At 58.8% G+C, this 446491-nt stretch carries 438 protein-coding genes, 2 tRNA genes, 9 pseudogenes and 1 riboswitch (2 of these 450 cut by a window edge); of the genes and pseudogenes, 278 read left to right on the top strand and 171 right to left on the bottom strand.

Features of this window, described 5'->3' with window-relative positions:
• The 3 genes in view from AC3I0A_RS21085 to pcaC are tightly spaced (at most 11 nt apart) and all read left to right on the top strand, a layout consistent with a single transcriptional unit that may run on beyond the window.
• Positions 1 to 1311: the 3' portion of a 3-carboxy-cis,cis-muconate cycloisomerase gene (locus AC3I0A_RS21085; protein ID WP_489374357.1), read on the top strand. The gene continues 54 nt to the left of window position 1, outside the view; only the last 1311 of its 1365 coding nucleotides appear in the window; its start codon lies beyond the left edge, outside the window; the stop codon is at positions 1309 to 1311.
• Positions 1312 to 1322: 11 nt separating this feature from the next.
• Entirely contained in the window at positions 1323 to 2120 is a 798-nt protein-coding gene (pcaD, locus tag AC3I0A_RS21080) for a 3-oxoadipate enol-lactonase (RefSeq protein ID WP_489374356.1), read from the top strand.
• A gap of 10 nt (positions 2121 to 2130) precedes the next feature.
• Positions 2131 to 2523, top strand: coding sequence for a 4-carboxymuconolactone decarboxylase (pcaC, locus tag AC3I0A_RS21075; protein WP_150803589.1), 393 nt, complete (start codon positions 2131 to 2133; stop codon positions 2521 to 2523).
• Between the two features lie 202 nt (positions 2524 to 2725).
• Here pcaC and AC3I0A_RS21070 read toward each other — a convergent pair whose 3' ends face one another.
• Positions 2726 to 3985, bottom strand: coding sequence for an OprD family porin (locus AC3I0A_RS21070; RefSeq protein WP_489374355.1), 1260 nt, complete (start codon positions 3983 to 3985; stop codon positions 2726 to 2728).
• 306 nt (positions 3986 to 4291) lie between these two features.
• Complete coding sequence (locus tag AC3I0A_RS21065) at positions 4292 to 4636, bottom strand: pilin assembly protein (RefSeq protein ID WP_489374354.1); 345 nt, start codon at positions 4634 to 4636, stop codon at positions 4292 to 4294.
• 202 nt (positions 4637 to 4838) lie between these two features.
• Between AC3I0A_RS21065 and ppc the strand changes: the two genes are divergently transcribed.
• The 7 genes from ppc (at position 4839) to AC3I0A_RS21030 (ending at position 12271) form a co-directional block, all read left to right on the top strand.
• Positions 4839 to 7469, top strand: a complete 2631-nt coding sequence (gene ppc, locus AC3I0A_RS21060) for a phosphoenolpyruvate carboxylase (RefSeq protein WP_489374353.1) — start codon at positions 4839 to 4841, stop codon at positions 7467 to 7469.
• Positions 7470 to 7757: 288 nt separating this feature from the next.
• Positions 7758 to 8405, top strand: a complete 648-nt coding sequence (gene adk, locus AC3I0A_RS21055; protein ID WP_489374352.1) for an adenylate kinase — start codon at positions 7758 to 7760, stop codon at positions 8403 to 8405.
• Between the two features lie 90 nt (positions 8406 to 8495).
• The gene (gene tsaB, locus AC3I0A_RS21050; RefSeq protein ID WP_489374351.1) at positions 8496 to 9170 is read left to right on the top strand and encodes a tRNA (adenosine(37)-N6)-threonylcarbamoyltransferase complex dimerization subunit type 1 TsaB; all 675 of its coding nucleotides are present in this window, start codon (positions 8496 to 8498) and stop codon (positions 9168 to 9170) included.
• Positions 9171 to 9536: 366 nt separating this feature from the next.
• Positions 9537 to 9842: a hypothetical protein gene (locus AC3I0A_RS21045; RefSeq protein ID WP_489374350.1), complete on the top strand. Its 306-nt coding sequence runs from the start codon at positions 9537 to 9539 to the stop codon at positions 9840 to 9842.
• Positions 9842 to 10702, top strand: coding sequence for a DUF72 domain-containing protein (locus tag AC3I0A_RS21040; protein WP_489374349.1), 861 nt, complete (start codon positions 9842 to 9844; stop codon positions 10700 to 10702). The genes AC3I0A_RS21045 and AC3I0A_RS21040 overlap by 1 nt, the downstream gene beginning before the upstream one ends.
• Positions 10703 to 10734: 32 nt before the next feature.
• Positions 10735 to 11556 (top strand): isocitrate lyase/PEP mutase family protein, encoded by an 822-nt coding sequence (locus tag AC3I0A_RS21035; protein ID WP_489374348.1) that lies wholly within the window; start codon positions 10735 to 10737, stop codon positions 11554 to 11556.
• A 16-nt stretch (positions 11557 to 11572) separates the two neighbouring features.
• Entirely contained in the window at positions 11573 to 12271 is a 699-nt protein-coding gene (locus AC3I0A_RS21030; protein ID WP_489374347.1) for an extensin-like domain-containing protein, read from the top strand.
• Positions 12272 to 12292: 21 nt separating this feature from the next.
• On the opposite strand, the gene AC3I0A_RS21025 is transcribed toward AC3I0A_RS21030, so the two are convergent.
• Complete coding sequence (locus AC3I0A_RS21025) at positions 12293 to 12913, bottom strand: energy transducer TonB (protein WP_489374346.1); 621 nt, start codon at positions 12911 to 12913, stop codon at positions 12293 to 12295.
• Positions 12914 to 12999: 86 nt separating this feature from the next.
• Here AC3I0A_RS21025 and AC3I0A_RS21020 point away from each other — a divergent pair, with 86 nt between their 5' ends.
• Positions 13000 to 13782, top strand: a complete 783-nt coding sequence (locus AC3I0A_RS21020) for a class I SAM-dependent methyltransferase (protein ID WP_489374345.1) — start codon at positions 13000 to 13002, stop codon at positions 13780 to 13782.
• A 584-nt stretch (positions 13783 to 14366) separates the two neighbouring features.
• Positions 14367 to 15599: a group II intron reverse transcriptase/maturase gene (gene ltrA, locus AC3I0A_RS21015; RefSeq protein WP_489372898.1), complete on the top strand. Its 1233-nt coding sequence runs from the start codon at positions 14367 to 14369 to the stop codon at positions 15597 to 15599.
• Positions 15600 to 15771: 172 nt separating this feature from the next.
• Here ltrA (AC3I0A_RS21015) and AC3I0A_RS21010 read toward each other — a convergent pair whose 3' ends face one another.
• Positions 15772 to 16407 (bottom strand): TetR/AcrR family transcriptional regulator, encoded by a 636-nt coding sequence (locus AC3I0A_RS21010; RefSeq protein ID WP_489374344.1) that lies wholly within the window; start codon positions 16405 to 16407, stop codon positions 15772 to 15774.
• Positions 16408 to 16501: 94 nt separating this feature from the next.
• Between AC3I0A_RS21010 and AC3I0A_RS21005 the strand changes: the two genes are divergently transcribed.
• Together AC3I0A_RS21005 and AC3I0A_RS21000 are read left to right on the top strand one after the other, a co-directional pair.
• Positions 16502 to 17602 carry an efflux RND transporter periplasmic adaptor subunit gene (locus tag AC3I0A_RS21005; RefSeq protein ID WP_489374343.1) on the top strand — a complete coding sequence of 367 codons (1101 nt, stop codon included), beginning with the start codon at positions 16502 to 16504 and terminating at the stop codon, positions 17600 to 17602.
• Positions 17603 to 17608: 6 nt separating this feature from the next.
• Positions 17609 to 20680, top strand: coding sequence for an efflux RND transporter permease subunit (locus tag AC3I0A_RS21000; protein ID WP_489374342.1), 3072 nt, complete (start codon positions 17609 to 17611; stop codon positions 20678 to 20680).
• Between the two features lie 235 nt (positions 20681 to 20915).
• Here AC3I0A_RS21000 and AC3I0A_RS20995 read toward each other — a convergent pair.
• Positions 20916 to 22444, bottom strand: a protein-coding gene (locus AC3I0A_RS20995) for an IS3 family transposase (protein WP_489373385.1) whose coding sequence is annotated in 2 segments (ribosomal slippage) — positions 20916 to 22003 and positions 22003 to 22444 — 1530 coding nt in all. Because the reading frame shifts where the segments join, the coding sequence is not laid out codon by codon here.
• Between the two features lie 301 nt (positions 22445 to 22745).
• A protein-coding gene (locus tag AC3I0A_RS20990; RefSeq protein ID WP_489372800.1) for an IS3 family transposase occupies positions 22746 to 23926 on the bottom strand; the annotation gives its coding sequence in 2 pieces (ribosomal slippage) (positions 22746 to 23662 and positions 23662 to 23926; 1182 coding nt in all).
• A gap of 337 nt (positions 23927 to 24263) precedes the next feature.
• On the opposite strand from AC3I0A_RS20990, the gene AC3I0A_RS20985 reads away from it, so the two are divergent.
• Entirely contained in the window at positions 24264 to 25619 is a 1356-nt protein-coding gene (locus AC3I0A_RS20985) for a Fic family protein (RefSeq protein ID WP_489374341.1), read from the top strand.
• Positions 25620 to 25661: 42 nt separating this feature from the next.
• Here the strand turns inward: AC3I0A_RS20985 and AC3I0A_RS20980 are convergent, their stop codons facing one another.
• The 4 genes from AC3I0A_RS20980 to AC3I0A_RS20965 all read right to left on the bottom strand — a co-directional run bounded on the left by AC3I0A_RS20980 (position 25662) and on the right by AC3I0A_RS20965 (position 29935).
• Positions 25662 to 26351, bottom strand: coding sequence for a DUF4197 domain-containing protein (locus AC3I0A_RS20980; protein WP_489374340.1), 690 nt, complete (start codon positions 26349 to 26351; stop codon positions 25662 to 25664).
• Positions 26352 to 26378: 27 nt separating this feature from the next.
• The gene (locus AC3I0A_RS20975) at positions 26379 to 26777 is read right to left on the bottom strand and encodes a YbaY family lipoprotein (protein WP_489374339.1); all 399 of its coding nucleotides are present in this window, start codon (positions 26775 to 26777) and stop codon (positions 26379 to 26381) included.
• 50 nt (positions 26778 to 26827) lie between these two features.
• Positions 26828 to 29332: a glycerol-3-phosphate 1-O-acyltransferase PlsB gene (gene plsB, locus AC3I0A_RS20970; protein ID WP_489374338.1), complete on the bottom strand. Its 2505-nt coding sequence runs from the start codon at positions 29330 to 29332 to the stop codon at positions 26828 to 26830.
• Between the two features lie 225 nt (positions 29333 to 29557).
• Positions 29558 to 29935 (bottom strand): hypothetical protein, encoded by a 378-nt coding sequence (locus tag AC3I0A_RS20965; RefSeq protein ID WP_419115231.1) that lies wholly within the window; start codon positions 29933 to 29935, stop codon positions 29558 to 29560.
• 317 nt (positions 29936 to 30252) lie between these two features.
• Here AC3I0A_RS20965 and AC3I0A_RS20960 point away from each other — a divergent pair, with 317 nt between their 5' ends.
• Both AC3I0A_RS20960 and def read left to right on the top strand, forming a co-directional pair.
• Positions 30253 to 31197 (top strand): YihY/virulence factor BrkB family protein, encoded by a 945-nt coding sequence (locus tag AC3I0A_RS20960; protein ID WP_489374337.1) that lies wholly within the window; start codon positions 30253 to 30255, stop codon positions 31195 to 31197.
• 2 nt (positions 31198 to 31199) lie between these two features.
• Positions 31200 to 31739, top strand: coding sequence for a peptide deformylase (def, locus tag AC3I0A_RS20955; RefSeq protein ID WP_489374336.1), 540 nt, complete (start codon positions 31200 to 31202; stop codon positions 31737 to 31739).
• A 48-nt stretch (positions 31740 to 31787) separates the two neighbouring features.
• Here the strand turns inward: def and AC3I0A_RS20950 are convergent, their stop codons facing one another.
• From AC3I0A_RS20950 to AC3I0A_RS20940, 3 genes are all read right to left on the bottom strand, one after another.
• Positions 31788 to 32225, bottom strand: a complete 438-nt coding sequence (locus tag AC3I0A_RS20950) for a GNAT family N-acetyltransferase (protein WP_489374335.1) — start codon at positions 32223 to 32225, stop codon at positions 31788 to 31790.
• Positions 32226 to 32771: 546 nt separating this feature from the next.
• Complete coding sequence (locus AC3I0A_RS20945) at positions 32772 to 34877, bottom strand: TonB-dependent receptor (protein WP_489374334.1); 2106 nt, start codon at positions 34875 to 34877, stop codon at positions 32772 to 32774.
• A gap of 540 nt (positions 34878 to 35417) precedes the next feature.
• A complete protein-coding gene (locus AC3I0A_RS20940; protein ID WP_489374333.1) occupies positions 35418 to 36305 on the bottom strand; it encodes a LysR family transcriptional regulator in 888 nt (295 codons plus the stop codon).
• A 265-nt stretch (positions 36306 to 36570) separates the two neighbouring features.
• Between AC3I0A_RS20940 and AC3I0A_RS20935 the strand changes: the two genes are divergently transcribed.
• Positions 36571 to 37866: an SLC13 family permease gene (locus AC3I0A_RS20935; protein WP_489374332.1), complete on the top strand. Its 1296-nt coding sequence runs from the start codon at positions 36571 to 36573 to the stop codon at positions 37864 to 37866.
• 53 nt (positions 37867 to 37919) lie between these two features.
• On the opposite strand, the gene gntR is transcribed toward AC3I0A_RS20935, so the two are convergent.
• Positions 37920 to 38951: an HTH-type transcriptional regulator GntR gene (gntR, locus tag AC3I0A_RS20930; protein ID WP_489374331.1), complete on the bottom strand. Its 1032-nt coding sequence runs from the start codon at positions 38949 to 38951 to the stop codon at positions 37920 to 37922.
• Positions 38952 to 39165: 214 nt separating this feature from the next.
• Between gntR and AC3I0A_RS20925 the strand changes: the two genes are divergently transcribed.
• Together AC3I0A_RS20925 and AC3I0A_RS20920 are read left to right on the top strand one after the other, a co-directional pair.
• Complete coding sequence (locus tag AC3I0A_RS20925; RefSeq protein ID WP_489374330.1) at positions 39166 to 39699, top strand: gluconokinase; 534 nt, start codon at positions 39166 to 39168, stop codon at positions 39697 to 39699.
• 85 nt (positions 39700 to 39784) lie between these two features.
• Positions 39785 to 41137, top strand: a complete 1353-nt coding sequence (locus AC3I0A_RS20920; protein WP_489374329.1) for a GntP family permease — start codon at positions 39785 to 39787, stop codon at positions 41135 to 41137.
• A 231-nt stretch (positions 41138 to 41368) separates the two neighbouring features.
• Here AC3I0A_RS20920 and alaC read toward each other — a convergent pair whose 3' ends face one another.
• Positions 41369 to 42589 (bottom strand): alanine transaminase, encoded by a 1221-nt coding sequence (alaC, locus tag AC3I0A_RS20915; protein ID WP_489374328.1) that lies wholly within the window; start codon positions 42587 to 42589, stop codon positions 41369 to 41371.
• A 381-nt stretch (positions 42590 to 42970) separates the two neighbouring features.
• Here alaC and AC3I0A_RS20910 point away from each other — a divergent pair.
• From AC3I0A_RS20910 to AC3I0A_RS20900, 3 genes are all read left to right on the top strand, one after another.
• Positions 42971 to 44523, top strand: a protein-coding gene (locus AC3I0A_RS20910) for an IS3 family transposase (protein ID WP_489378534.1) whose coding sequence is annotated in 2 segments (ribosomal slippage) — positions 42971 to 43433 and positions 43433 to 44523 — 1554 coding nt in all. Because the reading frame shifts where the segments join, the coding sequence is not laid out codon by codon here.
• A 25-nt stretch (positions 44524 to 44548) separates the two neighbouring features.
• On the top strand, positions 44549 to 45175 hold the full coding sequence (locus AC3I0A_RS20905; RefSeq protein WP_489374327.1) for a LysE family translocator: 627 nt from the start codon (positions 44549 to 44551) through the stop codon (positions 45173 to 45175).
• Between the two features lie 67 nt (positions 45176 to 45242).
• Entirely contained in the window at positions 45243 to 45731 is a 489-nt protein-coding gene (locus tag AC3I0A_RS20900; RefSeq protein ID WP_489374326.1) for a GyrI-like domain-containing protein, read from the top strand.
• Positions 45732 to 45777: 46 nt separating this feature from the next.
• On the opposite strand, the gene AC3I0A_RS20895 is transcribed toward AC3I0A_RS20900, so the two are convergent.
• Positions 45778 to 46122, bottom strand: a complete 345-nt coding sequence (locus tag AC3I0A_RS20895; RefSeq protein WP_489374325.1) for a hypothetical protein — start codon at positions 46120 to 46122, stop codon at positions 45778 to 45780.
• An 84-nt stretch (positions 46123 to 46206) separates the two neighbouring features.
• On the opposite strand from AC3I0A_RS20895, the gene AC3I0A_RS20890 reads away from it, so the two are divergent.
• On the top strand, positions 46207 to 46704 hold the full coding sequence (locus AC3I0A_RS20890) for a GNAT family N-acetyltransferase (protein ID WP_489374324.1): 498 nt from the start codon (positions 46207 to 46209) through the stop codon (positions 46702 to 46704).
• Between the two features lie 65 nt (positions 46705 to 46769).
• Here the strand turns inward: AC3I0A_RS20890 and AC3I0A_RS20885 are convergent, their stop codons facing one another.
• Complete coding sequence (locus AC3I0A_RS20885; protein ID WP_489374323.1) at positions 46770 to 47255, bottom strand: GNAT family N-acetyltransferase; 486 nt, start codon at positions 47253 to 47255, stop codon at positions 46770 to 46772.
• Between the two features lie 188 nt (positions 47256 to 47443).
• Here AC3I0A_RS20885 and AC3I0A_RS20880 point away from each other — a divergent pair, with 188 nt between their 5' ends.
• The 4 genes from AC3I0A_RS20880 (at position 47444) to AC3I0A_RS20865 (ending at position 50061) form a co-directional block, all read left to right on the top strand.
• Entirely contained in the window at positions 47444 to 47878 is a 435-nt protein-coding gene (locus AC3I0A_RS20880; RefSeq protein ID WP_489374322.1) for a YybH family protein, read from the top strand.
• Between the two features lie 70 nt (positions 47879 to 47948).
• Entirely contained in the window at positions 47949 to 48293 is a 345-nt protein-coding gene (locus AC3I0A_RS20875; RefSeq protein WP_489374321.1) for a YciI family protein, read from the top strand.
• A 26-nt stretch (positions 48294 to 48319) separates the two neighbouring features.
• The gene (locus AC3I0A_RS20870) at positions 48320 to 48811 is read left to right on the top strand and encodes an SRPBCC family protein (protein ID WP_489374320.1); all 492 of its coding nucleotides are present in this window, start codon (positions 48320 to 48322) and stop codon (positions 48809 to 48811) included.
• Positions 48811 to 50061, top strand: coding sequence for an RNA polymerase sigma factor (locus AC3I0A_RS20865; RefSeq protein WP_489374319.1), 1251 nt, complete (start codon positions 48811 to 48813; stop codon positions 50059 to 50061). Before AC3I0A_RS20870 ends, AC3I0A_RS20865 begins: the two co-directional genes overlap by 1 nt.
• A 300-nt stretch (positions 50062 to 50361) precedes the next feature.
• On the opposite strand, the gene AC3I0A_RS20860 is transcribed toward AC3I0A_RS20865, so the two are convergent.
• Positions 50362 to 53253, bottom strand: coding sequence for a ribonucleoside-diphosphate reductase subunit alpha (locus AC3I0A_RS20860; RefSeq protein ID WP_489374318.1), 2892 nt, complete (start codon positions 53251 to 53253; stop codon positions 50362 to 50364).
• Between the two features lie 136 nt (positions 53254 to 53389).
• Here AC3I0A_RS20860 and AC3I0A_RS20855 point away from each other — a divergent pair, with 136 nt between their 5' ends.
• From AC3I0A_RS20855 to AC3I0A_RS20845, 3 genes are all read left to right on the top strand, one after another.
• Entirely contained in the window at positions 53390 to 53629 is a 240-nt protein-coding gene (locus AC3I0A_RS20855) for a hypothetical protein (RefSeq protein WP_489374317.1), read from the top strand.
• Between the two features lie 362 nt (positions 53630 to 53991).
• Positions 53992 to 54711, top strand: a complete 720-nt coding sequence (locus tag AC3I0A_RS20850) for a response regulator (RefSeq protein WP_489374316.1) — start codon at positions 53992 to 53994, stop codon at positions 54709 to 54711.
• The gene (locus AC3I0A_RS20845) at positions 54708 to 56318 is read left to right on the top strand and encodes an ATP-binding protein (protein WP_489374315.1); all 1611 of its coding nucleotides are present in this window, start codon (positions 54708 to 54710) and stop codon (positions 56316 to 56318) included. The genes AC3I0A_RS20850 and AC3I0A_RS20845 overlap by 4 nt, the downstream gene beginning before the upstream one ends.
• A gap of 129 nt (positions 56319 to 56447) precedes the next feature.
• Here AC3I0A_RS20845 and AC3I0A_RS20840 read toward each other — a convergent pair whose 3' ends face one another.
• Complete coding sequence (locus AC3I0A_RS20840) at positions 56448 to 57173, bottom strand: 4'-phosphopantetheinyl transferase family protein (RefSeq protein WP_489374314.1); 726 nt, start codon at positions 57171 to 57173, stop codon at positions 56448 to 56450.
• A gap of 249 nt (positions 57174 to 57422) precedes the next feature.
• On the bottom strand, positions 57423 to 58214 hold the full coding sequence (locus AC3I0A_RS20835) for a dienelactone hydrolase family protein (RefSeq protein ID WP_489374313.1): 792 nt from the start codon (positions 58212 to 58214) through the stop codon (positions 57423 to 57425).
• 144 nt (positions 58215 to 58358) lie between these two features.
• On the opposite strand from AC3I0A_RS20835, the gene AC3I0A_RS20830 reads away from it, so the two are divergent.
• From AC3I0A_RS20830 to AC3I0A_RS20820, 3 genes are all read left to right on the top strand, one after another.
• Positions 58359 to 58961: a hypothetical protein gene (locus tag AC3I0A_RS20830; protein WP_489374311.1), complete on the top strand. Its 603-nt coding sequence runs from the start codon at positions 58359 to 58361 to the stop codon at positions 58959 to 58961.
• A gap of 115 nt (positions 58962 to 59076) precedes the next feature.
• Positions 59077 to 59754, top strand: a complete 678-nt coding sequence (locus tag AC3I0A_RS20825) for a response regulator (protein ID WP_489374310.1) — start codon at positions 59077 to 59079, stop codon at positions 59752 to 59754.
• Entirely contained in the window at positions 59751 to 61097 is a 1347-nt protein-coding gene (locus AC3I0A_RS20820; protein WP_489374308.1) for an ATP-binding protein, read from the top strand. The genes AC3I0A_RS20825 and AC3I0A_RS20820 overlap by 4 nt, the downstream gene beginning before the upstream one ends.
• Before the next feature lie 182 nt (positions 61098 to 61279).
• Here AC3I0A_RS20820 and AC3I0A_RS20815 read toward each other — a convergent pair whose 3' ends face one another.
• On the bottom strand, positions 61280 to 62278 hold the full coding sequence (locus AC3I0A_RS20815) for an AraC family transcriptional regulator (RefSeq protein WP_489374307.1): 999 nt from the start codon (positions 62276 to 62278) through the stop codon (positions 61280 to 61282).
• Between the two features lie 338 nt (positions 62279 to 62616).
• Here AC3I0A_RS20815 and AC3I0A_RS20810 point away from each other — a divergent pair, with 338 nt between their 5' ends.
• Positions 62617 to 63951 (top strand): dicarboxylate/amino acid:cation symporter, encoded by a 1335-nt coding sequence (locus AC3I0A_RS20810; RefSeq protein ID WP_489374305.1) that lies wholly within the window; start codon positions 62617 to 62619, stop codon positions 63949 to 63951.
• Between the two features lie 150 nt (positions 63952 to 64101).
• Entirely contained in the window at positions 64102 to 65283 is a 1182-nt protein-coding gene (locus AC3I0A_RS20805) for a CaiB/BaiF CoA transferase family protein (RefSeq protein ID WP_489374303.1), read from the top strand.
• Positions 65284 to 65424: 141 nt separating this feature from the next.
• On the opposite strand, the gene AC3I0A_RS20800 is transcribed toward AC3I0A_RS20805, so the two are convergent.
• Together AC3I0A_RS20800 and AC3I0A_RS20795 are read right to left on the bottom strand one after the other, a co-directional pair.
• Positions 65425 to 65919, bottom strand: a complete 495-nt coding sequence (locus tag AC3I0A_RS20800; RefSeq protein WP_489374302.1) for a SprT family zinc-dependent metalloprotease — start codon at positions 65917 to 65919, stop codon at positions 65425 to 65427.
• Positions 65920 to 66061: 142 nt separating this feature from the next.
• Positions 66062 to 66664 carry a Yip1 family protein gene (locus tag AC3I0A_RS20795; RefSeq protein WP_489374301.1) on the bottom strand — a complete coding sequence of 201 codons (603 nt, stop codon included), beginning with the start codon at positions 66662 to 66664 and terminating at the stop codon, positions 66062 to 66064.
• A gap of 430 nt (positions 66665 to 67094) precedes the next feature.
• On the opposite strand from AC3I0A_RS20795, the gene ttcA reads away from it, so the two are divergent.
• Complete coding sequence (gene ttcA, locus AC3I0A_RS20790; protein ID WP_489374299.1) at positions 67095 to 67919, top strand: tRNA 2-thiocytidine(32) synthetase TtcA; 825 nt, start codon at positions 67095 to 67097, stop codon at positions 67917 to 67919.
• Positions 67920 to 67995: 76 nt separating this feature from the next.
• The gene (locus AC3I0A_RS20785) at positions 67996 to 68670 is read left to right on the top strand and encodes a DNA-3-methyladenine glycosylase I (protein WP_489374298.1); all 675 of its coding nucleotides are present in this window, start codon (positions 67996 to 67998) and stop codon (positions 68668 to 68670) included.
• A gap of 286 nt (positions 68671 to 68956) precedes the next feature.
• Here AC3I0A_RS20785 and AC3I0A_RS20780 read toward each other — a convergent pair whose 3' ends face one another.
• From AC3I0A_RS20780 to arsC, 4 genes are all read right to left on the bottom strand, one after another.
• Entirely contained in the window at positions 68957 to 69982 is a 1026-nt protein-coding gene (locus AC3I0A_RS20780) for an IS110 family RNA-guided transposase (protein WP_489374297.1), read from the bottom strand.
• Between the two features lie 173 nt (positions 69983 to 70155).
• Positions 70156 to 70578: a DUF2069 domain-containing protein gene (locus tag AC3I0A_RS20775; protein ID WP_489374295.1), complete on the bottom strand. Its 423-nt coding sequence runs from the start codon at positions 70576 to 70578 to the stop codon at positions 70156 to 70158.
• Positions 70571 to 71176 (bottom strand): NAD(P)H:quinone oxidoreductase, encoded by a 606-nt coding sequence (gene wrbA, locus AC3I0A_RS20770; protein WP_489374293.1) that lies wholly within the window; start codon positions 71174 to 71176, stop codon positions 70571 to 70573. The genes AC3I0A_RS20775 and wrbA overlap by 8 nt, the downstream gene beginning before the upstream one ends.
• Entirely contained in the window at positions 71173 to 71526 is a 354-nt protein-coding gene (arsC, locus tag AC3I0A_RS20765) for an arsenate reductase (glutaredoxin) (protein ID WP_489374292.1), read from the bottom strand. The genes wrbA and arsC overlap by 4 nt, the downstream gene beginning before the upstream one ends.
• A gap of 126 nt (positions 71527 to 71652) precedes the next feature.
• Here arsC and AC3I0A_RS20760 point away from each other — a divergent pair, with 126 nt between their 5' ends.
• Entirely contained in the window at positions 71653 to 72120 is a 468-nt protein-coding gene (locus tag AC3I0A_RS20760; RefSeq protein ID WP_489374290.1) for a TlpA family protein disulfide reductase, read from the top strand.
• Between the two features lie 183 nt (positions 72121 to 72303).
• Here AC3I0A_RS20760 and AC3I0A_RS20755 read toward each other — a convergent pair whose 3' ends face one another.
• The 4 genes from AC3I0A_RS20755 to AC3I0A_RS20740 all read right to left on the bottom strand — a co-directional run bounded on the left by AC3I0A_RS20755 (position 72304) and on the right by AC3I0A_RS20740 (position 77042).
• On the bottom strand, positions 72304 to 72708 hold the full coding sequence (locus tag AC3I0A_RS20755) for an META domain-containing protein (RefSeq protein ID WP_489374288.1): 405 nt from the start codon (positions 72706 to 72708) through the stop codon (positions 72304 to 72306).
• Positions 72708 to 73142, bottom strand: a complete 435-nt coding sequence (locus tag AC3I0A_RS20750; RefSeq protein WP_489374286.1) for a hypothetical protein — start codon at positions 73140 to 73142, stop codon at positions 72708 to 72710. Before AC3I0A_RS20750 ends, AC3I0A_RS20755 begins: the two co-directional genes overlap by 1 nt.
• 91 nt (positions 73143 to 73233) lie before the next feature.
• The gene (locus tag AC3I0A_RS20745) at positions 73234 to 74223 is read right to left on the bottom strand and encodes a 2-hydroxyacid dehydrogenase (RefSeq protein WP_489374285.1); all 990 of its coding nucleotides are present in this window, start codon (positions 74221 to 74223) and stop codon (positions 73234 to 73236) included.
• 65 nt (positions 74224 to 74288) lie between these two features.
• A complete protein-coding gene (locus tag AC3I0A_RS20740; RefSeq protein WP_489374284.1) occupies positions 74289 to 77042 on the bottom strand; it encodes a response regulator in 2754 nt (917 codons plus the stop codon).
• 304 nt (positions 77043 to 77346) lie between these two features.
• Between AC3I0A_RS20740 and cysM the strand changes: the two genes are divergently transcribed.
• The 14 genes from cysM (at position 77347) to cysC (ending at position 93050) form a co-directional block, all read left to right on the top strand.
• Positions 77347 to 78249 (top strand): cysteine synthase CysM, encoded by a 903-nt coding sequence (gene cysM, locus AC3I0A_RS20735; protein ID WP_489374282.1) that lies wholly within the window; start codon positions 77347 to 77349, stop codon positions 78247 to 78249.
• Positions 78249 to 79601: a 23S rRNA (uracil(1939)-C(5))-methyltransferase RlmD gene (rlmD, locus tag AC3I0A_RS20730; RefSeq protein WP_489374280.1), complete on the top strand. Its 1353-nt coding sequence runs from the start codon at positions 78249 to 78251 to the stop codon at positions 79599 to 79601. Before cysM ends, rlmD begins: the two co-directional genes overlap by 1 nt.
• A gap of 124 nt (positions 79602 to 79725) precedes the next feature.
• Complete coding sequence (gene relA, locus AC3I0A_RS20725; protein WP_489374279.1) at positions 79726 to 81969, top strand: GTP diphosphokinase; 2244 nt, start codon at positions 79726 to 79728, stop codon at positions 81967 to 81969.
• 104 nt (positions 81970 to 82073) lie between these two features.
• On the top strand, positions 82074 to 82907 hold the full coding sequence (gene mazG / locus AC3I0A_RS20720; protein WP_489374277.1) for a nucleoside triphosphate pyrophosphohydrolase: 834 nt from the start codon (positions 82074 to 82076) through the stop codon (positions 82905 to 82907).
• A gap of 24 nt (positions 82908 to 82931) precedes the next feature.
• Complete coding sequence (locus tag AC3I0A_RS20715; RefSeq protein ID WP_489374276.1) at positions 82932 to 83471, top strand: DUF2058 domain-containing protein; 540 nt, start codon at positions 82932 to 82934, stop codon at positions 83469 to 83471.
• A 2009-nt stretch (positions 83472 to 85480) separates the two neighbouring features.
• Complete coding sequence (locus tag AC3I0A_RS20710; protein ID WP_489374274.1) at positions 85481 to 85777, top strand: hypothetical protein; 297 nt, start codon at positions 85481 to 85483, stop codon at positions 85775 to 85777.
• A gap of 71 nt (positions 85778 to 85848) precedes the next feature.
• Positions 85849 to 86571: an HAD family hydrolase gene (locus AC3I0A_RS20705; RefSeq protein WP_489374272.1), complete on the top strand. Its 723-nt coding sequence runs from the start codon at positions 85849 to 85851 to the stop codon at positions 86569 to 86571.
• A 147-nt stretch (positions 86572 to 86718) separates the two neighbouring features.
• On the top strand, positions 86719 to 87822 hold the full coding sequence (locus AC3I0A_RS20700) for a transaldolase family protein (RefSeq protein ID WP_489374271.1): 1104 nt from the start codon (positions 86719 to 86721) through the stop codon (positions 87820 to 87822).
• Complete coding sequence (locus AC3I0A_RS20695; RefSeq protein ID WP_489374269.1) at positions 87819 to 88547, top strand: sulfotransferase-like domain-containing protein; 729 nt, start codon at positions 87819 to 87821, stop codon at positions 88545 to 88547. The genes AC3I0A_RS20700 and AC3I0A_RS20695 overlap by 4 nt, the downstream gene beginning before the upstream one ends.
• 10 nt (positions 88548 to 88557) lie before the next feature.
• Positions 88558 to 89283, top strand: coding sequence for an SDR family NAD(P)-dependent oxidoreductase (locus AC3I0A_RS20690; RefSeq protein WP_489374267.1), 726 nt, complete (start codon positions 88558 to 88560; stop codon positions 89281 to 89283).
• Positions 89280 to 90416, top strand: a complete 1137-nt coding sequence (locus AC3I0A_RS20685; RefSeq protein WP_489374266.1) for a hypothetical protein — start codon at positions 89280 to 89282, stop codon at positions 90414 to 90416. The genes AC3I0A_RS20690 and AC3I0A_RS20685 overlap by 4 nt, the downstream gene beginning before the upstream one ends.
• 9 nt (positions 90417 to 90425) lie before the next feature.
• Positions 90426 to 91196, top strand: a complete 771-nt coding sequence (locus AC3I0A_RS20680) for a class I SAM-dependent methyltransferase (protein ID WP_489374265.1) — start codon at positions 90426 to 90428, stop codon at positions 91194 to 91196.
• 10 nt (positions 91197 to 91206) lie between these two features.
• The gene (locus tag AC3I0A_RS20675; protein WP_489374264.1) at positions 91207 to 92421 is read left to right on the top strand and encodes an MFS transporter; all 1215 of its coding nucleotides are present in this window, start codon (positions 91207 to 91209) and stop codon (positions 92419 to 92421) included.
• Between the two features lie 11 nt (positions 92422 to 92432).
• A complete protein-coding gene (gene cysC, locus AC3I0A_RS20670) occupies positions 92433 to 93050 on the top strand; it encodes an adenylyl-sulfate kinase (protein WP_489374262.1) in 618 nt (205 codons plus the stop codon).
• Positions 93051 to 93152: 102 nt separating this feature from the next.
• Here the strand turns inward: cysC and AC3I0A_RS20665 are convergent.
• The 4 genes and pseudogenes from AC3I0A_RS20665 to purM form a co-directional block, all read right to left on the bottom strand.
• Positions 93153 to 93236: pseudogene (locus AC3I0A_RS20665) on the bottom strand (IS5/IS1182 family transposase); the annotation flags it as partial.
• Positions 93237 to 93345: 109 nt separating this feature from the next.
• Positions 93346 to 94059, bottom strand: a complete 714-nt coding sequence (locus AC3I0A_RS20660) for a DUF3108 domain-containing protein (RefSeq protein WP_489374260.1) — start codon at positions 94057 to 94059, stop codon at positions 93346 to 93348.
• 8 nt (positions 94060 to 94067) lie between these two features.
• Positions 94068 to 94718 carry a phosphoribosylglycinamide formyltransferase gene (purN, locus tag AC3I0A_RS20655; RefSeq protein WP_489378561.1) on the bottom strand — a complete coding sequence of 217 codons (651 nt, stop codon included), beginning with the start codon at positions 94716 to 94718 and terminating at the stop codon, positions 94068 to 94070.
• Between the two features lie 11 nt (positions 94719 to 94729).
• Positions 94730 to 95788 carry a phosphoribosylformylglycinamidine cyclo-ligase gene (gene purM / locus AC3I0A_RS20650; protein ID WP_489374259.1) on the bottom strand — a complete coding sequence of 353 codons (1059 nt, stop codon included), beginning with the start codon at positions 95786 to 95788 and terminating at the stop codon, positions 94730 to 94732.
• Positions 95789 to 96171: 383 nt separating this feature from the next.
• Here purM and AC3I0A_RS20645 point away from each other — a divergent pair, with 383 nt between their 5' ends.
• From AC3I0A_RS20645 to AC3I0A_RS20620, 6 genes are all read left to right on the top strand, one after another.
• Entirely contained in the window at positions 96172 to 97224 is a 1053-nt protein-coding gene (locus AC3I0A_RS20645) for a DUF2066 domain-containing protein (protein WP_489374257.1), read from the top strand.
• Positions 97225 to 97259: 35 nt separating this feature from the next.
• Complete coding sequence (locus tag AC3I0A_RS20640) at positions 97260 to 98330, top strand: AI-2E family transporter (protein ID WP_489374255.1); 1071 nt, start codon at positions 97260 to 97262, stop codon at positions 98328 to 98330.
• Between the two features lie 231 nt (positions 98331 to 98561).
• Positions 98562 to 99266: a DnaA regulatory inactivator Hda gene (gene hda, locus AC3I0A_RS20635; protein WP_489374254.1), complete on the top strand. Its 705-nt coding sequence runs from the start codon at positions 98562 to 98564 to the stop codon at positions 99264 to 99266.
• Positions 99267 to 99480: 214 nt separating this feature from the next.
• Positions 99481 to 100104 carry a C40 family peptidase gene (locus AC3I0A_RS20630; protein ID WP_489374252.1) on the top strand — a complete coding sequence of 208 codons (624 nt, stop codon included), beginning with the start codon at positions 99481 to 99483 and terminating at the stop codon, positions 100102 to 100104.
• 255 nt (positions 100105 to 100359) lie between these two features.
• Complete coding sequence (locus tag AC3I0A_RS20625) at positions 100360 to 100893, top strand: C40 family peptidase (RefSeq protein WP_489374251.1); 534 nt, start codon at positions 100360 to 100362, stop codon at positions 100891 to 100893.
• Between the two features lie 23 nt (positions 100894 to 100916).
• Positions 100917 to 101579, top strand: a complete 663-nt coding sequence (locus AC3I0A_RS20620; RefSeq protein ID WP_489374249.1) for a class I SAM-dependent methyltransferase — start codon at positions 100917 to 100919, stop codon at positions 101577 to 101579.
• Between the two features lie 158 nt (positions 101580 to 101737).
• Here AC3I0A_RS20620 and AC3I0A_RS20615 read toward each other — a convergent pair whose 3' ends face one another.
• A complete protein-coding gene (locus AC3I0A_RS20615; protein WP_489374248.1) occupies positions 101738 to 102322 on the bottom strand; it encodes a hypothetical protein in 585 nt (194 codons plus the stop codon).
• Positions 102323 to 102477: 155 nt separating this feature from the next.
• Positions 102478 to 102713, top strand: a riboswitch (cobalamin riboswitch).
• A 77-nt stretch (positions 102714 to 102790) separates the two neighbouring features.
• Between AC3I0A_RS20615 and cobO the strand changes: the two genes are divergently transcribed.
• From cobO to AC3I0A_RS20550, 13 genes are all read left to right on the top strand, one after another.
• Complete coding sequence (cobO, locus tag AC3I0A_RS20610; protein WP_489374246.1) at positions 102791 to 103402, top strand: cob(I)yrinic acid a,c-diamide adenosyltransferase; 612 nt, start codon at positions 102791 to 102793, stop codon at positions 103400 to 103402.
• Positions 103399 to 104844, top strand: coding sequence for a cobyrinic acid a,c-diamide synthase CobB (locus tag AC3I0A_RS20605; RefSeq protein WP_489374245.1), 1446 nt, complete (start codon positions 103399 to 103401; stop codon positions 104842 to 104844). The genes cobO and AC3I0A_RS20605 overlap by 4 nt, the downstream gene beginning before the upstream one ends.
• Positions 104841 to 105491, top strand: a complete 651-nt coding sequence (bluB, locus tag AC3I0A_RS20600; protein WP_489374244.1) for a 5,6-dimethylbenzimidazole synthase — start codon at positions 104841 to 104843, stop codon at positions 105489 to 105491. Before AC3I0A_RS20605 ends, bluB begins: the two co-directional genes overlap by 4 nt.
• Positions 105488 to 106396: an adenosylcobinamide-phosphate synthase CbiB gene (cbiB, locus tag AC3I0A_RS20595; protein WP_489374242.1), complete on the top strand. Its 909-nt coding sequence runs from the start codon at positions 105488 to 105490 to the stop codon at positions 106394 to 106396. The genes bluB and cbiB overlap by 4 nt, the downstream gene beginning before the upstream one ends.
• Positions 106389 to 107381, top strand: a complete 993-nt coding sequence (gene cobD / locus AC3I0A_RS20590) for a threonine-phosphate decarboxylase CobD (RefSeq protein WP_489374241.1) — start codon at positions 106389 to 106391, stop codon at positions 107379 to 107381. Before cbiB ends, cobD begins: the two co-directional genes overlap by 8 nt.
• Positions 107378 to 108829 (top strand): cobyric acid synthase, encoded by a 1452-nt coding sequence (locus tag AC3I0A_RS20585; protein WP_489374240.1) that lies wholly within the window; start codon positions 107378 to 107380, stop codon positions 108827 to 108829. Before cobD ends, AC3I0A_RS20585 begins: the two co-directional genes overlap by 4 nt.
• Positions 108830 to 108979: 150 nt before the next feature.
• Positions 108980 to 109501 carry a bifunctional adenosylcobinamide kinase/adenosylcobinamide-phosphate guanylyltransferase gene (gene cobU, locus AC3I0A_RS20580; RefSeq protein WP_489374239.1) on the top strand — a complete coding sequence of 174 codons (522 nt, stop codon included), beginning with the start codon at positions 108980 to 108982 and terminating at the stop codon, positions 109499 to 109501.
• Complete coding sequence (cobT, locus tag AC3I0A_RS20575) at positions 109498 to 110553, top strand: nicotinate-nucleotide--dimethylbenzimidazole phosphoribosyltransferase (RefSeq protein WP_489374238.1); 1056 nt, start codon at positions 109498 to 109500, stop codon at positions 110551 to 110553. Before cobU ends, cobT begins: the two co-directional genes overlap by 4 nt.
• Positions 110550 to 111122 (top strand): alpha-ribazole phosphatase family protein, encoded by a 573-nt coding sequence (gene cobC / locus AC3I0A_RS20570; RefSeq protein WP_489374236.1) that lies wholly within the window; start codon positions 110550 to 110552, stop codon positions 111120 to 111122. The genes cobT and cobC overlap by 4 nt, the downstream gene beginning before the upstream one ends.
• Positions 111123 to 111124: 2 nt before the next feature.
• Positions 111125 to 111856, top strand: coding sequence for an adenosylcobinamide-GDP ribazoletransferase (locus AC3I0A_RS20565; RefSeq protein WP_489374235.1), 732 nt, complete (start codon positions 111125 to 111127; stop codon positions 111854 to 111856).
• A gap of 173 nt (positions 111857 to 112029) precedes the next feature.
• Entirely contained in the window at positions 112030 to 112434 is a 405-nt protein-coding gene (locus AC3I0A_RS20560; RefSeq protein WP_489374233.1) for a MarR family winged helix-turn-helix transcriptional regulator, read from the top strand.
• A gap of 52 nt (positions 112435 to 112486) precedes the next feature.
• Positions 112487 to 113695, top strand: coding sequence for an MFS transporter (locus AC3I0A_RS20555; RefSeq protein ID WP_489374232.1), 1209 nt, complete (start codon positions 112487 to 112489; stop codon positions 113693 to 113695).
• Positions 113692 to 113814 carry a hypothetical protein gene (locus AC3I0A_RS20550; RefSeq protein ID WP_489378619.1) on the top strand — a complete coding sequence of 41 codons (123 nt, stop codon included), beginning with the start codon at positions 113692 to 113694 and terminating at the stop codon, positions 113812 to 113814. Before AC3I0A_RS20555 ends, AC3I0A_RS20550 begins: the two co-directional genes overlap by 4 nt.
• A 77-nt stretch (positions 113815 to 113891) precedes the next feature.
• Here AC3I0A_RS20550 and AC3I0A_RS20545 read toward each other — a convergent pair whose 3' ends face one another.
• Genes AC3I0A_RS20545 through AC3I0A_RS20535 form a run of 3 tightly spaced genes read right to left on the bottom strand, consistent with a single transcriptional unit; the run spans position 113892 to position 116456 of the window.
• Entirely contained in the window at positions 113892 to 114941 is a 1050-nt protein-coding gene (locus AC3I0A_RS20545; protein WP_489374231.1) for an alkene reductase, read from the bottom strand.
• A gap of 21 nt (positions 114942 to 114962) precedes the next feature.
• Positions 114963 to 116129: an MFS transporter gene (locus AC3I0A_RS20540; protein WP_489374230.1), complete on the bottom strand. Its 1167-nt coding sequence runs from the start codon at positions 116127 to 116129 to the stop codon at positions 114963 to 114965.
• A 24-nt stretch (positions 116130 to 116153) separates the two neighbouring features.
• Positions 116154 to 116456 (bottom strand): ArsR/SmtB family transcription factor, encoded by a 303-nt coding sequence (locus tag AC3I0A_RS20535; protein WP_489374228.1) that lies wholly within the window; start codon positions 116454 to 116456, stop codon positions 116154 to 116156.
• Positions 116457 to 116610: 154 nt separating this feature from the next.
• Between AC3I0A_RS20535 and AC3I0A_RS20530 the strand changes: the two genes are divergently transcribed.
• Positions 116611 to 117195: an acyl carrier protein phosphodiesterase gene (locus AC3I0A_RS20530; RefSeq protein ID WP_489374226.1), complete on the top strand. Its 585-nt coding sequence runs from the start codon at positions 116611 to 116613 to the stop codon at positions 117193 to 117195.
• Positions 117196 to 117322: 127 nt separating this feature from the next.
• On the opposite strand, the gene AC3I0A_RS20525 is transcribed toward AC3I0A_RS20530, so the two are convergent.
• Together AC3I0A_RS20525 and olsB are read right to left on the bottom strand one after the other, a co-directional pair.
• Positions 117323 to 118117 (bottom strand): lysophospholipid acyltransferase family protein, encoded by a 795-nt coding sequence (locus tag AC3I0A_RS20525; protein ID WP_489374225.1) that lies wholly within the window; start codon positions 118115 to 118117, stop codon positions 117323 to 117325.
• A complete protein-coding gene (gene olsB / locus AC3I0A_RS20520) occupies positions 118117 to 118872 on the bottom strand; it encodes an L-ornithine N(alpha)-acyltransferase (protein ID WP_489374223.1) in 756 nt (251 codons plus the stop codon). Before olsB ends, AC3I0A_RS20525 begins: the two co-directional genes overlap by 1 nt.
• Before the next feature lie 155 nt (positions 118873 to 119027).
• Between olsB and AC3I0A_RS20515 the strand changes: the two genes are divergently transcribed.
• The 5 genes from AC3I0A_RS20515 (at position 119028) to AC3I0A_RS20495 (ending at position 123490) form a co-directional block, all read left to right on the top strand.
• Positions 119028 to 119903 carry an acyl-CoA dehydrogenase middle domain-containing protein gene (locus AC3I0A_RS20515; protein WP_489374222.1) on the top strand — a complete coding sequence of 292 codons (876 nt, stop codon included), beginning with the start codon at positions 119028 to 119030 and terminating at the stop codon, positions 119901 to 119903.
• A gap of 182 nt (positions 119904 to 120085) precedes the next feature.
• On the top strand, positions 120086 to 121180 hold the full coding sequence (locus AC3I0A_RS20510; protein WP_489374220.1) for a serine hydrolase domain-containing protein: 1095 nt from the start codon (positions 120086 to 120088) through the stop codon (positions 121178 to 121180).
• Positions 121177 to 121506 carry an amidase gene (locus AC3I0A_RS20505; protein ID WP_489374219.1) on the top strand — a complete coding sequence of 110 codons (330 nt, stop codon included), beginning with the start codon at positions 121177 to 121179 and terminating at the stop codon, positions 121504 to 121506. Before AC3I0A_RS20510 ends, AC3I0A_RS20505 begins: the two co-directional genes overlap by 4 nt.
• Positions 121507 to 121740: 234 nt before the next feature.
• Positions 121741 to 122331, top strand: a complete 591-nt coding sequence (locus tag AC3I0A_RS20500) for a YceI family protein (protein WP_489374218.1) — start codon at positions 121741 to 121743, stop codon at positions 122329 to 122331.
• A 1-nt stretch (position 122332) separates the two neighbouring features.
• Positions 122333 to 123490: a phospholipase D-like domain-containing protein gene (locus tag AC3I0A_RS20495; protein WP_489374217.1), complete on the top strand. Its 1158-nt coding sequence runs from the start codon at positions 122333 to 122335 to the stop codon at positions 123488 to 123490.
• Positions 123491 to 123629: 139 nt separating this feature from the next.
• Here the strand turns inward: AC3I0A_RS20495 and bglX are convergent, their stop codons facing one another.
• Positions 123630 to 125921, bottom strand: a complete 2292-nt coding sequence (gene bglX / locus AC3I0A_RS20490; protein ID WP_489374216.1) for a beta-glucosidase BglX — start codon at positions 125919 to 125921, stop codon at positions 123630 to 123632.
• 251 nt (positions 125922 to 126172) lie between these two features.
• Between bglX and AC3I0A_RS20485 the strand changes: the two genes are divergently transcribed.
• The 6 genes from AC3I0A_RS20485 to AC3I0A_RS20460 all read left to right on the top strand — a co-directional run bounded on the left by AC3I0A_RS20485 (position 126173) and on the right by AC3I0A_RS20460 (position 129344).
• A complete protein-coding gene (locus tag AC3I0A_RS20485) occupies positions 126173 to 126781 on the top strand; it encodes a LemA family protein (protein WP_489374215.1) in 609 nt (202 codons plus the stop codon).
• Between the two features lie 71 nt (positions 126782 to 126852).
• Positions 126853 to 127605, top strand: a complete 753-nt coding sequence (locus AC3I0A_RS20480; RefSeq protein WP_489374214.1) for a TPM domain-containing protein — start codon at positions 126853 to 126855, stop codon at positions 127603 to 127605.
• A 28-nt stretch (positions 127606 to 127633) separates the two neighbouring features.
• Positions 127634 to 128251: a TPM domain-containing protein gene (locus AC3I0A_RS20475; RefSeq protein WP_489374213.1), complete on the top strand. Its 618-nt coding sequence runs from the start codon at positions 127634 to 127636 to the stop codon at positions 128249 to 128251.
• Between the two features lie 164 nt (positions 128252 to 128415).
• Positions 128416 to 128718: a helix-turn-helix transcriptional regulator gene (locus AC3I0A_RS20470; protein ID WP_489374212.1), complete on the top strand. Its 303-nt coding sequence runs from the start codon at positions 128416 to 128418 to the stop codon at positions 128716 to 128718.
• Positions 128705 to 129064: a putative holin gene (locus AC3I0A_RS20465; protein WP_489374211.1), complete on the top strand. Its 360-nt coding sequence runs from the start codon at positions 128705 to 128707 to the stop codon at positions 129062 to 129064. Before AC3I0A_RS20470 ends, AC3I0A_RS20465 begins: the two co-directional genes overlap by 14 nt.
• Before the next feature lies 1 nt (position 129065).
• Positions 129066 to 129344 carry a phage holin family protein gene (locus tag AC3I0A_RS20460; RefSeq protein ID WP_489374209.1) on the top strand — a complete coding sequence of 93 codons (279 nt, stop codon included), beginning with the start codon at positions 129066 to 129068 and terminating at the stop codon, positions 129342 to 129344.
• 15 nt (positions 129345 to 129359) lie between these two features.
• Here the strand turns inward: AC3I0A_RS20460 and AC3I0A_RS20455 are convergent, their stop codons facing one another.
• A complete protein-coding gene (locus AC3I0A_RS20455) occupies positions 129360 to 129794 on the bottom strand; it encodes a helix-turn-helix domain-containing protein (RefSeq protein WP_489374208.1) in 435 nt (144 codons plus the stop codon).
• A 293-nt stretch (positions 129795 to 130087) separates the two neighbouring features.
• On the opposite strand from AC3I0A_RS20455, the gene AC3I0A_RS20450 reads away from it, so the two are divergent.
• The 3 genes from AC3I0A_RS20450 to AC3I0A_RS20440 all read left to right on the top strand — a co-directional run bounded on the left by AC3I0A_RS20450 (position 130088) and on the right by AC3I0A_RS20440 (position 132082).
• Positions 130088 to 130372: an Ogr/Delta-like zinc finger protein gene (locus tag AC3I0A_RS20450; RefSeq protein WP_489374207.1), complete on the top strand. Its 285-nt coding sequence runs from the start codon at positions 130088 to 130090 to the stop codon at positions 130370 to 130372.
• Positions 130369 to 130731, top strand: a complete 363-nt coding sequence (locus AC3I0A_RS20445) for a hypothetical protein (protein WP_489374206.1) — start codon at positions 130369 to 130371, stop codon at positions 130729 to 130731. Before AC3I0A_RS20450 ends, AC3I0A_RS20445 begins: the two co-directional genes overlap by 4 nt.
• A 133-nt stretch (positions 130732 to 130864) precedes the next feature.
• A complete protein-coding gene (locus tag AC3I0A_RS20440) occupies positions 130865 to 132082 on the top strand; it encodes a class I SAM-dependent methyltransferase (RefSeq protein ID WP_489374205.1) in 1218 nt (405 codons plus the stop codon).
• Here AC3I0A_RS20440 and AC3I0A_RS20435 read toward each other — a convergent pair.
• Positions 132075 to 132995 (bottom strand): DMT family transporter, encoded by a 921-nt coding sequence (locus AC3I0A_RS20435; RefSeq protein ID WP_489374203.1) that lies wholly within the window; start codon positions 132993 to 132995, stop codon positions 132075 to 132077. The two genes, AC3I0A_RS20440 and AC3I0A_RS20435, sit on opposite strands and share 8 nt — an antisense overlap.
• Positions 132996 to 133362: 367 nt before the next feature.
• On the opposite strand from AC3I0A_RS20435, the gene AC3I0A_RS20430 reads away from it, so the two are divergent.
• The 4 genes from AC3I0A_RS20430 to AC3I0A_RS20415 all read left to right on the top strand — a co-directional run bounded on the left by AC3I0A_RS20430 (position 133363) and on the right by AC3I0A_RS20415 (position 136726).
• A complete protein-coding gene (locus AC3I0A_RS20430) occupies positions 133363 to 133944 on the top strand; it encodes a DJ-1/PfpI family protein (protein WP_489374202.1) in 582 nt (193 codons plus the stop codon).
• A 14-nt stretch (positions 133945 to 133958) separates the two neighbouring features.
• Positions 133959 to 134264, top strand: coding sequence for a ribbon-helix-helix domain-containing protein (locus tag AC3I0A_RS20425; protein WP_489374200.1), 306 nt, complete (start codon positions 133959 to 133961; stop codon positions 134262 to 134264).
• Between the two features lie 599 nt (positions 134265 to 134863).
• Entirely contained in the window at positions 134864 to 136096 is a 1233-nt protein-coding gene (gene ltrA / locus AC3I0A_RS20420) for a group II intron reverse transcriptase/maturase (RefSeq protein WP_489372898.1), read from the top strand.
• Positions 136097 to 136381: 285 nt separating this feature from the next.
• On the top strand, positions 136382 to 136726 hold the full coding sequence (locus AC3I0A_RS20415; protein ID WP_489374199.1) for a YegP family protein: 345 nt from the start codon (positions 136382 to 136384) through the stop codon (positions 136724 to 136726).
• An 88-nt stretch (positions 136727 to 136814) separates the two neighbouring features.
• On the opposite strand, the gene AC3I0A_RS20410 is transcribed toward AC3I0A_RS20415, so the two are convergent.
• The 5 genes from AC3I0A_RS20410 to AC3I0A_RS20390 form a co-directional block, all read right to left on the bottom strand.
• Complete coding sequence (locus tag AC3I0A_RS20410; protein ID WP_489374197.1) at positions 136815 to 137834, bottom strand: DUF4917 family protein; 1020 nt, start codon at positions 137832 to 137834, stop codon at positions 136815 to 136817.
• 140 nt (positions 137835 to 137974) lie between these two features.
• The gene (locus AC3I0A_RS20405; protein WP_489374195.1) at positions 137975 to 139156 is read right to left on the bottom strand and encodes a multidrug effflux MFS transporter; all 1182 of its coding nucleotides are present in this window, start codon (positions 139154 to 139156) and stop codon (positions 137975 to 137977) included.
• Between the two features lie 132 nt (positions 139157 to 139288).
• Positions 139289 to 139573 (bottom strand): type II toxin-antitoxin system RelE/ParE family toxin, encoded by a 285-nt coding sequence (locus AC3I0A_RS20400; protein WP_489374193.1) that lies wholly within the window; start codon positions 139571 to 139573, stop codon positions 139289 to 139291.
• The gene (gene relB / locus AC3I0A_RS20395; protein WP_489374191.1) at positions 139563 to 139802 is read right to left on the bottom strand and encodes a type II toxin-antitoxin system RelB family antitoxin; all 240 of its coding nucleotides are present in this window, start codon (positions 139800 to 139802) and stop codon (positions 139563 to 139565) included. The genes AC3I0A_RS20400 and relB overlap by 11 nt, the downstream gene beginning before the upstream one ends.
• A gap of 35 nt (positions 139803 to 139837) precedes the next feature.
• Complete coding sequence (locus tag AC3I0A_RS20390) at positions 139838 to 140338, bottom strand: hypothetical protein (protein WP_489378617.1); 501 nt, start codon at positions 140336 to 140338, stop codon at positions 139838 to 139840.
• On the opposite strand from AC3I0A_RS20390, the gene AC3I0A_RS20385 reads away from it, so the two are divergent.
• The 4 genes from AC3I0A_RS20385 to AC3I0A_RS20370 all read left to right on the top strand — a co-directional run bounded on the left by AC3I0A_RS20385 (position 140225) and on the right by AC3I0A_RS20370 (position 143726).
• On the top strand, positions 140225 to 141511 hold the full coding sequence (locus tag AC3I0A_RS20385) for a diguanylate cyclase domain-containing protein (protein ID WP_489378560.1): 1287 nt from the start codon (positions 140225 to 140227) through the stop codon (positions 141509 to 141511). The two genes, AC3I0A_RS20390 and AC3I0A_RS20385, sit on opposite strands and share 114 nt — an antisense overlap.
• Before the next feature lie 175 nt (positions 141512 to 141686).
• Positions 141687 to 141845 carry a con-10 family general stress protein gene (locus AC3I0A_RS20380; RefSeq protein WP_489374189.1) on the top strand — a complete coding sequence of 53 codons (159 nt, stop codon included), beginning with the start codon at positions 141687 to 141689 and terminating at the stop codon, positions 141843 to 141845.
• Between the two features lie 79 nt (positions 141846 to 141924).
• Positions 141925 to 142428: a DUF4142 domain-containing protein gene (locus tag AC3I0A_RS20375; RefSeq protein ID WP_489374188.1), complete on the top strand. Its 504-nt coding sequence runs from the start codon at positions 141925 to 141927 to the stop codon at positions 142426 to 142428.
• 215 nt (positions 142429 to 142643) lie between these two features.
• Positions 142644 to 143726, top strand: coding sequence for a type I restriction endonuclease (locus AC3I0A_RS20370; protein ID WP_489374187.1), 1083 nt, complete (start codon positions 142644 to 142646; stop codon positions 143724 to 143726).
• Between the two features lie 201 nt (positions 143727 to 143927).
• Here AC3I0A_RS20370 and AC3I0A_RS20365 read toward each other — a convergent pair whose 3' ends face one another.
• A complete protein-coding gene (locus AC3I0A_RS20365) occupies positions 143928 to 144335 on the bottom strand; it encodes a type II toxin-antitoxin system HicB family antitoxin (RefSeq protein WP_489374185.1) in 408 nt (135 codons plus the stop codon).
• 37 nt (positions 144336 to 144372) lie between these two features.
• Entirely contained in the window at positions 144373 to 144552 is a 180-nt protein-coding gene (locus AC3I0A_RS20360) for a type II toxin-antitoxin system HicA family toxin (RefSeq protein ID WP_489374183.1), read from the bottom strand.
• Between the two features lie 299 nt (positions 144553 to 144851).
• Between AC3I0A_RS20360 and tam the strand changes: the two genes are divergently transcribed.
• Positions 144852 to 145619: a trans-aconitate 2-methyltransferase gene (tam, locus tag AC3I0A_RS20355; RefSeq protein WP_489374182.1), complete on the top strand. Its 768-nt coding sequence runs from the start codon at positions 144852 to 144854 to the stop codon at positions 145617 to 145619.
• Between the two features lie 159 nt (positions 145620 to 145778).
• Here tam and AC3I0A_RS20350 read toward each other — a convergent pair whose 3' ends face one another.
• Together AC3I0A_RS20350 and AC3I0A_RS20345 are read right to left on the bottom strand one after the other, a co-directional pair.
• Positions 145779 to 146081 carry an addiction module antidote protein gene (locus AC3I0A_RS20350; RefSeq protein ID WP_489374180.1) on the bottom strand — a complete coding sequence of 101 codons (303 nt, stop codon included), beginning with the start codon at positions 146079 to 146081 and terminating at the stop codon, positions 145779 to 145781.
• The gene (locus AC3I0A_RS20345; protein WP_489374178.1) at positions 146078 to 146401 is read right to left on the bottom strand and encodes a type II toxin-antitoxin system RelE/ParE family toxin; all 324 of its coding nucleotides are present in this window, start codon (positions 146399 to 146401) and stop codon (positions 146078 to 146080) included. Before AC3I0A_RS20345 ends, AC3I0A_RS20350 begins: the two co-directional genes overlap by 4 nt.
• A 364-nt stretch (positions 146402 to 146765) precedes the next feature.
• Between AC3I0A_RS20345 and AC3I0A_RS20340 the strand changes: the two genes are divergently transcribed.
• The 3 genes from AC3I0A_RS20340 (at position 146766) to AC3I0A_RS20330 (ending at position 148020) form a co-directional block, all read left to right on the top strand.
• A complete protein-coding gene (locus AC3I0A_RS20340) occupies positions 146766 to 147086 on the top strand; it encodes a hypothetical protein (RefSeq protein ID WP_489374176.1) in 321 nt (106 codons plus the stop codon).
• Positions 147087 to 147157: 71 nt separating this feature from the next.
• Positions 147158 to 147508, top strand: a complete 351-nt coding sequence (locus AC3I0A_RS20335; protein WP_489374175.1) for a DUF6152 family protein — start codon at positions 147158 to 147160, stop codon at positions 147506 to 147508.
• The gene (locus tag AC3I0A_RS20330; protein WP_489374173.1) at positions 147508 to 148020 is read left to right on the top strand and encodes a DUF6644 family protein; all 513 of its coding nucleotides are present in this window, start codon (positions 147508 to 147510) and stop codon (positions 148018 to 148020) included. Before AC3I0A_RS20335 ends, AC3I0A_RS20330 begins: the two co-directional genes overlap by 1 nt.
• Position 148021: 1 nt before the next feature.
• On the opposite strand, the gene AC3I0A_RS20325 is transcribed toward AC3I0A_RS20330, so the two are convergent.
• The 8 genes from AC3I0A_RS20325 to AC3I0A_RS20290 form a co-directional block, all read right to left on the bottom strand.
• Positions 148022 to 148810, bottom strand: coding sequence for an alpha/beta hydrolase (locus AC3I0A_RS20325; protein ID WP_489374172.1), 789 nt, complete (start codon positions 148808 to 148810; stop codon positions 148022 to 148024).
• Positions 148811 to 149005: 195 nt separating this feature from the next.
• Positions 149006 to 149079, bottom strand: a tRNA-Gly gene (locus AC3I0A_RS20320).
• 249 nt (positions 149080 to 149328) lie between these two features.
• Positions 149329 to 150213, bottom strand: a complete 885-nt coding sequence (locus AC3I0A_RS20315) for an alpha/beta fold hydrolase (protein ID WP_489374170.1) — start codon at positions 150211 to 150213, stop codon at positions 149329 to 149331.
• 328 nt (positions 150214 to 150541) lie between these two features.
• A complete protein-coding gene (locus tag AC3I0A_RS20310) occupies positions 150542 to 151234 on the bottom strand; it encodes a pseudouridine synthase (protein ID WP_489374168.1) in 693 nt (230 codons plus the stop codon).
• 33 nt (positions 151235 to 151267) lie between these two features.
• A complete protein-coding gene (locus AC3I0A_RS20305) occupies positions 151268 to 151477 on the bottom strand; it encodes a cysteine-rich CWC family protein (RefSeq protein WP_489374166.1) in 210 nt (69 codons plus the stop codon).
• On the bottom strand, positions 151470 to 152957 hold the full coding sequence (locus AC3I0A_RS20300) for a sensor domain-containing diguanylate cyclase (RefSeq protein WP_489374165.1): 1488 nt from the start codon (positions 152955 to 152957) through the stop codon (positions 151470 to 151472). Before AC3I0A_RS20300 ends, AC3I0A_RS20305 begins: the two co-directional genes overlap by 8 nt.
• Before the next feature lie 493 nt (positions 152958 to 153450).
• Complete coding sequence (locus tag AC3I0A_RS20295; RefSeq protein WP_489374164.1) at positions 153451 to 153672, bottom strand: hypothetical protein; 222 nt, start codon at positions 153670 to 153672, stop codon at positions 153451 to 153453.
• Positions 153673 to 153735: 63 nt separating this feature from the next.
• Positions 153736 to 154848 carry an enoyl-CoA hydratase/isomerase family protein gene (locus AC3I0A_RS20290; RefSeq protein ID WP_489378559.1) on the bottom strand — a complete coding sequence of 371 codons (1113 nt, stop codon included), beginning with the start codon at positions 154846 to 154848 and terminating at the stop codon, positions 153736 to 153738.
• A gap of 131 nt (positions 154849 to 154979) precedes the next feature.
• Between AC3I0A_RS20290 and ung the strand changes: the two genes are divergently transcribed.
• The gene (gene ung / locus AC3I0A_RS20285) at positions 154980 to 155672 is read left to right on the top strand and encodes a uracil-DNA glycosylase (protein WP_489374163.1); all 693 of its coding nucleotides are present in this window, start codon (positions 154980 to 154982) and stop codon (positions 155670 to 155672) included.
• Between the two features lie 153 nt (positions 155673 to 155825).
• On the opposite strand, the gene AC3I0A_RS20280 is transcribed toward ung, so the two are convergent.
• The 5 genes from AC3I0A_RS20280 to AC3I0A_RS20260 all read right to left on the bottom strand — a co-directional run bounded on the left by AC3I0A_RS20280 (position 155826) and on the right by AC3I0A_RS20260 (position 161242).
• Positions 155826 to 156863 (bottom strand): AbrB family transcriptional regulator, encoded by a 1038-nt coding sequence (locus AC3I0A_RS20280; protein ID WP_489374162.1) that lies wholly within the window; start codon positions 156861 to 156863, stop codon positions 155826 to 155828.
• Positions 156856 to 158370, bottom strand: coding sequence for a tripartite tricarboxylate transporter permease (locus AC3I0A_RS20275; RefSeq protein WP_489374161.1), 1515 nt, complete (start codon positions 158368 to 158370; stop codon positions 156856 to 156858). Before AC3I0A_RS20275 ends, AC3I0A_RS20280 begins: the two co-directional genes overlap by 8 nt.
• 1 nt (position 158371) lies before the next feature.
• On the bottom strand, positions 158372 to 158830 hold the full coding sequence (locus tag AC3I0A_RS20270; RefSeq protein WP_489374160.1) for a tripartite tricarboxylate transporter TctB family protein: 459 nt from the start codon (positions 158828 to 158830) through the stop codon (positions 158372 to 158374).
• A 57-nt stretch (positions 158831 to 158887) separates the two neighbouring features.
• Complete coding sequence (locus tag AC3I0A_RS20265; RefSeq protein ID WP_489374159.1) at positions 158888 to 159865, bottom strand: Bug family tripartite tricarboxylate transporter substrate binding protein; 978 nt, start codon at positions 159863 to 159865, stop codon at positions 158888 to 158890.
• A gap of 84 nt (positions 159866 to 159949) precedes the next feature.
• Complete coding sequence (locus tag AC3I0A_RS20260; RefSeq protein ID WP_489374158.1) at positions 159950 to 161242, bottom strand: OprD family porin; 1293 nt, start codon at positions 161240 to 161242, stop codon at positions 159950 to 159952.
• A gap of 246 nt (positions 161243 to 161488) precedes the next feature.
• Between AC3I0A_RS20260 and AC3I0A_RS20255 the strand changes: the two genes are divergently transcribed.
• Positions 161489 to 162160, top strand: a complete 672-nt coding sequence (locus AC3I0A_RS20255) for a response regulator (protein WP_489374157.1) — start codon at positions 161489 to 161491, stop codon at positions 162158 to 162160.
• The gene (locus AC3I0A_RS20250; RefSeq protein WP_489374155.1) at positions 162153 to 163538 is read left to right on the top strand and encodes a sensor histidine kinase; all 1386 of its coding nucleotides are present in this window, start codon (positions 162153 to 162155) and stop codon (positions 163536 to 163538) included. The genes AC3I0A_RS20255 and AC3I0A_RS20250 overlap by 8 nt, the downstream gene beginning before the upstream one ends.
• 129 nt (positions 163539 to 163667) lie before the next feature.
• Here the strand turns inward: AC3I0A_RS20250 and AC3I0A_RS20245 are convergent, their stop codons facing one another.
• Together AC3I0A_RS20245 and ygfZ are read right to left on the bottom strand one after the other, a co-directional pair.
• On the bottom strand, positions 163668 to 164489 hold the full coding sequence (locus AC3I0A_RS20245; protein WP_489374153.1) for an HDOD domain-containing protein: 822 nt from the start codon (positions 164487 to 164489) through the stop codon (positions 163668 to 163670).
• Positions 164490 to 164526: 37 nt separating this feature from the next.
• Positions 164527 to 165468 carry a CAF17-like 4Fe-4S cluster assembly/insertion protein YgfZ gene (gene ygfZ, locus AC3I0A_RS20240; protein ID WP_489374151.1) on the bottom strand — a complete coding sequence of 314 codons (942 nt, stop codon included), beginning with the start codon at positions 165466 to 165468 and terminating at the stop codon, positions 164527 to 164529.
• A gap of 148 nt (positions 165469 to 165616) precedes the next feature.
• Between ygfZ and AC3I0A_RS20235 the strand changes: the two genes are divergently transcribed.
• Positions 165617 to 165871 carry an FAD assembly factor SdhE gene (locus AC3I0A_RS20235; protein ID WP_150642083.1) on the top strand — a complete coding sequence of 85 codons (255 nt, stop codon included), beginning with the start codon at positions 165617 to 165619 and terminating at the stop codon, positions 165869 to 165871.
• Positions 165855 to 166307, top strand: a complete 453-nt coding sequence (locus tag AC3I0A_RS20230; protein ID WP_489374149.1) for a protein YgfX — start codon at positions 165855 to 165857, stop codon at positions 166305 to 166307. Before AC3I0A_RS20235 ends, AC3I0A_RS20230 begins: the two co-directional genes overlap by 17 nt.
• Here AC3I0A_RS20230 and nadB read toward each other — a convergent pair.
• A complete protein-coding gene (gene nadB / locus AC3I0A_RS20225) occupies positions 166276 to 167892 on the bottom strand; it encodes an L-aspartate oxidase (protein ID WP_489374147.1) in 1617 nt (538 codons plus the stop codon). The genes AC3I0A_RS20230 and nadB overlap by 32 nt on opposite strands.
• Before the next feature lie 351 nt (positions 167893 to 168243).
• Between nadB and AC3I0A_RS20220 the strand changes: the two genes are divergently transcribed.
• From AC3I0A_RS20220 to AC3I0A_RS20200, 5 genes are all read left to right on the top strand, one after another.
• On the top strand, positions 168244 to 168465 hold the full coding sequence (locus AC3I0A_RS20220) for a hypothetical protein (RefSeq protein WP_489374146.1): 222 nt from the start codon (positions 168244 to 168246) through the stop codon (positions 168463 to 168465).
• A complete protein-coding gene (gene rpoE, locus AC3I0A_RS20215) occupies positions 168459 to 169037 on the top strand; it encodes an RNA polymerase sigma factor RpoE/AlgU (RefSeq protein ID WP_150642086.1) in 579 nt (192 codons plus the stop codon). The genes AC3I0A_RS20220 and rpoE overlap by 7 nt, the downstream gene beginning before the upstream one ends.
• Positions 169038 to 169072: 35 nt before the next feature.
• Entirely contained in the window at positions 169073 to 169660 is a 588-nt protein-coding gene (locus tag AC3I0A_RS20210) for a sigma-E factor negative regulatory protein (RefSeq protein ID WP_489374145.1), read from the top strand.
• An 11-nt stretch (positions 169661 to 169671) separates the two neighbouring features.
• A complete protein-coding gene (locus tag AC3I0A_RS20205) occupies positions 169672 to 170631 on the top strand; it encodes a MucB/RseB C-terminal domain-containing protein (protein WP_489374143.1) in 960 nt (319 codons plus the stop codon).
• A gap of 256 nt (positions 170632 to 170887) precedes the next feature.
• Positions 170888 to 172321 carry a DegQ family serine endoprotease gene (locus AC3I0A_RS20200; protein ID WP_489374141.1) on the top strand — a complete coding sequence of 478 codons (1434 nt, stop codon included), beginning with the start codon at positions 170888 to 170890 and terminating at the stop codon, positions 172319 to 172321.
• 295 nt (positions 172322 to 172616) lie between these two features.
• Here AC3I0A_RS20200 and AC3I0A_RS20195 read toward each other — a convergent pair whose 3' ends face one another.
• Positions 172617 to 174050 (bottom strand): M48 family metalloprotease, encoded by a 1434-nt coding sequence (locus tag AC3I0A_RS20195; RefSeq protein ID WP_489374139.1) that lies wholly within the window; start codon positions 174048 to 174050, stop codon positions 172617 to 172619.
• A gap of 97 nt (positions 174051 to 174147) precedes the next feature.
• Between AC3I0A_RS20195 and AC3I0A_RS20190 the strand changes: the two genes are divergently transcribed.
• Together AC3I0A_RS20190 and AC3I0A_RS20185 are read left to right on the top strand one after the other, a co-directional pair.
• Complete coding sequence (locus AC3I0A_RS20190) at positions 174148 to 174387, top strand: sulfurtransferase TusA family protein (protein WP_489374137.1); 240 nt, start codon at positions 174148 to 174150, stop codon at positions 174385 to 174387.
• Between the two features lie 30 nt (positions 174388 to 174417).
• Complete coding sequence (locus AC3I0A_RS20185) at positions 174418 to 175488, top strand: AI-2E family transporter (RefSeq protein ID WP_489374135.1); 1071 nt, start codon at positions 174418 to 174420, stop codon at positions 175486 to 175488.
• Between the two features lie 120 nt (positions 175489 to 175608).
• Here the strand turns inward: AC3I0A_RS20185 and AC3I0A_RS20180 are convergent, their stop codons facing one another.
• Together AC3I0A_RS20180 and AC3I0A_RS20175 are read right to left on the bottom strand one after the other, a co-directional pair.
• The gene (locus AC3I0A_RS20180; RefSeq protein WP_489374134.1) at positions 175609 to 176082 is read right to left on the bottom strand and encodes a peroxiredoxin; all 474 of its coding nucleotides are present in this window, start codon (positions 176080 to 176082) and stop codon (positions 175609 to 175611) included.
• Positions 176083 to 176092: 10 nt separating this feature from the next.
• The gene (locus AC3I0A_RS20175) at positions 176093 to 176653 is read right to left on the bottom strand and encodes a glycine cleavage system transcriptional repressor (protein ID WP_489374133.1); all 561 of its coding nucleotides are present in this window, start codon (positions 176651 to 176653) and stop codon (positions 176093 to 176095) included.
• 328 nt (positions 176654 to 176981) lie between these two features.
• Here AC3I0A_RS20175 and dapA point away from each other — a divergent pair, with 328 nt between their 5' ends.
• From dapA to darG, 7 genes are all read left to right on the top strand, one after another.
• On the top strand, positions 176982 to 177860 hold the full coding sequence (dapA, locus tag AC3I0A_RS20170) for a 4-hydroxy-tetrahydrodipicolinate synthase (protein ID WP_489374131.1): 879 nt from the start codon (positions 176982 to 176984) through the stop codon (positions 177858 to 177860).
• 17 nt (positions 177861 to 177877) lie between these two features.
• On the top strand, positions 177878 to 178993 hold the full coding sequence (gene bamC, locus AC3I0A_RS20165) for an NlpB/DapX family lipoprotein (RefSeq protein ID WP_489374130.1): 1116 nt from the start codon (positions 177878 to 177880) through the stop codon (positions 178991 to 178993).
• 4 nt (positions 178994 to 178997) lie between these two features.
• Positions 178998 to 179756, top strand: a complete 759-nt coding sequence (locus AC3I0A_RS20160) for an MBL fold metallo-hydrolase (protein WP_489374129.1) — start codon at positions 178998 to 179000, stop codon at positions 179754 to 179756.
• Positions 179757 to 179784: 28 nt separating this feature from the next.
• Positions 179785 to 180495 carry a phosphoribosylaminoimidazolesuccinocarboxamide synthase gene (gene purC, locus AC3I0A_RS20155; RefSeq protein ID WP_489374128.1) on the top strand — a complete coding sequence of 237 codons (711 nt, stop codon included), beginning with the start codon at positions 179785 to 179787 and terminating at the stop codon, positions 180493 to 180495.
• Positions 180496 to 180578: 83 nt separating this feature from the next.
• A tRNA-Ser gene (locus AC3I0A_RS20150) sits at positions 180579 to 180668 on the top strand.
• Positions 180669 to 181053: 385 nt separating this feature from the next.
• On the top strand, positions 181054 to 181674 hold the full coding sequence (darT, locus tag AC3I0A_RS20145) for a type II toxin-antitoxin system toxin DNA ADP-ribosyl transferase DarT (RefSeq protein WP_489374127.1): 621 nt from the start codon (positions 181054 to 181056) through the stop codon (positions 181672 to 181674).
• On the top strand, positions 181658 to 182746 hold the full coding sequence (gene darG, locus AC3I0A_RS20140; protein ID WP_489374125.1) for a type II toxin-antitoxin system antitoxin DNA ADP-ribosyl glycohydrolase DarG: 1089 nt from the start codon (positions 181658 to 181660) through the stop codon (positions 182744 to 182746). Before darT ends, darG begins: the two co-directional genes overlap by 17 nt.
• Before the next feature lie 265 nt (positions 182747 to 183011).
• Here the strand turns inward: darG and AC3I0A_RS20135 are convergent, their stop codons facing one another.
• The 3 genes from AC3I0A_RS20135 to tnpB all read right to left on the bottom strand — a co-directional run bounded on the left by AC3I0A_RS20135 (position 183012) and on the right by tnpB (position 185250).
• Positions 183012 to 183272 (bottom strand): DUF6429 family protein, encoded by a 261-nt coding sequence (locus tag AC3I0A_RS20135; protein WP_489374123.1) that lies wholly within the window; start codon positions 183270 to 183272, stop codon positions 183012 to 183014.
• A gap of 67 nt (positions 183273 to 183339) precedes the next feature.
• Positions 183340 to 184872: an IS66 family transposase gene (tnpC, locus tag AC3I0A_RS20130; RefSeq protein WP_489374122.1), complete on the bottom strand. Its 1533-nt coding sequence runs from the start codon at positions 184870 to 184872 to the stop codon at positions 183340 to 183342.
• Positions 184873 to 184890: 18 nt separating this feature from the next.
• A complete protein-coding gene (gene tnpB / locus AC3I0A_RS20125; protein WP_489374120.1) occupies positions 184891 to 185250 on the bottom strand; it encodes an IS66 family insertion sequence element accessory protein TnpB in 360 nt (119 codons plus the stop codon).
• 662 nt (positions 185251 to 185912) lie between these two features.
• Between tnpB and ltrA (AC3I0A_RS20120) the strand changes: the two genes are divergently transcribed.
• Together ltrA (AC3I0A_RS20120) and AC3I0A_RS20115 are read left to right on the top strand one after the other, a co-directional pair.
• Positions 185913 to 187190, top strand: coding sequence for a group II intron reverse transcriptase/maturase (gene ltrA / locus AC3I0A_RS20120; RefSeq protein WP_489374119.1), 1278 nt, complete (start codon positions 185913 to 185915; stop codon positions 187188 to 187190).
• A gap of 633 nt (positions 187191 to 187823) precedes the next feature.
• The gene (locus tag AC3I0A_RS20115) at positions 187824 to 188291 is read left to right on the top strand and encodes a hypothetical protein (protein WP_489374117.1); all 468 of its coding nucleotides are present in this window, start codon (positions 187824 to 187826) and stop codon (positions 188289 to 188291) included.
• A 448-nt stretch (positions 188292 to 188739) separates the two neighbouring features.
• Here AC3I0A_RS20115 and AC3I0A_RS20110 read toward each other — a convergent pair whose 3' ends face one another.
• Both AC3I0A_RS20110 and AC3I0A_RS20105 read right to left on the bottom strand, forming a co-directional pair.
• The gene (locus tag AC3I0A_RS20110) at positions 188740 to 189027 is read right to left on the bottom strand and encodes a helix-turn-helix domain-containing protein (RefSeq protein WP_489374116.1); all 288 of its coding nucleotides are present in this window, start codon (positions 189025 to 189027) and stop codon (positions 188740 to 188742) included.
• A 2-nt stretch (positions 189028 to 189029) separates the two neighbouring features.
• Positions 189030 to 189349, bottom strand: a pseudogene (locus AC3I0A_RS20105) (type II toxin-antitoxin system RelE/ParE family toxin).
• Between the two features lie 444 nt (positions 189350 to 189793).
• Here AC3I0A_RS20105 and AC3I0A_RS20100 point away from each other — a divergent pair.
• The 5 genes and pseudogenes from AC3I0A_RS20100 (at position 189794) to AC3I0A_RS20080 (ending at position 192001) form a co-directional block, all read left to right on the top strand.
• Positions 189794 to 190099 (top strand): type II toxin-antitoxin system TacA family antitoxin, encoded by a 306-nt coding sequence (locus AC3I0A_RS20100; RefSeq protein ID WP_489374114.1) that lies wholly within the window; start codon positions 189794 to 189796, stop codon positions 190097 to 190099.
• On the top strand, positions 190071 to 190622 hold the full coding sequence (locus AC3I0A_RS20095; protein ID WP_489374112.1) for a GNAT family N-acetyltransferase: 552 nt from the start codon (positions 190071 to 190073) through the stop codon (positions 190620 to 190622). The genes AC3I0A_RS20100 and AC3I0A_RS20095 overlap by 29 nt, the downstream gene beginning before the upstream one ends.
• A 56-nt stretch (positions 190623 to 190678) precedes the next feature.
• Positions 190679 to 190864 (top strand): annotated as a pseudogene (locus tag AC3I0A_RS20090) (glycosyltransferase); the annotation flags it as partial.
• 2 nt (positions 190865 to 190866) lie between these two features.
• Positions 190867 to 191577, top strand: coding sequence for a class I SAM-dependent methyltransferase (locus AC3I0A_RS20085; RefSeq protein WP_489374110.1), 711 nt, complete (start codon positions 190867 to 190869; stop codon positions 191575 to 191577).
• 28 nt (positions 191578 to 191605) lie between these two features.
• Entirely contained in the window at positions 191606 to 192001 is a 396-nt protein-coding gene (locus AC3I0A_RS20080; protein WP_489374108.1) for a GtrA family protein, read from the top strand.
• Positions 192002 to 192047: 46 nt separating this feature from the next.
• Here AC3I0A_RS20080 and AC3I0A_RS20075 read toward each other — a convergent pair whose 3' ends face one another.
• On the bottom strand, positions 192048 to 192263 hold the full coding sequence (locus AC3I0A_RS20075) for a hypothetical protein (protein WP_489374106.1): 216 nt from the start codon (positions 192261 to 192263) through the stop codon (positions 192048 to 192050).
• Positions 192264 to 192557: 294 nt separating this feature from the next.
• Between AC3I0A_RS20075 and AC3I0A_RS20070 the strand changes: the two genes are divergently transcribed.
• A complete protein-coding gene (locus AC3I0A_RS20070) occupies positions 192558 to 193496 on the top strand; it encodes a LysR substrate-binding domain-containing protein (protein WP_489374104.1) in 939 nt (312 codons plus the stop codon).
• Positions 193497 to 193559: 63 nt separating this feature from the next.
• Positions 193560 to 193925 (top strand): 5-carboxymethyl-2-hydroxymuconate Delta-isomerase, encoded by a 366-nt coding sequence (locus AC3I0A_RS20065; RefSeq protein ID WP_489374103.1) that lies wholly within the window; start codon positions 193560 to 193562, stop codon positions 193923 to 193925.
• A gap of 17 nt (positions 193926 to 193942) precedes the next feature.
• Here AC3I0A_RS20065 and AC3I0A_RS20060 read toward each other — a convergent pair whose 3' ends face one another.
• The 5 genes from AC3I0A_RS20060 to AC3I0A_RS20040 form a co-directional block, all read right to left on the bottom strand.
• Positions 193943 to 194878: a LysR family transcriptional regulator gene (locus AC3I0A_RS20060; RefSeq protein WP_489374102.1), complete on the bottom strand. Its 936-nt coding sequence runs from the start codon at positions 194876 to 194878 to the stop codon at positions 193943 to 193945.
• Positions 194879 to 195073: 195 nt separating this feature from the next.
• Positions 195074 to 195985 carry a DMT family transporter gene (locus AC3I0A_RS20055; RefSeq protein ID WP_489374100.1) on the bottom strand — a complete coding sequence of 304 codons (912 nt, stop codon included), beginning with the start codon at positions 195983 to 195985 and terminating at the stop codon, positions 195074 to 195076.
• A gap of 16 nt (positions 195986 to 196001) precedes the next feature.
• Entirely contained in the window at positions 196002 to 197186 is a 1185-nt protein-coding gene (locus AC3I0A_RS20050) for a cyanate transporter (protein ID WP_489374098.1), read from the bottom strand.
• A 244-nt stretch (positions 197187 to 197430) separates the two neighbouring features.
• Positions 197431 to 197901, bottom strand: a complete 471-nt coding sequence (gene cynS, locus AC3I0A_RS20045; RefSeq protein WP_489374096.1) for a cyanase — start codon at positions 197899 to 197901, stop codon at positions 197431 to 197433.
• A 35-nt stretch (positions 197902 to 197936) separates the two neighbouring features.
• A complete protein-coding gene (locus AC3I0A_RS20040) occupies positions 197937 to 198596 on the bottom strand; it encodes a carbonic anhydrase (protein ID WP_489374095.1) in 660 nt (219 codons plus the stop codon).
• Between the two features lie 108 nt (positions 198597 to 198704).
• Here AC3I0A_RS20040 and cynR point away from each other — a divergent pair, with 108 nt between their 5' ends.
• On the top strand, positions 198705 to 199586 hold the full coding sequence (gene cynR, locus AC3I0A_RS20035) for a transcriptional regulator CynR (protein ID WP_489374094.1): 882 nt from the start codon (positions 198705 to 198707) through the stop codon (positions 199584 to 199586).
• A gap of 43 nt (positions 199587 to 199629) precedes the next feature.
• Here the strand turns inward: cynR and AC3I0A_RS20030 are convergent, their stop codons facing one another.
• Both AC3I0A_RS20030 and AC3I0A_RS20025 read right to left on the bottom strand, forming a co-directional pair.
• Positions 199630 to 200412 (bottom strand): transporter substrate-binding domain-containing protein, encoded by a 783-nt coding sequence (locus tag AC3I0A_RS20030; RefSeq protein WP_489374092.1) that lies wholly within the window; start codon positions 200410 to 200412, stop codon positions 199630 to 199632.
• 223 nt (positions 200413 to 200635) lie between these two features.
• Positions 200636 to 201661, bottom strand: a complete 1026-nt coding sequence (locus AC3I0A_RS20025; RefSeq protein ID WP_489374091.1) for an AbrB family transcriptional regulator — start codon at positions 201659 to 201661, stop codon at positions 200636 to 200638.
• A gap of 153 nt (positions 201662 to 201814) precedes the next feature.
• Here AC3I0A_RS20025 and AC3I0A_RS20020 point away from each other — a divergent pair, with 153 nt between their 5' ends.
• The 7 genes from AC3I0A_RS20020 (at position 201815) to AC3I0A_RS19990 (ending at position 208816) form a co-directional block, all read left to right on the top strand.
• Positions 201815 to 201985 carry a hypothetical protein gene (locus tag AC3I0A_RS20020; RefSeq protein ID WP_489374090.1) on the top strand — a complete coding sequence of 57 codons (171 nt, stop codon included), beginning with the start codon at positions 201815 to 201817 and terminating at the stop codon, positions 201983 to 201985.
• Positions 201986 to 202246: 261 nt separating this feature from the next.
• Positions 202247 to 203629: a glutamine synthetase family protein gene (locus AC3I0A_RS20015; protein ID WP_489374088.1), complete on the top strand. Its 1383-nt coding sequence runs from the start codon at positions 202247 to 202249 to the stop codon at positions 203627 to 203629.
• Between the two features lie 171 nt (positions 203630 to 203800).
• On the top strand, positions 203801 to 205450 hold the full coding sequence (locus AC3I0A_RS20010; RefSeq protein ID WP_489374087.1) for a phosphoethanolamine transferase: 1650 nt from the start codon (positions 203801 to 203803) through the stop codon (positions 205448 to 205450).
• A gap of 84 nt (positions 205451 to 205534) precedes the next feature.
• Entirely contained in the window at positions 205535 to 206221 is a 687-nt protein-coding gene (locus AC3I0A_RS20005; RefSeq protein ID WP_489374086.1) for a class I SAM-dependent methyltransferase, read from the top strand.
• A 123-nt stretch (positions 206222 to 206344) separates the two neighbouring features.
• Entirely contained in the window at positions 206345 to 207478 is a 1134-nt protein-coding gene (gene rnd / locus AC3I0A_RS20000) for a ribonuclease D (protein ID WP_489374084.1), read from the top strand.
• A complete protein-coding gene (locus AC3I0A_RS19995) occupies positions 207475 to 207768 on the top strand; it encodes a YcgL domain-containing protein (RefSeq protein ID WP_489374082.1) in 294 nt (97 codons plus the stop codon). The genes rnd and AC3I0A_RS19995 overlap by 4 nt, the downstream gene beginning before the upstream one ends.
• A 115-nt stretch (positions 207769 to 207883) precedes the next feature.
• A complete protein-coding gene (locus AC3I0A_RS19990; protein ID WP_489374081.1) occupies positions 207884 to 208816 on the top strand; it encodes a D-2-hydroxyacid dehydrogenase in 933 nt (310 codons plus the stop codon).
• Between the two features lie 125 nt (positions 208817 to 208941).
• Here the strand turns inward: AC3I0A_RS19990 and AC3I0A_RS19985 are convergent, their stop codons facing one another.
• Entirely contained in the window at positions 208942 to 209535 is a 594-nt protein-coding gene (locus AC3I0A_RS19985) for a nitroreductase family protein (protein ID WP_489374079.1), read from the bottom strand.
• 224 nt (positions 209536 to 209759) lie between these two features.
• Between AC3I0A_RS19985 and AC3I0A_RS19980 the strand changes: the two genes are divergently transcribed.
• Together AC3I0A_RS19980 and AC3I0A_RS19975 are read left to right on the top strand one after the other, a co-directional pair.
• Positions 209760 to 210209 (top strand): YcgN family cysteine cluster protein, encoded by a 450-nt coding sequence (locus AC3I0A_RS19980; protein WP_419115042.1) that lies wholly within the window; start codon positions 209760 to 209762, stop codon positions 210207 to 210209.
• A 47-nt stretch (positions 210210 to 210256) separates the two neighbouring features.
• Positions 210257 to 211495 (top strand): hypothetical protein, encoded by a 1239-nt coding sequence (locus AC3I0A_RS19975; protein ID WP_489374077.1) that lies wholly within the window; start codon positions 210257 to 210259, stop codon positions 211493 to 211495.
• 313 nt (positions 211496 to 211808) lie between these two features.
• On the opposite strand, the gene AC3I0A_RS19970 is transcribed toward AC3I0A_RS19975, so the two are convergent.
• The 4 genes from AC3I0A_RS19970 to AC3I0A_RS19955 form a co-directional block, all read right to left on the bottom strand.
• Positions 211809 to 212186 (bottom strand): YgaP family membrane protein, encoded by a 378-nt coding sequence (locus tag AC3I0A_RS19970; protein WP_489374075.1) that lies wholly within the window; start codon positions 212184 to 212186, stop codon positions 211809 to 211811.
• Positions 212187 to 212278: 92 nt separating this feature from the next.
• Positions 212279 to 212746: an RNA methyltransferase gene (locus AC3I0A_RS19965; protein WP_489374074.1), complete on the bottom strand. Its 468-nt coding sequence runs from the start codon at positions 212744 to 212746 to the stop codon at positions 212279 to 212281.
• Between the two features lie 217 nt (positions 212747 to 212963).
• Complete coding sequence (locus AC3I0A_RS19960; RefSeq protein ID WP_489374073.1) at positions 212964 to 213338, bottom strand: YajD family HNH nuclease; 375 nt, start codon at positions 213336 to 213338, stop codon at positions 212964 to 212966.
• A 48-nt stretch (positions 213339 to 213386) separates the two neighbouring features.
• Positions 213387 to 214073, bottom strand: a complete 687-nt coding sequence (locus tag AC3I0A_RS19955; protein ID WP_489374072.1) for a spermidine synthase — start codon at positions 214071 to 214073, stop codon at positions 213387 to 213389.
• Between the two features lie 98 nt (positions 214074 to 214171).
• Here AC3I0A_RS19955 and AC3I0A_RS19950 point away from each other — a divergent pair, with 98 nt between their 5' ends.
• Positions 214172 to 214462, top strand: coding sequence for a hypothetical protein (locus AC3I0A_RS19950; protein WP_489374070.1), 291 nt, complete (start codon positions 214172 to 214174; stop codon positions 214460 to 214462).
• A gap of 42 nt (positions 214463 to 214504) precedes the next feature.
• On the opposite strand, the gene AC3I0A_RS19945 is transcribed toward AC3I0A_RS19950, so the two are convergent.
• Complete coding sequence (locus AC3I0A_RS19945; protein WP_489374068.1) at positions 214505 to 216559, bottom strand: S9 family peptidase; 2055 nt, start codon at positions 216557 to 216559, stop codon at positions 214505 to 214507.
• A gap of 101 nt (positions 216560 to 216660) precedes the next feature.
• Here AC3I0A_RS19945 and AC3I0A_RS19940 point away from each other — a divergent pair, with 101 nt between their 5' ends.
• The 3 genes from AC3I0A_RS19940 to AC3I0A_RS19930 are packed head-to-tail and all read left to right on the top strand — an operon-like array spanning position 216661 to position 218523.
• Positions 216661 to 217161 carry an MFS transporter gene (locus tag AC3I0A_RS19940; protein ID WP_489374066.1) on the top strand — a complete coding sequence of 167 codons (501 nt, stop codon included), beginning with the start codon at positions 216661 to 216663 and terminating at the stop codon, positions 217159 to 217161.
• 31 nt (positions 217162 to 217192) lie between these two features.
• Complete coding sequence (locus tag AC3I0A_RS19935; protein ID WP_489374064.1) at positions 217193 to 217969, top strand: class II glutamine amidotransferase; 777 nt, start codon at positions 217193 to 217195, stop codon at positions 217967 to 217969.
• Positions 217970 to 217980: 11 nt separating this feature from the next.
• Positions 217981 to 218523 carry a DUF2937 family protein gene (locus AC3I0A_RS19930; protein ID WP_489374062.1) on the top strand — a complete coding sequence of 181 codons (543 nt, stop codon included), beginning with the start codon at positions 217981 to 217983 and terminating at the stop codon, positions 218521 to 218523.
• A 157-nt stretch (positions 218524 to 218680) separates the two neighbouring features.
• Here the strand turns inward: AC3I0A_RS19930 and AC3I0A_RS19925 are convergent, their stop codons facing one another.
• Entirely contained in the window at positions 218681 to 219616 is a 936-nt protein-coding gene (locus AC3I0A_RS19925; protein ID WP_489374060.1) for a LysR family transcriptional regulator, read from the bottom strand.
• 144 nt (positions 219617 to 219760) lie between these two features.
• On the opposite strand from AC3I0A_RS19925, the gene AC3I0A_RS19920 reads away from it, so the two are divergent.
• From AC3I0A_RS19920 to AC3I0A_RS19905, 4 genes are all read left to right on the top strand, one after another.
• Positions 219761 to 221047, top strand: coding sequence for an MFS transporter (locus tag AC3I0A_RS19920; protein ID WP_489374058.1), 1287 nt, complete (start codon positions 219761 to 219763; stop codon positions 221045 to 221047).
• Between the two features lie 72 nt (positions 221048 to 221119).
• Complete coding sequence (locus tag AC3I0A_RS19915) at positions 221120 to 221872, top strand: 5-oxoprolinase subunit PxpA (RefSeq protein WP_489374057.1); 753 nt, start codon at positions 221120 to 221122, stop codon at positions 221870 to 221872.
• Positions 221869 to 222573 carry a 5-oxoprolinase subunit PxpB gene (pxpB, locus tag AC3I0A_RS19910; RefSeq protein ID WP_489374055.1) on the top strand — a complete coding sequence of 235 codons (705 nt, stop codon included), beginning with the start codon at positions 221869 to 221871 and terminating at the stop codon, positions 222571 to 222573. The genes AC3I0A_RS19915 and pxpB overlap by 4 nt, the downstream gene beginning before the upstream one ends.
• A complete protein-coding gene (locus AC3I0A_RS19905; RefSeq protein WP_489374053.1) occupies positions 222570 to 223493 on the top strand; it encodes a 5-oxoprolinase subunit C family protein in 924 nt (307 codons plus the stop codon). The genes pxpB and AC3I0A_RS19905 overlap by 4 nt, the downstream gene beginning before the upstream one ends.
• 117 nt (positions 223494 to 223610) lie before the next feature.
• Here the strand turns inward: AC3I0A_RS19905 and AC3I0A_RS19900 are convergent, their stop codons facing one another.
• Both AC3I0A_RS19900 and AC3I0A_RS19895 read right to left on the bottom strand, forming a co-directional pair.
• Positions 223611 to 224789 (bottom strand): vWA domain-containing protein, encoded by a 1179-nt coding sequence (locus AC3I0A_RS19900; RefSeq protein WP_489374052.1) that lies wholly within the window; start codon positions 224787 to 224789, stop codon positions 223611 to 223613.
• Positions 224790 to 224822: 33 nt separating this feature from the next.
• Positions 224823 to 225668: an AAA family ATPase gene (locus AC3I0A_RS19895; RefSeq protein WP_489374050.1), complete on the bottom strand. Its 846-nt coding sequence runs from the start codon at positions 225666 to 225668 to the stop codon at positions 224823 to 224825.
• 201 nt (positions 225669 to 225869) lie between these two features.
• On the opposite strand from AC3I0A_RS19895, the gene AC3I0A_RS19890 reads away from it, so the two are divergent.
• Complete coding sequence (locus tag AC3I0A_RS19890; RefSeq protein WP_489378558.1) at positions 225870 to 226100, top strand: DUF4160 domain-containing protein; 231 nt, start codon at positions 225870 to 225872, stop codon at positions 226098 to 226100.
• Positions 226088 to 226594, top strand: coding sequence for a DUF2442 domain-containing protein (locus tag AC3I0A_RS19885; RefSeq protein ID WP_489374048.1), 507 nt, complete (start codon positions 226088 to 226090; stop codon positions 226592 to 226594). The genes AC3I0A_RS19890 and AC3I0A_RS19885 overlap by 13 nt, the downstream gene beginning before the upstream one ends.
• Here the strand turns inward: AC3I0A_RS19885 and AC3I0A_RS19880 are convergent.
• Complete coding sequence (locus AC3I0A_RS19880) at positions 226591 to 227667, bottom strand: AsmA family protein (RefSeq protein ID WP_489374047.1); 1077 nt, start codon at positions 227665 to 227667, stop codon at positions 226591 to 226593. The genes AC3I0A_RS19885 and AC3I0A_RS19880 overlap by 4 nt on opposite strands.
• A 127-nt stretch (positions 227668 to 227794) precedes the next feature.
• On the opposite strand from AC3I0A_RS19880, the gene cysK reads away from it, so the two are divergent.
• Together cysK and AC3I0A_RS19870 are read left to right on the top strand one after the other, a co-directional pair.
• Positions 227795 to 228769, top strand: coding sequence for a cysteine synthase A (cysK, locus tag AC3I0A_RS19875; RefSeq protein WP_489374045.1), 975 nt, complete (start codon positions 227795 to 227797; stop codon positions 228767 to 228769).
• A 300-nt stretch (positions 228770 to 229069) separates the two neighbouring features.
• Entirely contained in the window at positions 229070 to 230008 is a 939-nt protein-coding gene (locus tag AC3I0A_RS19870) for an aspartyl/asparaginyl beta-hydroxylase domain-containing protein (RefSeq protein WP_489374043.1), read from the top strand.
• A 59-nt stretch (positions 230009 to 230067) separates the two neighbouring features.
• Here the strand turns inward: AC3I0A_RS19870 and AC3I0A_RS19865 are convergent, their stop codons facing one another.
• Both AC3I0A_RS19865 and AC3I0A_RS19860 read right to left on the bottom strand, forming a co-directional pair.
• Positions 230068 to 230232, bottom strand: a complete 165-nt coding sequence (locus AC3I0A_RS19865; RefSeq protein ID WP_489374042.1) for a hypothetical protein — start codon at positions 230230 to 230232, stop codon at positions 230068 to 230070.
• Between the two features lie 43 nt (positions 230233 to 230275).
• Complete coding sequence (locus AC3I0A_RS19860; RefSeq protein WP_489374040.1) at positions 230276 to 230818, bottom strand: hypothetical protein; 543 nt, start codon at positions 230816 to 230818, stop codon at positions 230276 to 230278.
• A 189-nt stretch (positions 230819 to 231007) separates the two neighbouring features.
• Between AC3I0A_RS19860 and AC3I0A_RS19855 the strand changes: the two genes are divergently transcribed.
• Positions 231008 to 231172 (top strand): hypothetical protein, encoded by a 165-nt coding sequence (locus AC3I0A_RS19855; protein WP_489374038.1) that lies wholly within the window; start codon positions 231008 to 231010, stop codon positions 231170 to 231172.
• A gap of 97 nt (positions 231173 to 231269) precedes the next feature.
• Positions 231270 to 232133 carry a DMT family transporter gene (locus AC3I0A_RS19850; RefSeq protein WP_489374037.1) on the top strand — a complete coding sequence of 288 codons (864 nt, stop codon included), beginning with the start codon at positions 231270 to 231272 and terminating at the stop codon, positions 232131 to 232133.
• Between the two features lie 57 nt (positions 232134 to 232190).
• Here AC3I0A_RS19850 and AC3I0A_RS19845 read toward each other — a convergent pair whose 3' ends face one another.
• Both AC3I0A_RS19845 and AC3I0A_RS19840 read right to left on the bottom strand, forming a co-directional pair.
• The gene (locus tag AC3I0A_RS19845; RefSeq protein ID WP_489374036.1) at positions 232191 to 232982 is read right to left on the bottom strand and encodes a hypothetical protein; all 792 of its coding nucleotides are present in this window, start codon (positions 232980 to 232982) and stop codon (positions 232191 to 232193) included.
• Positions 232983 to 233081: 99 nt separating this feature from the next.
• A complete protein-coding gene (locus AC3I0A_RS19840; RefSeq protein ID WP_489378557.1) occupies positions 233082 to 234080 on the bottom strand; it encodes an alpha/beta hydrolase in 999 nt (332 codons plus the stop codon).
• Positions 234081 to 234164: 84 nt separating this feature from the next.
• On the opposite strand from AC3I0A_RS19840, the gene aroC reads away from it, so the two are divergent.
• From aroC to AC3I0A_RS19810, 6 genes are all read left to right on the top strand, one after another.
• Positions 234165 to 235256, top strand: a complete 1092-nt coding sequence (gene aroC / locus AC3I0A_RS19835; protein WP_489374035.1) for a chorismate synthase — start codon at positions 234165 to 234167, stop codon at positions 235254 to 235256.
• A 34-nt stretch (positions 235257 to 235290) separates the two neighbouring features.
• Entirely contained in the window at positions 235291 to 236436 is a 1146-nt protein-coding gene (locus tag AC3I0A_RS19830) for an MFS transporter (protein ID WP_489374033.1), read from the top strand.
• A complete protein-coding gene (locus AC3I0A_RS19825; RefSeq protein WP_489374031.1) occupies positions 236433 to 237053 on the top strand; it encodes a methylthioribulose 1-phosphate dehydratase in 621 nt (206 codons plus the stop codon). The genes AC3I0A_RS19830 and AC3I0A_RS19825 overlap by 4 nt, the downstream gene beginning before the upstream one ends.
• A gap of 98 nt (positions 237054 to 237151) precedes the next feature.
• Positions 237152 to 237697 (top strand): 1,2-dihydroxy-3-keto-5-methylthiopentene dioxygenase, encoded by a 546-nt coding sequence (locus tag AC3I0A_RS19820; RefSeq protein WP_489374030.1) that lies wholly within the window; start codon positions 237152 to 237154, stop codon positions 237695 to 237697.
• A gap of 4 nt (positions 237698 to 237701) precedes the next feature.
• Complete coding sequence (gene mtnC / locus AC3I0A_RS19815) at positions 237702 to 238385, top strand: acireductone synthase (RefSeq protein ID WP_489374028.1); 684 nt, start codon at positions 237702 to 237704, stop codon at positions 238383 to 238385.
• 253 nt (positions 238386 to 238638) lie between these two features.
• Positions 238639 to 238860, top strand: a complete 222-nt coding sequence (locus tag AC3I0A_RS19810; protein ID WP_489374026.1) for a response regulator transcription factor — start codon at positions 238639 to 238641, stop codon at positions 238858 to 238860.
• A 71-nt stretch (positions 238861 to 238931) separates the two neighbouring features.
• Here the strand turns inward: AC3I0A_RS19810 and AC3I0A_RS19805 are convergent, their stop codons facing one another.
• Entirely contained in the window at positions 238932 to 239210 is a 279-nt protein-coding gene (locus AC3I0A_RS19805) for a DUF3509 domain-containing protein (protein ID WP_489374024.1), read from the bottom strand.
• Between the two features lie 394 nt (positions 239211 to 239604).
• Here AC3I0A_RS19805 and AC3I0A_RS19800 point away from each other — a divergent pair, with 394 nt between their 5' ends.
• The 6 genes from AC3I0A_RS19800 to AC3I0A_RS19775 all read left to right on the top strand — a co-directional run bounded on the left by AC3I0A_RS19800 (position 239605) and on the right by AC3I0A_RS19775 (position 246651).
• The gene (locus tag AC3I0A_RS19800) at positions 239605 to 241443 is read left to right on the top strand and encodes a long-chain-acyl-CoA synthetase (RefSeq protein WP_489374022.1); all 1839 of its coding nucleotides are present in this window, start codon (positions 239605 to 239607) and stop codon (positions 241441 to 241443) included.
• Positions 241444 to 241536: 93 nt separating this feature from the next.
• On the top strand, positions 241537 to 242055 hold the full coding sequence (locus tag AC3I0A_RS19795) for an ankyrin repeat domain-containing protein (RefSeq protein ID WP_489374020.1): 519 nt from the start codon (positions 241537 to 241539) through the stop codon (positions 242053 to 242055).
• Between the two features lie 239 nt (positions 242056 to 242294).
• Complete coding sequence (locus AC3I0A_RS19790) at positions 242295 to 242825, top strand: hypothetical protein (protein WP_489374018.1); 531 nt, start codon at positions 242295 to 242297, stop codon at positions 242823 to 242825.
• A gap of 71 nt (positions 242826 to 242896) precedes the next feature.
• Positions 242897 to 243088, top strand: a complete 192-nt coding sequence (locus AC3I0A_RS19785; RefSeq protein WP_489374016.1) for a PLDc N-terminal domain-containing protein — start codon at positions 242897 to 242899, stop codon at positions 243086 to 243088.
• Positions 243089 to 243367: 279 nt separating this feature from the next.
• Positions 243368 to 244243 (top strand): polyamine aminopropyltransferase, encoded by an 876-nt coding sequence (speE, locus tag AC3I0A_RS19780; RefSeq protein ID WP_489374015.1) that lies wholly within the window; start codon positions 243368 to 243370, stop codon positions 244241 to 244243.
• Positions 244244 to 244557: 314 nt separating this feature from the next.
• Positions 244558 to 246651 (top strand): LTA synthase family protein, encoded by a 2094-nt coding sequence (locus AC3I0A_RS19775; RefSeq protein WP_489374013.1) that lies wholly within the window; start codon positions 244558 to 244560, stop codon positions 246649 to 246651.
• Positions 246652 to 246716: 65 nt separating this feature from the next.
• Here AC3I0A_RS19775 and AC3I0A_RS19770 read toward each other — a convergent pair whose 3' ends face one another.
• Positions 246717 to 246875 carry a DUF3309 family protein gene (locus AC3I0A_RS19770; protein ID WP_489378556.1) on the bottom strand — a complete coding sequence of 53 codons (159 nt, stop codon included), beginning with the start codon at positions 246873 to 246875 and terminating at the stop codon, positions 246717 to 246719.
• Positions 246876 to 247178: 303 nt separating this feature from the next.
• On the opposite strand from AC3I0A_RS19770, the gene AC3I0A_RS19765 reads away from it, so the two are divergent.
• The 3 genes from AC3I0A_RS19765 (at position 247179) to csrA (ending at position 248736) form a co-directional block, all read left to right on the top strand.
• On the top strand, positions 247179 to 247994 hold the full coding sequence (locus AC3I0A_RS19765) for an SDR family oxidoreductase (RefSeq protein ID WP_489374012.1): 816 nt from the start codon (positions 247179 to 247181) through the stop codon (positions 247992 to 247994).
• Positions 247995 to 248058: 64 nt separating this feature from the next.
• The gene (locus AC3I0A_RS19760) at positions 248059 to 248391 is read left to right on the top strand and encodes a YnfA family protein (protein ID WP_489374010.1); all 333 of its coding nucleotides are present in this window, start codon (positions 248059 to 248061) and stop codon (positions 248389 to 248391) included.
• 159 nt (positions 248392 to 248550) lie between these two features.
• Positions 248551 to 248736, top strand: a complete 186-nt coding sequence (gene csrA / locus AC3I0A_RS19755) for a carbon storage regulator CsrA (RefSeq protein ID WP_489374008.1) — start codon at positions 248551 to 248553, stop codon at positions 248734 to 248736.
• A gap of 5 nt (positions 248737 to 248741) precedes the next feature.
• Here the strand turns inward: csrA and AC3I0A_RS19750 are convergent, their stop codons facing one another.
• The 5 genes from AC3I0A_RS19750 to mnmC form a co-directional block, all read right to left on the bottom strand.
• Entirely contained in the window at positions 248742 to 248969 is a 228-nt protein-coding gene (locus AC3I0A_RS19750; protein WP_150807080.1) for a YheU family protein, read from the bottom strand.
• Positions 248970 to 249204: 235 nt separating this feature from the next.
• Positions 249205 to 250395 carry an osmoprotectant NAGGN system M42 family peptidase gene (locus tag AC3I0A_RS19745; protein WP_489374006.1) on the bottom strand — a complete coding sequence of 397 codons (1191 nt, stop codon included), beginning with the start codon at positions 250393 to 250395 and terminating at the stop codon, positions 249205 to 249207.
• A gap of 204 nt (positions 250396 to 250599) precedes the next feature.
• Complete coding sequence (gene ngg, locus AC3I0A_RS19740) at positions 250600 to 252345, bottom strand: N-acetylglutaminylglutamine synthetase (protein WP_489374004.1); 1746 nt, start codon at positions 252343 to 252345, stop codon at positions 250600 to 250602.
• Between the two features lie 3 nt (positions 252346 to 252348).
• Positions 252349 to 254121 carry an N-acetylglutaminylglutamine amidotransferase gene (locus AC3I0A_RS19735; RefSeq protein WP_489374002.1) on the bottom strand — a complete coding sequence of 591 codons (1773 nt, stop codon included), beginning with the start codon at positions 254119 to 254121 and terminating at the stop codon, positions 252349 to 252351.
• A 303-nt stretch (positions 254122 to 254424) separates the two neighbouring features.
• Positions 254425 to 256407 (bottom strand): bifunctional tRNA (5-methylaminomethyl-2-thiouridine)(34)-methyltransferase MnmC2/FAD-dependent 5-carboxymethylaminomethyl-2-thiouridine(34) oxidoreductase MnmC1, encoded by a 1983-nt coding sequence (gene mnmC, locus AC3I0A_RS19730; protein ID WP_489374000.1) that lies wholly within the window; start codon positions 256405 to 256407, stop codon positions 254425 to 254427.
• 162 nt (positions 256408 to 256569) lie between these two features.
• Between mnmC and pap the strand changes: the two genes are divergently transcribed.
• The gene (gene pap, locus AC3I0A_RS19725; RefSeq protein ID WP_489373998.1) at positions 256570 to 258084 is read left to right on the top strand and encodes a polyphosphate:AMP phosphotransferase; all 1515 of its coding nucleotides are present in this window, start codon (positions 256570 to 256572) and stop codon (positions 258082 to 258084) included.
• A 102-nt stretch (positions 258085 to 258186) separates the two neighbouring features.
• On the top strand, positions 258187 to 259371 hold the full coding sequence (locus AC3I0A_RS19720; RefSeq protein WP_489373996.1) for a thiolase family protein: 1185 nt from the start codon (positions 258187 to 258189) through the stop codon (positions 259369 to 259371).
• A 142-nt stretch (positions 259372 to 259513) separates the two neighbouring features.
• On the opposite strand, the gene AC3I0A_RS19715 is transcribed toward AC3I0A_RS19720, so the two are convergent.
• Positions 259514 to 259705 carry a DUF6316 family protein gene (locus tag AC3I0A_RS19715; RefSeq protein ID WP_489373994.1) on the bottom strand — a complete coding sequence of 64 codons (192 nt, stop codon included), beginning with the start codon at positions 259703 to 259705 and terminating at the stop codon, positions 259514 to 259516.
• A 207-nt stretch (positions 259706 to 259912) separates the two neighbouring features.
• Here AC3I0A_RS19715 and AC3I0A_RS19710 point away from each other — a divergent pair, with 207 nt between their 5' ends.
• Positions 259913 to 260872, top strand: a complete 960-nt coding sequence (locus AC3I0A_RS19710) for a DMT family transporter (RefSeq protein ID WP_489373993.1) — start codon at positions 259913 to 259915, stop codon at positions 260870 to 260872.
• Between the two features lie 157 nt (positions 260873 to 261029).
• Here the strand turns inward: AC3I0A_RS19710 and AC3I0A_RS19705 are convergent, their stop codons facing one another.
• Positions 261030 to 261935 carry a DMT family transporter gene (locus AC3I0A_RS19705; RefSeq protein WP_489373992.1) on the bottom strand — a complete coding sequence of 302 codons (906 nt, stop codon included), beginning with the start codon at positions 261933 to 261935 and terminating at the stop codon, positions 261030 to 261032.
• A 130-nt stretch (positions 261936 to 262065) separates the two neighbouring features.
• On the opposite strand from AC3I0A_RS19705, the gene aceK reads away from it, so the two are divergent.
• From aceK to AC3I0A_RS19670, 7 genes are all read left to right on the top strand, one after another.
• On the top strand, positions 262066 to 263787 hold the full coding sequence (aceK, locus tag AC3I0A_RS19700) for a bifunctional isocitrate dehydrogenase kinase/phosphatase (RefSeq protein WP_489373991.1): 1722 nt from the start codon (positions 262066 to 262068) through the stop codon (positions 263785 to 263787).
• Between the two features lie 204 nt (positions 263788 to 263991).
• Positions 263992 to 267903: an ATP-dependent RNA helicase HrpA gene (gene hrpA, locus AC3I0A_RS19695; protein WP_489373990.1), complete on the top strand. Its 3912-nt coding sequence runs from the start codon at positions 263992 to 263994 to the stop codon at positions 267901 to 267903.
• A 199-nt stretch (positions 267904 to 268102) separates the two neighbouring features.
• On the top strand, positions 268103 to 269224 hold the full coding sequence (locus AC3I0A_RS19690) for a beta-ketoacyl-ACP synthase III (RefSeq protein ID WP_489373988.1): 1122 nt from the start codon (positions 268103 to 268105) through the stop codon (positions 269222 to 269224).
• 225 nt (positions 269225 to 269449) lie between these two features.
• Entirely contained in the window at positions 269450 to 270058 is a 609-nt protein-coding gene (locus tag AC3I0A_RS19685) for an RNA polymerase sigma factor (protein WP_489373987.1), read from the top strand.
• The gene (locus AC3I0A_RS19680; RefSeq protein ID WP_489373986.1) at positions 270052 to 270288 is read left to right on the top strand and encodes an anti-sigma factor family protein; all 237 of its coding nucleotides are present in this window, start codon (positions 270052 to 270054) and stop codon (positions 270286 to 270288) included. The genes AC3I0A_RS19685 and AC3I0A_RS19680 overlap by 7 nt, the downstream gene beginning before the upstream one ends.
• A 746-nt stretch (positions 270289 to 271034) precedes the next feature.
• The gene (locus tag AC3I0A_RS19675; protein ID WP_489373985.1) at positions 271035 to 272378 is read left to right on the top strand and encodes an OprO/OprP family phosphate-selective porin; all 1344 of its coding nucleotides are present in this window, start codon (positions 271035 to 271037) and stop codon (positions 272376 to 272378) included.
• Positions 272379 to 272525: 147 nt separating this feature from the next.
• Positions 272526 to 273650, top strand: coding sequence for a GNAT family N-acetyltransferase (locus tag AC3I0A_RS19670; RefSeq protein WP_489373983.1), 1125 nt, complete (start codon positions 272526 to 272528; stop codon positions 273648 to 273650).
• A gap of 18 nt (positions 273651 to 273668) precedes the next feature.
• On the opposite strand, the gene aqpZ is transcribed toward AC3I0A_RS19670, so the two are convergent.
• The 5 genes from aqpZ to AC3I0A_RS19645 all read right to left on the bottom strand — a co-directional run bounded on the left by aqpZ (position 273669) and on the right by AC3I0A_RS19645 (position 278976).
• Complete coding sequence (aqpZ, locus tag AC3I0A_RS19665; protein WP_489373982.1) at positions 273669 to 274367, bottom strand: aquaporin Z; 699 nt, start codon at positions 274365 to 274367, stop codon at positions 273669 to 273671.
• A 361-nt stretch (positions 274368 to 274728) separates the two neighbouring features.
• Entirely contained in the window at positions 274729 to 276561 is a 1833-nt protein-coding gene (locus AC3I0A_RS19660; protein ID WP_489373981.1) for an ABC transporter ATP-binding protein, read from the bottom strand.
• A gap of 88 nt (positions 276562 to 276649) precedes the next feature.
• Complete coding sequence (locus AC3I0A_RS19655; protein ID WP_489373979.1) at positions 276650 to 277213, bottom strand: peptidylprolyl isomerase; 564 nt, start codon at positions 277211 to 277213, stop codon at positions 276650 to 276652.
• On the bottom strand, positions 277206 to 278021 hold the full coding sequence (locus AC3I0A_RS19650) for an alpha/beta fold hydrolase (protein ID WP_489373977.1): 816 nt from the start codon (positions 278019 to 278021) through the stop codon (positions 277206 to 277208). The genes AC3I0A_RS19655 and AC3I0A_RS19650 overlap by 8 nt, the downstream gene beginning before the upstream one ends.
• A 31-nt stretch (positions 278022 to 278052) precedes the next feature.
• Positions 278053 to 278976, bottom strand: a complete 924-nt coding sequence (locus AC3I0A_RS19645; protein WP_489373976.1) for a PA3225 family LysR-type transcriptional regulator — start codon at positions 278974 to 278976, stop codon at positions 278053 to 278055.
• A 49-nt stretch (positions 278977 to 279025) separates the two neighbouring features.
• On the opposite strand from AC3I0A_RS19645, the gene AC3I0A_RS19640 reads away from it, so the two are divergent.
• The 3 genes from AC3I0A_RS19640 to AC3I0A_RS19630 all read left to right on the top strand — a co-directional run bounded on the left by AC3I0A_RS19640 (position 279026) and on the right by AC3I0A_RS19630 (position 281282).
• On the top strand, positions 279026 to 279340 hold the full coding sequence (locus AC3I0A_RS19640) for a 3-phosphoglycerate kinase (protein ID WP_489373974.1): 315 nt from the start codon (positions 279026 to 279028) through the stop codon (positions 279338 to 279340).
• Between the two features lie 150 nt (positions 279341 to 279490).
• Positions 279491 to 280090: an FMN-dependent NADH-azoreductase gene (locus tag AC3I0A_RS19635; RefSeq protein ID WP_489373973.1), complete on the top strand. Its 600-nt coding sequence runs from the start codon at positions 279491 to 279493 to the stop codon at positions 280088 to 280090.
• A 325-nt stretch (positions 280091 to 280415) separates the two neighbouring features.
• The gene (locus tag AC3I0A_RS19630; protein ID WP_489373971.1) at positions 280416 to 281282 is read left to right on the top strand and encodes a carboxylate/amino acid/amine transporter; all 867 of its coding nucleotides are present in this window, start codon (positions 280416 to 280418) and stop codon (positions 281280 to 281282) included.
• Between the two features lie 317 nt (positions 281283 to 281599).
• Here the strand turns inward: AC3I0A_RS19630 and AC3I0A_RS19625 are convergent, their stop codons facing one another.
• A complete protein-coding gene (locus AC3I0A_RS19625) occupies positions 281600 to 282898 on the bottom strand; it encodes a mechanosensitive ion channel family protein (protein ID WP_489373970.1) in 1299 nt (432 codons plus the stop codon).
• 193 nt (positions 282899 to 283091) lie between these two features.
• Here AC3I0A_RS19625 and AC3I0A_RS19620 point away from each other — a divergent pair, with 193 nt between their 5' ends.
• Complete coding sequence (locus tag AC3I0A_RS19620) at positions 283092 to 284438, top strand: DEAD/DEAH box helicase (protein WP_419114966.1); 1347 nt, start codon at positions 283092 to 283094, stop codon at positions 284436 to 284438.
• A gap of 199 nt (positions 284439 to 284637) precedes the next feature.
• Here the strand turns inward: AC3I0A_RS19620 and AC3I0A_RS19615 are convergent, their stop codons facing one another.
• The gene (locus AC3I0A_RS19615; protein ID WP_489373968.1) at positions 284638 to 285210 is read right to left on the bottom strand and encodes a hypothetical protein; all 573 of its coding nucleotides are present in this window, start codon (positions 285208 to 285210) and stop codon (positions 284638 to 284640) included.
• A 256-nt stretch (positions 285211 to 285466) separates the two neighbouring features.
• A pseudogene (locus AC3I0A_RS19610) lies at positions 285467 to 285598 on the bottom strand (GyrI-like domain-containing protein); the annotation flags it as partial.
• A 109-nt stretch (positions 285599 to 285707) separates the two neighbouring features.
• Here AC3I0A_RS19610 and AC3I0A_RS19605 point away from each other — a divergent pair.
• The gene (locus AC3I0A_RS19605) at positions 285708 to 286379 is read left to right on the top strand and encodes a nucleotidyltransferase domain-containing protein (protein ID WP_489378554.1); all 672 of its coding nucleotides are present in this window, start codon (positions 285708 to 285710) and stop codon (positions 286377 to 286379) included.
• Positions 286380 to 286725: 346 nt separating this feature from the next.
• Here the strand turns inward: AC3I0A_RS19605 and AC3I0A_RS19600 are convergent, their stop codons facing one another.
• The 4 genes and pseudogenes from AC3I0A_RS19600 to AC3I0A_RS19585 form a co-directional block, all read right to left on the bottom strand.
• Positions 286726 to 287472, bottom strand: a complete 747-nt coding sequence (locus AC3I0A_RS19600; protein ID WP_489373966.1) for a DUF899 domain-containing protein — start codon at positions 287470 to 287472, stop codon at positions 286726 to 286728.
• A gap of 172 nt (positions 287473 to 287644) precedes the next feature.
• Positions 287645 to 288514 (bottom strand): DUF6279 family lipoprotein, encoded by an 870-nt coding sequence (locus AC3I0A_RS19595; RefSeq protein ID WP_489373964.1) that lies wholly within the window; start codon positions 288512 to 288514, stop codon positions 287645 to 287647.
• A 65-nt stretch (positions 288515 to 288579) separates the two neighbouring features.
• Positions 288580 to 288786, bottom strand: a pseudogene (locus tag AC3I0A_RS19590) (TorF family putative porin); the annotation flags it as partial.
• Between the two features lie 113 nt (positions 288787 to 288899).
• A complete protein-coding gene (locus AC3I0A_RS19585) occupies positions 288900 to 289088 on the bottom strand; it encodes a hypothetical protein (protein ID WP_172668627.1) in 189 nt (62 codons plus the stop codon).
• 349 nt (positions 289089 to 289437) lie between these two features.
• On the opposite strand from AC3I0A_RS19585, the gene AC3I0A_RS19580 reads away from it, so the two are divergent.
• Together AC3I0A_RS19580 and AC3I0A_RS19575 are read left to right on the top strand one after the other, a co-directional pair.
• Positions 289438 to 290274, top strand: coding sequence for a CvfB family protein (locus tag AC3I0A_RS19580; RefSeq protein ID WP_489373962.1), 837 nt, complete (start codon positions 289438 to 289440; stop codon positions 290272 to 290274).
• Between the two features lie 28 nt (positions 290275 to 290302).
• Complete coding sequence (locus tag AC3I0A_RS19575; RefSeq protein WP_489373960.1) at positions 290303 to 291232, top strand: DMT family transporter; 930 nt, start codon at positions 290303 to 290305, stop codon at positions 291230 to 291232.
• Here the strand turns inward: AC3I0A_RS19575 and AC3I0A_RS19570 are convergent.
• Positions 291180 to 291446: pseudogene (locus tag AC3I0A_RS19570) on the bottom strand (YbfB/YjiJ family MFS transporter); the annotation flags it as partial. The gene AC3I0A_RS19575 and the pseudogene AC3I0A_RS19570 sit on opposite strands and share 53 nt — an antisense overlap.
• A 164-nt stretch (positions 291447 to 291610) precedes the next feature.
• On the opposite strand from AC3I0A_RS19570, the gene AC3I0A_RS19565 reads away from it, so the two are divergent.
• Positions 291611 to 291739, top strand: coding sequence for a PA1414 family protein (locus AC3I0A_RS19565; protein ID WP_009042667.1), 129 nt, complete (start codon positions 291611 to 291613; stop codon positions 291737 to 291739).
• Between the two features lie 287 nt (positions 291740 to 292026).
• Here the strand turns inward: AC3I0A_RS19565 and AC3I0A_RS19560 are convergent, their stop codons facing one another.
• The 4 genes from AC3I0A_RS19560 to speB form a co-directional block, all read right to left on the bottom strand.
• A complete protein-coding gene (locus AC3I0A_RS19560) occupies positions 292027 to 293406 on the bottom strand; it encodes a sodium:solute symporter family protein (protein WP_489373958.1) in 1380 nt (459 codons plus the stop codon).
• Between the two features lie 216 nt (positions 293407 to 293622).
• The gene (locus tag AC3I0A_RS19555; RefSeq protein ID WP_489373957.1) at positions 293623 to 295134 is read right to left on the bottom strand and encodes a purine-cytosine permease family protein; all 1512 of its coding nucleotides are present in this window, start codon (positions 295132 to 295134) and stop codon (positions 293623 to 293625) included.
• Positions 295135 to 295189: 55 nt separating this feature from the next.
• Positions 295190 to 295609, bottom strand: coding sequence for a YybH family protein (locus tag AC3I0A_RS19550; protein WP_489373956.1), 420 nt, complete (start codon positions 295607 to 295609; stop codon positions 295190 to 295192).
• Between the two features lie 9 nt (positions 295610 to 295618).
• Positions 295619 to 296569, bottom strand: a complete 951-nt coding sequence (gene speB / locus AC3I0A_RS19545; RefSeq protein ID WP_489373955.1) for an agmatinase — start codon at positions 296567 to 296569, stop codon at positions 295619 to 295621.
• 339 nt (positions 296570 to 296908) lie between these two features.
• Here speB and AC3I0A_RS19540 point away from each other — a divergent pair, with 339 nt between their 5' ends.
• The gene (locus AC3I0A_RS19540) at positions 296909 to 297802 is read left to right on the top strand and encodes a LysR family transcriptional regulator (RefSeq protein ID WP_489373954.1); all 894 of its coding nucleotides are present in this window, start codon (positions 296909 to 296911) and stop codon (positions 297800 to 297802) included.
• Between the two features lie 13 nt (positions 297803 to 297815).
• On the top strand, positions 297816 to 298421 hold the full coding sequence (locus AC3I0A_RS19535; protein WP_489373952.1) for a tRNA-uridine aminocarboxypropyltransferase: 606 nt from the start codon (positions 297816 to 297818) through the stop codon (positions 298419 to 298421).
• A 94-nt stretch (positions 298422 to 298515) separates the two neighbouring features.
• Here AC3I0A_RS19535 and AC3I0A_RS19530 read toward each other — a convergent pair whose 3' ends face one another.
• From AC3I0A_RS19530 to AC3I0A_RS19520, 3 genes are read right to left on the bottom strand one after another with little or no spacing between them, the layout of a single operon-like run.
• Positions 298516 to 299883 carry an HlyD family type I secretion periplasmic adaptor subunit gene (locus AC3I0A_RS19530; RefSeq protein WP_489373950.1) on the bottom strand — a complete coding sequence of 456 codons (1368 nt, stop codon included), beginning with the start codon at positions 299881 to 299883 and terminating at the stop codon, positions 298516 to 298518.
• A gap of 9 nt (positions 299884 to 299892) precedes the next feature.
• On the bottom strand, positions 299893 to 302052 hold the full coding sequence (locus tag AC3I0A_RS19525; protein WP_489373948.1) for a type I secretion system permease/ATPase: 2160 nt from the start codon (positions 302050 to 302052) through the stop codon (positions 299893 to 299895).
• A gap of 57 nt (positions 302053 to 302109) precedes the next feature.
• The gene (locus AC3I0A_RS19520) at positions 302110 to 303468 is read right to left on the bottom strand and encodes a TolC family outer membrane protein (RefSeq protein ID WP_489373947.1); all 1359 of its coding nucleotides are present in this window, start codon (positions 303466 to 303468) and stop codon (positions 302110 to 302112) included.
• A gap of 140 nt (positions 303469 to 303608) precedes the next feature.
• On the opposite strand from AC3I0A_RS19520, the gene AC3I0A_RS19515 reads away from it, so the two are divergent.
• On the top strand, positions 303609 to 303929 hold the full coding sequence (locus AC3I0A_RS19515) for a hypothetical protein (protein ID WP_489373945.1): 321 nt from the start codon (positions 303609 to 303611) through the stop codon (positions 303927 to 303929).
• Between the two features lie 106 nt (positions 303930 to 304035).
• Positions 304036 to 310422 carry a retention module-containing protein gene (locus AC3I0A_RS19510; protein ID WP_489373943.1) on the top strand — a complete coding sequence of 2129 codons (6387 nt, stop codon included), beginning with the start codon at positions 304036 to 304038 and terminating at the stop codon, positions 310420 to 310422.
• A gap of 217 nt (positions 310423 to 310639) precedes the next feature.
• Here AC3I0A_RS19510 and AC3I0A_RS19505 read toward each other — a convergent pair whose 3' ends face one another.
• Positions 310640 to 310714, bottom strand: coding sequence for a DUF6124 family protein (locus AC3I0A_RS19505; protein ID WP_489378553.1), 75 nt, complete (start codon positions 310712 to 310714; stop codon positions 310640 to 310642).
• Between the two features lie 283 nt (positions 310715 to 310997).
• On the opposite strand from AC3I0A_RS19505, the gene AC3I0A_RS19500 reads away from it, so the two are divergent.
• The 3 genes from AC3I0A_RS19500 to AC3I0A_RS19490 all read left to right on the top strand — a co-directional run bounded on the left by AC3I0A_RS19500 (position 310998) and on the right by AC3I0A_RS19490 (position 317682).
• Entirely contained in the window at positions 310998 to 312953 is a 1956-nt protein-coding gene (locus AC3I0A_RS19500; protein WP_489373941.1) for a hypothetical protein, read from the top strand.
• Positions 312954 to 313171: 218 nt separating this feature from the next.
• Complete coding sequence (locus tag AC3I0A_RS19495; RefSeq protein WP_489373939.1) at positions 313172 to 315139, top strand: hypothetical protein; 1968 nt, start codon at positions 313172 to 313174, stop codon at positions 315137 to 315139.
• 260 nt (positions 315140 to 315399) lie between these two features.
• The gene (locus tag AC3I0A_RS19490) at positions 315400 to 317682 is read left to right on the top strand and encodes an autotransporter outer membrane beta-barrel domain-containing protein (protein ID WP_489373937.1); all 2283 of its coding nucleotides are present in this window, start codon (positions 315400 to 315402) and stop codon (positions 317680 to 317682) included.
• 191 nt (positions 317683 to 317873) lie between these two features.
• On the opposite strand, the gene lapD is transcribed toward AC3I0A_RS19490, so the two are convergent.
• The 4 genes from lapD to AC3I0A_RS19470 form a co-directional block, all read right to left on the bottom strand.
• Positions 317874 to 319814: a cyclic di-GMP receptor LapD gene (gene lapD, locus AC3I0A_RS19485; protein WP_489373935.1), complete on the bottom strand. Its 1941-nt coding sequence runs from the start codon at positions 319812 to 319814 to the stop codon at positions 317874 to 317876.
• 26 nt (positions 319815 to 319840) lie between these two features.
• Positions 319841 to 320548 carry a cysteine protease LapG gene (lapG, locus tag AC3I0A_RS19480; protein WP_489373933.1) on the bottom strand — a complete coding sequence of 236 codons (708 nt, stop codon included), beginning with the start codon at positions 320546 to 320548 and terminating at the stop codon, positions 319841 to 319843.
• Positions 320549 to 320648: 100 nt separating this feature from the next.
• Positions 320649 to 321044 carry a YbaN family protein gene (locus tag AC3I0A_RS19475; RefSeq protein WP_489373932.1) on the bottom strand — a complete coding sequence of 132 codons (396 nt, stop codon included), beginning with the start codon at positions 321042 to 321044 and terminating at the stop codon, positions 320649 to 320651.
• A 10-nt stretch (positions 321045 to 321054) separates the two neighbouring features.
• Positions 321055 to 321642, bottom strand: a complete 588-nt coding sequence (locus AC3I0A_RS19470; protein WP_489373930.1) for a UPF0149 family protein — start codon at positions 321640 to 321642, stop codon at positions 321055 to 321057.
• 334 nt (positions 321643 to 321976) lie between these two features.
• Between AC3I0A_RS19470 and recQ the strand changes: the two genes are divergently transcribed.
• From recQ to AC3I0A_RS19450, 4 genes are all read left to right on the top strand, one after another.
• The gene (gene recQ, locus AC3I0A_RS19465; protein WP_489373928.1) at positions 321977 to 324103 is read left to right on the top strand and encodes a DNA helicase RecQ; all 2127 of its coding nucleotides are present in this window, start codon (positions 321977 to 321979) and stop codon (positions 324101 to 324103) included.
• 119 nt (positions 324104 to 324222) lie between these two features.
• Positions 324223 to 324657, top strand: coding sequence for a MarR family transcriptional regulator (locus tag AC3I0A_RS19460; protein WP_489373927.1), 435 nt, complete (start codon positions 324223 to 324225; stop codon positions 324655 to 324657).
• A 193-nt stretch (positions 324658 to 324850) separates the two neighbouring features.
• Complete coding sequence (locus AC3I0A_RS19455; RefSeq protein WP_489373926.1) at positions 324851 to 326887, top strand: motility hub landmark protein FimV; 2037 nt, start codon at positions 324851 to 324853, stop codon at positions 326885 to 326887.
• 174 nt (positions 326888 to 327061) lie between these two features.
• Positions 327062 to 327349 (top strand): Rdx family protein, encoded by a 288-nt coding sequence (locus tag AC3I0A_RS19450; RefSeq protein WP_489373924.1) that lies wholly within the window; start codon positions 327062 to 327064, stop codon positions 327347 to 327349.
• Positions 327350 to 327356: 7 nt separating this feature from the next.
• Here AC3I0A_RS19450 and AC3I0A_RS19445 read toward each other — a convergent pair whose 3' ends face one another.
• Positions 327357 to 328250, bottom strand: a complete 894-nt coding sequence (locus tag AC3I0A_RS19445) for a DMT family transporter (RefSeq protein WP_489373923.1) — start codon at positions 328248 to 328250, stop codon at positions 327357 to 327359.
• A 116-nt stretch (positions 328251 to 328366) separates the two neighbouring features.
• Positions 328367 to 329116, bottom strand: a complete 750-nt coding sequence (locus AC3I0A_RS19440; protein WP_489373922.1) for a helix-turn-helix transcriptional regulator — start codon at positions 329114 to 329116, stop codon at positions 328367 to 328369.
• 134 nt (positions 329117 to 329250) lie between these two features.
• Between AC3I0A_RS19440 and AC3I0A_RS19435 the strand changes: the two genes are divergently transcribed.
• Complete coding sequence (locus AC3I0A_RS19435) at positions 329251 to 330072, top strand: UDP-2,3-diacylglucosamine diphosphatase (protein ID WP_489373920.1); 822 nt, start codon at positions 329251 to 329253, stop codon at positions 330070 to 330072.
• A gap of 157 nt (positions 330073 to 330229) precedes the next feature.
• Here the strand turns inward: AC3I0A_RS19435 and AC3I0A_RS19430 are convergent, their stop codons facing one another.
• A complete protein-coding gene (locus AC3I0A_RS19430; protein WP_489373919.1) occupies positions 330230 to 330541 on the bottom strand; it encodes an Mpo1-like protein in 312 nt (103 codons plus the stop codon).
• Positions 330542 to 330700: 159 nt separating this feature from the next.
• Here AC3I0A_RS19430 and AC3I0A_RS19425 point away from each other — a divergent pair, with 159 nt between their 5' ends.
• Positions 330701 to 331762, top strand: a complete 1062-nt coding sequence (locus AC3I0A_RS19425; RefSeq protein ID WP_489373917.1) for an AraC family transcriptional regulator — start codon at positions 330701 to 330703, stop codon at positions 331760 to 331762.
• On the opposite strand, the gene AC3I0A_RS19420 is transcribed toward AC3I0A_RS19425, so the two are convergent.
• On the bottom strand, positions 331719 to 333173 hold the full coding sequence (locus AC3I0A_RS19420) for a TrkH family potassium uptake protein (RefSeq protein WP_489373915.1): 1455 nt from the start codon (positions 333171 to 333173) through the stop codon (positions 331719 to 331721). The two genes, AC3I0A_RS19425 and AC3I0A_RS19420, sit on opposite strands and share 44 nt — an antisense overlap.
• A gap of 121 nt (positions 333174 to 333294) precedes the next feature.
• On the opposite strand from AC3I0A_RS19420, the gene AC3I0A_RS19415 reads away from it, so the two are divergent.
• Positions 333295 to 333861, top strand: coding sequence for a nitroreductase family protein (locus AC3I0A_RS19415; RefSeq protein WP_489373914.1), 567 nt, complete (start codon positions 333295 to 333297; stop codon positions 333859 to 333861).
• 141 nt (positions 333862 to 334002) lie between these two features.
• On the opposite strand, the gene AC3I0A_RS19410 is transcribed toward AC3I0A_RS19415, so the two are convergent.
• From AC3I0A_RS19410 to AC3I0A_RS19385, 6 genes are all read right to left on the bottom strand, one after another.
• Positions 334003 to 335343 carry a sensor histidine kinase gene (locus AC3I0A_RS19410; protein WP_489373912.1) on the bottom strand — a complete coding sequence of 447 codons (1341 nt, stop codon included), beginning with the start codon at positions 335341 to 335343 and terminating at the stop codon, positions 334003 to 334005.
• Positions 335344 to 335409: 66 nt separating this feature from the next.
• On the bottom strand, positions 335410 to 335847 hold the full coding sequence (locus AC3I0A_RS19405) for an LTXXQ domain protein (RefSeq protein WP_489373910.1): 438 nt from the start codon (positions 335845 to 335847) through the stop codon (positions 335410 to 335412).
• Between the two features lie 711 nt (positions 335848 to 336558).
• A complete protein-coding gene (locus AC3I0A_RS19400) occupies positions 336559 to 337236 on the bottom strand; it encodes a response regulator transcription factor (protein ID WP_489373908.1) in 678 nt (225 codons plus the stop codon).
• 11 nt (positions 337237 to 337247) lie between these two features.
• Positions 337248 to 337655, bottom strand: coding sequence for an SH3 domain-containing protein (locus tag AC3I0A_RS19395; RefSeq protein WP_489373906.1), 408 nt, complete (start codon positions 337653 to 337655; stop codon positions 337248 to 337250).
• Between the two features lie 101 nt (positions 337656 to 337756).
• Positions 337757 to 338056: a YciI family protein gene (locus AC3I0A_RS19390; RefSeq protein WP_489373904.1), complete on the bottom strand. Its 300-nt coding sequence runs from the start codon at positions 338054 to 338056 to the stop codon at positions 337757 to 337759.
• Position 338057: 1 nt separating this feature from the next.
• Positions 338058 to 338654 carry a septation protein A gene (locus AC3I0A_RS19385; protein ID WP_489373902.1) on the bottom strand — a complete coding sequence of 199 codons (597 nt, stop codon included), beginning with the start codon at positions 338652 to 338654 and terminating at the stop codon, positions 338058 to 338060.
• 88 nt (positions 338655 to 338742) lie between these two features.
• On the opposite strand from AC3I0A_RS19385, the gene AC3I0A_RS19380 reads away from it, so the two are divergent.
• From AC3I0A_RS19380 to arfB, 7 genes are all read left to right on the top strand, one after another.
• Positions 338743 to 339606: a PHP domain-containing protein gene (locus tag AC3I0A_RS19380; protein WP_489373901.1), complete on the top strand. Its 864-nt coding sequence runs from the start codon at positions 338743 to 338745 to the stop codon at positions 339604 to 339606.
• Positions 339607 to 339619: 13 nt separating this feature from the next.
• Positions 339620 to 340249 (top strand): L-threonylcarbamoyladenylate synthase, encoded by a 630-nt coding sequence (locus AC3I0A_RS19375; RefSeq protein WP_489373899.1) that lies wholly within the window; start codon positions 339620 to 339622, stop codon positions 340247 to 340249.
• The gene (locus AC3I0A_RS19370) at positions 340250 to 341068 is read left to right on the top strand and encodes a segregation and condensation protein A (protein ID WP_489373897.1); all 819 of its coding nucleotides are present in this window, start codon (positions 340250 to 340252) and stop codon (positions 341066 to 341068) included. It abuts the gene before it with no gap.
• 12 nt (positions 341069 to 341080) lie between these two features.
• The gene (gene scpB / locus AC3I0A_RS19365; RefSeq protein WP_489373895.1) at positions 341081 to 342022 is read left to right on the top strand and encodes an SMC-Scp complex subunit ScpB; all 942 of its coding nucleotides are present in this window, start codon (positions 341081 to 341083) and stop codon (positions 342020 to 342022) included.
• Between the two features lie 334 nt (positions 342023 to 342356).
• Positions 342357 to 343595 (top strand): 23S rRNA pseudouridine(2605) synthase RluB, encoded by a 1239-nt coding sequence (gene rluB / locus AC3I0A_RS19360; RefSeq protein WP_489373893.1) that lies wholly within the window; start codon positions 342357 to 342359, stop codon positions 343593 to 343595.
• A gap of 934 nt (positions 343596 to 344529) precedes the next feature.
• A complete protein-coding gene (locus AC3I0A_RS19355) occupies positions 344530 to 345951 on the top strand; it encodes an amino acid permease (protein ID WP_489373891.1) in 1422 nt (473 codons plus the stop codon).
• A 299-nt stretch (positions 345952 to 346250) separates the two neighbouring features.
• Positions 346251 to 346664, top strand: a complete 414-nt coding sequence (gene arfB / locus AC3I0A_RS19350) for an alternative ribosome rescue aminoacyl-tRNA hydrolase ArfB (RefSeq protein WP_489373890.1) — start codon at positions 346251 to 346253, stop codon at positions 346662 to 346664.
• Here arfB and AC3I0A_RS19345 read toward each other — a convergent pair.
• From AC3I0A_RS19345 to phhA, 6 genes are all read right to left on the bottom strand, one after another.
• Positions 346661 to 347875: an MFS transporter gene (locus AC3I0A_RS19345; RefSeq protein ID WP_489373888.1), complete on the bottom strand. Its 1215-nt coding sequence runs from the start codon at positions 347873 to 347875 to the stop codon at positions 346661 to 346663. The genes arfB and AC3I0A_RS19345 overlap by 4 nt on opposite strands.
• Before the next feature lie 136 nt (positions 347876 to 348011).
• Positions 348012 to 348194, bottom strand: coding sequence for a hypothetical protein (locus tag AC3I0A_RS19340; RefSeq protein ID WP_489373887.1), 183 nt, complete (start codon positions 348192 to 348194; stop codon positions 348012 to 348014).
• An 80-nt stretch (positions 348195 to 348274) separates the two neighbouring features.
• The gene (locus AC3I0A_RS19335; protein ID WP_489373885.1) at positions 348275 to 348406 is read right to left on the bottom strand and encodes a hypothetical protein; all 132 of its coding nucleotides are present in this window, start codon (positions 348404 to 348406) and stop codon (positions 348275 to 348277) included.
• Between the two features lie 280 nt (positions 348407 to 348686).
• Positions 348687 to 349880: an amino acid aminotransferase gene (locus AC3I0A_RS19330; RefSeq protein ID WP_489373883.1), complete on the bottom strand. Its 1194-nt coding sequence runs from the start codon at positions 349878 to 349880 to the stop codon at positions 348687 to 348689.
• Positions 349880 to 350236 (bottom strand): 4a-hydroxytetrahydrobiopterin dehydratase, encoded by a 357-nt coding sequence (locus AC3I0A_RS19325; RefSeq protein ID WP_489373882.1) that lies wholly within the window; start codon positions 350234 to 350236, stop codon positions 349880 to 349882. Before AC3I0A_RS19325 ends, AC3I0A_RS19330 begins: the two co-directional genes overlap by 1 nt.
• A gap of 69 nt (positions 350237 to 350305) precedes the next feature.
• The gene (phhA, locus tag AC3I0A_RS19320) at positions 350306 to 351097 is read right to left on the bottom strand and encodes a phenylalanine 4-monooxygenase (RefSeq protein ID WP_489373880.1); all 792 of its coding nucleotides are present in this window, start codon (positions 351095 to 351097) and stop codon (positions 350306 to 350308) included.
• 549 nt (positions 351098 to 351646) lie between these two features.
• On the opposite strand from phhA, the gene AC3I0A_RS19315 reads away from it, so the two are divergent.
• The 35 genes from AC3I0A_RS19315 (at position 351647) to flhB (ending at position 388156) form a co-directional block, all read left to right on the top strand.
• Positions 351647 to 353206: a sigma-54-dependent transcriptional regulator gene (locus AC3I0A_RS19315; RefSeq protein ID WP_489373879.1), complete on the top strand. Its 1560-nt coding sequence runs from the start codon at positions 351647 to 351649 to the stop codon at positions 353204 to 353206.
• 320 nt (positions 353207 to 353526) lie between these two features.
• Entirely contained in the window at positions 353527 to 354267 is a 741-nt protein-coding gene (locus tag AC3I0A_RS19310; RefSeq protein WP_489373878.1) for a flagellar basal body rod protein FlgF, read from the top strand.
• A gap of 45 nt (positions 354268 to 354312) precedes the next feature.
• Positions 354313 to 355098: a flagellar basal-body rod protein FlgG gene (flgG, locus tag AC3I0A_RS19305; protein ID WP_489373876.1), complete on the top strand. Its 786-nt coding sequence runs from the start codon at positions 354313 to 354315 to the stop codon at positions 355096 to 355098.
• A 51-nt stretch (positions 355099 to 355149) separates the two neighbouring features.
• Positions 355150 to 355845 (top strand): flagellar basal body L-ring protein FlgH, encoded by a 696-nt coding sequence (gene flgH, locus AC3I0A_RS19300; protein WP_489373874.1) that lies wholly within the window; start codon positions 355150 to 355152, stop codon positions 355843 to 355845.
• Between the two features lie 6 nt (positions 355846 to 355851).
• A complete protein-coding gene (locus AC3I0A_RS19295; RefSeq protein ID WP_489373873.1) occupies positions 355852 to 356961 on the top strand; it encodes a flagellar basal body P-ring protein FlgI in 1110 nt (369 codons plus the stop codon).
• A 10-nt stretch (positions 356962 to 356971) separates the two neighbouring features.
• Positions 356972 to 358252, top strand: a complete 1281-nt coding sequence (flgJ, locus tag AC3I0A_RS19290) for a flagellar assembly peptidoglycan hydrolase FlgJ (RefSeq protein ID WP_489373871.1) — start codon at positions 356972 to 356974, stop codon at positions 358250 to 358252.
• A 23-nt stretch (positions 358253 to 358275) separates the two neighbouring features.
• Positions 358276 to 360321, top strand: a complete 2046-nt coding sequence (flgK, locus tag AC3I0A_RS19285) for a flagellar hook-associated protein FlgK (protein WP_489373869.1) — start codon at positions 358276 to 358278, stop codon at positions 360319 to 360321.
• Positions 360322 to 360335: 14 nt separating this feature from the next.
• Positions 360336 to 361913: a flagellar hook-associated protein 3 gene (locus tag AC3I0A_RS19280; RefSeq protein ID WP_489373867.1), complete on the top strand. Its 1578-nt coding sequence runs from the start codon at positions 360336 to 360338 to the stop codon at positions 361911 to 361913.
• Positions 361914 to 362282: 369 nt separating this feature from the next.
• Positions 362283 to 363209: a ketoacyl-ACP synthase III gene (locus AC3I0A_RS19275; RefSeq protein WP_489373865.1), complete on the top strand. Its 927-nt coding sequence runs from the start codon at positions 362283 to 362285 to the stop codon at positions 363207 to 363209.
• A gap of 340 nt (positions 363210 to 363549) precedes the next feature.
• Positions 363550 to 365223 carry a flagellin N-terminal helical domain-containing protein gene (locus tag AC3I0A_RS19270; RefSeq protein WP_489373863.1) on the top strand — a complete coding sequence of 558 codons (1674 nt, stop codon included), beginning with the start codon at positions 363550 to 363552 and terminating at the stop codon, positions 365221 to 365223.
• An 86-nt stretch (positions 365224 to 365309) separates the two neighbouring features.
• Positions 365310 to 365654, top strand: coding sequence for a flagellar protein FlaG (locus tag AC3I0A_RS19265; protein WP_489373861.1), 345 nt, complete (start codon positions 365310 to 365312; stop codon positions 365652 to 365654).
• Between the two features lie 80 nt (positions 365655 to 365734).
• The gene (fliD, locus tag AC3I0A_RS19260) at positions 365735 to 367108 is read left to right on the top strand and encodes a flagellar filament capping protein FliD (RefSeq protein WP_489373859.1); all 1374 of its coding nucleotides are present in this window, start codon (positions 365735 to 365737) and stop codon (positions 367106 to 367108) included.
• A gap of 155 nt (positions 367109 to 367263) precedes the next feature.
• Positions 367264 to 367644: a flagellar export chaperone FliS gene (fliS, locus tag AC3I0A_RS19255; protein ID WP_489373857.1), complete on the top strand. Its 381-nt coding sequence runs from the start codon at positions 367264 to 367266 to the stop codon at positions 367642 to 367644.
• A 32-nt stretch (positions 367645 to 367676) separates the two neighbouring features.
• Positions 367677 to 367973: a flagellar protein FliT gene (fliT, locus tag AC3I0A_RS19250; protein WP_489373856.1), complete on the top strand. Its 297-nt coding sequence runs from the start codon at positions 367677 to 367679 to the stop codon at positions 367971 to 367973.
• A gap of 170 nt (positions 367974 to 368143) precedes the next feature.
• Positions 368144 to 369619: a sigma-54 dependent transcriptional regulator gene (locus AC3I0A_RS19245; protein ID WP_489373854.1), complete on the top strand. Its 1476-nt coding sequence runs from the start codon at positions 368144 to 368146 to the stop codon at positions 369617 to 369619.
• A gap of 128 nt (positions 369620 to 369747) precedes the next feature.
• Positions 369748 to 370965 (top strand): sensor histidine kinase, encoded by a 1218-nt coding sequence (locus tag AC3I0A_RS19240; protein WP_489378552.1) that lies wholly within the window; start codon positions 369748 to 369750, stop codon positions 370963 to 370965.
• A gap of 5 nt (positions 370966 to 370970) precedes the next feature.
• Entirely contained in the window at positions 370971 to 372386 is a 1416-nt protein-coding gene (locus tag AC3I0A_RS19235; RefSeq protein WP_489378551.1) for a sigma-54-dependent transcriptional regulator, read from the top strand.
• Between the two features lie 131 nt (positions 372387 to 372517).
• Complete coding sequence (fliE, locus tag AC3I0A_RS19230) at positions 372518 to 372847, top strand: flagellar hook-basal body complex protein FliE (protein WP_489373852.1); 330 nt, start codon at positions 372518 to 372520, stop codon at positions 372845 to 372847.
• A 14-nt stretch (positions 372848 to 372861) separates the two neighbouring features.
• On the top strand, positions 372862 to 374649 hold the full coding sequence (fliF, locus tag AC3I0A_RS19225) for a flagellar basal-body MS-ring/collar protein FliF (protein ID WP_489373851.1): 1788 nt from the start codon (positions 372862 to 372864) through the stop codon (positions 374647 to 374649).
• Complete coding sequence (fliG, locus tag AC3I0A_RS19220; protein ID WP_489373850.1) at positions 374642 to 375661, top strand: flagellar motor switch protein FliG; 1020 nt, start codon at positions 374642 to 374644, stop codon at positions 375659 to 375661. The genes fliF and fliG overlap by 8 nt, the downstream gene beginning before the upstream one ends.
• 180 nt (positions 375662 to 375841) lie before the next feature.
• Complete coding sequence (fliH, locus tag AC3I0A_RS19215) at positions 375842 to 376672, top strand: flagellar assembly protein FliH (protein ID WP_489373849.1); 831 nt, start codon at positions 375842 to 375844, stop codon at positions 376670 to 376672.
• Positions 376662 to 378020 (top strand): flagellar protein export ATPase FliI, encoded by a 1359-nt coding sequence (gene fliI, locus AC3I0A_RS19210; protein WP_489373847.1) that lies wholly within the window; start codon positions 376662 to 376664, stop codon positions 378018 to 378020. Before fliH ends, fliI begins: the two co-directional genes overlap by 11 nt.
• 6 nt (positions 378021 to 378026) lie before the next feature.
• On the top strand, positions 378027 to 378476 hold the full coding sequence (fliJ, locus tag AC3I0A_RS19205) for a flagellar export protein FliJ (protein WP_489373845.1): 450 nt from the start codon (positions 378027 to 378029) through the stop codon (positions 378474 to 378476).
• A gap of 86 nt (positions 378477 to 378562) precedes the next feature.
• Positions 378563 to 378868 carry an STAS domain-containing protein gene (locus tag AC3I0A_RS19200; protein WP_489373843.1) on the top strand — a complete coding sequence of 102 codons (306 nt, stop codon included), beginning with the start codon at positions 378563 to 378565 and terminating at the stop codon, positions 378866 to 378868.
• A gap of 5 nt (positions 378869 to 378873) precedes the next feature.
• Entirely contained in the window at positions 378874 to 380595 is a 1722-nt protein-coding gene (locus AC3I0A_RS19195; protein ID WP_489373841.1) for an ATP-binding SpoIIE family protein phosphatase, read from the top strand.
• Positions 380596 to 380610: 15 nt separating this feature from the next.
• Positions 380611 to 380955 (top strand): Hpt domain-containing protein, encoded by a 345-nt coding sequence (locus AC3I0A_RS19190; protein ID WP_489373840.1) that lies wholly within the window; start codon positions 380611 to 380613, stop codon positions 380953 to 380955.
• A 242-nt stretch (positions 380956 to 381197) separates the two neighbouring features.
• Positions 381198 to 382523: a flagellar hook-length control protein FliK gene (locus AC3I0A_RS19185; RefSeq protein WP_489373838.1), complete on the top strand. Its 1326-nt coding sequence runs from the start codon at positions 381198 to 381200 to the stop codon at positions 382521 to 382523.
• Between the two features lie 227 nt (positions 382524 to 382750).
• On the top strand, positions 382751 to 383251 hold the full coding sequence (gene fliL, locus AC3I0A_RS19180) for a flagellar basal body-associated protein FliL (RefSeq protein ID WP_489373836.1): 501 nt from the start codon (positions 382751 to 382753) through the stop codon (positions 383249 to 383251).
• Between the two features lie 9 nt (positions 383252 to 383260).
• Positions 383261 to 384229 carry a flagellar motor switch protein FliM gene (gene fliM, locus AC3I0A_RS19175; protein WP_489373835.1) on the top strand — a complete coding sequence of 323 codons (969 nt, stop codon included), beginning with the start codon at positions 383261 to 383263 and terminating at the stop codon, positions 384227 to 384229.
• Between the two features lie 58 nt (positions 384230 to 384287).
• A complete protein-coding gene (gene fliN / locus AC3I0A_RS19170) occupies positions 384288 to 384752 on the top strand; it encodes a flagellar motor switch protein FliN (protein ID WP_489373833.1) in 465 nt (154 codons plus the stop codon).
• A complete protein-coding gene (gene fliO, locus AC3I0A_RS19165; RefSeq protein WP_489373832.1) occupies positions 384753 to 385187 on the top strand; it encodes a flagellar biosynthetic protein FliO in 435 nt (144 codons plus the stop codon).
• Positions 385187 to 385936 (top strand): flagellar type III secretion system pore protein FliP, encoded by a 750-nt coding sequence (gene fliP, locus AC3I0A_RS19160; protein ID WP_489373830.1) that lies wholly within the window; start codon positions 385187 to 385189, stop codon positions 385934 to 385936. The genes fliO and fliP overlap by 1 nt, the downstream gene beginning before the upstream one ends.
• 24 nt (positions 385937 to 385960) lie before the next feature.
• A complete protein-coding gene (fliQ, locus tag AC3I0A_RS19155; RefSeq protein WP_047226258.1) occupies positions 385961 to 386230 on the top strand; it encodes a flagellar biosynthesis protein FliQ in 270 nt (89 codons plus the stop codon).
• Positions 386231 to 386233: 3 nt separating this feature from the next.
• The gene (gene fliR / locus AC3I0A_RS19150; protein ID WP_489373828.1) at positions 386234 to 387016 is read left to right on the top strand and encodes a flagellar biosynthetic protein FliR; all 783 of its coding nucleotides are present in this window, start codon (positions 386234 to 386236) and stop codon (positions 387014 to 387016) included.
• A gap of 3 nt (positions 387017 to 387019) precedes the next feature.
• A complete protein-coding gene (gene flhB / locus AC3I0A_RS19145; protein ID WP_489373827.1) occupies positions 387020 to 388156 on the top strand; it encodes a flagellar biosynthesis protein FlhB in 1137 nt (378 codons plus the stop codon).
• Positions 388157 to 388331: 175 nt separating this feature from the next.
• Here flhB and AC3I0A_RS19140 read toward each other — a convergent pair whose 3' ends face one another.
• The 3 genes from AC3I0A_RS19140 to AC3I0A_RS19130 form a co-directional block, all read right to left on the bottom strand.
• Positions 388332 to 388718 carry a type II toxin-antitoxin system VapC family toxin gene (locus AC3I0A_RS19140; protein WP_489373825.1) on the bottom strand — a complete coding sequence of 129 codons (387 nt, stop codon included), beginning with the start codon at positions 388716 to 388718 and terminating at the stop codon, positions 388332 to 388334.
• Positions 388715 to 388960, bottom strand: coding sequence for a type II toxin-antitoxin system Phd/YefM family antitoxin (locus tag AC3I0A_RS19135; protein WP_489373823.1), 246 nt, complete (start codon positions 388958 to 388960; stop codon positions 388715 to 388717). Before AC3I0A_RS19135 ends, AC3I0A_RS19140 begins: the two co-directional genes overlap by 4 nt.
• A gap of 131 nt (positions 388961 to 389091) precedes the next feature.
• Complete coding sequence (locus tag AC3I0A_RS19130; RefSeq protein ID WP_489373822.1) at positions 389092 to 389322, bottom strand: DUF6124 family protein; 231 nt, start codon at positions 389320 to 389322, stop codon at positions 389092 to 389094.
• 151 nt (positions 389323 to 389473) lie between these two features.
• On the opposite strand from AC3I0A_RS19130, the gene AC3I0A_RS19125 reads away from it, so the two are divergent.
• Positions 389474 to 393307 carry a hypothetical protein gene (locus AC3I0A_RS19125; protein WP_489373821.1) on the top strand — a complete coding sequence of 1278 codons (3834 nt, stop codon included), beginning with the start codon at positions 389474 to 389476 and terminating at the stop codon, positions 393305 to 393307.
• 565 nt (positions 393308 to 393872) lie between these two features.
• Here the strand turns inward: AC3I0A_RS19125 and AC3I0A_RS19120 are convergent.
• On the bottom strand, positions 393873 to 394484 hold the full coding sequence (locus AC3I0A_RS19120) for an RES family NAD+ phosphorylase (RefSeq protein ID WP_489378549.1): 612 nt from the start codon (positions 394482 to 394484) through the stop codon (positions 393873 to 393875).
• A gap of 129 nt (positions 394485 to 394613) precedes the next feature.
• Between AC3I0A_RS19120 and AC3I0A_RS19115 the strand changes: the two genes are divergently transcribed.
• The 18 genes from AC3I0A_RS19115 (at position 394614) to AC3I0A_RS19030 (ending at position 414510) form a co-directional block, all read left to right on the top strand.
• Positions 394614 to 395063 (top strand): Xre family toxin-antitoxin system antitoxin, encoded by a 450-nt coding sequence (locus AC3I0A_RS19115; RefSeq protein WP_489373820.1) that lies wholly within the window; start codon positions 394614 to 394616, stop codon positions 395061 to 395063.
• Complete coding sequence (locus AC3I0A_RS19110; protein ID WP_489373819.1) at positions 395060 to 395506, top strand: RES family NAD+ phosphorylase; 447 nt, start codon at positions 395060 to 395062, stop codon at positions 395504 to 395506. Before AC3I0A_RS19115 ends, AC3I0A_RS19110 begins: the two co-directional genes overlap by 4 nt.
• A gap of 187 nt (positions 395507 to 395693) precedes the next feature.
• Positions 395694 to 399113, top strand: a complete 3420-nt coding sequence (locus AC3I0A_RS19105; RefSeq protein WP_489373817.1) for a hypothetical protein — start codon at positions 395694 to 395696, stop codon at positions 399111 to 399113.
• A 317-nt stretch (positions 399114 to 399430) separates the two neighbouring features.
• Complete coding sequence (flhA, locus tag AC3I0A_RS19100; RefSeq protein ID WP_489373816.1) at positions 399431 to 401560, top strand: flagellar biosynthesis protein FlhA; 2130 nt, start codon at positions 399431 to 399433, stop codon at positions 401558 to 401560.
• An 11-nt stretch (positions 401561 to 401571) separates the two neighbouring features.
• Positions 401572 to 402888 carry a flagellar biosynthesis GTPase FlhF gene (gene flhF, locus AC3I0A_RS19095; RefSeq protein ID WP_489373814.1) on the top strand — a complete coding sequence of 439 codons (1317 nt, stop codon included), beginning with the start codon at positions 401572 to 401574 and terminating at the stop codon, positions 402886 to 402888.
• A gap of 119 nt (positions 402889 to 403007) precedes the next feature.
• Entirely contained in the window at positions 403008 to 403838 is an 831-nt protein-coding gene (gene fleN, locus AC3I0A_RS19090) for a flagellar synthesis regulator FleN (protein WP_489356844.1), read from the top strand.
• Positions 403835 to 404575, top strand: coding sequence for an RNA polymerase sigma factor FliA (fliA, locus tag AC3I0A_RS19085; RefSeq protein ID WP_489373812.1), 741 nt, complete (start codon positions 403835 to 403837; stop codon positions 404573 to 404575). The genes fleN and fliA overlap by 4 nt, the downstream gene beginning before the upstream one ends.
• A gap of 168 nt (positions 404576 to 404743) precedes the next feature.
• Positions 404744 to 405115, top strand: a complete 372-nt coding sequence (locus AC3I0A_RS19080; RefSeq protein ID WP_024012118.1) for a chemotaxis response regulator CheY — start codon at positions 404744 to 404746, stop codon at positions 405113 to 405115.
• Between the two features lie 21 nt (positions 405116 to 405136).
• Positions 405137 to 405925 (top strand): protein phosphatase CheZ, encoded by a 789-nt coding sequence (locus AC3I0A_RS19075; protein ID WP_489373810.1) that lies wholly within the window; start codon positions 405137 to 405139, stop codon positions 405923 to 405925.
• A gap of 30 nt (positions 405926 to 405955) precedes the next feature.
• Complete coding sequence (locus AC3I0A_RS19070; RefSeq protein WP_489373808.1) at positions 405956 to 408205, top strand: chemotaxis protein CheA; 2250 nt, start codon at positions 405956 to 405958, stop codon at positions 408203 to 408205.
• Positions 408206 to 408254: 49 nt separating this feature from the next.
• Positions 408255 to 409382 carry a protein-glutamate methylesterase/protein-glutamine glutaminase gene (locus tag AC3I0A_RS19065; RefSeq protein ID WP_489373806.1) on the top strand — a complete coding sequence of 376 codons (1128 nt, stop codon included), beginning with the start codon at positions 408255 to 408257 and terminating at the stop codon, positions 409380 to 409382.
• Positions 409382 to 410122 carry a flagellar motor protein gene (locus AC3I0A_RS19060; protein ID WP_489373804.1) on the top strand — a complete coding sequence of 247 codons (741 nt, stop codon included), beginning with the start codon at positions 409382 to 409384 and terminating at the stop codon, positions 410120 to 410122. The genes AC3I0A_RS19065 and AC3I0A_RS19060 overlap by 1 nt, the downstream gene beginning before the upstream one ends.
• 15 nt (positions 410123 to 410137) lie before the next feature.
• Positions 410138 to 411025 (top strand): flagellar motor protein MotD, encoded by an 888-nt coding sequence (gene motD, locus AC3I0A_RS19055; RefSeq protein WP_489373802.1) that lies wholly within the window; start codon positions 410138 to 410140, stop codon positions 411023 to 411025.
• Between the two features lie 50 nt (positions 411026 to 411075).
• Positions 411076 to 411864, top strand: coding sequence for a ParA family protein (locus AC3I0A_RS19050; protein WP_489373800.1), 789 nt, complete (start codon positions 411076 to 411078; stop codon positions 411862 to 411864).
• A gap of 36 nt (positions 411865 to 411900) precedes the next feature.
• The gene (locus tag AC3I0A_RS19045) at positions 411901 to 412776 is read left to right on the top strand and encodes a CheW domain-containing protein (RefSeq protein ID WP_489373798.1); all 876 of its coding nucleotides are present in this window, start codon (positions 411901 to 411903) and stop codon (positions 412774 to 412776) included.
• A gap of 77 nt (positions 412777 to 412853) precedes the next feature.
• Positions 412854 to 413339: a chemotaxis protein CheW gene (locus AC3I0A_RS19040; protein ID WP_489373797.1), complete on the top strand. Its 486-nt coding sequence runs from the start codon at positions 412854 to 412856 to the stop codon at positions 413337 to 413339.
• Positions 413340 to 413732 carry a DUF2802 domain-containing protein gene (locus AC3I0A_RS19035; RefSeq protein WP_489373796.1) on the top strand — a complete coding sequence of 131 codons (393 nt, stop codon included), beginning with the start codon at positions 413340 to 413342 and terminating at the stop codon, positions 413730 to 413732. It begins immediately after the preceding gene.
• A gap of 397 nt (positions 413733 to 414129) precedes the next feature.
• Positions 414130 to 414510 (top strand): hypothetical protein, encoded by a 381-nt coding sequence (locus AC3I0A_RS19030; protein ID WP_489373794.1) that lies wholly within the window; start codon positions 414130 to 414132, stop codon positions 414508 to 414510.
• 150 nt (positions 414511 to 414660) lie between these two features.
• Here AC3I0A_RS19030 and AC3I0A_RS19025 read toward each other — a convergent pair whose 3' ends face one another.
• Positions 414661 to 414990, bottom strand: a complete 330-nt coding sequence (locus AC3I0A_RS19025; protein ID WP_489373793.1) for an EscU/YscU/HrcU family type III secretion system export apparatus switch protein — start codon at positions 414988 to 414990, stop codon at positions 414661 to 414663.
• On the bottom strand, positions 414987 to 416558 hold the full coding sequence (fliK, locus tag AC3I0A_RS19020) for a flagellar hook-length control protein FliK (protein ID WP_489373791.1): 1572 nt from the start codon (positions 416556 to 416558) through the stop codon (positions 414987 to 414989). Before fliK ends, AC3I0A_RS19025 begins: the two co-directional genes overlap by 4 nt.
• A gap of 249 nt (positions 416559 to 416807) precedes the next feature.
• Here fliK and ccmA point away from each other — a divergent pair, with 249 nt between their 5' ends.
• The 13 genes from ccmA to AC3I0A_RS18955 all read left to right on the top strand — a co-directional run bounded on the left by ccmA (position 416808) and on the right by AC3I0A_RS18955 (position 425989).
• On the top strand, positions 416808 to 417389 hold the full coding sequence (ccmA, locus tag AC3I0A_RS19015) for a cytochrome c biogenesis heme-transporting ATPase CcmA (protein WP_489373789.1): 582 nt from the start codon (positions 416808 to 416810) through the stop codon (positions 417387 to 417389).
• Positions 417386 to 418054 carry a heme exporter protein CcmB gene (gene ccmB, locus AC3I0A_RS19010; RefSeq protein ID WP_489373788.1) on the top strand — a complete coding sequence of 223 codons (669 nt, stop codon included), beginning with the start codon at positions 417386 to 417388 and terminating at the stop codon, positions 418052 to 418054. Before ccmA ends, ccmB begins: the two co-directional genes overlap by 4 nt.
• Positions 418055 to 418149: 95 nt before the next feature.
• Positions 418150 to 418905, top strand: coding sequence for a heme ABC transporter permease (locus AC3I0A_RS19005; RefSeq protein WP_489373786.1), 756 nt, complete (start codon positions 418150 to 418152; stop codon positions 418903 to 418905).
• Entirely contained in the window at positions 418902 to 419078 is a 177-nt protein-coding gene (ccmD, locus tag AC3I0A_RS19000; protein ID WP_489373785.1) for a heme exporter protein CcmD, read from the top strand. The genes AC3I0A_RS19005 and ccmD overlap by 4 nt, the downstream gene beginning before the upstream one ends.
• The gene (ccmE, locus tag AC3I0A_RS18995; protein WP_489373783.1) at positions 419075 to 419530 is read left to right on the top strand and encodes a cytochrome c maturation protein CcmE; all 456 of its coding nucleotides are present in this window, start codon (positions 419075 to 419077) and stop codon (positions 419528 to 419530) included. The genes ccmD and ccmE overlap by 4 nt, the downstream gene beginning before the upstream one ends.
• Positions 419531 to 419533: 3 nt before the next feature.
• The gene (locus tag AC3I0A_RS18990) at positions 419534 to 421537 is read left to right on the top strand and encodes a heme lyase CcmF/NrfE family subunit (RefSeq protein ID WP_489373782.1); all 2004 of its coding nucleotides are present in this window, start codon (positions 419534 to 419536) and stop codon (positions 421535 to 421537) included.
• Positions 421534 to 422070, top strand: a complete 537-nt coding sequence (locus tag AC3I0A_RS18985) for a DsbE family thiol:disulfide interchange protein (protein WP_489373780.1) — start codon at positions 421534 to 421536, stop codon at positions 422068 to 422070. Before AC3I0A_RS18990 ends, AC3I0A_RS18985 begins: the two co-directional genes overlap by 4 nt.
• The gene (locus AC3I0A_RS18980) at positions 422067 to 422537 is read left to right on the top strand and encodes a cytochrome c-type biogenesis protein (RefSeq protein WP_489373778.1); all 471 of its coding nucleotides are present in this window, start codon (positions 422067 to 422069) and stop codon (positions 422535 to 422537) included. The genes AC3I0A_RS18985 and AC3I0A_RS18980 overlap by 4 nt, the downstream gene beginning before the upstream one ends.
• Complete coding sequence (ccmI, locus tag AC3I0A_RS18975; RefSeq protein WP_489373776.1) at positions 422534 to 423742, top strand: c-type cytochrome biogenesis protein CcmI; 1209 nt, start codon at positions 422534 to 422536, stop codon at positions 423740 to 423742. Before AC3I0A_RS18980 ends, ccmI begins: the two co-directional genes overlap by 4 nt.
• A 13-nt stretch (positions 423743 to 423755) precedes the next feature.
• Entirely contained in the window at positions 423756 to 424163 is a 408-nt protein-coding gene (locus AC3I0A_RS18970; protein ID WP_489373775.1) for a hypothetical protein, read from the top strand.
• Between the two features lie 423 nt (positions 424164 to 424586).
• Complete coding sequence (locus tag AC3I0A_RS18965; RefSeq protein WP_489378547.1) at positions 424587 to 424769, top strand: type II toxin-antitoxin system HicA family toxin; 183 nt, start codon at positions 424587 to 424589, stop codon at positions 424767 to 424769.
• A 31-nt stretch (positions 424770 to 424800) separates the two neighbouring features.
• Complete coding sequence (locus tag AC3I0A_RS18960; RefSeq protein ID WP_489373774.1) at positions 424801 to 425205, top strand: type II toxin-antitoxin system HicB family antitoxin; 405 nt, start codon at positions 424801 to 424803, stop codon at positions 425203 to 425205.
• A 145-nt stretch (positions 425206 to 425350) separates the two neighbouring features.
• Positions 425351 to 425989: a hypothetical protein gene (locus AC3I0A_RS18955; RefSeq protein ID WP_489373773.1), complete on the top strand. Its 639-nt coding sequence runs from the start codon at positions 425351 to 425353 to the stop codon at positions 425987 to 425989.
• 254 nt (positions 425990 to 426243) lie between these two features.
• On the opposite strand, the gene AC3I0A_RS18950 is transcribed toward AC3I0A_RS18955, so the two are convergent.
• The 8 genes and pseudogenes from AC3I0A_RS18950 to gcl form a co-directional block, all read right to left on the bottom strand.
• Positions 426244 to 427242, bottom strand: a complete 999-nt coding sequence (locus AC3I0A_RS18950) for a sulfate ABC transporter substrate-binding protein (RefSeq protein WP_489373771.1) — start codon at positions 427240 to 427242, stop codon at positions 426244 to 426246.
• A gap of 89 nt (positions 427243 to 427331) precedes the next feature.
• Positions 427332 to 427463 (bottom strand): annotated as a pseudogene (locus tag AC3I0A_RS18945) (ion transporter); the annotation flags it as partial.
• Positions 427464 to 427490: 27 nt separating this feature from the next.
• Positions 427491 to 428411: an urea transporter gene (locus AC3I0A_RS18940; protein ID WP_489373770.1), complete on the bottom strand. Its 921-nt coding sequence runs from the start codon at positions 428409 to 428411 to the stop codon at positions 427491 to 427493.
• A 151-nt stretch (positions 428412 to 428562) separates the two neighbouring features.
• A complete protein-coding gene (pyk, locus tag AC3I0A_RS18935; RefSeq protein WP_489373769.1) occupies positions 428563 to 429978 on the bottom strand; it encodes a pyruvate kinase in 1416 nt (471 codons plus the stop codon).
• Positions 429968 to 431248 carry a glycerate kinase type-2 family protein gene (locus AC3I0A_RS18930; RefSeq protein ID WP_489373768.1) on the bottom strand — a complete coding sequence of 427 codons (1281 nt, stop codon included), beginning with the start codon at positions 431246 to 431248 and terminating at the stop codon, positions 429968 to 429970. Before AC3I0A_RS18930 ends, pyk begins: the two co-directional genes overlap by 11 nt.
• Positions 431249 to 431433: 185 nt before the next feature.
• A complete protein-coding gene (locus AC3I0A_RS18925; protein ID WP_489373767.1) occupies positions 431434 to 432324 on the bottom strand; it encodes a 2-hydroxy-3-oxopropionate reductase in 891 nt (296 codons plus the stop codon).
• Positions 432325 to 432394: 70 nt separating this feature from the next.
• Positions 432395 to 433210 (bottom strand): hydroxypyruvate isomerase, encoded by an 816-nt coding sequence (hyi, locus tag AC3I0A_RS18920; protein ID WP_489373765.1) that lies wholly within the window; start codon positions 433208 to 433210, stop codon positions 432395 to 432397.
• A 134-nt stretch (positions 433211 to 433344) separates the two neighbouring features.
• Entirely contained in the window at positions 433345 to 435120 is a 1776-nt protein-coding gene (gcl, locus tag AC3I0A_RS18915; protein WP_489373763.1) for a glyoxylate carboligase, read from the bottom strand.
• A gap of 266 nt (positions 435121 to 435386) precedes the next feature.
• On the opposite strand from gcl, the gene AC3I0A_RS18910 reads away from it, so the two are divergent.
• On the top strand, positions 435387 to 435827 hold the full coding sequence (locus tag AC3I0A_RS18910; protein ID WP_489373762.1) for a GlcG/HbpS family heme-binding protein: 441 nt from the start codon (positions 435387 to 435389) through the stop codon (positions 435825 to 435827).
• Between the two features lie 61 nt (positions 435828 to 435888).
• On the opposite strand, the gene AC3I0A_RS18905 is transcribed toward AC3I0A_RS18910, so the two are convergent.
• Both AC3I0A_RS18905 and AC3I0A_RS18900 read right to left on the bottom strand, forming a co-directional pair.
• Positions 435889 to 436593, bottom strand: a complete 705-nt coding sequence (locus tag AC3I0A_RS18905; protein WP_489378546.1) for a methyl-accepting chemotaxis protein — start codon at positions 436591 to 436593, stop codon at positions 435889 to 435891.
• 201 nt (positions 436594 to 436794) lie between these two features.
• Positions 436795 to 436851 (bottom strand): annotated as a pseudogene (locus tag AC3I0A_RS18900) (hypothetical protein); the annotation flags it as partial.
• A gap of 1317 nt (positions 436852 to 438168) precedes the next feature.
• On the opposite strand from AC3I0A_RS18900, the pseudogene AC3I0A_RS18895 reads away from it, so the two are divergent.
• Together AC3I0A_RS18895 and AC3I0A_RS18890 are read left to right on the top strand one after the other, a co-directional pair.
• Positions 438169 to 439071, top strand: a pseudogene (locus AC3I0A_RS18895) (cache domain-containing protein); the annotation flags it as partial.
• Between the two features lie 84 nt (positions 439072 to 439155).
• Positions 439156 to 439977 carry a methyl-accepting chemotaxis protein gene (locus AC3I0A_RS18890; protein ID WP_489378545.1) on the top strand — a complete coding sequence of 274 codons (822 nt, stop codon included), beginning with the start codon at positions 439156 to 439158 and terminating at the stop codon, positions 439975 to 439977.
• Between the two features lie 126 nt (positions 439978 to 440103).
• On the opposite strand, the gene trhP is transcribed toward AC3I0A_RS18890, so the two are convergent.
• A complete protein-coding gene (gene trhP, locus AC3I0A_RS18885; protein ID WP_489373761.1) occupies positions 440104 to 441438 on the bottom strand; it encodes a prephenate-dependent tRNA uridine(34) hydroxylase TrhP in 1335 nt (444 codons plus the stop codon).
• 160 nt (positions 441439 to 441598) lie between these two features.
• Between trhP and AC3I0A_RS18880 the strand changes: the two genes are divergently transcribed.
• Positions 441599 to 442648 carry an AI-2E family transporter gene (locus AC3I0A_RS18880; RefSeq protein WP_489373759.1) on the top strand — a complete coding sequence of 350 codons (1050 nt, stop codon included), beginning with the start codon at positions 441599 to 441601 and terminating at the stop codon, positions 442646 to 442648.
• Here AC3I0A_RS18880 and AC3I0A_RS18875 read toward each other — a convergent pair.
• The 3 genes from AC3I0A_RS18875 to AC3I0A_RS18865 form a co-directional block, all read right to left on the bottom strand.
• Positions 442645 to 442827 carry a hypothetical protein gene (locus AC3I0A_RS18875; protein ID WP_489373757.1) on the bottom strand — a complete coding sequence of 61 codons (183 nt, stop codon included), beginning with the start codon at positions 442825 to 442827 and terminating at the stop codon, positions 442645 to 442647. The genes AC3I0A_RS18880 and AC3I0A_RS18875 overlap by 4 nt on opposite strands.
• A gap of 112 nt (positions 442828 to 442939) precedes the next feature.
• Complete coding sequence (locus AC3I0A_RS18870; RefSeq protein WP_489373755.1) at positions 442940 to 443134, bottom strand: hypothetical protein; 195 nt, start codon at positions 443132 to 443134, stop codon at positions 442940 to 442942.
• 241 nt (positions 443135 to 443375) lie between these two features.
• On the bottom strand, positions 443376 to 443747 hold the full coding sequence (locus AC3I0A_RS18865) for a hypothetical protein (RefSeq protein WP_489373753.1): 372 nt from the start codon (positions 443745 to 443747) through the stop codon (positions 443376 to 443378).
• A gap of 253 nt (positions 443748 to 444000) precedes the next feature.
• Between AC3I0A_RS18865 and AC3I0A_RS18860 the strand changes: the two genes are divergently transcribed.
• Entirely contained in the window at positions 444001 to 444819 is an 819-nt protein-coding gene (locus AC3I0A_RS18860) for a shikimate 5-dehydrogenase (RefSeq protein WP_489373751.1), read from the top strand.
• Positions 444820 to 445009: 190 nt separating this feature from the next.
• Here AC3I0A_RS18860 and AC3I0A_RS18855 read toward each other — a convergent pair whose 3' ends face one another.
• Entirely contained in the window at positions 445010 to 445657 is a 648-nt protein-coding gene (locus AC3I0A_RS18855; protein WP_489373750.1) for a YceH family protein, read from the bottom strand.
• A gap of 128 nt (positions 445658 to 445785) precedes the next feature.
• Here AC3I0A_RS18855 and AC3I0A_RS18850 point away from each other — a divergent pair, with 128 nt between their 5' ends.
• Entirely contained in the window at positions 445786 to 446295 is a 510-nt protein-coding gene (locus AC3I0A_RS18850) for a DUF1993 domain-containing protein (RefSeq protein WP_489373748.1), read from the top strand.
• Between the two features lie 54 nt (positions 446296 to 446349).
• On the opposite strand, the gene sstT is transcribed toward AC3I0A_RS18850, so the two are convergent.
• Positions 446350 to 446491, bottom strand: partial view of a serine/threonine transporter SstT gene (sstT, locus tag AC3I0A_RS18845; RefSeq protein ID WP_489373746.1) — the 3' portion only. It continues 1100 nt past the right edge of the window; 142 of the gene's 1242 nt are visible here — the last part of the coding sequence; its start codon lies beyond the right edge, outside the window; its stop codon occupies positions 446350 to 446352.

Here is a 446491-nt window from a genome sequence, read left to right as displayed (position 1 = left end):
ATGCGTGAAGTGTTCTGCGATCGGGGCCGGGTACAGGCCATGCTCGATTTCGAAGCGGCGCTGGCGCGGGCCGAGGCGCGGGTCGGGTTGATTCCGCAGACCGCAGTCGCGCCGATTGAAGCGGCGTGTCGTGCTGAACATTACGACTTCTTCGCGCTGGGCGAGGCGATTGCCACGGCGGGAAATTCGGCGATCCCATTGGTCAAGGCTTTGGGTAAACAGCTCGCCGCCCATGACGCCGAGGCCGAGCGTTATGTGCATCTGGGTGCCACCAGCCAGGACGTGATGGACACCGGCCTGGTGCTGCAACTGCGCAGCGCCTTGCAACTGATTGAAAGTGAGCTGGCGCGACTCGGCGAAACCCTGGCGACCCAGGCTGAGCGCTATGTGGCCACACCGCTGGCCGGGCGCACCTGGTTGCAACATGCGACGCCGGTGACCCTGGGCATGAAAATCGCCGGTTGGCTGGGAGCTGTAACCCGCAGCCGGCAACGTCTGCGAGAGCTCAAGCCGCGCCTGCTGGTGCTGCAATTCGGCGGCGCCTCCGGGACTCTCGCGGCGCTGGGTGAGCAGGCCATGCCGATTGCCGAGGCGCTCGCCCAGGAATTGCAACTCGGGCTGCCGGAACAACCTTGGCACACCCAGCGCGATCGACTGGTGGAGTTCGGGGCAGTACTGGGCCTGATCGCCGGCAGCCTGGGCAAACTCGGTCGCGATATCAGTTTGTTGATGCAGACCGAAGCGGCGGAGGTGTTCGAACCCGCTGCGCCAGGCAAGGGCGGTTCATCGACCATGCCGCACAAACGCAATCCGGTGGGCGCCGCGGTGCTGATCGGCGCCGCGACCCGGGTGCCGGGTTTGCTGGCAACGCTGTTCAGCGCGATGCCTCAGGAACACGAACGTAGCCTGGGTCTGTGGCATGCCGAATGGGAAACCCTGCCGGAGATTTGCTGCCTGGTGTCCGGTGCCTTGCAGCAAGCCTTGCTGGTGGCGCAAGGGCTGGAGGTCGATGCCGCGCGCATGGCGAAAAACCTCGACCTGACTCAGGGCCTGGTGCTGGCCGAAGCGGTGAGTATCGTCCTCGCCCAGCGTGTAGGGCGCGATACCGCTCATCATCTGCTCGAACAGTGCTGCAAGCGGGCCGTCGCTGAGCAGCGTCATCTGCGCGCGGTGCTCGGCGATGAACCGCAGGTGAGCGCGCAACTTTCAAGCGATGAACTCGATCGTCTGCTGGACCCTGCCCATTACCTCGGTCAGGCCCATACCTGGGTCGAGCGAGCGGTGGCTGAACATTTTGCTTTGAATGCCTGAAGGAGACTGCTGTGGGATTCGTACAACTCGCCGATGGCGAACTGAACTACCAACTCGATGGCCCTGAAGATGCGCCGGTGCTGGTGCTGTCCAACTCGCTGGGCACCAATCTGCACATGTGGGACCTGCAGATCCCGGCCTTTGCCGAACATTTCCGGGTGCTGCGTTTCGATACGCGTGGCCACGGTGGTTCACTGGTGACGCCGGGGCCTTACAGCATCGAGCAACTGGGTCATGACGTACTGGCGCTGCTCGATGCCTTGCATATAGAACGCGCGCATTTTTGTGGCTTGTCCATGGGCGGGCTGATCGGCCAGTGGCTGGGGATCAATGCCGGTGAGCGTCTGCGCAAGCTGGTGGTGTGCAATACCGCGGCGAAAATCGGTGATCCATCGGTGTGGAATCCACGGATCGAAACCGTGCTGCGCGACGGCCCGGCGGCGATGGTTGCCTTGCGTGATGCATCGATTGCCCGCTGGTTCACCGCGGATTTCGCCGAGGCCAATCCACAACAGACCAAACAGATTACCGACATGCTCGCCGCCACGTCACCGCAAGGCTATGCCGCCAATTGCGCAGCGGTGCGTGATGCCGATTTCCGCGAGCAATTGTCGTCGATCAAGGTACCGACGCTGGTGATTAGCGGCACTGAAGATGCGGTCACGCCGCCGGCGGGTGGGCACTTTATCCAGGCTAATGTGCAAGGCGCCGAGTACGCCGGGTTTTATGCCGCGCACCTGTCCAACGTTCAGGCTGGCGCTGCATTCAGTGACCGTGTGCTGGAATTTCTGTTAGCTGAAAGCATCTGAGGAGCGGCTCGTGGACGAGAAACAACGCTATGACGAAGGTCTGCAAGTGCGTCGCGCGGTCCTCGGTGATGCCCATGTCGACCGCAGCCTGAATGCGCTCACCGAGTTCAACTCGGAGTTTCAGGAAATGATCACCCGCCATGCCTGGGGTGATATCTGGACCCGCCCGGGCCTGCCTCGGCACACCCGTAGCCTGATCACCATCGCCATGCTGATCGGCATGAACCGCAATGAAGAACTCAAACTGCATCTACGCGCCGCCGCGAGCAACGGCGTGACCCGCGCCGAGATCAAGGAAGTGCTGATGCAGAGCGCGATCTACTGCGGCATTCCGGCGGCCAACGCGACCTTTCACCTGGCCGAGTCGGTGTGGGATGAGTTGGGGGTTGAATCGCGGGAATAACCCGGTATTCGATTGGCAGGTATATCGCCTTCGCGGGCAAGCCCGCTCCCACAGGATCTGCGCTGAACCTGTGGGAGCGAGCTTGCTCGCGATGGACGTTAACGATGACGCGTGTTTGCTGGATAAACGCGCCGCCCTTGAGTCCATCGCGAGCAAACGGAACGCCGCCCGGCTGCTCCTACCCCGCGAAGCTGTTTTTGGCTTAGAGCAAACTGATCGGGTAGCTCACAATCACCCGGTTCTCGTCGAACTCGTTGTTGCTGTAGTCGCGACGCATGGAGTTACGCCATTTGAGGTTGAGGTTTTTCAGGGTGCCGCTCTGCACGGTGTAGGCCAGTTCGCTCTCGCGGCCCCACTCCTTGCCGTCGGTGATGGTCCCAGTGTGCACATTGTCGCCGCTGATGTAGCGGTTCATCAGGGTCAGGCCGGGCACACCGACGGCTGCGAAGTTGTAGTCATGGCGCAGCTGCCAGGACTTTTCCCTGGCGTTGTCATAACTTGAGTTGTAGCTGTCGTTGGCCAGGGTGCCGCCGCTGGTGCCGTTGACCCGCATCCAGGCGTTGTCACCGGTGACTTTCTGCAGGCCGACATAGAAGGTGTTGCCGCCGTATTTGGCCGAAAGCAGTCCGGACCAGGTCTTGTTATCCAGATCGCCGGCCAGGGCGCTGCCGTCTTCCTTGCCATAGAAGAAGCCCAGATTGGCCCCCAGGGTCCAGTCGCCCAGAGGCTGAGTGTGGGTCAGGTTGAGGAATTGCTGGCTGTAGATGTCCTTGAGTTCGGCGTTCCATAGGCCGATCTGGGTGCGTTTTTCATTGAAGGCGTATTCGGCGCCTGCGAAGTTGAAACGGTCGGAGGTGAACGCCGCTTTGCCGCTCATCGACATGTCGCTCATGCTGCTGTCGTCACGCGGGCTGTTGGCGCGGAACTGGCCACCGTAGAGCGTCAGGCCGTCGATTTCCTTTGAGGTGATCTGGCCGCCACGGAACGTCTGTGGCAACGAACGACCATCGTCTGAACGCAGGATCGGCAGCACCGGCATCCATTCGCCGACTTTCAATTCGGTCTGGGAAAGCTTCGCCTTAAAGGCCACGCCCAGGCGACCGAAGTTGTCGGCCGGGCGGCCGTCGTGATCGAGCGGCAGCAACTGCGTACCGCCAGTGCCGCGTCCGCCATCGAGTTTCAGCGAGTACAGGCCGAGCACGTCCATACCGAAACCGACGGTGCCCTGGGTGAAGCCGGACCTGGCATCGAGGATGAAACTCTGGGTCCACTCTTCGGCCTTGCCCTGAGTCTTGGTCGGGTTGGTGAAGTTGCGATTCAGGTAAAAGTTGCGCAGGTTCAGGTTGACCTTGGCGCCTTCGAGAAAGCCGGATTCCTCGGCCATGACCGGCAGTGCTGCGCTCGTCACTGCTATGGCCAGCAGGGCGAGTGGAGTGGATGGGGAAAAGGTGAATGGCTTCATGTGATCGGCTTCTCTAATTGTTAGGGATGAAGCAGGGCGCTGCCGCAACGTCGGGTTGCAGACATGAGTGTCGAGCTGAAGGAACGAGCGGGGTGGATCAGCCGGAGCGGGAAGGGCGCTGGGTCATGGGGTCTAACCTGTTGTTATTGGTTTATGTCGGTGCGGGGAATGGTGCGGTGGATGGTCAGAGCGGTTCAATTGGCGTTGGCGGGTTTTGGGCGATAATCGAACGAAGAAGCGTTGACCTTGAGGCATAAAAAATCCGGAGTCCTCATCGGAGTCCGGATTTTTTGCTGTTTGATGCGATCAGTGCTTTTGCTTGTCTGTGCGCGTGGACAATTCGTGTAAATGGCGTCGCGACAACGCGAGAAAACGGGGGGTAGGGCCGACGTCTTCATAGAGTGGATCACCTTCTTCGTCGGTGGCGACGACATGGGAGCCCTTGACGTAGGGAAAGCTCGCTTCGAGTTCTTCCAGTGCGGCGCCGATCAGTTCGCCGAGCAGTTCTTCAGGATTGCGTTTGGGGTACATATCGACAATCGCCGCCAGGCGGGCTGCTGCTTCTACATCCAGACGGATCGTGTAGCCGGTCTTGGTCAGCTTGCCTTTGGCATTTTCTTCCCAATGTTGCGCGAGCTCACGGATTTTCATAGCGACCTCCATGATCACCTGCTCGTGGCAGGCCGTGATGAGTCACCGGCGTAGGCCGGTGATAAGCCGTTGTACGGCATACATTGAGACTAGCTTTATTGCGCAAGGTTTACAGTCGATTCGTCGCAGGCTTGTAAGAACGTGACGCGAGCGGCACTCTTGAGCCTTCCGAGCCGTCCCGAGTCTGCTGGAGAACACCTCGATGACCGATATTGATGCACGCTTGCGCGAAGATGTTCACCTGTTGGGTGAACTGTTGGGCAATACCATCCGTGAACAGTACGGGGAGGGCTTTCTCGACAAGATCGAGCAGATTCGCAAGGGCGCCAAGGCTGATCGCCGTGGCTCGGCGGATGCAGAACTGAGCGCCAGCCTGAATCAGTTGAGCGAGGACGAGTTGCTGCCGGTGGCGCGAGCGTTCAATCAGTTTCTCAATCTGGCCAATATCGCCGAGCAATACCAGTTGATCCATCGGCGCGACGAGTCGCAACCGGCGCCGTTCGAGTCGCGGGTGTTGCCGGAACTGCTGGCGCGTTTGCGCGCTGAAGGCCATAGCGACGAGTCGCTGGCCCGGCAATTGGGGCGGCTGGAGATCGAGCTGGTGCTGACCGCGCATCCGACCGAAGTCGCACGTCGCACCCTGATTCAGAAATACGATGCCATCGCAGCCCAACTGGCGGCGCAAGATCACCGCGACCTGACCACGGCCGAGCGCGAACAGATTAAGCAACGCCTGCAACGATTGATCGCCGAAGCCTGGCACACCGAAGAAATCCGCCGCACCCGACCTACGCCGGTCGACGAGGCCAAGTGGGGTTTTGCGGTGATCGAGCATTCGTTATGGCAGGCGATCCCCAACTACATGCGCAAGGCAGATCTGGCACTGCATGCCGCTACCGGCCTGCGTTTGCCCCTGGAAGCCGCGCCGATTCGCTTTGCCTCGTGGATGGGCGGCGACCGTGACGGCAACCCGAATGTCACGGCACCGGTTACCCGCGAGGTGCTGCTACTGGCGCGCTGGATGGCCGCCGACTTGTACCTGCGCGATATCGATCAGCTGGCCGCCGAGCTGTCGATGCAGCAGGCCAGCGCCGAGCTGCGCGCCAAGGCTGGCGACAGCGCAGAGCCCTATCGCGCGGTGCTCAAGCAGTTGCGTGAGCGCCTGCGGGCGACCCGCAACTGGGCGCATGCGTCCCTGAGTGGCGCAGCCGTGGCGAGCGCGGACGTGTTGCAAAACAACCGTGAGCTGCTCGATCCACTTGAGCTCTGCTATCAATCACTGCATGAGTGCGGCATGGGCGTGATTGCCGATGGTCCGCTGCTCGATTGCTTGCGCCGTGCCGTGACCTTCGGTTTGTTCCTGGTCCGTCTCGACGTGCGTCAGGATTCCTCGCGGCATACGGCCGCCATGACCGAAATCACCGACTACCTCGGGCTGGGACGCTATGGCGACTGGAGCGAGGAGGAGCGCATCACGTTCCTGATGCGCGAACTGAGCAATCGCCGGCCATTGCTGCCGGCGCATTTCAAACCCTCGGGCGAGACCGCGGAAGTGCTGGCAACCTGCCGGGAAATCGCTGCCGTGCCGGCGGCGTCCCTGGGCTCCTACGTGATCTCCATGGCGGGCGCAGCTTCGGACGTACTTGCCGTGCAACTGCTGCTCAAAGAGGCTGGCGTCCTGCGGCCGATGCGTGTTGTGCCGTTATTCGAAACCCTCGCGGACCTGGATAACGCCGGCCCGGTGATCGAGAAACTGTTGCTGCTGCCCGGCTACCGCTCGCGGTTGCAGGGGCCGCAGGAAGTGATGATCGGTTACTCCGATTCGGCCAAGGATGCCGGCACCACGGCGGCGGCCTGGGCGCAGTATCGCGCGCAGGAAAAGCTGGTGGACATCTGTCGCGAGCAGCAGGTCGAGCTGCTGTTGTTCCATGGCCGCGGCGGTACGGTAGGGCGCGGCGGTGGCCCGGCTCACGCGGCGATTCTGTCGCAACCGCCGGGATCGGTGGCGGGACGTTTCCGCACCACCGAACAGGGCGAAATGATTCGTTTCAAATTCGGCCTGCCGGATATCGCCGAGCAAAACCTCAATCTGTACCTGGCAGCGGTGCTGGAAGCCACCTTATTACCACCTCCGCCGCCAGAACCGGACTGGCGGGTATTGATGGACGAACTGGCGGCTGATGGGGTCAATGCCTATCGCGCCGTGGTGCGGGACAATCCGCAGTTCGTCGAGTATTTCCGCCAGTCGACGCCGGAGCAGGAACTGGGCCGTTTGCCGCTGGGCAGCCGTCCGGCCAAGCGCCGTGCCGGGGGCATCGAAAGTCTGCGGGCGATTCCGTGGATCTTCGGCTGGACCCAGACGCGCTTGATGCTTCCCGCCTGGCTGGGCTGGGAAACCGCATTGAGCAGAGCCCTGGAACGCGGTGAGGGTGAGCTGCTGGCGCAGATGCGCGAGCAGTGGCCATTTTTCCGCACGCGCATCGATATGCTGGAAATGGTCCTGGCCAAGGCGGACGCGGATATCGCGCAGTCTTACGATGGGCGATTGGTGGAGCCGGATTTGCTACCTTTGGGTGTGCATTTACGCGACCTATTGTCGCAGGCCTGTTCCGTGGTGTTGGGCTTGACCGGTCAGTCACAGCTGCTGGCACATAGCCCGGATACCCTTGAGTTCATCCGTTTGCGCAACACTTATCTGGACCCGCTGCATCTATTGCAGGCCGAGTTGCTGGCACGTTCGCGGGAACAGATCGCTGCGCAGGGTAGCCCGCTGGAGCAGGCGCTACTGGTGTCTGTGGCGGGGATTGCCGCCGGTTTGCGCAATACTGGCTGAGGTTTTTTCGGCTGTGTTCAGGGACTTGACGCATTACTCGGGCGGTCGCTTTCAGGGAGGCGACCGCTACTGCCAGGCGACACTTTGTTATTGGGTTGCGACTTGGGACACCTCGTCGCAGGGGCAACATTGTCGTGGGTTCCTGCTACTTTCGGCGGCTTGTGTGGTCCGTGCCTGCTGTGTATCTTGATCAGCCTTTGGCCGTTTGGGCGGCCACGACCCTATTTTGAGATTGGCCCCACGAGGCGAATCTGACGTTATCTAAATAAAAAATTGAGGAGCATATCGATGCGCGTAATTCTGCTGGGAGCTCCCGGGGCCGGTAAAGGTACTCAGGCTAAGTTCATCACCGAAAAATTCGGCATCCCGCAAATCTCCACCGGCGACATGCTGCGTGCTGCCGTCAAGGCCGGCACCGAGCTGGGCCTGATCGCCAAGAGCGTGATGGACAGCGGCGGCCTGGTGTCCGATGACCTGATCATCAACCTGGTCAAAGAACGCATCAGCCAGGCTGATTGCGCCAACGGTTTCCTGTTCGACGGCTTCCCGCGCACCATTCCGCAGGCCGAAGCACTGGTCAAGGCCGGTGTCGAGCTGGACAACGTGGTTGAAATCGCTGTCGATGACGAAGAAATCGTTCAGCGTATCGCCGGTCGTCGTGTTCACGAGGCCAGCGGCCGCGTTTACCACACTGTCTACAACCCGCCGAAAGTGGCTGGTATAGACGACGTCACTGGCGAAGAGCTGGTGCAGCGTAAAGACGACACCGAAGAAACCGTGCGTCATCGCCTGTCGGTCTACCATTCCCAGACCAAGCCGCTGGTGGCGTTCTACCAGAATCTGGCCGAAAGCCAGGGCAAGCCGAAGTACAGCCACATCGCGGGCGTCGGTTCGGTTGAAGCGATCACCGGCAAGGTGCTTGAAGCGCTGAGCTGAAAAGTCTGATGTTGCTTCACGTTCAACGGCCCGCTTGCGGGCCGTTGTTGTTTATACTGGCGCACTTTTTTCACACCGATGGAAACACCGATGAGCACCTTGCTGGCCCTGGACACCGCGACTGAAGCTTGCTCCGTTGCCTTGCTGCATGACGGCAAGGTTACGAGCCATTACGAGGTGATCCCGCGCCTGCATGCACAGAAGCTGCTGCCGATGATCAAGGATCTGCTGGCCGAGGCGGGAACCACCTTGCAAGCGGTCGACGCCATTGCTTTTGGTCGTGGGCCGGGTGCGTTTACCGGTGTGCGGATCGCCATCGGCGTGGTTCAGGGGTTGGCTTTTGCTCTGGAGCGCCCGGTGTTGCCGGTGTCCAATCTGGCGGTGCTGGCTCAGCGTGCGTTTCGCGAGCATGGCGCAAGCCAGGTCGCTGCGGCCATCGATGCGCGGATGGATGAAGTGTATTGGGGCTGCTACCGCGAAACGGCCGGCGAAATGCGTCTGGTCGGGACTGAAGCGGTGTTGCCACCCGAGGTGGCGGCCTTGCCGGCCGATGCCAGTGGTGAATGGTTTGGCGCGGGCACCGGTTGGGGCTATGCCGAGCGGATTGCGGTCAGCCTGAGAGGGCAGGATGCGGGGATGTTGCCCCATGCCGAAGACCTGTTGACCCTGGCGCGGTTTGCCTGGGAACGAGGTGAAGCTGTTCCTGCCGATCAGGCGCAGCCAGTGTATTTGCGCGATAAAGTGGCGACGCCCAAGGCGCGGTAAGTCCTGTTGTGGTGAAGGGGCAAGCCCCAATGTCAGTCAGTTAGGTATACGGTCTGTAAAACGCAGCAGATCTATTGTGGGAGCGAGCTTGCTCGCGATAGCGGTGGGTCAGCCTGCATTGATGCTGAATGTTAAATCGCCATCGCGAGCAAGCTCGCTCCCACATTTGATCTTCGCTGTGCTGAAACTTGTGTTCGCAAGCCCTCGCCACAGGAAGGCTCAAACACAGCCAATCGTCAGGTTTCCCCACCCATTTCCGCCCGCTTTTAAACCTTTTCCGTTTTCTGTGTTCTAGTTATCACTTGGGCATTTGCGTAGTCGGTTATCTGAGACTAAATTGCCATCATTGATACCGGGCATATATTTATGCGTATAGACGGCCTTTCCTCCCAGTCCTACCCCATCAAGCGCAAACCTTCCAAAGGCAATGTGCGGGTGGACGACTCCCACGAGGATGTCGATGGCGAGATTGACCTCCAGGCCGATACGCCGCTCGGCGCACGCGCCCAGGCGTCGGCTGGACGCACCAGCAATCTCCCCGCCCGTCAGCAAGACATGATTTTCCAACGGGCCATGAGCAAAAGCGTTGCCGATGCTCTGGCCAGTTACCTGACCACTGCCGGTTTTGTCGAATGGGACATGGAAGTGCTGGGGCTCGATCTGCACATCTGATGCTGCTTCCTTACTACCTCGGTTGTCCATCCTGGAGCGAAAACGCCTGGCGTGAGTACCTGTATCCGCAAAGCGCGCGGCCAGCGGAGTTTCTCAGTCTGTATTCACAAGTGTTCAACGCCGTAGAAGGCAATACCACCTTCTACGCACGTCCTGCTGCCGCGACGGTGCAGCGTTGGGCCGAGACCATGCCCGAGCACTTTCGCTTTACCGCCAAGTTTCCTGGAGACATCAGCCATGGCGGCGATCTGCGCGAGCAATTGACCGCGGCCGACAGTTTCCTGCAACTGTTGAGCCCGCTCGGTGCGCGGGTCTCACCGCTCTGGCTGCAATTGCCGGCAAGCTTTGCGCCACAGCGTCTGGCGGAGCTGGCCGGTTTTATCGATGGCCTGGAACGACCGCTGGCGGTTGAAGTGCGGCATCGGGAATTTTTTGCCAAAGGCGATGCCGAGCGAATGCTCAATCGGCTGCTGCTGGACCGCGGCGTCGAGCGTATTTGCCTTGATCCGCGGGCCTTGTTCAGTTGCACTTCGAGCGATCCGTCGGTGCTGCATGCGCAATCGAAGAAGCCCAATGTACCGCCACGTCCGGCGGCCTTCACCCAGTTCCCGCAAGTGCGCTTTATCGGCCATCCCGAGCTTGAGGCCAACGATCCGTTTCTGCTGCCATGGGTCGAGAAAATCGCGGTCTGGATCGAAGAAGGACGCACGCCCTACATCTTCCTGCACACCGCCGATAACCTGCTTGCCGCCAGACTGGCGCAGCGTTTTCACATAAAGCTGATGGCACGTTTGCCTGGCTTGCCGGCGTTGCCTGAGCTATATAGAGAGCCTGCTGCGGAGCAACTCGGCTTGCTCTGAGGTGGGCCAATCCCTTCTTCAGGAGCGAGCAAATGGATGCGCAAACCCTTCGTGCCCAAGCCTTCAAGGCCCTCCATGAGCGTGATACGGCTTTCGTGATTCCCAATCCGTGGGATGCCGGTTCGGCAAAAATGCTTGCCAGTCTTGGCTACGCGGCTTTGGCGACCACCAGTGCCGGTTTTGCTTTTTCCCGAGGCCGTCCGGACGGTGCGTTGTCACTGGAGGTTACCCTCGAAAATGTCCGAGCGATTGTGGGGGCAACGAATCTTCCGGTTGCTGTTGACCTGGAAAACGGCTTCTCCGACAGCCCTGAAGGTTGCGCCGAGTCTCTCTTGCGCGCGGCGGCTGACGGCGTGGTCGGTGGCTCGATTGAGGACGCCACCGGCCAGGAAGACGATCCCATCTATGGTTTTTTACATTCTGTCGAGCGGATCGAAGCGTCGGTCGCGGCGGTTCGCAGTCTGCCGTATCCCTTTATGCTGACGGCACGCGCCGAGAACTTCCTGCATGGCAAGCTCGACCTGGCGGACACCATTCGCCGCTTGCAGGCTTACTCCGAGGCCGGCGCCGACGTGCTCTACGCACCGGGCTTGCGCAGCGCCGAAGAGGTGCTTGCGGTGGTCCGGGCGGTGGCGCCCAAACCGGTCAATGTATTGATGTCGGGCGGGCTCAAATTGAGCGTGGCGCAGCTGAGCGACATGGGCGTCAAACGCATCAGCGTCGGCTCGGCCCTGGCGCTGGCGGCCTATGGTGAGTTCTTCCGCGCGGCGCAGGAAATTCACGACCAGGGGACATTCACCTTTACCGCGCAGTCCATGCCTTATCAGCAAGCCAATCAATTGTTCAAAGGCTGACTCATCGGGAGCTGTCGTGCGGTTTCTGAAAGTGCTCGGGCTGTTGCTGGTGATTGTCGGCGGATTGCTGGTCAGCGTCTGGGGCGGCTGGTTGCCGTTGCCGGCCAAATGGAATCCCTGGGCACCTCTGGATGTGCAGGTCAAACCGAACTTGCTGACGCGTTTCAAGTTGATGCGCTTACGGGACAACCCGCAGCTGTGTGATCAAGTGCTGAGCAGTTCCGGGTTGCGGGTGACTCGACAGCGCGACAGCGATCCGGATATAGCTTGCCCGTTGAGCAATACCTTGCGCGTTCAGGGCGGCGCAGTGGCACTGAGCAGCAGCTTTCTCGCCAGTTGCCCGTTGGCGGTGGCCTTTGCGCTGTTCGAGCGCCACACCCTGCAGCCGGCGGCGCAGGCGGCGTATGGGCAAAGGGTGGCGCGGGTCGATCATCTGGGTAGCTTCGCCTGCCGTAATATGTACAGCCGCGAGAACGGTTCCCGCAGCCAGCATGCGACGGCCAACGCGTTGGACATTGCCGGGTTTCGTCTGGCCGACGGTCGAAACATCAGCGTGCTCAAGGATTGGCCGAAAGAAAACGCCGATGCACGGTTTCTGCGGCAAGTTCGCGAGGGCGCCTGCGATACGTTCAACGTGGTGTTGAGCCCGGATTACAACGCCGCCCATCGCGACCATTTCCATCTGGACGTGGGGCCATGGTGGATATGCCGCTGAAACAGGTGTGAGGCTTGAGACTCAGGCGGCGATGCGCAGGTTTTGCAGGATCAGCGGGCGTGCCCAGCCATTATCGAAGTCGAATTGCTTCTGCTGTTCGACCAGTTCTTCTGGCGGATACGGGACTGCCGGCTTGTCCAGCAGGTCGAGTTCGAACTCGGCAATCGGCAGATGCAACGGACGCGGTTGCGGTGGCGGGCCGGGCGCGGGCAGTGGTTGGCCGGCGTTGAGCACGATCGGGCGAACCCAGCCACTCTCGAAATTCTGCTGCTTCTGTTGCGCGACGATTTCTTCTGGCGGGAACGGGATGGCCGGCTTGTCTGCCAGGTCCATTTCGAACTCGGCAATCGGCAGGAACAACGGCTCCGGCGGGCGGATCGGGGTGTCTTGAACATCACAATGGCGTTGCATGACGATTTGCGTGAGCAGGTCTGTGCCACCTGTTGGCTCGATCGGGCCATCGACCGCGACCAGCGCTTTTTCGCCAGCCACACTCGCTGCATCGCCCCGCTGATCGGCCAACGCCCGGGCAAAGAAATCCTGCCACAGGTGGCTGACGCCGCTCAGTGCCTGGGAATTTCGCAGGCCATAGTCGCCGTGACGCGAGATGTAGCCTATGGATGTGCGTTGAATGTCTGACACGGTCGACGCTCAGCTCTGGCAAAATGCTTGATAGTTCTTTTATCGGCCGTTTTTGCCGATCATTAATTTTTTGAGCGTGTTTTCCCATGATTGAGCAACCAGCGGCCTGCCGCATCAAAGTCGAGGCGCTAGCCGGAGCGTCTGCCGCGCAAGCGGAGCAATGGGCCGAGCGACTCGGCTTGCCGTTGCTGATGGACGATGCCGAGTTCGCTTTACAGGTCACGGAGCAGGGTTTGCAGTTGCAACAGCTCGGCCCGAATGCGCCGGGACCGGTGCGGGTGGACTTCGTCGAAGGCGGTGCTGCCCATCGGCGGCTGTATGGCGGGGGCAGCGGGCAGATGATCGCCAAAGCAGTCGGTGTCGCCCAAGGCGTGCGCCCGCGGGTGCTGGACGCCACGGCCGGGCTGGGTAAGGACGCATTCGTGCTGGCCAGTCTGGGTTGCGAAATGAGTCTTATCGAGCGCCAGCCGTTGATCGGCGCGTTGCTGGAGGATGGTCTGGCCCGTGGGCTTGAGGATTTCGAGGTGGCGCCGATCGTCTCGCGGATGCGCTTGCTCAAAGGTAACTCGATCGAGGTGATGCGCAACTGGGAAGGGGAGCCGCCGCAGGTGATTTACCTTGACCCGATGTTCCCACACCGTGAGAAAACTGCGTTGGTAAAGAAGGAAATGCGCCTGTTCCGGCCGCTGGTTGGCGATGATCCTGATGCACCGGCCTTGCTTGAAGCCGCATTGGCGCTGGCCAGTCACCGGGTCGTGGTCAAACGCCCGCGCAAGGCGCCTTGCATTGAAGGGCCCAAGCCGAGCCATGCACTGGACGGTAAATCCAGTCGCTACGATATCTACCCGAAGAAAGCGCTCAAGACCTGAGATTCGTGTTGTCCCCTTCGCGGGCAAGCCCGCTCCCAGTGTGCCCGGCATGGGCCAAAGCCAGTCACCTGAAAAGTGGTGACCAGAATGAGTGACGAGAACTGTAGCGAAACGCAAGGGGGAAGCCGCGAGGCCAGCCTGAAAGAAGCGTGTAGCAAAGGCGCGACCGCAGGAACACGAACAAGCAGCGAGGCCGGATGCGGGCGATAAGTGTGCTGGGAGCCACGAAATCCAACCGTCACCGAAAGACGCATCAGGTAGAGCTTGGCGGCCCGAGCCGAAGGTTTTGGCACCTTACCCGGGGAGATCTCGCGGGCGTAGCCCGCGAGAAGTCAGCAGATGCCGTAGTAGTGAAGAAGGGTCGTAATGGATCTGGAGCGAAGGGCTGAAGAACAGAAACACTCACCATAGACTACTGCCTACAAAGCGAGAGCCCTTTGAAACCGCACCCGGAAATGCCATGTGGCACGTAGCGGGAAGGCCGTGCGTGGGAAAGTCGGGTGGACCTCGACCAATGCGCGCAAGGAAGGGGCGAGTCAGCAGGCAGACGGAACGGGAATAGAGACGTGTTGAGCGAAACCTGCATGGAAACGATTGTCGAAAAGGAGAATATGCACCGAGCGCTCAAGAAGGTCCGGTCGAACAAAGGGGCGCCAGGGGTCGACGGAATCACTACCGACGAACTCACCGCACACCTTCAAACGCATTGGCCGGCCATCAAGAGCAAGCTTCTGGACGGGACCTATAAACCGGGTCCTGTCAAAGGTCTCAGGATCCCCAAGCCGCAAGGCGGGGAGCGGCTGTTGGGCATTCCGAATACGCAGGATCGCTTGATCCAGCAATCGGTCCAGCAGCACCTGACGCAGCTGTGGGATGCCAAATTTAGCGAACACAGCTACGGTTTCCGGCCAGGCAGGAGCAATCTCGATGCCATACGAGCCGCCAAGGCCTTTGTCCTGGAAGGCAAGACCTGGGTCGTGGATATCGACATCGAAGCCTTCTTCGATCAGGTCAATCACGACAGGTTGATGAGCCTCATATCCAGGGATATCCGTGACAAGCGGCTGATGAGTTACATCGGTCAGACGCTTCGAGCGGATATGCTGTTGGACGGTCAGCGGGTCAAAAGGACGGCCGGAACTCCGCAAGGAGGCCCGCTAAGCCCGCTGCTTGCCAACCTCTATCTGGATGCACTGGACAAAGAGCTGGAAGCCCGAGGGCTGAGCTTTTGTCGCTACGCCGACGACCTGGTGATTTATGTCACCAGCGAACGCAGTGCGGATCGCGTGCTGGGCAGTGTGACGGCTTGGATAGAGAAACACCTCAAGCTCAAAGTGAGTGCCAGCAAGAGTGGAACGGGACGGCCTTGGGATCGCGACTTCCTTGGTTACAACATCGACGAACAAGGGAATGGCCAACTGTCCGGCAAGACCGTGAAGAAATACCGCAAGAAAGTTCGCGAGCTGTGGTCGGCCAGGCAAAGTCTGACGAGCACCGAACTCGTGGCTCAATGGGGACGTTACATCCGGGGGTGGTACGAATACTTCCGCTGGGTGAAGGACGACTTCAAGCGGTTATCGCAATGGACTCGCCGACATATGCGCAAATGTTTCTGGCAGCGCTGGCACAGTCGTGAGGGACGAATGCGCAAACTGCGCGGGCTTGGTATCGCAAGCCGGCAACTCGCGCGAGTAAGCTTCCACGACGGTGCCTGGCGAGCGGCGCGCCACCCGGTGATGCAGCAGGCGATGAGTCTGAACATGATGCGTCGCTGGGGACTGTGGACGCCGCAGGACTTCGCCTCAGCACCTTGCTGAGCTGTTCAACCGCCGGATGCGGAAAACCGCACGTCCGGTGGTGTGGGAGGGGTAACGGGCACAAGCCCGTTGCCTCCACCCAATCAGAGATTTCGGTGCTCTTGTGGGAGCGGCGGTGCGACGATTCGACTTGCCCGCGAAGGCGTCAGAACAGGCGACAAAAAACTCTTGCTCAGACCCGATAAGCCCGCATAAACAACGTCACCACTTCCTGCACATGCGCCTCTGCCGCATCACCACTCAGGGGCTCGCCGCAGCCGTAGAGCAGCCGAAAATTCGCTGCCCCCTTGAGCAAGCAGAAAAAATGCTCGGCGGCATTCAGCGGTTTATCGATGCTCAAGGCGCCGACCTGGTCGATCTTCGTCAGTAACCGTTCCATGCCGTGCAGCATGCGCTGCGGTCCGGCTTCGAAAAAAATCTGCGAGAGCTTGGGGTCTTGGCTACCCAGGGCCATGATCAGACGGTGCAGGTTCACCGATTCGTCGCTATTGATCAGCAGGTGAAAGCGGCGTGCGATGTTCAGCAGCACATGCTCGATCGGGATGCCGTCCGGCAGCTCGAAAAACAACGTCGGCAGTTGCTCCTCGCATTTGACCACCACGGCGGCAGAGAACAGCGTCTCCTTGTCATTGAAATGGCTATACACCGTCAGCTTCGACACGCCGGCCTGCGCCGCGACGGCATCCATGCTGGTGTTGGCGTAGCCATTGCTCAGAAACAGTTTTTTCGCCGCATCGAGGATGGCCTGACGTTTTGCCAGGTCCTTGGGGCGGCCGGGACCGTTGGGTGCAGAAAGATTGTTCGACATTCTTCGCTTTTAATACTGGACTGGTGAGTTTGCTATTAATAACATACTGGTCAGTATAATTATTCCAAGCACCATTAGCGAAAGGTCCTTCTCCATGTTCCGCTATGCCTTGCCCCTCGCGTTGTCAGTCAGTCTGGCTTTTTTGTTGTCAGCGTGCGGTCATGAAGAGCCGGCGCAAATCACTGTGCGCCCGGCCATGGTGGTGCAGCCAGAGCCTTCGGCCCAGTCGATAGACAGCTATCCCGGTGAAGTCCGCGCGCGATACGAGCCGGATCTGGCGTTCCGCATTGGCGGCAAGGTCAGCCGACGATTGGTCGAAGAGGGTGAGCGGGTCAAGGCCAACCAGCCGCTGGCGGAACTCGATCCCCAGGATGTACGTCTGCAACTGGAAGCCACTCGCGCCCAGGTCGCTGCGGCCGAGGCCAATCTGAACCTGGTGCACGCCGAGCGTGATCGCTACAAGACCTTGATGGATCGGCAGATGGTCAGCCGCTCGCAGTACGACAATTCAGAAAACCTCTACCGCGCAGGCGTTGCACGGCTCAAGCAGATCAAGGCCGAGTTCGACGTCGCCAACAATCAGACGAGCTACGCGGTCTTGCGCGCGCCGCAGGATGGTGTGGTTGCCAAGCGTGCGGTCGAGGTCGGGCAAGTGGTGTCGGCCGGGCAGACGGTGTTCACCCTGGCCACCGATGGCGAGCGGGAAGTGCTGATCAGCCTGCCGGAACAACATTTTGGCCGTTTCAAGGTCGGTCAGGACGTTTCGGTAGAGCTGTGGACGCAACCGGATCAGCGATTCGCCGGGCGCATTCGTGAGCTGTCGCCAGCCGCCGATCCAAGATCCCGGACCTTCGCTGCCCGTATTGCCTTCACCGCCGGTAAAGTCCCGGCCGAGCTTGGCCAGAGCGCCCGGGTATTCATTCAGACCGCAGGTGTCGTGCCGCTGTCGGTGCCGCTCTCGGCGCTCACCGCAGAAAACGGCGCGACCTACGTCTGGGTCGTTGGCGCCAACAACATGCTCAAGCGCACTGCGGTGCGTGTCGGTGCATTCGGCGAAAAAACCGTTCCGGTCCTTGAAGGCCTGAGCGCCAGTGATTGGGTGGTGGCCGCGGGTGTGCACGTGCTTCACGAGGGCCAGCAAGTGCGTCCGGTGGATCGCTCCAATCGCGTGGTCAATCTGGCGGACAAGGAGTAATCCCCGATGGGTTTCAATCTTTCCGAATGGGCGTTGCGCAATCGCCAGATCGTACTGTTCCTGATGCTGTTGCTGGCGGTTGTCGGGGCGCTGTCCTACACCAAACTGGGCCAGAGCGAAGACCCGCCGTTCACCTTCAAGGCCATGGTGATTCGTACCACCTGGCCGGGGGCTACGGCTCAGGAAGTGTCGCGGCAAGTCACTGAGCGCATTGAAAAGAAGCTGATGGAAACCGGCGAGTACGAGCGGATTGTCTCGTTCTCCCGCCCCGGAGAATCCATGGTGACCTTCATGGCCCGGGACTCGATGCATTCGGCGCAGATTCCCGAGCTGTGGTATCAGGTCCGCAAGAAAGTCGGCGACATCCGCCAGACCTTGCCACCGGGTATTCAGGGGCCGTTTTTCAACGATGAATTCGGTACTACCTTCGGCAACATCTACGCGTTGACCGGCAGCGGTTTCGACTACGCAGTGCTCAAAGACTACGCCGACCGGGTCCAGATCCAGCTGCAACGGGTCAAGGATGTCGGCAAGGTCGACCTGCTGGGGCTGCAGGACGAGAAAATCTGGATCGAGCTGTCCAACGTCAAGCTGGCTACCCTCGGCCTGCGGTTGGCCACGGTGCAGCAAGTCCTTGAAGAACAGAACGCGGTGTCCACTGCGGGCTTCTTCGAGACCGCCAGCGAACGCTTGCAATTGCGGGTCTCGGGGAATTTTCAGACAGTCGAAGAGATCGAGAGCTTCCCGATCCGGGTCGGTGATCGTACGTTCCGCATCTCCGATGTCGCCGATGTTCACCGCGGCTTCAACGATCCTCCAGCGCCGCGTATGCGCTTTATGGGCGAAGATGCCATCGGTCTAGCCGTGGCGATGAAGGGCGGCGGTGACATCCTGATATTGGGCAAGGCGCTGGAAGTCGAGTTCGCCCGTATCCAGAAGAACCTCCCGGCCGGCATGGAACTGCGCAAGGTCTCCGATCAACCGGCAGCAGTGAAAACCGGAGTCGGCGAATTCGTTCAGGTGCTGGTGGAAGCGCTGGCGATTGTGTTGCTGGTGAGCTTCTTCTCCCTCGGCGTGCGCACCGGCATGGTGGTGGCATTGGCGATTCCGCTGGTGCTGGCGATGACTTTCGCCAGCATGAATTACTTTGGGATCGGCCTGCACAAGATTTCCCTTGGCGCGTTGGTGCTGGCGCTGGGCTTGCTGGTGGACGACGCGATCATCGCCGTGGAAATGATGGCGATCAAAATGGAGCAGGGCTACGACCGGCTCAAGGCCGCCAGCTATGCCTGGACCAGCACCGCGTTCCCGATGCTCACCGGCACCCTGATCACCGCCGCCGGGTTTCTGCCGATTGCCACCGCGCAGTCGGGCACCGGCGAATACACCCGCTCGATCTTCCAGGTAGTGACCATCGCGTTGCTGGCGTCGTGGATCGCGGCCGTGGTGTTCGTGCCGTATCTCGGTGAAAAACTGCTGCCGGACCTGGCGAAGATTCATGCCGCCAAACACGGTACTGGCAATGGTCAACCAGACCCTTACGGTACACCCTTCTATCAACGGGTACGGCGTCTGGTGGAATGGTGCGTGCGCCGGCGAAAAACCGTCATTGGCCTGACCATCGTGCTGTTCGTGGCCTCGGTGGTGCTGTTTCGCTTCGTGCCGCAACAGTTCTTCCCGGCGTCCGGGCGACTGGAGTTGATGGTCGACCTGAAGCTGGCCGAAGGCGCCTCGCTGAGCAACACCGACGATCAGGTCAAGCGCCTGGAAGGGCTGCTCAAAGACCACGCCGGCATCGACAACTATGTGGCCTATGTTGGTACCGGTTCGCCACGTTTCTATCTGCCGCTGGATCAGCAACTGCCGGCGGCGAGCTTTGCGCAGTTTGTCGTGCTGGCCAAGAGCATTGAAGATCGCGAAAGCCTGCGCACCTGGCTGATCGAAACCCTCAATGAACAATTCCCGGCGTTGCGTTCGCGGGTCACGCGACTGGAGAATGGTCCGCCGGTCGGCTATCCGGTGCAGTTCCGGATCACCGGCGAGCACATCGAAACCGTCCGTGCGCTGGCGCGCAAAGTGGCGGCCAAGGTGCGTGAGAACCCTCATGTGGTCAACGTGCATCTGGACTGGGAAGAGCCAAGCAAAGTCGTCTATTTGAACGTCGATCAGGACCGCGCCCGTGCCTTGGGTGTGAGCACGGCGAACCTGTCGAGGTTCCTGCAAAGCTCGCTCACAGGTTCCAGCGTCAGCCAGTACCGCGAAGACAACGAGTTGATCGAGATTCTGCTGCGCGGCACCTTGCATGAACGCACCGAGCTGACCGTGCTACCGAGCCTGGCAGTGCCGACTGACAATGGTCAAAGCGTGGCCCTGTCGCAGATCGCGACTCTGGAGTACGGCTTTGAAGAAGGCATTATCTGGCACCGCAATCGCTTGCCGAACGTGACAGTGCGCGCGGACATCTACGGTAAGGAACAACCGGCGAGCCTGGTCCAGCAGATCCTGCCGACCCTGGAGCCGATTCGTGCAGAGCTGCCCGATGGTTACTTGCTGGATGTCGGCGGTACGGTCGAAGACTCGGCCCGTGGGCAGAACTCGGTCAAGGCCGGTGTGCCGCTGTTCATCGTGGTGGTGGTGACCTTGCTGATGCTGCAACTGCGCAGCTTCTCGCGCACGGTGATGGTGTTCCTCACTGCGCCCTTGGGGCTGATCGGCGTCACCTTGTTCCTGCTGGTGTTCCGCCAGCCGTTCGGCTTCGTGGCGATGCTCGGGACCATCGCGCTGTCGGGGATGATCATGCGTAACTCGGTGATTCTGGTGGATCAGATCGAACAGGACATCATTGCCGGACTGAAACCATGGCAAGCGATCATCGAGGCTACGGTGCGACGCTTCCGGCCAATCGTATTGACCGCACTGGCTGCCGTCTTGGCGATGATCCCGCTGTCACGCAGCGTGTTCTTCGGGCCAATGGCGGTGGCGATCATGGGCGGGCTGATTGTCGCGACAGCGTTGACGCTGCTGTTCCTGCCGGCGCTGTATGCGGCGTGGTTCAGGGTGAAGAACGAGCAGGTCTGATCAAGGGGGCACAGGTGTAGGTACCGTCTTAACCCTCACCTGTCTCTTGCGGATGTACACCGATCCATGTGGGAGCTGGCTTGCCTGCGAAGGCGGCCTGGCAGCCGGCCTGGCTCTCGCTGGTGTACATATCCATTCCTGCGGTAACGGCCACTTAGGGTTTCGCCCTTACGGCGAGGCCCTTTTGGCAAACGCGGTACGTGTCAAGGTACCTGTCGCCTTGGTACTGCTGCGGCTAACCCATTGCGCCCTTAACTTCAGGGCGTTCGGGGTTCAAATACACCGCATCTGCCAATTTCCAGTTGCGTGTCCTGGTACTCCAGCGGCTCGGATTGACCTCCCTGGCATCTTCATAAAGCGCTGCTCTGGCCTGTAATAGAGCTGTTGCTTTGCCTTCGTGGCGCTCGTTCGGCGTCACGTATTTCAAGGCACTATGACGATGATCTTCGTTGTACCACTCGATAAATTTTTGCACCCAAAGCCTTGCTTGCGTGACCGTATCAAACGGCTGGTCCGGCCAGAGTGGGCAGTACTTTGCGGTACGAAAAAGTGCTTCGGCGTACGCATTGTCATTGCTCACGCGCGGTCGGCTAAATGACGGCTCTACGCCTAGCGAAACCATGCTTTCACGCAGAAGAGAGCCTCTCATGACGTGGCCATTGTCCGAGTGCAGCACCAATGGACGACCGGCCGTGTGTTCGCGCAAACATCCCTTTTCGAGTAGTTCGCACGCATGCTCAGCGCACTCCACCTCATGCACTTCATTGGCTACTAGCTTGCGGCTGTAGATGTCCTTGACCATGTACCAGTAGAAAAAACGGCCTTTGACGGTGCTAGGCAACCAGGTGATATCCCAGCACCACACCTGATTGGGACCGTCAGCACGATGTGTCGTCAGTACCCTGCGTTTGGGCGCTTTGGCCCTACCACGGCGAACGTTTTGATTCGCAGCTTTTAACACGCGATAGAACGTCGACTCCGACGCCAGATAGATGCCCTCATCTGCCAGCTTGGGAACAATTTGGTGTGGCGTGAGGCTGGCATAGCCAGCCTGATTGGCGGCATCGAGCACCGCCTGGCGCTCCGCCTCACTGAGCTTGTTCGACGGAGCTGCCCGCTGAGCCAGCAGACGCCTGTCGCAGTCGGTGTGTTGCCAACGTTGAACCGTGCGCAGGCTCAGCCCCAGTTCATTGCACGCCCGATATCGACGAGCCCCACTCAGCACCGCTTCAGCAATCAACTTCATGGCTTGCATACGATCGGGGGCGCTGATCAATCTTCCTTGTCCTTGCCCCAAATCGCATTGGCTTTTTTTCTGAGTTCCAGCAAAGCCTCCGCTTCGGCACGTCCAGCATCGGATTGGATCAACTGACGCTCCAGCTCTTTGATCCGTCGCTGCTCGGCAGTTTTCTCTGCGCTGGGCTTCAGATCAGCGAGGGTATTGGCGTTTTGGCAGGCCTCGCGCCACTGCTGGATTTGCTCAGGATAAATGCCCTTGATTCGGCAATATTGAGAAATCTCCACCTCGCTCAGCGGTGCGGTTTCCATGACGGCATTGAATTTATCGGCGCTGGACCATTGATCACTGGTCTTCCCGTTTCCGGGCACGATCAAACCGTTATCTCTAGCCATTTGCCTCCAATTACGCAGTGCCTGTGGCGTGACATTGAGTGCAACAGCGAGGTCCGCCACTGAACGATTGAGGGGCGGCATCATTTGCTGTACGGCCCAGTCTTTGAAGTCGTCGGTGTAACGTTTAGACATTGCTATGCACCTTCGCCCCCTTGAATGAATGAGTCAATCAACAAGGGCGACAGGTAGCCTGACACGGAGGGAACGCCCCAAAAGGACCCAAAAGGTCTTGCCCCAAGCGTTCGGCACCTCGCTAAGGCTCGGTGTTCCCTCGCTACGGTGTCCATCAGGGGGCATCGCCCTCCGGTCGGCTTCGCTTCGACCTCCATGCGATGTCCTCGGCTTCGCCGAGGGGCGCTGCGCGCCAGTCCCCTGATGAACACCTCCGCTCGGCCTGCCGAAGGGGCGGGTAGATCAAAAGCCAATGCGGTGGTCAACTAATTCCAGACACCTCGATAGGTGGTTTCGACGCCATTGTCCGTTCGTAAACGGTCGGTGGTAGATATCCCAGTTTCGAGTGCAGCCGTTTGTTGTTGTAAAACCCAACGATGTACTCCGTGATGTCGCGGATCGCTTCGCCATGGTTGGCGTAATCACGTCGCCAGACCCGCTCCATTTTCAAGCTCAGGAAGAAGCGCTCCATCACCGAGTTATCCCAACAGTTACCTTTACGGCTCATGCTTTGCTGCATGTCATTTCGCGCCAGCAGCGCTCTGTAGCTCGCGCTGGCGTATTGGCTGCCACGGTCTGAGTGAGCGATCAGTCCCGGTGGTGGTTGACGCTGAGCAATGGCCAACTGCATCGCGCTACACACCAGCTCCGCCGGCATGTTCGGGGCCATGGACCAGCCGACAATTTTACGGGAGTACAAGTCCAGCACCACCGCCAGGTATAACCAGCCGCTGCGGGTCCGGATGTAGGTAATGTCAGCCACCCAAGCCTTGTTCGGCGCAGCGGGGTCAAACTGACGATTCAACACATTTTCGGCAATGGGCAGGTCATGATTGCTGTCAGTCGTATGGACGAACTTGCGCTTCCAGGCCGAACGCAGACCGTTGGCACTCATCAAACGGCGGATTTTATAAAGGCCGACCACCATGCCCTTGCCACGCAAAGCATCCCGCAACGGGCGGCTGCCGTAGCAACCACCACTTTCGACAAACGAGGCTTTGAGCTGAACCGTGATCGGGCACACAGATGCCGGCTCAGCAGCGCGTTTGTTGGCCTCATAGAAACCGGATCGACTGACGTTGAGTAACCGACAGACATGCGCAACCGAGTAAGCCTTCTGTTGCAACTGCCTGACCAGCCGATAGGTCATTTCAGTTCGCGGGCAAAGAAGGCGGTAGCCTTTTTTAAGATGTCATTGTCCATCTTAAGCTGGCGGTTTTCCTGCTCCAATTGCCGGATACGTTGTTGCTCAGTCGTCAGTGGTTTGCCGATACCGGTCTCTCCCAGTAGCTCAGCATCGTACTGACGCACCCAACGTCGAACAGCCGTCTCACCTAGATTCAAATCCAGGCAGACCTGTGGAACGGTCAGGCCTTGGTCCTTGATCATCCTAACGACTTGTAGCTTGAAGCTCTCGTCAAAAACTCTGCGTTTGTCGGTCATGAAAAACTCCTCGATAGATGTATTTTCCACCTATCGGGGTGTCTGGGGAAATTAGACCACTGCACAAAGCCAAAGCCAAAGCAAGGCGGCCTACCGGCCGGCCTGTTTGTTTGCGGTGGGTGTACGCCGATGTAGGAGTGGGCTTGCGTGGGAATGCCGCCATAGACGCTCCACGTCTGTTCCGGATGTGATGCAAAGCGTCACGGGATGCATTCCCAAGCGGGAGCGGGGGGAACGATCAAATCCATGCTCTCTTGTCTCAATTTCTATAAATATTGAGACATCTTTGGGTTTGTGCTGTACTCAGAGCTCGGTTTTTGGCTTTTTTGAGACAGTGATGATCAAAAGTCCTCCCGCAAGTCCGGACAGCATTTTCGATCTGTTGGGCAAATCTCCCTACAAGGAGAAGTTGGCCGACTATCTGGCGTTGCTTAAACCGCTGGATGACCAAGGACGTTATCTGCCGTTCGACGAACTTCGCTATCGCTGGGCACCGGGCCTTGATTCAACGCTGTGCTGGGCGCTCGTCAAGAAAGCCCGCGCTGCGCAATATTCCAGCCTGCTGCCCTTAGGGGAACCCACTCAATGGGGCAAGTTCATCCTGACGCCCCTCGCGCAAAAGACTCTTTCGACGGTTGACCGCCAAGCGACCACCGCTGCTCTGGAGTACATGACCAGCAAGATCGGTGAGCGAGCACATTTCAGTTACCTGCTCAATGATTTGATCGAAGACGAGGCCATCAGCAGCAGCCAGCTTGAAGGTGCGGCGACCACCACGCTGGTGGCCAAAGATATGCTCAAGCGCAACCGGTTGCCGCGTACCCCGGACGAGCGGATGGTTATCGGCAACTACAAAATGATGATTTTTGCCTGGGACAAGCGGCATGAGCCACTGAGTGTCGAGTTGATCACGCAGCTCCATCGGGTTGGTGTCGAGGGTATCGACGACAGCCAATACTCACCGGGCGCTTTCAGGGTCAACGACGAGGTTGTCGTCCAGGACGGCGAAGGCAACACGGTCCATACGCCGCCACCAGCAGCGGGTATCCAGGCCAGGCTCCACGCGCTGTCGAACTGGATCAATCACTCCCACGATGACCCTGTGCGCACCGATTACCTTCATCCGCTGATCAAGGGTATCGCCCTGCATTTTGCCCTCGGTTATGAACACCCTTTCCGTGATGGTAATGGCCGTGTGGCACGAGCGTTGTTTTATTGGTTCATGTTCAAGAATGACTTCTCGGCATTCCGCTACATCGCCATCAGCATCTTGTTGCGCAATGCGCCGATGAAATATGGTCGATCCTATTTGCATACCGAAACGGATGACCTGGATCTGACTTATTTCATCGATTACCAGTGCTCGGTGATCGTCCGTGCGGTGACCGGGTTTACCTCGGCTTATCAGAAGAGTCTGGCGTATGCCGAGGGCTTTGATCGATGGCTGGAAGAGTCCGGGCTGTTCAAGCAATTGAGCGAAAAGCAACGGACCGTGTTTCAGGTCGCCAAAAGCGGTATGGCCAGGGAATTCACGGCAGTGAACGTGAAGGAAAATCTGGATTGCTCGTACAACACGGCTTCGGCCACGTTGAATGGATTGGTAGAACTGAAGGTTTTCGAGAAAAAGAAGCAGGGGCGCGAGTGGGTTTTCTTTCTACGCGACACCCAGGACATCAAAAAGGCCTGGGCGTAGGGGCTGGCGAAGGCTACGCCAGCCCCTACGCCGCGTAATCATCTACAACGTCCCAAACACCTTCTTCGCCAGGCTGGTGGCCGCTGCCGCCGGGTTCTGGCGGATGGTTTCTTCCTGCTTGCCAATCATTTCGAACAGGCCGTTCAGTGCCTGCTCCGTGACATAACCTTCGATATTGGCATCTTTCGCGTCGAGCACGCCGAGGGTCGCGGCCTGGCCGGCGAAGGAGTTGTATTGCTTGGCCAGGCCAACCTGATCGGTGGCTTGCTTGACGATCGGCAGGAACTTGACGCGGATTTGCTCGCGGCTGGTTTTACTCAGGTATTGAGTCGCTGAGTCCTTGCCACCGCTGAGAATGGCTTTGGCATCGTCCACGCTCATCTTCTTCACCGCATCTACCAGTAGCGCCTGGGCTTGTGGCACTGCGGCTTCAGCCGCTTTGTTCATGCTGGCTTCCAGCTCATCGACCTGGGCGCCCATGCCGAACTGCTTCATCTTCTTGGCCACCTTGCCCAGTTGCCCCGGCAACTCGATCTTCACGTCCGGGTTGCCGCTGAAGCCGCCTGGAGTGCCCAATTGTTTGACGGCGATCTGCGCGCCTTGGGTCAAGGCATCCTTGAGCCCGCCGGTGGCGTCTTGCTGTGAAAGATCGTTGAGGGACAGGGCCAGCGCATTGGCGCAAATCAACAAGCCCGCACACAGGCCGGCGAAACGAAGGGAAGGACGGAGCATGGCAGCTTCCTTAATCAATAGAGTGGGTTAACGTACCGCGTCGACGCGGATTTTCAATGGTTGCGGATCTTTGCCGTCGAGTTGTACGCCGTGATGTTCAGTGGAAATGAACATTAGTTTGCCGTCCACTTCGATGCGCGCACTGACTGAATAGCGATGGCCGGGTTTGACTTGGGCCGGGTCGTAGTTGAGGTGAAAAGGCAGTGGCACCTGGCCTTTGACCTGGCCGCGTTGTTCGTCCAGCACGATGGCAGGCGCGTCGGCGAGGGAAACATCCTGCAAGCTGACGCTCAATGTCGCGGTTGGCGGCAGGGCGATGCGTTGCAGGTAGAACACTTCGCCGTCGAGAGTGGCTTTGGCGGCTGGTTGCAGGGTCTGGCAGGCGCCGAGCAGAGTGGTGAGCGCGAGCAACGAGAGTTTTTTCATCCTGATCTCCGTATCGATGGCGCCAGCAGCAGGCTGGCGCCTGAAACAATTTAGTCGGTTTGCTGCGGGCCATCGACCTGATCGGCCGCATCTTCACTGCGATGCAGCGCCACCTGACGGATCGACAAGCGAATTTCCGCTGGCAATACCCGCTTGGCCGCGCCTTCGGCCAGTTCGCCGAGCAGTGTGTGATAGCTCAGTTTGCCGGCCTCATCACGACGCAGTACATCGAGATCGAGCAGCGTCTGAATGAAGTGCCGGAACAGGCTCTTGTCGAAGAACTCCGGCGCGTTCAGGCCATGCAGGATCGACAGGCGCTGGGCCATGACGGTGCAGAGGTCTTCCAGTTCTTCGGCGCTGATGCTGTTCTGGCCGCTGTTGAGCAGCAGCGAGATGGCCATGTAGAAGCGTTGCAGGGTTTGCGCGATGCTCCTGGACAACAAGGTCAGCAGCACAAAGTGTCGCGAACTCGGTGCCGGACGCAGGTAGACCTCTTTCTCGAAGCGCAGCAGACCTTGCTCGACGAAGGCTTCCAGCCATTGATCGATCACCGCATCCAGTTCTTCCAGCGACCAGCGGATAAACAGCTCCGATTGCAGGTAGGGATACAGCGCACGGGTGTAGCGCAGGATCTGTTCGCGGCTCATGCGCGAGTTGCTCTGGAAGAAGCTCGCCAGCAGCGCCGGCAGGGCGAAGATGTGCAGCACGTTGTTGCGGTAGTAGGTCATCAGGACGGCGTTCTGCTCGTCCAGATAAAGGATCTTGCCCAAGGCATCGCTCTGCTCGGAAAGCAGGTCCATGTCTTTCACGTGCTCGATCAGCGCGCGGCCATCACCTTCCGGCAATGTGGTGTGAGGCGAATAGGGCACGCGGCGCAACAACGCCAGGTACAGGTCGAGGACTCGCGCCATGGCGCGATCATCCAGGGCCAGACGGCTGGTGGAGAGCAAGGCCAGCGCCACCAGGTTGACCGGGTTGATCGCTGCGGCTTCGTTCAAGTGCCGAGCCACGCGCTCGCCGAGGCGGTTGGTGGTTTCGTTCAGCCATGCCGGGCGGAACTGCGGGCCGAGCTCCTGGGTTCGCCAGTCGGGTTGTTCCTGGTCGAGGAACTGGGCCAGTTTGATCGGTTCGCCAAAGTTGACGGCGACCTGGCCGAAACGCTGTTTGAGGGCGCCGATGACCTTGAAAATGTCGAAGATCGATTCTTTCTTCTTGGTCGCACCACGCAATTCGCCGAGGTAGGTTCGGCCTTCCAGCACCCGCTCGTAGCCGATGTAGACCGGGATGAAAACAATCGGCATCCGCGATGAGCGCAGAAAGCTGCGCAGGGTGATGGCGAGCATCCCGGTCTTGGGTTGCAGCATGCGTCCGGTGCGCGAGCGGCCGCCTTCGACGAAGTACTCCACCGGGAAGCCTTTGGTGAACAAAGTGTGCAGGTACTCGTTGAACACCGAGGTGTAGAGCGGGTTGCCCTTGAAGGTGCGGCGCATGAAAAACGCCCCGCCGCGACGCAACAGGCTGCCGATCACCGGCATGTTGAGGTTGATCCCGGCCGCGATGTGCGGCGGGGTCAGGCCGTTGCGAAACAGCAGGTATGACAGCAGCAGATAGTCGATATGGCTGCGATGGCAAGGCACATAGATCACTTCGTGACCCTGGGCGACGGCCTGCACTCCTTCGATGTGGTTGACCTTGATGCCGTCGTAGATCTTGTTCCAGAACCAGCTCAGCACCACTTCGAGAAAGCGGATCGCAGTGAAGGTGTAGTCCGAGGCGATTTCATTGCCGTAGCGCAGGGCCTGAGCCTTGGCTTTCTCCGGGGAGATGTTTTCGCGTTCGGCTTCTTCGAGGATCGCCTGCTTGACCAGCGGCTGATTCAGCAGGCCTTTGACCAGATTGCGCCGGTGGGAAATGTCCGGGCCGATTACTGCTGCTTTCAGGTTGCGAAAGTGCACCCGCAGAATTCGCTGGGCCATGCGCACGGTGCGCTCGTGGCCTTTGTTGTGTTCGATCAGTTCACGCAGATGAATGGGCGCCGAGAATTGCACGCGGGTCTTGCGTCCCAGAATCATGATGCTCAGCAGGCGTCGCAGACGGCCGGTGACGGCCCAGCTGTCGGCGAACAGCAGCTTCCACGGGCTCGATTCGCTGTCCGGGGATTGGCCCCAGAACACGCTGACCGGGATGATTTGCGCGTCCTCGGCGGCGTTCTGGCTCAAGGCGCTGACCAGTCGCGTCAGCGTTGGCGGCGCGCCGCGTTTGTCCTGGCGGCCAAGCCAGTCGGGTTCCGGCGTCAGGTAGAAGAAGGCGGCAGGCTCCAGCAGATTGCCCACCGACACCGGTAACACCGGGCGCGGCAGACCGGCCTTGCTGCACTCGGTGTCGAGCACGGCCAGATCGGTCAGCGACGGGTTTTGCAGGACGTAGAACACCGGACGACTGCGGTCGAGGTTGAGGGTGAAGGACGACTGGTTGATTGTCTCCGAGCGAACCCAGAGGTACAGCAGTCGGCGCAAGGTGCCAAACACAAGACGGCGGAACGGGGAGCGGGTCATACGGCTTCTGCGTGAGTTAAAAAACCGAGCAAGCGCTCGGGCGCCGGTAGTGTGCCGTATTCATCGAAAATCGGCAAAAAAGCGGGGAAGTAAACTTGTTTCGAGGGGGTTTTATGCCGGTCCAGAACAGTATCCGGATCCTGTGTTACAGACATAAAAAATCCGCAATCCTTATCGGATTGCGGATTTTTTCAGTGACCTGTATTGCGTTGGAAACTTCGGCGGTTACAGCAAGAATTTCGCGAAGTTCACGCCCGTACCGGCCGGGCGCACGTCTTCAAGGAAGGCGTCCTTGTCGGCGCTCAGCTCCAAGCTGACGGTGGGCTTGCGTTTACCCTGGTTGCGTACCACCAGGCCTTCCATCTTCTCGCGCAGGAACACCGTCGGCACTTTCAAGTGCAGCAACTGATCGGTGCTCGGGGTGTGCAGCAGCAAGTGAATCCACTCGTACTGACCGATGGCCAGGCGGCTGACGGGGATATCGAACCACCAGATGTTCTTGTTGCGATTCAATTCGGTGAAATGGCAGTTATTGACGCCCAGCACGGCGCCGCCGAGTTCCTGGTTTCTGCGGGCAATGGCCTGCGCTTTATCGAGTTTCATAACATTCCTACGGGTTGGATCTTCAGCGCCACGGCCTGAATACGTTGCGCATTCTCGGGGGTTGAGGGAGAAACATAAAGCCAAACCTGCGCGCGGCGATGAAATGGCGCCGTGAAAATAAATGAAACTCTGCGCAACGGCCCCGGATCAATCTTTACGTAATAGGGCTCATCGCCCTGTTTCTACCGGGAAAAACACCATCAGTAGCACTGTCAAACAACGAAACTGTTTCAACGCGGTCAATTAAGCTACTTTGATGTAGAAAACGGCCCCTGAGTCGCCAACGACTTCAACCTTTTTGCGGCGAAGGAGACGCTATGATTTTTCCGAACTTGAAAGGTTTACCGCTGCATCGCGTTCTGACCCGCACCGTCACCGAATTCGTCGCCGACGAGATGTCGACCTATGCCTCGGCGTTGGCCTATCAGATGCTGTTTTCATTGTTTCCCTTCATATTGTTTCTCATCGCTCTGATTGGTTTTCTGCACCTTCCCGACTTTTTCTCCTGGTTGCGCCTGCAATCGGAGCTGGTGCTGCCGCCGCAAGCCCTGGAGCAGGTGAACCCGGTAATCGACCAGCTCCAGCAATCCAATAGCGGGCTGCTTTCAGTGGGTATCGTGATTGCGCTGTGGACGGCTTCGGCCGGCGTGCGGCTGATGATGAGCGCGATGAACGCCGCTTACGACGTGGTTGAAAGGCGGCCGATCTGGCAGCGCTTCCCGCTGTCGATCATCTACACCATCGGTATCGCCGGAATGCTGTTGATCGCCGCTGCGTTTATGGTCCTGGGGCCGCAAGCGATGAACTGGCTGGCACAGCAGATTGGCATGGAGGAATTTATCGTCACCGTCTGGACCCTTGTGCGCTGGCCATTGGTCGTGGTGTTGCTGATGGTCGCCGTAGCATTGATCTATTACGTCATGCCGGACGTGAAGCAGGAGTTCCGCCTGATTACCGCAGGCTCGGTGCTGGCAGTGGTGGTGTGGATCCTCGCCTCGCTGGGTTTCGGTTATTACGTGAAAGTCTTCGCCGATTACAACGCCATGTATGGCAGTATCGGTGCGATTATCGTATTGCTGCTGTATTTCTATATTTCTGCGGCGGCATTGTTGCTCGGCGCGGAAATGAACGCGGCGATCGATCACATGTCGACCCATGACAAGCATCCTGGCGAGAAGGACTTCAACGGGGACGACGAAAAACACCACGTTTCGGGACTGGGACGGGATCACTCGCTCAAGCCGACCACTGACGAAGTCTGAACATGATCCGTGAAATCCTGAAAATGGGCGACGATCGCCTGCTGCGCATTGCCCCGCCGGTGCCGTTGGAGATGTTCGACAGCCCGGAACTCTGGCAACTGATCGATGACATGTTCCAGACCATGGAGCATGTGGGTGGCGTCGGCCTGGCCGCACCGCAGGTGGGCGTCGACCTGCAATTGGTGATCTTTGGCTTCGAGCACAGTGAACGTTATCCAGACGCGGAAGCCGTGCCACAGACCATCCTGATCAATCCGCTGATCACACCATTGAGTCCGATCCTGGAAGAGGGCTTCGAAGGTTGTCTATCGGTACCGGGATTGCGCGGTGCCGTGGAGCGTTATCAGCAGATTCGCTATGAAGGTTTCGACCCCAAGGGCGAGCCGATTGTGCGCATCGCCTCGGGTTTCCATGCCCGCGTCGTGCAACATGAATGCGATCACCTGATCGGCCGGTTGTACCCGTCGCGGATCAGCGACTTCAGCAAGTTTGGGTTTATCGATGTGATGTTTCCGGATATGGATCCTGGGGCGGACGATTGAGGCGTCTGTTCGGGCCTCTTCGCGGGCAAGTCGGCATTCAGCGCTCAGTCACACATTTTCCGAGGTCGACCGAAACAACGGTTTTATGCCCATGGCGATCAGTAGCTTAGTGCGAGTGTAGCGAGCCAGGCGATCTGTCAGGGATCGCGGCAGCTGCGGATCGATGGAAAACCCCACACCCTCGTAGAACGTCTGCAGGTCCGGCTGGCAGAACAGCCAGACCGGTCCATCGGTATGCGCAACGGCACGTTCGACCAGTTGCGTGGCAATCCTTTGGCCTCGACATGCCGGATCGACGAACAACCCGGTCAACCAATGCCCTTGGGCAACCTGTGTCAGGCACAGTCCGGCAACGATCTCCCCTTGTTTGGCTACCCACAATTGGCCCTCGCTGGCAGCGCGCATCGGCGAGTTGTGCAGGCGATAGAACTTGTTCAGCAGCGGACGCAGCGGCTCGGCAAGCGGGCTGAAATGTAGGTCTGGCATGGTTTGAGAGGACTTTCTGCAAAGAGCTATGAAGGACGATGAGGGGCAAAAAATTTTAAATCGTTGAAATGAAACTCTGCTGCGCAATAGGTGTTATACCTCATATTACATCCCGTATGAGTGGAGCGTGCATCATGGCCAAAGGCATGGATTCAAAGAAAGCTGCAAAGAAAAAACCGGCAAAAACCGCCGATGAAAAACGCGCCGACAAGAAAGCCAAAAAGGTCGGCGTGTTCGGTCACTGAGTCGTCTTTCACGGAGCCCGGCCATCGGGCTCCGCTTTCACTTCTAAGCAAGTAACCAATTGATCTGCAAGATTTCCCCGGGCTATTGCATAGAGAGGGATGAAGTCGACGTTCATCTGTCGGTATTGTGTAGCCCTTGTGGGAAGGGCCGGGCGCCGTTCGCTTGCCCGCGAATGATCTAACCAAGAAAGGGTTCCCTGCCAGGCATTGCAGCCTGATAGAGAACCCTTTTCAGTTCTTGCTTGAGACGCTTAAAGAGCAACCAGAAACCTGTCGGCAACGTGTTTGCCGGTGCGGCTGCTTACCAATCTAGCGAATAACTCACACTCACTGTGCGACCTTCAGCATTGGCATACGGCGCCCGGGCGTTGGCCTGGGCAAACAGGTTTTGGTAGTTGCGATCGGTGAGGTTATAGATCCCGCCTTCGACACGGCCGACCGGCAGTTCCACCGAGCCGAGCAGGTCCACCAGGGTGTAGCCTTCGATGTCGCGGCCGTTGTTGTCCTTGGCGGCGGCGTCATAGCTGTTCAGGCGCATGCCCTGCAGACGCAGGCTGTAGTCATCCGCGGTATAGCCGACGAACAAGGTGGTTTTGGCCGGTGAAATGCGGGTGGCCGGCAGGTCGATCCATTTACCGTCCTGCTCGGTTTCGCCTTTGGCCCAGGCGTAGGTGCCGCCCACCGACCAGTGATCGGTCGGGCGATAGGTCAGGCTGTTTTCAATGCCGCGTACCCGTTCCTTCTGGTTGATCAGACGCAGTACGCGATCAGTGGCGTCGTAGAACTGGGTCACGTCCGAAGTGTTTTCATACAGGGTGACGTCGGCTTGCCATTTGTCCCAATTGCCGCGCCAGCCCAGCTCGTAGCTGTCGACCTTGATCGCCTGGGCGTTGAGGGTCTGAATATCGAAGCGACTGTTGACGTCCCGCAGGAAGCGTTGGATGTCGGGCAGTGAGAAACCCTGGCTGTAATTGGCGAAGATGTCCTGATTTTCGCTCAGGTGATAGACCGCCCCCAGGTTGTAGAGGGTCGCATCATATTTGAGGGTGTCGCCGGGCAAGGTCGCGCGGTTTCCGGTCTGGACGATTTCACCATAGGCGATGCTGTCGGAGACTTCGCTTTCGATCCACTCGCGCCGTATGCCGCCGCGCAGGGTCCAGTCGGCGATGTCCCAGGACATTTGCCCGAACAGCGCTTTGGTGGTGGTTTCGATGTCCGGGCCCAGTTCATAGGTGGTGCCGGTCTTGGTGTAGTTCAGGCCGTTGACCCTGTATTGGTCGCCGCGCTGACGGGAGCGCTCGTGGTTGTAGTCGGCGCCCCAGACCAGATTGCCGGTAGCATTGCCGATCGACGGCAGCGGGGTGTCGATGGCCGCACGCAGGCCATACACGTCTTGCACGCTGTTGTTGTCGGAGACGCCGGCCTTGCCCCGTGACAGGTCGGGGAAGAACAACGCATCGGCACGACGCCAGTAACTTTCGACTTGCAGGCCCTGGCCGTAAAAGTCCTTGTCGGCGTAGTTGAGATTGGCCGCCTGGTTATGGGTGTAGGGCTGGTCGTCGAGCTTCAAGCCCTTGACCGCGACGGCCTCACCATTGCGCGAGGCTTTGGTGTAACCGGTGTCCTGCTGGTCCTTGTAGTCTTGCAGCGACAGGCTGAGCTTCTTGTCGGCATCCAGTTCATAACCGAACCGACCTTGCAGGTCATAGGTTTCGGTGTCCATGTTGCTGCCTTGGGACGTGTCCTGAGGAATGCGGTTGCCGTTGCCGTCGAACTGGTCGTTGCGTTGCGTCATGTCTGCCGAGACATACCAGTCCAGCGCGTCCTGGCGGCCTGTCGCACTTTGGAACGCCTCGTAGGCGAAGCCTTTGCGGTTGAGGTTGTTGCCGCTGCTCATTCCCAGTTTGCTGCTGAACGCGATGTCCTGGCCCTGGTTGCGCTTGGTGATGATGTTGATGATGCCGCCCGATGCGCCGGCACCGTAGATGCTGCTCGCGCCGGATACCACTTCGATGCGCTCGATGCTGGCAGGCGAGATGCTGTTCAGCTGGCGGAAGTTGTCACGGGTAGCGTTTTGCGACACGCCGTCGATCAATACCAGCATGTTGCGCCCGCGCAGGGTCTGACCGAAGTTGCTCATGCCGCCAGTGGACGGTGCGATGCCCGGCACCAGTTGCCCAAGGATGTCGGACACTCGACGACCGGCGCCGCTCTGTTCACGGATCTGGTGTTCGTCGATGACTTGTACCGAGCCTGGAATCGAGGCAATGCTCGCTTCGCTGCGGGTGGCCGAGACGACGGTGGCTTGCAGGTTCAGAGAGGCCGGTTGCTCGGTTTCTTCGGCCCAGGTCGGGGCACTGAAGGAGCCAATCAGCGGGATCAACAGGGATAGCTTGGTACGGGTCATGGTGCGGTCTTTTTTTAGTTTTGAGGGCGTATTGGCGGTGCAGGGCCACAGCACCATCGGAAATTTCGTCTCGAACTCCGGCGAGAAGGCGATGATCTGAGAAGCACTCAGGCCGAGTCGCTCCGGTCCTTGCGCTAGAGGGGCCAGCCGTGGAAGGCCAGGCACAGCGTGTCAAAAACGCGCAGAGAGTACCTGTTGAAAATGCGGGCGCCAATGATAAGCGTTATTATTGATGTTGTTGGGAAGGCCCTGGGACGGGCTTTTCGAACTTCAGGTGCCCGGAAACATTGGGCGGGGGAAGGGTTTGAGCAGGTCTTTCGGGTGCCCGGAATTTTTTTCATCCTGCGGGTTTACGGGTACTCAATCGGCAAATCGAACCGTTGATGGGGCAGGCAGTTGCAGCCGGGGAGGGGTTTGGTCTGTATCAGCGGATCAACTACGGGGCTTCGATCTTGTGGGTGGGCGTGTTCGCCTGGGTACTGAAACCCATGTCCCGCACCGACCACCGATTTGCACCCGACTGACAGACCCTACTCTGAATCACTTGGGCACTTCGCTAGTCGAACTAATCAAGTCTTCGACCATTGTTGATCGATTCGCCTTTCGCGTGGCCAAGCCAAGTATGGCCTTGGGCCAATCAAGCTGAAGCGCTCTGTAGTGCAGGCCATCGCGTTGAATTCGCTGCATCGATGCGGGTACCACGGCGATACCCATCCCCGCAGATACCAGGTTAACAGCGGACGATAACTGGGGCGCCTGCTGACGGATGGTCGGATTGAAACCACATTGCCGGCAAGCGGCCACGATATCGGCACTCAGACCATAACCGGACTTTCGCGAATACAGGATGAAGTTCTCCTGCCGTAAATCAACAAGCGACAGACGCTTGCGTGACGTTAAGGGGTGGCCGTCAGGCAGGACAACAATAAGTGGTTCTTCGGATAAGGGGATGAACTCAATGTCGCCACCCATAGCAAACGGAGGTCTGACAAACGCGGCATCAATTTCTCCACGGCCGAGCCTGGAAATAAGAGATTCGCTGTCGTTCTCCTCAAGGTTTACCTCCACCTTGGGGTGCTGTCGCTGGTAGCGGCTGATCAAGCCGGTGACTGTATCGTTGAACGAAGCAGATTCAGTGAATCCCAGATTCAACGAGCCGACCTCTCCTCGTGCGGCGCGCCGCGCATTTTTTTGGGCTTCCTCGGCACGCGCAAGAATATCTTGTGCTGATACCAGGAATACCCTACCTGCATCACTGAGTATGACGCCGCGTCCTACCCGGTGGAAAAGCGGCGTACCGATTTCATCCTCCAGATCACGTATCTGCTGTCCAAGCGGAGGCTGGGCAATCCCGAGTTGCTCGGCTGCTCGTGTGAAGTTCTCCGCTTGGGCCGTGACGACGAAATAACGTAGATGCCTGAGTTCCAATTAGGACTCCAAAGATACTGATTCTGTATTTTCTAAATATTAGACATTTTGTTTGTCTGGCGCCATGCTTCTTCTGCGCCAAAGATGTCGTCAGTGGTGCGGTCAGAACGTTTACGGTCCGAGATTCAGGAGAGCTTCATATGAAACCAACTCGACAATTGCGTGAAAAAGGGGCGTAGGGGCAGCATCGGTCCATGAATGCGGACTGCAGGAACTGAGTTAAATCAAGACGTAAAACCGAATCCGCGGAACATAGGAAAGCAACATGGATGTGCAACTCATTACCGTGGCCGGTTTGGTAGCTGTGACAATCGGGTTATGGGCAACACGCAGACTTCCAGAGTACTTGACGGCACTTTTGTTCTTCGCGTTCGCGATGATCCTCCATGTTGCGCCCGCTTCCTTGATCTTCTCTGGGTTTACCTCGGCCGCATTCTGGCTCGTTATCAGCGGCTATGTCATTGGAATCGCTATTCGCAAGACAGGATTGGCCGCTCGATGTGCGAGGGTACTCGCTGCCCATCTTTCCAGATCATATCCACAAATGGTCTTTGGTATTGTCGGCCTCACTTACGCGCTTGCCTTTGTTATGCCTTCCAATATGGGACGTATTGCACTTCTGATGCCGATTGTCCTGGCGCTTGCTGATCGAGTGGGGTTCAGGGAGAAACGTCCCGGGCGTATAGGTCTTTCACTGGCTGTCGGCTTTGGAACCTTCCAGCTTTCGGCATCCATTCTGCCGGCGAATGTTCCAAATCTTGTTATGGCGGGGGCGATCGATACCACGTACGGGCTGCAGCTATCCTATCTGCCTTATCTGATACTGCACGCGCCCGTACTTGGCCTTCTGAAGGGACTAGCACTCTGTGCATGCATCGTCTGGTTGTTTCCAGATAAAGCGGAAAAAAGTATAGAGGTGGAACCAACTCGCCCTTTGAGTCCGGAGGAGAAGAGGTTGGGAATACTCCTTTTGATGACTCTGGGACTCTGGCTAACCGACTCCTTCCACGGTATTTCCCCGGCATGGATCGGTCTCGTGGCAGCTTGCCTATGCCTCCTTCCCCGAATCGGCTTTGTGTCCAGTGAAGAATTTGGTCAAGAGGTAAATCATCGGACCGCGGTCTATGTCGCAGCAATCCTCGGACTCGCCGCACTTGTAGGACAAAGCGGACTCGGAACATTAATCGGCAATGAAGTACTCACCCTCGCACCGTTGGATCCGGCCTCGCCGTTGCGCAGTTATGCCTCAATCGTAGGTTTCTCCACGCTGCTCAACTTTGTGGTTACAGCGAACGGAGTACCCGCGCTATTTACTCCCTTGGCACAGTCGTTAGCCACTGCATCCGGGTTTCCATTACTTAGTGTTCTGATGATTCAGGTCATCGGCTTTTCAACACCGCTTCTGCCTTACCAAGCCTCTCCGATTGTTCTCGCTATTGAAATGGGAAGAATCCCTTTCGTGGCAGCGTTGCGATTGAGTCTAGCGCTTGCATTCATCACGTTTGTTGTATTGGCGCCCATCAATTACGGATGGTTCGTCTTTCTGGGTTGGTTACCATGATCCTGCAGCGGCAGGCACGGCCAATTCCTTGAACCGTGTCGCCGAACGTGCAGCTAAGTACTCTCGCGCACCATCAGTTCGAACCCCATGTCCTGTACCGGTTTGGCCACGGTATTGCCGGCCATCAGGGTCAACATCTGCTCGGCGGCGCGGCGGCCAATGGCTTCTCGCGGGGTGCTGATGCTACTCAAACGCGGCACCATGTGAGCCGAGGCGGGCAGGTCGTTGAAGCCCAGGACCGCCACTTGCTGCGGGATCTTGATGCCGCAGCGCATGGCTTCGAGCAGGGCGCCGTGGGCCAGGTCGTCGTTGCCGAAGAAGATCGCGTCGACCTGCGGATGGCTGGCCATCAATTGCAGGAATAACTCGCCACCCAGACCGACCGACGACGGGCGCGGGGTCAGGATTTCCAGATCGGGGTCATACAAACCGGCTTTTTGCAGCGCCCGGCGAAAACCTTCGCCACGCAACAGCGTGCGTTGGTCGAGTTGCGCGCCGATGAAGGCCAATCGCCTGCGACCGCGTGAAATCAAGTGCTCGGCCGCGGTCTCGCCGGCGCTCAGTTGCGAGAAGCCGACGCAGTTCAATCCGGCACCGGGGTCCAGGTCCATCATGTAGACGCAAGGAATGCTGCTGGCCTCGACCATCCGTCGGGCGCTTTCGGTGCGGTCGAATCCGGTCAACAACAGGCCGCAAGGCTGGTAGGCCAGGTAATTGCGCAGCAGGTTTTCTTCTTCATCGCGCGAGTAGTGATAGTTGCCGATCAGCACTTCGAAGCCTTTGGGCCGCAGTACGGTGTGAATGGCTTCGAGGGTTTCGATGAATAGCAGGTTGGACAGCGAAGGCACCAAAACCACCACAGAATGGCTCTGGGCCGAGGCCAGCGCGCGGGCGGCGGGGTTGACCACATAGTTCAGTTCGAGGGCGGCCTGCTGGACTTTTTCCACCAGTTCGGTGGCCACGCTGCTGATGCCGCGCAGGGCTCTGGAAGCGGTGATCGGACTGACACCGGCCAGGCGTGCAACTTCGTTCAGGGTAGGGCGGCCCGTGGTGCGGGTATTTTTGTCGTTTTTAGAAGAGGTCATCGGACGGCTTGCCAAACAAAATTCAAGGCACTAAGGTAGCGCTGTCTCGACGCGGCTGCAAATGCTTGAGTGTGGTTTGCCTGATCCCACCCTTCGGCGTCGAAACGGCACATGCTGCAACCCATAAAAATGACAAGAAGGCGTCGGCAGAATCTATTTTTGCACTAGTGTTTCAATTAGCAAAGATAGCGCTGTCTGCGTGCTGAGGTGTTACATGAATCAACCCATCACCGCCCTGGTCATCATGGGCGTCGCCGGCTGCGGCAAAACCTGCGTCAGCGAGGCCTTGTGCCGAATCAGCGGCGCTACCGCCATCGAAGGCGACACTTTCCACCCTGCCGCCAACATCGAAAAGATGAGCGCGGGCATTCCCTTGAACGACGACGACCGTGCCGGCTGGCTCGACAGCCTGTGCGATGAACTGCGCCGCGTCGATGCCAGTGGCCGGCGTCCGGTGCTGACCTGTTCGGCCCTCAAACACAGCTACCGGGAACGCCTTCGCCGGGCTTTGCCGGGGTTGGGTTTCGTATTCCTCGAGCTGACTCCGCAAGTCGCTGCTGAGCGAGTCGCCCATCGTCCGGGCCATTTCATGCCTTCGACCTTGATCGACAGTCAGTTTGCCACGCTCGAGTCGCCGGTCGGTGAACCGCTGACCCTGGCTCTCGACGCGTCCACGCATAGTGTTGAACGCCTCGCTGAGCTGGCCAATGCCTGGTGGCTCGAACATGGGTTGAAACTGGCGGTATGAGTTTTACTGCAAAAGATAGCGCTGTCCCATTAGCAGACGGTTTGTTTATAGCCGCTTTATAACAACAACAAACAGGAGTCACCCCATGTTTGGCATGTCCCACGAGTCCTTTCTGCTGCTTGATGCAGTGGTCACTATCATCGGGCTGATCGTATTGATCACCCGGTTCAAGTTTCATCCGTTCATTGCACTGATCATCGCTGCCGCGTTCCTCGGGCTGACCTCGGGCATGCCTGTGGACAAGATCATCAAGTCCTTCCAGGACGGCTTCGGCGGTGTTCTTGGGTTTGTCGGCATCATCCTGGCGCTGGGCACCATGCTCGGCAAAATGATGGCCGAGTCGGGCGGGGCGGATCAGATTGCCCGCACCCTGATTCAGGCGTTCGGCAAAGAGCGCGTGCAATGGGCAATGATGTTCGCGGCGTTTCTGGTCGGCATTCCATTGTTCTTCGAAATCGGCTTCGTGCTGCTGATTCCGCTGGTGTTCATCGTCGCCAAGCGTACCGGCGTGTCGCTGATCAAAATCGGTATCCCGCTGCTTGCCGGTCTGTCTGCGGTTCACGGTCTGGTTCCGCCACACCCGGGTCCGTTGCTGGCCATCGGTATATTCGGTGCGGACATTGGCAAAACCATTCTCTACGGTCTGATCGTCGCGCTGCCGACCGCCATCATTGCCGGCCCCTTGTTCGGTACGTTCATCGCCAAATACATTCCGGGTCATCCGAATCAGGAGCTGGTGGATCAACTGGCCCATGAGCCGGAAGCCTCCACGCTGCCAAGCTTCAGCATCACCCTGATCACTGTGCTGTTGCCGGTGTTCCTGATGTTGCTCAAGACTTTCGCCGATGTGGCGCTGCCTGAAGGTCACGGTGTGCGCAACTGGATGGACATGATTGGCCACCCGATCGCTGCCTTGCTGCTGGCCTTGCTGCTGTCGCTGTACACCTTCGGTTACAAGAGCGGGTTTGATTCGAAGAGGATTCTCAAACTGCTCGACTCCAGCCTTGCGCCGACCGCGGCAATCATTCTGATCATTGGTGCTGGCGGTGGCTTCAAGCAGATGCTGGTGACCAGCGGTGTGGGCGATGTGATCGGCCATATGGCGGTGAACGCGCAGATCTCGCCGATTTTGCTGGCATGGCTGGTGGCGGCGGTGATTCGTGTCGCCACCGGTTCGGCGACCGTGGCAACCATTACCGGTGCGGGCATTGTGGTGCCGGTGGTGGGGATGATTCCAGGCGTCAATCTTGAATTGCTGGTACTGGCAACGGGCGCAGGTTCGTTGGTTCTGTCTCACGTCAACGATGCGGGCTTCTGGCTGGTCAAGCAGTACTTCAACATGACCGTCGCCGAAACCTTCAAGACCTGGACCGCGATGGAAACCATCCTCTCCATCGTCGCGCTGATCTTCATCCTGCTGCTGTCGCTGGTGATCTAAAAAAGCTTAGCGGGCAAGCCCCAATGCCGGTCAAGGCACCGTAATGTGGCGAGGGAGCTTGCTCCCGCTGGGCCGCGAAGCGACCCTGAAATCAGGCACCACGTATCTTCAGATAGAACGCAGGTGTCGGTTTTACGACTGCTACGCAGCCGAGCGGGAGCAAGCTCCCTCGCCACAGGTCTTGTGTCGGACCTTAGCTTACTGGCACTCAGGCTAGCCCGGGAAAGCGGTTTAACTGGCGCTGGGTTTCTGCACCAGCCCATCCGCCCTGAACATCCCGCGAATCCCGCGCACTGCCTGGCGAATCCGGTCCTGATTCTCGATCAGTGCAAAGCGCACATGGTCGTCGCCGTATTCACCAAAACCCACTCCCGGCGACACACAAACCTTGGCCTCCGCCAGCAGCTTCTTGGCGAATTCCAGTGAGCCGAGGTGTGCGTAGGCTTCAGGAATCTTGGCCCAGACGTACATCGCGGCTTTCGGGTTTTCGACCATCCAGCCCAGTTCATGCAGGCCTTTGACCAGCACATTGCGCCGCTGGCGGTATTGTTCGGCGATGTCTTTCACGCACTGCTGATCGCCTTCCAGCGCCGCAATGGCCGCGACCTGCAGCGGGGTGAATGTGCCGTAGTCGTGGTAACTCTTGATCCGCGCCAGAGCGCTGACCAGTTCGGCATTACCGACCATGAAACCAATGCGCCAGCCCGCCATGTTGTAGCTCTTGGACAGGGTGAAAAACTCCACCGCGATGTCCTTGGCGCCCGGCACCTGCATGATCGACGGGGCTGTATAGCCGTCGAAGACGATGTCGGCGTAGGCCAGGTCGTGGACCACCAGCACATCGTATTGCTTGGCCAGGGCGATCACCCGCTCGAAGAAATCCAGCTCCACGCACTGCGCGGTGGGGTTGGACGGGAAGCCGAGAATCATCATTTTCGGTTTGGGTATCGAGCCGCGAATCGCCTGTTCCAGTTCGGCGAAGAAATCCACGCCGGGTATCAGCGGCACCGAACGCACCTGGGCGCCGGCAATCACCGCACCGTAGATGTGAATCGGATAGCTGGGGTTGGGCACCAGTACTGTGTCGCCCTGATCGAGGGTGGCGAGCATCAAGTGCGCCAGGCCTTCCTTGGAGCCGATGGTGACAATGGCTTCGCTTTCCGGGTCGATATCGACCTCGTAGCGATCCTTGTACCAATTGGAAATCGCCCGACGCAGGCGTGGGATGCCCTTGGATGTGGAGTAGCCGTGGGTGTCTTCACGCTGGGCAACAGTGACGAGTTTTTCGACGATATGCGGCGGCGTGGCGCCGTCGGGGTTGCCCATGCTGAAGTCGATGATGTCTTCGCCACGACGACGGGCGGCCATCTTCAGCTCGGCAGTGATGTTGAATACGTAAGGGGGGAGTCGATCTATGCGCGCAAAGCGGCGCGGCGAACCGTGGTCTGCCATTGTTGCCTCTGGTACGTAAGCGCCCGGAACCGTCCGAGCGACGTTGGCCACTGCGGTGGCCTGTGGCGCAAGATAAGGGCTGCGATGGCGAGTTGTCCAGCGCCTGTGATCAAATATTTCGATGGCCGTTTGCGGCAGTATTCGGCACATTTACCAACGCTGCATTTTTCTGCGATACAACCGATACGTGCTTTGGGTTGAAACGCTGCGTTTGATGCCCGCCGACTACTCACCGCTTTCGATGGAATGAACGATGGAATTTACCAGTGGCTTCCTGCTGAGCCTTTCGCTGTGCCTGGATATCGGCCCCCGGTGTCAGGATAGTTGTCGCCTCTCCGAATTTTCCTAAAAAAGCATATCGGGGGCGGAAAGAGACTGGTCGTGCCGTATTATTCACCTGAACGCAGAGCCGCATTACTCAAGATGCTGCTTCCCCCACTGAACCTGTCGATGGCCGAGGTTTCCCGGCGCGAAGGGGTCAGCGAAATGTCTTTGTCCAACTGGCGCAAGCAGCTCAGTTCTGAAGGAAGTGCAGTGTCCGAAAACAAGCAATCGACCCAGAACTGGTCAGCCGAAACCAAGTTTGCTGTCGTCCTTGAAGCGGCCGGTTTGTCCGAGATCGACCTGGGCGAGTATTGCCGCCGCAAAGGCCTTTACCCCGAGCAAATCACCGCGTGGCGACAAGCCTTCATCACCGGCCAGAAGTCAGAAAAGGCCCAGCAAAAAGACGATCGGGAGCAGTCTCGCAAAGATAAGAAACGCATCCAGGAACTTGAGCGCGAACTGCGCCGCAAAGACAAGGCGCTCGCTGAAACAGCCGCGTTGTTGGTGCTGCGAAAAAAGCTCAACGACTACTGGGGGACCGACAACGAGGACAACTGACGTCTTTGCCAGAACGGCAGTTACTCGTTGACTGGCTGAGCCAAGCGGTCGCGGCGGGAGCCAGAAAAATCAGAGCCTGCCGGGAAATCGGTCTATCGCTGCGGACCTTGCAACGGTGGACTGAAACAGACGTTATCCAGGCCGATGCCCGAACGACAGTCACACGGCCAACGCCGCGAAATGCACTGAACGAGGCTGAGCGGCAGGCCCTTGTGACGCTGTGCAACAGCCCGGAGTACGCCCACCTACCGCCGAGCCAGATCGTGCCGCGCCTGGCCGATCAAGGGCGTTATCTGGCGTCGGAGGCGACGTTTTATCGCGTCTTGCGTGCAGCGGGTCAACAGCAGTATCGAGGTCGTAGTCAGCGCCCCAGGCGGTACGCAGCACCGACGACGCATGCGGCCAAAGCGCCCAATCAGGTGTGGTCGTGGGACATCACGTATCTGCCGTCGCCGATACGCGGCCAGTATTACTACCTCTATCTGATCGAGGATATTTACAGCCGCAAGGCCGTGGGCTGGGAGGTCTACGACGCGGAAAGCGGCGAGAAAGCTGCCGCGCTGCTGCAACGCAGCGTAATCGGCGAGCAGTGTTTACACGAACCGCTGGTGCTGCACTCGGACAACGGAGCGCCGATGAAATCGGTGACGCTGTTGAGCAAGATGTACGAACTGGGCATCACGCCCTCGCGGGGACGACCGCGGGTCAGCAACGACAATCCCTACTCGGAGTCGCTGTTTAGAACGCTGAAATACTGCCCGCAATGGCCGCAGGAAGGCTTTGCCAGTCTGGACGCGGCACGAGCGTGGGTGAGGGATTTCATGCGTTGGTACAACCACGAGCACCGGCATAGCCGTATCCGGTTCGTCACACCGGCTGAGCGGCATCGAGGACTGGACCATCAGGTCTTGGCCCGGCGACATGAGCTGTACGAACGAGCCAAAGCGAATAAGCCGGAACGGTGGTCGGGTCGAACACGTAACTGGGAACCGATCGGCACCGTGCTGTTGAACCCGGATCGAGAGCAACAGGTCGAGAAAAGAGCGGCATAGTTAGACGGTTGACGCGACAACTACCTTGAAAAACGCCGTCGGCGTGGCCAATATCGCGATGATCACCCTGGCCATGCAACGCGGCTATTTCCAGGGTTTTGCCCTTGGGCTCGGGACCTGCGTGGGGGATTTGATCTACGCGCTGCTGGCACTGGCCGGCATGACCGTGCTGTTGCAATACGAGACGGTGCGCTTAGTGCTGTGGATCGGCGGTTCAGCGCTGTTGTTGTACTTCGCAGCGAAAATGATTTATTCGGCGATCTACCATCAGACGGCCTTGGCCGAGGCAGGCGAAGTCAGCGGCGGCTCCCATCGGCGGGAGTTTTTCCGCGGGATCTTTCTGGCAATGTCGTCGCCGAGCGCCATCCTCTGGTTCGCTGCGGTGGGCGGGACGCTCATTGCTCGTTCCAGTGGCGGGGGGCTGCTCAGCTCCGGGTTATTTCTGGCGGGATTCTTCTGTGCCGGTCTGCTCTGGTGTGGCGGCGTATGTCTTGCCGCTACCCAGGGCGGGAAGTTGTTGGGCGACAAACTATTGCGTTACTCATACCTGGCATCTGCAGCGATCTTCTGCTATTTCGCGGTCTACGTGATTACATCGGGCTATAATGAGTTCGTCGGCCCGGCCAGCGTCACGCCACTTCCCGGCCTCTGACTGGGCGAATCGGGTTTGGCTTCTATACTCCCAGCCGAACCTACTTTTTTGTTCCAGGAGTTGAGTCATGGATGAACAAGCACACGTCGAAAGGGCTGAACCGCGCTTCGAACACGGTCATTTCCTGCTGATCGCAGGTCTTGGCGGACGATTTACCGCGAAAACGGCTGCGCGGATCCCGCAACTCTGGGAAAAATTCATTCCGCATATCGGAAAAGTCCCGGGCCAAAAGGGCGACGTGACCTACGGCATATGTTGCAACCCGGACGGCAAGGGCGGTTTTGAATACATCGCCGGTGTTGAAATCAGCAAGCTCGATGACTTGCCTGAGCAATACCGCTGGATCGAAGTACAGCCGCAGCACTATGCAGTGTTCGAACACAAAGGCTCGTTGGCTACCTTGCCCCAGACCTTTCAATACATCTGGAATACCTGGCTGCCGCAGTCCGGTCGTGAAGCCGCGGATGCGCCGGAATTCGAGCGTTACAGCGCGGACTTCAATCCGCAAACAGGGGACGGTGTCCTGGAAATTTGGCTGCCCCTCAAGCCCGATTGAATCGGCCTTGTAGTCAATTGTGGGCAGAAAGGAGCACTGCCCGCGATCAAGGCGATCTGTAGTTCCAGACCAGTTCGACAACGCGTTCGGCAAAGACGATGTAGAACAAACACACCAGCACTTGAAGGGCTACGTGATAGCGCAACTTCGAAAGCCTTTTCAGGCCATCGCAGATATTCAACAGCATCAGGACCGCTGCCAGGATGATCAGCCCCCAACCGGCCACATGAGAAACGAACAAGCCCATAAGCAGTCGTGAGTCGCCGTATAAAGCATCGTTGCCAGCGGCGAACAGCAGGGCGCACATCAGAAAGTTTCTGAGATTGTCGAAGACATTCTTGACGACGCCTTCATCGAGTTGCGACCAGAGTTGTTTCAAGATCCGCCCCATTGAAGCTCCCCGTCCTCAGCTATTGTTAGAATCGACGACCGTCGCGCCTGTCATCTTCACCTTACAAGGTAGCCGTAGTCTCCCATGAAATTGTCAAACACTGTCATCCGCCAGGTTATGCCCGCTGATCTGGACCGCTGTTTCGCCATCGAATCGGTTGCCTACGAAGGCGACGAAGCCGCAACCCGGGAGAAAATTGCCACGCGCATCGCCACCTGGCCTCAGGGATTTATCGTGGCTGAAATCGATGGCAGGGTCGCAGGCTTCATCAACTCCGGCGCCGCCTGGCAGGTTGAAATGGCCGACGAAGCCTTCAAGGAACTGATCGGCCACGACCCGGATGGCCCGCATGTGGTGATCATGTCGGTGGTGGTGCATCCGGATTATCAGGGACAAGGTTTGGCGAAGCGCTTGATGAGCGAGTTCATCGAGCGCATGCGCGCAATGCAGAAGGCGAGCATCAATCTGATGTGCAAGGAGCGGCACGTGCCGTTTTATGAGCAGTTCGGTTTTATCTACCTCAAGGCTTCAGCCTCCGACCATGGTGGAATGGCGTGGCATGAGATGGCGTTGAGTCTGTGATGTAAACGCCAAGGGCCGCCTCAGAACGGCCCTTTTTTGTGGGTTCAATAAAGACTGCCGCGCATTCAGAACGCCAGGGCCAGCCTGCGTTCATAGCCGATCCGGCCTTTGTAGGCTTCGCCGGTATCGACCCAACCTTGCTTGAGGTACAGATTGAGCGCCGCTTCGTTGTGGGCGTCCACCGAGAGCATCAATCCATTGATTTCAGGCCAGGCCTGGCGAGCGACGTATGGCAAGGCTTGCAGGCAGGCTTTGCCATAGCCTTTGCCTTGGGCGCGGTGGTCGACTTGCAAGGCGTGCAGGGTGGCAGTGTCTTCATCGGCCCAATGGGGAAGGCACGGCGGGCGTTTGAGCAGCAGGAAGGCCACGGGCACCTCTTGCGCAAGCAGGGCAAAGCCTTTGACACCGGGGTTGGCGTTGGACCGCAGGGCGTGCAAGGCGCTGTCGATATCGCCGGAGAATTCCTTTTGTTGCGGGAGAATTTCGATGGCTTCGACTTGTTGGCGCTGAACCGGGGTCAGGCTTTCGTAGGGCACAAGCTGAGTAGTCACGAGCGGTACCGACAAATGTGAGATCCGGATTCTAACGAGTTTGCGGTGGGCAACAATATTTTTGTCGCAAGAGGTCGAACTTGTCGATTTCGGTGTGTGCCATACGACTAGGGGTGTCTTCACGATTTAACTGCCGCCTATCAGGCGGCTCGATGACCCTCTGCACCTCAATCGCAAGGAGAACCGTCATGAACACTCACACCACCGAAACTGAAATCCGCGCCCTGATCGAGTCCTGGCAGCAAGCCGTCATCGCCAAGGATATCGAGAAAATTGTCAGCTATTACGCCGACGACATCACCTCCTTCGATGCCGTGACCGCCCTGCAATTCAAAGGCAAAGTGGCCTACCGCGCGCACTGGGAGGAGTGCATGAAAGTCTGCCCCGGCCCCGGTATTTTCGAGTTTCACCAGCTGCACGTCGTGCCGGCCGCTGACAGCGCTTTTGCCCATTGGCTGGCCCATTGCGGCGGGACGGACGAGAAAGGTGAAACCAAAGCCTGCTGGATGCGGGTGACTGCCGGTTATCAACGCATCAATGGCCAATGGCGGGTGGTGCATGAGCACTGGTCGGCACCGTTCGACATGATGAGCGGTACGGTCTTGTTCGACCTGCAACCCTGATTTTTGTCGGGATTTTCGCCAAATCCCGAATCAGCAGCCATAGTTGATCAGCTTGATGATGGAGAATTTCATGAAATATCTATGCCTGGTCTACAGCGACGAGCATCAGCTGCACAGCCATCCCGACAGCCCTGAGGATGCTGAATGCCTGGCCTACGCCGAGTCGGTTCAGGGCAGTGGCCGGATGCTCGCCGCCGAGGCGCTGGAGTCGGTGCAGACCGCCACCACCGTGCGCATGCGCAACGGCAAGCTGTCGATCACCGACGGCCCGTTCGCTGAAACCAAGGAGCAGTTGGCCGGGTTCTATCTGATCGATGCCAAGGACCTCAACGAGGCCATCCAGGTCGCCGGCAACATCCCGGCGGCCCGGGTCGGCAGCGTTGAAGTGCGCCCCGTACGTGAATTGAATCCCTGATAACAATCATAAGCAGGAAGTCCCCGATGAGCGCTCAACTCAGCAAACGGCAGCCCGCCAAATTCGAGTTATCCATCAGTCGTTTGATTGATGCACCCCGCAGCAGGATTTTCCGCGCCTGGACCGAGCCGCAGTTGCTGGCGCAGTGGTGGGGGCCCCATGGCATGACCACGCCGGAATGTGAGATGGACCTGTGGGTCGGTGGCCAGTTTCGCACCCTGATGCGCGCACCGGACGGCAGCGAGTATCCGACCCAGGGCGTCTATCTGGAGATCGTCGCGCCCCAGCGGATTGTTTTCACCGATGCCTTCAAGCCGGGCTGGATTCCCTCGGAAAAACCCTTCATGACCGCTGAAGTGACCCTTGAAGAGGTGGATGGCAAAACCCTTTACACCGCGTGCGCCATGCACTGGACTGCAGAGGATCGTCAGGCTCACGAGGCGATGGGCTTTTATGATGGCTGGGGCCAAAGCCTGGACCGGTTGGTAACGCTGGTGACCGAAGGCATGCCCGACTGATGCCGGGCGAGGCGAGCGGGGCGGTCAGGGCGCTGGTCGAGACGGTTTATCGCACCGAGTCGCGGCGAATCCTTGCGACCCTGATTCGCTTGCTTGGCGATTTCGACCTCGCTGAAGAGGCTTTGCACGAAGCCTTCTTCGTCGCGGTCGAGCGCTGGCAGCGTGACGGTGTGCCGGACAATCCGCGCACCTGGCTGGTGTCGACCGGGCGCTTCAAGGCTATTGATGCATTGCGCCGGCGGGCGCGCTTCAGCGCATCCCGGGCGGCATTGGTCAGCCAGCTGGATGAGCTGGAAGAGGCTGACTGGAGCGAGGAAGACGTGGAAGACGATCGCCTGCGTTTGATCTTCACCTGCTGCCACCCGGCCTTGGCGGCGGACGCTCAGGTGCCGTTGACGCTTCGGGAAATCTGCGACCTGACCACCGAGGAAATCGCCCGGGCCTTTCTCACCGCGCCGACCACCATCGCCCAGCGCATCGTGCGCGCCAAGGCGAAGATTCGTGACGCGAAGATCCCCTATCAAGTGCCGTCCATGGCCGAGCTGCCCGAGCGTTTGGACAGCGTATTGCGGGTGATTTATCTGGTGTTCAACGAAGGCTATTCGGCTTCGATGGGCGCGCAGTTGACCCGGGAAGATCTGACCACCGAGGCCATACGCCTTGCTCGTTTGCTGATGGAGCTACTACCGGAACCGGAGGTGAAGGGGTTGCTGGCGCTGATGTTGCTGCATGAGTCGCGACGCCCGGCCCGAACTTCAGCGACGGGTGAGTTGATTGTACTGGATGAACAGGACCGCTCTCTGTGGAATGCCGAGCTGATCGCCGAAGGCTGCATGTTGGTGGAGCAGGCGCTGAGTACTCGGCGCTTCGGTCCATACTGCCTGCAAGCCGCGATTGCAGCGGTGCATGCCGAAGCGCCAACCGCCGGGGAGACCGACTGGGTGCAGATCGTCGGTCTGTATGACGTGCTGCTGCGGGCGATGCCTTCGCCGGTGATTGAACTGAACCGCGCTGCTGCCCTGGCCAAGCGTGATGGTCCGCTGGCCGGACTGGAATTGATCGAGGGTATTCTGGCGCGAGGCGAGTTGCTCGATTACCACCTGGCGCATTCGGCCAAGGCGGAGTTTTGTCGGCAGCTAGGACGTGTCGATGAGGCCAGAGAGGCTTGGCAGCGCGCCCTTGAATTGACTCGGCAGTTGCCGGAGCGGCGGTTTATCGAGCGAAAGCTTGAAGAGCTGAAACAGTTTTAGCAGACCCCCCCTGTGGCGAGGGAGCTTGCTCCCGTTCGGCTGCGAAGCAGTCGTAAAACCTGACGCTCCGTTCTACCTGATGAAACGTCGTCGCCAATTTTAGGGCCGCTGCGCGACCCAGCGGGAGCAAGCTCCCTCGCCACAATGGGTTTGCCCCATAGAGTGACTTACGCCTGCCGTCGCGTCGCTGCCAGCCGCACGACTTTCACGCAGACAAAAGAAAACCCCCGATAAACCCACATCCAGCCAGGGTCTATCGGGGGTTTCAGCCAGGCGCTTTAGCGCCTGGCGATGCTCAGCTTATTGGCAAGCTTCGCAATCCGGCTCGTCGATGGCGCAGGCTTTTGGCACTGGCGCTGGACCGGCAGGGGCTGCCAGGACCGAGTCCTCACCGTGGTTGCCGCCGCTGGAAACAGCGTTCAGCTTGCTGGTGCTGATGGTCGACTTCTCGGTGCTGGTCGCGGCCAGGGCACGGAGGTAGTAAGTGGTTTTCAGGCCACGGTACCAGGCCATGCGGTAGGTCACGTCGAGCTTCTTGCCCGAAGCGCCGGCGATGTACAGGTTCAGCGACTGAGCCTGGTCGATCCACTTCTGACGACGGCTGGCGGCGTCGACGATCCACTTGGTGTCCACTTCGAAGGCAGTCGCGTAGAGCTCTTTGAGTTCTTGCGGGATGCGTTCGATCTGCTGCACGGAACCGTCGTAGTACTTCAGGTCGTTGATCATGACCGAGTCCCACAGGCCGCGGGCTTTCAGGTCGCGAACGAGGTACGGGTTGATCACGGTGAATTCGCCCGAGAGGTTCGATTTCACATAGAGGTTCTGGTAGGTCGGTTCGATCGACTGCGATACGCCAGTGATGTTGGCGATGGTGGCGGTCGGTGCGATGGCCATGATGTTGGAGTTGCGAATACCTTTCTGCACGCGGGCACGCACCGGCGCCCAGTCCAGGGATTCGTTCAGGTCAACGTCGATGTACTTCTGGCCACGTTGCTCGATCAGGATCTGTTGCGAATCCAGCGGCAGGATGCCTTTGGACCACAGCGAACCCTGGAACGTCTCGTAGGCGCCGCGCTCGTCGGCCAGGTCGCAGGAAGCCTGGATCGCGTAGTAGCTGACCGCTTCCATCGACTTGTCGGCGAACTCGACGGCAGCGTCGGAGCCGTACGGGATGTGCTGCAGGTACAGCGCGTCCTGGAAGCCCATGATGCCCAGGCCGACCGGACGGTGCCTGAAGTTGGAGTTCTTCGCTTGTGGCACCGAGTAGTAGTTGATGTCGATCACGTTATCGAGCATCCGCACGGCGGTGTTCACGGTGCGTTCCAGCTTGGCGGTGTCGAGCTTGCCGTCGGTGATGTGGTTCGGCAGGTTGATCGAGCCCAGGTTGCAGACAGCGATCTCGTCCTTGTTGGTGTTCAAGGTGATTTCGGTGCACAGGTTCGAACTGTGAACCACGCCAACGTGCTGCTGTGGGCTACGCAGGTTGCATGGGTCTTTGAAGGTCAGCCATGGGTGGCCGGTTTCGAAGAGCATGGAGAGCATTTTGCGCCACAGGTCTTTGGCCTGGATGGTCTTGAACAGTTTGATCTTGCCCGGGTACTGGGACAGGGCTTCGTAGTACTCGTAACGCTCTTCGAAGGCCTTGCCGGTCAGGTCGTGCAGATCCGGTACTTCGGATGGCGAGAACAGGGTCCACTGGCCGTCATCGAAGACGCGCTTCATGAACAGGTCAGGGATCCAGTTGGCGGTGTTCATGTCGTGGGTACGACGACGATCATCACCGGTGTTCTTGCGCAGTTCGATGAACTCCTCAATGTCCATGTGCCAGGTTTCCAGGTAGGCGCAGACAGCGCCTTTGCGCTTGCCACCCTGGTTGACGGCTACGGCGGTGTCGTTCACCACTTTCAGGAAGGGTACGACGCCCTGGGATTTGCCGTTGGTGCCCTTGATGTAAGAGCCCAGCGCGCGAACCGGCGTCCAGTCGTTGCCCAGACCGCCAGCGAATTTCGACAGCATGGCGTTGTCGTGGATCGCGTGGTAGATGCCCGACAGGTCATCCGGCACGGTGGTCAGGTAGCAACTCGACAGCTGTGGACGCAGGGTACCGGCGTTGAACAGGGTCGGGGTCGAGGACATGTAGTCGAAGGACGACAACAGGTTGTAGAACTCGATGGCACGGTCTTCTTTGTTCTTCTCTTCGATCGCCAGGCCCATGGCCACGCGCATGAAGAAGATCTGCGGCAGTTCGAAACGCACGCCATCCTTGTGGATGAAGTAACGGTCGTACAGGGTTTGCAGGCCCAGGTAGGTGAACTGCTGATCACGCTCGTGGTTGATCGCCTTGCCGAGCTTTTCCAGGTCGAAGGTGGCCAGAACCGGGTTCAGCAATTCGAACTCGATACCCTTGGCGATGTACGAAGGCAGGGCCTTGGCGTACAGATCGACCATTTCGTGGTGAGTGGCGCTGTCGGCAACTTCGAGGAAGCTCAGGCCTTCGGCACGCAGGGTGTCCATCAGCAGGCGAGCGGTCACGAAGGAGTAGTTCGGCTCACGCTCGACCAGCGTACGGGCGGTCATCACCAGAGCGGTGTTGACGTCTTTGAGCGCCACGCCGTCGTAGAGGTTTTTCAGGGTTTCGCGCTGGATCAGATCACCGTCGACTTCTTCCAGACCTTCGCAGGCCTCGGTCACGATGGTGTTCAGACGACCCATGTCGAGCGGTGCAAGGCTGCCATCGGCGAGGGCAATGCGGATCGATGGGTGAGCTTGTACCGGCTCGTCGATGGTGCGAACGGCACGCTCTTTGGAACGGGCGTCACGGTATATTACGTAGTCACGAGCGACTTTCTGCTCGCCGGCACGCATCAGGGCCAGTTCGACCTGGTCCTGGATTTCTTCGATATGGATAGTGCCGCCCGATGGCATGCGACGCTTGAAGGTCGCGGTGACTTGTTCGGTCAGACGGGCAACGGTGTCGTGGATTCGCGACGAGGCAGCAGCGGTGCCGCCTTCAACTGCGAGGAACGCTTTGGTGATGGCGACGGTGATTTTGTCATCGGTGTAAGGAACGACAGTGCCGTTACGCTTGATCACGCGCAGTTGGCCCGGCGCGGTGGCGGACAGATCCAGATTCGAATCAGCGGCCTGCGGCGCGGTGCCCTGCGGGTTCTCGCGAGTTGTGTCGGTTTGCATGGGTGTCTCCACGTTCTCTATGTTTGTTTGGGCACCATCATGGCGCCCACCGTTCCGTCCTGAAGCACTACAACCGGCAGCGCCGGGCATAACCACTTCGGGACAGTAGGAAGGAGCTCTTTCGGGCGTCGCTTCCATGCCGAAGTCTTTGGTTCCCAGCCGCTGGGCTGAAAACCGAATTCTTGACGGGGTGACAGTATTTCGTACTGCAACACCCGTACCGTTTTCACTGCCAGAGGCTGGAAAACAGCTGCCATCCGCAGGCGCGGTTTGGGCTTCTGAAAAAGTGATTGGTTCAACCAAACAGAAGCAAGAAAAGGGCTTGAGTTTCTTGTCTGATGTGTGTTTGGTTTTTGGCTTGAAACCCTACATGTAGGGTTTTTTTGTCGTCGGGCTACAAGATAATGCGTTTTGGGGGGTGATTGCAACGTGCTGCCTGTGGATAAAGCTGTGCGTAAATTGTGTATGAAACCGCCAAACCTCGTGTGGGCCGCGACCGCACTGGAATAGACCGTTTGTCACTGTTTTTTGCCGCCGGAAACAGCCTTGGGCGGATTTTTGCGGGCGCGAACCCTATCACAAAAATCGACGGTTACCGAACGCATTTGCCTGCTTGTATTCTCAAGGGGAGGCGTTGCTACAATCGCCTCTTCTATACACTGCTTATCCACCCCGATCATTACAAAAAGAGGCGTGGATCCTTCCTGAATTGTGGTTTTGGCAAGAAGAGGTCACCCCGTGGAACAAGAAGCCTGGCAGGTATTGATTGTCGAGGATGACCAGCGTCTGGCTGAGTTGACCCGCGAGTACCTAGAGAGCAACGGACTGCGGGTCGCTATCGAGGGTAACGGTGCCTTGGCGGCGGCGCGGATCATTGCCGAACAACCGGACCTGGTGATCCTCGATCTGATGCTTCCCGGCGAAGACGGCTTGAGCATCTGTCGCAAGGTACGAGATCGTTATGACGGACCGATCCTGATGCTGACCGCGCGTACCGACGACATGGATCAGATCCTGGGCCTGGACATGGGCGCCGATGATTACGTCTGCAAACCGGTGCGCCCACGCTTGTTGCTGGCACGGGTCCAGGCTTTGCTGCGGCGCAGTGAACCGCCGCAAGCGGTGGTTCCTGAAAGGCGGCTGCAGTTCGGCCCGCTGGTAGTGGACAACGCATTACGCGAGGCCTGGCTGCATGAGAACGGCATCGAACTGACCAGTGCCGAGTTCGATCTGCTGTGGTTGCTGGTGGCCAATGCCGGGCGGATTCTTTCCCGCGAAGAGATTTTCACCGCACTGCGCGGCATCGGTTATGACGGTCAGGACCGCTCCATTGATGTGCGGATCTCACGCATCCGGCCGAAGATCGGCGATGACCCGATCCATCCGCGGCTGATCAAGACCATTCGCAGCAAAGGCTACCTGTTCGTTCCCGAAGCTTGCGTAGACGTGCCGCTGTGAACTCGATTTTCCTGCGTATCTATGGCGGCATGTGCGCAGCGCTGATTCTGGTTGCGGTGCTTGGGGTGCTGGCGTTACACCTGCTCAATCAGGTGCGCAGCGAGCAATACCGCGAGCGCCTGGCCCAGGGTACGTTTTCGTTGATGGCCGGCAACCTGCAACCGATGAGCGAGATCGAGCGGCGTCGGGCACTGGTGGTGTGGGAGCGTTTGCTGGGGATTCCCCTGGCCGTGCAAACCTTCACTCAGACCCATCTTGATCTGACCCAGCGCAATCGTGTGCAGCGCGGTCAGGCGCTGGTCGAGCAGACCGGCCCGCACGCCGCGAAGGTCTACCGTTTGGTCAGCGATAAAGAACAGCTTGTGCTCACGGGTGAAGTGCAACAAATCAGCGAGCAACTGGCGCGGGCAACTATTTACCTGTTGGCCGATGAGCTGGTGCGTTACCCGGTGGCGGAACAACCGCAACGCCTGGCAGCACTGAAGAAAGACAACGGCTTTGGCTTCGAGCTGCAACTGGTCACCCTCGATCAGGCGGACATGGACGAGGATCAGCGTCGGCGGGTCTCCGAGGGCGATACGGTGATGGCGCTGGGCAAGGGTGGCGATTCGATCCGGGTGTTTGCCGGGATGGTCGGTACGCCTTGGGTGCTGGAAATCGGTCCGCTGTATCAGATGAATCCTTATCCGCCTGAGTGGCTGGTATTGATTGCGGCGCTTGGCTTGAGCCTGATCGGGTTGATTGTGTATTTGCTGGTGCGGCAACTGGAGCGGCGTTTGAGCGGGCTGGAGTCGGCCGCGACACGAATCGCCAAGGGCAGTCTGGAAACCCGGGTGCCGGCCCGCGGCGCCGACTCGATCGGGCGTCTGGCGGCCGCATTCAATGGCATGGCCGAGCACTTGCAGCGCTTGCTGGCGATTCAGCGTGAACTGGTGCGGGCGGTGTCCCATGAGTTGCGCACACCGGTGGCGCGTTTGCGTTTTGGCCTGGAGATGATCGGTGCTGCCAGCACCCCGCAAGCGCGGGATAAGTACATGGTGGGCATGGACAACGATATTCAGGACCTCGACCGACTGGTGGACGAAATGCTCACCTACGCCCGCCTGGAGCAGGGCTCGCCAGCACTGAACTTCCAGCGGGTCGATCTGGACGCTTTGGTCAATCAGGTGATCAGCGAGTTGGCGCCGTTACGCCCCGACGTCAAGGTTCAGCGCGGTTTGTGTCTGTCCGCTGCCGACTGTGATGACGCCTGGGTCGAGGCCGAGCCGCGCTATCTGCACCGGGCGCTGCAGAATCTGCTGAGCAACGCCATGCGTCATGCCGAGTCGCAGGTCTGCATCAGCTATCAGGTCGGCCAGCAGCGCTGTCGGGTGGATGTCGAGGACGACGGCCCCGGAGTTCCGGAAAACGCCTGGGAGCGGATCTTTACGCCGTTCCTGCGCCTGGACGACAGCCGGACCCGCGCCTCTGGTGGGCATGGCCTGGGGTTGTCGATTGTGCGGCGGATCATTCACTGGCATGACGGCCGGGCGTTGATCAGCAAGAGCAAGAATCTGGGCGGGGCGTGTTTCAGCCTGAGCTGGCCGCGGCATCAGGAGAAGAATTGAGTTTGGTCCTGGGCTTCTCTATTGACGGTTAGATCGCTTTCGCGGGCAAGCCCGCTCCCACGGATTCGCGTAATTCCTGTGGGAGCGTGGCTTGCCCGCGAAGACGGCTGAACAGGCGCAAAAAATCTCTCAGGCCTCAATGCTGACCAGACTCAACAACTGCCCATCCCCCACACAAAATTGCGCATCAAGCTCACTGCCGTTGCGCCATTCACTGGAGAGGTCGGTCAGCAGGCGCAGGCGGGCATGTCCGCTTTCGCTCCATTCAAGCAGTTCGGCATGTTCGAAATAGAAGCGTTGCCGGACGATCGGATAGAGCGCCTTGAACAGGCTTTCTTTCACGGAGAAGGTCAGGGTCACCAACAGGCCGATCTGTTCCTGGGGGCCAGCGGCCATGCGTTGCAACTCGGCCGGGGTGAGGATTTCACTGGCCAGTCGCTGGGCACGCTCGGTATGGAGCAGGTTTTCCAGGTCCATCCCCAGACCACGCCAATGCGCTTTACGCGCAACAATCGCTGCGGCCCGGCCAGTGCTGTGGGTGATCGAACCGCAGATATGCGTCGGCCACACCGGCGCGCGATCCTCACCAATGGCCGGGATGCAATCGAGCCCCTCAAGCTGCTGCAAGGCGGCCCGGGCGCAGAGGCGTCCGGCGAGATACTCGGCCTGACGCTTGGCCACCGAACGCTGAATGCTCGCCGGTGGCTCGATAGCGCAGCGCTGGAAATCATCGGACGCCAGCTGTGACGGATCGAAGTGAGTACCCAGCAGCACCGTATCCGGCAGAGCGACTGGCAATGGCCAGTGGGCATCGAGTGGGGTGCAGCAGGCGGGAAGGGCAGAGTGCGGATTCATGCCGGGCATTTTGCCGGGTTGCGGCAAAGCTGGGTAGTGGCTTGAGGCGATCCCTGTGGCGAGGGAGCTTGCTCCCGCTCGGCTGCGCAGCAGTCGTAAACCCTGCGAGCTCGGTATACCTGACGAAACGTGGTTGCAGGTTTTGGGGCTGCTTCGCAACCCAGCGGGAGCAAGCTCCCTCGCTACAGGTGCGGTGTCGCTCTTGTGGGAGCGGGCTTGCCCGCGAAGGCCGTTATGCGGTCTTGCCGATCAGCCAAAAATCTTCTTGAAGAACGCCTGCATATCCGCCCACGAACGTTCGTCAGCCGCCTTGTTGTAGCCCATGTCCGGCGCGCCATGTTCACCATGGCTCAGGCGATCGGCATCCGGGTTGCTGAATCCATGCTTGGCGCCTTCAAGGCTGACGAATTCGTAGTCGGCTCCGGCCTTGTCCATTTCGGCCTTGAAGGCACCGACGTTCTGCGCCGTGACCAGGCTGTCCAGGGCGCCGTGTTCCACCAGCATTTTGGCCTTGACGCTACCAGGGGTAGCCGGGATGGTGGTTCCTAGCGGACCGTGGAAACTCACCACGCCGGCCAGTGGCACACCCTGGCGTGCGGCATCCAATACGACTTTTCCACCGAAGCAGTAACCGATGGCGGCGAGCTTGTTCGGGTTGGTCTGTGGCTGTTTTTTCAATAGCTCAAGCCCGGCATTGAAGCGGGCGCTGGCGGCGGCACTGTCTTTCGTTGCCGCCTGCATAAAAGCCATCGCGTCTTTCGCGTGCTCGGTGTTCTTGCCTTCGCCGTACATGTCGATGGCCAGCGCGCTGTAACCCAGCGAGGCCAGATCACGGGCGCGGCGCTTGGCATAGTCGTTGAGTCCCCACCATTCATGAACCACGACGATACCGGGGCGAGCGCCCTGGATGCCGTCGTCATAGGCGTAATACCCGATGAGTTTGCTGCCATCCGGACTCTGATAGGGGATTTCCTGGGTCTTGATTGCCGCCTGGCTCAGCCCGCTCAAGGCCAGTAATACCAAAGCAAGGAATACACGCATGGTCGGCTCTCCTTTAAAGGACGTCCAGATAGCCTAGTCGATTCTATTCAGCTCAGGTTCAGAGAGTGTTCAGGGGGAGTTCAGGGGCAGGTGGTTAATCTGACCCCGTACCCAAACAGCGCAAAGCGCATGAGGAAATCAACCATGACGACTTTCAAAAAACTGATTCTGGCCTTCACTGTTCTCGGCGCCAGCGCCATGGTCCAGGCCGCTGATAGCAACTTTGCCAGCCTGACCCTGGGCCAGACCAGCGACAAGGTGAAAAAATCCAGCCAGCTCAACAGCAACCTGGACCGTCCCAATTCCGACGGAGTGATTGGCAAAGACACCACTTGGGGGCTGCGCCTCGGCCAGCAGAGTGACCAGGCCCGTTACTATGGCACTTACGACAACGTTTCCGGCTCCCACAACGGCATCAAACTGCGCCAGGAAAACCTCTTGGGCAGTTACGATATGTTCTTGCCGGTGACCAGCAGCACCAAGCTGTTCGGCGGTGGCACGGCCGGTCTGACCAAATTGACTCAGGAATCCCCAGGTTATAGCCGTGACAGCGACATCGGTTATGCGGTGGGCGTGCAGACCGGTGTGTTGCAGCAAGTTACGCAGAACACTTCGGTTGAACTGGGTTACCGTTATCTGCGCAGCAATGCCGGCACCGAGATGAGTGACCGCGGTGGCAGCAAACAGGGTTCGCTGAGCCTGACCAGCAGCGCACAAACCTATCTGTCCGCCAACTACGCTTTCTGAGGTCTGCTGGTTTTGACCGGCGCCGGATCTACCTAAAGGAGATCCGGTGTCGCCGTGTAAGCGATCAGGGCGCGAGAGGCGCCCCTGGAGAGTCGATTTTGCCTGGGAGAGCTGTATGAAACTGCTGGTCGTCGAAGATGAGGCGCTTCTGCGCCATCACTTGCAAACCCGGCTCACGGACAGCGGTCATGTGGTCGAGGCCGTGGCCAATGCCGAAGAGGCGTTGTACCAGTCCGGGCAGTTCAATCATGATCTGGCGGTGATCGACCTCGGCCTGCCGGGCATGGGCGGCCTCGATCTGATTCGCCAGCTGCGCTCGCAAGGCAAGACGTTTCCGATTCTGATCCTCACCGCCCGTGGTAACTGGCAGGACAAAGTCGAAGGGCTGGCTGCCGGTGCCGATGACTATGTGGTCAAACCCTTCCAGTTCGAAGAGCTGGATGCACGGTTGAATGCCTTGTTGCGTCGTTCCAGCGGGTTTACCCAGTCGACCATCATCGCCGGGCCCTTGCTGCTTGATCTGAATCGCAAGCAGGCATCCCTCGATGAACAGCCGCTGGCCTTGACCGCCTATGAGTATCGGATCCTCGAGTACCTGATGCGCCATCACCAACAGGTGGTGGCCAAGGACCGTTTGATGGAGCAACTCTATCCGGATGACGACGAGCGTGATCCAAATGTGATCGAGGTCCTGGTCGGGCGCTTGCGACGTAAACTGGAAGGGCCGGCCGGGTTCAAGCCGATCGACACCGTGCGCGGCATGGGTTACTTGTTCAACGAGCACTGCCGGTGATTCGTTCGTTACGTTTGCGCTTGATGCTGGCTGCGACGACTCTGGCCGTGCTGTTCATGCTGGCACTGTTGCCGGCGATGCAGGGGGCGTTCAGTCTGGCGTTGCAGGATTCCATCGAGCAGCGCCTGGCCTCGGATGTGACCACGCTGATTTCTGCGGCACGGGTCGAGAACAACCGCTTGTTGATGCCGACGCAGTTGCCGGATGAGCGCTTCAACCTCACCGACAGCCGTTTGCTCGGTTACATCTACGACCGCGAAGGGCATCTGGTGTGGCGCTCGAAGGCGACCCGGGAAGAAAACATCGACTACATGCCGCGTTACGACGGGCGGGGCAATGAGTTCTCACGGTTTAGCGAGGCTAATGGCCAGGAATTCTTCGTCTATGACGTCGAGGTCAAGTTGCTCGGCGGCCAAAGCGCGGCGTTCAGTATTGTCGCCCTGCAACCGGTGCGTGAGTATCAGCGAACCCTGGAAGGACTGCGGGAAAACCTCTATCTGGGTTTCGGTGCCGCGCTATTGGTGTTGCTGGCGTTACTCTGGATTGGTCTGACCTGGGGCTTGCAGGCGTTGCGGCGCTTGAGCCAGGAACTGGACCAGATCGAAGGCGGCACCCGCGAAAGCCTCAGCGAAGAACACCCCCGTGAACTGCTGCGATTGACCGGTTCGTTGAACCGCTTGCTGCACGGCGAACGCGAGCAGCGCAGTCGTTATCGTGATTCTCTGGATGATCTGGCCCACAGCTTGAAAACCCCGTTGACGGTCTTGCAAGGGGTGAGCGAGGACATGGCTCAGCGGCCGCAGGACCGGGAACAGGCCTGGGTGCTGCAAACCCAGATCGAACGCATGAGTCAGCAGATCGGCTATCAATTGCAGCGCGCCAGCCTGCGTAAAAGTGGTCTGGTTCGCCATCAGGTCCGGCTGCAGCCGGTGCTGCAAAGTCTGTGCGAGACGCTGGACAAGGTCTATCGCGATAAACAGGTGCGGGTGTCTTTTGATCTGCCAGAGCACTGTTATGTGCCCATCGAACAGGGTGCCTTGCTTGAGATGATGGGTAATCTGCTGGAAAACGCCTATCGCCTGTGTTTGAGCGAAGTGTGCATCAGTGTGCGGGAAACCTTGAGTGGTATCGAGTTGTGTGTGGAAGATGACGGCCCCGGCGTACCGCCGGATCAGCGTGCGCGGATTCTGCAGCGTGGTGAACGCCTGGATCGCCAGCATCCGGGGCAGGGCATCGGACTGGCGGTGGTCAAGGACATCATCGAAAGCTACGGCGCTCAGTTGACGCTGGATGATTCGACGCTAGGCGGGGCGGCATTCAGGATTCACTTTCTGGTGGCTTGAGTTTCCGCTCTATTCGAGTCGCTGGAAGTTTATGTTGGTTTCGCTGGCCCTATCGCGAGCAAGCTCGCTCCCACACTTGACCGAGTCAGCCGCAGAGTTTTCGGCCGACTTCGATCTACTGTGGGAGCGAGCCTGCTCGCGATGAGGCCAGCCAAAGCACCCAAAAAATCAAACCTGTGTATTCAATTCTCTTGCGCACGATAGGCCCCTGGCGTCAGCCCTGTCCATTTCTTGAAGGCCCGGTGAAACGCCGAAGGCTCGGAAAAACCGAGCTGTTCGGCAATCTGTTGCAACGACAGGTCGGCACGCCCCAAATGGTAAATCGCGATGTCCCTGCGCAACTGATCCTTCAATTCCTGAAAGCTCGTTCCCTCTTCACGCAAATGCCGACGCAATGTTTGCGGGCTGATATGCAGATGTGCAGCCACGGCTTCAAGATCAGGCCAGCGTGAGCTGTCACGGCTGAGCAGACGCCGTAACTGGCAGCTCGTGCTGTCGCCGTCATCCGGTCGCGACAGCAGATCGGCTGGCGAGCGCTCGAGAAAGTGCTTGAGGGTTCGCTCGTCCTGCAGCAGCGGCATGCTCAGGTAGCGACTGTGGAACAACAGGCTGCTGTTCTCGGTCGAGAATAGGTGAGGACAGGGGAACAGCAGATCGTATTCGGCCGCATGCGCAGGTTTGGCGTAGCTGAAGGTGGCTTGCTCCAGGCGAATGCGCTGGCCAATCAGCCAACTGCCCAGTCGATGCCAGATCACCAGCAGGCATTCGCTGAGAAAGTGATCCGGGTCCCAAAGCTGCGAATCGTCCAGGCTCAGGCGGGCCATTTCACCCTCGCGGGTCAGGCTCAGACGTGGAGCGTCGGGGAACAGGCTGTAAAACAATAAGCCGCGACTGAGGGCTTTCTCCAGGTTGCGGCAGTGAATCAAGGCGTGGCACATCATGGCAAAGGTGCCGCGTTTGCTGGGGCCATGGCCAAACCCCAGGTATTCGTCATCCAGTGCCTGCCAGAGCAATTGCAACAGGCCAGTGAATTGCTCGGGTGTGAGGCGCGCCCTGGGTTCGTCCAGCAACTCTGCGCTGATGCCTAGCTGTTGCAGCAGGCCCGAATAGTCGAAGCCTTGCCTGCGTGCTCCACCGAGGGCAGCACGGGCGAAATGACTGGCAATGGTACGTTCGCGCATGAAGGTAGATCCGTCCACTAAGGAGCGGATGTTAGCCATGCGCCCGGCAAATGGACAAGGCGGATATCCGCCAAATTGTAGGGCGATGGTCTTTCGATGGGCGGATATCCGCCATCTCGATCGAGCGAAATGTTCCGGCAAGTGACTACTGAGCCCCTCTATCTAAGGGCTTTCAGGCGATTCAGGCAAGGTGGCACGGGCTTTGCGATAGAGGAGATAGAACTGCCAGCGTGCAGCTCGCCAAAAAACAAATCCCTCCGGTGCAGGAGGGTTCGCACTGTAGGTGTCGTGGGCGTCAGATGAATGATTGCCGGGCGACACTCATGAGGAACTCTGCAATGACGACTCGTCAGCCACTGTACAAATCCCTGTATTTCCAGGTGATCGTTGCCATCGCTATCGGCATTCTGCTCGGCCACTTCTACCCTCAGACCGGCGTGGCGCTCAAGCCGCTGGGTGACGGGTTCATCAAACTGATCAAAATGGTCATCGCACCGATCATCTTCTGCACAGTCGTCAGCGGTATCGCCGGCATGCAGAACATGAAGTCGGTCGGCAAAACCGGTGGCTATGCGCTGCTGTACTTCGAAATCGTCTCCACCATTGCCTTGCTGATCGGCCTGGTCGTGGTCAACGTCGTGCAACCGGGCGCCGGCATGCACATCGACGTGTCGACCCTGGATACCAGCAAAATCGCTGGCTTCATCTCGGCCGGTAAAGACCAGAGCATCATCGCCTTTATCCTCAACGTGATCCCGAACACCATCGTCGGCGCCTTCGCCAACGGCGATATCCTGCAAGTGCTGATGTTCTCGGTGATCTTCGGTTTCGCCCTGCATCGTCTGGGTGCCTATGGCAAGCCGGTGCTGGACTTCATCGATCGTTTCGCCCACGTGATGTTCAACATCATCAACATGATCATGAAGCTCGCTCCAGTCGGTGCGTTCGGTGCGATGGCCTTCACCATCGGTGCCTACGGTGTCGGTTCGCTGGTTCAACTCGGTCAGTTGATGATCTGCTTCTACATCACCTGCATCCTGTTCGTGGTCGTCGTACTGGGCGCCATCTGCCGTGCACACGGTTTCAGCGTAATCAAATTGATCCGCTACATCCGTGAAGAACTGCTGATCGTACTGGGCACTTCCTCGTCGGAATCGGCTCTGCCACGCATGCTGATCAAAATGGAACGCCTGGGTGCGCAGAAATCGGTAGTGGGTCTGGTGATCCCGACCGGTTACTCCTTCAACCTCGACGGTACTTCGATCTACCTGACCATGGCCGCCGTGTTCATCGCTCAGGCGACTGACACCCCAATGGACCTCACTGCCCAGATCACCTTGCTGCTGGTGCTGCTGTTGTCCTCCAAGGGTGCCGCCGGTGTGACCGGTAGTGGCTTCATCGTGTTGGCTGCCACCCTGTCCGCCGTTGGCTCCCTGCCGGTTGCCGGTCTGGCGCTGATCCTCGGCATCGACCGCTTCATGTCTGAAGCCCGTGCTTTGACCAACCTGGTGGGTAACGCGGTTGCGACCCTGGTTGTGGCCAAGTGGGTCAAGGAACTGGACGAAGACAAGCTGCAGGTCGAGCTGGCTTCCGGTGGTCGTGGTATTTCCGACACCCGTGAAGAAGACGATCTGGGCGTAGCTGAAGGTCCGGCTCCAGCGTCCGTCAAGTAAGACTGTGCTGTCATGAAAAACCCGCTTCGGCGGGTTTTTTCATGCTCGGGATTTGAGCGCAACGGTCAGTCCGGCTGATGCTTGCGGTGATTGCCGAGGGCTTGTCAGCTGCCTACTCTGGAGGCAATCGGTCTGGATTATGGAGCGCTCATGCAAGGTCCTCTGGCATCACTCAAAGTACTGGATTTCTCCACCTTGCTGCCGGGGCCGTTTGCCTCGTTGTTGCTGGCGGACATGGGCGCGGAGGTCTTGCGTATCGAGTCGCCGACCCGCATGGACTTGCTGCGGGTGTTGCCGCCCCATGATCAGGGCGTATCCGCCAGCCACGCTTACCTCAACCGCAACAAACGCAGCCTGGCGCTGGACCTCAAACAGCCGGCCGCGCTGGAGGTGGTCAAGCAGCTGGTGCAGGACTACGACATTGTTCTGGAGCAGTTTCGTCCCGGGGTCATGGAGCGTCTGGGGTTGGGCTACGAGGCCTTGAAGGCGATCAACCCTAAGCTGATTTACGTTTCGATCACCGGCTATGGTCAAACCGGACCGTACAAGGATCGCGCCGGCCATGACATCAACTACCTGGCCCTGGCCGGGCTGGCCAGCTATACCGGGCGCCAGGACAGCGGACCGTTGCCGCTGGGGATTCAAGCAGCGGACATTGCCGGCGGGTCGCTGCACGGGGTGATTGGCCTGCTGGCGGCAGTGATAGCCCGCCAGCACAGCGGGCAAGGTCAACACCTGGACGTGAGTATGACCGACTGCGCCTTCAGTCTTAATGCCATGGCCGGTGCCGGCTATCTGGCCTGTGGTGTCGAGCCCGATCGGGAAAACCAGATGCTCAACGGCGGCAGCTTCTACGACTATTACCGCACTCGTGACGGTCGCTGGTTGTCGGTGGGCAGCCTTGAACCGGTGTTTATGCAACAGCTCTGCACGACCTTGGGCCGCCCGGAACTGGCAGCACATGGTTTGTCGCCCGAGCCTGAACAGCAGCGTGCGCTCAAACTGGAGCTGCAGATCGAGTTCGAGAAGCATGATTTTGCCTGGCTGTGCGAGCTGTTCGCCAACGTCGATGCCTGCGTCGAACCGGTGCTCGGTCTGGCCGAAGCCGTCAGGCATCCGCAGTTGAAAGCGCGGGAGCTGGTCAGCCAGGTGCCTCGGGACGACGGCAGTACCCAGCCGCAGATGGCCTGCCCGCTGAAGTTTTCCGGCGGATTGCCTGAACCTCGGCATATCGGCGCGGCGCTGGGGGCGCATACCGATGAGGTGTTGAAGGAGTTGGGGTACAGCGTGCAGCGGATTGAAGAGCTGCGTGGTGCCAAGGTCATTGGTTAGCGCCCACAAGATCTTTCGCGAGCAAGTCGGATCGCCGCACCGCCGCTCCCACAGTTGATCGCGTACCCCCCCTGTGGGAGCGGGCTTGCCCGCGAAGGCGTCCGTGTGGCCACCAAGAATCTCGACCAGAAATCGAAACCCTCACTCCACCCGCATTTCCCCACTGAACACCAGCGTATGCCGACACCGCCGGCACAAATAACGTCGTCCCTGCTTGACCAGGCTATGGCGCTGGGCCGAGAACGGGAAATCGCTGTCAGCGCAAGGACAGCGGTAGATATAACGGGTCACGTTGCGGCGTTTGATTGCATAGGTGTGGCAGCGGTTTGGCGGCAGTTCGTACACGCCACGCATGATCAATTGCCACTCTTCACCATGGGGTTGAATACGTTCGCCGAACAATTGGTGGGCGATCAGGTGCGCGACTTCGTGGGGTACGGTCTGCTTGAGGAAGTCTTCGCTGTTTTCCCGGTACAACTGCGGATTGAAGCGCAGCAGGTTTTCGTGCAAATGCGCGACGCCAGCTTTCTGGCCACGCAACTTGAAGCTGACTACGGGGCGTTTGAAAGGTCGCTTGAAAAAGGATTCGGCTTGTTGGAAACAGTCTTCGACGCGGGTATTGAGTTGCTCGGGCATGCTGTACGGATCTCCAGAGATGCGAGTATGCCGCAAACCTCGCGCAATCCGAATCGGTCAGGCGCTCAATGGTCATTGCGCTCATTAGAAGGCCGCCTTGCGGCGGCCTGTGTTGGCAGATTTTTGTTTGTTATAGACGGCGTCAGTTGGTATAGACAGGGCCGACGCCCAGGCCCCAGACGATCACGGTGAAGGCCATGATCGCAACCAGCACGACCAGCCCTACGGCCAGCACCGAGCTTGAGAACAGAAAACCCTCATCCGATGGAATGTTCATGAAGGTCGGCAAGCCCACATACAGCAGGTATACCGTGTAACAGATGGCGGCAGTACCGACGATCATTCCCAGCCACATGTGTGGATACAGTGCCGCAAGACCTCCAATAAATAGTGGTGTAGCGGTGTAGGTGGCGAACGCGACACAGCGGGCCAGACTTGGGGTGGCGTCATAGGTACGCGCCATCCAGTGAACGAAGGCGCCCATCACGGCCACGCCGCCGAGCATGGCCAGGTAGGACATGATCGTCATCCACAGTGCGCTTTCTTGAGTCAGCATGACCGGAGCGCGGCTGCCGATGACCCAGCCGACCTGAGTGGTACCGATAAAAGCTGAAACCGCTGGAATCGCCGCGAGAATCAGCGTGTGAGTGAGATACATGTGGCTGATGCTTTCCTCTGCGTCGCCACGGATTTCTCGCCATTCTTGATCGGGGTGGGTGAAGAGCCCCACGACGTGGTGGATCATAGTCAGTCACTCCTTTCGTTATTGCCATCGCCCCCCAGCGGAGCGCCTACGGGCCAAGCGGCCTTAATAAGTAAAGGTCTATAAGTGTGCGACCTTATGTCGCAGTATAGAAAGTAGTTGCCTGCAACGGTACGGCCCTTTAGAGCAAATCGCGCTGTAAAAGCGGCTGGTAATCGCGTCATCGTCTGTATGCATAACCCCAGTGGCGAGGGAGCTTGCTCCCGCTGGAGCGCGAAGCGGTCCTAAAACCAGGCAACCGGTTCTTTCAGTTAGAACCCAGTGACCGATTTACGACTGCTTCGCAGCCGAGCGGGAGCAAGCTCCCTCGCCACAAGGGGCGCATTGCACTGCTCCTGAGGTCTTCGCCGTCACACGCTTTATGGGTAAAATACCTGGCTTTTCGTCACACACCTTCGCGGATTTCAGCGCCATGGGCACTCTTACGGTCAACCAGAACAAACTGCAGAAACGCCTTCGTCGGCAGGCTGGTGAAGCCATCGCCGATTTCAACATGATCGAAGAGGGCGATAAGGTCATGGTCTGCCTGTCCGGCGGCAAGGACAGCTACACCCTGCTCGACGTGCTGATGCACCTGCAGAAGGTTGCACCGATCAAGTTCGACATCGTTGCGGTGAACATGGACCAGAAGCAGCCGGGTTTTCCCGAACATGTGCTGCCGGCCTATTTGAAGTCCTTGGGTGTGGAATATCACATCGTCGAAAAAGACACCTATTCGGTGGTCAAGGAACTGATTCCTGAAGGCAAGACTACCTGCTCGCTGTGCTCGCGCCTGCGCCGTGGCACCTTGTACACCTTTGCCGACGAAATCGGCGCGACCAAAATGGCCCTCGGTCATCATCGTGATGACATCGTCGAAACCTTCTTCCTCAACATGTTCTACAACGGCTCGCTCAAGGCCATGCCGCCCAAGCTGCGTGCCGATGACGGTCGCAATGTGGTGATCCGGCCACTGGCGTACTGCAACGAGAAAGACATCCAGGCGTATTCCGACTTCAAGCAGTTTCCGATCATCCCATGCAACCTCTGTGGTTCTCAGGAGAACCTGCAACGTCAGGTGGTCAAGGAAATGCTCCAGGAATGGGACCGCAGGACCCCGGGCCGGACTGAAAGCATCTTCCGCAGCCTGCAGAACGTCATTCCGTCGCAGCTGGCGGACCGCAACCTGTTCGACTTCACCAGCTTGCGGATCGACGAAACGGCCGCCTCGCGTTTCGTCAATGTGGTGAATCTCTGATTCATCCCGCAATTCTGTGTTTGCGATTCACGGCGCTCCATCGAGCGCCGTTTCTGTTTGTCATTTAGGAGAGGGCATGCGCGATTACAAGTGGCTGCACGAATACTGTCTGAACCGTTTCGGTTCGGCGGCCGAACTGGAAGCCCATCTGCCCGTCCCCAAAACCCCGGAACAATTGCGCGAGATCAGCGATGACCGTTACCTGTCGACTTTGGCGTTGCGGGTATTTCGCGCCGGGCTCAAGCACAGCCTGGTGGACGCCAAATGGCCGGCATTCGAAGAAGTGTTCTTTGGTTTCGATCCGGAAAAAGTCGTGCTGATGGGCGCCGAACACCTTGAGCGGCTGATGCAGGACGCGCGAATCATCCGCCACCTGGGCAAGCTCAAGAGCGTGCCGCGTAATGCGCAGTTGGTGCTGGATGTGGCGAAAGAGAGAGGTAGTTTCGGCGCACTGATTGCCGATTGGCCGGTGACCGATATCGTTGGCCTGTGGAAGTACCTGGCCAAACACGGTCATCAATTGGGTGGCTTGTCGGCACCGCGCTTTCTGCGAATGATCGGCAAGGATACCTTCGTGCCGAGCTACGACGTAGTCGCGGCGCTGAATGCGCAGAAGATCGTCGACAAAGTGCCGACCAGCCTGCGGGATCTGGCCATTGTGCAAAATGCTTTCAATCAGTGGCACGCCGAGAGCGGCGGCCGGCCGATGTGTCAGATCTCGATGATGCTGGCGTACACAGTGAATCATTGAGACCGGGGTGATCCCATCGCGAGCAAGCTCGCTCCCACATCTATGGTTACCCCCTTTTCTGCAATACTGTTTTTGATGGGTGTTTGGCTTGCTTTCATCTATCCGGCGTCTGAGTGGGGCTGTGGCCCCGCGCCTCGATGAGAATCGATGCCCGACGATCCTAATTACTAGAACGGCCTTTCAGCCGTGTGGGAGCTCAGGGTTGTCGTCAGGCCGGTTTGCCGTTCACGTCATCTGTTATCCAGCATCGCAAAACCAGGTGGGTGGTGCTCGGGTGACAGCAGGGTCAGGCGTTCATCGCGGTTGGCCCTGCATCGAATTCAGTGTGGTGGGCCGCAATCGCCCAGGCGATCCTCGCCAGCTTGTTGGCCAGCGCGCAGACCACATGGTTGGAGTGATGGCGGGCCAATAGCTGCCGGACCCAGTCCGCCAGCCGGCCTTTCTGTCGGTCCAGCTGTATCAAGTAAACACGGGCGCACTGGATCAGCAGGCGCCGCTGGTTCCGATCACCGCGCTTGCTGATGCCCAACAGTACGGTCTTGTCGCCGGTGGAATGCTGTTTGGGCACCAGCCCGATCGAGGCCGAATAGCCTCGACCGCATTTGAACTGTTTGCCATCGCCCAACTCGGCAGCCAGGACGGTGGAGGTGATCGGACCGACACAGGGCATGGTCATCAAACGAGTCGCCAGATCATCTTCAGCGGCCTGGCACTCCACGTCCTTGTCCTGTTCCTTGACCTGCTCATCCAGATAGTTGAAGTGCTTATGCAGCTTCATCAGAATTTTTTTGAAGCGTTCAGAAAGTGAACTCGCCTCCAGCAGCGCCGGAAGCTCTTTGATGGATTTGAAGCCTGGGGCCAGGCTGACGCCCACCTCCAGAAGGGCGGCGTGAATCCGGTTGACGGTAGCGGTGCGGTCTTCGATGAACGAATCGCGTGTCGAGTTGAGCATGGCCAGCGCCTGCTGAGCTGGGGTTTTGGGGTGCACAAAGCGCATCGTTGGACGAGTCGCCGCCTCGCAGATTGCCTCGGCATCAGCGAAGTCGTTCTTGTTGCTTTTCACGTAAGGACGCACGAGATGAGGGGCAATGAGCTTGGGCGTATGTCCCAGCTTTGCCACCTCCTGCGCCATGAAGTGGGCTCCGCCACAGGCTTCCATCACGATGGTGCAGGGTTCGAGGTTCGCCAGGTGTTGAATGAGCGCCACTCGGTTAAACTTTTTGCGGTAAAGCTCATGACCACGATCATCTTGCGCATGCAGATGAAAGGTGTGTTTTCCCAGGTCGATGGCGGCAATAGCTACTTTGTTCATGGCAACGGTCTCCGATGAGCCCCCTGCGAAAGCTTAGTGGGCGATCGCAAGGGGCGGCGGGGGTAGCCATTTCATTACTGGATCTCCTGTAGACACACTACTTGTGAACACCAGGGATCAAATGTGGGAGCGAGCTTGCTCGCGATGGCGTCATATCAGGCGACACATCTCTGTCAGGCTGGAACCTCACCTTCCCCCGCCAACCTGCGATTGAGCTGAAACCGCCAGCGCACATACAGCAACGCGCTGCAGAACACCGCCAGGCTCGCGGCCATTTCCAGCAGGCCGAACATCTGTCGGTTGGGGTCGTAGGCGGCCAGTGCGCCCTTGATGAAATACAAATTCACCACAAAACACATCCACGAATGCCCGCGGGCGCTGCCGCTGAGCATGCCCGGCGCCAGCACAAGCAAAGGCACCAGTTCGATCAGCAGGATCACCCATGGCCGTGCGCCATGCAGGTCGGCGACGATCAGGTAATAGGCGCACAGCAGGCCGATCAAGCCGAGAAAGCAGATCAGGCTGAGTACGCGAGCTACCCGCACACGGGGCTCCAGCCACTCGATCGACGGCAGGATCTTGGGCTTTTTAGCCACGGTTGCTCTCCAGTTGCAGGGCGGTTTTCGCCAGACGCAGGCCCAGTGCCCGACACAGTGCCACTTCGTGTTCGTTCAACGGGCTTTTGCCATCGGCCCCGGCGTGATGGCTGGCGCCGTAAGGGGTGCCGCCGCCGCGGGTTTCCAGCAGCGCCGATTCGCTGTAGGGCAGGCCGGTGATCAGCATGCCGTGGTGCAGCAACGGCAGCATCATCGACAACAAGGTGGTTTCCTGACCGCCGTGCAGGCTGGCGGTGGAGGTGAAGACACCGGCCGGTTTGCCGACCAGAGCACCGGTCAGCCACAGGTTGCTGGTGCCATCGAGGAAGTACTTCAACGGCGCGGCCATGTTGCCGAAGCGGGTCGGGCTGCCGAGGGCCAGGCCCGAGCAGTTTTTCAGGTCGTCGAGGCTGGCGTACAAAGCGCCTTCTTCGGGGATGCTCGGCGCTACCGCTTCGCATTCGGCGGAGATCGCCGGCACCGTGCGCAAGCGTGCTTCCAGACCGCCTTGCTCGATACCTCGGGCAATCTGCCGGGCCATTTCATTGGTCGAACCGCTGCGGCTGTAATACAGAACCAGAATGTACGGAGTGCTCACGCAAGGATCTCCAGCACTTTCTCCGGCGGACGGCCGATGATGGCTTTGTCGCCGACTTGCAGAATCGGCCGTTCGATGAGTTTCGGGTGCGCGGCCATGGCGGCGATCAATTGCGCCTCGCTCAGGCTGCTGTCTGCCAGGTTGAGGGTCCTGTACTCGTCTTCGCCGGTGCGCAGCAGCTGTCGGGCGCTGATGCCCAGTTTGCCCAGCAGGCTCTGCAATTGCGCGGCATCCAGCGGGGTTTCCAGGTAGCGCACTATGGTCGGGGCCAGGCCACGGGCTTCCAGAAGTTCCAGCGCACCGCGGGATTTCGAGCAGCGCGGGTTGTGATAAAGCGTCAGATCGGTCATGTGCGGGTCGCATCTTGCGTAAGGTGGCGGCTATTCTACCTGTGCGGCGCGCAGTCCTGAACCTTGGGAGGCGATGGGCCGCAGCCAAAGTGGATTCAGACCCGTTTTTTCAACAAGGAGCAAGACATGACAAGGCGACTGGCGGCGACATTGGCAATCATCACAACCTTGCTGCTCGGTGGCTGTGGCAATGACTATGGTGTCGATCAACTGGGCCGGAAAGTCGAGTCCGAGCGCCTGGACAAACAATGGCTGGTGCTCAATTACTGGGCCGAATGGTGTGGCCCGTGCCGGACCGAGATTCCCGAGTTGAATAGCCTGGCTGAACAGTTGCAGGACAAGTCGATCGGCGTGTTCGGGGTCAATTTCGACAATGTGCAGGGCGAGGAACTGAAAAAGGCCAGTGAAGCATTAGGGATCAAATACACCGTGTTGGCTCAGGATCCGGCCGATTATTTCGATTTGCCGCGCAGCGAGGCGCTGCCGGTGACCTACATCATCGATGACAAGGGCAAGGTGCGTGAGCAGTTGATGGGCGAGCAGACGGCGGCGGGGGTGATGGCGAAGCTGGCTGCGTTGCAGGCGAAGAATTGAGAATTCCGGGTGAGCGCCGAACCTTTGTGGCGAGGGAGCTTGCTCCCGCTCGGCTGCGAAGCAGTCGCAATCCAGCCGACGCCATATGCCTGACACAACGCGGTGACAGATTTTAGGGCCGCTGCGCGCCCCAGCGGGAGCAAGCTCCCTCGCCACAGCTAGCCCCGCCATAAAGGTCTGTGTTTAACCCTCTTCCAGCCACCAGCGCAGCGGCTTGCCTACTGCCGGCCAGAAACGCACTTGCTCGATCGGCGAAATGTCCCAGCGCTGCACGGTTTCCAGTGCTTGCAGGAAGCGTTTCTCTTGCTCCATCAGCGCCGGCGCGCACATTTTACGGGTGCTGCCGACCTTGCCGAAGCTGAGCTTGTCGCCATCCAGCGTGTAAGAGGCGAACCAGTGGTTGCAGCCGCCAGTGCCATAGGCCCGACCGTCTTCACCGAGGGTGATGGTCAGGTGGCTGCGGTCGATCAACGGACGTTCGCCGATCCACTCCAGAATGTAGCTGTGATCCTGTTGCAGCTTCACCGGTTCAGCGGCGCAACCCAACAGACCGGCACCGACCATCCCCATCATGGCCAGACGTTTCATCAGACGGGCCCCTGGCATTTGCGGCACAGGTGCTTCTCGCCTTCGCTGACCCAGCCGAGCTCGGCAATGCGCGCTGTGGCGGCAGGCTTTTGCGCCTTGTTGCCGAGTTTGGCGTCGACCGCAAACTCGAAGTTCAGCTCGGCCGAACAGCTGTCGCAGTTGACCTGCCAGGTGTGAATCGCCAGTTCACCGAACACCGGACCACGAGCCACGGCGACCCATTGGCCGATCGGGTTGATCAGGTGACGGACTTTTTCCACGGTCAGGCGCATGGACAAGTCCTTGCTGCCTTTCAAGGTGACTATCAGCACGTCGTCATTGCGTATCGAACCGCCGTTACCGGTGACTTGATAACGGCCTGGCATCAGGGCGCGGCATTCGATCAGGGTGTGTTGCGGGCTCATCAGGGTGTAGCGGAAATCGTGTTCGACCATGGGTCCTCCAAATATGGGCGGTATGCTAGCACGCGGAGGAATCGAGCATGGCCCAGGTGTGTGACCTTCGATCAGGCAGCCGACCCGTGGCTCAGCCTTCTACCTGATTCTGCGGTGTGCCCGCGGCCCACGCGGCAATGTTCTGCAAGGTGGTCGCGGCAATCGCAGCCAGAGCTTCGCGGGTCAGGAAGGCCTGGTGGGCGGTGACAATGACGTTAGGGAATGTCAGTAAGCGCGCCAGCACATCGTCTTGCAGCGGCAGGTCGGAGCGGTCCTCGAAGAATAGTTGAGCCTCTTCCTCATACACATCCAGACCCAAATAACCCAGTTGGCCGCTTTTCAGTGCGTCGATCAGCGCCGGTGTGTCCACCAGCCCGCCACGCCCGGTGTTGATCAGCATCGCGCCCGGCTGCATATGGGCCAGTGACTGACTGTTGATCAGGTGTTTGCTTTCGGTGGTCAGCGGGCAATGCAGGCTGATGATCTGCGCTTGCGCCAGCAGCTCCTGCAAACTCAGGTAACGCGCGCCGAGGGCTTTTACCTGCGGGTCGGGATACGGATCGTAAGCCAGCAGCTGACAGCCGAATCCGGCCATGATTTTGGCGAAGGTGGCGCCGATCTGCCCGGTGCCGACCACGCCGACAGTTTTGCCCACCAGATCGAAACCGGTCAGCCCGTGCAGACTGAAATCGCCTTCGCGGGTCCGGTTGTAGGCGCGGTGCAGGCGCCGGTTCAGCGCCAGAATCAATGCCACCGCATGTTCGGCCACCGCATGGGGCGAATAGGCCGGGACCCGGACGATGCTCAGGCCCAGGCGTTTGGCGGCGGGCAGGTCGACATGGTTGTAGCCGGCCGAGCGCAGGGCGATCAGCCGGGTACCGACGGCCGCCAATTGCTCAAGCACCGGTGCGCTGAGGTCGTCATTGATGAAGGCACAGACCACTTCGTGGTGTTCAGCCAGGGCCACCGTGTCCAGGCTCAGGCGCGCCGATTGAAACTGCAATTGGACACCGGCCGGCAGCCCGGCGTCGAGGAAGCTGTCGCGATCATAGGTCTGGCTGCTGAAGAGAATCGTGCGCATGGCGTCATCCTTGTTCGGGGTGCAATGAGCTTAACGCTCACCTGCATCACCGGTATTGCCGTGGGTCAGGCACTGATGCGGGCTTCGGTGGCCAGGCGGTTGATTGCCCGCTCCAGTTCATCCAGTGCGGCAAAGGCCTTTTGGTCTTCTTGCTTGAGCAGGGTTTCACTGCGCTGGCAGGCCGCGCGCAGTTGCGGTACACCGCAGTAGCGGGTGGCGCCGTGCAGGCGATGGACCCGTTCGATCAGCGCATTCTGGTCATTGGCTTCTCGAGCAACCCGGATGGCTTCACGGTCGGCCTCCAGAGACGCGAGCAACATCGCCAGCATATCGGCAGCCAGATCGGCTTTGCCGGCGGCCAGGCGCAGCCCTTCTTCAGGATCGAGCACCTGCAGCTCGAGGCCATTGCCGTAGGACTCACTGGCGCGCTCCGGTCCATGGTTACGCAGCGCCAGGCCGGTCCACTTCAACACCACCTGGGCCAGTTGGCGCTCACTGATGGGTTTGGTCAGATAGTCGTCCATCCCGCTTTGCAGCAGGGCGCGCTTTTCGTTGGCCATGGCATGGGCGGTCAGGGCGACGATTGGCAGCGGTGTGCTGTGTCGCTCGCTTTCCCACTGGCGAATCTCTTCGGTGGTCTGGCGGCCATCCATCCCGGGCATCTGCACGTCCATCAGGATCAGATCAAAGGCTTCTGTCTGCACGGACTTGACCGCGGCATAGCCGCTCTCGACCGCGAGCACCTTGGCCCCCATGTCTTCAAGCAGGGTTTGCACCAGCAACAGATTGGCCGGGTTGTCATCGACGCAGAGCACTTTCGGCGCACGGCTGGAGAGGGGTTCACCGGGATCGTTGCGCATCGGCCGCGGATTGATCAGGTCGGCCAGGGCGCGGCGCAGTTTGCGGGTGCAGGCCGGTTTGGCCTGCAATTGACTGTGGGGGTTGGGCACCGAGCGATGGAACAACGTCTGTTCGGTGGTGGGGCACAGCACCAGCACCTTGCAGCCCAAATGTTCGAGGTCCCAGATGTGCTGGTTGAGACGTTCGGGTGGCATGTCCTTGGTGGTGATGCCGAGCACCGCCAGGTCGATTGCCTGATCGGTCTGATGGGCGCCGGTGATGCCGTTGGTCAAGGCTTCCAGGGTATTGAACGGGGTGACTTCCAGGCCGCAGTCTTCCAGTTGGTGTTGTAACGCCTGGCGGGCCAGTTCGTGGTTCTCCAGCACGGCGACACGGCGGCCGAGCAGTGGCGCCGACGGCAGGTCTTCGGCATCGTCGCGGGTTTTCGGCAGGCTCAGGCTGATCCAGAACTCGGAACCTTCGCCGGGCGTGCTGTCGACGCCGATCTCGCCGCCCATCTGTTCGATCAGACGTTTGGATATCACCAGGCCCAGACCCGTACCGCCGGGTTGCCGGGACAGCGAGTTGTCGGCCTGGCTGAAGGCTTGAAACAGGGCGCGCACGTCCTGATTGGACAAGCCGATGCCGGTGTCCTGAATGCTGATGCGCAGTTGCACGCTGTCTTCACGCTCCTCTTCGAGCATGGCGCGGGCGACGATGGTGCCTTCGCGGGTGAACTTGATCGCGTTGCTCACCAGGTTAGTGAGGATCTGTTTGAGGCGCAGGGGATCGCCGACCAGTGACAGCGGTGTATCGCGATAGACCAGGCTCACCAGTTCAAGCTCTTTGGCGTGGGCCGCCGGGGCGAGGATGGTCAGGGTGTCCTGCAACAGATCGCGCAGGTTGAAGGGGATGCTGTCGAGTACCAGCTTGCCGGCCTCGATTTTCGAAAAGTCGAGAATCTCGTTGATGATCCCCAGCAAGCTGTCGGCGGATTTCTCGATGGTGCCCAGGTAGTCCAGCTGACGGGGAGTCAACTCACTTTTCTGCAACAAATGGGTGAAGCCGAGAATGCCATTGAGTGGCGTGCGGATTTCATGGCTCATGTTGGCCAGGAACTCGGATTTGATCCGGCTTGCTTCAAGCGCCTCTTTACGTGCCAGGTCCAGTTCGATGTTCTGGATTTCGATGGTCTCGAGGTTCTGCCGAACGTCTTCAGTGGCCTGGTCGATGCTCAGTTGCAATTCTTCCTGGGCATTTTGCAGGGTGCCAGCCATGCGGTTGATACCTGACGCCAGTTCATCCAGCTCCTGGCTGCCGAGCTCTGGCAAGCGGGTTTCGAGGTTGCCGTCCTTGAGTTGCGCAACGGCGTGTTGGATCAGATTGAGCGGCGTGTTGATGGTGCGACTGATGCGCAACGCCAACAGCGCCGTGCCGGCAAGGCCCACGAGGATCAACATCAGACTGGCGAACAGACTGCGGTAGCCACGCAGGAGCATGCCGCTGTGGGAAAGCTCGAGTTCGACCCAACCCAGCAGACGGTCGGTTTCCTCGGGGATCAGGTCGCCAGCGAGGTTGCGGTGCCGGCCGAATACCGGCAGCAGATAACGTGTCGCATCGCTGCCGGTACGTTGCAGCAGGCGGGTACCGTTACCTATCGGCGATTGATTGAGCATGCTCGGGCCGGCATGGGCCAGCAGGGTGCGGTCGGGCGCGAGAAAAGAGACGGCGCGAACATCCGTCTGCTCCAGGGATTGGGTTGCGATACGCTCCAGTAAATCGGCGTCGCTATGGGCCAATGCGGGAGCCACCAGTGGCGCCAGTTGCTCGGCGATCATCTCGCCACGTTGCAGGAGCTGGGTTTGCAGGTCGGACAGCTGCATCCACGTGAAATAGCCCCCCAGCACCAATGCCATCAAGCTGGTCGGCAACAAGGTCAGCAACAGCACGCGGCCTTTTATCCCCAGTTTTCTAAGCACGCAACTCTCCTGTTACCACGCTATTTCTTAATGGCAGACGAAAATGACAGACGAATGACTGACGCGCACCTCCGGCACGCGCCACCTGCGCAGTGTAGCCATTTGCATGCAGGCAATCTTTGTAAATTAATGCTTCCAGCCGCTTGCTGTGTAGGAGTCGAGCTTGCTCGCAATAGCGATCTGCCATCCACCACAAAGCCAGCCCTTATTCCCATATGCCATAAGCCCCTTACTTTGCGTGATATGGCCTGCGCACGTTTGCCGGTATGATAGGCACCCCCGCAGTCTGGATTGCGAATACGCCATGACCTTGCAGTACCCCACCATCGCCGATTGCGTCGGCAACACCCCGCTGGTTCGTTTGCAGCGCCTGCCCGGCGTCACCAGCAACACCCTGCTGCTCAAGCTCGAGGGTAATAACCCCGCAGGTTCGGTCAAGGACCGTCCGGCGCTGTCGATGATCACCCGTGCCGAGTTGCGCGGGCAGATCCAGGCAGGCGATACGCTGATCGAAGCGACCTCGGGCAATACCGGGATCGCTCTGGCGATGGCTGCGGCGATCAAGGGCTACAAGATGATCCTGATCATGCCCGACAACTCCAGTGCCGAGCGCAAGGCAGCGATGACCGCCTATGGTGCCGAACTGATTCTGGTCAGCAAGGAAGAGGGCATGGAAGGCGCCCGCGATCTCGCCGAGCGGCTGCAGGCCGATGGCCGTGGCAAGGTGCTCGACCAGTTCGCCAATATTGATAACCCCGAGGCGCACTACACCGGCACCGGCCCGGAAATCTGGCGCCAGACCGAGGGCAGCATTACCCATTTCATCAGCTCCATGGGCACCACCGGCACCATCATGGGCGTTTCGCGCTACCTGAAGGAGCAGAATCCAGAGGTGCAGATCGTTGGCCTGCAACCGATGGAAGGCTCGGCCATTCCCGGCATCCGCCGCTGGCCGCACGAATACTTGCCGAAGATCTACCAGGCCGACCGGGTCGACCGGATCGTCGATATGGCCCAAAGCGAAGCCGAGGACGTGACCCGTCGTCTGGCCCGCGAAGAAGGTATCTTCTGTGGCGTGTCCTCGGGCGGTGCCGTGGCAGCGATGCTGCGATTGTCCCGGGAAGTCGAAAACGCGGTGATGGTCGCGATCATCTGTGACCGTGGCGACCGTTACTTGTCGACCGGCATTTTCGACGCGCCCAACTGATGGCCAAGCAAGAGAGAGGCCTGCGCTTCCAACCGAGTGGCGGCAGCCGGGCCCCGCAAGTGCCCACCGGTAAAAAACAACGTTTGACCATTGAACGTCTGGCCAACGACGGCCGTGGCATTGCCTTTATCGAAGGCCGCACCTGGTTCGTCGCCGGTGCTTTGGCCGGTGAAGAAGTCGAAGCGCGGGTCCTGGGTGCCCACGGTAAAGTCGTCGAAGCACGTACCGAGCGGGTATTTCTGGCCAGTGAACTGCGCCGTCCGGCACCGTGCGCCCATGCCGGGCGCTGTGGCGGTTGCAGCGTTCAGCATCTGCCCCACACCGAACAGCTTGCCCTGAAACAGCGCATGCTCGCCGAGCAGTTGTCGCGGGTAGCGGGTGTCGAGCCCGAAGAGTGGGCAACCCCCTTGAGCGGGCCGGAATTCAGCTACCGACGTCGCGCCCGGGTGGCGGTACGTTGGGATGCCAAGGCGAAAAAGCTCGAAGTGGGTTTTCGTGCGGCAGCCAGCCAGGACATTGTCGGCATCAATGATTGCCTGGTGTTGGTACAGCCCTTGCAACCGATCATGAAACATCTGCCGCAGATGCTCCGGCGGTTGAGCAAACCTCAGGCCTTGGGCCATGTGGAGTTGTTCCATGGTTCTTCCAACGCATTTTTGTTGCGGCACATGGCGCCACTGTCCGAAGCTGATTTGACGATACTCAAGGAATTCTGCGCATTCCATGAGGCCCAGTTGTGGCTGCATGGCGAAGGCGAGCCGCAACCGGTCGAGCCGGATCAGCAGCTCGGTTATCGACTGGAACAGTGGGATTTGCAGCTGGCTTATCGGCCGGGAGATTTCATCCAGGTCAACGCCGGGGTCAATGAAGCGATGGTCGCTCAGGCGCTGGAATGGTTGGCGCCGAAGGCCGATGAGCGCGTGCTCGATCTGTTCTGCGGCTTGGGTAACTTTGCGTTGCCGCTGGCAAAAAAAGTTCGCGAAGTGGTTGCTGTTGAAGGCGTAGCGGCCATGGTCGAACGCGCCACCGACAATGCGGTTAGCAACAATGTGCATAACGCGAAGTTTTTTCACGCCGATTTATCCCTGCCTTTGGCTGATGCCAAATGGGCCGGCGAGGGCTTTTCTGCGGTACTCTTGGACCCACCCCGTGACGGTGCTTTCGAAGTGGTGCGCAAGCTCGCTGGCCTGGGCGCCAAACGGTTGGTTTATGTGTCGTGCAACCCGGCAACGCTGGCCCGCGACACGGTTGAATTGGTCAAGCAGGGCTACCGGTTAAAACGTGCCGGGATCCTCGATATGTTTCCTCAGACGGCACATGTCGAGGCCATGGCGTTATTTGAAGCGAGCTAGGAAGGCTCGTCTGGTCCGATTGGCCCGCTAATGCATGACCCTCGCCAGCCCAGCGAGGGAACATTGGCAACGAAGGTCAGCGATTTTGACGCATTGAATGTGCGTCGTAGGGAAGGTAAGCAAGATGGTACAGGTGAGAGCGCACCAGCCGATCAACACCGACGGCAGTATCAATCTCGAGGCATGGCTCGATCATGCGGTCAGTGTCGATACGGCGCTGGACCGTGAAGCCTTGAAGGAAGCCTGCGAGTTCGCTCGCGAGGCTGAACAGCAAGACAATGCGGCGAAGAATCTCTGGGCCGAGGGGACGTCAAGTTTCCGCACCGGCCTGGAAATAGCAGAAATTCTCGCTGACCTCAAACTGGACCAGGATTCGCTGGTGGCTGCGGTGCTTTACCGCGGTGTCCGCGAAGGTCAGATCCAGTTGCCGGTGGTCAGTCAACGTTTCGGCCCGGTGGTGGCCAAACTGATCGACGGCGTGCTGCGCATGGCTGCGATCAGCGCCAGTTTGAGCCCGCGCCAGTCATTGGTGCTCGGCACCCAGGGGCAGGTCGAAAACCTTCGCAAGATGCTGGTGGCCATGGTCGACGACGTTCGCGTCGCGCTGATCAAGCTGGCCGAGCGTACCTGCGCGATTCGTGCGGTGAAAACCGCCGATGACGAAAAGCGTAACCGGGTCGCCCGGGAAGTCTTCGACATCTATGCACCCTTGGCTCACCGTCTCGGTATCGGGCATATCAAATGGGAGCTGGAGGATTTGTCCTTCCGTTACCTGGAGCCCGATCAGTACAAGCAGATCGCCAAGTTGCTGCATGAGCGTCGCCTCGATCGCGAGCGCTTCATCACCGATGTGATGACCCAATTGCAGAACGAATTGCACGCCACCGGCGTCGATGCCGACATCAGCGGCCGGGCCAAACACATCTATTCGATCTGGCGCAAAATGCAGCGCAAGGGTCTGGAATTCAGCCAGATCTACGACGTGCGCGCCCTGCGCGTGCTGGTGCCGGAAATACGCGACTGCTACACCGCGCTGGGTATTGTCCATACCTTGTGGCGGCACATTCCGAAAGAGTTCGACGACTACATCGCCAACCCTAAAGAGAACGGCTATCGCTCGCTGCATACGGCGGTCATCGGTCCTGAAGGCAAGGTGCTGGAAGTCCAGATTCGTACCCATGCGATGCACGAAGAGGCCGAGCTGGGTGTTTGCGCCCACTGGCGCTACAAAGGCACCGACGTCAAATCCGGCTCCAATCACTACGAAGAGAAAATCTCCTGGCTGCGTCAGGTGCTCGAGTGGCACGAGGAGCTGGGGGATATCGGTGGTCTGGCCGAACAGCTGCGGGTCGATATCGAGCCGGACCGGGTGTACATCTTCACCCCGGACGGCCACGCCATCGACTTGCCCAAAGGCGCGACGCCGCTGGACTTCGCCTACCGCGTGCACACCGAAATCGGTCACAACTGCCGCGGCGCCAAGATCAACGGGCGAATCGTCCCGCTCAACTACAGCCTGCAAACCGGTGAGCAGGTCGAGATCATCACCAGCAAGCACGGTACGCCGAGCCGCGACTGGCTGAACCCGAACCTGGGTTACATCACCACCTCGCGGGCCCGGGCGAAGATCGTCCACTGGTTCAAGTTGCAGGCCCGTGATCAAAACGTGGCCGCCGGTAAAACCCTGCTCGAACGTGAGCTGGGGCGTCTGGGCTTGCCACAGGTCGATTTCGACAAGCTGGCCGACAAGGCCAACATGAAAACCGCCGAGGACATGTTTGCCGCGCTGGGCGCCGGTGATTTGCGTCTGGCGCAGTTGGTCAATCTGGCCCAGCAACTGGTCGAGCCGGAGCGTGGCAACGAACAGCTGGAGCTGATCCCGCGCAAGGCCACGGGCTACAAACCCGGCAAGCGCGGCGACATCCAGATCCAGGGCGTCGGCAACCTGATGACCCAGATGGCTGGCTGCTGCCAGCCGCTGCCGGGGGATGCGATCGTCGGTTACATCACCCAGGGCCGGGGCGTCAGCATTCACCGTCAGGACTGTGCTTCGGTGCTGCAGTTGAGCGGTCGTGAGCCGGAGCGGATCATTCAGGTCAGTTGGGGCCCGGTGCCGGTGTTGACCTATCCGGTCGACATCATCATTCGCGCCTACGATCGCTCTGGATTGCTGCGCGACGTCTCGCAGGTGCTGCTCAACGAGCGGATCAACGTACTGGCGGTCAACACCCGTTCGAACAAGGAAGACAACACCGCGTTGATGTCCTTGACCATCGAGATTCCGGGGCTGGATGCGTTGGGGCGGTTGTTGGGGCGTATTTCCCAATTGCCGAACATCATCGAAACCCGCCGCAACCGCACGCCTTGAAATGCAATCCCCTGTGGGAGCGAGCTTGCTCGCGATAGCGTTTTACCTGACACACCGCTATCGCGAGCAAGCCCGCTCCCACAGGTTCTCGCAGAGATTGATTGATGTATTCACTTGAAGACTTGTTGCACCTGATGGCCCGTCTGCGGGATCCGCAGTACGGCTGTCCCTGGGATATCAAGCAGACTTACGAAACTATCGTGCCCCATACCCTGGAAGAGGCCTACGAGGTCGCTGACGCCATCGAGCGCGGCGACTTCGATCACCTTCAGGGCGAGCTGGGCGACTTGCTGTTCCAGGTGGTTTATTACAGCCAGCTGGCGCGGGAAGAAGGGCGTTTCGAATTCGATGGGGTTGTCGACAGCATTACCCGCAAACTGATTCGACGTCATCCCCATGTGTTCCCGACCGGTGATCTGTATGCGCCGCTGGATATCCCGCGGCTCGACGAAGAACAGGTCAAGCGGCGCTGGGAAGAGATCAAGGCCGAGGAGCGGGCCGAGAAGTCCAACGCTCCAGAGCAGTTGTCCTTGCTCGATGATGTGCCCGCTGCGCTGCCTGCGTTGTCGCGAGCGGCGAAATTGCAGAAGCGCGCGGCTCAGGTTGGTTTCGACTGGCCTGACGCCCTGCCGGTGGTCGACAAGGTCCGCGAGGAGCTCGATGAAGTGCTCGAAGCCATGGCTGACAACGACTCGGCAGCCATCGCCGATGAAGTCGGTGATCTGCTGTTTGTCGTGGTGAATCTGGCCCGGCACCTCAAGGTCGATCCGGAAACCGCCTTGCGCGGTGCGAACGTCAAGTTCGAGCGACGCTTCCGATTTATCGAACAGGCATTGCGCGACACCCACCGTCCCATAGAAGATTGCACCCTCGAAGAGTTGGACGCCTTGTGGGGCGAAGCCAAACGTCAGGAAAAGAATTTGCCCAGCTGCGGCTGAGCCGTTGCCTAAGTGAGTAAGTACATGAGCCTTTCCCTTCGCGACCAGTTGCTCAAAGCAGGGCTGGTCAACCAAAAGCAGGCCAAACAGGTCGGCAAAGACAAGCAGAAGCAACAGCGTCTGGTCCACAAAGGCCAGATTGAACAGGACGATACCCAGCAGCGACTGGCCCAGGAAGCCCTGGCCGAGAAGGTCAAGCGCGATCAGGAGCTCAATCGTCAGCAACAGGAAAAGGTCGAGCAGAAAGCCCGTGCCGCGCAGATCAAGCAATTGATCGAAGTGACACGCCTGCCGAAGCTGACCACCGAGGACTACTACAACTTTGTCGACGACAAAAAGGTCAAGCGCCTGTCGGTGAACACCTTGATGCGCAACAAGCTCAGCAACGGTTCGCTGGCGATCGTTCATCATGGCGGCGGTTACGAGGTGATCCCCCGTGAGGCCGCGCTGAAAATTCAGGAGCGCGATCCGCAACGCATTGTGCAGCTGAACGTGGTGACTGAAGCGCCGGATGAAGATGATCCGTACGCGGCCTATCAGATCCCGGATGATCTGATGTGGTAAGGGATTAGAAACAACAAACCCCGCTTCGGCGGGGTTTGTCGTGTTGCAGCTCTCGTGGGGAGGGCAATCCCAGCGTGCAGATACTTTTCTTACAGAGCCTGGTCAGGAACTGTGCTCCAGATCAGCAAACCGAAGATGCTGATATTGATCAACCACAGGAACAAAAATATCGAATGTGTCCTGATCCACGCTCTGCGATATAGCCCAATGGCGACGGCTGTCTGGACAAGCAAAAAGGACGCGCCGCCTGGAGGGATGGCCATGATGTAGGTATAGGGCTCAAAGACGCCTAATTTGAAATAGATATAGAGCTCAGCCACATTAAAGGGGAAAACGAGGACGCAGGCGGTACATAAAATGACCGAGATCTGCCAGTTTCTATTTGAGTCTTTCAACCTTTAACCTCTCGGCCAGTTGACGTCGCCGAACCTCCCCCCGTTCGCCTGCGACTCCATAGAAGAAATGCCCTTGACCGGAGCCTGATAGTTGCGACTCCATCATTTGTTCGCTCAAGCTGGGCAGGCTCGCGATTAATTCTGCTTCGGACATTCCGGCATAGATTCTGTCATCGTTATTGGTCAGATCGATGACCAGTACACGCCTTATTCCTCTGATTCCTTTCAGTTCACTTAGAAAATCTTGCGATATCGGGGATCCGATGAGCACCAGGTTATCAATAATCTCCCCTTATGCGGCATAGAAAAGAGCGGTCTGCGCTGCAATAAGAGATTCCCATGAATACCCAATTAAGTTGAACTGGCCGTTTTGCGGCAACTGTCGACTGATGCCAATCGCCTGAAGGCTCCAATGGCTCCGTCAATGCCGGCGGACAACAGTTTTTCTATCTGGCTTGATATGTAATCCCCTCCATGCCTGCACCCCCAAATAAACGGTTAAACCACCTTTAGATAGATAACGTCCCGTGGTGAGGGGAGGAGGCGGGGTGTACGGTTGTTCCGAGTCTGGCTGAGTCGTTTTGGCGCCGCGTAATGCTATCGCGGCTCAGCCATTTTTGTGCTCAGCAGCGAATTCCGAAACTCCCCAAAGGCTATCAAATCCTTTCCCCTCCAGTGCATTCTGATTTACCCCAGCTGCAAGAAATGGAGATTCAACGTTATGTTTTTCCCAGCTGTTTAGCCGATTGTGCTTGACTAACTTATTCATAATTATATTTGTGATCCCTTACGTTTTTTGTTCTTGGTGTTCAGGTCGCTCTTAGGTATTTCTTCTTTAATTTGAAGCCTGCTGGTACGCCTGGGCAGGCTATGTGTCTCTTTTCAAACAGCTGGCGATAATCTAAGTGCTTCTCTTCATTTGCTCGCTCTTTGCCGTGCTTGAGATAGTTGGATGGGGGAGGGGTATTTTTGCTGTGATCGAGCCCGCTGGTCTGTAGTACGTTGCCGCGTTTTCTGAGGGGAGTGTCTTGTTTTGGATTATTGACGATTAGGTGAGCGTGATGACGAGGTGAGGGCTGATCGATCGCTCCCACGCTCTGCGTGGGAGCGCCGCCCTGGACGCTCTGCGTCCGCCTCGGACGTGACGCAGAGCGTCACCGGCCCCCTGGATCTCTCAGGATCTGCTCGAAAATTTTAACTTCAAAATATAAATTTCCTATCCACCGTAAGAGATTTCCAAGAAGTGTAGGCTTGGTCTTACGTTAAATAATTTTTTGTAGGAGTTTTCGGAAAAATCGCGGAAATTTTTGACTTCCACTTAATGCTGTGTCTATTGTTTCAGTGCGTAAGTTAATAGCAAGCTTAACGAATGAAGGCTTTAGGAGCAGATATGCAAGCTAGTTCTAGTCGTGTAGGTAAGCACTGTTATCTTTTTATTCCAGATGGTTGCATGAGTTGAGTGCAACCGCCGAGGAAAAAACATGAATTAAAGACAGGAAAGATCTGGTTTTCGACCGAGTCAGCGTTTTTTGAACCTCACGCAGAGAGGGCATCAAAAATCGGTGGGTACTTTAGACCTTCCTTAACGGTTTACTATCCTAAGAAACTCATATCATGAATAAAGCAATTACCTGTGTTGATGTTTACGAAGAGGCGGGAAGTCCGCATGGTGACTTGAAATCCCTTGATGATTGTTCCTTATTGCCCATTGTCAATAAGTCCGACCTGCTCGCCGTTCATAGTGAAGTGGCTGCGGATCCTTATGTAAAAATTAACTTCATGTCCAGTGCTTCAGGCTCCATGGGCGTGTCGCTTTCCGTTATCAACGACACGGATCTCCAACGGAATTGGTCGTTAAACGTGTATAAAAACACAATAAACATTCCTAAACTGAATTTAAAGTCTATCTAAAATTATTTGACAGGTTTCTCGGGGAGGGGCGTGCGAGTCTCATCCGCTAGTGATTCAAGGTCATTAGGGAGATGTCTATGAATGTATCGAGGGGTAAAGGTAATAGAGGCTTTGAAAGTTTAGCTTACAAGTACCGTGATAGGTCAAAGCTTATAATCTTCGATTGCGATGGGGTGTTAGTCCAAAGTGAGGAGATAACGCTTTCTGTGCTTGTATCTATGATCAATGCACAGTTGAACGCAGATAGCGATACACAGCAACCGCTAAATGTGAATAACTTCATTGAGCGTTTCAGGGGGCGTAAAATAGGAGATTGCTTGCAGGAAATCCAGCGAGAGCTAGGTATAAAATTTCCTTGCAGTTTCGAGGATGAGTTCAGGGCGGAATCCCTTGTAGCCTTGACTCGCAATTTAAAAGCCACTGATGGGGTTGTTGAAGTACTACAAGGTCTGAAAATCCCAATGTGCGTGGCATCAAGCGCACCTAGAACAAAGATCGAGCATTGCCTGCAATTGACGGAGCTTTACGGTTTCTTTGAAGGAAATATTTTTAGCTGTTATGAATTGGGACGCTGGAAACCAGACCCCTTAGTGTTTATTACTGCCTGTAAATATAATAATGTAAATGCTGTCGATGCGCTTGTAATTGAAGATAGCGTGACAGGTGTACAAGCTGCGATTGCAGCAGACATTAGGGTTTTAGGTTTCGGCCCTGTCGGTCGACATTTAATGCTGGCTGATGCTGGCGCCCTGCCTTTTTCTAATATGCGCGATTTATTGGTCATACTCGGCTAGTCAAATACTAAGGGAGACTGCGCTTTGAACTCTATAGGATATACACAAAGGCTAAAGGGCAATAATGTAAGTTCGGAAATTTGGTGGGACTCTTCTCCATCAGTATACCCGTCTCATAAACAGGTTCTTCTAGAGAAATACCCTTCAGTGGTTGCTTATATCGAACAGCTGATGCCAAACGACTTCTCACACTTGGGATGCGGGCTCAGCAGTGTTACAACCAACCCGCGCCTGGTAACAGCCGTTATATTGGATAATAAAGAGTATTGGTCTTCTCGGTTTAACCTGAGAGGTTTTGCACCACGTAGTCTGCACAGAAGTCTGTACGATGAGGTGATACTCGAAGGGTCTAATACCTTGCTGGATGCCTGGAATAAGTCTGGTCGAGCAAGCGGCTGGATTTCCGCACAAGTCGATCCAGTGGATGTGAGATCGTCCGAATTGATGATGAGTAGGGGGCTGGAGCTTAGTTCTTTAGGCCAAAACGTAATGGTTAAAATCCCCGGTAGTATGGAGGGGCTTACCACAGTAGAACTCCTCGTGGCCTCTGGTTGCTCTATAAATATCACATTTTGCTTCACGGTCTCGCAGTTTAAAGCTGGGATTGACGCGATAGAAAGGGGGAGAAAATTAGCTGCCAAAAATGGCGTCGACATTTCCAGATGCAAATATGTCATAACATTTATGATTGGTCGCTTTGCTTGTCAGTCCGAGCTTAGTAAGCAAGCACAAGAAAGAGGTATCGATCTAAGTTCGCGGGATAGGCGTTGGGCCGAAATATCTATCTACGAGCAAATTCAGAAGCTAATCATAGAATCTGGAACTGTCGCGAAATTGTTAATCTCTAGCATTAAAGTCGATGTGGATGAAAAAGGTAGAAAGCAGTGCTGGCACTTGGAAAAAACCGGTAACTATGAGACCTGCTACACACTTACGCCAGACGTAGTAGACTTTATAATCGAGCGGGAAAGTCATGGGAATCCCGTAGTACCTTGCAACGAACGAATCGAAGTTCCCGATAGCACTTTCGACAAGCTTGTAAAAATTCCATATTTCGTAGATGCCTACTTTAGGGATGCATTAGAGCCCTACCACTTTTCTAATCACGAAGCTTTCATCAACACTTGCAATGAGGCAAGTGAGGCTCATCGTCGGCTTAGGGATTATTGTGTTCGTCTTTGTCCAGTCGAAGGTGGTTTTAAGAATTCCATCAGCTCGGTGATGTCTTCGGAACTTGGAGTTTCGGCATGAACAAGATGGTCGGACTTTGGGCGCATCCTCGTTCTCGTTCAACAGTGTTGGAACGAGTATTTATTGAACGAAATGACTTCGAGGTTTTTCATGAGCCATTTGCTCATATGGCGTTCTCTTCCGCTTCATCGATTCCCTCTGATGACTGGGACAACAGCATTCCGAGCACATATGAAGAAATCAAAGAGATGCTGTTGTCTGCGAAGAGGCAAAGGAACGTATTCCATAAAGATATGTGCTACCACTGTAAAGATGATTTGAAGTCAGATGAGAAGTTTTTATCCGAGCAGACAAATATTTTTCTTATCCGAGAACCAGTTAGAAGCATCTTGTCGCACTATGCAGTCTTCCCAGATATGCCGCTTGAATCGATAGGACATAAAGCGATGTATGAAATTTTCTGCGTGGTAACCAAGCTAACTGGAAAAATTCCATACGTGATTAATGCTGATGTTTTAGCTCGTGAACCAGAAATTGTAGTGAGAAAACTGTGTGATTACATAGGGGTAGATTTCATTCCAGAATCAATGGGTTGGAAGAAAGGATGCCCTGAACAGTGGAAGACGTGGCGCAATTGGCATAAGGCGGCAGAGGAAAGCGTACACATAAGGGCGGATAAACAGCCTGAAATAGATATGGAGGTTTTTAACCAAAACCCCAAGTTGAAAAAACTATACGAGTATCACCGTCCGTTCTATGAGCGTATGAATGCATTCTGCGAGTAAGGGGTAAATTATGAAGAAAGTAATAATTACCGGTGCTGCCAACGGAATAGGCAAAGCGACAGTAGAGAAATGTATAGCCGAAGGGTATTTCGTCATCGCAGCGGACAAAGACAAAAATGGCTTGGTCCGATTGAGCTTGATCTATGGGGGTGACGTGCTGGAGACGCACGTAATAGATTTTTCAAAAAGCGAGGAAATCAAAAACTTTATTTCTGAATTATATAAAGCTCACTCAACAATTTATGCGTTGGTAAATAATGCGGGTATATATCACGGAAAAAGTGTTTATATGTACTCCGACGAGCAAATTGACGAGATTATAAACGTCAATGTCAAAGCATTGGTATATTTGTCGAAGGATTTTGCCGAGCGAGAAATGCAGTACGAGTCGATGCGTTGCATCGTGAATATCTCATCGGTGGCAGGAGAGGTGGGAAGCTGTGACGCACTTTACGGCGCCACTAAGGCCGCGGTTATAGGACTGACAAAAGCAAACTCCTGGAATTTTGCTCCCTTCGTGCGGGTGAATTCAGTGTCTCCGGCGCTGATTCATGATACGGCAATATATAAAACTATCCCTGAGTATCGAAGAGATGAGTACGCGCGTCAGGAAGTGCTAAAAGATCCGATTCTTCCCAGCGGCGTCGCAGAAGTAATTTTGTTTCTGATGTCTGATGCAGCGAAACATATCACTGGAAAAGTTATACCTGTAGATAACGGAGCATACCCACGGTGAAGATTTTTACAACTAAAAAGAAAATCATGATAGTTGGAGCGGGTAATTTATGCTTGCAAATCCTCAAAATTCTAGCGCCAAAAAATGAGTTCGCATTCATTGTGGTGAGTCGTAATGCAGAGTCTACATTAAGGTTATGTAACTTGGTGAGGTTGGCATCGGCGCAGCTTGGTGCCCATATTTCTATTGAATCAGTGGCTGTCGACATTAACGAAATTGATCAAATGGCTCAGGTGCTTAACGATTATAAACCCGACATCGTTCTGAACTGCGCTTCGCTACAGTCTTGGAGGATCATTACTACGTTACCCAAACTCACCTTCGCTGAGCTTGATAAGGCACAGTTCGGGCCTTGGCTGCCGATGCATTTGACGCTTATGCATCGACTAATGCTGGCAATTAAGATGTCAGGCATCCAAGCGAAGACTGTGAATGCGGCTTTCCCTGACGCAGTTAATCCAATTTTAAGTAAAGTCGGTCTCGCTCCCGATCTAGGTATCGGTAATGTAGCTAATCTTATTCCGGCAATACGTCTTTCAATCGCAGGTCTTTCAAACTGTCATCCAGCTGATGTAGATGTAAACCTGTATGCGCAACACTATTTCAGTCACTGCGTGCCACGGGACGGAATTCCTCCTAACGCGAACTACAAGATGCACTACAGCGTTGAAGGAAGTGAGGCGTCAGGAACACTTCCTGACGAATTGATCTTCTCATCAGTCAAATCTGAATATCGTAGGCTCGGAGGTATTGACGGTCAATTCCTCACGGCGTCATCCGCAGTGACGGTGATAGAGGGCATCTTTTCCGATACGCCAGTAAAGGTTCACGCACCCGGGCCATTGGGTTTGCCCGGTGGTTATCCGGTGATTCTGCACAGGGGGAGTGTCCAAGTATTGTTTACTTCAGACTGTGAGAGGGATGCGGCGATTAAGATTAATAATCTTTGCCAAAGGCAGGATGGCATAGATGAGATAGATGATGACGGTCGAGTAACCTTCAATGATGAGTGCATGAGCGTCATGGATAAACTCCTTGGGTATTCAAAAAAGACAATGTCTATTTCCCAGTCTGATGAGTTTGCCCACGAGCTTGGGCAAAAATATTCAGCTCTTAAAAATTCAACCTGGTAGAGGATTCTGATGAATATGAACGCAGCGACAGACATACATCTGGTTGACAGTTATTCATCTCAATACTCATCCGAGTTTGTAAGCAGATGGGATGAATTAATAGACTGGGAAAAGAGAACAAAAGGAGAGAACGGTTTTTTTGAAAGCTTGTTGACGCGCACCGCTTCAGCGAAAGTTATCGATGTTTCCACTGGAAGCGGTTTTCATGCCGTGCAGCTTAAAAAAGCAGGAATTGAAGTTGTAGCCACTGACGGTAGTCTGACGATGCTGACTAAAGCGCGGTCAAATTTTGATCGCTATGAAGTCGAAGTCGAATCGCATCATATGGATTGGATGGATATCGATACAGCGGAACTCGGGAAATTTGATGCGGTTCTTTGTCTAGGCAGCTCGCTATGTCATGTATTCGATGAGAGTGACAGACTAAAGGTTCTAGAAAAATTTAGGTCGTTACTTAATCCTGGCGGGTTATTAATCGTCGATCAGCGTAATTTTCTTGCCATCAGAGCAGGAAGGTATAAATCAAGTGGTAACTACTACTACTGTGGTACCACCGCTTCAGTGAATTTAGGAAAAGTAACAGATAAGCTCTGTGAGTTTGTCTACTCATTTGAGGACTCCGCTACATACACCTTAAAAGTTTATCCGCTGCTGCCAGGTCAACTAAAGAATGAGATTCAGCTTTCTGGTTTTTCATTCCATGAAATGTACGGTGACTTCAAACATGACTTCGACATGATGAATTCAGACTTTATAATCCACACAGCTATTGCGGTGTGAAGGGGGCGGGATGAATTCTATAACTCAAATAAAAAACAAGTCGATGGATAGCATTGTGCTTGCGATAGTGCTCACTGGTTTTGTCGCCAGCACATATGGCTTTGGTGTTTACCTGTTCGCAAATCTTGTTGTAGATATGAGGAAGGATATTGGATTTGATTATACGACAGTAGGGCTAATCACGGGAGGCGCTCAAGTTGGTTTTTTGCTTTTTTCATCCGTCACAAGTTATATAAGCAAATACTTGGACGGCTGGAAGATTAGTTTGTTTTCAACCGGAGTAACTTCGATTGCTCTTTTAGGCTTAAGTGTCAGTGATAGTATTTGGTTGTCAGGTGGCCTGTTAATTCTCTTGGGCGGTTGTTCGGCATCAGTCTATATTCCTCTCGCTGAGATCGTCACCAAAAGTTTTAGTTCAGGTAACCGGTCACGAGTGATGGGATTGATATCCAGTGGCACAAGCTATGGCGTGTTCGTCAATGGTTTATTGGTCTCTTTTTTAACTCTGCATGGCGGCTGGCGGTCTATTTGGCTAACCGCAGGCATCATTTCGATTGGGCTGTGCGTCGTAGCTTACATCTTGCTTCGTAACACTGGTTCTGAGCCTGATGTACAGTTAAAAAGATACGAAACGTCACAAGACGAATCCAAGCGTGCCTGGAAAAGTAAATCACTGTATCTAACCTGGGCGATCGCTTTCCTAAATGGATTGACGTTGTTACCCTTTCAGACTTACCTGGCACCTTATCTCCGTGATGAGCTTAAAGTTTCTGTCGAAACTACTGGATTTATATGGGCGACTATTGGCGCGGTTGGAATGGCGTCAGGCTTTCTTGTAGGATGGATCGCCGATAAGATAGGTATCCGATCTGCATTGTTATTATGTTTTTTAAGTGCAGGGTTCGCGAGCCTTTTAGTCTACCTGTTTGGTAATATTCCTGCTTTTTATCTAGCAGCATTTTTATTCGCATTAGCGTTCTATCCGATTTTTGGACTGGTTCCCACCTATATTGGACAGATTGTAGATGTGACTCGCTTGACCCAGGCTTTCGGGATAGCCAATGTCCTCATTGGGCTAGGTGGAGTGTGTGGGAACTTTTTGGGCGGGCTGTCCAGGGATGTCACTGGTTCCTTCTCGTCGGTGTATATTGTTGTCTCACTTCTGCTTTTTTTACAGTTTGCGATGGTGTTTATGTTATCGAAGAACATTGCTTCTAATAAGTGAGGGTGTGATGTATGAGCTATTTTCCAAGTATTGCTAGCGAAAATATTCACGCGTTTCCGTTTAACTATTTGCGTGCTAATCATCCCCAGATGAAACAGAAGCCTTTTGTAGTTTGGCTAACGGGTATTTCGGCGTCGGGAAAGTCTACTATTGCAGATGCTCTTGAGGTGAAACTAAGGGGGCTCGGACGATTTACAAATATTTTAGATGGAGATTCTGTGAGGGGAGGATTGTGCAAAGACCTCGGTTTTTCTGCTGCAGACAGAGATGAAAATATTCGCCGTGTCGCAGAAGTTGCTAGGCTGATGATCGACTGCGGGTTGGTTGTGATCGTTGCGTTAATATCTCCTTCTGTCGTGTGCCGGCATCATGCTCGTTCTATCATTGGCAACGAGAATTTTATTGAGGTATTTGTTGACGCCCCCTTAGAGGCTGCAGAAAGCAGAGATCCTAAGGGGCTTTATAAAAAAGCAAGATTAGGGCTTATTAAGAATTTCACTGCGATTGACTCGGCCTATGACATTCCGGTGTATCCAGAAATTCATCTAAAAACCGATCAGTTATCGGTTCAACAGTCAGTTCAGGAGATACTTCAATGGATTGAGTTGTCGTGCGATGCTAGCGGCTAACACCGAAAAGGCGTGATATCAAGCCAAGTCGACGGCATTTTACCGGGCTGCCGATCTCGATTTTGGACGACGTGTTCCCATGCGCTAGGGGCTGTTGACGTTTCACATCGGTAGCCATAGGACCTCACAGGCCATGGCCACCATGCTTTCGTAGTCTCTTTTCAACTTATCGTACCGGGACGCCACCCCCGGATGCATTCCCTCGCGGGAACGTGGGAGCGATCATGCTGCGATCTTAAAAAATGCAGGCGAAAAAAAGCCCCGCAATCGCGAGGCTTTTTTGATTCGGTCCGGATCAGCTGCCTTTGACAGTCTTGCCGTTGACGTTGCCGTCCAGGAGCATGATGTTGTACTCCTTGCCGTCGGTCTCGACCTGTTGCAGGCGTACCAGCAGGTAATCCCAGTCTTTGGCGAACCACATGACCGTGATGCGTTTGCTTTGCGTCGGGTCGCGCACGCGCTCGACCTTGATCGCATCGATCTGGCCAGCCTTGGTGTCGACTTTCTCCGAACCGAGTACACGGAAGTCATAGGTATCGACTTCGCCGCCATCGACCACCTGGTAGCTCATGCTTTTCTTGCCAGCGGCTACGTCGTGCTGCAGGGCAAGCTGGTAGGTGGATTTGTCGACCATGCCGCGATTCAATGGCAATTTGACGGGGTCGCCGCGATCGGTGCCGGTGACCATCTTGGTCGACCAGTCGAAATCCAGATCGGCTTTTTTGGCTTTGCCCAGGCCGCCACGTTCGAAGTGGTAGGACTGCGGCAACAGGGTGTCCTTGTCGAGCTTCAGGGTACTTTCTTCGGTGATACTGGCAATCATCATGGACGCCTTGAAACTCAGCTTCCATGTGCCATTGGCGGTTTTTTCAAGGCTGCGTTCAGCGGTGCCGCTCATTGGAAGTTGCTTCCAGTCGGCGGTATAGCTGGCGGAGAAAGGTTGAAGGTCTGCTGCCTGCACAACCGGCAGGGCGAGCAGAGCACAAGCGAAGAGCAGGGCGCGACGCATAAAATCTCCTAGATTCGAATCAAGTGGCCGCTGGCCGCAAGTAACTGACCATCCAATAATGCACCATGTTCACCCAGTGTTAACCGACCTTCGGCAAACCAGCGCACGGCCATCGGATAAATCCGGTGTTCCTGGACGTGGACTCGTTGCGCCAGACTTTGTGGCGAGTCGTCTAACTCTACCGGGATCACTGCCTGTACGACCAGTGGTCCGCCATCGAGTTCCTCGGTGACGAAGTGCACGCTGCAGCCGTGCTCAGTGTCGCCGGCCTCCAGCGCTCGCTGATGAGTGTGTAACCCTTTGTATTTGGGTAGCAGCGAAGGGTGGATATTCAGCAGGCGGCCCTGGTAATGACGGACGAAATCAGCGCTGAGGATGCGCATAAATCCGGCCAGGACGACAAGCTTGGGTTCGAAGGCGTCGATCAGTTCGATCAAGGCGGCATCGAAGGCCTCGCGGCCTTCGAAAGCCTTGTGATCCAGAGTGCGGGTTTCGATACCCGCATCGAAGGCGCGTTGCAGACCGTAGGCATCGGCGCGGTTGGAGATCACCGCGCGGATGCGGGCCGGGTTGTCCCCGGCCTGACTGTTGTCGATCAGGGCCTGCAAGTTACTGCCGGAGCCGGACAGCAGCACCACGACATCACAGGTTGCTGGCATCGGCTCTTGCATCAGTGAACCTTGAGGTTTTTCAGCTCGACCTGCGCTGCGCCTTCGGCGGCAGTCGCGATCTGGCCGATGACCCAAGGTTGCTCGCCTGCTTCACGCAGAACGTTCAGGGCAGTTTCAACATGCTCCTGAGCCACACAGATCACCATGCCTACGCCGCAGTTCAGTACGCGGTGCATTTCCACTTCTTCAACGTTGCCTTTTTCCTGCAACCAGTCGAAGACCGCCGGGCGCTGCCAGCTGGCGACGTCAACCACCGCCTGAGCGCCTTTAGGCAGAACGCGCGGGATGTTGTCGAGCAGGCCGCCACCGGTGATGTGGGCCATGGCTTTGACGGCGCCAGTGTCTTTGATCAGCTTGAGCAGCGGCTTCACGTAGATACGGGTCGGGGCCATCAGCAGGTCGGTCAGCGGTTTGCCGTCGAGCTGGATGTTCTCGATGTCGGCACCGGACACTTCGATGATCTTGCGGATCAGCGAGTAGCCGTTGGAGTGCGGACCGGAAGATGGCAGGGCGAGCAGGGCATCGCCAGCGGCGACTTTCGAGCCGTCGATGATTTCGGATTTTTCCACGACGCCGACACAGAAACCGGCCAGGTCGTAATCTTCGCCTTCGTACATGCCAGGCATTTCAGCGGTTTCGCCGCCGACCAGCGAGCAACCGGACAATTCGCAGCCAGCGCCGATACCGGTCACTACCTGGGTAGCGGTTTCGACATTCAGCTTGCCAGTGGCGTAGTAATCGAGGAAGAACAGCGGCTCTGCGCCGCACACCACCAGATCGTTGACGCACATGGCGACCAGGTCGATGCCGATGCTGTCGTGTTTATTCAGATTCAGTGCCAGGCGCAGCTTGGTGCCGACGCCGTCGGTGCCGGAGACCAGAACCGGTTGTTTGTAGCCGGCCGGGATTTCGCAGAGGGCGCCAAAACCGCCCAGGCCGCCCATGACTTCCGGGCGCGCAGTGCGCTTGGCGACGCTCTTGATGCGTTCGACCAATGCTTCACCGGCGTCGATGTCTACACCGGCGTCCTTGTAGCTCAGGGAGGGTTGCTTGCTCATGATCCAGGCCTTTAGGGGGGATTCAGGGGTATCGACCGAGTCCAGTGAGACCGCTGAAAAACCAATGCGCGATTGTTGCGCGGGTATTTCAGGGTGCCCAGCTGTTGCCGGTCTGCGAAGGCGCGCGATTTTATCAGGCTTGAGGGGCAGCGGCCATCCTCAGGCCGACGGGCAGGGACATATCGCGTTAAAAAAACCATTATTGCGTGTATTGGTCGCCTCGCCCATGGCTGTATAAGGTATAGCCTTTAACTGACTATCGTTATGACAGTACGAAAACTAACCAGGGTCGTGTGAATGTTTTGCCTGGGCGTGTGGTCACAGCCTTGCTCAATTGTGTTCATGCGGTCTGTTCCAGCCGCTTTTGCCGTCGGGAATCTTCCATGCGCCTGTGTAAATTTCTTTTTGTGGGCTGTTTGTCATTTGTCAGCCTGGCGAGTCATGCCGAAACCCTCAGTGGCCTCTATCAAGTGCGCGAGCCGGTCGATGGTCAGTCTGCGCAAGAGCGTGAACAGGCCACACAGCGAGCCCTGGACACTCTGGTGCTGCGCTTGACCGGTGATGCCAAGGCCCCGCAGAACCCGGGGCTGGCGGCTATTCGCAAGGATCCGCAGCAGATCATCAGTCAATACGGCTATGACGCCGGCCCGCCCGAAAGCCTGAAAGTCGATTTCGATCCGGCCAGCACCGACCGTGCATTGCGCCAGGCAGGGTTGGCGTTATGGGGGAGCAATCGCCCGTCGATTCTTGGCTGGTGGCTGAACGATTCGGCTGAAGGCGCAAGCCTGGTGGGCGACGGTCAGGCCAGCGCAGTGCCGCTGCGTCGTGCGGCCCAGCACCGCGGTTTGCCATTACGTCTGCCATTGGGCGATCTGGATGAACAGATTGTCGCCACCGCGCCGACGCTTGAAGGCACTGACCCCGCGCCGTTGCGTGCGGCTTCGCAGCGTTACGCCGCTGACGCATTGCTGGCCGTGCACGCCCGTGAAGAAGGCGGGCAGTGGCAGGCCAACTGGCGTCTGTGGCTGGGTGATCAGCGCGAACAGGGCAGCGTACAGGGCGCCGATACCGCGGCTCTCGCCGATGCGGTCTTGCTGGCCGTCAGTCAGAAGTTGGCGCCACGTTTCGTCGCCAAACCCGGTTCTTCCACCGCGCAACTTCTGGAGGTGCAGGGCATGACCCTGGAGCGTTACGCGGAACTGGGCCGTTTGCTCGAGCCGTTTGGCGGGCAACTGCAGCGCGTCGAGGGCGACCGGGTCATTTATCGGGTCAATGGCAGCGCCGAGCAATTGCGAGCGCAATTGGGGTTGGCAAGGCTGCAAGAGGTTCCCGTGGGTGAGGCAGTGGCGCCGGTAGCGCCTGCTCAACCGGTGGTCGGAGGTGCGGCGCCAGTTGTTGCTCCGGCACCCGCCGTGCAATTGCGTTTCCGTTGGTAAGTTGTTCTTTCCTTATATAGAAGCTGGAGCGGTTCATGGCTGATACGCGTCGTTGGGTGTGGTTGGGCGGGGTGATCCTGCTGTTCGCGTTTGTGTACCTGCTGCATCCGATCCTCACCCCGTTCCTGGTGGCGCTGCTGCTGGCCTATCTGTTCGACCCGCTGGTGGATCGCCTGGAAAAGCTCGGTCTCTCGCGAACCTGGGGCGTGATAGCGGTGTTCGCGCTGTTTAGCGTGATCGTCATGACGCTGTTGCTGGTTCTGGTACCGATGTTGGCCAAGCAATTATTCCGTTTGTATGAACTGGCACCGCAAATGCTCGATTGGCTGCAGCACACGGCGATGCCTTGGGCGCAGTCGAAGCTGGGTCTTGCAGATGGCTTCTGGAAGTTCGACAAGGTCAAGGCTGCCATCAGTGAACACATGGGCCAGACCACTGACATCGTTGGCATGGTGCTGAGTCATGCAACGGCGTCCAGTCTCGCGTTGATTGGCTGGCTGGCCAATCTGGTGTTGATTCCGGTGGTCAGTTTCTACCTGCTGCGGGACTGGGACCTGATGATGGCGAAGGTCCGCAGTCTGCTGCCGCGCGATCGTGAAGAGCGTGTGATGTCATTGACCGGCGAGTGCCACGAAGTGCTCGGGGCCTTTGTTCGTGGTCAGTTGCTGGTGATGCTGGCATTGGGCGTGATCTATGCGGCGGGCTTGATGGCGGTCGGACTGGAGCTGGGACTGTTGATCGGTCTGATTGCCGGCCTGGCGGCCATCGTGCCGTATATGGGCTTCGTCATCGGGATCGGCGCGGCCCTTGTGGCCGGCCTGTTCCAGTTTGGTGGCGATCTGTACCCCATGATTGGCATCGTTGCGGTATTCATGGTCGGTCAGGCGCTGGAAGGCATGGTCTTGACCCCGTTGCTGGTGGGGGACCGGATCGGTCTGCATCCGGTGGCGGTGATCTTCGCGATTCTGGCGGGCGGCGAGCTTTTTGGTTTTACCGGGATCCTGCTGGCATTGCCGGTGGCGGCGGTGATCATGGTGCTGGTGCGCCATGTGCACGATTTGTATAAGGACTCGGGCATGTACAGCGGCGTGGAAGATCCTGATTAATAAGGTCTTCTGATTAGTCGTCGAGGGCCCCCCGGCTCAGTGCCGGGTTTGCCCTGGCGCTCTTGCGACTGTCACAAACGCTGGCAAACAAACCCCGCTGATTCCTGCAAGTTAACGCAAACCTTTGATTTTGCTTATGGTCTGTTGCATTGTGCGCCCGGCGTCACGGGTATAAACTTTGCAAACTTTACACAGAGGCCACTAACGGTTCGTTAGAACTGTTCAGTCAGCATGAAACCGATTCAGCTGCCCCTAGGTGTGCGTCTGCGTGATGACGCCACCTTTATCAATTACTACCCAGGCGCCAATGCCGCTGCACTCGGCTATGTCGAGCGGCTTTGCGAAGCCGACGCCGGCTGGACCGAAAGCCTGATTTACCTCTGGGGCAAGGACGGCGTGGGGCGTACGCACTTGCTGCAAGCCGCTTGCTTGCGGTTTGAGCAAATGGGCGAACCAGCGGTGTACCTGCCGCTGGCGGAGCTGCTGGATCGCGGTATCGAAATTCTCGACAACCTTGAGCAATATGAGCTGGTCTGCCTGGATGATCTGCAGGCGGTAGCGGGGCGGGCAGACTGGGAAGAAGCGCTGTTCCATCTGTTCAATCGTTTGCGTGACAGTGGTCGGCGTCTGCTGATCGCCGCTTCAACCTCGCCACGGGAGCTGCCGGTTAAGCTGGCGGACTTGAAATCACGCCTGACCCTGGCGTTGATTTTCCAGATGCGTGCGCTGTCCGATGAGGACAAGCTGCGTGCTTTGCAATTGCGTGCTTCGCGCCGTGGTCTGCACCTGACCGACGAAGTCGGGCACTTTATCCTCACTCGCGGCACCCGCAGCATGAGTGCGTTGTTCGAGTTGCTCGAACGCCTCGATCAGGCTTCGTTGCAGGCCCAGCGCAAGCTGACCATTCCTTTCCTGAAAGAAACCCTGGGCTGGTAAAACCAAGGCCAGCAATGCTTTTTCGGTACTTTTCAGACACCAGAAAACCCGCTCCGAGGATGTTTTCAGGGAGCGCGAAGCGTTTATATCGGGCTTAAGGCCTTAGATGTAAACGAGAAACCGATAAGTCACATTTGCATCGATTGAATTTGCAAATGAGGATGATAGAAGGCATAGTCTCGGCTCTTCAAAACTATCAGCCACGGTCGTGCCCATGCTAAATCGCTTTGCACCCCTCGTGCCTCTCGCACTCGTCACCCTGTTGTTCGGTTGCGCTGCGCACTCTCCAGTGACGCAGCAACAGCAAGAACAACAGGTTAAAAACTCTGTTACTGCCCAATCTTCCGTTATTTACCAGGAAGAGCAGGCAAGCGAAAAAGAACTGGCCGACTTCTCTGGTAGCAAGCCTTATCAGCTGCCTGTTCTGGCCGACAGCATCCTCGAACGTGGCATGTCCCTGGTCGGTACCCGCTACCGTTTCGGCGGCACCTCCGAGGCAGGCTTCGATTGCAGTGGTTTCATCGGTTATCTGTTTCGTGAAGAGGCCGGCATGAATTTGCCGCGCTCCACTCGCGAAATGATCAACGTGGACGCACCGCTGGTCGCTCGCAACAACCTTGAACCAGGTGACTTGCTGTTCTTCAGCACCAATGGTCGTCGTGGTCGCGTCAGCCACGCCGGGATCTACCTGGGTGATAACCAGTTCATTCACTCCAGCAGCCGCCGCAGCGGCGGCGTCCGGGTCGATAGCCTGGGCGACAGTTACTGGAGCAAGACCTTCATCGAAGCCAAGCGTGCTCTGGCAATGGCCCCGACCACGGTCATGGCTCGCAAGTAATCTTGTCTGGGGGGCAGTTGCTGGAACAAGGCGTCGAAGCCAAGCGTGTTCTGGCAATGGCACCGACCACGGTCATGGTTCGCAAGTAATCTTGCGATTTGTAAGGTCAACTTAAAGTCTTACTTGAAGTTTGACGCATAGCCGCTAGAATCCTGAGATATTGTTGATCACTCAACCGCGTAAGCCTTGCTTGCGCGGTTTTGTTTTCAGCCTCACGGCAGAGAAAGCCGCATCCAGATCAGGATTGTTCTGCATATGTCGACGTCGGCCCGCCTCGCGCTTCTCGTGTTCGCTGCACTGCTCAGTGCTTGCGCCAGCCGTACTCCGCCACCTGCACCGGTGGTTCGGTCTCCTGTTTTCACTTCCGCCCAAACATTCTCGCCTGCGGCCGAAGACGTGCTTTTCCGTGCCTTGGGCCTGGTGGGGACGCCTTATCGTTGGGGCGGTAATACGCCGGATTCGGGTTTTGATTGCAGTGGCCTGATCGGCTATGTCTATCGCGATACCGCTGGCATCACGCTGCCGCGTTCGACCCGCGAGATGATTGGCATGCAGGCGCAGGATGTCGACCAGAACGCATTGCAGACCGGTGACCTGGTATTTTTTGCCACCAATGGCGGCTCACAGGTCAGCCACGCCGGGATCTATGTCGGCGAAGGTCGATTTGTTCACGCGCCGGCCACCGGCGGAACGGTGAAGCTGGACAGTCTGTCCAAAGCCTATTGGCAGAAAGCCTATCTCAGCGCCAAGCGGGTATTGCAGCCAGAGCATCTGGCGCGCAACCCTTAGGTCGCACCTTCGCAGAGGTTGTCATGACCGCTCGCACGCTTAACCTCGATGATGCCCTCTACAGTTACCTGCTGGAGGTTTCCCTGCGCGAAACGCCGTTGTTGCGTCGTTTGCGTGACGAAACCCAAGCGCTACCCATGGCCCGCTGGCAGGTGGCGCCCGAGCAGGGCCAGTTCCTTGCGTTATTGGTCAAGCTGACCGGCGCCAGGCGCTTGCTGGAAGTCGGCACTTTCACCGGCTATAGCGCCTTATGCATGGCCTCGGCTTTGCCGGAAGAGGGTACCTTGATCTGTTGCGATATCCCCGGTGATTACAATGCCACCGCCCGCCGTTACTGGCAGGAGGCGGGTGTGGCGCAGCGGATTGATTTGCGCCTGGCACCTGCGCTGGAAACCCTGGCGCAGATCGAGCAGCAAGGGCAGGGCGGCTGTTTCGACTTGATCTTCATCGATGCCGACAAAGCCAATTATCCGGCCTATCTGGAGAGCGCTTTGCGTTTGCTGCGAAGCGGCGGCCTGGCGATTTTCGATAACACGCTGTGGAGCGGGCGGGTGCTCGAGGTCAATCCCGAGAGTGAAGACACCCGGGCCATCCAGGCGCTGAACCGCGCCTTGAAGGATGACTCGCGTGTCGACTTGTCGCTGTTGCCGTTAGGCGATGGGCTGACGTTGTGCCGCAAGCGGTAGGCAATAGCCTTTGTGGGAGCGGGCTTGCCCGCGAAGCGAACACCGAGGTTTTTTAGGCATTACGCGTCATCGTTTTTCGCGGGCAAGCCACGCTCCCACAGGTTATGTGTTCGGCCTCGATTGCTTCACTTGGCCGCCGTGCCGGAGGGATCAATCTCTCAGCCGCGCGCTTCTTTGAGCAGCACGGCGATGCCCGGATGATAGTTGCCGGCTTCATTGCGCAATTTGCGGTAGGCGTAAGGAAAATACCAGGCCACAGCGCAGGTATGTTCCTTTTGCAGGTCGTCGAGCATGTCCTGCAGTTCTTCGGGAGTGGCGCTTTGCTGGGCCTTTTGTGGGGCGACGAACAGGCAGCCAAGCTTCAGATCGCTGGCGTAGCTGATTTTCTTCGCATCACCAGCGATGTCGGCCAGCGCTTGAGTGAGATTCAGGTTGTTGACCCGCGGCCAGCGCTGGGTGGCCTGGAGATAGACCCGTTCTTCCTGGGTGGCGATGAAGAGATCGGCACGCCCGTTGCGGTCGCCGTCTTCCTGCTGTTTTTTGCTCGGGGTCTGTTCCAGGGTAACCATTTCCGCCATCCAGGCGGCAGCCGAGATCAGGCCAAGATTGGCTCGTTCATCGAACCAATAAGGCGATTCGTTATCGCCGCGCACCTGGTTGTAGCGATCGATACAGTCAAACCAGCGCTCCAGCACCGGGCGCAGGAATTCCAGCTTGGGATTGCTGATGATCATGCCTTGCATGTTGCTCACCCTTGTTATTGTGATGATGGGGTTGTGGCTATTTGATATCACTGCTTTCAGTGTGGCACAAGATTGGCGTCAGTTTATTGATCGACGGCACATAATCGCGGGCAGGCGTCCCGGGTTTAATTGACGCTCCACCCCCAACCCTCTAACCTTCGCGACTTGTTTCAGGTGCTCTGTGGCCGAGGGTCGACAGAGTGAAACAGGGAAGCCGGTGAGTGTGCGTTCTTTAACAGAACGGGCAGCGATCCCGGCGCTGCCCCCGCAACGGTAAATGAGTCAAGACTGTGCTTTGTGCCACTGTGTCGTACGTCGACATGGGAAGGCGTGCAGTCCGGGAGTAAACCCACTCATGAGCCCGGAGACCGGCCTGATCCATCCAACGGCATCACGGTGGGCGATGCCAGGCTTATGCCATCTATTTCTATTCCTGCCCCCCATTATCCACCCTAGTGGAGAGCTGCCATGACTGAATCCCCCGATCGTGACGAACGCCATCTGGCGCGCATGCTGCGCAAAAAAGCGGTAATCGACGAGCGTATTGCCAACTCACCGAACGAGTGCGGGCTGCTGCTGGTCCTGACCGGCAACGGCAAAGGTAAAAGCAGCTCCGCGTTCGGCATGCTTGCCCGGGCCATGGGCCATGGCATGCAATGCGGCGTGGTGCAGTTCATCAAGGGCCGCAACAGCACTGGCGAGGAGCTGTTCTTTCGACGCTTCCCCGAGCAAGTGCGCTTTCACGTGATGGGCGAAGGCTTCACCTGGGAAACCCAGGACCGTCAGCGTGACATCGCCGCGGCCGAAGCGGCCTGGCAAGTGTCCCGTGAGCTGCTGCGTGACCCGGCCATCGGCCTGGTGGTGCTCGACGAATTGAACATCGCCCTCAAGCACGGCTATCTGGACCTGGACCAGGTGCTCAGCGACTTGCAGGCTCGCCCGCCGATGCAGCATGTGCTGGTCACCGGTCGCGGCGCCAAGCCCGAGATGATCGATCTGGCCGACACGGTCACCGAAATGGGTGTGCTCAAGCATGCGTTCCAGGCCGGGATCAAAGCGCAAAAAGGCATCGAGCTGTGAGTAGTGATGCACGTCATTGCCCGGCGGTATTGATCGCCGCGCCGGCTTCCGGTCAGGGCAAGACCACCGTGACCGCCGCGCTGGCCCGCTTGCATCGCAATCAGGGACGCAAGGTTCGTGTGTTCAAGTGCGGTCCGGACTTTCTCGACCCGATGATTCTCGAGCGCGCCAGCGGTGCGCCGGTGTATCAACTGGACATGTGGATGGTCGGCGAACAGGAAAGCCGCCGACTGTTGTGGGAAGCGGCGGGCGAGGCTGACCTGATCCTGATCGAAGGGGTCATGGGCCTGTTCGACGGGACGCCGTCCAGTGCTGACCTGGCGCGGCACTTCGGCGTTCCGGTGCTCGCAGTGATCGACGGCACGGCCATGGCCCAGACCTTCGGCGCCCTGGCCTTGGGCCTGGCGCGTTATCAGCCGGACTTGCCGTTTGCCGGCGTGCTGGCCAACCGCGTCGGCACCTTGCGCCATGCGCAATTGCTCGAAGGCAGCCTGACCGAGGGCTTGCGCTGGTATGGCGCATTGTCCCGGGAAACCGGGATCGAACTGCCGAGCCGGCACCTGGGCCTGGTGCAGGCCAGCGAACTGAATGATCTGGACCTGCGCCTCGACGCGGCGGCCGAAGCTTTGGCCGGCAGTTGCGAAGTGGCGTTGCCGCCGCCGGTCGAGTTCGCTGCGCCTGAGGTCGTCGTCGCCGAGCCATTATTGACCGGTGTGCGGATTGCCGTGGCCCGCGATGAAGCGTTCGCGTTTACCTACGGCGCGAGTCTGGATCTGCTGCGGGCGATGGGCGCCGAGTTGCTGTTCTTCTCGCCGATCCATGACCGTGAACTGCCTGAAGCTGACAGTTTGTACCTGCCGGGCGGATACCCGGAATTGCATCATCTGGCGCTGGCGGAAAACGCCACGATGCTGGCGGCGATCCGCGCGCACCACGGGGCGGGCAAGCCGTTGCTGGCGGAGTGTGGCGGCATGTTGTATCTGCTCGACTCCCTGACCGATGTCGAGGGACAACGCGCCGAACTGCTGGGCTTGCTGGCGGGGGACGCGGTGATGCAAAAGCGCCTGGCGGCCTTGGCCTTGCAGGCAGTTGATCTGCCGGAAGGCTCGTTGCGCGGTCACACCTATCACCACTCGCTGACCAGCACCGAGCTTGCGCCGATTGCCCGTGGTCTGAGCCCCAACGGTGGACGTGGCGCTGAAGCGGTCTACCGTGAAGGTCGAATGACTGCCTCTTATGTGCACTTCTACTTTCCTTCCAATCCCTCTGCGGTGGCCGCGCTGTTTGCGCCTGGCGCGCAAACCGCTATCGCGAGCAAGCTCGCTCCCACATTCGACCGCGTACTCCCTGGGAAAGCCGACTTGCTTGCAGAAGAGTCGTACTCAACGGACAGCGCGACGCAATTCACTGTGGGAGCGAGCTTGCTCGCGAAGAGGCCATGACTGACAACGCATTTTCTGCGGACGAACGCGCGGCGGTCTACCGAGCCATCGGCGAACGCCGCGACATGCGCCACTTCGCTGGCGGCACCGTCGAGCCTGAACTGCTCAGCCGCCTGCTCGAAGCCGCCCATCAAGCCCCCAGCGTTGGCCTGATGCAGCCGTGGCGGTTTATCCGCATCACTGACCGCCCGTTGCGCGGCAAGATTCAGCAGCTGGTGGAAGAAGAACGCGTGCGCACCGCCGAGGCGCTGGGCGAACGTTCCGACGAATTCATGAAGCTGAAGGTCGAAGGCATCAACGACTGCGCCGAGGTGCTGGTCGCTGCGCTGATGGATGATCGCGAGCGGCATATCTTTGGTCGTCGGACCTTGCCGGAAATGGACATGGCGTCGTTGTCCTGTGCCATTCAGAATCTCTGGCTGGCATCTCGCGCCGAAGGCCTGGGCATGGGCTGGGTGTCGTTGTTCGAGCCCCAGGCGCTGGCCGATCTGCTCGGTCTGCCGACCGGGGCAAAACCTTTGGCGGTGTTGTGTCTGGGACCGGTGAAAGCGTTTTATCCGGCGCCCATGTTGATGCTCGAAGGCTGGGCGCAGCCGCGTCCGCTGAGTGAATTGCTGTATGAAAATTATTGGGGAGTGAGTCAATGAGTGTGGCGTTGTTGAGTGCCGCTGCAGTCGCGCTGGATGCGCTGCTGGGCGAACCCAAACGCTGGCATCCGCTGGTGGCGTTCGGCCGTTTTGCCGATCGCATCGAGCAACGTTTCAACTCCGCTGGTCGCGGCTGGCGCAGTCATGGTGTCACCGCCTGGGTGCTGGCGGTGTTGCCGCTGACCCTGTTGGCGACGGCCCTTTCCTGGCTGCCCTATGTCGGTTGGCTGGTCGAGATCCTCGCGCTGTATTGCGCCCTTGGCTTACGCAGCCTCGGCGAGCATGTCGAGCCGGTCGCTCAAGCCCTGCGCAGCGATGACCTGGACGAAGCCCGGCGGCGAGTGGGCTATCTGGTCAGCCGTCAGACCAGTGAGCTCGATTCAACGGAAGTCGCCCGGGCCGCCACCGAGTCGGTGCTGGAAAACGGCAGCGATGCGGTGTTCGCCGCGTTGTTCTGGTTTGCCGTCGCCGGTGCGCCGGGCGTGGTGTTGTATCGCCTGAGCAATACGCTGGATGCGATGTGGGGCTATCGCAATGAACGCTTCGAACGCTTCGGTTGGGCGGCGGCGAAAATCGACGATGCTCTTAACTATATTCCTGCTCGTCTGGTTGCCTTGACCTACGCGTTATTGGGCAAGACGCGTCTGGCACTGAAATGCTGGCGGACTCAGGGATCCACCTGGGACAGCCCGAATGCCGGTCCGGTGATGGCGGCGGGCGCGGGTGCTCTGGGCGTAGAGTTGGGCGGGGCCGCAATCTACCACGGCGAACTGCATCAGCGTCCGCAACTGGGCGAGGGGCTGCCTGCCGACGCTGACTCCATCGACCGAGGCTGGCAACTGGTGCGGCGCGGTGTGTGGTTATGGCTGCTGATTCTCTGCGTGGGGGCTGAATTCTATGCTTGAGCACGGTGGACGGTTGCGCAAGGCGGCGCTGCACTATGGCATTGCCGAAACCGATTGGCTGGACCTGTCCAGCGGCCTCGCGCCCTGGCCGTGGCCGGTACCGGAAATTCCGTCACGGGCCTGGGCACGCTTGCCGGAAACCGATGATGGCCTCGAACAGGCGGCCTGCGATTACTACGGTGCCGCTCAAGTGCTGCCGGTGCCGGGCTCGCAAGCAGCGATCCAGTTGCTGCCGCGTTTGCGCCGCGCCGGCAAGGTTGGCGTGCTCTCGCCCTGTTACGCCGAACATGCCGAGGCCTGGCGCCGCGGCGGCTACATCGTGCGAGAAGTGCTGGAACAGGAAGTCGACTTCTTTCTCGACAACCTCGACGTGCTGGTGGTGGTCAACCCGAACAACCCGACCGGTCTGAGCCTGACCCCGGATCGCCTGCTCGACTGGCATGCGCGACTGGCGCAGCGCGGTGGCTGGCTGGTGGTCGATGAAGCCTTCATGGACAACACACCGCACCTGAGCCTGGCTGCGCATGCCACTCAAGTCGGGCTGATCGTCCTGCGATCATTCGGCAAGTTTTTCGGCCTGGCCGGTGTACGACTGGGTTTCGTGCTGGCCGAGCGCAAGCTGCTCAAATTGCTCGCCGAACAGCTCGGGCCGTGGGCGGTCAGCGGGCCGACCCGGGTGGTGGGGCAGGTTTGCCTGCGCGATACGGTCGGGCATGCCCGGCAACGCCTGCGCAGTGAAGAGGCCAGTCAACGCCTGGCGCAACTGCTGGAGCGCCATGGGTTCAAACCGCAAGGCGGTTGCGCCTTGTTCCAATGGCTGATCACCTCCCACGCGGAACAGTTGCACGAGTTCATGGCCCGACGCGGCATTCTGCTGCGCATTTTCACCCACAACAGCAGCCTGCGTTTCGGCTTGCCGGGCGATGAAGCCGACTGGCTGCGCCTCGAACAAGCCTTCGAGGCCTACAGCAAGGAAGCATCATGACCACGCTGATGGTGCAAGGCACCACCTCGGACGCCGGTAAAAGTACCCTGGTAACGGCGTTGTGCCGCTGGCTGACCCGCCAGGGCATCAGCGTCGTGCCGTTCAAACCACAGAACATGGCGCTCAACAGCGCGGTAACGGCGGACGGCGGCGAAATCGGTCGGGCCCAGGCGGTACAGGCTCAGGCCGCGAATCTTGAACCCCACACCGACATGAATCCGGTGCTGCTCAAGCCCAACAGCGATACCGGCGCGCAGGTGATCATCCATGGTCGTGCGGTCACCAGCATGAATGCCGTGGCCTATCACGATTACAAAGCCATCGCCATGCAGGCGGTGTTGGCCTCCCATCAACGCTTGAGTGCCGCTTACCCGGTGGTGATGGTCGAAGGCGCAGGCTCGCCGGCCGAGATTAATCTGCGTGCCGGCGATATCGCCAACATGGGCTTTGCCGAAGCGGTGGATTGCCCGGTGCTGCTGATCGCCGATATCAATCGCGGCGGGGTGTTCGCCCATCTGGTGGGGACTCTGGAGTTGTTGTCGGCCAGCGAACAGGCGCGGGTCAAAGGTTTCATCATCAACCGTTTTCGTGGCGACATTGCCTTGCTGCAACCGGGCCTCGACTGGCTTGAAGAGCGCACCGGAAAACCGGTGGTGGGTGTGTTGCCGTATGTCATGGACCTGCATCTGGAAGCCGAAGACGGCCTCGATCAGCGTCAGACCGACAAGGTTGAGCAGGTGCTGAAAGTCGTGGTGCCGGTCTTGCCGCGTATCAGCAACCACACCGATTTCGATCCACTGCGTTTGCACCCGCAAGTCGACCTGCAATTCGTCGGCCCCGGCCAGCCGATTCCGAGCGCTGACCTGATCATTCTCCCCGGCTCGAAGAGCGTGCGCAGCGACCTCGCGTACCTGCGCGCCAACGGCTGGGACACGGCCATCGCCCGGCATCTGCGGTACGGCGGCAAGTTGCTGGGGATCTGCGGTGGTTTGCAGATGCTCGGCGAGCAGTTGCACGACCCGCTAGGCCTTGAAGGCGCGGCGGGTTCCAGTAAAGGTCTGGGCTTGTTGGCATTTGCCACGGTCCTTGAAGAAGAGAAACAACTGCGCAACGTCCGTGGCCATTTAGCCCTGGAAGACGCGCCCGTCAGCGGTTATGAAATTCATGCCGGGGTCACCACCGGTGCCGCGCTGGAGCTGGCTGCGGTGCAGCTGGACGACGGTCGCAGTGATGGCGCGCAAAGCGAGGACGGGCAGATTTTCGGCACTTATCTGCATGGCCTGTTCGAGTCGCCGGCGGCCTGCAGTGCGCTGTTGCGTTGGGCGGGTTTGCAGGATGTGCAGGAGGTGGATTACCACGCCTTGCGCGAACGCGATATCGAGCGCTTGGCTGATTTGGTGGAACAGCATTTGGATACCGGGCTTTTGCGGGAGCTCTGTGGGATTTAGGCCGACTGTTATGGCCTCATCGCGAGCAAGCTCGCTCCCACATTGGATTTTCGTTGTGCCGCAATTCTGTGCCCTGCACGGATTAAATGTGGGAGCGAGCTTGCTCGCGATGGGGCCAGTGGCCTCACCGCTAAATTAAGGATTTAAGACATGCTGCAACTGATCCTCGGCGGCGCCCGTTCCGGTAAAAGTCGTCTGGCGGAAAAACTCGCCTCCGACAGCGGCCTGGCCGTGACGTACATCGCCACCAGCCAGCCGCTGGACGGCGAAATGAACGAGCGGGTCGCCCATCACCGTGCCCGTCGTCCCGCCGAATGGGCGCTGATCGAAGAGCCCTTGGAACTGGCCCGCGTGCTACGCGAAACCGCGAGCGCCGAGGGTTGCCTGCTGGTGGATTGCCTGACGTTGTGGCTGACCAATCTGCTGATGCTGGACAACCCCGAGCGTCTGGCCGCTGAGCGTGAAGCGCTGCTGGAATGCCTGGCGTTGTTGCCGGGTGAAATCATTTTTGTCAGCAACGAGACCGGGCTGGGTGTCGTGCCGCTGGGCGAATTGACTCGCCGCTATGTCGATGAAGCCGGTTGGTTGCATCAAGCCCTGGCTGAACGCTGTCAGCGTGTCGTATTGACCGTCGCTGGCCTGCCCCTGACTTTGAAAGGAACTGCGTTATGAGTAACTCCTGGTGGCTGAACCCGTGCCAAGCGATCGACACGCAGGCTTACGAGCAGGCGGCGGCCCGTCAGCAGCAACTGACCAAACCGGCCGGTTCTCTTGGGCAACTGGAAAGCGTTGCGGTGCAATTGGCCGGGTTGCAGGGGCGGGTCAAACCGAGTCTGAATCAACTGTGGATTGCGATTTTTGCCGGTGACCACGGTGTCGTCGCCGAAGGCGTTTCGGCGTTCCCTCAGGAAGTCACCGGGCAGATGCTGCATAACTTCGTCAGCGGCGGTGCGGCCATCAGCGTGTTGGCGCGGCAATTGGGCGCGCAGCTGGAAGTGGTCGATCTGGGCACCGTCACCCCTTCGCTGAACCTGCCGGGCGTGCGTCACCTGAACATTGGCGCGGGTACACAGAACTTCGTCAATGGCCCGGCCATGACTCAAACCCAGGGCGAACTGGCTCTGGAGGCCGGACGTGACAGCGTGCGCCGCGCCATTGCGGCCGGTGCCGAACTGTTTATCGGCGGCGAGATGGGCATTGGCAACACCACCGCTGCCAGCGCCTTGGCCTGCGCGCTACTGGATTGCCCGGTGGCGCATCTGGCCGGGCCGGGCACGGGGCTGAATGCCGCGGGCGTCAGCCATAAAGCGCAGGTCATCGAGCGAGCCCTGGTGCTGCATGCCGCCCAGCGCGGTGATGCCTTGCCGACCCTGTTCAACCTCGGTGGTTTCGAGATCGCGGCGCTGGTCGGGGCTTATCTGGCCTGCGCCCAGGAAGGCGTGGCGGTGCTGGTGGACGGCTTCATCTGCAGCGTTGCGGCGTTGGTCGCGGTGCGCTTGAATCCGGCCTGTCGCGGCTGGTTGCTGTTCGGCCATCGCGGTGCCGAGCCAGGTCATCGGCATGTGCTGGAGGCCTTGAGCGCCGAACCGTTGCTGGACCTCGGTTTGCGCTTGGGCGAGGGCAGTGGCGCCGCGTTGGCGGTACCGTTGTTGCGACTGGCCTGCGACCTGCACGGGCAGATGGCGACCTTCGCCGAAGCGGCCGTGGCGGATCGCCCGGCATGATGCGACTGGACCTGCTGCGCCACGGCGAAACCGAACTCGGTGGCGGTTTGCGCGGCAGTCTGGATGACGCGTTGACGGCCAAGGGCTGGGAGCAGATGCGCGCCGCCGTGCAGGCCTTGGGGCCGTGGGATCGGCTGGTCAGCTCGCCGTTGCAGCGTTGCGCACGTTTCGCCGAGGAACTGGGCGAGCGCCTTGGCTTGCCGGTGCAACTGGAAAAAGACCTGCAAGAACTGCATTTCGGTGCCTGGGAAGGGCAGAGCGCAGCGGCACTGATGGAAACCGACGCCCAAGCCTTGGGCCTGTTCTGGGCGGATCCGTACGGATTCACTCCACCTGAGGGCGAGCCGGTCATAGCGTTTTCGGCGCGGGTGCTGGCGGCGGTCGAACGGCTGCATCAAGCCTATGCCGGTGAGCGGGTGTTGTTGATCAGCCATGGCGGAGTGATGCGTTTGCTGCTGGCTCAGGCTCGGGGTTTGCCCCGCGAGCAATTGCTCAATGTCGAAGTCGGCCACGGTGCGCTGTTTTCGCTGCGGGTCGAGGCCCATGCCGTGTTGAGCGAAGGGATCTGAGCATGCTGCCTTTCTGGATCGCCGCGCAATTTCTCAGCAGTTTGCCGATTCGTCTGCCAGGCATGCCGCAGCCGCAGGAACTGGGCCGTTCGTTGCTGTTTTATCCGCTGGTCGGGTTGCTGTTTGGCGCAGTGTTGTGGGCGTTGAACTGGGTGCTCGGCGGATCGCCGTCGGTGTTGCACGCCGCGTTGTTGCTGAGCGCCTGGGTCTTGCTCAGTGGTGGTTTGCATCTGGATGGTCTGGCCGATAGCGCCGATGCCTGGCTCGGTGGTTTTGGTGATCGCGAGCGAACCCTGACCATCATGAAGGATCCGCGCAGCGGGCCGATTGCGGTGGTGACGCTGGTGTTGGTGCTGTTGCTCAAGTTCGCCGCGCTGCTGGCGCTGATCGAGCAGCAGCACAGCGTTGCGTTGATCCTGGCGCCGTTGATCGGCCGCAGCGCATTGCTCGGATTGTTCCTGAGCACGCCTTACGTGCGACCCGGTGGATTGGGACAGGCGCTGGCGGATCATCTGCCGCGTGTGGCCGGCAAGCAGGTATTGCTGCTGAGTGCGCTGGTTTGTGTGCTGATCGCCGGGTTCAGTGGCGTGTTTGCCGTGGCGCTGGCGGTAGTGGGGTTCTTCTGGTTGCGGCAGGTGATGATGCGGCGGTTGGGGGGGACTACGGGTGATACGGCAGGCGCCTTGTTGGAGCTGCTGGAAGTGGCGGTGTTGGTGGGATTGGCGTTGGTCTGACAGGTATTTTCTGACTGGTCTGCCATATCGCGAGCAGGCTCGCTCCCACATTAGTTCTGCGCCGTTCACACACCAAGTGTGGGAGCGAGCCTGCTCGCGATTGCTATCGATCAGACGCTACAAAGGTAGCGGCAAAACTTGCTTTCATTTAACCACGGGTATATACACGCACTATGCTTCCCTCTCAGTGTTTATGCACCAACCTGCGTCGCGCCGCTCGAGGCGTCAGCAGGCATTACGACGGCGCCCTCGACGGCTTCGGGATCAACGTTGCGCAGTATTCTTTGCTGTGTAATTTGCAACGCCTGGACCAACCCAGCATCTCGACCCTGGCCCACGCCATGGGCCTGGACCGCAGCACCCTGGGGCGTAATCTGCGGGTGCTGGAGGGCGAAGGTCTGGTCACGCTGGTCGAGGGTGAGGATCATCGCAACCGTGTCGTGCTGCTCACCGAAACCGGGCGCGAACGTCTGGCGGCGGCCTTGCCGGCGTGGGAAGCGGCGCAACAGCGTTTGATCGAGAAACTGGGTGTAGAGAAGCGGGAAACCTTGCTGGCCTTGCTGGACGAACTTGCGTAAAGCAATTAAGTCCGATCATAAGCGGGTATATACCCGTTAGCGGAGAACAACAATGACATCGATGTGGCGTACCAGCGGTTGGGTTCTTCTTGGGAGTGCGCTGATCCTCGCGTTGTCCTTGGGCGTGCGGCATGGCTTCGGACTGTTTCTGGCGCCGATGAGTAATGAGTTTGGCTGGGGGCGTGAGGTGTTTGCGTTCGCCATTGCCTTGCAGAATTTGATCTGGGGCCTGGCGCAACCCTTTACCGGTGCGCTGGCCGACCGGTTTGGCGCGGCGAAAGTGGTACTGATCGGTGGCGTGTTGTACGCTCTGGGGTTGGTGTTCATGGGCCTTTCCGACTCGGCCTGGTCGTTGTCGCTGAGTGCCGGTTTGCTGATTGGGATCGGTCTGTCGGGCACTTCGTTCTCGGTGATTCTGGGCGTGGTCGGGCGTGCCGTTGCTCCTGAGAAGCGCAGCATGGCCATGGGTATCGCCAGTGCTGCCGGCTCCTTTGGGCAGTTCGCCATGTTGCCCGGCACGCTCGGGTTGATCGGCTGGCTTGGCTGGTCGACGGCGCTGTTGGCGCTGGGTTTGCTGGTGGCGTTGATCGTGCCGTTGGTGAGCATGCTCAAGGACAACCCGTTGCCGGTATTCGGCCATGAGCAAACCTTGTCCGAAGCCTTGCGTGAGGCATGTTCGCACTCGGGCTTCCGGTTGTTGGCGTTCGGTTTTTTTGTCTGTGGTTTTCAGGTGGTGTTTATCGGCGTGCATTTGCCGGCGTATCTGGTGGATCAGCATCTGCCGGCCACCACGGGCACCACGGTGTTGGCGCTGATCGGCCTGTTCAATATCTTCGGTACCTACACTGCAGGCTGGCTCGGCGGACGGATGTCAAAACCGCGCCTGCTGACCGGGTTGTATCTGTTGCGTGCGGTGGTGATCGGCCTGTTCCTCTGGGCGCCAGTCACGCAGATGAGCGCTTATCTGTTTGGCATGGCCATGGGTTTCTTGTGGCTGTCGACCGTACCGCTGACCAACGGCACGGTGGCGACACTGTTCGGCGTGCGAAATCTGTCCATGCTCGGCGGTATCGTGTTCCTGTTCCACCAGTTGGGGTCGTTCCTGGGTGGCTGGTTGGGTGGGGTTGTCTACGACCGAACCGGCAGCTATGACTTGATCTGGCAGGTGGCGATTCTCTTGAGTGTGTTGGCCGCTGCGTTGAACTGGCCGGTGCGTGAACGGCCGGTTGCGCGTCTGCAAACGCAAGTGAGTGCGGCGTGAGCAGGTTCTGGCCATGGTGCGTCGGCTTGAGTGTCGGCGCGCTGCTATTGGCGTTGGCCTGGTGGGGTTGGCATCAGGGCGGTTTGGCGCTGATGCAGTTGGGCATGGGTACTTGTTAAGGGCTACTTGTTAGGGCCGACCACCCAAAAAGCCCCGACTCTTTCGAATCGGGGCTTTTTGATTTAACAGGTTTTGCTTACAGCACCGGGTAGTCGATATAGCCGACCGGGCCCTTGGAGTAGAACAGCTCTGGACGCGCTTCGTTCAGCGGCGCATCGGCTTTCAGGCGCGCCGGCAGGTCCGGGTTGGCGATGAAAGGCACGCCGAAGGCAACCGCATCGGCCTTGCCGCTGGCCAGCCAGGCATTGGCGCTGTCTTTGCTGAAGCTCTCGTTGGCGATGTACGGGCCGCCGAAGGCTTCTTTGAGTTGCGGACCGAGGCTGTCGCCGGCTTCTTGCTCGCGCGAGCAGATGAAGGCGATGCCGCGTTTGCCCAGTTCGCGAGCCACGTAGGTGAAAGTCTCGGACAGGTTGTCGTCGCCCATGTCATGGAGATCGGCACGGGGTGACAGGTGCACACCCACGCGACCCGCGCCCCAGACGTCGATCGCCGCGTCAGTCACTTCGAGCATCAGGCGTGCACGGTTCTCCAGGGAACCACCATACTGGTCGGTACGCTGGTTGGTGCTGCTTTGCAGAAACTGGTCGAGCAGGTAGCCGTTGGCGCCGTGGATTTCCACACCGTCGAAACCGGCGGCCTTGGCGTTCTCGGCACCCACGCGGTAAGCGTCGATGATGTCCTCGATTTCAGCGGTTTCCAGGGCGCGCGGAGTTGGGAAGTCGGCCAATGGACGAACCAGGCTGACATGGCCTTTAGGCTGGATAGCGCTCGGCGCGACCGGTGCTTCGTCGTTCAGGTACGAGGGGTGGGAAATCCGACCCACGTGCCACAGTTGCAGGAAAATTTTGCCGCCCGCGCCGTGGATCGCTTTGGTCACGTTGCTCCAGCCGCGCACCTGGTCGTTGGACCAGATGCCGGGGGTGTCCGGGTAGCCCACGCCCATCGGCGTGACCGAGGTGGCCTCGCTGAGGATCAGACCGGCGGAAGCGCGTTGTACGTAGTACTCGGCCATCAGCGCGTTCGGCACACGACCTTCATCGGCGCGGCAGCGGGTCAGCGGCGCCATGATGATGCGGTTGGCCAGCTCCAGGTCGCCGAGTTTGATCGGATCGAAAATAGTGGTCATGAAATAGCTCTCTTTTAGCGATCAGTTAGTAGCGGGGGCCAGTTCGGCATTGCCGCTCTGACGAAAAGTAATCAGGGTCACCAGCAGTGCGAGCACCGCCAGTGCTGCAGCGGCCAGAGGCACGCTGGTCAGGCCGAAACCGTGGGCAATCACGCTGCCGCCGACCCAGGCGCCGAGAGCGTTGCCGATGTTGAAGGCGCCGATATTCAGGGTCGACACCAGGTTCGGTGCGGCCTTGCCGAAGGTCACCACGTTCACTTGCAGGGCCGGCACGGCGGCAAAGCACGCGGTGGCCCAGAGAAATAGGGTGATTTCGGTTGGAATCACTGCAATGCTGGTCCAGGTCAGCACGGTGGACACCACCGCCATGCTGATGAACACACCGATCAGCGTCGCAGCCATGTTTTTGTCAGCCAGCTTGCCGCCGATGATGTTGCCGACTGTCAGGCCCAGACCGATGAGCATCAGGGTCCAGGTCACGCCGCGTGGCGAGACACCGGTGACCTCGCCCAACAGCGGTGCGACATAGGTGAACAAGGTGAAGACCGAGGCGGCGAACAATGCGGTCATGCTCAGGGACAGCCAGATACCGGCGCCTTTGAGGGCGCGCAGTTCGGCGCGCATGTCGAGTTTCTCTTCATCGCGCTTGGCCGGCAGGAAGCGGATCAGGCCGATCAGCGCAATCACACCGATAACCGTCACCGCCCAGAAGGTCGAACGCCAGCCGGCTTCCTGGCCCAGCGCGGTGCCCAGCGGTACGCCGAGAACATTGGCCAGGGTCAGGCCGGTGAACATCAAGGCCACCGCCGAAGCGCGTTTGTTGGCCGGTACCAGGCCGGCAGCTACCACCGAACCGATGCCGAAGAAGGCGCCGTGACATAGAGCCGTCACTACCCGGGCGAACATCAGCACGTCGTAGTCACTGGCCAGGGCACAGAGCAGATTGCCGATAATGAAGATGCCCATCAACGCAACCAGAGCAGCCTTGCGCGGCAGTCTGGCGGTGGCCAGTGCCATGAACGGCGCACCGATGGCCACGCCCAGGGCGTAGCCGGTCACCAGCCAGCCGGCGCCGGGAATCGACACACCGAGGTCAGCCGCCACTTCGGGCAGCAAGCCCATGATGACGAACTCGGTGGTGCCGATGGCGAAGGCGCTCAGGGCCAGAATGAGGAGCGAGAGGGGCATGTCAAATCCTTGTGGAACTCTGGGTCAGAGCTCTTTGCTGATGGCGCGGAGGAATTCCTGAATGGTTTCCTCGTTGCGTTTGAAGAAGTGCCATTGGCCGACTTTCCGGCTGCTGATCAGACCGGCACGCTGCAAGGTCGCCAAATGCGCGGACACGGTCGACTGCGACAGGCCGCAGCGTTGGTCGATTTGTCCGGCACAGACGCCGTGCTCGTTGCTGTGACTCTGGTCGGGAAACTCGACGGTCGGGTCTTTGAGCCAGTGAAGGATTTCTCGCCGTACTGGGTGCGCCAGGGCTTTTATTATTTCGTCGAGGTCGATGGACATGGCAGTGCTCGGGGTGAGTAAAACGTTATATCGCGATGGGGCGAACTTTAAATCGGTATTTCGCGATATACAAATATGATTTTGCTCTGAGCGTCGCGAAAATCGATATATCGAGTTATAACGATATTGGATGTACGGTGCTAAGCTGCGCTCTATGAACTATCTCGCACACCTGCACCTTGGCGGTCAGCGCCGGGGTCAACTGCTCGGCAGTCTGTATGGCGACTTCGTCAAAGGTCGGCTGCAAGGGCAGTTCGATCCGGAAATCGAGGCGGCGATCCAGTTGCACCGCAGTATCGACATGTTTACCGATCGCCATCCGCTGGTGGACGTGTCGCTGTCGCGGTTTTCGCTGACGCGGCGGCGTTACGCCGGCATCGTGCTCGATGTTTTTTTCGATCACTGTCTGGCCCGGGACTGGACCTTGTATGCCGACCGGCCGCTAGAGGACTTCACCTCCGACGTTTACCGGGTGTTGGCCGCCGAACCGCAGTTGCCAGGGCGACTGGCGCAGATCGCGCCGCATATGGCCGCGAACGACTGGTTGGGTTCGTATCGGGATTTTGCGGTGCTGGAGCAGGTGCTGCGGGGGATCTCGCGACGGTTGACGCGGCCGGAGGAGTTGGCTGGCGCCATGCGGGAGCTGGAACAGTTGTATCAGCCGTTGAGCGAGGATTTTCGGGTGTTTTATCCGCAGTTGCAGGTGTTCTCGCAAAACCAATTGCGAATACATTCTTGAGCAGAGCGGTGATGTGGGAGCGGGCTTGCCCGCGAATCAGGCGACGCGGTCTGCCAGATTCACCGCGTCATCGTTCTTCGCGAGCAAGCTCGCTCCCACAGGTTCAGTGCATTGGCACAGGATCGGGTCAGGCCGCGATCAGCTCGCCGGTACGCCGAGGTTTAGCAGACTCAACAACCTCACCAAACAAGGCTTTTTGCACCGCTTGCTGCGCCTGAAAGGCCAACGCCGCACGTTCCTGGCCGTGACAGGCAATGGGTTTGAGCAGGTGAATTTCTACCTCACCCTGATCATTGGCGAACAGCCGCATCAGGTGTGACAGCAGGTCGTCGTCACCAATGAACGGTGCCAATGGATCGACCTGTCCATCGCGCAAGTACCGAATGGCCACCGGTTGCAGCGCAACGTCGGCATCGATGGCGGCGGACAACAAGCGGCCATGGAAGGTGCGCAGCGAACGGCCGTCGGTGGTGGTGCCTTCCGGGAACATCAGCAGCGGATGCTCTTGTTCCAGATGACGGCTCATCTGTTTGCGGATCAACTGGCTGTCGCCCGAACCGCGACGGATAAACAGACTGCCGGCCTTGGCCGCCAACCAACCGGCGACTGGCCAGGTGCGCACTTCGGCTTTGGACAAAAACGACAACGGCGTCAGCATGCCGAGCAGCGGGATATCGGTCCATGACACATGGTTACTGACCCACAGCATCGGCTGTTGCGGCAGTTCACCCTGAACGGTCACGCGAAAGGGCAGGGCATTGCCCAGGCGCGCCATGAAAAACCGCGACCAGCGCTGACGCCGGACCATGGAGTTGGCCATGCCCATGCGCTCGAACAGACCGAATACGCTGGCCATGCTCAACCCCAGCGCGACCACCACCAGCACTCGCGCAATTCGCGCGTACACCCGCAACCGGCTCATCAGACTGCCGCCTTGAAGTGCCGTGCGTAGCGCGGGCACAACTCGTCACGTTTGAGCAGGATGAACACGTCGGCAACCTGGAAGTCTTCGTCCCAGCAGGGTTCGCCGCAGATTTTCGCTCCCAGGCGCATGTAAGCCTTGAGCAGCGGCGGCATTTCGGCGATCACGTTGGACGGGATGTCGAGGGCCGGCAGTGGCTTCTTCGGTTCGGCGCGCAAGTGCTCGGTGCACAGGTAGCGTTCGCGCAGGCGTTGCATGATCGCCTGGGCCTGGATCCCGCCATCCTGCATCGGGATGCTGGCGCAGCCCATCAGGTAGCTGTAACCGCCCTGGTTGAGCACTTCAGCCAGTTCGCCCCAGAGTACGGCGATGGTGCCGCCGTTGCGGTAGGCTGGATCAACGCAGGTGCGGCCGATTTCCAGGATCGGGCCTTTGAGGTGCACCAGGCCGTGCAGGCTGAATTCTTCTTCGCTGTAAAAGCGACCGAGACTGCTGGCGGCCTGGTGGTCGAGCAAGCGGGTGGTGGCAACCAGGCGGCCAGTGTTCAGGTCACGTACGCCGATGTGGGCGCAATGAACATCATAGTCATCCATGTCCAGACCGAGCTCCGCGCCTTTCAGCCTGGCGTTGAATTCGCCGCTGAAAACGTTGAAGCGCAAGGCCTGGGCTTCCTGCAAGGCCTCGGCACCGATCAGGCGTTCGGCTTGCAGGCGGCGTTCGTTGCCGGTGTCGCTGATGCGGGCGATCTGAGTCATTGCGAATCTCCGTACGGGCTGTTCACCCGTCTTGGGTTGCAGCCGATCGACTTTCTTTATGCAAATTTGTTGTGCAAAGTCAGGCTATGTAGGCCCGGTGTCATCGCCATGAAGCTTTGGTGATGCTTATATGACAGCCCCTTGAGGATCCTTTTATGCCCTGGCAAGCCCTGTTGAACCGTTGCGATCGCCTGCCCGTCAACCCGGATCTGGCCGAAGGCTATTCGGTGTTGTTACAGCAAGTTGGCAACGTGACGCCGTTTGAACTGGCGGTGCGCGGCGGCCGGTTGATGGCGACGCCGGGGCTGGCGTTTCTGGTGGGTTATCAGGCTGCGTTACGCATGCTCTGGCCCAGCGCGCCGCCGAGCCTGGGCGCCTTGTGTGCAACCGAACAGCGCAGCCTGCGCCCGGCGGACATGCAGACCCGCCTCCATGACCTGCGGCTGAGCGGACGCAAGGATTTCGTCACTGCCGGCGATGCGGCGGACTGGCTACTCATTGCGGCGCGCTGCGAAGCACCGGGTGAACCACCGCGCTTGAATCTGGCCGTGGTTTATCCCGATGAGCCCGGCGTACGCCTGGAAAAACTGCCGGCCATCCCGTTGATGCCGGACATCAGCCATGGCCGCCTGTTTCTCGACAATGCCCTGTGCGAATTACTCGCCGGGGACGGCTGGGATGCTTACATCAAACCGTTCCGCACCCTGGAAGACATCTACGTGCTCAGTGCCATGAACGCCTGGTTGTATGGCGTCGGTCAGGACTGCGACTGGCCGCAGAGCCTGCAACTGCGGCTGTTGGCGCTGCTGGCCGGGTGTGCGGAAGTCAGTCGGCAGAGCCCGGGGACGACTGTCGGGCATGTTTTGCTCGGTGGTTTATTCGCGCAGTTCGATTCGCTCAAATCCGAGCTCAATGACGCGTTCAACGATGGCCCGGCGCATTGGGCGGATCTGTGGGAACGTGATCGGGCGGTGCTGGATCTGGCCACCGGGGCACGGGCCAAGCGACTGGCGAAGGCGTTGGCAAGGTAAGGACAGGCAGAATCTTCACAGGTTTAAAGGGCCCCTTCGCGGGCAAGCCCGCTCCCACAAGGATTGCGCAAGTCCTGTGGGAGCGGGCTTGCCCGCGAATGCGGTTGAGGGGGCAACAGGGATTTCAAAACTGTCATCTATCTCGACTAGGCTCGGCAGGTTCATCCTCTTGAGTGCCCGCCATGTTCAAAGGCTCGATCCTGCTGCTTGCGCTGCTGTTCATGAGTGCTCACGCCAGCGCCGAAAACTGGCCCGCTGAACAATGGCCCCAAGGCCCTCAGGTCAGCGGCCCGGCACTCGAAGCCCTGGAGGATTACGCCTTTCAGACTCGCGACGACACCACTCGCAAAGGCATCCGTACCGATGCCTTGCTGGTGATCCGCGACGGCCAGCTGGTTTACGAACGTTATGCCGGGCCGACCACTGCCGATACGCCGCATCTCACCTGGTCCATCAGTAAAAGCCTGATGGCCACCGTGTTGGGCGTGGCTTATGGCGAGGGGCGTTTTGCATTGCAGGATCCTGCGGCGAAATTCTATCCGCCGCTGCAAAAGCATCCAGCGATTTCCATGGCCGACCTGCTGCACTGGGCATCGGGTCTGGACTGGCAGGAAGACTATGAATATGCCCCGCTGAAGTCATCGGTGGTGGCCATGCTCTACACCCGGGGTCGCAGCGATATGGCTGCGTTCAGCGCCGAACATGGCGAGTTCAGTGCGCCGGGGCAGGCGTTTCGCTACTCCAGCGGTGACAGTAACCTGCTGTCCGCAGCCCTGAAAAACATGCTCGGTGCGAAGTATCCGGATTATCCGTGGACTGCATTGTTCGAACCCTTGGGCATACGCAGCGCTGTGTGGGAAACCGACGCCAGCGGCACCTTTGTCGCCTCGTCCTATGCCTACCTCACCGCCCGCGATCTGGCACGGGTCGGTCTGCTGATGCAGCGCGACGGTCGTTGGGGCGATCGCCAGTTGCTGCCCAAGGACTGGGTCGAGTTCAGTCGGCAACCCTTTGTTCACCATCAAGCGCAGCAGGACGAAGCTGTACCGGGCGCTCATTGGTGGCTTAATCGGGCAGTCGATGGCGCCGCCAAACCCTGGCCGGACGCGCCCGCCGATACCTTTGCCGCGCTGGGCCATTGGGGGCAGGCGTTGTATGTCATCCCCAGTGAAAAACTGCTGATCGTGCGTTATGGCGATGATCGCGATGGCAGTTACCAGCACAACGAACTGCTCAAACGCACCTTGGCCGCTTTTGCCCCGAAGGTGCAGCCATGAGCCGCCAACGGTTTGTCCGCCGCAGGCCGTTCAGCAGTCTGCTGATTTTGCTGGTGGTGGCGCTGCTTGGCTGGGGCTGGCAGGAGCGGGTGGCGTTACAGGCTTTTCCAGACATCATTAGCGCCTATACCGCCAAGGAGTATTGCTCTTGCCGGTATGTGATGAACAACCAGGCCGAGTATTGCCGTGCTTATGTGCAGCAATATCTGCCCACCAGCGCCTTTCTAGATGACCCTGTGAGCAAGCGTGTGACGGCCAGTGGTATGGGGCGAACCCATACTGCGGGGTGGATCGGCGAGCGCCGGGGGTGCCAGTTATTGCCTTGACTGTGGCGAGGGGCTTTTGTGGCGAGGGAGCTTGCTCCCGCTCGGCTGCGCAGCAGTCGTAAAACCTGTCGATGCGGTCCTACTGAAAAAACGCATCGCCTGGTTTTGGGAGCGCTTCGCACTCCAGCGGGAGCAAGCTCCCTCGCCACAAGGACCTGGCGAATCAACAGATAGTTTGCAACTCGCCTGCGGCCAGTTAAGGTTCAGCTCAGGTTTATTTACCCATGAGTTGTTATGCCCATCCCTTCGCTATTCAAACGGTGCGCCTTGCTGCTGACGCTTTGCGCAGCTTCGCCCGTCCACGCCAACTGGTATCTGGATGGCGAGTCTTCACGACTGTCCTTTATCTCTACCAAGAATGCCCATATCTCCGAAGTTCAGCGCTTTCTGGTGCTGCACGGCAAGGTCGATCCCAAGGGCCTGGCGCAAGTCCAGGTCGAGCTGGAGTCGGTCAATAGCGGCATTCCGCTGCGCGACGAGCGCATGCGCAAGGACCTGTTCGAGATCAAGACCTTCCCGCAGGCGCTGATCAGCGCGCAAATCAATCTACAACCCATCAATGACCTGGCTCCCGGTGCGCAGCTCGAACTGCGGCTGCCGCTGACGGTAAAACTCCACGGCAAGGAACATAACTACAACGCCGAGTTGCTGGCCACAAGGCTGGATGACCGGCGTTTCCAGGTGGTCACCCTTGAGCCGTTGGTATTGAATGCCGAGGACTTCGATCTGGCGCCAGGCTTGGCGGCGTTACGCAAAACCGCCGGGTTGTCGGCGATCAGTCTTTCGGTGCCGGTGGGTGCGGTACTGATTTTCACGGCGCGCTGACATGGGCGGCGCGGTATTTCCCTGGCGCGAAGGCAACCGCTTCGAACTGCTGATCGATGGGCCGAATTTCTTCCCACGCATGCTGGTGGCGATTGCCCGTGCCGAGCAGCAGGTAGAACTTGAGTTGTACCTGGTGGAGGCGGGAGCCTGCGCCGAAGCCATGGTCCAGGCGCTGGTGCAGGCGGCTGAACGCGGCGTTCGTGTGCGCTGTCTGTTCGATGACTACGGCAGCCTGGCCTTCACCTTGAGTTTGCGCAGCCGATTGATCGAAGCCGGTGTCGAGCTGCGTTTCTACAATCGGTTGAGCTGGCGGCGCTGGGTACGCAACTTTTACCGTGATCACCGCAAGCTGCTGTTGATCGATCAATGCCTGGCGGTGGTCGGCGGCACCGGTGTCACCGATGAGTTCTGGACCCCAGGCAAGGACATCAGCGAATGGCACGAAGTGATGGTGGAGATCGCCGGTCCGCTGGTGCTCGACTGGCAGATGCTGTTCGACCGGCAATGGCTCGCCAACCGTCATCGCAAGGCCTGGAAGCCCGCCTCGACCTTCGGCCTGCAACGGCTGCCCCGGGTTCCGGTGGTTGGTTCGGGCATGGGCCGGGTAGCTTATGCCGATGCCCGTCAGCATCGGGACATCCTGCAATCACTGACTCGGGCCCTGAACAGCGGTCAGCGGCGTATCTGGCTGGCGACGCCGTACTTCCTGCCGACCTGGAGAGTCCGTCGCTCGTTACGCAGAGCTGCCGCGCGCGGCGTCGATGTGCGCTTGCTGCTCACCGGGCCGCGCACCGATCACCCGTCAGTGCGTTATGCCGGGCATCGCTACTACCCGCGTCTGCTCAAGGCCGGGGTGAAGATCTTCGAGTATCAGCCGTGCTTTCTGCACCTGAAAATGGTCCTGGTCGATGACTGGGTGAGCATTGGCTCATGCAACTTCGATCACTGGAATCTGCGCTTCAATCTGGAAGCCAATCTGGAGGCGCTCGACCCTGAGCTGACGCGCGCGGTGGCGGCAAGCTTCGAAACGGACTTTGCCCGGAGCCTGGCTGTCAGCCTTGAAACATGGCAAAGCCGACCACTGTGGAAGCGGGTCAAGCAACGGGTGTGGGGGTGGGTCGATCGGTTGGTGGTGAATCTGCTGGATCGGCGGGGGTAAAACAATCTATCGAGTGCCTTGGCCTAGTGTGGGAGCGAGCTTGCTCGCGATGACGGTTTAACATTCAACAGTGATGTTGACTGCAAGTCCGCTATCGCGAGCAAGCTCGCTCCCACATTGGATTTTCGTTGTTTCGGGCTTACAACAACTCAAAACTCTGCTGTTTCACGTCCTGGGAATCCAGGCCGATCTGCACGTTGAACATGCCCGGTTCCGCGGCGAATTTCAGCTGAGAGTTGTAGAACTTCAGGTCGTTTTCTTCGATGCTGAAGTGCACAACTTTCTCTTCGCCAGCCTTGAGCATGATTTTCTGGAAGTTCTTCAGCTCCTTGACCGGGCGGATCATCGAGCCGGTGACGTCCTGGATATACAACTGCACCACGGTTTCGCCATCGCGCTTGCCGGTGTTTTTAACGGTCACCCTGGCGTCGATCTTGCCGGTCTCGTTCAGAGTGGTGGCCGACAGCGCCATGTTGGACAAGCTGAAGTCGGTGTAGCTCAAGCCGTAACCGAATGGGTACAGGGGACCTGTGGTGTCATCGAAGTACTGCGAGGTGTAGTTGCCAGGCTTGCCCGGGGTGAACGGACGACCAATGCTCAAATGGTTGTAGTAAGTCGGGATCTGCCCCACCGAACGCGGGAAGCTGATCGGCAATTTGCCGGACGGGTTGTAGTCGCCGAACAGTACGTCGGCAATCGCGTTGCCGCCTTCGGTGCCGGCGAACCAGGTTTCGAGGATCGCGTCAGCCTGCTCCTTCTCTTCGAGAATCGACAGCGGACGGCCGTTCATCAACACCAGCACCAACGGTTTGCCGGTGGCTTTAAGGGCCTTGATCAGTTCGCGCTGGTTGGCCGGGATGTTCAGGTCGGTGCGACTCGAGGACTCGTGGGACATACCGCGGGACTCGCCGACTGCGGCCACGACCACATCGGCTTGCTGTGCGGCCTTGACGGCTTCATCGATCAGCACCGCTGCCGAGCGTGGATCGTCCACCACTTCCGGGGCATCGAAGTTGAGGAAGTTCAGGTAGCCGAGGATTTTCGGGTCGGAGGTGATGTTGGCGCCACGGGCATAGATCAACGTCGACCGATCGCCGAGTGCGCGGGTCATGCCGTCGAACAGGGTCACCGACTGGGCCGGCCGGCCGGCTGCGGCCCAACTGCCCATCATGTCGATCGGGGCTTTGGCCAGCGGGCCGACCAGAGCGATTTTGGCGGTTTTCTTCAGCGGCAGGGTTTCACCCTGGTTTTTCAGCAGCACCAGGCTGCGACGGGCCACATCGCGGGCTTCGCTGCGGTGCAGGCGGCTCTCGGCGTAGGTATCGACCGGGTCGTCCTCGGCCTTGCCGATACGCAGGTACGGGTCCTTGAACAGGCCCATGTCGTATTTCGCACCCAACACTTCACGTACCGCGTTATCGATATCGCTCTGGGCAATCTCCCCGGACTTCAGCAGCCCCGGCAGTTCCTTGCCATACAAGGTGTCGTTCATGCTCATGTCGATGCCGGCCTTGATCGCCAGCTTGGCGGCTTCGCGACCGTCCTTGGCGACGCCATGCTTGATCAGCTCGAAGATCGCCCCGTGGTCACTGACTGCCAGGCCCTTGAAGCCCCAGTCCTTGCGCAGCAGGTCCTGCATCAGCCACATGTTGGCGGTGGCCGGTACGCCGTTGATCGAGTTGAGGGCGACCATCACCCCGCCGGCACCGGCGTCGATGGCCGCGCGGTAGGGCGGCAGGTAATCCTGGTACATCTTGACCGGGCTCATGTCCACGGTGTTGTAGTCGCGACCGCCTTCGACCGCGCCGTACAAGGCAAAGTGCTTGACGCTGGCCATGATGCTGTCCGCCGCGATCGGGGCAGGGCCCTGGAAGGCCTTGACCATCACTTGGGCGATGCGCGAGACCAGATAAGTGTCTTCGCCGAAACCTTCGGAAGTACGGCCCCAACGCGGGTCGCGGGAGATATCGACCATCGGCGCGAAGGTGATGTCGAGGCTGTCGGCACTGGCTTCCTTGGCGGCGATGCGCCCGCTCAGGCCAATCGCGTCCATATCCCAGCTCGAGGCCAGGGCCAGGCTGATGGGGAAAATGGTCCGGTGGCCGTGAATCACGTCATAGGCGAAAAACATCGGGATCTTCAACCGACTGCGCATGGCCGCGTCCTGCATCGGACGGTTTTCCGCGCGGGTAATCGAATTGAACGTACCGCCGATGCGCCCGCCCGCGATTTCCTTGCGGATCATCTCGCGGGGCATTTCCGGCCCGATGCTGATCAGACGCAACTGGCCGATCTTTTCATCGAGGGTCATCTGCTTCATCAGGCTGGCGATGAAGGCGTCCTTGTTCTGAATGGGTGCCGGCTTTGTCTCGGCCAGGGCAGGATGACTGGCCAGACTGATGACAAGGCCCAGCAAACACAGCTTCTTCATGAATAGTTTTCTCAAAGGCTCAAACGGCGTTGGGTACACACCGGTCAGCCAAAATTTAGGGGGCGTCTATTGTTGTTCAGGTAAATGCAGCACACTTCTGAAACCTTTTTCGCGCTGGGCATCTTTTAGCCGATTGGCTCGATGCAATCCAGTGGCGGCAGCAGATTATGCCCCAAGCGCTCGATGTAAAGGGCGCAGGTTCCATTCCACAGGGTTGCACTTGGGAGCGTCACCAACATGAAGGTACAACTATGAAAGTACTACAGCGCTATCGCTCGGGCTGGCAAATCACGGTACTGATGCTGCTGAGCACATTCCTCGCCGGGTGCGGCATCAATACCATTCCGACCCTCGACGAACAGGCCAAGGCGGCCTGGTCGCAAGTGCAGAACCAGTACCAGCGCCGCGCTGACTTGATCCCCAACCTGGTAAACACGGTCAAGGGCTACGCCCAACACGAGGAGCAGACCCTGACAGCGGTGGTCGAAGCCCGTGCCAAGGCCACCTCGATCCAGGTCGATGCCAGCACCCTGGACAACCCGGAAAAACTCAAGCAGTTCCAGCAGGCTCAGGATCAGTTGACCGGTGCTCTGAGCCGTTTGATGGTGGTTTCCGAACGCTATCCGGACCTCAAGGCCAACCAGAATTTCCTCGCCCTGCAATCACAACTTGAAGGCACCGAGAACCGCATCAGCGTGGCGCGACGCGATTTCATCCTCGCGGTGCAGAAATACAACACCGAGCTGCGCACCTTTCCCGGCCGTCTGTGGCATACGGTGATGTACAGCGATTTGCCGATTCGCGAGACTTTCGAGGCGACCAGCCCCGATGCCGATAAAGCGCCAGAAGTGAAGTTCTGATCTGCGCCAGGCTCTCGTCGCCGAGGGTTTGCAGGTAGATCACGCCAGGCGTTACCACGGATGAGGTTCCCATGCGCGTGTTGAAAGTTGGCCTGGTACTGTTGCTCTGGGTGTTTGCCGTCGCGGCCCAGGCCGAGTTGAAGTTTCCGGCGTTGAGCGGACGGGTGGTGGATAACGCCCAGATGATCGAGCTGTCAGTGCGCGAGCAGTTGACGCAACAGCTTGCGGCTCACGAACAGGCCACCGGCGAGCAACTGGTGGTGGTTACCCTGCCTGACCTGCAAGGCACCAGCATCGAAGACTTCGGTTATCAGTTGGGACGGCACTGGGGGATCGGTCAGAAAGACCAGAGCAATGGCGCGCTGCTGATCGTCGCTCGCGATGAGCGCAAACTGCGCATTGAAGTCGGTTACGGTCTGGAAGAGCGCCTGACCGATGCGCAGACCTCGGTGATCATCCATCAGGTCATCACCCCGGCGTTCAAGAGCGGCAATTTCAGCAAGGGCATCAGCGATGGGGTTGCCGCCATGCTGGTGGTGTTGGGCGGTAACCCGCTGGATGAGCCAGCCAACGTTGTCGGGTCAGGAGCGGGGCGGGATCGCGGCAACGACTTCGTCGAAAGCCACCCGGGTGTGTTCATTTTTCTGGTGTTGCTGTTTATCGTGACGATTTTTATCTGTCAGATGCTCGGCATTCTTCCCAGTGGCGGCGGTCGGGGAGGCCGGGGCGGCTCGGGCGGTTTCGGCGGCGGCTTTGGCGGTGGGGGCGGCTTCAGTGGCGGCGGTGGTAGCTTTGGCGGCGGCGGATCGTCTGGCGGCTGGTAACTAAAATAATGAATGAGTATTCGAAGACATGGCGTTACTGAGTGAACACGAACAGCGCAAGGTTGCCGAAGCGATTGCGCGGGTCGAGCAATACACCGATGCCGAACTGGTCACCGTCCTCGCTGCCCGGGCCGACGACTATGCGTATATCCCGCTGCTCTGGGCCAGCCTGCTGGCGCTGATCGTGCCGGGCGTCGTGCACTATCTGTCCGGCTGGATGAACATGCATACGTTGCTGCTGGTGCAGTGGGTCAGCTTTATCATTCTGTGCCTGGTATTCCGGATCCCGAAGATCACCACCCACCTGATCCCGCGCTCGGTACGTCATTGGCGCGCCTCGAACCTGGCGCGCCGGCAGTTTCTCGAACAGAACCTGCACCACACCGTCGGCAGCACCGGCATGCTGATCTTCGTCTGCGAGGCCGAGCGTTATGTGGAAATCCTGGTGGACGAGGGCATTTCCGCACGTCTGGATAACAAAAACTGGGACCTCATCGTCGCCGCCTTCACCCGGCAGGTGAAACAGGGCCAGACCTTGCAGGGCTTCATTACCTGCATCGAAGCCTGCGGTGAACTGCTCAAGGTGCATGTGCCGCTGACCCATGTGCGCAATGAATTGCCGAACCGGTTGGTGGTTCTCGGCTAGTAGCCTGTATTAGCCATACAGGCCACTGGATATATTCCTGCAGTTTTGTCTCTTTCGACGCTACAACCCTGGTGCGTTGCCGGGGGCCAGGCGTGTGTCCAACATCTCTCTTTATTGATGAGCGCTCTGCATACGGGCGTTCGACCATAGAGGGATTTCGCATCATGTCAAACCGTCAACCGGACTATTCAGTCACTTTTCAGCAGCCGCTTCCTGGGGGCGATACCCAGCCTCCTGCGATACTGACCGCAAAAGAAACCCAGGTTCTGCTGTGGAGTTTTCAAGGGAAAACTTCTTGGGAAATCGCGCGGATTCAGAATTGCGCAGAAACGACGGTCAACTTCCACTTCTCCAATATCCGCCGCAAGTTCGAGGTCAACTCGCGCAGTGCGGCAGTGTTCAAGGCCATCGAGTTGGGGATTATTTCCACGGGTAACATCAATCGAGACGCCCATGACCATGACTAATTCGACCTATAGCAGTATCAGCGGACTGTTACTTGGATTGGGCGTCGCAACGACACTGCCACCGATTGATGGCGAGGCGTTGTTTGGCGCGGCTCTTGGAGCCTGGTTGGTCACCACGACCCGGAACAATCTCAAGCCTTGGCAACGTCTCGGCTCATTGTTGCTGTCAGCGGGTGTCGGCTACCTGTTCACCCCGGTGACGTTGCCGATCGCCCCCTTCCTGACCAGCGGTGTCGCTGCATTTTTGTGCGCGTTGATGGTCATTCCCATCAGCATCAAGGCGATGCAGTGGGTCGACGGCGCCAATCTCGGGAAGATTATCCGACGTCTGAAAGGAGGGCGGTGAAATGGGGCTCCTGATGTTTACTCTTACGTTTGTAACAGCCGTTTCTTATCTGTTCAGCGCGTTCAGGCTGGCGTGTTACCGGCGCGACGAAAAACGCAAGGGTTGGCATGGGTGCCTGCTGACCAGCCTGTGCGGCGTCATGTTTTGTTTTGCCAGCATCGACGTATTGCTGGCTCGGCACCTGGTCAGCCTGTGGGACACGCTCATCAGTGTCTTGTTGTGCAGTCTGATCATTCGCTCTGGAGGCAACGTTGTCGTGTTGTGGCGCTCCGCGAAATGACCGGGGGGCCAACCGCTATGATTTTTGCGAGTCGATCGAGTATTGGAGTGTCGACAGGGTAGAAGCCATTTCTGCAAGTTTGAGTTCCAGATCCCGCAGACGCAACTTCTCTTCCAATGCATGATGAATGGCGGATCGATCGTCTTCGTTCAACAACCGCCACAACGCGAGCATTGTATTTTCCAGCGTGCTGTCTTCCTGAGTGACGTCCGTGGCATTGGTTGCCACGTGCCGCAGCATCGGCCCTTCGCCAAGCAACAGCCAGTCAAGGGAAATGCCGCGAGTTTGTGCGATATCTATGCATATTGCGTACGGAGTGCTGTCGCGTCCTTTCCAGCTGCTGAGGGTTTGCGGACTGATATTCAACGCTGAAGACAACGCTGCATCGGTGCTTGCGCCGGTTATCAGTTTTAAGCGAGCCAGAACAGCTTGAGATTTTTTGCTACGCAATTTGAGCCTCTTCCTTTTGACTTATTCGTTTTGAGTGCCTAACTTATGCGTAATGAATACTTTCTTGAGTATGTAATCAACTATTAACTATGAATCAGACGAACTTAATTTTGAAACTTCCTAATAGTATCAGGGAAATTTCCCGCAGCCTTTACGTATACCAACTACGCGCTTGTCAGGTTCACTTGGTCTTTTCTGGCGAACGTCATCCGCAGGGTCTTATCGGCTCTGTCAATACATTGTATTGCCTTTGATCAAGTTGATTGCCACCCACTAACATCCCGGAGCCAAGCATGAGTACCTACAAAATGGTTTGCCCGCACTGTTTGAATCGGATGCGCATTCGAACCAGTGAAGGCAGACATATCTTCTTACGAGTGGCGTACCTGCAATGTACGTCAGAAGCATGCGGCTGGTCAGTTCGGGCAGAGTTCGAGATGACCCATGAGCTTTCCCCGAGCGGCATGCCCAACCCCTCCGTCAGATTACCGAGCGCCGGGCCCGAACTGCGTCGTGCAGCGCGGCCTGTTGAGGTGAGCAGGGCGTCGGCGGAACAAGAAATGGAGTCGTCAGCATGAACGACATGGGCGAGAGCCAGAAACTGAATGCTGAGCTCCTGGCCACGGCACAAGTGTTTTTGACTCGACATGAAAGCGAATACCCCCACGACGATCAATTGCTGTTTTGCCGTGCGGTGAAGCATTTGCAGGGATTGGAGGTACCGATGCATCTCGCGGAAAAACTGGTCAGCCATGCCTATGGAGCGCTGAAATCCCTCAATGATCGCCGACGCCTGGATATCGCCGCCAGCTCCGAAACTGTAGCGGTGGTCACTGACCCGGCCAGCGGCCTCACCTGGGCGGTGCCGGTGGGGCTGATCGTCAAGCACATCATCAATTCCCCGGCGAGTCGTCGGTTGCGCCTGGTTGAACCCTAAGGTTGCGACCGTTGTATTCAGGGTCTGGATCCCCCGATCCGGGCCCGTCTGAAAATAATCCCGTGCCCTCAAACTCCATCCCTCCTAAAATACCCGCCATTCCCGATCCGCACCGCCCGAGGCACTTTTTTACATGTCAGTCACCGCAACTCCCGCCAGCCTCGCGCCGGATCATCACGCGCAGTTCTTGAATCTGCTGGACACCAGCCTCGCGCAAAACTCCTTCATCAAGTTGGTGCTGGCCAAGTACGTTGGTAGCGACGCGGATCTGCAGCGGCTGATCATCAAGCAACTGACCGTGAAGGAGCAGCCGTGCCTGTCCTTCGTCTATCGCTACAAGACCCGCGACATCACCAAGAACTTCTCGCTGGCCGACGGTGTGGCGGCGATTGCCGACCTGTTGCCTGAGTCGTTCAAGAACGCGCACCTGCTGTCGCTGACCGATGAAGTGCAGCTCGAGTACAGCAAAAAGGGCAAGAGCTCGCTGTTCAAGGGCAAGACCCAACAGCAGCGCGAAGTGCCGTCCGCCGAGCACAATCGCGAGAAGAACCGCTTTCTGGAGTTGAGCCGGCCCTTCCTTGCCGACCTGGGCGTGACCAACAAGCAGCACGAGCTGATCCCGGCGATGTCGCGCAAGTGGAAGCAGATCAACAAGTTCATCGAGGTCTTCAGCCATGCCCTGACGTCCTCGCCGCTGGCGCTGGACAAGCCGGTTAAGGTCGCGGATTTCGGTTCGGGCAAGGGTTACCTGACCTTCGCGATCCACGACTACCTGTGCAATACCCTGAAAGCCGAAGGCGAGGTGACCGGCGTCGAGTTGCGCGAAGACATGGTCGAGCTGTGTAACACCGCAGCCGCAAAGCTGGATCATCCGGGGCTGGTGTTCAAATGTGGTGATGTGCGCAGTGTGGCCCCGAGCGAGCTGGACGTGATGATCGCGCTGCATGCCTGCGACATCGCCACCGACTATGCGATTCACACCGGCATTCGTTCCGGCGCCTCGATCATCATGTGCTCACCGTGCTGCCATAAGCAGATCCGCCTGCAAATCCAGAGCCCGGCGCTGCTCAAACCGATGCTGCAATACGGCCTGCACATGGGCCAGCAGGCGGAAATGGTTACCGACAGTCTGCGAGCGTTGTTCCTCGAAGCCTGCGGTTACGAGACCAAGGTGTTCGAGTTCATCTCGCTGGAACACACCAACAAGAACAAGATGATTCTGGCGGTCAAGCGCGCCGAACCGGTCGATCCGGCTCAGCTGCTGGTGAGGATTCAGGAGCTCAAAGCCTTCTACAACATCAGCGAGCATTGCCTGGAAACCCTGTTGCGGGCCGACGGGCTGCTTATTTAAAGGGCTTGAGCGCAACCCCTGACGGCAATGTGCCTGGCTGAGCCGGGCGCACGCTGGTCTTGCGTCCGAGCATCACGGTGACGATCACACCCACGGCGAACAGCCAGGTAATCGGCTCGATGTGCTCGCCGAAGAACAGCGCCGAAAAGGCGATGGTAAAGAAGATCTGCAGCAACTGGATCTGACTGACCCGGGCGATGCCGCCCATGGCCAGCCCGGCATACCAGGCGAAGAAACCGATAAATTGCGAGAACAGCGAGACATAACCGAACGCCCACCAGGTCTTGCTGGAAATTTCCCCCTGATGCTGCAGCGCCAGGTAGGTCACCGGCCCGATCAGCAGTGGCGTCGACAGCACCAGCGCCCAGCAAATCACCTGCCAACCGCCCATCTCCCTGGCCAATCGGCCACCTTCGGCGTAGCCCAAACCACCAATGGCAATCGCTCCGAGCATCAGCAAATCGCCCGCCTGAATACTGCCGGCACCGCTGATCAAGGCATAGGCCAAAACCAGTGCACTGCCCAGCGCCGCACAGGCCCAGAAGGCTTTTGACGGCCGCTCATGGGACAACCACGCGGCATACAGCGCCACGCACAACGGCTGCAAACCGTTGACCAGTGCGCCATGGGACGCCGGCAGTGTCTGCATCGCCCAGGCCGAGAGCACCGGGAACCCCAGAATTACCCCGGCGATCACCAGGCTCAGGCCTTTGATCTGTTTCCAGGTCGGCCATTTCTCCCGACGCCAGAGCAACAACAGTGCTGCCGGAATCGCCGCAAACAGCGCGCGACCGAGGCCGTTGAGCAACGGGTGGATTTCCTGCACGACGATTCGCGTGAAGGGCAGGGTCAGGCTGAAGATAATGACGCCGAGCAGGCCAAGAGCCATGCCGGTGTTTTCGCGCGAAGACATAACGGGAACCAGAATCAAGGGTGGCGGAGTGGCTTTCATCTAGCCATAAACCTCGAGATTGCGCTCTTACAGCTGGGCGCAGAATTGTCCGTACAGTTCGACGCTGTTATCAGCCACACCTTGGCCCCTGTGGCGAGCGGGCTTGCCCGCGCTGGGTCGCGAAGCGGCCCTAAAACCTGCAATCGAATTTTGGCAGGCACACCGCATTCACAGGTTTTGCGGCTGCTGCGCACCCGAGCGGGAGCAAGCTCCCTCGCCACAAAGGCTCTCACACCTGCGTAGTAGCTGGTTATTACCTACCCCTACGGATAAGGACTACCTTGAATACTCTTGTTGCCCACGTATTTCTGCGAGAGAAGTTATTCCCATGGCCGCTAAAAAAATTCTGATGCTGGTCGGCGATTATGTCGAAGACTACGAAGTGATGGTGCCGTTTCAGGCGCTGCTGATGGTCGGTCACACCGTGCATGCGGTATGCCCGGATAAAACCGCCGGTCAAACCGTACGCACTGCGATCCACGATTTCGAAGGCGATCAGACCTACAGCGAAAAACCGGGCCACCTGTTTGCGCTGAACTTCGACTTCGCCAAGGTCGATGCTGCCGATTACGACGCGTTGCTGGTGCCTGGTGGCCGCGCCCCGGAGTACCTGCGTTTGAACGAAAAAGTCCTGCAACTGGTGCAAGCCTTCGACAAGGCCGGTAAACCGATTGCTGCGGTCTGCCATGGTGCGCAATTGCTGGCGGCGGCGGGTATCCTCGAAGGTCGTGAGTGCAGCGCCTACCCGGCCTGCGCCCCGGAAGTGCGACTGGCCGACGGTACGTACATCGATATCCCGGTGACTGAAGGCCACGTTCAAGGCAATCTGGCGACGGCTCCGGCCTGGCCGGCACATCCGAGCTGGCTGGCGGGCTTCCTTGGTTTGCTGGGTACCAAAATCACGCTGTAAAGGAGGGATGTCCCATGTGCGAGCTCTACGTCAAAGCCGATCCGATTCTCTACGAATCACGTTCCCGCTCGCTGCGCATCTGCGGGGTGGTGACCACTTTGCGTCTGGAGAACCAGTTCTGGGACATGCTCAGCGAGATTGCCGAGGTCGACGGCATGACCACTAACCAACTGATCGCCAAGCTGTATGAAGAGGTGATGGACTACCGCGGCGAAGTGGTGAATTTCGCCTCGTTCCTGCGGGTCAGTTGCACACGCTATCTGACCCAGCGGCGCGCGGTGACGCCGGAGTTGAGTGTGGTGCGTTCGGCGGTGAAGTAGGGCTGGGTTTTAAGTTGACCTTGATGGCCTCATCGCGAGCAAGCTCGCTCCCAGTGTGCCCGGCATGGGCCAAAGCCAGTCACCTGAAAAGTGGTGACCAGAATGAGTGACGAGAACTGTAGCGAAACGCAAGGGGGAAGCCGCGAGGCCAGCCTGAAAGAAGCGTGTAGCAAAGGCGCGACCGCAGGAACACGAACAAGCAGCGAGGCCGGATGCGGGCGATAAGTGTGCTGGGAGCCACGAAATCCAACCGTCACCGAAAGACGCATCAGGTAGAGCTTGGCGGCCCGAGCCGAAGGTTTTGGCACCTTACCCGGGGAGATCTCGCGGGCGTAGCCCGCGAGAAGTCAGCAGATGCCGTAGTAGTGAAGAAGGGTCGTAATGGATCTGGAGCGAAGGGCTGAAGAACAGAAACACTCACCATAGACTACTGCCTACAAAGCGAGAGCCCTTTGAAACCGCACCCGGAAATGCCATGTGGCACGTAGCGGGAAGGCCGTGCGTGGGAAAGTCGGGTGGACCTCGACCAATGCGCGCAAGGAAGGGGCGAGTCAGCAGGCAGACGGAACGGGAATAGAGACGTGTTGAGCGAAACCTGCATGGAAACGATTGTCGAAAAGGAGAATATGCACCGAGCGCTCAAGAAGGTCCGGTCGAACAAAGGGGCGCCAGGGGTCGACGGAATCACTACCGACGAACTCACCGCACACCTTCAAACGCATTGGCCGGCCATCAAGAGCAAGCTTCTGGACGGGACCTATAAACCGGGTCCTGTCAAAGGTCTCAGGATCCCCAAGCCGCAAGGCGGGGAGCGGCTGTTGGGCATTCCGAATACGCAGGATCGCTTGATCCAGCAATCGGTCCAGCAGCACCTGACGCAGCTGTGGGATGCCAAATTTAGCGAACACAGCTACGGTTTCCGGCCAGGCAGGAGCAATCTCGATGCCATACGAGCCGCCAAGGCCTTTGTCCTGGAAGGCAAGACCTGGGTCGTGGATATCGACATCGAAGCCTTCTTCGATCAGGTCAATCACGACAGGTTGATGAGCCTCATATCCAGGGATATCCGTGACAAGCGGCTGATGAGTTACATCGGTCAGACGCTTCGAGCGGATATGCTGTTGGACGGTCAGCGGGTCAAAAGGACGGCCGGAACTCCGCAAGGAGGCCCGCTAAGCCCGCTGCTTGCCAACCTCTATCTGGATGCACTGGACAAAGAGCTGGAAGCCCGAGGGCTGAGCTTTTGTCGCTACGCCGACGACCTGGTGATTTATGTCACCAGCGAACGCAGTGCGGATCGCGTGCTGGGCAGTGTGACGGCTTGGATAGAGAAACACCTCAAGCTCAAAGTGAGTGCCAGCAAGAGTGGAACGGGACGGCCTTGGGATCGCGACTTCCTTGGTTACAACATCGACGAACAAGGGAATGGCCAACTGTCCGGCAAGACCGTGAAGAAATACCGCAAGAAAGTTCGCGAGCTGTGGTCGGCCAGGCAAAGTCTGACGAGCACCGAACTCGTGGCTCAATGGGGACGTTACATCCGGGGGTGGTACGAATACTTCCGCTGGGTGAAGGACGACTTCAAGCGGTTATCGCAATGGACTCGCCGACATATGCGCAAATGTTTCTGGCAGCGCTGGCACAGTCGTGAGGGACGAATGCGCAAACTGCGCGGGCTTGGTATCGCAAGCCGGCAACTCGCGCGAGTAAGCTTCCACGACGGTGCCTGGCGAGCGGCGCGCCACCCGGTGATGCAGCAGGCGATGAGTCTGAACATGATGCGTCGCTGGGGACTGTGGACGCCGCAGGACTTCGCCTCAGCACCTTGCTGAGCTGTTCAACCGCCGGATGCGGAAAACCGCACGTCCGGTGGTGTGGGAGGGGTAACGGGCACAAGCCCGTTGCCTCCACCCAATCATTTGACCGCATCAGACACACATTTTGTATACGCCACGGATCTAATGTGGGAGCGAGCTTGCTCGCGATTGGATTTATCAGGCAACCAGACTCTCGACCGGAAAACCTTCATGGAATCCGCGCTCGATATTGGCTAAACGCTGGACACAGTCTTTACTCTGATGGCGCAGCAAGCCTTATCAATCGACAGGAGTAGCACCATGTCTGGATGGTACGAATTGAGCAAAAGCAGCAATGGTCAGTTCCGCTTTGTACTTAAGGCGGCCAACGCCGAAACCATTCTCACCAGCGAGTTGTACACCACCCGCAGTGCTGCCGAGAGCGGCATCGCCTCGGTTCAGGCCAACAGTCCGCAGGATGAACGCTACGAGAAAAAGACCACCAAGGACGGCCATCCGTACTTCAACCTCAAGGCCGCCAATCATCAGGTCATCGGTGGCAGTGAAGCCTATTCCTCTGATGCGGCACGAGACAAAGGTATTGCCAGCGTCAAGGCCAACGGGCCGAGCACCGTGGTGAAGGACAAAACCTTGCCGGTGCTTTGACCGTTTCGCGAGCAAGCTTGCTCCCACAAGAGCAGCACAATACCTGTGGGAGCGAGCTTGCTCGCGAAGAGGCCGGTGAGGTCACCCCTTAACGTTCTACCGGCACCGAAAGCTGCGCATTCCCCAATCCATGGCTCTTCGAGTCAAAAAACCGCAACCTCACGTCCACACCCTCAAACAACTTGCTGTAATGGCGTTTCTGATGCTGGATAAACGCCTTGCTGCGCGGGTAGATCGAAAGGGCGATGGTCTTGAGTTTCGCCTGGCGCAGGGCGTGGACGATATGGCTGTCTTGCTCGCCGAGGCTGTGACCGAAAATGCATAAAGCGCCGTTGTGGCTCAGCAACTGCTCGTAGCAGAAGGATAGATAGTCCGAACTGCGGATGGTCTTGAGCTTGTCCTGGGCCGTGCTCTCGCTGATGAACAGCGGCACATCGTCCAGGGTCTTGATGGTGTTGTTGATGGCGAAACTGCCAAGCAAGGTGCCTTCGGTCGAGGTCAGCTTGCGTGCGGTACCATCCGAATTTCTTACCAGGTGCAGGCCGCCGTGCAGGTAGAGAACGCGCGCCTTGTCCGCTTGGGTTTTGCTCAAATCGAAGTTTGAATCAGCGCCGGTAAACAGATCGGTAATGGCCAGCGGGTCGTGCATGATCGCCCAGTAATTGAGCAGGTCGTAATTGGTGGTGAACACCGTTGGGTAGCTGCCCAGTTCCTGATTGATCTTCGCCAGGCTCGACGCTTGTATCAGGCGCCAGGGGATGTGCACCCCATGCACGGTGTTGATCAGCGCTTCCTTGATCGCGTAGTAGCGATTGCGTGGCGCGGCCGAACTGACGGCCAGAGCCTTGTTGACCCGGCTGGTGGTCTTCAACGCGCTCAGCACTTGCTCGAAAATTCGTGTGCCCATGGCCTCGAAGACGCTCAGCTCGGACTGGCTCAGGGGCTTTTCTTCAACGGTTCGGGCGTTCTCGAACAGCGAGTCATAGCCGAAGTCATCCCACACTGCACGGCTGGCGCCGTTACCCACCAGCAGGCCGGTGAACGAGGTGGTTGCGCGCAACGCGTTCCAGTCTTCAAGTTCGGCATCAAATTCCTGGAAATCCGTCATCGCGTTCGTCGTCTCAAGGCAGAAGGTGTGCAGGGCGCAGACTTTATCACGACCGGGACTTGAGCCAGATCAAGATACGCCATCCACTGATGGGTCGATCCTGTAGGCAGTATTAGCGGTCCAGCCCCAGCCAAGAAGATTCATGCGAGGCTTTTTTCGTTCAGTTGCGGGCGGGGAATGAGCAGCACACAAAGCATCGTGGCCAAGGCCAGCAGCGTGCACAGCAGAGCCAACGGCCATGCCTGTTGGCTTACCAGCAGGCTGGCAAACCCACCGATGATGGCGGCCATGAGTTGATGGAAAAAGCCGCTCAACGCCATGGCATAGGCACCGCTGACGGGCGAGCCGTCATTGGCCAGTGACAGGCTGATGGGGTAAATCAGCGATTGTCCGAATACCGCGAAACAGTAGGGCAACCAGAACAGTACGGCCAGTGTGGCACCGAACAGACTGCCGAAAAGCATGGTCGCACTGCCGGCCAATACCAGCGCCATTCCCCAACTCATCAAGCGTCGTTGACCGGTGCGCAGCACGAACCTGTTGACCGCCACTGCGCCGAGAAAATAAGCGGCGCTGATCGGCCATCCCAAGAGCCCGTATTCAATGGCTGACCAGTTGAAGGGGCCTTGCAGAATCAGTGGCGCTGCCGTGTTGAAGGCGATGATCACCCCGTAGCCGAGGCCGCCGGCAAGCGCCGGAAACAAGAAAGCCCGGTGGCAGAGGATGCGGGTATAGCTGTGCCAACTTGAGTGCTGATGTTCCCGCTCAGGTAACGCAGGAAAAGCAATTCGTGACACAACCCAGCCCATCAGCAGGCTCGCGCCGCCCAGCACATAAAAGATCGCCTGCCAGCCGAAAGCGGCTTGCAACATCGAGCCCAGATACTGGCCGATGCCCAAGGCGATCACAAAGGAAATCGAAAACCAGGAGAGCGCCTTGGCCAACAGGTTGCCGCTGAAACTGTCGCGTATCAGCACCCGGGTCATGACCGAAATGCCGCTGGCGCCAATCCCCTGAACCAGCCGCAACGCAAGAAACGACTCGAGGGACGTGCCGACAGGCAGGGCGATATTACCCAGCGCATAAATACCCAGCGCAGCGAGCAACACCGGTTTGCGCCCAATGCGTTCGCCAAGGCTGCCCCAGAACAACATGGGCAACGCCATGCCGATCAAATACACCGCCATTCCCCATGAGACCTGTGAGGCGTCGGCGGACAGGTCCCGGGCAATTTCAGGCAGGGCAGGCAAATAAATACTCATGCCCAGTTGAGCCATAAAAACCGTGCAGCAGGTGATGACCAGAGTGGTTCTGTTCTTCATTGATTTCCTTATCTTTTCAATGGCGGATATCCCGACCGCGATTCTGTAGCAAGCCTGAATGGGCAGATTGAGAAAGCGACGGTGCGTAATTGAGGGGCAATAGGATCCGTCACACTTTACCGTCGCTGCGCTTTACCAGGCACTTGGCGGCAGCCGACGGGTATGGAAAACACGCAAAATCTGTAAGTGTCCGTGACGGACTCGATAAGGAATCAAGTAAGGACGATCCGGTAGCACCCACTCCCGGGTGCCAGGTAGGCGCCCTTCACGGCCAATGGCAGGAAATTGAGCAAGATGTTCTACGCTGGCGAAGATGGCTTTGACGAAGTCTGCAGCGGCAGTCGGATTTTCCAGTGCAATATACGTTGCTTCGTCATCGAGATTTTTTAGTGCAGTACGCAGCCACTCAACGCGCATTGCCACCCCACTTGTCAGCTATCGCTTTCACTTCATCGGGGCTTGCGAAGTCACCGGCATCGGCTTCTTTCAACGCTTGCTGAATTTCGTTGATTTGCCAGGCTTCTCGCGCCAGGTATTCACGCAAGGCATCAACGGCGAGAAAAGACTTACTGCGGCCGGTGGCTTTTGCCAAATGGGCGAGGGTGTCAGCGATTTCGTCAGGTAAACGCAAGGACATGACGGACATGATGATCTCCGTGTAGTGATGTGTAATACAACATACTACATGTTCATGAGGGGCCAGGCACCATGAACGGGTCGATGTTGCCATGGCTGATCTTCTTGAGTTTTATTGGCGGGATCGTTGCATACGCTATTCTCATCGCAGTTGTTGGCGCTCTGTACCAGCGGCATGAGCTGGCAATCACCCGGATAGGCGGGGTTGATGTTCATCAATGCCTTGCTGCATGCGGTGCCAGGATTGTTGGCGAACAAGGCTTGAGGCTGATCGCAGGGCTGCGACAGCAAACAGAGATCAGCGGCGACCGCCGTCGATCGGATCGATGGATTGATACCCAGCGCATTATTTTTAACGGGCAGTATCGATTTCGAATGGCAACCAATAACTCCGCGCCGCTGGCGAGCTACATCGATCTTTTGTTGGATGCCGTGTGCGCGGTCGATGCCCAGGGCCGCTTCGTGTTTGTCAGCGCGGCCTGCGAGCGTATTTTTGGCTATACAGCGGACGAGCTGATCGGCCAGCCGATGATCGAAATGGTCCATCCCGCTGATCGTGCCCGGACCTTGCAGGCTGCCCGGGAAATCATGGACGGCCAACCCAAGCCGTATTTCGAGAACCGCTATCTGCGCAAGGACGGGCAAGTGGCGCATATCATGTGGTCGGCGCGCTGGTCCGAGGTCGACCAACTGCGCATCGCGGTGGCCCGTGACATCACCGAGCGCAAACAGGCCGAGTCCAGGCAGGCGGCGCTCTATGCGATCTCTGAAGCGGCCCATGCCGCCGAGGATTTGCTGGCACTGTTCGAGCGCATTCATCGGATCATCGGCGAATGGCTGCCGGCGCTGAATTTCTCCGTGGCGCTGTACGACGAACAGTGCGGGCAAATCAGTTTTCCCTACCATGTCGACGATCATGAGCAAGGTCCGGAGCCAGCAGGCACGGCGACCGGCAGCCTGTGCGCCGAAGTGATTCGCAGCGGTCAGCCGATCCTGTTGACCCCCGACAACTACGGCCCGCTTTCCGGGTTTGCGGAGCTGATCAACGGTGAGGATTTACCTTGCTGGCTGGGGGTGCCGCTCAACTCGCAGAAGGGCACCATTGGCGCGCTGATCGTAAAAAGCACACCCGGCGGCGAGCGCTACACCGAGCAAGACAAAGAGCTGCTGCAATACGTCTGCGCGCAAGTCACGGCGGCCATCGAGCGCAAGCAACTGCTTGCCCGGTTGCAGTACATGGCGCAGCACGACCACTTGACCCATCTGCCTAATCGACAATTGCTCCACGAGCGGGTGAAGGCGGCGCTCGCGCAGGCCAAAAAGGAGTCCGGGCGAGTGGCGCTGCTGTATGTCGATCTCGACCAGTTCAAGCAGGTCAACGACACCTATGGGCACGCGGTCGGCGATCTGCTGCTGCAAGCCGTCGCCAATCGGCTCAAAGGTTGTGTGCGCGAAACCGATACCGTGGCGCGTATCGGCGGCGATGAATTCGTCGTTCTGCTCGACAGCATTCAGGGGCCGGAGGACGCCAGCATCGTCGACAAAAAGATCCATCACGTCCTTAACCAGCCACTACGCCTGGACGGCCATAGCCTGAGCATCCTGCCAAGCATCGGTATCGCGCTGTATCCCGAACACGGCACTGAAGAGAAGCAACTGTTCAAACACGCCGATGAGGCGATGTATGCGGTCAAGCGTGTGCAGCGAACCCAGGACTGAGTTCAATAGTCAGTTGCCTGGTAACGCAAAAGCCCGATCACTGATCGGGCTTTTGCGTTTTTACCGCCACCGTTCGTCGCGGCAGACGCAACTTTTCTAAACCTTTGTGGCCGTAAAAATTCAGATTCTATGCGGGCATCGCTCGCCGTAATCATTCACCAAGAGGAAGAGAATCATGCCTACCTCAAAAAGCTCGCACATGGGACACACCGCTAACGACCGCACCAAGGCCACTGAATCGGGGCGTAAAGGTGGGAAAACCACCACCATGACCGTCGACAAAGACCCTGGAAAAGCCAAAGCAGGCCGTAAAGGCGGCCAGCACAGCCATTGAAGCGGCCGCAGCTAGTCAGTGATCGAGAGGCGGGAGCGCAAGCTCCCGCTTGAATTGTCATTTCAACGAGGCACGACACATGAGCCGGATAGCCAGCCGAATACGCACCGCCAGTTTTGCCGTGCTGCTGGGACTTGGCGCCAGCAGTGTCTTTGCACAATCGCCTGCCGAATTCATTGACGACGCCTCGGCCAAAGGCGTCGCCGACATTGAAATCAGCCGCCTGGCGCACCAGAAGTCCGCTTCCCAAGAGGTCAAGGATTACACCATTCAGGTCATCAACGACCGCACCACGGCCAACCAGCATCTGGCCAAAATCGCCAAAAAACTCGAACTGCCCGTCGCCGACAGAGAAGAAGTGGTGAACAAGGCCAAGACCCTGATGCCCGAGGTGCAGGAGGGGGATACGTTCGATAAGGCTTACGTCGCCAGCCAGGTGAAAACCACTCAGGAGGCTATCGAGCAGCTTCAACAACAAGCCCAGACTACCCAAGTACCCGAAATAAAAGCCTTCGCCGAAGAAACCCTGCCCAAACTGGAAAACCATCTGCAAAGGGCCAGGGCGTTGCAAGCCAGCCGTTAGCCCTTCCCATGGACGGTCGATCAAAGTACTGCGGGTGACCGGACGTCACCCGCCGGCTGTTGAGCCTCACCGCCACGAAGAACCTTGTGGGAATTCTCTTCTTCTATTCCTATCTTTCGCCGGATTCTTTCTTTGTGCCGGTTTGTGTCTAGTATCAAGGGCAGTCAATTTGCCAGCATGCTCATACACGGATCGGAACAGGTAAGAGGCCACTCATGGAATTCTTCGAAAAGCTAGCAAGTCTCGCCGCCAAGGTACGTCTGCAAGCGGCTGCGATCCAGACGGAAGAAGCGACTAAAAATGCGTTTGTCATGCCTTTTATCAGCACGGTATTGGGCTACGACGTCTTCGACCCGACGGAGGTGACCCCGGAGTTTGTCTGTGATGTGGGAACAAAGAAGGGAGAGAAAATCGACTACGCGATCATGAAAGAAGGGGAGGTCCAGATCCTCATCGAGTGCAAGAAAATCGGTGAGCCGCTGCATATCAACCACGCCTCGCAGCTATTCCGTTACTTCCATGTCACCAGCGCCAGAATCTCGATCCTCACCAACGGCCAAGTCTACAAATTCTTCACCGACCTGGACGCACCCAACAAGATGGACGAGAAACCCTTTCTGGAACTCGACCTCCTTGATATTGATGAATACTCGGTCCCCGAGCTGACGAAGCTGACCAAGTCCGCGTTCGATGTGGATTCGATCATCAACGCGGCAGGTGAGCTGAAATATGTCAGCCAGATCAAAAAGGTCATTGCTTCCCAAGTCAGCAAGCCTGACGACGACTTCGTCAAAGTCTTCGCTTCACGAGTGTACGACGGCGTTATCACCCAGAAAGTCCGAGAGCAGTTTCAAGAACTGACCAGAAAAGCGATCGGCCAGTTTCTCAATGATCAAATCAATGACCGTCTCAAGTCAGCGATGAGTGGCGTCCTTCAACCTGCGTTGCCTTCACTTCCCGTTTCTGGAGCAAGTGCTTCGGAATTAGAGGAACGTGATGAAGCAGACCGGGTTCTGACCACTCTTGAAGAACTGGAGGGCTATCACATTGTTCGCGCTGTGGTGCGCTCAGTCGTAGATGCCAAGCGCATCGTGCAGCGAGACACACAAAGCTATTTCGGCATCTTGCTCGATGACAACAACCGCAAACCGATTTGCCGTTTGCACTTCAATCGGACACAGAAGTACATCGGGATTTTTGACGAGGAAAAGGTTGAAACCCGGCATCCGATTAGCTCTATCGATGAAATCTACGAGTACTCGGATCGGCTGAAAAAAACGGTTGGGTATTACGACTAAACGCTGCTGCGCAACCAGAAAAAAACCGGCCATTCAAGGCTAATGCCGTTCAGTTAAGCGGTACTTTTGCGAGGAACGCTTCGTTTTTTGTCGGGTTTTTCAGGCCTCAATCTATCTGGAATGGTCATTTTGATATCAATCTCAATGGATTAAAGAAGTGCAGGAAAAACGCTCAGCGCTGAACCCCGAGCAGGTGTTCCATCACCCTTGCTGCAACACCTTCAGCGCTGCCGAGGCCAGAAACCCCGAGCGGCTTTTCTCTTCCGGGTGATGCAGCACGTACTCGTCGATACGGGTCAGCAGGTAGCCGGGCAGGGTGATGTTGAGTTTTTGCGCTTTGCCAAGGTACTTGGTCACATCGATATCAACCACAGCCCAGGTGCAACCCGCGTATTGCGGATTGGCCGCATGAACGGTGACTTTGTTGGCTGGAGGGATCGGGGCGCCGTCCTCAGCCAGAATTTCGAAGTGCCCTTCGATGGCTTCCCGTGCCATGGCCATGGCATCGTCCAGATCATCGCCGGCCGAAAAGCAGCCAGGAATATCCGGCACTTCTACGCCCCAGGCGTGTGCTTCATCGCCCATTGAAATCGCAATTGGGTAAAGCATGTTCGTTGTCCTCCGCGGACCGTGTGCAGACGCTTCATCAAAGCAAGGCCTGTTTCAAAATGCTTGCGGCCGTCTTTTTCAGTAGATCCTTGTTCGGATGTGGGATCGTCACCAGCCCGGGCTTCGTTGGATGCTTGAAATGGTGATGACTGCCTCTGACCCTTACCAGATACCAGCCGTCAGCGACGATTTGGCATATCAAAAATCGGCTATTCACATCACCTCCATGTGGTGTGTAGGTGGTTACTATACCTACTGATATTTTCTTATCAACACTATAACCACCGAAAAAACTGATGGATGGTGATAAGTGCTAAGGGTCGAAGTGTAGAAAGGCGAGGCGCGATAGTGCGGATAGCGTAGGGGCTTGAAGTGTTTCTGAATCTTTTCGGGCCTTGGCAATGATTGCCCGAATGTCAGCCACGGCATACCTTAGCGAGCGCAGGGGCGAAGCACGCTTGTCGATGTACCGTGCCTGGCCGTCAGCACAAAGAACCAAATCGACAGGAGCGCGCGATGAGCTGGTCTGCCAAGCAATATGTTGCCTTTGAAGATGAACGCACGCGTCCGGCGCGCGATCTACTGGCCGCTGTACCCACGACGCAAGCGCGTTCCGTCATCGATATCGGGTGCGGCCCCGGTAACTCGACAGAGCTGCTGGCGGCGCGCTTTCCGGATGCCAAGGTCCGTGGGCTGGACAGTTCGCCCGACATGATCGAAGCCGCCCGCAAGCGTTTGCCGAATATTCAGTTCGACACGGCGGCCATCGAAGGATGGGATGAGCCTGGCCCGTTTGATGTGATTCTGGCCAACGCCGTTCTTCAATGGGTGCCTGACCACACGAGCCTGTTGCCGTCTTTTGTGGCTCGGCTTGCTCCAGGTGGCAGCCTGGCCATTCAGATGCCCGATAACCTCAACGAACCCGCCCACCGCCTGATGCGCGAAACGGCTGCCCAAGGCCCATGGGCCGACAAACTCGCCGGCGCCGCTGGCCTGCGGCCGGCGATGGCCGATGCAAACAGCTACTACGATTTGTTGCGTTCAAGCTGTGCGCGGGTGGATGTGTGGCGCACCACTTACCATCACCCCCTCGCAGGCGCCGCTGCGGTGGTGGAATGGTTCAAGGGCAGTGGCCTGCGACCCTTCCTTGATCCACTCGGCGAAGCTGAGCGAGAGGAGTACCTGAGGCGCTATACCGCGGCGATCGAACAGGCGTATCCCGTGTTGGCTGATGGCGGGGTACTGCTGCCATTTCCACGGTTGTTCATAGTGGCGACGCGGTAAAGATGGCCGAAGAGCCGTCCTTTCAGACTTTTCGGCTGGACGCGGACCTTGAAAGCAGCACTTAAACTGCACCCACGATAAAAACCGCCACTGGGACCAATGCCAGTCAGTTAATGGAAATCTTTAGTCTGGTGGCGGTGGTGAATTTGGTGCAAGCCATTATGCAATGGCCGCAAAGGTGAGCCCCGTAGCGTGCACCACCCGACACATCGTACGTAGCGTTGGGTTCCCTTTGGGGGAGAGGGCGCGGTAAAGGCTTTCTCGGGATAGACCGGCTTTCTCGGCAATCTCAGCCATACCACCGCGGGCCTCTACCAGGTGACGCAGTGCGGCGAGGAAGCCAGCTTCACCACCTTCTTCGTCCAGTTCTTCAAATGCAACCCGAAGATACTCAACGGCAAACTCTGGATCTTTGCGAATCATCTCGACGACAGCCTCGTCGTGGCTACGTGTTCTGCTCATGGCTTCCTCTTCTGATAATCGCCCCAGTATTGAATGGCCTTGTCGATGTCTGCTTGCTGATGGCGCTTATCTCCACCCAACAAAAGCAGGACAATCTTCTTCCCGGCCTGAGCGTAATAGATCCGATAACCAGGGCCGTGATCTACGCGCAACTCCCAGACACCGTCACCCACAGGCTTGCAGTCTCCAAATGCTCCTGTCGCCATACGGTTGACCCGCATGGTCACTCTGGCCTTGGCCGTACGGTCTTTGAGGCGGTCAACCCACTCTTGGTAAAGGTCGCGACCTGTTTCAGTCAAATAGTGTCGGATTTCGTGCATGGGTAAATTGTAGCTTTTAAGCTACTTGGAGGACAAGCAGGGCGACGCAAGCTTCGAACCCGACCACCACCTGATGCGCGAAACGGCTGCCCAAGGCCCGGGGACCGACAAACGCGCCAGCGCGGCCGGCATTAGCCTGTTGGGGCCGGTTTTTTGTCGAGTGTCGCGGTAAAGCCACTGATCGACATAGGTGACGTGTTTCCTTCCCGACGATTAGCCCACGATTTCGTCTCGCCAAAGGAGAAAGCTGCCGCAGATCGTTGTCGTATCACCAGCAGGCACATCGTTACGATCAGGACGCCGATACGGTGAGCGATGAGCAAGCCTGGCCTGTCGCATAGTCTTTAATTGCAGAGGAAGTGAAATGAGTGCGAGACCCATGCTGGGCATGTGGCTGGTGGCTGCGATGAGCTCAGTCATCTTGACGCCGGCATCAGCGGATCACTGGCGAGGCGGACGCGAGGGTGGCGAGTGGAAGGATGAGTACCGGGACGGACCGTGCCAGGTAAAGATCGAATCCAAAAGCGATGAATACAAGGAAGAGATCAAATGCCCAGATGGCCGCGGTGCCAGTTGGCGTCGAGGCGAGTGGAAGGACGAGTACAGGGACGGGCCATGCAAGGTCAAGATTGAAGCCAAGCGGGATGAGTACAAGAAAGAGGTCAAATGCGATGGCGACGATTGATCGGTTGTTCGGGCACCGCTGTTCTCGACACGACTGACGCTAATCAATGACTGCAACAGGAGAACCGCATCATGAACCTCTTGCTCAGGAGTATCGGACTGTCATCGCTACTGATGGCCACTGCGGCGTTCGCACATCACGGCTGGAGTGAGTATGACTCCAGCAAGTCCTTGCAGCTGAACGGAACGATAGAGGAATCCGGCTATTCCCATCCGCACGGGCTCCTGCGTCTCAAAACAGTCGACAAGACGTGGATCATCGTCCTGGCACCTCCATCGCGCATGGAGAACCGTGGGCTGTCGAAGGACATGCTGAATGTCGGTACGACGGCTACCGTGGTCGGCTATCCGAATCGAAACAAGCCCGATGAACTGCGAGCCGAACGCATCACCATCGGCGATAAAACCACCGAGTTGCGCTGATGGACACCACAAGTACCCGCTCGGGGACAGGTCCGCAAAGCTGGCTGGACTGGTTGGATGGCTCGACACTCGGGATAGCCATGCGAAGCGAGCTGTGGCTTTACCCGATAGTCGAGGTGGTTCACATCATTGGGTTCGTGGTGCTTGTCGGCTCGGTCGTCATGTTCGATCTGCGGGTGCTCGGCCTGTCCAAAGATATTCCGGTGACGGCCCTGGCTCGCCATCTCCTGACATGGTCCGTCGCTGCCCTGATATTGATCGTACCCGCTGGCCTGATGATGTTTTCGGCACATCCCCATGACTTCGCCAGCAACGATATTTTCATTTTAAAGCTGTGCCTGATCGCTACGGCGGGGGCCAACGCAGCCCTTTTCCACGTCGGTGTATACCGTTCAGTCACCCGGTGGAACACGGGCACCGCGGCACCGGCAATTGCAAAAGTACAGGCAGTGCTTTCGATGGCGTTATGGGTCACCGTGGTGCTTTGCGGCCGGCTGTTGGCCTACACCTGACTCACAACGCGGCACCGATCAGCCTGAGGTACTGAGGGCTCTCGGATATCGAGTTGTGGCCCGTGCCCGGTACGACCTGCAGCGAGGCCACGCCCTTGGCGAAATGCGTGTAGAGCTGTTCCGTGCTTGAGCGCGGTATGACTTCGTCGTGCTCGGCCGCGATCAACAGCGTCGGGACCGTAATGTGAGCGGCGTATTTCCAGGATTCGAACTTGTCCTGAAGCAGCCACTTTACCGGGAACCAGCGGAACTGGCGGACGGCGAGGTCTTCAAGGCTGTTGTAGGGCGTGATCAGGATCAGCCGCGAGGCCGGGCGTTGGCTGGCGAGGCGCACGGCGACGCCCGAACCCAGGCTGCGCCCGACTACGGCGATAGTGGGATGGGCGTTGTAGACCCTGTCGAACAAGCTCATGGCGTCACGCTGAATCGCCTCCTCCGAAGGCGAGCCGGAACTGCCACCGTAGCCTCGGTAATGAAGCAAGTAGATCGCATGATCCGCAAAAGCCTGCGAGAACCCGGGCAGGCTGCGGGAAACGTCCTCGGCATTGCCGCCGAAGTAGATCAATGCCTTCGGGCCGTCGTGCGGCCTGACGGTCACCAGCACCTGCGCGTCGGCGACTGACAGCGTCAGCAGCGATTCGGGTGCGTCGATGGCGCGTGGTTGCGGGTAGTAGATGAGGGCGCGTTGAAACACAAACAGCGCCATGCAGAGCACCAGGTACGCAACGGCAACGAATGCGAAGAGAGACATCAGGGTTCGCGACATTCGGCTAACTTTAGTGGACGACATGGACTGCTCTGGGCCTGACGACGGCTATCGCTTGAGCGCTGTCAGAGTGTAGTACATCGATAGTTGCCAGAAGGTACCCAGCATCCAGGTCATTCCTGCTTAAATCCCACCCATAAAAAAACCGGCCACCTGGACCGGTTTTTTCTTGTCTCTACATCCCCCGTCAAAACCATCGCGACGTTGAACTCAATTGAGTGGAGCGGGTGGCGGGAATCGAACCCGCGTGATCAGCTTGGGAAGCTGGAGTAATACCATTATACGACACCCGCTCAGAGCGGCTGACTTTGTACCAGATGTGGGCGGGGATTTGAAGTTTTTCTTTGGGGAAATTGTGTTTGCGCGGTTTTTTCGGAAAGCGGCGGGCAGCATTCAATCGTCGACGGCGGCTGGGGTCAGCGCTGACGATCAGGGGCGCAGAGATGAAATGAGAGACCGCGTTGCGGTCTTTCGCGGGCAAGCCTTGCTCCAGGGGAATGTGGAGTTCTTAGAGAGGCAAGGTTGCCCGCGATGACGCTATTTCAAATTGCCAATGCATGGTGATCCCGGACGTACTGGTAGCGCGGTCGGCTTTCTGGTTGAGCCGGCTTCAGGAATCCCAGCAAGGCGTGGCGGCTGTCTCGGCAGGCGGCTTTATGTTCCATGTCGAGAAAGTGCCCGGCGGCCTGGATGGTGCTGAAGGTGCTGTGCTGCACATGGTTGGCGAAGATTCTGGCATCGTCGGCGGCAGTGTACTCATCCCATTCGCCGTTCATGAACAGCAAGGGTATGTCGATTTTTTTGGCCGCGTTGAGGTAGCACTGACGATCGCTGTTGAGCACCTCGCTGATGTGGAAGTGCATTTGCCCGTACTCGTGCTCGGCCAGGGAGCTGACGTGGCGGTAGTTGAAACGTTTGAACAGCGATGGCAGGTGTTTGCCGATAGTGCTGTTCACCAGGTTGCCGACCCGGTCGCCGTCCAGGCTGCCGAGGTAGTCGACACCGCGTTCGAGGTAGTCACGCATCGGTTCGTTGATCACTGGGGAGAACGAACTGATCACGGCTTTTTCGATCCGCCGTGGACGATGGGCCAAGGCGACCAATGCTGCAGCGCCGCCCCAGGAGAACGACAGCACATGCTCGGCGGCGAAGTGGTCGATCAGCTCCAGGAGGATCTGTCCTTCGATTTCCTTGGTGAGCATTTTTTCATGCAGGTTGTGGGGTTTGGACTTGCCCGCATAGGGCTGATCGTAAAGCACGACATTGAATTGCGGGTGCAGGTTTTTCACGGTCTGGGCAAAGGACGCAGTAGTGGCCATTGAGCCGTTGACCAGAATGATGGTCTTTTCTGCGGCATCTGCGCGATAGAACTCCGTGTAGACCCGAAACTGACCCTGTATATCCAGCACAGCGATTTCTGGCCTCATGTCATAAGACTCCTGGCAAGCGGGTATGCGCGCAATGAGATTGCACGGGCTTTGTGACAGGTAGGCATATGCCTGGAATTTTTTTTGGCCCAATGTCGATCCGATGGAAGCTGGTCGACGGGTGTTGTTATAGACGGGCGATCTGCCGGGGGAATGCGGAGCCTGAGGGCTCACTGCCGGCAAAAGGTTTCTTAGAAGTATGTTGGTGACTCATCGGTCACATTTCGGCCGACGGCTTGATTCAAGCAGGGACAAACGCATCCCGCAAGTGCCATTTGGGAATTGATCGATAACTTTCTGCCGAATGGTCGTGACTCGGCCGCAGGTTTTAGATGTGCTGGATTTCTTCGGTGGTCAGCGGGCGGTATTCGCCGGGTGCAAGGGCTTCGTCCAGAACCAATGGCCCCATGCGTTCGCGGTGCAGGCGCAGGACTTTGTTGTCGAAGTGGCCGAACATCCGTTTGACCTGATGATAGCGGCCTTCGACGATGCTCAGCCGCGCGGACTTTGGCCCGAGCACCACCAGCTCGGCCGGTTGGGTGGTGAGGTCTTCGAAGGCAAAATACAGACCTTGAGCGAAGGTTTGCGCGTACTCGGGTCCGATGTCCTGTTCGGTTTCGACGTAGTAGATCTTCGGCAGTTTGGTCTGCGGCTGGGTCAGGCGGCGCGACCAGCTGCCGTCGTTGGTGATCAGCATCAGGCCGGTGGTGTTGAAGTCCAGGCGCCCGGCGATGTGCAGTTCGTGTTTGTCCGGCTCATCGATGAGGTCGAGCACGGTCGGGTGCCCGGGGTCGCTGGTGGCGCTGACGCAGCCCGGCGGTTTGTGCAGCATGAAGTAGCGCGGTGGTTTTCCGGCTTGCAGCACTTCATCGTCGCACTCGACGCAGCTGAACTCGCGCACCTCGAAGTGAGGGTCGCTGACCACTTGTCCGTCGACCTTGATCCGCCGCTCGACCAGCAACAAGCGCACTTGTTTGCGGTTGAAGCGGGGCAGGTTACTGAGGAAACGGTCAACGCGCATGGCTATCGGCTGGTCAGAAAAGGGTCGCGCATCTTACGCGATCGCTGCCTGCAACTGCGCTTGGACTTGCGCGCAGCGCGGGCACAGGCAGGATTTGTCGCGCAGTTCGGCGGGCAGCGCCTGGAGCACGGCCGGGTCGATGCTGACGCCGTAGCACCAGCATGCCCGGTCGGCGGTGCGCGGATCGGCCAGGGTGCAGTCGTTGCTGGCACCGCAGGCTGGGCAGAGGTTGGGTTTATTCATAGCTTGAGCGGTGCATTTCCACGCAGGTTCGGTTACGGCCAGTCTGTTTCGCACGGTACATGGCATGGTCGGCGCGCGATAGCAGCAGGTGCAGCGTGTCGTCGGCTTGCAAGGTGGTAAGGCCAATGCTGACGGTGATCTGCAGCGCTTGCCCCTCATAGGCATAGCGTTGCTGCTCGAGCTGTTTACGGATTTTTTCGGCAATCATCTGGCCGTTGCTGCTGTCGGTGTCCTTGAGCAGCACGATGAATTCTTCACCGCCCCAGCGGCAGACGATGTCGGACTGACGCAGGCAGCTTTGCAGATCGCGGGCGAAACCGGCCAGCACCTGGTCACCGGCAAGGTGGCCGTAGGTGTCGTTCAAACGCTTGAAGTGGTCCAGGTCCAGCAGCAAGGCCGTCAGCGGCTTCGGCTCGCGCTGGGCTTCGTGCATGGCCTGGATAGCCAGCAGGTCGAAGCCGCGGCGGTTGGGCAGGCCGGTGAGGCTGTCGAGGGTGGCCTGGGCTTCGATCCTGCGCTGGTAGGATTTCAGAACGCGGTTGAGCAGGGCCAGCACGAGCAGCGTGACGATCAGGCAGATCAACAGGTTGAGGTACAGCGACTGGCGGATATCACCGAGGGCGCCTTCTTCGCGCTTATCGACGAACAGGTACCAATTCAACTCGGGGATGAAGCGCACATTGAGAAAATGCCCCTGGCCCTGGGCCGAATACTCATAGCTGCCACTGTGGGGTTTGGGCAGTTTGCTCAGCAGATCCTTCATGCTGTCGAGTTCGCTGAGGGTCTGCCCGGCCCGCGCGCTTTGCGGTCCGCCCTCGGCACCGGTGAGGACGATGCGGCCTGAGGCGTCGACGAAGTACACGCTGCGCTGGTAACGCTGCTGGTATTTGTCGATCAGTTTGATCACCGCGTCGACGGTCAGGCCGACGCCGGCAGCACCGATGAACTGGTCTTTGTAGTCATGGACTTTGTAGTTGATGAAAACGGTCGGGTTGTCGTGGTTGGCCATGTCCGGATCGACGTTGATCTCATACGGCTCGGCCATATCGCGCACGCGGAAGTACCAGGCGTCACGGGGCACAAAGGCGCTGACTTTTTTCAGCACACCTTTGGCGTGGTAGTAGGTCAGGCTGCTGTTGGAGACGAAGAACGCGGTGTAGGCGTCATAGTGGGTCATGACCTCGTTGAGATAGCGGGTCATTTGCTCGGGGTCGCGTTCGCCGGCCATTACCCAGTCACGCATGAAGGTGTCGCGGGCCATCATCGAGGAAATCAGGACCGGCCGAACCAGGTCTTTCTGAATTTCCGAGTAGACCGTATCGGAGGTCAACGGCAGCTCGGTATTGACGATGCTGTCGCGAATCGACGCCCGCGAGGCGTAGTAGCTCAGCAGTGAGGTGGCGAGGAAACCACAACCCAACAGCGCGATCAGCGCGAGCACCAACAAGCGTTGCGAATACAGCGCAGAGCGAAGCAGCATAGCGATTCCGTGACAGATACAGAGTGGGGGCATTCTAATGGCACGGCGCGGAAATAACTGCTTCATTTGCAGGGGTATTCGAGATCCTGGGGGCAATCATGGCTTTGCGCTAGTTGTATCAATCTGTTGCAAAAACGCACCAGATTCGGATTTCGCTGTCAGATGTTTCGACAGTTAGCTGATTTGACTGCCGCCGACCAGCGTCGCTGGTGTGTGCTCTTTCGCGGTCCAGGAGGCCGCTATGTATCGACGACTTCTTCTGATTGCTTTACTGGGTTTGTCTCTTTCTGCCTGCGTACCCTATTACGAGGATGGAGGATCGAGCTACTACCGCTCCGAGGTCTATACCTCACCGGCGCCTTATTACTACGGAGGCAGGTCTTATTATTCGGACCGGGGCCGTTACTACGCACCGTCGCCGCGTTACTACCCGTCTCCGCGGTATTACCAGTCAGCTCCACGGTATTACCAACCGGCTCCACGGTATTACCAATCAGGTCCGCGCATAGAGCACCGGTCTTATCAAAACCGGGGTTGGGATTCGAATTCTCGTCGGGGTGACTACCGTCGTGGCGATGATCGCCATCGGGGTGACTACCGTCATGGCGATGATCGCCATCGGGGTGACTACCGTCATAGCGATAATCGACGTCAGGATCAGCACCACAATAGACGCGAAGATCGCAGAGATCGGAGTGATAACCGCGACTGGCACCGTTAAAGCACCACCGTTATCGAGCGGCGCATCAAGCGCCGCTTTTTTTTTTACGACTGGAATTCAGTAGTCGGACAAATCCGCCAGCGGATGTCGACCTTCCCAGACTTTGTGGAAATGCGCCTCGACCACCGCTTCCGGGATCGTATTGATATCGGGCCAATGCCAATGAGGCTTCTGATCCTTGTCGATCAGCCGCGCGCGCACCCCTTCGCTGAACTCCGGATGTCGGCAGCAGTTCAGACTCATGGTGTATTCCATCTGGAATACTTCGGCCAGCGACAGATGGCGGGCGCGAACGATCTGCTCCCAGACCAGATGCGCGGTCAGCGGGCAGCCCTCGCTCAGGGTTCTTGCGGCACGGCTGAGCAGAACGTCGTTGTGATCACGAAGCTGGCTGATGGCGCGCCAGGCACAGCGCACGTCACTCACATCCAGCAACTCGTCGATCTGCTGACGTCGCGGTAGCCACTGGGCGGGGGGTAATTGCCCGATAGCTTCCTGCTGCAACGCCTTGAGCAGGCTATTGAGCTGCATGGGTATCTGTTCTTGCCAATTCAGTTGCAGCAGGCCTTCAATCAGTTCTTCTTGCTGTTCATCCAGCAGAAAGCGGTCGGCCAGGTCCAGATCGATCGCATCGCGGGCATTCATATGGGCGCCGGTCAAACCGAGGAACAAGCCGAGCTTGCCCGGCAGGCGCGAGAGAAACCAGCTGGCACCGACATCCGGGTACAAGCCGATGCTGATTTCCGGCATGGCTAAACGACTGTTCGGCGTCACGATGCGAATACTGGCGCCCTGCAACAGCCCCAGGCCGCCGCCGAGTACGTAGCCATGGCCCCAGCAGATCAGCGGTTTCGGGTAGGTGTGCAGGCTGTAGTCGAGGCGGTATTCTGCCGCAAAGAAGTGTGCGGCCAACGGCGGAACTTCGCCTGGATGAGCGCGACAAGCCTCGACCAGACTGCGCACCTCACCGCCGGCACAAAACGCTTTGGCGCCGTTGCTGCGCAACAACACGCAAACGATCTGCGGGTCTTTGGCCCAGGTGTTCAGACGTTCGCTCAAGACGTGGATCATCGGCAGGGAAAGGGCGTTCAGGGACTTTTCGGCATCCAGGCTGGCGATGCCGATACGCGCGCCGTCGGTGCCGGTAAGTTCTTCGAAGTGCAGATTCATTTTGACCTCGATGGCTGAATTGAGCATTCAGTATGATCGCTGTGTAGGAAAGTGCCGGTTCTGCGTCAGATCAATTGACAAGCGTGACGGGCTTTCTTAGGGTGCGCCCATTGTTTTTTCTGGACCAGGCGATGACTTCTGACGACCGTATCAAACTCGAACCGGGCTGGAAGGAGGCACTGCGTGCCGAATTCGACCAGCCGTACATGGCGGAGTTGCGCGAATTCCTGCGTCAGGAATACGCCACGGGCAAGGAAATCTATCCGCCGGGCCCGATGATTTTCAACGCCCTCAATCTGACCCCGCTGGACAAGGTCAAAGTGGTGATCCTCGGTCAGGACCCGTATCACGGCCCGGGTCAGGCCCACGGTTTGTGCTTCTCGGTGCAACCGGGCGTGCCGGCACCGCCGTCGCTGGTGAACATCTATAAAGAGCTCAAGCGTGATCTGAACATCGACATTCCCGCTCACGGTTGCCTGCAAAGCTGGGCCGAGCAGGGCGTGCTGATGCTCAATACCACCATGACGGTCGAGCGCGCCAACGCCAACTCTCATGCGGGCAAGGGCTGGCAGCATTTTACTGACCGGGTTATCGAGATCGTCAGCGAACACCAGCCGCATCTGGTCTTCCTGCTGTGGGGCGCCCATGCCCAGGGCAAGCAGAAACTGATCGACGCGACCAAGCACCTGGTGTTGACCTCGGTGCATCCGTCGCCGCTGTCCGCTTATCGCGGGTTCCTCGGTTGCGGGCACTTCAGCCGGGCCAACAAGTTTCTTGAGCAGAATGGCGAGACGCCGATCGAGTGGCGATTGCCGCCGGTTTGATGATTGTGGCGAGGGAGCTTGCTCCCGCTCGGCTGCGAAGCAGTCGTAAATCCAGCGGACGCGTTTTATCTGGTAAAACGCGGTTGCTGATTTTGGGACCGCTTCGCGCTCCAGCGGGAGCAAGCTCCCTCGCCACAGGGGCACCTCGGTATCTCAGACCTTCTCCGGCAACTTATCCCAATACCGAAACAACGGCTCAGCCAGAAACAGCACAAACAGCAACCGCATCACCTGCATCGCCGTCACCAGTGGTACCGACAGTTGCAGGGTTTCGGCCGTCAGGCTCATCTCGGCAATGCCGCCGGGCATCATGCCCAGCGTCAGTGAACGCAGGTCCAGTTGAGTCAGGGCACTCAGGCCGAGCGCCGCGAGGGTGGCGATCAACATGGTCAATGCCGTACCGATCAAGGTCCGGCCCATGAACGATGGCGCCCGGCGGAAGAACTGCCGGTTGAAGTGACAGCCCAAACCGCTGCCGATCAACCATTGGCCGATCTGACTGCCGCCATTCGGCAGGCCGATATGCAGATCCCAGGCGATGCTCACCGCTGCACTTACCAGCAACGGCCCGAACAACCAAGGGTTAGGTTGACGCAAACGCTGCCAGAGCCAGGCGAGCAGGGCGCCCGCCGGAAATAGCAGCGCCAGCCAGCGCCAATCGACCGCCGTCGGATGAAGCTCTGGAGCACCGTCACCCAGCAAATACTTGAACGCCGCCGGGACACACAGCACCACCACCAGCACCCGCAAACTCTGCCCGGCCGCGACCTGGCTGAGCACTGCGCCATTGCGCGCGCCGAGGTTGACCATCTCGCCGGAACCGCCGGGCATGCTGGAGAAAAACGCGGTGGCGCGATCCTCCCCGGTACGCCGCAGCAACCAGACCCCGACCACGCTGGACAGGCTGGTGACCAAGGCACCGAAGAAGATCAGACCGAAGTGGCTCATGACCTGCTCGATCACCACCGGGGTGAAGTGCAGGCCGATGCCGATGCCGACGATCCACTGGCCGCATTTACGCCCGCCAGGGATTTCCGCCAATTGCCAGGGTGTGAGGCAGCGCACCAGGATGATCGCCAGCAACGAGCCGACCATCCACGGTAGCGGCCAGCCGATCTGGCTGGCGAGGTAACCGCCGAGCAGACCGACCAGCGGTGTTCCCCACCAGTTTTTCAAGGTGACCTCAGGCATTGGCCAAGGCACGACGCTGTACGGAACGTTTGCGCCAGATCCGCAGCAACGGCACCAGCAGCATGACCACGATCAGACCCCAGACAGTCAGGGTGATCGGACTGGACCAGAGGATCTCCAGCGCACCGTTGGAAATCGACAGGGCACGCCGCAGGTTCTGTTCCATCAGACCGCCGAGGATAAAGCCCAGCAGCACCGGCGACAGCGGGAAGTCGAGCTTGCGCAGGATGTAGCCGAAGATGCCGATGCCGATCATCAGGAACAGGTCGAAGGTCGTGGCGTGCACCGCGAAGACACCGATCCCGGTGATGATCGCGATCATCGGCACCAGTGCCCAGTTCGGCACGGCGAGGATGCGGGTGAAGATACGGATCATCGGGATGTTGAGGATCACCAGCATGATGTTGGCGATGAACAACGAAGCGATCAGGCCCCAGACGATGTCCGGTTGCTGCTCGAACAGCAACGGACCGGGGGTGATGTTGTACAGCGACAGCGCGCCGATCATCACCGCGGTGGTGCCCGATCCCGGAACGCCGAGGGTCAGCATCGGTACCAGCGCGCCGCAGGCCTCTGCGCCGATCGCGGTTTCCGGGGCGGCGAGGCCGCGTTTGTCGCCCTGGCCGAACGTGCCGCTGTCGCCGGCGATGCGCTTCTCGGTCATGTAGGCCACCGCACTGGCCAGTGTTGCGCCGGCACCCGGCAATACGCCCATGATAAAGCCGAGCACGCCGCAACGGATGTTCACCGCAAACACTGACGCGGCTTCCTTGAAGTTGAACATCATGCGCCCGGTCGCTTTGAACGCTTCCTGGCCGCGATGGGTTTTTTCCAGCAGCAGGAGAATCTCACTGATGGAGAACAGGCCCAACACCAGCACCACGAACTGAATGCCATCGGTGAGATGCAGATTGTCACCGGTGAAACGGTACACGCCGCTGTTGGCGTCGATGCCGACACACGACAGAAACAGTCCGATCAGCGCCGCGATAAACGTCTTTAGCGGACGATTACCGGCCATACCGCCGAGGCAGACAATCGCGAAGACCATCAACACGAAATATTCCGCCGGACCGAAGGCAATCGCCCATTTCGCCAGGATCGGGGCGAACACGACCATGCCGCAGGTGGCGATGAACGCGCCGATGAACGAACTCCACGCCGACAGCGACAACGCCACACCGGCCATCCCCTGACGGGCCATCGGATAGCCGTCGAGGGTGGTCATTACGGTGGAAGCTTCGCCCGGAATGTTCAGCAGGATCGAGCTGATCCGACCGCCGTATTCGCAACCCAGGTACACCGCGGCCAGCAGGATCAACGCCGACTCCGGTGGCAGGCCAAGGGCGAAGGCGATCGGGATCAGCAGCGCCACGCCGTTGATCGGGCCCAGGCCCGGCAGCAGACCGACGACGGTGCCGATCAGCGTCCCGCACAAGGCAGTCACCAGGTTGTACGGGGTCAATGCGACGCCGAAGCCATGGCTCAAATAACCGAGAGTATCCATATCAGTTCTCCAGAACGTCGAGCAGCCCCAGAGGCAGCGGCACGTCCATTACTTTGTCGAACAGCAGGTAAAGGCCGACGCTCATCAGACTGATGATCACCACGCTGGGCGGCCAGCGACCGCCGTACAGGCGCGCCATCGGAATGCCGATCAGGATGCTGCTGAGAATGAAGCCAAGAGGTTCGAACAACCCGGCGAAGATCAGCAGCAACATGACGCACAGACCAATCTTGTTCAGGGTTTCACGGTCCAGTTGCGGGTCGTCGTCGCTGTGCACGATGGGCGATGGGCGGAACACCATATAAAGCAAGGCCGATCCCATCAGGCCGAGCATCAGCAGGGGAAAGGCCCGGGGGCCGACCGGTTCGTAGGAAAATGCCGCCTGATACGGCCATGCCATCAGTGCCAGGCCAATACAGGCCAGTAGCAGCACCGAGGCGAAAATGCGTTGTAAGAGCATGGGGAACTCCTGGTCGCGCCCCTGATGCGCAGGGGCGCAACCGCTAGACAGAGGCGATCACTGGATCAAACCGAACTCTTTGGCCAGCACCTTGTAGTCGGCAACCTGCTTCTTCACGTAGGTGTCCAGCTCCGGGCCGGTCATGGCGAACGGGAACAGTTCACGCTGATCGCGCAGCTTGGCGAAGTCTTCGGAGGCCAGCAGTTTGTCGAAGGCGGCTTTCCACCAGGCGTAATCTTCGTCGCTGACTTTTGGCCCGAGGTAGAAACCACGTACCACCGGCCAGACAATGTCATAGCCCTGTTCCCTGGCGGTCGGGATGTCTTTCATTTCCGGCTCGTCCAGACGCTTGTCGGAGAACACCGCCAGCAAGCGCATGTCACCGCTCTGGATGTGCGGCATGGAGTCGGAGATGTCGGTGCTGCCGACCTGGATGTGGCCGCCGAGCAGCGCGGTGGCGATTTCGCCGCCGCCTTCGAGGGCGACATAACGCAGGTCGCGCGGGTTGATCCCGGCGGCCTTGGCGATCAGTGCCGTCTGCATCCAGTCCTGGCTGCCCACGGTGCCGCCGGAACCGATCACCACTTTGCTCGGATCTTTCTTCAGCGCCTGGACCAGATCGTCGAGGTTCTTGTAGGGCGAGTCGCTTTTCACGGCGATGGCGCCGTAACTGGTGCCGACCGCTGCCAGCCAGCGCACGGCGCTTTCATCGAAGCGTCCGAACTTGCCTTGGGCCAGGTTCAGCAACGAACCGCTGGACCAGGCGACCAGCGTGCCGGCGTCGGCCGGACGCTGTGCGACCACCGCGTTGTAAGCCACTGCGCCGACACCGCCAGGCATGTAGGTCACGCGCATCGGTTTGGTCAGCAGCTTCTCATTGATCAGGGCACTTTGCGCCAGTTTGCAGGTCAGGTCGAAACCACCGCCCGGCGAGGCCGGGGCGATGCATTCCGGGCGTTTGGGCTCAGCTAATAATTGGCCGGCAAAGAGTATGCAGCTGGCGGCTAGAGCAACTTTACGCAGTGATAGGTTCATGATTGTCTCCACAGGAGTTGTTGTTTTGGTTGTGCAGGAGCTGTGCCGCAGGCTGCGATCTTTTGCCCTTGGCGTTTGAATCCATTACCAGAGTGCAACGCTATAGCTCACCAGCAGACGCACTTCATCCGCGTCGCGGGCAGAGTAGTTGGAACGGTAAGTGGCATTGCGCAGGCGCACGGCGACGTCCTTGAAGGTGCCGCTTTGCACTACGTATTTGATCTCGCTGTTGCGTTCCCACTCTTTGCCGGTCTCACCGCTTTTCAGCTTGATGTTGTCACCGCTGATATAACGGCTCATGAAACTCAGGCCGGGAATGCCAAGCTTGGCGAAGTCATAGTCATAGCGGGCCTGCCATGAGCGTTCTTCGGCACCGGCAAAGTCGTTGATCTGGACGAAGTTGACCAGGTACGGATCGCTGCCATCGACATAAGGGAAAGCGCTGTCGCCGGACAGGTGCTGATAGCCGGCGCTGAGTTTATGCCCCTTCAAGGCATAGCTGAGCAGGCCGTTGAGGGATTTGTTGTCGATATTGCCGCCACGGGCCGCGCCTTGGTCGTCACTGATGGCCAGACGCAGGTCGGTGGCGAAAGTGCCGGGGCCGACCGGTTGCGACGCGACCACACCGACGAAGTGCTGGTTGTACACGTCATCGAGTTGGGCGTAGTGGTAGCTGCCGGTGATCTTGTCGGTGAACTTGTAATCCATGCCAGCGAAGTTGAAATGCTCGCCGGTGGCACCCGATACGAAGCGGCCGTTCTTGTTGTTGAGGACGATCTCCTCGTAGTTGCTGTCGTCGCGATCCTTGGCCTTGTTCAGTCGCCCGCCGGTAAAGGTCAGGTTCTTGATCTCTTTGGAGGTCAGCAGGCCGCCTTCGAAGGTCTGCGGCAGGATGCGCCCGTCGTTGGCCTTGAGGATCGGCAGTTCCGGGAACAGGCTGCCGATCTTGAGCTCGGTGGCGGAAATTTTTACCTTGCCGGTCAGGCCGAGCTTGGAGTACTCGTCCGCTGCCCGCCCGTCATCGTGGGTCGGCAACAGGCCGGTGCCGGTGCGGTCGGGGCTGGAGTCGAGTTTGACCCCGAGCATGCCCAGCGCGTCGATGCCGAAACCTACAGTCCCCTCGGTGTAACCCGATTGCAGGTTGAGCATGAAGCCCTGAGCCCATTCGTCACGCTTGGATTGCTGGGCACTGGTACCGTCGCGAAAGTCGCGGTTGAAATACATGTTGCGGGTTTCAAGGGTGGCGCTACTGTCTTCGAAGAAGGCAGCCTGGCTTGACGGCGAAAAGCCGGCGAGGGCGGCGGCACTGGCAAGGGCGGTCTGGCTGAGACGGGAAAAACGAACAGGCGGGCGAGCCTGAGGCTGCATGGACAGCATGGTGATGTACTCCGTTATTGTTCTTATTTGACGAAAACGCTTCGAGGCGTTTTTCGATAACTACTCTTTAGAAATCTTCAGTAGTCACGGCAGTCGAAACTGTCCGTAGCTGGACTTTAACGGGCCAACCTTTCGCTAACCTTTCAACAGACTTTTCAGTGTTTTCAGGCTTCACAGCAGCGGATGCGGCTGTAAACTCCGCGCCAGCGAATGGAGTCGACCTATCCCTGAACGAGGTACAAATCCATGCGTGTTCTGCTCGTCGAAGACCATCTGCAGCTGGCTGAAAGTGTCGCCCAGGCGCTGAAAAGCACCGGCCTGACCGTCGATGTGCTGCACGACGGGGTGGCCGCCGACCTGGCTTTGAGCAGCGAGGAATACGCGGTGGCGATCCTCGACGTCGGCTTGCCGCGCATGGACGGTTTCGAGGTGCTGGCGCGATTGCGCGCACGCGGGAAAAATCTGCCGGTGTTGATGTTGACCGCCCGCAGCGACGTCAAGGATCGAGTCCATGGGCTCAACCTCGGCGCTGACGATTACCTGGCCAAACCCTTCGAGCTCACGGAGCTTGAAGCTCGGGTCAAGGCATTGCTGCGCCGCAGCGTACTCGGTGGCGAGCGCCAGCAGCGTTGCGGCGTGCTGGTGTATGACCTGGACACGCGACGCTTCACCCTGGGCAATGAATTGCTCACCCTGACCTCCCGCGAGCAGGCCGTGCTCGAAGCCCTTATCGCCAGGCCAGGTCGGGTCATGAGCAAGGAGCAACTGGCCTCCCAGGTGTTCGGTCTGGACGAAGAGGCCAGCCCCGACGCCATCGAAATCTACGTCCACCGCTTGCGCAAGAAACTCGACGGTCAGCCGGTAGCGATCGTGACCTTCCGCGGGCTTGGTTACCTGCTGGAAACCCGCGATGCATAAGCCCAGCAGCTTGCGTTGGCGGTTGCTGTGGAACCTCGCGCTGTTGCTGGTGGTATTGATGTTGGCCAGTGGTTTGAGTGCCTACTGGAATGGCCGTGAAGCTGCCGATACCGCCTATGACCGGACCTTGCTGGCCTCGGCCCGGACCATCGCCGCCGGCCTGTCCCAGCGCGATGGCAGTCTCAGTGCGAATGTGCCCTACGTCGCCCTCGATACGTTCGCCTATGACAGCGCCGGGCGGATTTATTACCAGGTCAACGACATTCACCAGCAGCTGATTTCCGGCTACGAAAACCTGCCCGGGCCGCCGCCAGGCACGCCGCGTACCGACGATTATCCGGCGCTGGCGCGCTTCTACAACGCCCAATACCAAGGGCAGAACGTGCGGGTGGTAAGCCTGCTCAAGCCTGTCAGTGAGCCGAACATGAACGGCATGGCAGAAATTCGTGTGGCGGAAACCGACGAAGCGCGGGTCAGCATGGCCCGCAGCCTGATGGCCGATACCTTGTTGCGTCTGGGCATGCTGGCCATGGGCGCGCTGCTGCTGGTGTGGTTTGCCGTCAGTGCCGCGTTGCGCCCGCTGGAGCGTCTGCGCACGGCGGTAGAGGAGCGTCAACCCGATGATTTGCGCGCTCTGCCGCTGGTGGAGGTGCAGCATGAGCTGTGGCCTCTGGTACGGGCACTCAATCATTTTACCGAGCGCTTGCGTGGGCAGTTCGAGCGTCAGGCACAGTTCATCGCCGATGCCGCCCATGAGTTGCGCACACCGCTGGCGGCGCTAAAGGCCCGGCTTGAATTGGGCCTGCGCGCTGCGGACCCCGAAACCTGGCGCAGTACCCTGGAAAGCGCCGCACAAGGCACTGACCGCCTGACCCACCTGGCCAATCAATTGCTGTCGCTGGCCCGTATCGAAAACGGCGCCCGGGCAATTGCCGAGGGCGGCGCACAATTGCTCGATCTCAGCCAGTTGGCCCGCGAGCTGGGCATGGCCATGGCGCCGCTGGCTCACGCACGGGGCGTCGCTTTGGCGTTGGAGGCGGACGATCCGGTGTGGTTGCGGGGTGAACCGACACTGCTCAATGAGCTCTTAAGCAATCTGGTGGATAACGCCCTGGCCCATACGCCACCGGGCGGCAACGTGATTCTGCGGGTGACGGCCCCGGCGGTGTTGGAGGTCGAAGATGACGGGCCGGGGATTCCCCAGGAGGAGCGCGATCGGGTGTTCGAGCGCTTCTACCGGAGTAGCCAGCAGGGTGCGGGTTCAGGGCTGGGCCTGGCGATTGTCGGTGAAATCTGCCGCGCCCACCTGGCGCAGATCAGCCTGCACGACGGCGCGCGGGCGGGGTTGAAGGTGCGGGTGAGTTTTATTGCGGGGTAGATAGGCCAAATTTTTCAGTGCCCGTCAGGGCCTCTTCGCGGGCAAGCCCGCTCCCACAGGTTTTGCACAATCCTTGTGGGAGCGGGCTTGCCCGCGAATCGATAGAAGCCCTGACACAAAAATCCGGTTTCAATAAAACATCGACCGCGACGCTTCCAGATCGGCGCACATCGCCTTGCTTTCGGGATCCATACCCAGCCTTTTGAAGGCTGGAACGTCGAATGCATCGATCCTGGCCAACGGGTGTTCGGTATCTTTGTGGCAATACAGCGTGGCTACCTGCACCAGATCGACATAGTCGACCCGCTCCGACTGGCGCTTGAAGTCAAGGTATTGCCCCGGCAGCTTCACCAGCTTTTCCGGAAATTCCCAGACTCTGAGCAGCTTGTCGCCGAGCAATGGATGAATCTGCTCGATCACATGGTTGAGGCTGACCGGGTCCGATAGCAGCTCATAGTGATCTTCGGCGTAGGTCAGAATCGGCAATACCCCGATCTGATGCACCAGGCCGCCGAGAGCCGCTTGATCGGGCTTCAATTGGCTATGGCGGCGGCACAGGGCATAACTGATTCCGGCCACTTCCAGGCTCCTGCGCCAGACGTCGCGCATTTTTTGCGCCACTACCTCGGAGCGGGCATGGAAAATCTGCTCCATGACCAGACCGATGGCGAGATTGCTGCTGTAGTTGACGCCCAGCCGGGTGATCGCCGTGTGCAGATCGGTCACTTCCTGAGTGGCCCGCAGCAACGGGCTGTTGACCACTTTGATCAGCCGCGCCGACAGCGCCGTATCGCGGCCAATCACTTTGCTCAGCGTACTGACACTGATTTCCGGGTCTTCAGCGGCCTTGCGAATCCCGAGGGCCACTTCCGGTAACGTTGGCAGAACCAGGTCATCGTTATTGATGGCCTCAACCAAATCCTGTTGGACCTTTTCCGCCAGCTTGCTCATTTCTGTTCTCTAGGGTGTTGCAAAAAAAGTGCTGCAATTAACGCTGGATTTCGCGATCACGATCCAGTTGGTAAGGCAGGTCGAGCAGTTGCAGGGCGGGACCTTCGAGCGCGCCTAGATGGATGATGCCACCTTCTGCGGCCTCGGCTTGCAGCACGGCCAGCAGTTCAATGGTGTGTTCGGCACGGGCGGCGATGACCACTTCGCCGATGGAGCTGCCGTGGGTCGGTGAAAACAACGGCGTGCCGGGCTCGGGCAATTCGCTGGCGTCCAGTTGCAGTCGATACAGACGACGCTTGAGTTTGCCCAGGTACTGCATGCGCGCAACAATTTCCTGGCCGGTGTAGCAGCCTTTCTTGAAACTCACGCCGCCGACGGCTTGCAGGTTAAGCATCTGCGGGATGAACAGTTCACGGGTGCTCGGCATGACCTGGCCGATGCCCGCGCGAACCTGACCCAGCAACCACTGATTCAAATCACCCTCGACCAGTTGCGCGCAGAGTTGACCGCGCAGGGTTTCGGCCTGATCCGCAGCAGCCCAAAGCTCGGCTCGGTCGGTGGATACACGAATGGCGATCAGACCGTTAGCGCGCACTACCGCATCGGTTTCTGGCGGCAGCTCAAGGCCCAGGGCGCGCAGAGCGGCATCAGCCCGGCCGAGACCGAAGCGAACCCAGGCGGCGCTTTCGTCGGTCAGTCTGGATTTGGAAAATACCGCGTATTTTTTCAGATCCGCCAGTTGCGGTTCCAGCAGCTCGGTGGCCATCGCCAGCAAGTAGCCATCGCCTTCAGGCAGGATGCGAAAGCTCGATTGCATGCGGCCTTTCTGCGTGCAGCGTGCGCCGAGGCTGGCCTGGGTATCGCTCAGGTAATTGAGGTTGCAGGTCAGTTGCCCCTGAAGGAATTTGCCGGCGTCCGAGCCGCGAACGGCAAGAACGCCTTCATGAGACAACGTGCAGAAAAAAGCAGAATCAGCCATGGGTCATCGCAGGATAAAAAGTCTGGCAGACATCATAAGGGGGCGCCCTTGAAATGGGTAGCTCACAAAGTATGGCGGGTCCCGACCAAAGCCGACTGTTCGGCGTACCTTGGGGCTGTATACTTGCGCTCTATTTGAGGAGCGCTCCATGGTCGAAGATGTTGAACTGAATCGCCTCTACTGGCACAGCCGCCGCGGCATGCTTGAACTTGACGTGTTGCTGGTGCCGTTCGTGAAAGAGGTTTACCCGCATCTGAATGCCAAAGACCGCGAATGCTATACCAGGCTGCTCGAGTGTGAAGACCAGGACATGTTCGGCTGGTTCATGGAGCGCGCCGAATCGGAAGATCCTGAGCTGCAGCGCATGGTTCGAATGATTCTGGACCGTGTCCAGCCCAAGTAATCATTTCGAATGCCGCTGGCATGCCTCACGGCAGTTGCTGGCGGCTTATCTTCTGGCCCAGCTGTTCGCGCTGGGTTCGCTGGCTCTTCTCTCCATACCGATCTGGGCGAGTCTGCCCGGCGTTGCGGTGTGCCTGGCCCATGGCCTGTGGGTGCTGCCGCGGCAGATTCTGTTGACTCATCCCGCGTCGTTTACCGGTTTGCGCCGTGATGCCGATGGCTGGCAACTGTGGAGTGCCGCCCATGGCTGGCAGGCCGTGCAGTTGCGGCCTGATAGCCTGGCATTGCCAGTGATCGTCGTGCTGCGTTTTCGACTGCGCGGTGAGCGACGTGTGCGGGCAATCTGCGTGCCGCACGACTCGCAGGCGGCGGATGTGCACCGACGCCTGCGGCTCAGGCTCAAATTCAGTCGGCGTAGGTGGGCGGCACCAGAATAGTGTCGAGGGCGACCGGCAGCATCTGCGGGTAATCGAGGGTGTAATGCAGGCCGCGGCTTTCCTTGCGCTCCATGGCTGAGCGGATCATCAGCTCGGCAACCTGGGCCAGGTTGCGCAATTCGATCAAATCGCGGCTGACTTTATAGTTGCTGTAGAACTCATCGATCTCATCGAGCAGCAGACGCACACGGTGCTCTGCCCGTTGCAGGCGCTTGTTGGTGCGCACGATACCGACGTAGTCCCACATGAAACGCCGTAATTCATCCCAATTGTGCGCAATGATCACGTCTTCGTCGGAGTCGGTGACCTGGCTGGCATCCCAGGCGGGCAGGGCGAGAGAGTCCCGAATATGCGGCAGTTGCTCAAGAATGTCTGCCGCCGCCGAGCGGGCATAGACGAAACACTCCAGCAGCGAGTTGCTGGCCATGCGGTTGGCGCCGTGCAGGCCGGTGAAGCTGGTTTCGCCGATGGCGTACAGACCCGGCACATCGGTGCGGCCTTGTTGATCGACCATCACCCCGCCGCAGGTGTAGTGCGCCGCCGGAACGACCGGGATCGGCTGTTTGGTGATGTCGATGGAGAATTCCAGGCAACGCTCATACACCGTCGGGAAGTGGCTCTTGATGAACGCTTCCGACTTGTGGCTGATGTCCAGGTACACGCAGTCGACGCCCAGGCGTTTCATCTCATGGTCGATGGCACGGGCGACGATGTCACGCGGCGCCAGTTCGGCTCGAGGGTCGAAGCGCGGCATGAAGCGTTCGCCGTTCGGCAGCTTCAGGTGCGCACCTTCGCCGCGCAGGGCTTCGGTGATCAGGAAACTCTTGGCTTGCGGGTGATAGAGGCAGGTGGGGTGGAACTGGTTGAACTCCAGGTTCGCCACCCGGCAACCCGAGCGCCAAGCCATGGCAATGCCATCACCGCAGGCACCATCGGGATTGCTGGTATAGAGATAGACTTTCGCCGCGCCACCGGAGGCGAGGATGGTGAAACGCGCGCCATAGGTGTCGACTTCGCCGGTGCCGCGGTTTAGTACGTAGGCGCCAAGGCAACGGTCACCGCCCAGGCCCAGACGTTTTTCGGTGATCAGATCGACGGCAACCCGCTGTTCCAGCAGTTCGATATTCGGTCGCTGTTTTGCCTGGTCCAGCAAGGTTCTGAAAATCGCCGCGCCAGTGGCATCGGCGGCGTGGATGATCCGTCGATGGCTGTGACCGCCCTCGCGGGTCAAGTGGAACTCGAAACCGCCGTCTTCGGTGCCGGACTGTTCATCGCGGGTAAAGGGCACGCCCTGGTCGATCAGCCATTGAATCGCCTCCCGGCTATGCTCGACGGTAAAGCGCACGGCATCTTCATGGCACAGGCCGCCGCCGGCATTGAGCGTGTCATCGACATGGGACTCGACGGTGTCGGTGTCATCCAGCACGGCAGCCACACCGCCCTGGGCCCAGAATGTCGAGCCGTTGGCGAGGTCGCCTTTGCTCAATACGGCAATGCGCAGATGACCGGGCAAGGTCAGTGCAAGGCTCAAGCCGGCAGCGCCGCTGCCAATTACCAGAACATCGTGTTGAAACTGTTGGCTCATTTCAGGATTCCGCTCAAAGCGACCCGGGTCGGGGTTGGCGCAAGACACCTGGATCGGCGAGTCAAGACAGCCACACAGTCTACTAGTATATAGAGGGGTGGATCGGCACAATAGCCGGGCTGTCGTGGCATTGTGAAACTACTGTGACCAGGAGGCTGTACTCGCTGATCGGTGCGTCGGTTGATTTCCCCGGTAAATCGACGACTAGACGACTGTATCGAGGATATACCAGTCTTTTTCTCTTCACGGTTGCACAATATCCGTTTCGTCCGGCTATAAATATCGGGAACTTTTGCTGTGCAGACAGGCTCAATAGAAGGTTGCCCGAAGGAAGGAGGCAGCGTCGGAATCATGCAGAACCTGTACACCGGTCTTGCAGGTGAATTCGACGACAAGATTATTCGCGCAGCCGGCCTTGCCCGCGCTGCGTTTTTCGTGCGTGCCAAATCAGAGCCCGCCGGAAACTTGCTTGGAGGGGGAGAACTTTTGCGAAAAGCCCGAGTCTATGTTTGCAAGCTTGATCGTTTGGGAATGCAAGCCTCCTTCGAGTTCAACGAGGAGTGTTCATGCTAACCCAGGAAGAGGATCAGCAGCTTGTTGAGCGCGTTCAGCGCGGCGACAAACGAGCTTTCGATCTGTTAGTGCTGAAATATCAGCACAAAATTCTCGGGTTGATCGTGCGTTTCGTGCACGACACCCATGAAGCCCAGGATGTCGCACAGGAAGCTTTTATCAAGGCTTACCGTGCACTTGGTAATTTCCGCGGTGACAGTGCGTTTTATACGTGGCTGTACCGTATTGCTATCAACACGGCGAAGAACTATCTGGTTTCACGCGGTCGTCGACCGCCGGATAGCGATGTCAGTTCTGAAGATGCGGAGTTCTACGACGGCGATCATGGCCTCAAGGATCTCGAGTCACCGGAGCGTGCGTTGTTGCGCGATGAGATCGAAGGCACCGTCCATCGAACCATCCAGCAACTGCCAGAAGATTTACGTACGGCATTAACTTTACGTGAATTCGATGGTCTGAGTTACGAGGACATTGCGAGCGTCATGCAGTGTCCGGTGGGTACCGTGCGCTCGCGGATTTTCCGCGCTCGGGAAGCCATCGATAAAGCCCTGCAGCCGTTGTTGCAGGATTAACCGAGACAGCGGCGATAGCCAAGAGAGGACCCGCCATGAGTCGTGAAGCCCTGCAGGAATCGCTGTCCGCAGTGATGGATAACGAAGCGGACGAACTGGAATTGCGTCGGGTGTTGAATGCCTTTGACGATGTTGAAACCCGAGACACCTGGGCTCGCTACCAAGTCGCGCGGGCAGTAATGCACAAGGATTTGTTGCTTCCTCGTCTGGATATCGCTGCGGCAGTTTCTGCTGCTCTGGCTGACGAAGCCGTACCGGCCAAAGCTACTCGTGGCCCATGGCGCACCTTGGGTCGTCTGGCTGTTGCCGCTTCGGTGACTGTTGCTGTGCTGGCTGGCGTACGTCTGTATAACCAGGATGAGATCGCCGGGGTCGAACTGGCTCAGCAATCGGCTCAACCAGCTCTGGCTGCTCCACAAGTTAAAGGCCCAGCGGTGTTGGCAGGCTATAGTGAGAGTTCGGAAGCTACTGGCCCTATGGCCAGCGGCGTGCTGCAAGGTCAGCCAGGCTGGCACGATCAACGTCTGCCAGGCTACTTGCGTCAACATGCTCAGCAAGCTGCACTCAAAGGCACTGAAAGTGCTCTGCCTTATGCCCGTGCAGCAAGCCTGGAAAACCGCTAAAAAGGAGGATCATGCGCGCCATACCTTTACTTACGCTTCTGCTCGGTGGCTGGTTCATTGTTCCAGCCCATGCCGATGAAGCCCAGGACTGGTTGGCCCGTTTGGGTCAAGCGGAGCAACAGCAAAGCTTTCACGGTACTTTCGTCTACGAACGTAACGGTAGTTTTTCTACCCATGACATCTGGCATCGCGTCCAGGACGGCAAGGTCCGCGAGCGTTTACTTCAGCTCGACGGCTCGGCTCAGGAAGTCGTGCGCATTGATGGGCAAACTCAATGCGTTAGCGGCACTCTGATAGCAGGGCTGGGGAATGCTCCCGACTCCTCTGCTCGTACACTCGATCCACAAAAACTCAAGAATTGGTACGACCTTGCCGTCATCGGCAAGTCGCGTGTGGCTGGCCGACCGGCGGTCATTGTTTCGCTGACCCCGCGTGATCAGCATCGGTATGGTTTTGAACTGCATCTGGATCGTGAAACCGGCTTGCCTTTGAAGTCATTGCTGTTGAATGACAAAGGGCAGTTGCTTGAGCGGTTCCAGTTTACCCGGCTTGATACTGCCGAGGTGCCAAAGGACAGCGAGCTGCAAGCCAGCGCCGAGTGCAAACCTGTCGTTCTCGACAGCGACAAGGCTTCGGCGATGAAAGTTTCTCAGGTCTGGCATTCGGACTGGCTACCACCAGGGTTCGAATTGACCAGCAGCTCTGCGCGTCAGGATCCGGGCACCAAGACGTTGGTTAATAGCCTGATGTATGACGATGGCCTGGCGCGATTCTCGGTGTTCCTCGAACCGTTGAACGGCGCGGCGGTCACCGATACCCGAACCCAGTTAGGCCCGACCGCCGCAGTCTCGCGACGTCTGACCACCCAGCAAGGCGAGGTGATGGTGACGGTGGTTGGCGAGATACCGATCGGCACCGCTGAACGGATTGCGCTTTCGATGCGCACCGATGCCACTGCGCCCAAGCAGTGAGCTTCTGACATGATGCTCATCAAAGCGTTTGGTTGTGCAAGAGGCCAGCAATGCCGGTCCCACAATTGAGCTCTCGATTGAGTTTGCGAAATGTTTGGTGAGCATTTCAATTTGCAAAAAAACCAGAACTTTCTTATAGGTCAGAGCCCCTCGGCTCTGGCCTTGTTTGTTGTTCCCGGAACAAAAGTACCGGCGTATATTTTCCCGGTGTCTCTGCTCCATATCGCTTAACCATGCTCGTCGTAACGGGAGCCGTATGTCGATACCACGTTTGAAGTCTTATCTATCCATTGTTGCCGCCGTGATTTTGCTCGGTCAGACGGTCGCCGCCCAAGCGGCTGAGCTGCCTGACTTCACGCAACTGGTCGAGCAAGCCTCGCCTGCGATAGTGAACATCAGTACCACGCAAAAGCTTCCGGATCGCAAGGTCTCCGATCCGACTCAAATGCCTGATCTGGAAGGCCTGCCGCCAATGTTGCGCGAGTTTTTCGAACGCGGCATGCCGCAGCAGCCACGTACGCCACGCGGCGACCGTCAGCGCGAAGCGCAATCGCTGGGTTCAGGTTTCATCATTTCGTCTGACGGCTACATCCTGACTAACAACCATGTGATCACCGGCGCCGATGAAATCCTCGTGCGTCTTGCCGATCGCAGTGAGTTGAAAGCCAAGCTGATCGGTACTGACCCACGCTCCGACGTGGCGCTGCTGAAGATTGAAGGCAAGGATCTGCCGATACTGAAACTGGGCAAGTCCCAGAATCTGAAACCCGGACAATGGGTGGTCGCTATCGGCTCGCCGTTCGGTTTTGACCATACCGTGACTCACGGTATCGTCAGCGCCGTCGGTCGCAGTTTGCCGAACGAAAACTATGTGCCATTCATCCAGACTGACGTGCCGATCAACCCGGGCAACTCCGGTGGTCCGCTGTTCAACCTCGCCGGTGAAGTGGTCGGGATCAACTCGCAGATCTATACCCGTTCCGGCGGCTTTATGGGCGTGTCATTCACTATCCCGATCGATGTGGCGATGGACGTTTCCAATCAGCTGAAGAGCGGTGGCAAGGTCAGCCGCGGCTGGCTGGGCGTGGTGATCCAGGAAGTGAACAAGGACCTGGCCGAGTCCTTCGGTCTGGACAAGCCGGCGGGTGCGCTGGTAGCGCAAATTCAGGATGACGGCCCGGCTGCCAAAGGTGGCCTGCAAGTGGGCGACGTGATTCTTAGCTTGAATGATCAGCCGATTGTCATGTCGGCGGATCTGCCGCATCTGGTGGGCGCCCTCAAGGCTGGCGCGGCTGCCAAGCTTGAAGTCATTCGTGACGGCAAGCGTAAAAACGTCGAGCTGACCGTCGGCGCCATTCCGGAAGAAGGCAAAGAGTTGGAGTCCCTGCCTAAATCCGGCATCGAGCGCAGCAGCAACCGCTTGGGTGTTGCCGTGGTCGAGCTGACCGAAGAACAGAAGAAGGCCAACGACATCCAGGGCGGCGTCGTGATCAAGGAGGTTCAGGAGGGTCCTGCGGCCTTGATCGGCCTGCAACCGGGCGACGTGATCACTCACTTGAACAACCAGGCAATTGGTTCGACCAAGGAATTTACGGAGATCGCCAAGGCGCTGCCGAAGAATCGTACGGTATCGATGCGTGTTCTGCGTCAAGGCCGTGCCAGCTTCATCACCTTCAAACTGGCTGAATAACCGGGCAACCGATTATTCGCGGCATTAAAAAGCCCGTCTCGAAAGAGACGGGCTTTTTTGTATCCTGTGGGAGCCGAGCTTGCTCGCGATGAACGATGACGCGGTGTGTCAGATTCGCCGCCATCTACGCCCGTAGCAGCTGCCGAGCCTGCGAGGCTGCGTTCGAGCCGGGGTCGCGCTCGACCGGAGTCCTCGTAAATCCTGTGCACGCGATTTACCTGAAAGAACGTGTTGCCTGATTTTACGACCGCTTCGCGGCCGGACGCAGCCTCGCAGGCTCGGCAGCTGCTACAAGTCAGCGCATCATGTCTTTGACCATCTGTTCCTGGTTCATCAGCTCTCTTTGCCGTGCATCGATCCTTGAAGCCAGTGGGAAGTTGGTGCCGGCACGGCGCTTGGCGAAGTCGAGTTGCTGGATAGCCTGTCGGTAATCGCCGACCAGCGCGAAGTATTCGGCACGGGCTTGATGCAGGCCGATGGTGTTGCCGGAAAGTCCGCGGGTTTCCGCCACCATGTACCAGACATCCGGATCGTCAGAACGAGTCTTGAGCAGGCCCTCCAATGCTTTCTCGGCGTCAGCGGCGCGGTTCTGTTTGAGCAGCAAATCGACGCGTACCTGATTCAGCGGATAGTTGCCCGGATATTGCGTCAGCATCCGGTCCACCCGTGTTTGGGCATCCGGCAGGCGGTTGTTGGTGATGTCCAGGTCAATCTGCGCCAGATTATAGGTGATGTCGTTCGGTGACTTGGCCAGCAGCTGTTTCAGGTTCTCTCGAGCCTCATTCAACTGACCGCCTTTGACCTGTGCGATCGCCAAACCGTAGCGGGCCACGTCACTCTTCGGATTTTCATCGAGCTGGGCGCGGAAGCGTTTTGCGCCAAGGCCTGGGGTTTCTTCGTAGATCAACTGGACCCGCGCGCGAATCAACTGATAGCGCAGGCTGTCTTCGGTGCCGCCCTGTTTGGCCTGTTCAGCGCGGTTGCGGGTGTCGGCGATCCGCGATTCGGTGACCGGGTGCGTCAGCAGGAATTCCGGCGGTTTGGCATCGAAGCGGAACTGGCGCATCAGCCTTTCGAACATGGTCGGCATGGCACGCGGGTCGTAACCGGCTTTTTCCAGGTTGAGAATGCCGATGCGGTCGGCTTCCTGCTCGTTCTGGCGCGAGAAGCGCCGTTGTTCCTGAATCGCTGCGGCCTGGGTACCGGCGATGGCAGCCATCCCGGCGTCACCGGCGCCAGCAGCGGCGATTACGATGCCGGCGAGCAAGGCGGCCATCATTGGCACTTGCATGCGTTGCTGGGCTTCTACGCCGCGAGCAAAGTGGCGTTGCGACAGGTGAGCCAGTTCGTGAGCCATCACCGACGCATATTCGCTTTCGGTCTGGGCATTGAGAAAGAGCCCGCCGTTGACCCCGACAATCCCGCCCGGTGCCGCAAAGGCGTTGAGTTGCGGGCTGTTGATCAGGATGAACTCCAGGCGCCGGTCATTCAGCTGGCTGGTCTCCACCAGCTTATAGACGCTGGACTCGACGTAATCCTTGAGTTGCGGGTCGTTGAGCGCAGACACCTGACTGCGCAACAGCGCCAGCCAGGCGCGTCCCAACTGGTGTTCCTGTTGCGGCGAGACAATGGCAGAACTGGCGTCGCCGAGTGACGGCAGGTCGTCGGCGAAGCCCGGTGAGGCAAGCAGGCAAGCGAGCGTCAGCAGGGTAGGGCGCAAAAAAGTCATGCACAAAGCCTTAGTCGACAAAGAGCTTACTGTAGCCGGACACTTGGCTTGGGACCAGATATTCTAGGCGGCTTGAATGCCTGTCAGGAGCAAAGTAATGACCGATGCTTTAACGCACGACGCCGAACTGGACGCCAGTGGTTTGAACTGCCCGTTGCCCTTGCTCAAGGCCAAACTCGAGCTCAACCGCCTGCCCAGCGGCGCAGTGCTCAAGGTGATCGCCACAGATGCCGGCTCCCAGCGCGATTTTCGCACCTTTGCCCGTTTGGCCGGTCATACGCTGCTACGCGAAGAAGATGAAGCTGGTGTCTATCGCTATTGGCTGCGCAAAGCCTGAATCTTCCGCGCCCATTCTTAAGGATTATTGATGTTCAAGGTGTTACGCGACTGGATTCAGCGCTACTTCTCCGATGAAGAGGCCGTGGTGCTGGCCGTTCTATTGTTCCTGGCCTTTACCGCGGTACTGACCCTGGGTGGAATGCTGGCGCCAGTGTTGGCGGGCATGGTGCTGGCCTATCTGATGCAAGGGCTGGTCAGCACCCTTGAGCGTCTGCGTCTGCCCGGCGGGGCAGCGGTTGGCCTGGTATTCGCCTTGTTCATGGGCGTGCTGCTGGTGTTCATCGTGGTGGTGGTGCCATTGCTCTGGCATCAATTGATCACCTTGTTCAACGAGTTGCCGGGCATGCTCGCCAAGTGGCAATCGGTTCTGTTGCTGCTGCCGGAGCGTTACCCGCATCTGGTGTCCGATGAGCAGGTGTTGCAGGCCATCGAAGTGGCGCGCGGTGAAATCGGCAAATTCGGCCAATGGGCGCTGACGTTCTCGCTGTCCAGTCTGCCGTTGCTGGTCAACATCATGATCTACCTGGTTCTGGTGCCGATTCTGGTGTTCTTTTTCCTCAAGGACCGGGAAATGATCGGGCAATGGGTCCGTGGTTATCTGCCCCGCGAGCGAGCGCTGATCACCCGGGTTGCGCAGGAAATGAACCGTCAGATCGCCAATTACATTCGCGGCAAGGTCATCGAGATCTTCATTTGCGGCGGCGTTACTTACATTGCCTTCGTTGCGCTGGGTCTGAACTACGCGGCATTGCTCGCGCTGCTGGTCGGTGTTTCGGTGGTGGTGCCGTACGTCGGGGCGGTGGTGGTGACCGTGCCGGTGCTGCTGATTGCGCTGTTCCAGTGGGGCTGGAGCGATGAGTTCATCTATCTGATGGCGGTCTACGGGATCATTCAGACGCTGGACGGCAACGTGCTGGTGCCGCTGCTGTTCTCGGAGGCGGTCAATCTGCATCCGGTGGCGATCATCTGTGCGGTGCTGTTGTTTGGCGGGCTGTGGGGCTTCTGGGGGATTTTCTTCGCGATTCCGCTGGCGACCCTGTTCAAAGCAGTGCTGGATGCCTGGCCGCGCAAGGAGCCGATTGTGGCGCCGTTATTGTAGCCTCGGTGGGATGAGAGGCCTCTGTGGGAGCGGGCTTGCCCGCGAAGAGGCCATCACAGCCCCAACAGCTTCGCGGGCAAGCCCGCTTCCACACAAGCCCGCTCCCACAGAAATCAAATCTCAGGCCTTGTTCAGCGCCTGAGCAGCAGCCAGCACCGCATCCACATGCCCCGGTACCTTCACGCCGCGCCATTCCTGACGCAGAACACCGTCCTTGTCGATCAGGAACGTGCTGCGGTCTACGCCCAGGTATTCCTTGCCGTAGAGTTTCTTCAGCTTGATCACATCGAACAGCTGGCAGATGGCTTCGTCCTTGTCGCTGATCAGCTCGAACGGGAACTCCTGCTTGCACTTGAAGTTCTCGTGGGACTTCAAGCTGTCGCGGGACACGCCGAACACTTCGGTGTTGGCCGCCTTGAACCCGGCGTATTGATCACGAAAGCCCTGGCCCTCGGTGGTGCAACCAGGCGTGCTGTCCTTCGGATAGAAGTAGATCACCACGTGCTTGCCTTTGAGCCCGGCGAGACTGATGGTTTGTCCGCTGGTGGCAGGCGCTTCGAAGTCGGCGACAGGTTGGTCGATAGCAACGGCCATGAAAGCTTCCTTACATTGGGTTCTGTGGACGCCACGGTTCGATCAGCGCGTCGAGGTTCAGCGCGTCGGCAAAATCGAGGAACTGGTCACGCAGCCAGCTGATCTGCACACCGGCCGGCAAGGTCACGGTGAACGTCGCATTGAGCATGGTGCCGCCGGTTTGCGGCGCCTGATAGGTGTCGCAGGTCAGGTTTTCCAGCTCGACGTGATGGTCGATGAAGAACTGGCACAGCTCGTTGACGATATCCGAGCGATAGGCCGAACTGACATAGGCCACATAAGGCAGCGCTTCAGGGCGATTTTCCAGCGCAGCGCTACGCACTACGTTGACCGTGAAGGTGTGTTTCTTCGCCAGCGAGGGCAAGCCGGCTTCCAGGCGCGCCAGGGCGTCCCAGCTGCCGGAAATCTGCAGGACCAGCGCGCTGCATTCGCCGTGGCGAGTCAGGCGGGAGGTCACCACGGCACAGCGATTTTCATGGCTGGCGCGGCACAGGACGTTAGTCAGCTCCATGGGGTTGGCGCCGAGGGCACTGATGACAAGGAATTGTTCGCGGACTGTGGGGGTGGACATGCAGCATTCCTAAAACGATGAGCGGTCGATACTTTTGCGGGCTCGAGTACTGGGAGCGAGCGTCCGGATGCGAATTCAGAAACCCTGAGTCCAGAGGTTGCGACGAGCTCCAGTGAGGCGAGAGCGAAGGGCGGCAACGCAGGATCGGGGCTTCGGATGCCGAAAAGGGAGGCTGGAACCCGGCGTACAAGCTTATCAGTACCGATCAAAGTCTGAAGGGTAGCGAAAACCATCGCTCAGGGGAATGGCGCAAGCGCAGTACTTTGCTTGTACAAGCATCTTGGCGCCAGTACCATTACCGCTCTCTTTTTCCGGCAGGAGCGGTTGCATGATTGCGGGCAGTATGGTGGCACTGGTCACACCCATGGATGCACAGGGTCGTCTCGACTGGGACAGCCTGAGCAAACTGGTGGACTTCCACCTGCAAGAGGGCACCAACGCCATCGTGGCGGTCGGCACTACAGGTGAGTCGGCCACCCTCGATGTGAACGAACACATTGAAGTGATTCGTCGCGTGGTAGCTCAAGTTGCAGGGCGTATTCCGGTGATCGCCGGCACAGGCGCCAATTCGACGCGCGAAGCGATCGAACTGACCAACAATGCGAAGAACGCTGGCGCCGACGCGTGCCTGCTGGTAACGCCTTACTACAACAAGCCGACGCAAGAAGGCTTGTACCAGCACTTCCGCACCATCGCCGAAGCGGTCGACATCCCGCAGATCCTCTACAACGTGCCTGGCCGTACTGCGTGCGACATGCTGGCCGAGACGGTGATCCGCCTGTCTACCGTGCCGAATATCATCGGCATCAAGGAAGCCACTGGCGACCTGCAACGCGCCAAGGACATCCTGGCCGGTGTCAGCAGCGACTTCCTGGTGTATTCCGGTGACGACGCGACCGCGGTCGAGCTGATGCTGCTCGGCGGCAAAGGCAACATCTCGGTAACCGCCAACGTTGCCCCGCGCGCCATGAGCGACCTGTGCGCCGCTGCGATGCGTGGCGATGCCGTGACCGCCCGCGCGATTCACGAAAAGCTGATGCCACTCAATAAAACCCTGTTTATCGAATCCAACCCTATCCCCGTGAAATGGGCCCTGCACGAGATGGGCTTGATGCCGGACGGTATCCGTCTGCCGCTCACCTGGCTCAGTGTTGCCTGTCACGAACCGCTGCGACAGGCCATGCGCCAGTCCGGCGTATTGGTTTAATTGAGGAAGTACTACGCATGAAGCGAATGGCCGGACTTTCCGCACTTGCCTTGATCATCTCCAGCACCAGTGGCTGCGGGTGGGTTTGGGGCCCGGAAGGCTACTTCCGTGACCGTGGCAGCGATTACCTGGAGGCGCAACAAACCGCGCCCATGCAATTGCCGCCGAATGTCAGCACCTCCAAGCGTCTCGACCCTTTGCTGCCGATCCCGCGCAACGTGGCCGACGACACCGCCAAGGGCGAGTACGAAGTTCCGCGTCCGCAGCCGTTGTCGTCGGTGGCCAATGCCAGCGATTACACCCTGCAGAAAAGCGGCGATTCGCGTTGGGTCATGGCCCAGCGGCCACCGGCTGAAGTCTGGCCAGTGGCCATGCAGTTCTTCCAGGACAACGGTTTCCGTATTGATGAACAGCGTCCGCAAACCGGCGAGTTCAGCACCACCTGGCAGCATTCCGACGAGTTGTCCGCTGCGATGGCCAAACGCCTGAGCAGCGCCGGGATCGCGTCTGGCAGCGAAACCCGCGTGCGGGTTCGTATCGAGCCAGGCGTGCAGCGCAACACCAGTGAAGTCTACGTGGTCAGCGCCGAGCGTCCTGCCGGCAGCACGGCCAATGTTGATTTCACCAACCGTTCGGTCAATACCGGTCTGGATGCTGCATTGGTCGACGAGCTGCTGGCGAGCATGAGCCGGACCTCCGAGAAGGGCGGTTCGGTTTCCTTGTTGGCCGCGCGTGATTTCGATACGCCTAACCGCGTCAGCCTCACCGAAGACGGCAGCGGTAACGTGGTGCTCAACCTCGGCGAAGACCTTGATCGCGCCTGGTCGAGTGTCGGCCGTGCGCTGGAGAAGGGCGAATGGCGGGTTGAAGACATCAACCGCAGCCTGGGCCTGTACTACATCAACCTCGCTGAAAAACCCGAGAAGAAAAACGACGAGCCAGGTTTCTTCGGCAAGCTGTTTGGCAGCAAAGCGGCCAAGGAAGACATCGAAGCCCGCGCCGAGCGTTATCAGGTTCGCCTGAGCAAGGTGGGCGAGACCGTGCAAGTCACCGTCGAGAAGAACATCAATACCGTTGCGCCGGCCGAAGTGGCTCGCAAAGTATTGGGTGTGATTCAGGACAACCTGGGCTGATCACATGCGTTTTGCCGTTCTCGGCAGTGGTAGCCAAGGGAATGGCACGCTTGTCGCCCGCAATGACACGTACGTTCTGGTGGATTGTGGTTTCTCCTTGCGCGAAACCGAGCGGCGCCTGCTGCGCCTGGGTGTAAGCCCGACGCAGCTGAGTGCCATACTGGTAACCCACGAGCATGCCGACCACGTGCATGGCGTGGGTTTGCTGTCTCGGCGCTACAATCTACCGGTCTACCTCAGTCGCGGTACCTTGCGCGGGATGCGCAAACCCGTTGAACCGGCGGGCTTCGTGGCAGGTGGTGAGCAACTTCAGGTCGGTGCCTTGAGCATCAAAGTGATCTCAGTATCCCACGATGCGCAGGAGCCGACGCAGTACGTCTTCAGTGACGGCGAGCGGCGTTTCGGCCTGTTGACCGATCTGGGTTCGTATTGCAGCAAGGTGCTGGAAGGCTATCGGGATCTCGATGCGTTGATGATCGAGTCCAACCATTGCCGCGACATGCTCGCCCGCGGTCACTACCCGTACTTTCTCAAGCAACGGGTGGGCGGTGAGCTGGGACATTTGAATAACCATCAGGCGGCATTCCTGGTGGCGGAGTTGGGCTGGAAAGACCTGCAACACCTGGTCCTGGCCCATCTGAGCAGCAAGAACAACCTGCCGCAGCTGGCCCGGCAATGTTTTGTCGACACCCTCGGGTGCGACCCGGACTGGCTGCAACTGGCCGATCAAGATTCAGGGCTCGACTGGCGACATATCGCCTAGCCCACCTACTTAGCAAGCGGAGCCCATCATGGAAAAACGTGAAGAACTCTACCGCGGCAAAGCCAAATCGGTTTACAAGACCGATGACGCTGACCGCTTGATCCTGCTGTTTCGCAACGACACTTCGGCGTTCGACGGCAAGCGTATCGAGCAGCTCGACCGCAAAGGCATGGTGAACAACAAGTTCAACGCCTTCATCATGCAGAAACTCGAAGAAGCCGGCGTGCCGACCCAATTCGACAAACTGCTGGGCGACAACGAATGCCTGGTGAAAAAACTCGACATGATCCCGGTCGAGTGCGTCGTGCGTAACTACGCCGCCGGCAGCCTGGTCAAGCGCCTGGGCGTCGAAGAAGGTCTCAAGCTCGAGCCTTACACCTTCGAACTGTTCCTCAAGGACGACGCCAAGGGCGACCCGTTCATCAACGAATCCCACGTCGTGGCGTTCGGTTGGGGCAAAGCCGAGCAACTGGTTCGCATGAAAGAACTGTCGCTCAAGGTCAACGAAGTCCTGAGCAAACTGTTCGACGACGCCGGCCTGCTGCTGGTCGACTTCAAACTCGAATTCGGCGTGTTCCACGGCGAAATCGTCCTCGGTGACGAATTCAGCCCGGACGGCTGCCGTCTGTGGGACAAAGCCACCGGCAAGAAAATGGACAAAGACCGCTTCCGCCAGGGCCTCGGTGATGTGATCGAAGCCTACGAAGAAGTCGCCCAGCGTCTGGGTGTACCGCTGTAATCGACGCAAGCGACTGATAGCACGGAATTTTTTTGCCCAGGGGCTTCGCTTTGGGCAAAGGTGCTGTTATGATGCGCGCCGTTGGAGAGATGCCAGAGTGGCCGAATGGGACGGATTCGAAATCCGTTGTACCTTCACCGGTACCTAGGGTTCGAATCCCTATCTCTCCGCCATACATAGAAAACCCTTGTAATTCAATTAGTTACAGGGGTTTTTTCTTTTCTGATGTACTACTCATTTGTACTACTTTGGAGGCGTCACCGTAAGTGACGGGCCTGGCTGGTGTGCATGGATGGGAAGAATCTGTTTGGGCTCGCTCGCCCTTGTTGCATGGTGACCTCCGGAAACAGTGTGTCGTTGGGCCTGTCGTCCTTGGCTAACACGCTGGCTCACTGCTGCGTATCTTTGAGTCTGTAAGCTGGTGAAAAGCTCGGCAGTAAGCACAGAAATCACATATTATTCGCGTCCAAACAAGGACAGTTCGGGGCTCGCGCCTTAATGACAGACGTCACGGTCAGCGAGCGGACTGGCTACTAGATGCCAACGCGGGCGTGATCTATGAAATCCAGACCTGAAGACGTACTGATCTATCACATTACAGATATTGCCAATCTCCCTGGGATTATCGCTTCCGGCCTTCAGTCAGATGCCGTGATGGTTCAATCGGGGGAGCACTCAGTCATTGGCTACGATCACATCAAGCTTCGTAGGCTTCGTGAGATAGGTGTCGACTGCTGCGGGCCTCGGTATGTCGGGGAATTTGTGCCCTTCTATTTTTGTCCCCGTACCCCGATGCTCTACACCGTCAACATGGGAAACACCGGGAAGCCTCAGGGGTGTCAACGTGACATTGTGCATCTTGTGAGCTCCGTCGGTACCGGTGTCGGGCTTCAACGGCAATGGGCCTTCAGCGACGGCAATGCTGGTGCTTACCACACAGACTTTTATAACGATATTGGTAAGCTCGCTGGCTTGGATTGGTCCACAATCAATGCCAAGTACTGGGGAGAAAAACGGCACCAAAAGCAGTCAGAGTTCTTGGTGGCGGAGCAATTCCCTTGGCAGGGGATCCATTTTATTGGCTGCCACAATCAGGCGGCGGTTGAGCGAGTGCAAAAGATCATGCGCGATTCAACACATCAGCCTGAAGTGAGAGTCAAAAATGACTGGTACTTCTAATATGATCAAGCTTAGCGAAGGAAACCTTCTTACAGCGCCCGCTGAAGCGTTGGTGAACACCGTGAACACTGAAGGTGTCATGGGTAAAGGTATCGCGCTGCAATTCAAGCAGGCGTTTCCTGGAATGTTCAAAAGCTACCAGGACGCTTGCAAGAATGATGCCGTTCAGCTCGGTAAAGTCCATGTGTTTGATCTTGGCGGGTTGGTTGGTGGGCCGCGCTGGATTATCAACTTTCCAACCAAGGGGCATTGGAAGTCAAAAAGCAAGCTAGAGAATATTCAAAGCGGCCTTGATGATCTAGTTCGTAAAGTGAATGAATTGCATATCAAGTCTATTGCAATTCCTCCACTTGGTTGTGGGTTGGGCGGCCTTAAATGGGAGGAAGTTCAGCCAGCAATTGAAGAGGCATTCTCAGTCTTGCCAGAAGTTGAGGTACTGTTATATCCGCCATCTGGTGCGCCCGCAGCAAAACAAATGCCGAATACAACAGAGCGTCCCAAGATGACCGACGGTCGTGCCGCACTGATCCTTTTGATAGATCGTTATCTCAAAGGGCTTCTGGATCCATTTGTCAGTTTGCTAGAAGTTCATAAGCTAATGTATTTCTTGCAGGAGAGTGGGAAGCCACTTCGGCTACAGTTCGAGGCTAAACAGTATGGCCCATATGCTAAGAACCTTAGACAAGTACTGATCAAGTTAGATGGTCACTTTATCCATGGCTACGGAGACGGTCAGGACGATCCCACCAAGCCGTTGGAGCTAAAGGCGGGCGCTATCGAAGAAGCTGAGCAATTTCTGTGCGGAGATGTCGAAACCATGCATCGCATGGAAATGGTTGCTGAGCTAATTGATGGATTTGAAGACCCATATGGAATGGAGCTACTCAGCACAGTTCATTGGGTTATGTGTAATGCCCCGGGAGCCAAAGATGATCCTGAGCTTGCCATCAGGGCTGTACATGACTGGAGCGAGCGGAAGAGAGCTTATTTAAAGCCCTCCCACCTGGAAAGAGCCTGGCATCGTCTGAAGAAGACGAATTGGGATTCTGAATCTCGAAGCAGCATCCGCTAGTAGTTTATCGGGGCTGGGCCCTATTTCTCTGCCATACATAGAAAAGCCCCGTAACTCAATGAGTTACGGGGCTTTTTTCCGATTGTATTACTCATTAGTACTACTCCTCTAAGGCCGTCCTGGCCATTTTGAGCCGCTTTGGTTGCTTCTCCTTTACCTCCCTCCTGATTTGCTGAGTTCGGTCCCTGAGCTTTACCTGATCGGCCGGGCGCTGGATTTGTAAGCGATCCATAAACCCCACCTACCGTATGGCCGGGGTATGAAGTCAGGTATTCGAGTCGGATATATGCTCCACTTGAGTTCTTACCCCAAACAACCGGTCGGCTATCTGCCGACCTCGCTCCACCCCTTCAGCCGTCAACCAAATCGATTTGTTCTTGTTCACCGGATTACTGATGAAACCCTGTTCATGCAATCGGTTCATGGTCTCGAAGTCGAACCCTTTCCAAGTATTGCCATTATCGAAACTGAAGGTTGCCAACAGGGCAAGCACGGCTTCTTCAATCAGTCTATCGTCGTATTCCATGATCGTTGCTCCGCTCGTATTCAGTAAGTTCCGTAAACCCCCACCAACCTCAAGATGGATAGCGCGTTTAACTACGCGATACCGGCGAGCAGTTCCAAGGCAGCAGTGCTTCGTAGTCCTCAACCGAAGACGCCATTGGCAGGCGCTCAAGTGCGTGGCGCAGCCACGCATAGGGCTCCTGGCCGTTGGCTTTGGCGGTCTCGACCAAGCTGTAAAGTTGAGCACTGGCCGCTGCGCCTTTCGGCGTATCGCTGAACAACCAGTTCTTTCGGCCGATGACAAAGGGCCGGATCGCGCGCTCGGCGGCGTTGTTGTCGATCGGCAAGTAACCCGCTTCGACATACCGCTCAAGTTTGTTCCAGTTGCTTGCCAGGTAGCCAACGGCTTTGCCCAAGGCATTCTGCGCTGTCACTTGTGGCTGCGTTTTTTCCAGCCAACTTTTCAACTGGGCCAACACGGGCAAGCTGTTTTCATGGCGGCCTGCATGACGCTGTTCGTCGTCGCTATCTTTAAGGTCGCGCTCAATGCCATACAGCTTATTGATCAAGTTCAGCGCGATATCCGCGCGCCCAGTCTTGCCTTTGGGCTGCACCTTCTGTGCTTCCACGAATTTGCGCCGCGCATGTGCCCAACAGCCTAAACGCTCGACACCGGATTGCGCGCCCAAGGCGTTATAACCGGCGTAATCGTCGGTCATCAGGTAGCCGCGATAACCGTCGAGCAGGCGCGACGGCACCTCCTGCGCCCGGCTGGTCGAGTAGTCAAAAAGGATCACGGGCTGATTTGGCGGTCCGCCGGTTTGCACCCACATCCAGGACTGGCTGCTCGGTTCTCGACCAGGCTCTTTCAGCACTTGCACGCGTGTTTCGTCGCAGTGGATGACGCGACTTTCCAGCAGCCGATCGCGCATCAAGTTGAGCAAGGGTTGCAGGTGTTCGCCACACTGGATAATCCAGCGTGCCAAGGTTTGTCGTGGAATATCGATGCCGTGGCGACCGAGTACTTTTTCGAAGCGATGCAGTGGCAGGCCATCGACGTATTTGGTCGTCAGCAGCATTGCCAGGACACTGGGGCTGGCCATGCTTTTTTCAATCAATTGAGCAGGCTTGTCCGCTGTAACCGGTGCGGTTTCGCAATCGCGGCAACCATAGATCTTGCGAACATGTTTGATCACGCGGATTTGCATCGGCACGATCTCGAGCTGCTCGCTGATTTCCTCGCCAATGCTGTGTTTACGGCAACCGCAGGCACAGGTCAGTTCATGCTCGGGCAGTTCGTGGATGACTTCGATACGCGGAAGATCGGCGGGCAGAGGCTTGCGCTTACCGCGCTGTTTGGTCGGCGCTACGACCTCTTCTTCCAGCGTTTCGTCGACAGACTCGGCCACGCTTTCAGCTTCGTTGAACAAGGCCATTTGCGGGGTCGCGGGATCGGCTGTTTGCTCTGACTTGCGCCCGAAGAGGCGCTGACGCAACAGCGCGTTTTCTTCTTCGAGATGAACGATTTTGCCCTTATCCGACTCGCGCTCACTCAGCATCTGCGCAAGCAATTGCTTGAGCACAACAGGGTCGTCAGGAAGGTCTTTGGGCATGGAAATCATGCCCTGGATTATACCGAATCAGGCGACGAATCGAGGCGTCAAAACTTGATGTGGTCGATTACGCCACAAATCAAAACCGTCCAATAACCAGTTGAGTTCTTGAACCGTCAGCACGATGGCTTCATCCGAACAATCCGGCGATGTTTTGAAGCGTTCGGATTCCAGGCGCTTTAGCCAAAGGCAAAAGCCGTTGCGTTCCCAATACAAAATCTTCACGCGGTTTCGAGGTTTGTTGAGGAAGACGAAAAGCACGGGGTCGAACACCGCGACCTTGATGTCCAGTTCGACCAGAGCGGCGAGGCCGTCGACGGATTTTCGGAAGTCGACGGGCTTGGGGTACAGATAGACTTTTTCGACTTTGGCGTCGGGACGCATCATGAGGTGCGGGCTCCGGAAAAGAATCGGGAGCACAGCATCGCGGATCAGGTGGCGGCTTTGAATGTGGGGTTCATGGAGCGCTTAGTGCGCCAGCCAAGCTGGCAGTTGATAAAGGGTGAAAGTCCCTACGAGAGAAGTTATGGCGAAACACCTCGACCCCGAGTCATGCGTTGTGCACCGTGAGGTGTACGGCGAAGCGTTGGCAGGGGAAACCAGCAGGCCAGCCATTGAGCCGCGAAATCATGAGTCCAGGGCGCCGACGCTGTTAAGCGAAGCGGAAGGCCACAGTGTGCATGACGATAATCGCAAGCCATGTTTCACGCCCTGCGCGGTCGTAGACCCTGAGCATGCTGGGAAGTCAACTGTACGGAAGCTGGGAGATCTCACCCGTGTCTGGTCGTGACAAGCCAGACGGGGCAGGAAAGGTCACAAGCCCAAAGCCTGCCGTCTACGCGGATGAGAAGTCGGATAACTCCGTAGTACCTGAGAAGTTGTCGAACAATGGGTTTTGCTCAGCGGAGACGATGGAGGAAAGGGAGTTAGCCAAGGGGAACAGCGAACAGCCTTCCGCACCCCGGACGCAGAGCCGGACAAGTGCGTTGTCAGGGTTGCTCGCTGTACGTCAAGCAGCTCGGCGAGATCGCCGGGTAAAGTTCACGAGCTTGCTGCACCACGTGACGGTCGAGCTATTGCACGAGAGTTTCTACAATCTCAAGCGAGACGCGGCCAGTGGTGTGGATGGTCTATCGTGGCGAGAGTACGAGCAAGGTCTGCTCACAAGGCTGACAGCCTTACACGACAAAGTGCACAGTGGCCGCTATCGCGCCCAGCCTGTTCGGCGGGTGTTTATCCCAAAGGCAGATGGTAGCGAGCGCCCGCTGGGCGTAACCGCATTGGAAGACAAGATCGTCCAGACCGCAGTCGTGCAAGTGCTCAACGCAATTTATGAGCAGAACTTTCTCGGACTCTCGTATGGTTTTCGCCCAGGTCGAGGGCAACACGATGCATTGGATGCGTTATCGGTAGGAATACAGAACTCGCGTGTTCGTTGGATATTGGACGTGGATATTCGAGCGTTCTTTGACACCATCGATCACGAATGGATGATGTGCTTCCTGCAACACCGAATTGCGGATAGGCGAATGTTAGCGCTGATAGCTCGATGGTTGCGCACAGGTGTTCTCGAAAATGGAAAGCGCATTCCTGCGAAGCAGGGCACGCCGCAAGGTGCGCCCATTTCACCGTTGCTTGCCAACATCTACCTGCACTACGTGATGGACTTGTGGATCAGGCAATGGCGCGAGCGTACTGCACGAGGTCAGATGATTGCTGTGCGGTACGCAGACGACAGTGTGCTTGGGTTTGAAAAGCATGAAGATGCATGGAGTTTTCGCCAGGCGTTGGAGGCTCGACTAGCTCAGTTCAACCTGACACTGCATCCAGAGAAAACACGGTTGCTACGGTTTGGCTGGTTCGCGATCGAAGATCGCAAGAAGCGCGGAGAAGGAAAACCGGAAACTTTCGATTTTCTCGGGTTCACGCATATCTGTGATCAAACCAAGAACGGGATGTTTGTGGTTAGACGCGTGACCATCGCCAAGCGTATGAGAACGACAATCAGGGAGATACGGGCGCAGTTACACAAGTGCAGGCATGAGCCCGTCCCGGTAATCGGACAATGGTTGAGCCGTCTGTTTAAAGGTTACTGCAACTACTATCACGTACCCGGTAACACACGGCGACTGGATGCCTTTCGCCGTGAAGTGATCGGTGCGTGGAGGCATGCTCTTAAACGGCGAAGTCAGCGGCACCGTCTGAACTGGGAACGCATGACTACGTTGGCCCGGCTATTCATAGCCTATCCAAGAGAGCTACCAATGCATCCGCATCCCATAACCCGCTTCGGCGTCAAAACCCAAGGCAGGAGCCGTATGCGGTAATTCCGCACGTACGAATCTGTGCGGGGGGTGGCAGGTGACTGCCATTCCTACCGCGACCAGAAATCAAGTCTTTGCCTATCTTGACTTATGGCCGATTGCCGCTATTTGTTCTTGCGGGGATGGGGCGTTTCAGCCCGGATACTCATTCACCAACGGAAGAACCAACACTCCCAACGATAAGGACAGCGCATGTTTACTGATATCAAGCCCGGACCAAAACCAGCACGAGACGACGGCAAAGATGACAGACGGCGTCACGTAAACCCTGAAAACAAGCCTAAGCATCCAACGCTACCGACACACAAACCTTCCAAGTAGGAAGTCAAAACCTGCTGTACGCAATGGGGCTGCTTAGTTTGTTGCAGAAATATTAACTAGGCACGCTTCACTGCTTGGGGATTCCAACGGTGGCGATATGTTGGCATCTGTATTGTCTGGCATGGTGGTCATCCTTAAGTGATGTGGTTAGGGAGTGTGCGTGCTTGCTTGGCACGGGATATGTCATGGTATTAGCTTCGAGCATTCATCTGTGGTTGCCATCCCTCCCATTGTGCTTGGAAACAAGATCGCCTATCTCCGAATTCTCCGTGCTACGCTCTCCGTCCTTGCCTGAGCTAAACGTTAGGAGTCACAGTGATAGAGACTTTCATTTCCCGCCCAAACTGGGCTCCTCCAGTGATTGAGAAAAAGCTTGAGCCATTCTACCAACTGCTCAAAGACTCTGGATTCAAAGCAAACACCATTGGCAAGAGCCAGGTACCGCTACGCTCTCCATTTGAAGATGTTCGCCGACTAATGCAAAAGTGTCAGTGCACTATCGTGCTCGGGCTTCCCCAAATTTTCATGCACAGCGGCAACGTCAAACATGTGCCTATCGAGAAGAACCTCAACTTGCCCACTGAGTGGAACCAGATTGAAACGACCATGTCTTTGATGCTGGACCTGCCAACGCTGGTCTTGCTTCACAAGAATGTTGCAAGTCGAGGCATTTTCGACCGTGGCGCGGCAAACGTGTTTGTACATGCATTCGATGTCTTGGAAACAAACTGGCTGGAAGATATTCACCATGCACTTCAATCGCTCAAGAGCGAAATTGACTGATAAGTCGATTCGAATGCATACCTGCTATGGAAAATGCGAATGGGTGGTTACCTCGATACATTCCGCCCTATGGGACAAAAGGGGACGGATTTATTTTCTAACCAAGATGCGAGACCTCGCTCCGACGTAAATAAATCCGTCCCCTTTTCGGGAGCGGGAATCGGTGGCTGAACAGATGCGTTTGATGGGGCTGGAGGCGTCGGCGAATCGGACGTATCGCAACTGGGTGCAGCGGTTGCATGAGCGGGTGATGGAGGCGTTGTCGAGGCGGGTTGAGAGGCGTACCGCTTGACCGTTTGTCTGGAGGGGTTACGTCAACCTTGCTCCAATATCGCGCCCACTTCTTGCTGAAGTGGACGCCCGATTTTTCCGCTTTGCTGATTTTCCGTTCAGGGGTAGAACGTTGCCAGGTTGTTTGTTCTGCGCCAAGAAATCTGTTCTCGATGATTCACCCAGCCAATGCGTTCAACACATTTACAGGGTCATTATGAATGGCTTTGAGGAGTGCTTTAGCTGGCCCTGTCGGATCGCGACGGCCTTGCTCCCAGTTGCGCAGAGTGCCCAGTTGTACGTCAATCAAGGCTGCGAATTTGGCCTGCGTCAAACCGGTCGCTTTCCGAATTTCTTTGACTTGTAGCGCATCGACATGGAATTCGCGGGAGGGCTGACGTTCACCTCGTACGATCTCGTCCATCCGCTGCACGCTTTCCATCAGCTCATCAAAAAATTTGCTCATGGTTATCTCCAATGTTCGATGACGGCCTTCAACGCTTTGCGTTCATCGGCGGTCAGGTCTGCTGTTCATTTTTTGGGTAGATCATTAACAACGCAATCTGCGAATCCGAGACAAAGTGGTAATAGATCACTCGAGCTCCGCCTCGTTTGCCGTGGCCTTTGGCCGCGACTCGAATTTTACGAATTCCACCTGTGCCTTCGATCACATCGCCAGCCGAAGGGTTCAGCACCAGCACCAGCACCTTCTGCAAGGCGATGTGGACGTCATCATCCATCAGCTCTTTGGCTCGGCGGGTGAAGATTGGGGTCTCAATGAAAATCATGGATAATGTACGCCAATGGCTTACTTTTGGGCAATGCTAATCCCACACTGATTGGCGTGCATCCGGTCAGTTGTAACCAGTTTTTAAGCAATGCTTGAGATGCGGGAGGACGATAAATATGCCATCCAGCAAAGATCCCACCGCCTGGGCCCGCTATAAGCCGGAGTAGGCCTTGAAGAGTGTGTGATTTTCCTTGTTTTCATGGCTTGTAGCGGTCTGCGAGAAGTCAAGAAGGGGGTCGAATCCAGGGCATCTGATTACCGGGGTACGGCTCTTGTACGGATGTAAATTGACTGTCCATGGCTGTACGGCTAGTATCCGTACATGGTTCGAAATTCCGCTGGATGACCAGGATTGAGCGCAGCTCATGAACATAACCAGGCTGCTGAAGCGCGGTACTGCAACAAAATGACACTCAGAGCACACTCTGAACGGGTACACCTTATGTTAGAAATTAACGAAATACTCAAAGCGCCAAAAAATGCTCGGCTTGAGCTCAAAACCACGGATGTCGCTAAAGAGTTCATCCGCAAGGCTGCTTCAATCTCGGGGCTTGATATGACCTCTTTCATTATTTCGTCTGCCTTTGAAAAGGCCGAAGAGGTGATGGAGAAACATCGGCGCATCGAAGTGTCGGAACAAGCCTATGCCCGCGCCCTGGAGATCCTTAACGAGGATTCGACGCCGACGCCTGGGCTACTGAACCTGATGAGAGGGAAGCATGGGGACAACAGCGATTCCGGCCTATGAAATCGACAATAATTTGCAGGCCCGTTTCGAGTCTTACCAGTATTTGAAAGATTTCGATTGTGGGCTTGTCATGATGGACGAGTACTACAAAAGCAATTTGAAGCGTGCCTTGAAGAGCGAAAACATTCGGGGTATTGGTGCCATCAGCTCGGCGAGTGAAGTCGTCGGCTTTGGTACGCTCACGCTGGGGCATATTGATAAGACCCTGGCAAAGTCCGTTATCAAAAAATCCAACCTGCCGTCTCAGCTTTCCGTCGTACGCATGGTGATGTTTGGTGTGGATCGCCGATATCAGGGGCTTGGCATCGGTCAGGAAATCCTGAGACATACGTTCATCCAGGCAGTCAAGGTTCACCGAGAGGTGCCTATCAAAGGTCTGTACCTGGATGCGGCGCCGAATGCCGTTTCATATTATGAGTCTTTAGGGTTTCAAGCGCTGAGCGGGCCAGATATCAGGGGAAGTACCCCTATGCTCATCAGCATCGAACCCGTTTTGCGGGCGATTATTGAGACGGCAGAGTAGCTCAAATGGCATTCCAGTCAGCGTAACTGACTCCACGGTGATGGCCTGTTGAATGGTTGCGGACATTGATCTCCGGTATCGATCTGCCCGGCTACGCTTCGCTCATGGTCGCCGTGACCTTTTTGGGCGGCCTGCAACTGATTGGTATCGGGGTGCTGGGCGAATACCTGGGCCGAACCTACATCGAATCAAAACGCCGCCCGGTTTACCTGGTGCGTCGCGTCTACAACGCCAAGGACTGACCATGGATCTCAAGGAAACCGACATCCTCGGTTCAAGCATCGAGCAGCATTGGTACTACCGTTCAAAAGCCGCCGCCACCAGGCGTCTGCTGGGTGATGCGCGGATCGGCAAGATTCTCGATGTTGGCGCCGGCTCGGGTTTTTTTTCCCATCATCTGCTGACCCATACGCCTGCCAGCGAGGCCTGGTGCGTGGACATCAGTTATGCGGCGGACTCGGACGCCACAACCGCGGGCAAACCGGTGCACTATCGCCGATCGATCGAGTCAGTGGATGCCGATCTGGTGCTGCTGATGGATGTGCTGGAGCATGTCGATGACGACGTCGGATTGCTCAAGGCCTACGTCGACAAAGTCCCGTCCGGCAGTCGTTTCCTGATAACGGTGCCTGCGTTCCAGTTCCTCTGGAGCGGGCACGATGATTTTCTCGAACACAAGCGTCGCTACACCTTGGCGCAACTGGAAACGGTGGCCAAAGACGCAGGTTTGACGGTCAAGCAGGGGGCTTACTACTTCGGCCTGGTTTTCCCAATCGCTGCAACCCTGCGGCTGCTGTCAAAAGGTGCACAAGCGTCGCCACCGCGCTCGCAACTCAAACGACATCATCCTGTGGTCAATACACTGTTGAAGACGTTGTGCAGCATCGAGCTGCCTTTCATGGGCGCGAACCGGCTGGCCGGTCTGACGGTGTTCTGTCTGGCGCAGAAGCCGTGACGTCACATCGCTGCCTGAGTGACCGGCGATGAGCCGGGAGACCGGCGCCGACAAGTCGGCCTTGATCAAACGAGCCATGCGTTTTGCCGTGACGGGGTTGTTCGTCACGGCCCTTCATGCCCTGGTTGCCGTGCTGTTCATCAACTATGTGTTGCCCCTGCCGCCCTTGGCCAATGGCGTGGCGTTCGCCGTTGCGACCGTGGTTTCCTACGTGCTGAACACCACCTGGAGTTTTTCCAGCCGATTGCACGGCCGAACGCTGCTGCGTTTTCTGCTGGTGTCGGGTGCCGGTTTCTTCTTGGCGATGCTGGTGGCCTGGGCCGCCCAAATGGCCGGGCTTCATTACTTGCTGGGGATCGGGGCGGTGGCGTTGACCATTCCGGCGTTCACCTTTGTGCTGCATAACTTCTGGACGTATCGATGACGGGTGTCGAAAGCTGCTCATCTGTCATGAGCAGCTTTGCATCACATTACTTCACCGGAGGTGTTTCAAGACCCGGTTTTTTATGGATCAACGCATAGACTTCCTTATGCGTCGAATTACGGATGGCATTGGTTTTACAAGCGAAGGTTAGAAACTCTTCGACTTTGTCCGTAGCGCCTGGATAGAGGTTGGCGACATAAGATTTTTCGTGAGGCTGGCTGCAGTTGAAATACAGGTCGTCTTTTGCTTTGTCTCTAGCCATGAATAATTTCCTTATAGGGTTATAGGTGGTTTTCGGGGCGGCAGTCGTTTTGACCCCAAGCCATCCACAGCTTAATGGCGTTCGACTGCCTTGCCAGACGCGGCCTGAAAAAAGCAAATGACTGTACGAAGCAGGACGTGATCGTCGGTTTTTTAAACGAATAACCGCCCCTGCGTATCCGGTTTATCGGTGGTTCGGATCCAATCGTGCGGCAAGGGCCGTAGCCTCTGTGCATAGACGCCGGTCCTCACTCCTCCCTAAACTGTGCTCCGTCTTTGAGACTGGGTGCAGCAGATGAATCGCAATGAACTGCGCAAGGCCGACATCAATCTGATGGTCGTGTTCGAAACCCTGATGCTGGAGCGTAATGTGACGCGGGTGGCGGAGAAGCTGTTTCTCGGGCAACCCACCATCAGTTCGGCGCTCAATCGTTTGCGCACGCTGTTCAACGATCCGCTGTTCATCCGGGTCGGTCATCGCATGGAGCCGACGGCGAGGGCAGAGGAGATCATTCGGCACCTGTCGCCGGCGCTGGATTCGTTGTCGGTCGCGCTGAGTCTGACCCACAACTTTGATCCCGCCAGCAGCACCATGACCTTTCGCATCGGTTTGTCCGATGATGTCGAGTTCGGTTTGCTGCCGCCGTTATTGCGTGCGCTGCGCCAAGAGGCGCCGAAAGTGGTGTTTGTCGTCCAGCACGTCGATTACTGGCGTATCCCGGACTTGCTGGCATCCGGCGACATCACCGTCGGGATCAGCCAGACCCGCGGCCTGCCGGCCAATGCCAAACGCAAATTGCTCAGGCATATTCATCCCAGCGTGTTGCGCGCGGACGCCTCTGAAGCCCCGCTGACCCTGGATGAATACTGCTCACGGCCGCATGTGCTGGTTTCTCACACGGCCAATGTCAGCGGCTTCGCGGATGAATGGCTGGCGGAAATCGGCCGCACGCGCCATGTGGTGCTGTCCGTGCCGCAATACAGCTCCTTGCCGGCATTGCTCGCCGGCACTGACATGATCGCCAGCTTGCCGGATTACGCGGGCGCCGCCATGGCCGTTTCAGGTCAATTGTTCAACGAGCCGTTCCCGTTCAAGACACCGACGCTGGACCTGTCCATGGTCTGGTTGAGTCACGTTGATGCCGATCCGGCCGAGCGTTGGCTGCGTTTGCGCCTGGAAGCGTTTATGAGTGAGCATGGTTTGTCTGATTTAGAGAACCTCAAGCCGCTCTGAAACCATGGTCTGCGCCGCTGTGTTATATCTACGAACTTTCCTTCAATCGATCAGGAGCACCCAATGCCTCACCTGCATATGGAATACACCCCCAACCTGCCAGCGCTCGATGCCGACAAGGCGTTGTTGCGACTCAACCATGCGTTGGTGGCTTCCGGGCAGTTTGCGGCGGAGTTCGATATCAAGAGCCGGGCAGTGCAGGTGGGCGCCTTCAGGGTGGGCACCGGCTTGGGCGAGCGGGCTTTTGTGCATGTGAAGCTGGCGCTGTTGAGTGGCCGTTCGGCCGAGATCAAGAAACAGTTGTCGCAAAGCCTGTTGGCCGTGCTGCAGGATCTGTGTGAGTGGCCGGCCGATGTAGAAGTGCAGTTGTGCGCGGAGATTCTGGATATTGATCGTGAGTCTTACACCAAGACCGCTATCGGCCACTGACCGGCGAGGCCTTGGGTTCAGAGCAAACCCTGTTCCGCGCAGACCTTGACCACTTGCTCACGAAGCCAGGTATTGGCGCTGTCCTGATCGCTGGCTTCGTTCCACTGCATGTCGAGGGTGAATCCGGGCAAGCCGCTCGGTGCTTCGCAATGGCTGAACACCGCGGCATTGGCCAGCAGCGTTTGAATCCGCCGCGGCAGTGTCAGGATGAAGTCAGTGCCGGTGATCATCTTCAGAGCCGCACTGTAGCTGTTGGACCGCGCGACAATCTGCCGTTTATGCGCCTGGCGGGTCAGCCAGCCGTCGACCATGTTGGTATTGGACGTCCAGGGCGTGGGGAACACGTGACGACGTTCAACGAACGACTGCAGGCTCAAGCGCGGCTCCATCGGGGTTGCGCGTTTATCGAAGACACAGACCAGATCGTCTTCAACCAGCATCCGGGATTTGAAGTCTTTGTGGCTGTGGTGAAAGTCGGGGCCGAAGCAAATCACCAGATCAAGGCTGCCGTCGCGCAGTTCATCGGCGGGAATATCGGTTTCGAGTTTGTGCACATTGATGATCACCGGCAGGTCGGCGAAATCGAAGTTTCTCAATAACCGCGGTAGAATCAACAGCTCGAAATATTCCGGCGCGCAAATGTTGAAGGTCACGGCTTTCTGGGTCGGATCGAAGGCTTGAACACCGGAATGGCAGAGGTTGATGCTTTCAAGAATCTTTAGTACATGCCCGTACATGGTGCTGGCTTTGCAGGTCGGATGCATACCCGTTCGAGTGTTGATGAACAACTCGTCTTCGAAGCCGGTGCGCAGCTTTTTCAGGCAATAACTGACGGTGGACTGGCTGACGCAGAGGGATTCAGCCACGCCAGTGACGCTGCGTTGTTCATACACGGCGATAAACACCATGAGGTCCTGCATGTCGAGCTTTCTAAGCAAGTTGCTGTTCAGCATCAGTTCCGTCTCGATGAACTCCTTGCGCTGGTTGAGCGCAACCTATCCGTGAAAGGGTAACGGAACGATAGTCCCAGGAGAATACCCCGTAGGAGGTTTCATTGTCGGATGTGGGGCACAACCTGTAGGTGACACGACCTGCGCATTCAATCGCCAATCATATCGTCAAATGCCCTCAACAATCTGCGGCTGATCTTACGCCGTCGCAGGTTCCGGGCGTCGGCTGGAGATAACCAGCGCCAGCATGCCGATCCCCACCAGCAGCGCGCCGATGAATTCCATCAGCGGCGGTTGTTGCCTGAGCCATAACCAATGGAAGAGGGTGATGAACAGCGTGCTCAGGTAAACGTAGGAAATTACCGTGGACGGAGCAATGACCCCGATCGCCCGATGCAGCAGCCAGAAAGTAGCCAGTGTGGCGAACAGCGCGAGGTAGACCAGCCACAACACATCACTGACCGCCAATAGCGAGCCGGTGCGCCAGCCGCCGCTGAACAGGCAGAACACAAACAGAAACAGCGAGCCGAACAACATATTCCAGAAGGTCATGGCCACCGGGCCGCGACCTTTAAGACTGTGATCTTTGAGTCGCTGGCTCAGGGGTGAGTAAAAGGCCATCGCCAGACAGCCAAAGCCATACACCGCAACGGCATAGAGCGACGGCAATTCGCCTGGTCCTGTGCCTTTGAGAATCAGCAGCAGCGCGCCGACCGCTGCGATCAGCATGGGCAGCCAGCGGTTTTTCAAGCTGTTATTGGGCAGCAGGAAGGCTTCGAACAGCAGACTCATCAAGGGCACGAGGGTGAACATCGTTCCGGTATTGGCCGCAGAGGTGTAGCGCAAGGCTTCGAACAGCGAACCGAAATACACCGCCAGCAACAACCCGAGGACTGCATGGCTGAGCAAGCCGCGAGCGGTCATGGGCGTGGTGCCTTTGAGCAGCAGCATCGGCAGAAACATCAAGGCTGAAAACAGCAGCCGCAGACCGGTCAGGAGAATCGGGTCGATGGCTTGACTGACCTGTGCGGCAGCAAAAAACGAAGCGGCGATCAACAGTGCCCAAAGCAGCATACCGGCGTTTGCCGCAGCGAAACTGAGGTTTTTCATGTGCGCTACCTGCGAGTCAATGGAGGTGTTTGGCATAATGTCGCGGGTCAAAGCGCAGGACCATGACCATCATCACGGCCATTACGGCGGTGAGTGACCACCAGGCCCACTCGAAGCTGCCCGACTGATCGCGAATCATCCCGGCAATCAGCGGCGAAAGTCCTGCTATCAGGTAGCCGACGCCTTGTACAAAAGCGGTGAGAGTGCCGGCTCGTTGCGGGTTTTCCAGGTGATCGAGAGAGACGATCAGGCTCATCGGGAACAGCCCGCCGATACCCAGCCCTAACAAGCACGGCCACAACAGACTCAAGTGCTGCGGGCTGAGAATCAGGCCGCAGAAGCCCGCCATGATCAATGTCAGCAGCACCACCAACACCAGACGTTTGTCCCGGCTGCGGTTGGCAATGGCGGGTGTCACCAACCCGGACAACACTTCCATGGCCGTCAAAAAACCTAGCAGCAGTCCAGCGCTTTGTTCACTCCAGCCTTTTTCGACGTAGTACGGAGCGAGCCAGGCGAGTACGCAAGTGTAGGACGCGGTACCCAGCCCGAAGAAAATCGCCAGCAGCCAGGCTCGGGGATTGCCGAAAAATGACTCCTTGCGTTGCGAAGTCTGCGGCGGTGCCAACAGGGTCGAGCGTTGGGCATACCAGGGCAGCAGGGCCAGCAATGCCAGCGCTGCCCAGATCGCCAGACCCATTCGCCAACTGCCGGTTTGCAGCACCACCAGTGGGGCAAATGAAGCTGCGATGGCCGCACCGCCCATGATCGAAGTAACGTACAAACCCATGAACAGCGAGACGTTTGCACTGAAGCGGGATTTGATCAGTGCTGGCATCAGCACCTGAATCAGCGCGATCCCGATTCCCGCGAGCACCGCGCTGAGAATCAACTCCACCGCGGAGTCGAGAAACAGCCGCGAAACGCTCGCCAGACCGATGATCAGCAGCGACAGAACCACCGTGCGGTGTTCGCCAAGGCGTTGGCTAATACGCATACCAAAGAACATCGCCAGGCCCATGGCCATGACCGGCAACATGGTCAGCAGCGACGCCAGGCTGAAGCTCAGTGCAACATCCCCGCGAATCGCCGAGAGCAATGGCCCGACAGCGGCCATCGACGGTCGCAAGTTCAGCGCCAGCAGAATCACGCTGACCATTAGCCAGACGGCGGGACGGCTTGCAGCACGAACGTTTTCCATAACCAGACCTTGAATGACAAGGGGGAATTAGGCGGTTTTGGATAGGGTTCGGCAACTCAGAAAGTCACTTGGGGTATTTGGAAATTAGATGGTTTATCAGGTCAACCGCGTCATTGTTCTTCGCGGGCAAGCGAAGCGGCGCCCGACCCTTCCCACAGGTTGCGCTGATTCTGTGGGAGCGGGCTTGCCCGCGAAGGCGGTCTAAAGGCTCGCGCCGATTTCTCCGCAGACAGTGGCTTTTGAATCAGAACGGCCTGGTCGGCAAGTACTTGCCATCCAGGGTGATCACCGCCCGGGAACCGCCGTCCGGATCTTCGACTTTTTTGATGTCCAGTTTGAAGTTGATGGCGCTGATGATGCCGTCGCCGAACTGTTCGTGGACCAAGGCCTTGAGCGTCGAGCCGTAGACTTGCAGCATTTCATGGAAACGGTAGATGGTCGGGTCGGTCGGGATGCCGCCCTGGATACTGCCGCGCAATGGCACGCTTTGCAGCAGGCGGCTGGCGTCCTGGTCCAGGTCGAGTTTTTTGCAGACCACCTCGGCAGCTTCCGCCGGCAGCGGGTGTTGACCGAGCAGGGCGGCGGTAACGAAGGCCAGGCTCAGGCCGGTGCCGTCCGTCAGGTCCTGCCACGACAGGTTCTTGCGGGCCTTGGCGTCGATGATGGTATCGGCCAGGGCCAGGCGTGGGGCTTGAGTGAATTGGGATTGCAGCATGATGATTTCCTCTTGGGTGATGTAAGAAATATCGGTTAGGCGGCGTGTTGCGGTTTGGTGGACAGGGCACAGGTCTTCGGGTGTTCGGCGAGCGAGACGAAGCGTTGGCTGGTGCCGTCCAGCGAGGCGATGCAGCCGCTTTCGATGTCATAGACCCAGCCGTGCAGGTTCAGTCGACCCTGCTCCAGGGCCAGAGCGACCGAGGGGTGGGTCTTGAGGTTGGCCAGTTGGGCGATGACGTTTTCCCGTACCAGCGAATCCAGCCGGTCTTGGGTTGATGCGTGAGTACGAGAGGCGTTGATCACCTTGGCCGACTCGGCGTGGCGCAGCCAGTTGGCGACTGCCGGTAAGTGGTCGAGGCATTTGCAGGTGGCAATGGCGGTCATCGCGCCGCAGTCGGAATGGCCGCAGATCACGATGTCGCTGACGCCGAGCACGGCGACTGCATATTCCACGGTGGCCGACACGCCACCCGGCTCCGGGCCGTAGGAGGGGACAATGTTGCCGGCGTTGCGGATCACGAACATGTCGCCGGGTTCTTGCTGGGTCAGCAGTTCCGGGACCACGCGGCTGTCGGAGCAGGTGACGAACAAGGTGCCGGGGCTTTGGGTGGTGGCGAGCTGTTTGAACAGTTCGCTGCGCTCTGGAAAGGCGTCACGCTGGAACTTGAGGAAGCCGTCGATGATGTCTTGCATGGTGGTTCTCCTTGCGTCGCTGATGGGGCAAGGATGAAAGTTTTCAACTATAGCGTCCAAGACCGATCTATTATTGTTTCCATAAGTCATGCCTATAGTTGAACGACCATGTTGTTACGTCATATACGTTACCTGCTCGCGGTTGCCGAACATCGCAACTTCACCCGAGCCGCCGAAGCACTGCATGTGTCTCAACCGACGCTGTCACAGCAGATCAAGCAACTGGAGGACTCCCTCGGTGCGCCGTTGTTCGACCGTTCGGGGCGTTGCGTGCGCCTGACCGACGCCGGAGAGGCCTATGTGCGTTATGCGCGGCAGGCCTTGCAGGATCTGCAGGCGGCCAAGCAGGCGATGCATGACGTGCAGGATCTGAGCCGGGGGGCGTTGCGTCTGGCGATGACCCCGACCTTCACCACCTATCTGATCGGCCCGTTGCTTACCCGCTTCAACAGCCTTTACCCGGCGATCACCCTGAGCGTCGAGGAAATGACTCAGGACCGTATAGAAGCGGCTCTGGCAGAGGACCAGCTGGATATCGGCATCGGTTTTGGCGGTGAGCACCTGGCCGATATCGAACCCCAGGCGCTGTTCGCCGAAACCCTGAGCCTGGTGGTGAGTGCTGCCCATCCAGGTTTTATCGGACAACAGTCGTTGACTGCGCACGAACTGGGCGAGCAGACGCTGGTCCTGCTCAGCAGCGACTTCGCCACCCGCCAGCACATCGACCGCTACTGCCGCGAGCAAAACATCGCGCCACGCATTGCAATCGAAGCCAACTCCATCAGCGCAATTATCGAAATCGTGCGCCACAGCCAACTGGCAACCATCCTCCCGCAATCCGTTGCCCGCGAGCAGACGGGATTGCAATCGCTGGCACTTGATCCCGAGTTGCTGCAACGCACCGTGGTGCTGCTCAGTCGCAAGGGTGCTTACCGAAGTGCCGCGTGTGGGGCGTTTGTCGAGTTGGTTGAACAGCGGGGGAATGTTTAGCCGTTCTCGCTGACCTGCGACGGGGGCGAAGGACTGTCAGTGATCAGGATGTCGGCGCTGCCAGCCACTGACTGACCACGCCGTCATAGAAACCGGTGGCCTTGCTCAGGTGCAGCCACTGATCGACGTAGCTTTTCCAGGCCACATCGTCGCGCGGCAGCAGGAAGGCCTTTTCGCTGTACTGCAGGTAACGTTCCGGATTGACCGCGCACAGACCTGGCTTGAGCTTCTGCTGGAAGCGGGCTTCGGAAGCGTCGGTGATCATCACGTCGGCCTTGTTCTCCAGCAACTGCTCGAAGATCGTCACGTTGTCCGGGAACAGCGTCAGCGCGGCCTTGGGCAGGTGGGCACGGGCGAAGATTTCGTTGGTGCCCCCCGGTGGCTCGATCAGGCGCACGGAGGGCTGGTTGATCTGCTCGATGTTTTGATAACGGTGCTTGTCGGCGCAACGCACCAGAGGGATTTTCCCGTCGACGCCCAGGGTTTCGCTGAAGAAGGCTTTCTTCTGTCGTTCCAGGGAGACCGAAATGCCGCCTACCGCGATGTCACATTTGTTCGCCAGAAAGTCCGGCATCAGGGTTTTCCAGCTGGTTTTCACCCACTTCACCTCGACCCCCAGGCTTTGCGCCAGGGACTGGGCCATGGCGATGTCGATCCCCTCGTAGCTGCCGTCTGCGCGCAGATAGGTATAGGGCTTGTAGTCGCCGGTGGTGCAGACAGTCATGTGCCCGCGTTCGATTACCTGGTCCAGGTGTGAAGGGCCGTCAAGGGCAAACACCTGGGAACTGAGGGTGAGTAGCGAGCAGAGCAAGAGGCGTATTTTCATGGGGGTTCGATCCTTGAGGGCTGCCGAGGGATGAAGAGGACGGGGGCATTACTTGCTGCGATTCAGCGCTGGGCAAGCACCTGGCCGGTAATCCTAGGCTGGGTGCGAATGTTTAGCCAACCTGCAACCAAGGTATTTCAATTCCGGATTTGACAGCTTATCCGGTCGTGTAACGCACCTGGCACCTGGCATCTGTTGTCTGCAGTTTTTCTTATGGAGTTGGTCAGTTGAGATCATTTTCGCGCCAGCGACGCGCCTGAACGATCAAGGCTGGCGCAAAGTGCAACACGACCATCCGCACCAGATGATGAGACAGGATGAACACAACGTTCAGCCCGCCACTGAACGCGACGATGGCGATGGTCTCGATGGCGCCAGGCATATACGCCATCCACAACGACAAGGGATCGTTGCCCAGGACCCGCCCGGCCATCCCGGCAAACGCCGCTGCGATCAGCAGCATCAGTGCTACGGAAATCAGCCCGGCCCGTCCGTGGCGAACAAGCTCCACCAAGGTGATTTCCTTGAATTTCGATCCAATCAGTACACCGAGGATGACTGCGGCGCAATCGACACTCCATTGCGGCATGTGGAATGCCTGGAGATAGCCCATCTTGATATAGACGCCGGTGGCGACGATCGCTGTGAGCATGAACGGTGCAGGGACGCCGACGCCCAACAACAAGCGGCCGAGCAAAATGCACAGGACGATCAGCGACAGCAGTGTCAGTAGCGTGCTCATGACCAGCGGGCTGCTCTCGCCAAGCGCCACGTCTGTATGCCCGGGAATGCAAAAACTGACCAGAACGGTGATCGACAGAAGTCGGACCAGATGCACGACGATCACCTTGCTGGACGCACGTTCGGACTCCAGCAAATCGAACACCGCGGCGAGTGCGCCCGGGTAGACCGCCAACAGGGAGTCCTTCAGGTTCCATCCCGAGACTCTGAGCAGCCAGAAACCGGCTACGGCGATCTGAGCCGTCAGGCACAGCAGCAGGAAGCCTAGGCTGGGCAACATGGCGGCCACCGTCTGGCTGTCCCACGACTCGAACATCAGGCCGGTAGCGATCCCCAGCACGATTTGCACGTAGCCAAGGCCGAAGCGCAGCGTGGGAGAGAAACGCCAGTTGCTGACGATCACCGCGGTCGCGAGTATCGAGCCAAGCAACAGGCCGTGGGGGACACCGGCATACTGCAGCGCGGTACCGACCCCGGTGGCAATTAGCAAACACAATAAGGTTTTCATGTTTTCTCAAGCGCCTAATGCGCGAAGATTCTTGTATATGATTTCCGCCTGCATCTGCAGGGCATGGATCTTAATAACCTCGTAATTTTCATCGGTCTTAAGTCGCTCTTGATTATCGCTTTAAGCGATAAGTATGAAGGTCGGAGTTTTCCGATGAGCCTGTATCAATATTCTTTGCTTCTCAAAGAAATTTCCTACGCCGAAAACGAATGTTTAGCCAACCCACAACCAAACTTCGTCAAATCCACATTTAACGACTCATCTGCCCGTGTGACGCTGCTCGGCATCTGTTTGCTGCGGTTTTTTCTATGGGCGCTTGGCTGATCGGAATCAAACACGAGGCTTCGCCTGGCGCCAGCGCGTCGAGCCTTCGTCGTCGATTCACGCCTGCCACCGCGCCCAACTTCTCTGCACTCCCTTCCGAACTGGCCTTCTGGGCGCTGTGGCACTGTCGCCACGCGCGCCCACCGGATACCTACATTTCCCGTTACGTCTTCATATGGATCGCACTTCGCCCTGCGCGGTAGAGTGGATCGAACCGGCGGCGCCTGTGCGTTCGCCTGACGCACAAATACGAGAGTTCCCATGAGTTTTGCCACGACCCCCTTTGCCTCGAAGCAAGAAGCCCTGACTTTTCTTGAGCACAACCCGGATATCGAGATGTTCGAGTTGTTCATCCTCGACAACAACGGTGTGCCACGGGGCAAGTTGCTGCATCGCGATGAGCTGCTGGCGGTGTACGAAAGCGGCCGGCCGCTGCCGAGTACCATCCTCGGGTTGACCATCAATGGCGACGATGTGGAAAACTCCGGGCTGGTCTGGGAAGTCGGCGATATCGACTGCCGGGCCTATCCGCTCAGTGGCAGTTTGCAGCGTATGCCGTGGCGGCAGATCCCTACTGCAGCAGTGCAAGTCAGCATGCACCCGCAGGAGGGGATGCCGGCGACGGTGGCCGATCCCAGGCACCTGTTGGCCAAGGTGATCGATGGGCTCAAGGCTGATGGTTACTATCCGGTGATGGCGGCGGAGCTGGAGTTTTATCTGCTCGATCGCCAGCGCGACAGCAACGGTCGGCCACAACCGGCTCGGGATGTGGATGGCGGTCGGCCGCTGGCAACGCAGGTGTATGGCTTGCGTGAGCTGGAGCAGATCGAGCCGTTTCTCGCCGACCTCTACAACGCCTGCAAACTCCAGGGTATTCCGGCACGCACGGCGATTTCCGAGTACGCGCCGGGGCAGGTGGAGATCACTCTCGAACATCGCACTGATGCCTTGCAGGCGATGGATGAGGCGGTGCGCTACAAACGCCTGGTCAAAGGCGTGGCGCACAAGCACGGGATGACGGCCTGCTTTATGGCCAAGCCCTTCGATGACCTGGCTGGCACCGGCATGCACATGCACGTCAGTCTGGCGGACAAGGACGGCAATAACCTCTTCGCCAGCGAAGCGCCCGACGGTACGCCGCTGCTCAGGCAGGCGGTCGGTGGCATGCTCAGTACCTTGCTTGATTCATTGCTGATGTTCTGTCCGAACGCCAACTCCTACCGGCGTTTCCAGACCAATAGTTACGCGCCGCTGGCCGCCACCTGGGGTGTGGACAATCGCACGGTAAGCCTGCGAGTGCCTGGCGGCCCGGCATTTTCCCGGCATATCGAGCACCGTATCTGCGGTGCCGATGCCAACCCGTATCTGGCGGCGGCAGCGATTCTGGCGGGCATTCATCGGGGTATTCGCGAGCAGCGCGATCCTGGCGCGCCGGTTGAAGGGAATGGTTACGCCCAAGCCAAAGAGCTGTTGCCTACGGACTGGCTGACTACCTTGCGCGCGCTGGAGGGTTCGTCCTGGGCTCGGGACGCGTTCGGGGTCGGGTTTCTTGGGGTTTATCTGGCGGTGAAGCGTGCCGAGTACCGTCAGTTCATGGGCGAAGTGGGTGAGCAGGACTGGCGCTGGTATTTGCACCAGGCCTGAAGCGTCGAGAGCCTGAGAAAAAGTTTTGGCAATTTGCCATAGCTCAACTTTTTGTTGGCTTCTTTTTCACGAAATATTGATGGTTGGCTGCTTAAAGTTTGTGCTGTCGTGGGGAGTGAATATTTTTATTACTTCCTGACGGCACTTCTTTCAAGGATCAAGCAGACCGTCATGTGGACTATTAAAGCCATGCGCCCGGAGTGGGTGACGCTGATTGCCAGCGCCTTTTTATTATTTGGCTTCAATTTTACTCTCTGGCAACACCTGTTTGACATTACCTCGTCCGACGGACAAGGCATTGCCATGCGTGTGGCGTTTGCGCTGATGGTGGTGTGCGCGTTCAATATCGTATTGACGCTGCTGGCCTTTCGTTATGTCCTCAAGCCAGTGCTGGTATTGATGTTTTTAATCAGTGCCGGCGTTGCTTACTTCATGGCGCAGTACGGGGTTTTGATTGACGCCGGAATGCTGCGTAACTTCGCCGAAACCAATGCCACTGAAGTGCGCGACTTACTCTCGCTGAAGTGGCTGGCTTATGTGGTTTTCCTGGGTGTGCTGCCGTCGTGGCTGTTGTGGAGAACCCCGATTAATTATCGTCGCTGGCATCGCGAAGTACTAAGTAAGGTGCTGGTGGGTGTCGTCTCGGCAGGCGTGATTGGTGTGGTGGCCCTGGTCAACTATCAAGGCTTGTCTTCATTGTTTCGCAATCACCACGAATTGCGCTTGATGATAGTGCCGAGCAATTACATGGGTGCTTCGGTCGGCTATCTGCGTGAGCAACTGATGTCCGCCCGACAGCCATTCGTCAAGATCGGTGAAGACGCGCAGAAAAGCCCGCTCTGGCAGACCCATGGCCGCAAGTCCCTAACGGTTCTGGTGGTGGGTGAGAGTGCCCGGGCGGAGAACTTCGGCATTCTGGGTTATGACCGCGACACCACACCGAAACTGAATAAAGAAGCCGGCCTGATTGCCTTTACCGAAGTGCATTCCTGCGGCACCGAAACCGCGGTGTCGGTACCGTGCATGTTCTCTGATATGGGCCGCAAGGATTACAACGCCAGTAAGGCGAAAAATGAAGAAGGCCTGCTGGATGTACTTAAGCGCGCCGGGCTGGAAGTGATCTGGCGGGATAACCAGTCAGGCTGCAAAGGCACCTGCGATCGGGTCACGATCGACGATGTGAGTAACCTCAAGGACCCGGCATTGTGCGCCGATAGCGAGTGCCGCGATGAGATCCTGCTGCAGGGTCTGCAGCACTTCATCGACAACCTTGATAAGGATACCGTGCTGGTGCTGCACCAGATGGGCAGTCACGGACCCGATTACTTCAAGCGTTATCCCAAAGAGTACGAGCACTTTACCCCGGTCTGTGAAAGCAACGCGCTGAACAATTGCAGTCGCGAAAGTATCATCAATGGTTACGACAATACCCTGGTCTATACCGATCACGTGTTGTCGACGCTGATCGACTTGCTGCGCAGCAATCAGGATAAGGTCGATACCGCAATGCTTTATCTGTCGGATCACGGTGAGTCGCTGGGTGAGTACAACCTGTACCTGCATGGCACGCCTTATATGCTGGCGCCGGAGCAACAGAAGCATGTGGCGATGCTGGCCTGGTTCTCGGACAGTTATCAGAAGGCTTTCTCGGTGGACACCCATTGCCTGCAACTGAGTCGCGAAAAACCTCTGAGTCAGGACAACCTGTTTCATTCGATGCTCGGCCTGCTGGAAGTCAACAGCAGTGTCTACAACGCCAGCCTGGACATGTTTGCCGGTTGCCGGGGCGCTGTGATCGACGGAGTGCTGGCGACCCAGTGAGATCTTCACGGGCGTTCGACCTTTTTTTCACGTGCCAGCCATTAACCTGTCGCCAGTAGATCCCTTCATAAGAGTCAGCGCGTCATGTCATCGCAGTCCCCATCCGCCATCGAGCTTGAGTTCGCCAGGCGTTACGACCAGGAGCACACTCGAGTTTGCCTGGAGACACGGCCGACCGGATTGGCCCGGCGACTTTCGCTGTGGCGAGATGAGCAGTTGGTGCGTCACGCCCTCAAGGAGGCGGGCGAGCCCGGGCTGGTGCTTGACGTGGCGTGCGGTTCCGGGCGTTTCTGGCCGGTGCTGGCCGAGCATGCCAACCGGGTCATCCTGGCGACGGACAATTCACAGGACATGCTCGAGCATGCCCAGACCCATCACTCGGCGGATTTGCTGAAACGGGTCAAAACCTTCCAGAGCTCAGCGTTTACCATTGGTTTGTCGGCTAATGCGGTGGACTGCATTTTCTGTATGCGGTTGTTTCGGCACATTGTCTGCAGTGACCATCGACTGATCCTGTTGCGTGAATTTCACCGAGTCAGCCGCGACGCGGTGATTGTTTCGGTGCGGGTCGACGGCGGCTTCAACGTTCGGTGCCGCGAGGGGCAGGGCGCTGAACAAGGGGCGTCGGCGGGTGTTGCCAAACACCAGTTGGTCGGCAAAACCCAGGTCGAGGGCGAGTTCCGGCAAGCGGGTTTCGAGATTCTCCATGCTCAAGACTTCATGCCCGGATGCGCTCTGTCGCGGGTCTATGTACTGCGTAAAGGCAGTTAGTCATGATCTGTGGGGCTATTCTGGGTAATCCGGCAGGTATTTTCGCTCAGGCTCTTGTGCACTGGATGCTCGCAATTGCCGGGGGCGATATATACTGCGCGCCATTCTTCAAGGGAGAGCCGTGTGGCCATCGATATTCACTGGATTCGCGACAACGATAGCCTCGGTCAGTTTTGCGCCGAGTGGCAGCAGCTGCCATTCGTTGCCCTCGACACCGAATTCATGCGGGTCGACACTTTTTATCCGATCGCCGGGCTTCTGCAGATTGGCGATGGCGTACGCGCTTACCTGATTGACCCTTTGACCATCGACAATTGGCAGCCGCTGGCCGCATTGCTGGAAAATCCAGCGGTGATCAAGGTCGTACACGCCTGCAGCGAAGACCTGGAAGTATTACTGCGCCTGACCGGCAGCCTGCCGGCGTCGCTGTTCGATACGCAATTGGCCGCCGCCTACCTGAACCTGGGCTTCTCCATGGGCTACTCGCGCCTGGTCCAGGAAGTGCTGGGCATCGATCTGCCCAAGGGCGAGACGCGTTCGGACTGGCTGCAACGCCCGCTGTCCGAGACCCAAATCAGCTACGCCGCCGAAGATGCGCTGCATCTGGCTGAGGTTTACATCCGTTTGCGTGCGAAACTGTCTGACGACAAGTACGCCTGGGTACTGGAAGACGGCGCCGAGCTGGTGGCCAACCTGCGCCGCGAAGTCGACCCGTATGAGGTCTATCGCGAGGCCAAACTGGCCTGGAAACTTTCCCGCGCTCAGTTGGCGGTGTTGCGTGAGCTCTGTGCCTGGCGTGAGCGTGAAGCCCGCGCTCGCGACCTTCCGCGCAACCGGATTGTCCGTGAACACGCGTTGTGGCCCTTGGCCCGGACTCAGCCGGACAACCTCGCGGCGCTGGCAAAAATCGAAGACATGCACCCGCGTACCGTGCGTCAGGACGGCGAGTTTTTGCTTGATCTGATCAAGCAGGCTGGCAGTGTATCGCCTGATCAATGGCCACCCGCCGTGCCTGAGCCATTGCCGGTCGAGGCTGCGGCGCTGATCAAGCGTCTGCGGGCGCTCGGTCAGGCGCAAGCGGAACGCCTGGAAATGGCACCCGAATTAATGCTGCGCAAGAAAACCCTGGAAGCCCTGGTCAAAAGCGGCTTCCCCGAGGGTCCTTACCAATTGCCTGATTCGCTGCGTGGCTGGCGCCGCGAATTGATGGGCCAGGCACTGCTCGACAGCCTGGCCACCGCCGGAGAACAGCCTTGAAACGTATTTGTTCCATCTACCGAAGCCTGAAGAAAGACGGGATGTACCTCTATGTGCTCAAAAGCGATGCACTGGAGCGCGTTCCGGAACCGTTGCTGGTCGCCTTCGGCAAGCCCCATCACGCCTTCGACCTGGTGCTGAGCCCCGAACGCAAATTGTCGCGCGAAGACATCACGGTGGTGCTGGAGAACCTTGAAAAACAGGGCTACCACCTGCAAATGCCACCGGCCGAAGACGAGTACATCGAGCATTTGCCCGAAGAACTGCTACGGCGCAATGATCCGATGTGACGGATGGGGCTGGGAGCCCTGCCTTACACATGAAACTGAATAATCCGGCGTAGGACGTTAACGGTGGGCAACCCCCGTCGACGACCCGCTGCACTGTTTTTGAAAGGTTTGAACCATGCGCGTTCTGATTGCTGAACACGACCACGCTCTTTACGCCCAATTGTTGCGTCAGGCTGCGCCTGACCTGGAAGTGCTCACCAGCGGCGACTCCGCTGAACTGGCAAGCTTTGCCGCGAATTGCCCGATCTGGCTCGGCTCACCGGACCTGCTGGCGACCCTGCTGCGTCAGGGTCACGAACCGCAGTGGTTGCAATCGACCTGGGCCGGAATCACGCCGTTGCTCGCCGAAGGTTTGCCTCGGCATTACCGCCTGACCCGGGCGGTGGGTATTTTCGGCCAGGCCATGGCCGAGTATGTGCTGACCTACATGCTCGGCCACGAGCGCGAAGTGCTGGCGCGGCTGGTCAGCCAGGTCGAGCGCAAGTGGGACGACCGCAAGGGCCAGAGCCTGGCCGGGCGCAAGGTGTTGATCGTCGGCACCGGTGATATCGGCCGCAGCGTGGCGCAGTTCCTGCTGCCGTTCGGTGTCGAGTTGTACGGCATCGCCAGCGAAGCGCGTGAGCTGGCGCCGTTTATCGAAGTAGCCGGGCTGGAAGATTTGGGTCGTCTGGTAGGAGAGGTCGATTACGTGGTCAATCTGCTGCCCAACACCCCGAATACCCATGACCTGTACGACGCGGCGCTGTTCAAGAAATTCAAGCCGACCGGGTTGTTCATCAACGTCGGACGCGGTGTGGCAGTGGTCGATGCGGATCTGGTCGAAGCGTTGAAGGAAGGGCATCTGGCGGGGGCGGTGATCGACGTCTGCCGTCAGGAGCCGTTGCCGCAACGTCATCCGTTCTGGACCGCCTGGGGCTTGTTGCTGACCGGCCACAGTTCGGCGCCGACTTCACCGTCGATGATGGTGCAGTTGTTTGTCGAAAACTTGCGGGCGTATCAGGCCGATACAGCGTTGCGCGGGGAAGTGGATTTCAATCGCGGGTATTGAAGTCGCGGTGATCAACTGTGGGAGCGAGCTTGCTCGCGATGGGGCCATCACATTCAGCATCACTGTTGACTGTCACGCCGCCATCGCGAGCAAGCTCGCTCCCACAGTTGGTTTTGCAGTGTGGCTTAAAGGCTGAAATCACCCTCAGCAGCTGTCTCGTCCAGCGGGCGACGCGGGCTTGGGGTTTCGCGGGCTTGCAGGTATTCGGCCAGGCTCGCTTTGTCTCCCAGCTTGCCGATCGCCACGGCGGCGTGCAGTGCGTAGTCTTCAGGAATGTTCAACTCCTTGCGGGTCAGCTCCTGATCGAAACCGGCCATGCCGTGGGTGTGCCAGCCGCTGATGCTGGCTTGCAGCGCCAGATGGCCCCAGGCCGAGCCGGTGTCGAAGGTGTGCCACAGTGCTGGCGTTTCTTCTTCGGCACCTGGGATGGTGAAGGTGGTTTTCGAAATCACGATCACCAGCGCCGAGGCGTGTTGTGCCCAGCTGCGGTTGAATTCATTCAACAGACCCAGGTAGCGCTCCCAGTTTGGCGTATCCCGACGCGCGTAGAGAAAGCGCCAAGGCTGCGAGTTGTAGGCCGATGGCGCCCAGCGCGCGGCTTCGAAAAAACTCAGCAGGGTTTCTTGCGGGATGCTTTCGCCGGTGAAGGCGCGGGGAGACCAGCGATCGGTGAACTGAGGGTGGATGGCATAGTCGGCGATGCGGGGGTTAGCACTCATCAAGAGATTCCTTGCTACGTTTGAGTATGAGCCGTGTCAGTTCACCTGATGCAACGCGGTTGAGCGTTAATGGCATTAGGTTGGGCTCCTTGCGACTGGCAAAGCTACTTTGCGGCGCAGGAACTGACAAGTCCTGTTCTACCGGCAGTCGCAAGCGCTTGGCCCCAGAGTCCTTGCACACTAGACTGGCGGCCTTTTCACTGCCTGATAACGATGCTTGAACCATGGCCGCCAAAGTCGAACCTTTCTGGATACGCAAAACCCTCGAACAACTCGATCAAGAGGAGTGGGAGTCGTTGTGCGATGGCTGTGGTTTGTGCTGCCTGCAAAAGCTTGAGGACGAAGAAGACAACAGCGTCTATTACACGCGAATCGCCTGCAAACTGCTGGACCTGAAAACCTGCCAGTGCACCGATTACACCAATCGTCGCGACTCGGTGCCCGATTGCATCCAGCTCACGCCGGGCAAGGCTGACCAGTTCAAATGGCTGCCACCGACCTGTGGCTATCGTCTGGTCAGCGAGGGCAAGGACTTGCCGCTCTGGCACCATCTGGTCTGCGGTGATCGCGATGCGGTGCACCACGAGCGGATTTCCCAATCCGGGCGCATGCTCGCTGAAGGCAGCGTGGCTGAAGAAGATTGGGAAGATCACCTGATCTTCCGTGCTGGTTAAGAGCGCACCGGTTTAGCGTTTGAACGTTGATCCACGAGGGAGTGTGTATGGCTGCGTGCTCAAGGCTGCCGTTGGCTTTTCTGCTGTTGGCGCTGAGTTCGCCACTCTGGGCGGCGAAGAAAGTCGATCTGGATTACCACGTACACCTGTTGCCGCAGAGCGACCAGGCCGAAGTGCGGCTGACACTGGCCGAGGGCGCTGCGGTACGCAGTCTGGACTTCGATCTGGGCAATCAAGGTGATTACAGCGATTTCAAGGCCGATGGTCAGTGGCAATCCACTGCGCCCCAAACTGCCGAAGGCCAGCGCGGTATCTGGCGTCCTGCCAGCGGCAAGTCCAGCCTCACCTACCGTGTGCGCATCAGCCATGCCCGCAAGAAGGGCACTTTCGAAACCCGCATGACCCCGAATTGGGCGCTGCTGCGCGGCGAAGAACTGGTGCCCGCCGCCCGACTGGATCAGCAGGACGGCATCGAGCTGGTGTCGCGTCTGGAGTTCGAATTGCCGACTGGCTGGAAAAGCGTCGAGACCGCCTGGCCGCGTATCGGCAAGCAGCGCTTTCGGGTCGACAACCCCTCACGTTTGTTCGACCGGCCGACCGGCTGGATGCTCGCGGGCACCTTGGGCAGTCGCCGCACTCGTCTGGGAGAAACCCAAGTCACGGTCGCCTCGCCGCAAGGGCAGGGCATGCGCCGCATGGACGTGCTGACACTGCTGACCTTCGTTTGGCCGCAAGTGCAGGCGGTATTCCCACGTCACCCGAGCAAACTGCTGATCGTCGGTGCCGCCGACCCGATGTGGCGCGGTAGCCTGGCCGGGCGGGATTCTATCTATCTGCACAGCCGCATACCGCTGGTCAGCGAAAGCGGCACCAGCCCCTTGGTGCGCGAGTTGGTGCAGGTATTTGGCCGGATCAACGACAGTCAACGCAGCGACTGGATCAGCGAAGGTTTTGCCGAGTACTACGCAATCGAACTGATGCGCCGGGCTGGCGGCATGAGTGACGAGCGTTATCAGAGCCTGGAGACCCGACTGGCCAGGGACAGCCACAACGTGGCTACCCTGCGGGGCGAACAAATCAGTGGGCCGGCGGTAGCCAGGGCGGTGCTGCTGTTGCAGGAACTGGACCGGGAAATACGTCTGAAAACCCGCAACAAGCGGTCACTGGATGATGTGATGCGTGCGGTGATGCGCCTGGGTAGCGTCAGCACCAAAGAGTTTGTGCAGTTGAGTGAAAGCGTTCTTGGCGAGTCGTCGAAGGTGCTGGATAGCGAGTTGTTGCAGTAATTGTCGTGACTGCTGCGTCCGAACGCGGCCCGAATCATTCGCGGGCAAGCCCGCTCCCACAGTGGATCTGAGTTGGATCACTATTATGTGTGAACCACTCGACTCCTGTGGGAGCAGCTTGCCCGCGAAGGCGTCCTGAGAATCACCATAGTGCTTCAGTCAGACCACCATCCTCCCACAGTGGATCTGAGTTGGATCACTATTATGTGTGAACCACTCGACTCCTGTGGGAGCGGGCTTGCCCGCGAAGGCGTCCTGAGAATCACCATCGTGCTTCAGTCAGATCACGATCCTGTGATCAGCGCCACTTCCATCAAACCCCGGCTTCAGGCGATTTCAGCGACTCATTGCCGGTCACCGTCGCGGTGCGGGTCGCCGCATCGGCATTGGCCTTCAAACGGCTCAACTCTTCCCCGGTCCGTTCGATTTTCGAACGCGCGTCAGTCATGTCCCGACGGCTTTTTTCCAGCAGGTCCTTCGCCGAGCTGTGGCCGGTGATGCCGCGGGCCAGGGCCACGCCGCCAATCGCCACCTGAATCAGACCGAAAATACCGCCACGGCGCAGACCTTTGCCCATCATCAGCACGCCACCGGCCAGCGAGCCAATGCGTTCCCAGCCCTGGACGTTCTGTGTTGATTGAGTCTGGAATGGGGTGGACTCGATGCGCTCGACGATTTTGCGCTCGCTCATGATCTGTCTCCAGAAGGGTGATTGATATAAAGCTGACTGCCGAAGCGGGCGGCTTGTTCCATCAAATGTTCATTGCCGCTTTCATTGCCAGATCAGAACTTCGGACCCGAGCGAGTGTTATTGCCTTTGGCCATGCGGTCGTAAAGCACCACGTTGACGGTGGCAGCGAGGTTCATGCAGCCGGTGGTCGGGATGTACACCACGTCTTCGCACCAGTCGCGGATGTCTTGATCCAGCGAGCCGTCTTCCGGACCAAAGATGTATAACGCGCGATCCGGGTGGGTGTACTCCGGCAGCGAGCGAGCGCCTTCGACCAGTTCGACAGCGACCGGGATGCAACCCAGCGGGAGGATTTTTTTCAGGTCTTCGATGCCGATCAGCGGAATGTCCTGATGGACCTTCTTGGTATCGGTGACGAAGTCGCGGGCGCGTTCATACCGCTTGCCGGTGTAGAACACCGACGCCACGCCATAACAGCCAGCGGCGCGCATCACCGAACCGACGTTCTCCGGTGATTTGGGGTTATACAAACCAATGCAGCTGTACCGTTTGTTTGCCACGAGCCGGGTGCCTTCGAGAAAAACCGCGATTATACGGGGATTGCTCGAAGGGCGGTCAGTTTGAAGATGCGTGTCGTCTGGTCAATTGCTATCGCGAGCAAGCTCGCTCCCACATTTGATCTCTGGTGTTCACAAATAGTGTGTTCACAGAAGATCCAGTGTGGGAGCGAGCCTGCTCGCGATGAGGCCTGGACTGACAGTAAAGAACTTCCTGCCTTTACTCGTCTTTTTTCATCAACCCCGCCAGCGCGGCGAAGGGGTTGTGGGTCGCCTTGGCGATTTTCGGTGAGCTGGTGGAGCCTTCGCCGAAGTACTGCTGGTCGGTGTAGCGCGAGTGCTCGTTGTCGTGGCAGTACAGGCAGAGCAGTTCCCAGTTGGAACCGTCCTGCGGATTGTTGTCGTGGTTGTGGTCGCGGTGGTGCACGGTCAGCTCGCTCAGGCGCTTGCCGGAAAACTCACGGGCGCAGCGTCCGCACACATGCGGGTACATCTTCAGGGCCTTGTCGCGGTAACCCATCTCACGGTCGCGCTGAGCGTCGGCGAGGATGCGGTCCAGCTTGGCAGTGTTGGACGGAGGCGTTGACGAACTCATGGGTTCACCTTTGTAAAAGACTAATGACGGTTATGAACCAAGTTTAGCTCAGGCCTTGAGCTTCTCGGCAATCCAGATGGTGTGCCGCGTGCCTTTGTTGCCGTGGGCGAAGACTTGCACTTCCTCGGCCTTGAAGCCGGCCTTGCGCAGCTTGTCGGAAAACTGCCGGTCAGCGCTGGCCGACCACACGGCCAGCACGCCTTTGGGGCGCAAGGCCTTGGCGCAGGCACTGAGGCCGCCGGAGGAGTAAAGCCAGCTATTGGCCTTCTGGGTCAGGCCTTCGGGGCCGTTGTCGACGTCGAGCATGATCGCGTCGAAGCCCTGCGGTTCGGCTTGCAGCACTTTGGCCACGTCTTCCATGCGGATCACCGTGCGCGGGTCGAGCAGTGGCCGACCGGATTTTTCCCCCAGCGGCCCGCGATTCCACTCGACCACGCCGGGCACCAGCTCCGCGACCACCACTTCGGCGGTCTTGCCCAGATGCTTGAGGGCCGCGGCCAGGGTGAAGCCCATGCCCAGACCGCCGATCAGCACCCGCGAGTTCGGCCGCCCGGCCACCTTGCGGCAGGGAATCTCCGCCAGGGCATCTTCGGAGCCGTGCATGCGGGTATTCATCAGTTGCCCGCCGTCACCGCCCTGGATCTTGATGACGAAGTCCTCGCCGTATTCGAACAGGCACAAGGCACCGCCATTATCGGGAATCGGGGTGGTGTCGAGCAGAACGAAACGTTTCATGGGACTCTCATCAGGGAGGGAAAAATGGCATTGAGAAGCGCAAACTTGAGCGGTTGGGAGTAGCCTGAAGATCAGCAAAAAGGGCAACGGAGCCATAGATGAAGCGCACCATTCTAACGGCCATTGTGTTGGCCGCGCTCTCGATAAGTTCAGCGCAGGCGCAAGAGCTGCAAACTGTCCCGGTTTTTCCAGGGCCGGTCTCCGGTTTACCGGGTACCGCGACGCCCACGCCGTATCCGCAGATCACGCCAATGAGTGTGCCCAAGGCTGGCGGCAGGAGCGCGGGCTCACCCTTGCTGCCACCGATTGAAATGCCCAATCCGCCCAAGGATCAGACTTTGCCGGCGTTGGAGCAAAACCAGCAGAAAGCCAAGACCCCCGGCGGTTAGACCTGCGAGAGCAGTTGCCCGCCGGACGCAGTGCCGAGTTCCTCAGGCAATGCCCAAAACCTTAAAAACAAATGCGTATTCGAGCGCTACGTCACGCAATCCCTGATAGCGGCCGCTCATGCCGCCGTGGCCAGCGCCGAGTTCGGTCTTGAGCAGCAGCAGATGGTTGTCGGTCTTGGTCGCGCGTAATTTTGCCACCCATTTGGCCGCTTCCCAGTACTGCACGCGGCTGTCGTTGTAGCCGGCGATCACCAGGGTTGCCGGATAGCTCTGGGCACTGACGTTTTCGTAGGGCGCGTAAGCCTTGATTCGATCAAAGACTTCAGGTTCTTCAGGGTTGCCCCACTCGTCGTACTCGGTGACGGTCAGTGGCAGGTCGGGATCGAGCATGGTGTTCAGCACGTCGACAAACGGCACTTCGGCAATCGCCGCCTGAAACAGCTCCGGACGTTGATTGAGCACCGCGCCGATCAGCAAGCCACCGGCGCTGCCGCCGCTGATCGCCAGTTGCTTTGATGTGGTGAAGCCCTTGGCGATCAGGTGTTCGGCGCAGGCAATGAAGTCGCTGAAGGTGTTGTGTTTGTGTTCCTGCTTGCCGGCGCGATACCAGGCTTCGCCCAGTTCGCCACCGCCACGCACGTGGGCGATGGCAAAGGCGACGCCGCGATCGAGCAGACTCAGGCGCGCATGGGAAAACCACGGGTCGAGGCTTTCACCGTAGGCGCCGTAACCGTAGAGGTAGAGCGGCGTTGGACTACCGAGGTTTTCGCGTTTGACCACCAGACTGATCGGTACCTGGGTGCCGTCGGCAGCGGTGGCCCAGAGGCGCTGGCTGACATAGGCATCGGGATCGAACGGGCCGAGGACCGGGGTTTCCTTGAGGACTTTCTGCTCGCCAGTCGCCAGCTCCAGCTGGCGGACCTGGGCCGGACGATTCAGGGCTTCGTAGCGCAGGCGGATCTTGTCGCTGACGAACTCCAGGCTGTTTTGCACATGCAGGCTGTAGGCCGCGTCGGGCAGTTGCACGCGGTAGGCGGGCAGGCTCTGGGGGCGAACCTCTATGATCGGCAAGCCACCTTCGCGCAGGCTCAGGGTCAGGGCCGAGGCGTTCAGGCTCATGCCGTCGAGCATCACGCTGTCACTGTGGGGGACCAGGTTCTGCCAGTCATCCTGGGACGGTACGACGCCGTTGTCGGCGGCCTGATACAGGGCGAAGTTGATGCCGTCGCGGTTGCTGCGAATCAGCCAGGCCCACTGGCCGTCGAGCTTGCCGTGGTCGACGTCATATTCATGGCCTTCGACTCGCGGCGCCATGCAGGTGAACGGCTGCTGCGGTTGCGTGGCGTCGAGCAGCCAGACTTCGCTGGTGGTTTTGCTGCCCAGCGACAATATCAGTTGGCGTTCGGAGCTCGAGCGGTAGCAATGCAGGAAGAAACGTCCGTCCGGCTCATTGAACACCTGCTCGGCCGCGGTGCCGTCCAGGCGATAGCGAAACAGCTTGTGCGGGCGATGGGTGTCGTCCAGTTCGCCGAAGAACAGCGTCAGGCTATCGTTGGCCCAGGTCATGCTGCCGTCGCAGTTTTCGAACGGCAGTTCACTGAGTTTGCCGTTGGACAGTTCCTTGACGAACAGGGTGTAGGTTTCTTCGCCGCTGGTGTCCAGGCTATAGGCCAGACGCTGGTGGTCCGGGCTGATGCTGAAGGCCCCTAACGAGAAGAAACCGCCGTTGGCCAGCACGTTCGGGTCGAGCAGCAGTTGTTCCTGGCTCTCATCGACCAGCAGGCTGTCATCGGCCGGGCGCGGGCAGCGGTAATGGCGGGCGTATTCATCACCGGCCGTGGTGCGGGTGTAGTACAGGTACGGGCCCCAGGGCGAGGGCAGCGACAGGTCGGTTTCGCGAATCCGCGCCTTGATTTCTTCGAACAGGGTCTCGCGCAGTTCAGCCTGATCGGCTAGCTGGGCGTCCTGATAGCGGTTTTCCGCCTTGAGGTAGTCGAGCACAGGCGCACTGTCGCGTTCCTGCAGCCAGGCATAAGGGTCGGCACCGTCAGCCTTGTGGGCGATCGGTGCGGCGAGAACGTTGGCGGATAAGGGCATGAATGGCTCTCGGACGTTGTACAAAAGAAGAGTTCGCGGACGGCGGTGCAGCCTGACATGCGAAAAGCCGTTATCATAAGCGCCTATTTGCCTGCCTTGCCATGGACACCATGACCGAGAACGACTATCTGATCGCCTGGGGCCTTTACGCCTTCGCCGCTTTAGGCTGCCTGTTGGTGTGGATGCGCATGACCCGCTGGATGTGGCGCGGGTTGCGCGAGCCATTGCGCCTGCTGATGGCGGTGTTGTTGTTTAGTCCGACCATTATCGACCCGGTGAAGGAAAAGTTTGCTCCGGCCGTGGCCATCACCGCCCTGGACTTGCTGTTCAAGGTCGGCAACAACGTCTGGCGCGCTCTCTCCGATCTGCTCATGTACAGCATGATCGCCTTCGGCATTTACCTCATATTCGTGTTGATCCGCTGGCCCATCGAGCGCGCCTCCAACGCTCGCAAGGAACAGGCCGCTGCCGCGAAAGCCGCGGTGTCGGCGCAGGAACCCGAGGATGATCAACCTTTCGGTGGTGCCCCCGGTGATGACCGCTATGGCCGTCCCCCCGTTCCGGGCAATCCCCAGCGTTTGCGAGTCGAACCGCGTTTGTAATCCTGCCCCGCATTGAAGCGAGAGTCCGAGCATGTGTGAGTTATTGGGCATGAGCGCCAATGTACCAACCGATATCGTGTTCAGCTTTACCGGGCTGATGCAACGCGGTGGCCGTACCGGTCCGCACCGAGATGGCTGGGGTATCGGGTTCTACGAGGGCCGGGGCTTGCGGTTGTTTCAGGATCCGGCGGCCAGTTGCGATTCGCAAGTGGCGCAACTGGTGCAGCGTTATCCGATCAAAAGCGAAGTGGTGATTGGGCATATCCGTCAGGCCAATGTCGGCAAGGTCTGTCTGTCCAATACCCATCCGTTCGTGCGTGAGCTGTGGGGGCGTAACTGGTGTTTCGCCCATAACGGTCAATTGGCCGATTTCCAGCCCGTCGCCAGTTTCTATCGGCCGATCGGCGATACCGACAGCGAAGCGGCGTTTTGCGATTTACTCAACCGGGTTCGCCAGGCCTTCCCGGAACCGGTGGACGTCGAGCAACTGCTGCCGGACCTGGTGGCTGCCTGCGCCGAATACCGCAGCAAAGGCGTGTTCAACTGCCTGCTCAGCGATGGTGACTGGCTGTTTTGCTATTGCTCGACCAAGCTCGCGCAGATCACTCGCCGTGCGCCGTTCGGCCCGGCACGCTTGAAGGATGTCGATGTGATCGTCGACTTCCAGGCAGAAACCACACCCAATGACGTGGTGACGGTGATCGCCACCGAGCCCTTGACCGAAAACGAAACCTGGACCCGCTACGAACCGGGCCAATGGAGCCTGTGGCGACGCGGCGAATGCGTCAGCCAGGGCCAGACCGAATAAGGACGTCGAATATGTTGCTCAGTTATCTGCGGCTGGTGTTGTTTGCGGCGGGCCTGTTGGTCGGCGTGCAAGTGCCGGGTTTCATCGGTGACTATGCCAAGCGTATCGAAGCCCATCTGATCGAGGCGCAGACCGGTTTGAGTGGTTTTCAGGGCACTGCCAATCAGTTCTTCAAGGGCGACATGCAGGCGTTGGTGGCTCATTACCGTGCCAGCGAAGACCCGGTTTTTCGCAGCGATGCCGATAGCCTGAGCACCCTGCTAACCCGGCAACAGGCCCTCGATAAACAGTTCCAGGCCATGCAGGGTCCGTGGTACATCCGCGCGTTGCAGGTGGCGCTGGCTGCCGACCCGGATGTGCGCAAGGAAACCTGGAACGGCTACAGCTACCAGATCCTGCTGACACCCCAAGCCATGGGCTGGAGCATGGGCGGCGCGTTGCTGTTGTCGTTCGGTCTGGAGTGCCTGTTTCGCCTGATCGACTGGGTGGTGCTCGGCGGCAAACGCCTGCGCCAGAGCCGGCCGATAGAAGAGCGGGATTTGCGGGGGTTGTAAATTTCGCTGATCGTTGCGTCCGAGTCAGGCTCAAGATCATTCGCGGGCAAGTCGGATCGCCGCACCGCCGCTCCCACAGGTTTTGCGCATACCCTGTGGGAAGGGCCGGGCGACGTTCGCTTGCCCGCGAAGACGGCCTGTCAGGCAGCGGAAATCTCTAAGGCTGTACGCCGGCCAAAGGCTTGCTCAACACGATATATCCCTCACCCACCTTCTGTGCATAACTGCGCAAGACCTTTTGACACAACACCACAATCTCTTCGACCAACTCCGCTCCGACCCGCCATGACACCACCACTTGCAGATTCGGCGGGCGTTGTTCGATGGCCAGCAAGGTCAGTTCACCTCGCGCCAGTTCCTCGCTGACCAATACCGGCGGCAGCGCACCAACCCCGAAACCGTCCCGCAGCAATCGGGTGATCGCCGACACCGAATTCACGCAGTTGAGTCGCGGCGCGATCACGCCGTTGGCCCCCATCAGGCTGAGCACATCCTGATGGGGGCGAGAGTTTTTCGAGTAGGTGATGATCCGCTCGCGGGCAAGGTCGGCGACGCTTGAGTACTCGCGGTTGTAGATCGAATTGGTGGCGGCGATCCAGCCGATGGGATGACTCGCCAGCTCCAGGCTGCGGATGGTTTCCTGATGCAGCAGATCGGTTTGCAGCACCAGATCGAGGAAGCCTTTTTGCAGCTGATCGCAGAGGTTGAGTGAGGTATCGGCGACTAGCTCGATTTCCACCAAGGGGTAGACGTCGGTCATTTCCGCCACCAGCGGGCTTAGCCAGGTATGGATCACCGTGTCCATCACACCGATGCGAATCCGCCCGACCTTGCTCGAAGGGGTAGAGATCGACTGCTTGAGCGCCTGCATGGTGTCCATCATCTTCTCGGCGTAGTCGAGCACCTTCAAGCCTTCCGGCGTCAGGCTCACACCGCGCGAATCACGCAGAAACAGCTTCACCCCCAGCTCGCCTTCGAGCACGGCGATGCGGCTGGATATCGAGGCCTGGGTGGTGAAGAGTTTTTCCGCGGTCAGGCGAAAACTCTTGAGCCGGGCCACCCAGACGAAGGTTTCGAGAAACTTGAGATTCATGGGATCAACTTTTTCTTATGTCTTGGGGTGGTTTTTATTAGTTGGACGGGCAGGGCGCCTGCGCCGAAGAATGCGCCTAACCCACGATAAGCGTCGTCGGGACTTAGAACAATATCAATAAAAATTAGCGTGGAGATTTTTGCCATGAGTGCGCCCGACATCGTCGACGTCGCCAAGCCCGAAGGCCATTCCGGTCCCTTCGGCTGGTACCGCAATATCAATAAGCAGGAGCGCCGGACCTTCTGGAGCTGCAAGATCGGCTATGCCCTGGACGGCATGGACACCCAGATGCTCAGTTTCGTCGTGCCGACGCTGATTGCCATGTGGGGCATCACCACCGGTGAAGCCGGGTTGATTCACACCAGTACCCTGATCGCCTCGGCCATTGGCGGTTGGGTGGCAGGCATTCTCTCCGACCGCATCGGCCGCGTGCGTACTTTGCAACTGACGGTGTTGTGGTTCGCCTTCTTCACCTTCCTCTGTGGCTTCGCGCAAAACTACGAGCAGTTGTTGATCAGCCGCACCTTGATGGGCTTCGGTTTCGGTGGTGAGTGGACCGCCGGCGCGGTGCTGATAGGCGAGGTGATCCGCGCCAAGGATCGCGGCAAAGCGGTTGGCATGGTGCAATCGGGCTGGGCACTGGGTTGGGGGGCAACAGCGATTTTGTATGCGTTGCTGTTCTCATGGTTACCACCAGAAGATGCCTGGCGTGCGCTGTTCCTGCTGGGGATCGTGCCGGCAATTTTCGTGATTTTCGTCCGTCGGCTGGTCAAGGACCCGGAAATCTACCGCGAGGCCAAGGCCCGTCAAGAACCGAGCAATCCGGCGAAGTTCTACGAGATCTTTGCTCCTGGCATCCTCAGCACCACCTTGCGTGCCTCGATGCTGACCACCGGTGCTCTGGGCGGTTACTACGCAATCACTTCGTGGTTGCCGACCTTCCTCAAGAACGAACGCGGTTTAAGCGTGCTGGGTACCGGCGGTTATCTGGCGATGGTGATTGTCGGTTCCTACATAGGGTACGTGATCAGCGCCTACCTGACCGACATCCTCGGTCGCAAAAAGAACTTCATTTTGTTCGCGGTCGGCTCCTTCACCATCGTCCTGCTCTACACCCAACTGCAGGTCAGCAATAACGTGATGCTTTGGCTGGGCTTCCCGCTGGGGTTCTTCGCCTCGGGGATTTTCAGCGGCATGGGTTCGTTCCTGACCGAGCTGTTCCCGACGCGGATTCGTGGTTCGGGCCAGGGCTTCTGCTACAACATCGGCCGGGCACTGGCGGCGTTCTTCCCGCTGCTGATTGGTCTGCTCAGCCAGAAAGTGCCGTTGAGCATGGGGATCGGAGCCTTTGCGGCAGTTTCTTACGGTGTGGTGATTCTGGCGGCCTTGAGCCTGCCGGAAACCCGCGGCAAGCAACTCGACGCGCAGTAGCTGATAACCTTTGCGGGACGCTGACGAAAGGTCCCGCACAAGAATATTCAAAAGCCTACAGGAGTGTTCAGTGTGAACCGCCTGCTATTGAACTGCGACATTGGCGAAAGCTTTGGCAACTGGACCATGGGTCTGGACGCCGAGGTCATGCCCTTCATTGATTGCGCCAACATTGCCTGTGGTTTCCATGCCGGCGACCCGAGCATCATGCGCAAGACGGTCAGCCTTGCACTGGCCAACGGCGTGCAGATTGGGGCTCATCCAGCCTACCCGGACCTGGTGGGTTTCGGTCGCCGCTCGATGGCCTGCACCCCTCAGGAAATTCAGGATCTGCTGCATTATCAGATCGGCGCCCTCGATGGCATTTGCCGGGCCCAAGGCGGTCGTGTGAGTTACGTCAAACCCCACGGCGCGATGTACAACGACATGATGGCCAACCCCGAACAATTACGTGCGGTGATCCAGGCCATAGCCGCCTATGACCGACAATTGCCATTGATGCTGATGGCGACCCGCGACAACAGCGCGGCTCAAGCCCTGGGCGATGAGTACGGTGTGTCGTTGTGGTTCGAGGCGTTCGCTGATCGGGCTTACGACAGCGCCGGGCGACTGGTCTCGCGGCAGTTGCCGGGGGCGGTGCATCACGACCCGGAAAAAATCATCGAACAGGCGCTGATCATTGCTCGTGGTGACAACCTGATCGCCAGCGACGGCAGCGCCTTGCACCTGCAAGCCAACACCCTGTGTGTACATGGCGACAACGCCAGTTCGGTGGCCGCCGTGCGGCGTATCCGCGAAGCCTTGAACCAGCAGGCTCAATCATGAGGCCACGGGTTGAAGTGGTTGCAATTGACTGTCTGATGGTGCGGTTGTTCGACGTCATCGCCGAGGACAACATGCCGTGGATGCTCGCCGCCAGTGAACGACTGCGCAGCGGCTTCGGCGCAAATCTGATCGATCTGGTGCCGTCTTATACGACCTTGATGGTGCATTACGATCTGACCGCGCTGACACCCTCCCAGGCTCGCGAGCTGATCGCCGAGGCCTTGACCGATCTGAAGCCGAACCCGCAGGCCAGAGGCCAATGTCATGTGCTGCCGGTCTGGTATGACCTGAGCGTCGGGCCTGAGCTGAACCTGTTGTCCGAGCTCAGCGGTCTTTCGGTCGACGAAGTGATTCGTCGCCACAGCGGCTGCGAGTACCAGGTCTTTGCCTTGGGTTTTGCGCCGGGTTTTGCCTTTATGGGCCTGGTGGAAGAGGCGCTGGCCGTACCGCGTTTGAGTACCCCGCGCAAACGCGTGGCGGCCGGTAGTGTGGGGATTGCCGAGCGGCAAACGGCAGCGTACCCGCTGGTATCGCCGGGTGGCTGGAACCTGATCGGGCGTACTCCGAGCAAGTTGTTCGATCGCCAGCGTGATGGCTATAGCCTGTTGCAACCGGGCGACACGGTGCGCTTCGAGGCTGTCAGCCATGCCGAATTCATCAATCTGGGCGGTGATGACACGCCGTTGGAGTACATGGCATGAGCCGTCTATTGATCGAAGCCAGCACGCCGTTGTGCCTGCTGCAGGATGCCGGGCGGTTCGGCGTGCGGCATCTGGGGGTGACTCAGGGTGGCGCGCTGGACTGGGTGTCGATGTCCTGGGCCAATTGGCTGCTGGGCAATTCGCTGGATGCGGCGGTGATCGAAGTGACCCTCGGCGGTTTCACGCTGGTGGCGCAGGACGATTGCTGCCTCGCACTGGCGGGGGCGGATCTTGGCGCGCTGCTTGACGGTCAGCCTCTCGCTCCATGGCGCAATTTCAGCCTGAAGAAGGGCCAGCGCCTGCAATTTACTCAGCCACTGCTGGGGGCTCGAGCTTATCTCGCAGCGCCAGGTGGTTTCGCTGCGTCCAGGGTGTTGGGCAGTTGTGCCACGGTGGTGCGTGAAGAGCTCGGCGGCCTCGATGGCTTTGGCCGGGCGTTGGCCAAAGGCGATGAGCTGAGTTACCTGCCACCAGCCATTAATGTGCGCGAACTGCCTCGCGAACTCATTCCGGACTTCAAACTGAACCTGCCACTGGAGGTGGTGCTCGGTGCGCAGATCGGCGAGTTCAGTGGGCAAAGTCTGTTCGATGCGTTCAACAAAGCCTGGACTGTCGACAGTCGGGCTGATCGCATGGGCATTCGCCTGCTGGGGCCGGAGCTGGAGTATCAGGGCCAGCCGATGATCTCTGAAGGCATCCCGCTGGGCGCCATTCAGGTGCCGCCGGATGGGCAGCCGATCGTGTTGCTCAATGACCGGCAGACCATTGGCGGCTATCCACGGTTGGGAGCGTTGACACCCTTGGCGCTGGCGCGGCTGGCGCAGTGCTTGCCGGGTATGCAACTGCGGTTGACGCCGGTGGTGCAGGAGACGGCGCATCAGCAGCAAGTTGAATATTTGCAGAGGTTCATGGACCGCTAAGAGCATCGCGAGCAAGCTCGCTCCCACATTGTCCGGGTTGCACCACATTTATGTGATCGACTTGAACCCTGTGGGAGCGAGCTTGCTCGCGATGACGGTGTCACAGACGCCGAGAATCTACTTGGACAAAAACCGCATCCCCTCTTCCAACCCACGCAACGTCAGCGGGAACATCTGATCTTCGACCAGGTCGCGCACGATGTTGGTCGAGGCGGTGTAGCCCCAGGTGTCTTTCGGGTAGGGGTTGATCCAGATGAGCTTTTTGTACTTCTCCCTGAAACGCTGCATCCACACATAACCGGCTTCTTCGTTCCAGTGCTCGACGCTGCCGCCGGGCTGGGTGATTTCGTAGGGCGCCATGGCGGCGTCGCCGATGAAGATCACTTTGTAGTCGGCGCCGTACTTGTGCAGCAGGTCCTGGGTTGAGGTGCGTTCAGAGCCGCGACGCATATTGTTCTTCCACACCGATTCATAAATGAAGTTGTGGAAGTAGTAATACTCCAGGTGTTTGAACTCGGTCTTGCAGGCCGAGAACAGCTCTTCACAGATCTTCACGTGGGCGTCCATCGAGCCGCCGATGTCGAACAGCAGTAACAGCTTGATGGTGTTGCGCCGCTCCGGACGCATCTGAATGTTCAGCAGGCCGGCATCGCGAGCGGTGTGGTCGATGGTGCCGTCGATATCCAGCTCTTCCGCCGCGCCCTGGCGAGCGAATTTGCGCAGACGACGCAGGGCGATCTTGATGTTACGGGTACCCAGTTCGACCGAGTCGTCGAGGTTCTTGTACTCGCGCTGATCCCAGACCTTGACCGCTTTGCCCTGGCGTTTGCCGGCGTCGCCCACCCGAATGCCTTCCGGGTTGAAACCGCCGGAGCCGAACGGGCTGGTGCCACCGGTGCCGATCCATTTGTTGCCACCGGCGTGGCGTTCCTTTTGCTCTTCGAGGCGCTTTTTGAATTCTTCGATCAGCTTGTCGAGGCCGCCGAGGGACTGGATCTGCGCACGTTCTTCATCGCTCAGGGAACGCTCGAATTCCTTGCGCAGCCAGTCTTCGGGGATCAACGCCTGAAGATGATCGTCGAGCTTCTCCAGGCCATTGAAGTAGGCGCCGAACGCCCGGTCGAACTTGTCGAAGTGTCGTTCGTCCTTCACCAGAATCGTCCGGGCGAGGAAATAGAACTCGTCCATGTCGGCGAAGATCACCCGCTGTTTCAGCGCGTTGATCAGGTCCAGCAGTTCGCGCACCGAGACCGGCACCTTGGCTGCGCGCATTTCATTGAACAGGTTGAGCAGCATGGCTGTCGCCCTTGAGATCGTAAAAAAGAAGGATCAGCGAGTGCCGCGACGGCTCATGAACGCCAGGCGCTCAAGCAATTGCACGTCCTGCTCGTTCTTCACCAAGGCGCCTGCCAGCGGCGGGATCGCTTTGGTCGGATCGCGCTCACGCAGCACCGCTTCGCCAATGTTGTCGGCCATCAGCAGTTTCAGCCAGTCCACCAGTTCGGAGGTCGATGGCTTCTTCTTCAGGCCCGGCACCTTGCGCACGTCGAAGAACACGTCCAGCGCTTCACTGACCAGATCCTTCTTGATGTTCGGGTAGTGCACGTCGACGATTTTTTGCAGGGTGATGCGGTCCGGGAAGGCGATGTAGTGGAAGAAGCAGCGGCGCAGGAAGGCGTCCGGCAGCTCTTTTTCGTTGTTGGAGGTAATGATGATGATCGGGCGCTTCCTGGCTTTGATCGTCTCGTCGATCTCGTAAACGTAGAACTCCATCCTGTCGAGTTCTTGCAACAGGTCGTTGGGGAACTCGATGTCGGCCTTGTCGATTTCGTCGATCAGCAGAATCACCCGTTCTTCGGACTCGAACGCTTCCCACAGCTTGCCTTTTTTCAGGTAGTTGCGAACGTCATGGACCTTGTCCACGCCCAGCTGCGAGTCACGCAGACGGCTGACCGCGTCGTACTCGTAGAGGCCTTGATGAGCCTTGGTGGTGGACTTGATGTGCCAGGTGATCAACCGCGCGCCGAAGGATTCGGCCAGTTGCTCGGCGAGCATGGTTTTACCGGTGCCGGGTTCGCCCTTGACCAGCAATGGTCGCTCCAGCGTGATGGCGGCGTTGACCGCAAGCTTCAGGTCATCGGTGGCGACGTATGCGCTGGTGCCTTCGAACTTCATCTGCAATTCCTCGAACGGTAACGCCGACCTGAGCAAGGCAGGGCGGGCGAAATAAAAGTCATGCCCGACTATAACGCGGCGCCCGGTCGACTGTGAACGCGGACGCCTCATTCAGTCTCTGAATGGGGCGTCACATCTTGACTCAGTCAGGGCTGGAGGCCAGTATTTATGTATCGCCATTTTGGCGATAGCTTGCTGCACATGTCTACTAAACATCGATTTCGCGATAAATACCGCATTCAGTTGCGGGAAAGGGACCATTTACCTCCACACGTTCACCTGACCGGTGGTGGGGTGGACGTGATGATCAGCCTGCTAACAGTGGAAGTAATAGCGGGCCACGCTCCCGCGCTGATCGTGAAGGAGGCATTGGAATGGGTAAAGGCGCATCGCGAGCAACTTTTGGAGGAGTGGAAGCTATGGCATCCATGAAACGGCCACGCCTGGCGGCCGTACAGGCATTGCCAAATAACAGACTGGCATTGACCTTTATCGATGGTCAGCAACTGACCCTGGATTTAAGTGGCGATCTGGACAAGTTCCCGGGGCTGCTGCCGCTGCAGGATGGGCAAGTGTTTTCCGGTGCAGAACTGGGTGATGACGGCTGGACCGTTGAATGGCCGCAGCTGGACATTCAGATCGGTGCCGATACGTTGTACCTGGATGCTCTGGCGCAGAATGCTGCCGACGAAAACACCCGGATCTTCATCGGCTGGCGAGCCCGTACCGGGTTGCCACTTAGCCAGGCCGCCGAAGCGCTGGGGGTCAGTACGCGTAGCATCAGCCGCTACAGTAACGGCCGCGAGCCGGTGCCTCGTTCGCTGGCGCTGGCCTGTCTGGGTTGGGACTCGTTACAGGAGCGGGGATCATCCACCTTGCAAGCAGCTGAAGAAACCGGTCGCTATCAAGTAACTCGCAAAAATTAGCCAGGTGACGGTCTGGATTGTTCATAGTTGGCGTTGAAGGCCTGGATGAAACCATTGCGCAGGATCTGCAAAAACGCCTGGAACGCACTGATATCTCGCTGGTGAACGCTACCCCTGAGCTCGACGCGGGTGGCGAACTGGTTTTTTCTCTGGTTCTTGAGCACGTTTTCAGTGGTGCCGACCAAGGCTTCCCACACGGAACGGAAGATGCCTTTCTTCTCGTTTTCGATATCCTGCTGCCAATTGAATACATCGACGTCCCTTAGCAGCGGTTTGATATAGCCGGTGAGCTGGCCTTTAGTGGCCTTCGCCTCGATCACGACGTCACCGTGGCCGGCATTGAAGTCGAACTTGCCGTAGGCCGAGGCGAAGTCATTCATCCGATTGAGCTCGATGTCTTTGGCCCGCAGGCGGAACTCGAAGTCCTCGAAGTTGCCCAGCGGATCGAAGGTGGCCGTGGTTTCCAGCGGTGCATGCCCAAGCAGCAGTGCTTTCCCCTCGAAACGGGCGTCACGTTTGCCTTTGAGATCGACCACATTGGTCAGGTTGTACAGGCTGGCGTTGACTTGGCTGGCGTCCATGTTGACCGGCGGTTTCGAATTGAAATTGCGGAAAGTAATTCGCCCGTCGTTGATCCGTACTTCGTTCAGCGTAATGGGCAACAGCTTGTTCAATTGCGCCCGCCAGTCGGTGCCTTCACCGGTTTGCGAGGCCCGCTTGTTGGCACCGCCGTCGACGAAGTTCAGCTCTGGCTTGACGAACAGGACTTTGGCCACCACCGCGTGGTCGTGCCAGAGCGAATGCCAACTGACTGAAAGGTCGATCAACGGTGCATTGACGAAGGGCACCGGCACTTTGCCGTCGACCTTGACGATCTTCAGTCCGTTGATCTGGTAGGCACCGCGCCACAGCGCCAGATCGACGTCGATGACCTGGCCGCGGTAGTCGCCCATGTTCGCCAGTCGGTCGTTCAAGTAGTCGCGAACCAGGTAGGGCAGGGCGATGTGCAGCGCGACCAATAGCAGAACAACCCCTGCCAGGCCCCATAGTGGCCAGCTCAATCGACGGTTCATGGCGTTTAGTCTCAAGCCTTGTAAAACCATTGACTGCGCTGCACGACAGTCGTTCGGCCGACTGGACGCCCATGAGCCCGAGGCATACCCTTGAGGGCTTCGTTAATGCTGTATTAAGGACCCAGTCATGAGTCGCATTTTTGCTGACAACGCCCACTCCATTGGCAATACACCGCTGGTGCAGATCAACCGGATCGCCCCCCGTGGCGTGACTATTCTGGCCAAGATCGAGGGGCGCAACCCTGGGTATTCGGTCAAGTGCCGGATCGGCGCGAACATGATCTGGGACGCCGAAAGCTCCGGCAAACTCAAGCCTGGCATGACCATCATCGAGCCAACCTCGGGCAATACCGGCATCGGCCTGGCGTTCGTCGCGGCGGCCCGAGGCTACAAGTTGGTCCTGACCATGCCGGCCTCCATGAGCATCGAGCGGCGCAAAGTCCTCAAGGCACTGGGCGCCGAGTTGGTGCTGACCGAGCCGGCCAAAGGCATGAAGGGTGCAATCGAGAAAGCGGCGCAAATTGCCGCCAGCGATCCGGCTCAGTACTTCATGCCGCAGCAGTTCGATAACCCGGCCAACCCGGCGATTCACGAAAAAACCACCGGCCCGGAAATCTGGAATGACACCGACGGTGCGGTGGACGTGCTGGTGGCGGGTGTGGGCACGGGTGGGACCATTACCGGGGTGTCGCGTTACATCAAAAACACCAAGGGCAAGCCGATTCTGTCGATCGCGGTAGAGCCGATTGTCTCGCCGGTGATCACCCAGGCGTTGGCCGGGGAAGAGATCAAGCCGAGCCCGCACAAGATCCAGGGCATCGGCGCCGGGTTTGTGCCGAAAAATCTCGATCTGTCGATGGTCGACCGGGTCGAATTGGTCAGCGATGAAGAGTCCAAGGCCATGGCGCTGCGATTGATGCAGGAGGAGGGGATTCTGAGTGGCATTTCCTGTGGCGCAGCCATGGCAGTCGCCGTGCGTCTGGCTGAAACTCCGGAAATGCAGGGCAAAACTGTTGTGGTGATTCTGCCGGACTCGGGTGAGCGTTACCTGTCGAGCATGTTGTTCAGTGATTTGTTTACCGAGCAGGAGAATCAGCAATAAGGCGTCAGGTAGTTAGATTTGTAGTGCCTGTTACGGCGTCTTCGCGGGCAAGCCCGCTCCCACAAGGGGCTGCATATGATCTGTGGGAGCGGGCTTGCCCGCGAATGGCGCTCCGCTGGATTGGCTGATTCACATCAGCCCCTGTTCAGCTGCCTTATGTTAATAAGTGATTTATTGCGTATAGCCATTGAATGTTAAGTCAGACGGGTTTTTCCCAAGGCCGGTAGTGTTGATCATTGCCGGCTGCCATGTCGGGTAAATGACATCGCGCAGAGTTGCCTGTTATCAAGGAGATGTTGCATGAGCTTATCCTTAGCCGCCAAGGCTTCGGTATTGCTACTGTTTATGGGCAGCACGCTCTATGTGCATTTACGCGGTAAGGCGCGTTTGCCGGTGTTGCGGCAGTTCGTCAACCATTCGGCACTGTTCGCGCCCTACAACGCCTTGATGTACCTGTTCTCCGGTGTGCCGTCCAAACCGTACCTGGATCGCAGCAAGTTCCCGGAACTGGATGTACTCAAGGACAACTGGGAAGTCATTCGCGACGAAGCCATGCACCTGTTCGACGAGGGCTATATTCGCGCCGCCGAGAAAAACAACGACGCCGGCTTTGGCTCGTTCTTCAAGAAAGGCTGGAAGCGCTTCTACCTCAAGTGGTACGACAAACCACTACCGTCAGCCGCGGCCCTTTGCCCGAAAACCGTGGCACTTCTCGGCACTATCCCCAACGTAAAGGGCGCGATGTTCGCCTTGCTGCCGGGTGGCAGCCACCTCAACCCGCACCGCGATCCATTCGCCGGCTCCCTGCGTTATCACCTGGGGTTGTCGACACCCAATTCCGACGATTGCCGGATTTTCGTCGACGGTCAGGTCTACGCCTGGCGCGATGGCGAAGACGTTATGTTCGACGAAACCTACGTGCACTGGGTCAAGAACGAGACGGACAAGACTCGCGTGATTCTGTTCTGTGACATCGAGCGCCCGCTGAGCAACCGCCTCATGACCGGCATCAATCGCTGGATCAGTGGCCTGCTGGGCCGCGCCACCGCGCCACAGAACCATGACGACGAACGCGTCGGCGGGATCAACCAGGCCTACGCCTGGAGCAAGAACTTCAGCGACCGCTTCAGTGGCGTGGTCAAGCAATGGAAACGCCGCAATCCCAAGCTCTATCGAATCCTGCGGCCAGTGTTGGCGGTTGTCGTGCTGACGTTACTGGGGTGTTGGCTGTTTGGTTGATACCGGTTTCTGAACGAAAAAGCCGCTCCTTGTGAGCGGTTTTTTTTTGCGGATCAATATTACTGGCGCCCTGCGAGAACACCGATAGGCTCTTCGGCTTTAGTACCAGCCAGTGCAGCCTTGAAAAGACGTAGCTGACTCGCGGAAAGCTCCATGGCGGGAGGTTTCTTGCTTGCCTTGGACGACTTTTTCTCTGTGGGATTGCCTTCAATGAGAGCTTTCATTGAACCTCCAGCGTTGATCATTAATTGAACAATTGCCCCGATACTAGTCGCTCTCCACGACCATCACAAGGCGGCGTTCGGCGTCGAATTCGAAACCGAGTTCTTGATAGAGCGGAATTGCTCCTGTTACGGGCTCTTGAATTTCTATTTGTTTGCTGCCGATGATCCGGGCGTAATGGCTGACAGCGATCAATGCGAGTGTGGCAACGCGACGTTTCAAAGGATGGTTTTTGTCTGGCTTTCCCTCCAGGCGCACGATCCTTACCCGGAGCCGACTCTGGTTGGGATTGGCAAAACATAGTCCGCACAATTCGCGGTCAAACCAAATCGCGACATCGAAGGACATAGGTTCCCTTGCTTTCCAGCTCAAGACCTCATCCCATGAAAAGTATGAATCATCACCCCAGTAGCCATAAGCGGTCAGAGCTTCAGTGCTGATCGCCTCGAATCGAACTTTCGTAAAATCATTCTCCGTAGTGCCAATATGTTCCAGTTCCTTGTACAGCTTGGCTGTAGTGAGTCTGGCGAGATGTCGAGCCTTTGATCTGTACAACTGATACCGAAGATAGGTCCGTTCCCTTGGCATTTGATCTCTTGCATTCCATGTCCCTGTTAGCGGGTACTTCTATTTCTTTTAAGGGTAGGCAAGGCTTCTTTGGCTGTCGTTACTGGCTTTTTGGTTAAGCCGTTGCAATATGTATCGAGCGCTGGTTATAGTCGGCGCTCGGTGCGTTACTTAACCCACCTGATTTCTCTCCTCAAAAAAGATCAGCCCATGCCAGCTTCCCTCATCAACGTGGTAGTCGATTCAGCGGTCAACGCTGGCGTCGTGCCGTGCGGGGATCAGCAGCCTGCGCAGATCAGTCATTACCCCCCACCTGTCAGTAGCACGCCGGTGTGCGCAGTCGTATCACCGCCAGGCGTTGGCTTTTCGGGCTGATCAGCTTCGTTTGCTGTTCCCTGTGCCCGCCTGAAAAAACCTGATGAATTTCAGCCTTTGCTGAATTGGCTTTTTTGCCTGATTACAGGTGGTATCCATGTTTGTCATTTCGAAACAATCCGTGGCCGCGGCGGCCTCGACGAGCCTGTTCGTCCTGCTCTGGAGCAGCGGGGCGATCTTCTCTAAGTGGGGGCTGGCTCACGCCTCACCTTTTGCCTTCCTGCTGATCCGCTTCGCCATTGCGCTGTTCGGGCTGGCGCTGTTGATGCCGTTGCTCAAGCTCAAACTGCCCCGTGGCGGCAAACCCATGCTTTATGCGGCGGCCACCGGCGTGGTGTTGCTGGGGGCTTATCAGATTTTCTATCTGCTGGCCCTCGATTTGAAGGTCACTCCCGGGGTGATGGCCACCATCATGGGCGTACAACCGATCCTCACGGTGATGCTGATCGAGCGTCGGCGTTCCTGGAGCCGGATTTTCGGTCTGGTGCTTGGGTTGGCAGGGCTGATCATGGTGGTTTACCAAGGCATTGGCCTGGCCGGAATGTCCCTGGCCGGGATGCTCTTCGGTTTGCTCGCACTGGCGAGCATGACCTTTGGCTCGATCATGCAGAAGCGCATCACCGATACCCCGTTGGGCACGCTGCCGGTGCAATACCTGGCAGGACTGTTGCTGTGCGGGGTGTTTGTGCCGTTCCAGCCGTTTCACTTTGAACACAGCGCGGGTTTTATCGTGCCGGTGTTGTGGATGGGGTTGGTGGTCTCGGTGCTGGCGACCTTGCTGCTGTATCGGCTGATCGCCCAAGGCAATCTGGTGAATGTCACCAGTCTATTTTACCTGGTGCCGGCGGTGACGGCGGTGATGGACTACCTGTTTTTCGGCAACAAACTGGCGACGCTGAGCATGCTTGGCATGCTGCTGATCATTGTCGGACTGGTGTTTGTGTTCCGTAAAACGCGCTGATTCGAGGTGGCTGTCGGAGCCTTCGACGTTGTCGAAGGCTCCTGCCGATCAATCGGATTAACGATGGGTAGCAATCCAGATCAACAACCCAGCCTGGAACACCGAAAATGCCACCAGACAGGTGATGGTGAAGCGCAAGCCGGTGTCTTCGCGCTTGAATTTGGTGACCTTTTCTTCCTGCTGGCGCAGTTTGACTTCCTGTTCCGCCAGGTTTTGCTCGGCTTGCTGGAGCATCTGCGCGGCTTCGAGGATTTCCACGAACTGCAGCTTTTCAGTGTTCCAGCCTGCCTTCAATTCACCGACTTGTAGGTCTTTCACGCTGCCTTTCAAGTGTTGGGCATCGGCGTAAACCACATTCAGGCCATGGGCGCGCAGAAAGTGATCGCGGCGCAGGCGCGTGTCCTCGTTGAGGGCATCCTTGTTCGCCAGATCGAAGCCGTCGACGCGGTAGTGCGACCACTTTTTCTGCGCCCAGGTGATTCCCTGCGCCAACAGAAAACGGCCAATCCCACGGTTCCATGGCTCGATCTGCACGCCGCTTTCAGGGCCGAAATGCACCCGATGGGTGGCGTGGTCGACCCACACGTCCAGATGGTTTTGCTCTTTGCGCACCCGCTGGTTCGGCAGCTGGATACTCATGCGCAGCAGGCTGCGATCCTTGTTATTGCGCTCGGCATAGCCGAACTCGACAAAGCGCAAGGGCCGTCCGCCCGTGGCCCGATCGGTTTGCAGCGGCGCCAGACGGAGCATCTTGTGGTGCTCGGCATGGACGTCCGCCCACGGCAGCTCGACCGCTTCGGGGGCGGTTTCATCGGCTGCGGTTTCAGGTGAATTCTGGGTATCGGTCATAACGGCGAGATCCTGTCCAAGCTCTGCTTGCCGAGCGCAAGTGAGCTGTCGGCAAAGCTTTATCGGCCGTTTTTTTCAGGACTGGAGGGTAAAAGCCGCTTAACTGGCACGAAGTCCTTCAATAAAGCTCAAGATGTGCGCGCCCAGCTCGGCGGCCAGCGGCAGTTGCGGGTCTTTATAAGAGGCCATTTGCCGCTTGATATCGTTGGGCACGATACGCATGACGTGGTTCATGCCTTCGATCAGCGCCAGCTCGGCATCCGGTTTGGCCGCCTTGAGCATTTGCGCATCGCCGACGCCGACCTGAATGTCGTTGCTGCCCTGGATGATCAAAGCCGGCATCTTCAGTCTGGCGAAGGCCGCTGCCGGGTCCTGGCGAAACAGTGTGATCAGGTACGGCTGCACGCTGGGGCGGAAAATCACTTGCAGCTGCGGCGGCACATCGTCGTCGACGTGGCCGGCCTTGAGACTGTCGAGCAGCTGATTGCTGCGCAGCACCAGCGGCGGTGGCAGGCGATAGCTCAACTGCTGACGCAACACCTGGTCGATCGGTCGGGCGCTGCCGGAAACGGAAATCACCGCTGCGGCATCCACGGCCGGAGCGGCGAGGCTGGCGATCAGCGCGCCTTCGCTGTGTCCGAGCAGGATCAAGTTGCCGAAGCGTGGATCGGCCTTGAGCTTCTGGCCCCAGGCCACGGCGTCGGCCACGTAGGCGTCGAGGGTCAGATTGCGTTCATCGGGGGTTGCCGCGAGGCTGGCGGCCACGCCACGTTTGTCGTAGCGCACGCTGGCGACGTTGTGTTTGGCCAGCACCCAGGCCAGGCGCTTGAGGCTGTCATTGCGCCCGCCGTCGGGGTTGTTGCCATCGCGATCAGTGGGGCCGGAGCCGGAGATGATCAATACCACCGGCACCGGCGTGGCGGATTTGGGCAACAACAACGAGCCGTATAACTCGCCGGTGCCGGTGTCCAGGCTGATCGGGCGTTGCAGGACGGTGGCCTGGACGAGGCCGGTAAACAGGGAAAGGCTCAAGGCAAGAACTCGCAGCATCATCGCGCCATCATGAACAAGGTGCCGGTTTGACTCACAGGCACCGATAAGGTTCGAGGATGAACTAGTTGGGTAGCCTGCGTATACTGACGCGCTTCAAGTTATTTAAGCTGAATTCGCGGAGCGCCCTGCATGTCCGGCAATACCTACGGCAAGCTGTTCACTGTCACCACCGCTGGCGAAAGCCATGGTCCGGCGTTGGTCGCCATTGTCGACGGCTGCCCGCCGGGCCTTGAGCTGTCGCTGGACGACCTGCAGCGCGATCTGGACCGGCGCAAGCCCGGCACCAGCCGCCATACCACCCAGCGCCAGGAAGCCGACGAAGTCGAAATCCTCTCCGGGGTTTTCGAAGGCCGCACCACCGGGTGCCCGATCGGTCTGCTGATCCGCAACACCGACCAGAAGTCCAAGGACTACTCGGCGATCAAGGATCTGTTCCGTCCGGCCCACGCCGATTACACCTACCACCACAAATACGGCGAACGCGATTATCGCGGCGGTGGTCGCAGCTCGGCCCGGGAAACCGCCATGCGCGTGGCAGCCGGCGCGATTGCGAAGAAGTTCCTGGCGAGCCAGGGCATCGTAATCCGTGGCTACATGAGCCAGTTGGGCCCGATCGAAATCCCGTTCAAGACCTGGGATTCGGTGGAAGAGAACGCATTCTTCAGCCCCGACCCGGACAAGGTGCCAGAACTGGAAGCCTACATGGACCAGCTGCGTCGTGATCAGGACTCGGTCGGTGCGAAAATCACCGTGGTCGCCGAAGGCGTGATGCCGGGTCTGGGCGAACCGATTTTCGATCGTCTCGACGCCGAACTGGCCCATGCGCTGATGAGCATCAACGCGGTCAAGGGTGTGGAAATCGGCGCCGGTTTCGCCAGCGTCGCCCAGCGTGGCACCGAGCACCGTGACGAAATGACCCCCGAAGGCTTCCTCAGCAACAACGCCGGCGGCATTCTCGGTGGCATATCTTCGGGTCAGCCGATCGTTGCGCATCTGGCCCTCAAGCCAACCTCGAGCATCACTACGCCGGGCCGCTCCATCGATGTTCAGGGCAACCCGGTAGACGTTGTCACCAAAGGTCGCCACGACCCGTGCGTCGGCATCCGCGCCACGCCGATTGCCGAAGCGATGATGGCCATCGTGCTGATGGACCACCTGCTGCGCCATCGCGGGCAGAATGCGGACGTGCGCGTGAGCACACCGGTGCTGGGCCAGCTGTAATGGCAAACCTCAAAGCCACCACGGTCTGACGGCCGTGGCGGCGCTTCCATACTGGCGGTTATCCAGTTTCTATCTGTTCTATTTCGCCTTGCTCGGCTCGACGGCGCCGTTTCTGGCGCTGTATTTCGATCATCTGGGCTTTTCCAGCGCGCGCATTGGCGAACTGGTGGCGATCCCGATGCTGATGCGTTGCGTGGCGCCGAATATCTGGGGCTGGCTCGGTGACTACACGGGACGGCGACTGGCGATCGTGCGTTTTGGCGCGGTCTGCACGCTGCTGACCTTCTCACTGATCTTCGTCAGCCAGAGCTACGCCTGGCTGGCGATGGTCATGGCCCTGCACGCGTTCTTCTGGCACGCGGTGTTGCCGCAATTCGAAGTCATCACCCTGGCGCACCTGAACGGCCAGACCTCGCGCTACAGCCAGATCCGCTTATGGGGTTCCATCGGTTTCATCATCACCGTGGTCGCTCTCGGGCGTCTGTTCGAATGGCTGAGCCTGGACATCTATCCGGTGACACTGGTGGTGATTATGGCCGGGATTGTCGTCAGCAGCGCCTGGGTGCCGAATGCCCAGCCAGTCCAGGGCAGTCGTCTGGCAGGCGAGGGCTTTCTCAAGCAATTGCGCAGCCCCGGCGTGTTGGCGTTTTATGCCTGCGTGGGGCTGATGCAGATGAGTCACGGGCCGTATTACACCTTCCTGACTTTGCACCTTGAGCGACTGGGCTACACCCGTGGCTTGATTGGTATGCTCTGGGCCTTGGGCGTGGTCGCTGAAGTATTGATGTTCCTGGCCATGAGCAAGATTCTGGCGCGCTTCTCGGTGCGTCGGGTGTTGCTGGCGAGTTTCCTGCTGGCCGCGTTGCGCTGGCTGTTGCTGGGCTCCTTTGCCGAGTTTCTGTGGGTGCTGCTGTTCGCGCAGGTTTTGCACGCAGCCACCTTTGGCAGCTTTCACGCCGCTGCCATCCATTTCGTGCAACGTAGCTTCGGCGCTCGTCAGCAAGGTCAGGGGCAGGCGTTGTACGCCACACTGGCCGGAATTGGCGGTGCGCTGGGCGCGTTGTACTCCGGTTACAGCTGGAATGCCCTTGGGGCGACATTGACCTTTAGTATTGCCAGCCTCGCAGCACTGGCTGCAGCCGTTATCATTGCCACTCGTATGCAAGAGGACAGGCCATGAGCCTTACCCGTGAACAGCTAGCCCTGGAAATCATCGAAGCCGGGCGTTTTCTCTATGGTCGCGGCTGGTCGCCGGCCACCAGCAGCAATTACTCGACCCGTCTGTCGCCCAGCGAAGCCTTGCTCACCGTTTCCGGCAAGCACAAGGGCCAGTTGGGCATCGACGACGTGTTGGCCACCGATCTGTCCGGCAACAGTCTGGAGCCGGGCAAGAAGCCCTCGGCCGAGACCCTGTTGCACACCCAGCTCTACAGCTGGCGCCCGGAGATCGGCGCGGTGTTGCACACCCACTCGGTGAACGCCACCGTACTGTCGCGCCTGACCGCTGAAGACTTTATCGAATTCGAAGACTACGAACTGCAAAAGGCCTTCAGTGGCATCTCCACCCACGAGTCCAGAGTGCGGGTGCCGATCTTCGATAACGATCAGGATATTGCCCGCCTGGCCGCCAAGGTGCAGCCTTGGCTTGAGGCTCATCCCGATTGCGTGGGTTACCTGATCCGCGGTCATGGTCTCTACACCTGGGGCGCGCGGATGAGCGATGCGCTGCGGCAGATCGAAGCCTTTGAATTTTTGTTCGAGTGCGAGTTGAAGACTCGCTCGGTGCTTAACCGTTAACGCTTACTTCTTCTGAAGTAGCCCACCGTCTGATGAAACGCACCACCTGACCGGTCTGTAAAACCTGCAGGCGATGCTGATACCGAGGAGTTGCCAGCATGAGCAGCCTGTCCGTTTACCACGAGTCTAGCCCGGAACTGCCGAACAAGGTTCTGACCCATTTCGACGACATTGCCTCGACCCTGGCCGAAAAAGGCGTGCGCTTCGATCGCTGGCAAGCCGCGACGAAGATTCAGCCCGGGGCCAGCCAGGAAGAAGTGATCGCTGCCTATAAGGTGCAGATCGACCAGTTGATGACCGAGCGCGGTTACATCACCGTCGATGTGGTCAGCCTCAACAGCGATCATCCGCAAAAAGCCGAACTGCGTGCCAAGTTCCTCGATGAGCACCAGCATGGCGAAGACGAAGTCCGGTTTTTCGTCGCCGGACGTGGCCTGTTTACCCTGCACATTGATGATTACGTGTACGCCGTGCTTTGCGAGAAGAACGACCTGATCTCGGTACCCGCGGGGACGCGGCACTGGTTCGACATGGGCGAGAACCCGTACTTTGTGGCGATCCGCCTGTTCAACAATCCCGAGGGCTGGGTGGCCAAATTCACCGGCGAAGATATCGCTCGCCGTTTTCCTGGCCTGGAGGACTGAGCGGATGTCGATCAAAGCCATTCTCACCGACATCGAAGGCACCACCAGCGCGGTGAGTTTCGTGTTTGAGGTGCTGTTTCCCTATGCCGCCAAGCATCTTCCCGAGTTCGTGCGCCAGAACGCCGAACGAGCGGATGTGGCCGAGCAACTGCAAGCTGTCCGTCAGGACAGTGGCGAGCCGGCAGCGGAGGTCGAGCGGGTGATCGAGATCCTCTTGAGCTGGATCGCCGAAGACCGCAAGGCAACGCCGCTCAAGGCCTTGCAAGGAATGGTCTGGGAGCAGGGGTATCAAGCCGGGCAGCTCAAAGGGCACGTTTACCCGGATGCCGTCGAAGCGCTTGAACGCTGGCATCAGCAAGGTTATCAACTCTTTGTTTACTCCTCCGGCTCGATCCAGGCTCAACGGCTGATTTTCGGCTGCTCCGAGGCGGGTGATTTGTCGCCGTTGTTCAGTGGTTATTTCGACACCACGTCGGGACCCAAGCGCGAAGCGCAGTCCTATCAGCGGATTACCGAGGAAATTGGCTATCAACCCGAGCAGATTCTGTTCTTGTCCGATATCGTTCAGGAACTGGATGCCGCCCAAGAAGCCGGCATGGCCACTTGCGGGCTGGTGCGCGATGGTGGCGAATTGGCCGGGCATCCAAACGTGAGCAGCTTTGCGCAGATAGACCCTGCAACTTTTTAAGTGGCAGCGGCTGACTACGACTACGCGGTGTCAGTAGTCAGCCGAATGTGCAGGTCGGTTTTTAAATACCGCTCAAGAGTTCTATAGATTGTGTAAGAAACTGCTTGTTGATCTGTAGGCCATCGCTGTTTGTGGTCTTTCTTCCTTGTTAAATCTCATGCGTATGTAACCCTTTGGTTTTTTCGTGCATCTGTAAAACATAATGTTTATACGGACGGTTGTGCGATCTATCGAGGTGTGAGGAGATTCATCAATGAGCAGTCGACAGCGTCCGGTGGGCAAGCCCTTGAGCGACAAGGAACTTGAAGTCCTGCGGTGGGCCAAGGCCGGGAAAACGGTTTGGGAAATCAGTGTGATTCGGGCCATTTCCCAAGCCACGGTCAAATTCCACTTGAGCAATATCTACTGCAAGCTGGAAGTGACCAATAGAGCCCAGGCTGTCGGTGAGGCCGTTAATCGCGGTTTGTTGAGTTGACCCCCCTGAACGACGTCAGGCCGTGAAGCCTGAAGGCTTGCACGACCTGAGCGGGTAAAGCGGGTGTCGATTCAGACCGAGTGATAGGTCGGCAGCGCGAAGCGGTGTTGGCTTTGCAGCATCGAAATCTGTGGCAGTTCGCTGGCCTGCTCTGCCAGGTCGCGGCGAATCGCGCTGATCACCCAGCAAAGCTGGTCACCAGCATGCAACTGCGCATAGGAGATCGATCGTTTGAGCTGTTTACCTTCGCTGTTGCGCAACGTCAGCAAAATACCGCCGTCAGGTCTGTCCTGAATGGAGACTTCGAAGTTGGGGAACAAGGAAGCGAATTTTTCTTGTATCAGGCTCATGACTATCAGCTCCGTTAGCTTTTGAATGGCAAGCGTAAAGTGATAGCTGCAGTGATTGTGCCAGTATTGAACTTTGATAAAACTGTATATAAATCAATTATTTATGATTCTGTCGTAATTTCGGTTTCGTGCATTTTGCATGAATGGCCATCGTGCATCCTGCATTTTGCGTGGTTTTCAGGGAGGGGCGCTGACCCTGCCAATGGATACAAAACTTTTCAAATCCTCCATGTACAGCCCAAGAATGACTGACGTATTTTCCAGCCTGGAATAACCAACTTGTTAAGCGATTTAGTTGAACGCCAACAGGATTTTTTTGGTGTTTAACGGAACGTTTTGCGTCACGGCCGGATGGGTTTGTGTTCGCCCGATAATAAAAAACCAGGACTCACTTATGAGCAGCCACCCAAGCGACATGATTACCTGGGGCATGATGATCCGTAAGTTGCCGGCCATTGCCAAAGCCATCCCGCGGGTGATCAAGGGACTCAGGGTCGTCAACAGCAACAAGCCGAATCAACCCTGCGGTCTGGGCGCAAGTTTCGAGCAAGCCACGTTGCGCAACCCCCAAGGCCCGGCGCTGCTCTATGGCAGCGTCGCGTTCAGTTATGCACAGGTCAACCAGTGGGCCAACCGTATTGCCCACCACCTGATTGCCCAAGGTATCGGCAAGGGCGACGTGGTCGGGATCTTCATCGAGAACCGTCCCGAACTGCTGGTGACGGTGCTGGCGGTGGCCAAGGTGGGCGGCATCTGCGCCATGCTCAATACCTCGCAAACCCAGCATGTGCTGGTCCACAGCCTGAGCCTGGTCAAACCGGTCGCGATCGTGGTCGGGGCAGAGTTGGCCGGTGTTTTTTCCGCGGTTCGCGAGCAAGTCGTCATCGATGAGACCAAAATCTGGTGCGTTGCCGATCGGGACACCTCTTGCGACCCTGGCGAAGCGCCCGCTGGATTTATCAACCTGATGAGTGCCAGTGCCGATTGCGCCACAGACAATCCGGCCAGCAGTCAGCAGATCTATTTCGATGATCCTTGCTTCTATATCTACACCTCGGGCACCACCGGCTTGCCCAAGGCCGGGGTTTTCAAGCACGGTCGCTGGATGAGGACCTCCACCAGTTTCGGTCTGATCGCCCTGGATATGGGCCCCAGGGATGTCGTCTACTGCACCTTGCCGCTGTACCACGCCACCGGGTTGTGCGTGTGTTGGGGCTCTGCCATCAGCGGGGCGTCGGGATTTGCCATCCGGCGTAAATTCAGCGCCAGTCAGTTCTGGAACGATGCGCGCAAATTCAACGCCACCACCATCGGCTATGTCGGCGAATTGTGCCGTTATCTGATCGACCAGCCACCCAGCGCCGACGACAGCCACAATGGCGTGGTGAAGATGATTGGCAACGGTTTGCGTCCGGGCGTGTGGACTGAGTTCAAGCGGCGCTTTGCGGTCAATCATGTGTGCGAGCTGTACGCCGCCAGCGATGGCAATATCGGCTTCACCAATATTCTCAACTTCGACAACACGATTGGCTTTTCCCTGATGTCCTGGGAGCTGGTGGAATATTCCCACGCCAACTGTGCGCCGATTCGCAACGCGGCCGGTTTCATGCAGAAAGTCGCCAAGGGCGGGCAGGGGCTGCTGCTGGCGAAAATCGACGACAAGGCACCGCTCGATGGTTACACCGACCCGCAGAAGACTCAAAAAGTCGTTCTTCGTGATGTGTTCGAGAAGGGCGACAGCTACTTCAATACCGGCGATCTGCTGAGGAATATCGGTTTTGGTCATGCACAGTTCGTTGACCGCCTGGGCGATACCTACCGCTGGAAAGGCGAAAACGTCTCGACGACCGAGGTCGAGAACATCCTCCTGCAGCATCCGCATATCGCCGAGGCGGTGGCCTATGGTGTCGAGATCAGTAACACCAACGGGCGTGCCGGGATGGCCGCGATTACCCCGGCCGAATCACTGGCCACTCTGGATTTCAGCGAGTTGCTGCAATTCGCCAAACAGCAAATGCCGGCCTACGCGGTGCCGTTGTTCCTGCGGGTGAAAGTGAAGATGGAGACCACCGGCACCTTCAAGTATCAGAAGGTCCGGCTCAAGGACGAGGCCTTCGACCCGGGTAAAACCGGCGATGATCCGATCTACGCCTGGCTGCCAGGATCGGATACTTATGTGCAAGTAACCGAGCAGGTGCTAGCGGATATACAGGGTGGCAAATTCCGCTATTGATTCTGGCTATTGCCTGCCTTGAGAAAAAAGCAGTGACAGGCTCGAGGGCGCTCGGGAAACTAGTGGCTTTACGATGTGAATGTGGAGTCCCGAATGTCAGACAACAGCCGCCAGATGAACGAAGAAGAAGCTTCGGAGTTTGCCGAGCAGGTGTTCAACAAAGCGCGTGAAGGCGACGCGGCCATGCTCGCCGCATTGCTGAGCAAAGGCCTGCCGGTCAATCTGCGCAATCACAAGGGCGATACTTTGTTGATGCTGGCCAGCTATCACGGGCATGTCGATGCCGTGCGGGTACTGCTCGAGCACAAGGCTGACCCGCAGATTCGCAACAACAACGGCCAAAGCCCGATTGCCGGGGCTGCGTTCAAAGGTGATCTTCCAGTGGTCAAAGCCTTGGTCGAAGGCGGTGCCGAGGTTGAAGGTTCGTCCTTTGACGGTCGCACCGCGTTGATGATGGCGGCGATGTTCAATCGCACTGAAATCGTCGACTACCTGATCAGCAAAGGCGCTGATCCCAAGGCCAAGGATGCCAACGGCGTGTCCGCGCTGGACGCCGCAAAAACCATGGGCGCAGCAGACACCACGGCGCAGTTGGAAAAGCTGCTGGCTTGAGATTTTCAGACTAGCGCGCAACCCTGTGGGAGCGGGCTTGCCCGCGAAGAACGATGACGCGCAATGCCTGAAAAACCGCGGTGTTCGCTTCGCGGGCAAGCCCGCTCCCACAGTATTCGTCGCTCAAATCTTATCGGCATCAGGGCAATCCCCTTGCCACAATTACCCACAAATGCGCGAAGCGCCCGCAATGCGCTATCCTTCGCGCCCTCAAATTTCCCTCGCATCAGGATCCGCCCATGAAAACCGCCCTCGTTGAACTCATCAGCAAAATCAGCTCCGGGTGCATGGGCGACGATGAAGTGGCGCGGATCGCCGACGAAGCTGCGCAGGCCTACGCCGACGCAGACTCTTTCCTGGCGGCCAATCCGGACATCAACTACGACGACACCTTTCCCATCCCGCTGGGTGAGTGGATCGTGGTCGGCAGTCTGCCGGAAACCGTGTTGTTCCAGGCTGATACCTACATGGACCTGTTCGCCCAGATCGTCGCTTCGTTCGGCCCGGGTGTGGCGTTCAATATCAAGCCCAAACAGCTGGCCAAAATCGAGGCGTTGACGGCGCTCAACCGTATCCAGATCCAGCTGAGCAGCATGAATCCGGAAAACGGTGGATATGTTCTGATGAATTTCAGCCAACTGCTCGACGACGAGATCCAGGCGGTGCTGGTGTATGGCAACGACGTGCCACGGGTCCTGGAGTTGTGCGCCGAAGTTGGCATCAACGCAGCGCCGTCCCTGGAAGCGTTGCGGGTGGCGATTCACGTCTGAGCGTAATAAAACGGAATCCTTATCAAGCCCGACTATCCTAAGGGTGCATGCCATCACCTGGGAGCGACACCATGGGTTCCACCTTCAATAGTCTGGTCGGGCTGATCATCCTTGCCCTGGATATCTGGGCGATCCTCAACATTCTTAAAAGCGGCACCGAAACCGGGATGAAAATCATCTGGGTGCTGGTGATTATCTTGCTGCCGGTACTGGGCCTGATCATTTGGGCCATCGCCGGGCCGCGGGGCAATCTGCGGATGTAAGGGTGACGCATCAAATCAACCATGATCCTCAAGCAGCAGCCCCTGTTCATCGCCGGCCAGCAGTAGCGGCCCGAGGGGCTGGGGTGATAGTGGTAAAGCATCTGGTCGGCTCTGGAGAGCTTCAAACACAAAGATAGAGCCAGAAGGTTCGACCTGTCATGTTCGGCGACGTAGAATGCGCGCCTTTCCTTGGCCAATTGAAAACACATTGTATTGTCGATTGCCCATCATGGGCGGGTAACCGTCCGTCGCCACCAGCATTCACCGGGGGACTTACCCATGAGCACCACCACTGACAACGAATACCTGGAAACCCTTTACGAAGGTTATGGCCAGCGTTTTCGCATGGATAAACTGCTGCACGAAGTGCGCACCGAGCACCAGCACCTGGTGATCTTCGAGAACCCGCGCATGGGCCGCGTAATGGCGCTGGACGGCGTGATCCAGACCACCGAAGCCGACGAGTTCATCTACCACGAGATGCTCACCCACGTGCCGATCCTCGCCCACGGCACCGCCAAGCGCGTGCTGATCATCGGCGGCGGTGACGGCGGCATGCTGCGTGAAGTGGCCAAGCACCGCAGCATCGAACACATCACCATGGTTGAGATCGACGGCACGGTGGTCGAGATGTGCAGGGAATTCCTGCCGAACCACTCCAAGGGGGCGTTCGATGATCCGCGGCTGAACCTGGTGATCGACGACGGCATGCGTTTCGTCGCGACCACCGAAGAGAAGTTCGACGTGATCATTTCCGACTCCACCGATCCGATCGGTCCGGGCGAAGTGCTGTTCTCGGAAAACTTCTATCAGGCGTGCCGTCGTTGCCTGAACGAGGGCGGCATTCTGGTGACCCAGAATGGCACGCCGTTCATGCAGCTAAGCGAAGTGCAAACCACAGCAGGTCGCATGCGTAGCCTGTTCCCGGACTGGCATTTCTATCAGGCCGCAGTGCCGACCTACATCGGCGGCGCAATGACTTTCGCCTGGGGTGCGACCAACACGGCTTACCGCAAGCTGTCCCGCGAGACCCTGCGTCAGCGTTTTGCTGGCAGCGGCATCCTCACTCGCTACTACAACCCCGAGATTCATATCGGCGCCTTCGCCTTGCCGCAATATGTCTTGCAGGCGGTCAACAAACCGAGCAATGACTAAGCAATAGTGTGACGAAAGGGCCGCGAGGCCCTTTTTTATGTATCCAAATATGCGTTGCACGAAATTTTCACAATCGCTCCAAGACAATTCGCATGCTTTGTTGTCCACGCTCAACCTCCTGTGATTGCTTATCCCAGAACCTTGAAAGACCGGGTGGCGGTGCATGCCAGTAATAAATGGCAATGCCGCGAGTGATCGTGCAACATTTGCGCATCGCGCATTCCCCGAAGCCACTACGCACACGTAATGGTTATGAGAGGGCTGGGCGCAGCTGCATTTATGAAACTTCAACTTCCAATGGGTCCTGAATCGACATGTCAAACCTGGACGTCCTGAGTCAGCGGCGAGCTTCAAGTCGCTTGCTGCAACCGACCGTCAAATCGCATCTGGCTTACACGCTGCTCTGCGCCTTGGTCATGATGGTGATGTTCTCCCTGCTGCGCGTGGCGCTGCTGGTTTATAACCGGGAGATGATCCTCGATACCCCGGCCTCGACCTTCCTCGAAGCCTTTGCCAACGGCCTGCGTTTTGACCTGCGTCTGGTGGTCTACCTCAGCGTCCCGCTGTTGCTGGCATTGTTCAGCGCCCGGGCCATGGCCGCCCGCGGGTTCTTCCGTTTCTGGCTGACCATCGCCTCCAGCATTGCGCTGTTCCTTGGCCTGATGGAGATGGACTTCTATCGCGAGTTTCACCAGCGCCTCAACGGGCTGGTCTTCCAGTACGTGAAGGAAGACCCGAAAACCGTGATGAGCATGCTCTGGTACGGCTTCCCGGTGGTTCGCTATCTGTTGGCCTGGGCCATCGGCACCTGGCTGTTGAGCCTGGCATTCAAGGGCGCCGACCGTGCGACCCGGCCTCGTGGCCCGTTCAGCGGTGGCAGCATCGGTACTCGCCAGATCGCCCCGTGGTACACCCGTATCGGTGTATTCGTGGTGTGCCTGCTGGTCTGCGTCGTGGCCGCCCGTGGCACCTTGCGTCAGGGCCCGCCGCTGCGTTGGGGCGACGTCTATACCACTGACTCGAACTTCGCCAACCAGTTGGGCCTCAATGGCTCGCTGCAGCTGATCGCTGCTGCCAAGAGCCGCATATCCGCACACCGCGACAACGTCTGGAAGGCTACCCTGCCTCAGCCTGAAGCCCAGAAGATCGTCCGCGAGATGCTGGTGATGGCGGATGACAAGCTGGTGGATGCCGATATCGCGGCCATACGCCGCGATTACACACCGCCGGCCGACAAGACCCTGCCGATCAAGAACGTCGTCGTGATCCTGATGGAAAGCATGGCCGGTCACTCGGTAGGTGCCTTGGGCGCCCCGGGCAATATCACGCCGTACCTCGACAAACTGTCGAAAGAAGGCCTGCTGTTCGACCGCTTCTTCTCCAACGGTACCCATACTCACCAGGGCATGTTTGCCACCATGGCCTGCTTCCCGAACCTGCCGGGCTTCGAATACCTGATGCAGACTCCGGAAGGCAGCCACAAGCTGTCTGGCCTGCCGCAATTGCTCAGTGCCCGTGACTTCGACGATGTGTATGTCTACAACGGCGACTTCGCCTGGGACAACCAGGCGGGTTTCTTCAGCAACCAGGGCATGACCAACTTCATCGGACGTAACGATTACGTCAACCCGGTGTTCTCCGATCCGACCTGGGGTGTGTCCGACCAGGACATGTTCGACCGTGGCCTGGTAGAGCTCAAAGCCCGTGAAGGCAAGAAGCCGTTCTATGCGCTGCTGCAGACCCTGTCCAACCACACGCCTTACGCGTTGCCGACGCCTTTGCCGGTCGAGCCCGTGACCGATCGTGGCAGCCTGAACGAACATTTGACCGCGATGCGCTACGCCGACTGGTCCTTGGGCCAGTTCTTTGAAAAGGCTCGTAAAGAGCCGTACTTCAAGGAGACCCTGTTTGTCATCGTTGGTGACCATGGTTTTGGTAACGAACGCCAGATCACCGAAATGGACTTGGGCCGCTTCAACGTACCGATGCTGATGATCGCTCCGGGCATCCAGGAAAAGTTCGGTCAACTCGATCACACTGTGGGCACTCAGATCGACATCGTACCGACCATCATGGGGCGGCTTGGCGGTGAAGTGCGCAATCAGTGCTGGGGCCGGGACCTGCTCAACCTGCCGCAAGGCGATAGCGGTTTTGGCGTGATCAAACCGTCGGGTAGCGATCAGACCACGGCCATCATCACTGCTGACCAGATCCTGGTTCTGCCCAGGGAAAAGGCCATGGCGCCGAAGGTGTACCAGTACCAACTGGGTGCCAATCCTCATGCTGAAATCGTTCCGGATGCACCGCGTACGGCCGAGCTGAAGCTGAAGCTGGAGTCCTTCCTGCAAACAGCGACCAAAAGTCTGCTGGATAACACGGCAGGTGTTATCGATGGCAAGCCGGACTAAACATCTGGCTCATTAAAAAGAGGCCCTTTCGCGGGCCTCTTTTTTTTTGGCAACGTTGTAGAACGTCATATCTTGCCAAGTAACAGCAGGATCAGCAGCACTACCAACACCACACCGATGATGCCGGACGGACCATAGCCCCAGCTGCTGGAGTGCGGGAAGACCGGCAGGCCACCTATCAGCAAGAGGATCAGAATAATGATAAGAATTGTGCCCATGTCGATTTCCTTTATTGGTAGGTTCCTGGAAAGACCGTAGCGCTTTAAAGGGTCAGCCCGGATGCGATAAACCCGAGCCGCTTATAATCTCCGACTCTGGGGAGCTGTGGCTAATTCCGGGGCTTTTTAATGTATTTTGATATTTGGCTTATTTCTTTTAATTCATCAAAAGTTTGTAAGTCAGACGCGATTCGGTGTCGTACAGCGCCGTGGTTTGCCTGAGGCATTCAGCATTCTGATGGTGCGTGGGTGTAGGAAAATCCTTCGCTACACTGCGGCTCATCTCTCAGAACAACAAGGCAACTTCCTATGCAAAATCGCATGATGATCACCGGCGCCGGGTCCGGCCTGGGTCGCGAAATCGCTCTGCGCTGGGCTCGCGAGGGTTGGCAGTTGGCCTTGTCGGATGTCAGCGAACCGGGTTTGCAAGAGACCCTGAAGCTGGTGCGCGAAGCCGGAGGCGACGGCTTTATCCAGCGTTGTGACGTACGCGACTACAGCCAGTTGACCGCGTTTGCCCAGGCCTGCGAAGTGAAGCTGGGCGGCATCGATGTGATCGTCAATAACGCCGGTGTGGCCTCGGGCGGCTTCTTCAGTGAACTGTCCCTCGAAGACTGGGACTGGCAGATCGCGATCAACTTGATGGGCGTGGTCAAGGGCTGCAAGGCTTTCTTGCCGCTGCTGGAAAAAAGCCAAGGCAAGATCATCAACATCGCGTCGATGGCGGCCTTGATGCAAGGCCCGGCGATGAGCAACTACAACGTGGCCAAGGCGGGCGTGGTGGCGTTGTCCGAGAGCTTGTTGATTGAACTGGCACACCAGAATATCGCTGTGCATGTGGTCTGCCCGTCATTCTTCCAGACCAACCTGCTGGATTCCTTCCGTGGCCCGACACCGGCCATGAAAGCCCAGGTCGGCAAGCTGCTGGAAAGCTCGCCAATCACCGCCAGCGAGATCGCCGACTATATCTACCAGCGTGTCGCCGAGGGTGAATTCATGATTCTGCCCCATGAACAGGGCCGCATGGCTTGGGCACTGAAGCAGAAGAACCCGCAACTGCTCTACAACGAAATGACCGTGATGGCCGACAAGATGCGCGCTAAAGCCAAACAAACCGCAGGCTGAACTTGCTCGTGGGCAGCAGCGTCGTTAGGGTTGCCCATTCCGGCAGCCTTGACGAGACCCTTGCATGCTCAACTATTTGTGGTTTCTTCTTGCGGCAGTGTTTGAAATCGCCGGTTGCTACGCGTTCTGGATGTGGTTGCGTCAGGGTAAGAGTGCCTGGTGGATTGCCCCTGGGCTGCTGAGCCTGACTCTCTTCGCGCTGCTGCTGACCAAGGTCGAAGCGACCTATGCTGGCCGCGCCTATGCGGCCTATGGCGGCATCTACATTATTGCGTCCATTGGCTGGCTCGGCATGGTCGAGCGGGTGCGTCCCTTGAGTTCGGACTGGCTCGGCATTGCCCTGTGCGTGATCGGTGCGAGCATCATTCTGTTTGGCCCACGTTTTACCAGCGTCTGAAGGGCGGTTTAAACGGCGGCGAAAACGAAGGCTTGAAAGAACTTTCTGACAGGCGCAATTGCATGTGGCGTAGGGTTTGACTGTTTTAGTGCCGGTGCATTGAAGGCAGTCGGCGCACCGGGCATCTTTAAAGCCCGGTAACCCTAAAGGACTAGTGCCATGCTCGTATTAAGCCGCGTTGTGGGCGAATTGATTTCCATCGGCGACAATGTCTGCGTACGCATACTCTCAGTGAGCGGAAACAATGTTCGCTTGGGCATCGAGGCGCCCAAAGAGGTCGAGGTACATCGGGCGGAAGTCTACGAACGCCGCCAGGCGCAAGCGGCGCAAATCGAACTCGGCTGACAGCGTCAATCAAACAGCTCTTTGGGCACATCGTGCTTGAGCATCAACTGGCATTGCTGGCTTTCAGGATCGAAGACAATCAGCGCCTGCCCCTTGGTCAACGCCTGGCGAACCCGCAGCACGCGGGTTTCCAACGGTGTTTCGTCGCCATTGTCGGTACCGTCTCGGGTCACGAAGTCTTCGATCAGGCGGGTCAGGGTGTCGACTTCAAGTTGGTCGTACGGAATCAGCATAAATACCTCGGTAAACAATCCCGGCGATGCTACTGGGCTTGGGGCTGCGGGGCTAGTCTATGGGGGGCAGTCCCCGATGTTCAGCGGTGTCAGTTCCTCCGCTATCGCGAGCAAGCTCGCTCCCACAATAGATCTGTGTCAGCCGCAAATCCGGCGGCTGAACTTGGTCCAGTGTGGGAGCGAGCTTGCTCGCGATAGCGATCTCCCAGACACATCAAATCTCTTGGCAGGGTGGTTAACCCTCCGACCGCTGCCCCACCAGGCTATCCACTGACGGCACGCGAGTATCGCTTTCCATTTGCGCATCATGTTCCAGCTGATGGCTGAAGCGGTCCAGTGAGCCTTTGGCCGGTTGTGCGTCGCTGGCAAATACCGGCGGGCTGAGGATGTAGGCACCGAGCAGGCGACTGAGTGCAGCGAGGCTGTCGATATGGGTGCGTTCATAGCCATGAGTGGCGTCGCAGCCGAAGGCGAGCAGGGCGGTGCGGATGTCGTGGCCGGCGGTGACTGCCGAGTGGGCGTCGCTGAAGTAATAGCGGAACAGATCGCGGCGCACCGGCAGTTCGTTTGCGCCGGCCAGCCGCAGCAGGTGTCGTGACAGGTGATAGTCGTAAGGCCCACCGGAATCCTGCATGGCCACGCTCACTGCGTGTTCGCTGGAGTGCTGGCCCGAGGCGACCGGGGCGATGTCGATGCCGACGAATTCGCTGACATCCCACGGCAAAGCGGCCGCCGCGCCGCTGCCGGTTTCTTCGGTGATGGTGAACAGCGGATGGCAGTCGATCATCAACGGCTCGCCGCTGTCGACAATCGCCTTGAGCGCTGCGAGTAACGCCGCCACACCGGCCTTGTCATCCAGGTGGCGGGCGCTGATGTGACCGCTTTCGGTGAACTCCGGCAGCGGGTCGAAGGCGACGAAGTCACCGATGCCAATGCCCAGCGAATCGCAATCGGCTCGGGTGGTGCAGTAGGCATCCAGGCGCAGTTCGATGTGATCCCAGCTGATGGGCATTTCGTCTATGGCCGTGTTGAACGCATGCCCGGACGCCATCAACGGCAACACGCTGCCGCGCACGACGCCGCTGTCGGTGAACAGGCTGACGCGACTGCCTTCGGCAAAACGGCTGGACCAGCAGCCGACCGGCGCCAGGGTCAGACGGCCGTTATCTTTTATCGCCCGCACGGCTGCGCCGATGGTGTCCAGGTGCGCCGACACGGCGCGATCCGGGCTGTTTTGCTGGCCTTTGAGGGTGGCGCGGAGGGTGCCGCGTCGGGTCAGCTCAAAAGGAATGCCCAGTTCTTCAAGACGCTCGGCGACGTAACGCACGATGGTGTCGGTGAACCCGGTCGGGCTGGGAATAGCGAGCATCTCCAGCAGGACTTTTTGCAGGTAGTTGAGATCCGGTTCGGGGATTTTTCTGGTCATGGAAACTCCTGATGAGAAGAGCGCATCGATGGTTTCGATGGGGGGAACAGGCTGGCTAATGCGTCCAGGCTATTGAATATCAGTGCCAGTCAGATCCATTCGCGGGCAAGTCGGATCGCCGCACCGCCGCTCCCACATGGAATGTGCCTAACCTGTGGGAGCGGGCTTGCCCGCGAAGACTTCTGCTCAAACAACACAAAAACCTCATACCGCCGGCTGACTATGGGGAAACAACAAATCCACAAAGCGCTCAGCGGTCGGTTGCGGCTCGTGATTGGCTAACCCTGCGCGTTCGTTGGCTTCGATAAACACGTAGTCCGGCTGATCGGCTGCGGACACCATCAGATCGAGTCCGACCATGGGGATGTCCAGCGCTCGGGCCGCTCGCACAGCGGCATCCACCAGGGTCGGATGCAGAATCGCCGTGACATCCTCCAGCGTACCGCCCGTGTGCAGATTCGCGGTGCGCCTCACGAACAAACGTTCGCCCGCCGGCAGGAGGCTGTCGTAGTCGTAACCGGCAGCGTGCAAGGTGCGTTGGGTTTCGTGGTCCAGCGGGATCTTGCTTTCACCGCTGGTAGCGGCCTGGCGCCGTCGACTCTGCGCTTCGATCAGTGCACCGATGGAGTGCTGGCCGTCACCGACCACCTGCGCCGGGCGGCGAATGGCGGCCGCCACCACCTCAAAACCGATCACCAGGATGCGCAAATCGAGGCCTTCGTGAAAGCTTTCCAGCAGCACGCGGCTGTCGAACTGGCGGGCGTTTTCAATGGCTTGCTGGACTTCCTCGATCGTCCGCAAATCCACAGCCACCCCTTGCCCCTGCTCACCATCCAGTGGTTTGACCACTACCCGCTGGTGCTCATCGAGAAAGGCCAGATTGTCGTCGGCATTGCCCGCCAATTGCTGCGACGGCAGATTCAAACCGGCCGTTTTCAGCACTTTATGGGTCAGGCTTTTGTCCTGGCACAGGCTCATGCTGATGGCGCTGGTCAGGTCGCTCAGGGACTCACGGCAGCGCACCCGCCGCCCACCATGGCTCAAGGTGAACATCCCGGCGTCGGCGTCATCGACCTGGACATCGATCCCGCGACGATGGGCCTCTTCGACGATGATTCGTGCATAGGGATTGAACTCCGCCTGCGGCCCCGGCCCGAGAAACAACGGCTGGTTGATACCGTTTTTGCGTTTGATGGCGAAGGTCGAGAGCGTGCGAAAACCCAGCTTGGCATAAAGACTTTTCGCCTGACTGTTGTCGTGCAAAACCGAAAGGTCGAGGTAACTCAGACCGCGGCTCATGAAGTGCTCGATCAGATGTCGTACCAGCACTTCACCGACACCCGGCCGCGTGCAATGCGGGTCGACCGCCAGGCACCAGAGGCTGCAGCCATTTTCCGGGTCGTGAAAAGCCTTCTGATGATTGAGGCCCATGACGCTACCGATGATCGAGCCGCTGTCCTCGTCTTCGGCGAGCCAGTACACCGGGCCACCTTCATGGCGCGGTGTCAGCAGCGCCGGGTCGATGGGCAGCATGCTGCGGGCCAGATACAGCTGATTGATTGCCTGCCAGTCCGCTTCGTTCTGCGCCCGGCGAATCCGAAAACCGCGAAACACCCGGGTAGCCGGACGGTAATCGCTGAACCACAGGCGCAAGGTGTCGGACGGGTCGAGAAACAACTGCGCCGGTTCCAGCCCCAGCACTTGCTGGGGCGCGGCAACGTACAAGGCGATGTCACGCTCGCCCGGTTGCTCATGGAGCAATTCCTCTGCAAGGCTAGCGGCATCTGGAAAGGTATGGCCGATCAGCAGCCGGCCCCAGCCGCAATGCACCGCGATGGGCTCGGGACCGGGTTCGCTGCCGTCTTCGGCGAAGCGTGCCTGCAGGCGCTCATAGGATGGCGACTGACCGCGCAGCAAGCGTTGGCTATAGGCCGTGGCGTGGGGCTTCATGGATCAGATTCCTTGTTCGCTGAGCCACAGGTTCAGCGCCGCCAATTGCCACAGTTTGGAACCGCGCAACGGGGTCAACTGGCCTTGTGGATCGGTCAGCAGGCGATCGAGCATGGCCGGGTTGAACAGGCCACGATCCTGGCTCGGATCGAGCAGCAGTTCGCGAACCCAATTCAGCGTGTCGCCCTGCAAATGCTTGAGGCCCGGCACCGGGAAGTAACCCTTCTTGCGGTCGATTACCTCGCTGGGGATCACCAGCCGCGCGGCTTCCTTGAGTACTTGCTTGCCGCCGTCCGGCAGTTTGAATTTGGCCGGGACGCGGGCCGACAACTCCACCAGGCGATAGTCGAGAAACGGCGTGCGTGCTTCCAGGCCCCAGGCCATGGTCATGTTGTCGACGCGTTTGACCGGGTCGTCCACCAGCATCACCGTGCTGTCCAGGCGCAACGCTTTATCCACAGGCGCATCGGCACCGGGGTGGGCGAAGTGTTCGCGGACGAAGTCGCCAGCGGCGTCATTGGCGGTCAGCCATTTCGGCTGCACGGTGGCGGCGTAGTCGTCGTAGCTGCGGTCGAAGAACGCATCGCGATAGGCCACGTACGGATCGCTCGCGCCGTCCACTTGCGGGTACCAGTGATAACCGGCGAACAGTTCGTCTGCGCCCTGGCCGCTCTGCACCACTTTGCAGTGCCTGGCCACTTCCCGCGACAGCAGGTAGAAGGCGATGCAGTCATGGCTGACCATCGGCTCGCTCATGGCGCGGAACGCCGCGGGCAGTTGCTCGATGATCTCTTTTTCTTCGATACGCAATTGGTGATGATGGGTGCCGTAGTGCTTGGCGATCAGGTCCGAGTACTGGAATTCGTCGCCGCGCTCGCCGCCGGCATCCTGAAAACCGATGGAGAAGGTCGACAGGTCTTCGACGCCGACCTCACGCAGCAGGCCGACCAACAGGCTTGAATCGACGCCGCCGGAGAGCAACACGCCGACGTCTACCGCCGCACGTTGACGAATGGCCACCGCTTCACGGGTGCTATCGAGCACGCGGTCGCGCCAGTCTTCCAGGGTCAGATTCGCTTCGTCGGCGCGAGGACCGTAGGGCAGAGTCCACCAGGTCTTTTGCTCGGTGTGGCCATTGGCATCGATGCGCATCCAGGTGGCTGGCGGCAGCTTTTCGATGCCCGCCAGCAAGGTGCGCGGCGCCGGTACCACGGCGTGGAAGTTCAGGTAGTGATTGAGCGCCACCGGGTCGAGGACCGGGTTGATATCGCCGCCCTTGAGCAGCGCCGGCAACGCCGAGGCAAACCGCAGGCGTTGGCCGGTGCGCGACAGGTATAGCGGCTTCACCCCGAGACGGTCGCGGGCGATGAACAGCCGCTCGTTGTCACGTTCCCAGATGGCGAAAGCGAACATGCCGTTGAGCTTGGGCAGCAAATCTTCGCCCCAGGCGTGGTAACCCTTGAGCAGCACTTCAGTGTCACCGCCGGAATAGAAGGCGTAACCGAGACTTTCAAGCTCGGTGCGCAGTTCCGGGAAGTTGTAGATCGCGCCGTTGAAGGCCAGGGACAAGCCCAGTTGACCGTCGACCATCGGCTGCGCTGAGCCGTCCGACAGGTCCATGATTTTCAGGCGCCGATGGCCCAGGGCAATCGGTCCCTGACTATGAAAGCCCCACGCGTCAGGACCGCGAGGCGCCAGGTGATGGGTGATCCGTTCCACCGCAGCCAGGTCGGCAGGTTGGTGATCGAAACGTAATTCTCCAGCTAATCCGCACATAAATTCCTTACCGGTTTTTCCGTTGGGGAGTGGTCAATCGTTACCGCGCCAAATGGCGGGTACCCTGAAACTGACCCGGCGGAATCGCTGGAGTTTTAGACCGATGGGTTATAAGCAGGTGGGGGCGGGGCCGGACGAGGTTTGAAGAGGCGCTTAATTGTGGCGAGGGGGCGCTGAACCCTGTGGGAGCGAGCTTGCTCGCGATGGACGTTAACGATAACGCGTGTTTTCTGAATAAACGCGTCGCCCTTGAGTCCATCGCGAGCAAGCTCGCTCCCACAATTGATCGCCGATTTCTGTTAATCAGGCCTTACCGCGAATCAACTGACGCAATGCAAAACGATTCGGATGACAGGCCTCGGCCACGCTTCGCGGCAGCGGCAATGGTTCATTGTCCAGCCAGGCGGCCAGTAATTCCCCCGACAGCGGGGCAGTGATCAAGCCGCGAGAGCCGTGGCCGCTGTTGACATACAGACCATCCAGCCATGGGCAACGGATGTCTGGCACTTGCCGGGCGTCCTTGCTCAGCGCGGCGTAGGTTTGGGCGAAGGCCTGGTAATCGGCCAACGGGCCGACGATGGGCAAATAATCGGGGCTGGTGCAGCGAAACGCCGCGCGGCCTTGAAGCTGTTCCGGGTCCAGTTGTTCGGCGTGCAAGCGGCTCACCAGATCGGTCGAGATTTCTTTGAGTAACTCCAGATTGCCCGCGTGCTCGACCGTGGTCGGGGTCAGGTCATCGCTCTTGAAGTCGAAGCTGGCGCCCAGGGTGTGTTCACCCAGGCGAGCCGGTGCGACATAACCTTCGGCGCAGACCACGGTGGCCAGGCTCGCGCTTTCCGGTGTTTGTGCCAGGCGGGTGATCTGCCCGCGAATACGTTTGAGCGGCAGTTCGGCGCTTGCCGGGAAGCGCTTGATCTCGGCGGCACCGGCCAGAATCACCACGGGTGCTGAAGCCAGCAACCTTGAGCCGCCCCAGACTTGCCATTGGTCATCGACCTTGCGCAGCTCCAGCGCATCGTGATGAGTCAGCACTTCAATCGCCGGATGCGCCGCTTGCCACTGACACAACGCAGGCGGATGAACCCAGCCACCTTCGGGGAAGAACAAACCGCCATGGGCCAGCGCGATCCCTGCCTGAGCCTGCGCTTGCGGCTGATCCAGCAGGTGCAACAGGCCCGGCGAAAAGGCTGCCGCAAGCTGCGCCTGGCGCTCGGCTTCCTTGGCGTTGAACGCCAATTGCAGCACCCCGCAACCGTCCCAGTCGACTCCGCGCTGTAGATGTTCGAGCAAGCGTCGGGTATGCCCGAAACCACTGACGATCAACTGTGACAACGCCGTGCCATGGGCCGACAGCTTGAGGTAGAGCACCCCTTGCGGATTGCCCGAGGCTTCCTGAGCCAGCTCGCCATGGCGCTCCAGCAGACTGACCTGCCAACCGCGTGCGGCAAGGCTTGCGGCGCTGGCGCAACCGGCCAGCCCGCCGCCGATCACCAGTGCTCGACGTTCGCTAATGCGCTGATCAGGCCGGGCGAACCATGGCTTGTTCGCGACAGGTTGAGGTACGTCTTCAGGCCAGCCAAGGAATTCGCCGCGCAGGATTTCCCATTTATGGCCGATCCCCGGCGTGCGGCGCATCTTGAAGCCCGCCGCATTGAGCAGGCGTCGCACCCAGCCGGTGCTGGTAAAGGTGCTGATGGTCGAACCGGGGGCCGCCAGGCGGGCCAACTCGGCAAACAGTTCGGGTGTCCACATCTGCGGGTTTTTCGCCGGGGCGAAGCCATCGAGAAACCAGGCATCGATCTGCGCATCCAATTGCGGCAGTTGCTCCAGCACGTCGCCGATCAGCAAGGTCAACGTCACTCTTCCGCCATCGAGCACCAGGCGCTGGAAGCCCTGATGGAGAGCGACATATTGCGCCAGAAGCTGATCGGCAAACGGCTTGAGCTCAGGCCAAAGGGCGAGGGCGCGTTGCAGGTCGGGGTGGTTCAGCGGGTATTTCTCCACGCTGACGAAATGCAGCCGCGCACCGGCCACAGCCTGTTGCTCGAATAACTGCCAGGCGCAGAGAAAATTCAGCCCGGTGCCGAAACCGGTTTCGCCGATGACCAGTCGCCCATCCGCCGGTAACGCGGCAAAGCGCTCGCTCAAGCGGTTCTGCTCGATGAACACGTAGCGGGTTTCTTCAAGGCCCGACTGGTCGGAGAAATACACGTCGTCAAACACCCGCGAGCGCGGACGACCGTGGTCATCCCAGTCAATCTGGGCATGGGGTAATTGAGTGATCATGTTCGGCTCGGCAACGGCAAGGCGGCCATTCTAGCTGATCGCTGTCTGTGGGATTGATTCATGGCAAGGTTGGGTGTGGGTCTATCAAGGCCTCGGGGATTTCTTCCTACACACCATTGCCCAATCCGCTAGTCTTGCTCAATCCAGGAAGGGGAGCCGCCCATGTTCGAATCCGCTGAAATCGGTCACGCCATCGATAAAGAAACCTTTGAGGCCGAGGAGCCGGCCCTGCGTGAAGCCTTGCTCGAAGCGCAGTTCGAACTGAAGCAGCAACGACGTTTTCCGGTCATCGTGTTGATCAATGGAATCGAAGGCGCCGGCAAGGGCGAGACCGTCAAGTTGCTCAACGAATGGATGGACCCGCGGCTGATCGAGGTCCGCACTTTCGATCAGCAGACCGATGAAGAATTGGCCCGTCCGCCGGCCTGGCGCTATTGGCGGATGCTGCCGGCCAAGGGCCGGATGGGGGTTTTCTTCGGCAACTGGTACAGCCAGATGCTGCAGGGGCGGGTTCACGGGTTGTTCAAGGATGCCGTGCTGGATCAGTCGATCAGCGCTGCCGAGCGTCTGGAAGAGATGCTCTGCGATGAAGGTGCGCTGATCTTCAAATTCTGGTTTCACCTGTCGAAGAAGCAGATGAAAAACCGCCTCAAGGTCTTGCAGGATGACCCGCTGCACAGCTGGCGCATCAGCCCGCTGGACTGGCAGCAATCGCAAACCTACGACAAGTTTGTGCAATATGGTGAACGGGTGCTGCGTCGCACCAGTCGCGACTATGCGCCCTGGCATGTGATCGAAGGCGTTGATCCGCATTACCGCAGCCTGGCAGTAGGCAAGATTTTACTCGAAGGGCTGCAAAACGCCCTGAACCGACCCAAGGTCAAACCCGACTCGGTGCATGCCGCACCGCTGCTCTCAAGTGTCGATCAACTGAGCCTGATCGGCAGTCTGGACATGACCCCGCGCCTGGATAAAGACGACTACGAGAAGCAACTGATCGTCGAGCAGGCACGGTTCTCCGGCCTGATGCGCGACAAACGCATGCGCAGGCACGCGCTGATCGCGGTGTTCGAGGGTAATGACGCAGCCGGCAAGGGCGGGGCGATCCGGCGGGTGGCGGCGGCCCTCGATCCACGGCAATACAGCATCGTGCCGATCGCTGCACCGACTGAAGAAGAACGCGCTCACCCGTACCTCTGGCGGTTCTGGCGGCATATTCCGGCGCGGGGCAAATTCACCGTGTTCGACCGCTCCTGGTATGGCCGGGTACTGGTGGAGCGGATCGAAGGCTTTTGCAGTCGGGCCGACTGGATGCGCGCTTACGCCGAGATCAACGACTTCGAGGAGCAGATCAGCGATGCCGGCGTGATCGTAGTGAAGTTCTGGCTGGCCATCGACAAGCAAACCCAGCTGGAGCGCTTCCAGGAGCGCGAAGCCATTCCCTTCAAACGTTTCAAGATCACCGAGGATGACTGGCGCAACCGCGACAAGTGGGATGACTATCGCGCGGCCGTCGACGACATGGTCGACCGTACCAGTACCGAAATTTCACTCTGGACACTGGTGGAAGCCAACGACAAGCGCTGGGCCCGGGTCAAGGTCTTGCGCACCATCAATCGGGCGCTGGAGGAGGCCTTCGACAAGTCCGGCAAGAGGACGAAAAAGAACAAGCACTGAGCCGATGGTTGCGCATACGCGGGGTGAATGATTGTCGCGGTCGGTAATAGGGTGGATTTATGCTCGATCCACTTCTAACCGACAACAACAATGAGGTATGCCATGCGTGAAGTGGTGATCGTCGATAGCGTGCGGACTGGCTTGGCCAAATCCTTTCGCGGCAAGTTCAACCAGACCCGTCCGGATGACATGGCTGCCCATTGCGTGAATGCGTTGCTGACCCGCAACGGCATCGACCCGGCCAGCGTCGAGGATTGCATTGTCGGCGCCGGTTCCAACGAAGCCGCCCAGGGTTACAACATCGGCCGTAATGTCGCGGTGTTGTCGAAACTGGGCACCGGCACTGCCGGCATGACCCTCAACCGTTTTTGCTCCTCGGGTTTGCAGGCGATTGCCATTGCCGCCAACCAGATCGCTTCCGGTTGCAGCGACATCATCATCGCCGGTGGCGTCGAGTCCATCAGCCTGACCATGAAAAGCGTCAACACCGACAACCTGATCAACCCGCTGCTCAAGGAACAGGTGCCGGGCATTTACTTCCCCATGGGCCAGACCGCTGAAATAGTCGCCCGCCGCTATGACGTGCGCCGCGAAGAGCAGGACCTGTACGCCCTGCAAAGTCAGCAGCGCACCGCCCAGGCCCAGGCCGCCGGGTTGTTCGACGATGAAATCGTGCCGATGGCGGTGAAATACACAGTCGAAGACAAAACCACTGGCCAGGTGCAGATCGTCGAAGGCGTCGTTGACCGTGACGACTGCAACCGCCCGGACACCACGTTGCAAAGCCTGGCCGGGTTGAAACCGGTGTTCGCCGAAGACGGTTCGGTGACCGCGGGCAACTCCTCGCAGCTGTCCGACGGCGCGTCGATGACCCTGGTGATGAGCCTGGAAAAAGCCCTGGAACTGGGGCTCAAGCCTCGTGCGTTCTTCCGTGGTTTTACCGTCGCCGGGTGCGAGCCGGACGAGATGGGCATCGGCCCGGTGTTTTCGGTGCCCAAATTACTCAAGGCCAAGGGCTTGCACGTGGCCGATATCGACCTCTGGGAACTCAACGAAGCCTTCGCCTCGCAGTGCCTGTACAGCCGCATCCGGCTGGAGATCGATAACGATAAATACAACGTCAACGGCGGCTCGATCTCCATCGGTCACCCGTTCGGCATGACCGGCTCGCGTCAGGTCGGGCACCTGGTGCGCGAACTGCAACGGCGCAACCTGCGTTACGGCGTCGTGACCATGTGCGTGGGCGGCGGGATGGGGGCTACGGGGTTGTTTGAGGCGGTGCGTTAAGCCACAAGGGTTGATGTCGCTCTCCTAATCGCCATCGCGAGCAAGCTCGCTCCCACACTGGATTTGTGTCAGCCCGCGATGGTGTGATCGGCGCAGATCAAATGTGGGAGCGAGCTTGCTCGCGATGGGCGCGCCGCGGTCATCAGCCCGTACGCAGCGATTGCATGCGCTCGATATAAGCCTGAATCTCTCGTTCGGCATCATCCTGGTGGTAGAACGGGCCTTCCAGGGTGTTTTCCCGGGTGCAGAAATACAATCTCCCGTTCACCCGACAGACCCGTCCACTGCGAAAGTGAGTGGCGGGGGCCGGGTCTTGCGCACGCATGCCGAACATGACTGTCTCCTCTCAGGACCTGGATCCATACTCAAATCAGCTTATGTCTGAACCACCTGCAGCGCCTGGCCATCTGATCAGTGGCATATCGCCAATTTTACGTTGCGACCAGCACAGTCTCATTAGCGGCCGATTCCAAACTGTACCTGTGTAGCGCAACGGTGCAGGCCTAGAATGGTTTTCTCACCGTCTGGTTTTGGGGTTTTCATGCACATTTCGTCCGGTCGCTGGGTTTATGGATTGTTCCTCGCCTTGCTGACCGCGTTGCTGTGGGGGATCTTGCCGATCAAACTCAAGCAAGTACTGTTGGTGATGGACCCGGTCACGGTGACCTGGTATCGACTCATAGTGTCCGGTGGCTTGCTGTTCATTTATCTGGCGGCGGTCAAGCGTTTGCCTGGCTGGCGAGAGCTCGGCCCGAAGGGTGGCTGGCTGGTGTTGATGGCGGTCCTCGGGCTGGTCGGCAACTACGTGCTGTACCTGATGGGCCTGAATCTGCTCAGCTCGGGCACCGCGCAGTTGGTGGTACAGATAGGGCCGGTCCTGCTGCTGATCGCCAGTCTGTTTGTGTTCAAGGAGAGGTTCAGTCTGGGGCAGGGGATTGGCTTGCTGGTGCTGTTGATCGGCTTCGGGCTGTTTTTCAATCAGCGGTTGACTGAACTGCTGACCTCCCTCAGCGATTACACCGCTGGGGTCTTGCTGGTGCTGGCGGCGTCGACGGTCTGGACCTTTTATGCCCTGGGCCAGAAGCAGTTGCTCACGGTGTGGAATTCGCTGCAGGTGATGATGGTGATCTACCTGTTTTGCGCGCTGCTGCTGACGCCTTGGGTGCATCCGCTGGAGGCGCTGCAACTGAGTCCGCTGCAAGGCTGGCTGTTGCTCGGTTGCTGCTTGAATACCCTGATTGCCTACGGTGCGTTTGCCGAAGCGCTGGCGCATTGGGAGGCTTCGAGGGTCAGTGCGACGCTGGCGATCACGCCGTTGGTGACCTTCGCTGCGGTGGCACTGGCTGCCTGGATTTGGCCTGAGTACGTGCAAGCCGAGCAGATCAATGGCCTGGGTTATGGCGGCGCAGTGCTGGTGGTGCTCGGCTCGGCACTGGTCGCCCTCGGGCCATCATTGATGGCCGGGTTAAAGGCCCGGCGGATGCGGATGACGGCGGGGTAGGGGATACACGCACAACCCCTGTGGCGAGGGAGCTTGCTCCCGCTGGGGCGCGCAGCGGCCCTAACAACTGCAAAGGCGTTGTATCAGGCACACCGCATTTACCGACTTTACGACTGCTGCCGAGCGGGAGCAAGCTCCCTCGCCACAAGGCTCCCTATTACGCAACCACCTTCGATACCTTCGCCACGGTCGGCTTGAGCACCAACCACAACGCCGCCGCGATCAAAACTCCGCCATACACATGGGCCATGGACAAGGGTTCATCAAGTAACAGCGCACCCCACAACACGCCGAATGGCGGGATCATGAAGGTCACGGTCATCGATTTGACCGGGCCAATCGAGCTGAGCAAGCGGAAGTACAGGATGTACGCAAAGGCGGTGCAGACCAGTCCCAACCCCAGCAGCGACAACCAGACGCTCCAGCCCCCCCAGCTTGCCGGTGGCTGGCTGATGGCGCTGTAACCGAACAGTGGCAACAGAAACAGCGTCGCGCCCAGCATGCTGCCCAACGCCGAGAGGCGACTGTCGAGCCCGCCTTGCTGATCGAGCCAGCGGCGCGCGAGGAAACCGGCGAAGCCGTAGCAGGTGGTCGCGAGGAGGCAGGCGAGGGCGCCCATCAGCAGTTCCAGATCGAAGGCCACGGGACCGGCGCGGGTCAGAATGCCGACCCCGAACAGCCCAAGGCACACCCCGGCAATCTTCGCCGGGGTGAGTCTTTCGCTGAAGAACACCCCGCCAATCAACACGCCCATCAGCGGCGTCGTCGCATTGAAAATCGCCGAGTAACCGGCCGGCAGCACTTGGGCGGCGACCGAATACATCGTCGCCGGAATCCCCGAGTTGATCACTCCGAGCAGCAGCACCGTCTTGAACTTGCCGCGGAAATCCCAGCTGACGCGCATCAGCGCCAGGATCACCAGCAACCCGCTGGCGGCAATCGATACGCGGAAAAAGGCGGTGGGGATAGTGCCAATCTCTGGGGCGATGATGCGCATGAACAGAAAGCTTGCGCCCCAAATGGCGGCAAGCGCCAGCAAACGCAGTATATCGACGGGGTTCACGGCTCGTTCCTTCCTTGATTGGCGCGCAAGTGTCGCCGCAGGTACGACCCATGGCAATGGTTGCTTTGCGTAACAGTTGGCCTCTAAGCTCAGCCCTTCAACGATAAGAACCATCTCCAGAGGTTTATCTATGCCGCAGCAATGGCCAGCCGCCGACATCGCCCGAATGATCCTCGATGGCTTCGACGATTACCGCGAGCATTTCCGCCAGATCACCGACGGCGCCCGCGGGCGTTTCGAGCAGGCGCAATGGCAGGAGGCGCAGGTCGCCTCGGCGGCGCGGATCAACCTCTATGAAGATAAAGTCGGTGAAGTGGTCGCTCGGCTGCACGAGGCGTTCGAGGCCGAGGCGCTGCTGGACGTCAGCTACTGGCCGCTGGTGAAAAGTGCCTATATCAGCCTGATCGACCTGCGCTTCGACGATGAGCTGTCCGAGACCTGGTACAACTCGACCTTCTGCGGACTGTTCAGCCATGACCTGATCAGCGATGGCTGCATGTTCATCCACACCACCCGGCCGAGCCTGCGCCGGGCCCGTGCGGCGCAAACCCACATCTATAAGCCTGAGGGTGAACTGTCGGGCATGCTCGAGCAGATCTTCGTCGACCACAGCTTCAGCGAGGCCTACGCCGACTTGCCGGGCGATCTGCGTCGGCTCGAAGCGCAGTTGCGCGAGAACTTGCCGGACTGGGTCTGCAAGGACCCGCAGTTGAGCGTCGAGTTGTTTTCCTCGGTGCTGTACCGCAACAAGGGTGCGTATCTGGTGGGACGCATCTACACCCAGGATGACCAATGGCCGTTGGTGATCCCCTTTCTGCACCGCGAAGGCCGCGGGATTCAGATCGATGCGTTGATCACCGATGAAGCGGACGTGTCGATCATCTTCTCCTTTACCCGTTCGTATTTCATGGTCGACGTGCCGGTGCCGGCGGAGTTCATCGGCTTCCTGAAACGCATCCTGCCGGGCAAACACATCGCCGAGCTGTACACCTCGATCGGCTTCTACAAACACGGCAAGTCCGAGTTCTATCGCTCACTGATCAATCACCTGGCCAACACCGACGACCAGTTCATCATGGCTCCGGGTGTGCGCGGCATGGTCATGAGCGTGTTTACCCTGCCGGGTTTCAACACCGTATTCAAAATCATCAAGGACCGGTTCTCGCCGTCGAAAAACGTCGACCGCGCGACAGTGATCGAAAAGTATCGCCTGGTAAAAAGCGTCGACCGGGTCGGGCGCATGGCCGATACCCAGGAATTCGCCGACTTCCGTTTTCCGCTCAGTAAATTCGACCCGGCATGCCTGGCTGAATTGCTCGAAGTGGCGGCCAAAACGGTGGAGGTCAATGGCGACACGGTGCTTGTTCGCCACTGCTGGACCGAGCGCCGAATGACGCCGCTGAACCTGTATCTGGAACACGCCAACGAGGCGCAGGTTCGCGAGGCGCTGGAGGATTACGGCCTGGCGATCAAGCAACTGGCGGCGGCGAACATCTTCCCCGGCGACATGCTGCTGAAGAACTTCGGCGTGACCCGTCACGGCCGGGTGGTGTTCTATGACTACGACGAAATCTGCTTCCTGACCGAAGCCAACTTCCGCCACATCCCGGCTCCGCGCACGCCGGAAGATGAGATGGCCTCGGAGCCGTGGTACTCGATCGGGCCGCTGGACGTGTTCCCGGAGGAATTCCCACCGTTCCTGTTCGCCGATGCCGGACAGCGGAGGTTGTTCGATCAATTGCACGGCGAGCTGTACAACGCCGACTACTGGAAAGGCCTGCAAGCGGCGATTCGCGCCGGCAAGGTGATCGACGTGTTCCCGTATCGACGCAAGGGGCTGGATAACGAGTAGTTCTCTGCGACCGCTGCGCGGTCATTCGCGGGCAAGTCGGATCGCCGCACCGCCGCTCCCACAGGTGTTTCGCGATCCATGTGGGAGCGGGCTTGCCCGCGAAAAGGGCCGAAGGACCTTCATGCAGCCGTTTGATCGCTCATTTATAGGCGCAAATCTGCGACAATCCGCCCCCTGCACCACTAGACGACTTTTGCGTACCTGATGACTGACGAATCGCCCGCTATCGACCAACTGCTGAAAAACCTCGATCACGCCATGCTTGCCGACCGTCACCGGCTGCGGCGGCAGTTGCTTGAGCTGCGCAAAAAGCCTGACGCGGCCAAGCTGGCCCAGTGGGTCGAGCGCGCGCAGGCGTCCTGTGCTCGGGTTGTGGCGCGGCGTGCCAGCCTGCCGCTGATTCGCTATGACGACAGCCTGCCGATTGCCGCCAAGCGCGACGAAATCAAAGCGGCGCTGCTCAAGCATCAAGTGCTGATCATCGCCGGCGAAACCGGTTCGGGTAAAACCACCCAGTTGCCGAAAATCTGCCTGGAAATCGGTCGTGGCCAGTACGGCCTGATCGGCCACACCCAGCCGCGCCGGATCGCTGCACGGAGCGTCGCGAGCCGGGTCGCTGAAGAACTGGCGACGCCGCTGGGTGCGCTGGTCGGCTATCAGGTGCGATTCGAGGATCAAAGCGATTCAAATACCCTGATCAAGCTGATGACCGACGGTATTCTGCTGGCGGAAACCCAGAACGACCGTTACCTCGAACGCTACGACACGATCATCGTCGACGAAGCCCACGAACGCAGCCTGAACATCGACTTCCTGCTCGGGTACCTGAAAACCCTGCTGCCGCGTCGCCCGGACCTGAAAGTCATCATCACCTCGGCGACCATCGATCTGGAGCGCTTCTCCAAGCACTTCAACGACGCGCCGATTGTCGAAGTCTCTGGCCGAACCTTCCCGGTGGACACCTGGTATCGCCCGCTGACCCTGGAGCAGGATGAAGAGGGCAACCGCGTCGAAGACGATTTGACGGTGGATCAGGCGATCCTCGCCACCCTCGACGAAATCGCCGCCTATGAACGCAGCGAGCGCCGCAGCCCTGGCGATGTGTTGGTGTTCCTGCCCGGCGAGCGGGAAATTCGCGACGCCGCCGACATGCTGCGCAAGGCGCAACTCAAGCACACCGAAATCCTGCCGCTGTATGCACGGCTGTCGCCGGCCGAGCAGCAGCGGATCTTCCAGTCTCACCCGGGACGCCGCGTGGTGCTGGCGACCAACGTTGCGGAAACCTCGCTGACGGTGCCGGGCATTCGCTACGTAATCGACAGTGGTACTGCGCGAATCAGCCGCTACAGCTACCGCGCCAAGGTTCAGCGCCTGCCGATCGAAGCCATCTCCCAGGCCAGCGCCAACCAGCGTAAAGGCCGATGCGGTCGGGTCGAACCGGGCATCTGCATTCGCTTGTACGCTGAAGAGGACTTTATCGGCCGGCCGGAATTTACCGATCCGGAAATTCTGCGCACCAACCTCGCGGCAGTCATTTTGCAGATGCTGCATCTGCGCCTGGGCGAAATCACTGATTTTCCGTTTATCGAGCCGCCGGATGGCAAAGCCATCAGCGACGGTTTCAACCTGCTGCAAGAACTGTCGGCGGTCGATCGCGAGAGCCAGCTGACCCCGTTGGGTCGGCAACTGGCACGCCTGCCGGTGGACCCGCGCATGGGCCGCATGCTGCTGGAAGCTGCCAAACTGGGCAGCTTGCAGGAAGTCTTGATCGTCGCCAGCGCCATGTCGATCCAGGACCCGCGCGAGCGTCCGCCGGAGCGTCAGCAAGCCGCCGATCAGGCACATGCGCAATGGAAAGATGTGGACTCGGACTTCGCCGGGCTGGTCAATCTGTGGCGCGGTTTTGAAGAACAACGCCTGGCCCTGACTGCCAGCCCGCTGCGCAACTGGTGCCGCAAGAACTTCCTGAATTACCTGCGCTTGCGCGAATGGCGCGACTCCCACCGGCAGTTGAGTCTGATCTGCCGCGACATGCAGCTGAGCCTCAATAAAGAGCCTGCGGATTACCCGAAGCTGCACAAAGCGGTGCTGTCCGGGTTGCTCAGCCAGATCGGCCAGAAGACCGAAGATGGCGATTACCTAGGTGCCCGCCAGCGGCGCTTCTGGATTCACCCGTCATCCGGGCTTGGTAAAAAGCGCCCACAATGGCTGATGACCGCCGAACTGGTGGAAACCACCAAGCTGTATGCGCGGATGGTGGCGAAGATCGAGCCGGACTGGATTGAACCGCTGGCCGGGCACTTGATCAAGAAGAACCACTTCGAACCCCATTGGGAGAAGAAGCGCGGGCAGGTGGTGGCCTTCGAGCAGATCACCTTGTTCGGGCTGATCGTGGTCGGTCGGCGGCCGGTGCATTACGGCCCGATCGAGCCGGTGCTGTCCCGTGAGCTGTTTATTCGTGAAGGTCTGGTACGCGGGGAAATCCAGTCCCGGGCCAAGTGCCTGACCGCCAACCAGCAATTGCTGGAACAGCTCGACGAACTGGAAGCCAAGGCCCGCCGTCGCGATATCCTCGCCGACGAAGAAACCCTGTTCGCTTTCTATGACGCGCGCCTGCCAGCCGATATCCACCAGACCGCGACTTTCGACAGCTGGTATCGCATCCACAGCCAGAAAGACCCGCAACTGCTGGTCATGCGCGAAGAAGACGTGCTGGCCCGCGAGGCCAGTGAAGTCACCGCCGCGCATTACCCGGACACCTTGCATCTGGGCGATCTGGCGTTGGCCTTGAGTTACCACTTCGAGCCCAATCATCCCCGTGATGGCGTGACCTTGCGGGTGCCGGCGCCATTGCTGCCGGCCCTGCCATCCGAGCGCCTGGAATGGCTGGTACCGGGGGTGATCGAGGCCAAGTGCATCGCGTTGGTGCGCAACCTGCCCAAGGTCCTGCGCAAAAACTTCGTGCCGGTGCCGGACTTCGTCAAAGCCGCATTGCAGCGCATCACCTTCGCCGAGGGCTCGCTGCCTCAGGCATTGGGACGCGAATTACTGCGCATGACCGGTGCGCGGGTCAGCGACGAAGCCTGGGCCGAAGCCGCGCAGCAGGTCGATGGCCATCTGCGGATGAACCTGGAAATCGTCGACGGCCAAGGCAAATTTCTCGGTGAAGGCCGCGACCTCGCCGAATTGACGGCGCGTTTCGTCGAGGCCAGCCAGGCCGCGTTGGCCGTGCCGCAAACCGCGAAAAGCCAACAGCCGGTGGAGGCCAAGGTCTTTGCCGCGGTGGCCGAGAAGACTCAACAGAAGATCGCCGGGTTGTCGATGACGGTCTATCCGGCGCTGGTGGAAGAGGGTGGGACGGTCAAGGAAGGTCGGTTCTCCACTGCCGCCGAGGCCGAGTTCCAGCATCGCCGGGCCTTGCAGCGCTTGTTGATGCAGCAACTGGCCGAGCCGGCCAAGTTCCTGCGCGGCAAGTTGCCGGGGCTGACCGAATTGGGGCTGATGTACCGCGAGCTGGGGCGAATCGATAGCCTGGTGGAAGACATTCTGCTGGCCAGTCTGGACAGCTGCATTCTCGACGGCGAAGCCAGTTTGCCGCGCGATGGCGCCGGGCTGGCCTCGTTGGCCGAGCGCAAGCGTGGCGGCTGGACTGAGCATGCCGAACGGCTGGCGAAATTGACGCTGGAAACGCTCAAGCTCTGGCACGGTCTGCAAAAGCGCTTCAAGGGCAAGATCGACCTGGCACAGGCGGTGGCACTCAACGACATCAAGCAGCAATTGAGTCAGCTGGTGTATCCGGGTTTTGTTCGCGAAACCCCGGCTGTCTGGCTCAAGGAGCTGCCGCGTTTCCTCAAGGCCATCGAGTTGCGCCTTGAGAAACTGCCGAGCCAGGTGCAAAAGGACCGGGTCTGGAGCACTGAACTGTCCGGGTTATGGACGCAATACCAGGCTCGCGCCAACAAACACGCCCAGGAAGGCAAACGCGATCCACAGCTTGAGTTGTACAGATGGTGGCTGGAGGAATACCGGGTGTCGTTGTTTGCCCAACAATTGGGGACCAGGGTACCGATCTCCGACAAGCGTTTAAGCAAGCAATGGAGCCAGGTTGAGCCTTAGTCTTTAATCTCGCAAAAGGGGCCAAATGCTAGCGTTTATGGCAAACTTCGCGGTTATAAACGCCGGCCCCACGGATTTGAGCCTTGGCAGCCCAGGTGGATCGAAGTAAAGCGCCGCAAGATTTTCGTGGGATCAAACCCTTTATGTGTTGGTACGTCGGTGCCAATACTTTCTGCCTGAACAGATTAGAGAAACGACCATGCATAACGTCGTCATCAGCGGCACCGGCCTGTACACACCGGCCAACAGCATCTCCAACGAAGAGCTGGTGCAGTCTTTCAATGCCTATGTGCAGCAGTTCAATGCCGATAACGCCGCTGCCATCGAACGCGGCGAAGTTCAGGCGCTGACCGAATCCAATGCCGCTTTCATTGAAAAGGCCTCGGGAATCAAAAGCCGCTTTGTCATGGACAAGGAAGGCATCCTGGACCCGCAGCGCATGACGCCGCGTCTGCCGGAGCGCGCCAACGATGAATGGTCGGTGCTTTGCCAAATGGCCATTGGCGCCGCCGAGCAAGCCTTGCAGCGCGCCGGCAAGACCGCCGCCGATATCGACGGTGTCATCGTCGCCTGCTCCAACCTGCAACGGGCTTACCCGGCCATCGCCATCGAAGTCCAGGAAGCACTGGGCATCCAGGGCTTCGGCTTCGACATGAACGTCGCCTGCTCCTCGGCGACCTTCGGTATCCAGGCCGCGGCCAACAGTGTCCAGCTTGGCCAGGCCCGGGCGATTCTGATGGTCAACCCGGAAGTCTGCACCGGTCACTTGAACTTCCGCGACCGCGACAGCCACTTCATTTTCGGCGACGCTGCGACGGCGGTGATCATCGAGCGTGCCGATCTGGCAACCTCGCCGTACCAGTTCGACATTGTCAGCACCAAGCTGCTGACCAGGTTCTCCAACAACATCCGCAACAACTTCGGCTTCCTCAACCGCGCAGCCGAAGAGGGCGTCGGTGCACCGGACAAGCTGTTCGTTCAGGAAGGTCGCAAGGTCTTCCGTGACGTCTGCCCGATGGTGGCGGAACTGATCGGTACCCACCTGGAAGAGAACCAGCTCAACATCAGCGACGTGAAGCGTTTCTGGCTGCACCAGGCCAACCTCAGCATGAACCACCTGATCGTCAAGAAACTGCTGGGCCGCGAAGCCACGGAAGAAGAAGCGCCGGTGATTCTCGATACCTTCGCCAATACCAGCTCGGCCGGTTCGGTGATCGCCTTTCACAAGAATCAGGATGACTTGCCAAGCGGTTCGTTGGCGGTGCTCAGTTCCTTTGGCGCCGGTTATTCGATTGGTAGCGTGATTCTGCGTAAGCGTTGATTGCATTCAGCGTCGACGAAAATCCATTGTGGCGAGGGAGCTTGCTCCCGCTGGGGCGCGAAGCGGTCCTAAAATCGGCAACCGTGTTTTATCAGGCAGATGCATCAGCCGGTTTACGACTGCTTCGCAGCCGAGCGGGAGCAAGCTCCCTCGCCACAGGTGTGATGTTCATCTGAAAATTGACGGCATTGGGGAAGACCCCCTCACCGCAGGGAATCAGTGTTGATGACTGACGAAACCCAACTGCTCGAACGCCTCTTGGCGGGCGAGCAGCGGGCTTACAAGGAACTGGTCAGCACCTACCAGAGCGCCATGCGCGCCGTGGCCTACGCCATTGTCGGCAATCGTCATGCCGATGAAGTGGTGCAGGACGCCTGGCTGTCGGTCGTGCGTAATCTGGCCGGGTTTCAGGGGCGTTCCAGCCTCAAGACCTGGCTGCTGACCATCACCGCCAACTCCGCTAAAAGCCGTTACAAACAAAACCGCCGGGAAGTCCTGCTGGATGATCTGCCGTCGCCCCACGGCACGATTGGCGATGAGCGATTTTCCTCCGGCGACGGTCACTGGCTGGTGGCTCCGTTCACCTGGCACGAGGACACGCCCGAGGCCCTGCTCACCGAAAATGAGCTGCGCGAATGCCTGGAACATACCCTGTTGAGTCTTTCCGAGCTGCAAAGCAGTGTGTTGCTGCTGCGCGAGCGCCAGGGTCTGGAGTTGGAGGAGATTTGTAATCTTCTGCAGATCTCGCTCTCCAATGTTCGTGTACTGCTGCATCGGGCACGGCTGAAGGTCTTTGCGACCGTGGAGCACTTTGAGGAAACCGGCGAATGTTGACCTGCAAGGAACAAGTGGCGCGATCCAGTGACTACCTCGATGGTCAGTTGAGCTTTCGCGAGCGGCTGATGGTGCGTCATCATTTGATGTTTTGTCCCAAGTGTCGGCGCTTCATCCGGCAGATGCGCTTGATGCAGGCCACTTTGCGGGTGATGCCGGAACCTCCTGTTCCGGGCGCCGACGAACTGGCCGAGCGTCTCGCTGCCGAACGCCGCAAAAACAACCCTTAGAGTTGGGCAATCTTCAGGATCTTGATCTTGATCTTGATCTTGTGGGAGCGGGCTTGCCCGCGAAGGCGGCCTGACAGCCGACCTGGCTTTTGCGGATGTACATCGATCTAATGTGGGAGCTGGCTTGCCCGCGAAGGCGGCCTGACAGCCGACCTGGCTCTTGCGGGTGTACATATCCATTCCTGCGGTAACGGCCACTTAGGGTTTCGCCCTTACGGCGCCTCCCTTTGGCAAACGCCCCAAAGGAAGCAAAGGTCTTCGCCCCAAGCGTTCGGCACCTCGCCAAGGCTCGGTGTTCCCTCGCTCCGGCATTCATCAGGGGGCATCGCCCTCCGGTCTGCTTCGCGACGACCTCCATGCGATGTCCTCGGCTTCGCCGAGGGGCGCTGCGCGCCAGTCCCCTGATGAACACCTCCGTTCGGCCTGCCGAAGGGGCGGGCAGATCAAAAGCACAGATCAAAAGCAAAAGCGAGGCGGCCTGCCGGCCGGCCTGTTTGTATGGGGTACGCGCTCTGTTCGTAGCTGTCGCAGGCCTTTTCAGCACTCTAGCTTGCGGCTTTCAGCTTATAGCTTGCCGCTGCTCCACCCTTATTTCCATTCGAAGTAAAAAAGTTCCGTTGTCACAAAATCTTTATATATCAGCAACTCCCCTGAAATAACCCATCGCCAAGATTCCCTCCCAACACAAGCGGGCCCGACCCGCGTGTTTTTCAGTTTTCAAGACCACCAATTAGGGGAACTCTTCGATGATCCGTAAGCACTTCGCCGGTTTTGCTGCCAGCGCCCTGGCCCTGGCGGTTACCGCCCAGGCTTTCGCTGGCACTGTCACTTCTGACGGCGCCGATATCGTAGTCAAGACCAAAGGCGGCCTTGAGGTCGCAACGACCGACAAAGAGTTCAGCTTCAAGCTCGGCGGACGCGTGCAGGCTGACTACAGCCAGTTCGACGGTGTCTACACGAAGAATGGCGACACTGCCGATGCTGCCTACTTCCGTCGCGCGTTCCTGGAATTGTCCGGCGTGCTGTACACGGATTGGGCTTACGTCATCAGCTACGATTTCTCCCACAACACCGGCGACTCCGACAACGGTTACTTCGACGAAGCTTCCCTGGCCTACAACGGCTTCAAGCCGGTCTCGATCAAAGTCGGTCGTTTCGACCCGGACTTCGGTCTGGAAAAAGCCACCAGCTCCAAGTGGGTTACCGCGCCAGAGCGTAACGCGGCGTACGACATGATCGACTGGGCGAACGGTCATCAGAATGGTCTGGGTCTGCAAGCCTCCAGTACCTTCGCTGATTCGTTCTACGCATCCGCCGGTGTATTCAGCAAGGACACCGACGATACCGATGGCAACAGCGTCAAGCAGGTCAACGGTCGCTTCGTATTCGCTCCGATGCATGAAGCGGGCAACGTGCTGCACTTCGGCGTGAACGTCGCTTCCCGCGATGTTTCTGACACGGCCTTCGATTCGCGTTATCGCACTCGCATGGGCATGCGTGGCGTTGAAACCCTCGGCGGCAACGATGCGGGTACCAATGGCAACCGTCCGGTGCTGGGCGGCAGTTCCACTTCGCCTGCCGGTTCCTATGACCGTGACGATGCACTCGGTCTGGAAGCCGCCTTCGCCATGGGCCCGGCATCGATCCAGGGTGAATACATCGCTCGCAAGACCAGGGCCGATGACAGCAGCCGTGAAGACATCAAGGGGCAGGGTTTCTATGCCCAGGCGGCCTACACCCTCACCGGCGAATCGCGCGGCTATAAAGTGGGCAAGTTCGACGCCATCAAGCCGGCCAACAAGGCCTTCGGCGCCTGGGAGCTGTTCTATCGTTACGACAGCCTGACCGTCGAAGACGACAACATCACCACCGCCAGCCTGACCCGTGATGTCGGCGATGCCGAAGTCAAAGTCCACAACCTGGGTGTGAACTGGTACGCCAACGAAGCGGTGAAAGTCTCCGCGACCTACGTCAAGGCCAAGACCGATAACGTGACCAACGCGACCGCCGCCAGCAATGGTACTCCGGCACGTCGTACTGGCGATGACAGCGGTGACGGCTTCATCGTTCGTGCTCAGTACGTGTTCTAAGCCGCGCTAAACCGATACCGGGCTCTTTCTCATCCGTTAAAGCTCCTTTCGTTTTGACCCCGCCCCGGCGGGGTTTTTTTTATTTCGGCAAGTGCCGGGATGGGCGATACTCGGCGCGTCTGTGAGTCATGATCGTCGGTGAATGCGATGCCGCTACAACGTTTGGAGAGTCTGTCAGCCATCTCGCCTCAAGTATGGGATGCGCTGGTGCCCGACGCTCAGCCGTTCCTGCGCCACGCCTTTCTCAGTGCGCTGGAAGACAGCGCCAGCCTGGGCCCGCATTCCGGTTGGCAGCCCGAGCATTTATTGCATGTTGAAGACGGTCGCTTGCTGGCGGCGTTGCCGAGTTACCGAAAATGGCATTCCTATGGCGAATACGTGTTCGATCATGCCTGGGCTGATGCCTGCGAGCGTGCCGGGATCGAGTATTACCCGAAACTGTTGACCGCCGTGCCGTTCAGTCCGGTAAGTGGGCCGCGCCTGTTGGCCGCCAAGGTAGAGGACGGCTTCGAGTTGCTGAAAAGCCTGCCGGGGTACCTGGAAATCGAAGGGCTCTCCAGTGCTCACATCAATTTCACCGACCCGTTCACCGATGCCGCGCTGGCCGAGCAGCCGGGTTGGCTGCAGCGTGTCGGCTGCCAGTATCACTGGCAGAACCGTGGTTATCGGGACTTTCAGGATTTTCTCGACGCCCTGAGTTCGCGCAAACGCAAGCAGATGCGCAAGGAGCGTGAACAGGTCGCGGGGCAGGGCATCGAGTTCGAATGGCTTGAGGGTCGGCAACTTGATCAGGCGCAGTGGGACTTCGTCTACGCCTGCTACGCCAACACCTATGCCATACGCCGCCAGGCGCCCTATCTGACCCGGGAATTCTTCAGTCTGCTGGCTGAGCGCATGCCTGAAGCGATACGCGTGGTGCTGGCCAAGCAGGGTTCACGACCGGTGGCCATGGCCTTCAGTCTGGTGGGCGGCGACAGTTTTTACGGTCGCTATTGGGGCTGCCTGGCGGAGTTCGACCGACTGCATTTCGAGACCTGTTTCTATCAGGGCATGGAGTACGCAATCGCCAACGGCTTTCAGCGTTTCGACGCCGGGGCTCAGGGTGAGCACAAGTTGATTCGCGGCTTTGAGCCGGTCATCACGCATTCCTGGCATTACCTGAGGCATCCGGGTTTGAAGGCGGCGGTGAAAGATTTTCTGCAACAGGAGCGGCTCGGCGTCCTGGCTTATGCAGAAGAGGCGAGGACCGCCTTGCCATATCGGCAGGACTGATCCCCGCAGATCTGCGGCCTAACTGTCTTCCTTGCCCAGCCAGCGATAAGTCACCCCACCGATCACCGCGCCAAGAATCGGCGCCAGCCAGAACATCCACAGTTGCTGAATCGCCCAACCGCCGACGATCAGCGCCGGGCCGGTGCTGCGGGCGGGGTTGACCGAGGTGTTGGTCACGGGGATCGAGATCAGGTGAATCAACGTCAGTGCCAGGCCGATGGCAATGGGTGCCAGCCCTGCCGGTGCGCGTTTGTCTGTAGAGCCGAGGATGATCACCACGAACATCGCGGTCATCACCAGTTCACAGACAAACCCCGCAGCCATCGAGTAGCTGCCGGGTGAATGTTCGCCATAGCCATTGGATGCCAGGCCGCCGGCCAATTCGAAGCCGGGTTTACCGCTGGCAATGAAGTACAGCAAAGCGGCCGCAATCACACCGCCAATGACCTGCGCGACGATATAAGCGGGCAGTTCCTTGGCCGGGAACCGACCGCCAACCCACAGTCCGACCGACACCGCGGGGTTGAGATGACAACCGGAGATATGGCCGATGGCGAACGCCATGGTCAGTACTGTCAGACCAAACGCCAGCGACACCCCAAGCAATCCGATCCCGACATCCGGAAAAGCCGCCGCCAGTACCGCACTGCCGCAACCACCCAACACCAGCCAGAAGGTACCTAACAACTCAGTGACTGAACGTTTGAACAGAGACATGAGACGCATCCTTGTAGTAGGTCGACGATAGAGTCGATATAGCCGTTATGCATCCTGCAGGTTGACTACAGACCCTCTCCAGAGCCTTGGCTCAGTACAGCAGGGATTTGCCGGAACGCCAGTCCAAAAAAAACCGCCAGTGCCCATGGTTAAAGGGCTCCGGCGGTTTTTTGGTGGGGTGGGATGCGCCTTTGTGGCGAGGGAGCTTGCTCCCGCTGGGTCGCGAAGCGGCCCTAAAATCAGCCACACGGTTTTGTCAGGTAGAACAAGGTTGCTGGTTTCACGACTGCTTCGCAGCCGAGCGGGAGCAAGCTCCCTCGCCACAGAAAGCCCTGCTTCCACAAGATCGATTCAATCCCCTTCAATCGATACCCACAAACCCACCCGTCTGGTGTTGCCACAACCGTGCATACAAACCGCCGTGGGCCAGCAGTTCGGCGTGGCTGCCGGTTTCGGCGATCCGGCCTTTTTCCAGCACCACCAGACGATCCATGCGGGCAATGGTGGAGAGGCGGTGAGCGATGGCGATGACGGTCTTGCCTTGCATCAGGGTTTCCAGGCTTTCCTGAATGGCCGCTTCGACTTCCGAGTCCAGCGCCGAGGTGGCTTCGTCCATGATCAGGATTGGCGCGTCCTTGAGCAGCACCCGGGCAATGGCGATCCGTTGGCGCTGACCGCCGGACAGTTTCACCCCGCGTTCTCCGACATGGGCGTCGAAGCCGGTACGGCCCTGGGCATCGGAAAGCTGCGGGATGAACTCGTCGGCACGGGCCTTGCGCACCGCTTCCCAGAGTTGTTCATCAGTGGCGTCGGGGTTGCCATAGAGCAGGTTGTCACGGATTGAGCGGTGCAGCAGCGAGGTGTCCTGGGTGATCATGCCGATCCGCTCGCGCAGGCTTTCCTGGGCGACGTTGGCGATGTCCTGGCCATCGATCAGGATCCGTCCGCCTTGCAGGTTGTAAAGGCGTAACAGCAGGTTGACCAGGGTCGATTTGCCCGCGCCGGACGGGCCGATCAAACCGATTTTTTCTCCGGGTTTGATCGTCAGGTTGAGGTCGCTGATGATTCCGCTTTTCTTGCCATAGTGGAAGTCGACGTGCTCGAAACGCACTTCACCGCGCCCCACGTCGAGGCGCGGTGCCTGTTCGCGGTCGGTCACGCTGACCGGCTGGGCGATGGTCTGCAGACCGTCCTGGACCATGCCGATGTTTTCGAAGATGCCGTTGACCACCCACATGATCCAGCCGGACATGTTGACGATGCGGATCACCAGGCCGGTGGCCAGGGCGATGGCGCCGACCGAGATCAGCGACTGGGTCCATAACCACAAGGCCAGGCCTGTAGTGCTGACAATCAACAGGCCGTTCATGCCGGTAATAACCACATCCATGCTGGTGACGACGCGGCCGGCCAGCTGGGATTTTTCGGTTTGCTCTTCGATGGCCTCGCGGGCGTACTGTTGTTCGAAGTGGGTGTGGGCGAACAGTTTGAGCGTGGTGATATTGGTGTAGCCGTCGACGATCCGCCCCATCAGTTTCGAGCGGGCGTCGGAGGAGACCACCGAGCGTTCCTTGACCCGCGGCACGAAGTAGCACAGCGCACCGATGTAACAGGCGATCCAGGTCAGCAACGGGATCATCAGGCGCCAGTCGGCCTCGGCGAACAGCACCAGCGAACTGATGGCGTAGATCAGCACATGCCACAGCGCATCGACTGCCTGCACGGCAGAGTCGCGCAGAGAGTTGCCGGTCTGCATGATGCGCTGGGCGATGCGCCCGGCGAAATCGTTCTGAAAGAAGTTGAGGCTTTGTTTGAGCACGTAGCTGTGGTTCTGCCAGCGGATCATGCTGGTCATGCCCGGGCTGATGGTCTGGTGCACCAGCAGGTCATGCAGGCCGACGAAGACCGGACGCAGGACCAGCGCGACCACCGCCATCCAGATCAGCTCAGTGCCGTGAATCTTGAAGAAGTCGACATTCGGCGTGCCCTGGGCCAGGTCGATGATCCGGCTCAGGTAACTGAACAGCGCGACTTCGATCAGCGCACCGAACAGGCCGACGATGAGCAGGGCGGCAAAACTCGGCCAGACCTGCCGCAGGTAATAGATATAGAAGGGTAGAACCGTGTTCGGCGGAGCCGCCGTCGGAGCGTCGCGGAAGATATCGATCAGTTGTTCAAAGCGACGATAAAGCATGAGGTCTCACGCCCGCGTAGGGGCTCTCCTTTTCCGTAGGTGAGCGGGGCTCCAATAAAGAACCGCCGCTCAGGACTCCCTTCGCGTATCAGTCGATGCGCTTGGCCGATTTTATCAGCACGGGGTCGATTGGCACATTCTGCATGCCGCTTTTGGTGGTGGTCTGGGAATTGACGATGATGTCCACCACGTCCATGCCTTTGACCACTTTGGCGAACACCGCATAACCGGCGTCACGACCCGGGTCGAGGAAGGCGTTGTCGGCCACGTTGATGAAGAACTGGCTGGTGGCCGAATCCGGGTTCGAGGTGCGAGCCATCGACAGGGTGCCACGGACATTATGCAAACCGTTGCTGGCTTCGTTCTTGATCGGTGCCTGGGTGTCTTTTTGCTGCATCTGTGTGGTGAAACCGCCGCCCTGGGCCATGAAGCCCGGAATCACGCGATGGAAAATGGTGTTGTTGTAGAAGCCGCTGTCGACGTACTCAAGGAAGTTTTTGGTACTGATCGGAGCCTTGACCGGATCCAGTTCGATTTCGATCTGGCCATTGGTAGTGTCCAGCAAAACATGCGGCGCCTTGGCTGGCGTGGCGGCCATCAGGTTAGCGGCGAACAGAACGGAGCCGGCGACGAGGGCGATTTTTTTAAACATGGGTCAGTGTTCCTGATTTAGTGGTGTCGACTGCGGTAAGAAACTCAAGCAGGGTTTGGTTGAAGGCTTGCGGTTGGTCCAGCGGCGTAGCGTGGCGGGAATCGGCAATCACCACCAGTCGCGCATCGGGTAGCAGTTTTACATAGGCCTCTTTCAACGCGACCGGCGTGTAGTCACGGTCGGCGCTGACGATCAGGGTTGGACAGGTGACACGGGAAAGTCGTTCCTGCACACCCCAACCGATGATGGCATCGAAGCTGGCGAGATAAGCACGTTTGTCGTTTTTTGCCCAGCGCTCGGCGATCTTTTGCCGCAATTGGGCCTGTTCCGGTTTGGGGAACAGTATCCCGCCCAACGCTGTGCCGATGGCGCTCATGCTCGCGACGCGCATCAGGCTCCAGCGCTTGAGCCACTGCCAATACTCGTCGGGCGTGCGGACTTTGACCTGGGGCGCGCTGTTGACGATGCACAGGCTTTTGAGCAATTGCGGCTGATCCACCGCCAGTTGAAAGCCGATCATGCCGCCCATGGACAGCCCGACCACATGGGCCGGTCCCAGGTTCAGGTGCTCGATCAGCGCGATCAGGTCGGCGCTGAAACCGGCAATACTGTAGCGCTCGTTGGGCTTGTCGGAGCGGCCATGGCCACGCGCATCCGGAACGATCACCCGGTAACGGGCGGCCAGCTCAGGAACCTGATACTCCCAATCCAGAGAACTGGAGCCCAGCCCGTGGAGCAGCAGCACGGGTTCGCCGTGGCCATACTCTTCGTAATGCAGGGTGCAACCTTCATGTTCGAAATAGGCCATGGCAGAACTCCTGTTCAGATTTGCTGGGGTTTCAGGCTTGCTGTGGAGCGGCGAAAGGTGCATCCAGCGGCGCGGTGTCAAAGGTGCGCAGCAGTTCGATGAGAATCTGTGTGGCCGGGCCCAGTGGTTTGTCCTTGTTCGAATACAGATAGAACGTCGGGCGGCGACTGCCGCCCTGGTCCAACGGTAGCAGCTTGAGCAGGCCTTCCTTGATTTCCCGTTCGATCATGTGCCGTGGCAGCCAGGCGAAACCCAGCCCGTTGCCGACGAAGGTCGCGGCAGTGGCCAGGCTGCCGACGGTCCAGCGCTGTTCGGCGCCGAGCCAGCCAACGTCCCGCGGTTGCTGGCGACCAGAGTCGCGGATCACCACTTGCAGCTGGCTTTCCAGGTCCTGGAAACTCAACTCGCGGTTCAGCCGATGCAGCGGGTGTTCCGGGTGGGCCACGGCGACGAATTCCACCGCGCTCATTTCTGTGCCCAGATAACCGGAAATGTTGTAGCCGCTGATGGCAAGGTCAGCGACGCCTTCGAGCAGCACCTCTTCGACCCCGGACAGCACTTCTTCGCGCAAGCGCACCCGGCAGCCACGGCTTTGCGGCATGAATGCGGTCAGGGCACGTACCAGGCGGGCATTCGGGTAAGCGGCATCGACCACCAGCCGCACTTCCGCTTCCCAGCCTTGCTCCATGTGGTGCGCCAGGTCCTCGAGCTGGCTGGCCTGTTTGACCAGCTGCCGGGAGCGGCGCAGCAACACGCCGCCAGCTTCGGTCAGCACCGCTTTGCGGCCGTCGATGCGCAACAGCGGCACGCCGAGCTGATCCTGCATGCGCGCCACGGTATAGCTGACCGACGATTGTGAACGGTGCAGCGCTTCGGCTGCCTGGGCGAAGCCACCGTGGTCGACCACGGCCTGCAATGTTCGCCATTGATCAAGGGTAACGCGGGGCGCTTTCAAGATGAGCTCCTCTTGTCCTAAGCTGGCGGTCCTTATTGGAGACTGCCGAATGAGAAAAATCTGTTGTGTGTGGCTGGCGATGCTGCCGCTGACTGCGTTTGCCTATCCGATCGATGTGCAGAAAGACCTCAGCGGGATGAAGATCGACTACACCACCTACGCCACCGACTACGACCTGGGCGCCATAACCCTGAACAACTACGGCGACACCGCCGCTGAATGCTCGGTGATATTTCGCAACGGCCCGGAATCCCCCAAGACCCGCCGGGTGAGCCTGGACGCGGGCAAAAGCACCGATCTTTCGGCCAAGTTCAACCGCAAGATCATCAAGCTGTACATCACCGTCACCTGCAAACCCAAATAATGCAAAGTGGAGCAGGCCAGCCGGGCATGCTCCGCTTATAAACGAATTTATAGATGGGTTATAGCAGTTATTTACGCTTTTTCATCGATATGACACTGTTTAATCTCCACTCCATCGACCTACAGCATTCACCGATGGAGGCTACATCTCATGTCCCACGTTCTGATCATCGAAAGCAGTGCCCGTCAGCAAGATTCGGTTTCACGCCAGCTGACCCAAACCTTCATCAGCCAGTGGAAAACCGCACACCCGGCTGACCAGATCACCGTTCGTGACCTGGCAAGCAACCCGGTTCCACACCTGGATGCCAACCTGCTGGGCGGCTGGATGAAACCTGCCGAGCAGCGCAACGAGATCGAGCATGCTTCTCTGGCACGTTCCAACCAGTTGACCGATGAGCTGCTGGCCGCCGACGTGTTAGTGATGGCCGCGCCCATGTACAACTTCGCCATCCCGAGCACCCTGAAAGCCTGGCTGGACCACGTGCTGCGTGCCGGCGTGACCTTCAAGTACACCGAAACCGGTCCGCAAGGCCTGCTCACCGGCAAGCGTGCCTATGTACTCACCGCTCGCGGCGGCATCTACGCCGGCAGCACCGCCGATCACCAGGAACCCTACCTGCGTCAGGTCATGGCGTTCATCGGGATCCACGACGTTGAATTCATTCACGCCGAAGGCATGAACCTAGGCGGCGACTTCCACGAGAAAGGTCTGAACCAGGCCAACGCCAGGCTCGCTCAGGTCGCCTGAGGTTTAATCGTCAGATAATCGCCTGATGGTCTAGTAGCGCCATTGGCCCCCTTCAAGCCGGTTCGCGCATCGAACCTCCCTTTGCACTTGTAGCTCCTGAGTGCTCCTGCCCGATCGAACGCTTTAGCGAGATCGGGTTTTTTTTGCCTGCGATTTTCAGATGGGGCATGAACCTGTGGGAGCGAGCTTGCTCGCGAAGAGGGAGTGCCAGTCGACATAAATGTTGCATGACACACCGCATTCGCGAGCAAGCTCGCTCCCACAGGTTTGTTCGCGATGAAGGGAAAAACCCGCTATCGTCGCCGCCATTCGAAACGAGGCGCGTATGGGCTATCTACTTTTTGTCACGCTGATTCAGGCGTTTTCCTTCAGCTTGATCGGCGAATACCTGGCCGGGCATGTCGACAGCTACTTCGCGGTGCTGGTGCGTGTGCTGCTGGCCGGCCTGGTGTTCATTCCCTTGACCCGCTGGCGTCAGGTCGAGCCGGCCTTCATGCGCAGGATGCTGTTGATCGGTGCCTTGCAGTTCGGCGTGACCTACGTCTGCCTGTACCTGAGCTTTCGCGTACTGACGGTGCCGGAAGTGTTGCTGTTCACCATCCTCACGCCGTTGCATGTGACGCTGATCGAAGACGCACTGAACCGCCGCTTCAATCCGTGGGCCTTGATTGCCGCACTGGTGGCGGTGGCTGGGGCTGCGGTGATTCGCTACGACCGGATCAACCCGGATTTCTTCATGGGCTTTTTGCTGCTGCAACTGGCCAACTTCACCTACGCCGCCGGACAGGTGCTTTACAAACATCTGGTGGCCCGTTACCCGAGTGACCTGCCGCATTACCGGCGCTTTGGCTACTTCTATCTGGGCGCACTGGCGGTGGCGTTGCCGGCATTTCTGCTGTTCGGCAAAACCAACTTCCTGCCCGAAGCACCGGTGCAGTGGGGCGTACTGGTATTCCTCGGGCTGGTGTCGACGGCATTGGGTTTGTATTGGTGGAACAAGGGCGCGTGCCTGGTCGATGGCGGCACGCTGGCGGTGATGAACAACCTGCATGTGCCGGTGGGGTTGTTGATCAATTTGCTGATCTGGAATCAGCATGAAGAGCTGGGGCGGTTGTTTTTTGGTGGGTTGGTGATATTGGGCGCGGTGTGGATTAGTCGGTTGGGTGTGCGGCAGCCGGCAGTTGCACACTGATCCTGTGGGAGCCGAGCTTGCTCGCGATGCAGGCGGCGCGGTGCATCAGGCAAACCGCGTCATCGTTCATCGCGGGCAAGCCACGCTCCCACAGGGCTTGCGGTGTTCTTGTGGGAGCCGAGCTTGCTCGCGATACAGGCGGCGCGGTGTATCAGGTATACCGCGTCATCGTTCATCGCGGGCAAGCCACGCTCCCACAGGGCTTGCGGTGTTCTTGTGGGCGCCGAGCTTGCTCGCAATGCAGGCGGCGCGGTGCATCAGGCACACCGCGTTATCGTTCTTCGCGGGCAAGCCACGCTCCCACAGGGGATGTGTTGTTACATAGAACGTTTTTCGTTCTCAGGGATAAAACCCGCCCCCAACACCGCCGGCAATATCCCCGCGCGCAAATCATGACCACTCGGCTGCTGATACACACTCAAACCAAACTCCGGCAACACCGCCAGCAGGTAATCGAAGATATCGCCCTGAATCCGCTCGTAATCGGCCCAGGCGGTGGTGCGGGTGAAGCAGTAAATCTCCAACGGCACGCCTTGGGCGGTGGTCTGCAGCTGGCGGACCATGCAGGTCATGTTGGTTTGAATCTCGGGATGACTCTTCAGATAAGCCAGTGCGTACGCGCGGAAGGTCCCAAGGTTGGTCATGCGCCGACGATTGGCCGACATCGCCGCGACGTTGCCCTGGGCTTCGTTCCAGCTTTTGAGTTCAGCTTGTTTGCGGCCGATGTAGTCGGTCAGTAAACGGATCTGGGTCAGTTTCTGTTCTTCCTCATCATGCAGAAAACGCACGCCACTGGCGTCGATAAACAGGCTGCGCTTGATCCGCCGACCGCCAGACTGCTGCATGCCACGCCAGTTCTTGAACGACTCGGACATCAAACGCCAGGTCGGAATCGAGACGATGGTTTTATCGAAATTCTGCACTTTGACCGTGTGCAGAGTGATGTCCACCACATCGCCGTCGGCACCGACTTGCGGCATTTCGATCCAGTCGCCGACCCGCAGCATGTCGTTGCTGGTCAGCTGTACTCCGGCGACGAACGACAGCAAGGTGTCCTTGTAGACCAGCAGAATCACCGCCGACATCGCACCCAGGCCGGACAACAGCAACAGCGGCGAGCGGTCGATCAGCGTCGCAATGATGATGATCGCGCCGCAGACAAATAGAACCATCTTCGCCAGTTGCACGTAGCCCTTGATCGAGCGGGTGCGGGCGTATTCGGTGCGTGCGTAGATATCCAGCAAGGCACTGAGCAGGGCGCTCAGGGCCAGCACCAGGAACAGAATGCTGAACGCCAGCGCGACGTTGCCCAGAAACAGCAGGCTGGTCTTGCTCAGCTCCGGAATCAGGTGCAGGCCGAACTGGATCAGCAGTGACGGCGTCATCTGCGCCAGACGGTGAAAGACTTTGTTCTGCCGCAAATCATTGAGCCAATGCAGCGCCGGCTGCCGGCCGAGCAATTTGACTGCGTGCAGAATGAGGTAGCGTGCCACTCGTCCGAGGACCAGTGCGACCACCAATAGCAACACCAGCGCCAGGCTGGAATGCAGCAGCGGATGTTGATCGAGGGCACCCCAGAGGTCCTGGGCGTTGAGCCAGAGCTGTTTGATATCCATACGCTAAAACGATTCTTCTGTGGGCCGAGACGGGGCGATTAGAGCATTTAAGAGCACTAAAGTTACGATCAGGGACAAATCCCTTAACAAAAAAGTGCCTGATTGCTGCTCTTCGCGTAAAGAAACTCGGCCTCGGCGCTCGAAACCGTTACCCTATGCAGCTGTTTTTTTGTATTTCTTCGAGGTAGCACCCGTGTTTTCCCAATTCGCCCTGCACGAACGCCTGCTCAAAGCCGTGGCCGAGCTTAAATTTGTCGAGCCAACGCCAGTGCAAGCAGCGGCCATCCCGCTCGCGCTTCAAGGGCGTGACCTGCGGGTGACGGCTCAAACCGGTAGCGGCAAAACCGCGGCCTTCGTTCTGCCCATCCTTAACCGTTTGATCGGCCCGGCGAAGATCCGCGTCAGCATCAAAGCGGTGATCCTGTTGCCGACCCGCGAGCTGGCACAGCAGACCCTCAAGGAAGTCGAACGCTTCTCGCAGTTCACCTTCATCAAGTCCGGCCTGATCACCGGCGGTGAAGACTTCAAGGTCCAGGCCGCCATGTTGCGCAAAGTGCCGGACATCCTGATCGGTACTCCGGGCCGTTTGCTGGAGCAACTGAACGCCGGCAACCTCGATCTGAAAGAAGTCGAAGTGCTGGTACTCGACGAAGCCGACCGCATGCTCGACATGGGCTTTGCCGAAGACGTGCAACGCCTGGTCGATGAGTGCGCGAGCCGTCAGCAGACCATGCTGTTCTCCGCCACCACCGGCGGTTCGGGCCTGCGCGAGATGATCGGCAAGGTGCTGGTCAACCCTGAGCACTTGCAGCTCAACAGCGTCAGCCAGCTGAACGCGACGACCCGTCAGCAAATCATCACCGCTGACCACAACCAGCACAAAGAACAGATCGTCAATTGGCTGCTGGCCAACGAGACCTATCAAAAGGCGATCATCTTCACCAACACCCGCGCCATGGCCGACCGCATCTACGGCCGCCTGGTGGCCCTGGAATACAAAGCCTTCGTCTTGCACGGCGACAAGGACCAGAAAGACCGCAAACTGGCGATCGATCGTCTGAAGCAGGGCGGCGTGAAAATTCTCGTGGCCACCGACGTTGCCGCGCGCGGCCTGGACGTCGACGGTCTGGACATGGTGATCAACTTTGACATGCCGCGCAGCGGCGACGAATACGTTCACCGTATCGGCCGTACCGGTCGCGCCGGCAATGATGGCCTGGCCATCTCGCTGATCTGCCACGGCGACTGGAACCTGATGTCGAGCATCGAGCGCTACTTGAAGCAGACCTTCGAGCGCCGCACGATCAAGGAAGTCAAAGGCACCTACGGCGGACCGAAAAAGGTCAAGGCTTCCGGTAAAGCCGTTGGCGTGAAGAAGAAAAAGACCGACGCCAAAGGCGACAAGAAGAAAACCGGCGCCAAGGCACCGACCAAGCGCAAGATCGCCAACCGGCCGAAGACCGACGCCCTGTCGCTGGTCAGCAAGGACGGCATGGCGCCACTCAAGCGCCGCAAGCCAGAAGCACCGGCGGCTGAGTAACGCGCCGTAGCGACACAACAAGAAGCCCGGACATTGTCCGGGCTTTTTTTCAGGTTCTATGTCCGTGTCTTGCCGACAGATATCGTGTCCGACATCAGAAGTATTCCTTCGCGTTAGTTGCTGCAAAAAGGGCTGACAAAAAAAAACGGGCGACCCCGAGGTCGCCCGTTTTTCGTTAACGATTTCGATCAGACGACAATTATCCTGACACCGAAGGCTCTTCCTTGCTCCCAGCGCTTGCAGTACTGGCGACAGCAAGCGCCACGGCACACGCCAGCAACGAGAACACAGTGAAAGCACCCATCAGATGGAGATAAGGCAACACATGATTCCACGCTCGAGCCACGCCCAGGAACGCGGCGAACAGCCAGCCGCTCATGGAGAGCGCGCCCAGGAGGGCAAGGCGGTTGCGGGCGGAACTGGGTAACAGGACGAAGGGCGCTTTTTGCAGCAGGGGGAAACCGATTCGATGCAACAACGCGCCGTTCAGGCTAAGTAGCGCGACAACGGTAACCTTGGCCCAGAGCTTCTGATTGAGCAGATACGCGATGCCGTCATCGAGGTAACCCTGGAGCACCAACAACAGGCCACTTGCCCAAAGGGCCAGCAGCGCAAGGGTGGCGATTTTCTGGGTTTCCTCAAGATACTCACGTTGTAATTTATCCAGCGCTTCCTTGCGCCAACTCCAAAGCTTGTGATCGGCCTGTAAAACCCGGCCCAGGGCAATACAAGTGGCGAGCAGATGACCGTAGACGAGTAGCATTTTAAGCATTTGCCTTGACCTTATTTTTATTTGGAAATGCACTCCCTGCGCCCTTAAATTGAAACGAAATGATACATATTCATATTTGCGTCGGCAAGGCTTTTAGCCTGACTTTGTATCCGAAAAGCGTATGTTCAGATCAATGTCAGACCTGTTGGTCATTTTATGGCGTGTTTTGTGTCTATGGTCCTGTCTCGGGGGCATTCCCACGCAGGAGCGTGGGAATGATCGATCTTCGGCAGTTCCTACAGGATGGTGGCGCTGTTTAGAGCGCTTTCACCGGTATACAGATTTCGCATTCCAGCTCTCCGGTCTGGACATCGTATTTCGCGTCTACCGGATACCGTTCAAAGCAGGGTCGCGCATCGAACTGCATGCCGCTTTTGGGCAGCCAGTCAGAAGAGGCCCGAACAGTCGACATAAGTCGCCATGAAGCGCGCCTGAAAACTTGATAAGTCCCAAAAAGGGACCTATCGTTCCCTTTTTGGGACTTATTGGTTGTGGCCGTGCAAAGCCTGTCTCTTAGTGACGCATTGTTTACCTCAACACAGCAAAAAGTGTTGGGTTTGCTCTTTGGCAAACCCGACCAAAGCTTTTATGCCAATCAGATCGCTCGTTGGGCTCAGGTTGGCAAAGGCAGCCTGATGCGCGAGTTGGAGCGGCTGCAGTTGGCAGGAGTGCTGAACATGACACGCCAGGGCAACCAGACCCACTATCAAGTCAATCCCGATTGTCCGATCTATCAGGAACTGCTCGGCATTACCCGTAAGACCTTTGGTATCGCCGAGCCTCTGCGCATCGCGTTGGCGCCATTTGCAACTCAACTGACATGGGCATTTATCTACGGTTCCATCGCCAAAGGTCAGGCGCACGCATCCAGTGACATAGATCTGATGCTGATCGGTGTGGGGCTGCACTACAGTGAAGTGATGGAACGACTGATGCCAACGGAAGAGCAATTAGGTCGCACCCTCAACCCGACGCTCTATACCCCTGAAGATTGGGCAAGCAAACTGTCGGCCGGTAACAGTTTCGTTCAGCGGGTAGCGCAACAGGAGAAGATCAACCTGATGGGTGAGAACCCTTTGGAGTCCAAGGATGGGCAGCAACGACAACCTGGAGAACCTGTGGCGAGGGGGCTTGCCCCCGCTGGGGCGCGTAGCGGCCCCAAAGTCTGAAAGCACATTTCGTCAGGCACACCGCATTCGAAGGTCTACAACTGCTGCGCCCGAGCGCGGACCGGTCGGCGGGGGCAAGCCCCTCTCCATAGGTTCTGCGTTCAGCATCCGCAAGGGATAACTGCCAAGACTGTTCCTGGCCCATGTACAACAGGCGATGACCAGGCTTTGACGATTGAACAGGGATTGGTGCTTACCCATTGATCATGTGCATAAAGCTTGTTCACGGGTGATCTCAGGATCGCCTTCATCGCGGGCAAGGCTCCCACAGGGGATTGCGTCATCCTTGTGGGAGCGTGGCTTGCCCGCGATGGCGATTGAGCTGACAGCGCGGGACCCTTCGGCCTCACTCGGAACAGCAGTTCGACTCCCCCATTGCCGGTTCGTCTTCATAACGATCATGATAACGGACCCATTCCATGATCTCGTCTTCGTTGCGTCCTTTGGGGGTCAGGTCGAGGTAGTTGTAGGCACCGACCAGCAAATCCAGGCCCCGCGCATAGGTGGAGTAAGTGTGGAAGATCTCGCCGGCGTCATTGCGATAGAACACGCTGAGGCCAGGCTGTTCGCCGGCGCTGGTGCTTTTTTCGTAGTTGTAGACGGCGGTGCCGGCGGCGAGTTCTTCGTCGCTGATGGTCACGTTGAAGTCTGCATTGAAGTCACTGCCGGCCGAAGACACCCAATTGAATTTCCAGCCCATGCGCTTTTTGAAAGGCAGGAATTCGGCCAGTGGCGCGTGGGAAACCACCACCAGTGCCACGTCATGGTGGGCCAGATGCTGGTTGGCGCCGTCGATGTGATCGGACACGAACGAGCAGCCCGTGCAGCCTTCTTTCCAGCCGACGTCAAACATGAAGTGATAGACGATCAGTTGGCTGCGGCCACCGAACAGGTCTGCCAGGCTTTGCCGTCCGTCGGGGCCTTCGAAGTTGTAGGACTTGTCGATTTTCACCCAAGGCAATGCGCGGCGTTCGGCGCTGAGTTTGTCCCGTTCCCGGGTGAAGGCTTTTTCGTGAAGCAAATGTTCTTTACGTGCCGCGAGCCATTGTTCGCGGGGCACCACCTTGTGCTGTTGCGGTTGCCAGGTGTTCATGATTTTTCCTCCTGCGAAGGTTGCAGCGCTTTGCCGGCGACTGCCTACACAGCCTAGTCGTTTGGCCGAGGCTGAAATCGACAAGGCGCCCGGCGGTTTTTGAGGTTGCGGCTTACGCTGAACCCTGTGGGAGCGGGCTTGCCCGCGAAAAAATCCTACAACCACCGCTTAATCACCCCTGCTGCGGCGCCTTCAAACACTTCAACGTGGTGAGGTCACTGCGCACCTCATCGATTTTCTTCACTAAACGCTGGCGTTGAGCCGGCGTGCTTTGGGCCATCAGGTCCACCAGCAGGTTGCGGGTGGCTTGGTCGGACAGGTTGTAGACCTGACGATAGGCCGGGGTCCATAAGCTTTCGCGATTGACCAGCAGCTGCTTGATACGTTGCGGGAAGTCGCTGCTCTGGCGCTGTTCCATGGCGGCACTGAATTGCGTCTGCCACAGGGCGCGGTTGGCGTTTCGCTGCTGGTTCTGATCGCCTAACGAAGTCGACCAGACAACGACCCGCTGTTGCTGGCTGGCGCTGAGCTGGCCTAACCAGGCACTCAGACGTTTACTCATCCGCTCGCTGCGTTGTTGTATCTGCTGCTCCAAAGACGATTTCAGGTAGCTGGCCTGGCGTTTGCGCTGGTCTTTGGCGAACGCCTCGTTGATTTTTTTGACTTGTTGATCATCAAGGCCCTGAAGCAACTCGATGGCCGATGGGGTGACTTCCCGAGCGCTTTGCGCGATGGCCTGCCTGGCTTCCAGGGCTCTGGCCTGCAGGGCGGCGTCGCTGACCTGATGGGTCTCGATCATCTGTTGCAAGCGATCCAGCCAGTCGAGGTAGTCGGGTAGTTGCGTGGTGCAATGCCAGCTGAGGTGTTCCTTGAGCCGCTCGTTGAACCAGCTTTTTTGCGCGCTGTTCATGGCCAGGTAGTCGTTGAACGTCCAGGGGATGATCACGTCGAGGTTGCGGTAGGCCACGCCCACGCGATTGCAGCCGGACAGCGCGAGGCTCAGCATCAGCAGTAAAGAGAAGTGCTTCAACCGGTGCGACATAGGCGAGTCCTTGCGAATGCGAGGTTCTGCATCTGAACCCGGAATGAGCCCGGCAGTTCAGCCATTCAATGGAACGAGTGTTCGGCCTTGAATGTGAGCAGGCTGTCGCATTGGGCGTTGTGCCCGGAACAGGCTGAACAATCGCCACCGCTGAGGTTTGAATCACTGTAGATCAGGTTCAGGTCGATGCCCATCCACGGCCGCGAGAATTTCACCGACCAGTCATCGAAGCGGCGCACATAACCACCGTGCGCGACGGACATTGGCGAGCCGGGTTCGTCTATTTTGCAGGATTGATCCAGCTGGTGGGGGTGTTGCGGGAGGGTTCCAGTCCTAGCGCTTCAAGGCTCAAAGCGCATAGGGACCAGGGGGTGACGCAGGGGTATTACTTTTTGCCAAGGGTGATTTGCTTGGACGGGCCGAACGTCTGGCCGCTGACGCCTTTGGCAATTTGCTGAATCTCGCCGCCGGACTTCAGGAACGCAGCAATCTGGCTGTTGATCGATTCGCTGGTTTCAACGGCTGGAGCTGGCTTTGCTTTGCTGTTGGATGCTTTTACACGCATGGCGGCCATTAACCTGTAGAAAATTAACTTGGCCAGGCATCGTACAGGAAATACTTGACAATTGCTTGGTAAATATCCCCCTGAAATAATCGGGCCCACAGGTCGAACAAACATAAGTCGATCTTTGGGATAAACGTCTAAGCCACTGTTTTAACTAAAAACCCTGGTGGCAATTAGCAGTGCCTGGCCACGCCTGGACAGGACAAAACCAGCTGATCGGTCTGACGAGCGGGCCAAAAAGGTTCCCCAGGCCAGAAAAATCAGGCTGCCCAGAGGTTTTTCATCGGCCGCCCGGCTGCTCGCAGAACTGTACCGGCAAACTCGGGTAGAATGCCGCCACGCAATGAGGGTATTGGAAATGGCTTTAGTCGGGCGCTACAACAGCTTGCAAGTGGTTAAACACACTAACTTTGGTTTGTATCTGGACGGTGGGGCGGACGGCGAAATCCTGTTGCCCAATCGTTATATTCCCAAAGATATTCCCAGTGAAGATGAAGACTGGCTCAACGTTTTTATTTATCTGGACAGCGATGACAAACTCATCGCAACTACTGAAAAGCCGAAAGTTCAGGTCGGCGATTTTGCCAGTCTGAAAGTCGTTGAAGTGAACAGCATCGGGGTTTTCCTTGATTGGGGTCTGCCTAAAGACCTGTTGCTGCCGTACTCCGAAGAAAAACGCCAGATGACCGCCGGTGAGTATTGCGTGGTGCATGTCTACCTCGACAAGCACACCCGCCGCATCACCGCCACCGCCCGCCTGGACCGTTACCTGGACAAAACCCCGGCTAACTATCAGGTTGGCCAGGAAGTTGATTTGCTGGTGGCCGAAGCGACCGACATGGGCTTCAAGGCGATCATCAACAACAAACACTGGGGCTTGATCCACAAGAACGAAGTGTTCAAGTTCATGCGCGCCGGCAAGGAAGAAAAAGGCTTTATCAAAGAGATTCGTGCCGACGGCAAGATCAGCCTGAGCCTGCAACCGGTCGGCGAAGAAGCGTCCAGCAGCCTGAACTCGAAGATCCTCGCCAGGTTGCGCGAAAACAACGGTACCTTGCCGGTCAGCGACAAGAGCGACCCGGCGGTGATCAGCGGCTTGTTCGGCGTCAGCAAGGGCAACTTCAAAAAGGCCATTGGTGCGCTCTACAAGAACGGGCAGATCGTGATTCATGCTGATCGTATCGAGTTGAGCTGAATGTTTTGTCTGTCCTCGAGGTCTTGCAGTGAGCGCTGAACGGCGCAGCGCCGATGGTTTTGCCCTGCAAGTGATGATGGGCCTGTGCCTGATCTGGGGCGTGCAGCAGGTGATGATCAAATGGGCGGCGGCGGACATCGCGCCGGTCATGCAGGCCGCCGGCCGCTCCGGAATCGCTGCGGTACTGGTCGCTGGGCTGATCTTCTGGAAGGGCGGTTGGGAGCAGGTCGGCAACACCTGGCGCGGCGGTCTGCTGGCCGGCAGCCTGTTTGGCCTGGAGTTTCTGTTTATCGCCGAAGGTCTGCAACTGACCACGGCGGCGCACATGTCGGTGTTCCTCTACACCGCGCCGATCTTCACCGCCTTGGGTGTGCACTGGCTGTTGCCGAGTGAGCGGCTGCGACCGTTGCAGTGGCTGGGAATTTTCCTCGCGTTTATCGGCATCGGTTTTGCGTTTGCCGGTGGTTTGTCGCTGGATAACCTCGATCGGCGGATGCTGCTGGGGGACGCGCTGGGCGTATTGGCCGGGGCGGCTTGGGGGGCGACCACGGTGGTGGTGCGCGCTTCACGTTTGTCCGAAGCGCCGGCGACCCTGACCTTGTTTTATCAACTGATCACCGGCTTCGTCGGTCTGCTGCTGATTGCTGCGGTGAGCGGGCAGATCAGCCATGTCAGCCTGACCACGGTGGCCGTGGCCAGTGTGCTGTTCCAGGGCCTGGTGGTGTCGTTCTTCAGCTACCTGACCTGGTTCTGGCTGCTGCGCCGCTACCTGGCGGCGAATCTCGCGGTGTTCTCCTTCATGACGCCGTTGTTCGGCGTCACGTTCGGTGTGGTGCTGCTGGATGAACCGCTGAGTTTCAACTTCGTGGTCGGCGCTGTGCTGGTGTTGCTCGGCATCACCTTCGTCAGCGCAGAACAGTGGGTGCGGCGTCGTTTGCGCAAAGCCCTGGGGCAATGACCGGGCGCAGCAATAGCGCGCCACCTAGCAGCAACCCGCTACCGGCAATCATCAGCGCGGGCGCCAATCCCCCGCTGAAATGGCTGCTCAGCGCCGCCAGCAACGGCCCGCTGAGCTGACCCACGGCGAAACAGGCGGTCAGCAGCCCGGTATTGCGTTGGGTGTTGTGGGGCGCCAGTTCCCGCGAGCGTTGCATCACCAGCTGCAGCGAGGCCGGTTCAACCACTGGAAGTCCGGGTCAGCGCCTGACATGACCTGACACATTCGTGTTACAGATCATTGTCATGCCGGGCGAGCATTGCGTAGGACTTCGGACTATTATCTGTATGAAGCGGCTATAGAATCCCGGTCGCTCAGCACTACCCTGAAGGGGGCACCATGAAAGAGAAACTACAAAACTGGCTCCATGACCTCGGTGTTGCTCTCGGCCTGATCGAACCGCCTCTGCAACCCGTGCCCATCCGCACTGACGACGAGCAACGCCGGCGTCAGCAGCGCCGCCGGTAAATGATCGGCGGTTGAGCCATCCTGCGCACGGCGCGGGATCTCTTGCATCATGCGAAAAAAAGGCCCGGCTTCCCGCTGACTGATCAACGGGAACCAGGCTAAAAAACTCCCTCATTGGTTAAAAGCGCGGCTTGATGGCCTTCCATTCAGGTGTGTAGCGTTGCATCTTTGTGGCGAGGGGGCTTGCCCCTCGCCACAAGTACCCGAAACTTCGGACGAAAAAAAACGGGTGCGGCAACCGACGCCGCACCCGTCGAAGAAAAGGTTAAGCCGTTTCTATTCCCGGATTAGATCGCGTTGGCCACCGCCACCGGGCGAGGGGACAACAGGCTGACCACGACGAAGCTGATCAAACCTACCGCCAGGCTGTAGTAGATCGGCGTGTTGGCATCCAGGCCATCCTTGAGCATGAACACCAGCGCGGTGGCGAAGCCCAGACCCATGCTGGAGATAGCCCCTGCGGTAGTCGCACGTTTCCAGAAAATGGCACCCATCAGCGGGATCAACATGCCGCCCACCAACAGGTTGTAAGCCAGCGTCAGGGCGCTGATCACGTCGGAGACCACCAGCGCGATACCGAGCACCGCGATGCCGGTCAGCAAGGTGAACAGACGATTGATGTTCAGGCTCGACTGTTTGCCGCCACGCAGTCTTGGCAGCAGGTCTTCGGTCAGGGTGGTGGAGGCGGCCAGCAGGCCGGCACTGGCGGTGGACATCATGGCTGCCAGTGCAGCGGCGATCACCAGACCGCGCAGACCGTCCGGCAAGGACACTTTGACGATCGCGGCGAAAGCGTTGTTGACGTTGTCCAGATCCGGCAGCAGCACGTGAGCAGCCATGCCGATCAGGGCGCAGGCCAGGCCGTAGGCGATGCAGTAGAAACCGGCGAGGGTGCCTGCGTATTGCGCGACTTTTTCATTTTTGGCAGTGAACACACGCTGCCAGATGTCTTGACCGATCAGGATCCCGAAGAAGTAGATCAGGAAGTAGGTGATGATCGTGTCCCAGCCGATGGTGGTGAAGCTGAAGTTCGAGGCTGGCAGTTTGGTGACCAACTCATCCCAGCCGCCGACGCGGTACAGGCAGATCGGCAGCAGGACAAACATCAGGCCGACAGTCTTGATCACGAACTGGACGATATCGGTCAGGGTCAGCGACCACATGCCGCCGATGGTCGAGTAAACCACCACCACACCACCGCCGAGCAGTACCGAAATCCAGAACGGCAGGCCGAACAGCACTTCCAGTACGGTGCCGATGGCGAGGATCGAGGTCACGCCGATCATCAGCGCATAGGCCAGCATGATCACCGCGCTGGCCTGACGGGCCATCGGGTTGTAGCGTTTTTCCAGCACTTGGGTGACGGTGAAGATCCGCAGCTTGAGCAGCGGTTTGGCCAGGAACAGGTTCAGCGCGATGATGCCGCAGCCCAGTGCGGCGCAGAGCCAGAAACCGGAGATCCCGTGGACGTAACCCAGGCGTACGGTGCCGACTGTCGACGCGCCGCCGAGTACGGTGGCGGCCATGGTGCCCATGTACAGGGTCGGGCCGAGGTTGCGCCCGGCCACCAGGTAATCTTCGTGGGTCTTGGCCTTGCGCATGCCGTAGTAGCCGAGCACCAGCATGCCGGCGGCGTAGATGAGAACAACAAATAAATCCAAAGCCATTACAGCGTGTCTCCGATTGTCTTTTTTATGTGGAATGTAGGTTCAAAGCGCTTTTTGTGGCGAGGGAGCTTGCTCCCGCTGGGCTGCGAAGCAGCCCTGAAACCTGCAACCGAGATTCTTCAGGAAGAACCCGTCAGCCGGTTTTGCGACCGCTTCGCGATCGAGCGGGAGCAAGCTCCCTCGCCACAAGAGCCCGTTCCTACAGGTAGTTCGTTATCAGGCTGTTTCTGTCAGTTCAGGTTTAGCGAGCGAATCCGTGCGCTTGCTGCGTGGATCGTTCGGTCCGAAAACCAGTGCCGGTTCCGGGAACAGGCTCAGCAGCGTCAGGTACACCAGCGACGCCAGACCGAGGGTCACCGGCAAGCTGACATCGATGCCACCCGCCAGCTCGCCCAACGGGCCGACGAACTGCCCCGGCAGGTTGACGAAGCACAGACCGACCAGTGCGCTGGGAATCCACGCACCCAGGCCACGCCAGTTCCAGCCGTGCTGGAACCAGTAGCGACCGCCGGTTTCGCCGCGGGTGAAGACTTGCAGGTCATCCGGGCAGTAGAAGCCGCGACGCACCAGCAGACCGATGATCATGATCACCATCCACGGGGTGGTGCAGGTGATGATCAGCACGGCGAAGGTCGACACGCTCTGCACCAGGTTCGCGGCAAAGCGTCCGATGAAGATGAAGGCAATCGACAGCACGCCAATCAACAAGGTCGCCTTGACCCGCGACAGCACCCGTGGGAACACGCTGGACATGTCCAGCCCGGTGCCATACAGCGAGGTGGTGCCGGTGGACATGCCGCCGATCACTGCGATCAGGCACACCGGCAGGAAGAACCAGCTCGGTGAAACCGCCAACAGGCCGCCGACATAGTTGTTCGCCGCGATGTAGTCCGGTGCCTTGATGGCCACGATGGTCGCGGTGGCGAGGCCGAACAGGAACGGAATCAAGGTCGCTGCCTGCGCGGCGATGACCGCCAGCATGATCCGGCCTTTCGGGGTTTCGCGCGGGATGTAACGCGACCAGTCGCCGAGGAACGCGCCGAAGGAAATCGGGTTGCTCATGGCGACCAGCGCGGCACCGATAAAGGCCGCCCAGAAACCGGCCTGACCGAGACCGACGGTACCGGCGAACTGGCTGTCGAAGGTTGGCGCGAAGGCGAAGATCCCCAGCAGGAACAGCAGGCTGGCAGCCCATACCGCGATCCGGTTGACCCACAACATGAAGCGGAAACCGTAAATGCACACGGTCAGCACCAGGATTGCGAACAGGCCATAGGCCAGGCCCAGGCTCAGGTCGGTCTCAGGCAGGCCGATGAGTCGTTTGGCGCCTCCGATCAAGGCGTCGCCCGAACTCCATACCGACAACGAAAAGAACGCAATAGCCGTCAGCAGCGACAGGAACGAACCGACGATCCGCCCGTGTACACCGAAGTGCGCACCGGAAGACACGGCATTGTTGGTGCCATTGAGCGGACCGAACAGACCCATCGGGGCGAGGATGATCGCGCCGAGCAACACGCCCAGCACAATCGCCCAGACCCCGGCTTGAAACGACAGGCCAAAGAGCACCGGGAAACTGCCGAGTACGGCGGTAGCAAAGGTATTGGCGCCACCGAAGATCAGCCGAAACAGATCACTCGGTGTGGCGGTTCGCTCATGATCCGGGATCTGTTCGACCCCGAAGGTTTCTATGGTTTTGATGCTGTGTTCTTTGTTGTTGTTATTCATGATCTGCTCCGATCATCAAGGCGCGCTCATCGTGTGTGAGCGTCACCTGTGTTGGCTAAGGGGAGGGCAGCCCTTCCGGCATTGCGGACAAATGTTCGTGGCAGGCCAGCCAACGGCCTTGTTGTTCGCCAAACCGCTGTTGTTTGAAAACAATGGTTTCGCGTTCCTGGCTAAAGAGTTGCTCCCCTTGCATGCGCAGCTCGGTGGCGACGTCATGAATAAAGATCGCCACATCACCCTGGAGGCTGACAAAGGCGTTGCTCGAGGTGCACGAGAGCACCTCGAAGCCATCCTCGCGGCGCCAGTTGTCCCACAAGGCCTGGTAGGCGTCGCGCGACAGCAACGGCTGTTCGAGGGTGTAGAAAACGAAGCTGGCTTCAAAGCTGAACGCGCCGAAGTAGGCTTCGCGATCGTTACGGGCAAAGGCCGACACCAGTTCTGCGGCGGCTTTCAACACCTGATCACGTTCGCTCATGGTCATTCCTCAGCGGTGGGCCACGCCCGGCAGTACGCAGAGCATTTCGTACAGCAGGTTGGCACCCAGCAGCGAGGTGTTACCGGTGGTGTCGTAAGGCGGCGAAACTTCTACCAGGTCGCAGCCAATCAGATCGAGTCCTTGGCAACCGCGGATGATCTCGATCGCTTGAATGGTGGTCAGGCCGCCGATTTCCGGAGTGCCGGTGCCAGGTGCCCAGGCCGGGTCGATGCCGTCGATGTCGAAGCTCAGGTACACCGGGCCGCCGCCGACTTTCTCGCGCACTTCAGCCATCAGCGGTGCCAGCGAGTGGTGCCAGCATTCTTCGGCCTGAATCACCCGGAAGCCCTGTTTACGGCTCCAGTTGAAGTCTTCAGCGGTGTAGCCCTGAGCCCGCAGACCAATTTGCACGACACGGTCGCAGTCCAGAAGGCCTTCTTCGGCGGCGCGACGGAAGGTCGTGCCGTGGGCGATTTTCTCGCCGAACATGTGATCGTTCACGTCGGCGTGGGCGTCGATATGCACCAGACCGACCTTGCCGTGTTTCTTGTGAATCGCCCGCAGGATCGGCAGGGTGATGGTGTGGTCGCCACCCAGGGTCAGGGGGATAACATTGTGCTCGAGGATGGCGTCGTAGGCTTCTTCGATGATGCGCACGGAGTCCAGCAGGTTGAAGGTGTTGATTGCCACGTCACCGATGTCGGCGACCGACAGCGAGTCGAACGGGGCAGCACCGGTGGCCATGTTGTACGGACGGATCATCACCGATTCAGCGCGAATCTCGCGTGGACCGAAGCGGGTACCGGGGCGCAGCGAGGTGCCGATGTCCAGCGGGACGCCGATGAAAGCAGCATCGAGGCCTTCAGCGGATTGCAAATGGGGGAGTCGCAGCATGGTGGCGATGCCGCCGAAGCGCGGCATTTCATTGCCGCCCAGTGGTTGGTGAAGAATCTTGTCCACGGGTAGGGCCTCATCGTTGTTTTATTTGTCAGGGGGCGATTCTGCGAAATGTAGTGAGCGGGAAGAATCGCTACCGGCAAATACTTAGTTCAGATTTTTCTAAACTAATGGGTGGAGGGGGATTAGACTTCGTACCAAGTGCTTAAGGAGAACGCCGAACTTGTGGCGAGGGAGCTTGCTCCCGCTCGGCTGCGCAGCAGTCGTAAAATCTGCAACCGCGTTTCTTCTGGCAGACCGAGTAGACCTGATTGCGACCGCTTCGCGCTCGAGCGGGAGCAAGCTCCCTCGCCACAAAGAGTGTTGACGCTCAGAGTTTCCTCCTTCTTTCGGAGCCCCCCCATGGCCAACGCTTTACCCGACCTGAAACTATTGCGCATCTTCGTCAGCGTGGTGCGGCATCAGGGGTTTGCCAATGCTCAGCAGGAGCTCAACCTGTCGACGTCGGCCATCAGCACTTACATGAGTCAGCTCGAGGCCGCGTTGGGCTTGGTGCTCTGTCATCGTGGTCGGGGCGGTTTCAGCCTGACCAGCAAAGGCGAACTGTTCCATCAGGAAACCCTGCGCCTGCTAGGCGAACTGGAAGGTTTCGAGCAATACGCCGCAGCGCTCAAGGGCGAATTGCGCGGCACCCTTAACCTCGGCGTGATCGACTCGACCGTCAGCGACAAGGCCCTGCCGTTCGCCGAAGCGATCGGCGCCTACAGCCAGGAACACCCGGCGGTGCATTTGCACTTATCGGTCATGAGCCCGTACGAATTGCAGCTCGGCGTTCAGGACAACCGTCTGGACCTGGCCATTGGTGCGTTCTCCACGCGCATGAGCGGGCTGGTCTATATGCCGCTATACCGTGAACAACACTGGCTGTATTGCAGCAACCGTCATCCATTGTTCACCGAGCGGCGCATCCCCGAGCAAGTCATCACCCAGCAGCGCATGGTCGGTCGTGGTTACTGGAGCCAGGCCGAACTGGCTCGCCACGGCTTCAAGCACAGTGCGGCGACGGTGGAGAGTATGGAGGCGCAACTGATTCTGGTGCTGTCCGGCGCTTACATCGGTTACTTGCCGGAGCATTACGCTCAGGCCTGGGCCGACAAGGGCGATTTGCGCGTGCTGCTGCCGGCGACCTTTGGCTATCAGGCCCCGTTCTCGATGATCATGCGCCGCGGTCGCAGCCGTGAACCGCTGATCCAGACCTTCCGCGACTTGCTTAAAGCGCAGCTCAACCAGGCCTGATCGGGAGAACCTCATGTCCAGAAGCCAATGCGCCCGTTGTCTGCGCCCTGCAACCCATTGCCTGTGCCCATTGATCCCGCAGCTCGATAGCCGCACCCGGGTGTTGCTGTTGCAGCATCCCAGCGAAGTGAACCATGCGCTGAACACCGCGCGGCTGGCGGCCTTGGGGTTGAACAATGGCGAATTGATCGTGGGGGAAGTGTTCGAGGATTTGCCCGCGTTGTTGAACCCGCCAGGCTATCAAGCGCGACTGCTGTTCCCGGCTGATGATGCACAACCGTTGCAGGCCTACACCCCGTCGGATCAACCGTTGCTGTTGGTAGTACCGGACGGCACCTGGCGCAAGGCACGCAAGTTGCTGCACCTCAATCCATTGCTGGCGGCATTGCCGAGAGTGACGTTGGCTGAGGGGGCGGTGTCGCGTTATCGCTTGCGCAAGGCACCGGGACCAGGGGCGTTGTCGACGGTGGAAGCGATCGTCCAGGCATTGCAAACCCTTGAAGCACCAACCTCGTTCGAGCCGCTGTTGCGGCCTTTCGAAGCGTTGATCGAAGGGCAGATTGCAGCGATGGGGGAGGAGACCTTTCGGCGAAATCATGGTGGGGCGGCTGATGCTTGAATAGCAGGCCCACCATGTTGCTCCCTTCGCGGGCAAGCCCGCTCCCACATTTTGATCGCATTCCCCTGTGGGAGCGGGCTTGCCCGCGAAGCTTTTAGCGTTCGCGCATCGCCTCGGTCCGGGCTTTGAGCACCGGTTTAAGCAAGTAATCCAGCACGCTTTTCTCGCCGGTGATGATGTCCACGGTGGCGACCATGCCGGGGATGATCAGCAGCGGTTTGAGTTCGCCGCCCAGGTGGTTTTTGTCGGTGCGCACCTGGATCAGGTAGAAGCTGTTGCCCTTGTCGTCGGTGATGGTGTCGGCGCCGATCAGTTCGAGTTTGGCGCTCAAGCCGCCGTAGATGGTGTAGTCATAGGCGCTGAACTTGACCATGGCTTTCTGTCCGGGATGGAGGAAGGCCACATCCTGCGGACGGACCTTGGCTTCGATCAGCAGGTTGTCTTCCAGCGGCACGATTTCCACCATGTCGCTGCCCGGCTGGACCACGCCGCCGATGGTATTGACCTTCAACACTTTGATAATTCCGTGCACCGGCGAAACCACGGTGGTGCGGGTCACCCGGTCGTCGATGGCGATGCTCGACGCGGTGATTTTCGACAGGTCGGTGCGTTTCTCGTTGAGCTCCTTGGCGGCGTCCGAACGGAAGCCTTGCACCGATTCGTCGAGTTTGCTCTTGATCTCGTTGATCGCCGATTCGGCCCGTGGAATGGCCAGGGTAGTGGCGTTCAACGAGCCGCGAATCTCCACCGCACTGCGTTTGAGACGAAGGATTTCCACCGGAGAAACCGCGCCGGTTCCCACCAGCGGCGCCGACATGTTCATTTCCTGTTGCAGCAAAGCCAGGCTGGAACTGAACTGGCCCTGTTTGGAACGAAACTCCGCCAGCTCTTGGGTTTTTTGCCGAAGTTGCTCGGTCAGCGTGCGTTGCTCGCTGGCCAGCCGGCGTTGCCGTTGCTCGAACAGCGAACGCTCGTCTTCAGCCACTTGCGGCGCTTTGCCGACGACCTCCTCGGAGAGCTTGAAAGGCCGACCCTCGGCTTCGGCAGACAGCCGCTCGACCTGTGCGATCAGGGCAAAGCGATCCGCTTCGCTCTCGCCCTTGTTGGACAGAAACCGGGTGTCATCAAGGCGCAGCAGGGTATCGCCCTTGTTCACCATTTGCCCTTCGCGCACGAAGATCTCGGTGACGATACCGCCCTCCAGGTTCTGGATCACCTGAATCTTGCTCGACGGTATGGCCTTGCCTTCACCCGTGGTGACCTCCTGCAACACCGCGAATTTGGCCCAGACCAGCGCGGTGATGAGCAGCGCCGCAGCGATCCACACGGTCATCCGCGACCCGCGCGGCGAATCCTGCAGCGACGCACCGGCCACTTCCGGCATGAATTCGCTTTCGGCGCTTTTGCCGAAGCTGCCGAAATAGCTGCGCGCTTTCAATGGAGCAGGCGATGAAGCAGACATAAGCGACTCCTAGACAGCCGCAGAGCCGACACGGCCCTTGCGCAGTGCATCGATGACCGCTTCTTTCGGACCGTCGGCGACGATCCGGCCGTTGTCCAGCACCACCAGCCGATCCACCAGGCTGAGCATCGAGGTGCGGTGGGTAACCAGCAGCAACGTCTTGCCCTGAACCCACTTGTGCAGGCGTTGGCGCAGAACATCTTCGCTGCTGTTGTCCATGGCGCTGGTGGGTTCGTCGAGCACCATGATCGGCGGGTCGAGCAACAACGCGCGGGCCAGCAGTACCGCCTGACGCTGGCCGCCGGAGAGCAACTGGCCACGCTCACCGACGGGGCGATCAAAGCCTTGCGGGTGTTGGCGAGCGAGCTCGGTGACACCGGTCAGCTCGGCCACTTCAAGCATTCGCGCGTCGCTGATATAGCGGGCGCCGAGGGTCAGGTTATCGCGCAGGCTGCCGGCCAGCAGCGGCAGATCGTGAGCGACGTAACCGATTTGCTGGCGCAGGTCGGCGACATCCAGTTGCCGCAGGTCGAGACCGTCGAGCAGCAGTTGGCCTTCCTCCGGTGCATAAAAGCCCATGACCAACCGCGCCAGGGTACTTTTGCCCGAGCCGCTGCGGCCGATGATGCCGATTCGTTCGCCGGGTTTCATGCTGAAGCTGATAGTGGCCAGGGCCGGGGCGTTCTGCCCGTTGTAGCGGAAGGTCACCTGGCTGACGTCCAGTGCGCCCTGCAACTGGGTGCGTTCCAGCGGCCGCTGTTTGGCGTCGCGTTCTTGCGGCAGCGCCATCAGCGCGTCGGTGCTGCGCATGGTCAGCTGGGCTTGTTGATAGCGGGTGATCAGCCCGGCGATTTGCCCGAGCGGCGCCAGTACCCGACTGCCGAGCATGTAGGTCGCTACCAGGGCGCCGACGCTGAGGTTGCCGGCGATGATGCTGTAGACCCCGGCGACGATGGTCGCCATGCCGCAGAACTGCTGAATGAACAAGGTGCCGTTGGTGGCCAGCGCCGACAGGTTGCGCGCATGGCTGTCCAGTCGGGTCAGCGCGCCATGAATGCTTTCCCATTGGTGCTGGCGTTCGCTTTCGGCGCTGCACGCCTTGAGGGTTTCCAGGCCGCCGAGGGTTTCGATCAGCAGCGCCTGGCGTTCGGCGCCCAGGCTCAGGCTTTTCTGCACGGTGTCGCGCAGGCGTGCCTGAATCAGCATGGCGAAGACAATCGTGAGGGGGAAGGCCAGCAACGGGATCACTACCAGCCAGCCGCCGAGCAGGCCGATCACCACCAGCATCAGCACGGCGAACGGCAGGTCGATCAGACTGGTCAGGGTCACGGCGGTGAGGAATTCACGCAGGCCCTGAAAGTCGTGGATGCTCTGGGCAAAGCCGCCGACGGTCGCAGGTTTGGCCTTCATCGACATGCCGGTGATGCGCTCGAACAAGGTGGCGGAAAGGATGATGTCGGTTCTCTTCCCGGCCTGGTCCAGCAGGTGGGCGCGGACTACTCGCAGCACCAGCTCGAAACCGGTGCCGATCAGCAGCCCGATGGACAACACCCAAAGCGTCGAGGTCGCCTGATTCGGTACCACGCGATCATAGGTCTGCATCACGAACAACGGCACCATCAACCCCAGCAGGTTGATCAGGAAACTCGCCAGAATCGCATCGCTGTACAGCCAGCGCGACAGCTTCAGCGTGTCGCGGAACCAGGCGTGGACCCGTGGCACCAATGGCGCGCGCAAGTCTTCAAGCTCATGCCGTGGCCGGGCGAACAGCGCCTGACCACTGTAGTCGTCGGCCAGCTCTTCACGGCTGACCCATTGTTCACCGCCCTCGGCTTCGCTCGGCAGGATCAACACCTTGCCGTCGTCGCCCCAGCGTCGCAAGACCGCACAGCGGCCATGTTTGAGGACCAATAACACCGGCAGGTTGAGCGCCGAGATGGCCGCAAGCTCCCGGCGCAGCAAACGCGCCTGCAAGCCGGCCCGGGCTGCGGCACGCGGCAGCAGGTCCAGGCTCAGACGCTGCTGGGCCAGTGGCAGCCCGGCACTCAGGCTGGCACGGCTGACGGTGCAGTCGTGAAGTTTGCAGAGGATCAACAATCCGTCCAACAGCGGGTCATCAAAGCTCTGGCGCGGATCGACACCAAGGCTACGGGGTTCCATGCTGGTCAAATGAGTCTCTCCTTACTACTGAACCACTTACTTCACTTCTGGTTACGTCACTTCTGGCTACCTCATTTCCGGCAAACGGGCTTCGCTTTTCACTTCTGTTTGCGCGATCGCTTCAGCAGGTACCACGACTTTTTCCTTGTTCAGCAACTCGCCCATGTTCGCTAGAACGCGGTACATGGAGAACTCCTCGGTGTAGCGCACTTCGGTGTAGCGGCGATTGGCGTTGTACAGCTCGTTTTCGCTGTCCAGCAGATCGAGCAGAGTCCGTTGGCCAAGGCCGAACTGGTCCTGGTAGGCCGCCCGGACGCGGGTGGTGGTTTCGGCGTATTCACGGGCGGTCGGGGTTTGTTTTTTCGCGTTGACCATGGCGTTCCAGGCCAGCGTGATGTTCTCGTTGAGCATGCGCAGGGCGTTGTTGCGGATGTCCATGGCCTGGTTGATTTTGTGTGCGCCCGATTGCAGCCGTGCCTTGTCACTGCCGCCCCTGAACAGGTTGTAGTTCATCACTATGCCAACCCGCCATTCGTTGTCGTGGCCCTTGTCGCCTTGAATGTTGTCGTTGGCGCCGACCGCGGCTTCGGCATCGAAGCGTGGATAGAACGGCGATTTGGCCACCTCGTACTGGCCCTCGGCGGCGTGAACGTCAGCCTGGGCGGATTTCAGGTACGGGTTGTTCTCCAGCATGCTTTGCCGCGCATCGGGCAGGGTGGCGGGTAACTCGCCTCTGATCGAGGGCAGGGTTTCCAGTTCGTCAGGCATGCGTCCGACTGCGCTGAAGAAGTTCGCCTCGGCATCGGCCAGGTCGACTTCTGCGGTATCGAAATTGTTTTCCGCCAGTGCCCGGCGGGCGCTCGACTGATCGCGGTCGGCGTTGCTGCCCACACCACGTTCGGTGCGCAGGCCGATCTGATCGTTGACCCGCAAGTGCGCCTGCAGGTTGTTCTTGGCCAGGCTTACCAGTTCACGGCGCTTGAGGACTTCGAGGTACACCTCGATGGTGCGCAAGGCCAGGCTTTCGGCAGTGCCACGGGTGAAGTAAGCCCGGGAGTTGACCACTGACCTGGTCCGCCCGACTTCATTGGCGGTGTTGAAACCATCGAACAGCATTTGCCGCAGACGCAGTTCCGACTGGGTGTAGGTCAGGGTTTCGGTGTTGTGATTGCCCAGCGCGCGGGTAGTGGTGTTGTCGCTGTAGCCGCGCCCGTAAGCGGCATTCAAATCGACGGTAGGGTAGAAGCCCCCTTTGGCGACTTTCACATCCTCATCGGCAGACAGGCGATTGTTCCCGCTGGCATGCAGTTCCGGATGGTTATCCAGTGTGCTCTGAATGGCTTCGGTCAGTGACATGGCCTGGACCTGATGCGAGCAAGCCATGGCCAATAAAATCGCGCTGCAGAGGGGTTTCAAAACGCCCATGGGTACATCTCCCTGATCCTTGATGGTGCTTATCGATCGCCAAATAATTGACGATCTTTATAGGTCAAACCGTTTCAAGTTTGTAACAGAGAGCTAAGAACATCTTGGCGCGAAGCTAAGAAGGATTTCTCATAAGGCTTATGTCAAAAAAAACTTATGCGCTCTGCAAAATCCAGCACATTGTTCAAAGCATGAGGCCCGGGGTTTATAAGCTTTGGCGGGCTGAAAAAAGGTTCAATCACTTTTTCAAAATAGGGCGGGGAAGTGGTGGAAGGGATGGAGCGGCACGGTTTTTTGAGTGGCATTTTTTTGGCACTCTTCTCGAAAAAATCGTGACGCTGCTTTCGCAGGAAGACTGTCCTGGCGTGAAGCTGATTTCATTCGGTTACTGCGACAGAAAACAGTCAGTTTGCGAGGGTCAGTGGGGCGAGAAGATCGCGATGGAGCGCAGTTTACGCTGAGTAAACGAGCTGCCAGGCCGATGTTTCGCCAAGCAACCCGGCAAGGCCATGAACACTTTCTCTGCGCAACCAGGTGCCGATAGCTGTCGGCGGCGGAGGAATGCACATGGCAACGCTTATCGGTATCGTCAGTAAGGTCGTCGGTCAGGTTTTCGCTGTTGCGGGTGATGGAACCCGACGCGCCCTGGTCGAAGGAGACCGATTGTTTGTCGGGGATCAACTGGTCACCGGTGCCGAAGGCGCGGTGGCCGTGCAGTTGAAAAATGGCCAGGAATTGACCCTGGGACGTGGCAGCAGCCTGCAAATGACCCCGCAACTGCTGGCCCACCAGGCGCCTCATATGGACGCGCCCGAGGCAGTGACGCCCAGTCAGGCGCAACTGACCGATGTCCAACAAACGCAGAAAGCCATTGCGGCCGGTGCCGACCCGACCCAGACCAGCGAGGCCACTGCGGCCGGGCCTGGCAGTACTGGCGCACCGGGCGCCTTGGGCGGTGGCCATTCGTTTGTATTACTGGAGGAAGTGGCGGGACGGGTCGACCCGGTCATTGGCTTCCCTACGGCCGGTTTCAACGGCATTCCCGAGCTTCCTTTAGACCGTCGTGATGCTGTCCTGGACAACGGCGAGCAGACCCCTGCGGTTATCGTGCCGCCCAACCATTCGCTGACCTTGACCGGCCTGTCTGTGCAAGGTGGCGAGCTGACCCTCAATGAGGCCAATCTGGCCCAAGGCTCGGCGAGCGATCCGGCGGCACTGACCCAAAGCGCTACCTTCAGCATTTCTGCGCCAGACGGGCTGTCGAGTCTGAGCATCGGCGGGATCAACGTGATCAGCGGCGGGGTGGTCGCAGGCTTCCCGCAATCGATCACCACCCAACTGGGCAACACCCTGACCATCACTGGCTACAACGCGGCCACCGGTGTGGTGAGTTACAGCTACACCCTGGTCGGCAACGAAACCCATTCCGCCGGCGATGGCGCCAACAACCTGAGCGAACAGTTCACGGTAATCGCCAGCGACAGCAACGGTGATACCACGACCGGTTCGCTGGACGTCAACATCACCGACGATGTGCCCAAAGCGTTCGACGACAGCAATCCCGGCACCGCCTCGGAAAGCCTGCTGACCCTGACCGGCAGCGTGCTCCCCAATGACCTGCAGGGCGCCGACCGCGTGCCCACCGGGCCCATCATCGCCGGCACCTTCAACGGTACTTACGGCACCCTGGTCCTGGCCGCGGATGGCACCTACACCTACACCTTGAACCCTGCTGATCCACAGTTCGTCGCCTTGCGTGGCGGCGGCAGCGCCACTGAAACCTTCACCTACACCCTGACCGATGCCGACGGCGATACCAGCACCGCCAACCTGGTGCTGCAGGTTCACAACAATGATGATTCGGTGGTCATCGATCTGGATGGCGAAGGGGCCGAGGCGACGGTCTTCGAGAGAAACCTGGCCGACGGCAGCAGTCCGGATGCAGGGGCGTTGACCCGGACCGGCACCTTCACCGTGACTGTGCCGGATGGTCTGCATACCTTGAGCGTGGGTGGCCTCAGTGTGGTCGCGGGTGGCATCGCCAGCGGCCTCCTGCAAGCGCTGACCACCGCGTTGGGCAACCTATTGACCATCACTGGCTACGATGCCAGCACCGGGGTGGTCAGCTACAGCTACACCCTGACTCACAATGATGTGCATGATTCGGGTAACGTCATCAACAGCCTCAGCGAACATTTCAGCGTCTTCGCTACCGACACCAACGGCAGCACGTCCAGCGGTTTGCTGGACGTCGATGTGATCGATGATCTGCCGACGGCCGTCAACGACAGTAATGGCACGGCCTCAGAAAATAACCTGATCCTCAGCGGCAATGTGTTGACCAACGACGTGCAAGGCGCCGACCGGGTGCCGAGCGGGCCCATCACCGCTGGCACTTTCACCGGTACCTACGGCACCCTGGTGCTGGCCGCAGACGGCACTTACACCTACACGCTGAACACCGATGACCCGGACTTCAAGGGGCACGGCGGCGAAAGCGATATCGACACGTTCACCTACACCCTCACCGACTCCGACGGCGACATCAGCACCGCCGATCTGGTGTTGCAGGTCCATAACAATGATGACCCGGTGATCGTCAACGACCTCGACATCGAGGGCGGCGAACTGACGGTCTACGAGAAAAACCTCAGCGATGGCAGCAATCCGAATGCAGGTGCACTGACTCAAAACAGCACCTTCACCATCACCGCGCTCGACGGTCTGCAAACCCTCAGCGTCGGTGGCATCAACGTGTTGACTGGCGGGGTGGCCGCAGGCTTCCCGCAATCGATTACCACCGGGCTCGGCAATACCCTGACCATCACCAGCTACAACGCCAGCACTGGCGAGGTCAGTTACAGCTACACCCTGGTCGACAACGAAACCCATCCCAGCGCCGACGGTGCCAACAGCCTCAGCGAACATTTCAACGTGGTCGCCACCGACACCGATGGCAGCACGTCCAGTGGTTCACTGGACGTCAATGTGATCGATGATCTGCCGACCGCCGCAAACGACAGCAACGCCGGCACCGCCTCGGAAAACAATCTGATCCTGAGCGGCAATGTATTGACCAATGATGTGCAGGGCGCCGACCGAGTACCAAGCGGGCCGATCACTGCCGGTACTTTTACCGGCACTTACGGCACTCTGGTGCTGGCCGCAGACGGCACTTACACCTACACGCTGAACACCGATGACCCGGACTTCAAGGGGCACGGCGGCGGCAGCGATACCGACACGTTCACCTACACCCTCACCGACTCCGACGGCGATACCAGCACCGCCGACCTGCTGCTGCAAGTCCACAACGACGATGACCCGGTCATCATCTGCGACCTCGACATCGAGGGCGGAGAACTGACGGTCTACGAAAAAAATCTCAGCGACGGCAGCCACCCGAATGCAGGTGCACTGACCCAAAGCAGCACCTTCACGGTCACTGCGCCCGACGGTTTGCAAAGCCTCAGTGTCGGTGGCATCAACGTGGTCAGCGGCGGTGTGGCCGCGGGGTTCCCGCAATCGATTACCACCGCGCTCGGCAGCACGCTGACTGTCACCGGCTACAACGCCAGCACCGGCGAGGTCAGTTATAGCTACACCCTGGTCGACAACGATACCCACCCCATCGGGCTGGGCGCCAACAGTATCGCCGAGCACTTCAATGTGCTCGCCACCGATACCGATGGCAGCACCGCATCGGGGGTGATCGACGTCAATATCGTTGATGACCTTCCGAGCGCGAATAGCGATGCCGCCACGGTCTCTGAAGGTGGCTTCGTCACGGGCAACGTCTTGCATAACGACATCACCGGCGCCGATGGTGCGGCGCTCGGCGGGGCAGTGGTTGGTGTGCGGGCGGGGAGCGATACGTCGACCTCGGCCATTGGCGGCCTGGGTTCGAACATCAACGGCAGCTACGGCTACCTGACGCTGGATGCCGCTGGTAATGCGGTCTATCACAGCAACCCCGACTCGGTGAGCCCTCCGGGGGCCACGGACGTGTTCACTTACACCATCCGTGATGCCGACGGCGATGAAAGTACCACTACCCTGTGCATCGACGTCACCGACAACTGCCTCATAGTCCTCCCCGATGAGGATGTCACTGTCTACGAAAAAGCCCTCGATCTCAGCAAGGATGGCCAGGATCTGGCAGCGGGCAGCGTGAGCGGCAGCGACCCGACCTCAACGGGCGAAACGGCGTCCGGCACCCTGGTCGGTTCGATCTCCGGCGCCACCGGCGACATCACCTACAGCCTGGTCGGCAGCGCCACCGGTACCTACGGACAGATCCTGCTCAACCCCGACGGCACCTACACCTACACCCTGACCTCGGCACCGAAAACCTCGCCGAATGCCGATGACGGCGCGAATACCCTGAGCGAAAGCTTCAACTACAAAGCCACTGATGCGCTGGGTAACAGCATCACCAGCACCATCGTGGTGAGCATCGTCGATGACGTACCCAAAGCCGTCGCCAGTGAGCGCGTGGAGACGGCAGTTGAAATCGATTCGAACCTGCTGCTGGTAATCGACGTGTCCGGCAGTATGGACGACGAGTCAGGCGTGTCGGGGTTGTCGCGTCTTGAGCTGGCCAAGCAGGCGATCAGCGCCTTGCTCGACAAGTACGATGATATGGGCGATGTGAAAGTCCAGATTGTCACCTTCAGCAGCGATGCGACGGACGAGACACCGATCTGGGTCGATGTCGCCACCGCCAAGGCCATCGTGGATTCGCTGACGGCCGGGGGTAGCACTAACTACGATGCTGGCGTCGCGGCAGCGAAACTGGCGTTCGTCACCACCGGCCAGCTGACCGGTGCGCAAAATGTCGGCTACTTCTTCTCTGATGGTGAGCCAACGTCTGGCCAGGAGGTGGGGGCTGCGGATGAAACAGCCTGGAAAGCTTTCCTCGATGCCAACGGTATCAAGAACTACGCCATCGGTCTGGGTTCCGGCGTGAGCAGCGCCAACCTTGACCCGCTGGCCTATGACGGCAGCCTTCACACCGACACCAACGCCGTGGTGGTGACCGACCTCAATCAGCTCAACTCGGTGCTGTCAGGCACCGTTCAGGGCGCACCCGTCACCGGCAGCCTGCTGGGCGATGGCGGCTCGTTCGGCTCGTTCGGCGCTGACGGCGGTTTCATCAAATCGATCCTGGTCGATGGCACCACCTATACCTATGACCCTACAGGCAACAGCAATCAGGGCTTGCTGACCTTCAGTGGCGGTGTGAACCATGGCACTTTCAACACCGTCGACAACAGCATCAGCATCGCCACCAGCAATAGCGGCACCCTGGTGATTAACCTGGACACTGGCGACTTCACGTACAGCTCGCAGCAAATCACTGGCGTGGTGGCCACCGAAAACTTCAGCTATGTCGTCAGCGACAACGATGGCGACCTGGCCAGCTCCAACCTGGTGATCAAGGTCAACCCGAACGCGCCACCGGTGGCGGTCGACGACCACATCATCACGAACGTACTGTCAAACAACGTGGTGATTGCGGCGGATGTGCTGCTGGCCAACGACACCGATGCCAACGGCGACCCGTTGAATGCCTCACCGACTACCTTCAACACCGGCTGGGGAGCCAAAGGTGCCGATTTCACTGGCTCCGGGGCTGTCAGCTTTCCCGGGAACAATGTTCCGGCGCTCAGCGTAAACCGCAGCTCCTTTGCCAAAAATGCGGCGACCATGACCGCGGTCCTGGTGGTCAGTGGCGCTTTGGGCAATGTCTCCAACAATAACAATAACAACGATCATGAGGACCTCATTACCGTCAGCCTCAAACAGGGTGAAACCCTTAACCTGGACCACAACCTGCTGGCCGGGCATATCACCATGGAGTACTCGGTCAACGGTGGCGCCTTCGTGACAATTCTCGACGGCGACACCATTCCCGCGGCGGCCACTGATGGGGTCTACCAGATCCATATCACCAACATCGTCGACGCCGGCAGCCCCGGCAACAGCGGTGGCGGCGCGGAAGACTATCAACTGACCATGACCGTCAACTACTCCGGGGCCCAAGAGAGTACCCCTGACTTCCACGGTACCTACACTGCCAGCGACAACCATGGTGGCAGCGACAGCGCGGCGGTGAGCATCGAGTATCAAGCGGGCCATACCTTGACCGGCACCTCGGGCGACGATGTGCTGGTGGCCGGCGACGGTGACAACATCCTCAACGCCGGTGATGGCAACGACGTGCTCACCGCAGGTTCCGGCAACAACACCCTGCACGGTGGCGCGGGCAACGACCTGCTGTTCGGCGGGCCGGGCAATGACCTGCTCGACGGTGGCACCGGCAATGACACCGCCAGCTACGCCCATGCCACGGCCGGCGTGACAGTTGACCTCAGTCTGCCCGGCGCGCAGAACACGGTCGGTGCGGGAACCGATACCCTGACCGCCATCGAGAACCTGGTCGGCTCCCACTACAACGACACCCTGGCCGGCGACAACAACGCCAACATCATCACCGGTGGTTTGGGCAACGATGTGCTCAATGGCGGCGACGGTGACGACTTCCTGATCGGTGGGCCGGGCGACAACACCCTGACCGGCGGCTCGGGCAGCGACACCTTCCAGTGGCCGCAAGGCAACAGCGGGCACGACGTGGTCACCGACTTCACACCGGGCACCGACAAGCTCGACCTGTCGCAACTGTTGCAGGGCGAAAATGCGACTCCAGCCTCGCTCGACGACTACCTGCACTTCAAGGTAACCGGCAGCGGTGCCTCACTGGTGACCAGCATCGACGTCGGCTCGATAGCCGGTGCCACCCCGACCCAGACCATCGACCTGGCCGGGGTCAACCTCGCCGACCACTATGGCGTGACACCGGGAGCAGGCGGGGTGATCGCCGGCGGCGCGGACACCGCCACCATCATCAACGGCATGCTCAACGACCATTCGTTGAAGGTCGATACCGTCTGACCTGAAACGACAAACCCGCCACCTTCGCGAGAGGGTGGCGGTTTTTTTTGTCTGGGGCAGGGGAATTGGCTTGGCCGGTCCGACGCCTTCGCGGGCAAGCCACGCTCCCACAGGGTTTGGCGTCAGTCGCACCTGTTGATTTCGACGCAGACCCTGTGGGAGCAAGCTTGCTCGCGATGAACGATAACGCGGTCTACCTGACAACCACGATCAACACCTATCGCGGATCGACCTTATCCAGCGCCCGATTCGCCAACAACTCGCCCAACTCGATCATCTGCTGAATCCCCAGCGCAGCCCCGAAAACCTGTCGGACATTTCCCCGAAGACGCTTGCGCTGCCTGGGTTAAAAATGATCTTCAAGGACATTCGAACGCCCGTTTGTTGAACACAAATATCCGACGAGCGGTGTTCTTACCTGTTATTTCTGACAGTAGCCAACCGTGCAGGACTGGCTTTAAATCAAGCCATCGAATGACCCGAAGCGAAGTCAGTGGTTGTGGTGTTTCTGGGGGTGGTCTGAGCCCTCCCATCCTCTCGCTTTTGCTCATATTCATTGCCATGGAGTGCCTGCAATGTCGTCTCTTGAACAATCGGTTAATCCTGTGAGTGCGGGCAGTGCGCGAGACGGTGTCACTGCCGACTTACTCGACGCACCTGAAGTGCCTGCGATTCTCAAAGACGAGGACAACGTTGAGAGCCCTGATGGACTTTTGCCGCGTGCCGTGCTGGATCAGAACCTTGAGGTCATTGTTCCGTGGTGGCAACCAACTGTTGCCGCAGATCCTCCTTACATCATTATTGTGAGCTGGGTAGGACAAGGGGGGCCATTTACCGAAGTGGCTCGATTCCCCTTCGATGACCCCTCCCCGGGCGAAAAGCGCGTGACCGTTCCCCAGGATAAGCTGGTTCATGGAGTCTATGACCTGTCGTATATGCTGAGTTTTGGCGGTAACGAAACGCCTTCGAAAAATAAAAAAGTGACGGTAGACCGGGTCGCACCCGAGGATGGTCAAGAGCCTAGAGCGCTACTTCCTGAGGGATGGACCGGCGATATCACCGATGACTATCTGACGCAGCACGGAGAAGTGCGTTTCAGTGTACCGATTTACCTGGATCTGAAGGCCCGGGACCGGGCGATTTACTACTGGACGGATAACGACAATCCGCCAGATTCCGAAACAGAAATACGCGAGCAGGCATTCAGTCAGAAAGACATCGATGATCGCCGACTGATTATTACTATCTACGAAAAGGACATTCGAGACAAAGGGCATGGCCAGCGTTATGTCTACTATCGGCTGCGGGACTGGGCCGGTAATCGGGGACCGAGGTCAACGCTATTCCCCGTCTTTGTCGATTTGAGTCCGGCACCGGGTGTACTCAAACCACCGCGGGTGCCGCTTTCGGCGAGGGGGCTGATCGACCGTCAACATGCCCGCGAAGGCGCTGTCGATGAGAGGGGGGTGACGGTAGAAATCGATCCTTACGATCACGCGGACGCCACGCATAAAGTCCTGGTTTCCTGGGACGGCACCGAGTTGGAACCCCTTGATGTCATCCCAGGGACGACGCTGAGGGCCTACGTGCCGTGGGCAACATTAACGGTCAGGGGCCTCGGCCGCCTGGATGCGCGGGTGGACTACAAGGTGCGTCGAGGTAGTACCGACACGCCGCCGTCCCCGGAAACGGTGGTACCGGTCAATCTGACCATTGCCGGACAGGACCACGCCAATGCCCCTGCGTTGTTGAACAATAATCTGGCCAGGCTCGAAGTGCGTGGGGAGAAGTCGAACATCCCGAACAAATTGCTCGGTGTCGACTACGGCTACGATGCCAAGGCGACGGTGGCGTTGTTCGACGACCCGCAGCCAAAGCAAATGCTGCACTTGTACTGGGGGACAGTAAGCACACCGGTGGCGGACTATGAGGTTCAGCCAGGCGACGTCGCTGGTCAGCCTGTGCCATTCACCATCCCCTGGCGCGTGATCGAGCTGGATAAAAACAACCCGGCCCTGCCGGTCTACTACACCACCAGCAACGGGGTTAACCAGCAGCAGGCGCCAACCACTCCGGTACAGGTTTCTATAGTGGTCATTGAGGGGCTCAAGGAGCCCTCGTTTCCCCATGCGGACAAATGGGGCTATCTGAACTGCTGTGCAGTGCCAAGACTTTGGGAAGGGGTGTGGGTGAAAGTCGAGGGCAATCCCGCTTTCTCGGAGAACGATACGGTCGTACTGATCTGGCAGGGCTGTACCGGGTTGAATGGTACAAACCCGATACCCGGCGTGCGAGATGAGTTCCCCAAGGTCTTGAATGCGCAAGAAGCGCGCGATGGCTTCGAGGTGCATGTTTCGGACTATGAAAAGTTGATTGCGCCGATGGTGGATAACGGCTCGGCCCTCGCTTACTACACTTTGGCCAAGGCCAGCGGGGGCGTGGGCAAGTCGAAAGAGGATGTCGTCAAGATCACCAGAACTATGCCAAGTGGTGATGTATGTTCGCCCGATAACGAAACGTGCGGTCAATAGCCTTCGCCGTGAAAAATACGTTGTTGAATACACTGATCTGAAGCTGTGCAATAACGCCCGGTCGCGTGAAACACTTGTTTTTAGTGGGTTGGTTTCTGCTTTTTTTAGATGAAAAGTTGACGGATTTCTGTGGTCGTCACAACGCCTATGTTCAATAGGTGGTTAACGAAAAATATACCTGGGGCAGGTGAAGCCCAATCATTGTAAGGAGTATGTAAATGTCTAGCTTTACAGTTTTAACTCTCGCACAACAAGCCCGACTCGATTATCGGCTAATGCGCCTTAATAGCCCGAAAGCGCCTGCTGATGCGCCTAGTCTGCATCCGGATAATCCGACGTTGCCAGATGAGCCGGATGATGCACCTAATCAACTACCTGCCGGGCTTCAGGGGTTGCCGCTTAAAGTGAATATTCCACTATTTGCTGACTCGGCAGATCCTAATGGCATAGTCGGATTTGTCCGGCTGACGTGGGACGGCAGCGATATATTTGACCCGTCTGCCCGGAAAAACTATACAACCCCTGTGGGTCCCAGCGAATTTCCTTTTGTATTAACTCTGCCGGGAGGAATTACTACCACCCCGGGGAGACACGAATTGAGTTATGTCCTCAATCACGGCGGTAACACAGATGAAGTGGGTACGCTGGTAATAAATATAGACACGCAAGCGCCCACCCCCAATGGGATGGTGAGAGTCCCTCCTGAAGTAGACCGTGATGGCATTACCAAAGCTTACCTGGATGCTAATGGCTTTGTCCTTGTCACTATTCCCGACTATGGGACCAAAAAAATTGGCGATAAAATCGAGGCTTATTTTGGAACCTCGTTGCCCACACCTACGCTCATTGGTGAGATCACCCGCACAGACACCACAACACCGATTACTTTCGAACTGACGGCGGAGAAGGTCGGTACGGAAGAGGGCGAAAAGTCGATTTTTTACTACCTGACTGACCGAAAAGGCAACAGAAGTGCAGTTTCACCCTACAAAAGACTTAACGTGATCCTGACGGACCCTCCTGTCGGTTTGTTGCCACCGGATATTCCACAGGCTGCTGACGGGATCGATCTGGAGGATGCCTACCAGGGGGTAGGTGTCGGTATTGTGGCTGAGTACACCAATTACCTGCCAGGCGATCAACTGGAGGTGACCTGGGATGGACAGAAGTTGTCACCGGTAACCATTCCCGGGTTTCCGTTTCATCACATCGTGCCTTTTGCGATTGTGCGGAACCGTGGGGATGGCCCTGTAAACGACGTAACCGCTAGTTATCAAATCGTGCGAGGTACCGCACGTCATCCGGCGGTGCCACCTTCCCAGGATAATATTGCCGTTGATCTGAGAAAACCTGGGCCTGAAAACCCCGACATTCCACCTGGGACGGTGAACCCTGCTCTAGCGTTGGTTACTGTTCAAGGGGCCGTCACGACTGATCCCAATAAATTGACCATTGACGACGTGGGCGAGGATGCCACTGCCAGTGTGCTTATTTATGACGAGTATAAAACTGGCGACGTGGTGCAGCTTTACTGGAAAGGTGTTGCGGTACCCGAGGCTACATTGCCGGCTCTCGGGGGCGTCTATAGAGTGTTGGGCACCGAAGATCCTGCGTTCAGAATCCCGTTCCAGATTCCTTGGGCAGTTATTGATGCAGGCGGAAACGGTGACAAACTTCCTGTTCATTACACCATCGCCCACTCCCTCAATGACAATATAGATACTTCGCGACCTCAAGAGGTTAACGTCCTTATCCGGCAAGGCATTGTACCGGGTGTTACATTTCAGCATCTTGATCCGGACTTCACAGACTGGCTGAATTGTAAGTCGTTGCGCCAGGATACCGTCAGAGGCACTGTTGTCGAAGTCGTGGTCGCGGGCGGGGAACCGCAGTTGGCTGGCCAGGATATTGTTTTTACCTATCAGGGCTATACGGACTCCGCCGGGACTGTTGTAAAGCCAGGGACTAATCTGGACGTCACATATAGACCTACTGCCCAAGAAGCCGCTGATGGGTTTGTCGTAAAAATCCCCTATGAACCTTTCAGGGTGACAGAGAGTGCCTGGGGTGCTGTTAGTTATGTCGCTAACATAGATGGCTTTCCCGTTCCTTCAGTTCGGCATCTGGTTAGAGTCCATATGAGACTTGGGGCCGGTGGGACTTGCCCTGTACCAGGACTTTCCTGACTGCCGGGAGCGATGAGGGGGGCCACTGCATGTGGCTCCCTTTTTTTGACATCATTTTCTGTGGCGGTGTTCAGTTTGGTGGGCTTTATGGGGTATGGGTTTGATTGGGATTATAAGCATGTAGGACTTTTCAGTCATTCGTGGAGATTATTCCTACATTTTTCGGTAGCCCGTGACTGTATCGTTAGCGGCTCTCGCAGTGCCTTCAGCTATTTTTGCTTGTGGATGAACTTGATGATGCAAAAGGAGATGAACACCATATGAACGTTAATTATATTGTTTTTTTCTCGCGGGTACCGGCGCGTGTTTTAAGAATACTGGTAGTGATACCAACACTGTTTTTACTGAGTTCGTCCCTTTTTGCGGCGACGATCGTCGATAATGGCGAAACGAAGGATATCGACTCCTCAATCCCGTCCATTGACTATCTGGTGCGTAATAACAGTACTCTGAACTTGACTGGCGCGACCACTAAAAGTGTTACCGTTCAATCAGGGTCGACGCTGAACATCAACGGTGCAACCATCGTTGCTGATAGCGGTGCCACGGGTATTTTGATCAATAGGAGCCAAGGAGTTATCAATCGGGCCATCGTGACCAGCGATTTCATCGGTCTGACACTGAACCGACCGAACTCATCTACGCAGGGCTCGAGGGCGTCTGTCACGGACAGTCAAATCTATGGTGGTGAAATCGGTGCCCAGGTCACTGGTTTGAGTACCCTGGAGCTGATCAACACCGATGTGACAGGTACTGCCGCAGACAGCATCGGTTTGAGTATTCTCGGCGGCGATGTACGTGCGACCGCCGGCAGTCTGATCAGCGGTGGGTCTACCGGTGTGCGGATGGCTAATGATCCCGCCAGAGTTGGGGCTAATTCGCTGGTGCTGGATAACTCGAGTGTGGAAGGGCGTAGTGGCTCGGCGATTCTGGTTGACAGAGGGATAACCACCAACATCGAGGTCTTGAACAACTCGACCCTGATCGCCGGCAACGGCAACCTGCTGGAGGTGCAGGGCGCCTCGACCGCGGCGATGAAGGTCGCTAACAGCACGCTCGACGGCAATGTTCGGGTCACCGCCAACAGCACGGCCAATCTCACTTTCGACCAGGGCCGGATGACCGGTGACGTTCTGGTCGAGGACGGCAGTTCTGCCAACGTCACCCTGCAGAATCAGTCGGTGTTCACCGGCAGGCTGGACAAGGTCAACGGCGTGACGATCAACAGCCAGTCGAACTGGAACATGACGGCCAACGACAGCGTAGGCGCCTTGGCAATGAACGGCGGGACAGTGACTTTCGGTGCCGCCGACGCGCCCAATGCGTTCTACCAACTGAATGTCGGCACCCTGGCGGGTAACGGCACGTTCGCCATGAAGGGTGATTTCGCCACCGGCGATCATGACTTCCTGAATGTCACCGGTGTGGCCGCCGGCACCCATGGTCTGCTGGTCCAGGCCTCCGGTACGGATGCGGTCTCGCCTGAGCAATTGCACCTGGTGCATACCGCGGCAGGCGATGCACATTTCTCGCTGGTCGGCGGCCCGGTAGACGTCGGTACCTGGACCTATGAGCTGATCAACAGACCCGGCGAGTCGGGGGCCAACGACTGGTACCTGGATCCCACTACCAACATCAGCCCCGGTGCCCGCTCGGTACTGGCGCTGTTCAACACTGCACCGACGGTCTGGTACGGCGAGCTGAGTTCACTGCGCAGCCGCATGGGCGAGTTGCGGTTCAACGGCGGCCAGTCCGGTGCCTGGGTACGGACCTACGGCAATAAATACAATGTGGCCGATGGCTCGGGCGTCGGTTATCAGCAGACTCAACAGGGTTTTTCCCTGGGCGTCGATACGCCGCTCGGCGACGGTGGATGGCTGATCGGTGTGCTGGCCGGGCACAGCAAATCCGATCTGGACCTCAATCGCGGGACTTCCGGGACAGTCAAAAGCTATTACGTGGGGCCTTATGTCACCTGGCTGGACTCCGATAGTGGCTACTACTTCGATGGCGTGCTCAAGTTCAACCGTTTCCATAACGAGTCGAAAGTCGGCATGAGTGACGGCACTCGCTCCAAGGGCAATTATGACAACACAGGTGTGGGTGGCTCGGCGGAGTTCGGTCGGCACATCACCTTCGACAATGGCTCCTTTATCGAGCCGTTCACCCAGCTGTCGGCGGTGATGATTTCCGCCAGAAATTATGATTTGAACAACGGCATGCATGCAGAAGGCGATCGGACCCGCTCGTTGCTGGGCAAGGTCGGCATGACCGTGGGCCATAACTTCGAATTGAGTGGCGGCCGCGTACTACAGCCTTATGTGCGCGGGGCGATGGTGCATGAGTTCGCCAAGCGCAATGAGGTTCAGGTCAACAACAATGTGTTCAACAACGACTTGTCCGGCTCCCGTGGCGAATTGGGTCTGGGGGTGGCGGTTTCATTGTCCGGGAATCTGCAGGTGCATGCCGATTTCGATTATGGCAAGGGTGAGCATATAGAACAGCCGTGGGGCGCGAACGTGGGGCTGCGTTTAAACTTCTAACTGGCTTTTTGGTCCACTGTAGGAGCAGCCGGTCGACGCTCGATTGCTCGCGATGGTCGTTAACGATAACGCGTGTTTACTGACTAAACGCGGCGCTCTTGAGTCCATCGCGAGCAAGCTCGCTCCTACTGAACGGCATTGCGTCGTAATGCGAGGCTTTTTCGATACATCGGCCTTTGCCATTTCTGTCGCTACATCGGTTCCGGCGGCCCGATCAATCTCCCCATCACCCCGAACAATCCCAATTCCTTGATCACTTCCAGCTCGCCCTGGGTCTCGACCATCTCGGCAATCAACGGCAAATCAATGCTGTTGGTCGCGCGGAAAACGGCTTCGATGAACAGGCGTTTGTCGCTCTGCTGGTCGATGGCGCGGATGTAACTGCCGTCGATTTTCAGGTAGGCCAGGCCGAGGTGGGTGAGGTTGCCGATCTGGCTGAAGTTGCCGCCAAAGTGTTGCAGGCCGATCCGGTAATCGGTGGCCTGAATGCTTTGGCTCAATTGCTGCAGTTCGTCCGGTGGTGGCAGTTGGCGTTCGTCGAATTCCAGAATCAGCAGCGGCGCGAGATCGGGGAGACCTTTGAGCAGGGCGAGGATTTGTTGCAGGTGCGGCGCATCACGCAGGGTACTGCCGGAAAGACTCAGCGCCAGTGGCCATGGGTGTTCGGCGAGGTATTCCAGGGTGTGTTCGAGCATGGCCAGGTCGAAGCGCGCCGACCAGCCCAAACGCTCGATCCATGGCAGGAAATGCCCGGCGGCAATTGCCTCGCCCTGCGGATCGAGCAGGCGGGCCAGTACCTTGTGATGCAGCACCTGGCTGGTATCGGCGCATTGCACCACCGGTTGAAAGTACAGCTGCAGCTTGCCGTGGCTGAGGGCGTCATCGATCCAGTTGCGCCAATCGTGTTGGGTCTGATTCAGTGCGCCACTGTTATGGGGCAGGTGCACCCATGGCCGCTCTGGATGATGGGTAGCCTGGGTCAGCGCCTGATCGAGCTGCAGCCATAGGTTGCTGGCAGTCTCGCCCGGTTCATAGCCGACGATCCCCAAATGGGCGACCGGCATGCAATCGCTCGCCCCGGTCAGGCGCAGGTTCTCCAGGGTCGCGCTGATTTCGCCGGCAAGGCGTGCCGCGTCTTTGCTGTCGAGGCCCGGGGTCAACAGGCTGAACTCGCCACCACGGTTGCGCGCCGCCAGCCAGTGACGGCGATCTGTTTGCTGGATCATGCGTTTGAGCAACTCGCCGATCGCGCTGATCAGGGCGTCGGTGCGCTGGCCGCCGAGGCGTTGGTTGAGACCGGTCAAATCGTTGACTCGCAGCATCAACAGGTGACCGGCGCTGCTTTGTTCGGTGACCAGTAACTGGTCGGCGAGTTGTTCGTCCAGCAGACGCCGGTTGGCCAAGCCGGTAAGGCCGTCCAGGTAGGACTCGGCCCGCAGTTTTTCGCTGCGGGCGGCCTCTTCGGCAAACAACGCCTTGAGCTTTTCGACCATTTGATTCATGGCCAGCACCACGCGCCTGAGTTCCGGGGTGCGGGGGAGCTTAGGCAGGCTGAGGAACTCGCGCTTGCTGATGGCTTCGGCCTGTTTGACCATGCTGTCGAGCGGGCGCAACTGTCGGCGCAGCAGCCAGCCGCCGAACACTGCGCTGAGCAACCCGCACAGCAGCAACCAGACCAGGCTGCCAAGGGTGCTGTCCCAGAGTTTCACCAGGGCGAACTGCGGATTGCTCAGTACTTCGACCCGCGCGGCCTGTTCCCAGCCGCGCATGATCAGCGCATCGCCACCTTGCGGGCGCAGGTTCACCAAGCGCACGAACCAGTCCGGTAGGTCCTCGGCAACGGTCGGTGTACTGCGTTCCACCAGAACCTGTTCATCCACGATATTCACCACCCGGATGCTGGTGAAGTAACCGCTGTCGAAGATCGAGCTGACCATCAGTTCAATCATCGCGGGATCATCGATTTGCGTGGTCAACGACAGCCCCAGTGCAGTGGCGGCGTCCTGGGCGTGGGAGCGCAACTGGCCGAGCATTTGCTCACGGGAAGTCTCCAGGCTGACAAAAAAACTGCCGCTGAACGCCACCAGCAGGAACAGGCAAATGGCGAGAAACAACTGTTTGTGTAGCGACATATAGCGCTCCTTGGTTGTTGGCGGCGTTAGCCATCACCCACGACAAAACCTTCGGTCCGCATCTTTCTCAATACGTCTTGCCAGCGCGAGAGCTTTTTCGAATCGCTGCTGCGTTTGCCACCGTTCGCGCCAGGCAAGTACAGGCCTTCGGCGTTGAAGGCGTACACCGGGAGCAGGTCCTTGCGTTGGGAGGCAGGGCGAATTTCGTCGATCAGGTTGTCCAGCACCAATGGCTCGGCACTGGCGCTTGCGTACCAGGTCAGCACCATATGCGCCTGGTTGCTGGTCAGTGCCTTGACATAGGTGATGCGCAGTTTTTCGCTGGGCACGCCAAGGTTGCGCAGGCTGAAGTATTTGGCGAGGGCATAGTCTTCGCAGTCGCCCGCGCCCTTGATCAGTGATTCGACGGGTGTGGCCCAATAGTCGATTTGATGCCAGATACGCGTGTCGTCCTGGAAGCTCAGTTGCTGGTTGAAGAAGCTATTAACGGTGCGCAGTTGCTCGAGTTCCGGTTGTTTCGCTGCGCTTCGCAGCATCTGATTCCAGGCCTCGATCCGTCCTTTGGCCGGGCCGAGGGCGCCGTAGCGTTGCTCGGCGGTTTGCAGAATCAGCGCAAAATCCCGGTTCGCCCAGGCACTGCCCAGGCCGGCTAGCAGAAAACCCGACACAAACAGCCATCCGCCGAGCCGAAGTCGGAGCGTTGACCATCCTGGACTACGCGGACTACGGGACATGTCTGGCTGCCCAAGTGCAGATTTCTGAAGTTTAGGCGGTGTTTTATGAAAGGGCGGATAGATTGTCGGTTGGCGAGGGCGGCACAATAAAGAGCCAGCCTCAAGGTCGATGCAGGGTCTTCTGCCGCAGAATGTAAACCGTCACCAGCACCGCGCTGGTCAGCATGAAGCCGCGAGCCCAAGGCAGGGGGACGAGGTAGCAGGACAGGCTAATGCTCAGCCACATCAGGCCAATGGCGTAGATCTTGCCTTTGAGCGGGATGCCGTTGCCGTCGAGGTAGTCGCGGATCCATGGGCCGAGCCGTGGATGCTCAACCAGCCAGTGATAGAAACGCGGCGAACTGCGGCCGAAACAAGCGGCTGCCAGCAGCAGGAAGGGGGTGGTGGGCAATACCGGCAGGAAAATCCCCGTCACCCCCAGCACTACGCTCAGCCAGCCGATGGCCAGCAGAAGGTAACGCAGTACCAGGGGGCGATTGCCTATGGGCTTGGCCATAGGCAAGGACTCAGTGGTGACGAGGCTTGAGAATGGCCGGTTTTTCGTCTGGTGCGTTGCACAGCAGGTACAACGCGGTCAGCGCTTCAGGGATCTGGACGATCATGTCGTCCATCAGGTTGGCATCGCTGGCGATGTCGGAGAATTCAGGCTGTTCATCGAACAGACCGGAACCGACCATGATCGGCAGGAGCATCTCGCTGACTTCGTCCTCGGCGGTTTCGAACCAGGCCGCTTCGCGCAGGAACACGCCTTCCATGAAGCCGATGCACCAGCCGCGAAGCTCGGAGTCATCCGGGTCTTCGCCGAGGTCGAGATCGCACGGCAGTTCGAAGTCTTCATCGGACGCCAGCTGACGGGCGATGTGTGCCTTGAGCAGCACCAGAGTGGCTTCGATCGCTTCACGTTCGGCGTCGTCGCTGTAATGCGGCTCCTCGGCGAACAGGGCGTCGATCCACTCGCGCTCCGGAACCTCTTCGGAACAGATCGATAGCGCAGTCAGATAGCCGTGGGCGGCCACATAGTCCAGCGCCTCGTCATGCAGCTCGTCGGCGTCGAGGAAGACTTGCAGGCGGGTTAGTTGCTCAGCGAAGGACATTGAAGGGCTACCTTGGGAATATACGATGCTGAATTCTAGGCCTTCTTGAGCGCTCAGGCCAGCCGCAGGGCAGATTTGCACGGTTTATGTGGGAGCGAGCTTGCTCGCGATAGTATCGACTCGGTGTATCAAACCGACCGAGTCGTCAGCATCGCGGGCTATTCGTCACCGGCACCCAATGCCTGGGACCGCTCGGGTATACTGCCGCGTTTTGTAATGCCCTGCAGCTGTTGCGACGAATCGGGACAAATCCGCTTACGGATTTTTCCGTGAAGATCGTGAGGTTTTCATCCAGCCTGCACAGAGGGATATTCGGCGATATTTGGAGTTTTTCATGCTCGAACAGGCTCAGCGCGTTCTCAAGGACATCTTCGGCTACGACAGTTTTCGTGGCCGTCAGGGTGCAATCATTGAGCGCGTAGCCAGCGGCGACGACGCTCTGGTGCTGATGCCTACCGGCGGCGGCAAGTCGTTGTGTTTCCAGGTCCCGGCGTTGTTGCGCGAAGGTTTGGCGGTGGTGGTATCACCGTTGATCGCGTTGATGGACGATCAGGTCGCGACGCTGGAAGAGCTGGGTGTTGCCGCCGCCGCCTTGAATTCGACCCTGAGCGCCGAACAGCAGCGCGATCTGGCGACGCGAATCAAACGCGGCGAAGTGAAAATGCTCTATCTGGCCCCCGAGCGTCTGGTGCAGCCACGGATGCTGGCGTTCCTGCAGAGCCTGGAAATAGCCCTGTTCGCCATCGACGAGGCGCACTGCGTTTCTCAATGGGGTCATGACTTCCGTCCGGAATACCTGCAACTGGGGCAATTGGCGGAAATGTTCCCCAACGTGCCGCGTATCGCCCTGACCGCTACGGCCGACAAACGAACTCGCGAAGAAATCGTCAATCGTCTGCATTTGCAGGACGCCGAGCGTTTCCTTTCGAGCTTCGACCGTCCGAACATTTTCTACCGCATCGTGCCCAAGGAGCAGCCGCGCAAGCAGTTGCTGGCGTTCCTGTCGGAGCGGCGCAGCGATGCGGGCATTGTCTATTGCCTGTCGCGCAAGAAAGTCGACGAAGTGGCCGCCTTCCTGTGCGAGCAAGGCTATCCGGCGCTGCCGTACCACGCCGGACTGCCCAACGAGACACGGGCTTTCAACCAGAAGCGCTTCCTCAATGAGGAAGGCCTGATCATGGTCGCCACCATTGCCTTCGGCATGGGCATCGACAAACCGAACGTACGTTTTGTCGCGCACCTCGACTTGCCCAAGTCTCTTGAGGCCTATTACCAGGAAACCGGTCGCTCCGGCCGTGACGGTTTGCCCGCGGACGCCTGGATGGCCTACGGTCTGCAAGATGTGCTGATGCTCAAGCAGATGCTGCAAAACTCCGAGGGCGATGAGCGCCACAAGCGTCTGGAGCAGCACAAGCTCGACGCCATGCTGGCACTCTGTGAAGAGACCCGCTGCCGGCGTCAGACCCTGCTGGCGTATTTCGACGAAGACATGCCGCAACCCTGCGGTCACTGCGACAACTGCGTCGACGGCGTACAAACCTGGGACGCCACCGAACCTGCACGCCAGGCGCTTTCGGCAATCTACCGCACCGGCCAGCGCTATGGCGTCGGGCATCTGGTGGATGTGCTGCTGGGCAAAGACAACGAAAAAGTGCGCGGCATCGGCCATCAACATCTTTCTGTGTTTGGTGTAGGCAAGGCGCGGACCGAGGGTGAATGGCGCTCGCTGTTCCGGCAGCTGGTGGCTCGTGGTCTGGCGGACATCGATCTGGAAGGTTACGGCGGCTTGCGCTTGAGCGACAGTTGCCGGCCGTTGCTCAAGGGCGAAGTCAGCCTGGAACTGCGCCGCGATCTCAAGCCGCAAACCACAGTGAAAAGCAGTACCAGCCAGGCTAGCCAGCTGGTGCGCTTTGAGGAGCGCGAGCGATGGGAAGCCTTGCGCGCCCTGCGGCGCAAACTGGCCGAAGAGCATGGCGTGCCGCCGTACGTCATCTTTCCCGATTCGACCTTGCTGGAAATGCTTCGCAGCCAGCCGGGCTCCTTGTCGGAAATGGCCAGGGTCAGTGGTGTCGGTGCGCGCAAACTGGAACGTTACGGCAAGGCCTTCCTCGAAGTGCTGGGCGGCCAGGCCGAGGCACCGAAAGTGGTCGCCGATATTCGCCACGAGCTGATCACCCTGGCCCGTGCGGGCATGACGCCGATGCAGATCGCCGGTCAGTTGCAGTGCTCCGAAAAGAACGTCTACACCTTGCTCGCCGAGGCTATTGGCAAGCAGCAGTTGTCATTGGAGCAGGCGCTGGACCTGCCGGAAGATCTGCTGGGTGAAATCCAGGACGCGTTCCTTGACGGGGAAGGGGAGCTACCGCCTGCCGCAGAGGTTATCGAACTGTTTGCCGGACGGGTTCCCGAGGGCGTTCTCTATTGTGTGCGCGCGGCTTTGCAGTCGGAATTCGAGATCTAAGTGAGCGGTTTCATAGATGTAACGATTCAGTACATAGCAAGCCTTGCCTCGAGCGAAGGGTCATGCTTAGCTGACTAATAATTAGTTTTTCTCTATTTCAGTCTAACCATGAGTGTTTTATGCCGTTAACCGATCAACACCGTTTTGGCATGCAGCTGGCGCAGATGTCTCGAGGCTGGCGTGCTGAACTGGATCGCCGTCTGGCCGGGCTTGGCTTGTCCCAGGCTCGCTGGCTGGTGCTGCTGCACCTCGCCCGTTTTAACGAAGCGCCGACTCAACGTGAACTGGCCCAAAGCGTGGGGGTCGAAGGACCAACATTGGCCCGCTTGCTCGACAGTCTGGAGACTCAAGGGCTGGTGCAGCGCCAAGCGGTCGTTGAAGACCGCCGGGCGAAAAAGATCGTTCTCTGCGCTCCGGCCCGGCCGTTGATCGAACAAATTGAAACCATCGCCACCGCGTTGCGCCACGAACTTTTCGCCGGCGTCGACGAAGAAGATTTACGTGTGTGCATGCGGGTTCATGGGCACATTCTGGCCAACCTGGAAAAATCTTGAGGCATTACCAACAGGCGGACTTTTGAGATTCAGCGTTTGGCAGACTATAAGAGTTAGCAGTGTTCGTGCAGGACGCATGAACACCCGCAGATTTTCAGTTATCCAAGGGATGCTCATGCTCGAGAGTTTGCAGTGCGCATTGCGCGGTTCCGTCAGATTGAACGCCTCTGGAAAAAACCCCCGGCTGCGCAAAATGCGTTCGCTGTTAATGGCCTGCGGGGCTTTGTGTTACTCGGCACTGGCCCCGGCCTTGGGGCTGGGTGATATCACGCTGCATTCGGCGTTGAACCAACCGCTCGATGCCGAGATCGGACTGGTGGAGCCAGGTGATCTGGCCGAAGGTGAGTTGTCCGTGAGCCTGGCGACGGCCGAGGAGTTCAGTCGCGCCGGCGTCGAGCGGGTGTTCTTCCTCAACGACTTGCGTTTCACCCCCATCCTGCGGGGCAATCGCAGCGCGATTCGGGTGGTGTCGAACAAGCCGGTCAATGAACCTTTCCTGAATTTCCTGGTGCAAGTGAATCAGCCTAACGGGCGTTTGCTGCGTGAGTACACGGTATTGATCGATCCACCGGGTTCACCGGGGATCGTTTCCTCTAACGAGCCAAGGCAAGATTCGTCAGCCAGTCGTCAGCCATCTGCTGCGGCCCGGCAGCAAACAGCTCCGCCTGGCCCGCCACCGCCGGCTCTGCAAGGCAAACGCTACACCGTGGTCAAAGGCGACAACCCGTGGATTATCGCCAGGCGTTTGCATGACGCCGGTAGCAAAGCGTCGACCAACGAGCTGATGCAAGGCATCCGTGCACTCAACCCAGGCAGCGAACGTCTGGCTGTTGGTCAGAGCCTGTTGCTGCCCGATACGGCGGTGCAGCCTAAGTCACCCGGATCTGCAGACGACACTCAATCAACTGCCGTGACAGCGCCTCAGGAGCAATCCGAATCCACTTCCGAGCAATTGGCCGCCAGCGTGCTGGAGAACCAGCGTCTGCAAACAACCGTCGACGATCAGCAAACCAGACTGCAAGCCCAGGACAAGCAGATCGCTGCCAGCCAGAAAAAAATCATCGACCTGGAAACCCGATTGGCCGAAGTCGACAGGCTCCCTGCCAGTCCTGCCGTGCCTGCCGTGCCTGCCGCTCCTGCGCTAACAAGCCCGCGGCCCGTCGCACCGCAGGCTGAAGAGTCTGGCGGACCGAACTTGCTGGTGGTGGCGGGGCTGGTGGTGCTGTTATTGCTGTTGATGCTGGCATTCTGGGTGCGCCGTCAGCGGGATCAGGCTCAAACGACGCCTGAGCCCTTGCCCGCGCAGCCTGTGGCCCGTGACTCACGGGTTAGCCCAGTGACGCCTCACGTACCGGAAAATACCGGCGATGAAGCGAGGTCAGCACAGAAAACCGCGGCACCGCGTCGGGAGCCCGCGCAAGTGTCCGATGTCCTCGAGGGGGTCAATCTCTACGTTGCTTACGGCCGCCTTGGCGAAGCCGTGGGTATTTTGCGCGAGGCTTTACTCAAGGAGCCTGAACGACTCGATCTGGGTATGCGGTTGCTGGAGGTCCTCGGGCAGCAGGGCGATGCTGTCGGGTATGCCGAGCAGGAGAGCCGTTTGCTCGAATCAGGCGTTAGCGCCCAGGCCCTGCAAGACACTCGTGCGCGCTTTACGAAACTGTCGGCAGCGCCGACACAAGCGCCTTCGACACCGCCTGTTTTGGCTGAGGTCGAGGCTCCGGCACCGGCCAGTTCCGCGCAGGATGAGTTCCAACTGAATCTGGATGACCTGTCGTTAGAGTCGGACTGGGACTTGATCAGCCCGTTCGATACCACGCCGCCGATGCGCAACTCTCCCGTCACCGATGAGCCGCCCGGCTTCGACCCGACCTTTACGTCGAACTTGAAAGAGTTGCCTGAAGTATTCGAGATCTCCGACGAGCAGTTTCTGAGCGACTTCAGTGAGCCCGAACCCGCGCTGCCCTCGACGTCGGAGATAGAGGCACTGGACGAAGTCTTTCTCGATAGTTTCGCCAACGCGCCGCAGGAGTTGGAGATCGAACCGTTATCGATGGATTTCGACACGCAGGAGCGCGAGCCGACCTGCGCCGGTAAACTGGAGCAGGCCCAAACCTGTATCGACGACGGCGATCTGGACAGCGCCATTCGTTTGCTCACGGAGTTGCTGGAGGAAGGCGGCGAGCCGCTGCAACAGACGGCGCGTAACTTGTTGGCCAGTATTCGTTAACGTTCATGCTTCTGATTCTGGACCTCGATTGACTGTGAGGTCCTCTTCGCGGGCAAGCGAACGTCGCCCGGCCCTTCCCACAAATATCGTTGTCCCCCCTGTGGGAGCGGGCTTGCCCGCGAAGACTGACTGCCTATCAACACACCTCTCCAGATTAAAGGAGTTCGCCTCACCATGACTGTCACCAAACCGGAAATCGTCATCACCTACTGCACGCAATGCCAATGGCTGTTGCGCGCCGCCTGGCTGGCTCAGGAACTGCTCAGTACCTTTAGCGATGACCTGGGCAAAGTTTCCCTGGTGCCCGGTACGGGCGGGATCTTTCACATCACCTGCAATGGCGTTCAAATCTGGGAGCGCAAGGTCGACGGTGGTTTTCCCGAGGCTAAAGTACTCAAGCAGCGGGTTCGCGATCAGATCGATCCGGATCGCGACCTTGGTCATAACGACCGCAGTGAGTGACGGCCAATCAGTGCGCCGCCGCAGTTTCAGAGTTTTTTTTGCTCACGGCGCCATTGCCCAGACTGCTGGAAACCACGATAGCGATAATGATCAAGGCGCCGCCCATGAGCATGCGCAGGGTCGGATTTTCACCAAACAGCAGCCAGGCAACGCTGATGCCGTAGACCGGTTCCAGGGCAAATACCACCGCAGCAGTGCGCGCCTTGATCACCGCGAGGCTGGCGACGAACAGGCTATGGGCGACGCCGGTGCAGAACACCCCGAGCAAACCGATCCACAGCCAGTCGATGGCGCGAACTTCGGTCAATCCTGGCGCAGCCACCGGCAGCAGGCACAGGGCGACCACCACGTTCTGGCACAGTGCGGCCTGTACCGCCGGAATCCGTCCTGAACCGGCACGGTTGGTCAGCGACAGCAGGGCGAACAACAACCCCGAGCCCATAGCCCAGAGCAAGCCACTGGTGGCTTCGCTGGCGAGGTCGAAGTCCGGGGTAACCAGGACCAGGCCGATACTCACCAGCACCACCAGCAGGATTTCATTGGCGCGAATCCGCTCGCGGAAGATCAGTCCTTCAAGGATCACGGTAAAGGCCGGGAAGCTGGCAAAGCCCAGGGTTGCAATCGCCACACCGGCAACTTTGACTGCGATGAAAAAACTCACCCAGTGCCCGGCCAGCAACAGGCCGCTGAGCAGCAGACGGCGCCAGTCGGCGGCCTCAAGTCGCTGCCAGCGCGTGTTGCTGGCGAAACGGGCGAAGAACGCCAGCGCAATGACGGCGAATGCGGCGCGGCCGAAGACGATAATGGCGGGCGAGGCGGCGGCAAGTTTGCCGAACACGCCGGTCAGGCCGAACATCAGTGCGCCGATATGCAGGGCGCCAAGGGCGGTACGCGGAGTCATTGCAGTCCTTGATAAACGTGTTGAACGTGGAAGACGACGTTAGAGACCAACGCCGTTCCCCGACACAATGAACGTCCTTCTCATGTGTGTCTGTCGCCATCCTCGCGTTATTTGTCTCAGACCTCGCGGCGCAATGTGCCGGGCGAGGCGCCGAACTCGCGCATCACCGCTGCAGCGAACGCGCTCTGGGAGCTGTAACCGACTCTGTTGGCGACTTCGCCAATTGGCAGCGCGGATTCGCGCAACAGTCGCACAGCGATATGCAGACGACGACTGCGAATATAGTCCATCGGTGTCTGGCCGCATTCGGCGATGAATCGCGCGTGCAGGCGTGCGCTGGACAGGCCGGCGACGCGGGCGAGGTCGGCGACTTGCAGCGGGTAGGCGGCGTATTGATCGATATGCGCGTTCAGCGCGGCATAGGGCAAACGTCGACCGCCGACGCTGTTCGGCGCAGCGTTATTGAGGCTGGCCAGTAACAGAACCGCGCCTTGCTGGGCGATCAATGGGTCATTCATCGGGCTGCCTGCCAGCCAGCTCACTAACTGGCTTTGCCCGGCGTTCAGGGGCTGCCGACCGGGGTTGTCGAGCAGGCGGCGGCTGGCATCGGCGTGGTCGCCCAAGGATTGCGTCACCCAGTGATCGCTGGGTACATCCAGCACCAGGCAGCGGCTGCCGTTCGGGCTGCCGCAGGTGTGATGGGCGTCCGAGGGGACCACCACGAAGCTCTGCTGAACCACCTGGCTACCGTGGCCCTCGACTTCGAAGTCGAGCTGGCCCGACAGGCCGAACACCAGTTGTGCGTGTTCATGGCTGTGGACGATCAAGTCGTGGCTGTATTGGCGTAGCGTGAGGATCGGTCTCATCGCAATCTCCCTGGCAGATCGGCAGTCTACACCGACACCACTCAGGCTTTCGCTGTCATCAGACTGCCGTATTAGTGTCATGGGCTATTAATCGCTCTGGCGCAAGCTCGCAAAAAATACCGAGGAGGTTGCCCATGACCAGCGCTGAGCTCGCCAAACCCAGCCGTAAGCAACGCGTGCGCACGTTGTGGATTTCCGATGTGCATCTCGGAACCCGGGATTGCCAGGCGGAGCATTTATCGCAGTTTCTCAAGGGCTACCACGCGGATCGGGTCTATCTGGTCGGCGATATCATCGATGGCTGGAAGCTGCGCAGCGGCATGTACTGGCCCCAGGCGCACACCAACGTGATTCGCCGTTTGCTGACCATGAGCAAGCGCGGTACCGAAGTGATCTACGTCACCGGTAACCACGATGAATTCCTGCGACGTTATTCGAAGCTGATCCTGGGCAATATCCAGTTGGTGGACGAAGCCGTGCACGTCACCGCCGATGGCCGGCATTTGCTGGTGATCCACGGCGATCAGTTCGACGTGATCACTCGCTATCACCGCTGGCTGGCGTTTCTGGGCGACTCGGCCTACGAGTTCACCCTGACTCTCAACCGCTGGCTCAATCACTGGCGCGCGCGGTATGGCTACGGCTATTGGTCGTTGTCGGCGTATCTCAAACACAAGGTCAAAACCGCGGTCAGCTTTATCAGTGACTTTGAAGAAGCCATCGCCCACGAATGCACCAAACGCGGGTTGCACGGGGTGGTCTGCGGGCATATTCACCATGCCGAGATCCGCAAGGTTGGCGAGGTGGATTACCTCAATTGTGGTGATTGGGTGGAGTCATGCACCGCATTGATCGAGCACTGGGATGGCTCGATCGAACTGTATCGGTTGGCCGATGCACAGGCTCGGGAGGCGCAGTTGAAGGCGGAGTTGGTGAAGGTTGCAGAACCGGGTTGAGGAATCAGTTGTCTGTTCCGACGTCATCGCGAGCAAGCTCGCTCCCACACTTGATCTTCGCCGATCACAAAATTGATGTACGGCGAAAATCCAATGTGGGAGCGAGCTTGCTCGCGATGGACCGCGAAGCGGTCCCGATGTCTGCAACCGGGTGAGCCTAAAACGGCACTTTGCCGAGGACCATGTCGCGGTACATGACGAAGTCGCCGAGCAGGCTGTAAAGCGGATGGCGAAAAGTCGCGGGGCGATTCTTTTCGAAGACGAAGTGGCCGACCCAGGCGAAGCTGTAACCGGCCAGGGGGAGCGTCCACAACAACAGCCAGGCGCCTTTGGCAATGGCAACCGCCAGAATGAAAATCACCAGGCTGGTGCCGATAAAGTGCAGGCGGCGGCAGGTGCTGTTGCTGTGCTCAGTTAAATAGTAAGGGTAGAACTCAGCAAAGCTATTGAAACGCTTGATGTTTTCCACGACTGCGATCTCTGTGGTGATTGTTCCGATAGTCAGATGTTCTGCGGGTAGCTTATTTGAGTCTAGAGTCATCAGTGGCAGCAGCCAGTGACAATAGGCGCCACTTTAGTATCCTTGGAAATTGGCCGTGGTAAGCGGCTCATCATGTCAGTAAACGCCATGAGCGAACGAACGACTTCTGCAAGCTGGGCGATGGGGATTGTCAAAGCACTGGAGATGGACGGCCTGGATTGCCGGGTATTGTTCAAACAGCTGGGACTTGACTACAGGGCGCTGGAAGACCCGGATGCGCGATTCACTCAGGACTCCATGACGCGACTTTGGCAGCGTGCCGTGGAGCTGTCCGGTAACCCGGCGATCGGCTTGAACATGGGCAAGGTGGTGCGACCGGCATCCTTTCATGTGGCCGGTTATGCCTTGATGTCGAGCCGGACCCTGGCCGAGGGTTTCCAGCGGTTGGTGCGTTATCAGCGGATCATCTCTGAAAGCGCTGACTTGAGCTTCGGTCTTCTGCCCGAAGGCTATGCGCTGATTCTGACCGTGCATGGCGACCACCTGCCGCCGACCCGGCAAAGTGCCGAGGCTTCGCTGGCCTGTGCGCTGGCACTATGCGGCTGGCTGACCGGGCGTACCCTGCAGCCGCGCAAGGTGCTGTTTCAAGCGGATCACCCCGCCGATCTCGAACCCTACAAACAAGCCTTTCATGCGCCGTTGGAATTCAACGCCCCCTACGACGCGTTGATTTTCGAACAGGCGGACATGGAAGCGCCATTGCCGACGGCCAATGAAGCGATGGCGTTGTTGCATGACCGGTTTGCCGGTGAATATCTGGCGCGGTTCTCTGAAACCCGGGTGACCCATCAGGCGCGGCAGGTCTTGTGTCGACTGCTGCCCCAAGGCGAACCCAAGCGTGACACGGTCGCGCAGACCCTGCATGTGTCCCAGCGCACCCTGCAGCGGCGTTTGCAGGAAGAGGGCACCAGTTTCCAGACGTTGCTCGACGACACCCGGCGTGAACTGGCCGAGCAGTACCTCGCGCAGCCTGGCATGACGCTGCTGGAAATCGCCTATCTGCTGGGGTTCGCTGACCCGAGCAACTTCTTCCGGGCTTTTCGGCGCTGGTTCGATGTCACCCCCGGCGAATACCGGACGAGGCTGATGGACGCGTCAGCGTTACTCAATGACGCCAAAACGCCGGAATACACAGCACGAACACGGTAATGATCTCCAGTCGGCCGAGCAGCATGCCGAGCGAAAGAATCCACTTGGCCGCATCCGGCAGCGTGGCGAAGTTGCCGGCCGGGCCGATGGTTTCGCCCAGCCCCGGGCCGACACCGGAAACCGTGGCGGCGGCGCCGGTCAGGGCAGTCATCCAGTCCACACCGAGCAGCGATAGCGCCAGGGCGATCGCGCAGATGGTGATGGCAAAGAAAAACGAGAAGGTCAGAATCGAGCGGACGATTTCTTCGTCGAGACGGTGGCCGTTGTACTTCTGTTTGATCACCGCTCGCGGGTGAATCAACTGATTGAGGTTGGCCTTGAGCAGGATGTAGGCGACCTGAAAGCGGAAGATCTTGATCCCGCCGGCGGTCGAACCGGAGCAGCCGCCGACAAACCCCAGATAGAAAAACAGCATCAGCGAGAAGTTGCCCCACAGGCTGTAGTCGCCCAGGGCGAAGCCAGTGGTGGTGACCACCGAGGTCACGTTCAACGCCACATGGCGCAGCGCTTCCAGCCAGTGCAGCTGGGTGGTCCACCAATACCAGGTGCCGAGTACCAGCCAGGTCACCAGCAACATGCCGAGCAAGCCTTGAACCTGCTCATCCTTGATCAACGCCCGACGATTGCCGCGCAACGTGGCGACATACAGGGTGAACGGCAGGGCGCCGAGAATCATGATGACGACCGCGACCCAATGCACCGCAGGCTCCGGCCACTTGGCCAACGACTTGTCGGAGGTCGAGAAACCGCCGGTGGAGATCGCTGACATCGCATGGTTGATGGCGTCGAACAGGCTCATCCCGGCCCACCAGAACGCCAGGCTGCCGAGGATGGTGATGCCGACGTAGGCGCCGACGATCAGCCGGGCCACCATGTGCGAGCGCGGCATGACTTTCTCTGAGCGGTCCGAGGATTCGGTCTGGAACAGGCGCATACCACCGATTCGCAGCAGCGGCAGAATCGCCACCGCCATACCGATAAAGCCGATCCCGCCGAGCCAGTGCAGCAGCGAGCGCCACATCAGAATGCCCGCAGACATGTCGTCCAGGCCGCTGAGCACCGTGGCGCCGGTGGCGGTGATGCCGGACATGCTTTCGAAAAACGCGTCGGTGTAACTGATGCGTTGGGTCAGCAAAAACGGCAGCGCGGCGAAGATGCACACCACTACCCAGCTGCTTACGGTGAGCAGGTACATGTCCCGCGGTCGCAGATGAATGTGCTCGGGACGTCCTGGAATCACCAGGGCCAGACCGGCGACAAAGGTGATCATGCTGGCCCAGAGAAACGATGGCAGATCGCTGGTGCGTTCGAAAATCACCAGCGTCGCCATGGGTATGACCATGCTGATGGCCAGGGTAATCAGGAAGATGCCGATGATGAAACCAATGATCCGTAAGGTCGGCAACGCCATGAAGTCCGCTCGGGCTGATAAGGGAAGGGCGCCATTCTACCTGCGGGGCAGGGCATGTAAACCGGCATACATAAGGCGGTTGCAGCTAGAATGGCCGGACATTTTTCTCAGGAGGTGGCCGATGCAGGCTCTCGACGCTTTGCTCAACCGTGTTTCCGTGCCGCGATTGCTCGACCCGGCGCCCACTGCGGCGCAACGGGAGGCTCTGTTTGGCGCGGCTTTGCGCGCTCCGGATCACGGCCAGCTGCGGCCATGGCGCTTTCTGACGGTCGAAGGCGCGGCCCGCGAGCAAATGGGTGAGCTGTTGGTCGAAGCGGCGCAGTTGCAAGGTGGCGAGGTGACCCAGGCTGCACTGGACAAGGCGCGCGCCATGCCGATGCGGGCACCGTTGGTGGTGGTAGTCATTGCGCGTTTGCAGGATCACGCCAAGGTGCCGAAGTCGGAGCAACGGTTGGCCGCCGGCTGCGCCGCTCACGGTATTTTGCTGGCGGCCTATGCCCAGGGCATCGGCGCGGTGTGGCGTACCGGTGAATTGTCCTACTCACCCCATGTTGCCAAAGGCCTGGGTTTGGCCGAGGGCGAAGAGGTGATTGCCTTCCTGTACCTCGGTACGCCGCAGAACGAACCGCGCACGGCACCGAAGGTGGATATTGCCGAGTTTGTCAGCGCTTGGCCGGCCAAGGTCTGATTGTCTATGTGGCGAGGGAGCTTGCTCCCGCTCGAGCGCGAAGCGGTCGCAATCCAGCCGACGCCATATGCTTGACACAACGCGGTGACAGGTTTTAGGGCTGCTGCGCAGCCCAGCGGGAGCAAGCTCCCTCGCCACAGGTTAGGGTTGAACTACAGCCCCAGGCACCAATGGCAAATCCAGGCTGGCAATAAATCCGCCTTCCGGGTGATTGGCCAGTATCAAGCTGCCGCCATGGCGTTCCGCTGCCCGGCGGGCGATGGCCAGCCCCAGGCCATGTCCCGGCGCGGTCTGTCCCGGCGCGCGGTAGAAGGGTTCACCCAATTGACTCAGGTGCTCGGCTTCAACGCCGGGGCCATGGTCGCGCACGCTGATGACAATTCTTTCCCCTTGGCGCAACGCCAACATTTCAATCGGCTGCCCCGCCGGATTGAAGCGCTGGGCGTTGCGCAGCAGGTTATCCAGCGCGCGCTCGATCATGGTCGGCCAGCCTTTGAGGCTCAATTGTGATTCGGCCTCGACCCTTACGCTTTGCTCTGCGAAGTTGAGCTGGGCGTCTTTTTGCAGGTTGTTCAGCAGCCCGTTGAGGTCAATCTCTTCGGCGTTGGCGTTATCGGCATCGACACGCGCCAGCACCAGAATTTCACTGATCAAGGCTTCCAGGCGATCACACTCGCGGGTCAGCCGTGGCCAGAGTTTTTCCCGCTCTTCGGGGCCGGCGCGTTCAGCCAGGGCCAAGGCAATACGCAATCGGGCCAAGGGTGAACGGAGTTCATGGGAAACATCGCGCAGCAATTGCCGCTGGCTGCCGATCAGGCTTTGCAGGCGTGCGCCCATGCGGTTGAAATCGTTGGCCAGCACGCCGAACTCATCGCGACGGTTGGCCAGTTTCGCCAGGCTGTTTTGTTGATAGGTGGTCTGGCCAAGATCGTGCACCGCGCCGCGCAATCGGCTAAGGGGACGGGTGATGGAGAAGGTCACCAGCAAACTGAACAGGGTCAGCACCACGAACGCGATCCCCAAGGCGCTGAGTGGCCAAAGCAGACTCTCACGGTGCCAGGTAACCAGCTCCGGGTGTGGAATTCGGTAGATCAGCAGGTAGGTTTCGCCGGTTTTCGGACTGGTGTATTCGTCAGTCAGACGGCGCCACGGCAGGCGCCGGTCCTCGTTGTTTCGCCGTGCTTCGAAGGCCGCTGCGCGACGCGGAAAGGTGCCATGCACCACCGGATCGCCACTTTCATTGAGCACCTGAACATCGATGCGATACTGGCGTTTGCGTTGCTCCAGAAGATCCTGAGCGGCATCTTCGCCTTGGGTCTCGAAGGTTTGCGTCCAGTCTTCGGCCAGGGTCTTGAGACCGGGGTGGCGACTGAGGATCCAGGCGTCCTGGTTCAACATGTGCCCGAGCAGGAGCGAAAGCCCTGCAACCAGAGCGATGGCCAGCCAGAAACTGGCCAGGATGCGCCAGAACAATGAACGCACGGGAAGTCCTCAAACAAGGAAAGCCCAACGGCGTGAACCGTTGGGCTGGGAATGAACGCTAGAGCATTATTGCGCTTTTTGCGGTTGTTGCGCTTTCCAGGCCTTGAACTCGGCCCATTCAGCACGATGCTCAGCCTGTTTTTTCTGAATCTCGTCGAATTGCTTCTGTTGCTCTGGTTTGAGCAGGCCGCGAATCTCGCTTTCGGTTTTCTGGTGCTTGGCCGCCAGTTGGTCTTTCAGGGCTTTCTGATCGGCTGCCGGGAGTTTTTCCAGGTAGGTGTCGATCAGGTGCTGACGTTCACGCATTTGCTCGCCCATCAGCTTGCGGATCTGCTGGTGCTGTTCGCGGCTCAGGTCCAGCTGGCTGTACGGGCCTTTGCCGTGCATGTGCCCGCCGTGACGCGAGCCGTCCATTGGCCCCATCGAGCCTGTGCCTTCGGGCATGGCCATGGCGACGGTTGGCAGGGCAGCAGCGAACATCAGGGCGATAAGAGTCTTGCGCATGGTGTATCTCCTTGTCTCGATTCCCGGTGAGTCCGGATGTGTGCAGATTACCCAGATCAAGGTCAGCGGCGGTCAGCGGAGCGTAAAGCTTGAGTAAAGAGGTTGGCGGATGTACACAGATTCATTCATGTGGGAGCGGGCTTGCCCGCGAAGGCGGCCTGACAGCCGACCTGGCTCTTGCGGATGTACACCGATCAATTGTGGGAGCTGGCTTGCCTGCGAAGGCGGCCTGACAGCCGACCTGTCTCTCGCGGATGTACCCAGATCCACTGTGGGAGCGGCGGTGCGGCGATCCGACTTGCCCGCGAAGGCGGCCTGACAGCCGACCTGGCTCTTGCTGGTGTACATATCCATTCCTGCGGTAACGGCCACTTATGGTTTCGCCCTTACGGCGCCTCCCTTTGGCAAACGCCCCAAAGGAAGCAAAAGTCTTCGCCCCAAGCGTTCGGCACCTCGCTAAGGCTCGGCGTTCCCTCGCTCCGGCATTCATCAGGGGGCATCGCCCTCCGGTCTGCTTCGCGACGACCTCCATGCGATGTCCTCGGCTTCGCCGAGGGGCGCTGCGCGCCAGTCCCCTGATGAACACCTGCGCTCGGCCTGCCGAAGGGGCGGGTAGATCAAGATCAAAAGCCAGATCAAAAGCCAAAGCGAGGCGGCCTGCCGGCCGGCCTGTTTGTGGAGGGTACGTGTTCGGAGCTGCCGAAGGCTTGACTACAAGCTGTAGTAGTAACCACGGCTGCGCAGGGCAACGATGCGCGGACGACCGTCGGGGTGTGGGCCGATTTTTTTGCGCAGGTTGCTGACGTGCATGTCCAGGCTGCGGTCGTACAGGGTCAGTTTGCGTCCCAGGGCGATCTGCGCCAGTTCCTGCTTGTCCAGCGGCTCGCCCGGTTGTTTGAGCAGCGCTTCAAGCAGGCGGCTTTCGGAGATGGTCAGGGTGAATTCCTGCTCATTGATACTGACTACGCCGCGGGCCGGGCTGAAGCACAGGTCACCCAACTCGAGTTGGCTGGACACTGCCGTCGGATGGCTGCGGCGCAGCACGGCACGCAGGCGGGCGGTCAATTCTCGTGGATCGCAGGGTTTGGCGAGGTAATCGTCAGCACCCAATTCCAGACCGAGGATGCGGTCCAGCGGCTCGCCACGGGCCGAGAGCATCAGCACCGGCAAATCCGGATGATCGTTGCGCAGTTGCTTGAGCAGTTCCAGGCCGCTGCCGTCAGGCAGCATCACGTCCAGCACCACGGCGGCCGGCGCGGTTTCGGCCAGGGCGCGGCGAGCGCTCAGGCCATCGTGGCAGGCGCGGACCTGAAAGCCTTCCTGGCTTAGCCAACGGGTCAGGAGCTCACACAACTCCTGGTCATCATCTATCAGTAACAGCTCGCTCATGACTCACTCAATCAATTTAGCCATTGCCGACGTTGTCTACGTCCGCCACTGGCGAAGATACCGCAGAGCAGGGCCAATAGCGCTACTCCGGCACCGGTGACGAACCACTGCTGCTGGTCAGTCAGCAGGCGCGGCAGCGGGCTGGCCTGGGTTTCCTTGAGTTGCAGCTTGAGACGCTGATTCTCTTGGCGCAGGCCGGTCATGGCGCTTTCGCGTTCACCATCGGCACTGTGCAATTGTTTGTTCAGCTCATCGCGTTGGCGCTCGCTTTCCTTCAAACGCTGCTGCAACTCGGTGATCCGGCTGCCGGCGCTCAGGGACAGAGGCGTCGAATAGCCCGCATCCGGGTTTTCTTCGGCATGGGCAAGGGCCCCGATCGATAACATGACCAACAGCAGACACAACGGACCTTGGCGCATCGGAACTCCTGATTCCAATCGAGTGTTGAGCAGGTTGTCGGCCGTTAAACGAGAATAATGAGCGAGCGATGAACCGACAAGGTTCACCGCGCAGGAGAACTTTATGGCAGGACTTGCTTGAATGGTTTGACCAGAACATTGGCGTAGACGCCCGCCGCGATATACGGATCGGCATCGGCCCAGGTCTGGGCGGCCGTCAGCGAGTCGAATTCGGCGACGATCAGGCTGCCGGTAAAACCCGCGGCGCCGGGATCATTGCTGTCGACGGCCGGGTGCGGCCCCGCCAGCACCACGCGACCTTCGGCTTGCAGCTGTTGCAGCCGCTCCAGATGCGCAGGCCGTGCGGCCAGGCGGTTTTCCAGGGAGTTGGCGACGTCTGTAGCAATGATTGCGTAAAGCATGTCAGTCCTCGGTTTTCGGAGTGGTGGTGTCGGCGTCGTGCAGATGGCGGGCCAGGTAGATGCCCTGAGCGATCAGGAACAGCAGGGTCATGCCCAGGCTGCCGAAGACTTTGAAGTCGACCCAGTAGCTCTGGAAGGTAAAGGCCACGAACAGGTTGGCGCCGCCGCAGAACAGGAAAAACGCGATCCAGGCGATGTTCAGACGGGTCCAGACCAGGTCCGGCAAGGTCAGTGCGTGGCCCATGATGCGTTTGATCAGCAGGCTGTCACCAATGAAATGGCTGCCGGCAAAGGCCAGTGCGAATAGCCAGTTGACCACCGGGGCTTTCCACTTGAGAAAGGTTTCATTGTGAAAGGCCAGGGTCAGGCTACCGAAGACCAGGCAGGCAATCAGGGTCAGCCATTGGCTTTTTTCCAGCTTGCGCTGGGAAATGAACAATGAGCCGTACACCACCAGTGAACTGATGATCAGCATCGCCGTGGCACTGTAAATACCGCCTACAGTCAGCTCATGGCCGGCGATGTCGACGACCTGGGGATCGATTTTGAAGACGAGGAAAAACAGCAGCAGCGGGATGAAGTCGATGAATTGTTTCACAGTGGCAGCCAGAAGCAGGATGTGGCGGCATAATAACAAACATCCTTGGTAGCGAAAGCTCCAGCTGATTTTGAGGTTACAGAGTCCTGTGAATGTTGATTTGCACTGCCATAGCACGGCCTCCGATGGCGCCCTGGCGCCCGCGGTACTGGTTGCGCGTGCGTTCGAGAAAGGCGTGCGAGTCCTGGCCTTGACCGATCATGACACCCTCGAAGGCCTGGAAGAGGCCCGCAGCACGGCGGTAGCGCTGGGCATGCAACTGATCAACGGTGTCGAACTGTCCTGCACCTGGGGCGGGGCAACCATTCATGTATTGGGCTATGGTTTCGACGTCGATGCCCCGGCTTTGGTCGAGGCCATCGCCAAATTGCACGACGGCCGCTGGCTACGATCCGAAGAAATAAGCCGCAAGCTGGCGCTCAAAGGCATGCCGGGAGCGCTGGAAGGTGCCCGGGCGATTCAGCAGGAACTGGGCGACAGCGGTAATGCACCGGCTCGACCGCACTTCGCCGATTACCTGGTGCGCGCCGGTTTCGTCAAGGATCGCGCCGAAGCGTTCCGCAAATGGCTGGGCGCCGGCAAGCTCGGAGACGTCAAACAGCATTGGCCGACCCTGGAAGAAACCGTCGAAACCCTGCGTGCGGCGGGTGCATGGATCAGCCTGGCGCATCCCTGGCACTATGATTTCACTCGCAGCAAACGCCGACGCCTGATTGCCGACTATATTCAGGCAGGTGGCCACGCGATTGAGGTGGTCAACGGCCATCAGCCCGCCGAGCAGGTGGGCAGCCTGGCTATTCTTGCTCGTGAGTTTGGGCTGCTGGTCAGTGCCGGCAGTGATTTCCATGGCCCCGGAGGCTGGTCCGAGATAGGCGAATACCGCCCGCTCCCGGAGGATCTGCCGCCGCTTTGGTGTCGGTTCAAACATGACCCAATTATTGCCGTCGTCTGAACAGGTAGAAAATGTGAGTCAATTTTTCCAGATTCATCCGGAAAACCCGCAAGCGCGCCTGATCAAACAGGCTGTAGAGATCATCAGGTCCGGTGGGGTGGTGATCTATCCAACGGACTCTTCCTACGCCATTGGTTGCCAGATCGGCGACAAGAACGCCATCGAGCGTGTCCGTCGCTTGCGGCAACTGGACGACAAGCACAACTTCGCACTGATCTGCAGCGACCTGTCGCAGCTGGGGCTGTTCGCCAAGATCGATACCGGCACCTTTCGCCTGCTCAAGGCTCATACGCCTGGGCCGTACACCTTCATTCTCAACGCTACCCGCGAAGTCCCGCGCCTGTTGCTGCACCCCAAGAAGCGGACCATCGGCCTGCGGGTGCCGAGTCACCCGATTGCCTTGGCGCTGCTTGAAGAACTCGGGGAGCCGTTGATGAGTGTGACCTTGATCATGCCCGGCGAGACCGAACCGATGAACGATCCTTACGAGATGCGCCAGTTGCTCGAGCATCAGGTCGACCTGATCATCGACGGCGGCTTCGGTGGTATGGAAGCGTCCACGGTGATCAATCTGGCGGACGGCGAGCCTGAAGTGATCCGTGTCGGTTGTGGCGATCCTGCGCCGTTCACGGTCGAAGCCTAGATGTCGGCAGTCGAGAAAGTGGACAGCCAGGCGGGGGCGCAGCAAGAACTGCCGTTCGCCATGGTCTATGGCCAGGCGGTCATGGAAATGCCGCTGGACCTGTACATCCCGCCGGATGCGCTGGAGGTTTTTCTCGAAGCCTTCGAGGGCCCGCTCGACCTGCTGCTGTATCTGATCCGCAAACAGAACATCAACATCCTCGACATCCCGGTGGCGGAAATTACTCGCCAGTACATGGGTTATGTCGAGTTGATGCAGTCGGTGCGCCTGGAACTGGCCGCCGAGTACCTGGTGATGGCGGCGATGCTCGCCGAGATCAAGTCGCGGATGTTGCTGCCACGGGCCAGCGAGATCGAAGAGGAAGAGGATGACCCGCGCGCCGAGCTGATTCGCCGCTTGCAGGAGTACGAACGTTTCAAGGCCGCAGCCGAAGGCATCGACGGCTTGAGCCGGGTCGGGCGCGATGTGGTGGTGCCCAAGCTCGATGCACCTGAGGCCCGGGCGCGTAAATTGTTGCCGGACGTGAGTCTGGACGAGTTGCTGATGTCCATGGCTGAAGTCCTGCGCCGTGGTGATATGTTCGAAAGCCATCAGGTCAGCCGCGAGGCGCTGTCTACCCGCGAGCGCATGAGTGATGTGCTGGAACGGCTCAAGGGCGGCGGTTTCGTGCCCTTTGTCGAGCTGTTCACTGCCGAAGAAGGCCGATTGGGTGTGGTCGTGACCTTTATGGCGATCCTCGAGCTGGTCAAGGAGTCCTTGGTCGAGCTGGTGCAGAATGAGCCTTTTGCGGCTATCCATGTGCGGGCGCGAGCCGAATAACGAGCTGAAACAATGAATCTGACTGAACCCCGCGAGCTGGCGCCACTGCTTGAAGCTTTTCTGTTGGCCTCGGGAAAGCCGCAATCCATGGAGCGCCTGTTCGAACTCTTCGAAGAGGGTGAACGGCCGGAGCCGCCGGTCTTCAAGAAGGCCCTGGAGATCTTGCGCAAGTCCTGCGAAGGCCGGGCCTTCGAGCTCAAGGAGGTTGCGTCCGGCTATCGCCTGCAGATTCGCGAAAAATTCTCGCCCTGGGTGGGTCGCTTGTGGGAAGAACGGCCGCAGCGTTACTCACGGGCGATGCTGGAAACCATGGCCTTGATCGCCTATCGCCAACCGATCACCCGGGGCGAGATCGAGGATGTGCGCGGTGTGGCGGTCAACAGCCATATCGTCAAGACCCTGCTCGAACGCGAGTGGATCCGCATCGTCGGTTACCGCGACGTGCCGGGCAAACCGGCGATGTTCGCCACCACCAAAGCCTTTCTCGATCACTTCAACCTGAAGAACCTCGACGACCTGCCGCCGCTGGCCGAACTGCGTGAACTGGAACCCGATCCGATTCTCGACTTCGACGACGCACCGGTCCCGGAAAGCATCCAGGCCCTGGCCGACGCCAGCGCCGAGCCGGAAGAACCCAAGGACGAAACCAGTTTCCACAGCCTGTTGCTGGAACTGGACACTATGGAGGAGGGGCTCAAGACCGATTTCGACGATTTGCTTCGGGATGGGGCGGTGAGCGAGACCGGCACCGAGGCTGAGGCTGAGGCTGAGGTGCAAGCTGAGGTAGAGCAAGAGCAGGAAGACGACGTCATCGGCGTCGCAGAGGCCCGGGAAAAACTCCTGGCCGCCGTGGCGGCGCTGGAACAGCACACGCCTGCGCTGAGCGACGAAGAAGCCGAAGCCCAGGCCCTCGCCGAAGCGATCGAAAACGAACGCCGCCAGCTCGAAGATTGACATAAATCATTGTGGGAGCGAGCTTGCTCGCGAAGACGGAGTGTCAGTCGACATCAATGTTGTCTGATACACCGCTTTCGCGGGCAAGTCGGATCGCCGCACCGCCGCTCCCACATTGGATCAGTGTCGACTCCAATAGCGGCGCTGCGGTTGATCAAACTCGACGCCACCGGCCGGCGGAAAAACCAACAAGCCACGACTTATCAACTAGTCTCTGATGCGCGAACGGCGCCATGAGCGTATGATTCGCGACCCTTCGGCGATCCTTTCGCCCAAAGACCAGCTTTCAACGCTTCAGGCCAGGCCTGAACAGACCACACCGGGAGGTGCCCAGATGAGTATCAAAGACCAGAAAGACGACCAGGAAATCGGCCCCGCAGGCGAAAAACTGCAGAAAGTCCTCGCCCGTATCGGCGTCGGCTCGCGCCGCGACGTAGAAGCCTGGATCAGTCATGGCCGGATCAAGGTCAATGGCAAAGATGCCACCCTTGGCCTGCGCGTCGACCTGCATGACGCCATCACCATCGATGGCAAGGTGATCAAACGCGAAGAGGCTGCCGAATCGGTGCGCCGCGTGATCATGTACAACAAGCCCGACGGTGAAATCTGCACCCGCGACGACCCTGAAGGCCGTCCGACCGTGTTCGATAAAATGCCGCGTCCGAAAGAAGGTCGCTGGATCAACATCGGTCGTCTGGACATCAACACCACCGGTCTGCTGATGTTCACCACCGACGGTGAACTGGCCAACCGCCTGATGCACCCTTCCTACGAGATGGACCGCGAGTACGCCGTGCGTGTACGTGGCGAAGTCGATGACGAGATGATCGAGCGGCTCAAGGCCGGCGTGGTCCTCGAAGACGGCCCGGCGAAGTTCACCGACATCAAGCAAGCACCGGGCGGCGAAGGCTTCAACCATTGGTACCACTGCGTGGTGATGGAAGGCCGTAACCGTGAAGTGCGTCGTTTGTGGGAATCCCAAGGGCTGGTGGTCAGCCGTCTGAAGCGCGTGCGTTTCGGTCCGGTGTTCCTCAACTCTGACCTGCCGATGGGTCGCTGGCGCGAAATGAGCCAGTACGAAGTTGACATTCTCAGTGCTGAAGTCGGCTTGACGCCGGTCGCCATGCCGCAGATGAACGCCAAGAGCAAAGACAAGCTTGAGCGTATGCAGCGCAAGTCGTCCCGTCCGGTCGGCAAGACCGAGCGCGTGCGGACCCTGCGTCCAGCTGCTGGCGCACCGGCCGCTGGCCCGCGTCCAGCCCGCGAGCCGCAGATCGAAGGCGAGCGCCCGGCGCGCAAGCCAGCGGAATCGCGTCAGGATGGTGTACGCGGTCCACGCACTCCGCGCCCGGCGACCGGTCGCGGTGCTCCAGCAGGCGGTCGCAGCGATTCCAGCCGTGGTACGCCCGTGGCAGATCGCCCGGCCGACATCAAGCGTCCAGCCAAGCCAGGGCCAAAGTCCAAACGTCCGGGGATCGTCCTGGTCGACAAGGATGCGCCATCGGGCAAACGCCGTGGCGCACCGGCCGGTTCCGGCCAGCGTCCGGGGTTTGGTCGTCGCAAGCCTGAGTAAGCGGTAAGCAGCAAACAAAAACGCCAACCTTAGGGTTGGCGTTTTTTTTTGCTCTTCGTATCACTCTGCAGAATTGCGGTGCTCCTGCATCCGCCATCGCGAGCAAGCTCGCTCCCACATTGGATCTTCAGTGGTCACATAATTTGTGAACACTCGAAAACCCTGTGGGAGCGAGCTTGCTCGCGATGGCGTCAGTAGCAACAGCCCATCCCTTGACGGATCTGCAGTGGAAATTCTGTGTTCCACTTCGTAAAGAAATATTTACGAATATCCCGCTTTTCACCCATGGAATCGACGGACCTTCAGTGCCGTAAGGAAATCCTGCCGAAATCGCGCCGTCATTGCTGGCTGCAAGGCTCTATCCCGGTTGTTTCCCGACGCTGGTAAGGGTGTTATGCGTCCCATGCCTGTCGTGCAGGTCATAACAAGAAGGAGGCGCAATGTACGCCATGATCCATTCCTACCGACTCTCCCCAGGCGATGATTCCCCCATCGTCGCCACTGACGGCCCACAGCGGGGCGTCCAGTTTATTGTCGCCGTCCGCGACCCTCGAGACGGCCCCGTGCCATCCCGGCAACCGACGCGCTGATCAGGCGGTGTCTGGTAGCAGCGGGTTACGGGTGTACAATGCGCGGCGTTTTAACTGTGACTCAACTGCGTATCCGCGCACTTTGCGCCTGTCGGCTGTCATGACTCGTTTGCTCCCAGCACGCCGTTCGATTGCCCAAGGCCAATAAACTCAAGGCTATCCGCTTTGTTAACTCCGCCGCGTCACAAGCGTGGTGGGTTCGATTTCGTCGCAGATAAAAACAAACAGGTGACGCATGACCCGTAAAAAGAAGCAGAACTCCTGGTGCCTGCGCTGGGGTTTGATTTGCACTGCTTGACCCAAGCAGCAACCCAACATCATCAAACCTTGCGTGAGACCCGTTAATGAGTGGACAAAACTCGCATTCAGGTACGCTTCAACGCGGCCTGAAAAATCGTCATATTCAACTGATCGCCCTCGGTGGCGCGATCGGTACCGGATTGTTCCTGGGCTCTGCCGGCGTGCTGAAATCGGCCGGTCCGTCGATGATCCTCGGCTACGCGATCTGCGGCTTCATTGCCTTCATGATCATGCGCCAACTGGGCGAAATGATCGTGGAAGAGCCGGTAGCCGGTTCGTTCAGCCACTTCGCCCACAAATACTGGGGCGGTTTTGCCGGCTTCCTGTCGGGCTGGAACTGCTGGATCCTGTACATCCTGGTGGGCATGTCGGAACTGACCGCGGTCGGCAAATACATCCACTACTGGGCACCGGACATCCCGACCTGGGCATCGGCAGCCGGGTTCTTCGTATTGATCAACCTGATCAACCTGGCCAACGTCAAAGTCTTTGGCGAGGCCGAGTTCTGGTTTGCGATCATCAAGGTCGTGGCCATCGTCGGCATGATCGCCCTGGGCAGCTACCTACTGGTCAGCGGCAACGGCGGCCCGCAGGCTTCGGTGAGCAACCTGTGGGAACACGGTGGTTTCTTCCCCAATGGCGTCAGCGGTCTGGTAATGGCCATGGCAATCATCATGTTCTCCTTCGGCGGCCTGGAAATGCTCGGTTTCACCGCAGCCGAGGCTGACCAGCCGAAGACCGTGATCCCGAAAGCCATCAACCAGGTGATCTACCGGATCCTGATTTTCTACATCGGCGCACTGGTCGTGCTGCTGTCGCTGACCCCATGGGACAGCCTGCTGGCGAGTCTGAACGCATCCGGCGATGCCTACAGCGGCAGCCCGTTCGTTCAGGTGTTCTCGATGCTGGGCAGCAACACCGCGGCGCACATCCTTAACTTCGTGGTCTTGACCGCGGCGTTGTCGGTGTACAACAGCGGCACCTACTGCAACAGCCGTATGTTGCTGGGCATGGCCGAGCAGGGCGATGCACCGAAGGCGCTGGCGAAGATCGACAAGCGCGGCGTGCCGGTGCGGTCGATTCTGGCGTCGGCCGCGGTGACCCTGGTCGCCGTGCTGCTCAACTACTGGATCCCGCAACATGCGCTGGAACTGCTGATGTCGCTGGTGGTCGCGACCCTGGTGATCAACTGGGCGATGATCAGCTTCTCGCACTTCAAGTTCCGCCAGCACATGAACCGCACCAAACAGACGCCGCTGTTCAAGGCGCTGTGGTACCCGTACGGCAACTACGTTTGCCTGGCGTTCGTGGTGTTCATCCTTGGCGTGATGCTGCTGATCCCGGGCATCCAGATCTCGGTCTACGCGATTCCGGTGTGGGTGGCGTTCATGTGGGTCTGCTACGGCATCAAGAACAAGCGCAGTGCTCAAACTGCGCTGATGGCTGCGGCTTCCACCGCGAAGTAAGCACGTAACGCAGAAACAACAAACCCGGCTATGTGCCGGGTTTGTCATTTTATGGGTTATGGGCTTCACCCAAAACCCTGTGGGAGCGAGCTTGCTCGCAATGAGGCCAGCACATTCAAAGCTGATGTCTGCTGATACTCCCTCATCGCGAGCAAGCTCGCTACCACATTGGATTTGTGTCAAACCTCCCAGGTGTGATCGGCGCAAACCCTGTGGGAGCGAGCTTGCTCGCGAAAGGGCCCGTCCAGTCAGCACATCATTCGAGGTATCCTGAGAGCCCTGACTGCGGACCCTTTTCCATGCTGGTGATTTCCAACACTGTGCATCTGCCGGATGCCGAGATCGAGTTGACCGCCATTCGTGCCCAAGGCGCGGGTGGGCAGAATGTCAACAAGGTCTCCAGCGCGGTGCATTTGCGCTTCGATATTCCGGCTTCATCCTTGCCGCCGTTCTACAAGGAACGGCTACTGGCGCTGCGCGACAGCCGCATCACCCATGAAGGGGTGATCATTATCAAGGCACAGCAGTATCGGACGCAGGAGCAGAATCGCGCCGATGCGCTGGAGCGTCTGGTCGAGTTGATCCTCAGCGCTACCAAGGTCGAAAAGAAGCGCCGCCCGACCAAGCCGACCCTCGGTTCGAAGACCCGTCGGCTCGAATCCAAGACCAAGCGCGGCAGCATCAAGGCTGGGCGCGGTAAGGTCGACTTCTAGTTCGCCTCGCGATCTTTGCGGTGCCTTTCGTTCAGGTGCTGCGGCGCCTGCCGGTACAGATAGAGGCTCAGCATCAGGCCGCTCATGGCCGCCAGGGCCGCGAACAGAAAGATCGAAGCAAAGCCAAAGCCTGCAGCAATCGCTCCGGCCAATGGCCCGGTGATCCCCAGCGACAGATCAATGAACAGTGAATAAGCCCCGACCGCCGCACCACGGCTGGAGGCCGGCACCAGATTGACCGCTTCCACACCCAGGGCCGGGAATACCAGCGAAAACCCGAAGCCGCTTAGCGCTGCGCCAGCCAGGGCCCAGTGGGCATCCGGGGCCAGCCATAAGAGCAAGAGCCCCAGAGTTTCCACCGACAGGCAGGCAATCGCCACGCGAAAACCGCCGAGGCGATTGATCAGATTGCCGAACAGCAGCCGCGCACCGATGAAGCAGGCGCCGAACAGGCTCAGGCAAAGCACGGCGTTGGACCATTGCTGAGTGGCGTAATACAGCGTGATGAACGTGGCGATGGTGCCAAAGCCGATTGAGCCCAGGGCCAGGCCGCAGCCGTGTGGCAACACTCGCCCCAGTACATGCAGGAACGGCAGGCGTTCGCCGGCCACGATCGGCGCGGCGGTTTTTGGCCAGGCCAGCAGCAGGCCCAGCGTGGCCAGCAACAGAATGCTGACGCCCATGCTCCAGAGTCCCAGTTGATTGACCAGCAGCACCCCCAGTGGCGCGCCGACGGCCAGCGCGCCGTAACTGGCGATGCCGTTCCAGGAAATCACCTTGGCGGTATTCTGCGCGCCGACCCGGCCAATGCCCCAACCGATCGAGCCGGAACCCACCAGGCTTTCCGCGCTACCGAGCACCAGGCGGCCGATCAACAGACTGATCAGGCTCAACATCGGCAGGCTTTGGGTCCAGGCCGAAATCAGCATGAACACACCACTCAAGCCGCAACCGGCGAGGCCATACATCACCGCCAGTTTGCTGCCCTTGTTGTCGATGACGCGCCCGGCATAAGGGCGGCTGAGCAGGGTGGCGAGGTATTGCACGCTGATCACCAGGCCTGCGATCACCGCGCCGAAACCCAGGTCGCTGTGCACGTAGCCCGGCAGCACGGCCAGGGGAATACCGATATTCAGGTAGCCGATGAAGGTGAACAGCACGATGGAAACGACTTGCAGCGTGACCGCCATGGGGCGCTGGGTATCTGGCATGGGTCAAGGTCCATGGGGGCAGCAGGATAGATAGGCTGCTTATGATACCGATGGTTGCGCCGATGCAGGGGGCTAAAACGAAAACTATCTCGCCGACGCAAAGGATGCGGCAATGATTTGATTCAGGCGGGAAAAATCAGGACTTGGCGGGGGCCAGCATTTGCGTGGCGACCAGAGCGGCAAGCGCGTTTTCCTGGGTGCCGAAGCGTTGCAGTAGCGCAGCTTGTTTTTCCGGAGAGAGACGACTCCAGACCTCGATCATCTTTTCAGCAGTGCCGATCAGAGCGTTGGCTTGGGTTTCGCTGAAGTTGTCGGTCATGGTTCGGCTCTCAAGGGCTGGCGTTCAGGCTGTGTGGAAAGCGCATTATCAGCGCTTTCCACACGGTCTGGGTATCGCTTTCAGTCTTGGCTGTCGGCATTGCGGCGTTCAACTGCTTCTTTGGGCTCGGGCTGTTGGGCGCCGGCTTGTTGCGGGGTTGTCTGCTCAGTCTCGTGCAGGCTTGGGAAGGGGAGATTAGGGATTTCGTGCATCGTCGTCGCTCCTCGCAAGGTCTGTTTTTAAATCGCTGGTAGATCCGCGCTTTTAAAAAGCCTCGGCAGGATACAGCACTGGAAATGCCAAAAAGACTTTTATATCCAATTGTTACGACGGATGGGGTTGTCTAGACAGGTGAAAAGGAGAGCCAATGATCGTTCCCACGCTCTGCGTGGGAATGCAGCCCGGGACGCTCCGCGTCCCAAGAGCGGACGCAGAGCGTCCATTGAGGCATTCCCACGCAGAGCGTGGGAACGATCGGTGGAGGGGTAGGGTTTATGCGCAAACCTCGGCAATCGCCTCAGCCAGCAAATCCAGGCGTGTCGCATCGATACCGGCGACATTGGCGCGGCCGGAGCTGACCATGTACACGCTGTGGTTCTCACGCAGGCGCTGCACCTGGGTCGGTGTCAGGCCAGTGTAGGAAAACATCCCGCGCTGGACGCCGATATGGGCGAAGCGTTCGCCAAGACCGTGAGGCCCAAGGGCTTCCACCAGGCCTGAGCGCAGTTGCGCGATGCGCAAACGCATGGCTTCGACTTCATCGGCCCAGAGGCTTTTCAGTTCTGGATCACCGAGGATGGTCGCGACCACTGCCGCGCCATGATCCGGCGGTGTCGACCACAGGTTGCGGGCGATAAAGGCCAGTTGGCTGCGGATATCCAGCAGTTTGTCGGCATTCGCTGCGCAGACGATCAATGCGCCGGTACGTTCGCAGTACAGGCCGAAGTTTTTCGAGCAGGAGCTGGTGATCAGCAACTCAGGCAATGCTTGTGCAAACAGTCGCACAGCCCATGCATCCTGCTCCAGACCGTCGCCGAAGCCCTGATAGGCGAAGTCGATCAGCGGCAGCAGTTCGCGGCTGCGGACGATCTCCAGCACCCGACGCCAGTCATCGTGGGACAGATCGAAACCGGTGGGGTTATGGCAGCAGGCATGCAGCAGCACGACGTCGCCCTTGGGCACCCGATTCAGGGTCGCCAGCATGGCTTCGACGTCGAGGCGGTTGTCGCTGCCGACATACGGATAGTGGCTGACCTTGAGGCCGGCCGCGGCGTAGATGGTTTCGTGGATCGGCCAGGTCGGATTGCTCAGCCAGATGCCACGACCCGGCAGACAGCGGGCGATGAAGTCGGCGCTCAGGCGCAGTGCGCCAGTGCCGCCCGGGGTCTGGGTCGCACCGGCCCGCTGTTGGGCAATCAGCTCGGAGTCCGCGCCCAGCACCAGGTCATTGATGACCTTGCCGAACGCCGGATCGCCGTGACCACCGATGTAGGTCTTGGTGGTTTGTCGATCGACCAGCCGTTGTTCGGCCAGCTTCACGGCCTGAAGAATCGGCGTCAGGCCCTGGGCGTCCTTGTAGACGCCAACGCCGAGGTCGAATTTGCGCGGATTCGTATCCGCAGCATAGGCCTCCATCAGGCCGAGAATCGGGTCGCCGGGCACTCGGCCGATGGCATCGAAATGCATTACTTGCGGCCCTCGGCTTCTTTGGCCACTTCGTCAGTGCGCGCGGCCATGATGAAGTCGTTGCGGTGCAGGCCTTTGATCGAGTGGCTCCACCAGGTCACGGTGACTTTGCCCCACTCGGTGAGCAGGCCTGGGTGGTGACCTTCGGCCTCGGAGATTTCACCGACAGCGTTGGTGAAGGCCAGGGCGAATTTGAAGTTTTTGAACAGGAAGACTTTTTCCAGCTGCATGACGCTGTCGCGAACTTCGATGTTCCAGTCAGGGATCTGCTTGATCAGTACCGGCAGTTCTTCGTCGCTGACTTGGGGAGCATCGGCGCGGCAGGCTTCGCAATGGGCTTGGTTCAGAGTGGACATGGTGTATTCCTGAATTCGGTTCTTATTGGAAACTACTATTTTTTCGAGAACGTCGCGAGCGCTACGTTCTCAGGCCGCCTTGGGCTTTGGCGGAAACTTGGGTGCGTGCAAGCCCAGCTGCATGCCGCGCTGAACCATGCCCATGATGTCTTCATGAGCCAGGTCGAACAGACGCTTCAAGTCAGGCAGGACAAAGTACAGCGGTTGCAGGATGTCGATGCGGTACGGCGTGCGCATGCATTCCAGCGGATCGAAGGCCTGATGTTCCGGCTCGTCCGACAGGCAGTAAACGGTTTCTTTCGGCGAGGACAGAATGCCGCCGCCATAGATACGCAGGCCTTGGGGCGTGTCGACCAGGCCGAATTCGATGGTCATCCAATACAGCCGCGCCAGGTAGACCCGCTCTTCCTTGGAAGCCTGTAGGCCAAGCTTGCCGTAGGTGTGGGTAAATTCGGCGAACCAGGGGTTGGTCAGCAGCGGACAGTGGCCAAAGATCTCGTGGAAAATGTCCGGCTCTTGCAGGTAATCCAGCTCTTCGCGGGTACGAATAAAGGTCGCCACCGGAAACTGTTTGTTGGCCAGCAATTCGAAAAAGGTCTGGAAGGGGATCAGCGCCGGAACCCGGGCGACTTGCCAGCCAGTGGTGGCAGCCAGGACCTCGTTGATTTCGCCGAGTTGCGGAATGCGGTCATGGGGCAGGCCGAGTTTTTCGATGCCGTCCAGGTATTCCTGGCACGCACGACCCTCGAGCACTTTCAGTTGACGAGTAATCAGCGTGTTCCACACCGCATGTTCTTCAGCGGGGTAGTCGATAAAACCTTGCGCATCGGGCTCGCGAGCCACGTAGTGCGTCTGCTTCATGCTGCTCTCCTGCTAGGGGATACGTTCTTGTTATGGTTCAACTTATGTACATATAGATAGCGCAGAGAAGAGCGAGTTGCAGTACCTCGGTTGGAGAGTAGGTAGGAATTTTCCCTGCTTTTTGTAAAGTTTTCGTTACGTTATGATCTCGAACCCATGTGCATTGAGATCTGCCGGTTTGAAAAGGCTTGAAACTGTCACATAATCTTGACGACTAACTGAGCCTGACTGCAAAAAAAGTGGCGGGCGTTACCTTAATACCGGTCAGTTAACAGTTGAGGCGCCGAATGCAGAACCTGTGGCGAGGGAGCTTGCTCCCGCTCGGCTGCGCAGCAGTCGTAAATCCGGCTGATGTGTTTTACCTGAAACAACGCGATTGCTGTTTTTGGGGCCGCTTCGCGCCCCAGCGGGAGCAAGCTCCCTCGCCACAAGTGATCATCAGTCCACAGATTTATGTTAACTGACTGGCATTGGGTTTTACCTGCGTAAGCGTCTCTAGAGCGCTTGTTCAGGGATTCTCGACCTTCCAATAAAATTGCGGGCCTTTATATGCGCATCAAAGTCCACTGCCAGAACCGCATCGGCATCCTGCGCGACATTCTCAATCTGCTGGTGGAGTACGGGATCAACGTCGCCCGCGGCGAAGTCGGCGGCGAGCACGGCAACGCGATCTACCTGCATTGCCCGAATCTGATCAATATCCAGTTCCAGGCCCTGCGCCCGAAATTCGAGGCGATTACCGGTGTGTTCGGCGTCAAACGGGTAGGACTGATGCCCAGCGAGCGTCGGCATATGGAGCTCAACGCATTGTTGGGGGCGCTGGAGTTTCCGGTGCTGTCCATCGACATGGGCGGCTCCATCGTTGCGGCGAACCGGGCCGCTGCACAGCTGCTCGGCGTGCGGGTGGATGAGGTGCCGGGGATTCCGCTGTCGCGCTACGCCGAAGATTTCGATTTGCCAGAACTGGTTCGTGCCAACAAATCGCGGATCAACGGCTTGCGGGTCAAGGTCAAGGGCGATGTGTTTCTCGCCGATATCGCGCCGCTGCAATCGGAGCATGACGACAGCGAGGCCATGGCGGGTGCGGTATTGACGCTGCACCGGGCCGATCGGGTCGGCGAGCGTATCTACAACGTGCGCAAGCAGGAGCTGCGCGGCTTCGACAGCATTTTCCAGAGTTCTAAAGTCATGGCCGCGGTGGTTCGCGAAGCGCGGCGCATGGCGCCGCTGGATGCGCCATTGCTGATTGAAGGCGAGACCGGCACCGGCAAGGAATTGTTGGCCCGCGCCTGCCACCTGGCGAGCCCCCGTGGGCAGTCGCCACTGATGGCGCTCAACTGCGCCGGGCTGCCGGAGTCGATGGCCGAGACCGAGCTGTTCGGCTACGGTCCCGGTGCTTTCGAAGGCGCGCGGGCCGAAGGCAAGCTCGGTCTGCTGGAGCTGACAGCGGGCGGCACGCTGTTTCTCGATGGAGTGGGGGAAATGAGTCCGCGCTTGCAGGTCAAGCTGCTGCGCTTTCTGCAGGACGGCTGCTTCCGTCGGGTTGGCAGCGACGAAGAGGTTTATCTGGATGTGCGGGTGATCTGCGCGACTCAGGTCGATCTGTCGGAGCTGTGCGCTCGCGGTGAGTTCCGCCAGGACCTTTACCATCGGCTCAATGTGCTGTCCCTGCATATCCCGCCATTGCGCGAATGCCTCGACGGTTTGACGCCATTGGTGGAGCACTTCCTCGATCAGGCCAGCCGGCAGATCGGTTGCCCCTTGCCGAAACTGGCGCCGGCGGCGATGGATCGGCTCAGTCATTACCACTGGCCGGGCAACGTTCGGCAATTGGAGAACGTGTTGTTTCAGGCGGTTTCGCTGTGTGAGGGCGGGACGGTCAAGGCCGAACATATTCGTCTGCCGGACTACGGCGTGCGCCAGCCGCTTGGCGATTTTTCCCTGGAAGGCGGGCTGGACGCGATTGTCGGGCGCTTCGAGAAGGCGGTGCTGGAACGACTGTATTCCGAGCATCCGAGCAGCCGGCAATTGGGCAAGCGGTTGGGGGTTTCGCATACCACCATTGCCAACAAGTTACGTGAGTATGAGGTTGGCAAGACTGAGTCCTAGCTGACACTTGCTGTGTTTGTGCCGGCCTCTTCGCGAGCAAGCTCGCTCCCACAGTGGATCTGCGTCGCGCTGAAGATCCCTGTGGGAGCGAGCTTGCTCGCGATAGCGGTGGTGGCCGTTGCCCGATGTCCATCGTTGCCACTTGGCGGCATAACCCCGCCGGTTTTTCGTCTTTGACACAATTCATAAATCCCCTCTGATCCCCTCAAGTCCCTTGTTTGCCTGCCCTCCAGCCGCCAGAAAAAAGTTGGTGCACTTATTGCTTATGGCTCAGCAGTACAGCGGTGGGCGGCAAACGTCCGGCAGATAGAGGAAAGACTGTGGACAAGTACCTTTACGTGGCAATGACCGGCGCCAGCCAGAATGCACTGGCGCAAAAGGCCCATGCCAACAATCTGGCGAACATCTCCACCAACGGTTTTCAGCGTGACCTGGAGCAGGCGCGTTCGATGCCGGTGTTTGGCGACAGCTTTCCGGCGCGGGCGTTTGCGTTGTCCGAACGGCCGGCAACCGATTTCACTGCCGGGTCCATGGTGGAAACCGGTCGCGACCTCGATGTGGCGGTGAGCGGCGACGGCTGGATTGCCGTGCAAACCCCCGATGGTGGCGAAGGTTACGTGCGCACCGCGAGCATGAACGTCGACGCCCTCGGCGTACTGCGGGCCGGCAACGGTATGCCGGTGATGGGTAATGGTGGGCCGATTGCCGTGCCGCCAGAGCAGAAAGTCGAAATCGGTCAGGACGGCACCATCAGCATCCGCGCGCTGGGCGAAGGCCCGCGGGTGATGGCTGAAGTCGACCGGATCAAGCTGGTCAAGCCGGATCTGCAGAACATGACCAAGGGCCTGGACGGTTCGATCCACACCAAGGACGGCAAGCCGGCGCAGGCCGATGCCAGCGTACAAGTGGTGTCCGGGTTCCTCGAGTCGAGCAACGTCAATGCCGTCGAAGAGATGACCTCGGTGCTGGCGCTGGCCAAGCAGTTCGAGCTGCACATCAAGATGATGAACACTGCCAAAGAAGATGACCAAGCCATGGCTCGGGTCTTGCAGATCAGCTAATTATCAGAACGTCGCGCCGTAAAACAGGCGCACGAGGAGAATCGAATGCTTCCGGCTCTATGGGTTGCCAAAACAGGTCTGTCCGCCCAGGACACTAACCTCACCACCATTTCCAACAACCTGGCGAACGTCTCGACCACCGGTTTCAAGCGTGACCGTGCCGAGTTCCAGGACTTGCTGTACCAGATCAAACGCCAGCCAGGCGCCCAGTCGACCCAGGACAGCGAATTGCCATCGGGCCTGCAAGTGGGTACCGGTGTGCGCATCGTCGGCACCCAGAAGAACTTCACCGCCGGTAGCCTGCAAACCACCGAGCAGCCGCTGGACCTGGCCGTCAATGGCCGCGGTTTCTTCCAGATTCTGCAACCGGACGGCACCACTTCGTACACCCGTGACGGTACCTTCCACCTGGACTCCAACGGCCAGATCGTGACGGCCAACGGTTTTGCGCTGGAGCCTGCAATCGTGGTTCCGGCTGAAGCGCAAACCTTCACCGTCGGCCAGGACGGTACCGTTTCGATCACGACCGCCGGTAACGCTGCGTCGCAAGTGATCGGCAACCTGCAGACCGCTGACTTCATCAACCCGGCCGGTCTGCAAGCGGCGGGCAGCAACCTGTTCCTGGAAACCGCGGCCAGTGGCGCGCCGCAAATCGGCACACCGGGCCTGAACGGTTTCGGTACCACTCTGCAGAACACCCTGGAAACCTCCAACGTCAGCACCGTTGAGGAGATGGTCAACATGATCACCACCCAGCGCGCGTACGAGATGAACTCCAAGGTGATTTCCACCGCCGACCAGATGCTTGGGTTCGTTACGCAGAATCTGTAATCAAGTCTATGAGGCGGCCTGAGGTCGCCTGCAACACCGTGAGGTAGGGTCATGAATCGGTTTGTTTCTGTTCTAGCACTGAGTGGGATCGCTGTGCTCGCGGGCTGTGTTGCCCCGACGCCGAAGCCCAATGACCCTTACTACGCGCCGGTGTTGCCGCGTACGCCGTTGCCCGCTGCGGCGAACAACGGCTCGATCTATCAGGCCGGTTTCGAGCAGAACCTGTATGGCGACCGCAAGGCATTCCGGGTCGGTGACATCATCACCATCACCCTGAACGAGAAAACCCAGGCGAGCAAAAACGCCAACTCGCAAATAGACAAGAACAGCAAGGCCGGCATCGGTCTGACTTCCCTGTTCGGTAGCGGCTTGAGCACCAATAACCCGGTGGGCAGCAGCGATCTGAGCCTGGATGCCAGTTACAGCGGTGACCGTGCGACCAAGGGTGACAGCAAGGCCGGGCAGGGCAACAGCTTGACCGGCTCGATTACCGTGACCGTCGCCGACGTCTTGCCCAACGGCATCATTGCTGTACGCGGCGAGAAGTGGATGACCCTCAATACCGGCGATGAACTGGTGCGCATTGCCGGTCTGGTCCGGGCCGACGATATCGCCACCGACAACACTGTACCGTCGACCCGGATTGCCGATGCGCGCATTACTTACTCGGGTACCGGTTCGTTTGCCGATGCGAGTCAGCCAGGCTGGTTCGACCGTTTCTTCCTCAGCCCGCTGTTCCCTTTCTAGGTGACTATGTTCAATCTCAAGCACCTGGTCGCGGCCGTCATTTTGCTGTCTACAACCCTCGGCGCCCATGCCGAGCGGTTGAAGGACATCGCGAGTATTTCGGGCGTACGTTCCAACCAATTGATCGGCTACGGCCTGGTCGTCGGGCTTAACGGCACGGGCGACCAGACCACGCAAACCCCGTTCACTCTGCAGACCTTCAACAACATGCTGTCGCAGTTCGGCATCAAGGTACCGGCCGGCTCGGGCAATGTGCAGTTGAAGAACGTCGCGGCGGTATCGATCAGTGCGGATTTGCCGGCATTCGCCAAGCCGGGCCAGGTGATCGATATCACGGTGGCTTCCATCGGCAACTCCAAGAGCCTGCGTGGCGGCACCTTGCTGTTGACGCCGCTCAAGGGTATCGACGGCAACGTCTATGCGGTCGCTCAGGGCAATCTGGTGGTCGGTGGTTTCGACGCTGAAGGGCTTGATGGTTCGAAGATCACCGTCAACGTTCCGTCGGCCGGCCGGATCCCCGGTGGTGCCTCGGTCGAACGAGCGGTGCCGAGTGGTTTCAATCAGGGCAACAGCCTGACCCTCAACCTCAATCGTTCGGACTTCACCACCGCCAAGCGCATCGTCGACAAGATCAACGACATGCTCGGCCCTGGCGTCGCTCAAGCCATCGATGGCGGTTCGATTCGGGTGACTGCGCCGCTGGATCCGAGCCAGCGCGTCGACTATTTGTCGATCCTCGAAAACCTCGAAGTCGATCCGGGTCAGGCGGTCGCCAAGGTCATTATCAACTCGCGCACCGGGACCATCGTGATCGGGCAGAACGTCAAGGTTTCACCGGCCGCCGTGACCCACGGCAGCCTGACGGTGACCATCACCGAAGACCCGATCGTCAGCCAGCCGGGGCCTTTGTCCAATGGTCAAACGGCGGTTGTGCCGCGCTCGCGGGTCAATGCCCAGCAAGAAGCCAAGCCGATGTTCAAGTTCGGCCCGGGCACCACGCTGGACGAGATCGTCCGTGCCGTGAATCAGGTCGGCGCAGCGCCGGGTGACTTGATGGCGATCCTCGAAGCCTTGAAACAGGCCGGCGCCTTGCAAGCCGACCTGATCGTGATTTGAGGTAGCGGCCGTGGATATTCGCAAGAGCGGTCTGGTCACCCGTGGGGATTCGGGGGCTTACTCCGACCTCAGCCGGCTTAACCAGCTCAAGGTCGGCGACAAGGACAGCGACGGGAACATGCGCAAGGTCGCGCAGGAGTTCGAGTCGCTGTTCCTCAACGAAATGCTCAAGTCCATGCGCTCGGCCACCGACGCGCTGGGTGAGGACAATCCGCTCAACACGCCGGCGGCCAAGCAATACCAGGAAATGTACGACCAGCAACTGGCGGTTTCCATGTCCCGCGAGGGCGGTGGTATTGGTCTGGCTGACGTGTTGCTGCGCCAGATGTCGAAAACCAAATCGACCACTGCCGCCGCTGCCGCCGCATTGCCCGGCGCGACTGAAGTGCTCAAGGCGCCGACGCCTACGGCCATCGCCGCCGGTACCGGCGCGCAGGGCGGAGCGCTGACCCGGCTCAATGGCCAGCGTCCGCTCTGGGCGTCGCGCGCGGTTGATCCGCAAAAGGCTGCTGACGGTACTGTGCATAACGATATGGCGTTGCTCAACCAGCGTCGACTGTCGTTGCCGAGCAAACTGACCGATCGTTTGCTGGCCGGGATCGTGCCGTCGTCCGCGACGGCGTCCGTGGCCACCCACAAAACCGCGTTGCCGGACCGCACCACTGCGGCCCTTGATGCCGTGATCAAAGGTGATGGGCAGGCTGCGCAAAGCTATTCCGCGCCTCGCGGGCGGATGCAGATTTACGCTCGTGCCGTGGCCCAGCCGCCATTGGCGCCGGCCAGGCAGGCGTTCAGTTCCGCAGACCAATTCGTCGCCACCATGCTGCCAATGGCGCAGCAGGCGGCTGAGCGGATTGGCGTCGATCCACGGTATCTGGTGGCCCAGGCCGCGCTGGAAACCGGTTGGGGTAAATCGGTCATGCGTCAGCAGGACGGTAGCAGCAGCCACAACCTGTTCGGCATCAAGGCCAGCAGCAGCTGGAAGGGTGCTCAGGCCCGAGCGATCACCAGCGAATTCAGAAATGGCGAGAGGGTCAAGGAGACCGCAGAGTTCCGTTCCTACGACTCTTATCAGGACAGCTTCCACGACCTGGTGACCTTGTTGCAAAGCAACAATCGCTATCAAGAAGTGCTGAAGTCGGCCGATAACCCGGAACAGTTTGTACGCGAGTTGCAAAAAGCCGGGTATGCAACCGACCCGGACTACGCCAGCAAGATTTCGCAGATAGCCAAGCAGATGAAAAGTTACCAGAACTACGCTGCGGCAGGCGCTTCCACCACGCCTTTGTAGGCATAAGCTATAAGGTCTGAATCATGAGTTTGCTCAATATCGGGATGTCGGGGCTCAATGCGAGTCAATCGTCGTTGGCCACTGTTGGTAATAACATTGCCAACGCCAACACCGCGGGTTACTCACGTCAGCAAACCGTCCAGAGCAGCAAGGCTTCTCAACAGTACGGTAGCGTGTTTATCGGCAGCGGCACGTCCCTGGCTGATGTGCGCCGGGTATATAACGCCTACCTCGATAAACAGTTGCAGACCACCACCTCGCTCAATAGCGATGCCAAGGCGTATCTCGACCAGATCGGTTCGGTCGATAAGCTTCTGTCCGATAAGTCCACTGGCATTAGTGCCGTGCTGAGCAGCTTTTTTTCTTCGTTGCAGACGTCTGCCGCGGCACCGGACAATATGTCCTCCAGGCAGTTGTTACTGACCAGCGCGCAGACGCTGAGTAACCGGTTTAACGCCATTTCGTCGCAATTGAACCAGCAGAACCAAGGCATCAACGCCCAGATGGGTACGTTGGTCGGGCAGGTTAATCAGCTGGCATCATCGATTGCTTCGCTTAACCAGCAGATTACCCAGTCGGCGACGTCGGGGAGCGGTCCGGCGAACCTGCTTGATGCTCGTAACGAGGCGGTTCGCTCGCTGAATGAGCTGGTGGGTGTGACCGTTAGCGAGCGCGACGGCAACTATGATATTGCGCTTGGCTCGGGGCAGTTGCTGGTCCTTGGCACTACCACTAGCACGCTGTCGGTGGTTCCCGGTCCGATTGACAAGAGCCAGTACAACATTCAAATCAATTACCCCCAGTCTAGCGCTGATGTGACCTCGGTGATTACCGGGGGGCAAATCGGTGGCCTGCTGCGTTATCGCGACGATGTGCTGGCACCGGCAATGAATGATCTTGGGCGCACGGCGCTGGTGGTTGCAGGTGCGGTCAACAGTCAGTTTGGGCAAGGTCTGGACGCCAATGGTGAATTCGGAACATCGCTGTTCTCCAACATCAACAGCGCTGAGTCCATCAGCCAGCGCAGTCTCGCGGCGTCAAGCAACAGTGCTGGCTCCGGCAATCTGAATGTCACCATCACCGATACCAGTGCGCTGTCTACCTACGATTATAAAGTGACCTTCGGCAGTGCCACGCAGTACAGCGTCAGTCGCTCCGACGGTACATCCATGGGCTCGTTCGATGTGTCGACCAGTCCGCCGCCGGTAATCGATGGGTTCACTCTGTCACTGAATGGCGCTGGTGCCCTCAGCGCCGGCGACAGCTTCAAGGTGATACCAACCCGCGCGGGCGCGACCACCATTGGTACACAGTTGACCGATGCCACCAAACTGGCATTCGCCGGGCCGTTGTCCACTACTGGCAACACCGGCAATGATGGCACCGGTACGATTACCCAGCCGTCGCTGTCGTCTGCGCTGGATATTTACGGCGGCGCGGACCTGGCTGAGCTGCAAGGTGCCATCGAACACTCAATGCCGGTCAAACTGGCCTTTGACGCGGCCAGTGGCGGCACACAGGTCTACAACGTGTATGACGCCAAAGGCACGAAGATTGGCTCGGGCAGCATTATTCCTGGCCAGATCAACAATCTGACAATCAGTGTGCCGATGCGCGATGCCGCCGGGAACCCGATTCTCGATGCCGCCAACAACCCCAAGACCTTTAGTTTCGATACCACCATTGGCGGCTCGCCAGCGAAAGACGACAGCTACACCATTTCGTTTAACGCTGAAGGCAAATCGGATAACCGCAACGCCAACGCGCTTCTCGGTTTGCAGACCAAGGCAACGGTGGGTGTGACTGGGGGCAATGCGGGTGTCAGTCTGACCACAGCGTACAGCCGGCTGGTGGAGCAGGTGGGTGCCCAAGCCAGCCAGGCCAGTGTAGACAATACGGCAACCGGCGCGATTCTGGCTCAGGCCAAGGCCAGTCGAAATTCGGTTTCCCAGGTCAACCTTGATGATGAGGCCGCTGACCTGGTCAAGTTTCAGCAGTACTACACCGCGTCGACGCAGATCATCAAGGCCGCGCAAGAAACCTTCAGTACGCTGATCAACAGTCTTTAAGGGAGTCGTCGACGATGCGAATTTCTACAGCTCAGTATTTCGAGTCCAGCGCGGCTAAATACCAGGACAACTTTTCCAGTATCGTCAAGACTCAGGAGCAAGTGACTTCCGGCGTGCGCATCCAGACCGCCGCGGATGATCCGGTGGGTGCTGCCAGGTTGCTGCTGTTGCAGCAGCAAAAAGACATGCTCGGCCAGTTCAGCGGCAATATGAGCAGCCTCAAGAACTCTCTGACCAATGAAGAGAGTGTGCTAGGCAGCGTCGATACTGCGCTGCAGCGCGCCCGAGAGCTGGCGCTTCAGGCGGGGAACGGTGGCATCAGTGATGCCGATCGCAAATCCATCGCTAGCGAGATAGGCGAGATCGAGGAGCAAGTCCTGAGTTTGCTCAACAGCAAAGACTCTTCCGGCCAGTACCTGTTCTCCGGTTCAAAGACTTCGACTCCACCTTACGTGCGCAACAATGACGGTACTTATACCTACCAGGGGGATGAGACCCCGTTGAGCCTGCAAGTCTCGGATACCTTGTCGATTGCCAGCAATGACACCGGTAAAACTATTCTGGAGGGGGCAACCAACTCGGGCCGCACTCAGGCAACGTGGCAGCCGCCTACGGTCGGTGATGTCAATGATAACAAGGTCGCGATTTCTGCGGGCTTGCTGACGTCGAACTCGGCCTATAACAAAAACTTCGCCTCAGGCGAGCCTTACTCGGTGAAGTTCACCAGCAGCACCCAATACACCGTGACCGATACCGGCGGCAACGATGTGACCGCCGAAATTCCCGGCAATGGGGTCTTCGATTCGAAGAAGGAGGGCGCCTCGAGCATCAGTCTGCGTGGAGTGACGTTCGATATCAGTCTGAACCTCAAGGACACCGATACCGACCCGGATGCAGTGGTCAAGGATCACGTCTTTACCTTGGAGACCAAGCCCGATAGCTTCAATGCTTCGCGCACCGCGAGCAATACTTCCACTGCACAGGTGACCGGTGCCAGTGTGACGGATCAGGCGGATTACACCAGCACCTTCCCGAGCAGTGGTGCGGTCATCAAGTTCACCAGTGCGACAGACTATGAGGTTTACGCGCAGCCCTTGAGTGCGAACAGCAAGGCGATCGCTTCGGGGACCATGAGCGGTACCTCGATTACGGCGGCAGGCGTCACTTTTGATGTTTCGGGCACACCGGACGCGGGTGACCAATTTGCGGTGGGCGCCAGCAGTCATAAAAACCAAAGCGCTCTGGAGACCTTGAGTCAGTTACGCCAAGCGCTGGAAACACCATCCGATGGCGATGTGTTGGCCGGGCTCAAGCTCAAGGACTCGGTGAATGCGGCGATCAGCAACCTGGCCAATGCCAGCGAGCAGGTCGATATCGTCCGAGGGTCGATCGGTGCACGGTTGAATTCCATTGATATCCAGAGCACCGAGAACATCAGCATGGGCCTGGCCAACGCCAGTACCCAGGCGTCCATCGCTGATACCGATATCGCGACGGCGTCCATCGACCTGGCGTTCCAGCAATCGTTGTTGCAGGCCTCGCAACTGTCCTTTGTAAAAATTGCCCAACTGAGCCTGTTCAACAAGCTTTGATTCTCGCCTGAATGCCGGCCCGCCACTGAACTCAGTGTTGGGCCGGTTATGCTTGATCCTCTCTCTCTTCTCCTGCCATCATCCCCTTTATTTTGCATGCGTTTTGCGTGGGTAAACGCTTGGCCGATTATTTCTGCAGCATTGGCTGTTTTGTTCAAAGCACGCAAAATAGAGTGACCTGTGAGTCATAAAGGGCATCTTCACTGTATCGTGTGAAAAGAGTGGGACGGGGGCTCGGTCTTCGCTGGGTTGATTTTCATGGTTTTGGCTCCCGTGTTCGGCGCATTTTTGTGCGCTAACCCCTTTGTTATCAGTGCCTCTCGATCGTGCGAGCGGTGATCTCCAGTTATTTTGTTTTGGGAAGCCACAATGATTGGCATAAAAAGCATCGCCAGTTACGTGCCGGTGAGCGGGCTTGATAACTACGCTCAGGGCGCGAAATTCGCCAAGGATGAAGAGTTTATTTTGGGCAAGATTGGCTCGGCATTCCTGCCGCGCAAGGATGCCGCCCAGGAAACCTCCGATCTGTGCGTCGAGGCGGCCAATGCGTTGTTCGCGAACAACCCGCAGCTCGACCGTCAATCCATCGATGTGCTGATCGTTGTGACCCAGAACGGCGACGAGGAGGGCTTGCCCCATACGTCGGCGATCGTCCAGGACAAGCTCGGCCTGTCGACCAGTGTCGCGGCCTTCGACATCTCCCTGGGCTGCTCTGGCTATGTGTACGGCCTCTATGCAATCAAGGGCTTTATGGAGGCCACAGGGCTGAAAAATGGCCTGCTGGTGACCGCTGACCCTTATTCGAAAATCGTCGACCCGGAAGATCGCAATACCACCATGTTGTTTGGCGACGCCGCCACGGCCACCTGGATGGGCGAAGACGCCTCCTGGCAGCTGGGCAAGGCCAAATTCGGTACCGACGGCTCCGGCGCCCCGCACCTGAAGGTCAGCGACGGTGTGTTCTTCATGAACGGGCGGCAGGTGTTCAACTTCGCCTTGCTCAAGGTGCCGGCGCATTTGCATGAATTGCTCGATGAGTCAGGCCTCAAGTCCGAAGACGTCGATGCCTTCTGCATTCACCAGGGCAGTGCGGCCATCGTCGATGCCGTGGCGCGGCGTTTCGAAGGCGAGCCGGAGAAGTTCATCAAGGACATGGTCGAGACGGGTAACACAGTGTCTTCGAGCATTCCGTTACTGTTGGAAAAACACATGTTCAATTCAAGCTGGAAGCGTGTTGCTATCAGTGGTTTTGGTGTGGGCCTGTCCTGGGGCTCGGCAATTATCCACCGCCCTTGATGCGCTAGCTTCGCCACAACAAAAAAACGCTCATGGCCGAAAGGTCATGGGCGTTTTTTGTTGCCGTCAATTCCCAAGGCGCACAATTTCTGTAGGCGCGAGGCTTGCCCGCGATGGCGGTCTCAAGAGTGTAGTTGCCGGCAAGTCTCGCTCCTGCGAGTCCGGCTCATGCCGTCTAAAGCCTTGAAACGCAAGGGGGTGGCACGGTGCTAGTAAAAATTTGAAAAAAAAACTCAAGCAACTTCCTTTCACGACGATAACCATTACGAAGGTTCTCTAGGCCACACCCGGCGGTTGCCAGGGCCGGAAGCCGCAGCACCCAACCAACGAGGAATTCGTCATGTCTTTATCTGTTAATACCAACATCACCTCCCTGGGCGTTCAGAAAAACCTGAACAAGGCTTCCGATGCCCTGAGCACCTCGATGAGCCGCCTGTCTTCCGGCCTGAAAATCAACAGCGCTAAAGACGACGCTGCCGGCCTGCAGATCGCCAACCGTCTGACCAGCCAGATCAATGGCCTGAACGTTGCCGTGAAAAACGCCAACGACGGTATCTCCATCGCCCAGACGGCTGAAGGCGCGATGCAAGAATCCACCAACATCCTACAGCGTATGCGTGAACTGGCCCTGCAATCGGCCAACGGTTCGAACAGCGATGACGACCGTACTTCCTTGAACCAGGAATTCACCGCACTGTCGGGTGAACTGAACCGTATCTCCAACACCACCACCTTCGGTGGCAAGAACCTGCTCGACGGTTCGTTCCAGAACACCAGCTTCCAGGTAGGCGCCAGCGCCAACGAAACCATTTCGTTCGGTATGGGTAACCTGAGCGCATCTGGTCTGAAAGGCAATTACAGCAGCGCCTCCGTCGAAAGCGGTAACTTGACTGCCATGAGCGCTTCGGTAACTGGCGCCACTGTCTCGAAGGCTCAGACCGTCGTTACTGGTGTGGCCCCAGCCATCGCATTTGCAGCGACAGGGAATGAGCAACTTAGCATCAACGGTGTTGATATCGCATTCACTGCCGGCGATGATGCTGATGATGTCGTAACTTCTATCACCGCAGCCTTGGGTGTCGGCAGTACTACAACAGTAACCAATACTGCTGGGGTTCTTGAATTTACTAACACCCGTGGCGGTGTTTCTATTGCGGGTACTGGCGCTGCCGCACTTGGTTTGACCACAGGTTCAACCGAAACTAAGTCGACCGGTACTTCGACCCTCGGTGTAGGCGCAATTAAAGTCAACAACCAGGATGTAACTTGGGCTGATGGCGACACAGTGCAGAGTGTTCTGAACAAGATCACGGCCCTCACCGACGTCGGTACCGCATCCATCAAAGACGGTCGCATCTCTATTACTTCCGAGAATGGCAAAGATTTGGTGTTGGCTGATGGAGCAACAAGCGGCTCGTTAGCTTCGTTGGGCCTCAATAGCGGCACTACTGCCGTTAAGATGAATGCTGACACTTCGCTGAAAATTGGTACAACCGAAGTCAAAATCACGAAGGGTAGCGACATCGACGCAGTTGTGTCGGCTATCAACAGTGCCAGTGCTGGTGTGACTGCATCCAAAACCGAAGATGGCGAGCTGACTCTCGCCGGTATCAAAGACATTGTAATTAGCGCCGGTAACACAGGTTCTTTGACCGATCTTGGTCTCACCGCTGGCACCACTAACGCGTTGGAAACACAAACCACGATTGGCGACCTGAACATCTTGGATGCAGCTGGTTCTCAGCAATCCGTACAGGCGCTTGATGCGGCTATTCAGCAAATCGACAGCCAGCGCGCTGCGCTGGGTGCTGTTCAAAACCGTTTCGACAGCACCGTCGCTAACCTGCAAAGTATCTCTGAAAACTCCACCGCTGCCCGTGGTCGCGTTCAGGATGCTGACTTCGCTTCCGAGACTGCAGAACTGACCAAGCAGCAAACCCTGCAACAGGCTTCCACCGCGATCCTGTCCCAGGCGAACCAACTGCCATCCGCTGTACTGAAACTGCTTCAGTAATCCCCGCGTCTGGTCAGTGAAAAAGAAGGGCGCGTCTAACGCGCCCTTTTATTCATTCCGTTGATTTTTCATTTGAGGTGATGGCAATGGACATGAGCGTCAAGTTCAATCAGTCCCAACCTGTCAGTGCGTTGCAGGGGACAACCAGCCCACAATCGTCGCCGCAATCGGCCGATGTGAGTGTGTTACCACCGATGGAACAGCCCAAGCGGGCAGAATTGGAACAAGCGGTGACCGATATTCGAGACTTTGTGCAGTCCAGCAAGCGCAATCTGGATTTCTCGATTGATGACTCGACCGGTAGAGTCGTGGTCAAGGTGATCGCTACGGAGAGTGGTGAAGTCATCCGCCAGCTACCCTCGGAAGCGGCTTTGAAGTTGGCCGCAAGCTTAAGTGATGCCAGCAGCCTTCTATTTGACGAAAAAGCTTAATCTGGCACGTGTTTTGATGTGGCTGTTATTGGTGAATTGTTCGTCAAGAACATGGCGACCGTCCGGTAAGGGGAAAAGGAATGGCAAGTTCAACGGTAAGTGGCGTTGGATCAGGGATCGATACCCAGAGCATCGTCAAAGCTTTGGTTGATGCCGAAAAAGCGCCGAAGCAGGCTCAGATCGATAAGCAGACCGCTTCGACCAGCACAACGCTGTCTGGTATATCGATGATCAAAAGTGCGCTCGACACTTACCGGGCAGCGATTGCCAAACTCAATACGGCCACTGCTTTCGGTAGTATCTCTGGTGCTTCGTCTGATGAGAAAATCGCCAAGACAACGGTCAACGATACGGCTACCAATGGTACTTACGCTCTAGAGGTCACCAAGCTTGCCACGGCTTCAAAGGTCTCGACTGCCGTGTTTGCGGGTGGTGCTTCGAGTGTCGTCAATAGCGGTACAGAGTCGACCACGCTGACTATTTCTCAATCAGGCTCTGATTATAATGTCAGCATCGAGCCAGGTGCGACTCTGCAAGAGACCCGTGACGCAATCAACACTCAGCTCAAATCGAAGAATATCAGTGCCAACATTCTGACCGATGCCAACGGCTCTCGATTGGTTGTGAGTTCAAATACCACCGGCAAGGGAACTGAGCTGATCCTCACGGGTGCTCCTGAGTTGACCAAGGACTATGTGGTCACCACCGTCCCGCAGAATGCCGAATACACGCTTGATAACGTGAAGATGGAGTCAGCGTCCAACTCAATCAGTTCGGTGGTCAGTGGGGTCAATCTGGAGCTGATTGCAGAGGGCAAGTCCACAGTCACGGTATCGACCAGTACCGCGCAATTGAAGACTTCCGCGCAAGCCTTCGTGACAGCTTATAACGCACTGATGACGGCCATAAATACGCAGACCAAAGTCACGTCGTCCGCGACCGCTACTGGCGGCTCCACCACGACAGGTGGAGCGCTCACCGGTGATGCCACGATGCGCAGTCTGGTGTCTTCAGTGCGTAATGAGTTGGTTGGCGGGGAGGCAGACACCGGAGCAAGCGGGCTGAGCATGCTCTCCCAGCTGGGTATCAACACCGATAAGAGCACAGGTTTGCTTGCAATCGACGATGCCAAGTGGGACAAGGGCGTGAAGGCCTTTGGTTCCGAGGTTGCCGAACTGTTCACCGGCAAGGACGGCATCATCAATCGTATGACCAGCGCAACCGATGGTTACGCGAAATCGGGCGGAATCCTGGCTCAACGCCAGACGAGCCTGACAGATAGCCTGGATTCACTTAAGGTTGATCAAGAGGAGTTGACTCGACGCGTGGCGACGTTGCAAACCACGTTGACAGCCAAGTACACGGCCATGGACACCCTGGTGGCGCAGTTGAATGCGACGTCCAAGAGCATCATGACCACGCTCAATGCGTTGAATAAAGTAAGCGACGACTGACGATCATCAGGCTGAAAAACCCGGACACCTCTCATCAGGCGTTCCGGGTTTTTTCGTTTTGTGTAGTGGGCTGCGGCTAAAGTTTTGCCCATTCAGGTCGATAGCCAGTCATAGCAGCTAACTGACAGCTTATTGTTTTTTCCGAGGAAACCAACATGAACCCCATGAGAGCCCTTCGCCAGTATCAAAGCGTTAACTCGCACGCTCAGACCTCCGAGGCCAGTCCTCACCGCTTGGTACAAATGCTGATGCAGGGTGGTCTGGATCGTATTGCGCAGGCAAAAGGAGCGCTGGAGCGTAACGATACGGCTACCAAGGGGCTTTGTATTGGCAAGGCTGTTGCAATTGTCGGTGGTCTGCGTGAGGGCTTGGACAATGACAAGTCACCTACATCATTGTCGGACCTGGACAGTCTTTACGAGTACATGATGCGTCGACTGACGGAGGCGAATGTCAAAAGTGATCCGCTCATTCTCGATGAGGTTTCCGGCTTACTCAATAACATCAAGGAAGGTTGGGATGCCATCGCTCCCTAATGCTTTTCGCTTTAATTTCCGAGGTAAATGCCATGAGTCAAGCACTGCAGCGGATTGAAGAAACGCGTGAAGCCCTGGTCGACGCTTTGGCGGCGCGAAACTGGGATGCGATCGGCGAACTGGATGTGGCCTGTCGTGAATGCGTCGACGAGGTGCTCAGTGAAGCGCCAATCGACGAAGAAGCTTTGCGCAGCAATCTGGAAGGGTTGTTGGCGGTGTACAAAGAGTTGCTGGCCGTGACGACAGGCGAACGTCAATCGATAGTTGACGAGATGTCGCAGATCCACCATGCACAGAACGCGGCAAAGGTTTACCATCTGTTCGGTTAACCCCATAGTTAATCCGAACGTGGTGCGCCATAAATTTGACTGTGCACGTTTTTTTGACTTAACTAGTGGCTGATTACAAGATTTCAGGCGTCTACCCGGCAGAAAATGCCCGCGAGCGTCTAGCTGCCCCGCATTTCGGGCATTGAGTTGACTAGGGAAGTTGCTATTGCATGTGGCGTGAAACCAAAATTCTGCTGATTGATGACGATAGCGTCCGCCGCCGCGACCTGGCGGTGATTTTAAATTTTCTTGGCGAAGAAAATTTACCCTGCGGCAGCCATGATTGGCAGCAGGCTGTCGGCTCTTTGTCATCCAGTCGTGAAGTAATCTGTGTCCTTATCGGGACCGTAAATGCTCCTGGCGCTCTCTTGGGCCTGTTAAAGACACTCTCAACCTGGGATGAGTTCCTTCCGGTTTTGTTAATGGGCGATATTTCTTCCGTTGACCTGCCTGAAGACCAGCGTCGCCGAGTGCTTTCCACCCTGGAAATGCCGCCCAGCTACAGCAAGTTGCTGGATTCGCTGCACCGTGCCCAGGTCTATCGCGAGATGTACGATCAGGCCCGCGAGCGCGGTCGTCATCGCGAACCCAATCTCTTTCGCAGCCTTGTCGGCACCAGTCGGGCGATTCAGCATGTCCGTCAGATGATGCAGCAAGTGGCTGACACCGACGCCAGCGTGCTGATTCTTGGCGAGTCCGGAACCGGCAAGGAAGTGGTCGCGCGCAACCTGCACTACCACTCCAAGCGCCGTGACGGGCCTTTCGTGCCGGTCAATTGCGGGGCGATCCCGGCCGAATTGCTGGAAAGCGAATTGTTCGGCCATGAAAAGGGCGCGTTCACCGGGGCGATCACCAGTCGCGCCGGGCGCTTCGAACTGGCCAACGGCGGTACGCTGTTCCTCGACGAAATCGGTGACATGCCGTTGCCGATGCAGGTCAAACTGCTGCGTGTGTTGCAGGAGCGTACCTTCGAGCGCGTGGGCAGCAACAAGACCCAAAGCGTCGATGTGCGGATCATTGCGGCGACTCACAAGAACCTCGAAAGCATGATCGAGGTCGGCAGTTTCCGCGAAGACCTGTATTACCGCCTGAACGTGTTCCCGATCGAAATGGCGCCGCTGCGTGAGCGTGTCGAAGACATTCCGTTGCTGATGAACGAGTTGATCTCGCGCATGGAGCATGAGAAGCGCGGTTCGATCCGCTTCAACTCGGCGGCGATCATGTCGCTGTGCCGTCACGGCTGGCCGGGCAACGTTCGCGAGCTGGCCAACCTGGTGGAGCGCATGGCGATCATGCACCCGTACGGGGTGATCGGCGTGGTCGAGCTGCCGAAGAAATTCCGTTATGTGGACGATGAAGACGAGCAACTGGTCGACAGCCTGCGCAGCGCTCTGGAAGAGCGGGTGGCCATCAATGGGCATACCCCGGACTTTGCGGCCACCGCGATGCTGCCGCCGGAAGGGCTGGACTTGAAGGACTACCTCGGTGGTCTGGAGCAAGGCTTGATTCAGCAAGCGCTGGATGATGCCAATGGCATTGTCGCCCGGGCTGCCGAGCGCCTGCGCATTCGTCGCACCACCCTGGTGGAGAAGATGCGCAAGTACGGCATGAGTCGCCGTGACGGTGATGAACAGGCGGATGATTGACGCCGGTTTTTTAACCCCTTGATAAGTGGACGGTTTTTTTTAGGCACGGGTATTGCTATAGCTCTCGCAACGTTCCGTTTAACTGACGGTCAGCCAAGCGAGAGAGCACGATGCCCCAAGCCGCCCAGATGTCTCCTGTCCCTGATGTTCAGGGGCAATCGTCGTCCGTAGAGCGGGCGAGCCGGCTTGGGCTTGAGCAGGCTTTTGCACTGTTCAACCAGATGTCGAGCCAGCTGACCGACTCCTACAGCATGCTGGAAGCGCGAGTCGCCGAGCTCAAGGGTGAGCTGGCGGTGGTCAGTGCCCAGCGCATGGAAGAGCTGGCCGAAAAAGAACGCCTGGCCAACCGACTGCAAAACCTCCTCGATCTGTTGCCCGGTGGCGTCATCGTCATCGATGCGCAAGGCATGGTCCGCGAAGCCAATCCCACGGCCTGTGAATTACTTGGTCTGCCGCTGGTGGGTGAGCTCTGGCGTCAGGTCATCGCGCGCTGCTTTGCGCCCCGTGAAGACGACGGTCATGAAATTTCCCTGAAAGATGGTCGGCGGTTGTCGATCGCCACCCGTTCGCTGGATGCCGAACCTGGGCAGTTGGTGCTGCTCAACGATCTGACTGAAACCCGTCATCTGCAAGATCAGCTGGCCCGCCATGAGCGCTTGTCGTCCCTGGGGCGGATGGTCGCGTCCTTGGCTCATCAGATTCGTACGCCGCTATCGGCCGCTTTGCTCTATGCCAGTCATTTGACTGAGCAGGCGTTACCGGTTGCCACCCAGCAACGCTTTGCCGGACGCTTGAAAGAGCGTTTGCACGAGTTGGAGCATCAGGTGCGCGACATGCTGGTGTTTGCCCGTGGCGAACTGCCGCTGACGGATCGCCTTACCCCCAATGCCTTGATGCAATCGCTGCAAGCTGCGGCGCTGACCCATATCCAGGATTTGCCGGTGCGCTGGCAGTGCGACAGTCATGTCGGCGAGTTGCTGTGCAACCGCGACACCCTGGTGGGTGCCGTGCTCAATTTGATTGAAAACGCCATTCAGGCAAGTATAGGCAATGTCCGTTTGAAGGTGCATCTCTATACCCGTGAAAGCATCCGTGGAAACACCTTGCGCCTGTGCATCAGTGACAGCGGCAGTGGCATCGATGCGGCCGTGCTGGCCAGATTGGGCGAACCGTTTTTTACCACCAAAACCACGGGAACCGGCCTTGGCCTGACCGTGGTCAAGGCGGTGGCGCGCGCTCATCAGGGAGAATTGCTGCTGCGCTCGCGGCCGGGCCGCGGTACGTGCGCGCTGGTGGTTTTGCCGCTGTTTTCTGGTGAACAGCCTCGCGTTCAAGGAGTGGAATGAAGGTCATGGCGGTCAAGGCGTTGTTGAAGGTATTGCTGGTCGAAGACGATCGCGCCCTGCGTGAGGCGTTGGCGGATACGCTGCTGTTGGCCGGGCATGACTACCAGGCCGTCGGCTCGGCAGAGGAGGCGCTGGAGGCGGTCGCGGCCCAGACGTTCAATCTGGTGCTCAGCGACGTCAATATGCCGGGTATGGATGGGCATCAGCTACTCGGCGTGTTACGTGCGCGTCAGCCACAATTGCCGGTGCTGTTGATGACCGCTCACGGTGCGGTCGAGCGGGCAGTAGACGCCATGCGCCAGGGCGCGGCCGATTATCTGGTCAAGCCGTTCGAGCCCAGGGCGTTGCTCGATCTGGTGGCGCGCCATGCCTTGGGCTGTCTGGGGGCGGCGCAGGATGAGGGGCCGGTGGCGTTCGAGCCGGCCAGTGCGCAGTTGCTTGAATTGGCGGCGCGAGTGGCGCGAAGTGATTCCACGGTGTTGATCTCTGGCGAGTCCGGTACGGGCAAGGAAGTGCTGGCGCGTTACATTCATCAGCATTCCAGTCGTGCCGGTCAGCCGTTCATTGCCATCAACTGTGCGGCGATTCCCGACAACATGCTCGAGGCCACCTTGTTCGGTCACGAGAAGGGCTCGTTCACCGGTGCCATTGCGGCCCAGGCCGGCAAATTCGAACAGGCCGATGGCGGCACCATTTTGCTCGACGAAATTTCCGAAATGCCCCTGGGGCTGCAAGCCAAGCTGTTGCGTGTCTTGCAGGAGCGCGAAGTCGAGCGCGTCGGTGCGCGTAAGCCGATCACCCTGGATATCCGCGTGGTGGCGACCACCAACCGTGATCTGGCCGGTGAAGTGGCGGCGGGGCGCTTTCGTGAAGATCTCTACTATCGGTTGTCGGTGTTTCCGCTGGCCTGGCGTCCGCTGCGCGAGCGTACCGCCGATATCCTGCCGCTGGCCGAGCGTCTGTTGGCCAAGCACGTCAATAAAATGAAGCACGCCGCCGCGCGACTGTCGGCTGAGGCTCAGGCCTGCCTGATCGGCTATCCGTGGCCGGGTAACGTGCGTGAACTGGACAACGCGATCCAGCGTGCGCTGATTTTGCAGCAGGGCGGATTGATCCAGCCTCAGGACTTTTGTCTGGCGGGGCCTGTGGCCTGTGCTCCGCTTCCGGCTTTGGCTGCTCCCGGCCAGCCACAGATACGCACCGTTGCGGTGGAAATGGAGCCGGGTGAATCGGCGGGCGCGCTGGGCGATGATCTGCGTCGTCGCGAGTTCCAGATGATCATCGACACGCTGCGTTCCGAGCGTGGTCGACGCAAAGAGGCGGCCGAGCGCCTGGGCATCAGTCCGCGGACATTGCGCTACAAGCTGGCACAGATGCGTGATGCCGGAATGGACGTCGAGGCTTATTTGTTCGCGACCTGATTCGTCAGTAAACAAAAGTCCAGGATTGGCTTTTGTTCAGGGCGGGTGGGGAGCTGGCACCCTTGTTGCTAACACCTCACTATCCGCTGCGAGAGCGTCAAAAAATTGCGGGTCGTCAAAGAGAGTAGACCATGAGCCAAGGTATTGAATTTAATCGATTGATGTTGGACATGCGTTCCATGCAGATGGATGCCATGGCTCAATCCAAATCGGCTGTCGCAGTGCCGGAAATGGGTGGCAGCAGTTTCTCCGACATGCTCGGCCAGGCCGTCAACAAGGTCAACGATACTCAACAGGCGTCGGGCCAGTTAGCCAGTGCCTTCGAAATCGGTAAAAGCGGTGTCGACCTGACGGACGTGATGATTTCCTCGCAGAAGGCCAGCGTCTCTTTTCAGGCGTTGACCCAGGTGCGTAACAAGCTGGTTCAGGCGTATCAAGACATCATGCAGATGCCAGTTTAAGGAAGACTTGAGTCATGGCAGATGCAATCGCCGATAACCTTCCGGCCAAGGCCACCCCAGCAGACGGTAAACCGCCGCTGTTCGGTTTGTCCTTTCTGGAAAACCTCTCCGAGATGACCATGTTGCGTCAGGTCGGCCTCATGGTCGGTCTGGCAGCGAGTGTGGCGATTGGTTTTGCCGTGGTGTTGTGGTCCCAACAGCCCGATTACCGTCCGCTGTACGGTAGCCTTGCCGGTATGGACACCAAGCAGGTCATGGATACCCTGGCCGCTGCCGACATCGCTTACAACGTTGAGCCGAACTCCGGTGCCTTGCTGGTCAAGGCCGATGATCTGTCGCGGGCTCGACTCAAACTGGCGGCTGCCGGTGTCACGCCCACCGACGGCAACATCGGTTTTGAAATCCTCGACAAGGACCAGGGCCTGGGTACCAGCCAGTTCATGGAAGCGACCCGTTATCGTCGTGGCCTTGAAGGCGAACTGGCGCGGACCATCTCCAGCCTGAATAACGTCAAGGGTGCTCGCGTGCACCTGGCGATTCCGAAAAGTTCGGTGTTCGTGCGCGACGAGCGCAAGCCCAGTGCTTCGGTGCTGGTTGAGCTGTATTCCGGTCGCTCTCTGGAGCCGGGTCAGGTCGTGGCCATCATCAATCTGGTGGCAACCAGCGTTCCTGAGCTGAGCAAGTCGCAGATCACCGTGGTCGACCAGAAGGGCAACCTGCTCTCCGACCAGGCGGAAAATTCCGAACTGACCATGGCCGGCAAGCAATTCGATTACAGCCGCCGCATGGAAAGCATGCTGACTCAGCGTGTACACAACATTCTGCAACCGGTGCTGGGCAACGACCGCTATAAAGCCGAAGTGTCGGCTGACGTGGACTTCAGTGCCGTCGAGTCGACTTCCGAACAGTTCAATCCGGATCAACCTGCGCTGCGCAGCGAACAGTCGGTCAACGAACAACGCACCGCCAGCAACGGTCCGCAAGGCGTGCCGGGTGCCCTGAGCAACCAGCCGCCATCGCCGGCCTCGGCGCCGCAAACCACCGGTGGCGCCACTGCGTCGGCCGGTATGGTGCAACCGGGTCAGCCGTTGCTCGATGCCAACGGTCAGCAAATCATGGACCCGGCCACCGGCCAGCCAATGCTGGCACCGTACCCGGCGGACAAGCGTCAACAATCCACCAAGAACTTCGAACTGGATCGCTCCATCAGCCACACCAAACAGCAGCAGGGGCGATTGAATCGCCTGTCGGTTGCAGTGGTGGTCGATGATCAGGTCAAGCTCAACGCGGCCAATGGCGAAACCACTCGTGCGCCATGGAGCGCCGACGAATTGGCGCGCTTCACTCGCCTGGTTCAGGACGCCGTCGGTTTCGACGCCAGCCGTGGTGACAGCGTCAGCGTGATCAACGTGCCGTTCTCTGCCGAGCGCGGTGAAGTGATTGCCGAAATTCCGTTTTACTCGCAGCCCTGGTTCTGGGACATCGTGAAACAGCTGCTTGGGGTGTTGTTCATCCTGGTGCTGGTGTTCGGCGTGCTGCGGCCGGTACTCAACAACATCACCGGCAAAGGCAAGCCGCTGGACGGCATTGGCAGCGACGTCGAGCTGGGCGGCATGGGCGGCATGGGTATGGATGGCGAGCTGGCCAACGACCGCGTCAGCCTCGGTGGCCCGACCAGTATCCTGCTGCCGAGCCCGAGCGAAGGCTATGACGCACAGTTGAACGCAATCAAGAGTCTGGTGGCAGAAGATCCGGGTCGCGTGGCTCAGGTCGTGAAAGAGTGGATTAACGCAGATGAGTGATAACCGAGCCGCTACCGAGAAACTCACCCGGGTCGACAAAGCTGCGATTTTGCTGCTGTCCCTGGGCTCAACCGACGCCGCGCAGGTGCTGCGGCACATGGGACCCAAAGAGGTTCAGCGGGTCGGCGTGGCCATGGCGCAAATGCGCAATGTGCACCGCGAGCAAGTCGAGCAGGTGATGAGCGAGTTCGTCGAAATCGTCGGTGACCAGACCAGCCTCGGCGTTGGTTCCGATGACTATGTGCGCAAGATGCTTACCCAGGCCCTGGGCGAAGACAAGGCCAACGGCCTGATCGACCGGATCCTGCTGGGTGGCAACACCAGCGGTCTGGACAGCCTGAAGTGGATGGAGCCGCGAGCGGTGGCGGACGTGATCCGTTACGAGCACCCGCAGATCCAGGCCATCGTTGTCGCTTATCTGGACCCGGACCAGGCCGGTGAAGTGCTCGGGAACTTCGATCACAAGGTCCGGCTCGATATCGTTCTGCGAGTGTCCTCGCTCAATACGGTCCAGCCTGCGGCCCTGAAAGAACTCAACCAGATTCTCGAGAAGCAGTTCTCCGGCAACTCCAACGCGGCTCGCACCACCTTGGGCGGGATCAAACGTGCTGCCGACATCATGAACTTCCTCGACAGCTCGATCGAAGGTCAGCTGATGGACTCGATTCGCGAAGTCGACGAAGACCTGTCCGGTCAGATCGAAGACCTCATGTTCGTCTTCAACAACCTGGCCGACGTCGACGACCGGGGTATCCAGGCGCTGCTGCGCGAGGTCTCCTCGGACGTGCTGGTACTGGCCCTCAAAGGCTCGGACGAAGGCGTCAAAGAGAAGATCTTCAAGAACATGTCCAAACGGGCGGCCGAACTGCTGCGCGACGACCTCGAGGCCAAAGGCCCGGTGCGCGTCAGCGACGTGGAAACCGCGCAGAAAGAAATCCTCACCATTGCCCGCCGTATGGCCGAAGCCGGAGAAATCGTTCTCGGCGGGAAGGGCGGCGAAGAGATGATTTGAGGTCGTGCCCATGGTAAATGACGAGCGCGCCTGCGGCCCTTCGGGTTGGGGCCTGTGGTCGCGCCATGCTGCGTTGCGGGACTTGGCAAGGAAACGCACATTCCCTGCGTCCCGCGCCTTGCCTGGCACGACCACAGACCCCAACTCGCTTCGCCATTTACCATGAGCACGACCTCCGCCATGTCTTCGAAGAGTGATGAGTCCCCCTCTGACCTGATCCGTGCGCGAGATGTCGGTGGTTTCGACATCTGGTCGCTGCCCAGTTTCGACCCGCATCAGCCGGAACCTGAGCCCGAGCCGGTAGAGGAAGAAGAACCGCCGGAGATGGAAGAAGTGCCGCTGGAAGAAGTCCAGCCACTGACCCTTGAAGAGCTCGAAAGCATCCGTCAGGAGGCTTATAACGAAGGCTTCGCTACCGGTGAGAAAGAAGGCTTTCACAGCTCCACGCTCAAGGTTCGTCAGGAAGCCGAGGTGGCCTTGAGTGCCAAGCTGGCCAGCCTTGAACGGCTGATGGGCAACCTGTTCGAGCCGATTGCCGATCAGGATTCGCAGATCGAGAAGTCTATGGTCGGGCTGGTCGAGCACATCACTCGTCAAGTGATTCAGCGCGAACTGGCGATTGATTCGAGGCAAATCGAACAGGTCATGCGTGAAGCCTTGAAGCTGCTGCCGCTGGACGCCGAAAATGTCCGTCTGTTTATCAATCCGCAGGATTTCGATCAGGTCAAAGCCCTGCGCGAACGTCATGAAGAGAAATGGCGGATTGTTGAAGACGCCGCGTTGCTGCCCGGTGGTTTGCGGGTTGAAACCGCCCACAGTCGTATCGATGCAACCGTCGAAACGCGCATTACCCAGGTCATGGCCAAACTCTTCGACCAGTTGCACGAACAGGCGCTGCACCCGGCCGAGCCTGATCTGAGCGTCGAGCTTGCGGCTGTCGAGCTTACTGTTGCCGAGCTTCCTGTTGCAGAGGCATCTCACCTCGAGCTGGACACCGCGGATGCGCCTTGAGCGAACCAGCTTCGGCAAGCGCCTGAGCAGCTATGCCGAAGCCATCGAGCTCGCGGGCCAGCCGATCCTTGAAGGGCGTTTGCTGCGCATGGTCGGTTTGACCCTTGAAGCTGAAGGCTTGCGCGCGGCCATGGGCAGTCGCTGCGTGGTGATCAACGATGACAGCTATCACCCGGTGCAGGTCGAGGCGGAAGTCATGGGCTTCTCCGGCAACAAGGTCTTTCTGATGCCGGTGGGCAGTGTGGCCGGCATCGCGCCGGGCGCGCGGGTCGTGCCCTTGGCCGATACCGGTCGCTTGCCGATGGGCATGAGCATGCTCGGCCGGGTGCTCGACGGCGCCGGGCGCGCGCTCGATGGCAAGGGCGGGATGAAAGCCGAAGACTGGGTGCCGTTGGACGGTCCGACCATCAACCCGCTCAAGCGAAATCCCATCAGCCAACCGCTGGACGTCGGCATTCGCAGCATCAACGGATTATTAACCGTTGGCCGCGGTCAGCGTCTCGGGCTGTTCGCCGGTACCGGCGTCGGCAAGAGTGTGCTGCTGGGCATGATGACCCGCTTTACCGAGGCCGACATCATTGTGGTCGGGCTGATCGGCGAGCGGGGTCGTGAAGTTAAGGAATTCATCGAGCATATCCTCGGTGAAGAAGGCCTCAAGCGCTCGGTGGTGGTCGCGTCCCCTGCGGATGACGCGCCGCTGATGCGCTTGCGTGCCGCCATGTATTGCACACGCATCGCCGAATACTTTCGCGACAAGGGCAAGAATGTCCTGTTGCTGATGGATTCCCTGACCCGTTTTGCCCAGGCCCAGCGGGAAATCGCCCTGGCCATCGGTGAGCCGCCGGCGACCAAGGGTTATCCGCCTTCGGTGTTCGCCAAATTGCCGAAACTGGTGGAGCGTGCGGGTAACGCAGAGGCAGGCGGTGGTTCGATCACCGCGTTCTATACCGTGCTCTCGGAAGGCGATGACCAGCAAGACCCGATCGCCGATGCGGCACGGGGCGTGCTTGACGGGCATATCGTGTTGTCGCGGCGTTTGGCCGAGGAAGGTCACTACCCGGCCATCGATATCGAGGCGTCCATCAGCCGGGTCATGCCGTCGGTGGTCAGTGCCGAACACATGAAACGCGCGCAGCATTTCAAACAACTCTGGTCGCGCTACCAGCAAAGTCGCGATTTGATCAGTGTCGGTGCCTATGTGCCTGGCGGCGACCGGGAAACCGATACGGCCATCGCCCTGCAGCCGTCGATGGTCACCTACCTGCGCCAGGGCTTGAACGACAACATCAGCATGGGCGAGAGCGAGGCGCATCTCGCCTCGGTGTTTGCCCCTGCGGCTGGCGGTTAAGCCGCCATGGCCCAGAGCCGTGCGGCGCGCCTGGCGCCGGTGGTCAACATGGCTGAAAGCGCCGAGCGTACCGCTGCCCAGCGTCTGGGGCACTTTCAGGGCCAGGTCCGCCTGGCGGAAAGCAAACTCGGCGATCTGGAGCGCTTTCGTGGCGAATACCAGCAGCAATGGATCGACCGGGGCAGTCACGGCGTGTCCGGGCAATGGTTGATGAATTACCAGCACTTCCTCAATCAACTGGAAACGGCTGTCGGCCAGCAGCGGCAAAGCCTGGCCTGGCACCAGAACAACCTCAATAAATCGCGGGAAACCTGGCAGCAGGCGTATGCGCGGGTCGAGGGTTTGCGCAAGCTGGTCCAGCGTTATATCGATGAGGCGCGTCAGCTCGACGACAAGCGCGAACAGAAGCTGCTGGATGAGTTGTCGCAGCGCTTGCCGCGCCAGGACCCGTATTGATTCGATATTTCCGGTTTTGCCTGTTGCCCAAGGGCTTGAGGGGTGCTAAACCTTGTACACGTTGCCAATGACAAGGAAGCACTATCATGTCGGTCATCACTGAAGTTTCACCGGACGGGCAAAAGCTGACAATCTCGATCAAGGGGCGTTTTGATTTCGGCAGTCATGAGGATTTTCGCAAATCCTATGAGCGCCTCAACCAGAAACCCAATGCTATTGTGGTGGACTTGAAAGAAGCCACCTACCTCGACAGCTCGGCGCTGGGCATGCTGCTGTTGCTACGTGATCATGCTGGCGGAGAAAACTCCGACGTGCGGGTGATCAACGGCAGTTCGGATGTGAAGAAGATCCTCGCCATCTCCAACTTCGACAAACTCTTCGACATCAGTTGATCGCCATGCAGTCGGTGTTCGAAGCGCTGACGGTATTGATCGCCGAAGACAGTGCAGCCGATCGCATGCTGCTGTCGACTATCGTCCGTCGCCAGGGTCATGAGGTACTGACGGCCAGCAACGGTGCCGAGGCGGTGGCGGTGTTCGAGCGTCAGCGCCCGCAGCTGGTGTTGATGGACGCCATGATGCCGGTGATGGACGGTTTCGAGGCGGCGCGGCAGATCAAGCGATTGGCTGGCGAAACGCTGGTGCCGATTATCTTTCTGACCTCGCTGACGCAAAGCGAAGCCCTGGCTCGCTGCCTGGAAGCAGGCGGCGACGATTTTTTGGCAAAACCCTATAACCAGGTGATCCTGGCGGCCAAGATCAAGGCGATGGACCGTTTACGGCGCTTGCAGGCGACGGTGCTGGAGCAGCGCGATCAGATTGCCCGGCACCATGACTACTTGCTCAACGAGCAGCGGGTCGCCAAGGCGGTATTCGACAAGGTGGCGCATTCCGGCTGCCTGAGCGCGCCGAATATCCGCTACCTGCAATCGCCTTATGCCTTGTTCAACGGCGATTTGTTGCTGGCAGCGTTTACACCCGTCGGCGATATGCACGTGCTGCTGGGCGATTTTACCGGCCACGGTTTGCCGGCAGCGGTGGGTGCCATGCCGTTGGCGGAGATTTTCTATGGCATGACGGCCAAGGGCTTTGGCCTGTCGGAAACCCTGCGCGAGATGAATGCCAAGCTCAAGCGCATCCTGCCGGTCGATATGTTTTGCTGCGCGACCATGCTTTGCCTGAGTTTTCAGCGCCGGGCCGTAGAGGTCTGGAATGGCGGGATGCCGGATGGCTATCTGCATTGCATCGCAACGGGCGAACATACGCCGTTGCTGTCGCGGCATTTGCCTTTGGGTGTATTGGGTGCTCAGGCGTTCGATGACCGGACCGAGGTCTTTCCCATGGCCCTCGGAGACCGGATTATCCTGCTGTCGGATGGCGTGATCGATACCTGTGATGCCAATGAGCAATTGTTTGGCGTCGAGCGATTGGAACGGGTGTTCGATGCCAATCACCAGCCGGATAAGCTGTTCGAGGAGATCGAGCAGGCCCTGAAGGATTTTCGCGGTGAGGCGCGCGACGACGTCAGTATGGTCGAGGTGAGCCTGCCCCAAGCGGCACAGCTGAATCCGCCGATGATGGTTTTCTCCGGCAGTGGCCAGTCCAGTCCTGTGGATTGGTCGGTGAGTTTCGAGTTTCGCGCGGCCACGCTCAAGTGTTACAACCCACTGCCCTACTTGCTGCAATTATTGCTTGAAGTGCATGGTCTGCGGGCGCAAAGCGGAGCGCTCTACACGGTGATGGCCGAGCTCTATTCCAATGCTCTGGAGCACGGCGTGCTGGGGCTGGATTCAAGCCTCAAGCGCGATGCCCAAGGGTTCTCGCAGTTCTATCAGCAGCGCAATGCGCGCCTGACCGAGCTCGAAGACGGCTATGTGCGGGTACATTTGCAGGTCGAGCCGCGAGGCAAGGGTGGATGTCTGGTGGTTCGGGTGGAGGACAGTGGCGCCGGCTTTGATGTGCGGCGAGTCATGGCCAGGCCCGTCGATGCCGGCAAGTTGTCAGGGCGTGGCGTCAGCCTGATTCGCCAGTTGAGCCACAGCGCCAGTTGGTCCGACGATGGCCGCAGTGCCCGCGTGGAGTTTTCCTGGGAGGCTCTGGCAAAATCCGCGAATTCTTGATCAAGGAGCGAGCAAGTGGCTGAGATTCATCTGGATCGCGATGTGCTGAGCACATTGCAGGAAGTCATGGAGGATGGGTATCCGGTGTTGCTGGAGACCTTTCTTGCGGATTCGGAAGAGCGTTTGCGGCAGTTGCACAAAGCCGAAGATGCAAACCAGCTCATCGCCACCGCCCATAGTTTCAAAGGTAGTAGCAGCAACATGGGCGCTATCCGTCTCGCCGAGCTTTGCCATCAACTCGAGCAGCGAGCCAAAGAGCTGTCGCTTGGTGGTATCGAAACACTGGTAGCAGAGATTGACGGTGAGCTGGCCATCGTACGCCCTCTGTACGAGGAAGAGCGCAAGCGTTCCCAATGCTGAAAAGCCATGGCGCTGCACATTCCCCGTAGCAGCTGCCTTCGCCAGCTGCTACGAATCGCACTGTGGGAGCGGGCTTGCCCGCGAAGAGGTCCTCAAAGCCGCCAAAAGCTTCGCGGGCAAGCCCGCTCCCACGGGCATATCGGCTCAACCGACGTTTTTGATTTTGGCGAAGCCATCTGGCTCGACCCTTGCAATACAGTCTTCCAACTGTACCTACGATCCCAGTGCAGCGGAGACCGTTTATGCCCCTTACCCCGAATATGCTTCTTCAGGCCGCGTCGAAGGCCAAGACTCAAGCCGCCAGCGCCAATGCCCCGGCGGTCGCTGCCGGGCCTGCAGACAAGGCGTCAAGCTTTGCCCAGGTCTACGCCAAAGAGTCGCAGAGCAAGCCTGTCACGCCAGGTGAGGGGTCAGCCAAGGCAATGCGCGACAAGGTCGCGGATAACGCCGACAAGAAGGATGCGATCAGTGATAACGCTGCCGCCCCGGAGCCGGCAGTTGCCGATAGCGGCAAATCCTTGCCTGCCGATAAAGCGAGCGACACGGACGATAAGGTCGCCAGTGACGATGCGCCGGTAACCGATACTCCGGTGGCCGATACTGTTCCCGTCGAGCCGACGCTGGACCCGGCATCGATGCAGGCGCTGCAGCCGGTCGTGCCGACAGCTGTGCCCGAAACGTCTCCCGTGGTTGCTGCGGTACAGCCGCAGATTGAAGCTACGCTCGCCGCCGCTGCGTCTGCCCAGGCGGCGATGACAGAACCCGATTTTGACCCCGAGGCCGATCCGCTCGATGCGCTACCCGCACTGCGGCTGGCCCTTGAGCAAAGCGGGCATGTTTCGGCTTCCAGTCAGGCCCAGAGCAAAGCTGCACCGGCTGAGTCACCGCTTCCTCCTGCGCAAAACTTTGCCAACGGCATGGCGGCCATGGTCGACCTGGAGGCGGATAAAGACAGCACCGGCCAGGGCAGTGACGCGGCGTTCAGCGGCTTGATCGATGATGGTCTGAAAGACCTGAAAAATGCCTCCAGCGATACCCGTGTCGATGACTTCGCCAACCGCCTGGCAGCGCTGACCCAGGCGGCAACGCCCAAGACCGCCAATGCGCTGCCGGTGAATCAGCCGCTGGCCATGCATCAGAGTGGCTGGACCGAAGAGGTGGTCAATCGGGTCATGTACCTGTCCAGTGCCAATCTCAAATCCGCCGATATTCAGCTGCAGCCGGCTGAGTTGGGACGTCTGGATATTCGCGTGAACATGGCGGCGGACCAGCAGACTCAAGTGACCTTCATGAGTGCTCACCCCGCCGTGCGTGAAGCGCTGGAAGGGCAGATGTTCCGGTTGCGCGACATGTTTACCCAACAGGGTATGGGCCAGGTCGACGTTAACGTCTCCGATCAATCCCGTGGCTGGCAGGGGCAGGAACAGGCTCAGCAGGGGCAAAATCGCAGCGCTGGCAATGGCGGTCGCCTGGATTCGGGAGATGACGATCTGCCGATGAGCGTGGCTGAAGTCGCCGCGAGCACTACCAGTGTGATCGGCTCCAGTGCGGTCGACTATTACGCCTGACAGATAGCGGCAGCCAAAGATTCGCGGGCAAGCGAACGTCGCCCGGCCCTTCCCACAAGAACACCGCGATACCTGTGGGAGCGGGCTTGCCCGCGAAGGCGTCCGCGCAGTCACCAAAGCTGTGTACTGAATCAGTTCCTTCTCTCTTTCCCTGACAACTCTGGCATAACACTTGCTCTTGCCTTGCCGTGCGACTGTGAAAACCCGAATAGTGACGGATTATTGGCATGGCGAAGAGCGAAGCAGCAGTAAAAGACCCCGCAACCAAAGGCAAACTCAAGCTGATCATTGTGATCGTGGTGGCCCTGCTGCTGGCGATCGGCTTGTCCGTGGGGGCGACCTGGTTCTTCATGCACAGCGCCCAGAGCAAGCCTGCCGCCGCGGCTGAAACCGCCCCTGTCGGCAAGCAGCCAGCGATTTTCGAGCCAATGGCTCCAGCCTTCGTGGCCAACTTCAACCAGAACGGTCGGCAGCGCTATATGCAGGTGAGCATCACCCTGCTTGCGCGTAGTCAGGCCGATCTGGATGCGCTGAAAGTCCACATGCCGGTGATCCGCAACAACCTGGTCATGCTCTTCTCCGGGCAAAGCTTCGACACCCTGGCGACTCCGGTCGGCCAGGAAATGCTGCGCCAGAAGGCGACTGCCAGCGTGCAGGAAGTGGCGCAGAAAGAAGTGGGCAAAGTGGTGGTCGAGCAGTTGCTCTTTACTAACTTCGTACTGCAGTAGGAACACGACATGGCCGTGCAGGACCTGCTGTCCCAGGATGAGATCGATGCGCTGTTGCATGGTGTCGACGACGGTCTGGTACAGACCGACAACGCTGCCGAGCCCGGTAGCGTCAAAAGCTATGACCTGACCAGCCAGGATCGCATCGTCCGTGGACGCATGCCGACTCTGGAAATGATCAACGAGCGTTTTGCCCGCTACACCCGCATCAGCATGTTCAACATGCTGCGTCGTTCGGCGGACGTTGCCGTCGGTGGTGTACAGGTCATGAAGTTCGGCGAATACGTGCATTCGCTGTATGTGCCGACCAGTCTCAATCTGGTCAAGATCAAGCCGTTGCGCGGCACCGCGTTGTTCATCCTCGACGCCAAGCTGGTGTTCAAACTGGTGGATAACTTCTTTGGCGGTGACGGTCGTCACGCGAAGATCGAAGGTCGTGAATTCACCCCCACCGAGTTGCGCGTAGTGCGCATGGTGCTGGAGCAGGCCTTCATCGATTTGAAGGAAGCCTGGCAGGCGATCATGGAAGTGAACTTCGAGTACATCAACTCGGAAGTGAACCCGGCCATGGCCAACATCGTCGGGCCGAGCGAGGCCGTGGTGGTCTCGACCTTCCACATCGAACTCGATGGCGGTGGCGGCGATCTGCACGTGACCATGCCGTACTCGATGATCGAGCCGGTCCGGGAAATGCTCGATGCCGGCTTTCAGTCGGACCTCGATGACCAGGATGAACGTTGGGTCAATGCCTTGCGCCAGGATGTGCTGGACGTCGATGTGCCGCTGAGCGCCACGGTCGCGCGTCGTCAGCTGCGTCTGCGGGACATCCTGCACATGCAGCCGGGTGATGTGATCCCGGTGGAACTGCCGGAAGAATTGATCATGCGCGCCAATGGCGTGCCGGCCTTCAAGGTCAAGCTGGGCTCCCACAAGGGCAATCTGGCGTTGCAAGTGGTTGAGCCGATCGTGCGCCGTTAAGCGGTGCTCGAACCTATTCGCTTTTGTTAAATGATTTTTTGCCCGCCGAGGACAACTGATGGCTAATGACGATGTAATTTCCGCGGAAGATCAGGCCTTGGCTGATGAGTGGGCTGCCGCGCTGGGGGAATCCGGTGATGCCAGCCAGGACGATATCGATGCCTTGCTGGCCGCCGATGCGGGAACGTCCGGGGCGTCCAACCGTTTGCCGATGGAAGAGTTCGGCAGCGTGCCGAAGAATAACGAACAGGTCACTCTCGACGGTCCGAACCTGGATGTGATTCTGGATATTCCGGTATCGATTTCCATGGAAGTCGGCAGCACCGAAATCAATATCCGTAACCTGCTGCAGTTGAACCAGGGGTCGGTGATCGAGCTCGATCGTCTGGCGGGTGAGCCACTGGATGTGCTGGTCAACGGCACGCTGATCGCTCACGGCGAAGTCGTGGTGGTCAACGAGAAGTTCGGCATTCGCCTGACAGACGTGATCAGCCCCAGCGAACGCATCAAGAAGCTGCGCTAAGTGAAGAAGTTTCTCGGCGTATTGCTGGCCTTGCCGTTCAGCGTGCTGGCGGCCGAACCGCTGGCCCAGGCTGCGGCGCCGGTCGCCGGCAGCAGTGTTGCCGGGCAACTGACGCAGTTGGTGTTGGGTTTGCTGCTGGTACTGGGCCTGATCTTTTTCCTCGCCTGGCTGTTGCGTCGGGTTCAGCGGGCAGGATCTGCCGGCCAAGGGCAGGTGATCGAACTGATCGGCTCGCGTGCCCTCGGACCGCGGGATCGTCTGGTGTTGGTACAGGTTGGCAACGAGCAGATTCTGCTGGGGCTGACGCCGGGCACCATCAGCGCATTGCATGTGCTCAAGGAGCCGGTGCACGTGCCCGGCGCCGAGAAAGCGACACCCGAGTTTGCCCAGCGCCTGATGGAGCTGCTGGGTAAGGATCAGAAGGATAGGAAGTAATGCCCTTGCGCATCATGTTCACGCTGCTCCTGATGTTGGCGGCGCCGCTGGCGTTCGCCGCCGATCCGTTGTCGATCCCGGCGATTACCCTGGGCACCAACGCCGAAGGGGCGCAGGAATACTCGGTCAGCCTGCAGATTTTGCTGATCATGACGGCGCTGAGTTTCATTCCGGCGTTCGTCATGCTGATGACCAGCTTCACCCGGATCATCATCGTGTTCTCGATTCTGCGTCAGGCCCTGGGCTTGCAGCAGACGCCGTCGAACCAGATCCTCACCGGCATGGCACTGTTTCTGACCATGTTCATCATGGCACCGGTTTTCGATCGGGTGAATCAGGACGCCTTGCAGCCATATCTGGCGGAAAAGCTCACGGCTCAGGACGCGGTGGCCAGGGCGCAAGTACCGATCAAGGACTTCATGCTGGCGCAGACCCGCAGCAGTGATCTGGAGTTGTTCATGCGCTTGTCCAAGCGCACCGACATCGCCACCCCGGATCAGGCGCCGTTGACCATTCTGGTTCCGGCTTTCGTTATTTCCGAGCTGAAAACCGCGTTCCAGATCGGTTTCATGATCTTCATTCCGTTCCTGATCATCGACCTGGTCGTGGCCAGTGTGCTGATGGCCATGGGCATGATGATGCTCTCGCCGCTGATCATTTCCCTGCCGTTCAAGATCATGTTGTTCGTGCTGGTGGATGGCTGGGCGTTGATTGTCGGGACATTGGCGGGCAGTTTCGGTGGCGTTTGAAACCTTGTTGGCAGGTAGCCCGTTATGACTCCTGAAGTCGCAGTAGACCTGTTCCGTGAAGCGCTCTGGCTGACGACCATGATGGTCGCCGTGCTGGTTATTCCGAGTTTGCTGGTGGGTTTGCTGGTGGCGATGTTTCAGGCCGCCACGCAAATCAACGAACAGACCTTGAGCTTCCTGCCGCGCCTGCTGGTGATGCTGGTCACGCTGATCGTCGCCGGGCCCTGGCTGGTGCAGACCTTCATGGAATACATCCTGCAGTTGTACGGCAGTATTCCGCAGTTGATCGGCTAAACCATGTCGATGCTTGCGCTGACGGACACGCAGATCAGCACCTGGGTGGCGACCTTCATGTTGCCGCTGTTTCGTATCACCGCGGTGCTGATGACCATGCCGATCTTCGGCACGACACTGGTACCCACGCGTGTTCGTCTGTACTTCGCCCTGGCGATCACCATGGCGGTCATGCCGGGATTGCCGCCGATGCCGCAGGTGAATGCGCTGGACCTCAGTGCGCTGTTGCTGATCGCCGAGCAGATCATTATCGGGGCACTGTTGGGGTTCTCCTTGCAGTTGTTTTTCCAGGCCTTTGTCGTGGCCGGCCAGATCATCTCGATTCAGATGGGCATGGGCTTCGCGTCCATGGTCGACCCCACCAACGGCGTATCGACAGCGGTGATCGGGCAATTCCTGACGATGCTGGTGACGCTGCTGTTTCTGGCGATGAATGGCCATCTGGTGGTGTTTGAAGTCCTGACTGAAAGCTTCACTACGATGCCGGTGGGCAGCGCGATGCTGGTCAATCATTTCCGGGAGTTGGCGGGAAAGCTCGGTTGGGTGCTTGGCGCGGCCATGCTCTTGGTACTCCCGGTGATCACGGCGTTGCTGGTGGTTAATATTGCCTTCGGCATCATGACCCGGGCGGCGCCACAGCTGAACATCTTCTCTATCGGCTTTCCGCTGACGCTGGTACTCGGCATGGTGATTTTCTGGATCGGCCTGGCGGACATTCTCACTCAGTATCAGCCGCTGGCCACCGAGGCCTTGCAGTTTTTACGCGAACTGGCAAAGGCGCGCTGAGCCATGGCAGAAAGCGAGAGCGGTCAGGACAAAACAGAAGAGCCCACGGAGAAGCGCAAGCAGGACTCTCGGGAAAAGGGCGAGGTGGCCCGATCCAAAGAGCTCAACACCCTGGCGGTGATGTTGGCGGGAGCGGGTGCGCTGCTGGTGTTCGGCGGGGCATTGGCGATAGACCTGCTGGAAATCATGCGCCTGAATTTCTCCCTGCCCCGCGAGGTGCTGCTTAATACCGACGCCATGGTTCAGTATCTGCTGCACTCCGGGAAGATTGCGCTAATCGCGACCCAGCCGATACTGGCGGTCCTGTTGATTGCGGCGGTTCTGGGGCCGATATCCCTGGGGGGCTGGTTGTTCGCGGGGAGTAGCCTGGCGCCGAAATTCAGCCGGATGAATCCGGCCAGTGGGCTCAAGCGGATGTTTTCCAGCACCGCGCTGATCGAGTTGCTCAAGGCCTTTGCGAAGTTTCTGATCGTGCTGTGTGTGGCGCTGTCGGTGTTGTCCTCGGATATCGATGACCTGCGGCGTATCGCCCATGAGCCGCTTGAGCAAGCGATCATCCACAGCGTGCAATTGGTCGGCTGGAGCACCTTGTGGATTGCCTGCGGGTTGCTGGTGATTGCGGCGGTGGATGTGCCGGTGCAGCTCTACCAAAGCCATAAGAAGCTGCTGATGACCAAGCAGGAAATCCGCGACGAGCACAAGGATCAGGAAGGCCGGCCGGAGGTCAAGCAGCGGATTCGTCAGCTGCAGCGCGAGATGTCCCAGCGGCGCATGATGGCGGCGATTCCCGAGGCGGACGTGGTCATCACCAACCCGACTCACTACGCCGTCGCCCTCAAGTACGACCCGGAGAAGGGCAGTGCGCCGGTGCTGCTGGCCAAGGGCAGTGATTTCCTGGCCTTGAAGATTCGTGAAATCGCCGTGGCCAACGAAGTCCTGTTGCTGGAGTCGCCGGCCCTGGCGCGTTCGATCTACTACTCCACCGAGCTGGATCAGGAAATCCCGGCGGGATTGTATCTGGCGGTGGCTCAGGTACTGGCCTACGTCTACCAGATCCGTCAGCACCGGGCGGGCAAGGGCAAACGGCCTGATCCGCTCAAGGACCTGCCGATTCCGCCGGATTTGCGGCGAGATTCGTGATAGTTGCAGTGTTAGTTCCGGCCCCATCGCGAGCAGGCTCGCTCCCACAGTGGATCTGCTTTGAACACAAATGCTTGTCCACTGAAGATCTAATGTGGGAGCGAGCCTGCTCGCGATGAACGATAACCGGGTCTATCTGACGAAGCCTCATAGCTTGGCCGCGAATCAATACCGATCAGACTATTTGAACAGGGCCCGGGTATTGAGCGACTAACGCATCGACGGTCAACAAGGTTATGCCTTCCACTGTGGCTTGTGCCACCAGAATCCGGTCGAAAGGGTCTTTATGAATCGATGGCAAACTATCGACGGCGACCGCGTGCTCGCTGGCGATAGGTAGCTCGCTGTAACCGTTATCCAGTAACCCACGACGCAGTACGCGTGCATTCACCTGAAAATCAGAGCGCCCCAGTCCATGCTTGATAGCAATTTCCCATAGGCTGGCGGCGCTGAAGAACAGCTCATTTTCAGGCGCTTCAATCAATGTACGGGCTGCGACGGATAAGCGATCAGGATCACCCGCAGCCCACAGCAGCAAATGCGTGTCCAGCAGTAGCTTCATGCTTCACCGCCGAACAATTGTTCGATTTCAGTGCTGCCCATTTGATCGAAGTCATCCGGCACGCTGATCTGTCCCGTCATGAATCCTACTCGCCTCACCTGGCTGGATTCCGGTGCGGTCAGTGACATCACCTTGACCAACGGTTTACCGGCTTTGGCAATAATAAAAGGCTCCCCTTTCGCGGCCTGCTCGATAAGACGTGACAAGTGAGTTTTGGCTTCGTGGATATTGACGGTCTGCATGATTGACTCCCGACCAGACTAAGTCTTGTTAGTTTGGTCCGCGTAAAGAAAAACGGCAAGCCATGAATCCAAGTGACCTGCCGATTTGCGGTGCGACTTCTGATGTTTTCGCTGAGTGTGCCGGCCAATATCTACCTCTCTTTTGGCTCTAACGTCCGTAGCAGCTCGGCAGCGTTGTTGTGCCCCACCGGCTTCACTGGATATTCGTTGTCCAGCACCTTTTCGATCAGCAGCAACCCCAGTTCGAGCATTTGATGGATGACCAGGGCGAGGTTGCGATCCTTGCCGTCGAGGTCGTCGGACAGGTCCAGGGTCAGGGTGGCGGCCGAGCAGACATCAGGCACGCTAATCGGGACTGTCATGAATCCCGGTCGCTTTACCTGGCAGGATTTCCTTACCGCCATTTACCACCCGTCGGAATCCACCCCCAACCTGTTATTTCTGACAGTAGCCAACCCTCCCGCCTTTGGCATTGAATAACTCCGTCAAGCCTATCCCCAACCGGAGTCTCACATGACCAGCCAAACCCCCATCTCCGCGGACAGCAGCGTGCTGCTCCTGCGCGAACTGAAGATCCCCGGTCGCACCGGCCCCACGCCTTCCGGTGCCTGGGGCATCAACCTGGCCGCCGCGCAAGACAACTTTCCGCGCCACGGCCTGCAATGCCAGGCCGGGCCCTGGGGCAACATGGGGGTGGGCGACAAGCTGGTGATTTTCTGGGGCGACGGCAATCAGGTGCTGCAGGAGACCGTTGATCAGGCGGAGAAGGACACCGAGCTGACACTGTTCATCCCGGCGGCGCGGATCGCCAACGGTGCCGTTAACGTGTCGTACCGCGTCACCCGCCTGGGCGGTACGCCCGAGCCTTCCGAGGTCATGCCGGTGTTCGTCAAGCTCACCCGGCCCGGTGGCCAGGACCAGAATGGCGACACCCCCGGCCATTCCGAACTGCACATGACCCTCCCCAAAGAGATCCTCGACGGCGGCATCGACAAGGACAACGTCGCGGCCGGGGTGCCGATCACCATCCTGGCTTATCCGCAGATGGCCGTCGGCGATGTGATCCAGGTGACCTGGGGCGGCCGGTTCGTGCTCAGCGAGCCGCTGACCCAGGACCAGGTCGATGGGAAGGTCCCCATCGTCGTGCAGATCGACGAAGCCACCATCCGCGCCGCTGGCGACTCGGACAGCAGTGGCCTGGCCGTGGCCTTCGAAGTCTACGACGTGGTCGACAACCGCTCCGAGGACTGGTGCGCCGAGCAGCGGGTGGTGGTCGGTGTCGACCAGACGCGCCTCACCGCGCCCATCGTCAAGGAGGCCGTGAACAATGAACTCGACGTCGACAAGCTGGGCGACAAGGAGGCGACCGTACAGATCCTGGCGGTGGACAACAACTTCAAGCTGGGCGACATCATCGTCCTCAGGGTCAAGGGCACCCCGGTGGAGGGCGCGCCGGTCGACCTCGAAATCACAGGCGAGCCGCTGAGCAATGTGCCGAGCATTCCCGAACTGAAGGTGCCCAACGCCGCGCTCAAGCAACTGGCCAAGACCCAGATGGTGTTTTCCTATCGCCTGAAAAAAGCCGATGGCAGCGCCGACCTGCTGTCCAAGGGTCGGTTCATCCGGGTCATCGGCGAAATCCAGCGCCTCAAGGCGCCGATCGCCGAGGACGCCCAGCAAGGCGCCATCGACCCGGAACTGCCGCGCACGCGCATCGAAATCCCCTTCGACAAATCCTTCGCCGCCGGCCAGGCGCTCAAACTGTTCTGGCTCGGCACCCGGCCGGACTTCAGCACCTACCTGCCCGACCTCGGGCTGCGGCCGATCACCAATGGCGATATCGAGGCCGGTGAATCGCTGTACATCACGGTCGCGGGCGAACACCTCACACCGATCAAGGGCGGCACGCTGGAACTGTATTACCAGCTGCTGATCGACGACGCCGCGCGGGGTACGCTGAACAAGGTCAACGCCACCCACGCCATCCGCGAATCCCTGCACCTGGCGCCGCTGAACGTCGGCGAACCGCGCCTGGAACTGCCCGAGCCGAAAGTGGCCGGGGTCGTCGACGGCGTTCTCGACCCGGACCGGTCAGGCACCACACTGACCGTGGAGTACCTGCAGACGGTTAAAGACGACGAGGTGACCTATGAGTGGGTGGGCTCCAAAACCGGCAAGGCCAGCGACTCGGTCAAACTGAGTTCGTTCACCGCTGGCCAACCGGTGCCGTTCAGCATCAAGGCGGAACTGATCAAGGGCAATGAAGGCGGAACGGTGTCGGCGTCGTATCTCATCAATCGGGCGGCCGGCGGAACCAGCTATTCCAATGCGCTGGAATTCAGTGTCGGGGTAGCGCTGGACCTGACCCCTCCAAGCATTAAGGAAGCGCCGAACGACACCAGGCTGGACCCGATGGCCGCCCTGACCAGTCTCACGGCCCAGGTGAACTATGTGGGGATGCAGATCGGCGACAAGATCAGCGTGACCTGGAAAGGGGCCGCCGGCACGCCCACGGGCGGTTCGCACGCCACCGAGCCAAGGTCGGTGGCGACGGTCGGGGTGCAGGAGATCCCGTTATTGGTCTCGGTGCTTGCCTTCAACCTCGGCAAGTCCGTTGAAGTGAGTTACACCGTGACCCGTGGCACCAACCAGCCGCTGCCCTCGGGCGTTCGGACCCTGGCGGTTGGGCGGCTGCCCGACAGCGCGTTGCGTGCACCCACCATCCTCGAAGCCGCCAACAATGGCGAAGGTCCGGAATTCGACGTGACCAGTCTTACCCAAGATGCCGTCATCCGGATCCTCAACTGGCCGCTGATTGCGCTGGGTCAGTATGTGTGGCTGCGCCTGCAGGGCACGAAGGCGGACAATACTGCCTGGAGCAAAACAGTGTTTCAGCCGCCGGGCGCGCAGACCAACCCTACCTGGATCGCCACTGGCCGCTATGACCACGCAACCAACAAGGCCGAGCTGCAAGGGTTGAAGGACGGCTCAAGCCTGACCCTGGAGTTCAAGGCCGCGCTGGGAGGCAGTCAGGTGGAAGCCGAAGCGGTGACCTTCCCGGTGAGGACCTATATCGTCAAGGCGCTGGTGGCGCTCAAGCCTGTAATCACCTCGGTGAAGGACTCCAAAGGCGTTGAGATCCCGAACGGCGGATATACCGCGGACACCACCGTTGTCCTCAGCGGTACCGCCAGCAAGGACCAGCAGGTGGAAATCTTCGATGGCACGGCCTCAAAAGGAACCGCGATTGTCGATGCCAGTGGCAACTGGACCCATACGGTCACAGGGCTGGCGTTGACCTCGCACAGTTTCACGGCCAAGGCCAAGTATGGCAACGAGGAGGAGTCGACAGCGCGAACCTTGACGGTTGTTGCACTCGTCACGCCTGCGATCACTTCGGTGAGGGACTCCAAAGGCGTTGAGATCCCGAACGGCGGATATACCGTGGACACCACCGTTGTCCTCAGCGGCACCGCCAGTAAGGGCCAGCAGGTGGAGATCTTCGATGTCACAGTGTCAAAAGGAACAGCGCCCGTTGATGGCAATGGCAACTGGAGCAAAACGGTCACAGGGCTGGCTTTGGCCGCGCACAGTTTTACGGCGAAGGCGAAGTATGGGAGTGGTCAGACGTCGGCAGCGTGGACCTTGACCGTCGCGGCAGCGGTCACGCCGGCCATTAGCTCGGTGAAGGATGGGGATGGGTACGAGATCGTGCGGCGTCACTTTGACGCGTTCACCGCGCATTCCAATGTAACCTTGAGCGGCAGGGCCACTGCAAATCTCCAAGTCGAAATTTTTGATGGTACCACTTTGAAAGGTACATCAACTGCCAATACAAGCGGCATCTGGACACACACAGTAAGCGGACTGAGCGTTGGTAGACACATTTTTACCGCCAAGGCCGTTTATGGTAATAGGCCGACATCCCCCGCATTCGTGCTTACGAAGCTTGCCGGAACCGAACCATTATATCTTTACATGAATGAAGCTGTGAAACAGGTCTATCCAGAATTACTACACGGCGCTAGAGGACTAACATTTGTGTTTGTCCCACAAGCCGACGGATCAACTGGTATCCGAAACCCATACGACGGTACAGCGCTTCACATGAGCGAGACAGCCGTCTGGTGCGCCCCCCCATCAGGTAACGCCTATACAAGTTTCACCATATTGACGCGTCCAAACGGATCTATCGTCATACAAAACAGTTACAACAAACGAGTTTTGGGTATGACATACGCTACTGTAAGAGCAGAGGTATTCGATCCGAATGATGCCAACACATGGCAAAGATTTAAGCAAGAATATGCGGATAGCAATATGAGGATTCGATTATTCCATCGTTAACAGAGGTGGCTGGAAACGTTACGGTAAACTCACCTTGCGCTGCAGGGTGAGTTTTGTTTTTGGATTTTTAGAGTGTTAACGGAAGTGATTACCTGTAACGACTCGCATTCGAAAACAGTCGGACTCGCAATCAGCGCAATTTTGGGCTCACAATAATTGCAACTGAAATAGGGGTTTGAAGCCCGATCGTGCGAAAGTGTACGCTAAGTACGTTTTTTGACCGACAAAGTCCGCCCGATTGCCCAAGGCAGCACCTCGGTGTATAACGCACCGAAGTGATCTCAGGCTTGAGCTCCACCACCGCCTTGACGGTGTAGCTGCGCTCAGGAAAGGTCACCGCACGGCTTTCATTGCGGGTGTACCCGATCCCGCAGGTAATTGATGTATTCGATGTTGCTCATTCGATGGCGCACAACTTTCCAAGACGTTTCAACGGGAAAACCAGGGGAAAACCAGCGACAGACCACGATATTAATCGTGGTCTGTCGCTTCATGCCCGGAAGGCGCACCAGGGGCTTATCGTCAAAACCAAGAAAAAGGGGACACTCATTAGCCGGTCACCTCGTCAAGCAACGCTGACTTTATTGACGCTGGTGATCGATCCGTTCCAGATCATCTCGTAGTGGGCTGTTTGAATGACCGATAAGACGGGTCTCGGGGTCATCAGCGCCCAGCAGTAGTTGCCCTGCAGACGCACGGAGTTGTACCGCAGGCCAGGGTACCCTGCATCCTTGACTGCCTTCCCCAAGCGATGGGAGTGCGTGTAATCGACGGGATCGTAGACAGGATCATTCATCGCAATGGAGGCGGCATCCCTCATGGCTTCGTCAACGAACGTGCAGGATAACCCGCGGAAAACAAACCTCTCGTAATTGAGGTTGCGGACTTTCGACCAATACTGATCCTGGTGATACTGCACCTCGGCCAGCGCGGTTTCCAGCGTGGCAGCCAGGTACAACACGCCGAAGCTGCCATCGCTGAAACGCGAACCCGCCGGGTTGACGTGGGTGAAAGGCGCTGTTGCGTAAGAGCACCCAGGGATGCCAAAGGGAATCTGCGCACGGGGTATCAGCTCAAGGCGACCTGTCTCATTTTGCAGCCGCGGATTCGTGAGGGCCTGTATCTGATACAGAACATCAAACTCCTCCGTGTCCGCCACGTCGTCAAACAGAGCAATAGGCGGAAACTACTTCACTTGGTACTCAAGGGGTACTGGAGCCTGGGACCACTCGGATCACCGGCACTTCCAACTTGTCGGCGTTTGCCGGATACTGCATGGCAAATGCCGAGTCAATGGAGGTGCTCAATGTTAGCCGAAGTCATGCGCGAACCCGCCTATGGCGCGTACCGAATCCGACTGGAATCGCTCCTGCAGATTCCGACCGACGCGAGCGAGTTGCAGATCCATGAAATCATCCAGTTCGGCTTCGATGCCGGACGATTGATGAAGCTGTGCGAGCAGGGGGATGTGACGCCTTTGGAGCGCGATCAAATCATCCCGTTGAAAACGCTGAAGACTCGTATCGCCAAAGACCAGAAGCTGACCGTCGATGAGAGTGATCGGTTATTCCGTGCGGCCCACATCACCGCCATGGCGGATGTTCTGTTTGGGAATGACGAGAAGGCCAAACGCTGGTTGTCGAAGCCCAAGGATCGGTTCTCGGGGAAAAGTCCAATGGCCATGCTATCGACCATTCAGGGTACCCGACAGGTCGAGGAGATGCTCATCCAGCTGGCAGAAGGCTTTACCTTTTGATTTTCTGGCGGATAAGCGCGTTCGCAGACCTGACAGGGCGTGGTGGCGTTCTCGCGAGTGGACGCTGGCACACAGCTGGAAGGCCAGTCGTTTACCTCGCCGGGACGCCTGCCGGTGCCATGCTTGAAATCCTGGTCCACCTTGAGGTGGATCAGGAAGACTTTCCTGAAACACTGCAACTGCTTAGGGTCGAGATCGCTGATGACGTCCGCATTGCCCTCGCGCCACAACTCAAGGCTGACTGGGCTGACGACCTTCGTCACACCAAAGGGCTGGGCGATGCGTTCCTCAAGACCACTGCAGAACTCCTGATGCCTGTGCCAAGCGCTATCATGCCGCACAGTCAAAATTACCTCTTCAACCCCATGCATCCGGACTCGGCGAGAGCAGTTCTGAGCGGCGAGATCTTCAAGCTGGATAATCGCCTGCTTAAGAAACCGTAAGCAGAACGCCAGGCCAGGGACTCGGCATATTGTTGCGGGTTCTGGTGCAAACTTTTTGCGTAGCCGAGTGCTGTTCACACAGTACCGTCCGTCGGTTTTACCTGTTGACCTGTTATTTCTGACAGTAGCCAGTCCTGTGGGGATGCGCCTTAAATATGGCCATCATTCCAAGGCAGGAACTGCGCCCATGAGCACTTTCAATTCCCTTCTGTTTCCTCTGATCGAACCCCGCACCGGCCTTGAACTTTTCGCGCTCAAGCCTTTGTTTATTGCGGGCATGACCCGGCCCGTGGTGGATGGCGACGGCGGTATCAACATTGCTGTGGTGAGCGACTATCCCGACGGCGTGCTGTGCGTCATCGATCCGTACGTGGGCATGCAAGCCGGGGATCGGCACGATATTTACTGGGGCGTACTGAAGATCTGGCACAAAGAGGTGGGGGCCGATGAAGTTGATAAACGCCTGTATTTCTATCTGCCCACCGAACCGATCAAACCCGATCCTCTCAAGCCCGTTTGGGTCGAGGAAGCTTATTACCAGTTGACCCGCAAAGGCTCGACCGCACCCGATGACCCTTCGGTGCCGTTGCGGCTGCTGGTCAAGCTCGACGAGCCGGGCGGGTACGATAAATTTCCTCATCTGCCCGGTCATTCTGAGCTCAAGCCGGTCGTGCTACCGGACGATGTGATTCAGAACGGCGTCACCGCCGAATGGGCGGAAAAAGGTGTGCCGATGACCGTGCCGGCCTATCCAGGTATCTATTTGCGCGATGTCATTTATCTATGGTGGGGCAGTGTGCGTCTTGCTCCTCATATGGTCACCCAGAGACAGGTCGATGGCAGCGACCCCATCATCATTGTCGCCGATCAGGAGGCGATTCTCGCCGGGGGGGACAGTAACGCGCTGACGGTGGAGTACGAGATGCGCGATGAGGTCTGGAACTGGTGTCAGAAGCGCTCTTTGAGCACCAGGGTACTGGTTGATGCCGGCGCCTGGCGGCTGGAGCCGCCGATTATCAAGGAGTCGATCAATGGGGTGATCGACCTGATCAAATTGGGCAAAGCCAATGTCACGGTACAGATTCATGTCCGTACGGACGATTTCGATATTGGCGATACGGTGGTGATGACCTGGATCGGTACGCCGTTTCAGGGCGAACAGTTGATTCACCGTAGCAAGCCAACACTCATCGGCAATATCCCGAGCATCCTCGAGCTTGAGGTACCGAACGCCGATGTTCGCGCCATTGCCATGGGCAAGGCGGATGCTTCCTATGTGTTGACAAAAAAAGATGGCGGCCCGCCGCTGTCATCCAAACGTACCTTTGCCAATGTGGTCGGTGAAATCTCGCAGTTGCCGGCTCCGAGCATTCGCGAAGTCATCGGCGATACGCTGGAACCTGACGAGAGCATGGCGACGGTGGACATCGGGCCTTGCGACCTCATCAAAGGAGGAGACCTGATCGATCTGGTCTGGCTGGGAACCAAATCCAATGGCCAGCCGTACCTGCATGAAATACCGCACCTTGTCAGCGAGGGCGAGGCTGGACAAACCATTACGCTGTACGTGGAGGCGGAGCACATCAAGGTGCTCGAAAACGGCAAGCTCGATCTGTTTTACCGGGTCTCCAATGATAAGTCGGCGCTCTATGGCGTCAGTGAGTCCGAGCATGCGTTCTTCAGCGTCGAGCGCATTCGCGCCGAGCTGCCGGCGCCCAAGGTGGTGGAAGCTCCGGACGACTTTCTTGACCCGGCATGGGTATCTGGCGGCGCCACCTTGCGCATTGGTTACCTGGGGACAGCGGCAGGCGATGAGCTGACTTACTACTGGCGCGGGCCCACTGCCGCCGGCAGTACCAGCGACTGGATACCGATTACCACCATCATCGCCGGTAAACCGGTGGATTTTCGCATCGACGAGCGGTTCATTACGCCGAATCTGGATCAGCAGGTCGAGGTGCGTTACACCCTTTTGCGTGCGGCTACGGGTAAGTACAGTTATTCGGCGGCGTTGGAGTTGTATGTGGGTAAGGAGGTCAAGCCGACCATCGACAAGGTCACCGACTCGCAGCTGCGGGATATCGCCAACGGCGGCACGACCGTCGATACCACGGTGATCCTGACCGGCAAAGCAATGCCGAATCTGAAAGTGGCCATTACCGATAATGGTGCTTTGCCGCAGACGGTCGATGTCGGGTCCGAAGGGACTTGGACCTCGACCCGCACCGGGCTGACCCGGACCGCGCACAGCTTTGTTGCCAAAGCAAGCTATGGCTCCGGAATGGAATCTCCTGCATGGGACGTGAATGTGGTGGCAGAGGTGCAGCCGAGCATCGACAAGGTCACGGACTCTCGGTTGCAGGATATTGCCAACGGCGGCACGACCCTCGACACCTCGGTGATCCTGACCGGCAAGGCGACGCCGAACCTGAAGGTGGTCATTACCGATAACGGCGCTTTGCCGCAGACGGTCGATGTCCCGGCGAGCGGGATCTGGACCGCGACCCGCACCGGGTTGAGCCGGGCCGCGCACAGCTTCGTCGCGAAGTCGGAATCGCTGACGTCGGCGGCCTGGGGCGTGAATGTGGTGGCAGAGGTGCAGCCGAGCATCGACAAGGTCACGGACTCCAAGTTGCGGGATATCGCCAACGGCGGCACGACCGTCGACACCACGGTGATCCTGACCGGCAAGGCGACGCCGAACCTGAAGGTGGTCATTACCGATAACGGCGCTTTGCCGCAGACGGTCGATGTCCCGGCGAGCGGGATCTGGACCGCGACCCGCACCGGGTTGAGCCGGGCCGCACACAGCTTCGTCGCGAAGTCGGAATCGCTGGCGTCGGCGGCCTGGGGCGTGAATGTGGTGGCGGAGGTGGCACCCACCATCACCTCGGTCAGAGACTCCAAAGGCGAGGTCGGAGCTGGCGGCACGACCTTTGACACCAGTGTCACGCTGAGCGGCAAGGCGAGCCCGAACCAGAAGATCGAGATTTTCGACGGCACGGTTTTCAAGGGGCCGGCCAACGTCAATGCCAGCGGCGACTGGACGGTGCCGCTGACGGGGCTGAGCGTCAGCACCCACAGCATCACGGCCAAGGCGTTGTACGGCAGTGATCCGGTGTCGGCGGCGCGAGTGTTTACCGTAGAGGTTGACACCTGGCGGGACTCCATTACTGACTTCAACGATGGGACCGCAGGTAACTGGCAAATAGGCCCTGCAGGCTTTCAAGGGCGTATTACGGGGGGAGTATTTCATAATGATACGACAGCTTATTCGGGGCATGCCGGAGTGTTGTTCAGTCAAACATTTGGGTTCATGACAGGACGAACCTATTCATTCAGCTATAGCGTTCGAAACTTTAGTCCGCTCGCAAACAATGTGCCGCCGATTTTTTCAGTCAGCACCGCCTTGGGCCAGCAGATTCTTCCTGTCTATAGCGTCCCCAGGACAGGCCAATGGTATCAACAGATTGCCAACTTCACCGTTGCCCAGACAGGAAGTCAGCTAGTGCGCATAGTGAGTCATCAGGACAGGGGAGGTGGCTCTGGCAGTGACGGTGGGAATGACTATCAAATAGATAACATCATTGTAAGAAGACTTTCCTGAAGCTTAAAAAGTAAATGAGCAGAAAAGGTGAAGGTATATTTTTCCGACATGAAAAATAAACCTTCACCCCTTGACTCCAGAAACAAGGAAATGTCCAGTGGATTTTCAGGGTTGCCGGTCGAAAGTGGCGCGACTGTCAACCTGAGGCTGATCCAGATGACCAGCGGACTTGCTCGCCATAGCGCCAGTCCAGGCTACACGGAACCCTCCAATAACTTCTATTCCCCGCCAGCACAAAAGTTGGAAGGCTTCTTGCAGTACCCGCCCTGCGCCTGCTTTCGGCGTCAAAAGTTTGCTTCAAGGGACGGGGAATACCGGTGGATCGCTCTCAGTTAATCAACAACGCTCGCGGCAACCTGGCGGACCTCAGTCGAGGCAATCTGGGTGTGCCGCTGTTGCTGTTGGTCATGCTGGCGATGATGATGTTGCCGATCCCGCCGTTTCTGCTCGACGTGTTTTTCACCTTCAACATTGCCTTGTCGATCGTCGTGCTGCTGGTCTGCGTCTACGCCTTGCGGCCGCTGGATTTTGCGGTGTTTCCGACGATTCTGCTGGTCGCCACCTTGATGCGCCTGGCCCTGAACGTGGCCTCGACCCGGGTGGTGATGCTCCACGGCCAGGACGGGCATGCCGCCGCCGGCAAGGTGATCCAGGCCTTCGGTGAGGTGGTGATCGGCGGTAACTACGTGGTTGGTATCGTGGTCTTCGCGATTCTGATGATTATCAACTTCGTGGTAGTGACCAAGGGTGCCGGACGGATTTCCGAAGTGAGCGCGCGTTTCACCCTCGATGCGATGCCCGGCAAACAGATGGCCATCGACGCCGATTTGAACGCTGGCCTGATCGATCAGGGCCAAGCCAAGGCGCGCCGTATGGAAGTGGCCCAGGAAGCCGAGTTCTACGGTTCCATGGACGGTGCCAGCAAATTCGTTCGCGGCGATGCCATCGCGGGTCTGTTGATTCTGTTTATCAACCTGATTGGCGGCATGGCGGTTGGTATCTTCCAGCACGGCATGACTTTCGCCGATGCGGGCAAGGTCTACGCGCTGTTGACCATCGGTGACGGTTTGGTGGCGCAATTGCCATCACTGTTGCTGTCGACCGCCGCGGCGATCATGGTGACCCGTGCTTCCGGTTCCGAAGACATGGGCAAACAGATCAATCGGCAGATGTTTGCCACGCCCAAGGCCCTGGCCGTGGCCGCCGGCATGATGGCAGTGATGGGCCTGGTGCCGGGCATGCCGCACTTTTCCTTTCTCAGCATGGCAGCGCTGGCTGCCGGCGGCGCTTATCTGTTCTGGAAGAAGCAAAACATCGTCAAGGTTCAGGCTCTGCAAGAGGTCAAGCGTCAGCAGGAACTGCTGCCTTCACCGTCGCGCGCTCAGGAAACCAAGGAGCTGGGCTGGGATGACGTGACGCCGATCGACATGATCGGCCTGGAAGTCGGTTATCGGCTGATCCCGCTGGTGGACCGTAACCAGGGTGGGCAGTTGCTGGCGCGGATCAAGGGGGTGCGCAAGAAGCTTTCCCAGGATCTGGGCTTCCTGATGCCCACTGTGCATATTCGTGACAACCTCGATCTGGCGCCGAGCGCCTACCGCCTCACCTTGATGGGCGTGACCCTGGCCGAAGCCGAGATTTACCCGGATCGTGAACTGGCGATCAACCCGGGGCAGGTTTATGGCTCGCTCAATGGCATTACCGCCAAAGATCCGGCCTTTGGTCTGGAGGCGGTATGGATCGAAATCAGTCAGCGCTCCCAGGCGCAATCGCTGGGGTACACGGTGGTGGACGCCAGTACCGTGGTCGCCACGCACCTTAACCAGATTCTGTACAAGCACTCCAGTGAGCTGATCGGCCACGAAGAAGTCCAGCAACTCATGCAGTTGCTGGCCAAAGGCTCGCCAAAACTGGCTGAAGAGTTGGTGCCGGGCATTCTGTCGTTGTCGCAGCTGCTCAAAGTGCTGCAGGCGTTGTTGGCCGAGCAGGTGCCGGTTCGCGACATTCGCAGCATTGCCGAAGCCGTCGCCAACAATGCCGCCAAGAGTCAAGATACTGCCGCGCTGGTCGCCGCGGTGCGTGTCGGATTATCCCGTGCCATCGTCCAAAGCATTGTGGGGCTTGAGTCGGAGCTGCCTGTGATCACCCTGGAGCCAAGGTTGGAACAGATATTGCTCAATAGTCTGCAGAAGGCAGGACAAGGTCAGGAAGAGGGCGTTCTGCTGGAGCCAAGCATGGCTGAGAAGTTGCAACGCTCGTTGATCGAAGCGGCGCAGCGTCAGGAAATGCAAGGTCAGCCGGTGATTCTGCTGGTAGCCGGTCCGGTCCGCGCGATGCTCTCGCGGTTCGGACGGCTGGCAGTCCCGGGTTTGCATGTGTTGGCGTATCAGGAAATTCCTGACAACAAGCAAGTGACCATCGTTGCGACAGTAGGGCCCAACGGCTGAGGTAGTGGTTTATGCAAGTTAAGCGTTTTTTCGCCGCCGATATGCGCCAGGCCATGAAGCTGGTTCGCGATGAGCTGGGCGCTGATGCTGCCATTATCGGTAATCGCCGGATCGCCGGCGGTGTCGAGCTGACGGCTGCGCTTGATTACAAACTGTCCGCGCTGGCACCCCGCGTACCGAATATCGAGCTCGAAGACGAATTACGCAAAACCCAGTCGCGGATTGTCACGGCCCAGGCTGAGCTGAGCCTGCGCGGTGACGGCGATTCAACCACCAATCGCCAGTTGTTCGCCGGTTTGCCGCTGACCGCCGCCGAACCCTTGATCGAGCCGACGTTTGCCGAACCCCGCCGTCCAGCACCGGCACCTGCCGCTCCGGCTGTGGATCAGCGGGTGTTCGACTCGATGCGTTTCGAGCTCAACGGTCTGCGTGAACTGCTGGAAGTGCAGTTGGGTTCGCTCGCCTGGAATCAGTTGCAAGGCAGCAAACCACAGCAGGCCAACCTCTGGCGTCGCCTGCAACGCATCGGTCTGTCCGGTCCACTGTCGCGCGATCTGCTGGCGCTGACCGCTGAAATTGAAGAGCCTCGCCAGGCCTGGCGCATGCTGTTGGCGCACCTGGCGCGGATGATCGCCACACCCGAGATCGAGCCGCTGGAAGAGGGTGGGGTGATCGCCATGGTCGGCCCGGCCGGCATGGGCAAGACCACTACGCTGGCCAAACTGGCGGCGCGTTATGTGCTCAAGTACGGCGCGCAGAACATCGCGCTGGTGAGCATGGACAGCTACCGGATTGGCGCTCAGGAACAACTCAAGACCCTGGGGCGCATCCTCAATGTCTCCGTGACCCACCTCGACCCGGGCCAGTCCCTGGGGCAGGCGCTCGATCCGCTGCTGCGCAAGCGTGTGGTGTTGATCGATACCGCCGGCCTTCAGGCCAGCGACCCGGCGTTGCGCATGCAGCTGGAAAGCCTGGCCGGTCGCGGGATCAAATCAAAAAATTATCTGGTGTTGGCAACAACCAGCCAAAAACAGGTTCTAACCGCTGCTTATCACAGTTACAAACGTTGTGGGCTGGCCGGCTGCATCCTGACTAAACTGGATGAAACGGCGAGTCTGGGCGAAGTGTTGAGTCTGGCGATCAGTCACGAATTACCCGTTGCCTATCTGACCGATGGGCCGCGGATTCCGGATGATCTGCATTTGCCGCGGCGCCATCAATTGGTCAGTCGCGCCGTGAGTGTGCAGATGCAGGAAGAACCCAGCGAAGAAGCCATGGCTGATATGTTCGCTGATCTCTACCACAGTCCGGCCAAGCGGGTCGGCTGAGGTAATAATGAATAGATTGCAGTGTATCTACATCGATGGTCTGCCATGCATTGTTCCAATGGTGAACGCGCAGCCAGTTATGTGGCCTCCGTCTAAGTAAGACAAGGTAAAAAACGAACATGGGTAGCATGCATCCCGTACAGGTGATCGCGGTGACCGGCGGCAAAGGTGGCGTCGGGAAGACTAACGTGTCAGTGAACTTGTCCCTGGCTCTAGCTGAGCTCGGCCGGCGCGTCATGCTGCTGGATGCCGATCTGGGGCTGGCGAACGTCGACGTTCTGTTGGGACTGACACCCAAACGCACTTTGGCCGATGTGGTCGAGGGGCGCTGTGAGCTGCGCGATGTGCTGCTGCAGGGACCCGGCGGAATTCGCATTGTCCCCGCGGCGTCCGGCACGCAGAGCATGGTGCATTTGAGTCCGGCGCAACATGCCGGGCTGATCCAGGCTTTCAGCGATATCGGCGACAACCTCGACGTGCTGGTGATCGACACCGCCGCCGGGATTGGCGAGTCGGTCGTCAGTTTCGTGCGCGCCGCCCAGGAAGTCCTGCTGGTGGTCTGCGACGAGCCGACCTCGATCACCGATGCCTACGCGCTGATCAAATTGCTCAATCGCGATTACGGCATGAACCGCTTCCGGGTGCTCGCCAACATGGCGCAGAGCCCGCAGGAAGGCCGCAATCTGTTCGCCAAGTTGACCAAGGTCACGGATCGCTTCCTGGACGTGGCCTTACAATACGTCGGTGCGGTTCCCTACGACGAGTGCGTGCGCAAGGCTGTGCAGAAACAGCGTGCGGTCTATGAAGCGTTCCCGCGCTCGAAGTGCTCGCTGGCGTTCAAGGCTATTGCCCAGAAGGTCGATACCTGGCCGCTACCTGCCAATCCTCGTGGGCATCTGGAATTTTTCGTCGAACGGCTGGTGCATCAGACAGCGGGTCCTGTTCTATGACAGCCAGCGGTTACAACCTTTACAAGACGTCGGCGCGTGACAGCCAGTACGAACTGATCGAGCGCTATGCGCCACTGGTCAAGCGTATTGCCTACCACTTGCTGGCGCGCCTGCCGGCCAGTGTTCAGGTCGAGGATCTGATCCAGGCCGGGATGATCGGCTTGCTGGAAGTGTCGACCAAATACGACGCCAGCAAGGGCGCGAGTTTCGAGACTTACGCGGGTATCCGCATTCGTGGCGCGATGCTCGATGAAGTGCGTAAAGGCGACTGGGCTCCACGTTCGGTCCACCGCAATACCCGGATGGTCAGTGACGCAATCCGCTCAATTGAAGCTAAAACCGGCCGTGACGCTAAAGATCATGAAGTTGCGGCCGAACTCCAATTGAGTCTCGATGATTATTACGGGATTTTGAACGACACCCTGGGTAGCCGCTTATTCAGTTTCGACGATCTGTTGCAGGACGGCGAGCATGAAGGGCTGCACGAGGATGGCGCGAGTGCTCATCTCGAGCCGTCGCGTGATCTGGAAGATGAACGTTTCCAGGCTGCGTTGGCGGACGCGATTGCCAATTTGCCGGAGCGTGAGCGACTGGTGTTGGCGCTGTACTACGACGAAGAGCTGAACCTCAAGGAAATCGGTGAGGTCCTGGGGGTCAGCGAATCGCGGGTCAGCCAGTTACACAGCCAGTGCGCGGCCCGTTTACGGGGGCGTTTGGGGGAGTGGCGAGCGCGCTGACAGGCAGTGTGGGGACACTGCGAACGAGGTTGGTACGGCATTTTGCTGCACCGGTCACGGCCCGTTGTAATCCATACAACCGTTGAGTGTTACGCCTAATTGATTGAATGGCGCGTTCAGGTGCTGCGCGCGTTTTAAGACTGCTTGGAGGTCGAATTGGACAAGAATATGAAAATCCTCATCGTTGATGACTTCTCAACGATGCGGCGGATCATAAAAAACCTGTTGCGTGACCTTGGGTTCACCAACACGGTCGAGGCGGATGACGGTACTACCGCGATTCCGGTCCTCAACAGCGGGAGCATCGACTTTCTGGTAACGGACTGGAACATGCCCGGCATGACCGGTATCGATCTACTGCGCCACGTGCGTGCCGATGAAAAGCTCAAGCACCTGCCGGTGCTGATGGTCACGGCCGAAGCCAAGCGCGAGCAAATCATCGAAGCCGCTCAGGCCGGTGTGAACGGCTATGTGGTCAAACCATTCACGGCTCAGGCGTTGAAAGACAAGATTGAAAAGATCTTCGAACGCATCGGTTGATGAGTCCGCCACGGGGGAGCTATGGAGCATAACGAAACTTCACAGGGCGATTTTGAATCGACCCTGAAAAAACATGCCCGCGAACTGGTCGACAGCCTTGAAAAAGGCCGGTTCGGCGATGCTGTGCAACTGATCCATGAGCTCAACCAGACTCGTGATCGCGGCCTGTACCTGGAAGTCGGCAAGCTCACCCGCGAACTGCATAGTGCAATCGTCAATTTTCAGATTGACCCGAATATGCCGCAAGCCGAGGAAGTTTCACAGATCACGGATGCCACTGAGCGCCTGTCCTATGTGGTCAGGCTGACCGAGGCTGCGGCCAACCGCACCATGGACCTGGTCGAGAACAGTACCCCGCTGGTCAACGGTCTGAGCAACGAGGCTCAGGCCTTGAGCGAGGACTGGGGGCGGTTCATGCGCCGCGAAGTCGGTGCGCAAGAGTTCCGCGAGCTGGCCCGGCGGGTAGAGGGTTTTCTGACCCGTAGCGAGCAACAGACTCGCGTCGTGTCGAGCAATCTCAACGACATCCTGCTGGCTCAGGATTACCAGGACCTCACGGGTCAGGTGATCAAGCGCGTGACGCAACTGGTCACGGAAGTCGAAAGCAATCTGCTCAAACTCGTGCTGATGGCCAGTCAGGTCGACCGGTTTGCGGGCATTGAACATGACCACGAATCGATCCTCGCAGAAAAAGATCCGCAAAAACATCTCTCTCAGGGTGAAGGTCCGCAGATTCATGCCGATAAAAGAGCAGACGTTGTGTCCGGTCAGGACGATGTGGACGATTTGCTATCCAGCCTTGGATTTTAGGTTTTTAGACCTGTTAGGAGCACACCCTTAATGAGCTTCGGCGCCGATGAAGAGATCCTTCAGGATTTCCTGGTTGAGGCCGGCGAGATTCTTGAGCAACTGTCCGAGCAACTGGTCGAGCTTGAAAGCCGGCCAGATGATGCAGACTTGCTCAACGCAATTTTTCGCGGTTTTCACACTGTAAAAGGGGGCGCCGGCTTCCTCCAGCTCAACGAGCTGGTGGAGTGCTGTCACATCGCCGAGAACGTCTTCGACATCCTGCGCAAGGGTGAGCGTCGCGTCGACTCGGAATTGATGGACGTGGTTCTGGAAGCGCTGGATGCGGTGAACGGCATGTTCACCGAAGTGCGCGAACGCAGCCCGATCACGGCTGCCACGCCTGAATTGCTGGCGGCTCTGGCCCGTCTGGCCGAGCCGCAAACCGAGGCTGCATCCGCTCCGGTTGCCGACATGGTCGAAGAACCGGCTGGCGAAAGCGAATCGGGCGACATCACCGATAACGAGTTCGAACAACTGCTGGACTCGCTGAACGCCGTCAAGGCACAGGCCGAGGCTCCGACGGCTGCTCTTCTACCTGCCAGCAATGCTGCGGCCAGTGATGAAATCACCGATGCCGAGTTCGAGTCGTTGCTCGATCAGCTGCACGGCAAAGGCCAGTTCGCCGTCGATGCGGTGGTCGCAGCACCCGCTGCACCAGCTGCTCCGAAAGCGGCAGGCGACAGCTCCGATATCACTGACGACGAATTCGAAGCGCTGCTCGATCAGTTGCACGGCAAGGGCAACTTTGCCGTTGATGCGCTGGAATCGGCCATTGCTTCGGCACCGGTCCCGGCTGCGCCAACCGCTGCAGCTGTCGGCAGCGATCTGATCTCCGATCACGAGTTCGAATCGCTGCTCGACGAATTGCACGGCAAGGGCAAGTTCACTGAAGTTGGCACCGCTACCGGCGCCAGCGCTTCGGTTGCGGCGCCGGTTGCCAAGGCTGTTGCACCGAAACCCGTCGCCAAAGCGCCCGAGCCTAGAGCCGAAGCACCGAAGCCTGCTGCAGCCGCTGCGACGGCTGCGGCCCGTGCCCCGGCCGCGCCACCTGCGGAAAAACCGGCCAGTGAAGCCGAGACCACCGTGCGGGTCGATACCGCGCGGCTGGACGAGATCATGAACATGGTCGGCGAATTGGTGCTGGTGCGTAACCGCTTGGTCCGTCTAGGCCTCAATAGCGGCGACGAAGCCATGTCCAAAGCCGTGTCGAACCTCGACGTGGTGACCGCCGACTTGCAGACCGCGGTGATGAAAACCCGGATGCAGCCGATCAAGAAAGTCTTCGGCCGCTTCCCGCGACTGGTTCGCGACCTGGCTCGTCAGTTGAAGAAAGAGATTGCCCTGGAGTTGGTCGGCGAAGAAACCGATCTCGACAAGAACCTCGTCGAGGCCCTGGCCGACCCGCTGGTCCACTTGGTACGCAACTCGGTCGACCACGGTATCGAAGAGCCGGCTGAGCGCGAAGCGATGGGCAAACCCCGCAGCGGCAAAGTAATTCTGTCCGCTGAACAGGAAGGCGACCACATCCTGCTGTCCATCTCCGATGACGGCAAGGGCATGGACGCCGATGTTCTGCGCGGTATCGCCGTGAAGAAAGGCCTGATGGACAAGGATGCGGCGGACCGTCTCAGCGAGACCGATTGCTTCAACCTGATCTTCGCTCCGGGGTTCTCGACCAAGACCGAGATTTCCGACGTCTCCGGGCGCGGCGTGGGCATGGACGTGGTGAAAACCAAGATCGCCCAGCTCAACGGCACCATCAATATCTACTCGACCAAGGGCAAGGGCTCGAAGATCGTCATCAAGGTCCCGCTGACCCTGGCGATCATGCCGACGCTGATGGTCATGCTCGGCAACCAGGCCTTTGCTTTCCCGCTGGTCAACGTCAACGAGATTTTCCATCTCGACCTGTCGCGCACCAACGTGGTCGATGGCCAGGAAGTGGTCATCGTGCGCGACAAGGCGCTGCCGCTGTTCTACCTCAAGCGCTGGCTGGTCGCCTCCGCCGCTCACGAAGAGCAGCGAGAAGGCCACGTGGTGATCCTTTCGGTGGGCACCCAGCGGATCGGCTTTGTCGTCGATCAACTGGTCGGTCAGGAAGAAGTGGTCATCAAGCCATTGGGCAAGATGCTCCAGGGAACCCCGGGCATGTCCGGCGCCACCATTACCGGTGACGGCCGCATCGCCTTGATTCTCGATGTCCCGAGCATGCTCAAGCGTTACGCCGCGCGGCGAATTTGATTCTGGCAGAGCGGGGCGGTTTTGCCCCGCTCTGCCTAACGGAGTGTTTATGGTAGTCAAGGTCCTGGTGGTGGATGATTCGGGTTTTTTCCGCCGCCGCGTCTCGGAAATTCTTTCAGCGGATCCGAATATCCAGGTCGTCGGTACGGCGACCAACGGCAAAGAGGCGATCGATCAGGCGCAGGCATTAAAGCCGGACGTGATCACCATGGACTACGAGATGCCGATGATGGATGGCATCACGGCAGTGCGGCACATCATGCAGCGCTGCCCGACTCCGGTATTGATGTTCTCCTCGCTGACCCATGAAGGCGCTCGCGTTACCCTCGACGCGCTGGATGCCGGCGCGGTGGATTTCCTGCCGAAGAATTTCGAAGACATCTCGCGCAATCCCGAGAAGGTCAAGCAACTGCTGTGCGAGAAGATCCACACCATTTCGCGCAGCAACCGTCGTTTCAGTGCTTACAGCGCTCCGGCGCCACAGCCTGTCGCTGCGCCCGCACCGTCACCTGCTGTCAGCAGTTTTGGCAGCAGTGCGCCTGCGCGTCCCGCGCCGGTGCCGATTCCTGCCCGTGCGCCGGCGGCCGGCCCGAGCTCGCCGGCACCGAAACGCAAAGCCTACAAACTGGTCGCGATCGGCACCTCTACGGGCGGCCCGGTCGCGTTGCAGCGTGTGTTGACCCAATTGCCGGCCAACTTCCCGGCGCCGATCGTGCTGATCCAGCACATGCCGGCGGCCTTCACCAAGGCGTTCGCCGAGCGTCTGGACAAGCTGTGCCGCATCAGTGTCAAGGAAGCCGAGGATGGCGACATCCTGCGTCCAGGCCTGGCGCTGCTGGCGCCGGGTGGCAAGCAAATGATGATCGATGGCCGTGGCGCGGTGAAAATCCTTCCGGGCGACGAGCGTCTGAATTACAAACCGAGCGTGGACATCACCTTCGGTTCGGCAGCCAAATCCTACGGTGACAAAGTTCTGGCGGTGGTGCTCACCGGCATGGGCGCCGACGGTCGTGAAGGCGCACGTCTGCTCAAGCAGGGCGGCAGTGCGATCTGGGCCCAGGATGAGGCCAGCTGCGTGATCTACGGCATGCCGATGGCCATAGTCAAAGCGGACCTGGCGGATGCCGTGTACGGCCTGGACGAGATTGGCAAGCATCTGGTCGAGGCGTGCCTCTGATGGATGTTTTAAGCCTTATCGGGATCATCCTGGCGTTTGTCGCCATCATTGGTGGCAACTACCTGGAAGGTGGTCATCTCAGTGCGCTGGCCAACGGCCCGGCGGCGCTGATCGTATTGGGCGGTACTGTCGGCGCCGCGTTGTTGCAGTCGCCGATGAGTGCCTTCAAACGCGCCATGCAGATCCTTGTCTGGATTCTGTTTCCGCCCCATCTCGATCTGGCCGGTGGCATCGATCGCGTGGTGAACTGGAGCCTGACCGCCCGCAAGGAAGGTTTGCTGGGTCTTGAAGGCGTGGCCGATGCCGAGCCCGACGACTACTCGCGCAAAGGCCTGCAGTTGTTGGTCGACGGTGCTGAACCGGAAGCGATCCGCAGCATCCTCGAGGTGGATTTCTACACCCAGGAGAGCCGTGACATCGACGCTGCCAAAGTCTTTGAAAGCATGGGCGGTTATGCGCCGACCATCGGCATCATCGGTGCGGTCATGGGCTTGATCCATGTCATGGGCAATCTGGGCGACCCTTCGCAACTGGGCAGCGGGATCGCCGTGGCTTTTGTCGCGACTATCTACGGTGTCGCCAGTGCCAACCTGGTGCTGCTGCCGATTGCCAGCAAACTCAAGTCGATCGCGGTGCGTCAGTCGCGTTATCGCGAGATGTTGCTCGAAGGCATTCTGTCGATTGCCGAAGGTGAGAACCCTCGTTCCATTGAGTTGAAGCTTCAGGGCTTCATGGACTGATGGGGGTAATGGACCATGGCACGTCGTCGCCAACCTGAAGAACACGTCAACCACGAACGGTGGCTGGTGTCGTACGCCGACTTCATCACGCTGCTGTTCGCCTTCTTTGTCGTTATGTATTCGATCTCTTCGATCAACGAAGGCAAATACAAAGAGATTTCCCAGGCACTGATCGGCGTGTTCAACGACCCGCAGCGCACTCTCAAGCCGATACCCATCGGTGACGAGCGCCCCAAGACAGTCACGCCGGCCAAACCCTTGGTCAAGGACAGCGAGCAGACTGACGCTGGCATTGCTCAGGCGAGTAACGATCCGCTGAAATCCATCGCCGATGACATCAGCGCGGCGTTCGGTGACCTGATCAGCTCCAGGCAGATGACCATCCGCGGCAATGAGTTGTGGGTCGAAATCGAGTTGAACTCCAGCCTGCTGTTCGGTAGCGGTGACGCCATGCCCAGTGATATCGCGTTCAACATCATCGATAAGGTGGCGAAGATTCTGAAACCCTTCGACAACCCGATTCACGTCGAAGGTTTCACCGACGATCAGCCGATCCGCACTTCGCAATACCCGACCAACTGGGAACTGTCGTCGGCCCGCTCGGCCAGTATTGTGCGCATGCTCGCCATGGAAGGGGTGAATCCGGGGCGCCTGGCTTCGGTCGGCTATGGCGAATTCCAGCCGGTGGCCAATAACGCGACCGTCGAAGGCCGGGCGCGCAACCGCCGCGTGGTGCTGGTGGTGTCACGCAACCTCGATGTACGCCGCAGCCTGACCGGTACCGGAACCGCCAATGCCAAACCCGATGCCGCATTGAAGCGTGCTGGCACACAAACTGCACCCACGCCTGTAAAGTCGCCGGGACGAGAGAGCGCCGTCAATTCTCCGTCGCCAGCCCTGTAACTTAGCGCCATTTCCCGGTTGCGCCTGTTAGACCGGGAGGAAGGATCTGAATGAGAGTCTGGGCAGTCGCCAATCAAAAGGGTGGTGTTGGAAAAACCACTACTTCCATCGCTTTAGCCGGTTTGCTGGCTGAGGCGGGCAAGCGCGTGGTCGTGGTCGATCTCGACCCCCACGGCTCGATGACCAGCTACTTCGGCTACGATCCCGACAGCCTGGAACATAGCAGCTACGACCTGTTCCTGCACAAGGGCAGCGTGCCGGCGGGGTTGCCCGCTCAACTGCTGCTGTCGACCAGTGACGAACGCATTTCCCTGCTGCCTTCCAGCACCGCGCTGGCCACCCTTGAGCGTCAGTCGCCAGGGCAGAGCGGCCTGGGTCTGGTGATCGCCAAGAGCCTCGCGCAGTTGTGGCAGGATTTTGATTACGCGGTGATCGACAGCCCGCCGTTGCTCGGTGTGCTGATGGTCAATGCCTTGGCGGCCAGCCAGCAGTTGGTGATCCCGGTTCAGACCGAACACCTGGCAGTCAAAGGCCTCGAGCGCATGGTCAACACCCTGGCGATGATCAACCGTTCGCGCAAGCAAGCGTTGCCATTCAGCATCGTGCCAACCCTGTTCGACCGCCGAACCCAGGCTTCCATGGGCACGTTGCGGGTGCTGCGCGACAGGTACCCCGAAGACATCTGGCAAGGCTACATTCCGGTCGATACCCGCTTGCGCGATGCCAGCCGGGCAGGGTTGACGCCCTCCCGATTCGACGGCAAAAGCCGCGGGGTTCTGGCCTATCGGGCGTTGCTCAAACACCTGCTTGCCCAGCAACTCGTTCCGCAGGTGGCTTGAGATGACGCTTATTTCCAATGCGGGAGTGGTGTTCCAATGAACCGTCCTGTGAAGATTACGACCCGGCCGCAACTGGCGCTGCAGTCTTATCTCGACGCGTTGTTGCAGGACGCGACCGAAGCGCTTGAGCTGACGCCCCAAGCGTTGCCTGAGGTCGTCGACCTGCTGGACACGCTGGATGAATTCGAAGCCGCCGTGCTTGAAGAGCGGACTCGCGATGCGCAGCCGCAAAGCGTGGTCGCCCCGGTTGTAGCTGCCGCCGTGCAGGCGCCGACGCCAACCGCTGCGCCGGTGCTGGAAGTGCCTGCACCGATTCTCGCCCCGGTTGAACGGGCCGCGCCGACGCTGCAAGCGTTGGTCCCGCCGGTGGTCGAAGTTCATCTGCCGCCGAGCAACACACCGCCGCCAGTGGAAAACGATGGCCGTCCGTCATGGGCTGCCGAGCCGTTCGAGTGCCTGCTGTTCGATGTGGCCGGTCTGACGCTGGCAGTGCCGTTGGTGTGTCTGGGCTCGATCTATTCGCTGGCCGGTCACGAGCTGACACCACTGTTCGGTCAGCCGGAGTGGTTCCTCGGGATTCTGCCGAGCCAGGCCGGCAACCTCAAAGTGCTGGATACCGCGCGCTGGGTCATGCCCGATCGCTACCGCGATGATTTCCGCCAGGGCCTGCAATACGTGATCTCGGTTCAGGGTTATGAATGGGGGCTGGCGGTGCATCAGGTCAGCCGTTCCTTGCGCCTGGACCCGAACGAAATCAAATGGCGCACCCATCGTGGTCAACGTCCGTGGCTGGCCGGCACGGTGATTGAGCACATGTGTGCGCTGCTGGATGTGTCCGAGCTGGCGGAGCTGATTGCCAGCGGCGGGGCAAAGCAGATGCTCGGCAGCAAGCCGGCCAACAGACCTGCATAAACCAATAACAGGCCGCGCTTTGAGTACGGCCAGACAGAACACACACCGTTTTCAACGGTTTTTCGAGGGGTCAGGGTATGAATGATAAGGCGTCGTCTGCAAAGGGTTCCGAAGATCCGATCCTGCAATGGGTAACCTTCAAGCTGGACAATGAAACCTACGGCATCAACGTGATGCGCGTTCAGGAAGTCCTGCGTTACACCGAAATCGCCCCTGTGCCGGGTGCACCCAGCTACGTGCTGGGGATCATCAACCTGCGTGGCAACGTGGTCACCGTGATCGACACTCGTCAGCGCTTCGGCCTGATGAACGCCGAGATCAGCGACAACACCCGTATCGTGATCATCGAAGCCGACAAGCAAGTGGTCGGGATCATGGTCGACAGCGTGGCCGAAGTGGTTTACCTGCGTCAGTCGGAAATCGAAACCGCGCCTAACGTCGGTAACGAAGAATCGGCCAAGTTCATCCAGGGCGTGTGCAACAAGAACAACGAGTTGCTGATTCTGGTCGAGCTGGACAAGATGATGAGCGAAGAAGAATGGTCGGACCTGGAGCAAATCTGATTGATTCTTGAGGTTGCGGTGATTGTCCTGTTCATCTTCTGGGCAGGCACGCTGGCGATGTTCCTGACGTACGTACGCCGCCAGCGTCTGATCGCGGTGCAACAGGCCCAGGGCGATGCGCTGCGTGACCAGCGCATCAAGGACCTGGCCAAGCGCGTCGACGACTACCTGAACGGGAATGTCCGGATGGGTGAGGCTCTGCACGAACTGCGCGCGGTGGTAGGGCCGTTGCCGGACAAACTGGCCCAACTGGAGCAGCGCGATCCGACCAGCCTGTCATTCGCCCAGGCCGCACGCCTGGTCGGAATGGGCGCCAGCGTCGACGAGTTGACCCAGTCCTGCGGATTGACCCAGGCAGAAGCCGAGTTGATGAGAAAGTTGCATAAAAGCTGAAGCGACGCGGCGTGGCGAGGGAGCTTGCTCCCGCTGGGCTGCGAAGCAGCCCTAAAGCCTGCAACGGCGTTCTTTCAGGAAAATTGAATCAGCCGCTTTGCGACTGCTGCGCAGCCGAGCGGGAGCAAGCTCCCTCGCCACAGGGGACTTGTTGCGTTCTCTGGCTTAATAACCCTCCCGGCGGTCCGGTATAACTCCTGTGTGCTGGACACCTTGATTACCGCTCACGCTTCACTATTATCCAGATGCCATCACACGGGTGACGGCCTTTGTTAAGGGCATGTATGCTGGATATATTGCGTGGTACGCCGCTTTGGGTTTATGCCGTTTTTTTCGTCGTAACTTATTACGGCGTTCTTGCCTGTTTCGAAGTCATGAAACAAAAAGATCTTTGCAGTTGATACCGCTGATTTTCGTAACAGTATCGTTGTTTTCCTTGAATCTTTCTCAGGGCGTATTTACGCCGCTGGCGTCTTATGGCGCGAGTTTGACGATAGGGTGGTTCATAGCTTCCTGGTTTTACTCGTATCGTGATATTGGGCGAGAAGGTGACAGCCTTGTTATTGGTGGTTCGCCAAAAGTGTTGATGGTTTACTGGGTTTTTTTCGCGTGGCGGTACTATAGCGGTTATCACGCAGCAATTAGTCCAGATACAGTCAATGACATCTCGGTCATTGCCTGTTCCTCTCTTGCGTCGGGTCTTATAAATGGCTTGATTGTCGGTCGGTCCTTCATGTTGTTGCGTTTTTTCAAGGTCGACAAGATTCCAGCCCAGTAAATGAAGCTATGAATAACTGTGGGTCTTCGGTATCCCTGATGCACCGGGTTATCGTTCTTCGCGGGCAAGCCCGCTCCCACAAAGTGAGCGGTGATCTCTGTGGGCGCGGGCTTGCCCGCGAAGGCGGCCTAAAGCCAACATCCCTCTCGACTAGTAGTCGTCTCCCTGCGCCGTCACATCCCGCTCTACCATTGGTGCCTGCGGATCATGCCCTTCAGGAAACTTGCCCTTCAGATTCCACGCAAACGCAATGATCTCGGCAATGGTCCGGTACAACTCCTCCGGAATGCTGTCGCCCAGTTCCATCCTCGCCAGCAGTTTCACCAACTCGGCGTTTTCATAGATCGGCACTTCACAGCCGCGGGCAATTTTCAGAATGGCTTCGGCCAGTTCGTCGTCGCCCTTGGCGGTGAGGGTCGGTGCGTGCTGGCCATCGTATTTTAGGGCGATGGCCTGGCGTGGCGAGTTAGGGTTTTTCATGCGGTTTCGTCGACCCAGCGTTGTTCGAGGCGGGTGTGTGCGCCTTGCGGTGGAGTGCCGAGGTGGCAGTGCAGATCGCCGACGTTCAGGCCGGACGCCACCAGGCGTTCACGCAGCCCGCTCAAGTGGCTCTCGATCAGGCTGGCAGTGTACGGTCGCTCGGCCCATAGCTGGCTGGACAGCCGACCTTGAATCAGCTGCGCCTGAACCTGCAACGGCCCCAAGGGTTCCATATCGAACGCCAGTTCAACTCGCCACAACGGCTGCTTGGGTTCGCGGTCTTCGCGCTTTTCGCTTGGTTCTTTCCCGGGCGTTTGCTCACGCTGAAACTTGACCTGTAACGGCACGATGTCTTGCAGGTTGCGCATGGGGATTTCCAGCTGCCAGGTGCTTTGCAGATTGCCATCGGCGGTGGTGCCGGTCTGCTCCAGGCTGGACAGCTGATGGCTTTGCAGGCGCGAAACGGCCGCGGCGGCCAGACGCAGCAAGTGCTCCAGATCACCTTCGCCCTCAAGGCTTTGCAGCAAGCGTGAGGGCAGGGGAAAGCTGCTGGGCTGGGGTTTGGCGCTGACCTGGCCGAGGGTGCCGAGGGCGCTGCGCACAAAGCTTGGCAGCGCCTGGGCCAGGGTGTTGGCGGCGATGATTGCATTGAGATTGGTGTTGCCCGGCAGGCCTGGGGTGATTTGCGCAATCAACCGCAGCAGATTGCCTTTCAAATCCTCCGTCAGTGCCGGGTTCTGACCGGCGAGCAGTTTCGCTTCCAGGAACAGCCCACTGTTGGCCAGTGCCTGGGCCAGGCCCTTTGGCGTACTCAGTTGTTGAACGTCCGGCAACCCGGCCAGCAACTTGTCGACCGCGGCACGCAAGTCAGCCGAGGTTGCGTCGGACGGCGGCTGGTTTTGCAGGGCGTTGATCAGCCCGTCGAGCGAGCCCTGACGGCTTTGTTGGCTGATCAATTGTTGCGCCACGGCCAGTTGTTCCTGACGACCGCTCAGGGGCACGAAGCTCAATGACTGTGAACCCTGGACCATCGCGCTGAGCAGGCTGCCGATGCGCAGCGGCTGCGGGCTGTCGATGCTCAACGTGCTGCCGCTCAAGGCCGTGTTGAGCAAACTGACCAGCGAGCGATAGACCGCCGGTTGGCCAGTGGCTTGCGGCATCAGTTGAGTGGTCAGCACCTTGCCTTGCAACAAGGTGCCAACCGGCAATTGCGAAGTATCCAGACGGCTGAGGGTGGCGACGTTAGAGGCGATGGCCTGTTGCACCCTGATTGCCAGATTGCCGGCCGACGGTTGGCTCACCGCCAGATGGGTGCCTTGCGGCAGCGGCTGGTTGCTGGTGGCTTGAACGGTGGTCTGGCGGCCGCTGTCGAGGGTCACCTTGAGCAGCAACTGGAACGTCTGATCCGCCTGCTTGAGCGACAGCACTTCCGCCTTGGCGGTCTGCCCGGCGGCGATCAGGCCTTCCAGCGGTTGCACAAGCTTGAGCAACTCGCCACTCACCACGGCCGGGCGCGTGGCGCCGGCAGTTGGTTGCGGCAGCGGGAGGATGTTCATTTCGCCTGTCATCGGGTCGCAACCTGTGGAAATTGCCCTCTTGAGGGCAGGACACTGCATGTATAATGCCGTCCCGATATCAAGGGAGCGGCAAAAACATCACAAATGTTTGACGCAGCTCTCTGGAACAAGCCGCAAATACATTTATTCTGCATCACTTTAACGGCCGCTCCACCGCCGACTTGAACTGTAAAGGCCCGCGATCTCTTGACCAGCCCTCTTCTAGAAGCCGTAGCGCTCGCCTGTGAGCGAGACTGGCGGATGCTCTTCGAAAACCTCGATTTGCGTCTGGCGGGCGGCGACATGTTGCAGATCAGCGGCCCCAACGGCAGCGGCAAGACCAGCCTGCTGCGTCTGCTCGCCGGTCTCATGCAGCCGACCGCAGGCCAGGTCTTGCTCGCCGGTCAGCCATTGAAAACGCAGCGCGTCGAACAGGCACATAACCTGCTGTGGATCGGCCACGCCGCCGGGATCAAGGATTTGCTGACTGCGGAAGAAAACCTCAGCTGGCTCTGCGCCCTGCATCAACCGGCCAGCCCTGAAGCCATCTGGAAAGCGCTGGATTCGGTGGGGTTGCGCGGTTTCGAGGATGTGCCGTGCCACACCTTGTCGGCCGGTCAGAAACGCCGCGTGGCCCTGGCCCGGCTGTATCTGGACAGCCCGAAGCTGTGGATCCTCGACGAACCCTTCACTGCCCTCGACAAACAAGGTGTGGCGCAGCTCGAAGAGCATCTGGCCGTTCACTGCGAGACAGGTGGCATGGTGGTATTGACCACGCACCACACCTTGAACCGCATGCCTGCCAGTTATCGCGACATCGATTTGGGGCGCTGGGCCGTATGAGTGTTTTCGCACTACTGGTCGCCCGCGAGGCGCGGTTGTTGTTTCGCCGTCCTGCAGAACTGGCCAATCCGCTGGTTTTCTTCGCAATCGTCATTGCATTGTTTCCATTGGCGGTCGGTCCTGAGACTCAATTGTTGCAAACCTTGTCTCCGGGACTGGTCTGGGTAGCGGCCTTATTGTCCGTCCTGCTCTCGCTGGACGGGCTTTTCCGCAGTGATTTCGAGGACGGATCGCTGGAGCAGTGGGTCCTTTCGTCGCACCCCCTGGCTCTTCTGGTTTTGGCCAAGGTACTGGCACACTGGGCGTTTTCCGGCCTGGCACTGGTTTTGCTCGCGCCCCTGCTGGCGTTGATGCTCGGTTTGCCTGCCGCCTGTCTGCCGGTGTTGCTGCTTTCTTTATTGCTCGGTACACCGGTACTAAGCCTGCTCGGTGCGGTGGGCGCAGCGCTGACGGTAGGATTGAAACGCGGTGGCCTGTTGCTGGCGCTGCTGATTCTGCCGCTGTATATCCCGGTGTTGATTCTCGGCAGTGGCGCCTTGCAGGCGGCATTGCAGGGGATGCCGGCGACCGGTTATCTCTTGTGGCTTGGTAGCCTGACCGCCCTGGCGATAACCCTGACACCTTTTGCAATAGCTGCTGGCCTGAAGATCAGCGTCGGCGAATAATAATGAGGTCTGATCATTTTTTGATCACTTTTTTTGAGAAAAGACAGACCCTTGGCTGCTCGTGATGGCGAGCAGCAACCGTGATGGAAACAGCAATGAACTGGACCTGGTTTCATAAGCTCGGCTCACCCAAGTGGTTTTATGGCATCAGCGGTAAACTGCTGCCCTGGCTGAGTGTGGCCGCCGTGCTGCTGATCGGCGTCGGCGTAGTCTGGGGCCTGGCCTTCGCGCCGCCGGACTACCAGCAAGGCGACAGCTTTCGGATCATCTACATCCACGTCCCGGCCGCCATGCTGGCGCAGTCCTGCTATGTAATGCTGGCGGTGTGCGGTATCGTCGGGCTGGTGTGGAAGATGAAACTGGCCGACGTCGCCCTGCAATGCGCGGCCCCCATCGGTGCCTGGATGACCGCCGTGGCGCTGGTCACCGGGGCGATCTGGGGCAAACCGACCTGGGGCTCATGGTGGGTCTGGGATGCACGACTAACGTCGATGCTGATTCTGCTGTTTCTGTACTTCGGTCTCATTGCGCTGGGCAACGCCATCAGCAATCGTGACAGTGCGGCCAAGGCCTGCGCGGTGCTGGCGATTGTCGGCGTGATCAACATCCCGATCATCAAATACTCGGTGGAGTGGTGGAACACCCTGCACCAGGGCGCGACGTTCACCCTGACCGAAAAACCGGCGATGCCGGCCGAAATGTGGCTGCCGCTGCTGCTGACGGTTCTGGGTTTCTACTGTTTCTTCGGCGCCGTGCTGTTGCTGCGCATGCGCCTTGAAGTGCTCAAGCGTGAAGCTCGCAGCAGCTGGGTCAAGGCCCAGGTGCTGAACACCCTGGAGGTCGCACGATGAGTTTTGCATCTGTAGGCGACTTCCTCGCCATGGGTCATCACGGTTTATATGTCTGGTCAGCCTACGGCATCTGCTTTGCGGTGCTGGCCCTCAACGTTGCGGCGCCGATCCTGGCCCGCAAGCGTTATCTGCAACAAGAGGCGCGTCGTCTGCGCCGGGAGAACGGCAAGTGAATCCGCTGCGTAAAAAGCGTCTATTGATCATCCTCGCGATCCTGATAGGGATCGGCGCTGCTGTCGGCCTGGCCTTGAGCGCCTTGCAGCAGAATATCAATCTGTTCTACACCCCGACCCAGATCGCCAACGGCGAAGCCCCGCATGACACCCGCATTCGTGCCGGCGGTATGGTCGAGAAAGGCTCGCTGCAACGCTCCGGCGATTCCCTGGACGTGAAGTTCATCGTCACCGACTTCAACAAGTCCGTAACCATCACCTACCGCGGCATCCTCCCGGACCTGTTCCGCGAAGGGCAGGGCATTGTCGCCCTCGGCAAGCTCAACGCTGATGGCGTGGTAGTAGCTGATGAAGTGCTGGCCAAGCACGACGAGAAGTACATGCCGCCGGAAGTCACCAAGGCCCTGAAAGACAGCGGCCAGTCGGCGCCTACAGCAGCCAAAGAGGGTTAACCGATGACGTCCGCACTCTTTGGTTCAGGTTTGTTTATTCCCGAGCTGGGCCATCTGGCAATGATCCTGGCCCTGTGCTTTGCCATCGTTCAGGCGATCGTGCCGTTGCTCGGTGCCTGGCGCGGTGATCGGCTGTGGATGAGCCTGGCTCAGCCGGCTGCCTGGGGGCAGTTCACCTTTCTACTATTCGCCTTCGGCTGCCTGACCTACGCCTTCATGGCCGACGATTTTTCCGTCGCCTATGTCGCCAGTAACTCCAACAGCGCCTTGCCCTGGTACTACAAGTTCAGCGCGGTGTGGGGCGCTCACGAAGGCTCGTTGCTGCTCTGGGCGCTGATCCTCGGTGGCTGGACCTTTGCGGTGTCGGTGTTCTCCCGACAGTTGCCGCAAGTGATGCTCGCTCGCGTGCTGTCGATCATGGGCATGATCAGCATCGGTTTCCTGCTGTTCCTGATCCTTACCTCGAACCCGTTTGAACGCATCCTGCCGCAAGTGCCGGCAGACGGTCGCGACCTCAATCCGTTGCTGCAAGACATCGGCCTGATCGTCCATCCGCCGATGCTGTACATGGGTTACGTCGGTTTCTCCGTGGCGTTCGCCTTCGCCATCGCCGCGCTGCTGGGCGGTCGCCTGGATGCGGCGTGGGCGCGCTGGTCCCGTCCATGGACCATCGTCGCCTGGGCCTTCCTCGGTATCGGCATCACGTTGGGCTCCTGGTGGGCCTACTACGAACTCGGCTGGGGCGGCTGGTGGTTCTGGGACCCGGTGGAAAACGCGTCCTTCATGCCTTGGCTGGTGGGCACCGCGCTGATCCACTCGTTGGCGGTCACGGAAAAACGCGGGGTGTTCAAGAGCTGGACCGTGTTGCTGGCGATCGCCGCGTTCTCGTTGAGCCTGCTCGGGACCTTCCTCGTGCGTTCCGGCGTGCTGACGTCGGTGCACGCCTTTGCGTCCGATCCGGAGCGTGGGGTGTTCATCCTGATCTTCCTGTTGTTTGTGGTCGGTGGCTCGCTGACGCTGTTCGCCCTGCGCGCACCGGTCGTGAAGAGCCACGTGGGCTTCAACCTCTGGTCCCGGGAAACCCTGCTGCTGGGCAACAACCTGGTGCTGGTGGTGGCCGCTTCGATGATCCTGCTCGGCACCTTGTACCCGCTGATCCTCGATGCGATGACCGGCGCCAAGCTGTCGGTCGGCCCGCCGTACTTCAATGCGCTGTTCATTCCCTTGATGGGATTGCTGATGGTGGTGATGGCGGTCGGCATGCTGGTGCGCTGGAAAGACACCCCGGTCAAATGGCTGGGGAGCATGCTCACTCCGGTGCTGCTCGGCAGTGCTGCGCTGGCCGTCGTAGCTGGCATCGCTTATGGCGACTTCAACTGGGCGGTGCTGGCCACTTTCTTGCTCGCCGCCTGGGTATTGCTGGCCGGTGTGCGCGATATCTTCGACAAGACCCGTCACAAAGGCCTGATCAAAGGTCTGCCAACCCTGAGCCGCAGTTATTGGGGCATGCAGGTGGCGCACCTTGGGATCGCCGTCTGCGCCCTGGGCGTGGTGCTTTCCAGCCAGAACAGCGCTGAGCGTGACCTGCGTCTGGCGCCGGGCGAATCCATGGACCTGGCCGGTTATCACTTCATTTTCGAAGGTGCCAAACACTTCGAAGGCCCGAACTTCACCTCGGACAAAGGCACCGTGCGTGTCATCCGTGATGGCAAGGAAGTCAGCGTATTGCACCCGGAAAAACGTCTCTACACCGTGCAGAACTCGGTAATGACCGAAGCCGGGATCGACGCCGGTTTCACTCGCGATATCTATGTTGCCCTTGGCGAACCGCTGGGCGATGGCGCCTGGGCGGTCCGGGTGCACGTCAAACCGTTCGTGCGCTGGATCTGGTTCGGCGGCTTGCTCACGGGTCTGGGCGGTTTGCTGGCGGCCCTGGATCGGCGTTATCGGGTCAAGGTGAAAAGCCGCGTGCAGGAAGCACTGGGCATGACAGGAGCAGCTGCATGAAGCGTTGGTTGATGGTGTTGCCGCTGGCCTTGTTTCTGGTCGTTGCGGTGTTCCTTTATCGAGGGCTGTACCTGAACCCGGCGGAATTGCCCTCGGCGATGATCGACAAGCCGTTCCCCGAGTTTTCCCTGCCGTCGGTACAGGACGGCAAGACCCTGACCAAGGCCGATATCCTCGGCAAACCGGCGTTGGTCAATGTCTGGGGTACCTGGTGCATTTCCTGCCGGGTCGAGCACCCGGTGTTGAACAAGCTGGCCGGGCAGGGCGTGGTGATCTATGGCATCAACTACAAGGACGTCAACGCCGACGCCTTGAAGTGGCTGGCGGAATTCCACAACCCGTACCAACTGGACATTCGTGACGATGCGGGCACCCTGGGCCTGAACCTCGGCGTGTACGGCGCTCCGGAAACCTTCTTCATCGACGCCAAAGGCATCATCCGCGACAAATATGTCGGTGTAATCGACGAAGTGGTCTGGCGTGAAAAACTGGCCGCCAGGTATCAGGCGCTGGTCGATGAGGCCAAGCCATGAAGCGCTGGATAGCCGCAGCCATTCTCGGCTTGAGCCTAGCTGGCGTGGCTCACGCCGCGATCGACACTTACGAGTTCGCCAATGACCGCGACCGCGAGCGTTTTCGCGAACTGACCAAAGAGCTGCGTTGCCCCAAGTGCCAGAACCAGGACATCGCTGATTCCAACGCGCCGATTGCCGCTGACTTGCGCAAAGAGATTTTCCGCATGCTCGGCGAGGGCAAGGACAATCAGCAGATCATTGACTTCATGGTCGATCGCTATGGCGACTTCGTGCGCTACAAGCCGGCCCTGACCTCGAAAACCGCAGTACTCTGGTTCGGTCCGGCCGGGCTGTTGCTCGGTGGTGTGGTGATCATTGCAGTGATCATCCGCCGTCGTCGCGTACAGCGCACCGACACCCCGGATACGCTTTCCCCTGATGAGCGCAAGCGCCTCGATCAACTGTTGGATAAAGACAAAGAATGATTGATTTCTGGCTCGCTGCAGGGCTGCTCTTACTGGTTGCCCTGAGTTTTCTGCTGATCCCGGTTTTACGCGGCCGCCGTGCCCAACGTGAAGAGGATCGTACCGCGCTGAACGTGGCGCTTTATCAGGAGCGCGTGGCTGAGTTGCAAGCTGAGCAGGAAGAGGGCGTGCTCACTCCCGCGCAACTGGACACCGGCCGCGCGGAAGCGGCCCGTGAACTGCTGGCCGATACCGAAGGTGCCGACACGGCGCGGGTTTCGCGTCTGGGCAAGCCGCTGCCATTGCTGGCGGCGATACTGGTGCCGGTATTGGGCCTTGGCCTGTACCTGCATTTCGGTGCCAGCGACAAGGTCGGGTTGACCCGCGAATTCGCCCAGGCGCCGCAATCGATGGAAGAGATGACCCAGCGTCTTGAGCGCGCTGTCGCCGCGCAGCCGGACTCGGCTGAAGGCCTGTATTTCCTCGGTCGCACCTACATGGCCCAGGATCGCCCGGCAGATGCGGCGAAGATCTTCGAGCGCACCGTGGCGTTGGCCGGTCGTCAGCCGGAACTGCTGGGCCAATGGGCTCAGGCGCAATATTTCGCCGACAACAAAAAGTGGTCGGACAAGGTGCAGGCGTTGACCGACGAAGCGCTGAAGGCTGATCCGAAAGAAGTCACCAGCCTTGGTCTGTTGGGTATCGCCGCCTTCGAAAGTGAGCGTTATCAGGACGCCATCGACTACTGGAATCGTTTGTTGGTGCAACTACCGCCGGAGGATAACTCCCGTACTGCGCTGCAAGGCGGGATCGAGCGGGCCAGTGAAAAACTGCAGGCCAGCGGTGGCAAAGTCGCTCAAGCGCCAGCGGTTGCGGCGAAAACCGCAGCGCTGCTCAAGGTTCGTGTCGACCTGGCGCCTGATCTGAAAGCTAAGGTCCAGCCGGGTGACAGTGTATTCATCTTCGCCCGTGCCACCTCGGGGCCACCCGCACCACTGGCGGCCAAGCGCCTGACCGTTGCTGATTTGCCGGCGACCGTCGAGCTGGGGGATGCCGACGCGATGATGCCGCAGTTGAAACTGTCGAACTTCCCTGAAGTCCAACTGGTTGCGCGCATCTCACGCGCCGGCCAACCGACTGCCGGCGAATGGATCGGCCGCAGCCAGCCCCTGGCCAGCAGCACCACCGCGCAACAACAATTGACCATCGACAGCCCGGATAAATAACAGAGAAACCGCTATGACCGCCATTGCTCGTATCACCCTGCTCAGTCTGGTCCTGGGGTTAAGCGCCTGTGCGGTCCAGCGCCCGTCGCCGGACACCTTGCCGCCCATCCGGCCTTCGACACCGAGCACCAGGCCGGTTCCGCCGCCTGTGACGCCGAGCAAGCCGGTCACCCCGAGCAAACCCGCCAAGCCGCTGCCACGCACCTCCGCCAGCTTCGCTCCGCCACCGGGCGGTAATAGCCATTGGGATGCGAAGCTGGGCGTCTACGTCCTCGACAACCAGACCGACACCTTCTACCGCCAACGTACCTACTACCGCTGGAACAACGGCTGGAGCCGCTCCATCAGCCCGAACGGGCCTTGGGAAGAGACGGATATTCATGGCGTGCCATCGGGGTTGGGGCGTCAGTTCGGTCAGTAAGCATTAACGGCAGCCTCAGGGTTGCCGTTTTGTTTTGGCAACTGGAGCTCAAAAGGCCGGATTTTTCAGCGGACCGCCGACTGACGCCATTGAGCGATGGCTGGTTGAGGCAGTCGATCAGAAATTGCGTCGGCTGATCGGACCTCTTCGCGGGCAAGTCGAATCGTCGCACCGCCGCTCCCACAGGTACAACTCAACCTGTGGGAGCGTGGCTTGCCCGCGAAGGCGTCGGAACATTCAGAATAAATCTCAAGGGAATGGCACCCACAGCTTGTCAGCGGATTCGCTCCGGCTTTCTCGAGGTTGGCGCCATCGTTTTTCAACACTCTGTAAAACAAGAGAAAGTCACGGCCCGGTTTTTTGAGCTTGAATAAAAATAACTCCAGAGTTACTTTTATTTGGGCCGGAGCAAGGAGGCTGGTGGTGCAGAGCAGGCTATTGATCAAGGAGCTGGAGGCGGCGGGTTGGATACTCGACCGGGTCACTGGCAGTCATCACATCTTCAACCACCCTTGCAGTCCACACACAGTACCCGTACCCCATCCCAGAAAAGATTTGCCGATCGGGACGGTCAAAAGCATCAGGAAGCGAGCCGGGCTTGTTTAGCAAGGCTGTAGTTTCGCAGGAGAACCGCGCAATGCAATATCCAATCTGTATCGAATGGGGCGACGAAAACACCGCCATCGGTATTCAGATCCCCGATATACAGGGTGCAGTGACCGCAGGCGATACGTTCGAAGAGGCCTACAACGCGGCCGTCGAGATCGCTCACATCATGCTGCAAGAGATTGCCGCTGACGGGCAGGCCATTCCTATGCCGACTTCGGCCGCGGCGCACCGTGACAATCCCGACTTCGCCGACATGGGCTGGGGAATGCTGGAACTTGATATCGCGCCCTATCTTGGCAAAACCGAGAAAGTGAATGTGACGCTGCCAGGCTTCGTCATTCAGCGCATCGATCGTTATGTGCGTGAGCACAACGTCAAAAGCCGCTCGTCGTTTTTGGCGGATGCAGCGATGGAGAAGCTGGTTCGGCACTAGGCACGATGTTCAGGTTGTCGGTCAGATCGCCATCGCGGGCAAGTCGGATCGCCGCACCGCTCGCTCCTTGTGTTCTCTACACTCCATGAGCGCGACCCGTTCTCCAGCGCCGCTCTTCGATGTTCCCGTACAGGAAGCCAAATCCATGAATCAGATGTTCAGCCGCGTGATGCGAGGTACGGCACTGGCATGGACCATCACCTTGACGGCATTGATACCCGCAGGCGCGGCTCAGGCCCAGGACGCTCCGGGCATGCGCGTCAGCGTACGCGGTGAGATCACCGGGATCGCCGGGGACGTGATGCAAGTGCAGGTCAACAGCGGCGAAAACCTGACCCTCAACCTCACCCCGGGCACTGTGGTGCGCGCGGTGACTCTGGCCAACATCGAAGACATCAAGCCTGGCAGTTACATCGGCTCGGCCGCGGTGCCGCAGTCGGACGGGACGCTCAAGGCGCTGGAAGTGCATGTGTTTCCCCCACAGATGGCCGGTACCGGCGACGGCCATCGGCCCTTTGACCTGGTCAAGGGCAGCAGCATGACCAATGGCAGCGTCGGCGATCTGGTGGTCAGCAACGGGCGGCTCCTGACGGTCAACTATAAGGGCGGCCAACAGAAAATCCTGGTGCCGGACGACGTGCCCATCGTCAACCTGGCCCCGGGCGATCGCAGCCTGCTCCAGGTCGGGGTCAAGGTTGCGCTGTTCGCGACCCAAAGCGTCGATGGCCCGCTGACGGCTCAATGGATTGCCGCCGGCAAGGATGGAGTCGCGCCACCGATGTGAGACGCTAACCGGCATAAAAGAGAAGCGCCGAACGCAAAACACCTGTGGCGAGGGAGCTTGCTCCCGCTGGGGCGCGCAGCGGCCCTAAAACCTGCAATCGCGTTCTATCAGGTAGAACGCATTTGCTGGTTTTGCGAGCGCTGCGCACTCGAGCGGGAGCAAGCTCCCTCGCCACAAGTGCTCACAAGACTCTAGATTTTCGTTAACTGACTGGCATTAACCCGAGGGTCGCCTTGTTCTTTTGTACCCAGCGTTTATTGTCCGCTGTAAATCTGATCGAAAACCCCGCCATCATTGAAGTGAGTTTTCTGCACGGTGCGCCAGTCGCCGAAGGTTTTCTCTACCGAGAGGAAGTCGACTTTCGGGAAACGGTCGGTGTACTTGGCCAGCACTTTCGGATCCCGTGGGCGCAGGTAGTTGGCGGCAGCGATTTCCTGGCCTTCCGGGGACCAGAGGTATTTCAGGTATTCCTCGGCCGCGGCGCGGGAGCCTTTCTTGTCGACGACTTTGTCGACCACGCTGACTGGTGGTTCGGCTTCGGCGGAGACGCTTGGGTAGATCACTTCGAACTGGTCGCGGCCGAATTCGCGGGCGATCATTTCCGCTTCGTTTTCGAAGGTCACCAGCACGTCGCCGATCTGGTTGGTCATGAAGGTAGTCGTGGCGGCGCGGCCACCGGTGTCGAGTACTGGCGCTTGCTTGAACAGCTTGCCGACGAACGCTTTGGCCTTGTTCTCGTCGCCGCCGTTTTTCAGCACGTAACCCCAGGCCGACAGGTAGGTGTAGCGACCGTTACCGGAGGTTTTCGGGTTCGGCACTATGACTTGCACGCCGTCCTTGAGCAGGTCCGGCCAGTCTTTCAGGGCTTTCGGGTTGCCTTTGCGGACGATGAACACAGTGGCCGAGGTGAACGGCGCGCTGTGGTCCGGCAGGCGGGTGACCCAGTTGTCCGGAACCAGTTTGCCGTTGTCGGCGAGGGCGTTGATGTCGGTGGCCATGTTCATGGTGATGACGTCAGCCGGCAGGCCGTCGATGACCGACCGGGCTTGTTTGCTGGAGCCGCCGAAGGACATTTGCAGGGTGATGTTTTCATTGTGCTCGGCTTGCCAGTGTTTCTGGAAGGCAGAGTTGTAGTCCTTGTAGAAATCTCGCATCACGTCGTAGGAAACGTTAAGCAGGGTCGGTGCAGCCTGAGCCAGACTGCCCAGGGCCAGGCCAGCGGCCAGAAGTGAGGCGCTAAAGAGTTTTTTCACTGCGCATTCCTTGTTCATTAGAAGTGGGGCTAATGCCAGCGACTATAGCGGTGGCTGCATATCTCTTTAAAGATTAAAAAGCACTTTGCTTATTCTATTTTTCTGAACAACACATTGCCGCAGCGCGAGCAAAACGCCGCGCCGTGCTCGTGATGGTTTTTCTTGCACACCGGGCAGCCGTGCTGCAGCTGTTCACCGCGCATGGCGTTGGCCTGCCGCGCAAGGCCGAAGAGCGCCTGAACCAATGATCAGCGAAGCCTAGGGTGATTGTCCCTGATAGCGCAAGGCGCACTGTCGACAGCGGCCTGGCGCAGCACGCGGATGCCGGCATGGACCAGCCAGCAGGCGAGGATGAAGGGGGCGGTGAGGGCCTGTAGACCAAAGGCGCTGAAGCCGGGTGTCAGCAGTATGGCCAGCACAATGCCGAACAACGGCAACCAGGGTTGGCGACGTTGCTGACTGAAGGCGAGGGCGGCCAGTGCCGGGTTGTAGCCGTTCAAGCCAAGCAGTGCGGTCGAAGGCTCATTGAGCAACACCGCGAACGCCAGACCCATGCCGGAACCCAGCAGCGCCCAGGCGGCGGCGCGACGGTTGGCGATCAGCAATCCGCCAGCGATCAATGCACCGGCCAATGGGTGATCGAGCAGCATGATTTGTCCCAGCCCTTTGAACCCGGCGCTGAGCAGGTTGAGGGCATCAAGGTCGGGCAACAGGACCGGGGGTGTTTGAAGGGGGGCTGCGAGGCTGAGCAGTATCCAGCTCAAACCCACGAATGGTGCGGTGTAGGCTGGCAGGGAATGCTGGTCGCGGGCGCGTTTGAGCCATTGCCGGGTGAGGATTGCACTGAGACCGCCGCAGGCGATGATCAGCGGTGGCAACATGGCTGACCAGGCGAATTGCTGGCTCAGCAGCAAACCCAGCAGCACACCGTTGTAGCTATAGAGCCCGGCCTGTCGATCGGCCTTGGTATAGCCGCGACGTTGCGCAGTGAGCAAACCGGCAACACCGCCCAGCAGCGCACCACCGAGTAGCGTCGGGGCTGTCAGCAGAATCGCCAGAAGACATAACAAGCCGCACAGCGGATCGCGCTGAAGGAAAATCTGGCTGAAGCCGTTGAGCAGGGCAGTGGCCCAGTCGGGGCAGTGGGTGTTGAAGTGGTGTGTGGGCATGGTGGGGTCTGGGAATGGGGGGTACCTGATAAATCGTGTCGCCTGATTCGCAGGCAAGCCAGCTCCCACAGGTAATCTGTTGTTCACAGAATTGAGGTCTGGCTCAAAACCTGTGGGAGCGGGCTTGCCCGCGAAGGGGCCGGTGCAGGCGCTAGGTCAACGTCTCAATGCGCAATGAATTGGTCGATCCCGGCTGACCAAAAGGCACCCCCGCAGTGATCAACAACGTATCCCCACGCTTGGCCATGCCTTGCGCCTGGGCGATTTCCAGGGCGGTGGAGCAGACCTCATCAACCTGACGCAGCCGATCATTGACCACCGAATGCACACCCCAGGCCACGGTCAGGCGGCGGGCGGTTTGCAGGTTTGGCGTGAGGTTGAGAATCGGCACCGTCGGCCGTTCCCGCGCGGCTCGCAGACTGGAGCTGCCGGACTCGCTGTAGTTCACCAGCACCGCTATCGGCAGAATGCTGCTGATGCGGCGGATCGCACAGCTGATGGCGTCCGACACCGTGGCTTCGGCCTGGGGTCGGCTGACGTCCAGTTGCGCCTGATAATCCGGGCCATTTTCGACCTGACGGATGATCTTGCTCATCATCTGCACGGCTTCCTGCGGGTACTCTCCGGAGGCGGTTTCCGCCGAGAGCATCACCGCGTCGGCACCTTCAGCCACGGCGTTGGCGACGTCGGTGACTTCGGCACGAGTGGGTGCCGGGGAGAAGCGCATCGACTCGAGCATCTGCGTTGCCACCACTACCGGTTTACCGAGCTGGCGGCAGATGCTGATGATGTTTTTCTGAATCTGCGGCACGCTTTCGGCCGGGACCTCCACGCCCAAGTCACCCCGGGCAACCATGATCGCGTCGCTCAGCTCGGCGATTTCGCGCAAGTGTTCGACGGCCGACGGCTTCTCGATTTTCGCCATCAGAAAGGCTTTGTCGCCGATCAGCTCGCGGGCTTCGAGGATGTCTGCCGGACGCTGCACAAATGACAGGGCAACCCAGTCCACGCCCAGTTCCAGACCGAAGCTCAGGTCGCGGCGGTCCTTGGCGGTCAGCGGGCTCAGTTCGAGCAAGGCTTGCGGGACGTTGACGCCTTTGCGGTCGGACAGCTCGCCACCGTTGAGCACCGTGGTGTCGATGGCATCGGCGTGTTTGGCGGTCACCCGCAGACGCAGCTTGCCGTCGTCCAGCAGCAGGTCCATGCCCGGCTGCAGCGCGGCGATGATTTCCGGGTGGGGCAGGTTGACCCGGCGCTGGTCACCAGGTGTCGCGTCCAGGTCCAGACGCAAGGCTTGACCGCGCATCAGTTGAACCTTGCCCTCGGCAAATTTCCCGACCCGCAGTTTCGGACCTTGCAGGTCCATCAGAATCCCCAACGGATAATTCAGTTGTTTCTCGACTTCACGGATCCACTGGTAGCGCTGAGCGTGGTCGGCGTGATCGCCATGGCTGAAGTTGAGGCGAAAGATGTTCACCCCGGCTTCGACCAGCTCACGGATCGCGTCGATCCCGTCTGTGGCGGGGCCGAGGGTGGCGAGGATTTTGACCTTTTTGTCAGGCGTCATGTTCAGGGCTCTCAAGGATCAGGATGGCGCGGAAGTCGTTGACGTTGGTGCGGGTCGGTTCGGTGACGATCAACGCGTCCAGCGCGGCGAAGTAGCCATAACCATTGTTGTTATCCAGCTCGTCGCTGGCGCTCAGGCCCAGGGTGGCGGCGCGGGCGTAGCTGTCCGGGGTCATGATGGCGCCGGCGTTGTCTTCGGAGCCGTCGATACCGTCGGTGTCGCCGGCCAGTGCGAAGACGCCGGGCAGACCCTTGAGGCTGTCGGTGAGGCTCAGCAGGAACTCGGCGTTGCGCCCACCGCGGCCAGTGCCGCGCACGGTGACGGTGGTTTCACCGCCGGAGAGAATCACACAGGGTGCCGCCAGCGGCTGGCCGTGGAGGACAATCTGACGGGCGATCCCGGCGTGGACCTTGGCCACCTCACGAGACTCGCCTTCCAGATCGCCGAGGATCAACGGGCTGAAACCGGCCTGGCGAGCTTTCACCGCCGCCGCTTCCAACGATTGTTGCGGCCGCGCGATCAGCTGGAAGTGACTGCGGGCCAGACTCGGATCACCGGGTTTGACCGTCTCCGATTCTGCACTTTGCAGCCAGCTGCGCACCGTCGCCGGCACCTCGATGGCGTAGCGTTTGAGAATCGCCAGGGCTTCGGCCGAGGTGCTCGGGTCGGCCACGGTCGGCCCGGAAGCGATCACTGTCGCCAGGTCGCCCGGTACATCGGAAATCGCATAGGTGTAGACAGTGGCTGGCCAGCAGGCCTTGGCCAGACGGCCGCCCTTGATCGCCGAGAGGTGCTTGCGTACGCAGTTCATCTCGCCGATGGTGGCGCCGGATTTGAGCAGGGCTTTGTTGATCGACTGTTTGTCGGCCAGGGTGATGCCGGCCGCCGGCAGTGCCAGCAATGCGGAACCGCCGCCCGAGAGCAGGAAGATCACCCGGTCGTCTTCGCCGAGGTCGCTGACCAGTTCCAGCACCCGTTGCGCCACCGCCAGACCGGCAGCGTCAGGCACCGGGTGGGCGGCTTCGACCACTTCGATTTTGTCGCAAGGAGCGCCGTGACCGTAGCGGGTCACCACCAGTCCCGAGACTTCGCCCTGCCAGCAACGCTCGACCACTTGCGCCATGGCCGCCGCCGCTTTGCCGGCGCCGATGACGATCACCCGGCCGCTGCGATCGCGAGGCAAGTGGGCTTCAAGGACTTGCTGCGGATGAGCAGCGTCGATGGCTGTGGCGAACAGCTCACGAAGGAATTGTTGCGGATCGACCGACATGGCGGGCTCCCGGAATTCTTGTTATTGGGATACGGCTAGATCTTTTGTGTGTGCCTGGATTCAGTGTGGGAGCTGGCTTGCCAGCGAATCGGGCGACGCGGTGAATCAGGTACACCGAGGCGCTTCCTTCGCGGGCAAGCCCGCTCCCACAGGAATCGGGCTAGCCACACTTTTTTGCGAACGTTTTATTTATCGCGAATCGAGAAATTCGCCATGTGCTCGAGGCCCTTGATCAGCGCCGAGTGGTCCCAGTTGCTGCCGCCGATGGCCGCGCAGGTGCTGAACACTTGCTGGGTGTTGGCGGTGTTGGGCAGGTTGATGCCCAGCTCGCGAGCGCCGGCCAGTGCCAGGTTGAGGTCCTTCTGGTGCAGGCTGATGCGGAAGCCTGGATCGAAGGTGCCTTTGATCATGCGCTCGCCGTGAACTTCGAGGATTTTCGACGAGGCGAAACCACCCATCAGCGCTTCACGGACCTTGGCTGGATCAGCACCGTTTTTCGAAGCGAACAGCAGCGCTTCGGCGACGGCCTGGATGTTCAGCGCGACGATGATCTGGTTCGCCACTTTGGCGGTTTGACCGTCGCCGTTGCCACCGACCAGGGTGATGTTCTTGCCCATGCTCTGGAACAGCGGCAAAGCGCGTTCGAAGGCCTGGCTGTCGCCGCCGATCATGATACTCAAGGTGGCGGCCTTGGCGCCGACTTCACCACCGGACACCGGGGCGTCGAGGTATTGCGCGCCTTTTTCGTTGATTTTCGCAGCGAAGGCTTTGGTCGCAGTCGGCGAAATCGAGCTCATGTCGATCACGATTTTGCCTGGGCCGACACCGGCCGCCACGCCGTCGGCGCGGAACAGCACGTCTTCGACCTGTGGCGTATCCGGGACCATGACGATGATGAACTCGGCTTCCTGCGCGACTTCTTTCGGGGTCGCCAGAGCGACCGCGCCAGCAGCGACCAGGTCAGCAGGAGCCGGGTCGTGGTGCGCCGACAGGAACAGGCTGTGACCGGCTTTTTGCAGGTTCAATGCCATTGGGTGGCCCATGATGCCGGTGCCGATAAAACCGATTTTAGCCATGAGAAAATCCTCTTGTTTTTATTGCTTTGTGTGGGAGCGGGCTTGCCCGCGAATCAGGCACTGGGGTGAGTCAGGCACACTGAGGTGTGGCTTTCGCGGGCAAGCCCGCTCCCACATGGGTTTTCAACCAGCCCAGACCTGCTTCAGTAGTGGTCAGCGGCTTGTATTCGCAGCCGACCCAGCCCTGGTAACCGATGCGGTCCAGGTGTTCGAACAGGAAGCGGTAGTTGATCTCGCCAGTACCCGGCTCGTTGCGCCCTGGGTTGTCGGCGAGCTGGATGTGGTTGATCTCATCCAGATGGTTGGCCATGGTCCGGGCCAGATCGCCCTCCATGATTTGCATGTGGTAGATGTCGTATTGCAGGAACAGGTTGCTGCTGCCGACCTGTTCGCGAATCGACAGAGCCTGAGCCGTGTTGTTCAGATAGAAGCCCGGGATGTCACGGGTGTTGATCGCTTCCATCACCAGTTTGATGCCCACTGCCTGCAGCTTGTCGGCGGCGTACTTGAGGTTGGCGACGAAGGTCTTTTCCACGGTGGCATCGTCGACGCCTTGCGGGCGGATGCCGGCCAGGCAGTTGATCTGGGTGTTGCCCAGCACTTTCGCGTAAGCGATCGCCAGATCGACACCGGCGCGGAACTCTTCGACCCGATCCGGCAGGCACGCGATACCGCGCTCGCCCTTGGCCCAGTCACCGGCCGGCAGGTTGAACAGCACTTGAGTCAGACCGTGAGCATCGAGCTGGGCCTTGATCTCGGTGGAACTGAATTCGTAGGGGAACAGGTATTCGACACCACTGAAGCCGGCCTTGGCGGCAGCTTCGAAGCGGGCAAGAAAATCCTGCTCGGTAAACAGCATGGACAGGTTGGCTGCGAAACGCGGCATGGTGGTCTCCTGTAAATGTGTGAGGGCCCCCTGTAGGAGCGAGCTTGCTCGCGAACGCGGTGGGTCAGTCAACATCTCTGTTGGATGTGAAGCCGCCTTCGCGAGCAAGCTCGCTCCCACAGTGGGAACGATCGTCAGTCGAGCAACGAAATCGCCGTCGGCGCATCGCTGCCGACCAGCGCCAGGTCTTCGAATTCGTTGACGGCGTTGATCTCGGTGCCCATGGAAATGTTGGTCACGCGCTCCAGAATGATCTCGACGATCACCGGCACCTTGAACTCTTCCATCAGCTCTTGCGCCTTGCGCAGGGCAGGGGCGATGTCAGCCGGTTCGAACACGCGCAGTGCCTTGCAACCCAGACCTTGCGCAACGGCTACGTGGTCAACCCCGTAACCGTTGAGTTCCGGAGCGTTGAGGTTGTCGAAGGACAGCTGCACGCAGTAGTCCATCTCGAAGCCGCGCTGCGCCTGACGGATCAGCCCCAGGTACGAGTTGTTCACCACTACGTGGATGTACGGCAGTTTGAATTGCGCGCCCACCGCCAGCTCTTCGATCATGAACTGGAAGTCATAGTCGCCGGACAAGGCAACGACCTTGCGGCTCGGGTCAGCCTTGACCACGCCCAGCGCTGCCGGAATGGTCCAGCCCAGCGGACCGGCCTGACCGCAGTTGATCCAGTGACGCGGTTTGTAGACGTGCAGGAACTGCGCGCCGGCAATCTGCGACAGACCGATGGTGCTGACGTAGCAGGTGTCCTTGCCAAATACCTGGTTCATCTCTTCGTACACGCGCTGCGGTTTGACCGGTACGTTGTCGAAGTGAGTCTTGCGGTGCAGGCTGGCCTTGCGCTGCTGGCAGTCTTGCAACCAGGCGCTACGGTCCTTGAGCTTGCCGGCGGCTTTCCACTCGCGAGCCACCTCGATGAACACTTTCAGTGCCAGGCCAGCGTCGGAAACGATGCCCTGATCCGGGGTGAACACACGACCGATCTGGGTTGGCTCGATGTCGACGTGAATGAATTTACGACCTTCGGTGTACACGTCAACCGAACCGGTGTGACGGTTGGCCCAGCGGTTACCAACACCCAGTACCACGTCGGACTTGAGCATGGTCGCGTTGCCGTAACGGTGCGACGTCTGCAAGCCGACCATGCCGACCATCAACGGGTGATCGTCCGGGATCGTGCCCCAGCCCATCAGCGTCGGGATGACCGGGATACCGGTCAGCTCGGCGAACTCCACCAGCAGGTCGCTGGCGTCGGCGTTGATGATGCCGCCGCCGGCGACCAGCAATGGACGCTCAGCCTGATCGAGCATCGCCAGGGCTTTCTCGACTTGCTTGCGGGTGGCTGCTGGTTTGGCCAGTGGCAGTGGCTCGTAGGCGTCGATGTCGAATTCGATTTCGGCCATCTGCACGTCGAACGGCAGGTCGATCAGCACGGGGCCTGGACGACCGGAGCGCATTTCATAGAAGGCTTTCTGGAACGCGTAAGGCACCTGGCCCGGTTCCATCACGGTGGTCGACCACTTGGTCACGGGCTTGACGATGGCGGTGATGTCGACAGCCTGGAAGTCTTCCTTGTGCATACGGGCCCGGGGTGCCTGGCCAGTGATGCAGAGAATGGGAATCGAGTCGGCCGAGGCACTGTAGAGCCCGGTGACCATGTCGGTACCGGCAGGCCCGGAAGTACCGATGCACACGCCGATGTTGCCGGCTTTAGTGCGGGTGTAGCCCTCGGCCATGTGCGAGGCGCCTTCAACGTGGCGAGCGAGGACGTGATCGATGCCGCCGACCTTTTGCAGGGCGGAGTACAGCGGGTTGATGGCAGCGCCCGGAATGCCAAAAGCGGTATCGACCCCTTCACGGCGCATCACCAGAACGGCGGCTTCGATTGCTCTCATTTTGCTCATGGTTTTGGTGCCTCTTACGTTTTGTAATTGTATACAAGTGGCTTTGCGCAGAGTGTATTCACGGCGGACGGCGCAGGTCAATCCATTTTATCAAGCGGCTGTGTCATTCGTCAGAAGCCTAAAGTCCTGTGGCTTTTCGTCGCATGAGCAGCTTTTCGATCAATATTGTATACAAAAAAATAACTCATTGTGTTCTATTTGTCGTATCGGATTTCGCCTTACCGAAATCCAGAAGCTTTCCCCATAACAAAATAAGGACGGCACCCATGAGCGCTTTAACCTTGAAAGTCGCAGTCAGCCTGACCGGTCGAGCCATCGCCTTTGGGCGCGAGATCGCCGCAGCACCACTGACCATCGCGGTACTCGATGCCGGCGGGCATCTGCTGAGCTTGCAGCGCGAAGACGGCGCAAGCCTGCTTCGACCACAGATCGCCATTGGCAAAGCCTGGGGTGCGATCGCGCTGGGCAAGGGTTCTCGACTGTTGGCGCTGGATGCGCAACAGCGGCCGGCGTTTATCGCCGCGCTCAATAGCCTGGGGCAGGGCAGCGTGGTGCCGGCGCCGGGCGGGGTGTTGATTCGGGATCAGGAGGGGGTGGTGATCGGCGCCATCGGCATCAGCGGCGATACCTCGGACATCGACGAGCAATGCGCGATCAGCGCCATCGAGGCGCAGGGGTTGCAGGCGGATGCGGGGGTGAGTGCTTGATTTAGCGAGCAAGTCGGATTTGCTCCCACGTCTATGGTGTGGGAGCAATCACTGGCCTGACCTAAACCCTGAACTGATCCATCAAGCTCTGCTGCTGGTTGGCCAGGCTGTTCAGCGACTGGCTGACCCGTGCCGATTCATTGGCTTGCCCTGACAGCGATTCAGTCACGTCACGAATGGTCGCCACGTTGTTGTTGATCTCTTCGGCCACGGCGCTTTGCTCTTCGGCGGCGCTGGCAATTTGCAGGTTCATGTCGGTAATCACCGTCACCGCATCGCCGATCTGGCGCAGCGCGGTCACCGCCTGGCTGACCTGTTCGACACTGCCTTGGGCCTGACGATGGCTGTTGCTCATTGAACCGACAACTTCCTGAGTACCGCTTTGCAGCTGTTCGATCACCTGACGGGTTTCCTCCACGGACTCCTGAGTGCGTCGGGCCAGATTGCGTACTTCGTCGGCGACCACTGCAAAACCACGTCCGGCTTCGCCTGCGCGAGCGGCTTCGATGGCGGCGTTGAGTGCCAGCAGGTTGGTCTGCTCGGCGATGGCGCGAATCACTTCCAGCACCGAACCGATTTTCTCGCTGTTGGCGGCCAGGCCTTCGACCTGGGTCATTGCCGTGCTCATATCCGCGGCGAGATTGTCGATGCTCGCGGTGGTGCGGTCGATCACGGTCAAACCCTGACGGGTTGCCTGATCGGCGTCGCGAGCAGCCTGCGCCGCTTGGGCGGCGCTACGGGCGACGTCTTGCGCAGTGGCGCTCATTTCGTGGGAGGCGGTGGCCACCTGATCGACCTGGCGGTACTGCTGCTCCATGCCGGCGCTGGTCTGGGTGGCGATGACGGCGGATTGGTCGGCGGTGCTGCGAGCGTCCTGCACCGAACGTTTTACCTCGGCGATGATCGGCTGCAACTTGTCGAGGAAACGGTTGAACCAACCGGCCAGCTGACCGAGTTCATCCTGCTTGTCATAGGCCAGACGCCGGGTCAGATCACCTTCACCGCTGGCAATGTCTTCGAGCATATGTGCCACACCGAGGATCGGCCTGGTCACGCTGCGGGCCATCAACCAGACCAGCAGCAGACCGATGACCGCCGCCAGCAGGCCCAGGCTCAATTCGATCAGGGTGCCGCTGGTGCTGCGCTCATCGAGTTCTTTCTTCAGGGTTTCAGCCGGGCCGACCAGGACCTTTTCCGGGATGTCGAGCAACACGCCCCACGGCTTGCCGCCAGGAATCGGCAGGAATGGCGAGAGCACTTTGAGTTGTTGATTGCTGTGCAGGCTTTGGGTCTGACTACCGCTGGACAGCATGCGGATCAGCTCGGCACCGCTGGCCTTGTCGACCACCTCCAGACGCTGGCTCAGTTTGCTGGCGTCCGCGCTGTAGCCAGCCAGCAGACCGACCGGGCTGATGATGCTGACATTGGTCTGGCCGTCATAGAGCTTCTTGCTCGCTTGCAGACTGACCGCTTGCAGGCTGTTGAGGTTGATGTCGACCGACAGCGACGCGATGACTTTACCCTCGACCATCAGCGGGAAGACGATGCTGGTCATCAGCACATTCTGGCCGTCGATCACATAGAAGTAGGGCTCGATCACACACGGCTTGAGCGTGACGCGCGGGCAAGTGAACCAGGCATTCGCCGGTTCGCCGCTGGGGCCGGTGCTGGTGTCGGCCATGTCGCTTTCCGGCAGCGACATCGAGGTCAGCTTGCCCGGCGTCGGCTGCGACCAGTACAGGGCAAAACGGCCCTTGTCGTTGCTGCCGATCTCGTTCTGGCCGGCAAACAACTCATCCTTGCCATCCAGCGCATTGGCTTCGAATACCAGCGACAGGCCGAGCAGTTGCGGGTTGGCTTGCAGTGCCGACTTGACCTGACGGGTCAGGTCTTCGCGCAGGTCGAAGGCATCGAGAAAGCGCTTCTCGGCTTGTTCGCGCAGGAACAGCACCTGGCGGGAGAAGCCGTGACCGTATTGATAGGCATCCATGAATTGCTGGCGAATGCCCAGCGCCTGGACTTCACCCTGGGCCTCGATCCGCGCCAGAGCCGCTTCGTTGAGCATCTCCATGCTCGAGGCTTTGACCAGCTCGGCGTTGTGCTCCATGCGATAGAGCGAAAGCCCCACCAGCAACGAGACAATGCCGAGCAGGCAGAGTCCGGCCAGAAGAGTGATTTTCCATTGAATGGAAAGCTGCCTGAGCGACATGGAGATGTCCTTGATCGGATAAAGCGCGGGAGATTTTGAACTGTAGCGGCTGTGTTTTTCGTTTCTTTATCCATTCATTCAAGAAAGTGGCGCTGAAACGTTTTAGATCGTGTAGGAGCGAGCTTGCTCGCGATGAACGGTAACGCGGTGTGTCTGTTACACCGCGGCGTCCATTTCGCGAGCAAGCTCGCTCCTACAGTTTTGCGTTGGCGTGCCGTTAAAGACTTACCCATGCCAATAAAATCAAGAGTGAACGCCATGCGCCTAAGCCTGAAGGCCAAAGTTTTATCCCTCGCGGTACTCCCGGTTTTACTGTTTGCGCTGGTGATCAGTCTGACCACGGTGTTCATTCTGCAAGAACAGGCCGGCAAAGAAGTCGAAGAAACCCGCCAGCGCCTGCTGACCGAAGCCAAGGCGACCCTGCAAAGTTACGTGGCGGTGGCGATGACCGCGATCAAGCCGCTGTACGACGCGGCGGTACCCGGTGATGAAGCGGCCCGGGCGCAGGTGGTCAAGCTGCTGTCGAGCATTACCTATGGCAAGGATGGCTACTTCTACGGTTACGACTCCAATACCGTGCGCCTGTTCAAGGCCAACAGTCCTGAAGGCGTGGGCCAGAGTTTCAAGGACAACCGCGATCCGAATGGCGTGTACGTCAACCGTGAGCTGGTGAAAGTCGCCAAGGACGGTACTCACTACCTGCAATACAGCTCGGCGCTGCCAGGTAACAGCAAAGTCCTGGTGCCCAAACTCGGCTACACCGAATACCTGCCCAAGTGGGACATGGTCATCGGTACTTCCGTCAACCTGGACGGGATCGAAGCTCAGGTCGCGGTGGTCGAGGCCAAGGTTCATGAGCGCATGGAGGGCGTGGTACTGAGCATCGTCGGCATCGCGGTGGTGGTGCTGCTGGTGATTGCGGCGGTTGGCATGTTCGTCGCCAATACCATTTTGCGTCCGCTGCACCTGATGAAAGTCAACCTGGACGATATCGCCGCCGGCGAGGGCGATCTGACTCGTCGCCTGGCGATTACCAGCCAGGATGAGCTGGGCGAACTGGCCGGTTCGTTCAACCGCTTCGTCGACAAGATCCACGGCCTGGTACGGCAAATCACCGAAATGACCTCGCAGCTGACCGGGCTGGTAACGCAGGTTTCCGATCAGGCTCAACGTTCGGAGCAGGCCATGGAGCGCCAGCGTCACGAGACTGATCAGGTGGCGACAGCGATCAACGAGATGTCTTCGGCGGCCCAGGAGGTGGCGAGAAGCGCCCAGGGCGCGGCGGTCGCTGCGCAGCAGACCGATGAAGAAGGCCAGGCCGCCAAGCGCGTGGTGGATGGCAGCATCAAACAGATTCACGCGCTGGTCAGCGATATCCGCAACAGCGGTACCTCTCTGGATAGCCTGCAAAAAGATGTGTTGTCGATTGTCAGCGTGCTGAGTGTCATTCGTTCGATTGCCGACCAGACCAACCTGCTGGCACTCAACGCGGCCATCGAAGCGGCCCGCGCCGGTGAGGCCGGGCGTGGTTTTGCGGTGGTGGCCGATGAGGTACGGGCGCTGGCCAGCCGCACCCAGCAAAGCACCCAGGAAATCCAGGGCATGATTGACCGCCTGCAGCAGGGCACTCAATCGGCGGTCGAAGCCATGCGCCGTTCCAGCGATGCCGGTGACGGCACCTCGGCCCAGGCCAACGAGGCCGGTGCTTCGCTGGACACCATGGCGCAGTTGATCGGCACCATCAATTCGATGAACGCGCAGATCGCCAGCGCCGCCGAAGAGCAAACGGCAGTCGCCGAGGAGATCAACCGCAGCGTGCATCAGATCGCCGTGGCGGTGGACAGCGTTGCCGACGAAACCCAGCTCGGCGCACAGACCTCCCGCAGCCTGGCCGATCTGGGTCAGCGCCTGGGCAAGTTGGTGGGGCAGTTCCGCATCTGATCCAGGGAATCAGGTGTCTGACAGACCGCTATCGCGAGCAAGCTCGCTCCCACAGGGATCGATTGTGTTCACACACAGTCCAATGTGGGAGCGGGCTTGCCCGCGAAGAGGCCGGAACAGTCGACATCACTCTCTGCTTAGCACCCCCACATCCCGCATCAACAACCCAAAACGCAAATCCACCTGATCCGGAATCGGCAAATACACCGTGTGCCCGTCCCCGGGCGCGACCTCGATGGCTTCACCCTTGGCGTTGTGCAACTGATGCAGGTCGAAATGGAAATTGCCCTTGGGGGTCATCAATTCCAGATGGTCACTGAGGAGGAAGCGGTTCTTCACGCGAACTTGCGCCAGTCGATCACGCCGCTCTCCGGTCAACTCGCCGACGAACTGCTGGCGCTCCGACACCGAGCTGCCGTTCTGGTAGTTCTGATACTCATCATGCACATGCCGGCGCAGAAAGCCTTCGGTGTAACCACGCTGGGCGAGGGATTCGAGATCGGTCATCAGGCTGCGGTCGAATGCCCGGCCGGCCACGGCGTCATCGATTGCCTTGCGATAGACCTGGGTGGTCCGTGCGCAGTAGAAGTGGGATTTGGTCCGGCCCTCGATTTTCAATGAGTGCACGCCCATTTCAGTCAGACGTTCGACATGCTGCACGGCGCGCAGGTCCTTGGAATTCATGATGTAAGTGCCATGTTCGTCCTCGAACGCCGGCATCAGCTCCTCAGGACGATTGGCTTCTTGCAGCAAAAACACCTGATCGGTCGGCGCGCCGAGGCCCAGCGCAGGCTCGGGTTGAAACGCCTGAACGATCTCACCCAGTTGATTTTCCGTGGCGGGTTGCGCGCTGTATTTCCAGCGACAGGCGTTCGTGCAGCTGCCCTGGTTGGCATCGCGCTTGTTCATATAGCCCGACAGCAGGCAACGACCGGAATAGGCCATGCACAGCGCGCCATGGACGAACACTTCCAGCTCCATACCCGGAACCTGCTGACGAATTTCGGCGATTTCTTCCAGGGACAGTTCACGCGACAGGATGATCCGGCTCAAGCCTTGTTGCTGCCAGAACTCGACGCTGGCCCAGTTCACCGTGTTGGCCTGAACGGAAAGGTGAATCGGCATCTGCGGGAAATGTTTGCGCACCAGCATGATCAACCCGGGATCGGACATGATCAGCGCATCCGGCGCCATGGCGATCACCGGCTCCAGATCCTTGAGGAACGTGCGCAACTTGGCGTTATGCGGGGCGATATTCACCACCACATAGAAACGCTTGCCCTGGGACTGGGCTTCACGAATGCCGAGGGCCAGGTTGGCGTGGTCGAATTCGTTATTGCGCACCCGCAGACTGTAGCGCGGCTGTCCGGCGTATACGGCATCGGCACCATAGGCGAAGGCATAACGCATGTTTTTCAGGGTGCCGGCAGGGGCGAGGAGTTCGGGAGTGGCGAGGGGCATGGTCGTGTCGATCACAAAAGACCGGGAGGGTAAGCGAGTCGTGTCCGGGATTTATTGATCTGGATCTATGCTCCATGAACAAAGAGGGCACTCAAGCGCGGCTTGGCTGACTAAACATCAGGAAGCCGTCAATCCTGCGCCTTGTCGACATGGACCGGACATGAACGAAACGACGCTGCAAAACAGATCGCTGTTTGCCTTGCTTGTTCTGGTGACTATCGCCTTTATCTGGATTCTGTTGCCGTTCTACGGCGCGGTGTTCTGGGCGGCGATTCTCGGCATCGTCTTTGCCCCTTTACAGCGACGGCTGCAATTGAAGTTCGGTTGGCAGCATAACCTGACGTCCCTGTGCACCCTGAGTATCTGCCTGGTGATTGCGATTCTGCCGGTGATCTTCATCGGCGTCTTGCTGGTTCAGGAAGGCGCGACCTTGTACAAGAGCATCGAAAGCGGTCAGTTGGACATTGCCGGTTACCTGGCGCAGTTCAAACAAAGCTTGCCGCCGTACTTTCAGTATTTGCTTGATCGTTTTGGCATGGGCGATGTGATCAGTTTGCGGGAGAAGATCGTCAAGAGCGCCATGCAGGGCAGTCAGTTTATAGTCAGTTTCGGTCAGGGCACCTTTGAATTCCTGATGAGTTTTTTCATCATGCTGTACTTGCTGTTCTTCTTTTTGCGTGACGGCGCGGAGCTGGCGCGCAAGTTCCGCACCGCTATACCGCTGGACGACCAGCAGAAACGCCTCTTGCAACTGAAATTCAACCGGGTGGTGCGCGCCACGGTCAAGGGCAATGTGCTGGTGGCGATCACTCAGGGTGCATTGGGCGGTTTGATTTTCTGGTTTCTCGACATTCCCAGTGCCTTGCTCTGGGCGGTGTTGATGGCGTTTCTGTCACTGTTGCCAGCGGTGGGGGCGGGGATCATCTGGGCGCCGGTAGCGGCATTCTTTCTGTTCAGCGGGGCGATCTGGCAGGGTGTGGTACTGGCATTGTACGGAGTACTGGTCATCGGTCTGGTAGACAACGTGCTGCGCCCGATGTTGGTGGGCAAGGACACGAAAATGCCGGATTACCTGATTCTGATTTCTACCCTGGGTGGCTTGGCGATCTTTGGCCTGAACGGATTTGTCATTGGGCCATTGATCGCAGCGTTGTTCATATCAAGCTGGGCTCTGTTCATCGAGACCAAACCACGGGTGCAGTTGCCTTAGGCGCGCAGGTCATGAATATCCATGCTTTGCGACAGAGCCTGAGCGGCGAGGAGTGAAGTGAACGGGCCGCTGATCGGCACACCGTCCTGCATCAGATACCAACAGGCGAGCAATCCCTTCTCTCTGAGTGGTGCGGGAACGGCGCTGCCGATAACGGACATGATTTGAACCTTGGACATAAGTACCCCCATCGATCTATGGGACTACCTTACGGACCTGCGGGTTCAACAAAAAATCATCGCGCTCGATAGTGGACATCGATGCGGGCAGAACTGAACTCGATAATCGGTATCAGTCGACGACCTGATCGAGCATGTACACCACTTCCTGATCATTGAGCAGGCCTTTGCGCACCAGGTTCTCGGCCAGCAACGAGAGAAACTTGGCGCTGCGATGGCCTTCAAGGTGCTTGAGTTCGGTCAGCGCACTGTAGACCTTGCTTGAAGTGCACAGGCCTGCCGTGCGGTGGGGATTCTGAGTCGGCACTGTGGGGGCGTCCTTGTTTTTATAAGCCTGTTTTTGACGGACAAATCAGAGCTTGCTGACCTGCCATGACATGAATATGAGAGCCGCTGCACCGATGCGACAGTCGGTCAATCATGCCAAATTTAACCGCAGCCACTGTCTCGGTAGCGACCTTTGCAAGATTTATTCAGACGTTGTTCAGGTTCTATAACGCATCAGGCCCCGTTTCAAGGCGGGGCCCGATTCAATGACAGCGTGACGGTTACCAGCGTGGATGACCGTAATAACCGCGCGGTGGGCCATAGTAATAGCCACGTGGCGGGCCGTAATACACCGGTGCTCGCCGGTAATAGACAGGTCGTTCGATGTAAACCGGTTGCGGCTGGTAATAGACCGGTGGCGGCTGTTGTATGTAGACCGGTTGCGGCTGAACGTACACTGGCTGTTCCACATAGATCGGCCGGTCGCGGCTGATGATTGCCGAACCCACTATGGCTGCGCCGACCAACGCGCCGAATACCGCCGGACCCTCCCAACCACCGTGACCGTGATGGTGACCACCACCGGCGGATGCCTGACCTGTGACAGCGAGTGCCCCGATGAGCAAGGCTACTGTGGAGAGTTTACGAATCATGGCTATACCTCGATTCCAGCCCCGACGCTTGTGGTCTGCAATAGACCCAAGGATTGTGCGGGGATACTTATCAGACAGCCATTTGTGAAAAAACTGCGAGGCCGCTGAGTAAATATTGTGTAAGGTCTGTACCGGTTTATTTACCTTGATCTGTTGCGTAAACAGGCACTGAGCCTCACATCATTATGATCGAACAGAACTGTCGGGCTGGCTAATCCCGTCCATCTGAAAGTGCTATTTGAAGGAGATAGACATGCTGATGAACCCGAACAAAGACACCCAACTGTGTATGTCGTTGTCTGGGCGCCCCGGGAATTTCGGCCTGCGTTTTCATAACCATTTGTATGAGCAACTGGGCCTTAACTTCTATTACAAGGCGTTCAGCAGCAAGGACCTTTCAGGCGCGGTCGGTGGAATTCGCGCGCTTGGGATTCGTGGCTGCGGGGTATCCATGCCATTCAAGGAAGCCTGCATCGCGTTGGTCGATGAGCTGGACGATTCGGCCAGGGCGATTCAGTCCATTAATACCATCGTCAACACCGATGGCCATCTCAAGGCCTACAACACCGACTACATTGCCATCGCGCAACTGCTGAACACGCATGAAGTGCCGCAGAACTCGACCTTCGCCCTACGCGGCAGCGGTGGAATGGCCAAGGCAGTGGCCAGCGCCTTGCGCGATGGCGGTTACACAAACGGTTTGATCGTGGCCCGTAACGAACTGGCCGGCCGTGCCCTGGCGAGTTCCCTGGGCTACGAATGGCGGGCAGACCTGGGTGATCAACGGCCACAGATGCTGATCAACGTCACGCCGATCGGTATGACCGGCGGGCCGGAAGTCGATCAACTGGCGTTCGAAGCGGATGCTGTCGACGCCGCCGAAACAATCTTCGATGTAGTAGCGATTCCGTCGGAAACACCGTTGATCCTGCGTGGTCGCGCCAAGGGCAAACGCGTGATCACCGGGCTTGAGGTGATCGCCATTCAGGCCCTGGAGCAGTTCGTGTTGTACACCGGCGTACGCCCGACCGAGGAGCAGTTCCAGAAAGCGGTAGCCTTCGCGCGGGGTTGATTAACCAAGAGCCTGGCATCTGACAAACACCTGTGGCGAGGGAGCTTGCTCCCGTTGGGCTGCGCAGCAGCCCTAAAACAGCCATGGAGTTCTTCCTGAAAAACCGCAGCGGCCTTATTGGGGCCGCTCCGCGGCCCAGCGGGAGCAAGCTCCCTCGCCACAATGGATCACCAGACTGCCTTACACACGCTTATTCCAGCCGCGCCAAACGCTCTTCCAGCGCCGCAATCCGCGCTTCCAGTTCTTCGATACGCTCCACCGACACACCGCTGCCGGCACCGCGCTCCAGCGGGTTGTGCCGTGCAGCCAGAATCGCTTCGATATCGGCCGGGTCACCCAGAGCATGCATGTAACGGTCTTCCCGTTGCCCGGACTGGCGCGGCAATAGCAACGCCAGGCCTCGGGAAATCAGCCGCTCCAGTTGATGAACGACCTGTTCGGTGTCTTCGAAATCATGCATGCGACCACTGCGGGTCAGCAGTTCATTGACGGTCTGCGGGCCGCGCAGGAACAGCAGGCCGGCAAGAATCACCTGGGCCGGAACCAGCTCCAGAGCCTTGTCCACCCGATGCTCCCAACGGTCGGCGCGACTGCCCATGACCAATCGGGTGAAACCCCGTCCTTCAAGGGCGCGAAGGCTCTGGCCGACCTGGCCCTGGCTGAGATTCATCACCGGTTCGCGGCTGGTTTTCTGATTGCAGGCAATGACCAGCGCATTGAGGGTCAGCGGATAGGTTTCCGGGCTGGTGGCCTGTTTTTCGATCAAAGAGCCGAGAATGCGGATTTCCGTGCTGCTCAGCCGCAGTTCATCGATGGAGGTGTCGTGCTCGGTGGTCATCGCGCTTTCCCTATGCTGTCGAAGGCGACTAGCCTAATCCTTGCAGAATAAAAGACAAGCCGCCAGAGCGGCCAAGCATGGCTATAATCGCGCCACGTTCAACTCCCGCCACCACCTGCGAGACTGTCATGACTATTTCTCTGTACGCCGCATCCATCCCGGTTTTCAAGCAAATGCTCAACGCCCTGAGCGACGTTCTGAACAAGGCCGAAGCCCACGCCACAGCGAAAAACATCGAGCCAAACGCTTTTCTGCAGGCGCGTCTGTACCCGGACATGTTCCCGCTGGTACGTCAGGTGCAAATCGCCGTGGATTTCGCCAAAGGCGTTTCCGCGCGTCTGGCCGAGGTTGAGCTGCCGAAGTACGACGACACCGAAACCACGTTCGCTGAGCTGCAAGCACTGATCAGCAAAGTCCTGGCCTTCATCGACGGCATCAAGCCTGAGCAGATCGATGGCAAGGAAGGGATCGAAATCATCACCCGTCCGGGCACGCCGAAAGAGAAGCGTTTCAGTGGTCAGGCTTATCTGCTGACCTACGGCCTGCCGCAGTTCTTCTTCCACGTCACCACCGCTTACGCGATCCTGCGTCACAACGGTGTGGAAGTCGGCAAGCGCGATTACATGGGCGCGTTCTAAACCGCAAAATAAAAAAAGCCCGGGAAGCTGAAGCTTTCCGGGCTTTTTCTTGCCTCAGGCTTTTTGCGCGATGCGCTCGGCCGTTTCTTCCTGGGCCAGGCAGGCCGCAGCGGTGAACAGCACATCAGTGGAGGAGTTCAGCGCGGTTTCCGCTGAGTCCTGCAGGACGCCGATGATGAAACCGACGGCCACCACT

The organism is Pseudomonas sp. KH_024_B2 (genome assembly GCF_057839965.1).
The sequence above is the reverse complement of the archived record's forward strand: the minus strand, read 5'-3'. Positions and strand labels throughout refer to the sequence as shown.

What these genes read in the sequence shown, in the direction of transcription:
- hyi (WP_489373765.1), bottom strand. Translation starts at nt 433,210, where the DNA reads ATGCCGCGTTTCGCAGCCAACCTGTCCATGCTGTTTACCGAGCAGGAT.
- AC3I0A_RS19850 (WP_489374037.1), top strand. Translation starts at nt 231,270, where the DNA reads ATGTTTGTCATTTCGAAACAATCCGTGGCCGCGGCGGCCTCGACGAGC.
- AC3I0A_RS20265 (WP_489374159.1), bottom strand. Translation starts at nt 159,865, where the DNA reads ATGAACCTATCACTGCGTAAAGTTGCTCTAGCCGCCAGCTGCATACTC.
- AC3I0A_RS19080 (WP_024012118.1), top strand. Translation starts at nt 404,744, where the DNA reads ATGAAAATCCTCATCGTTGATGACTTCTCAACGATGCGGCGGATCATA.
- AC3I0A_RS19810 (WP_489374026.1), top strand. Translation starts at nt 238,639, where the DNA reads ATGAGCAGTCGACAGCGTCCGGTGGGCAAGCCCTTGAGCGACAAGGAA.
- arsC (WP_489374292.1), bottom strand. Translation starts at nt 71,526, where the DNA reads ATGACCGATCTGACGCTTTATCACAACCCGCGCTGCTCGAAATCCCGC.
- AC3I0A_RS19985 (WP_489374079.1), bottom strand. Translation starts at nt 209,535, where the DNA reads ATGAGTGCTAACCCCCGCATCGCCGACTATGCCATCCACCCTCAGTTC.
- aqpZ (WP_489373982.1), bottom strand. Translation starts at nt 274,367, where the DNA reads ATGTCTCTGTTCAAACGTTCAGTCACTGAGTTGTTAGGTACCTTCTGG.
- AC3I0A_RS19520 (WP_489373947.1), bottom strand. Translation starts at nt 303,468, where the DNA reads ATGGGCGTTTTGAAACCCCTCTGCAGCGCGATTTTATTGGCCATGGCT.
- arfB (WP_489373890.1), top strand. Translation starts at nt 346,251, where the DNA reads ATGCTGGTGATTTCCAACACTGTGCATCTGCCGGATGCCGAGATCGAG.
- AC3I0A_RS18990 (WP_489373782.1), top strand. Translation starts at nt 419,534, where the DNA reads ATGACGTCCGCACTCTTTGGTTCAGGTTTGTTTATTCCCGAGCTGGGC.
- AC3I0A_RS19970 (WP_489374075.1), bottom strand. Translation starts at nt 212,186, where the DNA reads ATGAGCGAGCGCAAAATCGTCGAGCGCATCGAGTCCACCCCATTCCAG.
- cysK (WP_489374045.1), top strand. Translation starts at nt 227,795, where the DNA reads ATGAGTCGCATTTTTGCTGACAACGCCCACTCCATTGGCAATACACCG.
- darT (WP_489374127.1), top strand. Translation starts at nt 181,054, where the DNA reads ATGAAATCCAGACCTGAAGACGTACTGATCTATCACATTACAGATATT.
- AC3I0A_RS19680 (WP_489373986.1), top strand. Translation starts at nt 270,052, where the DNA reads ATGTTGACCTGCAAGGAACAAGTGGCGCGATCCAGTGACTACCTCGAT.
- AC3I0A_RS19785 (WP_489374016.1), top strand. Translation starts at nt 242,897, where the DNA reads ATGGGTTCCACCTTCAATAGTCTGGTCGGGCTGATCATCCTTGCCCTG.
- AC3I0A_RS20005 (WP_489374086.1), top strand. Translation starts at nt 205,535, where the DNA reads ATGTCATCGCAGTCCCCATCCGCCATCGAGCTTGAGTTCGCCAGGCGT.
- AC3I0A_RS20525 (WP_489374225.1), bottom strand. Translation starts at nt 118,117, where the DNA reads ATGAGCCGGTTGCGGGTGTACGCGCGAATTGCGCGAGTGCTGGTGGTG.
- AC3I0A_RS19440 (WP_489373922.1), bottom strand. Translation starts at nt 329,116, where the DNA reads ATGAGACCGATCCTCACGCTACGCCAATACAGCCACGACTTGATCGTC.
- AC3I0A_RS19495 (WP_489373939.1), top strand. Translation starts at nt 313,172, where the DNA reads ATGTCTAGCTTTACAGTTTTAACTCTCGCACAACAAGCCCGACTCGAT.
- AC3I0A_RS20630 (WP_489374252.1), top strand. Translation starts at nt 99,481, where the DNA reads ATGCTAAATCGCTTTGCACCCCTCGTGCCTCTCGCACTCGTCACCCTG.
- AC3I0A_RS19560 (WP_489373958.1), bottom strand. Translation starts at nt 293,406, where the DNA reads ATGGCTTTGGATTTATTTGTTGTTCTCATCTACGCCGCCGGCATGCTG.
- dapA (WP_489374131.1), top strand. Translation starts at nt 176,982, where the DNA reads ATGATTGCGGGCAGTATGGTGGCACTGGTCACACCCATGGATGCACAG.
- AC3I0A_RS20015 (WP_489374088.1), top strand. Translation starts at nt 202,247, where the DNA reads ATGAGTTTTGCCACGACCCCCTTTGCCTCGAAGCAAGAAGCCCTGACT.
- AC3I0A_RS20280 (WP_489374162.1), bottom strand. Translation starts at nt 156,863, where the DNA reads ATGCCTGAGGTCACCTTGAAAAACTGGTGGGGAACACCGCTGGTCGGT.
- AC3I0A_RS20460 (WP_489374209.1), top strand. Translation starts at nt 129,066, where the DNA reads ATGGGGCTCCTGATGTTTACTCTTACGTTTGTAACAGCCGTTTCTTAT.
- AC3I0A_RS20200 (WP_489374141.1), top strand. Translation starts at nt 170,888, where the DNA reads ATGTCGATACCACGTTTGAAGTCTTATCTATCCATTGTTGCCGCCGTG.
- ccmA (WP_489373789.1), top strand. Translation starts at nt 416,808, where the DNA reads ATGCTCTTCGAAAACCTCGATTTGCGTCTGGCGGGCGGCGACATGTTG.
- AC3I0A_RS20465 (WP_489374211.1), top strand. Translation starts at nt 128,705, where the DNA reads ATGACCATGACTAATTCGACCTATAGCAGTATCAGCGGACTGTTACTT.
- AC3I0A_RS19845 (WP_489374036.1), bottom strand. Translation starts at nt 232,982, where the DNA reads ATGACCGATACCCAGAATTCACCTGAAACCGCAGCCGATGAAACCGCC.
- AC3I0A_RS18865 (WP_489373753.1), bottom strand. Translation starts at nt 443,747, where the DNA reads ATGATTCGTAAACTCTCCACAGTAGCCTTGCTCATCGGGGCACTCGCT.
- AC3I0A_RS19335 (WP_489373885.1), bottom strand. Translation starts at nt 348,406, where the DNA reads ATGCACGAAATCCCTAATCTCCCCTTCCCAAGCCTGCACGAGACTGAG.
- bglX (WP_489374216.1), bottom strand. Translation starts at nt 125,921, where the DNA reads ATGAAGAAGCTGTGTTTGCTGGGCCTTGTCATCAGTCTGGCCAGTCAT.
- AC3I0A_RS19935 (WP_489374064.1), top strand. Translation starts at nt 217,193, where the DNA reads ATGTGTGAGTTATTGGGCATGAGCGCCAATGTACCAACCGATATCGTG.
- AC3I0A_RS20480 (WP_489374214.1), top strand. Translation starts at nt 126,853, where the DNA reads ATGCGCGTGTTGAAAGTTGGCCTGGTACTGTTGCTCTGGGTGTTTGCC.
- adk (WP_489374352.1), top strand. Translation starts at nt 7,758, where the DNA reads ATGCGCGTAATTCTGCTGGGAGCTCCCGGGGCCGGTAAAGGTACTCAG.
- AC3I0A_RS20840 (WP_489374314.1), bottom strand. Translation starts at nt 57,173, where the DNA reads ATGAATCCGCACTCTGCCCTTCCCGCCTGCTGCACCCCACTCGATGCC.
- AC3I0A_RS18940 (WP_489373770.1), bottom strand. Translation starts at nt 428,411, where the DNA reads ATGCCCACACACCACTTCAACACCCACTGCCCCGACTGGGCCACTGCC.
- aroC (WP_489374035.1), top strand. Translation starts at nt 234,165, where the DNA reads ATGTCCGGCAATACCTACGGCAAGCTGTTCACTGTCACCACCGCTGGC.
- AC3I0A_RS20050 (WP_489374098.1), bottom strand. Translation starts at nt 197,186, where the DNA reads ATGGAAAACGTTCGTGCTGCAAGCCGTCCCGCCGTCTGGCTAATGGTC.
- AC3I0A_RS19900 (WP_489374052.1), bottom strand. Translation starts at nt 224,789, where the DNA reads ATGCTGCTCAACCTGTTCAATGAAATGCGCGCAGCCAAGGTGCCGGTC.
- AC3I0A_RS19355 (WP_489373891.1), top strand. Translation starts at nt 344,530, where the DNA reads ATGAGTGGACAAAACTCGCATTCAGGTACGCTTCAACGCGGCCTGAAA.
- AC3I0A_RS20020 (WP_489374090.1), top strand. Translation starts at nt 201,815, where the DNA reads ATGAGCCTGTATCAATATTCTTTGCTTCTCAAAGAAATTTCCTACGCC.
- AC3I0A_RS20250 (WP_489374155.1), top strand. Translation starts at nt 162,153, where the DNA reads ATGCATAAGCCCAGCAGCTTGCGTTGGCGGTTGCTGTGGAACCTCGCG.
- AC3I0A_RS20070 (WP_489374104.1), top strand. Translation starts at nt 192,558, where the DNA reads ATGAATCGCAATGAACTGCGCAAGGCCGACATCAATCTGATGGTCGTG.
- AC3I0A_RS20535 (WP_489374228.1), bottom strand. Translation starts at nt 116,456, where the DNA reads ATGTCCATCGACCTCGACGAAATAATAAAAGCCCTGGCGCACCCAGTA.
- flhF (WP_489373814.1), top strand. Translation starts at nt 401,572, where the DNA reads ATGCAAGTTAAGCGTTTTTTCGCCGCCGATATGCGCCAGGCCATGAAG.
- fliR (WP_489373828.1), top strand. Translation starts at nt 386,234, where the DNA reads ATGTCGATGCTTGCGCTGACGGACACGCAGATCAGCACCTGGGTGGCG.
- AC3I0A_RS19455 (WP_489373926.1), top strand. Translation starts at nt 324,851, where the DNA reads ATGCGTTCGCTGTTAATGGCCTGCGGGGCTTTGTGTTACTCGGCACTG.
- fliD (WP_489373859.1), top strand. Translation starts at nt 365,735, where the DNA reads ATGGCAAGTTCAACGGTAAGTGGCGTTGGATCAGGGATCGATACCCAG.
- bluB (WP_489374244.1), top strand. Translation starts at nt 104,841, where the DNA reads ATGACTGACAACGCATTTTCTGCGGACGAACGCGCGGCGGTCTACCGA.
- AC3I0A_RS19125 (WP_489373821.1), top strand. Translation starts at nt 389,474, where the DNA reads ATGACCAGCCAAACCCCCATCTCCGCGGACAGCAGCGTGCTGCTCCTG.
- hrpA (WP_489373990.1), top strand. Translation starts at nt 263,992, where the DNA reads ATGACTGACGAATCGCCCGCTATCGACCAACTGCTGAAAAACCTCGAT.
- AC3I0A_RS20040 (WP_489374095.1), bottom strand. Translation starts at nt 198,596, where the DNA reads ATGCAAGACATCATCGACGGCTTCCTCAAGTTCCAGCGTGACGCCTTT.
- AC3I0A_RS20695 (WP_489374269.1), top strand. Translation starts at nt 87,819, where the DNA reads ATGAACAAGATGGTCGGACTTTGGGCGCATCCTCGTTCTCGTTCAACA.
- AC3I0A_RS20495 (WP_489374217.1), top strand. Translation starts at nt 122,333, where the DNA reads ATGGGCGGCGCGGTATTTCCCTGGCGCGAAGGCAACCGCTTCGAACTG.
- AC3I0A_RS19555 (WP_489373957.1), bottom strand. Translation starts at nt 295,134, where the DNA reads ATGAATAACAACAACAAAGAACACAGCATCAAAACCATAGAAACCTTC.
- AC3I0A_RS20950 (WP_489374335.1), bottom strand. Translation starts at nt 32,225, where the DNA reads ATGCCAGACCTACATTTCAGCCCGCTTGCCGAGCCGCTGCGTCCGCTG.
- AC3I0A_RS19500 (WP_489373941.1), top strand. Translation starts at nt 310,998, where the DNA reads ATGTCGTCTCTTGAACAATCGGTTAATCCTGTGAGTGCGGGCAGTGCG.
- AC3I0A_RS20175 (WP_489374133.1), bottom strand. Translation starts at nt 176,653, where the DNA reads ATGTCCACCCCCACAGTCCGCGAACAATTCCTTGTCATCAGTGCCCTC.
- AC3I0A_RS19140 (WP_489373825.1), bottom strand. Translation starts at nt 388,718, where the DNA reads ATGAAGCTACTGCTGGACACGCATTTGCTGCTGTGGGCTGCGGGTGAT.
- scpB (WP_489373895.1), top strand. Translation starts at nt 341,081, where the DNA reads ATGAATCTGACTGAACCCCGCGAGCTGGCGCCACTGCTTGAAGCTTTT.
- AC3I0A_RS20085 (WP_489374110.1), top strand. Translation starts at nt 190,867, where the DNA reads ATGGATCTCAAGGAAACCGACATCCTCGGTTCAAGCATCGAGCAGCAT.
- AC3I0A_RS20565 (WP_489374235.1), top strand. Translation starts at nt 111,125, where the DNA reads ATGCTGCCTTTCTGGATCGCCGCGCAATTTCTCAGCAGTTTGCCGATT.
- relA (WP_489374279.1), top strand. Translation starts at nt 79,726, where the DNA reads ATGGTACAGGTGAGAGCGCACCAGCCGATCAACACCGACGGCAGTATC.
- AC3I0A_RS20825 (WP_489374310.1), top strand. Translation starts at nt 59,077, where the DNA reads ATGAAACTGCTGGTCGTCGAAGATGAGGCGCTTCTGCGCCATCACTTG.
- AC3I0A_RS21040 (WP_489374349.1), top strand. Translation starts at nt 9,842, where the DNA reads ATGCTGCTTCCTTACTACCTCGGTTGTCCATCCTGGAGCGAAAACGCC.
- mnmC (WP_489374000.1), bottom strand. Translation starts at nt 256,407, where the DNA reads ATGATCACTCAATTACCCCATGCCCAGATTGACTGGGATGACCACGGT.
- ttcA (WP_489374299.1), top strand. Translation starts at nt 67,095, where the DNA reads ATGGGCACTCTTACGGTCAACCAGAACAAACTGCAGAAACGCCTTCGT.
- AC3I0A_RS19805 (WP_489374024.1), bottom strand. Translation starts at nt 239,210, where the DNA reads ATGAGCCTGATACAAGAAAAATTCGCTTCCTTGTTCCCCAACTTCGAA.
- AC3I0A_RS18925 (WP_489373767.1), bottom strand. Translation starts at nt 432,324, where the DNA reads ATGGCTAAAATCGGTTTTATCGGCACCGGCATCATGGGCCACCCAATG.
- AC3I0A_RS19470 (WP_489373930.1), bottom strand. Translation starts at nt 321,642, where the DNA reads ATGTCCTTCGCTGAGCAACTAACCCGCCTGCAAGTCTTCCTCGACGCC.
- AC3I0A_RS20160 (WP_489374129.1), top strand. Translation starts at nt 178,998, where the DNA reads ATGCGTTTTGCCGTTCTCGGCAGTGGTAGCCAAGGGAATGGCACGCTT.
- AC3I0A_RS19865 (WP_489374042.1), bottom strand. Translation starts at nt 230,232, where the DNA reads ATGAAAGCTCTCATTGAAGGCAATCCCACAGAGAAAAAGTCGTCCAAG.
- AC3I0A_RS18985 (WP_489373780.1), top strand. Translation starts at nt 421,534, where the DNA reads ATGAAGCGTTGGTTGATGGTGTTGCCGCTGGCCTTGTTTCTGGTCGTT.
- AC3I0A_RS19005 (WP_489373786.1), top strand. Translation starts at nt 418,150, where the DNA reads ATGAACTGGACCTGGTTTCATAAGCTCGGCTCACCCAAGTGGTTTTAT.
- AC3I0A_RS20855 (WP_489374317.1), top strand. Translation starts at nt 53,390, where the DNA reads ATGCCGAAGTCTTTGGTTCCCAGCCGCTGGGCTGAAAACCGAATTCTT.
- AC3I0A_RS20680 (WP_489374265.1), top strand. Translation starts at nt 90,426, where the DNA reads ATGAATATGAACGCAGCGACAGACATACATCTGGTTGACAGTTATTCA.
- AC3I0A_RS19595 (WP_489373964.1), bottom strand. Translation starts at nt 288,514, where the DNA reads ATGTCGCACCGGTTGAAGCACTTCTCTTTACTGCTGATGCTGAGCCTC.
- gcl (WP_489373763.1), bottom strand. Translation starts at nt 435,120, where the DNA reads ATGAGCAAAATGAGAGCAATCGAAGCCGCCGTTCTGGTGATGCGCCGT.
- AC3I0A_RS19765 (WP_489374012.1), top strand. Translation starts at nt 247,179, where the DNA reads ATGCAAAATCGCATGATGATCACCGGCGCCGGGTCCGGCCTGGGTCGC.
- olsB (WP_489374223.1), bottom strand. Translation starts at nt 118,872, where the DNA reads ATGACTCAGATCGCCCGCATCAGCGACACCGGCAACGAACGCCGCCTG.
- AC3I0A_RS19660 (WP_489373981.1), bottom strand. Translation starts at nt 276,561, where the DNA reads ATGCTTTATCGTCGCTTTGAACAACTGATCGATATCTTCCGCGACGCT.
- speE (WP_489374015.1), top strand. Translation starts at nt 243,368, where the DNA reads ATGAGCACCACCACTGACAACGAATACCTGGAAACCCTTTACGAAGGT.
- AC3I0A_RS18875 (WP_489373757.1), bottom strand. Translation starts at nt 442,827, where the DNA reads ATGTCCAAGGTTCAAATCATGTCCGTTATCGGCAGCGCCGTTCCCGCA.
- AC3I0A_RS19315 (WP_489373879.1), top strand. Translation starts at nt 351,647, where the DNA reads ATGCGCATCAAAGTCCACTGCCAGAACCGCATCGGCATCCTGCGCGAC.
- AC3I0A_RS20025 (WP_489374091.1), bottom strand. Translation starts at nt 201,661, where the DNA reads ATGAAAACCTTATTGTGTTTGCTAATTGCCACCGGGGTCGGTACCGCG.
- AC3I0A_RS19565 (WP_009042667.1), top strand. Translation starts at nt 291,611, where the DNA reads ATGAAAGAGAAACTACAAAACTGGCTCCATGACCTCGGTGTTGCTCTC.
- AC3I0A_RS20055 (WP_489374100.1), bottom strand. Translation starts at nt 195,985, where the DNA reads ATGAAAAACCTCAGTTTCGCTGCGGCAAACGCCGGTATGCTGCTTTGG.
- AC3I0A_RS19775 (WP_489374013.1), top strand. Translation starts at nt 244,558, where the DNA reads ATGTCAAACCTGGACGTCCTGAGTCAGCGGCGAGCTTCAAGTCGCTTG.
- bamC (WP_489374130.1), top strand. Translation starts at nt 177,878, where the DNA reads ATGAAGCGAATGGCCGGACTTTCCGCACTTGCCTTGATCATCTCCAGC.
- AC3I0A_RS19415 (WP_489373914.1), top strand. Translation starts at nt 333,295, where the DNA reads ATGCAGGCTCTCGACGCTTTGCTCAACCGTGTTTCCGTGCCGCGATTG.
- AC3I0A_RS19240 (WP_489378552.1), top strand. Translation starts at nt 369,748, where the DNA reads ATGTCTCCTGTCCCTGATGTTCAGGGGCAATCGTCGTCCGTAGAGCGG.
- AC3I0A_RS19400 (WP_489373908.1), bottom strand. Translation starts at nt 337,236, where the DNA reads ATGAGCGAGCTGTTACTGATAGATGATGACCAGGAGTTGTGTGAGCTC.
- AC3I0A_RS20390 (WP_489378617.1), bottom strand. Translation starts at nt 140,338, where the DNA reads ATGGACCATTTCGATCATCGGCTGGCCGATCAGCTCGTCCGCTGTATA.
- AC3I0A_RS19905 (WP_489374053.1), top strand. Translation starts at nt 222,570, where the DNA reads ATGAGCCGTCTATTGATCGAAGCCAGCACGCCGTTGTGCCTGCTGCAG.
- AC3I0A_RS20075 (WP_489374106.1), bottom strand. Translation starts at nt 192,263, where the DNA reads ATGGCTAGAGACAAAGCAAAAGACGACCTGTATTTCAACTGCAGCCAG.
- purC (WP_489374128.1), top strand. Translation starts at nt 179,785, where the DNA reads ATGGAAAAACGTGAAGAACTCTACCGCGGCAAAGCCAAATCGGTTTAC.
- AC3I0A_RS20300 (WP_489374165.1), bottom strand. Translation starts at nt 152,957, where the DNA reads ATGCTGCTTCGCTCTGCGCTGTATTCGCAACGCTTGTTGGTGCTCGCG.
- AC3I0A_RS19635 (WP_489373973.1), top strand. Translation starts at nt 279,491, where the DNA reads ATGTCCCACGTTCTGATCATCGAAAGCAGTGCCCGTCAGCAAGATTCG.
- AC3I0A_RS20985 (WP_489374341.1), top strand. Translation starts at nt 24,264, where the DNA reads ATGATCAAAAGTCCTCCCGCAAGTCCGGACAGCATTTTCGATCTGTTG.
- AC3I0A_RS20835 (WP_489374313.1), bottom strand. Translation starts at nt 58,214, where the DNA reads ATGCGTGTATTCCTTGCTTTGGTATTACTGGCCTTGAGCGGGCTGAGC.
- AC3I0A_RS20870 (WP_489374320.1), top strand. Translation starts at nt 48,320, where the DNA reads ATGAGCGCTCAACTCAGCAAACGGCAGCCCGCCAAATTCGAGTTATCC.
- AC3I0A_RS20375 (WP_489374188.1), top strand. Translation starts at nt 141,925, where the DNA reads ATGAGCCGGATAGCCAGCCGAATACGCACCGCCAGTTTTGCCGTGCTG.
- AC3I0A_RS19950 (WP_489374070.1), top strand. Translation starts at nt 214,172, where the DNA reads ATGAAGCGCACCATTCTAACGGCCATTGTGTTGGCCGCGCTCTCGATA.
- AC3I0A_RS20425 (WP_489374200.1), top strand. Translation starts at nt 133,959, where the DNA reads ATGTGCGAGCTCTACGTCAAAGCCGATCCGATTCTCTACGAATCACGT.
- AC3I0A_RS20440 (WP_489374205.1), top strand. Translation starts at nt 130,865, where the DNA reads ATGTCAGTCACCGCAACTCCCGCCAGCCTCGCGCCGGATCATCACGCG.
- AC3I0A_RS19245 (WP_489373854.1), top strand. Translation starts at nt 368,144, where the DNA reads ATGTGGCGTGAAACCAAAATTCTGCTGATTGATGACGATAGCGTCCGC.
- AC3I0A_RS19460 (WP_489373927.1), top strand. Translation starts at nt 324,223, where the DNA reads ATGCCGTTAACCGATCAACACCGTTTTGGCATGCAGCTGGCGCAGATG.
- AC3I0A_RS20760 (WP_489374290.1), top strand. Translation starts at nt 71,653, where the DNA reads ATGACAAGGCGACTGGCGGCGACATTGGCAATCATCACAACCTTGCTG.
- AC3I0A_RS19025 (WP_489373793.1), bottom strand. Translation starts at nt 414,990, where the DNA reads ATGAAAAACCCTAACTCGCCACGCCAGGCCATCGCCCTAAAATACGAT.
- cynS (WP_489374096.1), bottom strand. Translation starts at nt 197,901, where the DNA reads ATGCTGCAATCCCAATTCACTCAAGCCCCACGCCTGGCCCTGGCCGAT.
- cynR (WP_489374094.1), top strand. Translation starts at nt 198,705, where the DNA reads ATGTTGTTACGTCATATACGTTACCTGCTCGCGGTTGCCGAACATCGC.
- AC3I0A_RS19790 (WP_489374018.1), top strand. Translation starts at nt 242,295, where the DNA reads ATGAAAACCGCCCTCGTTGAACTCATCAGCAAAATCAGCTCCGGGTGC.
- ung (WP_489374163.1), top strand. Translation starts at nt 154,980, where the DNA reads ATGACTTCTGACGACCGTATCAAACTCGAACCGGGCTGGAAGGAGGCA.
- AC3I0A_RS20925 (WP_489374330.1), top strand. Translation starts at nt 39,166, where the DNA reads ATGAATCAACCCATCACCGCCCTGGTCATCATGGGCGTCGCCGGCTGC.
- AC3I0A_RS20895 (WP_489374325.1), bottom strand. Translation starts at nt 46,122, where the DNA reads ATGGGGCGGATCTTGAAACAACTCTGGTCGCAACTCGATGAAGGCGTC.
- AC3I0A_RS19600 (WP_489373966.1), bottom strand. Translation starts at nt 287,472, where the DNA reads ATGAACACCTGGCAACCGCAACAGCACAAGGTGGTGCCCCGCGAACAA.
- AC3I0A_RS19060 (WP_489373804.1), top strand. Translation starts at nt 409,382, where the DNA reads ATGGATGTTTTAAGCCTTATCGGGATCATCCTGGCGTTTGTCGCCATC.
- AC3I0A_RS20110 (WP_489374116.1), bottom strand. Translation starts at nt 189,027, where the DNA reads ATGAGCAAATTTTTTGATGAGCTGATGGAAAGCGTGCAGCGGATGGAC.
- AC3I0A_RS20890 (WP_489374324.1), top strand. Translation starts at nt 46,207, where the DNA reads ATGAAATTGTCAAACACTGTCATCCGCCAGGTTATGCCCGCTGATCTG.
- AC3I0A_RS19395 (WP_489373906.1), bottom strand. Translation starts at nt 337,655, where the DNA reads ATGCGCCAAGGTCCGTTGTGTCTGCTGTTGGTCATGTTATCGATCGGG.
- mazG (WP_489374277.1), top strand. Translation starts at nt 82,074, where the DNA reads ATGTATTCACTTGAAGACTTGTTGCACCTGATGGCCCGTCTGCGGGAT.
- AC3I0A_RS20365 (WP_489374185.1), bottom strand. Translation starts at nt 144,335, where the DNA reads ATGCTTTACCCAATTGCGATTTCAATGGGCGATGAAGCACACGCCTGG.
- cobC (WP_489374236.1), top strand. Translation starts at nt 110,550, where the DNA reads ATGATGCGACTGGACCTGCTGCGCCACGGCGAAACCGAACTCGGTGGC.
- AC3I0A_RS20640 (WP_489374255.1), top strand. Translation starts at nt 97,260, where the DNA reads ATGGCTGATACGCGTCGTTGGGTGTGGTTGGGCGGGGTGATCCTGCTG.
- AC3I0A_RS20530 (WP_489374226.1), top strand. Translation starts at nt 116,611, where the DNA reads ATGAACTATCTCGCACACCTGCACCTTGGCGGTCAGCGCCGGGGTCAA.
- AC3I0A_RS20470 (WP_489374212.1), top strand. Translation starts at nt 128,416, where the DNA reads ATGTCAAACCGTCAACCGGACTATTCAGTCACTTTTCAGCAGCCGCTT.
- AC3I0A_RS19115 (WP_489373820.1), top strand. Translation starts at nt 394,614, where the DNA reads ATGTTAGCCGAAGTCATGCGCGAACCCGCCTATGGCGCGTACCGAATC.
- pyk (WP_489373769.1), bottom strand. Translation starts at nt 429,978, where the DNA reads ATGACGCCTGACAAAAAGGTCAAAATCCTCGCCACCCTCGGCCCCGCC.
- gntR (WP_489374331.1), bottom strand. Translation starts at nt 38,951, where the DNA reads ATGACCTCTTCTAAAAACGACAAAAATACCCGCACCACGGGCCGCCCT.
- AC3I0A_RS19585 (WP_172668627.1), bottom strand. Translation starts at nt 289,088, where the DNA reads ATGGCCGCCATGCGTGTAAAAGCATCCAACAGCAAAGCAAAGCCAGCT.
- AC3I0A_RS20325 (WP_489374172.1), bottom strand. Translation starts at nt 148,810, where the DNA reads ATGTCGTCCACTAAAGTTAGCCGAATGTCGCGAACCCTGATGTCTCTC.
- AC3I0A_RS19070 (WP_489373808.1), top strand. Translation starts at nt 405,956, where the DNA reads ATGAGCTTCGGCGCCGATGAAGAGATCCTTCAGGATTTCCTGGTTGAG.
- AC3I0A_RS19885 (WP_489374048.1), top strand. Translation starts at nt 226,088, where the DNA reads ATGGCATCCATGAAACGGCCACGCCTGGCGGCCGTACAGGCATTGCCA.
- AC3I0A_RS20030 (WP_489374092.1), bottom strand. Translation starts at nt 200,412, where the DNA reads ATGAAAATACGCCTCTTGCTCTGCTCGCTACTCACCCTCAGTTCCCAG.
- AC3I0A_RS18910 (WP_489373762.1), top strand. Translation starts at nt 435,387, where the DNA reads ATGAGCGCTTTAACCTTGAAAGTCGCAGTCAGCCTGACCGGTCGAGCC.
- AC3I0A_RS19800 (WP_489374022.1), top strand. Translation starts at nt 239,605, where the DNA reads ATGAGCAGCCACCCAAGCGACATGATTACCTGGGGCATGATGATCCGT.
- AC3I0A_RS20205 (WP_489374143.1), top strand. Translation starts at nt 169,672, where the DNA reads ATGCGCGCCATACCTTTACTTACGCTTCTGCTCGGTGGCTGGTTCATT.
- AC3I0A_RS20795 (WP_489374301.1), bottom strand. Translation starts at nt 66,664, where the DNA reads ATGATCCACCACGTCGTGGGGCTCTTCACCCACCCCGATCAAGAATGG.
- AC3I0A_RS20210 (WP_489374145.1), top strand. Translation starts at nt 169,073, where the DNA reads ATGAGTCGTGAAGCCCTGCAGGAATCGCTGTCCGCAGTGATGGATAAC.
- AC3I0A_RS20270 (WP_489374160.1), bottom strand. Translation starts at nt 158,830, where the DNA reads ATGCTCTTACAACGCATTTTCGCCTCGGTGCTGCTACTGGCCTGTATT.
- AC3I0A_RS20485 (WP_489374215.1), top strand. Translation starts at nt 126,173, where the DNA reads ATGAAAGTACTACAGCGCTATCGCTCGGGCTGGCAAATCACGGTACTG.
- AC3I0A_RS19670 (WP_489373983.1), top strand. Translation starts at nt 272,526, where the DNA reads ATGCCGCTACAACGTTTGGAGAGTCTGTCAGCCATCTCGCCTCAAGTA.
- cobO (WP_489374246.1), top strand. Translation starts at nt 102,791, where the DNA reads ATGACTGAATCCCCCGATCGTGACGAACGCCATCTGGCGCGCATGCTG.
- AC3I0A_RS19235 (WP_489378551.1), top strand. Translation starts at nt 370,971, where the DNA reads ATGGCGGTCAAGGCGTTGTTGAAGGTATTGCTGGTCGAAGACGATCGC.
- AC3I0A_RS20815 (WP_489374307.1), bottom strand. Translation starts at nt 62,278, where the DNA reads ATGCGCGAACGTACCATTGCCAGTCATTTCGCCCGTGCTGCCCTCGGT.
- AC3I0A_RS20560 (WP_489374233.1), top strand. Translation starts at nt 112,030, where the DNA reads ATGCTTCCCTCTCAGTGTTTATGCACCAACCTGCGTCGCGCCGCTCGA.
- AC3I0A_RS18880 (WP_489373759.1), top strand. Translation starts at nt 441,599, where the DNA reads ATGAACGAAACGACGCTGCAAAACAGATCGCTGTTTGCCTTGCTTGTT.
- AC3I0A_RS19975 (WP_489374077.1), top strand. Translation starts at nt 210,257, where the DNA reads ATGGCTGCGTGCTCAAGGCTGCCGTTGGCTTTTCTGCTGTTGGCGCTG.
- AC3I0A_RS20880 (WP_489374322.1), top strand. Translation starts at nt 47,444, where the DNA reads ATGAACACTCACACCACCGAAACTGAAATCCGCGCCCTGATCGAGTCC.
- AC3I0A_RS19450 (WP_489373924.1), top strand. Translation starts at nt 327,062, where the DNA reads ATGACTGTCACCAAACCGGAAATCGTCATCACCTACTGCACGCAATGC.
- AC3I0A_RS20405 (WP_489374195.1), bottom strand. Translation starts at nt 139,156, where the DNA reads ATGAAGAACAGAACCACTCTGGTCATCACCTGCTGCACGGTTTTTATG.
- AC3I0A_RS20335 (WP_489374175.1), top strand. Translation starts at nt 147,158, where the DNA reads ATGAACCTCTTGCTCAGGAGTATCGGACTGTCATCGCTACTGATGGCC.
- AC3I0A_RS21010 (WP_489374344.1), bottom strand. Translation starts at nt 16,407, where the DNA reads ATGTCGAACAATCTTTCTGCACCCAACGGTCCCGGCCGCCCCAAGGAC.
- AC3I0A_RS20340 (WP_489374176.1), top strand. Translation starts at nt 146,766, where the DNA reads ATGAGTGCGAGACCCATGCTGGGCATGTGGCTGGTGGCTGCGATGAGC.
- hda (WP_489374254.1), top strand. Translation starts at nt 98,562, where the DNA reads ATGAAACCGATTCAGCTGCCCCTAGGTGTGCGTCTGCGTGATGACGCC.
- AC3I0A_RS20510 (WP_489374220.1), top strand. Translation starts at nt 120,086, where the DNA reads ATGTTCAAAGGCTCGATCCTGCTGCTTGCGCTGCTGTTCATGAGTGCT.
- AC3I0A_RS19550 (WP_489373956.1), bottom strand. Translation starts at nt 295,609, where the DNA reads ATGAGCGAACGTGATCAGGTGTTGAAAGCCGCCGCAGAACTGGTGTCG.
- AC3I0A_RS20180 (WP_489374134.1), bottom strand. Translation starts at nt 176,082, where the DNA reads ATGGCCGTTGCTATCGACCAACCTGTCGCCGACTTCGAAGCGCCTGCC.
- fliJ (WP_489373845.1), top strand. Translation starts at nt 378,027, where the DNA reads ATGGCCCAGAGCCGTGCGGCGCGCCTGGCGCCGGTGGTCAACATGGCT.
- cobD (WP_489374241.1), top strand. Translation starts at nt 106,389, where the DNA reads ATGCTTGAGCACGGTGGACGGTTGCGCAAGGCGGCGCTGCACTATGGC.
- AC3I0A_RS20450 (WP_489374207.1), top strand. Translation starts at nt 130,088, where the DNA reads ATGAGTACCTACAAAATGGTTTGCCCGCACTGTTTGAATCGGATGCGC.
- cbiB (WP_489374242.1), top strand. Translation starts at nt 105,488, where the DNA reads ATGAGTGTGGCGTTGTTGAGTGCCGCTGCAGTCGCGCTGGATGCGCTG.
- AC3I0A_RS20060 (WP_489374102.1), bottom strand. Translation starts at nt 194,878, where the DNA reads ATGCTGAACAGCAACTTGCTTAGAAAGCTCGACATGCAGGACCTCATG.
- AC3I0A_RS18860 (WP_489373751.1), top strand. Translation starts at nt 444,001, where the DNA reads ATGCTGATGAACCCGAACAAAGACACCCAACTGTGTATGTCGTTGTCT.
- AC3I0A_RS20965 (WP_419115231.1), bottom strand. Translation starts at nt 29,935, where the DNA reads ATGAAACTCGATAAAGCGCAGGCCATTGCCCGCAGAAACCAGGAACTC.
- AC3I0A_RS20975 (WP_489374339.1), bottom strand. Translation starts at nt 26,777, where the DNA reads ATGAAAAAACTCTCGTTGCTCGCGCTCACCACTCTGCTCGGCGCCTGC.
- rpoE (WP_150642086.1), top strand. Translation starts at nt 168,459, where the DNA reads ATGCTAACCCAGGAAGAGGATCAGCAGCTTGTTGAGCGCGTTCAGCGC.
- AC3I0A_RS20780 (WP_489374297.1), bottom strand. Translation starts at nt 69,982, where the DNA reads ATGAACAAAGTAGCTATTGCCGCCATCGACCTGGGAAAACACACCTTT.
- fliP (WP_489373830.1), top strand. Translation starts at nt 385,187, where the DNA reads ATGCCCTTGCGCATCATGTTCACGCTGCTCCTGATGTTGGCGGCGCCG.
- AC3I0A_RS20705 (WP_489374272.1), top strand. Translation starts at nt 85,849, where the DNA reads ATGTCTATGAATGTATCGAGGGGTAAAGGTAATAGAGGCTTTGAAAGT.
- AC3I0A_RS20255 (WP_489374157.1), top strand. Translation starts at nt 161,489, where the DNA reads ATGCGTGTTCTGCTCGTCGAAGACCATCTGCAGCTGGCTGAAAGTGTC.
- AC3I0A_RS19265 (WP_489373861.1), top strand. Translation starts at nt 365,310, where the DNA reads ATGGACATGAGCGTCAAGTTCAATCAGTCCCAACCTGTCAGTGCGTTG.
- AC3I0A_RS19390 (WP_489373904.1), bottom strand. Translation starts at nt 338,056, where the DNA reads ATGCTTTACGCAATCATTGCTACAGACGTCGCCAACTCCCTGGAAAAC.
- AC3I0A_RS20290 (WP_489378559.1), bottom strand. Translation starts at nt 154,848, where the DNA reads ATGAATCTGCACTTCGAAGAACTTACCGGCACCGACGGCGCGCGTATC.
- AC3I0A_RS19490 (WP_489373937.1), top strand. Translation starts at nt 315,400, where the DNA reads ATGAACGTTAATTATATTGTTTTTTTCTCGCGGGTACCGGCGCGTGTT.
- AC3I0A_RS20645 (WP_489374257.1), top strand. Translation starts at nt 96,172, where the DNA reads ATGCGCCTGTGTAAATTTCTTTTTGTGGGCTGTTTGTCATTTGTCAGC.
- AC3I0A_RS19795 (WP_489374020.1), top strand. Translation starts at nt 241,537, where the DNA reads ATGTCAGACAACAGCCGCCAGATGAACGAAGAAGAAGCTTCGGAGTTT.
- AC3I0A_RS20415 (WP_489374199.1), top strand. Translation starts at nt 136,382, where the DNA reads ATGTCTGGATGGTACGAATTGAGCAAAAGCAGCAATGGTCAGTTCCGC.
- AC3I0A_RS20100 (WP_489374114.1), top strand. Translation starts at nt 189,794, where the DNA reads ATGTTAGAAATTAACGAAATACTCAAAGCGCCAAAAAATGCTCGGCTT.
- AC3I0A_RS20430 (WP_489374202.1), top strand. Translation starts at nt 133,363, where the DNA reads ATGGCCGCTAAAAAAATTCTGATGCTGGTCGGCGATTATGTCGAAGAC.
- AC3I0A_RS20350 (WP_489374180.1), bottom strand. Translation starts at nt 146,081, where the DNA reads ATGAGCAGAACACGTAGCCACGACGAGGCTGTCGTCGAGATGATTCGC.
- fliQ (WP_047226258.1), top strand. Translation starts at nt 385,961, where the DNA reads ATGACTCCTGAAGTCGCAGTAGACCTGTTCCGTGAAGCGCTCTGGCTG.
- csrA (WP_489374008.1), top strand. Translation starts at nt 248,551, where the DNA reads ATGCTCGTATTAAGCCGCGTTGTGGGCGAATTGATTTCCATCGGCGAC.
- ngg (WP_489374004.1), bottom strand. Translation starts at nt 252,345, where the DNA reads ATGAAGCCCCACGCCACGGCCTATAGCCAACGCTTGCTGCGCGGTCAG.
- motD (WP_489373802.1), top strand. Translation starts at nt 410,138, where the DNA reads ATGGCACGTCGTCGCCAACCTGAAGAACACGTCAACCACGAACGGTGG.
- AC3I0A_RS19675 (WP_489373985.1), top strand. Translation starts at nt 271,035, where the DNA reads ATGATCCGTAAGCACTTCGCCGGTTTTGCTGCCAGCGCCCTGGCCCTG.
- AC3I0A_RS20810 (WP_489374305.1), top strand. Translation starts at nt 62,617, where the DNA reads ATGACGACTCGTCAGCCACTGTACAAATCCCTGTATTTCCAGGTGATC.
- AC3I0A_RS20785 (WP_489374298.1), top strand. Translation starts at nt 67,996, where the DNA reads ATGCGCGATTACAAGTGGCTGCACGAATACTGTCTGAACCGTTTCGGT.
- AC3I0A_RS21005 (WP_489374343.1), top strand. Translation starts at nt 16,502, where the DNA reads ATGTTCCGCTATGCCTTGCCCCTCGCGTTGTCAGTCAGTCTGGCTTTT.
- lapG (WP_489373933.1), bottom strand. Translation starts at nt 320,548, where the DNA reads ATGTCCCGTAGTCCGCGTAGTCCAGGATGGTCAACGCTCCGACTTCGG.
- AC3I0A_RS20400 (WP_489374193.1), bottom strand. Translation starts at nt 139,573, where the DNA reads ATGCGCGTTGAGTGGCTGCGTACTGCACTAAAAAATCTCGATGACGAA.
- AC3I0A_RS19050 (WP_489373800.1), top strand. Translation starts at nt 411,076, where the DNA reads ATGAGAGTCTGGGCAGTCGCCAATCAAAAGGGTGGTGTTGGAAAAACC.
- flgK (WP_489373869.1), top strand. Translation starts at nt 358,276, where the DNA reads ATGAGTTTGCTCAATATCGGGATGTCGGGGCTCAATGCGAGTCAATCG.
- AC3I0A_RS19630 (WP_489373971.1), top strand. Translation starts at nt 280,416, where the DNA reads ATGGGCTATCTACTTTTTGTCACGCTGATTCAGGCGTTTTCCTTCAGC.
- AC3I0A_RS20505 (WP_489374219.1), top strand. Translation starts at nt 121,177, where the DNA reads ATGAGCCGCCAACGGTTTGTCCGCCGCAGGCCGTTCAGCAGTCTGCTG.
- AC3I0A_RS19980 (WP_419115042.1), top strand. Translation starts at nt 209,760, where the DNA reads ATGGCCGCCAAAGTCGAACCTTTCTGGATACGCAAAACCCTCGAACAA.
- AC3I0A_RS21065 (WP_489374354.1), bottom strand. Translation starts at nt 4,636, where the DNA reads ATGAAAATCCGTGAGCTCGCGCAACATTGGGAAGAAAATGCCAAAGGC.
- AC3I0A_RS19075 (WP_489373810.1), top strand. Translation starts at nt 405,137, where the DNA reads ATGGAGCATAACGAAACTTCACAGGGCGATTTTGAATCGACCCTGAAA.
- tnpC (WP_489374122.1), bottom strand. Translation starts at nt 184,872, where the DNA reads ATGATTTCCATGCCCAAAGACCTTCCTGACGACCCTGTTGTGCTCAAG.
- AC3I0A_RS20135 (WP_489374123.1), bottom strand. Translation starts at nt 183,272, where the DNA reads ATGGAATACGACGATAGACTGATTGAAGAAGCCGTGCTTGCCCTGTTG.
- fleN (WP_489356844.1), top strand. Translation starts at nt 403,008, where the DNA reads ATGGGTAGCATGCATCCCGTACAGGTGATCGCGGTGACCGGCGGCAAA.
- AC3I0A_RS20980 (WP_489374340.1), bottom strand. Translation starts at nt 26,351, where the DNA reads ATGCTCCGTCCTTCCCTTCGTTTCGCCGGCCTGTGTGCGGGCTTGTTG.
- AC3I0A_RS21020 (WP_489374345.1), top strand. Translation starts at nt 13,000, where the DNA reads ATGATTGAGCAACCAGCGGCCTGCCGCATCAAAGTCGAGGCGCTAGCC.
- AC3I0A_RS19825 (WP_489374031.1), top strand. Translation starts at nt 236,433, where the DNA reads ATGAGCCTTACCCGTGAACAGCTAGCCCTGGAAATCATCGAAGCCGGG.
- AC3I0A_RS20960 (WP_489374337.1), top strand. Translation starts at nt 30,253, where the DNA reads ATGATTTTTCCGAACTTGAAAGGTTTACCGCTGCATCGCGTTCTGACC.
- fliL (WP_489373836.1), top strand. Translation starts at nt 382,751, where the DNA reads ATGGCGAAGAGCGAAGCAGCAGTAAAAGACCCCGCAACCAAAGGCAAA.
- fliS (WP_489373857.1), top strand. Translation starts at nt 367,264, where the DNA reads ATGAACCCCATGAGAGCCCTTCGCCAGTATCAAAGCGTTAACTCGCAC.
- AC3I0A_RS19510 (WP_489373943.1), top strand. Translation starts at nt 304,036, where the DNA reads ATGGCAACGCTTATCGGTATCGTCAGTAAGGTCGTCGGTCAGGTTTTC.
- AC3I0A_RS18960 (WP_489373774.1), top strand. Translation starts at nt 424,801, where the DNA reads ATGCAATATCCAATCTGTATCGAATGGGGCGACGAAAACACCGCCATC.
- AC3I0A_RS20625 (WP_489374251.1), top strand. Translation starts at nt 100,360, where the DNA reads ATGTCGACGTCGGCCCGCCTCGCGCTTCTCGTGTTCGCTGCACTGCTC.
- phhA (WP_489373880.1), bottom strand. Translation starts at nt 351,097, where the DNA reads ATGAAGCAGACGCACTACGTGGCTCGCGAGCCCGATGCGCAAGGTTTT.
- AC3I0A_RS19655 (WP_489373979.1), bottom strand. Translation starts at nt 277,213, where the DNA reads ATGTTTAAAAAAATCGCCCTCGTCGCCGGCTCCGTTCTGTTCGCCGCT.
- AC3I0A_RS19960 (WP_489374073.1), bottom strand. Translation starts at nt 213,338, where the DNA reads ATGAGTTCGTCAACGCCTCCGTCCAACACTGCCAAGCTGGACCGCATC.
- AC3I0A_RS19540 (WP_489373954.1), top strand. Translation starts at nt 296,909, where the DNA reads ATGGCCAACGCTTTACCCGACCTGAAACTATTGCGCATCTTCGTCAGC.
- AC3I0A_RS19735 (WP_489374002.1), bottom strand. Translation starts at nt 254,121, where the DNA reads ATGTGCGGATTAGCTGGAGAATTACGTTTCGATCACCAACCTGCCGAC.
- trhP (WP_489373761.1), bottom strand. Translation starts at nt 441,438, where the DNA reads ATGCCCCTCGCCACTCCCGAACTCCTCGCCCCTGCCGGCACCCTGAAA.
- AC3I0A_RS19045 (WP_489373798.1), top strand. Translation starts at nt 411,901, where the DNA reads ATGAACCGTCCTGTGAAGATTACGACCCGGCCGCAACTGGCGCTGCAG.
- AC3I0A_RS19990 (WP_489374081.1), top strand. Translation starts at nt 207,884, where the DNA reads ATGCGCGTTCTGATTGCTGAACACGACCACGCTCTTTACGCCCAATTG.
- tsaB (WP_489374351.1), top strand. Translation starts at nt 8,496, where the DNA reads ATGAGCACCTTGCTGGCCCTGGACACCGCGACTGAAGCTTGCTCCGTT.
- AC3I0A_RS19895 (WP_489374050.1), bottom strand. Translation starts at nt 225,668, where the DNA reads ATGAAGTTCGAAGGCACCAGCGCATACGTCGCCACCGATGACCTGAAG.
- tam (WP_489374182.1), top strand. Translation starts at nt 144,852, where the DNA reads ATGAGCTGGTCTGCCAAGCAATATGTTGCCTTTGAAGATGAACGCACG.
- AC3I0A_RS19435 (WP_489373920.1), top strand. Translation starts at nt 329,251, where the DNA reads ATGACCAGCGCTGAGCTCGCCAAACCCAGCCGTAAGCAACGCGTGCGC.
- ltrA (WP_489372898.1), top strand. Translation starts at nt 14,367, where the DNA reads ATGGAAACGATTGTCGAAAAGGAGAATATGCACCGAGCGCTCAAGAAG.
- AC3I0A_RS20675 (WP_489374264.1), top strand. Translation starts at nt 91,207, where the DNA reads ATGAATTCTATAACTCAAATAAAAAACAAGTCGATGGATAGCATTGTG.
- AC3I0A_RS21035 (WP_489374348.1), top strand. Translation starts at nt 10,735, where the DNA reads ATGGATGCGCAAACCCTTCGTGCCCAAGCCTTCAAGGCCCTCCATGAG.
- AC3I0A_RS18970 (WP_489373775.1), top strand. Translation starts at nt 423,756, where the DNA reads ATGACCGCCATTGCTCGTATCACCCTGCTCAGTCTGGTCCTGGGGTTA.
- AC3I0A_RS19650 (WP_489373977.1), bottom strand. Translation starts at nt 278,021, where the DNA reads ATGGCCTATTTCGAACATGAAGGTTGCACCCTGCATTACGAAGAGTAT.
- AC3I0A_RS20305 (WP_489374166.1), bottom strand. Translation starts at nt 151,477, where the DNA reads ATGAATAAACCCAACCTCTGCCCAGCCTGCGGTGCCAGCAACGACTGC.
- AC3I0A_RS19580 (WP_489373962.1), top strand. Translation starts at nt 289,438, where the DNA reads ATGGCTTTAGTCGGGCGCTACAACAGCTTGCAAGTGGTTAAACACACT.
- AC3I0A_RS20860 (WP_489374318.1), bottom strand. Translation starts at nt 53,253, where the DNA reads ATGCAAACCGACACAACTCGCGAGAACCCGCAGGGCACCGCGCCGCAG.
- AC3I0A_RS20585 (WP_489374240.1), top strand. Translation starts at nt 107,378, where the DNA reads ATGACCACGCTGATGGTGCAAGGCACCACCTCGGACGCCGGTAAAAGT.
- tnpB (WP_489374120.1), bottom strand. Translation starts at nt 185,250, where the DNA reads ATGATGCGTCCCGACGCCAAAGTCGAAAAAGTCTATCTGTACCCCAAG.
- fliM (WP_489373835.1), top strand. Translation starts at nt 383,261, where the DNA reads ATGGCCGTGCAGGACCTGCTGTCCCAGGATGAGATCGATGCGCTGTTG.
- AC3I0A_RS20745 (WP_489374285.1), bottom strand. Translation starts at nt 74,223, where the DNA reads ATGCGCACGATTCTCTTCAGCAGCCAGACCTATGATCGCGACAGCTTC.
- fliG (WP_489373850.1), top strand. Translation starts at nt 374,642, where the DNA reads ATGAGTGATAACCGAGCCGCTACCGAGAAACTCACCCGGGTCGACAAA.
- AC3I0A_RS20065 (WP_489374103.1), top strand. Translation starts at nt 193,560, where the DNA reads ATGCCTCACCTGCATATGGAATACACCCCCAACCTGCCAGCGCTCGAT.
- cysM (WP_489374282.1), top strand. Translation starts at nt 77,347, where the DNA reads ATGACCTTGCAGTACCCCACCATCGCCGATTGCGTCGGCAACACCCCG.
- AC3I0A_RS20310 (WP_489374168.1), bottom strand. Translation starts at nt 151,234, where the DNA reads ATGCGCGTTGACCGTTTCCTCAGTAACCTGCCCCGCTTCAACCGCAAA.
- AC3I0A_RS19720 (WP_489373996.1), top strand. Translation starts at nt 258,187, where the DNA reads ATGCGTGAAGTGGTGATCGTCGATAGCGTGCGGACTGGCTTGGCCAAA.
- AC3I0A_RS20380 (WP_489374189.1), top strand. Translation starts at nt 141,687, where the DNA reads ATGCCTACCTCAAAAAGCTCGCACATGGGACACACCGCTAACGACCGC.
- AC3I0A_RS19345 (WP_489373888.1), bottom strand. Translation starts at nt 347,875, where the DNA reads ATGCCAGATACCCAGCGCCCCATGGCGGTCACGCTGCAAGTCGTTTCC.
- AC3I0A_RS20830 (WP_489374311.1), top strand. Translation starts at nt 58,359, where the DNA reads ATGACGACTTTCAAAAAACTGATTCTGGCCTTCACTGTTCTCGGCGCC.
- AC3I0A_RS19880 (WP_489374047.1), bottom strand. Translation starts at nt 227,667, where the DNA reads ATGAACCGTCGATTGAGCTGGCCACTATGGGGCCTGGCAGGGGTTGTT.
- recQ (WP_489373928.1), top strand. Translation starts at nt 321,977, where the DNA reads ATGCTCGAACAGGCTCAGCGCGTTCTCAAGGACATCTTCGGCTACGAC.
- AC3I0A_RS18930 (WP_489373768.1), bottom strand. Translation starts at nt 431,248, where the DNA reads ATGTCGGTCGATCCGCAACAATTCCTTCGTGAGCTGTTCGCCACAGCC.
- AC3I0A_RS20195 (WP_489374139.1), bottom strand. Translation starts at nt 174,050, where the DNA reads ATGACTTTTTTGCGCCCTACCCTGCTGACGCTCGCTTGCCTGCTTGCC.
- AC3I0A_RS20275 (WP_489374161.1), bottom strand. Translation starts at nt 158,370, where the DNA reads ATGGATACTCTCGGTTATTTGAGCCATGGCTTCGGCGTCGCATTGACC.
- AC3I0A_RS20345 (WP_489374178.1), bottom strand. Translation starts at nt 146,401, where the DNA reads ATGCACGAAATCCGACACTATTTGACTGAAACAGGTCGCGACCTTTAC.
- AC3I0A_RS19860 (WP_489374040.1), bottom strand. Translation starts at nt 230,818, where the DNA reads ATGCCAAGGGAACGGACCTATCTTCGGTATCAGTTGTACAGATCAAAG.
- AC3I0A_RS19405 (WP_489373910.1), bottom strand. Translation starts at nt 335,847, where the DNA reads ATGCGCAAGACTCTTATCGCCCTGATGTTCGCTGCTGCCCTGCCAACC.
- AC3I0A_RS19940 (WP_489374066.1), top strand. Translation starts at nt 216,661, where the DNA reads ATGGACACCATGACCGAGAACGACTATCTGATCGCCTGGGGCCTTTAC.
- def (WP_489374336.1), top strand. Translation starts at nt 31,200, where the DNA reads ATGATCCGTGAAATCCTGAAAATGGGCGACGATCGCCTGCTGCGCATT.
- AC3I0A_RS19855 (WP_489374038.1), top strand. Translation starts at nt 231,008, where the DNA reads ATGCCAGCTTCCCTCATCAACGTGGTAGTCGATTCAGCGGTCAACGCT.
- flgH (WP_489373874.1), top strand. Translation starts at nt 355,150, where the DNA reads ATGAATCGGTTTGTTTCTGTTCTAGCACTGAGTGGGATCGCTGTGCTC.
- fliF (WP_489373851.1), top strand. Translation starts at nt 372,862, where the DNA reads ATGGCAGATGCAATCGCCGATAACCTTCCGGCCAAGGCCACCCCAGCA.
- AC3I0A_RS20410 (WP_489374197.1), bottom strand. Translation starts at nt 137,834, where the DNA reads ATGACGGATTTCCAGGAATTTGATGCCGAACTTGAAGACTGGAACGCG.
- cysC (WP_489374262.1), top strand. Translation starts at nt 92,433, where the DNA reads ATGAGCTATTTTCCAAGTATTGCTAGCGAAAATATTCACGCGTTTCCG.
- AC3I0A_RS19105 (WP_489373817.1), top strand. Translation starts at nt 395,694, where the DNA reads ATGAGCACTTTCAATTCCCTTCTGTTTCCTCTGATCGAACCCCGCACC.
- AC3I0A_RS19760 (WP_489374010.1), top strand. Translation starts at nt 248,059, where the DNA reads ATGCTCAACTATTTGTGGTTTCTTCTTGCGGCAGTGTTTGAAATCGCC.
- AC3I0A_RS19135 (WP_489373823.1), bottom strand. Translation starts at nt 388,960, where the DNA reads ATGCAGACCGTCAATATCCACGAAGCCAAAACTCACTTGTCACGTCTT.
- AC3I0A_RS19425 (WP_489373917.1), top strand. Translation starts at nt 330,701, where the DNA reads ATGAGCGAACGAACGACTTCTGCAAGCTGGGCGATGGGGATTGTCAAA.
- nadB (WP_489374147.1), bottom strand. Translation starts at nt 167,892, where the DNA reads ATGAGCCAACAGTTTCAACACGATGTTCTGGTAATTGGCAGCGGCGCT.
- AC3I0A_RS19475 (WP_489373932.1), bottom strand. Translation starts at nt 321,044, where the DNA reads ATGGCCAAGCCCATAGGCAATCGCCCCCTGGTACTGCGTTACCTTCTG.
- rluB (WP_489373893.1), top strand. Translation starts at nt 342,357, where the DNA reads ATGAGTATCAAAGACCAGAAAGACGACCAGGAAATCGGCCCCGCAGGC.
- AC3I0A_RS20515 (WP_489374222.1), top strand. Translation starts at nt 119,028, where the DNA reads ATGCCCTGGCAAGCCCTGTTGAACCGTTGCGATCGCCTGCCCGTCAAC.
- AC3I0A_RS20370 (WP_489374187.1), top strand. Translation starts at nt 142,644, where the DNA reads ATGGAATTCTTCGAAAAGCTAGCAAGTCTCGCCGCCAAGGTACGTCTG.
- fliT (WP_489373856.1), top strand. Translation starts at nt 367,677, where the DNA reads ATGAGTCAAGCACTGCAGCGGATTGAAGAAACGCGTGAAGCCCTGGTC.
- AC3I0A_RS18890 (WP_489378545.1), top strand. Translation starts at nt 439,156, where the DNA reads ATGACCTCGCAGCTGACCGGGCTGGTAACGCAGGTTTCCGATCAGGCT.
- ppc (WP_489374353.1), top strand. Translation starts at nt 4,839, where the DNA reads ATGACCGATATTGATGCACGCTTGCGCGAAGATGTTCACCTGTTGGGT.
- AC3I0A_RS19130 (WP_489373822.1), bottom strand. Translation starts at nt 389,322, where the DNA reads ATGACAGTCCCGATTAGCGTGCCTGATGTCTGCTCGGCCGCCACCCTG.
- ccmB (WP_489373788.1), top strand. Translation starts at nt 417,386, where the DNA reads ATGAGTGTTTTCGCACTACTGGTCGCCCGCGAGGCGCGGTTGTTGTTT.
- darG (WP_489374125.1), top strand. Translation starts at nt 181,658, where the DNA reads ATGACTGGTACTTCTAATATGATCAAGCTTAGCGAAGGAAACCTTCTT.
- AC3I0A_RS18855 (WP_489373750.1), bottom strand. Translation starts at nt 445,657, where the DNA reads ATGACCACCGAGCACGACACCTCCATCGATGAACTGCGGCTGAGCAGC.
- pap (WP_489373998.1), top strand. Translation starts at nt 256,570, where the DNA reads ATGTTCGAATCCGCTGAAATCGGTCACGCCATCGATAAAGAAACCTTT.
- AC3I0A_RS20315 (WP_489374170.1), bottom strand. Translation starts at nt 150,213, where the DNA reads ATGAGGCCAGAAATCGCTGTGCTGGATATACAGGGTCAGTTTCGGGTC.
- ccmD (WP_489373785.1), top strand. Translation starts at nt 418,902, where the DNA reads ATGAGTTTTGCATCTGTAGGCGACTTCCTCGCCATGGGTCATCACGGT.
- AC3I0A_RS19955 (WP_489374072.1), bottom strand. Translation starts at nt 214,073, where the DNA reads ATGAAACGTTTCGTTCTGCTCGACACCACCCCGATTCCCGATAATGGC.
- AC3I0A_RS19330 (WP_489373883.1), bottom strand. Translation starts at nt 349,880, where the DNA reads ATGCATTTCGATGCCATCGGCCGAGTGCCCGGCGACCCGATTCTCGGC.
- lapD (WP_489373935.1), bottom strand. Translation starts at nt 319,814, where the DNA reads ATGTCGCTACACAAACAGTTGTTTCTCGCCATTTGCCTGTTCCTGCTG.
- AC3I0A_RS20245 (WP_489374153.1), bottom strand. Translation starts at nt 164,489, where the DNA reads ATGAGCAAGCTGGCGGAAAAGGTCCAACAGGATTTGGTTGAGGCCATC.
- fliN (WP_489373833.1), top strand. Translation starts at nt 384,288, where the DNA reads ATGGCTAATGACGATGTAATTTCCGCGGAAGATCAGGCCTTGGCTGAT.
- AC3I0A_RS19750 (WP_150807080.1), bottom strand. Translation starts at nt 248,969, where the DNA reads ATGCTGATTCCGTACGACCAACTTGAAGTCGACACCCTGACCCGCCTG.
- AC3I0A_RS19625 (WP_489373970.1), bottom strand. Translation starts at nt 282,898, where the DNA reads ATGGATATCAAACAGCTCTGGCTCAACGCCCAGGACCTCTGGGGTGCC.
- AC3I0A_RS19685 (WP_489373987.1), top strand. Translation starts at nt 269,450, where the DNA reads ATGACTGACGAAACCCAACTGCTCGAACGCCTCTTGGCGGGCGAGCAG.
- AC3I0A_RS20945 (WP_489374334.1), bottom strand. Translation starts at nt 34,877, where the DNA reads ATGACCCGTACCAAGCTATCCCTGTTGATCCCGCTGATTGGCTCCTTC.
- AC3I0A_RS20615 (WP_489374248.1), bottom strand. Translation starts at nt 102,322, where the DNA reads ATGCAAGGCATGATCATCAGCAATCCCAAGCTGGAATTCCTGCGCCCG.
- AC3I0A_RS18955 (WP_489373773.1), top strand. Translation starts at nt 425,351, where the DNA reads ATGAATCAGATGTTCAGCCGCGTGATGCGAGGTACGGCACTGGCATGG.
- AC3I0A_RS20330 (WP_489374173.1), top strand. Translation starts at nt 147,508, where the DNA reads ATGGACACCACAAGTACCCGCTCGGGGACAGGTCCGCAAAGCTGGCTG.
- AC3I0A_RS19200 (WP_489373843.1), top strand. Translation starts at nt 378,563, where the DNA reads ATGTCGGTCATCACTGAAGTTTCACCGGACGGGCAAAAGCTGACAATC.
- AC3I0A_RS20660 (WP_489374260.1), bottom strand. Translation starts at nt 94,059, where the DNA reads ATGCGTCGCGCCCTGCTCTTCGCTTGTGCTCTGCTCGCCCTGCCGGTT.
- AC3I0A_RS19930 (WP_489374062.1), top strand. Translation starts at nt 217,981, where the DNA reads ATGTTGCTCAGTTATCTGCGGCTGGTGTTGTTTGCGGCGGGCCTGTTG.
- relB (WP_489374191.1), bottom strand. Translation starts at nt 139,802, where the DNA reads ATGTCCGTCATGTCCTTGCGTTTACCTGACGAAATCGCTGACACCCTC.
- AC3I0A_RS20755 (WP_489374288.1), bottom strand. Translation starts at nt 72,708, where the DNA reads ATGAAACGTCTGGCCATGATGGGGATGGTCGGTGCCGGTCTGTTGGGT.
- AC3I0A_RS20500 (WP_489374218.1), top strand. Translation starts at nt 121,741, where the DNA reads ATGCCCATCCCTTCGCTATTCAAACGGTGCGCCTTGCTGCTGACGCTT.
- alaC (WP_489374328.1), bottom strand. Translation starts at nt 42,589, where the DNA reads ATGGCAGACCACGGTTCGCCGCGCCGCTTTGCGCGCATAGATCGACTC.
- AC3I0A_RS20445 (WP_489374206.1), top strand. Translation starts at nt 130,369, where the DNA reads ATGAACGACATGGGCGAGAGCCAGAAACTGAATGCTGAGCTCCTGGCC.
- AC3I0A_RS19690 (WP_489373988.1), top strand. Translation starts at nt 268,103, where the DNA reads ATGCATAACGTCGTCATCAGCGGCACCGGCCTGTACACACCGGCCAAC.
- purN (WP_489378561.1), bottom strand. Translation starts at nt 94,718, where the DNA reads ATGCCAGCAACCTGTGATGTCGTGGTGCTGCTGTCCGGCTCCGGCAGT.
- AC3I0A_RS19945 (WP_489374068.1), bottom strand. Translation starts at nt 216,559, where the DNA reads ATGCCCTTATCCGCCAACGTTCTCGCCGCACCGATCGCCCACAAGGCT.
- AC3I0A_RS19710 (WP_489373993.1), top strand. Translation starts at nt 259,913, where the DNA reads ATGCACATTTCGTCCGGTCGCTGGGTTTATGGATTGTTCCTCGCCTTG.
- AC3I0A_RS19715 (WP_489373994.1), bottom strand. Translation starts at nt 259,705, where the DNA reads ATGTTCGGCATGCGTGCGCAAGACCCGGCCCCCGCCACTCACTTTCGC.
- AC3I0A_RS20900 (WP_489374326.1), top strand. Translation starts at nt 45,243, where the DNA reads ATGGATGAACAAGCACACGTCGAAAGGGCTGAACCGCGCTTCGAACAC.
- AC3I0A_RS20095 (WP_489374112.1), top strand. Translation starts at nt 190,071, where the DNA reads ATGGGGACAACAGCGATTCCGGCCTATGAAATCGACAATAATTTGCAG.
- AC3I0A_RS20220 (WP_489374146.1), top strand. Translation starts at nt 168,244, where the DNA reads ATGCAGAACCTGTACACCGGTCTTGCAGGTGAATTCGACGACAAGATT.
- AC3I0A_RS20435 (WP_489374203.1), bottom strand. Translation starts at nt 132,995, where the DNA reads ATGTCTTCGCGCGAAAACACCGGCATGGCTCTTGGCCTGCTCGGCGTC.
- AC3I0A_RS20935 (WP_489374332.1), top strand. Translation starts at nt 36,571, where the DNA reads ATGGATGTGCAACTCATTACCGTGGCCGGTTTGGTAGCTGTGACAATC.
- AC3I0A_RS19185 (WP_489373838.1), top strand. Translation starts at nt 381,198, where the DNA reads ATGCCCCTTACCCCGAATATGCTTCTTCAGGCCGCGTCGAAGGCCAAG.
- AC3I0A_RS19745 (WP_489374006.1), bottom strand. Translation starts at nt 250,395, where the DNA reads ATGACCAGAAAAATCCCCGAACCGGATCTCAACTACCTGCAAAAAGTC.
- AC3I0A_RS21000 (WP_489374342.1), top strand. Translation starts at nt 17,609, where the DNA reads ATGGGTTTCAATCTTTCCGAATGGGCGTTGCGCAATCGCCAGATCGTA.
- AC3I0A_RS20800 (WP_489374302.1), bottom strand. Translation starts at nt 65,919, where the DNA reads ATGCCCGAGCAACTCAATACCCGCGTCGAAGACTGTTTCCAACAAGCC.
- AC3I0A_RS19925 (WP_489374060.1), bottom strand. Translation starts at nt 219,616, where the DNA reads ATGAATCTCAAGTTTCTCGAAACCTTCGTCTGGGTGGCCCGGCTCAAG.
- AC3I0A_RS20545 (WP_489374231.1), bottom strand. Translation starts at nt 114,941, where the DNA reads ATGACCACTATTTTCGATCCGATCAAACTCGGCGACCTGGAGCTGGCC.
- ygfZ (WP_489374151.1), bottom strand. Translation starts at nt 165,468, where the DNA reads ATGGCTGATTCTGCTTTTTTCTGCACGTTGTCTCATGAAGGCGTTCTT.
- AC3I0A_RS19920 (WP_489374058.1), top strand. Translation starts at nt 219,761, where the DNA reads ATGAGTGCGCCCGACATCGTCGACGTCGCCAAGCCCGAAGGCCATTCC.
- AC3I0A_RS20750 (WP_489374286.1), bottom strand. Translation starts at nt 73,142, where the DNA reads ATGGTCGAACACGATTTCCGCTACACCCTGATGAGCCCGCAACACACC.
- flgG (WP_489373876.1), top strand. Translation starts at nt 354,313, where the DNA reads ATGCTTCCGGCTCTATGGGTTGCCAAAACAGGTCTGTCCGCCCAGGAC.
- AC3I0A_RS20260 (WP_489374158.1), bottom strand. Translation starts at nt 161,242, where the DNA reads ATGCTGTCCATGCAGCCTCAGGCTCGCCCGCCTGTTCGTTTTTCCCGT.
- AC3I0A_RS19295 (WP_489373873.1), top strand. Translation starts at nt 355,852, where the DNA reads ATGTTCAATCTCAAGCACCTGGTCGCGGCCGTCATTTTGCTGTCTACA.
- AC3I0A_RS19420 (WP_489373915.1), bottom strand. Translation starts at nt 333,173, where the DNA reads ATGGCGTTGCCGACCTTACGGATCATTGGTTTCATCATCGGCATCTTC.
- flhB (WP_489373827.1), top strand. Translation starts at nt 387,020, where the DNA reads ATGGCAGAAAGCGAGAGCGGTCAGGACAAAACAGAAGAGCCCACGGAG.
- AC3I0A_RS20620 (WP_489374249.1), top strand. Translation starts at nt 100,917, where the DNA reads ATGACCGCTCGCACGCTTAACCTCGATGATGCCCTCTACAGTTACCTG.
- AC3I0A_RS20865 (WP_489374319.1), top strand. Translation starts at nt 48,811, where the DNA reads ATGCCGGGCGAGGCGAGCGGGGCGGTCAGGGCGCTGGTCGAGACGGTT.
- AC3I0A_RS19870 (WP_489374043.1), top strand. Translation starts at nt 229,070, where the DNA reads ATGAGCTTATCCTTAGCCGCCAAGGCTTCGGTATTGCTACTGTTTATG.
- AC3I0A_RS19445 (WP_489373923.1), bottom strand. Translation starts at nt 328,250, where the DNA reads ATGACTCCGCGTACCGCCCTTGGCGCCCTGCATATCGGCGCACTGATG.
- purM (WP_489374259.1), bottom strand. Translation starts at nt 95,788, where the DNA reads ATGAGCAAGCAACCCTCCCTGAGCTACAAGGACGCCGGTGTAGACATC.
- rlmD (WP_489374280.1), top strand. Translation starts at nt 78,249, where the DNA reads ATGGCCAAGCAAGAGAGAGGCCTGCGCTTCCAACCGAGTGGCGGCAGC.
- AC3I0A_RS20475 (WP_489374213.1), top strand. Translation starts at nt 127,634, where the DNA reads ATGGCGTTACTGAGTGAACACGAACAGCGCAAGGTTGCCGAAGCGATT.
- AC3I0A_RS19065 (WP_489373806.1), top strand. Translation starts at nt 408,255, where the DNA reads ATGGTAGTCAAGGTCCTGGTGGTGGATGATTCGGGTTTTTTCCGCCGC.
- AC3I0A_RS18850 (WP_489373748.1), top strand. Translation starts at nt 445,786, where the DNA reads ATGACTATTTCTCTGTACGCCGCATCCATCCCGGTTTTCAAGCAAATG.
- AC3I0A_RS19640 (WP_489373974.1), top strand. Translation starts at nt 279,026, where the DNA reads ATGAGAAAAATCTGTTGTGTGTGGCTGGCGATGCTGCCGCTGACTGCG.
- ltrA (WP_489372898.1), top strand. Translation starts at nt 134,864, where the DNA reads ATGGAAACGATTGTCGAAAAGGAGAATATGCACCGAGCGCTCAAGAAG.
- AC3I0A_RS19820 (WP_489374030.1), top strand. Translation starts at nt 237,152, where the DNA reads ATGAGCAGCCTGTCCGTTTACCACGAGTCTAGCCCGGAACTGCCGAAC.
- AC3I0A_RS20555 (WP_489374232.1), top strand. Translation starts at nt 112,487, where the DNA reads ATGACATCGATGTGGCGTACCAGCGGTTGGGTTCTTCTTGGGAGTGCG.
- AC3I0A_RS20010 (WP_489374087.1), top strand. Translation starts at nt 203,801, where the DNA reads ATGTGGACTATTAAAGCCATGCGCCCGGAGTGGGTGACGCTGATTGCC.
- cobU (WP_489374239.1), top strand. Translation starts at nt 108,980, where the DNA reads ATGCTGCAACTGATCCTCGGCGGCGCCCGTTCCGGTAAAAGTCGTCTG.
- AC3I0A_RS20235 (WP_150642083.1), top strand. Translation starts at nt 165,617, where the DNA reads ATGGTCGAAGATGTTGAACTGAATCGCCTCTACTGGCACAGCCGCCGC.
- fliA (WP_489373812.1), top strand. Translation starts at nt 403,835, where the DNA reads ATGACAGCCAGCGGTTACAACCTTTACAAGACGTCGGCGCGTGACAGC.
- AC3I0A_RS18905 (WP_489378546.1), bottom strand. Translation starts at nt 436,593, where the DNA reads ATGAGCGCCACTGCGCAAGACGTCGCCCGTAGCGCCGCCCAAGCGGCG.
- AC3I0A_RS19340 (WP_489373887.1), bottom strand. Translation starts at nt 348,194, where the DNA reads ATGACCGACAACTTCAGCGAAACCCAAGCCAACGCTCTGATCGGCACT.
- AC3I0A_RS19270 (WP_489373863.1), top strand. Translation starts at nt 363,550, where the DNA reads ATGTCTTTATCTGTTAATACCAACATCACCTCCCTGGGCGTTCAGAAA.
- AC3I0A_RS19530 (WP_489373950.1), bottom strand. Translation starts at nt 299,883, where the DNA reads ATGTCTGCTTCATCGCCTGCTCCATTGAAAGCGCGCAGCTATTTCGGC.
- AC3I0A_RS20185 (WP_489374135.1), top strand. Translation starts at nt 174,418, where the DNA reads ATGTTCAAGGTGTTACGCGACTGGATTCAGCGCTACTTCTCCGATGAA.
- AC3I0A_RS19040 (WP_489373797.1), top strand. Translation starts at nt 412,854, where the DNA reads ATGAATGATAAGGCGTCGTCTGCAAAGGGTTCCGAAGATCCGATCCTG.
- AC3I0A_RS20710 (WP_489374274.1), top strand. Translation starts at nt 85,481, where the DNA reads ATGAATAAAGCAATTACCTGTGTTGATGTTTACGAAGAGGCGGGAAGT.
- pxpB (WP_489374055.1), top strand. Translation starts at nt 221,869, where the DNA reads ATGAGGCCACGGGTTGAAGTGGTTGCAATTGACTGTCTGATGGTGCGG.
- AC3I0A_RS19615 (WP_489373968.1), bottom strand. Translation starts at nt 285,210, where the DNA reads ATGCTTAAAATGCTACTCGTCTACGGTCATCTGCTCGCCACTTGTATT.
- AC3I0A_RS20540 (WP_489374230.1), bottom strand. Translation starts at nt 116,129, where the DNA reads ATGCCCCTCTCGCTCCTCATTCTGGCCCTGAGCGCCTTCGCCATCGGC.
- aceK (WP_489373991.1), top strand. Translation starts at nt 262,066, where the DNA reads ATGCCGCAGCAATGGCCAGCCGCCGACATCGCCCGAATGATCCTCGAT.
- AC3I0A_RS18980 (WP_489373778.1), top strand. Translation starts at nt 422,067, where the DNA reads ATGAAGCGCTGGATAGCCGCAGCCATTCTCGGCTTGAGCCTAGCTGGC.
- fliH (WP_489373849.1), top strand. Translation starts at nt 375,842, where the DNA reads ATGTCTTCGAAGAGTGATGAGTCCCCCTCTGACCTGATCCGTGCGCGA.
- cobT (WP_489374238.1), top strand. Translation starts at nt 109,498, where the DNA reads ATGAGTAACTCCTGGTGGCTGAACCCGTGCCAAGCGATCGACACGCAG.
- AC3I0A_RS19890 (WP_489378558.1), top strand. Translation starts at nt 225,870, where the DNA reads ATGTCTACTAAACATCGATTTCGCGATAAATACCGCATTCAGTTGCGG.
- AC3I0A_RS19325 (WP_489373882.1), bottom strand. Translation starts at nt 350,236, where the DNA reads ATGTCCACTCTGAACCAAGCCCATTGCGAAGCCTGCCGCGCCGATGCT.
- fliE (WP_489373852.1), top strand. Translation starts at nt 372,518, where the DNA reads ATGAGCCAAGGTATTGAATTTAATCGATTGATGTTGGACATGCGTTCC.
- ccmI (WP_489373776.1), top strand. Translation starts at nt 422,534, where the DNA reads ATGATTGATTTCTGGCTCGCTGCAGGGCTGCTCTTACTGGTTGCCCTG.
- plsB (WP_489374338.1), bottom strand. Translation starts at nt 29,332, where the DNA reads ATGACCCGCTCCCCGTTCCGCCGTCTTGTGTTTGGCACCTTGCGCCGA.
- AC3I0A_RS19535 (WP_489373952.1), top strand. Translation starts at nt 297,816, where the DNA reads ATGTCCAGAAGCCAATGCGCCCGTTGTCTGCGCCCTGCAACCCATTGC.
- AC3I0A_RS19280 (WP_489373867.1), top strand. Translation starts at nt 360,336, where the DNA reads ATGCGAATTTCTACAGCTCAGTATTTCGAGTCCAGCGCGGCTAAATAC.
- fliK (WP_489373791.1), bottom strand. Translation starts at nt 416,558, where the DNA reads ATGACAGGCGAAATGAACATCCTCCCGCTGCCGCAACCAACTGCCGGC.
- AC3I0A_RS20805 (WP_489374303.1), top strand. Translation starts at nt 64,102, where the DNA reads ATGCAAGGTCCTCTGGCATCACTCAAAGTACTGGATTTCTCCACCTTG.
- AC3I0A_RS19195 (WP_489373841.1), top strand. Translation starts at nt 378,874, where the DNA reads ATGCAGTCGGTGTTCGAAGCGCTGACGGTATTGATCGCCGAAGACAGT.
- AC3I0A_RS20190 (WP_489374137.1), top strand. Translation starts at nt 174,148, where the DNA reads ATGACCGATGCTTTAACGCACGACGCCGAACTGGACGCCAGTGGTTTG.
- mtnC (WP_489374028.1), top strand. Translation starts at nt 237,702, where the DNA reads ATGTCGATCAAAGCCATTCTCACCGACATCGAAGGCACCACCAGCGCG.
- AC3I0A_RS20875 (WP_489374321.1), top strand. Translation starts at nt 47,949, where the DNA reads ATGAAATATCTATGCCTGGTCTACAGCGACGAGCATCAGCTGCACAGC.
- AC3I0A_RS19370 (WP_489373897.1), top strand. Translation starts at nt 340,250, where the DNA reads ATGTCGGCAGTCGAGAAAGTGGACAGCCAGGCGGGGGCGCAGCAAGAA.
- AC3I0A_RS20715 (WP_489374276.1), top strand. Translation starts at nt 82,932, where the DNA reads ATGAGCCTTTCCCTTCGCGACCAGTTGCTCAAAGCAGGGCTGGTCAAC.
- AC3I0A_RS19515 (WP_489373945.1), top strand. Translation starts at nt 303,609, where the DNA reads ATGTCAAAAAAAACTTATGCGCTCTGCAAAATCCAGCACATTGTTCAA.
- fliI (WP_489373847.1), top strand. Translation starts at nt 376,662, where the DNA reads ATGCGCCTTGAGCGAACCAGCTTCGGCAAGCGCCTGAGCAGCTATGCC.
- AC3I0A_RS20080 (WP_489374108.1), top strand. Translation starts at nt 191,606, where the DNA reads ATGAGCCGGGAGACCGGCGCCGACAAGTCGGCCTTGATCAAACGAGCC.
- AC3I0A_RS21045 (WP_489374350.1), top strand. Translation starts at nt 9,537, where the DNA reads ATGCGTATAGACGGCCTTTCCTCCCAGTCCTACCCCATCAAGCGCAAA.
- AC3I0A_RS20920 (WP_489374329.1), top strand. Translation starts at nt 39,785, where the DNA reads ATGTTTGGCATGTCCCACGAGTCCTTTCTGCTGCTTGATGCAGTGGTC.
- AC3I0A_RS21070 (WP_489374355.1), bottom strand. Translation starts at nt 3,985, where the DNA reads ATGAAGCCATTCACCTTTTCCCCATCCACTCCACTCGCCCTGCTGGCC.
- AC3I0A_RS20690 (WP_489374267.1), top strand. Translation starts at nt 88,558, where the DNA reads ATGAAGAAAGTAATAATTACCGGTGCTGCCAACGGAATAGGCAAAGCG.
- AC3I0A_RS19275 (WP_489373865.1), top strand. Translation starts at nt 362,283, where the DNA reads ATGATTGGCATAAAAAGCATCGCCAGTTACGTGCCGGTGAGCGGGCTT.